The organism is Brenneria sp. L3-3C-1, from assembly GCF_016456245.1.
Taxonomy (GTDB): Bacteria; Pseudomonadota; Gammaproteobacteria; order Enterobacterales; family Enterobacteriaceae; genus Brenneria.
The window spans coordinates 980418-1429207 of the sequence record NZ_JAEMHF010000001.1 but is presented as its reverse complement, the minus strand read 5'-3'; the positions used below and the strand labels follow the sequence as shown (position 1 = coordinate 1429207).

Genomic DNA, 448790 nt, shown 5'->3' with positions numbered 1-448790 from the left:
GGTACGGCGCCAACAATGACCAGAGCTCGTGCTGGATACGGGTAAGTCAGGGCTGGGCGGGAGGCCAGTACGGGATGGTGGCGATACCGCGCATCGGACATGAGGTAATCGTGAGTTTTCTGGAGGGTGACCCGGACCAGCCGATAGTGACCGGGCGGACGTATCATGCCACCAATCCGGTGCCGTATTCGCTGCCGGAGCATAAAACCAAGATGGTGCTGCGTTCCGACACCCATCAGGGCAGCGGTTTCAATGAGCTCTCTTTTGAAGATGAATCCGGGCGGGAAAATATTCATATCCACGCCCAGAAAGATATGTCGGTCAAGATATTGCACGACATGACCAAACGCGTGGATTCCAGCGTGGTGGAGAGTATTGGGGAAAATCAGAATACGGAAATCGGTAAACATCACCAGCACCGGGTCGGCGGCAACATGAGTCTGACGGTGGGCGGACAGGGACTCGGACTGCTGGGCGGTTTGTTCAGCCTGATAGCCAATAGCGGAAAATTCATGAAGAAGGAATCCGCTAAAGTGGGGGAGCCGGGCGTGGAGCAGTTTGCCGATGACATCAATAAAGTTGGCGCGGCGGCGGAAACCATGTCGCTGACCGCCGGGAAGTCCTTTACCGACGCGGGCGGATTCAAATCCAAAGCCGGGCTGGATATGGTATCGAAAGGCACCTCGCTGGCCGGACTGCTTTCCAGCCTGATGCCCGGCTCCGGCATTTTTAATACGGTCGTCGAGAAGTTTCGTTCGGATACCACCGGTATCGCCAGTACTGAGCAGGTTGGCCTGTATAAAAACACGCTGGTCGGTCATACCCAAACGCTGTCTGTCGGTCAGGTGCTGAAACTCTTGGTAGGGGATAAATACGACATCGAGAGCAAAAGCGCCATTTTCTCCCGCACCAAAAAGCACACGCTTTACGCTAAAGAAAAGATGGTGATTGGCGGGCCGGGCGGCACCATCACCATCGACGACAGCGGCGTGACCATTCAGGCAAAGAGCATCAAACTGAAAGCGCCATCCATTGATATGTCCGGCGGTGCAGCAGAGCAGGCGGCGGCGCTGAGCAGCGACAAACCGTTCTCGGAAGAGTGTCCGTACAAGAAAAAATAGGCAGGGAGGCAATATGTTAGAGAATCCTTATGACGCGGTGAGTGATGGTCTGAAACAGACGGTATTCACTCCCGCATCCACCATTGTGGATGAACACGAAAAATCCCTTCACACCTATTTATTGCTGAACGCGGCAGTCAGCCCGGATATCGCCATCTGTCTGGAGGGTTTTTCGCCAGCTTATCGCTCGCTGTTTGATGTGTCGGTGCTGGATAATCTCGGTCACGTTGCGCCCTATCTGGTGCAGGTCAATGCGCACAGTGATGTGCTGGACTGGTGGCTGGCGGACGGGTATATGCGGCAGTGGGGCATCATCGTGCGCAGCACGCTGCCATTGATACCGTTGGTCAGGCATTTCAAGAAGTTCACCAAAGTCATCAATAATGGCAAAACCTACTTTTTCCGCTTTTACCAGCCGAAGACATTCAATCAGTTTATTCCGCAGCTGACGCCAGAACAGCTGGCGGACTTCTTTACACCGCTTTATGCCGTCTATACGGAAATCACCGATGAGCCGGGGCAGTTAATGCATTATGCCCATGATGCCAATGGACTGAAGGTGACACACCTGACGTTGCCTGTTATCCCACCCCAAGAGGAGAATACTGACCATGTGGCACTTTGATGACCTGCAAATGGAGTCGCATCTGATGAGCGATAAGGATTTTTCCCGGTGGTTTGTGGATGAGGTGATGGAAGAAACACTGCCGGAGCACAAGCAGGGGCATAAGCCGGAAATCCTGTATACGATGACGCTGAATGGCCGGGAGATATCGAAAAAGTTCCATATCCACAAACCGACCAATCAGGCGAAGTTTCTGTATTTCATGTGGGGCGTCGGGTCGAACTTCTTCGAGTTTGATGGGTTCAGGCAAATCCTTGCTGATGCCAGACGCAGTGAAGATGAACGTCTGGAAGCGCTGTTTACCGAGGTCAGCGAAGAACAAGGTATCGACGCCATCATGCACAGCCATCCGAATTACTGGTTTCCGGAGTGAAACCGGTGAAACGACAGGGAGAATAATATGGCGAATATCAGAGCAAGAAGTGAAAGTCCTGAAATTGAAGCAGATCGCAAGAAAGTGCTTGAAATGGAGTCTCAATACAGTGAGCTTATTATTGATGGTGGCTTGGCAGCCGCTGGAGCCGCACCGCCACCGTTTGGTACGGCGGCAGATGTAGCGTCATTGGGGCGTTCGCTTTTTAAAGGCGACTGGGGTGGAGCCGCACTGGATGTATTGGGACTTATCCCGATAGCGGGTGATGCCGCGAAAGCAGGGAAAATAGCGGCAAAAGTTGAAAAAGTGACGGAAGCCTTATCTAAGGCCAAAGCTGCACTGAATACGAAAGTATTTGCAGCAACGCGTCAAAATGCAAAAAAATACTGGAACGAATTGATAGCCAAGAGAAAAAAGGAAAAATTGGACAGCGAGCTTGGAAAGTGCAAAACGGAAGAATGCAAAAGGCTGGCTCGTGAAAAATTTGAAAACGACAAATCTATGGATCCTGGTCGACTACCGTCGTCCGATAAGGGGAAATGGGTAGATAAAGATGGAAAACCTTGTCCGCCGGGAACAGGAATATATAAGCCCGATCCTGAAAAGAACAAAAGCCTTTATGATGCAGTTCAGCGTCACGGTAAAGAGGGGATCCCGTTTAAAGATGGACATCCTGACTTCTCAGGATTTCCGCCTTTGAAAGATGGAAAGCCGTTTGGTAACGGAGATAAGCCTTACCAAGTAGAAATAGATATGAGGGGAGATCGTTCTGATTTCACAAAAGCTAAGAGTGCGCTGAATGAAAAATATGGAAAAAAACTCGCTCCAGACGAAAATGATATTGGAACTTGGCACCATGAGCCTGATGGAATAACAATGAGTTACGTGGATATTGATATACATACTGCTTATAATAAAGCGGGTAAAGTTAATGGCGGAACCCCTCATAAAGGTGGCGATTCAATGTGGCGAAGTGAGGATTTTTAATATGACTATTGAAAAAGAAGACCTGAAAAATTGGGTAATTAGCAATGAGGAATTTATTTCTGATGAGATAAAAGTAAATGCCAGTATTTTGTCTATAGAAAATGGACTAAATGTAAAACTGCCTAGAGAATATAAAGATTTTCTCGCTCTGACAAATGATGAATCATGCAGCCCAATTGACGATAAATCATCTTGTTTATGTAGGTATAATTCAAAAGTGATAATTGTTCTTGTGAATGTTTTGTCTAATAGTGAAAGATTAATTTCACAAACAAATATGTTATCAGATTCTGACGAAAATGGCTTAGTAAATGGCCTTGTTGCCATAGGAAGGAATTACGATGATGATGGAGATGCCTATATTATATATGACGTAAGACCTAATTCTACCACTTATCAACATGTATTCCATTGGCGATATTATGTTGACAATTTAGTCATCGGTGAGGGATTGGGGTTTCTGGCCCACTCGCTAAAAGAATTTCTAAATATGCCAACATCGGAAAATGAGTTGTAATTTTTTCTATATGCCACTGTCAAAAACAGGATGTTAAGGTTAATTGAGCATGTACTCTGAGCACAAACAGACATTTATTGAAAACTGGTCGGAAGATATTTTGGCTCTGTCGTTCAAGAGTGAAGGCATTGAACTCCATGAGCGGGACATTATCGCTATTGGCGCGTGTACCGATGAATTCATGACCGCCAGAGGACTACTGGAAAAACCGATCTTTTCTGCACAGTTACATGAATATATCGAATATGCCTTGTCGGTGTTTAACGAGCCTGTTTTTGTGCGATTCGGTGGCGTCAGCTACCATGATGCATCACTTCCTAGTCTGAATACGGTGGAAGGTGTTGTGAAACAGCTGTCTGTACCGAATCGCCGCGTCGCATCCTATCTTTGGGATTGTCTGCAATCGTCAACACCAGTTTGGTTGTTCCTGAGGGAATGGCGAGATATTCCGCGCTGGGGCGAGTTCAGATGTTTCATTCGGGATGGTAAAGTCATTGGCGTTTCTCAATATCATTGTCTGGAATACTTTCCGTTTCTGAAAGAAAAGGAAAATGAAATACGCCTTCAAATAATCATGTTTTTGCAAAAACTCTTGCCTGTATTGCATCTCGATTCCGTAGTTGCAGACGTTGCCATTGATTATCAGGATGGGAAATTTACTACGACATTGATTGAACTCAATCCGTTTATTCAACGGACAGACGCTTGTCTTTTTTCCTGGGTAAATGGCGGCGATTTTAATGGCCGTATTCGCATCAATCAAAGTATTGCCGATGCGCAAGCAGAAAAGCTAAAACGACCTTATTTATTATAGGTGAATATATGGGAAAACCAGTCGCAATACTGGGGCATGTGCATGTTTGCCCGAAAGTTGAACCCGGGCCGGTGCCGCATGTCGGCGGGCCGATTATTGATGCCGGGCAGTCGATTGTCACTATCAATGGTATTCCTGTCGCCGTGGTGGGCGGAAAAGCGCTGTGTACGGGTGTCGGGATGCCGGATGGTCTGGTTTCGGGTTCAACCATCTTCACCATAGAAGGTAAACCGGTGGTCAGGATGGGCGACGGTTGCGCTCATGGCGGCAAAGTCGTACAAGGGTGGCCGACGGTGACGTCTGATTGAATGTTTGGAATTTATCCCTGGCAGAAATTAAAACGCTTAATTGATAACGATGAGGTGCCTATCGTGCCAGCCAGCCCAAAACGGATCGGCACCTGGTTAAATAATCAGATCAGGTCGCGCCCATGCCGCCAACGCAACGGGCTGGATGGTAACCTGTTGCGTTGCCCGCCAGCAGTCAGCGTATCGCCAACCCGGCCATACCCGCAAACAGGAAACCGCCGTTAGCAGGGAACGGCGGCATGTGATAGGCAATCAGGAGGCATGCTGTTAATGCCGATTTTGTTCATAAAGCAAAACCGTATTTTGGCATTAAGCTCAGATTGGCTCTTCTTCGATATGCAGTTTCCAGCCGGTGACATCCTGCCAGTATTCCTGTTCCCGCTCTAAATCGAGCTGAACAAGGGTGTTCTGGGCGAAAAAACCCTGCGGGAATACCAGCGTCCAGTGGTTATCGTCAGTGAGCAGGCGCAGCGTGGCGGGGATGGTGGTGGCCTGCCGCTGATTATTCAGCAGGGTGGCAAGGCGCAATAGCTGAACCATCGGTAAATACTGCTTCTTTTTGAACAGATTCAGCCGCGGAAACTCTTCCAGTTTGATGGCTTTACGATGTAAACGCACGATCAGGGAAAGCAGCAGTTGTTGTTCCTGGTTGAAGCCGGGCAGGTTGGTATTTTGCAGAATATAGGCCGAGTGGCGGTGCATACCGCTGTGGTTTATCCCCAGCCCGACTTCATGCAGCATTGACGCCCAGTTCAGAATCGCTTCTAGCTGCGGGTGAACCAGAGTGGCGTTATTATCCGCCCATTGAGCGTATAGCCGCTCGGTGGTTTCCCGTACCCGGCGGGCCTGTTCGCGATCGATATTATAATGGCTGGCAAGGCTTTGCGCGGTACGGATGCGAATATCCTGATGGCGGAATCGGCCTTCCATTTCATACAGCACGCCTTCGCGCAACGCGCCGTCAGACAGACGGAGTTCCTTGATCGCCAGGACGTCAAAAATGCCGCACAGAATAGCCAGTCCGGCGACCAGCACCGACTGCCGGTCTTCCGCCAGGCCCGGCAGACTCAGCGATTTGAACGACTTAAACCGCAGAATTTCATCGCGCAGCTTATCCAGACGTTTCGGCGTAATCAGGCCGTCTTTCTCCCCCATCGCCACCAGAATTTCATGGGTGGCTTTAATGGTGCCGGACGCCCCCAGCGCATACTCCCAGCCGTAAATGCGGTATTCCCAGGCCAGCGTTTCCAGCTTTTGTGCGGCGGCGAGACGCGCCCGCCTAAAATTAGCCGCGCTGATTTCGCCATTGGGAAAAAACTGCTGGGCAAAACTGACGCAGCCCATACGGCGGCTTTCGACCAGCATCGGCTCAAAATCTTCACCGATCACCAGTTCGGTGGAGCCGCCGCCGATGTCGATCACCAGCTTACGGCCTTTTTCCGGCTGGGTGTGCTCGACGCCCATAAAAATTAACCGCGCTTCTTCATGGCCGGAAATGATTTCAATCGGATAGGGCATGATTTCCGCCGCCCGGCGCAGAAATTCCTGCGCATTGGCCGCCTGACGCAGGGCATGGGTGCCGACAATGGAGACATTCAGCGCGGAGAACCCTTGTAGCCGTTCGGCAAACAAGGCCAGACAGTTCAAACCGCGCGTCATGGCTTCTTCGCTGAGCATGTTGCGGCTGTCCAGTCCGTCTGCCAGATGAACGCGCTGTTTTAAACGGCTCAGCACTTGCAGCGCGCCGTTTACCACGCGGGCAATCACCATATGAAAACTGTTGGAACCCAGATCGACAGCAGCAAATTCCTGGGGTTTTACCACAGCATTATCGTTGTTTGTTATTGGCATGTTCAGGCCTGTTCTCCGGATTGCTCAAGCGCCTTGATGTAATCATAAATGGCATTTTGCGCGCGTACCTTACGACGGTTGCCGCGCAATACATAGCGGTTGCTCAGCTCTTTATCCATCACCCGGGCTTTTACGGTGTCGCTGAACAGAATATCAAGGATCTCAAGTACGCGATTTTTCAAAATGGGGTCGAGCATTTCGACGGCAACTTCGATACGGTAATCGATGTTGCGCGTCATCCAGTCGGCAGAGGAGAGGTAGACCTTTTTATCGCCCCCGTTATTGAACACATACACCCGGTCGTGTTCCAGATAGCGATCGACGATGCTGATAGCCTGAATATTATCACTGATCCCCGGTAAGTCCGGGATCAGCGAGCACATGCCTCGAACCAGCAGATTGATTTTTACCCCAGCGGCAGAGGCCTGATACAGTTTTTCCACCAGGCCTTTATCCACCAGATTATTGACCTTAAGCGTAATGCCCGCCTCAATATCAGCCTGCGCATTCTCGATCTCTTTTTCGATCAATTTATACAGCCTGTCGCGCGAGTTTTGGGGCGACACCAGCAGATGCTCAAAAGACACCGGACGATAGGGGTTTTCTATGAAGTTGAATACCCGGCGCACTTCATTGGTGATGCGTTCATCGGCGGTAATCAGCGAGTAGTCGGTGTATAAGCGGGCGGTTTTTTCATTGAAGTTACCGGTTCCGATATGGGCGTAGCGCACAATATCTTCCCCCTCTCGCCGGGAAATCAAAAACAGTTTGGCGTGAATTTTCAGCCCCGGCACCGAGAAGATAACGTGGACGCCGGCTTCGGTCAGCCGTTTGGCCCAGTGGATGTTGGCCTCTTCGTCGAAACGGGCCTGGAGCTCCACCACCACGGTGACTTTCTTGCCATTGTGCGCCGCGTGGATCATCGAGGTGATGATGCGTGAATCTTTGGCTACGCGATAAATATTGATTTTAATCGACAGTACGCTGGGGTCGAAAGAGGCCTGACGCAGCAGTTCCAGCACATGCTCGAACGTGTGATACGGGTAGTAGAGCAGCACGTCATGCTGGCGGATAGCGTCAAAGCCATTGCGGAAGTTGTTGAACCAGGCGTGACGCAGACGCGGCAGCGTTTTGTTGACCAGATTGGCGCGGCCCACGTTCGGGAAATTGATAAAGTCTTTAAAGTTATGGTAGCGGCCGCCCGGGATCACCGAATCGAAAGAGGAGATCCCCAGTTTCTCTTGCAGTATGGCGACCATCGCATCAGGCATATCGCGCTGATAGACAAACCGCACCGGTTCGGCGGTCAGGCGCTGTTTCAGGCTGGAGGACATCAGTTCCAGCAGGCTGGATTCCATTTCGGTCACCAGATCGTACTCCGCGTCACGGGTCATTTTCATGGAGTAGGCGTTAAGCGCATCGTAATCGAAAAAGCCTTTGAAAATGTCGTCCAGACAATAGCGCAGGATGTTGTCGATCAGAATCATGGTTTTGCGCCGGCGCGGCGCTTCCGCCGGCAGATTAACAAAGCGGGGGACTTTATCCGACGGTATTTCCAGCAGCGCATAGTTCGTCTGGTCGCCGCGGATGATTTCGACCGCAAGATAGGTGTAGTCGTCTTTCAGGAACTGTACCAGATTGGTGTCGTGCAGGATGAGGATCGGCGTGATATGCGGACGCAAATATTGTCGGAAATATTCCCGCAGCCAATCCTGCTGGTTCGGCGATACCTGACGCTCATTGACCAAAAAAATCTGGTTACGCGCCATTTCCAATAATAATTCGTTGTAAAGATTGTCAAATACCTGATCGGTTTTGAGTACGCGCGCCTGAATTTTTCCCAACAGATGGCGTAGGTTACCGTCTAATCCTTGTTCTTCATTGATCAGAATGCGTCTTTTCAGATCGGCAAAACGGACTTTATAAAACTCATCGAGATTGTTGGAGTAGATGCCAAGAAAGCGCATGCGTTCGATCAGAGGATTGCTTTTATCTGCCGCTTCCTGAAGTACCCGTTCATTAAAGGATAACCAACTTAACTCTTTCTCAATGTAGAGTTTATCCTGACTCATTGTCGCTCCGGTAAACTTGTGTGCTGAAGGTTTATCCCATATCTAATAACATTATGGCGCGATCGTGACGATAAAATCCAATCCGCGGACAGACTTACCGCTGTCATTTTGAGCGCAGGTCTCCAGGGGAGCGCGGTTGCTTCGTTTTCATGTGATTGATCAAGATAATCGATACTGGTTGCCGATTGTTAGTGCCATAAGAAAAATTGATGATAAAATGCACACAATTTAACGAGACAGGCAAATGGCGGGCTAAATGAGATTTAGCACAATGAATGAAAGCGAAATAATTACCGAGCTTTGTCGGAGAATAAAAGATGCCCGGATCCAGCAGCGTTTATCACAGGTTGATCTTGCTGAGCGCGCTGGTTTGGGTATTGCCACCATTAAGCGCGCAGAGATGGGGGAATCGATAACGCTCAGCAGCTTATTGTGTATTTTGCGCGGGCTTAATCGTCTGCATCAATTAGAGGGAGTTTTATTTGATGCCGAGGTTGAGTCATTTAATGCGCAGGTAAGCGGAGAGAAAAAACATACGCCGCGGCGTATCCGCAAGAAGGCGGCGGCTTTTCCTGTTAAAAGAAGGGCGGTGCACGAAAGCGTTGAAAAAGCCGCAACCAGCACTGTCGACTGGTATATCGCGGCCGCCGAAAACAATATCATCTGGTCCTGGCCGGACAACGAAAAGAAATAAAATCGGTTAATAAACCTACGAATTATTAACCGATAATCAGAACATCAACAACAGATTATTCACACAGTACGACTTTAATGGCTAAACCGCCCTTGGAAGTTTCGCGATATTTGGCATTCATATCTTTACCGGTTTCGTACATCGTCTCGATTACTTTATCTAATGAAACCCGTGGCTCACTGCTGCGACGCATGGCCATACGGGCCGCGTTAATCGCTTTCACCGATGCGATGGCATTGCGTTCAATACAGGGAACCTGTACCTGACCGGCGACCGGATCGCAGGTCAGCCCCAGATTGTGCTCCATGCCGATTTCCGCCGCGATACACACCTGCTCCGGGTTGGCGCCGAGTAATTCAGCCAGACCAGCCGCCGCCATGGAACAGGCCACGCCGACTTCGCCCTGACAGCCGACTTCGGCGCCGGAAATAGACGCGTTCATTTTATAGAGCAAACCGACAGCGCCGGATGCTAAAAAGTAACGCAAATAAGACTCAGGCGTAACCGGTTGAATGTAGTGATCATAATAGGCCAATACGGCGGGAATAATGCCGCAGGCGCCGTTGGTTGGCGCGGTTACCACCCGTCCGCCGGCCGCGTTTTCTTCAGCGACGGCCATCGCGAACATATTGACCCAGTCCATCGAGTCCATGGGATCGTTTGAGAAACGATCGTTGATGAATAACAGACGGTGTAAAGCGGAGGCGCGACGCGGCACGCGTAGCGGGCCGGGCAATACCCCTTCGGTATTCATGCCGCGATGAATGCCGTTTTGCATGGTTTGCCACACATTGGCGAAATACTGTTCGATGGCTTCACGACCATGCATGGCGATTTCATTTTTCATCACGATCGCGGACAGGGAAAGGCAATTGTCGCGGCAGTGCTTCAATAACTTCTGCGCGGAAAAGAACGGATAAGGAACATTTTCCGCCGCCAGGATGGTTTTACCGAAATTCTCCTGATCGACGACAAAGCCGCCGCCGATAGAATAATAGGTTTTGCTGTAAACCAACTCCTGATGATGGTAGGCGCGGATTGTCATGCCATTTTCATGTAGCGGCAGGTTTTCCGCCTGAAAACACAGGGAGGTTTCCAGCGGGAAACTGACTTCATATTGACCGTTCAGGATCGGCAGCCTGTGGGTTTCCTTTACCTGCTGAATAAACGCCGGGATAGCGTCGATGTCGACGTTATCCGGCAAGTTGCCGGCCAATCCCATAATAATGGCGATATCCGTATGGTGGCCTTTGCCAGTCAGAGACAGGGAGCCATAAACATCGACCACGATGCGTGTTACCGATGAAATAAGCGACTGACTGACCAGATCATCCGTGAACATTTTGCCAGCTTTCATCGGACCAACAGTATGTGAACTGGAAGGGCCGATACCAATTTTGAAAATTTCAAATACGCTGACCATAGTGACTTCCTTTAAAAAACGCCGGTCGTCGAAATAACGTACCGGCGTTGAGTTGGGCGAATCGGAGTCGGGAATTAACCGTACCGCTGGCGATTAACCGAACAGGCTGTAAACGATAGCGGAGATGGCGATCAGTCCCATGATGGTGACGAACACGTTGCTGACATGGCCGCTGTATTTTTTCATCGCCGGAACTTTCTGAATGGCATACATCGGCATCAGGAACAGCAGGCAGGCGATAATCGGGCCGCCGAGGGTTTCGATCATGCCCAGAATGCTGGGGTTCAGCGTGGCGACAATCCAGGTGGTGATCAGCATGAACAGCGCGGTGATGCGGTTCAGTTTGGTGCTGGAGATGGTTTTCCCCTTGCTGCGCAGCGATTTCACAATCATGCCGTTGAACCCTTCACCCGCCCCCAGATAGTGGCCCAGGAAAGATTTGGAGATAGCGATAGTGGCGATAATCGGCGCCAGATAGCCCATCATCGGGTTGTTAAAATGGTTCGCCAGATAAGACAGAATAGAAATGTTCTGCGTTTTGGCTTCCATCAGCTCGGTCGGAGACAGGCTCAGCACGCAACTGAACACGAAGAACATCACGGTGATGACCATCATGATGTGGCTGTAAGACAGAATGCGGGAGCATTTTTTCTCGGCGTCTTCGCCATACTCTTTACGTTTGGCAACGGCGAAGGAAGAAATGATTGGCGAATGGTTAAAGGAGAAAACCATCACCGGGATCGCCAGCCACAACGTCGCCAGTAAACCATTGCCGCTGACGTTATTGGCTAAAGACACATTTTCAAAAACAGAGGTATTCCAGTGCGGCACCAAATACAGCGCCAATAGCATTAAAACAACGACAAACGGATAAACCAGAATGCTCATGGCTTTAACGATCATCGCCTCGCCAAATCGGACGATAAACATTAATCCGAGGATCAAGATTAATGACAGCACGGCCCTGGGAGGAGAAGGCAAATGCATTTGATGAGTAATAAAACTATCGACGGTGTTGGTAATCGCCACGCTGTAAACTAGCAGGATCGGGTAAATTGCAAAAAAATACAGCAAGGTGATTAATTTACCAGCACCCACGCCGAAATGTTCTTCAACCACTTCGGTAATATCTTCACCACCTTTTTTACCAGATAATACAAAACGGCATAATGCGCGGTGAGAATAATAAGTCATTGGAAAGGCAATAATAGCCATAATAATTAATGGAATCAGGCCGCCAATACCGGCATTTATCGGCAAAAACAACACGCCGGCGCCGATGGCCGTGCCATAAAGGCCCAGCATCCAGACGGTATCGCTTTTACGCCAGCCTGAAGCTTGCTCCAGTACCTGGCTGCTATCTTGAATTGTGCTCATGAAAGTTTCTCCTAAGTGAACACAGTGTATAAAAAGTACAGTACCGGCAACTTGCCGTTACAGTAATAAACATGAACAGGACATATAAATGATGTCGGTGGGGCATACTGTTTAGTGGCTGCATTCTATATGTTTGTCGTCGGGAAATAATATTGTGGCGATCACATAAATGAATTGAAGTGAATTATTTTAATAAATTATTCGGGAAATTAAAACATCAATAATGATACTTTATTTTTGTATTTTTTAAGGTCTCTTTCCTGATGCGTTAATTAACGAATTAATAGCTAAAAAATGACCATAAAATAAATATAACGAAATGGGCGAGAAGGAAATAATAAACCCAAATTCAGGGATGTCACGCTGAAAAGTCATTTTTTATCTTTTTTCTGTTCGGAAGTTATTGCCATTACGTTAATAAACATGATGAGCGTCGGGCATACGGAGAGTCATCGTATGCCCGGCGTAAATCAGTCGGACAATTTTCCCTGCGCCCAAACCAGACCGCTTTGGTATTCATCGCTCAGCATGGTTGCCAGTGACTGTAGCGTCAGTTTAAGTTGAGCCGTGTCCCGATCGTGTAAATTCAGATGTCCGACTTTACGCCCCGGACGCACTTCTTTTTCATACCAGTGCAAATTCACCAGCGGCAATGACAACCAGTCGATATTGACGTCAGTCCCGATCAAATTGACCATCACCGATGGCGTGCCGACCGCGGGAACTGGCATCGGCAGATCCAGAATCGCCCGCAGATGCAGTTCGAACTGGCTGATCGACGCGCCATTTTGCGTCCAGTGACCGCTATTGTGCACGCGCGGCGCGAGTTCATTAATCAGCAGACCATCGCCGACAATGAAGCATTCCATCGCCATAACGCCCACGTAGCCCAGTTCATTCATAATGGCGGACAGCATTTGCTCCGCCTGCTGCTGCAACTGCGGCGCGGGTTGGGGCAGGGCGACACTGGCGCGCAGAATACCGTCCTGATGCAGGTTATGCGTCAGCGGATAAAAGACGCATTCTCCGTGGACGTTGCGCGCGCCGATCAGCGATACCTCGCCGGAGAAGTTAATGCCTTGTTCAACGATGCATTCGCCATAGCAATCGGCAGGCAACGTGACGTGTTCACCCTCACGCAGGCGCCATTGTCCGCGGCCGTCATAACCGCCGACGCGACGTTTAACAATCGCCAATTCGCCAAGCCGGGTAAACACCTGCGGCCATTCCGCGGCGCTGGCAAGCAGTTGCCAGGGGGCGGTCGCCAGATTCAGAGAGTCAAGTAACTGTTTCTGCGTCAGACGATCGGCCAGTCGCGGGAAAATATCGCGATTGACAAAAGCGGCGTGCGCCGCGAGTTCTCGCGTGAGCGCCGTTGCCGGCCAGCGCTCGATTTCAGCGGTAATGACGCTGTTCTGAAAAGGAACGGACTCCGGTTCCGCATCCAGCCCGACAGGGTAAACCGCGATCCCTAATGGTTCGCCCGCCTGGCGTAACATTCTCCCCAACTGACCATCGCCTAAAACACAAACCGGCTTCATGCTTCCTCCCGCGGATCGGGGTTGGACAACACTTCATCGGTCTGGCTCTGCCGCCAGTCGGCCAAACGCGTTGCGATCGCACCATCATGTAATGCCAGAATCTGCGCCGCCAGCAGCGCGGCATTGGCGGCGCCCGCCTTGCCGATCGCCAATGTTCCTACCGGGATGCCGCGCGGCATCTGCACAATCGAATACAGGCTGTCGATACCGCTCAGCGCGGCGCTTTGTACCGGCACGCCCAGCACCGGCACCAGGGTCTTGGCCGCCAGCATGCCCGGCAAATGCGCCGCGCCGCCGGCGCCCGCAATAATCACCTCAAAACCGTTCTGCGCGGCTTGCTCTGCGAAACTGAACAATTTATCGGGCGTGCGATGGGCAGAGACGATTTCTACATGAAAGGGAATAGTTAGCGTAGTGAGGATTTCCGCAGCAAACTGCATGGTGGCCCAGTCACTCTTTGAACCCATGACGATGGCGATTTTAGCCGGGGCAACGTTGGATGACATGCCTGTAAAGCTCCTGTGATTTTACATGATCGTGACGCACGGATGACGGTATCGCGTCGGCCAGATCGACAGCGCTCTGGCGTTGAGGGCGTAGAGCATATCACGACTGCATAGTGAGGAAAACGGTTGCGTACCTCCGAAAAAGACATGTTGCGCTAAGCGGCGGGTAAGAAAAGGGATCAGAAAGGAAACGCGATAAGTTCGATGCCCTGCTCTGTGACTTTGATCATCGATCCCTGGTGGTGCCAGGCGCCCAGAACCGCGCGCTGCGCGTTGAAATCGCCAACCGCGATCTGATGAATGGCCGGACGATGGGTGTGTCCGTGGATCAGGGTGTTTACCTGATAATGTCGCAGGCGTGCGATGACCTGTTCAGGATTCACGTCCATGATTTCCTGCGCTTTATGCCGGTTGGCCTGCTGGCTGGCCGAACGCATTTTTTCAGCGATAGCGAGCCGGAGGCGTAAAGGCAGCAGCAGAAAAAGGCGCTGTAGCAGCGGGTTGTGTACCCGGCGACGAAATTTTTGATAGGCCGGGTCGTCGGTACACAGCGTATCGCCATGCAAAATAAGGATTCGCCGGCCATACAGCTCAAGCACATTTTCGGCGGGCAGCAGCGTAAGCCCGCAGCGCTTGGCGAAATGCTTGCCGAGCAGAAAATCGCGGTTGCCATGCACGAAATAACAGGGAATGCCCTGCTGATGTAACTCCTGCAAAGCGTTGGCGATCGTCGTGTGCAGCGGTTGCGGATCGTCATCGCCGATCCAGGCGTCAAACAGGTCGCCCAGAATATAAAGCGCATCGGCCTTCACGGCGTCACGGCGTAAAAAACGCAGAAAACCGGCGGTGATCGCCGGTTCATGAACACTTAAATGCAGGTCGGCAATAAACAGTGTCGCCATGCTGCCGCAATTATTCGCTGACGGTTACGCTGGTGATCACGACGTCTTCTTTGGGGACGTCCTGGTGCATGCCGCTGCGGCCCGTCGCCACGCCTTTGATTTTATCAACCACATCCATGCCTTCAACCACTTCGGCGAATACGCAGTAGCCCCAGCCATCGGCGCGCTCTGAGCGGAAATTCAGGAAGTCGTTATCAACGAGGTTAATAAAGAACTGTGCGGTAGCGGAATGCGGATCGTTGGTACGTGCCATCGCCAGCGTGCCGCGGGTATTTTTCAAACCGTTGTTGGCTTCATTTTTAATCGCCGCTTCGGTTGCCTTTTGCTGCATACCGGGGGTGAAACCGCCGCCCTGGATCATAAAGCCATTGATAACGCGGTGGAAAATGGTGTTGTCGTAAAAACCGCTGCGACAGTAATTAAGAAAGTTTTCTACGGTGACCGGCGCTTTGTCTGCGAAGGTGTTAATGACGATATCGCCGTGGTTTGTATGAAACGTAATCATAGTAATGCCCTACATAGCCATAGTAATGAAGAACGATGTTCACAAAATGCGGTGAGCCATCAAGAGCGCTCTTATAACATAACTGGCTGGCTGAGTCAGCAGAGCCTTTATTTTAGGGGGTGGTAGCATTCATCCCGATAGGGTAGGCTGATGCCTGGATAGGCAGTCGCGCATATCCGCAAAACAAATAAGTTGATCAAGTTTTTTGTTTTGATTAATTTTTTTGAATGATATTTATTTTGCGCCAGATCAACATATTGTATGATCAGCGTATTCTTTATTAATGTCTCAGATTAATCTGAGAGTGATTCGTATTACCCCCGAATAACGCTAAATAGATAGGTGGATTATGTTGGACTGTATTAATCGAGTATTAGATAAACCCGATTTCGGAAAACTGCTGCTTCGTTTGTCTTTTAGTATTCTGATGTTGTTTCACGGATGGCACAAGGTACAGGGCGGTATCGGCGGCATTGAAAACATGCTCGCTGCGGCGGGTATTCCGGCGTTTGTCGGCTACGGCGTCTATATGGGTGAAGTTGTTATGCCCATTCTGATGATCCTGGGCATCTTTACTCGTCCTGCCGCGCTGATTTTTTCTTTCACGATGGTCGTCGCCGCATTGTTGTCAAATCCGGCGGGTTTCTTCATGTTTACCAAAACAGGCGCGTGGGCGGTTGAACCTGCTGCGGTGTTCTTCTTTGCCGGTCTGGCTATTGCGCTGCTGGGCAGTGGTAAATACTCGGTGATGTCCAACCCTCGCTGGCGCTGATACGTTTTTGCCAGCAGGGTTGTCGTTTGGTTTCCGGCCCGGATAATTCCGGGCCTTTTTTCGTTGTAATCCCTGTCATTTATCTGTTTATTCCGTTGTATCAGCCTTGCAATAGAATAGGGTTCAGGTTTCAATACGCCGTCAGGGATGAAAAGCCCCTGACAAATTGCTGTTACTCACGCTGACAGCGAACGATGATTTACCTAATCCTGCGAACACCATGGAATGCCCTGATGCTAAAGATTTTTAATACGCTGAGTCGCCAAAAAGAGGAATTCAAACCAATCCGTGCCGGTCAAGTGGGAATGTACGTGTGTGGGATCACCGTATATGACCTGTGTCATATTGGTCACGGGCGTACTTTTGTGGCGTTCGATGTCGTCGCGCGGTATTTACGGTATTTAGGGTATTCGCTGAAATATGTGCGAAATGTTACCGATATTGATGACAAAATTATCAAGCGTGCGGCGGAAAATGGTGAAACCAGCGAGCAATTGACTACCCGGATGATCGCGGAAATGCACGCCGACTTTGATGCATTAAATATTCTGCGTCCTGATGCGGAACCGCGGGCCACTCACCATATTGCCGAAATCATCGAACTGGTTGAAAAACTGATTGCCCGCCGTCATGCCTATGTGGCCAGCAACGGTGATGTCATGTTCTCCGTCGATACCGATCGGGGCTACGGCGTGCTGTCGCGTCAGGATCTGGAGCAGCTACAGGCCGGAGCGCGGGTAGAGATTACGGAAGTGAAGCGTAATCCGATGGATTTCGTCTTGTGGAAAATGTCCAAACCGGGCGAACCCCACTGGTCTTCCCCGTGGGGGGAAGGGCGGCCCGGCTGGCACATTGAATGTTCGGCGATGAACTGCAAGCAACTGGGTGAGCATTTTGATATTCATGGCGGCGGTTCGGATCTTATGTTCCCGCATCATGAAAATGAGATTGCCCAATCCACCTGCGCGCATGACGGCCCGTATGTGAACTATTGGATGCACTCCGGCATGGTGATGGTTGACCGCGAAAAAATGTCCAAGTCGCTCAATAACTTCTTCACGGTGCGGGATGTCTTGGCCTATTACGATCCGGAAACGGTACGCTATTTTCTGATGTCGGGACATTATCGTAGCCAACTCAACTACAGTGAAGACAATCTGAAGCAGGCCCGTTCGGCGCTGGAGCGTTTATACACGGCGTTGCGCGGCACGGACAGCCGTGTGGAAGCGAAGGGCGGGGAGGCATTTGAAGCGCGCTTCCGTGAAGCGATGGATGATGATTTCAACACCCCGGAAGCGTATTCCGTTTTGTTCGATATGGCGCGCGACGTTAACCGCCTGAAGACGGAAGATCCGCAAGCGGCGAATCAACTGGCGGCGGCGTTGCGCAAGCTGGCAAACGTGCTTGGCCTGCTGGAGCAGGAGCCGGAATTGTTTCTGCAAAGCGGCGCGCAGGCAGATGATGACGAAGTTAAAGAAATCGAAGGGCTGATAAAACAGCGGAAGGATGCCCGTCAGGCAAAAGACTGGGCGCTGGCGGATCAGGCGCGCGATCGGCTGAATGACATGGGCATTATTCTGGAAGATAACCCGCAGGGAACAACCTGGCGCCGTAAGTAATTCGTTAGCGCTTGAAAAATAAAAACCCCGCCACGAACAGATCGGCGGGGTTTTTTATGTCGGCACTCAGGCGGCGATTTCTACCGTTGCGCCGTCAAACTGCACTTTTTGACCGGCAACGATTTTGCAGCGTTTACGCGTTTCCGTTTGCCCGTCGACGGTGACTTCTCCGGCGGCAATCGCCACTTTAGCCGCGGCGCCGCTTTCACTCCAGCCCAGCAGTTTCAGTAAATCACACAGTTCAACGTGCGGGTGGTTGTCGAGATGAAAGATGTCCATAATTTCCTGATTCGTATTTTGAATGTCGTTATTGTCTCAATTTTCGGCGTTATCGTGATATTCCTCGCAGGCCTGCAAGGTATTCTGAATTAACGTCGCCACCGTCATTGGCCCCACGCCCCCCGGAACCGGGCTGATGTAAGCGGCTCTTTCCTGCGCGGCGTCGAATTCTACATCGCCGACCACTTTTCCGCTGTCCAGACGATTGATGCCGACGTCGAGTACGATTGCCCCCGGCTTGATCCATTCGCCCGGAATAAAGCCTGGTTTACCTACGGCGACCACCAGCAGATCGGCGTTTTCAATATGATGACGCAGATTCTTGGTAAAACGATGTGTGACGGTGGTGGTGCAGCCAGCCAGCAGCAATTCCAGACTCATTGGCCGGCCGACAATATTGGACGCGCCAACCACAACGGCGTTCAAACCAAAGGTGTCGATCTCATAGCGCTCAAGCAGCGTGATGATCCCACGCGGCGTACAGGCGCGTAACAGCGGCGCGCGCTGACAAAGACGCCCGACGTTATACGGGTGGAAGCCATCGACATCTTTATCGGGCGCGATACGCTCAATCACTTTGGTATTATCAACGCCTTCAGGCAGGGGAAGCTGCACCAGAATACCGTCAATGGCGTTATCCGCATTGAGCCGGTCGATTAATTCCAACAGTTCGGTTTCTGTCGTGGTGGACGGTAAGTCATAAGAACGTGAAACGAAACCGACTTCTTCACAGACCTTGCGTTTGCTGGCAACATAGATCTGCGATGCCGGATTCTCGCCTACCAGAATCACCGCCAGACCCGGCGCACGTTTACCCGCTGCCAACCGCTGTTCTACCCGCGCAGCAACTTCGTTCTTAACCTGCTGCGCAATCGTTTTACCATCAATAATCTTTGCTGCCATCTGAGATGAGATCCATCAATTTTTAAAAGCGGGGGAGTGTCCCTATTTTGTCAGAAGCCGCGCGTGCTGTCAGGCATTGTGTAAATATAATCATAAGAATAGCGACAATCGCGTGCCGCCATTACGCCGGTTAGGAGCTATACCGATAACTTATATTAACAATGCTAACTATTTCTATCCTGTATTATTTTCAAGAAAAACAATTAGAATAACCGATAAATGGCTTAACTTACGGTAATTTATCCCTTTGTTTAGCGATGAATAAAGTAATTTACGTTATTTTATCCGTTATGACGTGGGCACCCCTGCACTTTTCTCATTCATCCTCTTGTTTTTAAAATCACGACTATACTTTAGATGATTTTATGTGTTTACGTTGTTTTACAATGTGCTGGCAGCCTCAGGCTAACAGCCTAAAAGGAGTTTGGGTATGAGCGTTATGAATGAATTGCATGTGGCAAAAAAAATATCATGGGGGAGCATAATCGGCGGCGTCGTGACGGTATTGGCCGTCTCGTTATTGCTCTCCACGCTTGGCACCAGTCTCGGCTTTTCGATTGTCGATCCGCTGTCCGATGAACCGGTTAACGGCGTTGGAACCACGGTTCTGGTATGGTCTGCCATTTCCATCATTATCAGCCTGGCCGTGGGCGCATTTATTGCCGGCCGACTGGCCGCGATGGATGGTTTAATCCACGGTTTCCTGGTTTGGGCCACGGCGCTTATTGTTGCCGCCATTTTAGGTAGCGTACTGCTGGGCGGCGCGATGAAAGCGACCGGTAATGCGTTGGGTTCGGTGGCGTCGTTGACCGGTAATGTCATCTCCGGCGCAGGTTCCGCTGTGGGAGGCGGCGTCCAGGGGCTGGCCAATATGGGGGGACAGGTGTTCAATAACCTTAATCTGGACACTACGTTGCAACCCGAAGAGATGACGAACGAGGTAGCGGCGGCGCTACGGAAAAGCAATATCGCTTCGTTGCATCCAGACTATATGAAAACGCAGTTGGAAGGCGCCAAAACTGAAATTGGCGAAGCGGTAAAAGCGATGGCTATCAGCCCGAATAACAGTGATACGATCGTACAGAATCTGGTCGATAAACTGAAAAAACGCGGCGAAGCGCTGGCGAAAGACGTCGACCGCGATAGCTTAACCAAGGCGCTGTCTGAAAATACCTCAATGTCGCAGGAAGAAGTGAACCAAACCGTTGATAACCTGATTGAAGCCAAAAATAGAACGGCTCAGTTGGTCAATCAGCGCCTGAGTGATGTTGAAGCCGGTATTGAACAGGCGAAACAGCAATATGCGGAACTTAAACAAGCAGCGCGTGAAGAGGCTGCGGCGGCGGCTTCTGCCATGGCTCATGCGGCGCTATGGTCATTCTTTGCCCTGCTGATTGGTGCGGTTGTCAGCGCGCTGGCAGGCCTGTGGGGCGTTAAAACCTGTAACAGACATTTCCATATTGAGCGGTAATCGATGTCGGTGAGTTGACAATATCGGCATGGCGTCGCCATGCTACTCGATTGAGCAGGTAATACATTTCCCACCACGGGGAAGGCGCCGTAAACGCAGGCCTTCCCCGTTTTTTCCTCTGATATTCAACGCCAATGCCCAATAGTGCGATTCGGTCATTGATAAACTAATCTATTATTACCATGAGTAACCTGAACCTTGACGAATGCGGATATTACGCTATTTAAGTCGTCGGTTTCCGCGTGTCTGGTTCTTCTGGGATTTTTACTCCAGGAAATAATAAATGAACCGGAGGTAAAGAAAATGGACATAGAAACCCGGATGATTGAGTTGATCGTTCAGTCTGGAGAAGCGCGTTCTTGTTCAATGGAAGCTTTACGCGCTTCCCGCAAGGGGGCGTGGGAGCAGGTAGACCAGCTTTTAAAGATGGCGTCAATGGCTATGCGCAAGGCACAGTCTATTCAGTCAGAATTTATTGGCGGTAATAATAAGGATAAGGAAAAAATCAGCCTCGATCTTATCGTCGTACACGCTCAGGATCACCTGATGAATGCGATGTTGTGTCGCGAACTGACCGAGGAAATTATTGCGCTCAGGAAAGAGTTATATGACGCGAAAATTAAATAATCATCCTGGTTAGCTGAATATTAGTAGGATATTTCATCCAATATTCAGGAAATACCGGATCATAATTCAGGTCAGCCATTTAAACGCCTGATAAGAATCTTTGTTCGCTGTTTATTAGACATGGTTTTTCCTTAACGATAGTCCCCCGAAAAGCCGTGCAAGTCGATTCTTAGCGTTATAAGCGCGGTAATCTGCCTGCTAACTCACGAAAATACGGTAATGTTTGCCAAACGTTCGGGTCGCCGACCACAAAGATATTCTTCCTGGCTCGGGTTAGGGCGACATTCAGTAAGTTAGGCTTGCTGGAAGCCCATATCGCTCCGCCTTGATTGATTGGGTCACATCCCAATACCAGGATCACAATATCGTTTTCCTTACCTTGAAAAGTATGTACGGTGCCGATGTGTTTGCTGCGCCAGACCGCCAGCTCTTTGGCGCTCATCGCTATTTCCGCGCGTTGAAACAAATCGATTGGCTGAGCGGCAAAAGCGTCGGTCAGCTCTTCTTTTACTGCCTTGAACGGCGTGATGATATAAATAGATGAGAGGCGGCATCCTGCGCTCAACAGATCGCCAATTAATGCCAACGTGTCCCGTTCAAGTTCAGGCTTATGCTGTTTGATGCTGCAATATCCCTGCGATACACGCCAGTGGTTTTCAAAGTCGTCGTTGAGCTTGCGACTGCAAATGGCTTCGGCATTGCTCCCGTGGATCATCCGATTTTGGTAGGCAATGTTATTGGAGAGACTGAACATGGGCTCAATACACCGGCGATGTACCCATAGAGGAATACCCACCCAAACCGATTTTTCCATAACCTTTAGCCAACAACCATACCTATTGGCGCGATCGGCAATCTGTTGAACCGACCAAAGACCGGGATTCCATTTATCGGCATCGTTGCCCAGCATCGCCTCACACAAGTGTTTGACCAGACGCGGAGGCGTGACAAAGACCGGCTCAATCTGCAAGGGATCGCCTACCACGAGCACACGTTTGGCGCGCCAAATTCCCCCCACCGCGGCCTGAGGGATGGCCTGTCCGGCCTCGTCAATCAGCAGCCACCCCAGTTCTCCAGTGGAAACGCCGCTAAACATGCGCCCCAGCGACGCAAACGTGGTTGATAGCACCGGCACCATCATAAATAGGATACGCCAGCGGGTCGTTATCCGATCAAAATTTGTCGGATTCTTCAGAAAATTACTCATCTCCAGCACAAGGCTGCGAAAGGGATTGTTCGACAGGGCTTCATGCAGCCAGGCCTGATGTAAATTCATCGCGGCAACGAACAATTCGGAACGTTTCCGATTAATCTGTTCATTTTGCCAGAAAGCGTGGCGCTGTAACTCAGGGGCATCAATCCTACGATGGCGATCGGGCACGGGAAGACCGGGATAGCGCTGTTGCAACTGTGTTAGCTGACGGACTTTGTCCTGATAATCGGTTTTTACTTTCTTGAGCGCCGCTGCAATTTTTTGCTTATCCTCATTAATGGCTTCCCGTTTATTTTTTGTTTGCACGTATGCCTCTGATACCCGCAAATGTTCTTCTTGTCGCATCAACTGGGCGGATTGCTGCCGGTGAACGTCGGCGAGGTACGCTCGATAGCGGCCGCGCTGGAATAATCGGGCCAGAAATCCCGGTTTTTTATTGACCAGCAGTGCGGTTTTGGACTGCTCAATCAGTAGTTTTTGGTCGATGAGGGATAATTGCTGCTCTAATTCTCTCAGTTCCCTTGTTATCCGGCGGTGTTGCTCCTCGGTTTCGGCTAATGCCTGTTGATGAAGAAAGCTGTATTGTTCGTCGCTGACTTGCGTCAATAACGCTGACAACTGCGCTATTTGTTGCAGTTCAGTTTGTTGACGTGAAACGTCCTGAAGAACGTCGCTGAAAGAGCGTCGTGCTTGCGCAAAGGTTTGGTGCTGATTTAATTTTCGCCAGCGCCACAGATTGAGAAAGTCATATTCCGCACATCGCTCAGCCTCTTCCTCACTGTCTTTTATAAACTGCATATCAAAGAAAAAGCGATCCGCAAAGTCTTCACGGTTTTTCTTCTTGCCCAACGCGGCGGCAATGACGCCCCAACACCGCTCGTCGGCCGGCAACGGCTCAAACCGATCGTAGTGGTATTCTTTCCCCGCCTGCGTCTTAGATTTTTTCCAACTCTTTTTATTTTTCTTCTTTGCATGGAGCTGGTTGGCCACCGGTTTGAGATAATCCAGATGGCTGAAATTTTCGCCTAACGCTTTGCGTTGCGGCAGTTCCCGGGAAATATTTTCCACCGCGGCATTGTTGTATGAGGCGACGACCATTTCAAAACCGCTCAGCGCCTGGACAGGAGCCCCCTGTTTATCAACAGCTTCGGCTGCGTTGTTGAATCCCGCCAATATCTTGGCTCTTTCAACCAGATTATGGGCAACCAAATCGCGTAATAAGGTGGTTTTACCGGTTCCAGGCGGGCCATTGACCGACAGTAATCCATCGTCCTTCAGTTCCATTGCCGCCGTATTGATAGCGAATTGCTGCATCAAAGACATGCCGTGACTTGGCTCAGCGGGCCAACGCCCATGCGGCGTGGCCTCTGGCCTGAGATGACGGGTGATACATTGCAAGCCTTCCTGAGTATACAAATCAGGATGGGCGCTCTGGCCAACGTTCAGATAATTAAGTAGGGCTTTTCCGCCCATGTCGCTGGCAATACACGCCATGGCGTGTTCGATATCTTCAATATAGAAACTATTGAGAATAGGCAATACCTGGTCGGCCGCGGCTTCAACTTCGTTTTGAACTTCGCTGTCGGCGTCAAGATCGTCGCGGTGTTCGTGCTGCTCGGGGTGGGGTAACCGCGTAGAATCGGCATAGGTAATCTCTTTATGCGTCTTTGTGGTTTCCTGCCAGTCCAGTTGGATTGAAAAATCAGTTTCCGGCTCGAAACCTGCCCATTGGTAGAGCGTATCCAATAATTCGACAAGGGCGCCGGCGCAGAGCGTTGGCTTTTCACTGTCGGGGTGGGATAAAAGGCGTTGGGACATACGATCCAACTGCTCATCCAACAGCATACAATGATGACGATATGCACTAAATGACAGCGTGTGAGCGTTTCCATTTTGTAGATGCCCCAGCGCCCACGGCAGAGTACTGACAGACATTTTTTTAAAGTTTGGCGTTCCAGTTGAATCTACGGTCAGTTTGGCGAAACAGGTGGTGCCTTCCAGATCAAGACGCTGCTCAAGGTCATGTAATTTCACCGGATCGGTTTCATGTCCAAATATCCGCTCGCTGATACGGTTGACCTCAGCTTTATCAAACAGCCCGATATGCAGAATATAGCGAACATCTCCAGCAGGAATCTTCAACTGATGCCGTGCCGAACTATCCAGCCAGGGTAGCAAGGTATTACCGCAGCGAGTCAGTTCATGGCGGGGAATACGAACGCTTTTATCATCTTTATCAAGATTATAAGGCTGAAAAAATTCGACGAGGTGCCAGCTTTTTAATACGCGTAGCGCCTGTTGCTTGTCTGTCATCACAATCCCTTGAAGCCTTTCGTAAAATTATTCAGATCCTAACCGCTCGATAGCTATCAGACAATAACCAACGGCCTTTATTCCTGCCTCAGGGAAGAAGATTGACATTGAGGGGTTGCCAGATGGGGTGGCTTGAGCGAAATTGAAGACAAAGAGGTTAGCGCGGGTGGAACAAGAGCGATACGTATTGCTCATCAATAAAGGATTCATATATGAAGCTGGAAAAAGCCTATTCTGAAGAGCTGAACAGAAACATCACGGCAGAAGAAGCGGACCATTATTTTGCAAAAGGGGTAATATCATCCAAATTTGCCTTCACCTGCCCGGATGAGCACTGTGATGCCCCGGTAACCTGTGCAAATCTGGATAAGAAGAAAGAAAAAAGAAAACGTGATCCGTACTATAAAGTCGTCGGCGCCCATAAAGATGATTGTCTGATTAAAAAAGAAACTACCCCGGAAAATAAACGCATTACTGAAGAAGGTGATCTCTATTCCGCTAGCGATGAATATGTTGAGGGCGCTATCCGACTGGACTTACGCCCGGCCAGTAGCAAGCGTCCCGCAAGCGATGAGCCAGCCTCCGGCTCGGAGAGCGCCACCAATATTCGTCGTCCGAATGACTCTGCTGAGCACGGCAAACGCAAGATCCAGCATTCAAAGACTCTCTCTTCAATGGTGACAACGTTCCTCAATAAGGAAAATATTATTGTACAATTACCGGGAGTTGGGACTTTGCCGATAAATGATTTATTTATTGAGATCGCCGGACAGGATATCAGTACATTCGATGATGAATACCGAATTTACTATGGTACAGCGTGGATTAATAAGGTAGAAAAAGGTTTTTCAGTTCGGTTTGCTAATACGCTCAAGCATGGAGAGCTTGTGGCGCGGCCATCATTTTTCATTCCCTTGGCGGACACTGAAAACGCAACCTATGGCAAGTTTAAAGTGGCTACTCTGAATAAGCTTGCCAACAAATTACCCAAGACGGTTTTTATCCTGTGCGAAACTGGGCCTAACCTTAAAGAAAATAAATATATTAATTTTTGGCTCGATGGTCTGGAATATATGGACTACCGAATTTCATGAAGAGAGGAAGTGAGAGCAAAGAGTATGCCGCTTTCTAGCAATGGCATTTCCCTTTGACGGTAAAAAATTTGCTTCAGTCTGGATCAATGAAAGGCACCGTGACGGGTGCCTTTTTGTTTATTAAACATGTAGTGCTTATCTGCTATCAATCACTCATCATAAAAACGATAAAGCACGGTGCTGACAGCCATATCCATACAAAAACAGAGGCCCATTGTATTTAAAAATTCCTTCTGAGAAGGTATTATGTTCATGCGATAAGCACTACGGCTATGCGTCGTAGTAAGGGATTTTTGTATGGAGGCATAATGTCCAATCTTATTTATCTTAGCGTTACCGGGAAAAAACAGGGACTGATTTCAGCAGGATGTTCATCACTGGATTCTATTGGCAACAAGTATCAATCCGCCCATGAAAATGAAATTTTCGTTTATGAACTGGTAAATAACATTAATCGGGCAGAGAACGTTGCTCTTCTTCCTGTAGAGATCAGTAAGCCAATTGACAAAGCCACTCCATTGTTTGCTCAGGCAATCAATGACAATGAAAAATTGGAGTGTGTGTTTTCTTTTTACCGAACGGCTCAGTCTGGTGGAAATGAACTTTATTTCAAAATGAAGCTGAGAGATGCGATTATTAACAATATTCGATTTTTTTATCCTAACTCACTGACCCATAACGAAGTTCAGCCACAGGAAAGTGTGTCATTCAAATTTGCTTCTATTGAGTGGGAGCATGTCATTGCAAGAACAAGCGCTTATATGCTTTGGCAGAATGTCGCCTATTAATGTTGATGAAGACCGAATGTTGTATTCGGTCTTACTTTTTTGAACCATATTTAATATTTATAAACACAATTATAACTATTGATATAAGCATTAGTTTCATCCAATGTTCAGGAATGAATGAGACATATAAAAACCATAAAGCAATGGTTAAAAATACCAAAACTTCAGTGATTATGAAGTTTTTTATCACATATTTAATTGTTTTCTTTAGGTTCATTATTTAATAATCCCATTAATCATTTTAATTACATCTTCTTCGCTTGTTGAGCTCATCGAATAATAAACCGGCAGGATTGGTTCGATTAAGAAATATAACATTTCTAAGTTTTGTGAATAAAATAAACCATATAGTGCTGGATTAGTGTCTCGTAAATGGCGGGCTGACATTGCAGCTTTCTGAACTTTACTATAAAACGCTATTGCTGTTATAACCCAATAAGAAGTTTGATTTATTGTTTTTCGTAAAGATGTTTTAAAATTAAGAGTGGTGCTAATAAATTTAGCTAATACATAAGATATTGATTCTTTTATAGCTCGATTTGTCGCAATTTCAGACGTCACACCCAAAATTGCTTTGGCGATGGCTTTTTGTTTACTTTCATCAAAATCTTTCATTAAATACTCGATGTAAATTTTTACCATATCAAGAATAACATCATCTCTTTTAAATACTTCTTTTATTGCACCAACCATTCTGACGTCTTCATACTGCAATTCTTGACATACATCGTTATATTTTTCGAAGAGGCATGATGAATACCAACTTGTTCTTTCTATACCACTATATAGATCAGTTGTTAGGCTTATTGTGTTGTCTTTTAATTTCTTAGTTATACTTTCTAGCTGTGAGGCGATAACTCTGTCAGCCCCCATCTTGGATTTTAAGTATTCCGACGTCAACATGTCATATCCCTTTCATCCACTATCCCTATTATCTAATCTTACCATCAAAAATACTATATTTTCAAGAATGCTTTGCTTTGGAAATTTTATTATCTACAAGATGAAGATCACCACACTAGACCTTGATAGCCCATGCTGTAGAGGATAATGCTGATTTAAAAGGGGATTGTAGACTTTAACAGACGTCAAAAGACGAAATTATGGTACGCCCTACAGGATTCGAACCTGTGACCTACGGCTTAGAAGGCCGTTGCTCTATCCAGCTGAGCTAAGGGCGCATTGCGGAAAGGGATTGCTGTCGGATGTAACAACAGTGGGCTGGATTATACCCACCCCCCTCGTTGAGTCAACGGATTGGCGTTTGATTTACGCTATCCGGCGAATCCCTGTACAACTGGGATGGATATCATCGTCTCTTGCACTATTTTTGTACTGTTGTGAGTTTCATTCATGCTAAATGAGGGCGGGGATGCGTATTTCATCTTTATCTGCTGGGCCTGTTCAGTAATTCTTTGTATGTTGTACGCGGGCATGTCCGCCAGCGCCGGCTGTTGATACACTGCATATTGATGAATGACAATTTAATCTGTCTGGTAAATTGCGGCTGTATTAAAATCCACCATTTCTGTCGAACTTGGGAAGCTTTCGAGTTATGCATACTTTGTTATCCGCATTATTGCGTATTTTCCTGTTGGCAACATTGGTGTTGCCCGTTGGGCATGCGGCGGCGGCTGACCCGGATCCTCAGCCATCACAGTCTGAAGCGCCGGTGAAAATAAATATTGATGCCGAACTGGTGGCGCTGCAAAAACAGCTGGATAGCATTAAGCAGCAGGTGTCAGGCACTAACAGCGATAGCAAATTCGGCGCGTTGAACGACACCACGCAGCAGTTGGTCGGCAGCGCCGACGATCTGTCGGCGAGCGTCGCTCCGCTTCGTGCTCAGCTACAGGCGCAGTTGGATGTTTTAGGGCCGGCCCCTGAGCCGGGTTCCACCATCAACGAAACGAATGAAGTCACACGCAAGCGCAACAGCCTGAACGCTCAGAAGTCGAAGATGGATGCGCAGATTGAACAAATCCAGGCGCTGCGCGCCAGTGCGGCAAATCTTTCAGCGCAGATTGTGACGCTGCGGCGCAATGCGTTGAAAACCCAATTGGCATTAAATTCCGGCAGCATTTTTGGGGCGCGGTTTTGGTCTCCGCTGGTCGCCCCTCAGGCGGAAGATCAACGGCGGCTAGGCGTATTTCAGCAGCAATTAAGCGATGCGCTAATGGCTTCCTGGGCGCCAGATTGGCGTTATGGTTCCGCCTTTTATCTGCTTGTTGCGGCGGCGCTGGTTACCGCAGGGCGTCGCTATATGGAGAAGTATCTGGCCTGGGCCGGGATCCATCTGTTGCCGGAAGGGCGGCTAAGGCGAAGTTTTCTGGCAACGGCCAGCGTCATCTCTACCGTGTTGACCATCGGCGTCGCCGCAAATTTGCTGGATTTCACTTTTACCCGCCATGGCGAGTCGGCTGAGCGGATAGAAACATTTCTGGATACGCTGACGCAACTTGCCGTCTTTTGTTCGATGATCGCAGGGCTGGGCCGCGCATTTCTTTCGAATCAGCGTCCCTCCTGGCGGTTGCCGGCGATCGCCAATCCGGTAGCCAAGGCGATGAAGCCTTTTCCGGCGATCGCCGCCGTCCTGATGATGGTGTTTGGCGTTATTGAACAAATTACGGCCACCGTGGGGACATCCGTGGCGGCCACTATTATGGCGAATGGCTTGTCCGCATTATTTCTGGCGCTCACCGCAGGTATGATCACTTTGAAAAGCGATCAGGTCCGCCGTCAGATGGTGCATGAGGGAACGCAACCGGAAGCGCGTTCGACGCTGGCGGGATTGATTCATCTGGGCATATTGGTGACGGCGTTTTCCGTGCTGGTTTCGCTGGTGATTGGTTATATTTCGCTGGCCCGGTTTCTGACCTATGAGCTGGTGTGGATCGGTATGGTTTTCTCGTGTCTTTACCTGTTCTCGACGTTTATTACCGATATCTGCGAAAGCGTATTCTCCCCCAATAATACCAGCGGGCGGCGCATTAAAAATTCGCTCAATCTTGATGACCGTCATTTAGCGCAGGCCGCGGCGCTGCTTTCCGCCTGCGGAAAGGTCTTTTTGATTTTGATGGCGGCAGTCGCCTTACTGAGCGGAACTTTTGGCACCACAACGCCGCTGGCGCTGATCCAAAAAGCCGTAGAGCTGTGGGGCGGCAAGGGGCTGGAAACGTTAAGCATCGTGCCTGCCCATTTGGTGAACGCGCTGCTGTTACTGGCAATCGGCATCTATGTTCTGCGCTCCTCGAAGCGCTGGCTGGAGCAAGATTTTCTGCCCAAAACGACGCTGGATCGCGGTATTCGCGCATCGCTGGTGACCTTGTTCAGTAATATCGGTTACATCCTGATTATCCTGCTGACGCTGGCAACCCTAGGTATTCAGTGGAATAAGCTGGCGTGGATTGTCAGTGCGCTGTCGGTGGGCATCGGTTTTGGCCTACAGGAAATCGTCAAAAACTTTATTTCAGGTTTGATTCTGCTGACCGAACGCCCGGTCAAGGTGGGCGATCTGGTGAATATCAGCGGTGTGGAAGGGGATATCCGGCGAATTAATGTCCGGGCGACAGAGATCCAACTGGGTGACCGTTCGACGGTTATCGTCCCTAACTCGCAATTTATTTCACAAAATGTGCGCAACATTACCATGGGAAACGCGCTTGGCGTGGCGACGATGGCGCTGACTTTTCCGCTGGATATCGATCCTGAAGAGGTCAGAACCATCCTGCTGGACGCTTACAACGAACATGAGGTAATTCTGGATTCGCCCGCGCCGTCTGTTTCATTCAGTCAACTGACTCCGACGGGGATGGTGTTGAGCGTGACGGGATATGTCAGCAGCCCGCGTTTGGTCTCTGGAGCGAAAAGCGATCTGTTGTTTGAGATTATCAAGCGGTTGCGCGCAGCCAGCATTCCTTTGGCGGTGCCTCAAAGAATGGTGTTGGAAAACTCGTCTGGTGAGGTGTCGGATAGCATTATGGTTGATGAGAAACCCTAAGCCTGATTTATTTCGGAAGCGGGATGTGGTTCTCAAACTCAGAGACGGCGTTACCCGGCGCGATGCCGGGTAACTCGTCATATCAACGAAAATAACTGCGGGCGGCTAAGCTATTACTTCACCTGCTGCTTCACCATCTCAATATAAATTTCTCTCAGGCGGCGGGTTATCGGACCGGGTTTGCCGTCGCCAACGGTTTTGCCGTCAAGCGTCACTACCGGTAACACGAAGGTCGTCGCCGAACTGATAAAGATTTCACTGGCGTGATAGGCTTCTTCCGGGGTGAAGAGCCGTTCTTCCAGTTTGATATGATCGCCTGAAGCCAGCTTTAACAGCGACTGCCGGGTGATGCCGTGCAGAATGTCGTTACTAAGCGGGCGTGTCACCACGGTGTTATCGTGCAGGACGATGTAGCAGTTGCAGGAGCTGCCTTCAGTAATAAATCCGTTTTCCACCATAAAGGCGTCATCGGCGTGTTGGGCATGGGCATACTCTTTCGCCAAACAGGCCGCAAGCAGGCTGACCGTTTTAATATCCCGGCGATGCCAGCGTATATCGGGGCTGGTCACAACAGCAAGACCTGTTTCGGCTTTCGGATTATTAATGATAGGTCGGGCTTGGGTAAACAGCACCAGCGTGGGTTTCACCTCGGCGGAAGGGAAATGAAAGTCACGATCGCCGGCGTTGCCGCGGCTTAATTGTAAATAGATTGCGCCTTCATTCATGCCGTTTTTTTCGATCAGGGCATGATGAATATCTTTCAACTCGGCGGGGGTAACGGGCAACGTAAGCGACAGCTCACGGCAGGAACGCTGTAGCCGCGTCATATGACCATCAAACTCGGCCAGTTTACCATTCACAACCGCCGTCACTTCATACACGGCGTCGGCAAAGAGAAAACCGCGGTCGAATATCGAAACTTTGGCCTCGCTTTCCGGTATATATTGCCCATCAACATAAACAAGACGTTGCATCACAACACTCCTTAATAGTCGTTCAATGCAGCTTAACGCATTTTATCCCCACAGTGCCGCTTCTGATGGGTGTATTTCACTACCGTCATAACGCAGCCCGTTAGTTCGGTCACGCTGTAATAACAGAGGGCCGTCCAGATCGACAACCTGTGCTCCCTGAGCCAGCATAAAGGCCGGGGCCATTGACAATGAGGTGCTTACCATACAGCCAACCATAATCTGCATACCCTGGTCCAGCGCGCAGTCGCGCAGTCGCAGCGCCTCGGTCAGCCCCCCGGTTTTGTCCAGCTTGATGTTTATCATGTCATAACACCCGGCGATCGCCGTCAGTGAATGGCTGTCATGACAGGATTCATCGGCGCAAAGGGGGATCGGATGCGGTAGTTCAGCCAGTATGCGGTCTTTCCCGGCGGGAAGCGGCTGTTCGATCATCGTGACGCCCAAAGCAGCCAGTTCCGGCACCAGTTTCAGATAAAGTTCGGCATCCCAGCCTTCATTGGCGTCCACGATTAAGCGCGCCGACGGTGCGCCGTTGCGTACCGCGGCGACCCGGGCCAGATCGTCTTTGTCGGCCAGTTTCAGCTTGAGCAGCGGACGGCTGGCGTTTTGCTGCGCCGCCTGCCGCATCCGCTCCGGCGTGTCCAATGATAAGGTATACGCCGTTTCCAATATGCCTGGAGCCGGCAAATTCAGGCGCTGCCAGATGCGTTGGTTTTGCTGCTTGCATTCCAAATCCCAAAAGGCGCAGTCGATTGCATTCCGCGCCGCGCCCGCCGGCAACCGGGTTTGCAGCTGCTGGCGATCCAGCCCCTGGCGGATATCGTCGCGCAGTGCGGCGATCTGCGCCATTACGCTCTCGATGGATTCGCCATAACGGGCATAAGGAACACATTCGCCATAGCCGGTTACGTTGCCGGCGTGGAGCGCCACCACCACCACATCCGCCTGGCTTTTACTACCGCGTGAAATAGTAAAGGTATCCTGTAGCGGCCAGCTTTCATGGAACAGTTCTAACTCGGTCATAAGTCTGCCAATTGGTCAACGATGCGTCCGACACCCTGACGGAAAGGATCCACAACGGGCAGACCGAATTTTTTCTCAATCTCAGCCATCAACCGCAAAGCGTCTTCTTCACTGAGCGATGCGCTATTGATGGAGATCCCGACGAAACGGGCTTTAGGATTGGTTAGCTGGGCGACCGATAAATTCAGGGCCATACAGTCGGCGAGTTCGGGGATAGGGTAGTCGACGCCACGCATGGTTTTACGGGTAGGCTCGTGACAGAGCACCAGCGCATCGGGTTGTGCCCCATGAATAATACCGGTGGTCACGCCGGCGAAAGAAGGGTGGAACAATGACCCCTGGCCTTCAATCACATCCCAGTGATTTTCGTCATTTTCCGGAGCAATGGTTTCGACCGCGCCGGCAATAAAATCAGATACTACGGCATCGATACTTACGCCGGATCCGCTAATCAGGATCCCGGTTTGACCGGTGGCCCGAAACGTCGCCTTGCCGCCGCGGGATAAGATTTCTTTTTCGATCGCCAGCGCCGTGTACATTTTTCCGCAGGAACAATCAGTGCCGACCGGCAGTATGCGTTTACCCGCGCGTTTGCGTCCGTTGGCCACCGGGAAGGTTTGCGACGGGTGGCGAACGTCAAACAGCGTACGACCAAGTTTTGCCGCCAGTTCGCGCAGTTCCGGTACATCAGCCAGACGGTTATGCAGACCGGCGGCCAGATCCATGCCGCTTTCCAGCGCCTGGCGCAACACGGCGATCCATTGTTCTGAAATGATCCCGCCACGGTTGGCGACACCGATAACCAACGTTTGCGCACCGGCCGCACGGGCGGCGCTGATGTCCATATCGGGTAAATTACAGTCGGCGTGACACCCCTCCATGCGGTATTGGCCAACACAATATTCCGGATGCCACTGCTTAATCCCGATAGCAACTTTTGCCGCTAACTGATCGTGGGCATCGCCAAGGAATAATAAATAAGGTTTTCTGATATCCATTATTCATCCTCGTAAGTACCAGAGCGTAAGTGATTAATAAAGCGTTTGGATAAAAACTTTATTGGGCGGAAACACGGTCTTGCTAATTGATAATAGCCATAGCTATATAATTGTCAATAACAACTATTACTAAGTGATAAATTCTGATTTTTTGCATTTTCGTTGAAATTAAATTCAAGTTTTTGCTTTTTTTGTAATATTAAATATTGTTATTGGCGTTTATTTTTCAATGTTGCGGTTTTTTATAAATAAATAAAATAAAGATGTCGGGAAAATTGTTTTATCTTTTTGATTTTAAATGTTTTGTTTGTTTTCTATTTTTGCCGTCGATGCGCCTTTTTGGTGAGTTGACTTATTGCGGGGCCCCAAAATAATGCATCGTTATTTTTTGTTTTTAATTTGTTAATTAAACCTTGGTGATTATGTGTTTTTAATATCAATCTTTCTAATACTATCGCCATGTTTTTTTAAAATAATTAATGACATTGATCGGTGCGTCATAATAAATGCATGTTATTGGGATTGACGTGGTTGTCCGTCTCTTCTGGCCCGGGGTAATGAAGACAGAGCGATACCCACGGACAGTAAAAATTTTATGCTATGCCATATCGACAGAGTACTTAATCTGAGATAGCTTAAACGACAGGCTCGTCAGTCGGGCCAGGCGTCGCTCGGACGGTCCGGGCGCTCACGTTACTTTGAGGATGTTATGGCTGATTCTACTTCTCCGCGTCGTTTTACGCGCATCGATCGTCTTCCCCCTTATGTATTCAATATTACCTCTGAATTGAAAATGGCCGCCCGTCGTCGCGGCGAAGACATTATCGATTTTAGTATGGGTAATCCTGATGGCCCGACGCCTCCGCATATCGTAGAGAAATTATGTACGGTGGCGCAACGTGAGGATACGCACGGCTATTCGACCTCCAAAGGGATCCCGCGTCTGCGCCGGGCCATTTCTCGCTGGTATGCCGATCGTTATCAGGTGGATATCGATCCTGAAAGCGAAGCAATCGTCACCATCGGTTCTAAAGAGGGGTTGGCGCATCTGATGCTGGCGACGCTGGATCACGGCGATACCGTACTGGTGCCGAATCCAAGCTACCCGATTCATATTTATGGCGCGGTCATTGCCGGAGCGCAGGTGCGTTCGGTGCCGCTGGTGGAAGGCGTGGATTTTTTCAACGAGCTGGAGCGGGCGATCCGCGAAAGTATTCCGAAGCCGAAAATGATGATTCTGGGTTTCCCGTCCAATCCGACCGCGCAGTGCGTCGAGCTGGATTTCTTTGAGCGGGTGGTGGCGCTGGCTAAACAGTACGGCGTGCTGGTGGTTCACGACCTGGCCTATGCCGATATCGTCTATGACGGCTGGAAAGCGCCGTCGATTATGCAGGTGCCCGGCGCCAAAGAGATTGCCGTTGAGTTTTTCACCCTGTCGAAAAGCTATAATATGGCGGGTTGGCGCATCGGTTTTATGGTGGGGAATCCAGAACTGGTCAACGCGCTGGCGCGTATCAAAAGCTACCATGACTATGGGACATTTACCCCGTTGCAGGTGGCGGCGATTGCGGCGCTGGAAGGCGATCGGCAGTGCGTGCTGGATATTGCCGAGCAGTATCGCCAACGGCGTAATGTCCTGGTTCGCGGTTTGCATGAAGCCGGTTGGATGGTGGATGAGCCGAAAGCCTCCATGTATGTCTGGGCGAAAATTCCGCCAGCCTATGCGCACTTAGGTTCGCTGGAGTTCGCCAAACGTTTGCTGTCTGACGCGAAAGTGTGTGTGTCGCCGGGAATCGGGTTTGGCGACTATGGCGATACCCACGTGCGTTTCGCGCTGATTGAAAATCAGGATCGTATCCGGCAGGCCGTTCGCGGTATCAAGGCGATGTTCCGCGCGGATGGTATTTTGCCGGCATCGAAATCTTCTGTAAGCAAGTCCTCCGCAGTCTGAATTCTTTCCCCGGTCTGCTCCGCCGACCGGGGTATCGTTGTGCATCACATTTCTCTTCTTCCGGCATCTCGCCGATATCGTTAAGTGACAGAGACTTCTCATTTGTTAGAATGCACACCATTAATTTCAACCAGGATGAATTGTGCTATGTCGTTATCGCTATTCAAATTATCTGTTTTTACGCTACTTTGTGTCATTCTGTCCGGGTGTCAGCACGCCGGAAACGCTGCCCGGCAGGGAACCGGGACGGGTAACGAAAGCACGGCGTCGGTCAACGATCGGCTGAATCAGTTATCATCGCTGGCGGCGGCGACTAAATACCTGAAATACCAATGCAATCGCAGTGATTTACCGGATGATTCCATCATCAATAGCGCGGTATTGACCGTTGCTCAACAAAAAGGGTGGGAGGCGCCAAACGACCAACTGTTGTCGCAGCGCAGCGAAAGTTTGTATCAGGGGTTATTGAAAGACAGTACGTCAAAAGAAACCCAGTGCTCAACATTTAACCGTGCGCTGGCGCCTTTTATTGTCACAATACATAATTATAACTAATGATTGATTTTTATCAGTGCGCCTGGCGATAGGTCTTGTTATAAATCAACGTCAAGTAATATTGTTAATATCCATTAATTTTCATTGTGTTGCTATTAATTTTAAACATACCGCATTAAATGGTATTTCGGCATCCTGATTTTTTAGGCATGATTTAAATCATAAGATTAAAGATTTGCTAATAAACAGTGGTAGGGCGCTGATGTCGAGTCGTTGATGAAATCACCCCCGTAAAACCGCAATGGAAAATGGAATTAGGCATTCATCTCGGTCTCAGGCTTGAGGTGATTACGGACGATTAACTATGCCACGTGCACGAATAGGGGCTTTGGCCTGTCAAATTTTATCGCCCGCGCTTATCCGGCGCGCTCTGTTTGGTTTATTCCTGCTGTTGATCTGCCAGCAACTGGCTGTATTGGTCTGGCGCATACGGCAGACCGAGGACATGCCTGCCCCCGGCATAACCATAACGGCCGTTCAGGCCGAAGAAAAACCGGTTATCTCCAGCGGTTTTACACTGTTTGGCCGTCCCCCTGAAACCCACGCCGCCGCGATACCGCTTTCGGCGGCGGATATTCCCCTGACCTCATTAACGCTCAGCCTGACCGGTATTCTGCTCAGTGACGATGTCACGCAGTCCATCGCCATTATCGCCAAAGACAGCCAGCAGTACAGTCTCGGCGTAGGCGATAGCATTCCCGGCACTGAGGCCAGCATTGTGACGATTCTGGCCGATCGCATTGTGATTGAGAATCAGGGGCGCTATGAAGCGCTGAGTTTATATCAGGATGTGGCGACGGATGAGACACAGCCCGTCCGGGCAACGTCTGATGACCCATCGGAAAATAAACCGCCTTTATTGGCGACGGATTACCTTACCGCTTCACCGGTGACGGCCAACGGCATGCTGGCGGGTTATCGGCTCAATCCGGGCAGAGACAGCGGGCCGTTTTACCGCGCGGGCTTGCAGGATAACGATCTCGCGGTGATATTGAACAACCTGGATTTACGCGATGCGGAGCAGGCTCGGCAGGCGATGATTCAACTGCCTGAACTGAGCGCCTTTAGTTTGACTGTCGAACGTAACGGAGAACGACAGGATATTTTTCTGCAAATGGACGGGGAGAATTAAGTGGTTAGCAAAGGACGACGGAAAGGCTGGCGGCGGCTGGGGTTCAGCATGCTGCTGATGGCATCCTCATTGGGATGGGGCGCTGAATTCTCCGCCAGTTTTAAAGGGACGGATATTCAGGAATTTATTAATACCGTCAGCAAGAATCTGAATAAAACCGTGATTATCGATCCCTCGGTAAGCGGCACTATCACGGTGCGCAGCTATGACACGATGAATGAGGAGCAATATTACCAGTTCTTCCTCAGCGTACTGGATGTCTATGGTTTTACCGTGGTGCCGACGGACAACAACGTATTAAAAATCATCCGTTCGAAGGAGGCGAAAAATACCTCTATGCCGCTGGCCAGCGACGATCGACCGGGTATCGGGGATGAGGTGGTTACGCGCGTTGTGCCGGTCAATAACGTTGCCGCCCGCGATCTGGCGCCGTTGCTGAGTCAGTTGAATGATAACGCCGGGGCCGGGAGCGTCGTGCATTACGAGCCGTCCAACGTGCTGTTGATGACCGGACGCGCCGCGGTGATAAAGCGCCTGATGTCTATCGTCGAACGTGTCGACCAGACCGGCGATCGCCATGTGACGACGATCCCCCTTGCTTACGCATCCGCGCCGGAAGTGGTGAAGATGGTGACGGAGTTGAATAAGACGGATGAGAAGTCGGCCATGGCGGGCGTGATGTCGGCAAACGTGGTGGCGGATGAGCGCACCAACTCGGTGTTGGTGCGCGGTGAGTCGAATTCGCGACAGCAGGTGATCGATATGATCAGGCAGCTTGACCGACAACAGGCGGTACAGGGAAATACCAAAGTTATTTACCTCAAGTATGCCAAAGCCACCGACCTGGTAGAGGTGCTCACCGGCGTCGGCGACAGCATCAAGAGCGAACAGCAGAATGCGCTGCCGGCGTTGAGTAAGGATATTTCCATCAAGGCGCATGCGCAGACCAACGCGCTGATCGTCAATGCCGCGCCGGATGTGATGCGCGATCTGGAGCAGGTGATTACCCAACTGGATATTCGGCGCCCCCAGGTGCTGGTGGAAGCGGTTATTGCCGAGGTTCAGGATGCTGACGGACTGAATCTGGGCATTCAGTGGGGCAACAAGCACGCCGGAATGACCCAGTTTACCAATACCGGCCTACCCACGTCCGTGATGGTGGCGGGCGCCGATCGATACCGGCAGGACGGCACGATCAACAGCACAGTGGCGAGCGCGCTTAACAGTTTTAACGGTATCACCGCCGGATTTTATCAGGGAAACTGGGCGATGCTGCTGACCGCGCTGTCCAGCAACACTAAAAACGATATTCTGGCGACGCCCAGTATCGTCACGCTGGACAATATGGAAGCGACATTCAACGTCGGTCAGGAGGTTCCGGTTTTGTCCGGCTCGCAGACTACGTCGGGCGATAATGTTTTCAATACCGTCGAGCGTAAAACCGTGGGCATCAAGCTGAAGGTTAAACCGCAGATTAACGAAGGGGAATCGGTCTTGCTGGAAATCGAACAGGAGGTTTCCAGCGTGGCGGATTCGGCCTCCAACAGCAGTTCGGATCTGGGCGTTACCTTTAACACCCGCACGGTAAATAACGCGGTGTTGGTCAGCAGCGGCGAAACCGTGGTTGTCGGCGGATTACTGGATAAGAGCACCCGCGAAACCGCGGACAAAGTGCCGCTGCTCGGCGATATCCCGTTGCTGGGGCATCTGTTTCGCTCCAATAGCCGTCATGTGGCAAAGCGCAATCTGATGTTGTTTATCCGTCCCTCGATTATTCGCGATCGCAGTCAGTATCAGAGTGCCTCTTCGGAGAAATACCGGGCGTTCAGTCAGGAGCAGGAGCGGCAGCGCGATGTCACCCACGGTGAAGGCACGCTGACCGACGAGATACTGCGTTTGCCGGCGGGCGGCAATGATTACACTTTTCGTCAGGTGAATTCGGCGATCCTGACGTTTTATCCCGCGGGGCAGCGGTGAGCGAGGTTGCGCCCGACATGACGGATGGGCGTCCAATCTTGCCTTTCGCCTATGCGCGGGCGCAGAAAATCCTGTTGCTGCAAGGCGCGGAGCATGAGAGCCGTCAGGCTGTCTGCGTGGCGGAGACGTCGGCTTGCGCGCTGCTGGAAGCCAGACGGGTGGCGGGCTGTCCGCTGAGCATTGTTCGGGTGAGCGCGGAGGAGTTTGAACGGCGGCTGGTGGTGAGCTATCAGCGTGACTCTGAAGAGGCCAGGCGCCTGATGGAGGATATCGGTAATGAAATGGATTTTTATACGTTGGCGGAAGAGCTGCCGGACAGCGACGATCTGCTGGATACCGACGACGACGCGCCCATCATCCGTCTTATCAACGCCATGCTGACCGAAGCCATCAAAGACAAAGCGTCCGATATCCATATCGAAACCTATGAGCGTTACTTGCAGATCCGCTTTCGCGTCGATGGGGTGTTGCGGGAAATTTTGCGTCCGCAACGCAAACTGGCGTCGCTGCTGGTGTCGCGCATCAAGGTGATGGCGAAACTGGATATTGCGGAAAAACGTATCCCGCAGGATGGCCGCATGGCGTTGCGCATCGGCGGGAGGGCTATCGATGTACGCGTCTCCACCTTGCCGTCCAGCTATGGCGAACGCGTGGTGTTGCGTCTGCTGGATAAAAATAGCGTACAGCTCGATCTGGCCGCGCTGGGCATGTCGCCGACGCATCAGCAGCGGCTGGAGACGCTGATTCACCGGCCTAACGGCATTATTCTGGTGACCGGGCCGACCGGTTCAGGGAAAAGCACCACGCTTTACGCGGCGCTCAGCCGGTTGAATGCCTCGGAACGCAACATCATGACGGTGGAGGATCCCATCGAATATGAACTGGAAGGCATCGGGCAAACGCAGGTCAACGCCAAAGTCGACATGACCTTTGCCCGCGGGCTACGCGCCATTCTGCGTCAGGATCCGGATGTGGTGCTGGTGGGGGAGATTCGCGACAGAGAGACCGCGCAGATTGCGGTTCAGGCCTCGCTGACCGGTCATCTGGTGCTGTCGACGCTGCATACCAACAGCGCGCTGGGGGCGCTTTCCCGTTTGCAGGATATGGGCGTGGAGCCTTTTCTGCTGTCAACGTCGCTGCTGGCGGTACTGGCGCAGCGCCTGGTGCGTACGCTGTGTCCCGACTGCCGTCGACAGCAACCGATCGCCGCCGAACAGGCGCGGCAAATGAGGGTGTCGAGCGACATCCGTCTCTACCAGCCCGTCGGCTGTACGCGCTGCAATTTCACCGGTTATCGGGGCCGTATCGGCATTCATGAATTGCTGCCGATCGATGACCGGGTAAGAACGGCCATTCACCGCGGCGAAGGCGAGGTGGCGATTGCGCGGATGCTGGGCGCGGACAGAACCTCCATCCGGCAGGATGGCCGGGAAAAAGTGCTGGCCGGACTGACCACCTGGGAAGAGGTGATCCGCGTAACCAAAGAGGAATGATATGGCGCTGTATCACTACCGGGCGCTGGATGCCCAGGGGAAGAAATGTCGGGGCAGTCAGGAGGCGGATTCCGCCAGGCAGGCCCGTCAACTGCTGCGGGAGCGCGGCCTGATGCCGCTGGCGGTTAATGAGCGTCTGGGCGACCGCTCCCCGTCCGGTTCGCCGGCATTTTCCCTCAGACGCAGGCAGCGCATCGGCACCGCCGATCTGGCGTTATTGACCCGGCAACTGGCGACGCTGGTGGCGGCGGCGCTGCCGCTGGAAGAGGCGCTGGACGCGGTGGCGAAGCAGAGTGAAAAGCCGCATTTAAGCCACCTGATGGCGGCAATTCGCGGCAAAGTCATGGAAGGCTATTCGCTGGCGGATGCCATGAAATGTTTTCCCGGCAGTTTTGAACGGCTGTACTGCGCAATGGTGGCCGCCGGTGAAACATCCGGGCATCTGGATATCGTGCTGAACCGACTGGCGGATTACACCGAGCAGCGTCAGCAACTGCGCAGCCGCATCCAACAGGCGATGATTTATCCCTGCGTGCTGACGGTGGTCGCCGTGGCGGTGGTCGGCATTTTGCTGTCGGCGGTGGTGCCGAAGGTCGTCGAGCAATTTATCCATATGAAACAGACACTGCCGCTCTCCACCCGGCTACTGATGGGGATCAGCGACGCGGTGCGCAGCGGCGGGCCGTGGGCGCTGCTGGCGCTGGCTATCGGCATCGTCGCCCTGCGGGCGCTGCTGCGTAAGGAGGAACGGCGCATCGGCTTTCATCGGCGGCTGCTTTATCTGCCGCTGGTGGGGCGTATTGCCCGCGGGCTGAACACCGCCCGTTACGCCCGCACGTTGAGCATCCTGAACGCCAGCGCGGTGCCGCTGTTGCAGGCAATGCGCATCAGCGGCGATGTGATGAGCAACGACTATGCCCGTCAGCGGCTGGCGCAGGCGGCGGATGCGGTGCGTGAGGGCGTCAGTCTGCACAAGGCGCTGGAACAGACGGCGCTGTTTCCCGCCATGATGCGGCACATGATCGCCAGCGGCGAACGCAGCGGTGAACTGGGCGACATGCTGGAGCGGGCCGCCGACAATCAGGAGCGCGAATTCAGCGGGCAGATGACGCTGGCGCTGGGGCTGTTTGAGCCGCTGCTGGTGGTGGGCATGGCGGCGATTGTCCTGTTCATTGTGCTGGCGATATTACAGCCCATTCTGCAACTGAATACCTTAATGAGCGTATAGAAAACCCAATAATTGAGCGAGGAAAAGTCAGGATGCAACAACGTCAGCGAGGTTTTACTTTGTTGGAAATCATGGTGGTGATCGTCATTCTCGGCGTGCTGGCGAGTCTGGTGGTGCCCAATCTGATGGGCAATAAAGAGAAAGCGGATCGACAAAAAGCCGTCAGCGATATTGTGGCGCTGGAAAGCGCGCTGGATATGTACAAGTTGGACAATAACCGCTATCCGACCACGGAGCAGGGCCTGAATGCGCTGGTGAAAAAACCCAGCGTATCGCCGGAGCCGCGCAGCTATCCCGACGATGGCTATATCCGCCGTTTACCTCAGGACCCGTGGGGCGCGGACTATCAGTTACTGAACCCCGGCCAGCACGGCAAGCTGGATATTTTCTCATTCGGGCCGGATGGCATGCCGGACACGGACGATGACATCGGCAACTGGAATGTCGGCGCTAAATAACAACAGCGCGGCGCGCGATGAACGGACAATGAGGCACCCGGCGTCGGGGCGTCAGCGGGGGTTTACTCTGCTGGAAATGATGCTGGTTGTATTGCTGGCCGGTATCGCCGCCAGCCTGGTGGCGATGGCGTTTCCCGCCGACCGTAAGAGCGACGGCGACTGGCAGTTGGCTCGCTTTCAGGCTCAGTTGGATTTTGCGGCGGAAACCAGCCAGATGAATGAAACCGTGCTGGGGGTGCGTATCCTGCCCGATGGTTGGCAATTTCTCCAACTGCAACGGCAGACTGAATCGGCGTCGGTTGGCGACGCCGGGCGCTGGCAGGGATTCGGCTGGCGTCCGTGGCAGCCTTATCGGGTGATGCCGGCGGGCGTTCTGCCGGACACCGTGCGTCTTGAGCTGTTGCCGGCCGGCGGAAAGCACGCCGCGCAAACGCCGGCTCAGGACACGGGGGAGCCAAGTATTCTGATCCTCCCCGGTGGGGAAATTACCCCGTTCAGGCTGCTGTTTGTCACTGGGGGCCGCGCAGCGTCAAGTTGGTTGGAGGTTGACGCCAGCGGCGTGGTGCGGACGTCTTTGCTTCAGGGAGAAAAACCATGAGACAGCAGGGCATGACGCTGCTGGAGGTATTGGTGGCGCTAACCGTTTTTGCGCTGGCCGGATTGGCGGTGCTGCAAACCACGGCGCAGCAGGCCCGCAGCCTCGGCCGGCTGGAGGAAAAAACCTTTGCCGGCTGGATCGCGGAGAACCAACAGGTGCAACTGCGGCTGGAACAGCGCTGGCCGGAAACCCACTGGGTTAACGGTGAAACGCTATTTGCCGGTGAACGCTGGTATTGGCGCTGGCAGGGGATAGAAACCGGCGATACGCAGTTGCGGGCGCTGGATGTGGAAGTCCGGCGGCGAAAAGATGAGCAGGCGCCGCTTGGGATGCTGCGCAGCTATGTGGTGAAGCCGTAATGGGCGTCAGGCGATGCGCGCCGGCGCGCCGGCAGCAGGGGTTCACGCTGCTGGAAATGCTGTTGGCGCTGGCTATTTTCGCCGCCCTCAGCCTCAGCGCTTTTCAGGTGCTGAATGGGGTGGTGCGCAACGATGAAATCTCGCAGCGCAAAGAACAGCGGCTGGGTGAACTACAGCGTGCGTTCACCCAGATGGACGGCGATTTTTCGCAGATGATTGCCCGCGGTAGCCGCGGCAGTACGTCGTTGCTGTATGCCGATCGCGATCGGTCAAAGAGCGATGACTGGGGTATCAGCTTTATGCGCAGCGGCTGGCTTAATCCGCTCGGCCTGCTGCCGCGATCGGAGCTTCAGCCGGTGGCCTATCGGTTACGCGATAACATCCTTGAACGCCTGTCCTATCAGTACGCCGATCCCATTGAAGGACAGGAGCCCGCCGTCAGGCCGGTGCTGACGCAGGTCGAGGGATTTCGCCTGCGTTTTTACGCCGATAAAACCTGGCATGACCGCTGGGATAGCCGCGACACGTTGCCGCAGGGCCTTGAAGTGGTTCTCACCCTGCGGGATTATGGCGAGGTGTCGCGGCTGTTTTTTATTACCGGCGGGGCGGTTAAATGAAATCCCGACAGCGCGGCGTTGCGCTGTTGGTGGTGCTGTTGATACTGGCGCTGATGGTCACGGTGGCGGCGGCGATTGCCGAGCGCAGCGGCAAGGCGCTGCTGCGTACCGGCAATCAGCTTAGCCGTCAACAGGCCAAATGGTATGCGCTGGGGGCGGAAGCCATGGCGGGGCAGATTTTGCTGCGCGACGAACTGGCGGAGCCTGAACATACTCATCTGGCCCAGAATTGGGCGCAGCAGGATCGTCAGTTTGCGGTAGACGGCGGGGAGATCCATACCGCGATACAGGACGGGCAAGCCTGTTTCAATCTGAATGCCATCAACCAGAATATCGGCAATGACGTTGGCGGGGCGAAGGCGCCTTATCCGGCACGCGTTTTTCTACTGTTATTAGAAAATCTGGGCGAAGAGCCGGCCCGGGCCGCGCAGATCACCGCCGCCGTGCGGGACTGGATCGATAGCGACGGTTCGCCATTGGCCAACGGGGCGGAAGACAAGGCGTATGCCTCGCTGCCCGCTCCTTATCGGCCGGCCAATAAGGCCATGAGTGAAATCAGCGAGTTACGGGCGGTGTATGGCATGGACAGCGGGCTGTATCGTCGCTTGCAGCCCTATGTTTGCGTACTGTCGTCGGAGGCGATGAGAATCAACGTCAATACGCTCCGTGAGTCGCAGGCGCCGTTGCTGGCGGCGCTTTTTCTCAACCAAATGACAAGCTCGCAGGCGAAAGCCTTATTACAGCAAAGGCCGACTGACGGCTGGGACAGTCTGGCGGCGCTGCAACAAACCGGCCAGTTGCCCGGCGGCAACAATACCGCGTTGACGGTGCTGGCGGTGAAAAGCGAATGGTTTTTTGCGCAGTTGTCTGTGCGCGTAGGCGACAGTGATTTTTATCAGCGTAGCCTGTTTCACCTCAGCGGCCATAATGCGCTGGTGGTGCGGCGGCAGTATGGCGGCTACAGAACGGTGGATCGATGAATAAGGCGGATAGGCGCGACGGGAAGCATCGCCGTTGGAAATACGGCGTGTTAGCACATTTGGGGTTTAAAAAACCGGCATGGCGGCGGTGGATTGCAAACCTGCGCGCGGCAACGCCGCCCGGCGTGCGGCGGCCGGCCCGGGATGGCGGCGGGCCTTGTCTGATCGTCCGTCTCCCCGCAGACGATCGGGGGGAGATTGAATGGCAGGTGCGCTCGCAGACGGAAGACGCCGTGCTGGCGCAGGGGAGCGGCGATATCGAACAGGCGCGTCATGCGCTGGCCGGTTTCTCCCCGGCGGGCATCACCCGGGTGCTGGCGCCCACAACCGAGGTTACGCTGCATCGGGTAACGTTGCCTCGGCTGGCGCGTCGTCAACTGGCGCAGGCGCTGCCTTTCATCCTGGAGGATCAATTCGCTACCGAGGTAGAACAACTGCATTTTGCCGTGCTTGAGAAACAAGGCGATGAGGGAACGATTGCCGTGGTGGAAAAAAGCACAATGCGGCACTGGCAACGGCAGTGCCGGGCGTTGGGGATTGTCGCGGATACGCTGTTGCCGGATGCGTGGGTGTTGCCCCGGGCTCAGGATGGATGGAGCGCCTTAAACCATCGGGATCTATGGTTGTTCCGGCGGGAGAATGGTCTGGCGATGGCCGTGGAGTCATCCTGGAGCGACGCGCTGTTAGGCGCTTTTTCACCTGCGCCGCAGGGGGACAGCTATAGCGCAACAGCGCCCGCAGGCGAGTGGCGGCGGCGGCCGGAGACGGATCTGTTCCAACTAGCGGCGAAAACGCCGTTGCCGCGCGCGCCGGCAGACTTGCAACAAGGCGAGTTTGCCCCGGCGACGTCGTGGCGTCTTGCCTTGCGGCCCTGGCGTGGCGTCGCCGTCGCCGCGCTGTGTTATTTGCTGCTGCTGATGGGACAGGCAGGATGGACGCACTATCAGCTCTATCAACAGGCGGAGCGGTGGCGTCAGGAAAGCGTACGCGTTTATCAGCAGATTTTTCCGACAGAGACGCGGGTGGTGAATCCCCGGGCGCAAATGCAGCAGCATCTGCAACAGGCGGTGGCGACAAAGGGGACGCCCGGTCTGCTGGAGCAGTTGACCCCGCTGCAACGGCTGTTGACGCAGAACGGCGGCGTTCAAATCCAGTCCTTATCTTACGATGGGGCGGCGTTGCGGTTGACGATAAGGGCGACGTCCTATCAGGCGCTGGAGCAGTTTCAGCAGCAGTCCGCGGTCTATTATCAGGTGCAGAGCGGTGATATGAGACAGGAAAATCAATATGTCGAAGGGCGTTTGACGTTGAGGGGCAAGCCATGAATTCACTGCGGCAACGCTGGCAGGCGATGAGCCTGCGTGAACGTCTCCTGCTGTCGATCTGCGCGAGTCTGCTGGTGCTCTATCCGGCGTATTCCCTGTTCTGGCAACCTTGGGTTCAGCGTGAAAACCAGTGGCTGCGCACTATTACGCGAGAGCGGCAGACGATTGATTGGATGCTGCAACACGCCCCCGCGGTAGCACAGGCGCGGCAGCTTCCTGCCGGAGAGCGCGACGTCAGCCTGCCGATGCTGGTGTCGCAGCGCGCCAGCGGCTACGGTCTGGCGATTGTCCGGTTACAGCCGCGGGGAGATCAGGTTGCGGTGACGCTGGGGCGCAGCGACTTCAATTCACTGATTGGTTGGTTGGCGGAACTGGAACAGCAACATGGGATACGGCCGTCGGCGCTGGAGGTGTCTGCCGTGGCGCACTCTCCCGGCAGCGTCGAGGTGTCCAAGCTGGTGCTGGAGCGCGCTGATGAAAGCTAATGCAGTCCAGTACGCCACTGACACGGTATTGTGCATGGCACATTCGGAAGCCGTTGCCGAAATAATTGCGTGGCGGCTCGCAGCCGCTCAATAAGAGGGCGTGCCGCGGTTGGCGCGGGATGTCGATTATGTCAGCATTCACGTATTCCGCTTTTTATTTATCGCCGGGGTTAAACATGGAAGGGGTGATCATATTTGCGCAAGGGTTTCCTTTTTGGTGGCTCGGTGCGCTGGCGTTAGTCGGGCTTATGGTGGGCAGCTTTCTGAATGTGGTTATTTTTCGCCTGCCGATCATGTTGGAACGCCGCTGGAAGAATGAAGCGCGGATGCATCTGGCTATGCCGCCCTCTGACGAGGCGCCGCGTTTTGACCTGTGGTGGCCGCCTTCTCGCTGCCCTCATTGCCGGCAGTCGCTGGCGCTAACAGACAATATCCCGCTTGTCAGTTGGCTATGGCTGCGTGGGCGATCACGTTGCTGCCGGCAGCCGGTTTCCAGACAATATCCGTTGATTGAACTGCTTACCATGTTGGCCTTTCTTGCGGCGGGCGCGTTGTGGCCGCCTGGGGCGATGTTATGGGGAACGTTGATTTTATGTTCTTTTTTGCTGGTGCTGGCCGCCATTGATATCAACACGCAGTGGTTGCCGGATTGCCTGACGCTCCCGCTGTTGTGGCTGGGGCTGCTGTTTAACCTGTCCGAAACCTTTGCGCCGCTGGAAGACGCCGTTATCGGGGCGGCGGCCGGTTATCTCTCCCTTTGGCTGCTGTTCTGGGGATTTAAGCTTCTGCGCGGAAAAGACGCGTTGGGATACGGTGATTTTAAACTGCTGGCGGCATTGGGGGGCTGGCTGGGATGGCGGGCGCTGCCTAATCTGGTGTTGATTGCCGCGCTGAGCGGGTTAGTCGTGACGGTACTGTGGCGCAGGTTGCGACGGGAAAATAGCGATCGGCCGTTGGCGTTTGGGCCGTGGCTGGCGCTGGGGGGCGTAGTGATGTTATTGCTGCGCTGATGCGAGGGCGTTGATAATCAAGAAACCGGCGTGACACGCATAAAAAACGGGCCGAAAGACATGCTTTGCAGCCCGTTTCTTTGCATCTGGACGATCGACGCATAATTTGTCGCGTGACTTCCGTTTATTGGTTTCCGTTTTTTTGTACGCTTTACATCCTGCCCCTGTACCACTTAACGTTCGCCGTCAGAGAGTGATGAATTATTCCACCATCAGTATAAACGTGCTTACCCAGACAACCAGACAGAATGAGATCCCCATAAAAAAATACTTCACCGATATATTCTCCAGCAGACACTACGCCAGCAACGATCCCGATTGTGCGTTTTATTATGGAAAGGAAAATGTTACGCCGTGCGTCATGTGACGGCAGGGAAACACTTTCCCGTTGTCATTACCAGGGTTCACACCTGTTATGACGGGATCGGCGCTAAATCTACGCCGAGTGAGGGATATAATTCAAGAGGTTCTTAGCACTATCTTTACGGAAACAGCACTAAAAAGCGTTACGAAGCGCGGCGGCCGGCTGACTATCGCCTGTTATCGGCAGGAGGGTGATATTCGCCACTGAAAATGGCGCTTCCCCGCTGTTTTCATCACTGACTGCCAGGTAAATCGGGCAAGGGCGGCTATCTCTGTTATTATTGCGGCAAATCACGCGCCGTTCGCCGAACTGGCGTCGCCTTTCGTTATGTTGCCTTTGGTAATAAGAGTAATCATTGTGAGCACAACCTCTTTTTCTTCCCTCGCGCTGCCGTCCGAGCAGTTATCCAACCTTAATGAGCTGGGTTATACCGCCATGACGCCGGTACAGGCGGCTACGCTGCCCGCGATCCTGAGCGGCGCCGATGTTCGCGCCAGGGCGAAAACCGGAAGCGGTAAAACGGCCGCATTTGGCATTGGTTTGCTCAATCACATCGTGGTCGGAGAGTTTACCACTCAGGCGCTGGTGTTATGCCCGACCCGGGAACTGGCCGATCAGGTGAGTAAAGAACTGCGTCGTCTGGCCCGTTTTGCGCAGAATATCAAGATCCTTACCCTGTGCGGCGGGCAGCCGATGGGGCATCAGATCGACTCGCTGGTTCATGCGCCGCATATTGTGGTGGGCACGCCGGGGCGTATTCAGGATCATTTGCGCAAGCGTTCGTTGTCTCTGGCGTCGCTGAAAGTGCTGGTGCTGGACGAAGCCGACCGCATGCTGGATATGGGGTTCACCGAGGCGATTGATGATGTGATTGGCTATATGCCGTCCGATCGTCAGACGTTGCTGTTTTCCGCCACCTATCCGGCGGAAATCGAGCGTATCAGCGCCCGTGTGCAACGTCAGCCGGTGAATGTCGACGTCGCCGACGAGGGGAATGAGCCTGCCATTAAGCAGCGTTTTTATGAAACCGGCAAGGAACAGCGTCTGCCGCTGCTGATTGCCATTCTGAGCCACTATCAACCCGCCTCCTGCGTGGTGTTTTGTAACACCAAACGCGACTGTCAGAGCGTATTTGAAGCGCTGGATTCGCGTGGCATAAGCGTGCTGGCGCTGCACGGCGATCTGGAGCAGCGCGATCGCGATCAGGTTCTGGTGCGTTTCGCCAATCGCAGCTGTCGGGTGCTGGTGGCTACTGATGTCGCCGCCCGCGGTCTGGATATTAAGGATCTGGAACTGGTGGTGAATTTTGAGCTGGCTTTCGACCCGGAAGTCCATGTTCACCGTATCGGCAGAACCGGGCGCGCGGGTATGGAAGGGCTTGCCGTCAGCCTGTGCACCCCACAGGAAATGAGCCGCGCTCATCTGCTCGAAGATTACCTCGGGATGCGCATTGACTGGGCGCCGACGACGGAAATCAGCCGCAGTGAGGTGACGGCGCTGGAGCCGGAAATGATCACGCTGTGCATTGATGGCGGTCGTAAAGCCAAAATCCGCCCGGGCGATATTCTCGGTGCCTTAACCGGGGATGCGGGTTTAACCGCGGCGGAGGTCGGCAAAATCGATATGTTTCCGGTGCACGCCTATGTTGCTATCCGCAAAGACAGCGCCAAACGCGCGCTGCAACAGTTGCAGCAGGGAAAAATCAAAGGAAAAAGCTGTAAAGTGCGGCTGCTGAAGTAAGCGGCAATATATCGCTCAGGATGCCGGCCCATCCTGAGTCGATGTGGGACTGTCACTGGCGGACGCCGGAGGCCATCCTGGCTTCTGTTACCGCGCAGCAAATCCCGATGCGGGATGCAGGGTAAATCCTGCACTGGTGCTGCCGCTGATGCGTAAAAAGCGCGTTTCCCCGGCTTTCAGGGACGGCGTTTGACTGCCCGAGGCATCGCGCCAGATGCAGGGGTTATAAAAGCCGTCCTGACCCAGACTCACCGTGTGTTGCCCGACGGGGACCCGGAACTCCGCTTTCTCCGCTGAGGCGATCGAGCCGGCGAATTCATTATCGATCATCACGCCGATACGACAGGCGCCCGCCAGCCAGCCTTTATCCCGAATGACGACCAGCGTTGCATAAGGCGTGGTCGGGGTGTTTTGATACAGCATCAAGCGGCTGGGCGGAACCGGATCAATATCATTCGGCGTCGGCTGTGACGTACTGCAACTCACGGTTGCCAGTGATAACAGAAGAGGAAGTAGATAGCGCATTGACGGTAACCTGATGAAAAGATGAAAGTTGAGTATAGCAGCAAACGAATGTTAATCAGTGCGACAAACGTGTTCGGTTAAATCTTAAATGGTAAATGCCGCGCGGCGTTGATGGCTGAAGCGGCCTGCCGTGGCGGCCGACGTCCTGATGTACGGATAATCATGCTACAAATCAGATATTGTGTGGTAGGCTGAAAAATTGCTTGTCGTCTTTTAATTTGTTTATTAATTCTCTTTCTCAGACCGCCATTGTAAATATGTTAACGCGTTATTTTAACGTCACATGTTTTCTTTCCGTCATCGCGATAAATTCTTTTAAAGAATCTGTTGTAGACTTTATTTTTGATGGTATAAACAGAGGAGAGAAAGGAATATTTTAATTATTCATTTTTCCACTAAGTGCATATACCTGTAACGTTTAATAGGCAGAAACGCGGCTGGCCGCGGCCGAACACAAGCCAGGATAATCGCGGACGGCGACATTGCCGCAACCTGAAGTATGGCGGGTATAAACAAATATTTCTTCAATGCTATCTATAACAGACAAAAGTCCTAGTGTGTTTCTTCATTACCTGCGCATGTTCTTTTTATTTTTTTAAAAACAATATATTTCACGCTCAACTATACAAACACTTGTAACGGATGAAGAGTTTTGGCGATGATATCCCGAACCAGAGTAACTGAGGAATTAGATGGAGCAATACCGGATGAGGACAGGGTTACCTCGCATCGTCGGCAACGTTGGTATCGTTCGATTCTAGGTAAAGTCACTTTATTCCTTCTTGTCGGTATTCTTTTTTCATATGGCGTCGGGGCCGCGGCGGGTTGGTTTATTGTCGATAAGAATTCGCAGGAACAGTGGCGGCGTCAGGCTAATACCAATGCCCATATCATTAGTTATATCGTTCGCAGTATATATACGTCGGTCATCGCCCGCATGGATGCATCCGGGCAGATAACGGGCATTGTGACGGAAAATTTTCTGGGAGACGATGAGTCCATTTTGCAGACGGGATTCAATCCCGTCGACGTGCTTTCCCTGGTTGCGATGCAGACCAACAACCCTGTCTGGCTGTTTCATTATGGTGAAGATGACGGATTTATCAGTATTACGGACGCCAGCGGTATGGCGAGCGGCCATATTCTGGCGCTGGAAGAAAAGACGCGGATGCAGCCGGATGCGCTGACGGAGGCTTTCGCCGGTTTTGTGTCTATTGACGGTAAGACCTATTTCGCCAGCATTCTTCCGGTACTGGCGCCATCGGGGAAATTATTGGGCGCATTGGTCAGCAGTATCGGCGAAAAGCAGGATCTTTACCGCATCCATAATACCTTGTTGAGCAATTCACTGATCGCCCTGTGGATCGTGTTGCTGGCGACGGGGCTGGCGGTCACGCTGCTCATGAGACAGTTTTTTCATTCCGTACCGCTGCTGATTCAGGCGCTGACGCGTATTGCCCATGGCGATACCGCCAACATCACGCCATTCTTGCAGCGGGATGATGAAATCGGTCATCTGGCTGTGGCCATCGAAAAACTGCGGCAGGCGATGGTTGAGCGGGAACATCTCCAGAAAATAAAAGAAACCGCCCAGAAAATGGAATATATGGCTCACCATGATCCGCTGACCGGTCTGCCAAACCGCACTTTTTTCAGCGGGGCGCTGGAAAGCGCCATTGTCCGGCTGACGTCGAAAAACTCGCGTTTTAATCTGATGTTGCTCGATCTCGACTATTTCAAAAAAGTGAATGATACCTATGGTCATCCTGTGGGGGATGAGTTGCTGATTAACGTCAGCGAACGGATTTCCTTACTGCTCGGCAATGATGATGTGATTGCCCGCCTGGGGGGTGATGAATTCGCCGTGATCCAGCCGGTTCGGGACAAGCCGATACAGGCGGCGCAGCACCTGGCGGAGCAGGTGATTAAAGCCATTTCGGCGCCTTTTTACTGTCATGGGCATGAGTTTTGCGTTGGGATCAGCGTCGGTATCGCCAGCGCGCCTTTGCATGGCGAGACCTCCCACACCCTGATGAAGAACGCCGATCTGGCGCTTTATGTCTCCAAAAACACCGGGCGGAGTAATTATCACTATTTTGAGTATGGGATGGTGATGCCGAGCGCCATGCCGCATACCCGGGAACTGGATATTGAAGGCGCCATGTCCCGCGGGGAGTTCGAACTTTATTATCAGCCGTTGAGGCGTCTGTCGGATAATATCATTGTCGGTTATGAAGCGCTGGTGCGCTGGCGTCATGCCTCCGGGGAACTGTTGATGCCGGAGGCGTTTATCGCGCTGGCGGAGAGAACCGGGCTGATTGTCAGGCTGGGGGAGTGGATTATCCAGCAAGCCTGTACCGATGCCATGCTGCATTTTTCCGCGCATCAGCAGGTTTCGGTGAATATATCGAGCGTTCAGGTTCACCATCCCGGGCTGATCGATATCCTGACCGGCGCGCTGGAACAAAGCGGGTTGCCGGCCTCGCGTCTTGCGCTTGAGATAACTGAGTCTGTTTTGCTGGATCGCCCAAAAGCGCTGCCGGTGCTACAGCAGATACAAAACATGGATATCGGTATTGCGTTGGATGATTTGGGGACCGGTTATGCCTCGTTGGACTGCCTGGCCTATTTTCCTTTTAGCCGGGTGAAGTTGGATAAAACGCTGATCGCCGGTCTGGAAGCGTGCGAGTCGAAACGTATTATTGTGAGCAATATCCTTGCCCTGGTTCATCAGTTGGGGATGGAAACCCTGGCGGAAGGGGTGGAAACCGATCGGCAACTGGAGCTGTTAGGTCAGGCAGGTTGTCAATATGTTCAGGGCCGGCGAACCGGCGAAGCAGCGCCCATAACGGCAATGGCAGGTTGAACGATGCGGTATATTTTGCAGCGCTTTTGGGTTCCGGGACGCCAATATACCCCTAGGCCTCTTCACATGGTTTTATGTCTTTTATACCGTTACTGCCGGGTTGAGGCCCGGCGCGGAAGGGTTATCGCCATGATATTGGCCTTGCTGTCGCAACCGGCGGTTGCTGTGGCGCCGACGGACAGCGTGCTGACGAAAATCGCACAGACCACAACGATCAGAATAGGCTACCGCGTGGATGAACCGCCTTTTTCCTATCAGGTGGAGGGTAAGGCGGTGGGTTATTCAATCGATATCTGCTTGCGCATTGTGGACGGAATAAAAAAGTATCTGGGACTGAATGAGATACGGATTGTTTTTGTCCCGGTAACAACGGCAACGCGTTTGCCGTTTATCCGTAACCGCGGGATCGATCTGGAATGCGCCGCGACGACGAATAATAGCGAACGGCGGAAACAGGTCGAGTTTTCCTATCCGCACTTCGTGGCGTCTACCCGCTTTGTCGCGTTGAAGCGCTCCGGCATCAGACGTATTGAGGATTTAGCCGGGCGCAGTGTCTCGGTGAGCAGCGGGACGATCAATCTCGAACAGTTGAATGCGGTCAATATGCGCATGAAGCTGAATATTTCCGTCGTGCTGAAGAAAATAAACCAGGAAGCCTTTGAACTGGTTGCAAACGGCAAGGTATCGGCCTTCGTCACCGATGATATTCTGCTGGCGGGGTTGGTGGCGTCTTCCGCCAATCCGTCCGATTTCGTTCTTTCGGACGATCACTTAAGTCGCCCCGAACCCTATGGCATTCTTCTGCCGCCAGGGGAGTTGGCTTTCAGGCAAGTGGTGAATAAAGAACTGTATCGTATTTTCACGCAGGGAGAAATCGAGGCCATTTATGATAAATGGTTTCTTTCCCCGATCCCGCCCGATGGCGTCAATCTTCGTTTTCCCATGCCGCAAAATCTCAAGGCGGTTTTGGCGCAGCCGAAAGATTACCTTGATTAAAGGAGCAATGAGCGATGTGCGGATATGGTAAACGCTGGCATCATTTTCTTATTGGCTTATTCATTGCCGCTGTCATGGGAAGCCATGTTTCGCGGGCTGACGATATCATCCCCACGCTTGAGCGGATGCGGCTGACCGGGACGCTCCGCATCGGCTATGGCAATACGCCGCCGTTTTCCTACGTTGGTCCGGCGGGGGGCGTGACCGGCTATTCGATCGATTTGTGCAATCGTATCGCCGAGTCGCTCAGGATCCGGCTGGGATTGGATAAGCTCAATATCGAATATGTGTTTCGCACGCCGGCGAATAGAATACAACTGCTTGGTAGCGGAGCTATCGATATCGAATGCGTGGCCAGTACCAAGACCGTGGAGCGGAGTCGCAGCGCCGCCTTTTCCACCGGTTATTTCCTGGTGGGCACCCGCTATGTTTCTCTGCGTAAAAATCATCTGAGTACGTTGGAAAACTTACGCGGCAGGAGCGTCAGTATTGTGCTTGGGACGGTCAATGTCGGCCAGATCAATCAGGCCAACCGGGAAAAGAAACTGAATCTCTCCATTGTATCCACGGATACCCTGCAAAAAGCGTTCGATATGGTCGGTCAGGAAAAGGTTTCTGCTTTTGCCATGGACGACATCTTGCTGCACGCCCTGGTTGCTCTATCTCCCAATCCGCAGGATTACGCGATTTCCAGCGAGTCGCTTGATGAGGGAACAGAATATGGCTTTATGATGCGCCGTGATGATGAGGATTTTCGCGTGGCGGTCAATGCCGCATTACGGCAGATTTACGCCAGTCACGAAATAGAGCGAATTTATTCACGCTGGTTTACTCAACCGCTTCCCGGAAGCCAGGTTAATCTCCATTTCCCAATGAGTGAAAATCTACGGCGGCTGTTGCTGACTGCCGATACCGCCGGTGCCGAGTAGTATCCCCCGGCGTCGCTGTCTCTTACTACACAAATAATGAACCAGGCGGTGATGAAACGCGCCCGAACGTTTCTCCGCCGTCAGCATGACCGGTACGTCGGTCGACGTGCAGCCTGGGCATAAGTTCTGCGAAACTCCCTGTCAGAATCTAAAGCATATGCGCCATTTTGGTGCTTTTCGTTCATCAAAATGGTGCAACGCCACGCCGCTGTCGGCGATCGCCAGACGGGAAAATTTTTTTCGTCACGCCGAATAGTGGGTTTTTGGCCAGCTTTTTTGATTTTTTATCTGGGTTAATTCATTGTATTTATGATTGTTCTCATTATATGGGAATTTATTTCCCAAAATATGGCATGACCTCTGCTTTAGTGATATCAGCGTAATATCCGTCACCTGATTTCATTGATTCGCATACCGGGGATCCACCATGCCGAAAGTGTCTTATGCCGTTGCCAATCAGGCGGAAGAGATCATCACCGCGCAGGAGCGGGTGCTGATGATCCTTAAAACCATCGCGCAGTTTGGCCGGCCGGCCAGCGCCACCGAACTGATGAAAATGACCGGGTTGGCCAAAAGTACGCTGTACCGTCAGTTGGCGATCCTTCGGCGTTGGGGGTTCGTCATGGAAATCGGAAGTCTGTACGCGCCGGGGCCGGTGAGTCTGCAACTGGCAATGGGATTTGATGAAACCGCTTTGCTGACGCAGTACGCGCAGGAGGATATGCGCTGGCTGTCCGATGCCTCTCAGGAGACGGTCGCCATCACCGTGGCGATTAACCGGCAGGCCGTCTGCGTCAGCATGATTGAAGCGACGCAGTCGCTGCGTTGTTCTTTCGAAAAAGGGCGCAGCGTGCCGCTGCGGGCCGGCGCGACCGCAAAATGCCTGTTGGCGCATCTGGCGGAGGCTGAGTTGCGCCACATTCTGCCGCTGGAGTTTCCTCATCCCGAGCAGCGCGCCGCGGTGGCGCAGCAGTTACAGGCGATCCGTGAGCAGGGCTATGCCTACAGCGACAGTGAAGTGGATGCCGGCATCTGGGGCGTCAGTTTTCCGTTATTGACGCCCAACCGCAAGCTACTCGGCGCGCTGAGCCTGATGGCGCCTTCGCAGCGGGTAGCCGGCAAGCAGGCGGATCTGATTGGCATGACGGCCGCAGCCGTCGCACGTATTCATCAGCACTTAAAAGATTTTTGACGTCGTGGCCCGTAAGGGAACCATACCGTCGTTTAACCAGAGGAAAAAATGTATGTCAGTTACCCGTCGTGCTTTGTTAAACACCCTGTTCGCCATCGGACTGTCCTGTGTTTCCGGTCTGGCCTTTGCACAACAGGGAGAACCGATTAAAGCCGTCACGGATGCGACTTTCCCACCGCTGGAGTTTATGGAAAACAACAAGTTCAGCGGTTTCGATATCGAACTGGTAGAGGCTATCGGCAAGCAGTTGAATCGGCCGGTGCAGTGGACAAACGTTGACTTCAAGGGGTTGATCCCCAACCTGACCTCACAGCGGGCCGATATTGCGGTATCGGGCATTTACATCACGCCGGAACGGGCGCAGGTGGTGAACTTCACCAAACCCTATCTGACCGGCGGGCTGGTGGTGGTGGTGAAAGAGGACAACGCCGCAATCAAAACCCATGACGACCTGAAAGGTAAAAGCGCCAGCGTTCAGGTGGGCACCAAGTCGGTGGCATGGCTGCACGGCAATATGCCGGAGGTGCGTCTGGTGGAAGTGGAGAAAAACCAGCAGATGTTCAACCTGGTCAGCATCGGCCGCGTCGATGCCGCGGTGACGGGCAAACCGGCCGCCTTTCAATATGCGCGCACCAAAGGCGGGGTACGGATTCTACAAGACCAACTGACGTCTGAAGAATACGGGATCGCGGTGCGTAAAGATCTGCCGCAGCTGCGCGATGATATCGACGGCGCCATCGAAGCGCTCAAGGCGAACGGCGTATACCAGAGTCTGATGGATAAATGGTTTCCCGCCAGCTAACGCGTAACCACCGCGGGCGTCAAATGACGCTCGCAGAACCGCCACGTATCGCAGGATATTTTTATGAATCTAGACCTGAACTTTGCGCCGGTATTCGCCAGCAGCGACGCCCTGCTGGCCGGCACGCTGGTGACTATCGAAATTACCCTGTGCGCGCTGCTGGTGGGGTGTTCGCTCGGTCTGCTGGTGGGCATCGCCCGGCTTAACCCGCAGCGCCGCGTACTGTATGCCGTGTCCAGCGCCTATGTGACCTTGATCCGCGGCACGCCGCTGCTGGTGCAGCTGTTTATCTGGTATTACGGCCTGCCGCGTTTTGGCGTGATGTTGCCGTCCTTTTTCTGCGGCGTTATCGGCCTTGGGCTTTATTCCAGCGCCTATATTTCGGAAATTGTCCGGGGAGCGATTACCTCTATCGAACGCGGTCAGAACGAAGCGGCGCGCTCGCTGGGGATGTCCGGCGTACAGGCGATGTACAAAATCATTCTGCCGCAGGCGCTGGTGCGCATGATCCCGCCGCTGGGCAATGAATTTATCGCGCTGATAAAGAACTCCGCGCTGGTTTCCCTGATCACCATTCAGGATGTGATGCAGGCCGGCACGACGATAATCAGCAACTCTTACCGCGATTTGGAAACCTATCTGGTGGTGGCCGGCGTGTACTTTATCCTGACGGGCATTTCCGTTGTGGCGCTGCGTTATTTTGAGAAACGTCATCATATGAAGGGGGTGCAGTAATGACCGACCATCAATCCACAGAGACACCCGCAGTGATCACCATCCGCCGTCTTGGCAAACGTTTTGGCGACAATACGGTGCTGCGCGGCATTGATTTCGACGTTTTCCCGGGGGAGGTCGTGGTGATCATCGGCCCCAGCGGATCGGGGAAAAGCACTTTTCTGCGTTGCTGCAACGGTCTTGAACACCCGGAAGAGGGGGATGTCACGCTGTGCGGGCGGCCGCTGATCAGCGGCGGCAAGATGCTGGCCGAACCTCAGCTCAACCAATTGCGCAAAGAGGTCGGCATGGTGTTCCAGTCCTTCAACCTGTTCCCCCATTTATCGGTGCTGGAGAACATCTGCGTGGCGCCGATGATGCTGCGCGACATGAGCAAAGCCGCCGTTCGTCAGCAGGCGATGCAACTGCTGGAAAAGGTCGGCTTGTCCGCCAAGGCGCAGGCCATGCCGGGCAGCCTGTCGGGCGGGCAGAAGCAGCGGGTGGCGATCGCCCGGGCGCTGGCGATGTCGCCGACGGTGATGCTGTTCGACGAACCGACCTCGGCGCTCGATCCTGAATTGGTGGGCGAGGTGCTACAGGTTATGAAATTACTGGCGCAGGAGGGCATGACCATGATTGTCGTCACCCATGAGATGGGGTTTGCGCGTGAAGTCGCCGATCGGGTGGTGGTGATGGACGGCGGCGGCATTATTGAGTCCGGGACGCCGGCGCAGATTTTCGGCGCCCCGCGTGGCGAGCGTACCCAGCGGTTTCTTCAGTCGGTCTTGTCCCAGCACTGAGACGCCAGACCGATCTTTTTTCTACATCAGGTAATAAACCACCATGATAGCGAATCAACTTTTTGCCCAACACGCGTTGCTGAATGACGGCTGGCATCGTGACGTATTGCTCGAGTGGGACGATCGGGGCGAGATCCGCCGGGTTGTCCCAGACTGTTGCCGCCCGCCCGAGGTTGAACAGGCCGGCTGGCTGCTGCCGGGAATGGTCAACCTGCACTCACACGCTTTCCAGCGCGCGTTTAGCGGCCTGACGGAGTACCGGCAGCAGAAGCAGGACAGCTTCTGGAGTTGGCGTAACCTGATGTATGACTTTGCGGCGAAGATTTCACCGGAGCAGCTTGAGATCGTCGCCACCTGGTTGTACAGCGAAATGCTGGAAGCGGGTTACACCTCGGTGTGCGAGTTTCACTATGTGCACCATCAGCCCGACGGTAAACCGTATGCCGATCCGGCGACGCTGTGCCGCAGTCTGATCAACGCGGCGCAGCATACCGGTATCGGGCTGACGCTGCTGCCGGTGTGCTATCAGAATAGCGGTTTCGGCGGTCAGCCGCCGGAGGCGAAGCAGCGGCGCTTCATCAACGACACCGAACAGTTTCTTACGCTATGGCAACAATTGATGTCGCAGACGCGCGACGGTCAGGTGCGGCTGGGCGTGGCGCCGCATTCGCTGCGCGCTATCTCCGAACACGCCCTGACGCAACTGTTGACCGGTATTAAACAGATGGATACGGAGGCGCCGATCCATATCCACGTTGCCGAACAGGTCAAAGAGGTGGAAGACTGCCTGGCCTGGAGCGGCCTGCGGCCTGTCGAATGGCTGCTGGAGCACCAGCCGGTCGATCGCCGCTGGTGTCTGATCCATGCCACCCACATGACGGAGTCGGAGTATCGCCGCGCGGCCGGCAGCGGCGCGGTAGCCGGACTGTGCCCCACCACCGAGGCCAATTTGGGCGACGGTATGTTCGACTTCCCCCAGTGGCGTCAGCATGGCGGCCACTGGGGGATCGGCTCCGACAGCAATGTTGCCGTCAGCGCCGCGGAAGAACTACTGATGCTGGAATATTCTCAGCGTTTGCAGTTCCGCCAGCGCAATGTCTGCGCCGACCGACAGCAGTCCGACGTCGCCGCCGGCCTGTATCTGGGGGCGCTGCACGGCGGCGCGCAGGCCAGCGGCCGTAACGTGGCCGGGCTTGCCGTAGGCCAGCGCGCCGATCTGGTGGAGCTGGACGCCGAACATGCGGCGCTGGCGCTGCTGCCGGCGGACAACATTCTGGCAGGCCATCTGTTCGGCAGTTCGCGCAGTTCGGCGGTGCAGCGGGTGTGGACCGGCGGCCGGCAGCGGGTTGATCGTCAACACCTGCTGCATCCGTCGGCGCTGGCGGCGTTCGCCGCTGTACGTCGGCAGTTATTGCAACAAATTTGACCGGGAGATTGACATCATGACTACCCCAGCGCCGTTCATTTTTCATCAGGGCAGCGAACCGTTATTTATCACCATGCCCCATACCGGCGTCTGGCTGCCCGATGAGGTAGCCGGCGCCCTGACGCCTGAAGCGCGGAGTGTGCCTGACACCGACTGGCACATCGAGCAGCTTTATGCCTTTGCCAGACAGATGGGGGCGTCATGGCTACAGGCCACCTGCTCACGCTATGTGGTCGATCTCAACCGTCCGCCGGACGGCGCCAGTCTCTATCCGGGGCAGGCCACCACCGGGCTGTGTCCGGAGACGCGTTTTGACGGCGGGCCGGTTTATCTGCCGGGCGCCGCGCCCTCTCCCGATGAGGTGCAGGCACGTCGCCGCCGCTACTGGCAGCCCTGGCACGACAAGCTTGCCGAGGAGTTGCTGCGCCTGAAGGCCCGATTCCCCAGGGTCGTGCTGTGGGACGCGCACTCCATCCGTTCTCTCTTGCCGCAGTTTTTCGACGGACGCTTGCCCGATTTCAATATTGGCACCAATAAAGGCGCGAGCTGCGCCCCCGCGTTGCAGCAGCGTATCGCGACAATCGCTCGCGCCGCCGCGCCGTTCACTCAGGTGGAAAATGGACGCTATACCGGTGGATACATCACCCGCCACTACGGTCAGCCGAGCCAGGGAATACATGCGGTGCAGATGGAGCTGACGCAGTGCAGTTATATGGATGAAACGCCGCCCTGGCGCTGGCAACCGCAAAAAGCCCAACTGCTACAGACCCATCTTCAGGCCATGCTACAGTCGGCGCTGGAGTTTGCCCGTGAGGGCCGGTAGCGACGCGCCGCGATGAGGGACATTCGCCTCGGACACTTGGCATAATCATCGGGACGACGCGTCGTCCTCGCACCCAACAGAGCGTAATCCATGATCGAATTTTATGATACCGAGAGCCTGCCGGTGACGCGCTGGCGTAATGGCGGCGGCGAAACGCGGGAAATCGTCAGTTTTCCGCCGCAGTCGGCGTCGTTTGCGTGGCGCGCCAGTATCGCCAGTATCGCTGCCAGCGGCGCTTTCTCTCTTTTCCCGGGGGTAGACCGGGTGATTACCCTATTGGAAGGAGAGGGGGTGGCGCTGACGGCGCCGGGGGCGTTTGACCAGCAATTGGCGCTGCACCAGCCTTTTGCTTTTGCCGGAGAGGCGGCGGTGCACGCTTGTTTGTCCGGCCCGGAGAGCCTGGATTTCAATGTTATGACGCGCTGCGGGGTGTGTCGGGCGACGGTAATCGCCACCCGACAGCCGCAGCAGGCCGCCGCGGGGGTTTTCTGGGTGATTGCCGGGCGCTGGCGAGTGGGGGATAGGTCGTTCGCGCGCGGACAGGGCGCATGGTGGAACGACAACGTCATCGACGTCCTGCCCGCATCAGGGGAGGCGCATCTGCTGTTTGCCGCGATTACCTATGAGTGAAGCGCGCCCTTATCATCAGGCGCGGCTGCGCTAAGAGGCGAAACGGTCGTCGTGTCAGCGGCAAACCGCTGTGGGAAGCGCGTTTGCCCAACGGGCGGTCAGGCCACGCCAACGACCTATTCGGTTAACGACAAGCTATCGAAAAATTTGCCGCTTCAACCGAGGGTCGTTATTGATTCAAAGCTGCTTGCTTTTAAGCGCTCCGGTTACCGGCAATGGGCTAGGGGACGATGACAATGGCGCTTTCCCCGTCGCACTACGGGGCGCGGGGCGCTTCACCTTTACCTCACGCTCGTTGTAGAGCTTCAACATAATAACCACGATAGCCAACAGCGTGGTGATGCCGTTAGCGGTCATGACCGGCATATCCTGTACTTTAAAGCCGTAAGCGGTCCAGCAGGAAACGCCAAAGAACAGTGCGGCGTACATGCCAAGCGAGATACCGGTGGTATCTTTATTACGAATAATATGCAGTACCTGTAAAAAGAAAGAGCCGGTGGTTACCCATGCCGCCAGGGTTCCCAGGGCAATCGGCCATCGATAGAGAGCCAATATGGACAGTGCTGCGGCGACAATCGTCCCCAGCACAATGATCAAATGTTTTTTCATGTCATATTCCCTCAGGTGACGCATGGAGCGTTGTCCGCACCTCATCAACGGCGGCGCGCAGATGATCGGTAAAGTCTTTGTGACGACGCACCACGCCGAATAGCGCGGGCTGGTCGGCAAAGACGGCCAGCGGATCATCCGCGCTGAAAATCCGGTCTACTTCTATACTGTCAATGGCGCGATCTTCGTAACTGAACGGCAGTTCGCCCCTGTGGTGTCGTTGCATAAAGAGAAAAAAGAGCGCCGCCAGACGCAGCGTCGCCTGTGGAACGCGCTCTTGACGGTAGCTGTCTTTTAACGTGGGGACGATAAAACCATGCAGTTTGGCGATACTGTCGGAGGATACCCGGGCGACCGTATCGCGTACCCAACGATTGCCGAAACGGGCTAATACGCTGTCGCATTCGGTGGGCAGATCGAGAACGACGCCGCGTTTCTCAAGGGAGGGGCTGACATCCTGTAGGACGTAATCGCGGATCCAGTCCGTCACCTGCGCGGGCAGACTTTCATCGATATAGCGCCGGCCCTGTAACGCCCCGGCCCAGGCAATGCCGCTGTGGCTGGCGTTGAGCAGTCGAATTTTAGCCTCTTCGACCGGCGTAACGTCGTCAACAAACTCGACGCCCACCTGTTCGAGCGCGGGACGCGCGCTGGCAAAATTATCCTCGATCACCCAACGGGCAAAGCTTTCGCAAGACAGAGGAACGGCGTCGCCGGTAATGCCCTGTTGCCGTAGCCGGGTATAGAGCGCATCGTCGAATTTCGGGGTGATGCGATCGACCATACTGTTCGGCGCGGTAGTCTGTTCAGTCATCCACGCCATCAGGTCGGGGCGCTGTTTTGCCGCCAGAAATTCCCGCATACCCTGCGAAAAACTGTCGCCGTTCTGACGCAAGTTGTCGCAGCACAGCAGAGTCACCGGGCCGCTTTGCTGCTGCCGGCGGGCGGTCAGGATCAGCGTCAGCGCGCCGTATAAAGTATTTATTTCACCTTCATCACGCAGGTCGGCCTGTATGGCGGGGTGGGATAAATCAAGATGGTCGTCATCATCCAAAAAGTATCCGCCTTCGGTAACGGTGAAAGAAATAATTTTTGTGTTTGGGTCGGCGCCAACGGCGACGGTTGAAGCGAGGCGGCTGTCCCACAGCAGGATCTGATCCACCGCGTCAATGGTTTCATAGCCGCGTTCTCCGTCAGGAGAGAGGGTTTCGAGCGTGTAGTGCCCGTTCTGGGCTTTAAGTTGTTGCAGGGTCTTTTGGGTGGCGCTGTTGCGGATGTTGGATAACGCCATGTGCCAGTGGTCGTCGCCCTTTTGGCGCAGCTGGTTGAGATACCAGGCCTGATGCGCGCGGAAGAAAGCGCCTGCTCCGAGATGCAGCCAGGTTGAAGTGTTTTTTATCGATATAGGCAAATCTTATCCTTACTCCATTGGAGGTTATTTATCCAATGTTAAGGGTAACATTTTTTGAGAGATAATAAAAATATGATATTTATTAATAAGTTATTAATTATTTGCGTGGGTTTTCCTCCACCGGGGCGCCGCCGGATTTTTGTCGGAACGCGTGAAGCAATGGCGGAAAAAACGTAACGCCCGTTGCACATTCCATGTCAGAAAAATCGCCGGTACGGAGCGAGTAGGATTCTGTGGGAATTACGTCTATGCTGGTTCTGAAAGGCAGGTGTGTCCCTGCTGTCGCTATAATGAACGGAATAAGGAACAACACTTTGGCTGGAGCAAGTTTACTGACGCTGCTGGATGATATCGCCACGTTGCTGGACGATATTTCCGTGATGGGAAAAATGGCCGTTAAAAAAACGGCCGGCGTATTGGGGGACGATCTTTCCCTGAACGCCCAACAGGTGAGCGGCGTTAAGGCGAACCGTGAATTGCCGGTGATATGGCGGGTGGCGAAAGGTTCCTTTCTGAATAAGCTGTTTCTGGTGCCGGTGGCGTTACTGATCAGTGCGTTCATCCCCTGGGCGATTACGCCGTTGCTGATGATAGGCGGCGCTTTCCTTTGCTACGAAGGCGTGGAAAAGGTGATGCACAGTTTACATCGCGATAAGGCGGAAAAGACGCCGGAGGCCCGGCAGCAGCGATTACTTGCGGCGGCGCAGTCCGATGCCCCGACCTACGAAGACGACAAGGTGAAAGGGGCGATACGCACCGACTTTATCCTTTCGGCTGAGATTGTCGCGATTACGCTGGGTATTGTGTCGGAATCGCCGTTGCTCAATCAGGTTATCGTTCTGGCCGGTATCGCCATTCTGGTGACCGTCGGCGTATATGGCATTGTGGCCGGTATCGTTAAGCTGGACGATCTGGGGCTGTGGCTTGAACAAAAATCATCATTTATCGCCCAAAAGGTGGGGGCCGGACTGTTGACGGCCGCGCCCTGGCTGATGAAAGCGCTTTCCGTGGTCGGGACGCTGGCGATGTTTTTAGTCGGCGGCGGCATCGTGGTTCATGGTTTGCCTTGGCTGCATCATCTCATCACCGATTTTGGCGATAAATACAACGGCGTTGTCGCCGTATTAGCGAATAATCTGGCGAATCTAGTGGTTGGTTTGATTGTCGGATCCATCGTGCTGCTGGTGGTGTCTTTGATATCCCGGTTACGGACATAAAACCTATTGTCCGGGCGCCGGCTATTGTCGCATGCTTTCGATTTTGGCGTAATTGTAACTAAAAATGTCATTTTCCAGAGCGGATAGGGCGTGTTTCACGCCTGCCTGACGCTCGGTTATTGTGAAACGTCCGCTTGCTTGCTGAGAACAATTCGTTACGCCTTCTCTTTATATCATTAGATTTTTTTATCTATCATTGTCTCCGATGTACATCTCTCAAGGTAAAGCGATTTACCTGCTTCCGCTAATTTTCATGTTTATACCAAGTCTGCTGAATAAAGAGGAAATATTTAAATTTCATTGTGTTATATATAATTTTCGTTGTGGAAAATAGAAGTAATATATTTTTTTCATTTCTAATTATCTTTTTCATGCCATTGAAAGGGATGATTTCAAATAATTAAGCTGCGGTAAGTAGTAAAAAGAGCATTAAAAATGATTAAAGATACTAAAGTACCAAGAACGGTCACCTCACCGAAAAAATTCTTCATCGGTGTGGAAATGCTGGGAAAACTCAATGATTTCGTTAAGGATTTTGGCGATAGCGCGTTAATTATAAGTGATGAGTTTATCTTGCGCCGGGTAGAAGACGAGGCGCTCTCCGCACTCAAGGCCGCCAATCTCAATGGGGTGGCAGAAAAGTTCCAGTATGAGTGCTCGCAAAAAGAAATCGATAGATTGCAGGCCATTGCACGACAACATGATGTCAATATCATTGTCGGCATCGGCGGCGGTAAAACGCTGGATGCCGCCAAGGCCGTCGCCTTCTACCAAAAAATGCCGGTTGTGCTGTTTCCCACCATTGCGTCAACGGACGCGCCCTGTACGGCGTTAGCGGTGATTTACACTGAATCAGGCGAATTCGAACGTTATCTTTTCTTGCCGCAGAATCCGGATGTGGTGGTCGCCGATACGTCGATTATCTCTTCCGCCCCGGCGCGGTTTTTCTCCGCCGGCGTAGGCGATGCCCTGGCAACCTACTTTGAAGCGCGCGCCTGTTACCAGTCGGACGGTGTTAATCTAGTGTTGCATAAACCTTCCCGAACCGGTCTGGGACTTGCTGAACTGTGCTACAAAGTGCTGAGCGAAAACGTTCAGTCCGCCATGGCCGCGGTGGAAAACAACATCACCACGCCGGCGCTGGAACAAACCATCGAAGCCACGATCTATTTAAGCGGCGTGGGCGCGGAAGCCGGCGGCCTGGCCGCGGCGCATGCCGTTCATAACGGTATGTCGATCATTTCAGACCTGCATAAAGCGCAGCACGGTGAAAAAGTCGTCTTTGGCCTGCTGACGCAGTTGGTTCTGGAAAACGCGCCGCGCGAAGAGATAGAAGAGGTTATTCGAATTATCAAAATCGCCAAGCTGCCGTTGACGCTTAAAGAGTTGGGGCTGAAAAACTTCATCAGCGCGGAATGGCGCGAAGTCGCAAGAATAGCCTGTTCGCCAGAGGATACGATGAACAATATGGCGATGGATATAACGGAGGATGACGTTTATAACGCGATGATCGCGGCAAACGCGCTGGGCGAACACTACCGGGCATTAAATTAATTTTCGCCGCGATATAGCAAACGGATTATTGTTAGAAGTGCGTGTTTATAGTGGCGTGTGATGGCGGACACTGGTTGCTGAGGTGGCCGCCGGCCTATGGCTTCACCACATTTGATAAAACGCGCTTCAACTGAATGTTATGTACCGTCTTTCCAATTCGAGAGGCAGTGTATGTTTCCTGGTTTAATACGTTGTACTTATTGGTAGTTACCCTTATTATCGCAGAAATAATGTCATCTCATGCGTTACGCAAGAGTTAGTAGAACACGTAATCTCCGATATCTTATTTATTCGCTTTGATTATGCCTGAACGAATGAAAGAGCGCCTGTACTTCTTTAATCATTCGGCTATCAGCAGTAGTTAATCCTTTATGAGAGTGAGTCCACCATTCTAACGTTACATGATTCCATTCACAGATAATTTTAGGGTGATGCTGCATTGATTCTGCTTTATATCCAACTTTTAATAGGAAGTTAATACTATCAAGATAGCAACTGAACTTGAGTACCTGAATAATTTTATTTATACGATCAGAACTGACCAATCTACAATCCGGACATTCATTCAGTAAGATGTGAATATCATTTTCGGTGAGTGGATATATTGGTTTATGCTCTACCATTATACCTCTCCGTCAATATAACCACATGATTTAACGAGATATCCATCTAGTTTTCCCCTGCCATTCAGCGCGGTTAATTCTAATAAAAATCCTGCGCCAACAACGGTTGCACCTAATTTTTCGCAAAGCTTTATTGCACCCAAACAGGTTCCTCCGCTACCTAAAACGTCATCGATCAAAAGGACACGATTTCTGCTGGATAAGGCATCAGAATGAATATGTAATTCATTTGAAGCGTATTCACTGCTATATGATGTTGAAATCGTTGCACGCGGCAGTTTATTTGGTTTGCGTATTGGGACAAAAGATACCCCAAGCCTATCTGCAACCATCGCCCCTATAATGAATCCTAAGGCATCAATAGCGACAACGGTATCTACCTTATTTTTAAATTCATTTGCTAAAAATGAAATTGCTTTATGTCGCAATTCACTGTTAGCGAGTACTGGGGTAATATCGTGGAATTTTATTCCTTTCTTGGGATGATCCCAAATAATTTTTATTTCATGTGAAATCATAATAATACTTCCTCGTCTTGTGCGGCTTTTTTCAGGATAGAGATTCCTAATCTTAACTGGTTCATATTAAAATCTAATATTCCATTTATTATCTTATATAAATAAGAATCAATTTTTTGTTCGGCTGCAAGCATTGATAAAGTTCGTCGATATGATTGAGCCTTCTTTGAAGTCATATGATTTTAAGTATGTCATTGAATCTCTCAAATATATAATCTGGTTTTAATGTTAATTCGGACACCGGCTTACCAAAACCGTATGTCATATAAGCGCATGGAATTTTTAAATTCTTGGCATATTCAATATCTGGCTCAGTATCTCCAACATGAAGAACGTTAGATAATGATAGTGAAGTAAATTTTTTTGCTATAACATTATTCCACGGTTCAACGCTTGGTTTAGGTTTAACATTCTCTCTTGAGCCAACAACTAACGATATAAAACGGGATAAATCATATTTATCTAAAAACTCATATATGGATTGTTCTCCTTTATTGCTAACAATAATAACCAGAACGTTTTTATCGTACAGATGCTTAATGGTTTCTTTTACATGAGGATATAGAGTTTGATGAATAAAAAACTCACTATTATATTTTTTTCTATATCGAGAAGTTAACGTTGAAATTTCACTCTCACTGATGCTATCACCAAGAAGCTCAGCAAAAGTATCAGTCAATGACAGTCCCATAGCAATGCAATTATCTATTTCTTCACCCGTTTTTACTGGGAATAGTTCATAAAGAGTATACTTTATTGCATTCCTTGTATCACATATCGTTCCATCAAAATCAAAAGATATACAATTAAATTTCATATAGTTCTGCCTGAATAAAACTAACGATGTCTCTTTCGGTATCAAAAGAGTCAATAACGTAATCACAAACATCTTTAAGTTTTATATTGTCGCCAATACATACGCTTAAATCTGCTGATTTCAGTATTTTAAAATCATTGGTGTCATTGCCGAAAGCGATGACTTTATAGTTTCTTAAGTTATATTTTAATATTAAATCCGCTTTGTCTACTCGTTTTGATGAAAGATCGAAGAAATCCACATCACGATAGTTATGAATTATGGTTTCTTCTAGGTTAACAAAATTGTGAATATGATTTTTACCAAAAATTTGGATCTTGCAAATTCCTTTTTTTAACATGTGTTCAATATCTGAAACAGGCTTTATTCCACATGATTTAGTATATTTAAAAAAATCCAAATCATGATTTGTTAGATAAAAACATTCATCATTATCTGCCACAAATGGAATGTTGCTCGATAATAAAAAATAGATGATATCTTTAGTTATATTATGATCTATATATTTTACATCTTCAGTAGACTGATTTTTATAATAAACAGAACCGTTCATGCAAACAATGTGTGAGGACCATAATGTACTTGGTAAAACTTGCTTTACATCACGAAAAGGTCTTGCTGTGGCAAATATAACCATCCCATATTCTGACAGTTTTATTATTTCATTTTCTAATGATTCTGATAATGTTTTATTATTAAATATAATAGTACCATCAAGATCAAAAACAAAACATTTTGGCTTTATGATGCAATTCATGAATTTTATTTCATTTTAAAAAGAGGGAATATATTATTATGATTGTACTTTTTTGCCAGGTCAAAAGGGGTTTCACTATCTTCTGTAAGCGCTGTGATATTTGCTCCAATGGAGATAAGATATTCAACACATTTATATTTTCCCTCAACGGCAGCTTCATGTAAAGGCGTTCTATTACTGAAAGATAATACCTCACTATTTGATGTCATTGCTTCTATATTTGCCCCCATTTCAGCCTATAACTTGGCGGTGTGTACATTCCCAAAAGTACAGGCCTTATGAAGAGGAGTGCTGCCATGTGATGTCGGTGCATTAATATCAGCTCCTGATTCTATAAGCTGTTTAACCATTTCATCATTAGCTTCTATCGCGGCCAGATGTAATGTCGTGTAACCCTTTTCATCCGCTTTATTAATACCATAAATTGAATAGTATTCTGATGCTTTGTGTCTCATTAAAATAATCCGCGTGTGAGTTTACATATCCATAGTGATAAAGAGTCATGGAATGAAAAATAATTAATGTAGTGTGATAAGAAACATAGCATCAATAAAAATCATGTTCAAGTTATTATTGATATATGTCAAATTTTTTGATGATTGCGTTAATAATTAAAATTGAAATAAATTCATTGGATATAAGTTAACGTCTAACATCATTGATAAAGGCAGCGGTTCGATACTGGAGCATATCTTTGTCAGATGATTTTTTAAACAAACACTCTCCATAAGTTCTCCTGATTTTTATTGCCTCAACGAATGTTCAATTTTTAAAGAGGAAAAATAGAAAATATAAGCCATCTCTACTTAGCTGTTTCAGCTATTCCAGATCCCATGCCTTCAGAGAACGGTAGTGCTGAACATGTTTACTATGCGGTCAGTCAATTCATCCTAGTCTGATTTGGTCATTGTGAATTCATCCGTGAGATACATGATTACGTAATGGTTGATTGTAATGCCATAGGGTAATAAAAAGAGTGCTATTTATTTTTATGCATCAATTGCTCATTGTAAATCAGCGTCTAAATATATTTTCCTAAATGTTTATTACCGATTTTATCTGTAAAATATAAAACCAACTGAAAAGGAAATTTATATGGCTAATTTTGCATACAAGACTATCGAAGGCAAATCACAAGGGTTAATTTCTGAGAGATGCTTCACATTGTAGTCCCTCCGGTTGGAATGAGGTTATATACTCAGTCAATTTATTTGATGTATTATGTTAAACAAACGATATTTATTCTCATCGGGTAATGCGTAAAGTAGGGATAATCCAAGGCAAGAACAGGCTTGCTTCATCGTGAACGATGCCCCACCTGCTGATAATTTCCCTGAAAACCAGGATAAACACGTAATGAAAAAGATCGGATTTTTGTCATTTGGTCACTGGACGCCGTCGCCGCAGTCCGGAACCCGTTCGGCCGCCGACGCGCTGCTGCAATCCATCGATCTGGCTGTTGCCGCCGAAGAACTGGGTGCGGACGGAGCCTATTTCAGGGTGCATCACTTTGCCCGCCAGCTCAGCTCGCCGTTTCCCCTGCTGGCAGCGATAGGAGCGAAAACCCGGAGCATTGAAATCGGCACGGGTGTTATCGACATGCGCTATGAAAACCCGTTGTATATGGCGGAGGATGCGGGGGCGGCGGATTTGATCTCCGGCGGGCGTTTACAGCTTGGTATCAGCCGTGGCTCCCCGGAACAGGTGATTGATGGATGGCGCTATTTTGGTTACGTCCCCAACGAAGGGGAAAACGAGTCTGATATGGCGCGCCGTCACACCGAATCGCTGTTGGACGTGTTACGTGGAGAAGGTTTTGCGAAACCCAATCCACAGCCGATGTTCCCGAACCCGCCGGGTCTATTACGCCCTGAACCTCATTCCGAAGGTTTGCGCGACCGTATCTGGTGGGGCGCGGGTTCGAATGCGACAGCGGTGTGGGCCGCGAAACTGGGGATGAACCTGCAAAGTTCCACGCTGAAAGACGATGAAACAGGCGAACCTTTCCACATTCAGCAGGCAAAACAGATCCGTGCGTACCGCGAGGCTTGGGCGGAAGCAGGCCATACACGTACGCCACGTGTCTCGGTCAGCCGCAGCATTTTTGCCCTAATGAATGATCGCGACCGGATGTATTTCGGCTCCAGCCGTGACGACAGCGATAAAGTTGGTTTCCTTGACGAGAAAACCCGTGCGATTTTCGGGCGAAGCTATGCCGCAGAACCGGACAAGCTGATCGAACAGCTGAAACAGGATGAAGCGATTGCCGAAGCGGATACTTTATTGCTGACCGTGCCGAATCAACTGGGCGTGGATTACAACGTTCATGTTATCGAGTCCATTCTGCAACATGTTGCTCCGGCAATGGGCTGGCGCGACGAATAAGTCTGAAATGAAAAACACCTCGCATGTTTTACGACATGCGAGGCGTTAAATCTGGATTCTCTGAGCAAGATTATCTTACGGGGTAGTCTGCGGCTGTAACTGATAGATCCATGCAGTAACGTGCTGACCATCAGCCGTGGTCACTTCAACTTCAACGCGATCATAGCCATCTTCAAATTCATCCAAAATTGGCCAGAGCGCCCCAAGTTTATCGGATAAAAACACGTAACCGTGGACGAGTGCTCCATCCTTATCCAGGACGATCCCCGGAAAATCCGCAGCGGTTCCCCAGCCACGCTCATAAAACGTGCCAGTCACATAACCCGGCAGCCATTCTCCACCGATATTTTCCAGAATATGGGCATTAGAGTGGCCCGGACGTAGCGTACCATAGACAAACAAGCGTTCCATTAATCCCTCGTTAGCCAAAGCAATGAATATCCCAATGGGCGGATAAAAATGTTCAAAATACGGAGTAATGATGAGGTTCGCAAGGCGTTGAAAGCGCTAATAAATTGGTATACAGCCGGTACCTACCCTTATGCTAAAAATTTTTTAGGGGGTTGTTTTGCTGCCTACCCATTTTTATGCTTAGGTATATTGAGCAAAATGTGTAAGCAATTTATTCCTGAAAATAAATCAAAGGAAGATAATGACGAGGTTTTAAACTACAATAATATTCTGATTAAAAAATAGTGTTTTTTATTAATAAGTTATGATTATTCAGGTAATGCTGGTGTGGCTTGTTTGAAATATAGTTAGGCAATATATAGTGCTGCTTAAATAAAAATTAAATATCAATGGTTGGGGTAATTAATATGAAAAAATAATGGAAGTTAAAAATATCCCTGCTGTTATATGGGGAGATATGTCAGAAAGAGTAGTTATAGCAATTCATGGTAATATGTCAAATAAAATGGATGTACCAATCGAGATATTAGCTCAAAATTTTGTTAAAGGTGGTTATCAAGTATTGAGTTGTCGTATTCCGTCGTTGCACAGTGTCGTGCGGTAAGCGCCGTCGGCTGAAGTTACTCTGATTTTCCGGTAGGTCTGGCGGATAAGAGCTCCGGGAATGCCTACGCATTGCTGACATTGTCCAGACAGACCTGCATAGAATAACCTGATGGGTACTTGCGTCCACAGTCAAGTACAATCTTAACGTTATTATTCAATGAACCAACTAAAAAATCAGGCTGTAAATAATTTGAATCCTATTATAATTATGCGTGATTATATAACAGAAAAAATATTATTAATTACGTTACTCAGACAGATCTTCTGTTACCTAAAATAATGACATGTTGTGCAGTCAATATTATTACAATAAAAAAACACACTTTCCCTTAATAAAAAACGGATCTATCCTAGTTCATCTGCAACTAAAAATGGTGATTTTATGTACTCTGGGAATATCTATCCGGTTAGCCGCTCACAGGAGGAAGTTTATCTGGCATTAGCTAAGATACCTCATTCATCTTTCTATAATTTAGCCAACAAGATTGAAATACATGGAAATCTAAACCCAACACGATTAGAAAATTCCATTCGAGCTCTTTTTCACGAGATTGACTCTTTACGCGCTCGTTTTTTTATGTCCAATGAAGTGGTTAAGCAAAGAATAGTCCCCTCGCGTTATTATGATAACTGGTCTTTACCTATACATTATTGTGATTCAAAAAAAAACTATGAAATGGAAATCGACAAATGCATCAATGAAAGAATAAATTATGACGCTGATATCTCACAAGATGAACTATTGCATTATGAACTATTCAAGATTACTGATAATCACTGGTATTTACTAGAAATGTGTAATCATTTAGTGCTAGACGGTTGGGCACATTCATTAATATATGGATATTTAGTTTCTTATTATAACAATAGCAATACTCCTCCCCTTGGAGAAGTGCAGGATTTAATTAATTGTGAAATAAATTATTTAACAGGTGATGAAAGACTGCGAGATAGAGAATATTGGCATAAGTACTGTATTGATTTACCTAATCCCGTACGTTTATCACCAGAAGATCGCCCACTAACCAACTTGCTACGTTATCGAAAGACTCTTTCAGGTCCACTCAACCAACAATTACGCAATACAGCAGTACAACTTGGATTAAGGCTATCATCCCTGTTACTTACATTATTTAGCGCTTATCTAGCTCGGATGTCGGGAAAAAATGATTTTGTGGTAGGATTACCCGTTGCCTCTCGTCAGGATAAAAAAATACGTAATATTCCTGGTATGACGGCGAATGCACTTCCACTAATAATACACCTATCGGAACAGACGACATTATCGGATCTAGCGAAAAGTATTAACAGGCAATTGCGTAAGCACCTTATTCATCAGCGCTATCGTTATGAAGATCTGGCAAGGGAATTAAACCTTGGTTCTAAATCACAACCATTATTTTATACTACGATTAATATCGTATCCTACGACCAGGATGAAATTTTTGAAGGGTGTAAAGTATTCCATAAAAATATAGCTAATGGTCCAGCTATTAATTTCGGAGTAGATGTTTTTGACAGAAATATTGATGGCCGCTTAGAAATTGGTTTTAACGCAAACGGCAGTGTTTATCGAGAAGATGATCTTGAACTGCATTATAATAGATTCCTCTTATTACTTAGTCGTATTATTGATACCCCTGAAAAACCATTGTTAGATCTGGATCTGCTTACTAAGATTGAACGCTCTCGTTATACTTATCTCCCGCAGCACATGCATCATAATGGTGTAACCTTCAATAGCGCACTTAATCGCCAAGTTTGTGCAACCCCCACAGCTATTGCTATTGAATGTCCATCCATGGTACTGAGTTACAACATTCTGGATAACATGGTAAATAATCTGTCAAATCAGCTTATTAATCAGGGTGTAACTAAGGGGGATATTGTCGCTGTTTTGATGCCACGCAATGCTGATCTGGTTATCACATTTATCGCTTTATTAAGAATTGGTGCTGTATATCTACCTATTAATAATGATCTCCCAATGACACGAATCCAATATATATTAGGAGACGCGGCACCACGAATTCTATTATATCATCCGGAAATGGCACAGATAGCCGCACCGTTTGTCAGTAACATTCAAAGTATTGTCTATTGTCGGCCATCAGCCGATAATAGCTCACCGTTCCCTATTCAAACGGACATCAATGATAATGCGTATATTATTTATACCTCCGGTTCAACCGGCCTTCCTAAAGGAGTGATGGTTTCTCATCGAGGTCTTGCCAACATGGGAATATCTCTAGGTAAAAAATATGGTGTATTCCCTGGAGACCGTATCCTACAATTTAGTTCTTTAAGCTTTGATGCATCGATATCCGAATTTTGCATCGCAATATTAAATGGTGCAACACTCGTCATGGAAGAAAAAGGTTTACTTCTTCCTGGTGAAACACTAGCTTCGACTCTTGTTAAACGTAATATCAGTCATCTTACCATCACACCAAGTCTGTTAGCGTACCATCGTAGTGAAGATATCCCCTCAAATATCACATTAATCTTCGCTGGTGAATCTGCAACCAAAAAACATCTAATTAAATTTTCACATTGTAAAAAAATTTATAATGGTTATGGCCCAACTGAAGCGACCATTTGCGCTACAGTCAATACACAATTCAGCCAAAATAATATGTCTCTTGGTGAGGCTATTGATAATGTCCGAATCTATGTTCTGGATGCGAGGCACAACCCTGTACCATCAGGAGCATTTGGTGAGCTATATATTGCCGGTTGTGGTGTAGCAAAAGGCTATATAAATCAAAAGAAAATGACAGATGAACGTTTTCTTCCTGACATTATAAATCCACAAGAGCGCATGTACGCCAGTGGTGATTGGGTCTATATAGATGCAAATGGACGTATATTTTATCAAGGGAGGAAAGATGGACAGATCAAGTTACATGGACTACGTATTGAAACTGGAGAAATAAAAAACACGCTTGTAGAAATAGAAGGAGTAAACGATGCTGCAGTATTACTGCGTCCTAATGCAAAAGGCGATAGTGTACTAACAGCCTATGTATCCGCTGATGATACATTATCACCACAATGGCTCAAAAAAGAACTCCGCCATCGATTACCTGACTACATGGTACCTACTTGTATCCAAGTAGTCCCAACTTTACCAATAACATTAAATGGCAAGCTAGACACTGCACATTTACCGAAAATAAATCAGAGCACTCCTGATCAACAAAAACATCAGCAAGTAAATGCTATGCTGGAGATAGTCTGCAGTATATTTTCGAAAGTGCTAAGTAGTTCCACGATCACGGCTGATAGTGACTTCTTTGAACAAGGAGGACACTCATTATTAGCTTTTCGTGCACTACGGAAAATTAAAGATACATTTGGCACTGAAATAAGTATCGCAGATTTTTTTTCATCACCAACACCCAACCAATTACTGGATATCATTCACCAATGTCCCGATAACAGTTCGTTTGATCACATACTGAGCTTACGGCCCGATGGAGATCTCCCACCATTATTCTGTATTCACCCGGCAGGTGGTATAGGATGGCCCTATGCTGCTTTACTAAAATATTTACCCGAAAACCAACCACTATATGCCATACAATCACCAGTATTACAACAGCCTGATTATAAGCCTCAATCTATTGATGTAATTGCAGAAAAATATATTAGAAGCATTCGAAGTATACAGCCACATGGCGCCTACTTCTTACTAGGATGGTCATTTGGCGGTCATATAGCGCATAAGATTGCCACTCAGATGCAGCGAATGGGAGAAAAAGTTAATTTTCTGGCAATGCTGGATAATTACCCTAGCCCTTCAAGCAAATTTACTCCCGATGATAAGTTAATCATAAGTAGGCTAACCCGAGCAGTTTTGGGAAAGAATATTGCACAAGTTTCAAATTTAAATGGTGAGTTAAGTAAAAACTTTGGCCTCTCACAGAGTGATGATATGTTGCTATCTATGATTATCAATGATTTCAAGAATACTTATTCTTTAATGAAAGCAAGCAACTTCGACCATTATGATGGTGATTTACTATTTATTCGGGCAAGTGAAGACAATCTCAGAGACAGCGACCAAGTGCCCGACAACTGGCGCCCCTATGTCACTCGCAAAATTACTGTGCATGAGGTCACAGCGACACATGAGGAAATTATGAGGCCTGATACATTAAAAACCTATGCACCATTTTTAGTAGAGGTCTTACGATTAAGCCACCAGCAGCAATGATTCAGGCAAAAAGTAAGAAATGAAACTTCTCTGTTCTAACTATACCCTTCATACTTCAAGATGTGTCGAAGCGGCAAGTCAGTAAGCTCCCGGGAACATAGATAACTCGGTGACTGGCACGCGCTGACGCCGCCAATAAAGAGGCCGCTTGAAGGATGAAGGTATATGCTTGCCGTTTTCCTGCTCAACACGGTGAACGGCAGCCGAACCAATAACAAAGCGGCTGCACAGCATGCCGCACGCAACATCAGTAAACAACCGGATCTGTGCCGGTGGTCTGGCGGCGACTTACTGGTAATGGAACACGGCTTACAACCGACGTTCGATGGCAGAAACGGCGATGTGTCGTGTAAAGCAACTATTTCTGGTTGCTTTACTTATCTCTCTGTCGCCGTATCTTCTGCAGAGGATCCGGCATATCGTGTTATGAGTATTAGCTCATTAACAGGAACAGAATGATTCGTGATCTTCCCCCTACAGCCACGCTGCGCGCATTTGAAGTCGCCACCCGCTGCGCGGTTGAGCTGCCAACCGATTTTATCTCCATCGCCTGGCGCAAACTGCTGCAAAATGCGGTCGCTGGTCTGATGGTACTTGCGAATTGCCGTGCCGGGATGTTTTCACGCGGGGATATAACTGAACTGGCACTGGCTTATCTGCATGAGTGTCTGACGGTAGCGCGTGCGGAAGGGGCAGTACTGAACGATAACGTTCCGCAGGAGATCGTTAACGGTTTTCATCATGCCCCTGCGGATCTAGACACCTCCATTCTCGCCGACCGCCAGGCCAACCGCCCACTGGAATAGGATATCCGCAACGGCGTGGTACAGCGTTATGGGCGCTTACAGGGTATTTCTACGCCTATCAGCGACGTGCTGATACCGCTGCTGGCGGCAGGGAGTGAGGGGCCGGGTTGAAGTCGTTAACTACTGGAGTGTTTGTAAGACAACGACACCCTGAATCACCATAGGTTTGATCGATATATCCAGACTATGTAAGATGACTAAAATAGTGTCCGTATGCAAGATACGACGGCATGCCCGCCCGTTCCCGCTTATGAGAGACAACCCTAATCAAACCTCTGATAGACCCCTCCAAACTCAAACCACACAGTGATCAGGTCCTGCGCTCTAGTACAGCCTCAAAAATTACAGGTATAATCCCACAAATTATTCAACTGGTTTAGAAACGAAGATGACAAAACTCACCTTACAAGAGCAGATGCTAAAAGCTGGATTAGTGACCAGCAAAAAAATGGCCAAAGTTCAAAGAACGGCTAAAAAATCACGAGTTCAGGCTCGTGAGGCAAGAGCGGCTGTGGAAGAAAATAAAAAAGCACAACTTGAGCGTGATAAACAGCTAAGCGAACAACAAAAACAAGCGGCTATATCTAAAGAGTATAAAGCTCAGGTGAAGCAGCTTATTGAAATGAACAGAATCTATATTTCAAAAGGGGATATTGGTTTTAACTTCACAGATAATAATTTAATTAAAAAAATAGTTGTGGATAAGCTTACTCAAGCTCAGCTGATTAGTGGTCGTCTGGCCATTGCTCGTTTGGTTGTTGATAGCAGTGGTGAGAGTGAATACGCTATTATCCCCGCGAGCGTAGCCGATAAAATTGCGCAGCGAGATGCGGACAGTATTGTATTAAATAGTGCGCTTAGTCAGGAAGAGCAAGATGAAGAAGATCCGTATGCCGATTTTAAAGTGCCCGATGATTTGATGTGGTAATTAACGTTTTGCAGATACTTATGTATGAAAAGTCCCTTAGGGCTTTTCATTAAGATTTTATATTCAACCAATTCATGCAAAAACGCAGTGTTATTCTGGATAGTTGCCAACACCTTTACGTCCAGCCCGACCGGATGACGTCTGTTAGCTTCCCCTCTTTAAAATCATATAATTTTAAGTATGTCATTGAATTTATAGAATATATAATCTGGTTTTAATGTTAATTCGGACGCTGGCTTGCCAAATCCATATGTCATATAAGCACAGGGTATTTTTAAATTCTTAGTATATTCAATATCTGGCTCAGTATCTCCAACATGAAGCACGTTAGATAACCATAGTGAAGTAAAGTGCTTTGCGATAAGATTATTCCACGGTTCAATGCTTGGTTTAGGTTTGATATTTTCTTTTGAGCCGACAACTAACGATATAAAACGGTATAAATCATATTTATCTAAGAACTCATATATGGATTTTCCTCCTTTATTGCTAACGACAATAATTAGAATTTTTTATTGTACAAGTACTCAATAGTTTCTTTTACATAAGGATATAAAGTCTGATGGATAAAAAATTTACTGTTATATTTTTCACGATACCGAGAAGTTAATATCGAGATTTCACTATCGCTGATGCTGTCATCAAGAAATTCAGCAAAAGTACCAGTTAATGACAGCCCTTTAGCAATGCAATCATCTATTGTGAGTTTGACGGGCTTTTCAGCAGGTTTTGCATTTCTAACCTTTACCTCAGTGAGTGCCATAGAAAATCTCCCACAGTGATGGTATCTGCATTATCGAACTGACTATGCCAACATTAATACCAACAAAACAGCGTGAATGTCGGTAAAACTAAGTAGATTGCAGTAGACGAGTCAGTTGTATTAACTTGTTGAATAGAATGGAAAAAATAGACTTCGATGGACGTTCGTGGGCGAAATTCTGGCGTCCCCAGCAGGAATCGAACCTACAACTAGCCCTTAGGAGGGGCTCGTTATATCCATTTAACTATGGGGACGCAAAGCGGGGCTATTATACTCATTTTAGCCCCGAGAATAAGCACTTAACGGCGCGTTTGCTTAAACTGTCGGCAATCAGGCGTCTTTTTTCTGCTTTTTCTGCTGTGCTTTCGTTTGGCGTCCTTCCGATTCCGCTCTGGTTTTGTTGCTCATATCGTTACGAATTTGCGCATGGCTCATCAACGCGAAAATAAACGTGCCGCCAATGATATTGCCCGCCAGCGTCGGCAGGGCGAAGGGCCAGATGAAATCCTGCCAGGCTATTTTACCGATAAACACCAGATAAAAAATTTCCGAGGCGCCGGCGACAATATGGGTGAGGTTACTGAAGGCGATCATCCAGGTCATGATGATGATGACCCATATTTTGGCTGAACCGGCGTGCGGCAACATCCACACCATGGTGGCGATAATCCAGCCGGAGAGCACGGCGTTGGCAAACATTTCTGACGGCGAATTTTTCATTACCTTCATGGAAAGCTCGATCAGCGCGTCGCGGGTGGCGCCGTCAAACACCGGCATATAGGTGAATGCCAGCGCGGCAAATGCCGTACCCACCAGATTGCCTGCCAATACCAGCCCCCATAACCGGGATAGCAGATAGAAATTATGACGTACCGGCTTTTGCATGATAGGTAGCACGGCCGTCACGGTATTTTCGGTAAACAGTTGCTGACGGGCCATAATGACGATCACAAAGCCAATGGTGTAGCCGAAGCTTTGCAGTAAAAAGCCGCCGGGTACGCCAACCAGATTGATATGCAGCATACCGATAGCCATAAATGAGGTTCCCATGGACAAGCCCGCGGCGATAGCCGACCAGAACAGCGCCATGGCGTCGCGTTCCAGCTCTTTCTGTCCTTCCTGACGAATCTCTTCGTGTATCGCGGCCGCAGGCGAGGGCAATGTCGCTTCATCAATGTCGATGTTCTTGCCCTGGCTATTTTCCTCGCTTTCTACTTCGATTTGCTGTTTATCATCGTGCGGCGTGATGTTTTTTGCGTCGTGATTCTTGGTTGATGTGGCGTTCATGGCTGTTCTCTTTATCTTCTTTTATTGTTTAAGCGTAGCTGTTTTCAAAACATGCGATAACATCTGTGGCGTCGCCGGTTTTGGAGGCTGTTATGCTATGATTTCGTCATACCGACAGGGGCGCGGGCGGTGAGGCGGGCCGCCATATTGCGGGTGCCGCCCGTATTCCTGTCAGTGGGGCATGCAGTGAGAATAGTCTGGTAAGCGTCTGAAAAAATAGGAATGCGCATGCCAAAGTAGAAGCGGGGCAATAAAATGTTACACTGTTGACCGCTATTCCTCCTTTGCTTCCCATCCTGATGGGCTGAGCAGGTTCTGGGAATGCCCCATTATCAACTGCGGGTATAACGCAACATAATCAGGGAGAACAGATATGAATTACCGCCTGAGTGGGGTGGTGTTTGCCAGTGTGTTACTTGTTGGCTGCGCCAGCTCCGCGGATCGGTCCCAAGAAGGGCGATCGGACCCGCTTGAAGGATTTAACCGTACCATGTTCAGTTTTAACTACGATGTATTGGATCCTTATCTGGTGCGGCCAGCGGCCGTCGCCTGGCGTGATTATGTGCCGACACCGGCGCGTAACGGCCTGAGTAACTTTTTCAGTAATCTGGAAGAACCTGCTTCTATGGTGAACTATTTTGTTGAAGGTAAGCCGTATAAAGCGATGATCCATTTTAACCGTTTCTTCCTGAATACCTTGTTGGGTATGGGCGGTTTGATTGACGTAGCCTCTATGGCCAATCCTAAACTGGCAAAAGAAGAGTCGCGTCGGTTTGGCAGCACGTTGGGCAATTACGGTATAGGCTATGGGCCTTATGTGGTGTTACCAGGCTATGGCAGCGCGACGGTACGTGAAGATGGCGGTGGCGTAGTGGATACGCTTTACCCGGTAATGAGCTATTTGACATTCTGGATGTCGGCAGGCAAGTGGGTGCTGGAGGGGTTGGAAACCCGGGCTCAGTTACTCGATTCCGACGGTCTGTTGCGTAACTCTTCCGATCCTTATCTAATGATTCGGGAAGCCTATTTCCAGCGCCATGACTTCCTGGCCAGCGACGGGCAGATTACCCCGCAGCTCAACCCTAATGCGGCATCCATTGAAGACTCGCTTGGTGAGATTGACGCCGCCGAGTAGCAACGCATATTTTCGTTTTGAACAAAGGCACCCTCGGGTGCCTTTAGCTTTTATAAAATGCTGCTAAGCTTATTTTCTGTTGGGGTGTCATTCGGTTTGTTTCGTAAAGGTTATTACATTGTTGTTCATTTATTTACTTACAAAAATTTCTTTTCTCCCCTCAGCTAACAATAATGTCACGTCGCCAGCCAGAACTGATGCTCCTTTGGTGCTGAAAAGAGTCAGCAAACTGATTTTTTTGTTAAAGATATTCTTAACAAAAAGGTCATAAAATGACTGTTTTCGCCATTGAGGAGGATAGCCTTGTTGGCGGTAAGGGATGCCTGGAAAGTCTATTTGCCTGCAATTATAAAAATTCAATGAATAGAGATATAAGCATGAAAAAACTACTCACGATGATGTTATGCCTGAGCATGGTTGGGATGGCCCCACTGGCGACGGCGGAAGAAAACAGTGCGACGGATAAAACCACCGACGTGGTGCTGATTGGCGGCGGCATTATGAGCTCGACGCTGGGCGTCTATTTACAAGAGCTTCAGCCTGACTGGTCGATCGCGATGATCGAACGTCTGGATAATGTGGCCGAAGAGAGTTCCAACGGCTGGAACAACGCCGGAACCGGCCACTCCGCCTTTATGGAATTGAACTACACGCCTGAGAATGAAAACGGGCCTATCGATATCAGCAAAGCGGTGGAAATCAGCGAAGCATTCGAAGTTTCGCGCCAGTTCTGGTCGTATCAGGTGCAGAACGGTGTTCTTCACGATCCCAACTCCTTTATCAACAGCGTTCCGCATATCAGTTTTGTCTGGGGTGATGAGAACACCCGTTTCCTGAATAAACGTTATCAGGCGCTACAGCACAGTACGTTGTTCCGCGGGATGGAATTTTCTGAAGAGGCCGACACCATCAAAGGATGGGCGCCGTTGATTATTGAAGGCCGCGATCCGGCGCAGAAAATCGCCGCGACCCGTATGCCGATCGGTACGGACGTAAACTATGGCGAGATCACCCGCCAGATGGTTGATTCCCTGAAGACAAAGCAGAATTTTTCGTTGCACCTGAATGCTGAGGTCAGAGAGATCAAACGTAACGCGGACAACACCTGGAGCGTGACTTACGCCGATCTGAAAAACGGTGACAAAGAAAGTGTTATCAAGACCAAATTCGTCTTTATCGGCGCGGGCGGCGCCGCGTTGCCGTTGTTACAGAAATCCGGCATTCCTGAAGCCGATGCTTACGGCGGTTTCCCGGTCGGAGGCGAATTCCTGGTGACGGATAACCCGGAAGTGGTGAAACGTCATATGGCGAAAGTCTACGGTAAAGCCTCGGTGGGCGCGCCGCCGATGTCTGTTCCACACCTGGATACCCGTATTTTTGACGGTAAGCCGGTGGTGCTGTTTGGGCCATTTGCCACCTTTTCCAGTAAGTTCCTGAAAAATGGTTCACTGTGGGATCTGATTGGTTCCGTGACGCTGTCCAATGTGATGCCGATGACCCACGTTGGTCTGGATAATTTCGATCTGGTTAAATATCTGATTAGCCAGGTGATGATGAACGACGATGACCGCTTTGCCGCGTTGCAGGAGTATTTCCCGGACGCGAAGAAAGAGGACTGGAAGCTGATTATTGCGGGCCAGCGGGTGCAGGTTATCAAGAAAGACGCGGATAAAGGCGGCGTACTGAAGCTGGGCACCGAAATTGTCAGCGCGCAGGATGGTTCGATCGCCGCTCTGTTAGGGGCGTCCCCGGGGGCTTCTACAGCAGCGCCGATCATGCTGAGCCTGTTGGAAAAAGTGTTTAAAGACCGGGTCGCGACGCCGGAATGGCAGGCCAAGTTGAAAGAAATCATTCCTTCATACGGTCAGAAGCTGGACGGCAATATTGAAATGACCAATAAAATCCGTCGTTATACCAGCAGCACCTTGCAATTAAACTATATCGAAGTGAAACCGGAATGACGGTAGAGACGATAGGCCGCGCAAGCGGCCTGAGGTTGCTGACAAAGTCGTCTGTCAGCCTGAGATACCCGGGCCTACCGTACCGAGGGGCCATTATGGGACACATCCTTGTGTCCCACCCTGCGGGCCAGCATAAATGCTGTTCAAATTTGCTCCTGACAAATTTGTCGGCGGCTTACGCCGCTACGGCCCCTCGCCACGCTCTCCCTAATAACAGGCTTTGTCAATGGTCTGAGGCCGCGTAAGCGGCCTTGAGTTTGCTGACAAAGTCTGGTGAGCGGCGATAATGGATGGATCGTAAAGACGCTGCAAGTACGTCCCTGTAAGCTCGAACCGCGCCATCCCTGGCGCGGACGCTTTACTCTTCCATTCCATTATCACCGTTCGATAAAGGGTGATAGGTTTGTCAACGGTCTGGAGGCCGCGTAAGCGGCCTTTTTACTATCCCCGCAGAGCTAGCGTCCTGGTTCTTCTTTTCCCATCCACGCCGCGCCCCGCACACCGCTGCTGTCGCCGTGTATCGCCTGCACGATGGGGGTACAGAATCGATCGGTAAACGTATAGGCCGCTACGCGGGATGCCATATCCCGGTACAGTGCGGGCGCATTGGATAGCCCGCCGCCGAGGACGATCACGTCGGGATCGATCAGGTTCACTATCGTTGCCAGCATTCTGGCTAACTGATCGAGGAACAGATCGCACTGGTATGCGGCGGCGGCCTCGCCGTTTTCTGCCTGCGTCATAATTTCCCAAGCTGTTGCCCTGCGGCCGGTGACCAACAGGTAGCGGTTAGCCAGCCCGGTGCCGGAGACAAAAGACTCCACGCAGTTGCGTTGCCCGCAATAACAGTTCGCCGCCGGGCCATCTTTGGCGGGATCATAGCCCGGGAGGGGATTATGTCCACACTCCGCCGCATTGCCGTGGCCGCCGGCAATCACCTGTTTATCGATCGCCAGTCCGCCGCCGCAGCCGGTGCCGAGCGTCACGCCAAACACCATGCGGTGGGTTTTACCGGCGCCATCCATTGCTTCGGACAGGGCAAAGCAGTTGGCGTCGTTACCGATGGCTACACGCTGATTCAGTCGCTGTTGCAAATCCTGCTGTAGCGGCCGGCCGTTGAGCGGCAGAATATTGGAATTCTTTATCAGGCCGCTGAGCGGCGAAATGTTGCCCGGCAGGGCAATGCCGATCGACAAAGGGGCGCCAACCTGGTCTTGAATCGCGGTGACTATCCGGCAAACGTGTTGCAGGAAGTGTTCATAGCTGGCTTTGCGGGTCGCCGTCCGCTGTTGGTACAGTGTCGTTCCATCCCCGGTCAGCACGGCGGCGGCGATTTTGGTGCCGCCGATATCCAAGCCTAAATGGCGCATTTTCCCTCCCCGTGGGTTTTGAAGACTGGCAGGGCGGGCAGTTCCCGCCCTGGGGTAACTCAGTACAGACCGGCTTTGCCGGTAGAGCCAAATAACGCCATTTTGTAGCGGATCACGGCTTTGGCCGCCTGAATGGGTTCCGGATAGATGGCGTTAGGATCCCACCAGGTTTCCCGTGTCAGGATCTCGCGGGCTTTTTGGAAGTAGGCGTACTTCATATCGCTGGAAATATTGATTTTGCCTACTCCCAGCGTCACCGCCTCGGCAATCTCGGCGTCCGGGTTGGCGGAACCGCCGTGTAGCACCAGTGGGATCGACACCCGCTCGGATATTTCTCGCAGAATATGCATTTGCAGTTCCGGCTTCATATTCTTCGGATAAATGCCGTGCGCCGTGCCGATCGCCACCGCCAGCGTGTCCACGCCGGTGCGTTTGACGAAGTCTTCCGCCTGCGCCGGCTCGGTATAGATCACCTTGGTGACGCCGCCTTCTATCGTGGTGCCGGTATCGCCAATGGTGCCCAGTTCGCCCTCAACGGAAACGCCCACCGCGTGCGCCAGTTCCACCACTTCACGGGTCAGCGCCACATTTTCCTCATACGGCAACAGCGAACCGTCGATCATCACCGAGGTGAAGCCGCACTGGATGGCGCGCAGTACATGGGCAATCGAGGCGCCGTGATCCAGATGGATAACAAACGGCGTAGGGCTGCGCAGGGTGCGTTCCCGCACGTAGGCAAAGAATTCGTCGGTCACAAACTCAAGCTCGCTGGGGTGGATCGAAATAATCGCCGGGGTCTGAGTGGATTCGGCTTCTTCCACCACCGCACGGATAAAGCAGCTATCCGCCACGTTGAAAGCCCCTATGGCGAAGCGGTGCTCGCGGGTGGGTTTTAGCATTTCATGCATTGAAATCAACATGTTACTCTCCTTCAGGGTAAGGTTAGGGGTAAAACTTTCCCACACCGGCGCAAAATCGCCGGTGGTCGTGCGCCAAGGTAGGGAGTGCCGTCTAGGCTTTTTGCGCGGAGCCGGACCAGCTCAGATACTCAAACACCACGTCGCGGCAGGCGGATTCCATTATCGCCATCAGATCTGGCAGCTCGCTGTCCGGGTGCTGCTTCAGAGCCTGCCGCAGCGCGGTTTTACCGGCCTCAAATACCGCCGCGCCGACATTGATCTTTGCTACGCCGTACTGGCTGACGCGGCGGATATCATCGGCGTGGGTGCCGCTGCCGCCGTGCAGCGCCAGCGGCAGCGGCGATTCATGGTGCAGCGCGGCCAGGCGTTCAAAGTTAATCTGCGGTGTGACGTTCGGTGGATAAAGTCCGTGCGCGGTGCCGACCGATACTGCCAGCAGATCGATGCCGGTCTGGTTGATAAAAGGCCGCACGTCTTCCACCTGCGTCATCTTCACGGCGGCATCGTCCAGATCGTAAACGGGCGCATCGGCGATGTGTCCGAGTTCGCCCTCAACACACACTTCCGCCGTCGCCGCGATTTGCACCACCTGGCGGGTCTGGCGGATGTTTTCTGCCAGCGGATGGCTGGAGGCATCGATCATCAGGCCGCTGAAGCCGGCGCGGAAAGCCTGGCCGATCAGATCGAACGCGGTGCCGTGATCCAGACTGAGCGCCACCGGCACGGTGGCTCGGTGCGCCAGCGCGCTCACCAGCGCAACGGCGGCCTGGGGCGGAAAGTGCCCGCAGTGTCCCTGATAAACGTTCAGGATTAGCGGCGCCCGCTGTTGTTCGGCGGCGATGATGGCGGCCCGGGAGGTTTCCAGATTGAAACAGTTGATTGCCAGTACGGCATACCGCCGTTGATAGGCATCATCAATAATGGATTTCATTGGGGCATACATAACCACTCCTGTTTATTCGAGGGTGAATTTGATGTCTTCATCGCGCACATTGCTGTCATCGATGTCATCGAATTCTTCATCCGCCGGCGTGACGCGTTTTTTCAGCAGCGACAGCATCACGCCGCAGATTGCCGTGCCGATGCCCAACGCCAGACAGAACATCAGCGGTTTGGTGAACAAAGGCACCACAAACATGCCGCCGTGGGGCACCGGCGCTTCCACCCCCCAGACCATGACCAGGCCGCCGGCCACCGCCGAGGCGACCACACAACTGGCAACCACGCGCAGCAGATCGCGGGCGGCGATAGGGATCACGCCTTCGGTGATCATGCAGATCCCCATCGGGAAGGCGGCCTTCAGCGCTTCTTTCTCCGCTTTGGTGTATTTATGACGCGTCAGCAGGAAAGAGAGCGTGATACCGAACGGGGGAATGATCGAACCGACAAACTTCACCGCTTCCGGGCCGTAGATACCGTCAACCAACATACCGTCGGCGAATAGCGACATGGTTTTGTTTACCGGGCCGCCAAAATCGAAGGTAGCCATGGCGCCCAGGATCGCGCCCATCAGGAACTTTGAACCGCCCTGCATGGATTCCAACAGGTGGATCAACGCTTTTTGCAGCCAGACGATCGGCTGACCGATAAACGTCATCATCAGCACGCCGGCGATAACGGTGCTGAGCACCGGCAGGATCATCACCGGCATCAGCCCCTGCATGGAGGCTGGTAGTTTGATGCTCCGCCGCAGCAACAATACGGTGTAGCCGACCAGAAAGCCGCCGAGAATGCCGCCGATAAAACCTGTCTGGATCTGCCCGCAGATAAAGCCGACGATAAGCCCCGGGGCAAAACCGGGGCGATCGGCAATGGAGTAGGCGATTGCCGCGCTGATTAGCGGGACAATCAGCCCCATGCCCCAGCCGCCAATCTGGTTCAGCATCCAGGCGAAGCTGCCGGTTTTTTCCGCTACGTTGGTGCCGCCAATCACCTGCCCAAGCGCAATACAGATACCGGCGGCGACGATCAGCGGGATCATCCAGGAGATACCGGTAAGCAGGTGCCCCTTTATTTCCTGGCCAAGTTTATTTTTGCTGCCGTTCATAATGTTATTCCCGAAAAGTTAATTTTCAGGCTCGTTCCAGCGAGCCGGCCACTTTTTCCAGAAACTTCACCGGGGACTTAATCACCACGTCGGTTTTTACCCGGACAACCGGTTTGTCTTTGAACCTTTCTTCTCCTTTGATCTTGATATCGACGGCCAGGATCACCACGTCGGCCGCGGCGATATCCTCCGCGGATAATTCGTTTTCCGTTCCGATGGTGCCCTGGGTTTCCACCCTGATGTCGTGGTTCAGCGCCCTGGCGCCTTTAATGAGTTTTTCCCGCGCGATGTAGGTATGCGCGATGCCTGCCGTGCAGGCGGCTACACAAACTATTTTCATGTTATGCCTCGTCTTTTTCCGGGTTAGCAGAGGTCTGTTTCCGCGTACTGGCTGAACAGTTGGATAATTTTTTCCGGGTCGGGCTCGTCTAACAGTTGGGCAATGATCTCATCGTCGGCCAGCGCGCTGGCAACCTGAGACAACAGGCGGATATGCGTGGTGTTCTGGTCTTCCAGCCGCACGGCGAAAAGAATGATGCAGCGGACATGACTGCCGTCCAGCGTCTCCCAGGGGATGTCCTGCCGGGTGCGGCCGATGGCCAGCGAGGTCTGAGTCACCGCTGCGGATTTCCCATGCGGGATGGCGATATGATTTTCAAAGCCGGTGGAGCCTTCGGCCTCGCGCAGCCATACGTCGCGGATAAAGGCTTCTTTGCAGGTAATGGCGCCGTCCTGATACAGCAACTCGGTCAGTTCCTGAATAACTTCTTCTTTATTCCTCGCCGTCATGGCTAACTTGACGCGATTGGCATTGAGAATCTTATTAATGTTCATCCACTTCACCTCAAAAAATTAACAGCCTATCCCATTAGGACGACCTGACTTGCCGCTTTGAACCTGGGCCGTGTTCGCACAAGCGCAATTGCGTTTGAACGTTCTTCTGACCTGCTCCCGATTAATGCTCAGCCGTCGATAATAAATTCACCGCCTGATGCAATTGACTGGCGATCAACTTTTCCGTGACGCGCTTGATATCATCGTCATTAAAAAATGCCGAGACGTAGACGATCGGGATATGCTGTTCTTCCAGATGAATGGTGGAGATCACCAGATCCACCTCTTCCTGCCGGCAAAACGCCGCCATGTTGCTGGCGGAAACCACGCCAACAATGCTCCAGTCTGGAAAGGCCCGCAGAATGCGGCTCTTCAGCAGATGCGAGGTGCCAACGCCGCTGGAGCACACCACCAGAATGCGTCGGCGGGCGATTTGCCGCTCCAGCGCGGCCTGAAAATGCACCGTCAGGTAGCCCACCTCATCTTCTGCGATCGGCTGTAATTGAAAGCGCCGGCAGAGTTGTTGCGTTACGCGTTCGGTAATTTGATAAATATCCCGTAGCTCGTCTTTTATATCCTCAAGTAACGGGTTGCGGATACGGATACGGTATTTGAGGCGGTTGAGCAGGGGCTTAATATGAATCAGCAGGCCGTCATATAATAATGAGTCCGCGCGCAGGTCGATATTGATAAAGTCTGAGAAGATATCAATTAAATTCAGCGCTATCCGGCGTGATTCACCGTTGGATAATTGGTGTCGGGAATACAGGTTGTCTCCCCGTTCTTCAATAACAATGCCGGAGGAAATAATATACTGATAAATAAACCATACCTCATCGGCAGGCAGGCGATTATCAATGCGTTGCTCTATTTTATCGACCATGTTTTCCGCGATGCCGAGTATATTACGGTCAATCTGTCGCCGATGCGTCTCTTCACCCAGCGGCATTGAATTACCCAGCGCCATGCGGTGCATCATAATTAATATATGGGTAAAAATATTAATATAATAAGGTTCCCCCAACGGATAAGAGAGCTGCTGTTCCATGTCCTGCAATAGCTGCTGGACAAAGTTCACCTCCTGTTCGCCAAAATAATCGATTAATGCTTTGTAGCTGCCGGGATCGAGACGCGAGTGGTTGAGATTGCCCGGCTCTTTGTGGTTCATGACATCATTGATTAGGGAGACCATCGCCTGGCGGACATGGTTTTCGCTCCCTTCGATATGCGTGCCGCTCTGGCTGCGTATCAAGGTTAACCCCAACGGCTGGATCCAGTGTTCGATAATCTTTAAATCATTGACGATCGAGGCATTGCTGATGAAGTAGCGTTCGGAAAGTTTGCTGATTGAGGTTTCCAGCGGCGCATCGCTGAGCAATTGAGAGGCGATTTTTACCCGGCGCGCATTGTTGGTCAGCGCATCTGAATAGCCGTCGTCCCTGGCAATTTGCCGCTCTAGTTGAATAAGGTTTTTAACGTCGTCGGAAATTAACAAAATCCCCGCGCCAATTTTTTTATCCGGATAAATATTCCAGGCGGATAAAAAATCTTCAATAAATTGCAGGTCGCGTTGAATTGTCTTCTCAGAAACATCCAAATACTGTGCAATATTTTTAACCGGCACATGCGTTTGGCGCTGTAGCAAGTATTTCAATAATCTGTTTTGTCGCGAGGTAAGTGGTTGCATAAGATAACCCTTTTATTCTGCGCTAAACATAATGTTAATTATTATTGATAAAATTCGCTAATATTACCTATTCACTGTTGTTTGCCGGTAGGCTTTAATCACTTTTTGCTGATATGAATATAGAAGTCAGCGTAAATAACGACAATACTAAAAACTGTCCCTTGAATGGGACAACATTAAAACGTCAGCGGCGGAGGGGGATTAATTTCGGCTGGATCACATTTTTCTGGTTATTAAGTGTGATAGCGATCGCATCTTAATAAATAAACGTCTTATTCCGTGGCGAATTATAGCGGTAATCAACGCTTGTTTTATTTGGCGCATGATTTCAAATAAGGGATATCGTCAGGTTGATCAATGGATAGTCGCGGGGAACGGCACGCTTACGCGCTATCAGGCCGCTTGCGCGGCCTTAGATTGCTGACAAAGTCGTCTGTAAGCCTGAGATACCCGGGCCTACCGTACCGAGGGGCCATTATGGGACACATCCTTGTGTCCCACCCTGCGGGCCAGCATAAATGCTGTTCAAATTTGCTCCTGACAAATTTGTCGGCGGCTTACGCCGCTACGGCCCCTCGCCACGCTCTCCCTAATAACGGACTTTGTCAATGGTCTGAGACCGCTTGCGCGGCCTTTTACGTGGTGAAGCGGGAGATCAGAACGCGTAGTTAAAGTTTACGCCGTACAGCCAGGCTTTGCCTTTTGAACTGAACTCATAGCGCGGCGACCCGGCGCTATCAGAGATAGGTTCGCTGATATTGACTTTTTTACCGTGCATATAGGAAACGCCGACATCAACCGAAGCGTCTTTATTGAATGCATAGGTCGTTCCTGCGCTTAGCCAGAAACGATCCTGATCCGGAATGGAAATAGAACGTTTGTCGGCCGGAACCGGGCTGTCGTCAAAAGCGATGCCGGTACGGAAAGTCCAGTGATCATCATGATAATAGGTGGTGCCGAGCGCGATACGGTAGGCGTCGCGGAAGCCTTCGTCTTTACTGAACAGCGTCTGGCCGTTGCTGCCGGTCGCCCTTAACTCCTGAAATTGACTCCAACTGGTGTAAGTCAGGCTGTAGTGCACCGCCCACTGGGGCGCTACGCGGTGATAGGCCGAGGCTTCCCACATTTCCGGCAGATTCAGCGTCAGTTCGCCGGGGATGGTTGCGCCCCCGGTGCCGCCCGCCGCAACAGGAATATCGTTGCGATAATCGCCTTTAAAATCGATATCGACTTTGGAACGATAGGTCAGGCCGAAGCGGTTGTTTTCATCCACTTCATACAGAATGCCGGCGTTCCAACCGTAACCCCACTCTTTACCTTCCAGGTGAGCCAACTCTGAGGAGGAATTTGCCACAACGCCTTGCAATCCGCCTGCTGCCACTGGAATGTTGGCTAACTCACCCGCCCGGCGCACGATCTTGGCATCGGCGTAAACGGCGTTGACGCCCAGACCAAAGCTGAAGTGCTGATTCAGACGATAGGCGGCGCTCAGGTTCAGGTTCGAGGTCACCAGATCCGTTTGCCCGCCGATGGAGCCGGCCGCGTAATTATCATTGAAATCGGTAGCCAGGCCGTAGTTGGTCACGGCGGATGCCCCGATGGCCCATTGATCGTTCAGCGGCATAATAAAGTGCAGGTTCGGCACCCAGGCATGCGGCGCGATATTCTTGGCGCTGGTATCCTGACCGGTGAAGGAATTTTTCCCCTGCACATCAATATCGGGATTAATGTAGGTCACGCCGCCGGAAAAAGAGGGACGGTCAAATAGGGTCATGGTGGCGGGGTTACGGCTACCGGATGCGGCATTGTCCGCCACGGCGCCTTCACCGGAAAACGCACGCCCCAGACCAGAGGAAGAATACTCGTTGAGCTGGAAGCCGGCAGCGGATGCATTTGTTGAAACCAGTGCCACTGCAACAGCAATTGCGGATTGTTTTAACAGGTTTTTCTGGCTCATGACCAAAACCTCTTTATGTGGTCGTTATTCGACTTTGTTACACCAAGTAACAAGGGACGCGCATTGTAGGGGGCGCATTCGGTCTGACAAATCAGACCAGTTGGCAAAGTATAAGTTGGGAATATGTTAATGTTGCAAATGTGTATTAAAAATATGACAAAAATGATACAGAAGTTAGATCTACTTAACGTTTTGGTTAATTTTCGTGATAAGTAATTACGAGGGTTTTACTCTACGATAACAATGAAATGTGATAGATCTCACTAAATTCCCCCACGGACAGTAAGTTCTAGTGCTGTGCCGACCCGGTGAGTAGAATAGACGGGAATATAAGGTTTTTTGAACTGGATCATATCTGTTGTACTGGTCTCTGCCGTAGAGGAAAGAATGATGACAAACGCAATAAACAAATGTTCTGCTGAAGAAACCGCCGCCTGCTGCTGCGTCGATGTTGGCACGGTGATGGATAATACGGATTGCACCGCGTCTTACAGTAAAATCTTTACCGATCGGGCTGAGGCTGAAGCTACGCTGAAAGCGCTGACGGAGAAAGCCCGGTCGGTGGAATCCGATCCTTGCCAGATCGACAGTAAGCTGGCCACGGTGGACGGCGGCGTGAAGCTGGATATTGACTTCACTTTCTGCTGTCAGGCGGAAACGCTGATTTTCCAGCTTGGGCTGCGTTAAGTTTCGCCTTGTTTCGGGGCCGTACGGCCCCTGCTTTTATCCTGTCAGGCCGTTACGGCAATAACATTTATCTCCCCGAATTACACCTGCTTCTCTCACGTCGGCGTTCACACTTTTGTTCTTTGCTCGTTTGCGTAATGTAACTATCTGGTTAACAATGAGATCAGGTCTGACCTGTTGTGCGCAGGCTAATGTTCTCGGTTAACAGGAGCGTTTATGAGCGAGGTGTTACCACTGATAACCCGTCGTGGCGATCGCGTGGCGATTGTTAGCGGGCTGCGTACTCCGTTTGCCCGTCAGGCAACCGCCTATCACGGCGTGCCGGCCATGGAATTGGGAAAAATTGTGGTGAGTGAACTACTTATTCGCAGCGGGATCGACCCCGAACTGATCGAACTGTTGGTATTCGGTCAGGTGGTGCAAATGCCGGAAGCGCCCAATATCGCCAGAGAAATTGTGCTGGGAACGGGCATGAGCGTGCATACGGACGCTTACAGCGTATCCCGCGCGTGCGCCACCAGTTTTCAGGCGGTTGCCAACGTGGCGGAAAGCATCATGGCGGGAACCATTGCGGTGGGCATTGCGGGCGGCGCGGATTCCTCTTCCGTGCTGCCGATTGGCGTGAGCAAGCCGCTCGCCAGAGCGCTGGTCGATATGAGCAAAGCCCGCACGCTGGGTCAGCGGCTCAAGCTGTTGGCCCGGTTACGTCCCAAGGATCTGCTGCCGGTCGCTCCCCCGGTCGCTGAGTATTCCACCGGCCTGCGCATGGGCGACACGGCTGAACAAATGGCGAAAACGTACGGCATTAGCCGTGAAGAACAGGACGCGCTGGCGTATCGATCGCACCGTTTCGCCGCCCGCGCCTGGGAGGCGGGGAGCCTGCGTGATGAGGTGATGACCGCGTATGTCCCTCCTTACCGGCAGGCGCTCAGCGAAGATAATAATGTGCGTCGGGATTCCGCTCCGGAGCATTATGCCCGGTTGCGGCCGGCTTTCGATCGTAAGCACGGCAGCGTGACGGCGGCCAATAGCACGCCGCTGACTGACGGAGCGGCGGCTATTCTGATGATGAGCGAGTCCAAAGCCAAAAGTTTGGGCATCACGCCGCTGGGCTATCTGCGCAGCTACGCGTTCAGCGCGATTGGCGTCCAGGAAGATATGTTGCTCGGCCCGGCTTACGCCTCGCCTGTGGCGTTGGAAAGGGCGGGCATCACCCTTGCCGATCTGACGTTGATTGATATGCATGAAGCGTTTGCCGCTCAGACGCTAGCCAACCTGAAAATGTTCGCCAGTGAAGATTTCGCCCGAAATAAACTCGGGAGACATTCAGCGCTGGGTGAGGTGGATATGGAAAAATTCAATGTGCTTGGCGGCTCCATCGCATACGGACACCCGTTTGCCGCCACCGGCGCCCGGATGATTACCCAGACATTGAATGAACTGCGCCGACGCGGCGGCGGGCTAGGGTTAACCACCGCCTGCGCCGCAGGGGGACTGGGCGCGGCAATGGTACTGGAGGTGACGCTATGATCGATCGGCAATCCTTATTCGCATCGCCTGCGCAGACGTCGGCTTTTTCTCTGACTATCCGCCCGGACAACATTGGCATCATCACCATTGATGTGCCCGGAGAAAAGGTGAATACGCTGAAAAGCGAGTTTGCCGAACAGATCATGAAAGTCTTGGCACAGGCCCAGCAGCATGCGGCGCTCAGGGGCATCGTACTGCTTTCCGCCAAGCCGGGATCCTTTATCGCCGGGGCGGATATCGCCATGCTCAACCAGTGCGTCAGCGCCGAGCAGGCGGAGGCGCTGGCCAGGCAAGGGCAGGAGACTTTCGCCTCTATCGCCGCCTTGCCTTTTCCGGTGGTCGCGGCGATTCACGGCGCCTGTCTGGGCGGCGGGCTGGAGCTGGCGTTGGCGTGCGACTATCGGATTTGCTCACTGGAGGATAAAACCGTCCTGGGGCTACCGGAAGTCCAACTGGGTTTATTGCCCGGTTCCGGCGGCACGCAGCGGTTACCCCGGCTGATTGGGGTGGACAATGCGCTGGATATCATTCTCACCGGACGACATCTCCGCCCCCGTCAGGCGCTGAAACTGGGGTTGGTCGACGATGCGGTGCCGCACAGTATTTTGCTGGAAACGGCGGCGGCGATGATCAAACAGGGCAAACGCAAAGCATCGCCGCTGGGCTGGCGTTCCCGCCTGCTGGCAAGCCCGGGGATCAGACGCGTGTTGTTCAAGATCGTGAAGCGTAAAACGCGGGCCAAAACGCACGGGAATTACCCAGCGACGGAACGGATCATCCAGGTGATCCGCCGCGGGCTGGAGCAGGGCATTGATGAGGGGTATCGGCAGGAGGCCCGGGCGTTCGGCAAACTGGTGATGACGCCGGAGTCCGCGGCGTTGCGCAGCCTGTTTTTTGCCTCTACCACATTGAAAAAAGAGGCTGGCGCCTGTGCCGAGGCCAAACCGATCCGCCGGGTCGGCATTTTGGGCGGCGGATTAATGGGCGGCGGTATTGCCGGCGTGACCGCCGTGCGCGCGGGCTTACCGGTGCGGATTAAAGACATTAATGAGCAGGGGATTAACCATGCGCTGAAATATAGCTGGCAGTTGCTGACGAAACGGGTCGAACGCCGGCGGATGACGCCGGCGCAGCGGCAGCGCCTGATGACCTTGATTTCCGGCAGCACCGACTACCGGGGATTCGAACATACTGACATCGTGATTGAAGCGGTATTTGAAGATCTGGCGTTGAAGCGGCAAATGGTGGCCGAGGTGGAACACCATGCCGCGCCGCATACCATCTTTGCATCGAATACCTCGTCATTGCCGATTCATCAGATTGCGGACGGCGCCGGCCGCCCGCAACAGGTGATCGGTCTGCACTATTTTAGTCCGGTGGATAAAATGCCGTTGGTTGAGGTGATCCCTCATGCGCATACCAGCGACGAAACCATTGCCACCACGGTGGCGCTGGCGAGAAAGCAAGGTAAAACGGCGATTGTGGTGGCCGATCGCGCGGGTTTTTACGTTAACCGCATATTGGCGCCCTACATTAACGAAGCCGCTTACTGTTTGCTGGAAGGCGAGCCGGTCGAGTCGATTGATTATGCTCTGGTGCGCTTTGGTTTTCCTGTCGGCCCGTTAACCCTGCTTGATGAAGTGGGCATTGATGTCGCCACCAAAATTGTACCGGTGCTCATTCAGGAACTTGGAGAACGTTTCAAATCGCCGCCCACCTTTGACGCCATTCTGAAGGATGGTCGTAAAGGACGTAAAAACGGCAAAGGATTTTATTGCTATAACGATAAACACCGCTTCTGGCGGTCGGCCAGAGAAGTGGACGGCACCATTTATCCGCTGCTGGATGTCACGCCGAAAGCCCATCTTGATCCGGCGTTGATCGGCCAGCGCTGCGTTATGATGATGCTGAATGAAGCGGCGCGCTGTCTGGATGAAAAGGTCATCCGCTGCGCCCGCGACGGGGATATCGGCGCGGTGTTCGGCATCGGTTTTCCCCCTTTTCTGGGCGGGCCGTTCCACTATATGGATCGTCTGGGGGTGGAAACCGTGGTGAAAACCTTACAGGTATTGCAGCAGCAGTACGGCGACAGGTTTGCGCCCTGTGAACGTTTGCTGAGCATGAATGAAAATCAGCAAACGTTTTACCCGGCGCTAAGCGATCCTGAGCAGCGGTGATCTTTTTTGATAGTAATAGTAAAGTAAATAAGGCCGGATGTATTTCGGCCTTATTTTTTTGGGAAAAACCTTATATCAACATATATAATAATGGCAACGGAAATAAGTATTAGATTTACACCATGTTCGGGTATAAAGAATAGATATAATCCCCATTAGACAAAAATAAAAGATATTATTATACAAATAGTAAGCAGGTTTTTTACTAAGTATTTAACGCGTTTCTTTAAGTTCATTTTTTAATTATGCCATTAATTATCTTGATATCCTCCGTTTCACTGTTTGAATTTATCGGCACATAACCAGATCAATCCAGCGCTATTGTTTATTTTTCCAACGGTCGTCCGGGTGGTTATCAGGCGTTGCTGTTTTGCATAGGCGGCCTGGGATACGATCTCGATTTTAGCGGTTAAACTTACAGCGAAAACCTGCGATAATCGCTTTTCTTCATCAGCTGAAAATCGGGCGGGTTTGAAACATTTCCAACATTCAAGCAGCGAGATCAGCCTGTTAATTACAGTATTTACGTCAACATAGCGGTGTCATATGCAAGTTTTGATTATGCGTCATGGTGATGCAGTACCTGCTGCCGCCAGCGATGCGCAGCGCCCTTTGAGCGAGCGTGGTTATGATGAGTCGCGGAAAATGGCGCGTTGGCTGGATAGCCGGGCGGTTGATATCGACCGTATTCTGGTAAGCCCTTACCTTCGCGCCCGGCAAACGCTGGAAGCGATTCGGGGGCTGTTGCCCATGCCGGAGAGCGACGAATGTTTGCCTGAGCTTACCCCCGGCGGAGATGCCGGATTGGTCAGCGGCTATCTGCAAACGCTAGCGGGAGAAGGGGTGAAAGCGGTGCTGGTTATCTCTCATCTGCCCTTGGTCGGTTATCTGGTCGCGGAATTATGCCCTGATGAAACCGCTCCGATGTTTGCGACATCGGCCATTGCCTGCGTGAGCGTCGATGCGCAGTCGGGCAACGGCGTAGTTGACTGGCAGATGAGTCCGGCTCAGTTGGCGCTGAAAGCTTCATAGCCGCCGTGCTTTTTATCAGGCAGCCTGCGCCAATGCGGTTTTACTCAAGCGAGGGCGCTTCCAGCGCCACAAGCACCAGCAACGCGGCATCGCCGCCGAACTCCTTGGGCGCCTGATGGAAAGCCAGCACATCGGGGTGCTGCGCCAGCCAGAGCGGCGTTTTTTGTTTCAGAATATGTTTGCCGTGGCCGTGCATCACACAGGCGCAGTAAACATGCTCCCTGCGGCAGGCGGCCAGCAACGCCCCCAATTCCTGCTTCGCCTGCAACTGCGTCAAACCGTGCAGATCGAGAAACAATTCAGGGGCGTAATCACCGCGCCGCAATTTCTTTAATTCATAATGGCTGGCCCCGGAACGCACGTAGCGCATCGGTCCTTCGCTTTCCAACTGCGGCTGAAATTCGTCCGAAAAGTAAAAGCTGGCGTCGATCTGTTCCTGCAAGGCTCGTCTTGGCGGCAATTCACTCAGCTTGCGACGAGCGGGCTTGTGGGTATAGGTATCCTGGCGCAGCTTCTTGGCGCCGGAAACGGATGCGCGAAAAAGCTGCAATTCGTCGTCACTCAGCGAATATTTATTATTCATCGGTCGTTCACCCTACATCAACATCCGTTCAGTTTACCCTGTCTCTCGCCGGTCGCTAAATAAAAGTCGGCGTAACCTTACGCTCTACGGGTTATATCTGCTGCTTTGTCACCGGCTTCATGGCAAAATAAGCGCCAATTTGTCATTCAGATATGTCTGCGGAGGACAACCTTGGACAAAATTTTCGTCGATGAGGCGGTCAGCGATCTCCATACCATTCAGGATATGTTGCGCTGGAGCGTCAGTCGGTTTAACGCAGCCAATATCTATTATGGTCACGGTACGGATAATCCGTGGGATGAGGCCGTACAGCTGGTGCTGCCCAGCCTGTTTTTACCGCTCGATATTCCGGAGGATATGTACGCGTCCCGTTTAACCTCCAGCGAGCGGCACCGCATTGTCGAACGGGTTATCCGTCGGGTAAACGAACGCATCCCGGTGGCCTATCTGACCAACAAAGCCTGGTTTTGCGGGCTTGAATTTTATGTCGATGAACGGGTGCTGGTGCCGCGTTCGCCGATCGGCGAATTAATCAGCGACTGCTTCGGCGATCTGTTGCCGAAAGCGCCTCGCCATATTCTGGACATGTGTACCGGCAGCGGCTGCATTGCGATTGCCTGCGCGCAGGCTTTTCCCGAAGCCGAAGTGGACGCGGTGGACATTTCCAATGACGTACTGGCGGTGACCGAGCAGAACATTCAGCAGCACGGCATGGAATATTGCGTGACGCCGATCCGTTCCGATCTGTTCCGCGATTTGCCGGCAATCCGCTATGACCTGATTGTGACCAATCCGCCTTACGTGGATGAAGAGGACATGTCTGATTTGCCGCAGGAGTTCCGTTTTGAACCCGAGCTGGGGCTGGCCGCCGGCAGCGACGGCCTGAAGCTGGTGCGCCGTATTCTGGCCTGTGCGCCCGACTACCTCAGCGATGACGGCGTGTTGATTTGCGAGGTGGGCAACAGCATGGTGCACCTGATTGCGCAATATCCCGATATTCCGTTCACCTGGCTGGAGTTCGACAACGGCGGGGATGGCGTATTTATGCTGACCAAAGATCAACTGATCGATTGTAAAACCCATTTCAGCATCTATCGCGACTAACCTGATTGATGAGTATCGCTATCCATCCTCTTGCAAGCGTTCATGGGCCACGCGTTGAAAGATCATGGGCATAGCCAAAACTATTACGTATACGCTAAGGAGTTGTGATGGCAGGAAACAGTATTGGGCAGTTTTTCCGCGTCACCACATTTGGTGAGTCCCACGGTATCGCTCTGGGATGTGTGGTTGACGGGGTTCCGCCGGGGATCCCATTGACCGAAGCGGATCTGCAACACGATTTGGATCGCCGTCGGCCGGGGACGTCCCGCTACACGACGCAGCGCCGTGAACCCGATCGGGTGCGCATTCTGTCGGGCGTTTTTGAAGGGGTTACCACGGGAACCAGCATTGGTTTACTGATTGAAAACACCGATCAGCGTTCGCAGGATTACAGCGCGATCAAAGACGTTTTCCGTCCCGGTCACGCCGATTACACCTATGAACAAAAATATGGCCTGCGTGATTATCGCGGCGGCGGCCGTTCTTCCGCCCGTGAAACCGCAATGCGCGTCGCGGCCGGCGCGATAGCGAAAAAATATCTGCAACAGCAACACGGCGTGAAGATCCGTGGCTATCTGGCGCAGATCGGCGATGTGAGCTGTGAATTAAAAGACTGGGATTTGGTCGAGCAGAATCCTTTTTTCTGCCCGGACGCCGATAAGCTGGAAGCGCTGGACGAACTGATGCGGGCGTTGAAAAAAGAGGGCGATTCGATCGGCGCCAAAGTCAGCGTGGTGGCGGAGTCGGTGCCCGCCGGCCTGGGCGAGCCGGTGTTTGACCGTCTGGACGCCGATCTGGCGCACGCCTTAATGAGCATCAATGCGGTGAAAGGGGTCGAAATCGGCGACGGCTTCGCCGTGGTGACGAAACGCGGCAGTGAAAACCGCGATGAAATCACGCCGCAGGGTTTCCAGAGCAATCACGCCGGCGGCATTTTAGGCGGCATCAGCAGCGGACAGCATATTGTCGCTCATCTGGCGCTCAAACCGACCTCCAGCATTATGGTGCCGGGGCAGACCATCAACCGGCAGGGGGAAGCGACGGAAATGGTGACGCGCGGCCGGCACGATCCCTGCGTGGGGATCCGAGCGGTGCCGATTGCCGAGGCAATGATGGCGATTGTGCTAATGGATCACCTACTGCGCCAGCGTGCGCAGTGTGGGGATGTGGTCAGTCAGGTTCCCCGCTGGTAATAAACGATGAAAAAAGGGTTAATGGGTTTTATCGCACTGGCATTCAGTGCGCCGCTATGGGCGAAAACCCCCTGGCAGGAAATGACGCACCCGGTGGCGGGAGCGCCTCAGGCCATCGGCAGTTTTGCCAATGGATGTATCATCGGCGCGCAACCTCTGCCGCTACAGTCGCCGGATTATCAGGTGATGCGCGTCGATCAACGCCGCTATTACGGACATCCCGATCTGCTGGCGTTTATTACACGGCTAAGCGCAACGGTTAAGCGGCGCACGGCGGCCAATATGCTTATTGGGGATTTGGGCATGCCGGTCGGCGGGCGCTTCAACAGCGGTCATGCCAGTCACCAGTCAGGTCTGGATGTGGATATCTGGCTGCAATTGCCGAAACAGCGCTGGAGTCAGCAGCAATTGCTTAATCCGCAACCCCTCGATCTGGTGGCGGCCAACGGCCGCAGGGTTAACCCGCGCGTCTGGCAGCCCGAAGTAACGACGCTGGTGAAGCTGGCGGCGCAAGATAGCGGCGTGACCCGCATTTTCGTTAATCCGGCGATAAAAAAACAGCTGTGCGCCGATGCAGGTCAGGATCGTGACTGGTTGCATAAGGTTCGTCCCTGGTTTGGACATCGCGCGCATATGCATGTTCGCCTGCGGTGCCCCGCCGATAGTCTGGAGTGTCAGGATCAGCCGGCGCCGCCCGCCGGCGACGGCTGCGGCGCCGAGCTAACCAGCTGGTTCCAGCCAAAACAGCCGGGCGGCGAGCCGCCGGTGAAAACATCGCCTCCTCCTTTACCTCCGTCTTGTCAGGCTTTGGTCGACAGACATTTTGCAGTGGAATAAATCATGGATTGGTTTGTCGTCGGGCCTGAAGTTCTGGGCATTTTATTCTTCGTCGCGATATTGGCGGGGTTTATCGACTCCATCGCCGGGGGCGGCGGTTTATTGTGCGTACCGGCGCTGATGGCCGTCGGGCTATCGCCCGCGCAGGCTTTGGCAACCAATAAGCTTCAGGCGGTCGGCGGTTCGTTTTCCGCCAGCCTGTACTTTATCCGCCGCCGCGCCGTCGATTTAAGCGAGCAGAAGCTGGCTATCGCCTTGACCTTTGTCGGATCGACGTTCGGCGCCTGGCTTATTCAGCAGATCCATGCTGATTTTCTGCGGCAGCTATTACCGTTGCTGATCATTGGCATCGGCCTCTATTTTCTACTGTCGCCCAAGATCGGCGACGACGACCGGCAGCGCCGTCTGTCCGCCGTGCCGTTCGCGATTGTCGCCGGTTGCGGCATTGGATTTTATGACGGTTTCTTCGGGCCGGGCGCCGGGTCGTTTTATGCGCTGGCATTTGTCACGCTGAGCGGTTTTAATCTGGCGAAGGCCACGGCGCATGCCAAAATCCTCAACTTCACCTCGAATTTCGGCGGGCTGCTGTTCTTTATGCTCGGCGGTAAAGTGGTGTGGGGCCTGGGAGCTGTAATGTTGCTGGGGCAGTTTATCGGCGCCCGTATCGGCGCCAGAATGGTGCTGAACAAAGGGCAGAAACTGATCCGCCCTATGCTGGTGATCGTTTCCGCGGTGATGAGCGGCAAACTGATTTATGACAGTCATGGCGCCGAGATCGCGCATTGGCTGGGGCGGTTTTTCTGATGATGGTAAATAACGAGATGGATTCCCATCACTATCAGCAACTGATTGATATTTTTGATGGCTGCTTTAGCGACGAATACAACACGCGCTTGATTAAAGGCGACGACGAGCCAATCTATCTGCCCGCGGACGAGCAGGCGCCTTATCACCGGATTATCTTCGCTCACGGCTTTTATGCCAGCGCGCTGCATGAGATTTCTCACTGGTGCATCGCGGGCGCGCAGCGGCGTTTACAGGTTGACTTCGGCTACTGGTATTGCCCGGACGGGCGTGATGCTACGACGCAGTCTCAGTTTGAGTCCGTTGAGATCAAACCGCAGGCGCTCGACTGGCTGTTTTGCGTGGCGGCGGGTTTTCCCTTTAACGTGAGCTGCGACAACCTGAATGGCGACAGCGAGCCGGATCGCATCGATTTCCAACGCCGGGTTCATGCGCAGGTGAGGGTGTATTTGCAGCAGGGGATCCCGCCGCGGCCGGCGCGCTTTATTAATGCGTTACAATCGTTTTACAATACGCCGCCGCTGACGGCAGCGAGCTTTCCGTACCCGGCCGATCTCTGCTGACTATTAAGCGAGACAGATTAACTGAGGATAATAAATGATCGCAGAATTTGAGACGCGTATTCTGGCGCTGATTGATGACATGGTGGAACATGCCAGCGACGATGAACTTTTTGCCGGCGGCTATCTGCGCGGTCATTTGACGGTATCGGTGGCTGAAGCGGAGGAAAACGGCGAACATACGCCGGAAGCGCTTTATGCGCGCGTCAGCGACAGTATTGATAAGGCCATCAAAAACGGTGAGCTTTCCCCGCCGGATCAGATTCTGGTAAACCGCATGTGGGAGCGTTTATTCCAGCAGGCGCAGAACCCGCAAACCCATTAATTCTTTTCGATTAATCCATTTCAATATGGCGCCGGTGTTTCCGGCACCATGCTTTTTTAACGCCCGTTCTTATCCCTGAGACGATACCGGCCGGCCTTTCAGCAGTTTCCTGATCCAGAAACGATTCGGGTTCAGCGCCGCCAGCGTTTCGCTATCCAACGGCAATGGCTCGCCGTAAATTTGCGCGGCCAGAATCTCGGCCGCCAACGGCGCCGAACACAGCCCCCGGGAACCCAGCGCGCCGATAAGGAACAGATTCGGGTAGACCGGCGCGGAGGGAAGATGTTCCGCGTGATGGTGGTGTTGCAATAAATCCTGATAGCTCTCAAGCGTTTGTTGATAATCCGCTACCGCGCCGACCAGCGGCAAATGGTCGCGCAGCGCACAGCGCACGCCCTGACGCGCCTGGCGGTCGCGCACATCGATCTGCTGCGCCCATTCCGCCTGCGGCAGACAGTTCAGCAGACGCCGGCGATTTTCCTGTTGTTCTTCTTCCCGGTAGTCGGTGGCGGCATCGCCGCGCTGGTAGCTGGCGCCGATGCAGTGTTCCTGATGCCGCGGGCTGACCGGCGTCAGATAACCGTCGTAGCAAAGCACCTGTTTCAGCCGCTGCAACGTCGGTGTCGTCGGGATATGGCTTACCTGACCGCGCACCGCATAGCATGGAAGATGTTGAGTCTGAGTCCAGTCCGACAGTTGATGACCATTCGCCAGGATGAGCGCGGCATGTTCCGCCTGTCGATGGTTATTCAGCGTCAAGCGCCAGCCGGCGCGGGTTTGCTCAAGCGAGGAAACTGCCGTGTTCATATGGACGATCAATCCTTGCCGGCGGGCCAGTTCCAGCGCGGAGGCGGTTAGCTCCGCCGGGCAAAGCCAGCCGCCATCGGGGTAGGTAATGCCGCCGACACCCAGCATCAGACCGTTCACGTCTTCAAGCTGCTCCTCCGTCACGGCGAAAACCAGTTCCGGCGGCCATTCACCTTGTAAAATGTGTTCGATTTTACCGGCGCTTTTCTGGTCATAGGCCAATTGGCTAACGCCGCACCACTGATGTTCAAAACCGACGCCCTGCGCCGCCAGTTCGGCATAGTGGCGACGCGCAAAAGTGAACGCGGCGGCAAAGAAACGCGAAAGCGCATCATGCTTATTATTCAGTAAAGGATACAGCGCGCCTTGCCGGTTGCCCGACGCGCCCTGCGCCGGTTGTGGATCGGCACAGTACAGCGTGACCGACGCGCCGCGTCTTTGCAGCGCCAGCGCGGTTAAAACACCGGCAATGCCGCCGCCGATAATCGCTATATCGTGGGTTGCGGTGGCCGGAGGTCGGGCATACCAGGGCGCGACCGAGGGGGCGGAAAGGCATGCGGGCAGATAGCCGCTCAACATTTCGCGCTTCTGCCCAAACCCCTTGACCTTGCTGACGGTAAACCCTGCCTGCTGTAATCCCCGGCGCACGAACCCGGCGGCGGTAAAGGTGGCGAAAGTTCCGTCCTGCCGGCACAGTCTGGCCATGGATCGAAACAGATTCTCCGTCCACATATCCGGATTTTTCGCCGGCGCGAAGCCGTCGAGAAACCAGGCGTCGACCTGATGATTCAGCGACTCATCCAGGGTCGGCAGCAGCGTATTGACATCGCCGAACCACAGATCGAGCGTGACGCGACCCTGAGCCAGAAGTAAACGATGGCAGCCGGCTAACGGCATCGGCCACTGCCGGCGTAATTCTTGCGCATATTTTTCCAGTTCAGGCCATTGGGCGTGAGCGGCGGCCAGATCGCGCCGGCGCAGCGGAAACCTCTCGAAGCTGATGAAGTGCAGGCGGCGCAACGGCGCTTGCGGCGACCGGGCGCGGAAATCATCAAAGGCCTGCCACAGCGTCAGAAAATTGAGCCCGGTGCCGAAACCGGTTTCCGCCACCACGCAGTTTTCACGCGTATGGGGGGTAAAGCGTGCGGGAAACTGATTGCCGGTTAAAAACACATAACGGGTTTCCAACAGCCCATCCTGATTGGAAAAATAGACGTCATCAAACTGTTGCGATACAGGTGTACCCTGTTCGTTCCAGCTCAACGACGCATGCTGGATGGGAAGACTATTCACGGCAAATGACTCATTATTCAAGCGGTGGGGCGATTTTAACGAGCTGAATGCCCTGGCGCAAATTTAGCAAAAGTTCGGCTGATCGGACTTGTTCAGCTTACAAGTGTACGCTAAAGTGCGAGGCGAAATCCCAAACTTTATAAGTGGAAGAGGTATTGAATGAAACGTGCAGTGATTACTGGTCTGGGGATCGTATCAAGCATAGGTAATAACCAGCAGGAAGTTCTGGCGTCATTGCGGGAAGGCCGCTCGGGTATTACTTTCTCTCAAGAGCTGAAAGATTCCGGCATGCGTAGTCACGTCTGGGGTAACGTTAAACTGGACACCACCGGCCTCATCGATCGTAAAATTGTGCGCTTTATGAGTGATGCATCGATTTATGCCTATTTGTCCATGGAGCAGGCGATTAAAGATTCCGGGCTGAGCGACGATCAGGTGTCCAACGATCGTACCGGCCTGATCGTGGGGTCTGGCGGCGGTTCTCCGCGCAACCAGGTTGCCGGCACCGACGGTATGCGGGCGAAAGGCCTGCGCGGCGTGGGTCCGTATATGGTCACCAAATCCATGGCTTCCGGTGTTTCCGCCTGTCTGGCGACGCCGTTCAAAATCCGTGGTGTTAACTACTCCATCAGTTCCGCCTGCGCCACCTCCGCTCACTGTATCGGTAACGCGGTAGAGATGATCCAACTGGGTAAACAGGACGTGGTATTTGCCGGCGGCGGCGAAGAGCTGTGCTGGGAAATGGCCTGCGAGTTCGATGCCATGGGCGCGCTGTCTACCAAATATAACGACACGCCGGAAAAAGCGTCCCGTACTTATGATGCCGACCGCGATGGTTTCGTTATCGCCGGCGGCGGCGGCATCGTGGTGGTGGAAGAGCTGGAGCATGCGCTGGCGCGCGGCGCGCATATCTACGGTGAAATCATCGGCTACGGCGCGACGTCCGACGGCGCGGATATGGTTGCCCCGTCAGGCGAAGGGGCGATGCGTTGCATGAAGATGGCGTTGCAGGGCGTAGATGCGCCTATCGACTACATCAATACGCACGGCACGTCCACGCCGGTCGGTGATGTGAAAGAGCTGGGAGCGATCCGTGAAGTGTTCGGCGATAACATTCCGGCCATTTCCGCCACCAAAGCCATGACCGGTCACTCACTGGGCGCGGCGGGCGTTCAGGAAGCGATTTATACGCTGCTGATGCTGGAACACGGCTTTATCGCGCCGAGCATCAACGTTGAAACGCTGGATGAACATGGTATTGGCATGAACATCATCACCGAACCGACGGAGCGTAAGCTGACCACCGTGATGTCGAATGGTTTCGGCTTCGGCGGCACCAACGCCACGCTGGTGATGAGCAAATTCGAGAAGTAATCGCCCGCGTTGCTACACGATCATGGCGGGTAGATAACCCCGCTATGATCGCCTTTCTTTACCCCGCCTCTCTTGATGCGCAACAGCGCTGAATGCTGCTCAGAACAATACCCAAAGCAGGAATACCGCGACGCAGACGCTGGCAATGATCACAAACATCGGCTTATGGAACAGAGACTGCCAGCTAAGCGGTAACGAGGCAATCAGCGGGTTGAGCAACGGTTGCGGGAATACGCTCGCCGCCGCCCAGTCGGTTTCCTGTGCGCGTTGTATGCGTTGGGTAAACAAGAAAGCGAGCGCATCGCTAAGCTGCATCGGCGTGAGCGGCGTCTGGAATCCGGCGTTAAACCGGTTCTGGGCATAATCCAGCAGCATTTGCTGTTCCTGCGCATTCAGCGGCTGCTGTAATGCCGCCTGCAACGTTGCAAGATTCGGGGCGGCGGGCACGCTAGTCTGGGCGTTGGCAAATGACGTCAAGGGGGACGCCGCGTTGGCGTTATTGGCCGCCGATACCGTCTGACCGGACGCGATATTGGCGTCTGGAGCGCTTTGCTGCTGCGCCGCCGGTTGAGATGAGGTCGGTAACGTTGTCTGCGCCTGTTGCAGCACCAGTTGTGTTTGCAGGAACTGAGTCAGTAATGGCAGCGATCTGACGGGAATGGCATCCCCGCCGTTGAGATTCTGCATCGTCATCAACGTGGTCCAGATTTTTGCCGGCTGCTCCCCGCTCTGGGCCGCCAGACGAGTGACCAGTTGATTCAGGCTACGTTGTTCGGCAGGCAGCAGTGGGCGATCGGGCGAACTGACGGCCGCCTGGGACGTGGATTGAGCGCTTTGCCCTTGCAGTAGCGTGACCACCTGTTGCAGTTGTGTGTTGCTCAGTGAGCTTAATGTGGCGTGACCGAATTGCTGGCGGATAAAGTCACTGACCGCCTGACGGTTGTTCCCCTGCGGCAGCAGGTCGCCGAGCCGTTGCATAAGCTGCTGGCGGGCGCCATTATCCTGACCTTGCGCCTGCGTTAAGCGCGTTTGCAGTATCTGCTCCGCCGGCTGGTAATGGCGCGACATCAGTTCGGCGTTTTCGCCGAGTCCCAGTCCCTGTTTGACGCCCGACCAGACTTCCGTCGCTTTTGCGGTGCTGAGCGCCACGATTTTCACGATCAGGTTTTCAAGCGTTGCGCGTTGCGCCGGCGTCAGCGGCAGATCGCCGTCGCCGCCAGCCGCGTTGGTCGTCGGCGACGTGGTCGCGGGACCGACCGATCGTTCACCCGGCAGTGGGGCACCTGGGCCGCTTACAGGTTGCATACCGTTTTCCTCACCGCTGGCTGAAAGAGAAAAGAATCATAGCAAGCTCTTTCTGGGTTCGATAGCCCTATAACCGCCACGAACAGGGGCTAATCACGGCGATGCGGTTTGATTAAGGGAAATCGCCATCGTTGCGCCAACACCACGCCCAGCAAGGTAATTCCGCCGCCGATCAGGTGATAACCGTGCAGCGGCTCATGCAGGAACACAATCGCGATGACGGCGGTAAACACCGGCGTCAGGTTCATAAATATGGACGCGGTGCCGGCCCCCAGTCGCAACAGGCCCTGGATCCACAGGAAAGGGGCGATAATCGACGCCATGATGCCGGCAAAGGCCACTAAGGGGATATTCTGGCTGGTGAGCCGCACGTCGTCCGTCAACAAAAAATTAGGCAGCAGCAGTACCACGCCAAAGGTGATTTGCACGTACAGCGACAGCCAGTTGGGCAGTGGGATACTCCAGCGTTTGGTTAAGACACCATACAGCGCATAGGCGCTGGCGGCGCAAAACATCATTATTTCGCCGGCGCCGATACCCTGCGACAGAATCTGTTCCGGGCGGCCCGCGCTGATAAGCCAGACAATGCCGCCGAAGGAAAGCAATCCGCCGGCCAGCATGCCGACCGTGGGCGCGATGCGCAGCAGCGGAATGCTGATTAACACGGTTAATAGCGGAACCAGCGATCCCATAATCCCCATCATGACTGCGCTGATGGTGTGCGCCGCGTAGTAAGCCAGACTCTGATACAGCACCATGCCCAGCAATCCGAGCGTCAGCAGTTTCCAGCTATATTGACGAATCACCGCCAGATGTTGTCGCATACCCGGCAACATAAACGGCGTCATCACCACCCAGGCCAGCAGCCAGCGATAAAAAGAAATGGCTGCCGGGTCGATCACGGCGGAGGAGAGTTTATTGACGATGACATTCACCGACCAAATCAGTACGGCGATAATGGGAAACAGAGAATTCAAAGCGGTGACTCTCATCCATAATGCAAGAAAGGCGCTAGTTTACCGCTGTCGCTGCCATTAGCCATAGTCAACGCCGGATATCTGGCGGACGGATTGCCGCCGATCATCGGCAGTACGTCGCTGCGACATCGCCGCCGCCGGTCATCAAGGCCGTATCGGCCGGCCGATAGCATTGGGCTTCCTGATCATTCAGTGGCAAAATAACCCCCCTCTTTTTTGCAGGGCAACAGGCTACCGGGGAAGACAATGAAGATTGTGGTTGATGAAAATATGCCGTACGCGCGCGAGTTGTTTAGCCGTCTGGGCGAGGTTCAGGCCGTGCCGGGGCGTCCGCTGCCGCTTGACGCGCTGAAGGATGCCGACGCATTGATGGTGCGTTCGGTGACCAAGGTGAATGCCGAACTGCTGGCCGGCGCCGCGGTGAAGTTTGTCGGCAGCGCCACGGCCGGCACCGACCATGTGGATCAGCGCTGGCTTGAGGCTAACGGCATTGGCTTTTCAGCCGCGCCGGGCTGCAATGCGATCGCGGTTGTCGAATACGTCTTTTCTTCCCTGTTGCTGCTCGCCGAACGCGATGGATTCCAACTGGGTGATAAAACCGTGGGCATCGTCGGCGTCGGTAATGTGGGCGGCCGCCTGAACGAACGCCTGAAGGCCTGGGGGGTAAAAACCTTGTTGTGCGACCCGCCCCGAAAAGATCGCGGGTACGAGGGCGATTTCCTGCCGCTGGACGCGCTGGTGCGCGAGGCGGATATCCTGACGCTGCATACGCCGTTATACCTTGACGGCCCGTACCGGACTCATCATCTGGTCGATGAGGCGGTGCTGGACGCCTTCGCCGACGGACGTATTCTGATTAACGCCTGTCGCGGCCCGGTGGTGGATAATACCGCGCTGCTCAACGCGCTGAAACAGGGGAAAAACCTCAGCGTCATTCTTGACGTATGGGAGCCTGAACCGGCGTTGTCCACCGAACTGCTGGCGTTGGTGGACGTGGGAACGGCGCATATCGCCGGCTATACGCTGGAAGGCAAAGCCCGCGGCACCACGCAGGTTTTTGAAGCCTTGAGCCGGTTTATCGGCGATCCGCAGCCGGTGGCGCTGTCTTCTTTGCTGCCGGAGCCGGAATTTGCTGAAGTGACCTTAACGTCGCCGCTCAATGAAGCGTTATTAAAGCGTCTGGTTCATCTGGTGTATGATGTGCGCCGGGATGATGCTCTATTGCGCCATTGCGCGCATCAGCAGGGCGGATTTGATCGCCTGCGCAAACATTATCAGGAACGACGCGAGTGGGCGTCGCTCCGTGTTATCTGTGCCGACGGCGCCAGCGCGGAATGTCTGCGTAAGCTGGGCTTTAATGCCACGGCGATGGCCGATCGTTAATCACTCTGTAGCCTGATTTGTTGTTAAAAACCCGGCGGTATCTATCGCCCGGGAATGTTTCATTCATAAGTTTGGGGAGAAAACCACATGTCCGACGGCTGGAATATTGCTCTGCTGGGCGCTACGGGCGCAGTAGGCGCGGCGTTACTGGAATTATTGCAGGAGCGCGAATTTCCGGTGGGTGAATTGTATCCCCTGGCCAGCGAACGCAGCGTGGGGGAAATCATCCGCTTTAACGGTAAGTCCTGTCCGGTGGAAGATGCGGCGGATTTTGACTGGTCGCAGGCCCAACTGGCGTTTTTCGTCGCCGGTCAGGAAGCCAGCGAGCGTTATGCGGAAGAGGCGGGTAATGCCGGGTGTCTGGTCATCGACAGCAGCGGTTTGTTTGCGCTGGAACCGGACGTGCCGCTAGTGGTGCCGGGGGTGAACGCCCATGCGCTGGCCGATTATCGCAACCGTAATATCGTGGCGGTCGCGGATAGCCTGACCAGCCAACTGCTGACGGCGATCAAACCGCTGACGGAAGCCGCCGGTTTATCCCGTCTGCACGTCACCACTATGCTGTCGGTTTCCGCCCATGGCAAAGCGGCGGTGGATGATTTGGCCGGGCAAAGCGCCCGTTTGCTGAACGGCATTCCGCCTGAGGCGGGATTATTCCCCAAACAACTGGCGTTCAACCTGTTGCCGCTGTTGCCCGATGGCGAGGGCAGCGTGCGTGAAGAGCGCCGTCTGGTGGATCAGGTGCGTAAAGTCTTACAGGATGAGGGATTGCCGATTTCCGTTACCTGCATCCAGTCGCCGGTTTTCTACGGCCATGCCCAGGTGGTTCACCTTGAGGCGCTGCGTCCGCTCTCCGCCGAGGAAGCGCGGGATGAACTGTTGCAGGCCGGCGACATTCAGGTCAGCGAAGAGCAGGATTACCCAACGCAGGTTGGCGACGCCTCCGGCAATGTGCTGCTGAGCATTGGCTGTTTGCGTAATGATTACGGTATTCCCGAACTGTTGCAGTTCTGGTCGGTGGCGGATAACGTCCGTTTCGGCGGCGCGCTGATGGCGGTGGAAACCGCAGAGCGTCTGGTACGGGAGTATCTGGGGTAATGTCTGAGCCGATACTGGCGGCGGAACCGGCTCCGCTGAAAATTGCGCTGGGGATTGAGTATGACGGCAGCCGCTATTATGGCTGGCAGCGCCAGGCCGAAGTCGGCAGCGTACAGGGATGTCTCGAACAGGCGCTGAGCAAAGTCGCCAATGAGCCGATAAGCGTATTTTGCGCCGGGCGCACCGATGCCGGCGTGCACGCGACCGGGCAAGTGGTGCATTTTCTGACGCAGGCGGCGCGCAAGGACGCGGCCTGGACGATGGGGGTGAACGCCAATTTACCGCCGGACATCGCCGTGCGCTGGGTCAAAACGGTTGACGATGATTTTCACGCCCGTTTCAGCGCCACGGCGCGCCGTTATCGTTATGTCATCTATAATCATCGCTATCGTCCGGCGGTGCTGGCCAGAGGCGTCACCCATTGTTATCTGCCGCTCGATGCCGAACGGATGGCGCGCGCGGGACAATGTCTGCTGGGGGAGAACGATTTTACCTCGTTTCGCGCCGTGCAATGCCAGTCCCGCACCCCCTGGCGCTATGTAAATCATTTAAAGGTTACGCGTCATGGCGCCTATATCGTGGTAGATATTAAGGCCAATGCGTTTGTACATCATATGGTTCGCAATATCGTCGGTAGTCTGATGGAAGTGGGCTGCGGCAATCAGCCGGAAGGATGGATTGCCGAACTGCTGGCGGCGAAAGATCGTTCATTGGCCGCCGCCACTGCCCGGGCCGAGGGGTTGTATCTGGTCGCCGTGGACTATCCCGCGCGTTTTGCTCTGCCGCGGCCGGCGATGGGACCTTTGTTCTTGAACGATGAGAACTAAGTGGCGGTGTTTTGTCCGGCTAAACTGATGACGCTGGCGGCGGCGACATCGAGAAAGAGAAATTTTTATGGAATTTATACGGTTTATTATTGATTTTATTCTGCATATTGACGTGCATCTGGCGGAACTGGTGGCGCAATATGGTGTCTGGATTTATGCCATTTTATTTTTGATTTTGTTCTGTGAAACCGGGCTGGTGGTGACGCCGTTTTTGCCGGGCGATTCTTTGCTGTTTGTCGCCGGCGCGCTGGCGGCCCTGCCATCCAACGCGCTGGATGTTCATCTGATGGTTTTCCTGATGATTGCGGCGGCGATCCTCGGCGACGCGGTGAATTACACCATTGGCCGGCTGTTCGGGGAAAAGCTGTTCAGTAATCCGGACTCAAAAATTTTCCGGCGCAGCTATCTGGATAAAACGCATCAGTTTTATGCCCGTCACGGTGGTAAAACAATAATTCTGGCGCGCTTTGTCCCTATTGTGAGAACATTTGCGCCGTTTGTTGCGGGAATGGGACATATGAGTTACCGGCATTTTGCCGCTTACAATGTGATCGGCGCGTTGTTATGGGTGGTGTCTTTCACCTATGCGGGTTATCTGTTCGGCGATTTGCCGGTGGTGCAGGAAAACCTGAAATTACTGATTGTCGGGATTATCTTTGTCTCTATTCTGCCGGGCATCATTGAAATTGCCCGACACCGCAGAGCCGCCGCGCGCGGCGATGTAAAATAAGCGAAACGTATTTTAACATCCGGTTTGACCAGTTTTTTATCCACAGTACCGGATCGTTATGGTTTAATGGGCAGCATTTATGGTCTGTTCCTGGGAATAATCCCTGGCGCCAACGCTTTGGCGGCGCGATCGACGCGCGCCTCAGGTGTTTTTTAATCGGCGATGCCGTCGGGGAACACATGAACAGCGGACTGGCGTGTGCCAGGTTCAAGCAGAAAGGTTATCAATGAGCTGGATTGAACGAATTCTTAACAAAAGCAATATTACGCCAACCCGTAAAGCGAACATTCCTGAAGGGGTGTGGACGAAATGCGATAGCTGCGGTCAGGTGCTTTATCGCGCGGAGCTGGAACGTAATCTGGAAGTTTGCCCCAAGTGCGATCATCACATGCGTCTTTCCGCGCGAGCGCGCCTGCAAGCTTTCCTGGATAAAGAAGGGACAGTGGAGCTGGGTAGCGAACTGGAGCCGAAGGATATCCTGAAATTCCGCGACTCTAAAAAATATAAAGATCGTCTGGCCGCCGCGCAAAAGCAATCTGACGAGAAAGACGCTCTGGTGGTGATGAAAGGAACGTTATACGGTATGCCCGTGGTGGCCGCGTCGTTTGAGTTCGCTTTCATGGGCGGTTCGATGGCCTCAGTGGTCGGCGCGCGTTTCGTTCGTGCCGTCGAGCAGGCGCTGGAAGAGGGTTGCCCGCTGGTGTGTTTTTCCGCCAGCGGCGGCGCCCGGATGCAGGAAGCGCTGATGTCGCTGATGCAGATGGCGAAAACCAGTGCGGCGTTGGCAAAAATGCGCGACCGCGGTTTGCCCTACATTTCCGTGCTGACCGACCCGACGATGGGCGGCGTGTCCGCCAGTCTGGCGATGCTGGGCGATCTGAATATCGCCGAACCCAAAGCGCTGATCGGCTTTGCCGGCCCGCGGGTAATTGAGCAAACGGTGCGTGAAAAACTGCCGCCGGGCTTCCAGCGCAGTGAATTCCTGATTGAGAAGGGCGCTATCGACATGATCGTGCGCCGCCCGGAGATGCGCTATAAACTGGCGACGATTCTTGCCAAGTTGACCAATCATCCGGAACCGAGCAACGATGTGGCGGAACTTCATCACGACGCCGCCGCTGAATCGCAGGATGAAGCGTAGTTGAACTAATGAACAGGAAGCATTAATACCGCGTCGAGCGGAATTAATGCTTCCTGTATAAAATGAACCGTAAGCCAGTGAACGGGACTCATGGATAATCTTCACATACCCCAAGCCACGTCGCCTTTGGTCACGTGGCTTCATTATCTTGAGCACCTGCACGGCCAGGCCATCGATTTGGGACTGGATCGCGTAAAGCAGGTTGCTGAGAATCTTCAATTATTGCAGCCCGCCAAGGTGATATTTACCGTCGCAGGAACCAATGGCAAGGGCACGACCTGCTGTACCCTGGAATCGATACTGCTGGCCGCCGGACTGCGGGTGGGCGTATACAGTTCTCCCCATTTGCAGCGTTATACCGAACGGGTAAGAATTCAGGGTAAAGAGTTGCCGGAATCGCTGCATTGTCGGGCGTTTGCCGATATCGAAGCCGGAAGAGGCGCGGTGTCGCTTACCTATTTTGAGTTCGGAACCCTGGCCGCGTTGCAAATGTTCAAGCAGGCGACGCTGGATGTGGTGATTCTGGAAGTGGGGTTAGGCGGGCGTCTTGACGCCACGAATATCGTCGATGCCGACGTCGCGGTGGTAACCAGCATTGCGTTGGATCACACCGACTGGCTGGGTAACGATCGGGACAGCATCGGCAGAGAAAAAGCCGGCGTTTTCCGGCCGGGCAAGCCCGCGGTGGTCGGCGAGCCGGATATGCCGGGCGCGATTGCGGAGGTTGCCGCGGAAACAGGCGCGCGGCTATTACGGCGCGGCCGGGACTGGGATTTTTCCATTCAGCGCGACGGCTGGAGTTGGCAAAACAAGCAACGTGAACTGTCAGGATTGCCGATGCCGAATGTGCCTCTGGCGAATGCCGCGACGGCGTTGACGGCGCTAAACGCTTCCCCGTTAAACGTGAGCGAAGAGGCGATCCGCCAGGGGGTGCGACAGGCCGAGCTGCCCGGGCGCTTCCAGATCGTCGGCGCAAACCCGCTGCTGATTCTGGACGTGGCGCATAATCCTCACGCCGCCGCTTATCTGGCCGGCCGGCTGTCGGCATTGCCGAAAACCGGGAAAGTTCGCGCGGTGATCGGTATGCTGGCGGATAAGGACATTGGCGGCACTCTGAATCATTTGAAGCCGCTGGTGGACGATTGGTACTGTGCGCCGCTGGAAGGCCCGCGCGGCGCTTCTGCGGCGCAACTGGCCGAGCATCTGGAACGCTGTCAGTCATTTCCGGATGTCGTGACCGCCTGGCGACAGGCGATGTCTGACGCGGCCGCGCAGGATATCGTCATTGTGTGTGGATCTTTTCATACGGTAGCGCAGGTTATGGATGCGCGGGATGAGGGGAAAACGTATGGCGAGTAAATTTCAGAATCGTTTAGTCGGCACGATTATTCTGGTTGCGCTGGGCGTCATTGTGCTGCCCGGCCTGCTGGACGGTAAGAAAAAACATTATGAAGATGAGTTTGCGGCGATCCCGTTGGTGCCTAAAGCGGGCGACAGCAACGAGATGGACGCGTTGCCCGCGCTGAATCAGCCTTTACCCAACCAGCCGACGGAAGGGGAGGAGGTCATCATTCAGGATAAGAGCGCGTTGCCTGCGGCCGAAAGTCCCGAACCGCCGGAAAGCCCGCCTCCTGCGGCCAATGCGCCCGTCGTCGCTGCGCCGCCGGCCGTGGTTGAACGGCCGCCGGTTCAGACGCGGCCTGAACCGCAGCCGAAGCCGGAAGTAAGACCGGAGGTTAAGCCGAAGCCTGAACCGAAACCCAAACCGGAGCCGAAATCCGACGTCCGGCCGGATAAGCAGACCGCAGAACAGGCGCCCGCCGGGCAAGCTTACATCGTACAGCTCGGCGCGCTGAAGAATGCGGATAAGGTTAATGAGATCGTCGCCAAGCTGCGCCTTTCCGGCTATCGGGCGTATACCGTGCCGGCGACGCCGGTGGCGGGGCAGATTACCCGTATTTATATCGGGCCGGACGCGTCAAAAGAGAAATTGCAGTCTTCGCTGGCGGAATTGCAGCGGCTCAGCGGGCTGAGCGGTCAGGTCAGATCGCACAGCGTGCGTTAAGGGGATTCGGCTTTTTTCGTTTGATTGTCTATTGATGAAATCGACGGAAATACGCTACGCAAACGTTTTCTTTTTCTGTTAGAATGCGCCGCGAACAGGATGACGTGGCGGCTTAGCGGTTGGCATCGTTCATTATTAGGGTAGCTCATGGTTTGGGTTGATTACGTCATTATTGGCATCATCGGATTTTCGGCTCTGGTCAGCCTGATCCGGGGGTTTATACGCGAGGCATTGTCGCTGGTAACCTGGGGATGTGCGTTTTTTGTCGCCAGCCATTACTATGCTTATCTGGCCGTGTATTTCACCCGTTTTGACGATGAACTGGTACGTAATGGTATCGCTATTGCCATTCTGTTTATTGCGACGTTAATTGTGGGTGCTATTGTCAACTATGTGATTGGTTCATTGGTTGAACGCACCGGATTATCGGGCACCGATCGCGTATTGGGCATCTGTTTCGGCGCGCTGCGCGGTGTGTTGATCGTCTCCGCCCTGTTGTTCTTTCTGGATACCTTCACCGGTTTTTCACAGAGCGCCGACTGGAAGCAGTCCCAGTTAATTCCGCAGTTCAGTTATATTATCAGGTGGTTTTTTGACTACCTGCAAAGCACGTCAAGTTTCTTGCCGCAGCATATATAGCTGCGGTAGCGCTGATGAGGAAAAGACACCATGTGCGGTATTGTCGGTATCGCCGGTTTTACGCCGGTCAACCAGTCGATTTATGACGCGTTAACGGTGTTGCAACACCGTGGGCAGGATGCCGCAGGCATCATCACCATTGACGCCTTGAACTGCTTTCGCCTGCGCAAGGCCAACGGCCTGGTGAAAGATGTGTTTGAAGCACGGCACATGCAACGTTTACAAGGCAATATGGGCATCGGGCATGTGCGTTATCCCACCGCGGGCAGTTCCAGCGCCTCGGAAGCGCAGCCTTTCTACGTTAATTCGCCGTTTGGCATCACCCTGGCGCATAACGGTAACCTGACCAACGCTCACGAACTGCGTAAAAAGCTGTTTGAGCAAGAGCGTCGTCATGTTAACACCACCTCTGATTCTGAAATTCTGTTGAACATTTTTGCCAGAGAGCTGGATCGTTTTCAGCACTATCCTCTGGAAGCCGACAATATTTTTGCCGCCGTTGCGGCGACGCACCAGCAAATTCGCGGCGCCTATGCCTGCGTGAGCATGATTATCGGTCATGGCATGGTGGCTTTCCGCGATCCCAACGGCATCCGTCCGCTGGTTATCGGTAAACGCGATCTGGAAGACGGCCGCAGCGAATATATGGTGGCGTCGGAAAGCGTGGCGCTGGATACGCTGGGTTTTGAATTCCTGCGTGATGTCGCGCCGGGCGAGGCGATTTACATCACCGAAAAAGGGCAGTTGTTTACCTGTCAGTGCGCCGAGAATCCGAAAAGCAATCCCTGCCTGTTCGAGTATGTTTACTTTGCGCGCCCGGATTCGTTCATCGATAAAATTTCCGTGTACAGCGCTCGTGTGCGTATGGGTCAGAAGCTGGGCGAGAAGATTGCACGCCAATGGGAAGATCTCGACATTGACGTGGTGATCCCCATTCCTGAAACCTCCTGTGATATCGCACTGGAAATCGCGCGCATCATCGATAAGCCGTATCGTCAGGGGTTTGTAAAAAACCGCTATGTCGGTCGTACTTTTATCATGCCGGGCCAGCAGGCGCGCCGTCAGTCGGTTCGACGTAAGCTGAATGCCAACCGTGCCGAGTTCCGCGATAAAAACGTTCTGCTGGTCGATGACTCCATCGTACGCGGAACCACCTCCGAGCAGATTGTGGAAATGGCGCGCGAGGCGGGCGCCAAGCGCGTGTATCTGGCTTCGGCGGCGCCGGAAATTCGTTTCCCTAACGTTTACGGTATCGATATGCCGAGCGTTAACGAGCTGATTGCCCACGGTCGAGAAGTGGAGGAGATCCGCCAGCTTATCGGCGCGGATGCGCTGATTTTCCAGGATTTGGACGATCTGATCGCCGCCGCCCGTGAAGATAACCCGGATATCACCCAGTTTGAGTGTTCGGTATTCAACGGGGTATATGTGACGAAGGATGTCGATCAGGGCTATCTGGACTATCTGGAAATGCTGCGTAATGACGATGCCAAAGCGTTGCGCAGCCAGAATGAAGTGGAAGATCTGGAGTTACACAACGAAGGCTGAGTGTTGAAAACCTTGTCGCGGTGTAACGGAAAGGGAGTGCGCTTGGCGCGCTCCCTTTTCTTATTCTTGCTTATCGCCAACCGATCCGGCAAAGTCAGCGCAGATCCGTTTTACGCGTTGAGCACCGGCGCGGTCAGTCAGAGGCAGTCTTGATGAAGCGACTCATTATTGGTATTTCCGGCGCCAGCGGCGTGGTGTATGGCGTACGTCTGTTGCAGGTTTTGCAGGCGATAGAAGGCATAGAAACGCACCTGATCATGAGTCAGGCGGCGCGCCAGACGCTGTCGCTGGAGTCTGATTTCAACCTGCGCGATGTACAGATGCTGGCGGACGTGGTGCATGATACGCGCGACATTGCCGCCAGTATCTCCTCCGGCTCATTTAAAACCGCCGGGATGGTGATATTGCCCTGCTCGATAAAAACCCTGTCCGGGATTGTGCACAGCTATAGCGATAACCTGTTGACGCGCGCCGCGGATGTGGTGCTGAAAGAGCGCCGTCCGTTGGTGCTTTGCGTGCGTGAAACGCCGCTGCATCTGGGGCATTTACGCCTGATGACGGCGGCGGTGGAACTGGGCGCGATTATTATGCCGCCGGTGCCGGCTTTTTATCATCGCCCGCAAACTGTGCAGGATATTATCGATCAGACGGTGAACCGCGTGCTCGATCAGTTTGACATCACGCTGCCGGAAGATTTGTTTACTCGCTGGCAAGGGGCGTAAACGCTGGTTTTTTTGGCGCAGGTGCGAAAACCGCGCGTTGGGGTCGATAAGTTTCGCGCCCCATTTTGGGGCTTTTTTATCCTATCGCACTACGGTAATGCGATAACGCACTAAAATAGCGCATTGATACTGGCGTCATGCGCAGGCGGCTCCCCAATTCTGTCATATCGGCTCAGCCGCCGCCGCGTAAAAGCGGCATGAATCAAGTGATTAGTATGCTCATTATACAAAGCTCGCATCATGTGGCTTTGTTGAGGTAAATTTCTTATTCTGGCATGAAAACTGCAATGTTCCGCAGTGGCGGACACAGCAATGACATTAGTCGTTTTTAAAGCCATAGATCGTTCCTGAAATCGACAATCCGTTCTGGCGTTGACAGATAACTTTTGACCTTCAATCACTCATTGGTAAAGGTAGCAATATGAAAAAAATGATAAAGGTTTTACCGCTGGCGTTAATTCTGGCCGCAGGAAGCGCCATGGCAGCTATTCCTGAAAATATTAAAATAGGCACCGATCCCACCTATGCGCCGTTCGAATCTAAAAACAGCAGTGGCGAACTGATTGGGTTTGATATCGATCTGGCGAAAGAATTGTGTAAACGTATTGAAGCCAATTGTACCTTTGTCGAAAGCGACTTTGACGCGCTTATCCCGTCGCTGAAGGCCAAAAAAATCGACGCCATTATCTCCTCGCTCTCCATTACCGAAAAACGTCAGCAGGAAATCGCTTTTACTGAAAAACTTTATGCGGCCAATTCTCGTCTGATTGCCAAGCAGGGCGCGGGCATTGAACCGACGCTGGCCTCTTTGGGCGGCAAACGCGTCGGCGTATTGCAGGGCACCACTCAAGAATCTTACGCAAATGCCTACTGGCAGCCGAAAGGTATTGATGTCGTCGCCTATCAAAATCAGGATCTGGTCTATGCCGATTTGACGGCCGGCCGTATTGACGCCGCCTTTCAGGATGAAGTCGCCGGCAGCGAAGGCTTTCTGAAGCTGGACATGGGCAAAGGCTATGATTTTGCGGGGCCGGCGGTGAAAGACGATAAATATTTCGGCGTGGGCACCGGCATGGGGCTGCGTAAAGCGGATACCGAACTGAAAGCCGCGCTGGATAAAGCGTTTGCGGAAATGCGCGCAGACGGCACCTACGATACTCTGGCGAAAAAATACTTCGATTTTGACGTCTACGGCGGTTAAGTCTCCTGGCGTGTCGATAAACCTCTAAGATAGCGTCCTCCCCCGCACAAAACATCGGGCATGCTTTTGCGCGGGGGAGAGCGGATGGGGAAGAAAGTCTTGTCACTCATCGCTATTTTTACTCTGAACGGATATGCGCAATGCTTTATGGCTATTCCCCATTAATTCTGGACGGCGCGGCGATGACGCTGGAGCTGGCGGTGAGTTCGCTCTTGCTAGCGCTGGGTATTGGGTTGATCGGCGCCGGGGCCAAGCTATCGAAGAACGCCTTGTTGTCGGGGCTTTTCTCCTGCTATACCACGCTGATCCGCGGCGTGCCGGATTTGGTGCTGATGCTGCTGATTTTCTATGGCCTACAGATAACGCTGAATAGCGTAACCGAGACGCTGGGGGTCGGTCAGATCGATATCGATCCGCTTACCGCGGGGATCATCACCCTGGGATTTATCTACGGCGCCTATTTTACCGAAACATTCCGCGGCGCTTATCTGGCGGTCTCTCCCGGTCAGATTGAGGCGGCGGTGGCGTTCGGTTTTTCGCCGCTGAAGGTATTTCGCCGGATATTGTTCCCCTCTATGATGCGTTTTGCGCTACCGGGCATCGGCAATAACTGGCAGGTTATCTTGAAAGCGACGGCGCTGGTTTCGCTGCTGGGCCTGAATGATGTGATTAAAGCGACGCAGTTGGCGGGGAAAGGGGCGCACGAGCCGTTTTTCTTTGCGCTGGTTGCCGGCGCGATGTACCTGATTTTTACCACCATCTCCAACGGAGTGCTGTGGTGGTTGGAAAGACATTATTCGGCAGGAGTCAAAAAAATAAACTATGAGTGAGATCCTGCAACAATACTGGCAAGCCTTGCTGTGGAGTGACGGCTACCGTCTCACCGGGCTGGCGATGACGATGTGGCTGTTGATTTCTTCGGTCACCATCGGCGGCGCGATGGCGCTGCCGTTGGCGGTTGCCCGGGTTTCCCCGCGACGACGATTCAGCCTGCCGGTTTGGCTATTTACCTATGTTTTTCGCGGTACGCCGCTTTATGTTCAGCTACTGGTTTTTTACTCTGGCGTTTACAGTCTGGAAATCGTGCGCGGCACCGATCTACTGAACGCTTTTTTCCGCAGCGGGCTGAATTGCGCCGTTCTGGCGCTGGCGTTGAATACCTGCGCTTATACCACGGAGATTTTCGCCGGTGCGATTCGTTCCGTTCCGCATGGCGAAATTGAAGCGGCCCGGGCCTATGGTTTTTCACGTTTTAAGCAGTATCGCTGCATTATTTTACCGGGCGCGTTGCGTATCGCGCTGCCGGCCTACAGCAATGAAGTGATCCTGATGCTGCATTCCACGGCGCTGGCGTTTACCGTCACCGTGCCGGATATTCTGAAAATCGCCCGCGATATCAACGCCGCAACCTACCAGCCGTTTTACGCGTTCGGCATTGCCGCGGCGATCTATCTGGTGATTTCTTTTGCGTTAATCGGCCTGTTCAGAAAAGCGGAACAGCGTTGGTTACGCCATCTTGATACCCGTTCATCCCATTAAAAGCAGGAACAGAGTATGTCGAATAATAAGCTGATGGTGACGGATCTGCATAAACGTTATGATCGGCACGAGGTACTGAAAGGCATTTCGCTTAAGGCTAACGCCGGGGACGTAATTTCGATTATCGGATCGTCCGGTTCCGGCAAAAGTACCTTGCTGCGCTGTATCAATTTTCTGGAAAAACCCTGTGAAGGGGCCATTTACGTCAACGGCCAGGAAATCCGCATGGTGCGTGACGGCGACGGTCAATTGAAGATTTTTGATAAAAAACAGCTTCAGATGTTGCGCACCCGGCTGACGATGGTGTTCCAGCATTTTAATCTGTGGAGCTTTATGACCGCGCTGGAAAATGTGATGGAAGCGCCGGTTCAGGTATTGGGCCTGAGTAAGGCCGAAGCGCGTGAGCGAGCGGTGTTCTATCTGAATAAAGTCGGCATCACCGGCGAGGCGCAGGATAAATACCCGGCCAATCTGTCCGGCGGGCAGCAGCAACGCGTATCCATCGCCCGTGCGCTGGCGATGGAACCGGAAGTGCTGCTGTTTGATGAACCGACATCCGCGCTGGATCCCGAACTGGTCGGCGAGGTGCTGCGCATTATGCAGCAGCTGGCTGAAGAGGGGAAAACCATGGTGGTGGTGACGCATGAAATGGAGTTCGCGCGCCACGTTTCCAGCCATGTGATTTTTCTGCATCAGGGCGTGATTGAAGAAGAAGGGCCGCCGGCCAGCGTTTTCGGCAACCCCCAAAGTCCCCGGTTACAGCAGTTTCTGTCGGGAACATTGAAGTGAATTCAGTCTGGCTGGCGTGACGTCAGCCGGATTTTTTCATCACATCTTTCAGCGCCTCTTCCAGTTCAAAGAAACGAAATCCGAAACCCGCCGCCTCCAGCCTCTGCGGAATAGCGCGCTGCCCGCCCAGCACCAGCGTTGAGGCTTCGCCCAGCAGCAGTTTGATGGCGAAAGCCGGCGCGCGCATAAAACCCGGCCGATCCAGCTCGTCAGCCAGCATGGCGGAGAATTGTTCGTTACGCACCGGATAAGGGGAAACCATGTTAAACGGCCCGCTGAGTATCTGGTTATCCAACAGATAAATAATGCCGTTCACCATGTCGTCGATATGGATCCAGGGCATGTACTGTTTGCCTGATCCCATCGGGCCGCCCAGACCTAAACGGAACAGCGGCAGCATTTTTGCCAGCGCGCCGCCCTCGGCGGAAAGCACGATGCCGGTGCGCAACAGGCAGACGCGGGTCTTGTCGCTCTCGGCGGATTGCGCCAGCGCTTCCCAGCGGGCGCACAGATGGTGAGTAAATTCGTTGGCCGGGGTTTCATCTTCCGTCACCAGCGCGGCGCCCTGATCGCCGTAATACCCCACGGCGGAACCGGAAATAAAAACGGCGGGCGGTTCGCTGCTGGCGTTAATCAGTTTGGCGAGCTGCTCGGTAATGCTCCAGCGGCTTTGGCTCAGGCGCTGTTTCTGCTGTGGGGTCCAGCGTTTGCCGGCAATCGGCTCGCCCGCCAGATTAATGACGCCGTCGAATCCGTTCAAGGCGGTTTTATTGTTGAGTGTCGACCAGTATTCAACCTGATCGCCCAATACCTTTCTGGCGCGCTGGGGATCGCGGGTCAATACGGTTACATGATGAGAAAGCAGCAGTAATCGTTGAATCAAATGACGTCCGATAAGACCGGTTCCGCCGGTAACAAGTAATTGCATGTCTGGCCTCGCTTAGAACCTATTCCATAAGGGGGGTTATTTACCCTTTGGCCCCTGGCCGTGCCGCTTCGTTTTCTGTCTGAGGAAAACGTTACTCGCCAAACCGCCGCTGTTCCGACCGCGCTCGGAACGGATTGACAGGCTATGCTTTGCGATAGCTCATGGTCATGGACACCGAGTCGGCATACCGCAGGGCAAACAATTTATCCACTTCTACTTCAGCATAGGTGATCCAGTCATGATCGCTGGCGATATTGAGTACATCCTGCGTTAATTTTTCCAGCAGCGCGAAACGGTTTTCTTCAACGTGACGGATAATATTTTTGGTGATGGTGCGGTAATTCAATGCATCATCGATATTCTCGCTGTTGCGCGCCCGCACCGCCGGGTAGTGGATCACAACGTTGATGACAATATCCTGTTTGTTGTTGATCTCTTCTTCTTTAATGCCAATGAACGTGCGTAACCGCAGATTCTTTATACGAATAACGGCATCGGTATTACGGTGTGACATCCATCAGCCCTCGGTGAGTATATGTTGTTGTAACCATACCAGAAGATAACCGAAGGCCGAATGGGATTGATTACTGCTCCGCTAATTTATATGCCCGCTCGGTCGCCGGACGGGCGCTAATCCGTTCATACCAGTTTTTCACCGCCGGATAGTCTGCAAGATCGATGCGTTGACGCACATAGGAGACAACCCACGGATAGGTCGCAATATCGGCGATACTATAATGCTCACCCGCCAGCCAGGGGCTGTTCTGTAGCTGCTTGTTCAACACCCGGTATAGACGTTGCGTTTCCTGCTGATAGCGCTCAATGGCGTAGGGAACCGGCTGCGGAGCATAGTGATTGAAGTGATGGTTTTGTCCCAGCATGGGGCCGAATCCCGCTACCTGCCAGAACAGCCATTGCAGGGTTGCGGTGCGCTCACGCAGATCGTTGCTGAGCAGGACGCCGTGTTTTTCAGCCAGATACAGCAGGATTGCCCCGGATTCGAACAGGCTGATGGCGTCGCCGCCGTCAGCGGGCTGCCGATCGACAATCGCCGGGATTTTGTTGTTAGGGGAGATAGCCAGAAACTCCGACTTAAACTGTTCGCCGGTGCTGATGTTCACACGATGAAGCTGATAAGGAAGCGTTGCCTCTTCAAGAAAAAGCGTAATTTTATGTCCGTTGGGGGTAGGGGCGTAATAGAGGTCGATCATGGATAGCATCTCCGTTTCACTTTAGAAAAGCCGGAACACTACCCTATCATTTACCTGCATAGAAAATAAGCTGCCGCCGTGATAATTGAGATTGCCCTTAAAGCAGGCAACCGCTGCCGCATTACGGAGCGAACTGTCTCAAAAAGGGGCATGGCGCTGTCATCCGCGTTTTGCAACAGAGAATCCGGCCGGTGTTTATCTCCTCTTTCTATCTGGTACAGTCCTTGCAATATCCCTTGATATTATATTGATATCAGGGGATGGAAGTATGAAAAACAGCCAGGCGGAACCAGGATTAAAACGGACGTTGAGCAGTTTCCACCTATGGGGAATTGCCGTTGGGTTGGTTATTTCCGGCGAATATTTCGGCTGGAGTTATGGCTGGGCGCAGGCCGGTACGTTGGGTTTCCTGATCACCGCGTTAGCGATCGCCGCCATGTATTGCGCTTTTATCTTCAGCTTTACCGAGCTGACAACATCGATACCCCATGCCGGCGGGCCGTTTGCCTATGCCTATCGCGCCTTTGGTCCGACCGGCGGTTTTATCGCCGGGTTCGCGACGCTGATCGAGTTTGTGTTCGCCCCGCCGGCGATTTCAATGGCTATCGGCGCTTATCTGAATGTGCAGTTTCCTGCGTTGGACCCCAAATGGGTGGCCGTCAGCGCCTACCTTATTTTTATGGGTCTCAACATTCTTGGCGTCGGCATCGCCGCAACGTTTGAGCTGCTGGTCACATTGCTGGCGATTTTTGAATTATTCGTGTTTATGGGCGTGGTGGCGCCGGGTTTTGAATGGAGCAATTTCACCAGTCTGGGGTGGGCGGGGTCGGATGAGTTCAGTCCGGTGGCGTTGTCCGGTATTTTTGCCGCCATCCCGTTTGCCATCTGGTTCTTTCTGGCGATCGAAGGCGCGGCAATGGCGGCCGAGGAGGCGAAAGATCCGCGCCGCACCATTCCACGCGCCTTTATCTGCGGTATTCTGACCTTAACCCTGTTGGCCGTCGGCGTGATGCTGTTTGCCGGCGGCGTGGGCGACTGGCGGCAACTGTCGAATATCAACGATCCGCTGCCCCAGGCCATGAAGCTGGTTGTCGGCAGCAACAGCGGTTGGCTGCATATGCTGGTGTGGCTGGGGTTATTCGGTCTGATTGCGTCGTTTCACGGCATCATCATGGGCTATTCACGCCAGATATTCGCCCTGGCGCGCGCGGGGTATCTACCTAAGCCGCTGGCGCGTATTCACACGCGTTTCCGTACGCCGCACCGGGCCATTCTGGCCGGCGGCGTTGTCGGTATCGCCGCCATTTTCTCTGATTCGCTGGTGACCATCGGCGGGCAGCCGTTGACGGCCAATATTGTCACCATGTCGGTATTCGGCGCTATCGTGATGTATATCACGTCAATGGCTTCCCTCTTCAAACTGCGCCGCAGCGAACCCGAGTTGAACCGTCCGTTTCGCGCTCCCTGGTATCCGTTCGCCCCGGCTTTTGCGCTGGTGATGGCGGTCGTCTGTCTGGCTGCTATGGTTTATTACAATACGTTATTGGCAACGATTTTTGCCGGTATGATGCTGCTGGGCTATGGCTGGTTCCGTTTGACCCGCGGCTCGCGCGATAGCGCCGCATTTGATCCGCAACTGACGGCTTCCAAATAACAGATTGGATTGATGACATAAAAACGGCCCGTTATACAGATTACGGGCCGCCGGCAAGATGAACGAGGCGAAAGGATGTATCAGACGACGCTGAGTCACCGCAGTTATCGTTTTAATGATTTGCGTGAGCTGATGGCAAAGGCATCGCCGGCGCGCTCCGGCGATTTTTTGGCGGGCATCGCGGCGGAAAGCGCGGAAGAACGGATGGCCGCCCGCATGGCGCTGGCCGATTTGCCGCTGAAGACTTTTTTGCAGCAGGCACTGATCCCTTACGAGCAGGATGAAGTGACGCGGCTGATTATCGACAGTCATGATCGGGCGGCTTTTGCCCCCATCTCTCATCTGACGGTGGGGGATTTTCGCAACTGGCTGCTTAGCGAAAGTACGGATAGCGCTCTGCTGTCTCAGGTCGCGCCGGGGATCACCCCGGAAATGGCGGCGGCGGTGAGTAAAATCATGCGTAATCAGGATTTGATCCTGGCGGCAAAAAAATGTCGGATCACCACCAAATTTCGCAACACCATCGGTTTGCCCGGCCACATCAGCGTGAGATTACAGCCCAACCATCCGACCGACGATCTGAGAGGCATCGCCGCCAGTATGCTGGATGGCTTGTTATATGGCAGCGGTGATGCGGTGGTCGGCATCAATCCCGCCAGCGACAGCTTGCCGCTGCTGGAAAAGCTGAATTATATGCTGGACGATGTGATCGGTCGTTTTGCGATCCCGACGCAGTCCTGCGTGTTGACCCACGTTACCAATACGCTGCAACTGATGGAGCGGGGAGCGCCGATCGATCTGGTATTCCAGTCGATCGCGGGTACGGAGGCCACTAATACCAGTTTCGGTTTTAATCTGGCGACGCTGGAAGAAGCGCACCAGGCTGCATTAAGTCTGAAGCGCGGTACGGTGGGGAACAATGTCATGTATTTTGAAACCGGTCAGGGAAGCTGCCTGTCGGCCAACGCCAATCATGGCGTCGATCAGCAAACCTGTGAGGCGCGGGCCTATGCGGTTGCCCGGCGCTTCTCTCCTTTGCTGGTGAATACGGTGGTGGGGTTTATCGGTCCTGAATATCTGTATGACGGCAAACAGATTATCCGCGCCGGTCTGGAGGATCATTTCTGCGGCAAGCTGCTGGGAGTGCCGCTCGGTTGCGATGTGTGTTACACCAACCATGCCGAAGCCGATCAGGACGACATGGACACGCTGCTAACCTTGCTGGCTAACGCCGGACTGACGTTTCTTATGGGGGTTCCTGGGGCGGACGATATTATGCTCAACTATCAGAGCACATCTTTCCATGATGCGCTCTATATCCGCGAACTGCTGGGGTTGAAACATGCGCCGGAATTCGGCGCCTGGCTGGAGCAGATGCGGATTATCGATCCACTCGGCCGCCTGTGCGATACCGGCAGTCAGCACCCGTTATTACAGCATCAACCCTATCTGGAGAAACGCCCATGAGTAAGGTGATCCATGCTAATCCCTGGGAAGCGCTGCGTGAGTTTACCGCCGCCCGTATTGCGCTGGGCCGGGCGGGGGCCAGTCTGCCGACCCGCGAACTGTTGAAGTTCGGGATGGCGCATGCTCAGGCGCGGGATGCCGTTCATCAGGCGTTTGACAGTGAAACGCTGGCCCGGCGACTGGCGCGCGAAGGCCTGGAAACCCTCACCGTGCATAGCGCCGCGGAAAACCGGGAACAGTATCTCTGTCGACCGGATTTAGGCCGCCGGCTGGCTGATTCGAGCCGCGCGTTGCTGCGGAGCTTACCGGGTAAGCCAGCCGATCTGTTGCTGGTGGTCGGCGACGGCTTATCGTCTAAAGCGGTGCATCGGCAGGCTGTGCCGTTGATCGCCGCACTGCGGCCCTACCTTTCCCAGTTAGGGCTTTCGCTGGCGCCGGTGGTGCTGGCCCATCAGGCGCGGGTGGCGCTGGGCGATGATATCGGCGAGTGTATGCAGGCGAAAGCGGTTGCCATTCTGATCGGTGAGCGTCCCGGACTCTCTTCACCGGATAGCCTGAGCGTTTATATGACCTGGGGACCCACTACCCGGCGGCTGGAGTCGGAGCGCAACTGCATTTCCAATATCCGCCCTGAAGGGCTGGATTATCCCCAGGCGGCTTTTAAGCTGGCCTGGCTGCTGGAACAGTGCTTTCAGCGCCGCTTGTCGGGGATTCAGCTTAAAGATGAAAGCGACAATCCCGCACTGCATGGGCGGATCGCGCCGCCGTCTTGCGGGTTGTTATCCGGCTAGCGGCTTTTTCCTGCCGGCCGAACGTCATGCCCTGCCGGTGACGATACGATTTATCCTAAGTCTGGCGCTGCAACTTTGTTAAACTATGTCTGAATTGCAACTTCAAGTAATAAGGGCATAAATGATGAAATTGATGTTTGCATCGGATATACACGGCTCGTTGACCGCCACCAATCGGGTACTGGATATTTTTGAACAAAGCGGCGCCCAATGGCTGATTCTGCTGGGTGATTTCCTTAACCACGGCCCGCGTAATCCCTTACCTGAACGCTATCATCCGGCGGACGTCGCGGCCCGGTTGAATGCTTATGCGCAACGTATCGTCGCGGTGCGGGGAAACTGCGATAGTGAAGTGGATCAGATGCTGCTTAACTTTCCGGTGACGGCGCCTTGGCAACATGTGCTATTGCCGCAAAATCGCCTTTTCCTTACGCATGGTCATCTCTATCATCCTGACAATCATCCGCCATTGAATGCGGGGGATGTGCTGGTTTACGGCCATACGCATATTCCGCTAGCGGAAAAACGGGAAGATCTCTACTACTTCAATCCCGGTTCGGTCAGTCTGCCTAAAGGCGGCTATCCCGCCAGTTACGGCATGTTGGATCAAGGCATTTTGCAGGTTCTCCCCCTGGCCGGCGGGGAGCCTATTGCGCAGGTGAGCATTAGGCACTAATTTAGCCTATACCCGTCATCTTGAAATTGATTGGGCAGGCGGCACAACATCGGTTTTTGAAAATAGACGCGCGTTGCAACGCGCCAATACTAAAGGGCTTCAGAGGATGGTGGAACAAAGTCAGGCAGCAGGCACAGAGTGGGTAGATATCGTCGATGAAAACAATGAGGTAATCGCTCAATCCAGTCGTCAGCAGATGCGTGCTCAGTGTCTTCGCCACCGTGCTACTTATATTGTTGTGCATGACGGCATGGGGAAGATTCTGGTTCAGCGCAGGACTGAAAGCAAAGACTTCTACCCGGGATGGCTGGATGCGACCGCCGGCGGCGTGGTGCAAAGCGGCGAGAATATGCTTGAGTCCGCCCGCCGTGAAGCGGAGGAAGAGCTCGGCATTGCCGGCATCCCCTTGGCCGAGCATGGTTTGTTTTACTATGAAGGGGAAAACTGCCGGGTATGGGGCGCGTTGTTCAGTTGTGTCACGCACGGGCCGTTTGCGCTACAAGAATCAGAAATCGATGAAGTGAGCTGGCTGACGCCGGAAGAGATCACCGCCCGCTGTGACGAGTTTACCCCTGATTCGCTTAAGGCTTTATCGCTGTGGTTAACGCGCTACAACGACCAAAACCACGGCAAACCGCTGGCGCGGGAAGAGAGCGTCGGCAAGGATACGCAGAGCCGCGCCGAAGATGGCGGCTTTATTGAACTGGAGAAGTAAGGCCGTAAGGTGACCATCCCTGGCCGCCCCTTATGGTCGTCGCAAGAGACGCGCTGCCGACGGTAGCGCGTATGCTTAACGTACAATGATACCCAGCAGGATCCCCAGCGCGCCGAAGTCCGCATCGCTGAACGTGGTGTTGGCGAAACCGATTTCTCCCAGTACCGGCAGCAGGAATACCGGCAGAAAGGTAATCAGCAGACCTTGAGCAAAGGCACCGAGAATCGCCCCGCGGCGTCCGCCGGTGGCATTACCGAATACGCCCGCGGCGGCGCCGACAAAGAAGTGCGGAACGACGCCGGGAATAATAACCGTCATGTCGAGCAGGTACAGCGCGAACATGCCGAGAATGCCGGCGGCAAAGCTGCTGAGAAAACCGACCAGCACCGCGTTTGGCGCATAGGGAAACACCACCGGGCAATCAAGCGCCGGTTTGGCATTGGGCACCAGCCGGTCGGAAATGCCTTTAAATGCCGGTACGATTTCGGCAATCACCATGCGCACACCCTGCAAAATGATATAGACGCCCGCCGCAAAGGTAATCGACTGGATAAGCGAGAACATCAGCCAGTTTTTGCCGCCGCTGATGCTCCTGACGAATTCCGGCCCGGCGAACAGGCAGGTCACAATGAAGATAATGCTCATGGTGAAGGCGATGGCGACCGGCGTATCCCGCAGGAACAGCAGGCTTTTCGGTACGTTCATATCTTCAGTCGAATGCGCTTTGTTGCCGAACTTGCTGCCGATAAAGCCAGATAGAACGTAGGATAGCGTCGAAAAATGGCCGATCGCCACCTCGTCGGAACCGGTGACTTTTTTCATGTACGGGTGCGCAATCGCCGGAAAGAACACCATCGCTGCGCCAACCACCACCGATCCGATGGCAATAAGCGTCACGCCGGATATACCCGCGGTAGCCAGGATAACCGCCACCATCATCGACATGAACAGCGTATGGTGTCCGGTCAGGAAGATGAACTTCCACGGCGTGAAACGGGCGATCAGAATGTTAATCACCATGGCGAAGAACATGATCATGGCCATCTCTTTGCCAAAGCTTTTCTGCGCGACCGAGACGATCGCCTCGTTGTTCGGCACTACGCCCTGAATGCCAAACGCGTGCTGGAAGATAGCGGCAAAGTCGCCCAGCGAGGCCACGACCAGACCGGCGCCCGCCCCGAGGATAAGAAAGCCCATAACGGTTTTGACCGTCCCTTTAATACATTCGGTAACGGGTTTTTTCTGGGCAATAAGACCAATCAGCGCGATCAGACCGACCAGAATCGACGGCTCGGACAGCACGTCGCTCATCAAAAAACGAAAGAAATCCATACTGACCTCCGGTTACAGGGCGCCCAATTCGCTAAGCGCCACGGACAAACGTGCTTTCATGGCGTTTTTGTCGATCATGTTGTCAAGCGAGACGATCTTCCCGCTGACGGACTGGGCAGCCAGCTGTTCCGCAATGTCTTTGGTGCCGACAAAGATGTCGCTTGGCGTGCCTTTGGCCGAGCCCAGATCCACATGGTCAACCTCGGCGCTGACCCCCAAATCCCGCAGGATGGTTTTAATGCTCATTTCCATCATCAGGCTGGTGCCTAAACCGTTACCGCAAACGACGGTGATTTTCATTTTATTTACTCCGGAGCAGGTAATTAATAGCGTGCGACGATCGCAAGAATTTCTTGCGGGCTGTTGGCTTGCATGATGGCGGCGGTATCGGCGCTGTTGTCGAATAACGCCGCCAGTTGTGAAATCGTGTCGATATGGCTGTGACTGTCGGCCGCGGCCAACACCACCAGCAGCCTGACGGGATCGTTCTCGCCCGCGGCAAAATCAACCCCATTGCGGATCACCGTCAGACTCAATGCCTGGCGGTTCACCCCTTCTTCCGGCCGCGCGTGCGGCATGGCGATGCCGGGGCCAATCACGTAATACGGGCCGATCGCCTGGTGCGAGCGGTAGATAGCCTCCAGGTAACGAGGTTCGATGGCATGATTATCGATGAGCGGTTGACAGGAAACGGCCACGGCGCTGCGCCAATCCTCCACGCGATCAATCAGTTGGATCACATCTGGCGTTAACAGATCTTTTAACATTTATGTTTCTCTCTCTTTACGTCATGCCGCAGAGCGTAGTGGCTTTATCGGCCGATTAATGTGAGCTACTTCTCACTTGGTAGCGCTAACTGATAGCGCTACCAAATTATGTGATAGCACTATCATTAACGGCGTGATGATCTTGGACGTTGGCGGTTACAATAGGAATAATATAGGTTATCCAACGATGAAGGCGCGGCGGAGTACGATGTCGGAAACAGGGAATACCAGAATGGAAAAATTGCGTAAACGCCGCACCACCGGGCGGGTTACTCTTCAGGATGTGGCAAATTACGCCGGCGTTGGCATGATGACCGTCTCCCGCGCGCTGAGAACACCGGAACAGGTGTCGGATAAGCTGCGTGAGAAAATAGAGCAGGCCGTGGAGTCTTTGGGCTACATTCCCAATCGCGCGGCGGGGGCGCTGGCTTCCGGCTACAGCAACACTGTCGCCGTGCTGCTCCCTTCGCTGGCCGACCAGGCCAGCTCGACGTTTATGCAATCATTGCAACTGGTGCTTAACCGTAACAATTACCAACTGTTGCTGGGCTGTCATGATTACAACCAGCAGCACGAAGCCAGCATTCTTGGCACCTTGCTACAGAATAATCCCGACGCGCTGGTGGTTTTTGGATCACAGCTTACCGACGGCACCTGGCAGTCCATTGAACGGGCATCGGTGCCGACCTTGAATATCGCCGGCGCCGGTAACCAGAACGCCAGCCTGACCCTCAGCGTTGATTTCTCTGCCGCCGCGGGAGAGTTAACCCGGCATTTGCTGGCGCGGGGATATAAGAATATCGGTTACGTCTGTGCGCATATGGATAACCGCCTGCAACGACAACGGTTGAACGGCTGGCATAAAGCCATGTTGCAAGGCTATCAGAATGCCGATCTGGTGGTGGCGACGCCTGACGCCTCCAGCATGCAGTTTGGCCGTCATGCCCTGACGGAACTGCTGCTCAGGCAACCGGAGCTGGATGCGCTGGTTTGCAGCCATGAAGATATTGCGCTCGGGTTATTGTTCGAGTGTCAGCGCCGATTGATCAAAGTGCCCGGAAATCTGGCGATAGCCTGTCTGGACGGCAGCGAAAACTGCGATCAAACCTATCCGGTATTGACGTCGGTACGGGTGGATTATGAAAAAATGGGCCGGGAGACGGGGAAACTGCTGACAGCCGCGCTGAGTGAAGGCGTAAAAGAGCCGGTCAGTCGTCTGTTCGGTTATCGATTCGAACCTGGCGCCAGCAGTTAAGGCAGGGCGCCATTCTTCCAGCCTCCGCGGTCGAAACCAGGGAGGCTGGGGGCAACCATTAAAGCTGGGTAGCCTGAATCGCCGTCAGCGCGACGGTGTAAACGATATCGTCCACCAGCGCGCCGCGAGACAGATCGTTAACCGGCTTGCGCATACCTTGCAGCATTGGCCCGATGGAGATCAGGTTGGCTGAACGCTGCACCGCTTTGTAGGTGGTGTTGCCGGTGTTCAGATCAGGGAAGATGAACACCGTCGCTTTACCCGCAACCGGCGAGTTCGGCGCTTTGGAGAGCGCCACGTCAGCCATGATCGCCGCGTCGTATTGCAGTGGGCCATCAATGACCAGATCGGGACGTTTTTCCTGTGCCAAACGGGTTGCTTCACGCACTTTTTCCACATCGCTGCCGGCGCCGGAGTTCCCCGTGGAGTAAGAGATCATCGCCACGCGCGGATCGATGCCGAAAGCGGTGGCCGAGTCGGCGGACTGGATGGCGATTTCCGCCAACTGCTCGGCGGTTGGATCCGGATTGATGGCGCAGTCGCCGTAAACCAGAACCTGTTCAGGCAGCAGCATAAAGAATACAGAAGAGACCAGCGAACTGCCCGGCGCGGTTTTAATCAACTGTAGCGGCGGACGGATGGTATTGGCGGTGGTGTGAACCGCGCCCGAAACCAGGCCGTCAACTTCGCCTTGTTCCAGCATCAGCGTGCCCAGCACAACGTTGTCTTCCAGTTGTTCGCGGGCAACCACTTCGGTCATGCCTTTGTTCTTACGCAGTTCAACCAGACGCGGAACATAACGTTCACGCACCGCTATCGGATCAACGATCTCAATGCCTTTACCCAGTTCTACGCCCTGAGCGGCGGCAACACGCTGGATTTCTTCCGGGTCGCCCAGCAGCACACAGTGGGCAATACCCCGCTCGGCGCAGATAGACGCGGCTTTCACCGTACGCGGCTCATCGCCTTCCGGCAGAACAATACGCTTGCCCGCCTTACGCGCCAGTTCCGTCAACTGATAACGGAAGGCCGGTGGAGACAGACGGCGTGAGCGTTCGGATTCAGCGCTCAGTGATTCAATCCACTGGGGATCAATGTGGCGCGCCACGTATTCCTGCACTTTTTCCACCCGTTGGTGGTCATCCGCCGGCACTTCAAGATTGAAGCTTTGCAGGCTGAGAGAGGTCTGCCAGGTGTTGGTCTTGACCATAAACACCGGCAGACCGGTCTGGAATGCCCGTTCGCACAGCTTGCTGATACTGGGATCCATTTCATAGCCGCCGGTCAACAGCAGGGCGCCGATTTCCACGCCGTTCATGGCGGCCAGACAGGCGGCGACCAGCACGTCCGGACGGTCGGCGGAGGTGACCAGCAGAGAGCCGGGGCGGAAATGCTCCAGCATGTGAGGAATACTGCGCGCGCAGAAAGTAACCGATTTAACACGGCGCGTCTGGATGTCGCCCGCGTTGATAATGCGGGCATCCAGATGCTTCGCCATATCAATGGCGCGGGTGGCGATCAGATCGAAGCTCCATGGAATGCTGCCCAGCACCGGCAACGGGCTGTTGGCGAACAGTTGCTTAGGATCGATATTCGCCACGCTGGCTTTGGAGGAGTCATCAAAGATTTCGGACAAGTCCGGGCGGGTGCGGCCTTGCTCATCGACAGGCGCATTCAGCTTGTTGATGATTACGCCGGTGATATTTTTATTTTTGCTGCCGCCGAAGCTGGAACGGGCCAGTTCGATACGCTCTTTCAACTGATCCGGGGAATCGTTGCCCAGCGAGATCACGAAGACGATTTCGGCATTCAGGGTTTTGGCGATTTCATAGTTCAGCGAATTGGCGAACTGATGTTTGCGGGTTGGAACCAAACCTTCAACCAGAACCACTTCCGCATCTTTGGTATTTTCATGGTAGCGGGCAATGATCTCTTCCATCAACACGTCTTGCTGATTGGAACTCAGCAAGGCTTCCACGTGGCTCATGGCCAGCGGTTCAGCCGCGGTGATGGATGAATTGGCACGGATAATGGTGGTGGTCTGGTCGGGCGTATTGTCGCCGGCGCGAGGCTGAGCGATGGGTTTGAACACGCTCAGGCGTACGCCTTTTTGTTCCATGGAACGAATGACACCCAGGCTGACGCTAGTCAAGCCGACGCTGGTGCCGGTTGGGATCAACATGATTGTACGGGACACGGCTGAACCTCTTCACGGTTGCTCGTTAGTCAAAAGCAACTCCGCCAGCCTGAGCTGACGGAGTTGGGAGTTGTTTACGCGGTCAGACGGAGGGCGTCTTGCGCGATCACCAATTCTTCATTGGTTGGAATTACCAGCGCCGGGCGGCTGCCGTCTTTAGCGATGTTGCCGCCTTTACCAAAGCGAGCGGCCAGATTGCGTTCATGATCGACGTCAAAGCCCAGCAGACCCAACTTGTTCAGCGTCAGTTCACGCACCATCGCGGCGTTTTCACCGATACCGCCGGTAAAGATTACCGCATCCAGACGACCTTCCATCAGCGCGCTGTATGCGCCGATGTACTTGGCCAGACGATGGCAATAAACGTCCATTGCCCGTTTGGCATCGGCTTTGGTCGCATAGTTGTCTTCAACATAGCGGCAGTCGCTGGTGACTTCGGTCAAACCCAGCAGGCCGGACTCTTTGGTCAGCAGGGTATTGATTTGCGCCACGCTCATGCCCAGCGAGTCATGCAGGTGGAAGACGATCGCCGGATCGATATCGCCGCTGCGGGTGCCCATCACCAGGCCTTCCAGCGGGGTCAGCCCCATGGACGTATCAACGCACTTACCGTTGCGTACCGCGGTAACGGAACCGCCGTTGCCCAGATGGCAAGTGATAATGTTCAGCTCATCTACCGGCTTGTTCAGCACTTCAGCAGCCTGTTGGGTCACAAAGTAGTGGCTGGTGCCGTGCGCGCCGTAACGGCGAACATGGTGGTCTTTATACAATTTGTACGGCAGGGCATAAAGATAAGACTCTTCCGGCATGGTCTGATGGAACGCGGTATCGAATACAGCCACGTTTTTATCAGCCAGGTTCGGGAATGATTTCAATGCTTCTGCAATGCCGATCAGGTGCGCCGGGTTATGCAGAGGTGCAAAAGGTACGGAATCTTTGATACCCTGGAGGACTTCGTCATTGATAACGGCTGATTGAGTGAATTTCTCACCGCCGTGGACAATACGATGGCCAATAGCAACCAACTGAGCGGACAGCTCGGGTTTTTGGGCAAGAATGGTATTAACGATGAAGTTCAGCGCCTCGCTGTGAGCTGCGCCAGCACCCAGAGCGGCTTCCTGTTTAGCACCATCCATTTTCCATTTGATACGCGCTTCAGGAAGGTGGAAACACTCGGCCAGACCAGACAGGTATTCTTCCCCGTTAACAGCATCGATGATGGCGAACTTCAGGGATGAACTACCACAGTTAAGAACCAGTACTAACTTACTCGACATGGAAGTACCTACTTGTTATACATTTGTTATGCATGGTTAAAAAAACGCCGAACAGAACGTAGCGTATCGCATATCGCCGTTGGCATTTATGATTAACATCATACCCTGGTGTGATACACCTGACATGACGGTGAAAAAGTGCCGATTTTATCAAGTATTGTTATACCGCATACGCAGTATAATGACACGACACTGGCCTTATGAAGCTCGCGATTTAATTAAAGCAATGCATCAACGTTAATGGCTTGTTGACAGCGCTTGTTTGGTCGTGGGAAATATATCCCTGGGTATAGTCATACTGCGTGAGTATGAGGCGGCTAAAAGGCCGAACTAGGATACCGATAGCGTTCGGCAAACACAAAATATATTTTAACCCTCTCAAATTGAGTTGTTGATTTGTGCAAAAGTTTTATTTTTTATCTGTAAAGTTGAGGTGTGACTATGGCAACGAAACCTAGCGGTCGAATCAGTTGGCTACAGTTACTCCAGCGTGGGCAGCACTATATGAAAACCTGGCCCACGGATAAGCGTCTGGCCCCGGTGTTCCCTGAAAACCGGGTGGCGCGCGCGACTCAGTTTGGGGTCAGGATTATGCCTCCGCTGGCGGTGTTTACCCTGACGTGGCAGATCGCGCTCGGCGGGCAGTTGGGGCCCGCCATCGCCACCGCGCTCTTTGCCTGTAGCCTGCCGATGCAGGGCTTATGGTGGCTGGGGCGTCGTTCCGTTACTCCTTTACCTCCCACGTTATTGCAGTGGTTTCATGATATTCGTCATAAGCTGCTTGAGTCCGGTCTGGCGCTTGCTCCGCTGGAGGAAACGCCGACTTATCAGACGTTGGCGGATGTGCTGAAGCGCGCTTTTAAACAGCTCGACAAAACATTTCTGGACGATCTGTGATCTTCATCAGACGAATGAAAGGTGAAATGCTATTTTGCCTTTCCTGCTGTTTTAAATCAAAAAATCGAGCGCTGCTGCTACCGTGATACGATTCAGTATGCGACTCTGCTTTCAATATAATAGCGATCGGCAGTGTGCCGGAATAAGGTTCAGGAGAGCACCATGGAAATGACGAATGCCCAGAGATTGATCCTTTCGAATCAATATAAAATGATGACGATGCTGGATCCGGACAACGCTGAGCGTTATCGCCGGCTGCAAACCATTATTGAGCGCGGGTATGGTTTACAAATGCGTGAGTTGGATCGTGAATTCGGCGATCTGAGTGAAGAGGTTTGCCGCACGATTATCAATATCATGGAAATGCACCATGCCTTGCAGGTGTCCTGGGGAAATCTGAAAGACAAGCAGGATCTGGATGAACGCCGTCTGACCTTTCTGGGCTTCGATGCCGCGACGGAAGCGCGTTACCTCGGGTTCGTGCGCTTTATGGTGCATGTGGAAGGTCGCTACCCGCATTTCGATTCAGGCACGCACGGTTTTAATGCCCAGACTAAAATGTGGGATAAATATGGCAGGATGCTGACTATCTGGCAGTCTTGTCCGCGTCAGTATCATTTGAGCGCGGTCGAAATCGCACAAATTATCAACGCCTGATTCATCGCCGAGGAGCTGTTTGTGGAGTGCAAAGGTTTTCTGTTCGATTTGGATGGTACGCTGGTCGATTCATTGCCTGCCGTGGAGCGATCGTGGATTGACTGGGCGAAAGCGCACGGTATCGAACCGCAAGAGGTTCTCGATTTTATTCATGGCAAGCAGGCCATTACCTCTCTGCGCCACTTCCTCAAAGGGCAAACAGAGGAATTTATCCAGCGAGAATTCGATGCGCTGGAAAAAATAGAGGCGACGGATACCCAGGGCATTGTCGCCATGCCCGGAGCGAAAGCGCTGCTGGAACGGCTGGATGAACTGGGTATTCCCTGGGCGATCGTCACCTCCGGCACGGTGCCTATCGCCAGCGCCCGTCATCGGGCCGGCGGATTGCCCGCGCCGAAAGCCTTTATTACAGCGGAGCAGGTCGCCAAGGGTAAACCATGTCCTGACGCCTATTTATTAGGGGCGCAGCAGTTAGGCCTCAAACCCGGGGAGTGCGTCGTCGTCGAGGATGCGCCCGCCGGGGTGTTATCGGGACTGTCGGCTGGCTGTCAGGTTATCGCGGTAAAGGCGCCGGCTGATACGCCGAAGCTGGATCAGGTCGATCTGATTTTAGATTCGCTGACGCAATTGCGGATAGCCCCGTCGCCTGACGGCGCCCGGATTATCCTTACCCGATAGATCGCTATAACTGATTGATAAAAGTATGACTAAATATGATCAAACCTCGCATCTGCGAGGTTTTTTTATGGCAGACTGTCTTAGTCCATCACGACTTCAGGCCGCCGCTGCGTAGCGTTAAACATGTTCCGCATTTTTGCTGCGGCCTGTATTACACCTATCATGACTACTTTTCCATCAGGGGAACCGTTTTGAATAGCGAACTTCTCTGGGTTTTATCCCTGTTGCTGATCGCCATTGTGTTGTTTACCACCAATAAATTACGCATGGATGTTGTGGCACTCCTAGTCATTATCGCTTTTGTGCTGAGCGGGACATTGACGTTGCCTGAGGCGCTGGTCGGTTTCAGCGATCCTAATGTTATTCTGATCGCGGCCCTGTTTGTTATTGGCGAAGGTCTGGTGCGTACCGGCGTGGCTTACCAGGTCGGCGACTGGCTGGTGCGGGCCGCCGGCAGCAGCGAAATAAAAATGCTGGTGCTGCTGATGGTTACTGTCGCGCTGTTGGGTGCATTCATGAGTTCAACCGGCGTGGTGGCTATCTTTATTCCGGTGGTGCTCAGCGTGTCGGCCCGCATGAAGACCTCTCCGGCCCGACTGATGATGCCGCTGAGTTTCGCCGGGTTGATTAGCGGGATGATGACGTTGGTTGCCACGCCGCCCAACATGGTGGTGAGCAGCGAACTGGTGCGGGAAGGTATCGACGGGTTTGGTTTTTTCAGTATGACGCCGATTGGCGCCGTGGTGCTGTTGATCGGCGTGGCTTATATGATGGTGGCGCGCTATTGGCTTAGCGACGCCGGAACGGAGACAACCAAAGATACCTGGAAAAGAAGAACCTTCCGCGATCTTATCCGCGATTACAAACTGACGGGCAGGGCGCGTCGTTTGGCGATCCGCCCCGGTTCTCCTTTTATTGGTCACCGGCTTGATGACCTTCGGCTGCGTCAGCGCTATGGCGCGAATATCGTCGGGATTGAGCGCTGGCGCAAATTCCGGCGCGTGATGGTCAGCGTGGCGGGAAATACGGAGCTGCGGCTGAATGATGTCCTGCTGATTGATATGTCCACCTCAGACGTGGATTTACGCGAGTTCTGCGCCTCGCAGCGTCTGGAGCCGATGGTGCTGCGCGGCGAGTATTTTTCCGAGCAGGCGCGGGACGTGGGGATGGCCGAAGTTTCCCTGATCCCCGACTCCGAGCTTTTGGGGAAAACCCTTTACGATGTCGGCTTTCGCAGCCGCTATGGTCTTTCCGTGGTGGGCATCCGGCGTAACGGTGAGGCGATGGACGGGATCCTGGCTGACGAACAGCTTCAGTTGGGGGATATTCTGCTGGTTATCGGCGACTGGCGAATGATTCGGCAGTTGCATACGCAAAAAAATGACTTTCTGCTGCTTAATTTGCCCGCTGAAGTGGACGACGTGGCGCCGGCCGTCAGTCAGGCTCCCCATGCGTTATTCTGCCTGACGTTGATGGTGGCGATGATGCTGACTGATGAAATTCCCAATGCCGTTGCGGCGCTGATTGCATGCTTATTAATGGGCAAATTCCGCTGCATCGATATGGAAGGGGCTTACCGCGCCATTCACTGGCCCAGCATCATCCTGATTGTGGGGATGATGCCGTTCGCGCTGGCATTGCAGCAAACCGGCGGCGTAGCGTTGATCGTCAATGGGCTTATGGATGTGGCGGGCGGCTCCGGGCCGCATGTCATGTTGGTGTGCCTGTTTATCCTGTGCGCCGTTATCGGCCTGTTTATCTCGAACACCGCGACAGCGGTGCTGATGGCGCCGATTGCGATTGCCGCGGCGAAACAGATGGGCGTTTCGCCTTATCCTTTCGCCATGATCATTGCGATTGCGGCTTCCGCGGCTTTTATGACGCCGGTGTCGTCACCGGTGAATACGCTGGTGTTGGGGCCGGGAGGATATAAGTTCGGCGACTTTGTGCGTATCGGCGTGCCATTCACGGTATTGGTGATGATCGTCAGCGTGGTGATGGTGCCGTGGATTTATCCATTCTGATCCGCACAGACCTGATCCGCACAAACAATGTCAGCTTTCGATAAGCGTTACAGCGGCGAGTCCTGGCTGATTTCGTCCAGCGATAAACTGAAACTGGGGATGAATACGGTCATAAAGTAATCCATCTCCGGGCTTTGGCGCTGCCGTAATGTTTTTTCCAGCCGGGCTTTGGCCAAGGTGAATTCCGTGTTGCCCGCCGACAGTTCTTCCAGACATTTCAGATAGGCGCACAGCGCGTCGGCCTGCTTGACGATCGCCCGTTCATCTTCGCTCATGTGTTGTTCGTCCAATAGAGATTGATAATCCGGGCGTAATTCGGGCGGCAGCATATCGATCAGTTTCTGGCGGGCTATCTTTTCGATTTTCTTATATTCATGGGCGATCTGCGCATTGTAATACTTGATGGGGGTCGGCATGTCTCCCGTCAGGACTTCGCTGGCGTCGTGGTACATCGCCAGCAGCGCGATTCGCTCGGCGTTCATGTTGCCGTTGAACTTACGGTTTTTAATCACCGCCAGCGCGTGAGCGACAAAAGCGACCTGAAGACTGTGCTCGGATACGTTTTCTGTGCGGACATTACGCATCAGCGGCCAGCGGCTGATGAGTTTCAGGCGGGATAAATGGGCAAAAAAGTGACTCTGATTCATGACAATCTCTCAGACTACAGCACGATGGGGATCCATTGTGGTCACTTGGCGGGGATTATGCAAACATCATGAAATGGCGTCGTCGGGCTGCTACGCCCGACGACCAGACGGCTTATTTATTGACGGTAGCCTTCAAGAAAACGGCCCAGTTTGTGCACTGCCATATCCAACTCATCAACGCGGGGCAGGGTGACGATACGAACGTGATCCGGGTAAGGCCAGTTGAATGCCGTGCCCTGAACCAGCAATACTTTTTCCTGTAAAAGAAGATCCAGAACCAATTTCTGGTCGTCATGAATATTGAAGCGTTTGGCATCAATACGCGGGAACATATAGAGCGCGCCGCTGGGTTTGACGCAGGACACCCCCGGGATCTGGTTGAGCAATTCCCAGGCGCGATTACGCTGTTCATACAAACGCCCGCCGGGTTGAATGAACTCGCTGATGCTTTGATAACCGCCAATCGCGGTCTGAATGGCATGCTGCATCGGCACGTTGGCGCACAGGCGCATCGATGCCAGCATTTCCAATCCTTCGATATAGCCTTTGGCGTGTTTTTTCGGCCCGTTCAGCACCATCCACCCCTGACGGAAACCGGCGACACGATAGGTTTTCGATAATCCGTTAAACGTCACGGTAAGCAGATCCGGCGCCAGCGCGGCGATCGAGTGGTGTTGGGCATCGTCGTACAGGATTTTATCGTAGATTTCGTCGGCGAAAATGATCAGGCCGTGTTCACGGGCAATCGCCACGATTTCCAGCAGCAACTCCTTGCTGTACACCGCGCCTGTCGGGTTATTGGGATTGATAATGACAATCCCGCGGGTGCGCGGCGTGATTTTATTACGAATGTCATCCAGATCGGGAAACCAGCCTGCGGCTTCATCGCACAGGTAATGTACGGCATTGCCGTTGGATAGCGAGACGGCCGCCGTCCATAGCGGATAGTCCGGAGCGGGAACCAGCATCTCGTCGCCCGTATTCAGCAACGCCTGCATGGATTGCACGATCAATTCAGAAACACCGTTGCCGATATACACGTCTTCGACGGTCATATCGCGCATATCTCTGGCCTGATAGTGCTGTACGATGGCTTTACGCGCGGAATAGAGACCTTTTGAATCGCAATAGCCCTGCGCCGTCGGTAAGTTGCGGATCACATCGACCAGAATTTCATCAGGGGCATCGAAACCAAAAGGCGCTGGGTTGCCGATGTTCAGCTTAAGAACTTTATTACCTTCTTCTTCAAGACGTTTGGCTTCCTTGAGGACCGGACCACGGATGTCGTAACAGACGTTCTCCAGCTTTTGGGATTTTTCAATCGGAGACATAAATATCACAAACCTTTTGCGGGAAAAGCGTATTCCTGTGTGGAATAGCATAACCGGCTTAATGTACTCCTCCTGTGATACCTTTTGAAGAATGATTATCGCTTTCTCTGCAAATTATTACGCTGATACACTATGATGAAGAGGTGTTAATCGGGGAGAGATAGGGTAGATGGAAGTTCTGATTTTTGGTCACGCAGTAAACTTTTTACCTATGAAAATAGATCCCTTGTTATTTGAAATAAGCGAAAGTGGTTTATTTCGTAGAATAAAAAAAGATACGCTGATTTTCACCGGATTAAGAATTTAAAAATCAAGGGGGTTAATCGCTTAAAATAACGGTGGCTCATCAATTGAAAAGGCGATTGTGGTAACGAAACATAAGTATTTTTTTGCCCTTATCGTGCGTCTGCGATAGTGTCTTTAAAGTGTATGGGTTGTAACCGATACATGTAATAAAACACCAGGAATGTTTTTGTTAAAAATTAAAATAGATAAGTGATGAATCGTATGACCAACGCAAATCGACCAGTACTTAATCTCGATCTTGACCTATTAAGAACGTTTGTCGCCGTTGCAGATTTGAACACTTTTGCAGCCGCTGCTGTTGCTGTACGTCGGACACAATCGGCCGTCAGCCAACAAATGCAACGTTTAGAGCAACTCATCGGAAAGGAGCTGTTTGCCCGCCACGGGCGCAACAAGCTGCTGACTGAACATGGTATCCAGTTTTTGGGATACGCCAGGAAAATATTACAATTCAATGATGAAGCATGTACGTCATTAATATATAGCGATATTCAGGGGACGCTCACCATTGGCGCCTCCGATGATACCGCTGACACCATTCTTCCTTATATTTTGCACCGGGCAACATCGGTGTTTCCTAAATTATCGATAGCCGTTAGCGTGAAGCGTAGTGCGGAAATGTTGGAGATGCTACATCAAGGGAATATTGATCTGGTGATTACCACGATGAACAGTATGGAATTTCCTCATGTGCTATTAAGAACGTCGCCAACGCTATGGTATTGCGCCGCGGATTATCAATTCAGGCCGGAAGAACCCGTCTCGCTGGTGGTATTGGACGAGCCCAGTCCTTTCCGCTCGCTGGCGCTGGAGCATCTCACTGCGGCGGGGATCCCCTGGCGGATTTCTTACGTGGCTTCAACGCTGTCGGCCGTCCGTGCGGCCGTTAAGGCGGGCCTGGGCGTGACCGTTCGTTCGGTTGAGATGATGAGCCCGGAGTTAAGGGTTTTGGGCGAGGAGGATGGCTTGCCAAGACTGCCGGAAACTCGCTATTTTCTGTGCAAGAACCCAAATCATGAAAATGAACTGGTAACAGCGATTTTTAATGTGATTGGGTCAGGCAATAACGCATACGTGCCGACAAAGGGCGCCGCCTTGAGTCGCCATGGTGATGATGCCACGCCGCCGGATCCTTCTCTGAAGGATGCAGTGTAATTGAGCGATAAGTGAAACATTATTCGGGCTGAAGGATGCGGCCCGCATAATGATTTATTTTATTGCGTTTAAGCAAACGCACTTCCCTCTGGTTAGTTCCTCTTCCTCTGCAAGTTCAGTAAGCCGCCTGCAAATCGTCGTAGCCTTGCCAATTTTATGAAATGACAGTTCTTTTTTTTTAAACTCGCCGTGTAAAAACAACCGTCGGACATCGGGCCGGAAGCGCCAATTTTTTTACTAACTAAATGCTTAAAAATGTGTGCTGGATCAAAAAATAACCCTAATAACCTTATGGGGGGAACAGGCATCCGTTGTGAAAATGGTATAGTAGCCGCGTTAACCTGAGTTGCCGATGCTCACAGTTTGTTAATCCAGAGTGAACACTGACTCGATTTAGCCGGCGATAGGGCAGTGAATGTTAACAAAATCGTGTGCATGTAAACTGATATACTGTTATTTTTAGTAAGGTTGAAAAAAGGTTACAAAATTAGGGGCTCAACCATATGAACGCTGGTTACCTGACACGTTTCCGTGCTTTTTATGTGGTTATTAATCCTTCCTTTTAATCGATGTGGTGCATAGCTGCCGAAGAAGAGCAGATGTTACTAACCACTTTTGATGAGTAAGCAAAGAGTATGTCAACAACTACTGAAGTCCTCGCCCATCATTGGGCATTTGCGCTATTCCTTATCATCGCCGTGGGCCTGTGCGGCTTTATGCTGGCGGGGGGATTTTTGCTCGGTGGTAGGGCAAAGGCCAGAGCGAAAAACACCCCTTACGAATCCGGGATCGACGCCGTCGGTTCAGCGCGTTTGCGCCTGTCTGCCAAATTTTACCTGGTCGCCATGTTTTTCGTTATTTTCGATGTTGAAGCCTTATACCTCTATGCCTGGGCCGTTTCCATCAGAGAAAGCGGCTGGATTGGCTTCATCGAAGCAAGCATTTTCATTTTGGTGCTGTTGGCTGGTTTGATCTATCTGGTGCGAATCGGGGCGTTGGACTGGACTCCCGCGCGTTCCAAGAGACAGGTCGTTAAATCAGACATCGTAAACATCACCAACAATCATCAGCAGTAACAGCGAGGCATTTAAGATGGACTATACGCTCACCCGCATAGAGCCGGACGGTGAGAATGACCGTTATCCCCTGCAACGGCAGGAGATCGTTTCCGACCCTCTGGAGCAGCATGTTCACCGCAGTGTCTATATGGGCAAGCTGGAGCATGCGCTTCACGATACGGTGAACTGGGGGCGCAAAAACTCCCTTTGGCCCTATAACTTCGGTCTTTCCTGTTGCTATGTTGAAATGGTGACGTCGTTTACCGCGGTGCATGACGTTGCGCGTTTCGGTTCTGAAGTATTGCGCGCGTCTCCGCGCCAGGCCGACTTTATGGTGGTGGCGGGAACCTGCTTTACCAAAATGGCGCCGGTTATCCAACGTTTGTACGAGCAGATGCTGGAACCCAAATGGGTTATCTCCATGGGCGCCTGCGCCAACTCCGGCGGTATGTACGACATTTACTCCGTTGTTCAGGGAGTAGATAAATTCCTGCCCGTCGACGTCTATATCCCGGGTTGTCCGCCGCGTCCTGAAGCCTATATGCAAGCGCTGTTACTATTAAAAGAATCCATTGGTAAAGAGCGTCGCCCTCTGTCATGGGTGGTGGGAGAACAGGGCGTCTACCGCGCCAACATGCAATCCGAGCGGGAACGCAAACGCGCTGAGCGCATCGCAGTGACCAACCTGCGTTCGCCCGATGAGATTTGACCTGTAAATGATGAATACGCCGGTCGCGTAATATCACGATAAGAGTATGCGGCCGCCATCGAATACAGAAATAGCACATTTAATGTGGTGACATATTTATGACAGATTTAACGACGCACGATCTCGCTCTGCCTGCCTGGCAAACTCGCGATCATCTTGATGATCCGGTCATTGGCGAACTGTGTAACCGTTTTGGACCAGACGCATTTACCGTACAGGCCACTCGCACGGGCGTTCCCGTGGTGTGGGTTAAGCGTGAGCAATTGTTGGAAGTTGTTTCTTTCCTGAAAAAACAGCCGAAGCCGTATGTGATGCTGTTTGATTTACACGGTATGGACGAACGTTTGCGTACCCATCGCGAAGGTTTGCCGGCCGCGGATTTCTCCGTTTTCTATCATCTGATATCCATTGAGCGCAATCGCGACATCATGCTGAAAGTCGCGCTGGTCGAAAGCGACATGCACTTGCCGACGATGACTAAACTGTTCCCTAATGCCAACTGGTATGAGCGGGAAACCTGGGAAATGTTCGGCATGACCTTTGACGGGCATCCGCATTTGACGCGCATCATGATGCCGCATACCTGGGAAGGTCATCCGCTGCGTAAAGACTACCCGGCCCGCGCCACCGAATTCGATCCTTTCGTGCTGACCAAGCAGAAAGAGGATTTGGAAATGGAGTCGTTGACTTTTAAGCCGGAAGACTGGGGCATGAAGCGCGGCACCGAAAATGAGGACTTCATGTTCCTCAACATGGGGCCGAACCACCCGTCGTCACACGGCGCATTCCGCATCATTCTGCAACTGGATGGCGAAGAGGTGCTCGACTGTGTGCCGGATGTGGGTTATCACCATCGCGGCGCGGAAAAAATGGGTGAACGTCAGTCCTGGCACAGCTACATTCCCTACACCGATCGTATTGAATACCTGGGCGGCTGCGTCAATGAGATGCCGTATGTCCTGGCCGTTGAAAAGCTGGCGGGCATTGAGGTGCCGGATCGCGTTAAAACCATTCGCGTCATGCTGTCGGAACTGTTCCGCATCAATAGCCATCTGCTCTACATCAGCACTTTTATTCAGGACGTCGGGGCGATGACGCCGGTGTTCTTTGCTTTCACCGATCGTCAGAAAATTTACGATTTGGTTGAAGCCATCACCGGATTCCGTATGCATCCGGCGTGGTTCCGCATCGGCGGGGTGGCGCACGATCTGCCGCGCGGCTGGGAGCGCCTGCTGCGTGAATTCCTTGATTGGATGCCATCCCGTCTGGATATCTATGTCAAAGCCGCCTTGCAGAATACCATTCTGAAAGGCCGTACTCAGGGCGTTGCCGCCTACAATGCCAAAGAGGCATTGGAATGGGGCGTCACCGGAGCGGGTCTGCGCGCCACCGGTATTGATTTTGACGTGCGCAAACGCCGTCCGTATTCCGGTTATGAAAACTTCGATTTTGAAGTGCCGGTTGGCGACGGCATCAGCGACTGCTATAGCCGTGTGATGCTGAAAGTCGAAGAGTTGCGCCAGAGCCTGCGCATTTTGGAACAGTGTTTGAATAATATGCCGGAAGGGCCGTTCAAAGCGGACCACCCGCTGACCACGCCGCCGCCGAAAGAGCGCACGTTACAGCATATTGAAACCATGATTAACCATTTCCTTCAGGTTTCCTGGGGGCCGGTGATGCCAGCCAATGAATCGTTCCAGATGATCGAGGCGACCAAAGGCATCAACAGTTATTACCTGACCAGCGATGGCGGCACCATGAGCTATCGCACCCGTATTCGCACGCCGAGCTATCCGCATCTGCAACAGATCCCATCGGTAATCCGAGGATGTCTGGTATCTGACCTGATCGTTTACCTCGGCAGTATTGATTTTGTCATGTCAGATGTGGACCGCTAATTATGCACAATCATAACAACACTCACGATCATATCGACGCGGGTCAACCCGGCGCCGATTCACTGACGAAAGACACTGTTTTTGTGCTGAGCGACGCGGAGCGTGACGCGATCGAACACGAAAAACACCATTATGAGGATGCCCGCGCGGCATCTATCGAAGCGCTGAAAATCGTACAGAAGCAGCGTGGCTGGGTGCCGGATGGCGCCATCAAGGCGATTGCCGACGTGCTGGGTATCCCGGCCAGCGACGTTGAAGGCGTGGCGACATTTTACAGCCAGATTTTCCGTCAGCCGGTGGGGCGCCACATTATTCGCTATTGCGACAGCGTGGTGTGCCACATCAACGGCTACCAGGGCGTGCAGGCCGCGTTGGAGCGTAAGCTCAGCATCAAGCCCGGCCAGACAACCTTTGACGGACGCTTCACGTTACTGCCGACCTGCTGTCTGGGGAACTGCGACAAGGGGCCGTCGATGATGATTGACGACGATACCCACAGCCACGTGAAGCCTGAAGATATTGAATCGTTATTGGAGCAGTATCAATGAGTAAAAACATTGTGTTGACTGCTGAACAGCATCCGCTGACCTGGCGTTTACGTGACGATAAACAGCCCGTCTGGCTGGATGAGTACCGCAGTAAAAATGGTTATGCCGCCGCTCAAAAAACGTTAGGCGGCATGGCGCAGGATGAGGTGGTTTCCCTGGTTAAGGACGCCGGCCTGAAAGGGCGCGGCGGCGCGGGCTTTTCGACCGGGCTTAAGTGGAGCCTGATGCCGAAAGACGAAAGCATGAATATCCGTTATCTGCTGTGCAACGCGGATGAAATGGAGCCGGGAACCTATAAAGACCGTCTGTTGATGGAACAGCTTCCGCACCTGCTGGTGGAAGGGATGCTGATCAGCGCTTTCGCTCTGAAAGCCTATCGCGGTTACATCTTCCTGCGTGGCGAGTATATCGAGGCGGCGGTGAATTTACGCCGCGCCATTGAAGAAGCGAAAGCCGCCGGATTGCTGGGTAAAAATATTTTAGGCAGCGGATTTGATTTCGAGCTGTTTGTGCATACCGGCGCGGGCCGCTATATCTGCGGCGAAGAAACGGCGCTGATCAACTCGCTGGAAGGCCGTCGCGCCAACCCGCGTTCGAAGCCGCCTTTTCCCGCGTCCGCGGGCGCCTGGGGCAAGCCGACCTGCGTCAATAACGTGGAAACGCTGTGCAACGTACCGGCCATCATTGAACACGGCGCGGCCTGGTATCAGGGGCTGTCCGCCGGTAAAAGCAAGGATGCCGGCACCAAGCTGATGGGTTTTTCCGGCCGGGTTAAAAATCCCGGACTGTGGGAACTGCCGTTCGGCACCACGGCGCGCGAGATCCTGGAAGATTATGCCGGCGGGATGCGCGACGGGCTGAAGCTGAAAGCCTGGCAGCCGGGCGGCGCGGGCACGGACTTCCTGACGAACGATCATCTCGACCTGCCGATGGATTTCGAACACATCGCCAAAGCGGGCAGCCGTTTGGGCACCGCGCTGGCGATGGCCGTCGATCACGAAATCAATATGGTGTCGCTCACCCGCAATTTGGAAGAGTTTTTTGCTCGCGAATCCTGCGGCTGGTGCACCCCTTGCCGCGACGGCCTGCCGTGGAGCGTAAAACTGCTGCGCGCGCTGGAGCAGGGAGAAGGTCAACCGGGAGATATTGAAACGCTGGAGCAGCTTTGCCGTTTTCTGGGGCCAGGCAACACCTTCTGCGCTCATGCGCCGGGGGCGGTGGAACCGTTGCAAAGCGCGATTAAATACTTCCGGGAAGAGTTTGAAGCAGGTATTTCGCAACAGTATTTGGGCAACGTCAAAGCGATTGGCGGCATTCAGCCGAACCTGTTGAAAGAGCGCTGGTAAATCATCACCGGATAAGCGTGAGATGCAGCCAATGTATCCGCCGGGCGGCGCGAATAAGCCGTCCCTATAATAGAATTTTTGATTAGCGCCTGTGGCGACACAGGCCATTATGGAAGCATGCTGACTATGGCTACTATTCATGTAGACGGCAAAGAGTATGAAGTAAACGGAGCGAACAATCTTCTCGAAGCTTGCCTGTCTCTGGGACTTGATATTCCTTATTTTTGCTGGCACCCGGCGCTGGGCAGCGTTGGATCCTGCCGCCTGTGCGCGGTAAAGCAATACCAAAACGCGGAGGATACCCGCGGTCGTCTGGTGATGTCCTGTATGACACCGGCCGCCGAGGGGACGTTTATCGCGATTGAGGACGACGAGGCGAAGCTATTCCGTAAAACGATAGTTGAGTTTCTGATGACCAATCACCCACACGACTGCCCGGTGTGTGAGGAAGGCGGAAACTGTCACTTGCAGGATATGACGGTAATGACGGGGCATAATTTCCGGCGCTATCGTTTTACCAAACGTACCCACCGCAATCAGGATCTCGGGCCGTTCATTTCCCACGAAATGAACCGCTGTATCGCCTGTTACCGCTGCGTTCGCTACTACAAAGATTACGCGGACGGCGCCGACCTCGGTGTTTACGGCGCGCACGACAATGTCTATTTCGGCCGCCCGGAAGATGGCACGTTGGAAAGCGAATTCTCCGGTAATCTGGTGGAAGTCTGTCCTACCGGCGTATTTACCGACAAAACGCATTCCGAGCGTTACAACCGTAAATGGGATATGCAGTTTGCGCCAAGCATCTGCCAGCAGTGCAGCGTCGGCTGCAACACCAGCCCCGGCGAGCGCTATGGCGAGTTGCGTCGTATTGAAAACCGCTTCAACGGCAGCGTAAACCACTACTTCCTGTGCGACCGCGGCCGTTTTGGTTACGGTTACGTCAATCTGAAAGATCGTCCCAAACAGCCGCTTCAGCGGCGTGGCGATGACTGGATCGCGCTGAATGCCGATCAGGCGTTGCAAGGGGCGGCCGATGTGCTGCGTCAGGCTAAGAAAACCATTGGTATTGGTTCGCCGCGCGCCAGCATCGAAAGTAACTTTGCGCTGCGTGAACTGGTCGGGGCGGAAAACTTTTATACCGGCATCGCCCATGACGAACAAAATCGTCTGCAACTGATGCTGAAGGTTTTGCGCGAGGGCGGCATACATACGCCCGCGCTGCGTGAGATAGAACGCTACGATGCCGTGCTGGTGCTGGGTGAAGACCTGACCCAAACCGGCGCCCGTATCGCGCTGGCCGTACGCCAGGCCGTGAAAGGCAAAGCGCGTGAAATGGCCGCCGCGCAGAAAGTGGCGGACTGGCAGATCGCCGCCATCATGAATATCGGTCAGCATGCCAAGCACCCGCTGTTCGTCACCAACGTCGATAACACCCGTCTGGATGATATCGCCGCCTGGAATTATCGTGCGCCGGTCGCCGATCAGGCCCGCCTTGGTTTTGCCATTGCCCATGCGTTGGATGAAAACGCGCCTGCGGTAGCGGATTTGGCACCCGGTCTGGATCAGAAAGTGGATATCATCGTTCAGGCGCTGGCCGGAGCGAAGAAACCGCTGATTATCTCCGGCACCAATGCCGGCAGCAGCGATATCATCGCTGCTGCCGCCAACGTAGCGAAAGCGCTTAAGACGCGCGGCTCCGATGTGGGGATCACCTTTGTCGCTTCCGCCGCCAACAGCATCGGGCTGTCGATGATCGGCGGCGGTTCGCTGGATGAGGCGCTGGCGCAGTTGGAAAACGGCGACGCCGACAGCGTGGTGGTGTTGGAAAACGATCTCTATCGTCATGCGCCCGTCGCGCGTATCGATGCCGCGCTGGAGAAAGCCAATAACCTGATTGTGCTGGATCATCAGCGCACCCGCATCATGGATAAGGCCAGCCTTATTTTGTCATCGGCAAGTTTCGCCGAAAGCGACGGTACGTTGATCAACCAGGAAGGCCGCGCTCAGCGTTTCTTCCAGGTGTACGATCCCACTTACTATGACAATAAGGTGGTGATGCTGGAAAGCTGGCGCTGGCTGCACTCCCTGTTTATTACCTACAACAGTCGCCAGGTTGACTGGACGTTGCTCGATCATGTGATTGATGCCTGCGTCGTTGCGTTGCCGCAACTGTCGGCGATCAAGCAGGCCGCGCCGGATGCTTCATTCCGCATCCGCGGGCAAAAGCTGGCCCGCTCGCCGAACCGCTCCAGCGGACGTACCGCGATGCGCGCCAATATCAGCGTGCATGAACCGCGTCAGCCGCAGGATAAAGACACCATGTTCGCCTTCTCAATGGAAGGGAACAACAGCCCGACGGCCGATCGTCAGCAGATCCCCTTTGCCTGGGCGCCAGGCTGGAACTCGCCGCAGGCGTGGAACAAGTTCCAGGATGAGGTCGGCGGCCATCTGCGCCACGGCGATCCGGGGATGCGCATGATTGAAGCCGGCGAAAACACGCTGGATTATTTCGGGGATATCCCGGCCGCGTTTACCGCCCAGTCAGGCAACTGGCGTGTCGCCCCTTACTATCACTTGTTCGGCAGCGATGAGATGTCGCAACGCTCGGCGGTGATTCAAAGCCGCATGCCGGAACCGTATGTGATGGTCAATCCGGCCGATGCGGCCGCGTTGGGGGTTAATCCGGGAGCGCTGATCGAACTGAGCTGTGGCGGTCAGACGCTGCGTCTGCCGCTGCGCTTGAGCGACGGGCTGAGTCAGGGACAGGTTGGTCTACCGTTAGGTTTGCCGGGCATCGCGCCGGTGCTGGCGGGCGCAACCGTTGAGAATCTGCGGGAGGCTGCACAATGAGTTGGTTAACACCGGATCTCCTGGAGATACTGAGTTCTGTCGGCAAGGCGGTCGTTATCCTGTTGGTCGTCGTGACCTGCGGGGCATTTATGAGTATGGGCGAGCGTAAGCTGTTGGGGTTGTTCCAGGGGCGTTACGGGCCGAACCGGGTAGGTTGGGGCGGTTCGTTGCAGCTTGTCGCCGACATGATCAAAATGTTCTTCAAAGAAGACTGGGTGCCGAAGTTTACTGACAAAGTGATTTTCACTCTGGCGCCGATGATCGCGTTCACCTCATTGTTGCTGGCCTTTGCCATTGTGCCCGTCACGCCGACCTGGGGTGTGTCGGACCTGAATATCGGTCTGCTGTTTTTCCTGATGATGGCGGGGCTGGCGGTTTATGCGGTGCTGTTTGCCGGCTGGGCGAGCAACAACAAATATTCACTGCTGGGGGCGGTGCGCGCCTCCGCCCAGACGCTGAGCTATGAAGTGTTTCTCGGGTTGTCGCTGATGGGGGTCGTCGCTCAGGCCGGCTCCTTTAATATGCGCGACATCGTGGATTCTCAGGAACATTTGTGGAACGTGATCCCGCAATTCTTCGGTTTCATCACCTTTGCCATTGCCGGCGTGGCCGTGTGTCACCGGCATCCGTTCGACCAGCCTGAAGCAGAGCAGGAACTGGCGGACGGTTACCACATTGAATATTCCGGTATGAAATTCGGGTTGTTCTTCGTGGGGGAATATATCGGCATCGTCACCGTTTCCGCGCTGATCGTCACCCTGTTCTTTGGGGGCTGGCATGGCCCGTTGCTGCCGCCATTCATCTGGTTTGCGCTGAAAACGGCCTTCTTCATGATGATGTTTATTCTGATCCGCGCCGCGCTGCCGCGTCCGCGTTATGACCAGGTGATGGCGTTCGGCTGGAAAGTGTGTCTGCCGATAACCTTACTGAACCTGCTGGCGACTGCCGCGGTCATTTTGTACAACGCTCAATAAGGGGTGAATAAACCATGACATTAAAAGATTTAGTGGTTGGTTTCGGCACCCAGGTACGCAGTATCTGTATGGTGGGGTCGAACGCTTTTAAAAAGCGCGAAACCAAAATGTATCCTGAAGAGCCGGTGAACCCGCCGCCGCGCTATCGCGGACGCATCGTGCTGACGCGCGATCCGGACGGCGCGGAGCGTTGCGTGGCCTGCAATCTGTGTGCGGTGGCTTGTCCGGTCGGCTGCATCTCCTTGCAGAAAGCAGAGACCAAAGATGGTCGTTGGTATCCCGAATTTTTCCGTATCAACTTCTCGCGTTGCATTTTCTGTGGTTTCTGCGAAGAGGCTTGCCCGACCACGGCGATTCAGTTGACGCCCGATTTTGAAATGGGGGATTACAAACGTCAGGATCTGGTTTACGAAAAAGAAGATCTGCTGATCTCGGGGCCGGGTAAGTATCCGGAATACAACTTCTACCGGATGGCCGGCATGGCGATCGATGGGAAAGATAAAGGCGAAGCCGAAAACGAAGCCAAACCCATTAACGTCAAAGGTCTATTGCCCTAAGGAGCTAGCATGGAATTCGCTTTTTATCTTGCAGGTTTGGTGGCGGTGGTGGCGACGTTGCGCGTCATCACCCACACCAACCCTGTGCATGCGTTGTTATACCTGATTGTCTCCCTGTTGGCCGTCGCCTGCGTATTTTTCTCGCTGGGGGCTTACTTTGCCGGCGCGCTGGAGATCATCGTCTACGCCGGCGCCATTATGGTGCTGTTCGTGTTCGTGGTGATGATGCTCAACCTCGGCAATTCCGTGGTCGAGCAGGAACGGGCATGGCTTAAACCCGGCGTCTGGATTGGCCCGGGGCTGTTGTCGCTGGCTTTGCTGGCGGCGCTCGTCAAGGGGATCTTCAGCCTGGGCGAGCAGGGCATCACCGGGGACATGGTGGACGCCAAGTCGGTGGGGATCAGTCTGTTCGGCCCTTACGTTCTCGCCGTTGAGTTAGCTTCAATGCTGTTGTTGGCCGGTCTGGTCGTCGCTTTCCATGTCGGTCGTGAAGACAAGCGGGGAGAGGGGGTCAGCAAAGAAACCGCGAACCAGGATGTTGATAATAAAATAACAGGGGAACGCGCATGATTCCGTTACAACATGGCTTGCTGTTAGCCGCTATTTTGTTCGTTTTGGGGCTGACCGGGCTGCTTATTCGCCGCAACTTGCTGTTTATGTTGATAAGCCTTGAAATTATGATCAATGCCGCCGCGCTGGCGTTTGTGGTGGCGGGCAGCTACTGGCAGCAGCCGGACGGTCAGGTGATGTATATTCTGGCGATTACGCTGGCGGCGGCTGAAGCCAGCATTGGCCTGGCGCTGCTGTTGCAGTTGTATCGTCGTCGTCAGACCCTGAATATTGATACAGTCAGTGAGATGCGCGGATGAACTTACTCTATTTAACCATACTATTCCCGCTGCTTGGCTTCCTGCTGCTGGCATTTTCCCGCGGCCGCTGGTCGGAGAATACGTCGGCGACGGTCGGCGTAGGCGCTATCGGTCTGGCGGCGTTGGTGACCGCCTGGGTGGCGGTCGATTTTCTCGGTCAGCAGCATACTGGCGTGAGCGTGTTTAACCAGCATCTGTGGACATGGATGGCGGTCGGCAACTTTGATATCAGCGTAACGCTGACCCTTGACGGCCTGTCCGTCACCATGCTGTCCGTCGTCACCGGGGTTGGTTTCTTCATTCACCTGTTTGCCTCCTGGTATATGCGCGGTGAAGAGGGGTATTCGCGTTTCTTTGCCTATACCAACCTGTTTATCGCCAGCATGGTGGTGCTCGTTCTGGCCGATAATCTGTTGTTGATGTATCTCGGCTGGGAAGGGGTGGGGCTGTGCAGCTACCTGCTGATTGGCTTCTACTATACCAATCCGAAAAACGGCGCGGCGGCCATGAAGGCTTTTGTGGTCACCCGCGTGGGGGATGTGTTTCTGGCCTTTGCGCTGTTCATCCTTTACAACGAATTAGGCACATTAAACTTCCGCGAACTGATGGTGCTGGCGCCGCAGCAATTGGCGGAAGGCTCGCCGGCGATTACCTGGGCGACCCTGATGCTGCTGGGCGGCGCGGTCGGTAAGTCCGCTCAGTTGCCGCTGCAAACCTGGCTGGCGGATGCGATGGCCGGCCCGACGCCGGTATCCGCGCTGATCCATGCGGCCACCATGGTGACCGCGGGGGTCTATCTGATCGCCCGAACCCACGGCCTGTTCCTGATGGCGCCGGAAATATTGCATCTGGTGGGGATTATCGGTGCGGTGACGCTGGTACTGGCGGGATTCGCCGCGCTGGTTCAGACGGATATCAAACGTGTTCTGGCCTACTCGACCATGAGTCAGATTGGCTATATGTTCCTGGCGCTGGGCGTTCAGGCATGGGATGCGGCGATTTTCCATCTGATGACCCATGCGTTTTTCAAAGCGCTGCTGTTCCTCTCTTCCGGTTCGGTCATTTTGGCCTGTCATCACGAGCAGAATATTTTCAAAATGGGCGGTCTGCGTAAGACGATCCCGCTGGTGTATGTCTGCTTCCTGGTCGGGGGCGCGGCGCTGGCCGCGCTGCCGCTGGTTACCGCCGGCTTCTTCAGTAAAGACGAGATCCTGGCCGGCGCCTGGGCCAACGGCCACATCAATTTGATGCTGGCGGGCCTGGCCGGCGCCTTTATGACCTCGCTGTATACCTTCCGTATGATCTTCATCGTGTTCCATGGCGAAGCGAAGACCAAAGCACATGCGGGTAAAGGGATTGCCCATCATTTGCCGCTTATCGTGCTTATGGTGCTGTCCACCTTTATCGGCGCGATGATTGTTCCGCCTTTACACGGTGTGCTGCCGGAGACGACGGCGCTGGAGCACAGCCGGATGATCACGCTGGAGGTTGCTTCAGGCGTGGTCGCCATTGCCGGTATTTTACTGGCCGCCGTGCTGTGGTTGGGAAAACGGCAGTGGGTGAGCAGTATCGCGCAAAGCGCGCCGGGGCGTTTCTTCTCGACCTGGTGGTTCCATGCCTGGGGTTTCGACTGGCTGTACAACAAGGTTTTCGTCAGGCCCTATCTGGCCATCGCCAAGCTGTTGCAGCGTGACCCGCTGGATGCGCTGATGGGCATTCCGGCGGTGATTATCCGCTGGAGTAATCGCGGGCTGGCGGTCAGTGAAAATGGTCAGGTGCGCTGGTACGCCGCTTCCATGGGGTTGGGCGCGGTGATGGTGCTGGCGTTGTTATTGCTGGTTTAATACGCCCCGGAACATAGAAGGGCAGGGCATTCCTGGTGTGAATGCCCGCCACGGCAAGTTTTCAGATTTCTTTAATTTTAGGGACACAAAGCGCCATGCTATTACCTTGGCTAATTCTTATCCCCTTTATCGGCGGTCTGCTGTGCTGGCAGTTCGAGCGCTTTGGTACGAAAGTGCCGCGCTGGATCGCGCTGATTGCGATGGGGCTGACTCTGGTGCTATCTCTGCAACTGTGGTTGCAAGGTGGTTATTCTCTGGCAATACCCAATGGCCTGCCGAACTGGCAGTCCGAGTTCAATGTTCCGTGGATCCCGCGCTTTGGCATCGCCATCCATCTTGCTCTGGATGGCCTGTCGATTCTGATGGTGGTGTTGACGGGATTGCTCGGGGTGCTGGCGATCCTTTGCTCATGGAATGAAATTCACCGCTATCAGGGTTTTTTCCACCTGAATCTGTTGTGGATCCTGGGGGCGGTGATCGGGGTATTCGTCGCTATCGATATGTTCCTGTTCTTCTTCTTCTGGGAGATGATGCTGGTGCCGATGTACTTCCTAATCGCACTGTGGGGACATAAAGGCTCCGACGGCAAAACCCGTATTACGGCCGCAACCAAGTTTTTCATCTATACCCAGGCCAGCGGTCTGGTGATGTTGATTGCCATTCTGGCGCTGGTGTTTGTGCACTATAAGGCGACCGGGATTTGGACTTTCAACTATGAAGAGCTGCTGAATACGCCAATGTCCCGTGGCGTCGAATATCTGCTAATGCTTGGCTTCTTTATCGCCTTCGCGGTAAAAATGCCGGTGGTGCCGTTGCACGGTTGGCTGCCGGACGCCCATAGTCAGGCGCCGACGGCAGGTTCCGTCGACCTGGCGGGCATTCTGCTGAAAACCGCCGCTTACGGCCTGTTGCGCTTCAGTCTGCCGCTGTTTCCGAATGCTTCCCATGAATTTGCGCCTATCGCCATGTGGCTCGGGGTGATCGGTATCTTCTACGGCGCCTGGATGGCGTTTAATCAGACGGATATCAAGCGCTTAATCGCCTATACCTCGGTTTCGCATATGGGTTTTGTGATGATCGCCATTTACTCCGGCAGCCAATTGGCCTACCAGGGGGCGGTTATCCAGATGATTGCGCACGGTCTGTCCGCCGCGGGTCTGTTTATTCTGTGTGGCCAACTGTATGAGCGATTGCATACCCGCGATATGCGCCAGATGGGGGGGCTGTGGGCGCGGATGAAATATCTGCCGGCGCTTTCGCTGTTCTTTGCCGTCGCGACATTGGGGATGCCGGGAACCGGTAACTTTGTCGGTGAATTTATGATTCTGTTCGGCAGCTATCAGGTTGTGCCGATGATTACGGTGATCTCGACGTTCGGGCTGGTGTTTGCTTCGGTTTATTCGCTGATCATGATGCAGCGCGCCTATTATGGCGCCCCCCGATCGGAACAGCCGTTGCAGAGTATGTCGCTGCGTGAGTTGTCCATCGTTATGCTGCTGGTAGTGCTGTTGGTGTTATTAGGGGTGTTCCCGCAACCGATTCTGGATACCTCCAGCGCTGCGATGTCAAATATTCAGCAGTGGTTTATGTCGTCTGCTCCGGATTCAATACTTTCAACAACAAGGCCGTAATTCGCCATGACAATAACTCTTCAACAACTAATCGCGCTGTCGCCGCTGTTGATCGTCGGATTGACGGTAGTGGTTGTGATGCTGTGCATTGCGTGGCGACGCAACCATTTTGTCAACGCAACACTGACGGTTATCGGCCTGAACATTGCGCTGCTGTCGCTGTACTTTGTAGGCCAGGTAGGGCCGACGGACGTCACGCCGCTGCTGCGGGTTGATGGTTTTTCCATGTTTTATACCGCGCTGGTTTTATTGGCCAGTCTGGCGACCAGCACTTTCGCCTATCCGTGGCTGGAAGGTTTTCCGGATAACCGCGATGAGTTCTATTTGCTGGTGCTGATCGCCGCCCTGGGCGGCATCTTGCTGTCAAGCGCCAACCACCTCGCGGCGCTGTTCATCGGTATTGAATTGATTTCACTGCCGCTGTTCGGGCTGGTCAGCTATGCTTTCCGTCAGAAACGCTCGCTGGAAGCCGGTATCAAGTACATGCTGCTATCGGCCGCCGCCTCTTCCTTTCTGCTGTTCGGTATGGCGCTGGTCTATGCCGATTCGGGTAATCTGAGCTTCTCCAGCCTGGGACAAAGCCTGAGCGATCTTCGCATCCATGAACCGCTGTTGCTGGTGGGGTTGGGGATGATGGTCGTCGGCGTGGGCTTTAAGCTGTCGCTGGTGCCGTTCCAACTGTGGACGCCGGATGTGTATCAGGGCGCGCCGGCGCCGGTGTCGACGTTTCTGGCTACCGCCAGCAAGATCGCCATTTTTGGCGCGGTCATGCGGTTGTTCCTCTATGCGCCGATGGTGGATAGCGATGCGGTCAGAACGGTGCTTGGCTTTATTGCGGTGGCGTCCATCCTGTTTGGCAACGTGATGGCGGTATCGCAAAGTAATATCAAGCGCTTGCTGGGGTACTCGTCCATAGCCCACCTGGGTTATCTGCTGGTTGCGCTGATTGCGGTGCAAAGCCACCAACTGGCGTTGGAAACCGTCGGCGTTTATCTGGTGGGGTATCTGTTCAGCAGCCTCGGCGCCTTTGGCGTGGTCAGCCTGATGTCCAGTCCGTACAGCGGCCCGGATGCCGACTCGCTGTTCTCCTACCGTGGTTTGTTCTGGCATAAGCCGATTTTGTCGGCGGTCATGACGGTGATGATGCTGTCGCTGGCCGGTATCCCGATGACGCTGGGCTTCTTCGGTAAGTTCTATGTGCTGGCCGTCGGCGTTAATGCCGAACTTTGGTGGTTGACCGGCGCGGTGGTTTTAGGTAGCGCCATCGGTCTCTACTACTATCTGCGGGTGATGGTCAGCCTGTATCTGAGTGCGCCGCAGGTGCTGAATCGCGATACGCCGAGCAACTGGGCCTTAACGGCCGGCGGCGTGGTGGTGCTGATTTCAGCCATCGCGGTGCTGATCCTGGGTGTTTATCCACAGCCGCTGATTTCATTGGTTCAACTGGCGCAGCCAATGATGTAGTCAATAGGTTGGATTACGCTTGAAAAACGCCGCTGATGAGAGTCAGCGGCGTTTTTTTATCCGCCATGTGCGATAAACCGCGCTTTTAGGAATGATCCGGGCTGATGAGCCGTTGCTGCCGCGCAGAATTGTCTATAGTTAATCAGACAATCCATTTTTCATTAAGAAAGGGCGCATTTTATGGCAGTAGAAAAAAAACAACCTGACGAGATTCGTATCGACGATGATCTGAAGCTCTTATCTGAAACGCTGGATGAGGTTTTACGCTACTCTGGCGATCAGGCTGACAAGGCCTATGTCGATCTGAAGAAAAACGCGGAGAAAGCCTTGCTTGAGGTCAAAGCGAGAATTGGCGCAAACAACAGTTACTATGCCAAAGCCAAACACGTCGCCGATAAGGCGGATGTCTACGTACATGACAAACCCTGGCATGGTATTGGCATCGGTACGACGCTTGGACTGGTGCTGGGTCTGTTGTTAGCCAAACGATAGACGTACGGGAATTGGCGGATAGCCTGATCCCTGCATTTTTATCCCCGGCGTCTGGTTTGCCGGACGCCGGGGGTTTATGCGTGTACTGAGCGGAAAACCTGAGTTTCTTGCAACGATAAGCAAGCGCGGCGAAATCAGAGCTGATAATGATAAATATTCTGATCGATACGGCGATCGCCTAGTTTCTCTCCTCCTTTTGCCTGCTGATAAAAACGGAATCCCAGCCGTTGCGCCAGCGCATTGCTGCGCGCGTTTTCCACTGACGCTTTTATGACGAACCGGTTGACGATCCCGGCGCGCATATAGCCCTGGATCAGGGTATTGACGGATTGAGAAACGATACCTTTGCCCTCAAACCGTTCAGCAATCCAGTAACCGATTTCCCCCACTTTGTCCCTTATGCTATTAAATGAGACGACGCCGGCGATGACGCCTTGCCAGCGAATGATATAGACCGCGGCGGTGCCGGCCGCAAACGCCTCCCGGTTAGTTTTTATGGTGCCGAGAGTGTCGTCGGGATGTTTTACCGAATCCGGCCAGGGTAAGGTACGGCGCAGGCGCGGTTTTTCTTGCTGAACCAGCGCAAACAGCGCGGCCGTATCGTTTTCATCCTGTATGCGTAAATGCAGATGTGGATGATGATGTAATTCATAAAGCGTTTCCATATAGGCTCCTTATCTGGATTAACTCCGTTGCTTAGCGTCGCGTATAACCATAAGCAATCTTCTCCTGTGGCGGGGAATAACCCTGCCATGACTGTAACTGATTAAATATTGCGCAAAACTAACCGCGATTATGAGGCGCGCTTGTGGCATAATGCGCGCCAAATCACATTCTGACTTGAGTAAGTGCTGTGTTAAGTACCAACAATATCACCATGCAGTTCGGCAGCAAGCCGTTGTTTGAGAACATTTCGGTTAAATTCGGCGGCGGCAACCGTTACGGGTTGATTGGCGCAAATGGCTGCGGCAAATCAACGTTCATGAAAATACTTGGCAACGATCTGGCGCCAAGTTCCGGTAACGTTTTTCTCGATCCGAATGAGCGTCTGGGTAAATTGCGTCAGGATCAGTTCGCTTTTGAAAAATACAGCGTGCTGGATACCGTCATCATGGGTCATGCCGAACTGTGGGCGGTAAAAGAAGAACGCGACCGCATCTATGCGCTGGCTGAAATGAGTGAAGCGGATGGCTACAAAGTTGCCGATCTGGAAGTGCAATACGGTGAGATGGATGGTTACAGCGCCGAAGCGCGCGCGGGTGAGCTGTTGCTGGGCGTCGGCATTCCTGTGGAACAGCACTACGGCCCGATGAGCGAAGTGGCCCCCGGCTGGAAGCTGCGAGTGCTGCTGGCGCAGGCGCTGTTTGCCGATCCGGATATTCTGCTGCTCGATGAACCGACCAACAACCTGGATATCGACACCATTCGCTGGCTGGAGCAGGTGCTGAACGAGCGTAATAGCACCATGATCATTATTTCCCATGACCGTCACTTTCTGAATATGGTGTGTACGCACATGGCGGATCTGGACTACGGCGAACTGCGAATTTATCCCGGCAACTATGATGACTATATGACGGCGGCCACGCAGGCGCGCGAGCGTCTGCTGGCGGATAACGCCAAGAAGAAAGCGCAAATTTCCGAATTGCAGTCTTTCGTCAGCCGCTTCAGCGCCAATGCGTCCAAATCTAAACAGGCGACGTCTCGCGCCCGCCAGATTGATAAAATCCAGTTGGAAGAGGTAAAAGCCTCCAGCCGTCAGAATCCATTTATTCGCTTTGAACAGGATAAGAAGCTGTTCCGCAATGCGTTGGAAGTGGAGGCGCTGGCGAAAGGGTTTGATAATGGCCCGCTGTTCAGCAAGCTGAATCTGATGGTGGAAGTAGGTGAGAAGGTCGCCATTTTAGGAACCAACGGCATCGGTAAATCGACGCTGTTGAAAACCCTGGTAGGCGATATTCAGCCGGACGGCGGTACGGTTAAATGGTCCGAAAACGCCAAAATCGGTTACTACGCGCAGGATCATGAATACGAGTTTGATGATTCTCTGACCGTGTTCGAGTGGATGAGCCAGTGGAAGCAGGAGCGAGACGACGAGCAGGCGGTGCGCAGCGTGCTGGGGCGTCTGCTGTTCAGTCAGGATGACATCAAGAAGAAAGTCAAAGTGTTGTCCGGTGGCGAGAAGGGCCGGATGCTGTTTGGCAAACTGATGATGCAGCGTCCCAACATCCTGATTATGGATGAGCCGACCAACCACCTGGATATGGAATCGATTGAATCGCTGAATATGGCGCTGGAAATGTATGAAGGAACGCTGTTATTCGTCTCTCATGACCGCGAGTTCGTCAGCTCTCTGGCAACCCGCGTTCTGGAAATGACGCCGAATAAAGTGATTGATTTCACCGGAAACTATGAGGATTACCTGCGCAGTCAGGGTATTCAGTAACCGGTTTTCAAAACATTATTTCCTGCTCAGGGCAGCTCGGCGAAGGCCGTTGCTGCCTTTTTTATTTTTTCCGCCGATAGCCGATCACTATCCTTGCTATAAATGAAATTCATCCCGAGAAACGCTTTGCTACAAAATAACATAGCCGATATTTATTCTTTGCTCTGAATATCGAGGGATAATATATTTCATTTTTCTTTTTTTCGAAAAAAACTAACCGGATACATGGTTTTTAAACTAAAAAATCTAAAGTAATTATTTTGAGTGGCTTGAGCAATAGAAGCAAATGATGATTTGCTACATTAATGAATTAACTTGCATAAATAATGATATGGGTATTTTTTATTTTTAATTTCAATATATTAACATATATAAATAATGTGGTTATGTCCGGTGGTTAATCGTTTTAGCTCAGAGGTAAATTATCATTGCAATAATATGTAGCGGTTGTTGCGATTATTTCTCATCTAAACAATGCCATTGCGGTTTTAAATGGATTCATTGCGCATAAAGTCACAGTTATAACAGAAATAAGAAGTCTATTGTCCCGGCGATTGATGAAGATCAAGTCTGTTAAATTAAATTTCTCATTACCATAACCATACACATATTGTGTGTTCCTCCGTTTGAGTTACAGGAGAATAATAAAAAATGAGTGGGGAAAATTTAATGCTTTCCCATCACGGCGTTAATCGCCGTGATTTTATGAAGTTATGTGCGGCACTTGCGGCATCAATGGGATTGGCGGATTCCGCCGTGGCGGAGATTGCCCGGTCGATGGGTTCCACACAACGTCCGCCGGTTATCTGGATTGGCGCGCAGGAATGTACCGGATGTACGGAGTCCCTGCTGCGGGCAACGCATCCAACCATTGAGAACCTGCTGTTAAACACCATCTCGCTGGAATATCACGAAGTGCTCTCTGCGGCTTTTGGCGAACAGGCCGAAGAGAACAAGCATCGCGCCATTGAGCAATATAAAGGGAAATTCGTACTGGTTGTCGATGGGTCGATACCCATTAAAGACGGCGGCATCTACTGTATGGTGGCCGGCAAACCGATCGTGGATCATATCCGCGAAACGGCCGAACATGCCGCCGCCATTATCGCCATCGGTTCGTGCTCGGCCTGGGGCGGCGTCCCGGCGGCGGGCAGCAACCCGACCGGCGCGGTGAGCTTGCAGGATGTATTACCGGGGAAAACGGTGATTAATATCCCTGGCTGTCCGCCGAATCCGCACAATTTTCTCGCCACCGTCGCTCACATCATCACCTATCAACGTCCGCCCGCGCTGGATAGTCAGGGCCGGCCGACGTTCGCCTATGGGCGACTGATCCACGAAAACTGCGAGCGTCGTCCGCATTTTGACGCCGGGCGTTTTGCGAAAGAGTTTGGCGATGAGGGGCATCGTCAGGGCTGGTGTCTCTACCATCTGGGCTGTAAAGGGCCTGAAACCTATGGCAACTGCCCGACGCTGGAGTTTTGCGACGTCGGCGGCGGCATCTGGCCGGTGGGCATCGGGCACCCCTGCTACGGCTGTAATGAGAAAGGCATCGGGTTTACCAAGGGCATCTTCCAACTGGCCAACGTGGAAAATCCGACGCCACGGGTGGAAAAACCGGCGATCCATAGCCCGGAAGGCGGACAGATATCCACGACGGCAGTGGGGTTGATTAGCGGGGTACTCGGCGTGGTTGGCGGCGTCAGCCTGATGACGGTGCGCGAACTGGGGCGTCAGAAAAAACCGTCTCCACAAAAACCGAGTCAGCAGGACGCTGGAAACGCATCCCGGGAGGATTAAGCCGTGAACAGACGCAATTTTTTCAAGCTGGCCTCTGCCGGCGCGTTGCTGGCCGGCACCCCGTTGGCCGGACGTGCCGCGGCCGTCAACAAACCGCCGATCCCCGGCTCGCTGGGAATGCTTTACGATTCTACGCTGTGCGTCGGCTGTCAGGCGTGCGTCAGCGAATGCCAGCAGCTCAATAAGCTGGCCTATAAGCCGGACAGCAAGATTTACGCCGGCGGCGACGCCACCTGGTCAAACAACGACAAGCTAAGCCCCTACACCAACAATATCATTCAGGTGTGGAGCGCCGGCGACGGCAAAAACAAGGATCAGGTCGATAACGGCTATGCCTATATCAAGAAGCAGTGCATGCACTGCGTCGATCCCAACTGCGTATCGGTTTGTCCGGTTTCGGCGCTGAAGAAAGATCCCAAAACCGGCGTGGTCCACTATGACGCCGACATCTGCACCGGCTGTCGTTATTGCATGGTGGCCTGTCCGTTCAACATTCCCAAATACGATTACGAGAACCCGTTTGGCAAGCTGCATAAATGCGAGTTGTGCAATCAGCCGGGGCTGGAACGATTAGACAAAGGCGGCCTGCCGGGCTGCGTTGACGTCTGCCCTACCGGGGCGGTGATTTTCGGTACTCGCGAAGAGCTATTGTCTGAAGCGAAACATCGTTTGTCGTTGCAGGCCGGCGATGAATATCGCTATCCGCGTCAGACGCTGGCGAAAAAGGATACCTATCTCCACACCGTGCCGAAATACGATCGCCACGTTTATGGCGAGAAGGAAGCGGGCGGTACGCAGGTTCTGGTGCTGGCGGGCGTACCTTATCAGAACCTGGATCTGCCGGAGCTGGCCGAACTGTCCACCGGCGCGCGCTCCGAGCATATTCAGCATACGTTGTATAAAGGCATGGTGCTGCCGCTGGCGGTGTTGGCGGGCTTGTCGGTGCTGGTGCATCGAAATACCCGGGCCGACCGGTTGGATCATGACGACACCCACGCGGATACGAACCGGAAACAGGAGGACGATCATGACGGCGCATAAAGCGAGTCCACTCGGCGGGCGGCTGGTCAGTTGGCCGATCATGTTGCTGGCGCCGTTCATCGTGCTATGCGCGGTGCTGATCGTAAAACGTCTGGTGTTCGGCATCGGTGACGTCGCCGCGCTCAACGGCGGTTATCCCTGGGGGATCTGGATCGCGTTCGACCTGCTGGTGGGCACCGGTTTCGCCTGCGGCGGCTGGGCGTTGGCCTGGGCGGTTTACGTCTTTAATCGCGGGGAATACCATCCGCTGGTTCGTCCGGCGCTGTTGGCCAGCCTGTTCGGCTATTCGCTCGGCGGGCTGTCGATCACCATTGACGTCGGGCGTTACTGGAATCTGCCGTACTTTTTTATTCCGGGCTTTTTTAATACCTCGTCGGTGCTGTTTGAGACTGCGGTGTGTATGACGATCTACATCGGCGTGATGGCGCTGGAGTTTGCGCCGGTGGTGTGCGAGCGCATGGGCTGGAAAGTGTCGCTCAAGCGATTAAATAAAGTGATGTTCTTTATTATCGCGCTGGGCGCGCTGCTGCCGACCATGCACCAGTCGTCGATGGGATCGCTGATGATTTCCGCCGGATATAAAGTGCATCCGCTGTGGCAGAGCTATGAGCTGTTGCCGTTATTCTCGCTGCTGACTGCTTTCATCATGGGTTTTTCGATCGTGATGTTTGAAGGTTCGCTGGTGCAGGCCGGGCTAAAAGGGCGCGGGCCGGATGAAAAGCGCCTGTTCGCCCGTCTGACGCAAATCATTCAGGTACTGCTGCTGCTGTTTATCGTGCTGCGCTTTGGCGAAATCATCTGGCACGACAAAACGGGCTATCTGCTGCGCGGCGATCGCTATGCCATTACCTTCTGGTGCGAGGCGGCGCTGATGATTTTCCCGCTGGCGATGTACCGCTTCAAACGCTGCCGCGATGACGCGCGTCTGCTGTTTGTCGGCGCGCTGAGCCTGTTGTTCGGCGCCGCGCTGTGGCGGCTGAGCTATTCCCTGCTGGCGTTCAATCCCGGCGGTGGCTATCACTATTTCCCGGCCGCATCGGAAGTGCTGATCTCCATCGGGTTTGTGGCGATTGAAGTCTGCGCATACATCTGGTTAATCCGGCTGCTGCCGGTACTTCCCGCGCTGGAAGGCGTTCATAAGAATTATCAGGCCGAGGTAAAACATGAGCCAACGCATCACCATTGATCCTATTACCCGCATTGAGGGACATCTGCGCATCGATTGCGAAATTGAACAGGGGAAAGTCACCAAAGCCTGGTCGTCCGGCACCATGTGGCGCGGGATGGAAGAGATTGTTAAAGGTCAGGATCCGCGCGACGCCTGGATGATTGTGCAACGTATCTGCGGCGTGTGCACCACGGTGCATGCCATCGCTTCCGTTCGGGCGGTTGAGAATGCCTTGCAACTGAATGTTCCGGTGAATGCGCAGTATATCCGTAACCTGATCCTGGCGGCGCACAGCATCCATGATCATATCGTTCACTTCTACCAGCTCTCCGCGCTGGACTGGGTTGACGTCACCTCCGCGCTGAAAGCCGATCCGCAACGGGCGGAAGCCTTGCTGAAAGGGCTGTCCGACTGGCCTTTGAACAATGCGGCGGAATTTACCCGGGTGCAACAGAAGCTGAAAGACCTGGTTGCCAGCGGCCAATTGGGCATTTTCGCCAACGGTTATTGGGGGCACCCGGCCATGGCCCTGCCGCCGGAAGTCAATCTGATTGCGGTTGCGCACTACCTACAAGCGCTGGAGTGTCAGCGCGATGCCAACCGTATCGTGGCGATTCTCGGCGGCAAGACGCCGCATATCCAGAATCTGGCGGTAGGGGGCGTCGCCAACCCGATTAATCTGGATGCGCCCAGCGTGCTGAATCTTGAACGCCTGATGTATGTGAAGTCTTTTATCGATCGTCTGAGCGACTTTATCGAGCAGGTTTACAAAGTGGATTGCGCGGTGATTGCCGCGCACTATCCCGACTGGCTGAGTCTGGGCAAAGGCGCCGATCACTATCTCAGCGTCCCTGAGCTGCCGACCGATAATCAGGGCGGCAGCTTCCTGCTGGCGGGCGGCTACCTGGAAAACGGCGATTTTGCCAACTATCGCCCGATTACCAGCCATAGCGACGCCTTCCTGATTGATGGCATTAAGGAAAGCGGCAAACACGCCTGGTATCAGGATGATGAACCGCTGGCGCCGTGGGAAGGGTTGACGCGTCCGAACTATACTGGTTGGCAGGATGAGGGCAAATATTCCTGGGTGAAGGCGCCGACCTTCTACGGCAAAACCGTTGAGGTAGGGCCGCTGGCGTGGCTGCTGTGTAGCCTGGCGGCGAAACATAAAGATACCGAAGCGCACTACGCGCAGGTTGGGGCGGCCTACCACAAATTGACCGGTCAGACGATGGAAGTCGCGCATCTGCACTCCACGCTGGGCCGGGTGATTGGCCGCACGGTGCACTGCTGCGTGCTGAAAGATACGCTGGCGCAGCAATGGCAGGCGCTGGTGACCAACATCGGCGCCGGCGACCATCAAACCTTTATCAAGCCCGATCTGTCGCCGGATACCGAGTTTCGCGGCGTCGGTTTTGGTGAAATGCCGCGCGGTATGCTGTCGCACTGGATCGTATTCAAAAACGGCAAAATCACCAACTATCAGGCGGTGGTGCCGTCAACCTGGACTTCCGGGCCGCGTAATTTCGACGGCGTCCCCGGCCCTTACGAGCAGTCGCTGGTCGGCACGCCGATAGCCGATCCGCATAAGCCGCTGGAAGTGGTGCGCACCATCCACTCGTTTGATCCATGCATGTCCTGCGCGGTGCATATTGTGGATACGGTGAGCGGTAGCGAAGTGACCCGGGTCAAGGTGCTGTGATGAACATACTGGTGCTGGGGATCGGTAATCTGCTGCTGAGCGATGAAGCCGTCGGCGTGCGCATGGTGGAAGCGTTAGCGCGGCGCTACACGTTTTCCCCGCAGATAGACATCCTCGACGGCGGCACATCCGGGATGGAGTTGATGGATGCGATGGCCGGGCGCGATCATCTGATCGTGGCCGACGCTGTGCTGACCGGGCAGGCGCCGGGTAGCGTAGTGGTGCTGCGCGATAGCGAAGTGCCCGCCTTGTTCACCCGTAAGATTTCCCCGCACCAGTTGGGTTTATCGGATGTGCTGATGGCGTTGCAACTGACGGACGAATTCCCGCGCCGGCTAACGCTGGTGGGGGTTGAACCCGCGTCGCTGGCGGTGCGTATCGGCCTGTCGGAAACGATAACGCAGGCGCTGGAGCCGGCGTTGCAGCAGGTGATTATCGCCTTGCGGCAAAGCGGCGTCACCGTCAGCGAACGTAAGCGATGCGAGGTTTATGGTGAGTAATCAACCTGACGTCCACGATTTAAACATGATACCGGGTGAGCGCAAGGAATCTTCATTGATTATCGGCGATGATTACCATCCGGCGACCTGGCTGGAGCCGATGTTTACGCGGATTGCGCGGGAAAAAATGCAGATGCTGCCTTTTTTTCGGCCGGGCATTCCGGTCAAGGCCTGCGGATTTACCCTGTTTGAACAGCAGTGGGTCGGCTGTCTGCTGACGCCGTGGATGATCAGTCTGCTAGTATTGCCGGGGCCGCGGCAGGTTTGGCCGCTCAGGACGCTGGCCGATCGTCTGGCGCTGGCGTTGCCCTGCGGCAATGTGACCTTTGTGGTCGGCGAGATGGCCGGCAAGCAATATTTGTCCTGCTCGCTGATGTCGCCGCTTGAGCACGGCATCAGCGGGGAACAGGCCATTTTACTGGCGGAGCAGAGCGCCAAAATGGCGTTGTCGTTGCCGGTAAAAGACGCGGATGCGCCATTGAATATCAGCCGACGCGCGCTGTTTAGCCGAAATCGGAGTGAGAACCATGCATGAAATTTCCATGTGCTATAGCGCACTGGAACTGATCGAACAGCAGGCTCGTCAACATCATGCCCGGCGGGTGACCGCCGTCTGGCTGGAGATAGGCGCGCTTTCCTGTATCGAGGAAAGCGCCTTACGTTTTTGTTTTGAATCGGTTTGTCGGCAAACGCTGGCGGAGGGGTGTCAACTGCACGTTGCGGTTCGGCCGGCGCAGGCATGGTGCTGGGAATGCAGCGCCATGGTGGCGGTGGTTGAGCACGGCGGCGGATGCCCGCGGTGCGGCAGCTACAATTTACGCCTGGATGACGGCGATAGCCTGCAATTAAAGCAGTTAGCAGTGGAGTAACGGACAGTTAAGGCCTAAAGATAGCGGGAGGAAAGCCCTATGTGTACCACATGCGGTTGCGGTGAAGGGGAAAGCAAAATTGAGGGTGACGAACATTCTCATGAACATGACCACCACCACGACCACCATCATGACCACCATCACGATCGCGGCCACGATCATCACCACAGCCATGACCACCATCACGGCGGCAAAATAAAGAGTCGCTGCGTGATTATCCATCACCACCACTACCATGGCGATGTTCATAACTATTACTACGCGCTGCCGCCGAAAGGCGGAAAGGGGGCGAAGCCGGTAAACAAGCAGGCCGCCGCCGAACAGGGCGAAACGGCCTTCCAGCCTGAAGTCGATGAGCAGGATCTGCATTACGGCCTGGGCGCGGCCGGAACACACGCGCCGGGCGTCGGGCAACAGCGTTTATTGCAGATTGAAATGGACGTGCTGAGCAAGAATAATCAGTTGGCTAAGCATAACCGGGCGCATTTCAAGGCGCAGAACATTCTGGCGCTGAATCTGGTTTCCAGCCCGGGCTCGGGCAAAACCACGCTATTAACCGCCACGCTGAATCATATCAGCCAGCAGGTGCCGTGCGCGGTGATTGAAGGCGATCAGCAAACCGCCAATGATGCGGAGCGCATCCGTGCGACGGGAGTGAGCGCGATTCAGGTGAATACCGGAAAGGGCTGTCATCTGGATGCGCAGATGGTGCATGACGCCGCTCATCGCCTGCAACTGCCGGACAACAGCCTGTTGTTTATCGAGAATGTGGGTAATTTGGTGTGTCCCGCCGGGTTCGATCTGGGCGAACGCGCCAAGGTCGCGGTGCTGTCGGTGACGGAAGGCGAAGATAAGCCATTAAAATATCCGCATATGTTTGCCGCCGCGTCATTGATGGTGATTAATAAAATCGATCTGCTGCCTTATCTGGATTTCAATCTGGACGCCTGCGTCGCCAATGCCAGACGGATTAATCCGGCCATTCAGATTATCGCCTTGTCCGCCCAGAGCGGCGAAGGCATGGATGAGTGGCTTGGCTGGCTGGAGGCACAGCTATGTGCCTAGGCATTCCGGGCAGGGTGGTTTCAGTCGGCGAGGATATTCACCAACCCGCGTATGTCGACGTCTGCGGCGTACAGCGGTCGGTGAATATCGCGCTGGTCTGCGAAGGCTCGCCTGCCGAACTGGTGGGGCAATGGGTGCTGGTGCACGTCGGCTTCGCCATGAGCCTGCTGGATGAGCGGGAAGCGCAGGATACGCTGGCGGCGTTGCAGTCGATGCGAGCCATTGGACTGGAGTTGGATGACATGCGACAGACCGGGGCTGACTATGCAGTACGTTGATGAGTTCCGCGATCCTGAGCTGGCGAAAGCGTTGTTGCGGCGCATCCGGGCGCTGGTGGCGGAGATGCCTCAATTGCGCGAACGTCCGCTGCAACTGATGGAAGTGTGCGGCGGTCATACCCATGCGATTTTCAAGTTCGGGCTGGATCGGCTGCTGCCGCCGGAAATTGAGTTTGTGCACGGCCCGGGCTGCCCGGTGTGTGTCCTGCCGATGGGACGTATTGACGCCTGTCTGGAAATCGCCGCTCATCCTGAGGTGATCTTCTGTACCTTCGGCGACGCCATGCGCGTGCCGGGACGTCACGGTTCGTTACAGGACGCGCGCCGTCATGGCGCGGATGTCCGCATCGTCTATTCGCCGCTGGATGCGCTGCTGCTGGCGGAAAAAAATCCGCAGCGGCAAGTGGTGTTTTTCGGTCTGGGATTTGAAACCACCATGCCCAGTACGGCGCTGACGCTGCAACAGGCCAAACGCCGCAATATCGCCAACTTCACCCTGTTCTGTCAGCACATCACCATTGTTCCCACGCTGCGCAGTTTGCTGATGCAGCCCGATCTGCGTATCGACGGTTTTCTGGCGCCGGGGCATGTCAGCATGGTTATCGGCGCTTATCCGTATCAGGCGTTATGCGATCGTTTCAATAAGCCGTTTGTGGTGACCGGATTCGAACCGTTGGATATTTTGCAGGCGTTGCTGATGCTGGTCAGTCAGATCCACGACGCGCGCTGTGAGGTGGAAAATCAGTATCGGCGCATTGTTCCCGACGGCGGCAACCACCTGGCGCAACAGGCGATGGACGAAGTGTTTGAAACCCGGTCCAGCAGTGAATGGCGCGGCTTGGGGGAGATCGCCGATTCCGGTATGCAACTGCGCGAAGCGTATGCCGATTTTGACGCCGAACGTCGCTTCAACCCGCGGCATCAACGTATTGCGGATGAACCCGACTCGCGCTGCGGCGAGGTGTTGACCGGGCGCTGCAAGCCGGCGGATTGCCCGCTGTTTGGTCAACGTTGCACCCCGGAGAAGGCGATTGGGGCGCTGATGGTGTCCTCGGAAGGGGCGTGTGCCGCTTATTATCAGTATCGGCGGGAGTGTGCCTGATGACGACTTCAATACAGCCGCAAAAGACGGCGCTAAAAGAAATTACCCTGGCGCATGGCAGCGGCGGCCGGGCGATGCAACAGTTGATCGAACAGCTTTTTTTACAGGCATTTGATAATCCGCTGCTGGGGCAGCGGGAAGATCAGGCCAGACTGCCGTTGGCCCCGCTGGCGCAGCAGGGCGATCGGCTGGCGTTCACCACCGACAGCTACGTGATCGATCCAATATTTTTCCCCGGCGGGGATATCGGCAAACTGGCGGTGTGCGGCACGGCCAATGATATCGCCGTCAGCGGGGCGACGCCGCTTTACCTCTCCTGCGGTTTTATTATCGAAGAGGGCTTTGCCGGCGCCGACCTGCTGCGGATAGTTGAATCCATGGCGCAAACCGCGCGTGACGCCGGGATACAGATTGTGACCGGCGATACCAAAGTGGTGCCGCGCGGCGCCGCCGATAAGATTTTTATCAATACGGCGGGGATCGGCGCGATCCCGACGGACATTCACTGGGGAACCGGGGAAATTCGTCCCGGCGATAAAATTATCGTCAGCGGTACGCTGGGCGATCATGGCGCCACCATTCTTAACCTGCGTGAACAACTGGGGCTGGAAGCGCAACTCGCCAGTGACTGCGCGGTGCTGGCGCCGCTGATCGCGCCGCTGCGTGACATCGACGGCGTGCGCGCATTGCGCGACGCCACGCGCGGCGGGGTGACGGCGATCCTGCATGAGTACGCGCAGGCCAGCGGCTACGGGATGGAAATCAACGAAAGCGCATTGCCGCTGAAGCAGGCGGTACGCGGCATCTGCGAGATCCTCGGGTTGGAGGCATTGAATTTCGCCAATGAGGGCAAGCTGGTGCTGGTGGTGTCGGCGGCGGCGGAAGCCGCGGTGCTGGCGGCATTACGCGCCCACCCGCTGGGGCGGGATGCGGCAACCATCGGTTCGGTGACGGAAAAGCCTCAGGTACGCCTGTGCGGGGTGTTCGGCGCTTCGCGGCTGCTGGATCTGCCGCATAATGAGCCGATGCCGAGGATTTGCTGACGACATTTCCCCTTGCAGGGAGAAAGCTTCTGCCCCTGACAAGGGCTGCTTTTTATACTCAAATGTAGGGACTCATGAGGGGTTTTGCCCTTACCCGGCTTCAGAAATTATGCTGAGGAGATAGCAGGCTTAGGATGAGCCGCATGGACGCGGCGAAAGCTTGCGTCACGTCAGGAACGTGTCGCAAGCGGTCCGTTAAGCCTGATACCGACGAAGGCACCTGCGCAGCTGGCATAATTTCAGCCGGAAGCCAGGGTTCTCAGGGCTGCGGCGACTGAGCGCCCTGAGTCGGGCGCGTGCTTCGACGTAGCATAAAAATACCTTTCTTTTCGCGCACGAAATAGCACTGAACTTACATAGAAACCTGTATAAACAGAAAAGGAATATATCCCACGTAAGCATGAACAACGGTATTCAAATCCGGGTAAAAGGCAAAGTGCAGGGGGTGGGATTCCGGCCTTATGTCTGGCAGTTGGCGCATCGGCTGAAGCTGTGCGGCAGCGTCAGCAATGACGGCGCCGGGGTACTGATTCATCTTTATCCGTCGGAAAATATTGAACGCTTTATTAGCGAACTCTCGGCCGGGTGCCCGCCGCTGGCGCACATCGACAGCATTGCCAGTCAGCCGTGGCAGTGGACGACAATACCTACGGCATTCGAGATTGAACACAGCGGCGCCGGGCAGATGGATACGCAGGTGGTGCCGGATGCGGCCACCTGCGAAGCCTGCCGGCGCGAAATGAACGACCCGGCTAATCGCCGTTATCGCTATCCGTTTATCAACTGCACCCACTGCGGCCCGCGTTTTACCATTATTCGTCGGATGCCCTACGACCGCCCATTTACCGCAATGGCGGATTTCCCGCTGTGTCCGCGCTGTCTGGCCGAATATCAGCACCCGGCGGATCGCCGTTTTCATGCTCAGCCGAACGCCTGTGCGCAGTGCGGCCCGCAGGTGTGGTCGGCGGCAGGGGCGGCGCAGCGACAGGCTGAAGGGGATGAGGCCATTCTTCAGGCCGCCGCCGCCCTGCTAACGGGGAAAATTGTGGCAATCAAGGGCATTGGCGGTTTTCATCTGGCCTGCGACGCCACCAATACACCGGCTGTTCAACGCCTGCGCCAGCGTAAACATCGCCCCGGCAAGCCGCTGGCGGTGATGTCGCCGGATGCGGCATGGCTTGAGAGATGCGCCGACGTGGCCGATATGCCGGCGGCGTTGAGGTTGCTGGAAAGTACGGCGGCGCCGATTGTTCTGTTGCCGTTGCGCCGGGACGGCCCGCTGTCTGAGGCAATCGCCCCCGGTCTGTGTGAAGTCGGGCTGATGTTGCCCGCCAATCCGTTGCAGCATCTGTTGCTGGCGCAGGTTAATCGCCCGCTGGTGATGACCTCCGGTAATGCCGGCGGTAAGCCCCCGGCGTTGACCAATGCGCAGGCGTTGGAGCAACTGAGCGGCATTGCCGATCTGTGGTTAATGCACAATCGGGATATTGTGCAACGGGCCGATGACTCGCTGGTGAGGCTGCTCGACCACGATTTATTTAACAATAGGGCGGAAATGCTGCGTCGGGCGCGTGGCTATGTGCCGGATGCGTTACCGCTGCCGCCGGGTTTCGTCGGGCAGCCTGCGCTGCTGGCGATGGGCGCCGATTTAAAAAACACGTTTTGTTTACTGCGCGAGGAAAACGCGATTGTCAGCCAGCATCTTGGCGATCTGGCGGACGGCGATATCGAGCGGCAATATCGTCAGTCCATCGCGCTGTTTGAGAATATTTACCGTTTTGCGCCCAATGCGGTGGTGGTTGATGCGCATCCCGGCTATATCAGTCATCGTCTGGGAAAAGATCTGGCCGAACAGCGGCAAATCCCCTGCATTGAGGTATTGCATCATCACGCCCATATCGTTTCTTGTCTGGCGGAGCACCGCTGGCCGCGCGACGCCGGCCCGGTGATTGGGTTGGCGCTAGACGGCATTGGTTATGGCGCAGACGGCCAGTGGTGGGGCGGAGAATGTCTGCTGGCGGACTATGCCCGCTGCCGGCATAGCGGCGGATTACCGGCCGTCGCGTTACCCGGCGGCGATCTGGCCGCCCGTCAGCCGTGGCGCAATCTGCTGGCGCAGTGGCTGCGCTTTGTGCCTGACTGGGCATCGTTACCGGAAGCGGCGGCGATCCCGGCCGATCCCTCCGCGCTGCTCAGTAAGGCGATTGAGCGGGGGATCAATGCGCCGTTGGCGTCGTCCACCGGGCGCTTGTTTGATGCGGTCGCCGCCGCGACGGGATTCGCCGCCCTGAGCCAAAGCTGGGAAGGGGAAGCGGCCTGCTGGCTGGAGTCGCTGGCGCGGAGGAGCCGGCAATGGCAGCCTCCGGTCACGCTGCCGCTGCTGGCGGATAACCGCCTGGATTTGGCGATCTTCTGGCGGCAGTGGCTAGCCTATCGCGCGGCGCCGGCCGACAGAGCCTATGCGTTTCATCTGGCGCTGGCGCAGGGCTTTGCCGCGCTGGCCCGACGGGCGGCGGAACAGCATGGCGTCAATACGGTTGTGTTGTGCGGCGGCGTTATGCACAATCGATTGCTGTCCGAACTGCTGCATCAGCAGTTGCATGGATTCACGATACTGCAACCGCAACGGCTACCCGCCGGCGACGGCGGCCTGTCGCTGGGGCAGGCGCTGATCGCGGCGGAGAGATTATCTTAATGAAGAATAATTAATTATCCTCTCGTCGAGGGTAGCACTCTTTCTTTTTAATACATTGTTTATAAATAGTATTTTCTCATGCCGCCGCTTTCGGTTAATCCTCTTTATTTCCTGAAAATTAATAAATTTTAATAAAGCGCTCTTTGGTATCATTCTGATAACAACTAAAAGGCTTTTTTATTTTTAATGTATTGAAAAACAAAATAAATATTTATTTTATTTTCTTCATCTGGTTAATGATTTGGTTAATAAATCGCGTCATTACTGAAATAACCGAATAAGGGCGTTCGCTATTCAGCCAGCCTTATTGATAAATAAAAATAATTATCATTTAATCATTCCATTGCTTCTGACGGGATGGATATGAATGAACATAGATTTGACGCCCTATTATGCCCGGCCAGGCGAACAGCCGTTTGATTCGCGACGTATGGCTATGCCCTGGCGAAATCATGTGCCGCTTTCTCCTGAACAGATCCCCGCCAGTTGGCAGGCATTGAAACAGCAGATTTTGCCAGCCCGCAAGCGCCTGCTGTATTTGCATATTCCTTTCTGCGCGACGCACTGTACCTTCTGCGGCTTTTATCAAAATAAACTGCGTGCGGACAGCACCGAAACCTACACCCGTTATCTGTTGCAGGAACTGGCGATGGAGGCAGACAGCGCGCTGCATCAGTCGGCTCCGATTCACGCGGTTTATTTTGGCGGGGGCACGCCGACGGCGCTGGCCGCTAATGAGCTTGAACAGATTATCCGCGCCATTCGCGCCTCGCTGCCGTTGGCCCCGGACTGCGAGATTACCATCGAAGGGCGGGCGATGGATTTTGACGATGAGCGGATTGATGCCTGTCTGGACGCGGGTGCCAACCGTTTTTCCATCGGTATTCAAACCTTTGATAGCCGTATTCGCCAGCGCATGGCGCGCACGTCCGATAAACAGCAATCGATCCGCTTTCTGCAACGGCTGTGCCAGCGCGATCGCGCGGCGGTGGTGTGTGACCTGATGTTCGGCCTGCCGGGGCAGACGCCGGAAATCTGGCGTGAAGATTTGGCGATTGTCAGCGATCTGCCGCTGGATGGCGTGGATCTTTATGCGCTGAATCTGCTGCCCACCACGCCATTAGCTAGGGCGGCGGAAAACCAGCGGGTCGACCTGCCGGATGTCACCGCGCGGCGTGATTTTTACCGCACCGGCGCGGCATTTCTGGCGCAAGCGGGTTGGCATCAATTGAGCAACAGCCACTGGGCCAGAACGACCCGGGAGCGCAATCTGTATAACCTGTTGATCAAACAAGGCGCGGATTGTCTGGCGATGGGCAGCGGCGCGGGCGGTAATCTGAATGGTCAGTCCTATATGATGGAGCGCAGTCTGGAACGCTATTACCAGCTTGTGGATCAGGGGCAAAAACCGATCATGATGATGACCCCCGCCAGTCCGGCCGGTCCTTGGCAGCACCAGCTTCAGGCGGGCATTGAAGTAGGACGCATCGTTCTGCCGCAACTGACAGACCGGGCCAATGAGCTACAGCCGTTGCTCAGCCAGTGGCACCAGGCGGGACTCACCCGCGACGACTCGACCTGCCTGCGTTTAACCGATGACGGCCGCTTCTGGGCAAACAATCTGATGCAGGCATTGCAGCAAATTATTCCGCAGCTAAATGCCAAAGAACACGCTTATTAAGGGGAACTTGCTCATGACATTGCATGATTTACTTGCCACCAATCCCGACGGCACGCTGGAAGATATCGCCAGCCAGTACAACACCTCGCTGTTCAAGGTGGTCAAGGCGCTGCCGGCGGCGCAGTGCGTTATTGTGCCGGGCGATCGGTTCGACCGCGTGTGGGAGAGCATCGCCGGTTGGGGGGAAGTGACGTTAATCAGCCATACGGCAGACGCCATTCTGGAATTCAAAAGCGCATTGCCAACGGGAACGCACCGTCACGGTTATTTTAATCTGCGCGGCAACAATGGATTGAGCGGACATATTCGCGCGGTTAACTGCCGGCATATTGCCTTTATTGAACGGAAGTTTATGGGAATGGACACCGCGTCCGTGGTGTTTTTTAATGCCGACGGCGCTGCTATGTTTAAGATCTTTCTTGGACGGGATAGCCATCGCCAACTGTTAACCTCGCAGGTCGATGCGTTCCATACATTAGCGATTGAGTTACAACCGGAGCAGGTATGACGTGGCTACTCTTTGGAGCAGGTCAGGGCGTGGGGGCCTGTTTATTACAGCGGGCCATTGAGTGTAAGCAATCGGTGGTGGTCGTGCTACGCGATCCTGAACAGGCCGCCCAGTGGCGCGCCCAGGGGATAACCGTGGTGCAGGGGGATGCCTGTGATGCCGAGGTGGTGGCGAAAGCCTGCCGAGCGGCGGGCGAGTCGGCGATCGTGGTGTCGACGATGGGCGGCGGCGCAGTGAACTATCACGGCCATCGCGTGGTGATCGACGGCGTGGAGCAGGCGGGCATCAAGCGCATGTTGCTGGTGACGTCCCTGGGTTGCGGCGACGGTTGGCCGTTGTTGTCAACGCGGGCTAAAGCCGCGTTTGGACAGGCCGTGCGGGAAAAATCGCTGGCGGAAAGCTGGTTACAGACCAGTTCGCTGGACTATTGTATCGTCCGTCCGGGCGGGCTGTTGGATGTTGTCGCCACGCATAACGCGCGGCTAACGCAGGGGAATGCCGTATTGGGGCTGGTGTCGCGTCAGGATGTGGCGCTGGCCGTCGATCGGCTTTTGCAACAGCCGCTCTTCGGTAATCAGATTTATAACCTCATCGATCCTGAACTTGAACTACCCGCCATGCCGTAACCCGATGGGCGTCTGACGCGTGCCGATACCGCTCCGCGAAAGCGGGGCATCGGCCGGCGTCGCCATCAATCCCCACTTCTCCCAAACGACATCCGTTATCTTATGTCTATACTCTAATCGACGGCAGACAATGTTGTTATTTTGTTAATGGCATAAATGTATCCATGAGCGTAACGGGTGGTGGTGATGGATGAGGTGAAACGCATTCTGACCGAGGAAATCGAGAAAATTAACCGCAAAGAAAAACGCGATAATAAAATAAGGTTTAGTCGAAAATTCATACAGACTCATCCTTATCTTGTTACCGGGATGCTGGTCAGCTATGTTCCGGTTGCTGCTATTCTGATCTACGTCTCTTATTTTGGCTGGCCTTATTTCGTCGGCTTTACGCTGTTCGTGCTGGTGATGACACTGTCTCTCTCATTGGACATTCGTCCTCGATATCGCTTCGAAGACATTGATGTGTTGGATCTGCGCGTCGGCTACAACGGCGAATGGTTCACCATTCGGCATGTGCCGCAAGACGCGTTGGATAAGCTCTTGGGTAATGAAAATGTCCCGGCTTCGGTGAAAACAGGAATAGAAAAAATCCTGTCGACCAAGGGTGAAGTGGATTTTTACGACGTCTTTTCGTTGGCCTATCGTCAACCGTCTCCAGAGTGATCGGCAGAGGCGGCGCGTTTTGCTTTTATGCTGCGTTGACGCGCCGGATGGCGTAAGATTTTCGTTGATTCCAGAGACGGCGGGTAGAACAGAACCATGAACAAAAAGAGAGTGCTGGTTATTCAGATGGGGGAGCCGCCGCAGGGCATTTCCTTGCAGGTTGGGCAACAGGGAAAATGGTTTAGCGATGCGCTGCCGGACGGAACAGAAAATCTGCATGTGGTGCGCCCCGATCGGGGAGACGCCCTGCCTCCGTTTGATGGTGTGTCGGCGGTGATTATTTCCGGTTCGTGGGCGATGGTGACCGACCGGCTGGAATGGAGCGAGTATACGGCGGGTTGGCTGCGTGAGGCATTTTATGCCGATATGCCGATGCTGGGCGTTTGTTATGGACACCAGTTGCTGGCTGACGCGCTGGGCGGCACGGTGGGAAATAACCCGAATGGCAAAGAAATCGGCGTGCAGCTTGTGACCGTCAATGACGGAGCGGAAAACGACGTCTGGCTACAACATCATCCCCGGCAGTTTACCGCCTATCTCTCCCATCAGCAGTCGGTGCTGGTTCCACCTGCCGGGGCGCAGGTATTGGCGGGGTCGCAGGCCGATCGTTGTCAGATTATCCGCTATAGCGATCGGGTGCTGACGCTACAGTTTCACCCGGAATTTAACGTGGCGATCATGCAGGCATGTTTACGCTATAACGACGCCGCATTGCGGCAGGCGGGTTATGATGTCGGGCGACTAATGGACATTGCGCAGGAGCCGGTTTGGTCGCGCCGGATTCTACTGGATTTTGTTCAGCGCTATGGCGCGCGATAGCGCATTCCTTAGCCGATAAATTTGTTTCGGCTATTTACGACATACCCTTCAAACCTCTCACTAAATAAGAAAAATTAAGCCCCGGTCATATTATTAACCGGGGCTTATTTATTGGTGCAGGCAAATAAATCAGCCCCTCAAGCATTGGATAAAAAATAACATACGGGTGTTTTACCCGCCATACTTAAGGTTGTATGTGCGTGGGCCTCAGTCCGCAGGGGCCGCTTCCGGCGGGTTTGCCAGTCATCTGAATTAGTTGGATATATAAAATAATACAAATGATTATTATTTTTATTATCAATTAAATTATTGGCGATGCATCGACTAGGCTGCGCTGATTTTGTGATGTGAATGTTGTTATTTGGATAAATATTTGAGGTTTTATTATTTCGGAGCATAATACTTATTGTTAATAAGGTCTTTAGCGGTCTCATGACCGCTTTATTCTTTCCTATAAAAAGAAATAAACGTTTTATCCCGACTTTTACTGTGAGCGATGTGGTGTGAGGAGTTTTCCATGCAGGTCAGCAGACGACAGTTCTTTAAAATATGCGCGGGGGGCATGGCCGGAACAACGGTGACAGCATTGGGTTTTTCTCCCGCTGTCGCGTTGGCTGAAACCCGGCAATATAAGCTTTTACGCGCCAAAGAAACGCGCAATAACTGCACTTACTGTTCCGTCGGGTGCGGGATTTTAATGTATAGCCTTGGCGACGGAGCCAAAAACGCCAAACCGTCCATTTTTCATATCGAAGGCGACCCGGATCATCCGGTCAGTCGCGGTTCGTTATGTCCGAAAGGGGCGGGGTTGATTGACTATATTCATAGCGATCAGCGCCTTAAATATCCGGAATATCGCGCCCCCGGTTCGGACAAATGGCAGCGTATCAGCTGGAATGACGCCTTTGATCGTATTGCCCGCCTGATGAAAGCCGACCGGGATGCCAACTTTATTGAGAAAAACAGCGCCGGGGTGACAGTCAACCGTTGGCTGACCACCGGCATGCTGTGTTCGTCGGCGGCCAGTAATGAGACCGGCATGCTGGATTTTCGCTTTACCCGCGCGCTGGGCATGCTGGGGATTGATACCCAGGCGCGGCTGTGCCATGCCCCCAGCGTGTCGGCGCTCGCCCCGACGTTCGGGCGCGGCGCCATGACCAACAACTGGGTGGATATCAAGAACGCCAATGTGGTGCTGGTCATGGGCGGCAACCCGGCGGAAGCGCACCCGGTCGGGTTCAAGTGGGCGGTTGAGGCCAAAGTTAAAAACGGCGCCAAGCTGATTGTGGTCGATCCCCGTTTCAACCGCTCGGCATCGGTGGCCGATCTTTACGCGCCGATCCGCGCCGGTTCCGACATCACCTTCCTGCTGGGCGTGGTGCATTACCTGCTGAGCAATAATAAAGTTCAGATGGAGTATGTGAAGTCCTACACCAACGCCAGCCTGCTGGTGCGCGAGGATTATCATTTTGAGGACGGTATTTTCAGCGGTTACGATGCGCAAGCGCGCAAGTACGATCGCACCTCGTGGCACTACGAGCTGGATGAAAACGGTTTTGCCAAACGGGATCTCACCCTGACCGATCCGCGCTGCGTCTGGAATCTGCTTAAACAACACGTTAGCCGCTACACGCCGGAGGTGGTGACCCGCATCTGCGGGACGCCGCAAGACGAATTTCTGACCATCTGCGACATTCTGGCTTCCACCTGCGTGCCGGATAAAACGGCGACCATTCTGTATGCGCTGGGCTGGACGCAGCACACCACCGGTTCTCAGATGATCCGCACGGCGGGCATGATCCAACTGCTGCTGGGCAATATCGGTATGATCGGCGGCGGCATTAACGCGCTGCGCGGCCACTCCAATATCCAGGGCTACACCGATCTGGGGTTGCTGTCCCTGCGCCTGCCGGGTTATATGGATCTGCCCTCGGAAAATCAAACCACGTTGCAGACTTACCTGGAACAAATTACCCCGAAAGCGCTGCTGCCCGATCAGGTGAATTACTGGAAAAACACGCCGAAATTTTTCATTAGCCTGATGAAAAGCCTTTACGGCGAGCATGCGCAACCGGAAAACGATTGGGGTTTTGACTGGCTGCCCAAGTGGGATCAGAGCTACGACGCGCTGAACTACACCCAGAGAATGATTGAAGGCAAGGTCAACGGCTATATCGCGCAGGGGTTTAACCCGATAGCCGCCTTTGCCGACTCCAATAAAGCCCGCGACGCGCTGAAGACGCTGAAATTTCTGGTGATTATCGATCCGCTGGCGACCGAAACCTCCAACTTCTGGCAAAACCACGGCGAGCTGAACGAGGTGGATCCGTCACAAATCCAGACGGAAGTGTTTCGTCTGCCGTCCAGCTGTTTTGCGGAAGAAAACGGCTCGATTGTGAACTCCGGCCGTTGGCTGCAATGGCACTTTAAAGGCGCCGAACCGCCGGCCGAAGCCCTGCATGACGGGGTGATTCTGGCGGAGATTTTCCTGCGCCTGCGGGAAATGTACGCCAAAGAGGGCGGCGCGAATCCTGAACCGGTGCTCAATATGGCGTGGAATTACCTGAATCCGCTGGATCCGTCGCCGGAAGAAGTGGCGAAAGAGGGCAATGGCTATGCGCTGGCGGATATTCATGACGAACAGGGCAACCTGGTGCTGAAGAAAGGCCAGTTGCTGTCTGACTTTTCGCAACTGCGCGACGATGGCACCACCGCCAGTTTCTGCTGGGTCTATACCGGCTGCTGGACTGAGCAGGGCAACCAGATGGCCCGGCGGGATAACGCCGATCCGTCCGGACTGGGCAGCACGCTGGGCTGGGCCTGGGCCTGGCCGCAAAACCGCCGCATTTTGTATAACCGCGCCTCTGCCGATGAGCAGGGCAATCCGTGGGATCCGCAGCGCGTACTGATCCGCTGGGACGGACAGCGCTGGCTGGGGATTGATACCCCGGACTACGGCAATGCGGCGCCGGGCAGCGGCGTCGGGCCGTTCATTTTGCAGGCCGAAGGCATGGGACGCCTGTTCGCCATCGACAAGCTGACCGACGGCCCGTTCCCCGAACACTACGAACCGGTCGAATCGCCGTTGGAAAAGAGTCCGCTGCATGAAAATACGCGCTTTAATCCGGTCGCCCGGCTATATGAGTTTGATAAACAGCGCATGGGCAACGCGACGGAATATCCGTATGTCGCCACGACCTATTCGATCACCGAGCTGTTCCGCCACTGGACGAAACATGCGCGGCTGAACGCCATCGTGCAGCCGGAACAGTTTGTGGAAATTGGCGAAGCGCTGGCCGAGCAAAAGGGGATCCGCGCCGGGGATATGGTCAAACTCAGCAGTAAACGCGGCTATATCAAGGCCAAAGCCGTGGTCACCAAGCGTATCCGCACGCTGATGATTGAAGGCAAGCCGGTGGAAACCATCGGCGTGCCCTGTCATTGGGGTTTTGAAGGCACCACGCAGAAAGGGTTTCTGGCGAACATCCTGACGCCACACGTCGGCGATGCCAATACCCAAACGCCGGAATATAAGGCGTTCCTGGTTAATTTGGAAAAGGCGTAGCGGAGAACGATTATGGCCATGCAATCACAAGATATTATCCGTCGCTCGGCGACCAACTCGCTCACGCCGCCGCCGCAGGTTCGCGATCATCAGGAACCCGTCGCCAAACTTATCGACGTTACCACCTGTATCGGCTGCAAAGCCTGCCAGGTGGCGTGTTCGGAATGGAACGATATTCGCGACGAGGTGGGGCACAACGTCGGGGTTTACGATAATCCGACCGACCTGACCGCCAAATCCTGGACGGTGATGCGCTTCTCGGAAGTGGAAGAGCAAGGCAGGCTGGAATGGCTGATCCGCAAAGACGGCTGTATGCACTGCGCCGATCCGGGCTGTCTGAAAGCCTGTCCGGCGGAAGGCGCGATTATCCAGTATGCCAACGGCATCGTCGATTTTCAGTCCGAACACTGCATCGGTTGCGGCTACTGCATCGCCGGTTGTCCGTTCGATGTGCCGCGGCTGAATAAAGAGGATAACCGGGTCTACAAATGTACGCTGTGCGTCGATCGGGTGGCGGTGGGTCAGGAACCGGCCTGCGTCAAAACCTGTCCGACGGGGGCTATCCATTTCGGCACCAAGCAAGCGATGAAGGATCTGGCGGCGGAACGGGTGATCGATCTCAATAGTCGCGGCTATGACAAGGCAGGGCTGTACGATCCGGCGGGCGTCGGCGGCACCCACGTGATGTACGTGCTGCATCATGCGGATAAGCCGCAGCTTTATCACGGCCTGCCGGACAACCCGACGATCAGTCCGACGGTGACGTTCTGGAAAGGCATCTGGAAACCTCTGGCGGCGATTGGTTTCGCCGCCACCTTTGCCGCCAGCGTATTCCACTATGTCGGCGTCGGCCCGAATCGCGTAGAAGACGACGAAGAGGGCGCGGATGAGGCGCAACACGAGGATAAACAGCATGAAAAAGAGTAATCGTATCCAGCGTTATAGCGCGCCGGAGCGCATTAATCACTGGATTGTGGCATTCTGTTTCGTGTTTGCCGCCATCAGTGGTCTGGGTTTTTTATTTCCCTCGCTGAACTGGATGATGCACATTCTGGGCACGCCGCAACTGGCGAGAATTCTGCACCCCTTTGTGGGGGTGGTGATGTTTATCGCTTTTCTGTTAATGTTTTTCCGCTACTGGAAACACAACCTGATTAACCGCGATGATGTCGAATGGGCGAAAAACATTCATAAGATTGCCAGAAATCAGGAAGTCGGCGACACGGGCCGGTATAATTTCGGCCAGAAATGTGTGTTCTGGCTGGCGATTATCAGCCTGATACTGCTGTTGGCGAGCGGTATCGTCATGTGGCGGCCGTACTTTGCCGATGCGTTCCCCATTCCGATTATTCGTCTGGCCCTGCTGGTGCATTCGCTGGCGGCGGTGGGGCTGATCATCGTGATCATGGTGCATATCTATGCGGCCTTATGGGTGAAGGGAACCATTACCGCCATGGTGGAAGGCTGGGTGTCGACGTCATGGGCGAAGAAGCATCATCCGCGCTGGTATCGTGAGCTACAACGTAAACAACAGGAAAAGTAACCCTGATGAGTATCCGTATTGTTCCCCGGGAACAGTTAGAAAGTAATGAGAAATCAACATCGGTGGGAAATATCCCGCCGCTGCTTTTTGCTAATCTGAAAAGTTTGTACAGCAGCCGCGCGGAGCGGCTGCGTCAATTGGCGCAAGATCATCCGTTGGGCGACTATCTGACCTTTGCCGCGAGCGTGGTGGAGGCGCAGCGGAAAGTGCTGCACGACCATCCGTTGCAGCTTGATTTGACGGGCATATTAGCGCAGGCCGGCAATCGCCCGCCGCTGGATATCGAGGTGTTTCCCCGTGATGCGCACTGGCACACTTTGCTGCGCGCATTGATTGAGGAACTTAAGCCCGAGGCCGAGGGGCCGGTGCTGGCGACGCTGGAAAATCTGGAAAAATCGTCGGAGCAGGAACGGGAAACGCTGGCGAGCGCGCTGTTCAGGCACGAGTTCAGCGCGGAAAATAACGATAAAGCCCCGTTTATCTGGGCGGCGCTGTCGCTGTATTGGGCGCAGATGGCCAGCCAGATCCCCGGCAAAGCGCGGGCGGAACCGGGCGAGCACCGCCAGTTTTGCCCGGTGTGCGGCAGTATGCCGGTATCCGGCGTCGTGCAATTGGGCGCCAGCAGCGGACTGCGTTACCTGCACTGCAACCTGTGCGAAAGCGAGTGGCATATGGTGCGGGTGAAATGCAGTAACTGTGAGGAATCCGGCGATCTGAACTATTGGTCGCTGGACAGCGAAAACGCGGCGATCAAAGCGGAGAGCTGCGGCCACTGCGGCACCTACCTGAAAATTCTGTATCAGGAAAAGGATCATCGCGTTGAAGCGGTCGCCGACGATCTGGCCTCGCTGGTGCTGGATGTGAAGATGGAAGAAGAGGGCTTTTCCCGCAGCAGCATCAACCCCTTTCTGTTCCCGGAAAGCGAAATCCGCTGATCGGATGGCCGCGGTAAACGCGGAACCAACTGGCTTCTGTCTGTCGCGGAAAGAGACAGGCAGAAGCGTTCTCTGTGACGAATACCGCCCCTATGGCGGTGATAAGATCATCCGGCCGGCGATTTGCCGCTCCGGCGCACCAGCAGCGCAAACGAGGCGATTGCCAGTGCATAACACACCACGATCACCAGCGCCATGGAGAGTGCCGACGTGCCGTTTAATCCGGTAAAGGGTACGCTTAATGCGCCCAGCGCGAACATGCTGACGCCAATCAAGGCGGATGCGCTGCCCGCCTTATCCCCCTGACTCTGCATTGCCAATGCCGATGCGCTGGGGCCGACGATACCGATAATGATGATGGAAAAGAACAGGGGGATCAGCAACCATATCAATGTCGCTTGCAGAGCGGAGGCCAGCAGCAAAAGTAATGACGAGACGGCCGCGATCAGCAACCCCAGTTTAAGTATCCGCATTTCTCCCCAGTGGCGGCTGAATCGCGTGGAAATCTGCGCCGCGAAGATCAGTCCCACGCTATTGATGGCGAAACACAGGCTGAACATCTGCGGGCTGAGCTGGTAAATTTCCTGTAAGACAAAGGGGGACGCGCCGATATAAGCAAACATGCCCGCACCAGCGAACCCCTGAGCCAGACACAGCCCCATAAAATGACGTTGCGCCAGCAGGCTTCCCAATGAGGCAACCAATGAACCGACGCCGCCGGTAACCCGGCGCTGCGGCGGCAGGGTTTCGGGCAGGCGCAGCGCGGAAAGCGCCAGCAGCAGGGCGGCGATAATCGCCAGCGCAATAAAAATGCCTCGCCAGTCCATGATACTCAGCATGGCCCCCCCCATCACCGGCGCCAGAGCCGGCGCAAGGCCGTTGATCAGCATCAGCAGGGCAAAAAAGCGGGTTAACTCATGGCCGGAATAAAGATCGCGCGCCACCGCCCGTGATAATACCGCACCGCCGGCGCCGGCCATTCCCTGGATAAAACGCGCGGCGATCAGGTGGTTGATATCCTGCGCCTGCGCGCACCAGACCGAGGCCGCCAGAAAAATCAGCAGTGAAAACAGCAATGGACGCCGCCGTCCTACTTTGTCGCTCAGGGGGCCAAGAATCAGCTGGCCGGCTCCCAGGCCCAGCAACCCCGCCGTCAGGCTTAACTGAGCGGCGGCGGTGGTGGTGGACAGATCCGAGGTTAATTGCGGCAAGGCGGGAAGATAAAGGTCGGTACATAGCGGGCCAAGCGCCGCCAGCAGCCCCAGGATTAGTGCATAACCCAAACGAGATGATCGCATAACATTACTCATTGATGATTTCAGGAAACGTGTGTTGGAAAATATGTTGATAGAGTTGGTTCAGCATCGCCGGCGAGGCTTTCTGGTCGATGACCATGCGAAATGCCGTTCCTTCGGACAACGCGGCCATAAACTCGACGCGAGCGGCGATTTGCGGCGGCGTCAGATGCGGATAGCGTTGTTGCAGCATCACGGTTGCCTGCTGAAACAGTCTGGCGTCGGACTCTTGCAGGATCGCCGCTATGCGGGGATTGCGGGTCGCCTCCGCGGTGACTTCCAGCATCAACGCCTGGTCTTCTTCACGGGAGCTTTCATCACCAGACAACCTGCGTTCTGACAGCATTTTCGCCATCTGCGATGTGCGATTTTCCCCCAATGTTAAAAACAGCAGTTTGTTGCTGACGATCCGGCTGACGATTTCTTCAATAATGGCGTCCTTGTTGGCGAAGTAACGGTATATTTGCCCTACGCTAAGCTGCGCGTGTTTGGCGATTTCCGCCATGCCTGCGCCGTGGAACCCCGAGCGGCGAAAACAAAGGCGTGCCGCCGCGATGATTTGGTCACGTCGCATGTTTATTCGTTCCGATTTAGTGATGGTTTTTTGCACGTTCCCCTCCTAACGTTAAGACGCTCACCTTTACAAGATCCTTGCATAATCTTGTCAGAAGAATTTATCTATCTTCCTTAACATTGAGAATGAACGTTCATTCTCAATTATAGGGCATGATTTCATGCAAGGTAAACGCTTTATTTTCTTATTGGTGTTCTTACTTTCGGGTTGTGAACGCGCTTCAGAACCGACAACGATCAACACGGCCGTGGAGGTCACGGTACAGACATTGCAGCCGCAATCCGTGGTGCTGGACAGCGACCTTAACGGCAGAACCGCCGCCGCCATGGTGTCCGAGGTTCGCCCACAGGTGGACGGCATTATTCAGCAACGTCTGTTCACCGAAGGCAGTGACGTAAAGGCCGGTCAGGTACTGTATCAGATTGACCCGGCCGGCTATCAGGCGGCGTATGACGAAGCGGCGGCCGCGTTGAAAAATGCGCAGGCCGGCGTACGTGCGGCAAAGCTGAAAGCACAGCGCTACGCCCGTCTGGCAAAAGAAGAGGGGGTTTCACAGCAGGATGCGGATGACGCGCAAACCAGCTATGAAGAGAGTCTGGCGTCGGTGGCGGAAAAACAGGCCGCGCTGAAAACCGCACGCATCAATTTGGCCTACACGCAGATTAAGGCGCCGATTTCCGGTCGTATCGGCATTTCTTCCGTTACGCCGGGGGCGCTGGTGACCGCCAGCCAAACCACCGCCCTGGCAACCATTCGCCAGCTCGACCCGATATATGTTGATCTCACCCAGTCGAGCCGTGAGCGTCTGGCGCTACGCCGGTTGCAGCAAAGCGAGCAACCGGCGGTATCGCTGACGCTGGAAAATGGCGAACGCTATCCTTTCCGCGGTCAGCTACAGCTGGCCGAGGTGGCGGTGGATGCCTCAACCGGTTCGGTCACCCTGCGCGCCGCGTTTCCCAACGCCGAGCATATATTACTGCCCGGCATGTATGTGCGCGCCAGCGTGGAGAACGGCACCGATCCGGCGGCGATTCTGGCGCCGCAGCAGGGCATTACCCGGGATGCCAAAGGGAACGCCACCGCGCTGGTGGTCAACGACCAGCAGCAGGTGGAACTGCGTCAGGTTGTTACCGAACGGGTGATTGGCAACCGCTGGTTGATTTCCTCAGGCTTAAAGGCGGGCGACCGGCTGATTATCGAAGGCACGGATAAAGTGAATGTCGGCGATAAGGTGCAAGCAACGGAAGCAACATCCTCCACCGCCGATGCGGATACCGACCAGACAGAGGTGAAAGCGTAATGTTTTCTCGTTTCTTTATTCACCGGCCGGTGTTCGCCTGGGTGATTTCGATTGTGATCATGCTGGCCGGCGCATTGGCGATTCAGTCGCTGCCCATCGCACAGTATCCGGACGTCGCGCCGCCCTCGGTGTCGATAACCGCAACCTATACCGGCGCCTCGGCGGAGACGCTGGAAAACAGCGTAACCCAGATCATCGAACAACAGCTCACCGGGCTGGATGGCCTGCTCTATTTTTCGTCGTCCAGTAGTTCCAGCGGCGAAGCCAGGATCATCGCCACCTTTAAGCAGGGAACCAATGCCGATACGGCGCAGGTTCAGGTGCAGAATAAGGTGCAGCAGGCGTTAAGCCGTTTGCCGACGGAAGTGCAACAGCAAGGGGTGACGGTCACCAAATCGCAAACCAGCTTTCTGCTGATTATGTCGCTGTACGACAGTACCGATAAGGCCAGCGCGGCGGACATTGCCGACTACATGGTCAGCAATTTGCAAGATCCGCTGGCGCGCGTCGACGGCGTGGGGGATGTTCAGGTTTTCGGTTCGCAGTATGCGATGCGCATCTGGCTGGATCCTACCCGGCTGGCCGCCTATGACCTGATGCCGTCGGATATTTCCTCGGCGATTGAAGCGCAGAATACGCAGGTGTCCGCGGGTAAAATCGGCGCGTTGCCTTCCCGCGCCGATCGGCAGCTTACGGCAACGGTGATGGCGCAGTCGCGGCTGAAAACGCCGGCCCAGTTCAACAACATTATTGTCAAAAGCGACGCCACCGGCGCGGTGGTGCGGCTGGGGGATGTGGCGCGGGTGGAGTTGGGCGATGAGAATTACAGTACGACAACCCGCCTGAACGGCCATCCGGCGGCAGGGATTGCGGTGATGCTGGCGCCGGGCGCCAACGCGCTGTCCACCGCCGAGCGGGTAAAAGCCAAAGTGGCGGAGTTTGAAAGTACCATGCCGCAGGGGTATCAGATTGCTTATCCGAAAGACAGCACGGACTTCATCAAGATCTCGGTGGAAGAGGTGGTCAAAACGCTGTTTGAGGCCATCCTGCTGGTGGTTATCGTCATGTTCCTGTTCCTGCAAAATCTGCGCGCCACGCTGATCCCGACCATCGCCGTACCGGTGGTGTTGCTGGGCACCTTTGGCGTGCTGGCGCTGTTTGGTTATTCCATCAACACCCTTACGCTGTTTGGCATGGTGCTGGCGATAGGGCTGCTGGTGGATGACGCCATTGTGGTGGTGGAAAACGTCGAGCGCGTGATGCGCGACGAGGGGTTGCCGCCGAAAGAAGCGACCGAAAAGTCGATGCGGGAGATATCCGCCGCGTTGGTGGGCGTCGCGCTGGTATTGAGCGCGGTGTTTTTGCCGATGGCGTTCTTCGGCGGATCGACCGGCGTTATTTACCGCCAGTTCTCTATCACCATTGTGTCTTCCATGCTGCTGTCGGTGCTGGTCGCCCTGACGCTGACGCCCGCGCTGTGCGCTTCGCTGCTGAAGCCGGCGGCGCACCGTGAGGCGAAAAGCGGTTTTTTCGCCGCCTTTAACCGCGGCTATCAGGGGATGCAGGATCGTTATTCCGGCAAGGTCGCCCATGTGCTGCGCAGTCCGATGCGTTACATCATCCTGTACGCGCTGCTGATTGCGGGTATGGCGTTAATGTTTGTCCGCCTGCCGTCCGGTTTCCTGCCGACGGAGGATCAGGGAACGGTGATGGTGCAGTTCACCTTGCCCGCCGGCGCCACTGAATCGCGCACCAGCAAGGTGGGCAAAGCCATCGAGCACTATTTCCTGACGGAAGAAAAAGACAATACCGAAGCCATTTTCATTATTTCCGGGTTTAACTTCAGCGGCAGCGGACAAAATGCCGGGATGGCGTTTGTCGCGCTGAAAAACTGGGCGCAGCGCAGCGGGGCGGAAAACAGCGCTGATGCGATTTCGGCGCGGGCGACGCAGGCGCTGTCCCGCCTGCGCGATGCGCAGGTGTTTACCCTGACGCCCCCGTCGGTGGATGGACTGGGACAGTCCAGCGGGTTTACTTTTGAACTACAAGCCACCGGCACCACCGATCGCGAAAAGTTGCTGCAACTGCGGGATGAGCTGCTGGCGTCAGCCAATAAAAGCAGCCGGCTGGCAGACGTTCGCCCAAACGATCTGACGCAGATGCCCCAGTTACAGGTGGACATTGATAATGACAAGGCCAGCGCGCTGGGACTGTCGATGAGCGATATCACCGAGACGCTGAGCAGCGCCTGGGGCGGTTCGTATGTGAATGATTTCATCGACCGCGGGCGGGTGAAAAAAGTCTATATCCAGGGTGATGAGGATTCACGCAGTAAGCCGGAGGATCTGAACAAATGGTTTGTGCGCGGCAGCAACAGCGACGGCGACAGCGTAATGACGCCGTTCTCCTCGTTTGCCTCCACGCGCTGGATCTACGGGCCGGAAAGTCTGTCGCGCTACAACGGTCTGGCGTCCTATGAAATTCAGGGCACCGGCGCGTCGGGCGTCAGCTCCGGTGCGGCGATGGATGAGATGCAGGCGCTGGCCGGCGCATTGCCGCAAGGCACGACCTCCGCATGGAGCGGATTGTCCTATCAGGAACGGCTTGCCAGCGGACAGGCATTATCGCTGTATGCGATGTCGATTTTGGTGGTGTTCCTGTGCCTGGCGGCGTTGTATGAAAGCTGGAGCATTCCGTTTTCCGTGATGATGGTGATCCCGCTCGGCGTGGTCGGCGCGGTACTGGCCGCCACGCTGCGCGGGCTGGAAAATGACGTTTATTTTCAGGTGGCGTTGTTGACCACCATCGGGCTATCGGCGAAAAACGCCATCCTGATCGTCGAGTTTGCGGAAGCCGCCTATCAGCGCGGGGCGACGCTCTATGCCGCCGCGCTGGAAGGGGCGACGACCCGTTTACGACCGGTGCTGATGACCTCGCTGGCCTTTATCGTCGGGGTATTCCCGCTGGCGATATCCAGCGGCGCGGGGGCAAACAGCCGTATTTCCATCGGTTCCGGCATTGTCGGCGGTACGCTAACGGCGACCGTGCTGACCGTTTTTCTGGTGCCCATGTTCTTTGTTCTGGTGAGACGCGTATTTCCCAAGCGTGCCGACAAAGCGCTGCCTGTTGCTGACTCATCGAGGGAAGAATAATGCGTAGTCGTCAATTTATCATCGCGCTGTTACCGCTGCTGCTAGGGGGATGTATGTCTCTGGACCCGGCGTACCAGCGTCCGGATGCGCCGGTGCCGGCCGTCTGGCCGCAGAGCGACACGGCCCCGGCCGCGTCGGATGCGGCCGCCATTCCGTGGCGTTCGGCTATTGTCGATGCGAAATTACAGCGGGTCATCGATATCGCGCTCAGCGATAACCGGGATTTACGCAAAGCGTTGGCCGATATCGAGGCGGCGCGGGCGCAATACGGCATTCAGCGGGCCGGACAGTTTCCCACCGTCAACGCGGGCGTGGAAGGCACCCGCAGCCGGGCGCTGACCAGCGATGCGTCGTCGAGTAACAATTCCACGGCGATAAGCCAGAGCTACAGCGCCAATCTGGCGGTCAGCGCTTTCGAGCTGGATCTGTTCGGTAAAACGCGCAGCCTCAGCGAAGCCGCGTTGCAGAGTTATCTGTCCACGGAGGCGGCGGCGAAAAGCACCCGTCTGACGCTGATTGCCGATACCGCCACGGCCTATATCGCGCTGGCGACGGCGCGCAGCGATCTGCTGTTGTCGCAGCAAACCATGCAAAGCGCGCAGCACTCGCTGGAAGTCACCCGCAACCGGCAGCGCAACGGCGTGGCCTCCGGCGTGGACGTGGCGCAGGCGGAAACCGTGTATCAACAGGCGCGGGCCGATGTGGCCAGCAACACGACGGCGGTGGCGCAGAGCAAGAACGCGCTGGATCTGCTGGCGGGACAGCCGATAGCGGAGGCCCTGCTGCCAGGCGAACTGACTACGCTGGCGCAGGCGGTTTCCCCGGTGTCGGCCGGTATTTCCTCGGCGGTTCTGTTGCAGCGTCCGGATGTGCTGGCGGCGGAGCATACGCTGAAATCGGCGAATGCCGACATTGGCGCGGCGCGGGCGGCGTTTTTCCCCAGCCTGACGTTGACCGCCAGCGGCGGCGTCAGCAGCAGCGCGCTCTCCACCCTGTTCAGTCACGGCGCCGGGGTATGGTCGCTCGCGCCCAGTCTGACGTTGCCCATATTTGACGGCGGCGCCAACCGGGCGGCGTTGCAGTATGCTGAAGCGCAGAAAAAAGGCTATATCGCCAGCTATGAGAAGGCCATTCAGTCGGCGTTCAAAGAGGTGGCGGACGCGCTGGCCCGTAAGGCCACAATTGATGAGCAGATTGCGGCGCAGCGTGATTACGTCGCGGCGGCCGAGCGCAGCTACCAACTGGCGGACTCGCGCTATCGGGAAGGGGCCGATACCTATCTGAACGTGCTGGATGCGCAGCGCACGCTGTACAGCGCGCGGCAGACGCTGATTAGTATCGAGCAAACCCGGCTGAACAATCTGGTGACGTTATATAACGCGCTGGGCGGCGGGGTGTAGATGCAGTAGCGCGCGATGCCCCCCGACCTCCCCACTGTCAGGGCTGTCTCTTATACACAAATGCAGGGAGTCATGACGGGTTTTGCCGTTACCCGGCGTAAGAAATTTTGCTGAGGTGAACTTGACCGCCGAGTGAGCAGCATGGATGCTGCGAAAACCAGTGCCGCGTCGGGAACGCGTCACTGGTGGCTCGAATAGCGGTCATGGGCGCCGAGGGAACCGCGTCAGCGGCATAATTTCAGCCGGAAGCCAGAGGTCAAGGAGCTGCGGCGACTGAGCGCTCCTTGTCGGGCGCGTGCTACGACGTAGCATAAAAATACCTTTCTTTTCGCGCACGAAATAACACTGAGTTTACATATACCGTTATCGGTAAATATGTGGCTAAGAGTCAGCTGTCAGGGGGATGAGCCGACTTGCTCCCTCCCGGCGCGTTTTTTGCCGCGGCCCGGCAATATGATGCCGGGGAATCCGCAACCCCCGGAATATGCCGCGGGGTTGCGGCGTATCAGGACATAATCAGCCCGCCGTCAACGTTAATGGTTTGTCCGGTGATGTAGCGCGCATCGTCGGAGGCCAGGAAAGCCACCAGCCCGGCCACATCCCGAGGCTGGCCGGCGCGCTTGAGGGGAATACCCCGCACCCACTCCGCCATCAGTTCCCCTTTGCCGTAACGTTTCTCTTCGCTGCTGAGGATCTCGCCCCAGACGCGATCGTTATAGTCCCACATCTCACTTTCGATGATGCCGGGGCAGAACGCGTTCACCGTGATGTTCCACGGCGCCAGTTCGTGCGCCAGGCTTTGGGTGATGCCGATGACGCCCATTTTGCTGGCGGCGTAATGCGGCGTATAGATAAAGCCCTGGCGCCCCTGACCGGACGAGGTGTTGATCAGGCTGCCGCCGTTTTGCCGCACCATGATCTTTGCCGCCTCCCGGCAGCACAGCCAGACGCCGGTGGTATTGACGGCCAGCACCTTGTCAAAATCGGCTTTGGGCATGCTGTCGAAGGTGTCGATGGTGATCACCCCGGCATTCTGGATTGAGACATCAACCCGGCCAAAACGCGCGAGCGCCTGCTGATACAGCGACTGCACCTGCTCTTCATCGGTGACGTCGACCTGGAGCGCCAGAATGTCGCCGGCGTATTGGGCGGTGAGTTTTTCCGCGGTGTCAAAGACGCGCTCAGCGTTGGAAACCATGACCAGATTGGCGCCCTCGCTCGCGAAACGCTCGGCGATGCCGGCGCCGATGCCGCGACAGGCGCCGGTAATCACCACCGTTTTCCCCGTAAAGTTACGATTCATTATTGTGTACTCCTTGATTGGCATAGCCGATGGCCTGCGCCGCCGGTCATCATCGTGGCAACCCGACGACCGGGCAGGGCGCAACGCCTTCGGGATGTAAAATCAACTCATGCGTCGGGCTGCCACAGCGTACGCTGTACGGCCTCGCGCCACTCCGCCCAGCGGCCTTGGTACGCCGTATGGCGATGCTCATCCGGCAGCCAGCCGTCGTGTTCAGGCAACAGCGCCGTCAGCCGTTCGTCGGATAACTGCCCCAACGCCCGCCGCGCCAGCAAACCCGCGCCCAACGCCGACAGCTCCGGAGTGACGCTTCTCGCCACCGGACAGCCGAGCAGATCGGCCTGAAATTGCATCAGCCACGGGTTTTGCGTGGGGCCGCCGTCCACCATCAGCGTTGTCAATTTGAAATCCGGGTGCCGGCGCATCGCTTCAATCACATCGGCAATCTGATAGGCGATGGCCTCCAGCGCGGCGCGAATAAGATGGGCGGGGGTGACGCCGCGACTCAGACCGCATATCACGCCGCGCGCCCGATCGTTCCACCAGGGCGCGCCCGTACCGGTTAACGCGGGAACAAAATAGACGCCCAGCGTGGAGTCGATGCCGCCGGGCAACTCATGCAGCGCGCGGCTGAGCACGGCGCCTTTACCATCCGTCAGACCGGTGGCCTGCGCCATCCACGCCACGCCGTCGCCGGTGTGGGGGATATTGCCTTCCAGCCCGTAGACCCGTCGTTCGCCGTCATGCCAGGCGACGGTGGTCGCCAACTGCGTGATGGCGGTATCCGGCGTCGTCAGCGGCGCCATCACCGATGAACCGGTGCCGTAGGTGGCTTTTACGCCGCCCGGCGCGCCCAGCCCGTGGCCGTACAGCGCGGCATGCGAATCGCCGATCATCGCCAGGATCGGCAACCCGTCGGGGATGCCATCCAGCCCGGCGGTGACGCCGAACAGCCCGCTGGACGGATAAATATCCGGCAACGCCGCGCGCGGCACGCCGAACAGGGCCAGCATGTCGTCATCCCAGTCGCCGGTGTGCAAATTGAGCAACTGCGTGCGCGCCGCGTTAGACAGGTCGCAGCGAAACTGTTTGCCGCCGGTAAAATGCCACAGCAACCAGGCATCAATCGTGCCGAGACAAATATCGCCGGCGGCAGCGCGGGCCGCGCCATCCGGGATGTTGTCCAGCAGCCAGCGCATTTTTGAGCCGGAGAACAGCGGCGCCACGGGCAGACCGGTGATGGCGCGGATCGCGGCTTCCCGATGATCGCGTCTCAGTTGTTCGCAAAAAGCCGCCGAGCGCGAACACTGCCAGGTCAGCGCGGGGTGCAACGGCTGACCATTGGCGCGCTGCCAGCCGATGGCCGTTTCCCGCTGATTGCTGATGGCCAACGCGGCCACCCGGTTTTCGCCAACCTGGTTGATCACCTCGCGCATCACCGTCAGCGACGCGGCGATCAACGTCTTGCCGTCCTGTTCCACCCAGCCCGCCTGCGGCGTCGCCACCGACAAAGGCCGCGACGCTTTTGCCGCTACCCGACCACAGGCGTCAATGGCGACGGCCTTAACGTTGCTGGTGCCTTCGTCCAGCGCGATGATCAGATCCCTAGCCATGGCTTACCCCGGAGAACGGCGCGGCCGCCTGTTTTTTTTCATGACGCCGCATCAGCACGACTTTGCTCTGTAAGCGCTGTTGGAACTGGTCGATCACCACCGCGGTAATAATGACCAGCCCTTTAATGACCATTTGCCAGAAGTCGCTCACGCCCATCATCACCATGCCGTCGGCCAGAAAGACGATCACAAAGGCGCCGATAATTGATCCGGACACGCGGCCCCGGCCGCCCGCCAGCGCGGTGCCGCCAAGCACCGTGGCGCCGATGGCGTCCATCTCGAACATGTTGCCGGTCATGGGGTGCGCGGTTTGCAGTTGTGAAGCCACCACCAGCCCCACCAGCGCCGCGCACAGGCCGGAGAACGCGTAGACAAACACTTTCACTTTGATGATCGGCACGCCGGCCAGACGGGCGGCGGATTCATTGCCGCCGATAGCGTAGATGTAGCGCCCTAACGGGGTTTTCGTGGTGATATACAGGCCAAGCAGCAGGATGCCGAGCATCAGCCAGATAGGCAGGTAAACCCCCAGCACGGTGCCGGAGCCTAACAGTGAAAACCCGGTGTTGCCCAGTTCCGGCATCCCCACCAGATTGGCGTAGGTGCTGCCGTCGTTGAACAGCAACGCCGCGCCGCGGGCGATGTACATCACGCCCAGCGTACAGATAAACGGCGCGACGCCCAGACGGGTAATGACCGCGCCATTAATCAGGCCGACGAGCACCCCGAACAGCGCGACGACCACAATCACTTCCGGTACGTTAAGGAACAGAATCCGCCCGCCCCACAACGGAATGCCGCTGGTCAGCAGCGCGCCGGCCACCATGCCGCAAATGCCGGCCACGGCCCCCACCGACAGGTCAATGCCGCCGGTGAGGATCACCAGCGTCATCCCGATCGCCAGCAGGCCGGTGATCGCCACGTGCTGCGTCATGATCAGCAGGTTGGAGGTGGTGAGAAAATTGGGCACCATCACGCTGAAAAAGCCGATGACAATCAGTAAGGCGATAAACGTTCGCGCCTTGAGCAGATACATATAGAAAAGATATTTTTGATTCATGTCGTTGTCCTCAAAGCGGGATCTACTCATGCGGCGTGGAGGCGCGGATCAGCGTTTCACGATCGACGCCGGCGCGCGGGATATCGGCGGTGATTTTGCCGTTGGCCATCACCAGTACCCGATCGGCCAGGGCGACCACTTCATCCAGTTCGGAGGAAGAGAACATCACGGCCAATCCTTCTTTCGCCATCGCGCCAATCAGGTGGTAGACGTCGGTTTTGGCGCCGACGTCGATGCCGCGCGTCGGCTCATCCAGCAGCACCACTTCAGGCTCGGTCATCAGCGCTTTGCCCAACACAACTTTCTGCTGATTGCCGCCGCTGAGCGAGGCGATCGGCAGTTCCGCGTCGCTCACTTTAATCGCCAGTCGTTGGATCATGTCGTTGACGCTATGCGTCTCCTGTCGCGGCTTCAGCCAGGCGATGGCGCGGCGAAAACCGCGCAGGCTGAGGCGCGACAACGTCATATTGGTTTTGACCGACATCAGTTGCACCACGCCTTCGCCTTGCCGATCCTCCGGCACCAGCGCAATGCCTTTTTTCAGCCGATACTGGAAGTGGCGTTTGTCGAGGCGCTCGCCGTTCAGCACGACGCTGCCGCGCTGGCAGGGCATCAGTCCGATCACCCCCTTAAATAATTCGGTGCGTCCGGCCCCCAGCAGACCGTAGACCCCCACCACTTCCCCTTTACGCAGCGAAAAACTTACGTCATTGAGCTTATAGCCGCCGTTTTGGTGCAGGGCGGTTAAGCCGGCGACCTCCAGTACGGTGTCTCCCTGCGCGGCAGGGGAATAATCGAAATGCTTTTTCTTGTCGCCCACCATCTGTTCAATGATCCAGGGCACGGTGGCCTCCTGGACTTCACGTTCGCTGATAAAACGCCCGTCGCGAAAAATGGTGATGTGATCGCCGATTTCCAGCAGCTCTTCGAGGCGGTGGGAAATATAGATAATGGTGACGCCGCGACGTTTGAGCTGGGCGATAACGTTGAACAGCACTTTGACTTCCGATTGGCTGAGCGCCGACGTAGGCTCATCCATGATCAGCACGCGGGTGTCTTTCGACAGCGCGCGCGCGATTTCCACCAGTTGCTGATGGCCGATACCCAGTTCAACCAGCGGCGTCAGCGGATCGACATCCAGCTCCAGACGCTCCAGCAACGCTTTCGCCAACTGATACTGATAGGCTTCATTAATTCGCCCGCGCTGAAAGAACTCGTTGCCGATAAAGATGTTGTCCATCACGTTCATATTGGGAAACAGGTTCAGTTCCTGAAAAATGATGCTGATGCCGTGTTTTTCCGCCTGCTGGGTGGAACCGAACGTCACCGGCTCGCCGTCGAGCAGGATCTGACCGGATGACGGCGCTTCCACCCCGGCCAGCAGTTTCATCATGGTGGATTTACCCGCGCCGTTTTCGCCAATCAACACATTGACCTTGTTGCGGTAAACCCGGTAGTTGACCTGTTCGAGCGCCGTCACGCCGGGGTAGATACGCGAAACCTCACGGGTTTCAATAATCACCGGGGAAAGGGGCGGCGGGGTCGCCGCAACAGGGGATTGCCTCTGTGCCATCATTCGATCCTCACTGTCGCGTGACGCGCGCGGGGGTGATATCCGGTAGCGTTTGCGGCACGTCCCAGGTGCTGAATACGCCGTACACGTCCAGGCGGCCGCCCGCTTTGAGCTGCATTTCCTGTATCCCGGCGGAAGCCAGATCGTTAATCGCCCGACCGTAGTCGCCGAACAGCACCTGATCGTTAAAATCCTGATAGCTCAGCCCTTTGTAGGCATCGCGCAACGCCGTGCCGCGAATAATCGGCCCAATCTGCACCACCACGCGGGCGCCGCTGACGTCCTGCACCGTCATCTTTCCGCTTTTCGAGGTGGTATTGACTTCGGTGACGCTGCCGCTGACGTGAACCGGGAAAACGCAGGGGTTCTCTGCCTGGGCGCGATAGCCATACTGCCGACAGGTGGCGGCGAAATCCGTTGACGCGGCGAACTGCTGCATTAACTCTGCAACCGGTTTTGCCTCGGACACCACCTGGGGAACGATGTTCTGTTGCCAGGTTTGCGCCACCTGATTGACGTGGGGGGCGGCCGGGTTTTTCAGATCGGCCAGCTCCTGCTGCGACACGATCCGACAGCCGCCGAGGGTTAATGCGGCAACGGCCAGCCAAATTCGCCTGGACATGGTTCTCTCCTTTGTGCCCCTTGCGGGGCACTATCATTCGGGGATTAGGATTTGTAATTGAAATCCTGAACGTTGTTGGCGTTACTTTGGTCGATCAAAATGCCGCGAAACATCACGCGTTGCTGTGCCGGTTTGACGCCGTTCTGAAGGAAGTTATCCAGATCGCTGACGCCCTGTGCGGCGATGGCCTGCGCCTGTAGCATTACCGTGGCTTTCAGCGAGCCGGCATTCACCGCGTTGCGTTCGTCGTTGCTGCCGTCAATGCCCACCACCACCACATCATTACGCCCCGCGGCCTTTAGCGCGGCGATGGCGCCCAGCGCCACCGGGCCGTTACCGCAGATCACCCCCTTGACGTCGGGATGCGCCTGCAAAATGCTATCCATAATGCGTTTGCCGTCGAGCAGCGTGCCTTTGGCGTCCTGACGCGCAACGCTTTGCATGTCGGTGTACTGGTCGATCACCTGATGGAAGGATTTGGATCGGGTGACGCAGTTATTATCCGCCAGGTTGCAGGTCAGCTCCGCATATTTACCGGTTTCGCCCATCAGTTCGACAAAACGGTTCGCCACTTCCGAACCGGCCTGAAAGTTGTTGTGGGTAATTTGCACCAGCGCGACATCATCGACCGGTATTTCGCGGTTGATCAACACTACCGGGATCCCGGCGTCGCTGGCCTTTCTGATGGCCGCCACGCTGGCGGTGGAGTCGGCGTTGTCCAGCACGATGCCCTGTACTTTTTGACCGATGGCCGCATCAATCAGCTCACTTTGTTTCTTTACGTCCTCACTGTGCGACAGCACCGTGGTTTTATACCCCAGCGACTGCGCTTTTAAATTGGCGCCTTTGGCTTCGGCGGCGTAATAGGGATTATCCAACGAGTTAACCATAATCATGATGGTGCCTTTTTCCGCAGACCAGACGGCGTGCGAAAATGTGCAGGCGGCGGTAATAGCTAACAGCATTAAACGCATTTTCATGGTGATGTTCTCTCTATGTCATTGTTATGTGTAGGTAGGTACAGAATGACGGCGTTACTGGTGTTGACGTGGTACTAGCAAATCGTGAAACCGCCGTCGATCATCAGGTCGGCGCCGGTAATCATGTCGCTGCCGTTGCTGGCGAAAAACAGCACGGCGGCGGCAATTTCGTCGGTATAGGCGAAACGCCCCAACGGGATCAGTTTCTTCATCGCGTCTCCTTTTTCCCCGCGCCAGGCTTTTTCGCCCATTGGCGTGAGTACTACGGTGGGGGAGAGGGTATTGACGTTAATCTTGTACGGAGCGAACTCTTTCGCCATCACTTTGGTCATCCCCAACAGACCGGCTTTGGCGGAGGTGTAGGCCACGTGGTTATCGATGGCGATGGACGCGGCCTGTGAGGCGATATTGACGATCTTCCCCCCGTTGCCGGCGTTGATCATCCGTTTCGCCGCGGCCTGCGAGCAGAGGAACGGCCCGGTCAGATTGACGGCAATCTGCTTTTGCCATTCGGAAAACGAGGTGTCCAGCACCGGCTGCAACATTACGTAGCCCGCGCAATTCACCAGAATATCTATCCGGCCGAAACGTGCTTCCACGTCGCCGAACGCCTGCTCCACCGATGCCGGTTCGGTCACGTCGCACTGCACAAACTGTACGCGTGAAGCGTCGAACCGTCCGGCGATCTCCGCCGCCTTCGCCTGCTCGAATGCCGGATAAAGCAGCGCCAGACGAGCGCCTTTTTTCAGCAGCATCTCGTTGCTCGCCATGGCGATGCCGCCGAGACCGCCGGTAACCACGGCGACTTTGCCCTCAAGGGTTAAATCGGTATCCACGCCGTAGCGCAGATTGACGTCATATTCGTTGCTCATGGCCGCGTTCTCCTTATGAAACGGCGTGTAAAGCGGTGTGGCGCAGCGTGGCGAGCAGGCCGTCGGCGTCAATACGGAATTGATGCCGTAAGGCGCCCCGGCTGCTGCTATGGGTAAATTCATACGGCGGAATGCCAAGCGGAATAAAGCGCTGGCGACAGGCGTGCCTGAGCATCAGTTCGCCAATAATGCTGCTCAGGCCGCCGCTGAGCACATGCTCTTCCATGGTAATGACCTGCTGGTGTTCCGCGATCAGTTTGACGATCGCCTGCTCATCCAACGGCCAGAGCGACGGCAGGGAGACGATGGTGATGCTGCGGTCTTTTGCCGCCAGCGCTTCATGCGCCAGCGTGCCAAGACAGAACACCACGGTGTCGGCGCCGTGCTGGAGCACCTCCGGTTTGCCGGGCTGGAACTGATAGCCGGCGTCATGCAGCACCGGCAGTTTGTCGCTGTCCATGCGGATATACACCGGCCCCGGATGGGCAATGGCGTAACGGGCGATGGCGCTGGCCTGCGCGGCGTCCGCCGGCGCGAAGATCTGCAAATTGCCCATGGAGCGGGCGATGGCGATGTCGTTGGTGCAATGATGCGTCGCCCCCAGCGGGCCATAGGCGAAGCCCGCGTTGAGACCCAGCATTTTGACGTTGCTTTCGGAATAGCAGATATCGTTCTTTACCTGTTCATTCGAACGGGCAAACAGGAACGGGGCCGCATTGGCGGTGAATACCGTGCGGCCGCTGAGCGCTACTCCCGCGGCGATGCCCACCATATTCTGTTCGGCGATGCCGACATTGATCACCCGCTCGGGAAAGGCTTTTTCAAAGGGGGCGATTTTGGAGGTGGAGGTCGAATCCGCCACCATCACGCTAAGGTTGGCGCCGTTTTGTTGTTCCTCTACCAGTGCGGCAATCACCGCGTCGCGTAAGTCTTGCATCATTGTTCCTCCAGCTCTGCCAGCCCAAGGGCTAACTGCTCATCGTTCGGTACGGCGTGGTGCCAGGCCGGAACGTTGGCCATAAATGAAATGCCGTGGCCTTTTTCCGTGTTCGCCAGGATCACCCGCGGTTTGCCGTGGCCCGGGTGGTTCACCGCCGTGATAATCGCCTGCGGATCGTGGCCGTCACACTCATGGACGTCGAAACCGAATGCGCGCCACTTATCGGCCAGCGGCTCCAGCGGCATGATGTCTTCCGTTTTGCCCGCCAGCTGTAGCCGGTTGCGATCGACAATCACGATCAGATTATCGAGCTGAAACTTGCTGGCGGACATGGTGGCCTCCCAGTTGGAGCCTTCGGCCAGTTCGCCGTCGCCGAGCAGCACGAACGCCCGACGATGGCCGCGTCCCGCCAGTTTGTTGCCCAGCGCCAGACCGACGGCGATGGATAAGCCGTGGCCCAGGGCGCCTGAGTTGATCTCCACCAGATCCGGCAATTTCTGACGGATGGGATGCCCCGCCAGCAGGGTATCGTCGCCCATAAACTGATCGAGTATGGCGGGATCAATCAGCCCCATGGCGGCCGCGCTACAATACAACCCGCCAGCGCCGTGTCCTTTCGATAAGATGAAGCGATCCTGATCCGGCCGAGGCTGCTTTCTGTCCATTACCGCCATAAACAGCGTACAGATAATGTCGACTTCGGAAAGATCCGCTCCGGTATGGCCTTTACCTGCCCGATGATTCATTTGCAGGACATAACGCCGGGCCTGACGCGCTGTCTGTTTAATTGTCTGAAAGTCCATCATTACCTCTTCATCAACGGAGCCGCTGTCGGATAACGCGCTTAATAACGTCACTGGCGGTCATTCATTTTCAAATAAAAATATAGACTATCGTTTTATACGGTATTGTGGCACAGGTCAAATTTCAAACAAAAATAAGTGATAATGAGTAATGCATTGATTTATCTTGATTATTGTTTTTTTGATCCGATTTTATGGCGACATGGCGCAATGAAAAGCGTTAAAAATCAGCTATCGTTTTAGGATTATCATTTTCGAATGAAAATTACCGTGCGTCATCACTGCGCTCGCATTACCGATGCCGCGGCGGTAATATTTGACGTAACAACAGGGTTGGCGTTCGTGGTCTGTCAAAGGGAGTGTTTCGATTGAAAAGCAAAAGTGAGCAATTAGCGGATATGCAGCAGCGACGTGAGAAGATCCTTGAGATGATTCGTGAAGATGGCACCGTCACAGTGAAAATGCTCACGGAAGCCTTCGATCTGACGGAAGCCACCATCAGAACCGACCTGCGGATGTTGCAAAAAGAGGGGTTGGTGCAGCGCTATCACGGCGGCGCAACGCTGGTGACCGGCAGGCAAAATACCCATGCGTTACTGCTTGAGCGGCAGATCAACCTGCATGAGAAAGATGCGATTGGCCGGGTGGCGGCGCAGTATATCAACAATGGCGATACGGTGATTCTGGACTCCGGTACGACGACAACGGCTATCGCCAACCATCTTAGCCATATCCGCAAGCTGTCGGTGATCACCACGGCGGTGAATATCGCCCTGAAGCTCGGGGCCGAACCGGGAATAAACATTCTGCTGACCGGCGGCACCTTTAAATTTCCCACCCTGTCGATGTCGGGCGAGAAAGCCGCCAGCTTTTTTGAAAACGTCCTGGCGGAGAAATTGTTTTTGGCCACCGCCTGCATTTCGCCGCGCCTGGGATTGAGCTTTCCCAGTGAAACCGATATCAAGGTGAAAAGCGCGATGATGAAGTCGGCGCGCACGGTTTACGTGGTCGCCGACTCCAGCAAGATTGATAAGGTATCGATGTTTGCGCTGCCGTGCGACTGGGGTGATATTCACTATCTGATTACCGACAGCGGGATCTCTCAGGGATCTATCGACGAGTTTGAAGCGCTGGGGGTACAGGTGCTGGTGGCGGAAAGCTAGTCTTGTCGGGCTGTTGCCGGCATAACCAACGTAATTGCCCGTTCATCGCACCGGGTCAGGCACTCGCCGCAGCCGTTGCAGGTTTGTGAATCGACGGCCGGCACACCGGCGGCGTCGGCGGTAAGCGCCCGTGTCGGGCAACCGGCGATACACTGTCCGCAGCGTCGCCGTCGATTAATGCAGCCGGCGGGATTGATGGCGGGCCGTAAGCCGGTATCGAAGCGCGTTTGCGGCAGCAACGCCCCGGCGGCGCAGTGCTGAATACACTGATTGCAGCCGTCGCAACTGGCATATTCAATCGATAACTGTGGATAGCCGTCATCGTCTTTGATGATGACGCCCATCGGGCAATGTTCAATACACTGCTGACACCGATCGCACTGCCGGCGGAACAACGCCGGGGGAAGTGCGCCGGGCGGGCGGGGGAGCAGCGGCAGGCCGTCTTCCTCCGTCCGCGCGCTCTTCCGCGATGCAGTCAGCAGGGCGCGGAACAGTCCCCGACGGCTGATATGCCGATGGGTAAGGTATGCGCGGTAAAAACCGTCGGTTTTATTCATCAGCGGTATATCCGGTATTCACGGGGCGTTAGCCGATAGCGGCGTTGGATATCCTGTAAAAACAGCGCGGCAATTCGCGCCAGCCGCGCGTAGAAAACGCTCTGCGTATTGCGCGCTAATAGCGCCAGATAACGATCGCTCCACGGCAGCAGATGTTCTTCCAACAACGCCAGCGCCGCCTTTTCATTTTCCTGTTCGAGCAAGCAGGCCAGCGCCAGCAGCATTAATCCAAACTGATCTTCCGGTTCATGATGCGGACGGGCGAATGCCAACTGATGCTGTCGCAGAAATTCACGGTAGCGCGCGGTGGAATCGCCCATCAGCAGATTATCCCGATCGAGGTAAACCGAACCCCAGGGCGGAGCCTGCATTTCACCTTGCCCTTCAAACAGCGCTGAAAACTGCCAGATGAACTCATCGGCAGCGGGAGGCCGACACTGTTGACAGGTTTCAAGCGCCGACGCGCGGTTGTGCCACGGGTAAAGGTCGGGGATCTGATCGAGACTGTCGATCAGACGGCTGATTTCCGGCGAGTCGGGCGGATAGTAGAACAGCGCCCCCAGCAGACGGGGTAATACGGCAACGGATGACATCAGTGATCTCCACAGTAAACAGCGACAGACCGGCGTTCGCCGGCCTGTCTACCGGGTAGGTTACATGGGTAGCGTCCACAGGTTGTAAAAGGCCACCCGACCGGCCAGTTCGCCGACAATCACCACCGCCGCGCAGACGGCCAGCAGGCTTTGCCCCGTCCGATAGCGCAGATGGAGGACACCGCCGATCAGGCCGACCGCCAACAGGATCAGTTGGGCGCTAAACCAGGAAAGCTGCGCGCTGGTCAACGCGCCGTCCGCCGTCATCAGCGTTGACAGATAGCCGGGGCGCAGGCAGAAGCTGACCAGTATCGCCAGCAGGCTGACGGATAAACCGAGGCGACGCGCGCCGAACGCCGCCGCCAGCGCGCCGCCGCCAATCAGGGCGGTAAGGATCATCATCGCCGGGGTGTAGTGATTATCCCAGGTGACAACCGTTGGCAACTGATAAACACGCGGGATCGCCGCCAGAAAGAAGATACCGACAACCGCCGCCAGCCAGGCCAGCGCTAAAAACAGTCTGTCGGCGCCACGGTTCAGCAACAGGCCCAGCGCCGCCAGTCCGCCGATAGCGGAAAAAATGCCGGAAAGCGCTATTTCGTTACTCATCGGGGAACTGCCGGCCCTGAACAGCATATTGATGGCCCGCAGCGGCTGACCGACGTGGAACGTCCCCACGAGCAGCGCCGCGCCGAACAGGCACATGACGGCGAACAATCCGACAGCCAAACGCCGGCGGTCAATCTGCTGCAACTGTGCGGCAACCAGCAACAAAATAAAGGCGCCTACCGCGCTTTGGGTGAAGACGGTAAAGAATACCAGTGGCAACTCATGCATGGCGAACCTCCCGCAGGTTCTGGATCGATCCTTCTTTATCGCCGGTAGGGCGAGAGTCGGGATGCGGTTTAATGATCAGGTTGGGTTTGGTCAAGGCTGCCGAAGGCAACGGCGCAATTTCGCTTTCCGTGCCGTATTTGGCGCGCAGCTCGTCGATAGGGCCGAAATCCAGCGCGCGTTGCGGGCAGGACTCCACGCAAATCGGTTGCATATCATGTTGCAGGCGATCCAGACAGCCATCGCACTTGCGCATGATTTTGGCCTGATGATCGAACTGCGGCGCGCCATAGGGGCAGCGCATTTCACAGTAGCGACAGCCTACGCACAGTTGGTCATTCACCAACACCAGACCATCCTCTTCCCGTTTGTGCATGGCGCCGGTGGGACAGCCGGTCACACAAGTAGGATCGTCGCAGTGGTTGCAGGCGATGGAGAGATAATAGCTGAACGTTTGATTGCGCCAGGCATTGCCCTCCTTGATCCAGCTTCCGCCGCCGTATTCATAGACACGGCGAAATTTCGGGCCGACATCAAGATCTTTATTATCCTTACAGCTTACCTGGCAGGTTTTACAACCGGAGCAGCGTGAGGAGTCAACAAAAAAGCCATATTGTGTCATCGTTAATCACCTCTTCAGACGCGTTGTATTTCAACCAGATTGGTGTGTTGCGGATTGCCTTTTGCCAGCGGCGAAACCTCATGCGTGGTCAGCGTGTTGATGCAGCCGCCGATATCCACGCCTTCACTGTTGATGCGAGTCCATGCGCCCTGCGGCATGGCGGCCACGCCGGGCAATATGCGATCGGTCACCTTGCAGGCGATTTCCACAATGCCGCGGTCGTTAAATATCCGCACCCGATCGCCTGACTTCAGATTACGCGGTGCGGCATCTAGCGGGTTAATCCACACTTCATCCGGCGCCGCCTCATGCAACTGAGATACATTGCTATAGGTGGAGTGGGTATGGCCCTTGGTGTGAAAACCGCTGAGTTGCAACGGATACTTCGCCGTCAGGGTTTTATTCAGATGCGACTCGCGCGCCGGGCAGAATTCAGGAATGGGTGAAATTTTATCGCCGGCGGGCAGTATCCATTCGCCGGCCAGTTTCGCCAGCGCTTCTGAATAGATCTCCGCTTTGCCCGAGGGCGTTTTCAGCGGATTGGCCTGTGGATCAAGACGGAAATCGGCAAACGCGATACTTTGTTTATCCGTGGCGATCTGCTGATCGATAATCCCTTTATTTCTGGCGACCGCCCACTCGGGAAGGTAGGTGCGTTGCTCTTTTACCTGCTGATAGTGTTTTTCAACCCACTGCGCCTGCGTTCTGCCTTCGGTGAATTTTTCCCGCATGCCGAGGTGTTCGGCAATATCGGCGCAAATATCATAGGTGCTACGCACTTCCCACATTGGCGTAATCGTTTTTTGCATGGCGATCATGTAGTGGTTAGAGCCGGAGGCGTAAGAGTTATCCACCAGATCCTCGGCTTCCAGATAGCTGGTTTCCGGCAGCAGAATGTCGGCGAATTTCGCACTGGCCGTCATGTGGTTATCGATGACGATAATGGTTTCGCACAGGCTGTCGTCGGCCAGTATTTCCCGCGTGCGATTGATTTGACCATGCTGGTTGACCAGCGTATTTCCCGCCTGATTCACAATCAGCTTGATACCGACATTAAGCTTGTCGGCGCCTTTGACGCCCATGGTGGTGGCGGTCATTTTTTCAGGGTTAAGAATGGCGTCGGTCCACAGATAGCAGGGAATAGAGATTTTCAGCGGATTGGCGCCGGTCGGCAGCGTGGGAACGTCGTATTTCGTGGAGTACGGCCAGTTGCCGTTGTTGGTGCCGGGCAGTCCGAAATGTCCGGTCAGTAAAGGCAGGGTCTGGATCGCCCGCACCGACTGTTCGCCGTTGGCATGGCGCTGCGGCCCCCAGCCCTGGCCGATATAGCAGGCTTTGGCGCCGGCGATGTCTCGCGCCAGTTGACGAATGCGCGCCGCCGGGATCCCCGTTATGTCGGCCGCCCATTCCGGCGTTTTTTCCACGCCGTCTTCGCCCAGGCCCAGAATATAATCCTTATAGCTGGCATTCGGCGCGGCGGAAGCGGGCAGGGTGGCGCGGTCATAGCCGACGCTGTAGCGATTGACCAACGCTTCGTCAATCAGCCGTTCGCTAATCAGCGTATGCGCCAGACCGGCAACCAGCGCGGCGTCGGTGGTCGGCCTGATGGCCAGCCACTCGGCATGTTCGGTAATCACCGAGTCGGTATAGCGCGGGTCGATAATCACCACGCGGGCATGTGAGGCTTCCAGCGCCCGACGCAGTTCTTCCACCTGACCACCGCCCGACATACGGGTTTCCGATAAATTCATTCCGAAAAACACCACCAGATCGGAATGGCGGATCTGGGTGAAATGACTGCCGACATAAGTCCCGTGGGTATAAGGTGTCGCCGTTGCGATCTGCGCGGTGGAATAGGTGTTGTGATAATTGAGGTAGCCGCCGTTCAGATTCAGCAGCCGTTTCCAGGCCGGCGTGCCCTGATTGTGGTAGTAAGCGCCTGACTGGTAGTTGTAATAAATGGCCTCGTTGCCATATTTCTCGGCAACCCGCTTTAATTCCGAGGCAACCAGCGCGGTGGCTTCTTCCCAGCTTATGCGTTTGAATTTGCCTTCACCGCGTTTTCCGACTCGTTTCATCGGGTATTTCAGCCGGTCGGGGCTGTATACGCGCCAGCGGTTGGAGCGTCCGCGCAGACATGGCCGAATTTGATGCTCGCCAAATACGTTGTCGTCTTTGCTGTCTTCGGGTTCGATACGCACGATACGGTCGTCTTTAACGATAACTTTTAACGGACAACGGCTGCCGCAGTTCACCAGGCAGGCGCTGTGACGCACGGTTTCGCCGTCGTTAACCACCTCGGGTTGATTGGCGGCGCCGGGTGTCAGGACTGACCGCGCACTGGCGGTAAAAGGCAACGTAATACTGCTGGATAAGGCGACCGCCGCACTGAACCTGGCGACATCTTTTACCGCTTCTCTTCGGGAAATATCCCTGTGTAACAGTTCATCGATTATTTTTTTCATAGAATTTTTTTTCCACATTGCTTGTTCCGGTAACAGTAAACCTGGTTATTTATTGGGAGTTGATAGCGATCAATCTATGCGGAGAGAAAGGCGGCAAAAAGAGAGTAATGTGATCTTGATTGGTTTTATCTTTCGATAAATGCTTTTTTTGAAAATTTTAATACTAATTTATTGGATATTTTTAGTTAATGATAATGATTTGTATCCGCGTTCGCAATATTGAGGGGCGCAGCGGATAAAGACCTGATTTGCGTTTTCAGCTTATTTCAGAGACGTTGATGCGCTGGCCGCCGCCAGCGCGGGGGCGGGGATGAATTAAAAAGTTTCCCAGTTATTTTCACCTTTCTTTGACGGGGGAAGCGCTCCGCCGGCGGGTAATCTTTGCGGCAAAGGCATGGGGCTGGCCGGGGAGGGACGATGATCGCCGGCCGCACCGCTTTCCGTCAGTTGGAATACCGCCACGGCTTCGGTTAACTGACGCGCCTGATCTTCCAGCGATGCCGCGGCGGCGGCGGATTCCTGTACCAATGAGGCGTTTTGCTGGGTGACGCTATCCATCTCGGTAACGGCCTGCGCCACCTGACTTATGCCACGGCTTTGCTCCTCGGATGCCGAGGAAATTTCCCCCATCAGGTCGGTCACCCGGGTAACCGAGCGGACAATGTTATGCATGGTTTCGCCGGCCAACGCCACCTGCCCGGAACCGGTATTAATCCGGCTGACGGATTCGGTAATCAACTCTTCGATCTCTTTGGCCGCCTGCGCGCTGCGCTGGGCCAGGCTCCTGACTTCACCGGCCACGACGGCGAAACCGCGGCCTTGTTCGCCCGCCCGTGCGGCTTCAACGGCCGCATTCAGCGCCAGAATATTGGTCTGAAAGGCAATGCCGTTAATGACGCTGGTAATATCGGCGATTTTTTGGGAACTGGCGGTAATGTCTTGCATGGTGGTCACCACGTCATCAACAATATTTCCCCCCTTGTGGGCCATCCCCGAGGCTTCCTGCGCCAGCGTGTTGGCCTGCTTGACGTTATCGGTGTTGAGTTTTACCGTCGCGCCCAACTGCTCCATACTGGCGGCGGTTTCTTCCAACGCCGAGGCCTGTTGCTCGGTACGCGAGGACAGGTCGCTGTTGCCGCTGCTGATTTCACCGGCTCCCTGATAGATGGAGCTGGCGCTGTCGCGAATGGTACTGACGGTGCGGATCAGGCTTTCCTGCATTTCGCGCAGGTAGGGAATGAGTTGACCGATATTGTTACGGCCAAAATCGGCAATCGCATGATGCAGTTGCCCTGCGGAGAGCGTCTGAAACTGTTTCTTGATGTTTTCCAGCGGGATCAGCAGACAGGACACCAGATAGCGGTCGGTCATCAGCAACATCATCAGACCAATAATTAATGCGGCGATCAGGACGCGCTGACAGGTTTTTACCAGTTGGTGGATCTGTTGGCTATTGGTTTCATCATTGGCCGACAGCTGTTCGGTATATTTTTCCGTGGCTTTGCCAAATTCGATGCTGATTGGCGGCAGCGTACTTCTGACCGCATTGCGATATTGATCAATATTCCCGGATTCAAGTAATGCCGTCATATTTCGCATTTCAGTAATAATATTTGTCCAGTGGCGAACAATATCATCGACCTGTTCCGGTAATACGCCGCTTTGCGGTTGGCTTTTAAACAGCTCAAGATCGTTTTGGCTGACGTTGATTGCCTCTGTCGCGCCTTTCAACATACCCTGGGTTTTTTCTATATCCCCGCTTTGATGTAAATCCGCCGCCATAAAGAGACGCACCGCGGTACGGAAATAGGATTCCACGCCATGACTCATGATATTGCTGTTTTTCTTCTGAATCTGGCTGGTTTCCAGCAATTGGCTGACCTGGCTGAGCGAAGAAATGGCCAGCCAGGAAACGCCTCCCCAAAGCAGTAAGAAAAGGGCCAAGGTTGTTAATAATACTTTACGAATACTTATATTTCTTAGCCAGTGCATAATGGTATCCTGATTAGTTATAGGTAGGTTATTTAGGGTATATTGTTATTGCTAATGGATTTATTTGCGTAAAGGCATTACATAACAAAGAACACGTTTTTTCCCCAATATCATTGAGAGTATCGGCATGTCCGGTCATTTTTTTATTAAAATCAATAAATATTCAAAAATAGCGATCGAGGTAACGTTAATTAAACAACCATGCCAATTAATGTTATTAATTGGCATGGTTGTTGATTAGGTTGAATAAATTGAATAATTAAACGCGAATTATTCGTGTTGTTAAACAATGATAACTATCAGCCTTATTTCTCCGCTATATCTCGGTGTGCTTTATTTAAAGAGCGGAATAATTACCATGACGGCGCCCATCCCTGGCGCCGCGCCTAAGCCGAGGTCAGCCGTTGCAGAGTGGTCAGTTGATCGACCGCGTCATGCATGGCGTCCATGCCTTTGGCCGCTTCTTTCATGCGGGCCAGGTTAGTGGTCATATTACGGCGTTCCTGACTGGTTTCCGTGCTCATGGCGGCGATCCGATCGGCGGCTGAGATGCTTTGGTCGGCCATATTCTGCGTGGTGCTGACCGTTTGTGCGGCAACGCTGCGGATACGCTCAATGGTCTCGACGGCGGAGCGGATATTGCTGCGGGTGGCATCGGCCTGATCTTTTGACGAGCGGGCCAGACGGCGCACTTCATCCGCCACCACGGCAAAACCGCGTCCCGCCTCGCCGGCCCGCGCCGCTTCCACGGCGGCGTTGAGCGCCAGCAGGTTGGTCTGATCGGCAATTGCGCTGATACCGACGGTAATTTGAGTGATGCCGAGGGAAATCTGTTCCAGTTGGTTAAGCTCATGCTCCAGATTGTCTTGCGCCTCGCGGGTCTGCGTGGCGGCTTCGCTGATGGCGCGAATGCGGGATTCCGCCAGATCCAGCGTTTCAGTCTGGCGTGAAGTGGCGTGTTCAAGCTGTGGCAGAGCGGTCAGCAGCGGAGTGAGTTCTTCCTGATACCCCACCACCCGCTGAATAACGCCGGACTGAATGTTATGCATGGCTTCCCAACGGCGCAGCGCTCGCTGCGCGTAATGTCCCGCATAAGCGGCGTATTCGATGGGAAAGCGGGTCATGGCTTTAACATCGTGATCGAAAAAGGCCAGTGCGGATAAGGTTTGGTTGATGGGAACACCGAAAATCTCCCCAAAGCTGGAGAAACCGGCGGCCGGCACGTTATCAAAGAAATTGGCCTGCTCCAGGCTGTCGGCGTTATTCATCCTGCGCAGTACGCAGTCGTTCAGCAACAACCCGCAGGGTTTGCCCTTGTCGGTCAGAAACTGCCGCCAGTCATGGCGGGTGGCGGTAACGAAGTCCGTCGCCTGAAGCAGATACAGACGATCGCCGAATTCCAGATCGCAGAAAAAGGTGATGCTGTCCGACTGAATGGTGGCGATGGAGCGAATAAAGTATTCATTATCAACCTTTACGCCGAAGGTTTTTCCGTCGAGCTGTTTTCCGATGTGATCCGGTCGGCAGCGCAGATATTCCGCCAACGCCTGAATAATGGGCTGCGGCTTGCCGTTGGCGTCGAACACCGATTTTACCGTACGCGCCACGGGATCGGCCTCCGCCACCAGCCAGCTTTGTTTGGTTGGCTCAAAGTTCTGGCTTTTGAACGGCGCAAAGGATTTTCCGTCGGCCATCTGGCAAAAAATCAGCACCGCTTTGCCCTGCAATACGTCGTGATTCGCACCGATATAGGTGGCGCTGAAATCGAGTTTTCCACCGGCTGAACCGCCGATGGTAATGCAGGGAAAACGCCCGCTGGCGTACCAGGCCTGCATCAGAAACCCCTCGGAGGCCGATAGGCCGTCGCAGTAGATTATGGCGAACGTGCGATCGGCGGAAAGCGGCATCCTGACCTTAATCCGCTCCAGTTCCTGACGGATGGCGGCCACCCGCTGACCGGCGCCGGCATTTTCCCGCACATGCAAATCCACAACATGCACCTCATGGCGGGATATCAGCGTCTGCGGCAACCATAACCAACTGCCCTGATTGCTCGCCATATCGCAATAGGTCGATGTTTGCCGGCGGCTGCACAACGCGCCGGTGGAAGAGAGGGTGAGCACCGTTAAATTGGCGTCGGTGAAACGCTGCCAGGCGCTACTGACCTGGGCGAAATCAACATCAGGAGGAATAAACACCAGCAGCAACCCTGTTTTGTCGGAAAGTCCGAGGGCGTTTAGCGAGGGGGGCGATGACTTGCAGTCAAACACGCCGCTGGCGGGGGATTTATGGCCGAAAATACTTGCTCCTGCACGGAAAGACGACAGAATTCCCATAGATAGTTCCCTCTTTTAACTGAATCATGCAATGAATCGAATCATTGAATGAAAACAGTCTAATCCCTGACTTCTAAACCGTATGAGTTACTGGTCACGTTTATTTGCGGCATGCCAGGGAGAGGATCGCGTTTTTCCGTGCGGGCCGGACGTCAGCCGCCCCGATTTGGCGCGCGCATCTCAGAACGGGCAACCGGCGGCGGGGCAATTTCAGCTTTGGCGCAGACGAACGGCCAATCCCTTGAGGAAATAGCGCAGCACCTGATCGCCGCACGGCCGGTAGTTTTTATGTTCGGGCGCACGCAGCATGGCGGTCAGTTCCGGTTGCGAGAGGCGGAAATCCTGCGACTGGAGTATCTCCTGAATGTCTGTGGTTTTCAGCGCAAACGCGACGCGCAGCTTTTTCAGGATAATATTGTTGGTGATTTTACGTTCCACTTTAGGCGCCGGACGGCTGTCGTCCTTTCCGCGTTTGTGGATAATCAGGCCATCAAGAAAGGCGCCCATCAGAATATCCGGGCACGGCTGGTAGCCTTCTTCCTCTTCTTTTTTAACAAAACCGGCGATTTGCTGGGGCGTTATGCTGACGTCCATCAACGCCAGGATCCCAATCAATTGCTCGTTATTCAAATTCAGCGTGTAGCGCACGCTACGTAATACATCGTTATTTATCATTACGGACTGTTCCCGCCATTTATAACCGTTATGGCCGGGTAGTATAAAGCGATCTGCCGCAAGGATCTCAGCCTTGACGATGAATTTTTATGTTTGGGCGAAGAGCGCCCGACTTGAGTGCCGGAAAACGCTATCGTTATCCGGCACGATAAAGACGCCGCTGCCAACGGGTTAAATCTGTTGCGACAAAATCGCATCCAGCAGCCCCGGGAAACGCGTTTGCAGTTCGTCGTGGCGTAATCTGTTCATATGGGTGGTGCCGATATTGGTGGTGTGGATAAGACCCGCATCGCGCAATACCCGGAAATGGTGAGAAACGCTGGACTTGGGGCGGCCGCCGTCCAGCTCGCTGCAATTGGCTTCGCCTAACCGCGCCAGCAGGCGGACGATGTCCAGGCGCACCGGATCGCTTAAGGCGTAAAGCACGCGCTCAAGGATAAATTCATCGGGTGTGGGGTGTTTAAATGCTCTCATGAGGGAATTATAGCGGCAGGGTTGTTTAAAATCCATTATTCGAATAATATCGAAATATAGAACTATCCCTTAAGCCACAAAAAGGAAATGTCCATGTCAGCACTATTTCAACCGTTTAAACTGAAAGATATCACGCTGCGCAACCGTATCGCGGTGCCGCCCATGTGTATGTATTCCGCCAATGACGGCCTGATCAACGATTGGCACCAGGTGAATTACGCCTCGATGGCGCGCGGCGGAGCCGGCTTGGTGATCGTCGAGGCAACCGCCGTGGCGCCGGAAGGCCGTATCACGCCTCACTGCGCCGGTCTGTGGAGCGATGGTTTGGCGCAGGCGTTCGTGCCGGTGGTTAAGGCGATTAAAGCCGCCGGATCGGTTCCGGGGATCCAGATCGGCCACGCCGGGCGTAAAGCCAGCGCCAATATTCCGTGGGAAGGCGACGACCATATCGCCGAGGGCGATCCGCGCGGCTGGCAGACTATCGCCCCGTCCGCCATTGCGTATGGCGCGAATCTGCCCAAACAGCCGCGGGAAATGACGCTGGATGATATCGCCAGAGTGCGTAATGATTTTGTGGCGGCGGCCCGCCGGGCAAGAGAAGCGGGGTTTGAATGGCTGGAACTGCATTTTGCCCATGGCTATCTGGGGCAGAGTTTCTTCTCCACGCATTCCAATCAGCGCAGCGATCAATATGGCGGCAGTTTCGATAATCGCAGCCGTTTTCTGCTGGAAACGCTGGCCGCGGTACGTGAGGTGTGGCCGGAACATTTACCGCTGACCGCGCGTTTCGGCGTGATTGAATTCGATGGTCGGGATGAAGAAACGCTACAGGAATCGATCGAACTGACACGGCGCTTCAAGCAGCAGGGGCTGGATATGCTCAGCGTCAGCATCGGCTTTTCCACCCCGGACGCCGATATTCCCTGGGCGCCGGCCTTTATGGGGCCGATTGCCGAACAGGTTCGCCAGCAGGCGGATATTCCGGTGTCGTCGGCCTGGGGCTTTGGTACGCCGGAACTGGCGGAGCAGGCGGTAAAATCGGGTCAGTTGGATCTGGTCATGGTGGGTAAAGCTCATTTGGCTAACCCGCACTGGAGTTATCAGGCCGCGCGCGAACTGGGTATCGATCGCGCGTCATGGACGCTGCCCGCGCCTTATGCCCACTGGCTGGAAAGGTACTAACGCTGTATACGGCAGGCGGCGTTCTGCGGGCCGCCTGCCGCCGGATTACCTTGTATGAGGCGTACGCCATGGGGAACGGCTGACCGCTCGGACTTTTCCGCCGGCGAAAAGTCGGGTTCCTTCAATTCCCTCACACGCGTAACGCTCATCTCCCTTTAGGCTGGACGGACATTATGCCGCCAAACTTGTGAAACGATCCGTCATCGCTTAATAATGTACCGCACTATCTGATGTGAAATAGCGGCTTAGCGGTGAGGAAAGAAATTACCAATGAAAATAACTGATGTACGAACCATTCTGGCCAATCGATATATGTTTGTCGAAATTACCACCGATGAAGGGCTTAAGGGCATCGGCGAATCCGGAGCCTGGGGATTTCTTGACGCATCAAAGGGGGCGGTTGACGCGCTTCGTACTTACCTTATCGGTCAGGATCCGTTGCGTATAGAGCACCATTGGCAATATATGTATCGCTGCTGGCATTTTCGCGGAGCAGCGATCATGGGGGCAATCAGCGCGATTGATATTGCGCTGTGGGATATCGCCGGTAAGTTCTATGGCGCGCCGGTGTATAATTTGCTGGGCGGTCGCTGTCGGGATAAGGCGCGCGTTTACGCCCACGCCGGCGGCAGAACCACCGAAGAAACGATTGAAAATCTCAAACAGGCGAAAGCCGAAGGGTTTACCGCCATCGGTCATCTGTCGCCGTTTCTTGACGAATCGCGCGATACCCCTTACTTCACCACCCACGCCAGGGAAATCGGGGAGGCGATTGAACGGATCGGCGCCTATCGCGAGGCGGTGGGAAATTCGGTGGATTTATGCATTGAAATACACCGGCGTTTGAAGCCTGCGGATGCGGTGGTATTAGCCAGAGGAATCGAGGCTTTTTATCCTTATTTCATTGAAGATCCGATTGGCGCCGACAATTTTGATTCCATGGCCGAAGTGGCGGATAAAATCAATATTCCCATTGCCACCGGCGAGCGGTTAAATAATCCGCAGGAATTCGCGATGCTGATTAAACGTAATGCGGTGTCCTATGTGCGTCCCGATGTTTGCATGTGCGGCGGCATTACCGGCGCGAAAAAAATCGCGGCGCTGGCGGAAGCGCACGATCTGATGGTGGTGCCTCATAACCCGCTCAGCCCGGTTTCCACCGCGGCCTGTTTGCAGATAGCCGTGAGTATTCCGAACTTTGCCCTGTTGGAATATCCGGGTGACGATCGGCCGGCGCTGTCGGAAAAATTCGGCGCCACCGGCGTGGAGAATGGCGTACTGAAAAAAGATATGGTGAAAAGCACATTCCGATGCGTCGACGGATTTATGGAAATTCCGACGGCGGCGGGTATCGGCATTGAGCTTGCCGATAATGTGGCGGAACGCTTTCCCTATCGCCGTCGGGGATTGAAAACCCGGCTGCATATTGATGGCTCCGTGGTGGATCAATAATCGCTTTTGAAGAATGCGCATCGCGCCGATGCGCTTAGACCCGCTTATCAGGCAGGGATTGGATGTGCCGCGCCGCGCCTAAGACCATCAGACACACTTGGGCAGCGCGTCGATATAGGGCTGAATTTCCTCTCTGTTTTTCAAAATAATCTGCTGATTGACCGGCCGATCCGTCGCGCTGGTCGGCAGGCCGAGGCGCCTTAACGTGTGGCACAGTAACGCCTGCCGACAGCATAGCGAAACTTCCCCGTCTTTCATTCCGTAGTCCAGCTCCAGAATGCGCTTGTGCGTGGGGGGGAGATCCTGATGCGGCGCCAACACCAGCGTCAGAATGGTATGCCACGGCTTATCGGAAGCAGGATCGATCGTTGACGGTTGAACGCCGTCGATACGTAAAATCCGCGTCAGAACAAAGTCGCAGAATTGCTGCTTTGTGTTGCAGAAAGCGCGGACATGCCAGCGAAACCCATTATGTCCCAGGGCGTGGGGAGACAGTAGCCTTAACGATTCATCCAGCGATGACGTTGACTGATAGCTGACCCAAATCGCCATCTTTTTCCGAATGGCCTTGACCACGGTTTCCACCGTCTGCTCATCGACCGCGCGCGTGGGATAGTGCGCCCAGTCAACCTCGGGCGCCGAGCCGATAAAGCTGGCGTCCGGCTCCAGTATGCCGGTCTCCGTCGCCAATAATTCTTCCAGATAACGCTGCGCGGAACTTTGCGGATAGATCGGCGCGAAATTAGGGGTTGCGGTGTATGTTTTGGCGCTGCGGTCGTAGATCAGATTATCGGGCGCGATTTCCATGTATTTGGAAATGTCGAGCGACGCCTGTGGAATCGACAGCCCAAAAAAAGTCGTCAGATCCGTGCGGTTGATATTTCCTTCCCAACGAAGACGAAAGTCGATGAACTGGAGGCGGCGCTCCAGTCCCCAGCTTCGCCCTTTGGGAGGGCGCTCTGAATTTGCGGTAGAATGTTCAGGCATATGCGTATAAATACTAGACGGATATAAAAAGTAGTCGTATCATAATTATACGCTAAAACCCCTTTTTCGTCTACGAGAGGCCGCTGTACGCCATAAAGATCATCATCTTTCGCGGTTAACGCGACGCTATTTTCGTTGAGTTCAGTGATTCGCTGAGCCATTGGTTTGGAAATTTTATTCATCCTATAAATATCGGGAGCTATTGTGACGCCCATTTTTAGTGCATGGCCGCATCATTTTTATCTTCAGTGGAAGAAATGGTTAATAACTTTTGCTTCGCTGGGATGCGTCGGATATGTGCAGGCAGCGGTATCGGATTATGATGCATTGATTATTCAAGCCCGGCAGGGAAATACCGCCGGGGCGGCGACATGGCTTTCCCGACAATCATCCCAACGTCTATTAACGGCGAATGAAGTGGCGGACTGGCTGCAAATTACCAGTTGGGCAGGTAATGACAATGAGGTCATTAAAATCTGGCAGCGTTATCGCCATGTGACGTTATTACCCGATCGCGCCCTGACGGCGGCGGCCAGAGCCTACCGCAATTTGCATCAATGGCCGCAGTCGCTTGAATTGTGGCGTACGGTTGCGGCGCGTTCGCCGAACAACAGCGATGCGCTAAGCGGGCTGATTATGACGCTCACGGATGCCGGACAGGTGAAAGAGGCATTGCTGCTGGCGACGCAGCGCGTACAGCGTGAGCCTACGGCGGCGCACTGGCAGGCGCTGGCATGGGTGCAGCGCGCGGCGGGACTCAATTGGGCGGCGCTGGCGTCCATCTCTCAGGCGGTGCGGCGCTCGCCGCAGGATAATCATCTGTTGCGTGACTATAGCGCCATTCTGGCGAGCAACCGCATCAGCGTACCGGCCTTAACGGTTGGGAAGCCGGGAACGTTGCCGCCCGCCGAATTGCGTCAGCGTGAGTCCGGGGCTGCCGCTGAGTTGGTGCGTATGGCCTTCCTCCCCAGCGCTACCGAGCGCGAGCGTTTTGTCGTGGCGGATCGCGCGCTGGCGAATTATGAGACATTGCTGACCCGCTGGCATGCCGATCCCGATGCGCAGGCGGACTACCGCCGCGCCCGCATCGATCGGTTGGGGGCGTTATTGGCGCGCTCCCGCATGGTCGAAGTAACGTCGGAATACGAGGACTTACGCCGCGAAAACGATGATATTCCCACTTATGCCCGGCTCTGGGCGGCTTCCGCCTATCTTTATTTGCAGCAGCCGGATAAAGCGGAACAGCTCTATCTTTCGGCGGCGTGCGACGCGCCACAGGAAATGCGCGAGCCTGAGGAACAAAGCTCTCTTTTTTATAGCCTGGCGGAAAATGAACACATAACCCAGGCGCATCAGCAGGTCAGTCAACTCAGTAGCCGTACCCCCTATTTTCTTCATAGCTATGGATTATCTCTGCCGGTGCCGAATGATGATTGGTTGGAGGTTCAGCAACTGCTTGTTCAGTCAATGTTGTTTCGCGGCGAACTGCCGCAGGCGCAGCAGAAAGCGGAGCATCTGGCTGATACCGCGCCGGGAAACCAGGGGCTGCGCATCGGTCTCGCCGACGTTTATCTGGTACGGGGCTGGCCGCGACGGGCGGAAACGGAGTTGAAGCGAACCGAAGGATTGGATCCTCGCAACATAGAACTGGAGACGCAACAAGGGTTGACCGCATTGGATCTGCAAGCCTGGCGTCAGGCCGATCAACTCGCCGACGATGTGATCTCCCGTTATCCGGAAAATAGCGGTGCGCAGCGGCTCGATCGCCTGCGGCGGGTTCATCACCTGTCTGAGCTGCGTATCAGCGGTTCCCAGGGCATAAAATCCGACAGTCCTGTCGCCGGCTCGCATGATACCGGCGTCGATGCCGCGCTCTACGGCTCGCCGATCGCCGACAACTGGCGATTGTTCTCCGGGTTTGCGTTCGACGAGGGAAACTTTGAGGAAGGGCGGGGGATTAACCGCAATGTTCGCGGCGGCGCGGAGTTCACTAACCGGGATAACTGGCTGGAAGCGGAAATCTCGGGGCAGAACTACGGTCACGGACAAAAAATAGGCGCCCGTCTTTCCGGCTGGCATGATGTTGACGATAGCTGGCGCATCGGCGCCGGCGCAGAGCGACTGATGCGCCGCACGCCGTTACGGGCGCTGACCAACCGCGTGACGGCCAATGGCGCGGATGCCTATGTTCGCTGGAGGAAGAGCGAGAGGCGGGAATGGCAACTGAGTGTCTCGCCGGCGCGGTTTTCCGACGGTAACCGGCACGTTGAATATACCCTTGATGTTAAAGAGCGGCTCTACAGCGCGCCTTTTCTGACGGTGGATTTCACTCCGTCGATAAGCGGCAGCCATAACAGCAAATCCGAGGTCGCTTACTACAGTCCGCGCAGCGACGTGGCGGTGCTGCCCGCCGTGACGCTCGATCATATGATTTATCGTCATTATCAGACGGAATGGCATCAGGAAGCGGTCGCCGGAGCGGGGGGGTATTGGCAGCGGAGTGAACCTCGCGGCGCCATTACCGCGCTGGGATACGGTCAACGCGTGCTTTGGAACGATGTTCTTGATGCCGGCATCATGGTGAATTGGGACAAACGTCCCTACGACGGTGTACGGGAAAAGAATTTATCGGTGTCTTTCGATGTTAATTACCGGTTTTGAAGGGCTGATGATGCTTTTGATACGTTTACGTTATTTATTGATTACTCTTGGTATGCTGATGATCGCCGCCTGCTCGCAGGCCGACCGTCCGGCATTTGTCGCGCCGTCTGAGCGCCCCCTTTCGGATAAAGAGCAGGTATGGCCCGCCAATCATTACATTGTGCTGGCTTACCATGATGTTGAGGACGATGCCGCGGATCAGCGCTTTATGTCGGTGCGAACCAGCGCGCTGAATGAACAGTTTGTCTGGCTGCGGGAAAATGGCTATCAGCCGATATCGGTTGACGATATTCTCCGCGCGCAGGCCGGCGGCCGGCCGCTGCCCGAGAAAGCGGTGTTGCTTACCTTTGATGACGGCTACAGCAGTTTTTATCACCGCGTGTATCCCTTGTTGCAGGCGTATCGCTGGCCGGCGGTGCTGGCCCCGGTGGGGGACTGGCTGGATACCCCGGCGGATCAACCGGTGGATTTCGGCGGACAAAAGGTGCCGCGCGAGCGTTTCCTCTTCTGGCGGCAGGTGCGTGAAATGTCGCAATCCGGCCTGGTGGAAGTCGGTGCGCACACCTATGCGCAACATAAGGGGGATGTGGCGAATCCGCAGGGCAATCTGGAGCCGCATGCGGTTAACCGCCTCTATTACCCGCATCAAAATCGGTATGAAACGCTGGCGGAATATCGTCGGCGCATCGGCGATGATATCGATCTGATCACCCGGCGAATTACCGAGGCAACCGGTAAAGCGCCCCGGGTTTGGGTCTGGCCTTATGGCGCCGCAGGGGGCGAGGCGCTGAAGATTGTCAAGCAGCGCGGCTATCAGATGGCTTTGACGCTTGAGCAAGGGATGTCGTCAGTACAGGCGACGGATAATGTGCCGCGTCTGCTTGTCGCCAATAACCCGGATATCAAACAGTTTGCGCAGATGGTGGTTGATGAACGGGCGCAGGAGATTATGCGGGTGGCGCATATCGATCTGGACTATGTTTACGATCCCGACCCGGCACAGCAAACGCAAAATCTGGACGAATTGGTGCAACGCGTCGCCGATCTCGGCATCAATACGGTTTTCTTGCAGGCATTTGCCGATCCCAACGGCGATGGGAATGTGCAGGAGCTCTATTTTCCCAATCGTTGGTTGCCGGTCAGAGCCGACTTGTTTAATCATGTCGCCTGGCAACTCTCCACGCGCGCCAATGTTTCTGTCTATGCCTGGATGCCGGTGCTGGCGTTTGACTTTAACGATAAGACGATGCCGCGGGTTGAAAAAATCGATCTCAAGAGCGGCGAACGCAGTATAGACGCGCAGCAGTATAAACGCCTGTCGCCCTGGAACAGCGAGAATAAACAGCGAATCATTGATATCTATGAAGATCTGGCGTCGCACGCGTCGTTTAACGGCATTCTTTTCCACGATGATGCGGTACTCGCCGAAGATGAAGATGCCAGCGCCGATGCGCTAAAAGCCTATCAGGCCGCGGGATTTCCAGATTCCATCGCCGCCATTCAACACGATCCGCAGCTTTTATCCCGGTGGACGCGCTTTAAAAGTACCGCATTGATTGAATTCACCCAGACGCTGGCGGCGCATGTGCGCGCCGTCCGTGGACCGCAGATTAAAACGGCCCGCAATATCTATGCGATGCCGATCCTGGAGCCTGAAAGCGAAGAGTGGTTTGCGCAAAATCTGGATGATTTTCTGGCGGCTTATGACTGGACGGCGCCCATGGCCATGCCGCTGATGGAGAACGTGTCGTTAAAAAACAGTAACGCCTGGCTGGAAAAACTGGTGCATGCCGTCGCCCAGCGACCGGGCGCGTTGAATAAAACGGTATTCGAGCTTCAGGCCAAAGATTGGCGTACCCGGAAAGAACACTGGTTAAACGGCGCGCTGGTGGCCCAGTGGATGAAGTGCCTACAGCTTAACGGCGCGCAGAGTTATGGCTATTACCCCGATGATTTCTTAAACAATAAGCCGGAGCTGAAGATGATTCGCCCGGTATTTTCAGCAGGATGGTATCCGCAGCCATGATAGACCGTATTGTCGCTTTCTTTATCTTATGCCTGGTGCTGAGCATCCCGCTGGGGATCACCTTCACTTTCACCGGCGAAGTCTTGCTGTACTTCATTTTCCTCTGGCCGCTGTTTATGTCGGGGCTGTGGATGTCCGGCGGCCTGTATTTCTGGTTTCACTACGAGCGCCACTGGCGGTGGGGCAAGGATGTCGCTCCGCCGGAGCTTAAAGGCGAACCGCTGGTGTCTATTTTGATCCCTTGCTACAACGAGGGGCCTAATGCACGAGAAACCCTTGAGGCGGCGTTGTTTCAGCGCTATCGGAATATTGAAGTGATCGCCATCAACGACGGTTCGAAAGACGATACGGCGGAGGTGTTGAATCAACTCGCGAATGAGTATGACAAATTGCGCGTCATACATCTGGCGAATAATCAGGGTAAAGCGGTGGCTTTGCAGACGGGGGCCGCCGCGGCCAGAAGCGATTTGCTGGTGTGCATTGACGGCGATGCGCTTCTGGATCGCGATGCGGTGGCTTATCTGGTCGCGCCGTTGATTGATAATCCGCGGGTGGGCGCCGTGACCGGCAACCCGCGCGTTCGTACCCGATCGACGCTGATCGGGCGTGTTCAGGTCGGTGAGTTTTCATCGATTATCGGCCTGATCAAGCGCACGCAGCGCATTTACGGCATGATTTTCACCGTTTCGGGGGTGGTGGCGGCATTCCGTCGCCGGGCTTTGGCTGACGTCGGCTACTGGAGTCCGGATATGATCACCGAAGATATCGACATCAGTTGGAAATTGCAGTTACGTCACTGGTCGATATTTTTTGAGCCGAGGGCGCTGTGCTGGATCCTGATGCCGGAAACGCTGGAGGGGCTGTGGAAACAGCGCTTACGCTGGGCGCAGGGCGGGGCGGAAGTGTTTTTGAAGAACCTGCGTAATTTATGGTCCTGGCGTTATCGCCGCATCTGGCCGCTGTTTTTTGAATACAGCATTTCGACGATTTGGGCTTTCACCTATGCAATCAGCATCGTGCTGTTTTTACTCGGGCTGATGATTGACCTGCCGGGCAGAATTCAGGTGCAGAATCTGTTTCCGCCGGCCTTTACCGGCATGGTGCTTGCCGCCGCCTGTTTATTGCAATTTACGGTTAGCCTGCTGATTGAGAGGCGTTACGAGAAAAACATGGGACGCTCGCTTTTTTGGATAATCTGGTATCCGATGGTTTATTGGATGCTGAGTTTATTTACCAGCCTGGTGAGTTTCCCGAAAGTGATGTTGAAAGCGCGACGCCAGCGTGCTCGCTGGGAAAGCCCCGATCGCGGTATTGAAAAGGAGGGATAATTGATGAATTCTTCGTTGATTTTTACCGAGCAACGTCTGTTTCCGAGGTTGATCGATTTCTTGATGTCGTTATGCGGCTGGTGCGGATTTATTGGGTTAATGACGGAGGGCGTGCTGGAAATAGTACAGCGCTCCCCGTGGGTGGAGTCACGCGTTATGCCGATCGAGCTGAATACATTTTCCCTGTATTTTGCCATTGGTATTTTCAATGCGCTGCTGCTGATTGGCTGGGCAAAATACAATCAGTACCGATTTCGGATTGAACGCCGTACCCGAGACGACGGGTTAAACTCTGAAGAAGTCGCCCAGAGTTTTGCTATCCAGACTAATCATATTCATACGCTTAACCGTAACCATATACAGCGCGTCTGGCATGATGAATGGGGGAGCGTTGTCCGTATTGAGTCGATGAGTGTAAATCATGAGTCATAGTCCTATATATGATGCAATGACTTTATTCAGGGTAAAATAACCGCACGGGTTATTTCGGCGGTTATTTATATCAGCTATTGCTAATAATAAACAGAGGTTAATATTAGGAGGCAGCTCAACAGCTGTTTAATATTAGCGATAGTTTTTTCCGGCGGCGTCAATAATTGAAATCATCGAGGTGCGGTGATAATAATCGCTACCCGCCGGTTCTCCGCACGTCCTTTAGCATGATTATTGCTGGCGACAGGATATTTATCGCCAAATCCCCGGGTGGTTAAATGACTGCGCGGTATATTGCCGCTTTTGGCATAGGCATCCGCAACGGTATTTGCCCGTCTCAGCGACAATGCCAGGTTATAACTGCTCTCGCCGGTGCTGTCCGCATGACCATCCATCCTGGCATGCAGTAACCCCACCGAACATAAAGCCGCGGCGATATGATGAATGGACGCTTTACTTTTCGCCGTTAGCGTTGACTTATTATTGGCAAATAATATTGCTTCGGGGAAGCCTAATGTCCAGCCGGTTGCGGTATTTTTGAAGCCCTGGGATTGTAGTGCGGAAATTTGCTCTGGGGTAAATTTTTTATTCGGTGGTGATTGACATCCTGTTATTCCAAAAGCCGTTATTATCGCCAGGGTTGATATAAAACCTGTTTTCATAAAACCTCCTGTTTTTATGTTCTATGTAATTAGAGCATTATGATGCTTTTGTTTTTCCAGATACATGTTTTTATCTGCTTGCTCCATCACTGATTTCAGCGTTGAGTCATTGTCTGCAATTGCCACACCGATGCTTAGCGTCATTGTAATATTAATTCCGCCGGGTAAACAGATTGGTTCACTGGTTTTTTTATATATATTCCGTATGACGCGATCAATATTGTCCCTGTTTTGTGATTCAGAAAGCAGGATCAGCGCGAATTCGTCGCCGCCCAGTCGCGCGGGCAGCGATTCTTTACCGACGCAAGACAACAGGCGATTGGCCAGGGTGATTAAAACTTCATCCCCGACGGCATGTCCATAGGTATCGTTAATATCTTTGAATCGATTGCCATCGATAAACAGTAATGCGAGTTGTGATTTTCTTTCTTTATCACTGAGCAATCCTTCCAGCGCGCTGCAAAAGGCCGCGCGGTTGGCTAATCCCGTCAGGGGATCGCTCAGCGAACGCTTCAGCAAAGAGTCGTTTTCTTTCAATAGTTTGTGTTGCCAATGTTCGATTTCACTAAGCAAGCTATTAATATCTTTACTTAACAGATCGATTTCCACGATTTTACCCGCCGGTATGCGGCGAGAAAAATTACGATTTTTCCTGATGTCATGCACCACGTCGGCAATATTGTGCAGGGCGAAAATCAGCCCGCGGTGCAAACGTCGGGATATAAAAATAGACAGAATAGAAGCTAATATAACGCACAGCGTGAGCGCGGTTAATGAGAAGTAAACAAACTGTTTAATTGTGGCGTCCGCGCCTGAAATCTCGATTTTCCCGACGAATTCGCCCCGGTGATAAATGGGTTGGATTACCGAATTCGGAAATAACCAATGAATAATCATTTTATCGACATGATCCATTGAAATGCTGTCATTGGCCCGCCATTCGGTTAATATTTTTCCTTGCTTATCCGTTACGATGGCAGTAGTAAATTGCTCCTTTTTACCCAGGCTGGTCAATATTTCTTTAGCTGCTACTCCATCCTGAAATACCACCGCGGCTTCGACGCTTTGACTGAGCGTATAGGCCATCAATTGCAGGTTTTTTCCAGAATATTGCTTAAAGGCAATCAGCGAAGCGGTAGTGATCAACATCCATGAAGCGGTCATCGTAATAATTAGACTTATTGTGCTGATACGGGTCAACGCCGACCTGAAAGTTATTTTTTTTGCTAAATCAGAAGAAAAAATCCCTTGTTTATTCATGATATCCATTCTGTGGACGTGCGAGGATTAAAACCTCAGGGTTAACCCTGATGCCGGTTCTGGATAGAGAGTCTAAATTGACGGAAAAACTCACTTTTTTATTGAAGAATATCAGGCAAAATGCACTACCATAAATACATTCCTGATTCTGTTCAGTAATCGTCAATAACGGATGCGCCGGAGCTGTATTGATTATTTTTATCTGTTCTGAAACGGATTCCTGTCCGAAGTAGACAGCATCACAGCGTGATGGAGAGAAATCATGAATTTTATTCAATATGACGGAATGAAAGGTCGGCTTCTTTTGCGAGAGTGGCGGTGCTGTCAGCGTGGACAGGAAATAGGCGGAAGAAAATATGCACAGAGTAGGAAGCTTATTCTGCGTCGGCCAGTGTGAATAACTAATAATACCCGCCACTGTCTGATAGAGTTGATCGGCTGATACCCGCGACATTTCATCTCTTAGTTTGGATGGATCCGCCTTGGCTGAAACGAGCGTGGTGAAGAGTAAAAACAGGGTGAACACAGACCATATTTTCCCCATACTCTAATCCAGCCTTATCATAGAAATATTAATTCGAATGTCATGCAATATATTTAATCTTTACCGTTCTAGCCAGTGGTTTTTCCGCTTTAATCGATGCGTAAAGATGCAGTGCGCGGGCCAATCCTGATCTGAAAGTGATCCTGCCGCGGCATAAATGTTCAGCGGTATGGCATTTATCGACTACACTTAATTCTCTTTGCCTTTCTTATGGCCCGCGACTGACATGAGCGGGTCACATTGCATATACATATATAAGTGCCGACATTCCTGCGCCAATACGGTCTGCCAGCTTTCTGGACGTTACCTTCAATACCGCCTGCGCGGATTTTGCGTTCAGGCTAAAAGGCGATTATGAACATATTCACCCGAGCGCTTATTTTTCTGCATAAACCCTCGCCGCCCTGGCATGATATCCGGCCGGTGAGAGGCGAGCTGTTTGGCATGGAGCGTCTGGAACAGCACGGACGCACGCTTGCCGCCGCTCAACCGGTAACCTCTTCGCCGCCCGCCGTTTTATCTTTACATCATCGCCTGAATGACAATGCCAACGTGTTATTGGCCGCCTACCGCGCCAGCGCCGCCGAACTGGAAAAAGGCGGCAGCGTAGTGCCGGCGGCGGAGTGGCTGTTGGATAATTACCATCTGGTGGCCGCGCAGATCCGTGAAATCCGCGAGGATCTTCCGCCGCGCTATTACCAACAGTTGCCTAAATTATCGCAGGGGCCGTTTGCGGGATATCCCCGAGTCTTTGGTCTGGTATGGGCGTTTATCGCCCATACCGACAGTCATGTCGATCCGGAGGCGTTACGCCGTTTCATCACCGCTTATCAAGGCGTGCAGCCGCTGACGATCGGCGAGTTGTGGGCTGTCGCCATTACCCTGCGCATCGTGTTGATAGAAAATCTGCGCCGTCTGGCCGACCAGATGACGGCAGGGCGTCTGGCGCGCGCCGAGGCCGAGCAGGCCGCGAATAATCTTTTGAGCGCCGAGGATGGACAAGCCGCGCTGGCGAAGGAGATTGCCCGTCATAACGATGAGCCGCTATCCGAGACGTTCGCGGCTCAACTGGTGAAGCGGTTACGCGATCAGGATCCGCGCACCACCCCGGCGCTGGGGTGGCTGGAACATCGTCTGCGGCAGCAGGGGCGCTCGATGGATGATGTAGTGCAAAACGCGCAGCAGCGTCTGGGCGTGTCTAACGTCACCGTGCGCAACATCATTACCAGCATGCGATTGATTTCCGATATCGACTGGGCGACGTTTTTTGAAAGCGTCAGTCTGGTGGATGCGCGTTTGCGGGCCGGCAGCGCGTTTGCGGAGATGGATTTTACCACCCGGAACCTGTACCGCAGCGCCATCGAACAACTGGCGCGGCAAGCCCCGTGCACGGAACTGGATATCGCCGAAAAAGCGCTGTTGCTGGCGCAGCAGGGGCCTGATGCGTCGTCCGCCGGCGATCTTGACGACCGCAAGCGCGAACCCGGGTATTACCTGATTGCGGAAGGACGCCCGCAGCTTGAAGCGGTCATCGGATTTCGACCGGAACTGTTACTGCGTTTCAACCGCTTTACGCTGCGCGTCGGCATGGCGGGCTACGCCGGGGCCATCGGATTTTTCACCGCGCTATTGCTCGCCGCGGCGTTATTCGTGCTGTCATCGCCTGCCGTGGCGAGCGCCTGGCTGATATTTATCGGCTTGATCTGCCTGATCCCGTTTTCCGAAGTGGCGACGGCCTGGGTTAACCGGCTGGTGGCCTGTCTGTTCGGCGCCGCGCCGCTGGCCGGGCTGGAACTGCTGAAAGGCGTGCCGACGCACTGCCGGACGATGGTGGTGATACCCACCTTGCTCACCAGCGAGCAGGATATTCTGCAACAGGTCGAACAGTTGGAAGTCCACTATTTGTCCGGCGGCCTGGGGGATATTACTTTCGCCTTGCTGACGGATGGCGTGGATGCCGAAACCGAACGCGTGGCGGGCGATCGGCATCTGTTGACGCAGGCCTCTCAGGCGATACAGCGACTGAATCGCCATTATGGCCCCGGGCCGGCCGGCGATCGCTTTTTATTGCTGCATCGCCGAAGATTGTTCAATACCAGTGAAAAGATCTGGATGGGCTGGGAGCGCAAACGGGGAAAACTGCATGAGCTTAACCGCCTGTTACGCGGCGCCGCCGATACCAGTTTTATCCCGGTTGACTCGCTCCCCATTAACGTGCCGGCCGATGTCCGCTATGTCATTACGCTGGACGCGGATACCCGTTTACCCAGAGACGCGGCCTTAAAACTGATTGGCAAAATGGCGCATCCGCTTAACCAGCCGCGCTGGGATGCCGGCGGGCGACGTATCGTCGCCGGCTATGCCATTCTGCAACCTCGCATTACGCCCTCTCTGCCTGCCGGACATGAGGGATCGCTGTATCAGCGTATTTTCTCCGCCCCGGGCGGCATCAACCCTTATGAGGCGTCGGTGTCGGATGTTTATCAGGATCTGTTCGGCGAAGGTTCCTACACCGGAAAAGGGATCTACGATGTCGATGCCTTTGAACGGGCATTGCAGGATCGCATTCCTGAAAACAGCCTGCTGAGCCATGACCTGTTTGAAGGCGTTTACGCCCGCTCGGGACTGGCGTCGGACGTCGAACTGGTGGAGGCGTTTCCCACCCGTTACGACGTGATCGTGAAACGGCAACATCGCTGGACGCGCGGCGACTGGCAACTGCTGCCGTGGATCCTGGGACAGGCGCGGACGAACGCCGGCAGGGCGGAGCGGTTATCCACGCTGGGGCGCTGGAAAATGGTCGACAATTTGCGCCGCTCGCTGTTGGCGCCCAGCCTGTTGTTGATGCTGTTTTTCTGCGGCGTTCTGCCGCTGTCGCTGGCATGGAAGGGTTTTGTCATGGTGCTGCTGGTGCTGGCGTTTCCAGCCTGCCTGCCGGCGATATGGGATGTGGTTTCCCGCTGCTGGCGGGGGCTGACCGGACGGCAGTCGTTTACTCAAAGCCATCCTTTTCGGCATCTGTTCAGCGATCTGAAACTGGCGGCTATGCAGGTCTTGCTCTCGCTGGCGTTTCTTGCCGATCATAGCTGGCGGGCGCTGGATGCCTTGTTTCGCACCCTGATCCGACTGACCATCACCCGACGGCATCTGCTGGAGTGGACGACCGCCGCGCAGTCGGGGCGTCGCCCGCGGCTGACGCTGGCGGGTTTTTATTATCAGATGGTCGGCGGCCTGCTGCTGAGCATAGCGGTGGTCGGGGGATCGCTGGCGGTCGCGCCGTGGAATTGGCCGCTGTGGCTGCCGCTGGCGTTGTTGTGGTTCGCGGCGCCGGCATTGGCATTGTGGGTCAGCCGGGAGCGTTCCATTACGCGGCAGGAAAATATCGGCGAGTCCGACAAGCGATCGCTGCGCTTAATCGCGCGCCGAACCTGGCGTTTTTTTGAAACCTTTGTCACCGCGCGGGAGCACCATCTGCCGCCGGATAATTTCCAGGAACAGCCTAAACCGGTGATCGCTCACCGAACGTCGCCGACCAATATCGGCCTGTATTTACTCTCCACGGTGGCGGCGCGAGATTTCGGCTGGATCGGCATTGCCCAGGCGATCGAACGCCTGGAAGCGACATTCACGACACTGGATCGTTTACAGCGCTTTAAAGGCCATTTTCTTAACTGGTACGACACCCGGGATTTGCAAACGCTGCTTCCGGCTTATGTCTCTTCCGTCGATAGCGGCAATCTGGCGGGCAACCTGATCGTACTGGCGAATACCTGCGAGTTATGGCAGGAAGCGCATTGGGCGCAGGATTGTCGTCAGCCCTTAGCCGACCACCTCCAGTTGATTCGGGACTCGCTGTTTCTGCACCGGGAAACGCAGGGGGAACTCTCGTTACTCCAGCGGTTGGGGAAAATTGACGCGCTGCTGAACAGTTCGTTGCCGCCTGAACGTCTGTTATCGGAAGCGATTCTGCAACTGGATCAGCTGTTACAGCGGGCCGACACGTTGTTGCCGCGCGGCGATGATGAAGAGGCTGATGAGCCTATCGCCGAGCCGCTTTTTTGGATAAACGCCGCCCGGTCGATGTTGGCGGCGCATGAAATGGAACATCGCTGTTCCGTCGTCGAGCGCGAAGCGCTGACCGCGCGCTTGCAGGATCTGGCCGTTCGCTCGCGCCGGATGGCGATGGAGATGGATTTTGCGTTTCTTATCGATCCGGAACGCAAGCTGTTGTCGATCGGCTATTTAATGACGGAAAATCAGCTTGATGTCAGCTGCTATGACCTGCTGGCCTCCGAAGCCCGGCTGGCGAGCCTGTTCGCCATCGCCAAAGGCGACGTCGGCACCCGCCACTGGTTCCGTCTGGGACGCGCGGCGGTGCTTACCGGTCGGGGGGCGGCGCTGATGTCGTGGTCTGGTTCGATGTTTGAATACCTGATGCCGTCGTTGGTGATGCGTGCGCCGATGGGGAGTTTACTGGAGCAGACGACGCGTCTGATCGTTGCCCATCAACAGGCCTACGGGCGCGCCTTATCGGTTCCCTGGGGCATTTCCGAGTCGGCCTATAATGCTCGTGATATAGATTTTACCTATCAGTATTCCAATTTTGGCGTGCCAGGCTTGGGATTGAAGCGCGGGCTGGCGGACAATCTGGTGGTGGCGCCTTATGCAACCGGATTGGCGACGATGGTCGATCCGCTGGCCGCCTGCCAAAACTACGCGCGTTTAGCCGAAATGGGGGCGTCGGGCCGTTATGGGTTTTATGAAGCGCTCGATTTTACCCCTTCGCGTCTGCCGGATAATAAAAAGGTCGCCATTGTTTACAGCTTTATGGCGCACCATCAGGGCATGACGCTGGTTGCCATCGCCAACACCCTGCATGACGGCAATATGCGCAGCCGGTTCCACCGCGAGCCGGTGATTCAGTCATGTGAATTACTGTTGCAGGAAAGCCTGCCGGCGCATGTGGCTATCGCTGAACCGCAGCCTGACGATGTCAAGGTCAGCGGAGGCGAAAGCCGCAATGAAACCGCCACCTTGCGGCGCTTTTCCGCCATGCCGACAGGGGCGCCGATCACCCATTTACTCTCCAACGGCCGCTATGCGGTGATGCTGACGACCAGCGGATCGGGCTATAGCCGCTGGCGCGAGCTGGCGGTGACGCGCTGGCAGGAAGACACCACCCGGGATAGCTGGGGCAGTTTTGTTCTGCTGCGCGATATGCGCAGCGGCCGGATCTGGTCGGCCGGCGAGCAACGTCAGTTAAGCGAATCGGTGGGAAATCTCCCCGTGCCGTCCGGTATCATCAGCAGCGCTATCGGCGCGCCGGCGCATCGCTACGATGTGATTTTCGGAGAAGATCACGCCTCGTTTATCCGCCATGAACGCACGCTGACGACCACGCTGGATGTCCTGGTGTCGGGAGAAAGCGATGGCGAAGTGCGGCGGATCACCCTGACCAACAGCGGGCGGCGGCGGCGGGATATTGAACTGACCTCCTACGCGGAAATCGTGCTGGCGCCGCCGGCCGCCGATAGCGCGCATACCGCGTTTTCCCGTATGTTTGTGCAGACGGAATATCTGGACGAATTTTCCGCATTGATCGCCACCCGCCGACCGCGCACGCCGGATGAACCGCCGGTGTGGGCGGCGCATTTTGTGGTGCTGGAAGGGGCTATCGGCAGCAAAATGCAGTATGAGTCGGATCGGGCCCGTTTTATCGGTCATGGCAAGTCGGTGATGACGGCGGACGCGATTTTGGGTCATCAGGCGTTGTCCAATACCACCGGCACGGTGCTTGACCCGATCTTTTCACTGCGACAGCGGGTGCGTATCCCGGCGGGGAAAACCATTCGTCTGGCGTTTTGGACCGTGGTCGCCGCTTCCCGGGATGAACTGATTGATGTGATTGATAAACATCACGATCGCAGCGCCTTTGAACGCGATAAAACCTTTGCCTGGACTCAGGCTCAGGTGCAGTTGCGCCATCTTGGCGTCAAAGCCGAAGAGGCCGCGGATTTCCAGCGGCTGGCGGCGCCGGTGCTCTATGCCGATCCGCGTTTCCGGGCGCCGTCCGAATCGATAGTCAATGGCGCGGGCGAGCAATCCGGCCTGTGGTCGATGTCCATTTCGGGCGATCTGCCGATCGTGCTGCTGCGCATTGATGATATCGACGACATGGCGCAGGTTCATCAACTGTTGAGGGCGCATGAATACTGGCGCCTGAAACTGCTGAATGTGGATCTGGTCATCGTCAACGAACGCTCATCCTCCTATATTCAGGATTTGCAGATCGCCATCGAGACGGCGATCCGCAGCAGCCAGTCGGGGCCGCGTCTGGGCGTCGCGTCAACGCGCGGCGAGGTGTTTGCGCTACGGGCCGATTTAATGTCGACGGAATCACGCGCCCTGCTGTTATCGGTCGCCCGGGTATCGTTGATCGCCCGTCGGGGACCGCTCTCTCATCAACTGGCGCTTATCCCTTATGTGCCGCCCAGACCGCGTCCGCCGCACACGCCGAAAGTCAGCGTGCCGGACAAGACGCCGCAGCCTGAGGCGCTTGAGTTCTTCAACGGATTGGGCGGGTTTGCCCGTCAGGGACGCGAGTATGTCACGGTGCTGGACGCGGAACACGCCACGCCGGCGCCGTGGATTAACGTTATCGCCAACCCGACGTTCGGCTTTCAGGTGTCGGCGCAGGGCAGCGGTTACACCTGGGCGGAGAACAGCCGTGAAAATCAGCTGACCCCCTGGGGAAATGATGCGGTGATCGATCCCGGCGGCGAGGCGCTGTATGTGCATGATGATGTCAGCGGCGTGCTATGGACGCCGACGGCATGGCCGATCAACGACGGCGGGCGCTACGTTGCCCGACACGGTTTTGGCTATAGCCGGTTTACTCACCACGCCAATGGCATCGAGCTGGCGTTATTACAGTTCGTCCCGCTGGCCGATCCGATAAAAATATCCCGGCTGAGCCTGCATAATACCTCAATGCAAACACGCCAACTGACCGTCACCGGCTATGCCGAATGGGTTTTGGGATCGTCTCGCAGCGGCAGCGCCCCCTATCTGTTAAGTCAGGTGGATCCGCAGACCGGCGCGATGCTGGTCAATAACCCGTGGTCCGGCGCTTTCCCCGGGCGCGTCGGGTTTGCCGATTTATCCGGCTGGCAGTCGTCGTTCACCGCCGACAGAACGGAGTTTCTGGGGCGTAACGGGCACATGCGCGCGCCGGCCGCGTTGATCGACGGAAGCAAGCTGTCGGGAAATACGGCGGCGGGGTACGATCCTTGCAGCGCCTTGCAGACGCACATCAGCATCGCCCCCGGCGAGCAGGTGGAGATCGTCTGGCTTCTCGGTCAGAGCGCGGCGGTGGAACCGGCCCGAAACCTGATTGAGAAATATCGGGAGATCGACCTGGAGCAGGTTTTAAGCGAAGTTGAAGCGCATTGGCAAGCGGTAACCGGCGCGGTGCAGGTGAAAACGCCGGATCGCGCGATGGATATTATGCTCAATGGATGGTTGCTCTATCAGACCCTGTCATGCCGTATTCAGGCGCGCTGCGGTTTTTATCAGGCCAGCGGAGCGTACGGCTTCCGCGATCAGTTACAGGATGGCATGGCATTAACCTTTTCCCGCCCTCAGGATACGCGCAGCCACCTGCTGCGGGCCGCCGGCCGCCAGTTTGCCGAGGGGGATGTCCAGCACTGGTGGCTGCCCCATTCCGGCGCCGGGGTGAGAACGCATATCTCCGACGATCGTGTCTGGCTGGCTTTTGCGACGGCGACCTATATTCAGGTCAGTCAGGATCACGGCGTGCTTGCCGAACAGGTCGGTTTTCTGGAAGGGCCGCCGGTGGCGCCGGGTGAACACGATGCCTTCTTCCAGCCGATGCCTTCGGCCGAGTCGGCGACGTTGTTTGAACACTGTGCCCGCGGTCTGGATCAGTGCCTGCTGCTGACGGGCGCCAACGGGCTGCCGCTTATCGGCGGGGGAGACTGGAACGACGGCATGAACCGCGTCGGGGAAGGCGGAAAAGGGGAGAGCGTCTGGCTTGGCTGGCTGCTTATTCGCACTATCGCCATCTTCGCGCCGCTGGCCGATACCCGCGATGCGGAACGCGCCCTGCGCTGGCGTCGTCACGCCGAGTCGGTGCGGCTGGCCATTGAAAATTCGGCATGGGACGGCGCCTGGTATCGTCGTGCGACCTTTGATGACGGCAGTTGGCTTGGCAGTCGCCACAACGATGAGTGCGCCATCGATTCGATTGCCCAGTCATGGGCGGTGTTGTCCGGCGTCGCCGATCCGCAACGCGCGGCGACGGCGATGGCTTCTCTGGAGGAGCATTTGATCCGCCGCCAGGACGCTCTGGCCCTGCTGTTTACCCCGCCGTTTGATCGCACCGCGCACGATCCCGGTTATATCAAGGGCTATCCGCCCGGACTACGGGAAAACGGCGGGCAATATACGCATGCCGCCATGTGGTCGGTGCTGGCGTTTGCCCAGTTGGGGGAGGGCAATAAGGCCGCGGAACTGTTTGCGCTGCTCAACCCGATTAATCATGGCTCGACGCCGGCGCAGGTTGCCCGCTACCGGGTCGAACCTTACGTTATCGCGGCGGACGTTTATTCGGTGGCTCCGCATGTCGGACGCGGCGGCTGGACCTGGTATACCGGCTCGGCAGGATGGATGTACCGATCGGGCGTCGAGGGTATTCTGGGGATTCGCCGGGAAGGCGATCGGTTGTTGCTCAACCCGTGTATCCCGGATGACTGGACTGATTTCGCCGCGGAAATCACGCTGGGGGAATGTCATTATCAGATTAGCGTGGTGAATGAACATCACCGATGCCGGGGTATTTCACTGGCGGTGCTGGATGAGGCGGCGATCTCTATCGAGGAAGGCAAGGTAAGCATTGCCTTAGTGGAGGGCGATCATCATATCAGGCTGTGGTTATGATCGGATTAGCGAGGGGGTAGGCGGCGCCGTGCCAGCCATGCCGTAGCACGCGCCCGACGTTCAAGCGCCGCCGCCCTGCCAACGGGACGGCGGCCTTCACCGCAAACAGGGGTTTACGCCAGATAAAACACGTTTTTCAGTTCCTGACTGACCGGGCTGTTGTCCGGATTGCTGGGCATAATGTCGCGCATATGCTTCCACCAACGCTGGCAGACATCGGTCTGCGCGACCGCATTCCAGCGCGCTTCGGACTCAATCTCCAGCGTGGCGAAAAGCAGATTACGCCCGGCATCGAGATAAATGGCGTAGTGATGGGCGCCGTGCTGTTTAAGCACGGTTTCCAGCTCAGGCCAAATCGGCGTATGACGGCGTTGATACTCTTCATGGGCATCGGCATTGACCTGCATCACAAAGGCTTTACGAATCATCACGCCTCCCGATATCCCCCGCGCGCGCAACACCGCTACGGCGCGGGCTAACGTTGGGTTGCGGCAACATAACAATCATGGTGTTAATCCTTAAGCGCTTGCGCCATCGGCGTCACGTCGAAACGTTCGCCGAGGGCAATCAGTTGTTCGCGGGTGATGGTCTGCTTCATGCCGCCCATCGACAGCACTTTCACCAGAATTTCAGATGATTTTTCAGCGGTGTCGATCAGGCCAAATGTTTCATCCAGCGTCGGGCCGCTGCCAAAAATACCGTGGTGCGGCCACAGCACCAGGCTGTGGCAACGCATCTGTTCGGCGGTGGCGGAGCCGATGCCGTCGGTGCCCGGCACCATCCACGGCACAATGCCGATCCCATCCGGGAATACCACCAGACATTCGGTGCTGCCTTCCCATAATTTCCGCGTAAAGCTGACGGCATCAAGTTCCAGCACATAGCTCAGGGCGATCAGATTGGTGGCGTGACAGTGCATGATCACGCGGTCTTTATCCCCGGAAACCTGTTTGCGCACCGCATGAGACTGGAAGTGCGCCGCCAGCTCGGAGGTCGGCAGCCCGCCGTGGGTCAGCCCCCAGTGAATGTGGTAGGCCATGCCGTCATCGGTGACGCGCAGCAGTACCAGATTATCCGCCGGGTCAAGCTGGACGTTGCGGAAAAACTTGCCGGAGCCGGTTACCAGAAACCAGCAACCCGCCAGCGCGGCGGCGGGCTGACTCAGTTCCACGCCGCGAGGCGAGGAGTAAAACTCGTCGCGATACGGTTCCACGTCGGCGGCATCCAGACGCAGACTGATATTGCCGCCGTTGCGTTCGTCCCAGCCTTTCAGCCACATATCGCCGGTGGCTTTCACCATGCCCTGAATAAACCATGAAGAAAGAATACGTTGCATGAGTGCTCCTTAACGCTGGGTTAAAATCTGTTGTTCATAATGACGGATGGTGGTGAGCCAGGAGGCATCCACCGGCGTGTCGTGACGTTGACAATACATTTCCCACACCGCTTGCCACGGCAGGGATTTCTGTTCTTCCAGCAGGGCCAGGCGGGCGGTGTAATCGCCTTCCTGCTCCAGTTGGCGCAGTTGCGCGGTCGGTTCCAGCAGGGCGCGCAGCAGGGCTTTTTTCATGTTGCGGGTGCCGATCACCCATGCGGCGATACGGTTGATGGAGGCGTCGAAGAAGTCCAGACCGATGTGCACCCGCTCAAACAGATCGTGACGCACAATTTCGCTGGCAATGGCCTGGGTTTCGTCATCCAGCAGCACCACGTGGTCGCTATCCCAGCGTACCGGCCGGCTGACGTGCAGCAGCAGACGCGGCACATAAAGCATGGCGCTGGAGATCTTGTCGGCGATGGTTTCCGTCGGGTGGAAGTGGCCGGCATCCAGACACAGGGCGGTCTGGCGGGTGGCGGCATAGCCGAAGTAGAACTCATTGGAGCCAACGGTATAGCTTTCCGTGCCGATGCCGAACAGTTTGCTTTCAACCGCATCAATATGATGAGCGGGGTCAAGTTTTTCGGCGATGATTTCATCCAGCGCGGCCAGCAGGCGTTGACGCGGAGCGAGGCGGTCAACGGTGATATCTTTCATGCCGTCCGGAACCCAGATATTCATCACCGACGGCGTGCCAAGTTGTTGGCCGAAGTAAGCGGATACGTGACGGCTGGCTTTACAGTGGTCGATCCAGAACTGACGGATTTCGTCGTTGCGGTGAGAAAGGGTGAAGCCGTCGGCGCTCAGCGGATGGGAAAAACAGGTCGGGTTAAAGTCCAGCCCGATGTGGTTGCTTTTCGCCCAGCTCACCCAGTTTTTGAAATGTTCGGGTTTGATTTCGTTGCGATCCACCGGCGGCTCGGCTTCCAGATAGATGGCGTGCAGATTCAGGCGTTTCGGGCCGGGGATCAGGCTCATGGCCCGATCGAGATCGGCCCGCAGTTCGGTCGCGTTGCGCGCTTTCCCCGGGTAGTTGCCGGTCGCCTGAATACCGCCGCTCAGGGCGCCTTCCGGGTTTTCAAATCCGGCGACGTCGTCTCCCTGCCAGCAATGCATGGAAACGGGCAGACGATCGAGCTGGCGCAGCGCCTCCTCGGCATTGACGCCGACGGCGGCAAAACGCTGTTTTGCCAGTTCCCAGGCTTGATGAATAGAAGTAGTCATGCGCAAAGCTCCTTACGTGTTTGACGATTTTGATGGCGGCGAGCGACAAAGCGCGCAATATCGCTCTCTGGATCGGGCTGGAAATGCGTGAGTTCGCTATTTTGAGCGACCAGCGTGCGGAACGCATCCACATCGGCGATGTCGTTCAGCGCCATGAGCTGGCAACCGATATTGCCGAGGGTGGACGCTTCGACCGGCCCGACGCTGACCGGAATGCCGCAGGCGTCGGCGCAAAGCTGGTTGAGGAAATGGTTCTGGCTGCCGCCGCCGACAATGTGCAGCCCGGTGAACGGACGGCCGCGTAGCTCGGCCAGTTCGCTCAGCGCCTCGGCATAGAGCAGCGCCAGACTGTCGAAAATGCAGCGAGCGACGTCGCTGTCGGTCGTCGGAACCGGCTGCCGGCTTTCGCGGCAGGCGGCCTGAATTTCCCGGCTCATGCTGGGCGGATTGATAAAACGCGCATCGTTCGGATTGATGACAAAACGGCAGGCGGGAAGGTGCCGGGCGCGCCGGATCAGATCCGGCAGGTCGCTTACCGCCATTTCTTTGGCGATCCGCTGCAACAACCACAGGCCCATAATGTTTTTCAGCACGCGGTAACGGCCTTCCGCGCCGCCTTCGTTGGTGATATTGGCCGCCAGGGCTTTTTCGCTGGTATAAGGCGTTTTGCTCTCGAATCCCATCAGCGACCAGGTGCCGGAAACAAGATAGGCCGCGTCCTGGTCCGCCAGCGGCGCGGCAATGACGGCGCTGGCGGTATCATGGGTTGCGACCGATATTACCGCGATCGGCCGGCCTGCCTGGCATCGCCACTGACCCAATATCCGGCCCGGATGCGTCGGGCTCCCGAACCAGCCTGGCGGCACCCCCGTCCAGTCGAGCAACCGGTCGTCCCAGTCGTCGGTGTTGATGTTGACCAACTGCGTGGTGGTGGCGTTGGTGTATTCCCAGTTAAGCGCGCCGGTTAAGCGGTAATAGAGGTAGTCCGGCATTAACAGCGCGTGGGCGACCTTATCCAGCAACGCCGGCTGCTGCTCGACCAGCGCCCGCAACTGATACAGCGTGTTAAAGGGCAGAAACTGAATGCCGCTGCGGCGGTAGATCTCGTCGCAGCCCAGCTCCTGCTGGGCGCGGGCCATGATGCCATCGGTGCGGTTGTCGCGATAAGAGATCGGCAGGCCGACGCGATTACCCTGTTTATCGATCAGCACGTAATCGACGCCCCAGGTATCGATGCCGATGCTGTCGAGGGCGACGCCTTCATCGCAGGCTTTTTGCAGCCCGAAACGGATTTCGCGCTCAAGCGCGTCCACATCCCAGATGTCATGGTCATCGACGCGTTTCAGGCTGTTTATGAAACGGTGAATTTCCCGCAATGTCAGTTTGTTATCGGCGCTGTCGTAACGCGCCAACATAACGCGGCCGTTGGACGCGCCCAGGTCGACGGCTACACAATGGCGGAGAGTCATGATGGAGATCCTTGTCTATGAATCATTGCCATCAGTCTAAAAAGATCCTTGCCTGCTCACCTTAGTATTACGGACATCCCGCAGATCGCGGTGGCAAAGAGGCAAAGATGAATGTGAGCGACATCACAAAATGTCATTTATCGGTCATCGTCACATCCTGTGACGTTGGCCGCATTTCCGAGTAATTTCCTGGCTTTCTTAAAAAACGTGCAGGATTTACGCGTTTTCGCGTTGAAAATTCATGGTGCGATTGAGAATAGTTCTCTACCATCAAGGCGACATTCAACCAGGGCGGAGACGACAAGCATGCTATTACAGAGCGTTGATTTTTTCCCTTCGGGAAAAGCGTCGATTACGATTGAGCCGCGTCTCCCCCAGTCGGCGTTCCCTGAGCATTACCATGATTTCTTCGAAATTGTGATTGTCGAGCAGGGTAATGGCACCCATATTTTTAACGATCAGCCTTATACGCTGAGCAGTGGTTCCATCTGCTTTGTCCGCGATCGCGATCGGCATCTGTATGAACATACGGAAAACCTGTGCCTGACCAATGTACTGTACCGCGCGCCGGACGCGTTCAGCTTTCTGAGCGGGCTGGAGCGGTTATTGCCGCAGGAACGAGAGGGGAATTACCTGTCGCACTGGCGCGTGAATCAGGGCGTGTTGAAGCAGATTGGCGAGTTGATTGATCAACTGGAATTGCTGGGTGATGAGGTTGACCCGCACGTGATTGCCAACCGCGAAATTTTGTTTATGCAGCTATTAGTGCTGTTACGCAAAAGCAGCCTGGCGGATAACATTAATGACGCCGACGGACGGCTCAACCATTTAATCGCCTGGCTGGAAGAGCACTACGCCGACGAGATCTGTTGGGAACGGCTGGCGGAGCGGTTCATGCTGTCATTACGCACATTGCACCGCCAGTTAAAACAGCAAACGGGGTTGACGCCGCAACGCTATCTCAATCGTTTCCGGTTGCTCAAGGCGCGGCATTTACTGCGTCAGACTGACGCGAGCGTCACGGATATCGCCTTTCGCTGCGGTTTTGTCGACAGTAACCATTTTTCCACCCTGTTTAAGCGCGAGTTTTCGTATTCGCCGAGCGCCATTCGTCACGGGCAGGACAGGGAACGGCAGTAACGCGAAATCAGTCACCGTTTTTTAGATCAAAAAGCGCAATACTTTCTGACTATCCTGGTTGAGGCGGAGGGCGCGGTGTCTGGTCGGTTAATCCTGAAAAAAAGCGACTTCTTCGCTTTCGATACGCAATCGGTGGCGGTGGCGGATCGTTATCCGCAAAATGTGTTTGCCGAACATACCCATGAGTTTTGCGAGCTGGTGCTGGTATGGCGCGGTAACGGTCTGCATGTGCTTAATGACCGTCCTTACCGCATTACCTGCGGCGATCTGTTTTATATTCGGGCTGAAGATCGCCATAGCTATGAAGCGGTGAACGATCTGGTATTGCATAACATCATCTATTGTCCGGAGCGGCTGCAACTGAATGTCGACTGGCAGGGGCTGTTGCAAAGCGGTCACGCGCCAGGCGACGATCGGCATTGGCGACTCAGCAGCCACGGCATGGCGCAGGCGCGGCAGGTTATCGGTCAACTTGAATATGAAAGCCACAAAGGGGATGCGCTGTCCCGTTGCTTATCGGAAAGCCTGTTTTTACAGCTCATTATTACGCTGCGCCGCCATCGCTATCAGTCGGTGAGCGCCGATGGCGTGTGCGAAGGGGAAAAGCTTGATTTATTAATCGCCGCCCTGGGAAACAGCTTGGCGTCGCCGTTCGATTTAGCGCATTTCTGTCGTCATCACCAGGTGGCGGAGCGTCCGCTGCGTCAGCTATTCCGTTCACAAACCGGGATGACCATCAACCAGTATTTGCGCCAGCTGCGTATCTGTCAGGCGCAGTACCTGCTGCGGCACAGTGAAATGCTGATCAGCGATATCGCCGCGCACTGCGGTTTTGAAGACAGCAACTATTTTTCGGTGGTGTTCGCCAAAGAGACGGGAATGACGCCACGTCTGTGGCGTCAACGGTATGTGGCGGCGGTATAAGCGCAATCAGCTGGCCATCCCCAAACCAACGATGTTGGCCGCCAGAATAATCACCACGCAACCCACGCTTAATACGCCGACCGGCCGGCGGCCGGCCGATGTCCACTCTTTCAGGATCAGACCGACCAAGCCGCCGCACAGCACATAGAAGCTCATATGCAGCATCCAGCTCATATAGTCATACTGCGGCGGAATTTTGGCGTGGCCCCAGGCATAGAAAAAGAACTGGAGATACCACATCAGCCCCCCGAGCGCGGAAAGCAGTAGGTTACTGATCAGCAGAGGTTTCGCCACAGAGAAGTCCGCTTTGACCGACAGATCTTTCACTGTCGCCAGGCGAATGAAACAGAAGCCCAGGTTAATCAGCGCGCCTCCGCCCATAATGACCACGTAACTTGGCAGCGCCACATATAACGGATCCACGCCGAGGGTCGCCGCGGTTTCGTGCATCGGTTTCGCCGCGTCCATCGCAAAGGACATCCCGGCAGAGAAGATGCCGCACATGACGGCCAGCATCAGTCCTTTTTTCAGGTTGAACTCTTCGGCCTGAATGCCCATCTGGCGTTCTTTTAACCGGCCGGCATAGGTGACGATCGCCACGCCAATCACCGCGACCAGTACGCCCAGCAGCGTCATCCGGCCGCCGGCTGTGCCAATCAGCACGCCGAATTTACCGTTCAGGATCGGCGTCATCAGGGTGCCGACTATCAGCGTGATGCCAATGGCGATGCCGATACCCATCGACATGCCAAGATAGCGCATGGTGAGGCCGTAATTGATGTTGCCTATGCCCCACATGGCGCCGAACAGGAACACCGGTAATAAGGTCGCGGCGCTGAACGAAGCGTAATATCCCCAGAAATCCGGCAACAATAACGCGCTCACCGCCCAGGGCAGGAGCAGCCATGACACCATGCCGCCCACCGACCACATGCTTTCCCACGACCAGTGTCGTACTTTCTTGAACGGCGCATAAAAGCAGGCGGCGCTGGCTGCGCCGATCAAGTGCCAGAAAATCCCCATAGTAATGTCGTTATTCATTCTCTATCCCTCATTTTTATTGAATGGACAGGGCGACGGCCTACGACCCCGGAGCCATCGACTCTAAAGAGCGGACGACAGGCCTGCCTTTAGGTGAGTGACGCCGGCGGGGTAAAGCTGGCAAAATCCAGCGGTTGGGATTGATAACGATCACAGTTTGATATTTTCTTTCCCCGGCGGGTTCAGCCAGCGCCGCCGACAAAATGCACCAGCGCGACGCAACCGGTGGCACCAGCGTGGGGCGTCGCGGGGCGATTTCGGCGCCGGAATGCGGCGCTCAGGGCCTTCCAAGGGCTGGCATGTATTTTGCTTCTGGTTTGTGTGGGGCAGCACTACGGCATTGTGCTGAATGACCTGAATAGCTGGCTAGGGTTCCGATCCGCGCGATGCGGATGACTGGTCCGAGAGCTGGCGACCTCCAGTTGAGGTTACACGGCGGGATAAAAGCCCGGGAGACAGCAACACCGCTGGTGTAGCGCTGCTCCCCTTTTTTCCCACCCCAACTGGAGGTCTGACATGAAATTATCTCGCTTACTGGGTGTTTGCGTCCTCAGTCTCTCGGCAGTATTAAGCTTTCCTTCTCACTCCGCGCCCAAAAAAGAGTTCAACGTCTGCTGGACCATCTACGCGGGATGGATGCCGTGGGGGTATATCGGCACCGAAGGCATCATCGACAAATGGGCCGATAAGTACGGCATCAAAATCAACGTCACTCAACTTAACGACTACGTTGAATCCATCAATCAATATACCGCCGGACAGTTTGACGGCTGCACCATGACCAACATGGATGCGTTGACCATCCCGGCGGCGGGCGGCGTGGATTCGACGGCGCTATTGTTGGGGAGTTTCTCCGACGGCAACGATGGCGTGGTGTTGAAAGGCACGGGCAAAACGCTCAACGATCTGCGCGGCATGAGAGTCAATTTGCCGGAGCTGTCGGTATCGCATTACCTGCTGGTGCGCGGGCTGGAAACCGCCGGGTTGCAGGAGCGCGATATAACGGTGGTCAACACCTCTGACGCCGATATCGTCGCCGCCTTTTCCACCCGCAGCGTACAGGCCGCCGTGGCCTGGAACCCGCAGCTTTCCGCCATCAAAGCCATCCCGGACACCACCGAGGTCTTCCACTCCGGACAGGTGCCGGGCGAGTTGATTGACATGATGGTGGTCAATACCCGCGTGCTGCAAGAGAATCCTGACTTTGGCAAAGCCCTCACCGGCGCCTGGTTCGAAATGATGGCGCTGATGCAGGCGGGCAACCCGGCGGCGCTTGAGTCGATGGCTAAAGCATCCGGCACCGATCTGGCCGGTTATCAGGCACAGTTGAAAACCACCCATCTGTTTTACACCGCGCAGGACAATCTACAGTTCATTACCAACCCGGAACTGCCCGCCACCATGCAACGGGTGGCGAAATTCTCTTTTGACAAAGGGCTGCTGGGGGATGGCGCGCAGAGCGCGGAGTTTATCGGCATGAATTTCCCCGGCGGCATCACCCAGGGCGATAGCGGGAATGTGAAGCTGCGCTTCAATGATGAGTTCGTTCGACTGGCGGCCGCGGGCCAGCTTTGATCCCGACTCACAGGAGAAAATGCCATGCGCCTGATTAATCGCCACCCGCAACGGAGTGGACGCATGCTGCTGGTACTGTTGCCTTTTGTCGTGCTGTTGGCGGCGTATCTGATGGGGTCCGCCGTGCGGCTGGAGGCCAATCCCAGCGACAAGCTGTTGCCCAGTTTCGCGCAGATGGCCGACGCCATCCAGCGTATGGCGTTTACGGCGGACAGGCGCAGCGGCGATTACCTGCTTTGGCTGGATACGGCCGTCAGCCTGGGCAGACTGGCGAGCGGATTGGCGATCGCCTCATTGCTCGGCCTGTGCTTCGGCATTGCGGCGGGGGTGTTTCCTTTGTTGCGGGCGTCTCTGTCGCCATTGATGGCGGTACTGTCGATGATCCCGCCGCTCGCCATCCTGCCGATCCTGTTTATTGTGTTCGGACTGGATGAACTATCAAAAGTCATGCTGATCGTCATTGGCATCACGCCGATGCTGGCGCGCGATCTGGAACAGCGCGCCCGGGAGATCCCGCCGGAGATCCTGATCAAAGCCCAGACGCTGGGCGCCAATAGCTGGATCGTGGTTTTGCGGGTGGTGCTGCCGCAGTTGCTATCGCGCCTGTTGACGTCGCTGCGCCTGCTGCTCGGCACGGCGTGGCTGTTTCTGATCTCCGCCGAGGCCATTTCGGCCACCGCCGGGCTGGGGTATCGCATCTTTCTGGTACGCCGCTATATGGCGATGGATGTGATTCTGCCTTACGTGGCGTGGATCACGCTGCTGGCGTGGCTGATGGATCTGTCGCTGCGTTATCTCAACCGCCGCTGTTTCCCCTGGTCAGAGGGAGGAAAAGCATGAGCTTTATCGAAATCGATAACATCTGGCAGGAGTATGGCGACCATGTGGTGCTGGAACGGCTGAACCTGCATATTGGCGAAGGGGAGTTTTGCACGATGGTCGGCGCGTCGGGCTGCGGCAAATCGACGTTTCTGCGCCTGCTGCTCGGTCAGGAACAGCCCAGCCGCGGCAGCATCCGGCTGGAGGGCGGCGCATTGCCCGCCGAACCCGACGTTAGCCGCGGTGTGGTCTTCCAGCGTTACTCGGTTTTTCCGCATCTGAGCGTGCTGGAAAACGTGACCATCGGGTTGGAGTTACCGCATGCCCCCTGGTGCGGGCGTCTGTTTGGCCGGCGTAAACGCGCGGCCAGAGAAAAAGCGGCGGCCATGCTGGCGCGCGTCGGTCTCGGACAGGCGCTGCATCACTATCCCAGCCAGCTTTCCGGCGGCATGCAACAGCGTCTGGCCATCGCTCAGGCATTTATCGTCCAGCCGCGCATTCTGCTGCTCGACGAACCGTTCGGCGCCCTCGATCCCGGTATCCGCAAAGATATGCATACCCTGCTGCTGGAACTGTGGAATGAAACCCGGCTGACGGTGTTTATGGTGACGCACGATCTGTCGGAAGGGTTCAACCTCGGCACGCGCCTGCTGGTATTCGACAAGGTGCGCATCGATCCGCAGGCCCCTAACGCTTACGGCGCGCGCATCACCTATGACATTCCGCTCAATCAGAATCGTCACGCCGCCCGTGAGGCGCTAACCGCCTTGCCGCCGCGTATCACTGGCGCCGACCCCGTTACTTTTTAAGGAGCTTTTTTATGACCACAGATACGCTGGCGTTACGCGCCAATCTGTATGAAGAAACCGTCCCCGGCGGCGGTCATACCTCGTTCATTCTCAAGCGCGGCCAGGTGCTGCGCATCACCGACATAGAAGGCGGAGCCAACGTTAGCCTATTGCTGCTCAACGCCCGCCAGCCCAGCGAACGGCTGAATCTGCCGGACACCCTGAAAGGACAGCATACCGCCAAACTGACGGCGGGCCATTGTCTGTATTCCGACATGGGACGGGTGCTGGCGGCGATTATTACGGATACCTGCGGCTGGCATGACAGTTTTGGCGGCGTGCTCAATGCGGACGAAGTTCAGCAGAAATACGGGCCAGGGCGCTATCAGGAACTGCGCAACGGTTTTTTCCGCAACGGCACGGACAACCTGCTGGTGGAAATGGGCAAGTGGAATCTTGACCTTCAGGACTTGCTGATGGTGGTCAATTTGTTCAGCAAAGTGACGGTCGCTGAAAGCGGCCGGTTTTGCTTCCACCCGGACTCTTCCCGGCCGGGCGATTATATCGAGCTGTTCGCCCCGATGGACACGCTGGTGGTCTTGACCGCGTTGCAACATCCGATGGATCCGAATCCGCGTTATGCCCCGCGGCCGGTGCGGCTGGCGTGGAGCCAGGCCGCCGGCGACGGCATCACCGTGGGCTGTCGCACATCGCGCCCGGAGAACGCGCGGGCTTTTCATAACACCGAACGCTTCCAGCTTTAAGGAGAAATAACATGACTCTCACCGCCAGCAACCTTGCGGCGCACGATGCGGTTTTCCGCCATGTGATCCCCGCCGGCGAGCCTTATCTGTTCGAGGTCAAACAAGGCCAGATCTTGCGTCTGCTCGATCTGGAGGGAAATCAGGCCATCGACACGCTGTTCTACCGCGCCGCCAATCCCCGTGAACGTTACGATCCGCAACGTACGCTGCGTCGGCAAAACAACGTCTATCTGACGACGGGCAGCGTACTGTATTCCAATCTGGGCAACCCGCTGTTGACCATCGTTGCCGATACCTGCGGACGCCATGACACGCTGGGCGGCGCCTGCGCGCAGGAGAGCAACACCGTGCGCTATGCGCTTGACCGGCGCTATATGCACAGCTGTCGCGACAACTTTCTGTGCGCCTGCCTGCATGATGGACGGCTGAACAAAAGGGACATCGGCGCCAACATCAACTTCTTCATGAATGTTCCCGTCACCGCCGAGGGCGGGCTGACCTTTGAGGACGGTATTTCCGCGCCGGGCAAATACGTCGAGCTGCGGGCGGAATGCGATGTCATCGTGCTGATTTCCAACTGTCCCCAGCTCAACAACCCCTGCAACGGCTGGGATCCGACGCCGGCCGAGGTATTGGTATGGAACTGACCGCCCGGTAACGCGCCGCCGCCATCGTATTTACCGCCCTGGACGACCATGAGGCGGTCTTGATTCCGGCGGGACGGCCCGCCCTTGTGAGAGTCTAGCGAATGTTTGACAAACTTCTCATTGCCAATCGCGGCGCCATTGCGTGTCGTATTCTTCGTACGCTGCGCACGTTAGGGGTACAGGGCGTGGCGGTTTACGCCGACGCGGATGTCAGCAGTCTGCATATTCAGCAGGCGGATGAAGCGATAGGTCTGGGCGACGGCCCCGCCGCCCAGACCTACCTGGCGGTGGAAAAAATACTTGCCGCCGCCCGTCAGAGCGGCGCCCGCGCCATCCATCCGGGATATGGTTTTCTCTCGGAGAACGCCGCCTTTGCCGAGGCGTGCGCGGCGGCGGGGATCGCTTTCGTCGGCCCGACGCCTGAACAACTGCGGGTGTTCGGCCTGAAGCACACCGCCCGGGCTTTAGCCAAACAGCACGCGGTGCCGTTGCTCGAAGGCACGGCGCTGTTGGAAAACCTTGACGCCGCTCTGGAAGCCGGCGCACAAATCGGTTACCCGGTGATGCTCAAGAGCACGGCGGGCGGCGGCGGTATCGGTATGCGGGTCTGTTACAACGCGGAGGCGCTTTCCGAGGCGTTTGAAACGGTACAGCGCCTCGGCCAGAATAACTTCAGCGATGCCGGCGTGTTTATCGAAAAGTACATCGAGCGGGCCAGGCATCTGGAAGTACAGATTTTTGGCGATGGCCGTGGCGAGGTGTTGGCCCTCGGCGTGCGGGATTGTTCGGTGCAGCGCCGCAATCAAAAGGTTATCGAGGAAACCCCGGCGCCCAACCTGCCGGCGGGGATGGCGGAGGCGCTATGTGAGGCCGCGGTCAGGCTTGCCGGCGCGGTGAACTACCGCAGTGCGGGCACGGTGGAGTTCGTCTATGACAGCGCCGCACAGCAATTCTATTTTCTCGAAGTGAATACCCGTTTGCAGGTTGAGCACGGCGTCACCGAGCAGGTTTGGGGCATCGATCTGGTGCGCTGGATGATTGAACTGGCCGCCGGCGACCTGCCGCCGCTCGCCGAGTTGGCGACAAATCTGCATCCACGCGGGCACGCGATTCAGGCCCGCGTGTATGCGGAAGATCCGGGCCGCAATTTCCAGCCATCCCCCGGCCTGCTGACCGATGTCTCGTTCCCTGACGCGGACGGTCAGGCGCTACGGATCGATACCTGGGTAGAGGCGGGGTGCGAGATCCCGCCGTTTTTCGACCCGATGATCGCCAAGCTGATTAGCTGGGCGGCGACCCGCGAACAGGCCGCCGCGGCGCTGGATCGGGCGCTGGCGGACACCCGACTGTACGGCGTTGAAACCAATCGCAACTATCTGCGCCAGATCCTGGCGGACAGGCCATTTTCCAGCGGTTCCCCCTGGACGCGCTGCCTGGATAATCTGACTTATCAGGCGATGACCTGCGAGGTGCTCGCTGCCGGCACGCAGACCACGGTACAGGATTACCCCGGACGTCTCGGTTATTGGGCGGTCGGCGTACCGCCGTCCGGCCCGATGGACGATCGCGCGCTGCGGCTGGGCAATCGGCTGCTGGGGAATGATGAAGGCGACGCGGCGCTGGAAATCACCATGAACGGCCCGACGCTGCGTTTCAACACCGACTCGGTGGTCGCCGTGACGGGGGCTGCCTTGCCGATCGATATCGATGGCGAAGCCCGGCCGATGGACACCGCCTTCTTTATTTCGGCGGGGGCCACGCTGCGGCTGGGCGCGATGCGTGCGCAAGGGGTTCGCAGCTACCTGTGTCTGCGCGGCGGTATCGCGGTGCCTGACTATCTTGGCAGCAAAAGCACCTTTACGCTGGGGCAGTTTGGCGGCCATGCGGGGCGCGCTTTGCGCGCGGGCGACGTACTGCATCTTGCCCCTCTCAACGACAGCCGTGCGGGAGACAGCCTGCCTGACGGCCTGCGCGCCCAACTGCCCGCCGTGCGGCAACTGAGAGTGATTTACGGGCCGCACGGCGCGCCGGAATATTTTACGCTGGCTTATATGGACACTTTTTTCGCCACCGACTGGGAGGTGCATTTCAACTCCAGCCGCACCGGCGTGCGTCTGATCGGGCCGAAGCCCGAGTGGGTGCGCGACAGCGGGGGCGAGGCGGGGCTGCATCCGTCGAATATCCATGACAACCCCTATGCCATTGGCGCGGTGGATTTCACCGGCGATATGCCGGTGATACTCGGCCCTGACGGCCCCAGTCTGGGCGGTTTTGTCTGTCCGGTGACGGTGATCGACGCCGATCTGTATCAGCTAGGCCAGCTCAAGGCCGGCGATCGCGTCCGTTTCGTGCCGGTCGATATCGCCACAGCCCGCGGGTTGGCGCAGGCGCGGCGCGCCGAAATCGCCGCGCTTGCGCCGGTAACGACCCACTGGCGGCCCGCTCCGCTGACATCGCCGGTGGTGCTCGACATCGGCGGCGGCGATCGGCGTCTGGTGGTTCGTCTGTCCGGGGACACGCATCTGTTGCTGGAAATTGGCGATCCCGAGCTGGATCTGGTGCTGCGTTTTCGCGGACATGCGTTGATGCAGGCGCTGGCGGCCAACGATCTTGATGGCGTCATCGACCTGACGCCCGGTATCCGCTCGCTACAGGTACATTATCAGCCTGAAACGCTGCCGCAGGCGCAACTGCTGGAAATCATCGGCGGCCTGTGGGATGACGTTTGCGCCCGCGGCGATCTCCGGGTGCCGTCGCGCATTGTGCACCTGCCGCTCTCCTGGGACGATCCCGCCTGCCAGCTGGCTATTCGGAAATATATGACCACCGTGCGCCGCGATGCCCCCTGGTGCCCGAGCAATCTGGAGTTTATTCGCCGCATCAACGATGTGGCGGATCTTGACGAGGTCTACAAAACCGTTTTCGACGCCAGCTATCTGGTCATGGGGCTGGGGGATGTGTATCTCGGCGCGCCGGTGGCGACGCCATTGGATCCGCGTCATCGGCTGGTCACCACCAAATACAACCCGGCGCGCACCTGGACGGCGGAAAACTCGGTGGGTATCGGCGGCGCCTACCTGTGCGTCTACGGTATGGAAGGGCCGGGAGGATATCAGTTCGTCGGCCGAACCTTGCAGATGTGGAATCGCTACCGCGATGTGGCGGCGTTTGGCGGTAAGCCCTGGCTGCTGCGCTTCTTCGATCAGATCCGTTTTTATCCGGTATCCGCCGACGAGCTGTTGCGCATCCGGCGCGATTTTCCACTGGGGCGCTATCCGCTGCGCATCACGCAAAGCGAATTGGCGCTGGCTGATTATCAGGCCTTTCTTGCCCGCGAGGCCGAGGGCATCGCCGCCTTTCGTACTCGCCAGCGCGCCGCTTTTCATGCCGAACGCGAGCGTTGGATCGCGTCCGGTCAGGCGCACTTTGACAGTGAAGAGACAGTGATGGAAAGCGCCGAGGATACCCCGTTGCCGCCGGGGCGGCAGGGGGTGGAAAGCCCGATCGCCGGTAATCTCTGGCAGGTGAAAACCACGCTGGGGGCGACGGTCGCCAAAGGCGATGTGCTGGTGGTGTTGGAGTCGATGAAGATGGAGATACCGCTGGCGTCGCCGCTGGAGGGCATTGTACGCGAGATCCGCGTGCAGCCCGGTTCAGCGGTGCGCGCCGGCCAGTGCGTAGTGGTGATCGAAGAACGCTGAAAGCGCGAGTGTTGCGGAGCGGGTAATGACTGACAGGTTCAGGACGGTTTCCTTACCGTCCTGGATCCCGGTGGGTTATTTTTGTAAGCCGTGCTGAAGCAGCCACTCGCGCGCTACGTTCTCAAGGCTTTCAAAATCCGCCAGTTTTTCATTCATGGCTATCAGGTCTTCGGTGGTCAGTTTGGCGGAAACGTTATTAAGGGTGGTTTCCACCACGCTGTTGGACTTGTCGACGGCAATCAGCGGAACGATATTCTGGGCCAGGAACAGGTTCTTGGTGTCCTGTAGCGTTACCAGGTGGTTCTGTTTCAGCGCCGGCGTGGTGGAGTTGAAGTTGGCTACCTGTATTTGGTTATTTTTCAGCGCGGACAGAGTCAGCGGCCCGGAGACGTCCAACACTTTGAATGTCTTAAAGTCCAGGCCATAAATCTCTTTCAGACCGATGACCCCTTCGCGGCGGGTTTTCCACTCCGGCGGGCCGCCCAGCACTAATCCATTGGCGATCGGCGCCAGATCGTCAATGGTTTTCAGGTTGTAACGCTGGGCGGTTTTTTGGCTAACGGCCAGAATATCGCCGTCCTGCGCCTCGGAAATATTCAACATCTTAATTTGCGGCGGCAGTTTGGTTGCCAGGGCTTTGGCGACGTCTTCCGGGCTGTGCGCCTCGGTTTTGTCATCCAGATAGCTCAGCGCGGCGCCGCTGTATTCGGGGAGCAGATTGATGGAGCCGTCGAGCAGGGCCGGCATGTAAACCTCCCGGCTGCCGATATTCAGTTTTGTCTGCGTACGAATGTTGTTCGCCGCCAGCGCGCCGGCATAAATGGTGGCCAGCAACTGACTTTCAGGAAAATCAGCAGACCCGATAATTATGGTGCCCACATCGTTGGCTTTCGCATCCTGAGATGCCGCCTGACCGGTCTGACACAAAGCAAGGGATAACAGTGATGCAGCGAGTAATTGACTCAGTTTCATTTGGCTGGACTCCTGACAAGTGAAGAGGATGTTTTCGTGGTGGGGTTCAGACGCACTTCGTGCCGCAAAATGCCGGGCGAAACCATCATGCGTGTTAACAATGAGAACAAACAATCGATAATTAGCGCCAGCAGCGCCACCAGAATGGCGCCGGCAACCATCTGCTGATAGTCGTTCTGCGCTCGGCCATCGATAATCAAACGTCCCAGTCCTCCCATCGACACATAGGCGGCGATGGTGGCCGTGGAGATGATTTGCAGGGTGGCGCTGCGGATACCGGACAGGATCAGCGGCAGGGCGCAGGGCAGCTCCACGGAAAACAGCAGGCGCCACGGGGAATAGCCCATTCCGCAGGCGGAATCGATAACGGTTCTGTCGATGGCGGTGATGCCGGACCATACCCCCAGCATGATCGGGGGAAGCGCCAGGATGATGAGTACAATCAGACAAGGCACAATAAAAGCCAGATCGGATTCAAACACCGGGCCAAAAACAATCACCAGCAGAATGATCAGACCGAAAGACGGCAGGGCGCGCAATGCGTTGGCGCTGCCGATTAACAGGCGTTCCCCTTTGCCGGTATGGCCGGCATAGCACCCAATAGGGAAAGCCAGCAGGATGGCGATGCCCAGAGCGACGGCGCTGTATAACAGATGCTGGCAAAGCAGCGCCAACAGCCCTTCATCCCCCAGCCAGCGGCTGCTATCCATAAACCAATCGATCATGTTGAGCTCCTTTTGGGTTGCCAGGCTGCCAGTCTGCGGGTAAGAAGCAGCAACAGATTATCGAGCAATAATGCCAACAGGATGCACAGCACGATGCCGGCAATAATCGGGGTAAGAAAATGGAGCTGGAAACCTTGGGTAAACAGGCTGCCGAGCTGCGGCGCGCCCACCAATGCGGCGATTGAGACGATGCTGACATTGGAAACCACCACGACGCGCAGTCCGGCGGCAATCACCGGCACGGCGATGGGCAAGTCCACGGCGAGAAATTGCTGGAACGGTTTGTATCCCAATGCCAGCGCGGCTTGCCGCGTATCCGGCGAAACAGCGTCCAGGCCGTCACACACGGTGCGCACCAGCAACGCAAAGGCATAGATGGTCAGAGCCGCCACCACATTGATGGTATCGAGGATGCGGGTGCCGAGGATCCCGGGTAACAGCACAAACAACGCCAGGGAAGGAATGGTGTACAGCAGACCGAACAGGTTGAGGATCAGACTTTTCAGACGCGGCAGGCTCTGAATCATCTGACCAACGGGGATCGCCAGCACCAGACCCAGCAGCACCGGCACCACCGAGAGCCAGACATGCCAGAGAAAGAGCTGCAAAATCTGATCGCTTTGCCGCCATAGCCAGTCAAATCTCATGATACCCCCTGGTCATTACCGTCGCGCAGCGCAGACAGAACGCTATCGAAATTCACCGATCCCAACAGACATTGCCGATCGTCCACTACGATCCCCCGCTGACAGGGAGAACTGAGTACCGCGTCGGTAAGTTGCCGCAGCGATCCTGACAACGGGGCGAATGTGCTGCCAAGGTTAATGGCTTCGTTGGTGACGGTGGCTTCCCGGGGCTGGCGCAGATCGAACCAGCCGAGCGGTTTTTGCTGATCGGTGACCAGGATCCAGCGTTCCTGAGTTTGCGCCCGGGCCTGTTCGACGCTGGCGCCGACATTGACGCAGGGTTCCGGTTGTAGCGTGAGCTGCGGATGCAGTGCGCTGAACGCCAAACGCCGATAGCCCCGATCCCGGCCGATAAAATCAGCGACAAAGGGGCTGTCAGGCGAGGTAAGCAGTTCCGCCGGTGAGGCGATTTGCGCCAGACGGCCACCCGGCATCAGCACCGCTACCTGATCGCCCAGCTTCATGGCCTCGTCAATATCGTGTGTCACCATAATGATGGTTTTGCCGATGTCGCGCTGTAGGCGTAGAAACTCATCCTGTAACTGCTCGCGCACCACCGGATCCACCGCACTGAACGGTTCATCCATCAGCATAAATTCAGGATCTGCCGCCAGCGCCCGAGCTACGCCGACACGCTGCTGCTGACCGCCGGATAATTGCCAGGGATAGCGCTGCGCCAGCGCCGGAGAAAGCCCGACGCGTTCCAGCAGTTCAAGCGCGGTTTTATGTGCCGCTAGTCGGGTGGCGCCGTTGAGCAAGGCGGTGACGGCCACATTGTCGACGATGGTTTTATGGGGGAAAAGCCCTGCGTTCTGAATAACATATCCAATTCTGCGCCGTAGCTTGACCACGTCCATTCCTGCCGTGGACTGACCGTTTAACAGAATTTTGCCTGTGGACGGCTCGATCAGACGGTTAATCATGCGCAATGAGGTGGTTTTCCCGCATCCTGACGGCCCCACCAGAATGGTGAGTTTGCCGGTTGGGGCGATGAAAGAAAGCCTGTCGACAACCAGGGTTCCATCCTCATAGTGTTTTGTGACGTTATCGAACGAAATCATTGTTATTCCACCACGACCTTATCTGCTGATAGGGCAACGCCAGAACTGCGGCAATGCCATATCCATGGATTAATAAAACCGTATTGGCAAACTGCTCAAACCGGCTTTCTTGTATAGTCTTGTATGTACAACATGCACGTTTTATGCCAAGCGATTTTATTTGCGCTAATAACCATTAATTGGTTAATTAATAAGAGAAAAAGATTAAGAGGGTGTTCGACAAAGAAAACAATTGCCCCATAATGAGACGCTGTGTGCTTTTTTGGGGCATAAAACCCGGGTTGTTTTTATGCAGGTAGGCGCCTGAACCGAGACAATCTTTACCATTGATACGGTATTTGAAATATCAGAGGCGTGAACCGCCCGGATTGACCAGCAGAACGTTCGCGCAGGACGGCTTATCTTCTTGAACCGGTCGATAGGGTATTGACGCGAAGATGTCTCCGAATGAAACGGGGGAAATGATATACTTCCTCTTTTTCGGCTGAGTCATTGTCAACACATGAAAGCGTCCGGTAATAAATCACCCACTATCACTGATATCGCCCGTCTCGCGGGCGTCAGCAGTATTACCGTTTCCCGAACCTTTACCGATCCGGGCAAAGTCAAAGCCAAAACGCGGGAGAAGATCCTGCGGATTGCCAGCGAAGTAGAGTACGTTCCCAACGTATTTGCACAGAATATCAAAACATCCCAAAGCCCCATTATTGGCATTGTGACGGACGATACCTTTAACCAGAGCTACTCGTACGTGATTCAGGAGTTATGCCTGCGCGCCGAGGAAAAAGGGTATTCGGTGATGATTTTTACCACCGGCGGCGGCCGCGAGTCTGAAGTGAAGGCGATCAATACGCTGGTGGGCTACAAAGCGGCGGGTGTGGTGTTGTCCGTCATCAGCGATACGCCCGACTATGACGTAAGCCACCTTAAAATTCTGCATAATTCGCCGACGAAGCTTATTCAGTTCGACCGTCAGTTTGACACCAACCTGCCTGCCGTTTTCGTTAACGATGAACGGGCAGGGGAGCTAATCGCCTCGGTCATTACCGAGAAAGCCTGGCGTCATATTCTGGTGATTGGTGGTCAGGAGCACTCGCGTATCACTCAGGCGCGTGTGCGCAGTATCTGTCAAAACATTCCCGCCACGACGCAGGTTACCTGCCTGTATGCGGACTATCGCTATGACAAAGCGAAAGAGAAAATTACCGCTCACTTCTCCTCCGGGGTGATGAATTACGACGCAATTGTTGGGATCAACGGCGCCATTTCTCTTGCTGCGCGCAGCGTCGCGACAAAATGGTCACTGAATAAAGTTGAATTTCTCTCCATAGACGACATGCCCAATGCCGAAGATTTTGGATTTTTTTACCCTTCCGTTGTTCATGATTACAAGCAATGGGCGACCATCGTCGCCGAAAATCTGGTGGCGGCTATTGAAGAGCGCCCCTGGCAGCAGCGCACGGTAATAAACGGCTTTCTTAAAAACTACCGCTAGTTGTGACTCCGTTTTACTCTCCTGGTTTTGACGCGTATTCAATGTTTATGTGAACATAATTTGGCAATATTATCATACATATAAAATTATGACACGTTGGGTGTATTCTATTGTGAAATAACGTTTCAATTATATGTGTATGATATTTATGATTTTTTAAAAATAAACTGTCAACGCGATCACAAAAACATACTGTCTAGTTATAAATGTTCACGAAAACATTTTAATGTGCATTCACACTCGATATGTACAGGAAATGCAACTGTGAACATAAAACCCACTGTAATCAAACAACTGGTCAATTTTGGCCCGAAAGACTATCGCCTGATCTCTGCGCCGCTGCCGGAGCCAAAAGAGAATGAACTGCTGGTGAAAGTTGGCGCTTGCGGTATCTGCGCCTCTGATTTTCACTGCTACCACGGTGCGCCGATGTTTTGGGGCAACGAGACGTTTCCTCCGTATGTAAAAACCCCGGTAGTCAGCGGTCATGAGTTCTACGGCACCGTTCATGCGGCAGGCCCGAATGCGCTGGAGCACTTTGGTGTCGCGCTGGGCGACCGTGTTATTGCGGAACAGATCGTACCTTGCGATAAGTGCCGTTTTTGTCGCAACGGGCAGTACTGGATGTGTGAAAAACACGACATCTACGGTTTCCAGAAAGAAGATGCCGATGGCGGCATGACCGAATACATGCTGTTTAAGCCCACCAGTCGGGTACACAAAATCCCTGAGTCGCTGTCGCTGGAAGAGTGCGCGCTGATTGAGCCGTTCTCCTGTTCGGTGCACGCGGTCAATCGTGGCGATATTCAGTTTAACGACGTGGTGGTGCTGGCGGGGGCCGGAACTTTAGGACTCGGCATGGTGCAAGCCATCAAACTTAAAACGCCGAAAAAACTCATTGTTATCGACACGATGCCGCACCGCCTGGCGCTGGCGAAACAGCTTGGCGCGGATGAGGTCATGAATCCGCTTGAGGAAGACGTTATCGCGAAAGTGAAAACGATGACCGACGGCTATGGCTGCGATGTCTACATTGAAGCCTCTGGCAACCCGGCGGCAGTCAATCAGGGACTGCAAATGATCCGTAAGCTTGGGCGCTTCGTGGAATTCAGCGTATTCAGTCGCGAGACCTCCATCGACTGGTCAATCATCGGCGACAGAAAAGAGTTGGATATCCGCGGCGCGCATTTAAGCCCTGGCTGCTATGAGACGGTTATCGATCTCTTTAGCCGCAAGCTGCTGACGGCAGAAGGCATCGTGACGCACCAGTTCCCGCTCGACAGTTGGGAGATGGCATTCGCGACGTTTGGCAGCGCTAAAGCAATCAAAGTGCTGCTGGTGCCACACGCGTAATCACGCGCTTTAAATCCGCGATCGGGTGTTGGCAACCCTATGACATGCCAGCACCGTACCCCAATCCACAATGCTTCGGGGCACAAAAAAATGAAACAACGAAAGATAGGTTTACATCATTATCTGGCCTACGGTTCCGGTGATTTCCTTGGAGCCGGCACGGCAGTATTAACCTCAGCCTGGCTACTTTATTTCTATACCAGCTTTTGCGGACTGACGCCCATCGAGGCGACACTGATCTTCGCCTGCGCACGCGTGCTTGACGCCGTGGTAAGTCCGCTGATGGGCTATGTGAGCGATAACTTTGGCAGCACCAGGCTTGGACGGCGCTTTGGCCGCCGCAAGTTCTTTATTTTGCTGGGTATTCCTTGCATATTTAGTTACACCATTATGTGGGTTGGAGACATGGCGTTTTGGTATTACCTGCTCACCTACCTGCTGTTCGATATCGTCTACACCATGATTCTGGTGCCTTACGAAACACTGGTGCCGGAAATGACCGATGACTTTAAACACAAGTCGAAATTCTCCGGCGCGCGCATCGCCATGGGGCAGCTTTCCGCTATATTGGCGGCCTTTCTGCCGGGCGTTTTCCTGTCATATTTTGGTAAAGACAATCCGCTGTCGTTCTTTTACGCAAGCCTCGTTCTTGCGGTGATTTGCGCCATTGTATTGACGCTGGTCTATTGCTTTACCTGGGAACGGCCTGCGGAGCTGAAATCTGAAGCGGAGCGCCGGCATGAGCAGGGCGATGAGAACCTGACGCTGAGGGAACGTCTCAAACGCCTGAGCATTGAATTAACCTCCACTTTCCGCATCAAGATTTTTCGCCAGCATCTGGGGTTATACCTCGGCGGCTATATCGCGCAGGATGTCTTCAATGCCGTGTTCACCTATTACGTGGTATTTGTCCTGATGCAGACGGCGCAAACTGCATCAAACTTAATGGGCGTGATGGCAATCCTTCAGTTCGTTGCGGTTGTCGGCATGATCCCGCTTTGTATCCGCTTTGGGCCAGCGCCCGCCTATCGCGTTGTGGTTATACTGTTCGGCCTGGCCTCCGTCTCGTTTGCGCTGGTTTACTATGCGGGAATGAGCGATGTCTATTCGCTGCTTCTGTTTATTTCCGCAGTGGCGGGTCTGGGCCGCGGCGGGATCAACTATATTCCCTGGAATATCTACACTTACATTTCAGATGTGGATGAGACGATAACCGCTCAACGCCGTGAGGGCATTTTTGCCGGAGTGATGACGATGACGAGAAAAGCCTCGCAGGCAGGGGCGGTCATGCTGGTGGGGATCATCTTGCAGATGTCCGGTTTCGTGTCGGGCAAGAGTGTGCAGGATCCGCAGGTCAGCCACACCATCTTACAAATACTCAGCTTTGGTACTGTGGGTTTACTGGCCGTCGGATTTATTATCTCTCTGAAATTTAAACTTAATTTGCATACGCATCAGCTGTTGCAACAAGAGAATCAGCGTATGCGCAGCGCCAATCGCCCGCTGCCGGAAAGCGTTTCGCCTGATATTCGGGCGACGGTGGAAATGCTGACCGGCCTGAAATACGAATCACTATGGGGTAACAATAACATTGGCTACCTCAATCGCCAGAAAGCGCCCCCCGTAAAGGCTAACGCAGCCCACATGTCTTCACCCACTTCTGAACATGATAAATACGCAGGATGACACTATGACGATTTACTCCGTAAAACACAGCGCCTTATTGCGCCAGCCAGAACGTTTTATCTCCCGCGATGCGCTCAAAACGTTAATCCATAAAGTGACCAGTAATCTGGTCGCGATTGAAGACACAACGGGCGAATTTGCACTGCATCTGGACGATGGGCGCATCATCGACGCCAAGGGCTGGGCGGCCGGCTGGGAGTGGACCCACGGCGTTGGCCTGTACGGCATTTTCCAGTACTACCAACAGACGGGCGATGAATCTATGCGCACCGTTATCGACGACTGGTTCAGCGCCCGTCTGACGGAAGGCACGCCGACTAAAAATGTGAATACGGTCTGCCCGTTACTGACCCTCGCTTACCGCTATGAAGAGACCGGCAATCCCGCCTGGCTGCCGCTGCTTGAGCGTTGGGCCGAGTGGGTGATGTACGAGATGCCGCGTACGGAAAAAGGCGGGATCCAGCATGTTGTTATCCACAAAGAAAATAACCAGCAGCTCTGGGATGACACCCTGATGATGACGGTGATGCCGCTGGCTAAGATCGGCAAACTGCTCGGGCGTCAGGAATACATTGAAGAAGCTAAGTTTCAGTTCCTTACCCATGTGCAGTATCTGATGGATCGGGAAACCGGCCTGTGGTTCCACGGCTGGACGTTTGAAGGCAATCACAACTTTTCCCGCGCGCGCTGGGCGAGAGGGAATAGCTGGTTAACTGTCGCTATCCCTGATTTTATCGAACTGCTGGAGCTTCCGGAACGCGACGCGACGCGCCGTTTTTTACTGGAAGTGTTAAACAGCCAGGTCAGCGCACTGGCGCGGTTGCAGGATGAAAGCGGCCTTTGGCATACGCTGCTGGATGACAGAGACTCGTATCTGGAGAGTTCGGCAACCGCAGGGTTTGCCTATGGTATCTTGAAGGCGGTACGTAAACGCTACATCGATGCATCTTATGCAAACGTCGGGCAGAAGGCTATTCGCGGGGTGATTAACTGTATCAGCGATGAAGGCGAACTGACGCAGTCTTCATTCGGTACGGAAATGGGGCCGGATCTGGAGTATTACCGCCAGATCCCGTTGACGCCGATGCCGTACGGGCAGGCCATGGCGATATTGTGTATGGCGGAGTATTTGCGCGTGTATCTCTAAGGGGAAAGTATGTGCCGGCGGCCCGAGGCGGCCGGCACATAGGCCCAAAATTGAGCATAACCTGACCCCAAATCTGACCACCATTTTTCCTCGATGCGGAGAGAAAACTAGAAACGCATCGGGAAGGTTTTTCGCGCTAACCTGTGGGGATTCCTCCGCTTGATGATGTGTGACCGATTAAGACGCCCGGCCGCCCACATACCACGCTAATGAACACTCTCGGAAGACTGACTGTCCGCGCAACGTGTTATTAGCGAGCCTGCCCGCAACATTACCGAAGTTGCGTTGGACCATGGTGTTATTGACATGTCTCATTTCAGCCATAGGTTCAGTAAAGTTTTCGGTTGTTCCCATCTTCGCTGCGGCGCAAAAACGGAAGATAATTTTCTTAACCGAAATTAATGCCGTCCATTTTTTCAGTCCGGTGTTGCTTATAGGAAAATGCGCCACCGCTCCGGCTGGGAATCCATCGCTCTGCTCAGGGCCTCAAAGACTGAGATGTCGAAGCGTTGCCATGGGTACGCCGGGATGATCAAGAATCGGGGCGGTTAGATCGTCCTTTCTGACACACTATCTGGCTTGTTGAACATAGCGTCCAGGTTGCGACTCCTTTAGCGTGAATGCAGTCGATGCGCTGGCACTGATTGCCGGCGATGCTTATTCACTGACAACAGGAAGCTGAACCATGAGTGAGTTGCACTACCAAAGTCTGCTGGAGATAGGCAGAAGAATTCAGTCGCGCGAGATCTCGTCCGTCGAGGTGACTACCGCCATCCTGCACCGTATCGCAGCGCTGGATCCACAGTTGCACGGCTACATTTACGTGATGAAAGAGACCGCGCTGAAGGACGCCGCGCAGGCGGATAAGGAGATCTCCAACGGTGAATTTCGCGGTCCGCTGCACGGCGTACCCATTGCCCTGAAGGATTTGATCTGGACCAAGGACGCGCCGACCACGCACGGCATGAGTATTTATAGCGGGCACTACCCGGTGGAGGACTCTACGGTGGTGACGCGCTTTAAAGCGGCGGGGGCGGTGATCATCGGTAAGCTGGTGCAGACCGAAAGCGCCTTTGCCGACCATCACCCGGAAATCACCCCGCCGTCCAACCCCTGGGGCAACGCCTTGTGGACCGGCGTATCTTCCAGCGGTTCGGGCGTCGCCACCGCCGCGGGCCTCTGCTATGGCGCAATCGGCACCGACACCGGCGGCTCTATCCGTTTCCCTTCCAACGCCAACGGTCTGACCGGCATCAAGCCGACCTGGAGCCGCGTTACCCGCCACGGTGCCTTTGAGCTGGCGGCCTCCCTTGACCATATTGGCCCGATAGCCCGATCTGTAGCCGACGCCGCCGCCATGTTGCAGGTAATTGCCGGCCGCGATGAAAAAGATCCCACTTCCAGTTCGGAACCGGTGCCGGATTATCTCGCGCTAATGACCCGCGGCATCAGCGGTATGCGTATCGGCGTCGATGCGGACTGGGCGCTGGAGCCGGTAGATGAGGATACCCGCCACGCGCTGCGCTCGGTGATTGAACAACTGACGGCGCTGGGCGCGGAGATCGTCCCCATCACCATGCCCGATACCGAGCAGGCCGCCGAGGATTGGAGCGCCATGTGTGCGGTGGAAACCGCCGTCGCTCACGAGGAGACTTTTCCGTCGCAGCGCGATCGGTACGGCCCGGGCCTGGCCGGCCTGCTGGATTTGGGGCACAGTGTCACGGCGTTGGAGTACCAGAAGCTATGGCTGCGTCGCGCCGCACTGCGCGGTAACGTCAGCGCACTGTTCAAACAGGTGGATCTGATCCTTTCACCGGTCACCGCTTTCGCCGGTCTGACCTGGGACACCATGACGCGATTCGGGACCGATGCCGAACTGTTCCGGGGCGTACTGCGTTACACCAGCGCCTTTGATTGCACCGGTCATCCGACCGTCACGCTGCCCTGCGGCGTAACGTCGGCGGGGGCGCCCATCGGCTGCCAACTGATAGCGGCTCATTTCGACGAAGCGAGCGCGATTCGGGGCGCCTGGGCTTATCAGCAGAAGACCGACTGGCATCGTAAGCATCCGGCGCTATAAGTCGGTCGATCATTTTAGCCGCCACCCCGCAGAGGGTGGCATTTCTTCTGCCCCACCGTACAGCTTCTTTGCCCTGTTTTAGAACACTCCGCTTTCACCTCACGCACTGCTGGAAAAAAAATATTTAACATCAATTGGTTAATAAGATGCCCACGCTCTGATAACGCAAGAAAAATGGCCTTTATCTTGCATTGATCACCTATCCCATGACGACGTTGCGAGAAGCCGTATGAAAGAAATTTTCACTACCGATAATCTTGATAACCGCCATCGGTTCGATGCCTGGCGTGATGCCGTTTGTTCCCGCCTCATCAGGGCGCAGGCGCGTCAGACATTCGCCAGCGAATTCTCCGGCAGTTTTACCTACAGCATGCTGGCGGATGTGGGGATTGCCAGCCACACGTCGAGTTCTTCCCTGTTGTGGCAACGAACGACCGAATGCATTCGCCGTCATCCAAGCAACGATTACTATCTGGGGTATTTTCGATCGGGAAAGGGATCTCTTGAACAGAACGGAAACGCCGCCAAAGTGGGCCCGGACGAACTGGTGATTTACGACGCCGCCCATCCGTTCAATTTTTCCATGGATAAGGCCGCCATCCATATTGTGCGGCTGCCGCGAGCGGTGTTCGACAAAAACACGCCGAAAATTGCTGCATTGGCCGGCACCTGCCTCAATCCGGTGCGGCCGGGCATCACCACCCTGAAACAGATGATGCAGGAGGCGTTCGCGTACAATCAGGAGCAGGAAAACAGTTTTTATACCGAACAGTTTGCCGGTACGCTGTTGGATATCATCACCGTTTGCATCAACCTGCAACAAGGCGGCGAGATTCAAAAACCAGATCTGTATAACCGCATGGTTAAATATCTGAAGCAAAATCTGCATAAGCACGACCTGTCGATTACTACGATCGCCAATGCACACCACGTCTCACCACGTACCGTCACCCGCGTCTTTGCCGCTCACAATACCACGCCAATGAACACCCTCTGGCATGAAAGATTGATCGCCTGTCACAAGGCGCTAACAGCGGGCAACATCCGCAATATTACCGAAGTGGCGCTGGATCACGGTTTTATTGACATGTCTCATTTCAGCCTGGCGTTCCGTAAAGCTTTCGGCTATTCCCCATCTTCGCTGCTGCCTAAGAACAGGGTAACTAGCTGCTAATGAATTGCAGGTTTACACCGCCGCCGATTACTTTGTCGGCGGTGTGCTCCAGACTGCAACGCCGATTCATCGAATCGCTGAGTATAAAGCGGTGCGCGGCACTTTCGCTAAGGCCGTACCGGTTCATCAGAATCAGCTTGGCCCGGTTCAGTTTGTTCTGTAGAAAGAAGCGCGCCTGGAGTTTGTTAAGCTCATGGCGCAATGCGGTCTCCCGGCGGTGCGCATGCAGCACCATCATCAGTTGCGCCACCAGCGCCACCGGCTGCGGGGGAAAAGATAGGATGGACGCTGGTTGCAGGCTCAGCAACAGTGGTAAAACAGTGGCGTCCCGCACTTTCGCCAGCGCCATCAGGATGATGCCCCGAGCATGGAGTTGTGCGGCAAGGGTTTCCAGCGTCGAGTGCCAGCGTGGTTCCGCCAGCGCCACAACCACTGCCGTTTCGGCTGGGATCTCCTCCGAGAGCGGCCAGACGCGGCTGACGCAGCAACCCATCTGCATCAGCGGCTCCGCCAACCGCTGATATTCCCGACATTCCGGATGCAACACGCACACCTTGACACCCTTAAACATCCCCAGCAATGACTGGCCCATGGTTCCTCCTGCGCGATGGCGATATGAACACAGGAATTGTAATCAGCCATCCGGCGTGGCGCTGTGTTAAGAAGGACGAATGTTATGTCGGGAGGGACAGGACGGTGCCACGGCGTCAAACGTGGAAGCCCATGTATTCCTCGGCGATCGCCTCCACACTGACTTGAGCGGGGTCGATCACGCTGGTGATGCAGCCTTTTTCAATCACGTGGATGCTGTCCGAGAGCGCATAGAGAAACTCAATGTCTTGCTCAACCAGGATAATGGAGATATCCATCTCGTGGCGCAGGTTTTTCAGCGTCTCGATGATCTCCTCGCAGATGTTGGGCTGGATCCCTTCCGTCGGTTCGTCGAGCAGCACCAGTTGCGGTTCTCCGCACAAACAGCGGGCCAGGGCCAGCAATTGCTGCTCCCCGCCCGACAGCGCGCCGCCCGGCTGCGCCAGCAGGCGCTTCAGGCGCGGGAACAGTTCCAGCATACGTTCAATCATCAGCGCCGATTGAGCAAAATGTTTCACGCAACCCATGCGCAGATTTTCCTCAACGCTCAGCGCCGGGAAGATTTGACGCCCCTGCGGCACAAAACCGATGCCGCTCACCGCGCGCTGATGGGCCTCATAGCGCGTGACATCGATACCATTCATCAATAGCCGCCCCTGCCAGGCCGGGAGTTCCCCCATAATGGTACGCAACAGGGTGGTTTTCCCCATACCGTTACGCCCGAGAACGCCGGTAAAGGCTTTCGCCCCAACGAACAGCTCCACCTGGTGCAACACCGGTACTTTGTCGTAGCCGGAAACCACGCTTTTCAGCTCAAGCATGTTTGATCTCCATATTGCCGAGGTAGGCGTCTTTCACCGCCCGATTTTGCGTCACTGCCGCGAAAGTGCCTTCTGCCAGCACTTCGCCCTGGTTAAACACCGTTACCTGCTGGGCAATCATGCGGATAAACTCCATATCATGCTCCACCACCACCACGGTGCTGCTCTGGTTGATGGTTTTGATCAACTCCGCCGTTTTACGCACCTCATGGTGGGTCATTCCTGCGGCCGGTTCATCCAGCAGAACCAGCTGCGGTCTGGATATCAGAATCATCCCCAACTCCACCCACTGCCTCTGCCCGTGGGACAGCTCGGAGAGAATATCGTCCGCCTGCGCCTCCAGCCCCGTCTCCTGCAATACCCGCGTGATTTCTATCTCGATTTGTGAGCGTTCAATGCGGTTCGCCGCCGCCTGCCACAGATTCCGCCGAACGCTTAGTCCTTCGAATACGCTTGGCACCTGGGTTTTGATGCCGATACCAAGCTGTGCGATGCGCCATGGCTTCAGTCCGGAAATCGCCTGGCCGCGAAAGCGGCATTCACCGCGCGTTGGCGCCACCTGTCCGCTCAGCATCTTGAAGAAGGTGCTTTTCCCGGCGCCATTCGGTCCAATCAGGCAGCGCAACTCACCCTCATGCAGGGTAAAATCCACCTGTTTCACCGCGTGTACGCCGCCGAAGCTGACGCCTATTTTCCGCGTTTGCAAAATTACGTTCCCGTTCACTGGCGTACCTCCCGCACATCCGTTGTCACCTTCCTCGCTTCCGACGAACGACGGCGCTTAAACAGGCGCATCAGCGTCGGCAGTAGGCCGCCGGGGAGCAGCAGTACGAACAGCGTCAAGATGATGCCGAGCACCAGATTGGTATCGATGGTCTGCTGCGCGCCAAGCCGCGTCACCAGCCACTGTAAGGCGATACAGCTGATCACCGGCCCCATCAGGGTGCCGCGACCGCCGACGATCACCCAAATAATGATCTGCGCCGACTGGCTGATGCTGAACACCCCCGGACTGACGAAAGCCCCCCAGTTGACGTACAGACAGCCTGCGGCTCCGGCAATGGCGCCGCCGATGGCGAATGCCCAAAGTTTGTGCGCCGGAACATTGTAGCCCAGCAGTCCGGCGCGCTGCTCGTTCTCACGGATCGCCACCAGCGTTTTTCCGAAACGGCTGGCGAGAACGAGTTTCAGCAAGGCGTAGCAGAGGATCAGGCAGCCCGCCGTCACCATAAACAGCGCTTCCGGCGACAGAATCTCATCCGGGGTAAACGGCACATTCAGCGTCGGCACCGAAGGCATGCCGTTGAAACCGCCGAGCAGCGCCTCGCCGATGTGGTATTCGCTGCCGGAGGTGGAGTTCATCCAGTTAAACAACACCAGGCTTACCGCTAAAGTGATCGCCCCCAGATAAACGTCGCTGACGCCACCGTAAAAAATCACGTAGCCCAGTAGCATGGAGAACAGCGTAGGCAGTGCGATGGCCGCCGCCACCGCCCACGTAGAATCGCCCCAGTTGATCGCGCACACCGCGTAGGTATAGGCCCCCAGCCCAAAAAATGCCGCCTGACCGAAGCAGAGAATGCCGCCGTAGCCCCAGATAAAAGCGAGGCTCAACGAGAGGAGCGCCATCACCAGAAACACGGTCACGGACAGCAGCGCGTAGAGCTCCAGGACTTCGGCAAGCCAGAAGGTCGCCAGCAGAGCCGGGATCACCACCGCCAGCGTCAGTGCGAAGTCACCAAACTTTTTCATTACAGCGACCTCCTAAAGAAGCGGCCGGTAATGCCCTGCGGCAACAGGCGCAGCAGTACGATGGCGCATAGCAGCAGCGCCACCGCGCCGAATACCGGCGTTGAGAGAAAGGTGACCAACTGCGAGATCGCGCCGAACAGCGACGATGCGCTGAGAGTACCGGCAATGATCGCATTACCGCCGCCAATCACGGTAATGAACGCTTTGGCGATAAAGCTGATGCCAATGGTGGGGATCACGCCGGTGATCGGAGCCAGCAGCGCGCCCCCCAATCCGGAAAGCGCCGCGCCGAGACCAAAGGTCAGGCTATAAATCTTTCCCGGATTGCTGCCAAGCGCCGCCGCCATGCGCGCGTTCTGCATGGTGGCGCGGGCGCACAGGCCAATGGCGGTGAATTTCAGCAGACACCAGAGCGCGGCGATCAGTACCAGCGAGAAAGCGATCGTGAACAGTGCATAGCCGCTGGTACTAAAACGTCCGATACTGACGCCGCCCAACGGCGAGCTGATGCCAAGGGTCGTATTGCCAAACACCATGGTGGCGGTGCCGATCATGGCCAGGCTTAACCCCCAGGTGGCAAGCATGGTATCGATCATGCGTCCGTACAGGTTGCGGATAATCAGGCGCTCCACCAGGATGCCGAAAACGCCAACCGCCAGCGGCGCCAGCACCAGCATAGAGATCCATATCGGAATGCCGGCCTGGTTGGTCGCGAGGATCGCCACGTAGCCGCCCAGCATCATGAATTCGCCATGCGCCATATTGACGATCTTCATCATGCCGAACACCACCGCCAGACCCAGGCTCATGACAATCAGCGTGGCGATGGCATTGAGAATCTCAATGCCATAAATCACCATTAAGTCCATCGCGGTCTCCTTATAGCTGAATTTGATACTGTTTTGTATCACGAGGATTTTTCTTCAGGTCGCATACCATCGCGGTATCGAGCGGACGCTGCTGTGAGAAGGATTCGAGGATTTTCATCCGGTGATCCTGCACTTCGGCAATGTGTACATCGAGGGTGCAATGGTGGGTTGCCGGATCGATAGTGACCTTACCGCTCGGTGAGTTCACCGTAATACCGGTTTCCAACGCTTCGATCACCTTCATGCGATCGATATCCCCGGCTTTACGCACCCCTTCCGCCCACAGCAGCATACCCTGATAGGCTCCCATCGCCAGATCGCTGATGTAGGGAGCATTGGCGCCGTATTTGGCCTTAAAACGTTTTATGAACTCCTCGTTGGCGGGTTCTGCGCTCTCCTGCAAATAGTTGGAGCAGACCAGAATGCCGTTGCTCTCCGCTGGCGACAGAATGATGTGCTCGTTGCCGCTGCCGAAATTGGTGGAAGCAATCGGGATCTTGCCGGTCATCCCTGCCGCATGCCACTGACGGTAGAACGACAGATGGGCCCCGCCTACCAGCGCCGACCAAATAAAGTCCGGCTTCGCCGACTGTACCTTGGAAATCGCCGCGCCGAAGTCGGTAACGTCGAGCGGGAAGAAATCCACCGCTACGCTCTCGCCGCCATGATCCCGCACGTATTTCTTCACCCACTGGGAAATGATTTGTCCGAAGTTGTAATCCGCCGCAAGGATGTAGACCTTCTTGCCCCACTTGTTCATCGCATAGGGAACCATCTTTTCCACGGTTTGTGCGGGAGTAGAGCCGGAAGAGAAATAGTTGCGATCGCAAACGCCGCCCTCATACAGAGCCGGGTAGAAATAGAGCGTACGGAAACGGCTCAGCACCGGGCGGATGACTTCACGTGAGGCCGAGGTAATACCCGCATGCACCACCGCCACTTTATCCTTCAGCGCCGCCTGTTGCGCATATTGCGCGTAAAGCTGCATGCTGGATTGCGCATCGTAGTTAATCATCTGTAGAGGGCGGCCAAGCAGTCCTCCCGAGGCGTTGATCTCTTCGGCGGCAAGGTTCATCGCATTCGCCATCGGTTTACCGTAAATGTCCAGTCCGCCGGAAAGATCGAAAATGGTAGCGACTTTAATCGGCTCGCCACCTTCCGCGGCAAGTGGAAATTTGGGTATTCCCACGGTAGCCAGGCCGAGTGCAGATAACATGGAATGCGTGATAAATGAACGGCGACTAATAGCCATAGTAACTCCTGGAAAATAAGTGGCGGTTTTTCCCCACGACAAATCCGCCAATCGCTTGGTTGACGGAATAAATTAAGGGGAATTATTGAAGTCCAACTGACGCCATTGTCAGAAGAAAAGGATATTGGAGGGCCGCATCTTTGGGGCACGGATAAACCTAAGCAATAACCGAGCCAAACGGGGGAAAACAGGAGAAAAGGCGCTAAAGTGGGTTTTACGGGGTAGGGGAACGGGAAAATTGCACCATGGTGGCACATGCCGCCTCTTGCCAGGGCACCCGGTCAGGGCTGCATTGATCTGGCACAGCAACACCCATGATAGTAGTGGCGTACTGTTTCACCTTCATCAGCCAGAGAAACGGCAGGATAGACGCCGATGGAAAACACCTTCTGTTTGCCTTCAACGCGATAGCCCAACTGCCAGTATTTGAACCGTTAAGATTCGAGTGGTTTTTAACAGATGTATGTAGACGTTGGGAAGGGGGCAACCCATTGATAAAAAGCAAAAAACCAGACGCCCGTAGACATCTGGTTTTTCTAAAATGGCTCCTCTGACTGGACTCGAACCAGTGACATACGGATTAACAGTCCGCCGTTCTACCGACTGAACTACAGAGGAATCGTGTGAACGGGGCGCATGATATCCGGCACCTGCCGTACTGTCAACGGCAAAATCAGGGTTTATGGCTGACTGTTTAGGCTGTGTACAATTCTCTGTTTGTCACCGGTCAATAAATAGTAGGCGTATGATAGTTTGTGCTGTTTTGCCATGTTCTGAGGCGGGTCAGCGGATCCTGGCGATAGAAGGCGCTAAAACATTGGTATAACGCCGGGAATCGCTCAACCAATAGCTCTGGCGCGCTGAAGAAATATTCGGAAAGCACGGCAAAACATTCGGCGGGATCCTGGGCGGCATAGGGATCCATGCTGGCTGCGGCTTCACCCACCAGGTCGATTTCTTCCTGTAGCGATTCCATCGCGGCGTGTAAATGCTGTTCCCATAGGGCGATATCGCGCAGAGCAATAAGAGGAACGCCGGTCGCAATGCCGCCGCCGCGGATATCCAGCTTATGAGCGACTTCATGAATAACGAGATTAAATCCGGACAGGTCAAATGAATCCTGCACTTCTTGCCAGTTAAGAATAATCGGCCCCTGATCCCAGCTTTGCCCCGACTGGACAATCTTACCGGTATGCACCAGGCCGAAATCATCCTGCCATTCGTCATCCACAATAAAAGGACCGGGATATATCAGCACCTCGTGGAAGCCATCCAGGCATTCAATACCCAGTTCCAGCACCGGCAAGGAAAACAGTAGCGCGATACGCTGCTGCATGATTTCAGTCAACGTCAGACCCTGTAAGGGAATCAGGCGTTTTAGCTTCAGGAACTGACCCGCGATATTAATCAGCTGCTGCTGTTCCACGTCGCATAAAGGCGCGAGTAGAGGGATAGACATTGCCGGCTGCCAGCGATCAAGCGCTTCTGCCCGACGTTCATTTGTTTTCCACGGCCACTTAATCATTGCTATTGCTCGCTAAGTCATCAATTGAATTTAAAGGCGAGAGCTAATGCTGTTAAAATGCCGCAAAAGCGGGCATCATAGCAACCGCTTAAATGGAGAGATGCCGGAGCGGCTGAACGGGACGGTCTCGAAAACCGTTGAGGGAGCAATCCCTCCGAGGGTTCAAATCCCTCTCTCTCCGCCACTATTCAACCATTTACACTCATTTCTTTCTGTGACGATCGCCACGCCGGGAAAAATTTCAAATTTGTTATCATCTGAACGTTGGCATAGCGCTATGCCGATGATTTATTTCGACGTAAATTTGTCAGATTGCACCCTATGTACTAATTTCATAGTTAATCATCACGTTACGGAGGCTGATATGGGATTTTGGCGAATTGTTTTTACTATTCTTCTGCCGCCGTTGGGCGTGTTATTGGGGAAAGGACTTGGCTGGGCGTTTATTCTGAATATTATTCTGACGCTGCTGGGATATTTCCCGGGATTGATCCATGCGTTCTGGGTTCAGACGAAAACTGACGGCATCTAAGTCGTCGTGCTCTGAACCAGATATCCATTTTAGCGATGCATATCCTCAACGGGCGACGCCACGGTGTTGCCCGTTTTACATTGTATTCCTGCCCAAACTATTTCCCAGCCAGAACAACCCGGTTACGTCCTTGCTGCTTGGCCTGATACAGGGCCATATCAGCCCGGTTAATCAGCATATCCAGCGTTTCATCCGCCTGATACTCTGCCACGCCGCAACTGATGGTGACATGGATAGGCTCCTCCTGATACATCACTTCCGCCATTTCAATATCGTGTCGCAGCGTTTCCGCTCGTTGGCGCGCATTATCAAGGTTGCAGTTATCCAGCAACACCACAAATTCTTCGCCGCCCCAGCGGCATACTTGATCGCTATGGCGTGTCGCCTGCTGTAGCAGCGTGGCTATTTTTTGTAACACCAAATCCCCCACGCCATGTCCGTAGCGATCGTTAACCAGCTTGAAGTTGTCGATATCAATAAGCAGTACGGATAGAGGGTTATGCTGCGCGGACTGCTTGGTGCGCCAGCGTATAAAGAAATAGTCGAAAGCCTGACGGTTCATTATGCCCGTCAGCTTATCGGTCGTCGCCATTTGCTCCAGACGACGCTGATAGCCGCCAATCGTCAGCCACAGCAGCAACAAAAACAGCGTGCTGACGACGATGCTGACGCCAAGATTTTTTATCAGCATGGTGAAAAGCTGTCTCTCATGCGGGTGATTGCTTTGTTCTATCATTAAATACCAGCCAAATTCGGGGATCAGGCGGGTATTAAGAAATATTCGCTTCCCCTGTGAGTCGTATTCATAAGCGCCGCCGGGCACCGTCAGAATTGAGGTGGCGAATGCCGACAGTCCGGGCTGTTGCTGAATCCTCAGCTGGCGATCGTATGTCTTGCCATGCAGCGTTACGTTGCCGGTTTTATCAACAAAATAAATCGTGCGGTTATAACGCTGCTCGTATTTTTCGATAAGGTGTTTTACCCGCTCGACGGGAATACCGATGCCGGTCACGCCAATGAAATTGCCTTCATAATCCATAACCTTGTGATTAATGAAAATATCCATATGGGTACGGTCTTCCGGATCGACGCGGATATCAACGAAATAGGGTGTTTCGTCCGACAGATCTTTGGCCTGAAAATACCACTGATCTTCAGCCGATTGCTCCGAGATAATCCGCTGAATACGTAGGGGATCGTAGAAACGTTTCGTTTTATCAGAGGCAAAAAAGGAGAATAAGGTATTGAAACGGCGGTCTATCTCTTTCAGATAACGAATCATGGCCTGTGAGTCATGTTCATTATTGAGTACCCAGTCACGCACAAAGGTATCGTGAGCCATCAACGATGAGATAAAGATAGGTTTCAGGAGGTCTTGCTGAATTTCAGAGTAGACATTATCGCTGGTCAGCGGCAGCGTGTTTTCTTTTATCTCTGCTTCCAGCGATCTTTTTGCCACCCCATAGCTGGTCCAGCTAATAACCAGAAATGCCGTGAGCAACATGATTGCAAATAACATAATTGCCCGCGGTTTATTTAGCCAACGTGAGTTTGTTATCAAGCCTATCAGCAAAGCCGCGTTCTCCGTGTGATCAACTAGCGGTGGCAGACAAAAAACGGCGTTGAACCTCATGGCTGCCGGTCAATTTTCTTATTGAAGTTAAGCAGGGATGGCATAAAACATCAACAAGAGTTCCATCGCCGGTTGGCGATTTCGCATCGTAACGGACCTGTCAGTACGGCCGTTTTTCGGTGAAGTTATATAAATAATACCGTATTAATTAATAGAGATTTATTTTAAATAAACGATTTTATTACTTATAATAAATAAGAGTGAAAGATATTTCGCTATTTATATTTTTTATTATCAGCTTAATTGTGGAAATTTATTTTTTACAAATATAGGCGTTTGTTTTTGAATGGAATTTAAAAAATAATGGTGGTGTTTGATTTTTTTTATCATGACAGAATGACAAAAAAACATTTTATGCTTTAATTGGTAAGGTGGCATTTTTAGTGAAAATGGTACGCGATATTAACGGATAATGTTTTTTTTAACTTTATGTGAAGAGGTAATTATGGCTTATGCACAATGGGTAGAAATAAAGGTATACGCTGAGAATATGAAACTGACGGTAAAGAATGTCAGTCTGGAGTGGGGGAAATTTTACCGGCAGGGTAATAAAGATGATGAAATCTCAAAGAATGCAATTGACGGGATGAGCATTTCCTCAGGCAATCCGGGGATCATTTGTGCCTGTGGCCGTTCGGACGCCTCGTCAGGGACGGAAGGAAGTTTCGAATTGTATAACGGTAATGATTATGTTGGTAAATATTATTGGGATTGCCCATGGGGATCTAAAAATAATAAATCAGTCTGGTCGCCTACGACAAGCGTTAATTATAAAACCTCTATTGAAGGTGGTAGCCTGAATTCGGGTGCGATAGGGAATGTCTATATTACCTGCATCAAGGTCAAATAATAGAGTAGATCATCGTGGATATGAAAACATCATATGGTGATGATTGATTAATGTGATTTTTATCAACTGAGGAAATTGAGTGTGGAAAGCAGACAGTCTTTTAACAACCCGTTGCTTGGTGTGAGGATAGGGTCAACCATCGTGGGTAATAATGGTGTTTTCAGCCCTTCCATTATTATTTCAAATATTACCCGCATGATCCCCGAGAAAGAGGTCGGCAAATTTATGACGGGGCAAAGTCAGTATGTTTATACCGATCAGCTTAATCAAGGGGCTGCGGGAGTGTCCGGATCATATGGTGTTTCCGGCATTTCAAAGCTTACGTCTTCGTTATCTACCTATGTGGGTAATTCCACGGCGTCAAGCAGTAAATCCATTGATGTTAATTACAATGTCACCATGCTATCAGGGATGGAATACATTGATTTTGACGATCTTAAAGCTGAAGATGTGTTGAATTCTTTAAAACTCGGCCCCAAATCGCTTGCGCTAGACGTATTGAATAAATTTACCGCGGTGAGAAATAAACTGGGTGGCGCAAAAAGCCTCAGGGATTATCTACAAGGTGACCTGCCGGATGAAACCGATGAATTATTGCAGCAATGGGTGACAGCCTTGCAGGAGTTTGTGAAACAGTATGGCGATGGTGTGGTGGTCGGAGTGATTTGGGGCGGTTTGGGCACCGTGTCGATGAAAATGACCAGCAAGGAATATGAAGACAATTGGAAATATGGCGGTAATGCCGAGTTCTCTTATTCCGGAATCGGTACTTCGGTTTCTGTGCAGGCCTCTTACGATGGCAGTAAATCGGATCGCGAGTCTAACGTTAACGTGAGCTGTACTTCCTGGTCCAGCGGCGGGTGCGTGGCCGAGCAGGTTGATAAATGGTTTGAGATTGTTGCCAATAAGTCTTTTGATGAAATTGCTGATATCAAGCTGCTGGAAAAAGCCCCGAACATCAGCTCAGTCTCAGCCCCGCCTCAAATTCCGGATTTTCAGAAACCGGCCAGTGAGCCAGAGATAACAGAAAAACTTAAAGACATTGATGAATTAGATGATGTGAAAATGTTTTCTGTCGCCTCGGCTTATGACAAAGCGAAAGCGCTGGATAAGGATCTGACGCTGGAGGAGTTTTTAAGAAAAGCGGATAGCAAGGCCGACGATCAAAACGTGAAACAACTGCAAGACGAAGTTAAGAGCAATAACATTGATGTTCTCATCCCGAGCGATCAACGCCTGAAAGTATTAGCCACTGTCACATCAATCCTGGATGAGCAAATTCCAGAGACGGAAACGGCGGCTTTCAGAGAGCAAGTTTACCAGTCAATAGAAGATGATTACACGGTATTAGGGGCTTGGATTGCCAATTGGTCAAATATTTTCCCGTGGATGTCCACTGGTTATCTAAATGAAATTTCAAACACCATCCTGGCTCAGGAATTATTGAAGAAACAGTGTATGGTGCAAGACTTGCTGGCGTTAAGTAACCTTTATTATGCGCTGGAGTCTTGTAATATGAATCTTGACTTTTGCAAAATAAAATCGGCTTTACAGATTGCAAACTCTTTTGGTCAATGTTTGAGCGTATTGAAGGAGAATCTTGATCGGGACAACGTGATACAAGAAACATTTGAACGTTTGAGCGATGAAGCCAAAGTTATATATAAAAAGTGGAATGAGATAAAATTCTTACGCAGTTCGGAATTGGGGTTAGGGTTACTTTTCAATGGTGACTATTCTGTTTCTGACGAGGTGATCCGCGTCGAGTCTCATCCTTACAGCCAAGTCGTGTATAAAAACGGTTATTGCTCCTATGGCCATGGAAATTATAGCGCTTTCAGTTCATTTCTAAAGCTGCTTCCGATGATAGGCGCCGATGGCGAGATTTATGTATTCGGTCCATCATCCATGTTTTTGAAAACGGTTAAAAAAGATGAGTCTACTTTTACTAAAGGGGGTGAATTGGCAATGAAATTTCACGCCAATATTGAGAAGCGAATATTGGAAAATGATGATGTCATTCTTACTCCCATTCCCTTTTCGGCGGCAAATAATGTGCACTGGCTTGGACAAGGGGTTAGCACCAATTTATCCACTATTCGTAGCGTCAATGAAAGCCTGGAGGAAATTAGAAAAGAACTCAGCCAATTGAATGTATGTACTTTTAGTAGCGATGATTGGGATAAAAATTGGAATTACACCAAAGCCTATAGTTTACGTGCGTTGAAAACGCAGTATATAGGAATGGTTGATGAAGTCGGGAATATTTTCGGTCGATAAAGCGCAATCGAAACTTCAGGCCAGTCATCGGGCCGGCCTGATTATCGCTGTCATTTAAAAATACGAAAACGCTCTTCATCGGGAATGTAGGTTTTCTCACCCGCGGGCTGTTCAATAGACCCAAACGGCATCTGGGCGCGTAATTTCCAGCTTGCCGGCAATGCCCACTGTTTTTTCACATCATCGTCAATCAGCGGATTGTAATGCTGTAGTGAAGCTCCGATTTTTTCCTGCGCCAGAGCAGACCACACGGCAAACTGGGCAATTCCGGTGGAGTGTTCCGACCAGACGGGGAAATTGTCCGCGTACAGGGCAAATTTTTGCTGTAATTCTTCAATTACCTTGGTGTCTTCAAAGAACAGCACCGTACCCGCGCCGGCAGCAAACGACTCGAGTTTTTTGACCGTTGCCGCAAAGGCATCTTCAGGAACGATCTTTTTCAACTGCTGCTCAACGATATCCCAGACTTTTTCGTGCTGTTCGCCAAACAGGATCACCACGCGGGAGCTTTGCGAGTTAAAGGCGGAGGGGCTTTGCTTAACGGCTTCGGTAACGATTGACACAACCTGATCGGTTGATATCGGCAATGTTTTACCGATGGCATAAATAGAACGACGATTATTGATGGATTGCAAAAAAGCATTACTCATGACTTGTTCCTCTCTACATGATTGCTTATTTCAATACTGTGGCACTGATATATGCCGTATTCAATACAATAGTCTGTTGGTTTGTATATTTATATTTACTAATGATGAATGAATTTACTATAACGACACCAATGCCGTTCGCCGTGATTGCCGTCGGCATCAGCCGCCGCAGACGCTACAGGCGGGGTTCTTCGGCAGTTTGACGTCGCGGAATTGCAGCGTCATGGCATCGAACATCAACAGGCGTCCGGTGATGACCTTGCCGTATCCCGTCAGCAATTTGATCGCTTCCATGGCTTGCAGGCTGCCGATAGTGCCGACCAGCGGGGCGATTACCCCTGCTTCCACACAGGTCAGCGCGTTGTCGCCGAACAGCCGGCTGAGGCAGTGATAGCACGGCTCATCCGGCTGATAGGTAAACACGCCGATCTGGCCTTCCATGCGGATCGCAGCGCCGGAAATCAGCGGTTTCTTTAGCTGAAAACCCAGACGATTCAGACTGTTGCGGATAGTCACATTGTCGGTGCAATCCAGCACGATATCGTGGCTTGCCATCAACGCGCCGAGCGCCCGGTCATCCAGACTGGCGTCCACCGTCTCCAGCGACAGGTGCGGATTGATTTCCGCCAGCGCAATCCGCGCTGATTCGACTTTCGCCATGCCGATACGCGCGTCGCGGTGCAATATCTGGCGTTGCAAGTTGGACAGCGAAACCGTATCGAAATCCAGTAGCGTCAGGTGGCCGACGCCGGCCGCGGCCAGATATTGCGACGCCGTGCAGCCCAGTCCGCCCAGCCCGACAATCAGCAAGCGTGCGGCTTTCAGTTTTTCCTGTCCGTCAAAATCAAAACCGCGCAGCACAATCTGACGATTGTAACGCAGTGCTTCGGCATCACTGAGTTCCGGCAGCATGATCAATGTCCCAGGAGTGAATTGAATGGTTCTATTTCGACCCATTCGCCGGCGGCGACCCGGCCTCTTTCGGCCTCCAGCACGATAAAACAGTTAGCGAGGCTAAAGGAACTGAAGACATGCGAGCCTTGATGGCCGGTAGTCCTGACTTCCAGTTCGCCTGCGGCGTTACGGCTGAAGATGCCGCGCTGAAAATCCGTGCGGCCGGGGGTTTTTTTCAGCGCGCTGGTGGTTTTTACCCGCAAACGCGCAGGCAGATGCCACCGGCTGTGGCCGGATAAGCGGGCCAGCAGCGGTTGAACCAGCTGGTAAAAGGTCAGCACCGCGGAAACCGGGTTGCCCGGTAGGCCGCAGAACCAGGCATGTTGCAGCTTGCCGAAAGCGAACGGCTTGCCGGGTTTGATCGCCAGTTTCCAGAAACGGATATCGCCCAGTTCATCCAGCATCTGTTTGGTGAAATCCGCTTCGCCCACGGAAACGCCGCCGCTGCTGATAACCAGATCGGCGCTGCTGTCCGCCCGATAAAAGGCGTCGCGCAGGGCGGTCGGATCATCGCCGATAATGCCCAAATCGTTCACCTCACAGCCAAGCTGTTCCAGCATCAAACGCACGGCGAAACGGTTGGTGTCATATATCTGGCCGGCCTGAAGGGGAGTGCCTACCGGCTGAAGTTCATCGCCGGTTGAAAAGATCGCCACTTTCAAACGGCGATATACCTTAAGTCGGGCGATCCCTAACGAGGCCAGCAGCGGCAACTCCGCGACGCTCAATTTGCTCCCTGCGGGCAGCACCGTCGCGCCTTCAGCAATATCTTCACCTGGCAGGCGGATATTCTGGCCCGGTTTGACGTCATGAGGAAAACGAACGCCGGCGTCGCTGACTTCCGCCTGTTCCTGCATGATAACCGCCTCGGCGCCTTCAGGGATCGGCGCGCCGGTCATGATGCGGATACAGGTTCCGACAGGCCATTCACCGTCAAACGGCGCGCCGGCAAACGCTTTGCCCGCCACCGGCAGCGCTGCTGACGCGCGGAGATCCGCGCAGCGAACGGCATAGCCATCCATCGCGGCATTGGCAAAAGGGGGAACGTTTATTGGGGAGGTTAGCGTATCGGCGGTGATCCGGCCGGCGGCCTCATACAGTGAAACGTTTTCGGCTTCCGCCATCGGCGCTACCTGGGAAAACATCTTTTCCAACGCCTGTTCGAGGGTCAATAAGCTTGAGGTAACGCTTTCCATCTGCACTCCATGATTGGTTTCGCCGGGCAAGTCAGCGGGCGAAAACAGGTATCGTATGCCAATATTATGTCAGAGATTGCATTGCGGGAGAATGTGGCCGCGCAAGGAACGCGGCGTGTATGACCCTAATCAATAAACGCGTTGATTGCGGAAAGGCCATATAGACTGTTTGTTTATGTATATTAACGTTATGTTATAAAAAGAATTTTTATCAAACTATCGATTAAGTTTCTGCTTTACATCATACCCTGCGCTAAATATAGTCAAAAAACGAGTGTGATGACGAAAGGGCGGTTTGCCGTTGCATGCCGTCATTCATTATTCCTGTGCAGAAAAAGTGTATTTAACATCCATGTGCTATTTTTCAGGTTATCGCCTCCGCCTGTAAGGCGCGAGAAAACGCGTCGCGTCCTGAAGGCGTTAACCCTGGGTTCCCGACCGAACCGCCGTCAGCGCGGCCCTTGTTATATGGAGATTCACTGTTAATGACTCAAACTCGGCATCCTCATGCGCCGCTTCTCACGCCTGAACCAGGGATTTTTCTACCTGATGACCGGGTGCTGGCGGTTCGCGATCTGAGCGTCTATTTTGACCAACAGGGCCAGCGGACGGATGCCGTGCGGGATTTGACGTTTTCGGTGGATCGCGGCGAGACGCTGGCGATAGTGGGAGAGTCCGGGTCGGGGAAATCGGTGACCTCGCTGGCGTTAATGCGGCTTATCGAACAGGATGGCGGCGTGATCCCGCAGGGCAATATGGTATTTCGTCGACGTAATGGTCAGGTGCTGGATTTAACCACGGCCCGCCAGTCGCTGATGCGCAAATTGCGCGGCGCCGATCTGGCGATGATTTTTCAGGAACCGATGACATCGCTCAATCCGGTGTTTTCGGTCGGCGAGCAGATTGCCGAATCCATCCGTTTGCACCAGGGGATGGACCACCGCGCGGCGCGGCGTGAAGCGCTGCGTATGCTTGATTTGGTCAGGATCCCTGAAGCCCGCAACGTACTGGATCGTTATCCCCATCAACTCTCCGGCGGGATGCGTCAGCGGGTGATGATTGCGATGGCGCTTTCTTGCAAGCCGTCGCTGCTGATCGCCGACGAGCCGACCACCGCATTGGATGTCACCATTCAGGCGCAGATCCTGCAACTTATCCGGGTATTGCAGCGGGAGATGGCGATGGCGGTGATCTTCATTACCCACGACATGGGGGTGGTGGCGGAGGTGGCCGACCGGGTGCTGGTCATGTATCGCGGTGAAAACGTTGAGACGGCCAGCGTAACCGACATCTTCCGGGCGCCGCGGCATCGCTATACGAAAGCGCTGCTGGCGGCCGTCCCGAAGCTGGGGTCGATGCGCGGGCAGCCGCTGCCGGCAAAATTTCCTTTGCTGAATCAGGATGCGCAACCCGCTGCCGACAGCGCGCCGCAGAATACGATACCGGCCCATGCGGCGCCGATTTTGCAGGTTAGCGATCTGGTGACGCGCTTTCCTATCCGCAGCGGCATCCTGAACAGGATAACGCGGCAGGTGCACGCGGTGGAAAAAGTGAGTTTTGATCTCTACCCAGGGGAAACGTTGTCGCTGGTCGGCGAGTCCGGCTGCGGCAAGTCGACCACCGGACGCGCGTTGCTGAGACTGGTTGCAAGCCAGAGCGGAACCATTACTTTCAACGGACAGCGGATCGATCGGCTGTCCGGCCCGGCGCTACAACATTTGCGCCGGGAGATTCAGTTTATTTTTCAGGATCCCTATGCTTCGTTGGATCCTCGTCTGACGGTCGGTTTTTCCATTATGGAGCCTTTATTGGTGCACGGCGTGGGCAATCGTCGGCAGGCGGAAGAGCGGGTGGCGTGGCTGCTGGCCCGGGTTGGGCTGGAGCCGGAACACGCCCGGCGTTATCCGCATGAGTTTTCCGGCGGACAACGCCAGCGTATTTGCATCGCCAGGGCATTGGCGCTTAACCCCAAAGTGGTGATTGCGGATGAGGCGGTCTCCGCCCTGGATGTGTCCATTCAGGCGCAAATCGTCAACCTGATGCTTGAGCTGCAACGCGAATTCGGCATCGCGTTTTTATTTATCTCACATGATATGGCGGTGGTGGAGCGGATTAGCCATCGGGTGGCGGTGATGTATATGGGGCAGATCGTGGAAATCGGCCCGCGTAGCGCGGTGTTTGAACATCCCCGGCATCCCTATACCCGTAAGCTGATGGCGGCGGTGCCGGTTGCCGATCCATCACGCCGCCATCGTGAACAGGTTTTACTGGTTGATGAAATACCCAGCCCGATTCGGGCAATAGGCGATGAACCTACCATCGCGCCCTTGGTGCAGGTTGGCGAGCGTCATTTTGTCGCTCATCACCCGATCGCCGGCGCTTATTGACAGGGAATCATAAGGAGAACGTAACACGATGAATGTTATCACTTTAAAGCGTAACTGGTTACTTGCCGCCGGTGTCGCCGCCGCGATGGCGGCAGCGCCCGCCTGGGCCGCCAAGGATGCGGTTATCGCCGTGGCGTCCAACTTCACGACGCTGGATCCCTACGACGCCAACGACTCGTTATCACAGACCGTTGCCAAATCGTTCTATCAGGGACTGTTTGGTTTCGACAAGGATATGAAGCTGGTCAATGTACTGGCGGAAAGTTATGAAACCAGCGCGGATGGTCTGGTTTATACCGTTAAGCTGCACCCGGGCGTGAAGTTTCATGATGGCACGGACTTTAATGCCGAAGCGGTCAAGGCGAATCTGGATCGCGCCAGCGATCCGCAGAACCGGCTGAAACGATATAACCTGTTCAAAATGATCGATAAAACGGAAGTGGTTGACGGACAAACGGTAAAAATCACCCTGAAAACACCGTTCTCCGCGTTTATCAATAACCTGGCGCACCCGGCGGCGGTGATCATCTCGCCGGCGGCGTTGAAACAGTATGGGAAAGAGATTGGTTTCCATCCGGTGGGCACCGGGCCGTACCGCTTTGTGACCTGGAATCAGACCGATTACGTCAAGGTGGAGAAGTTTGACGGCTACTGGAAAGCGGGGCAGCCTAAGCTGGATAGCATTACCTGGCGTCCGGTGGTGGACAACAACACCCGCGCGGCGCTGCTGCAAACCGGGGAAGCGCACTTTGCGTATCCGATCCCCTTTGAACAGGCCAAAGTGCTGGAGAAAAACGACCAACTGGCGCTGGTCGCTTCACCGTCGATCCTGCATCGTTATATCAGTCTGAATGTGACGCAAAAGCCGTTTGACAACCTCAAGGTGCGGCAGGCGATTAATTACGCCATTAACAAAGACGCCTTGATCAAAGTTGCTTTTTCCGGCTATGCCACCCCGGCCGAGGGGCCGCTGCCGCCCAGCATCGATTATGCGGTGAAGTATCAGCCGTGGCCTTACGATCCGGCTAAAGCCCGCGAGCTATTGAAAGAAGCGGGCTATCCTGACGGATTCACCACCACGCTGTGGTCGTCGCATAACCACAGTACCGCGCAGAAAGTGTTGCAGTTTACCCAGCAGCAACTGGCGCAGGTCGGCATCAAGGTGCAGGTCACCGCCATGGACGCCGGCCAGCGCGCCGCTGAAGTGGAAGGGAAAGGGGTGAACGAAACCGGCGTGCGCATGTTCTACACCGGCTGGTCGGCTTCAACCGGGGAAGCGGACTGGGCGTTGTCGCCGTTATTCGCCACCGCCTCCTGGCCTCCGGCCCTGTTTAACACGGCTTTTTACAGCAATCCACAGGTTGACGCCGATCTGGCGGACGCGTTAAAGACCACCGATCGGGCCGAAAAGCAAAAGCTGTATAAAGACGCGCAGGACAAAATCTGGGCCGACGCGCCGTGGGTATTTCTGGCGACGGAGCGTTTGGTTTCGGCTAACAGCAAGAAACTGACCGGATTTTATGTGATGCCGGATACGGCTTTCAGTTTTGATGACGCCGATCTGAAAGAATAAGCCGGACGGCCGCAAGCACGGGGCGGCGATCGCCGCCGTCCCGCATTTCAGCAAAATTCCACTCAACGGGGAGCAGAGCGCATGTCTGTGGAAACTTTTCCATGCTGAATTATTTTATTAAACGGTTACTGGGATTGATTCCCACCTTATTGATTGTGATGGTGCTGGTGTTCCTGTTCGTTCACCTGTTACCCGGCGATCCGGCGCGCTTGGCCGCCGGACGGGAAGCGGACGCCACGGTGATAGAGCTGGTTCGTCAGGATCTGGGATTGGACAAACCGCTGCCGCAGCAGTTCTGGCGTTTCTTCACCAATATATTGCAAGGCGATCTGGGGACCTCGATGGTGTCCAAACGGCCGGTAACCGAAGAAATCGCCAGCCGCTTTATGCCCACATTCTGGCTCACCGTCACTAGCATGGCGTGGGCGGTTATCTTCGGCATGGCGATAGGCGTCGTCTCCGCCGTATGGCGCAATGGCTGGCCGGACCGCATTGGCATGACGCTGGCGGTATCCGGTATTTCTTTTCCGGCGTTTGCCCTCGGCATGTTGTTGATGCAGGTGTTTTCCGTCGAGCTGGGTTGGTTGCCCACCGTCGGCGCAGACAGCTGGCAGCACTATATTTTACCCTCCATTACGCTGGGAGCGGCGGTGGCGGCGGTGATGGCCCGCTTTACCCGCGCCTCGTTTGTCGAGGTAATGCGCGAGGATTACATGCGTACGGCGCGGGCAAAAGGCGTGCGGGAATCGCTGGTGGTGTTGAAACATGGCTTACGCAATGCGTTGATCCCCGTCGTCACCATGATGGGATTGCAGTTTGGTTTTCTGCTGGGCGGTTCGATCGTGGTCGAGAAAGTGTTTAACTGGCCGGGACTGGGCCGGCTGCTGGTCGATTCTGTGGAGATGCGCGACTATCCGGTGATTCAGGCGGAAGTGTTGCTGTTTTCTCTGGAGTTTATTCTTATCAATCTGTTCGTCGATATGTTGTATGCCGCGATTAACCCGGCGATCCGTTATAAGTAAGGAAGAGGTATGAAAAACTGGCGACGTAACGCGATATTGTCGACTCTGCCGGCGATTGGCGAGCATCAAATTCGCACGCCGTGGCGTGAATTCTGGCGACGTTTCCGTCATCAGCGCATCGCCCTGCTGGCTGGCGTATTTGTGGCGCTGCTGGTTATCGTTGCCTTACTGGCGCCTTATTTGATTCCCTATGACGCGGAAAATTACTTTGACTATGAACGGCTGAATGAAGGGCCGTCCGCGATGCATTGGTTGGGCGTGGATTCGTTGGGGCGCGATATTTTCAGCCGTATTTTATTGGGCACGCGAATTTCGTTGGCGGCGGGTATTTTTTCCGTGCTGGTGGGGATGCTGATCGGCACGTCGCTGGGGCTGCTGGCCGGTTATTACGAGGGTTGGTGGGATCGCATTATCATGCGTATCTGCGATGTGCTGTTCGCCTTTCCCGGCATCCTACTGGCGATCGCGGTGGTGGCGATTATGGGGAGCGGGATGGCGAATGTGATTGTGGCGGTGGCTATTTTCAGTATTCCCGCGTTTGCCCGGCTGGTCAGAGGGAATACGCTGGTGCTGAAACAGCAGACCTTTATTGAATCGGCCCGCAGCATCGGCGCGTCTGACTGGACGATTGTCTTTCGGCATCTCCTGCCCGGTACGGTTTCCTCTATCGTGGTGTATTTCTCCATGCGGATCGGTATGTCGATCATTACGGCGGCCAGCCTGTCGTTTCTGGGGCTGGGCGCCCAGCCGCCCACGCCGGAGTGGGGCGCGATGCTCAACGAGGCGCGTTCCGATATGGTGATCGCGCCGCACGTGGCGATTTTCCCCAGCCTGGCGATCTTCCTGACGGTATTGGCGTTTAATCTGCTGGGCGATGGCTTGCGCGATGCGCTGGACCCAAAACTGAAGGGCTGAAGAGAAAAGTGCGAATGCCCCGGCTTTCTACTGAGAAAGCCGGGGGCTGTGCTTAGAACGAGGTGCGTTTGTAGTTACGGTACTGCGGTTGCCAAAAGTTTTGCGCGATGGCTTTTTCCAGCGCGTCGGCGGAGGTCACCATCGCCACGCCCTGCAACTGCGCTACTTTAGCGACTTCCAGCGCAATGCGTTTCGACACGCTCTGAATATCCGCAATATCCGGCAGCAACGCGCCTTCGCCATTATTGGCCAGCGGCGAGCAGTCTGCCAGCGCCCGGCTGGCGGCCATCAGCATACCATCGGTAATGCGTTTCGCCCCGGCAGCCAGCACGCCTAACCCAATACCCGGGAAGATAAAGGAGTTGTTGCACTGGGCGATCGGGTACACCTTATCCTGATAGATTACCGGACTGAACGGGCTACCGGTCGCCACCAGCGCGGCGCCGTCGGTCCAGCGGATAATGTCTTCCGGACGGGCTTCCACGCGGGAGGTCGGGTTGGACAGGGGCATCACGATGGGACGGGCGCAGTGTTGGTGCATCTCGCGGATGATCTCTTCCGTAAACAGACCCGGCTGGCCGGAAACGCCGATCATGATGGTCGGTTTGGCGTTACGCACCACTTCCAGCAGGGAAATCGCATCGCTGGCCTTTTCCCAGTGGGTCAGCAGTTCGCTTTTCTGCACCAGCTTGCTTTGGAAATCGAGCAGGTTTGGCAATTTGTCGGTCAACAGGCCAAAGCGATCGACCATGAAGACGCGGGCGCGGGCCTCCTCTTCGCTCAAGCCTTCGGATTTCATCTGCGCGATGATCTGTTCGGCGATGCCGCATCCGGCGGAACCGGCGCCGAGGAACACCACGGTCTGGTCGCGTAGCTGACTGCCCGCGGCGCGGCTGGCGGCAATCAGACTGCCCAGCGTCACCGCGGCGGTTCCCTGTATATCGTCGTTGAAGCTACAGATCTCATCACGGTAGCGGTTCAGCAGCGGGGTGGCGTTTTTCTGCGCGAAGTCTTCGAACTGTAGCAGCACGTTCGGCCAGCGACGTTTAACCGCCTGAATAAATTCGTCGACGAATTCATAGTATTCGTCGTCCGTTATTCGCGGATGACGCCAGCCCATATACAACGGATCGTTCAACCGCTGCGGGTTGTTGGTGCCGACATCCAGAACCACCGGCAGGGTATACGCCGGGCTGATGCCGCCGCAGGCGGTATACAAAGACAGTTTACCGATCGGAATGCCCATCCCGCCGATCCCCTGATCGCCCAGCCCCAGAATCCGCTCGCCGTCGGTCACCACGATAACTTTTACATTCTGCTTGGTGGCGTTTTGCAGCATATCGTCGATATGGGCGCGGTTAGGGTAGGCGATAAACAGACCGCGCGCCCGTCGATAGATATCGGAAAAGTGCTCGCAGGCTTCGCCAACCGTCGGCGTATAGATAATGGGCATCATTTCGCTGAGGTGCGCGTCCAGCAAACGGTAGAACAGCGTTTCGTTCGTATCCTGGATGTTGCGCAGGTAAACGTGCTTATCAATATTGCTTTTAAACTCTTGGTATTGTCGCCAGGCGCGTTCGGCCTGTTCTTCAATGGTTTCAACCGCTTCCGGCAATAAACCGTGCAAATTAAAATCAGCGCGCTCTTCTTCGGTAAACGCGCTGCCTTTATTCAGTAAGGGAAATTCAAGAAGTATCGGGCCGGCATAAGGGATATAGAGAGAACGCTTACTTTCGTATTCTAATTCCATGATTTTTTTTACTCTTTGGAGGGAACAGGAGTCAATTCAAAGGATAACATCAGACTATTGTCGCCCCAGATCTTAAATTACCCATAAAATATGTACAGAAAATGTTAATTAAAATAGTTACAGATAACTTGCAATTGAGCGTAAAAAAAGCTGTATCGATTCAACCTTTCCTGTACGTATTGCTCTAGTCCACGAAATATACGGCAACATTTTTACAGCCGAGTTCGGTCAGCAGCGTTTCGCCCCTCTCCCAGTGACGAACGGCGGCGTGGCGGCGTTCGACGACGGCGGCCTTGCGTATCGCCGTATGCGCCTCGCCCGCCAGGTTCATCAGATTAAGCGCAACCTGCACCGGCGGAAGGCTGGGATTGAACGCCGCATTTTCAGCGTAACGGCCGGTATAGACATTTCCATTGACCGTTTCCAGCGCCACGCCGCTTATCGCCTGGCTGTACGGCGCGTAGCTGCGGTTGGCCGCTTGCAGCGCGGCAAGGGCCAGCGGGTCTTTATTCGCCAGCGTATGCGCATGGTCTACCTCGTCCATTAATCGGGCGCTGATATTCAGATCGACGGGGCCGAATGCGTCAGGCAGGTAATGGCCGAGTACGGCGGGCTGGCGCCCCGGCAACTGAATACGCAGAGAAGAGGCGGCGTTCAGTTCATTCATAAACTGCCGACAATGACCGCACGGCGTGTAGTTTACCGTGACGGCCGTCAGTTCCCGTTCATTGCGTAACCAGGCGTGGGCGATCGCGCTTTGTTCGGCATGTACCGTTTGCTGAAGGGGAACGCCGGTAAACTCCATATTAGCGCCGAAATAAAAATTGCCACTGGATCCCTGCGCGATGGCGCCTACCTGAAAACGAGAAATCGGCGCCAGCGCACAGGCGGCAGCCAGCGGTAACAAGGTAAAGGCGAGCGTATTCGTATCCTGCCGGGCGGCATCGCCCAACGTTTTCACTTCATCCGCGGTCAGCATGGCGGCGAAATCCGGCCTGCTGAGAATAGGCGCAAGCGCGAAGCGCAGACGGTCAGGGAGTTGTTGAAATGCTTCATCAAATCTCGGGTGCATATCGGCTTACTCTTTTACCAATCAATGAACGTTATGTTAAGCAGCAGATTAGCAATAAAACGTGATTTTGATCGCGTTACATTTGAAAGGATTGAAAGATGGCCGTCAAATATGTGAGGTATATCGATTTTTTTTGCATCGCTGCGATGCACAGAAAAGCGGGTTAAGCGCTCAGGCCCTTAACCCATGACCCGGTATCCGCGAATAAGCCGGATTTACCCTAAAAGGCCGACCAGTACGGGGAAAATAAACGGCGCCACCAGCGAAGTGATGATCCCGCAGATAACCAACGCCAGCGAACTGAAAGCGCCTTCCTGAAAATCGACTTCGGCGCAGCGCGCGGTGCCTAACGCGTGTGAGGCCGTCCCCATGGATAAACCGCGTGCGGCTTTGGTTTTAATGCCAATGCGGTCGAACAGGCTGTGCCCTAGCACGGCGCCCAGAATGCCGACAAAAATCACGCAGACGGCGCTGATGGCGGGAATACCGCCGATAGAGCTGGCAACGGCCATGGCAATCGGCGTGGTAACGGACTTCGGCAGCACGGAGGCCGCAATCTCGGATGAGGCGCCCATCCACAATGCCACCGCGGTGCCGGAGATAATGGCGGCAAGGCTGCCGATAAAACAGACGCTGATGATGGATTTCCAGCGCGCCCGGATCTGGTGAAGCTGTTCGTATAGCGGAAAGGCCAGCGCGACAACCGCGGGCTGAAGCAGATCGTTAAGCACCTCGCTTCCCTTAAAGTAGTGGTCGTAAGGGATATTCAGCAGCAGCAGCAAGGGAATAATAATTGCCATCGAAATCAGCAACGGGTTCAACAACGATATTTTTGTCACTATCGCCAGCTTACGGGCGGCAAAAAAGACTAACAGAGTGAGTGGCAATGACCACCACAAATAGGCGAGCATTATTCTTTATCCTTAGTGAGCGGGTTGTCCGCGCTAATGGCTTGTTCGCGTTGCATCAACTGCGTGCTGTAACCGACGACGATCATCACAATGAAAGTACTGACCAGGCAGGAAACGACAATCGGGCCAAACTGTTGGCTAAGCAGGTCGTAATAGTTCATGACCCCCACGCCTATCGGCACAAACAGCAGCGCCATATGGCGGATAAACAAGTGACAACCGGGTTTCACCCAATCCGGCGGTAGGATCTGCATAGCGAGAAGGAAGAAGAGGATCAGCATACCGATGATGCTGCCTGGAATAACCAGCGGGAGTAACGCGGATATCGCATTGCCTGCCAGCAGGCAGAGGTAAATCAATGCGAAAGCGCGTAAATATTTCCAGCAAAGAGTGAGGGTATTACGCATGAGACATTCCTGATTAACGGATGAAATCATCATAACGCTAATGGAATTGGTGTGCCATAGATCACAAGTTTTCCTTGTCGTCGGATGGCGGGGCAGGGTTAAATTCAGGCGGTTAGTGAAGAGGGCATGCTGCCGGCTTGATGGTTTGTACGTACATCACCGGTTCATTAAGGTAGGCCCGGGGATCTCGGGCCTACAGGCGACGTTGTCGGCAACTTCCCGCGTATTAATGCGTTATTTCACATTGACGCTCCAGTTTGAAATCGTCATAGAACCGGCGCCTTGGTAGATCTCGGTGCCGAACTCAACGCTGCTCACGTATTTGGCGTTGTTCATCCATTTTTTGTTATTGACCAGATAGTCGGTAAAGTTTTTGATATTCAGCGAGGCTTTGCTGGTGTTGGCGGTGCGGACAAACGAAAATACGTTCCAGCCTTTTCCGTTTCCGGCATCCAACCAGCCTTTACTGACTTTCCAACGGGTGCCGCCGATATTGACCGTTTCAATATAGGTTCCCAGCGGGCCGGCCTGGGTGTTGTTCAGCCAGATCATCAATTCGTCCGTGGGCGTGGAACTCCAGGTGGCTTTGTCGGTGTTGTGAAACCAGATGTCATAGGCGGCGTTATAGGTTCCTTTGGCCTTGATTGAATAGGTGACTTTGGTATTGATGTTTTTATTGCTCGCCAGTTTGGTCGGAAAGCCGCTGCCGGCGGTATAGCCTGCCGTCCAGTGCCAGCCGCTGACTATTGAAGGGTATCCCTTGACCGAAGAGGTGGTGCTCGGCCAGTTCCATGTCCAACCCATGTTGGTAGCGCTGTTATAGGTGATGCTTTGTTTCCAACCCTTAACGCTGTCTTTGCCCCACGCATTATTGAACAAATAATATTTATTTTGCGAAAAATAGAGCTTATCCGCGTCTTTTGACGATGTAACGGCGGAAGCATGCAATGGGGCGAGTAAGATTGAAAATATCAGAATGGACAACAGCGGGCGTAATAATAAAAAGCTGCTTTTAATCAGCATAAACATAGATTATCTCCTTGATAAAAACGACTGCTCGGGTATTCCTGAAATATAATTTACCATAATTTTTTATGACGATAATATTTTATTTAAACAAAAAGATAATTGGATTTAATTATTATTGGGTGAAATCTGGTGTTTATTTGTAAATAATAAATAGGATAAGGAATCATATTGTTGTTATCAATGTAACAATATTGAATAATAATAAGTATTTACGGAACTTATATTGATATGTTGTGAATGGATACTGGGGTTAAACGCCAATATTAAATCATTACCATATGAATTTTATTGATTTTTATCGATGGCGCCTTGCGCGGAGAAACGGCTGAACAATCGCAAAATAGAATGCGAGCTGGTTAATATTTATATTTTCTGCTTTTTTATTATTAGTTGGGTTGACGTTGCTTAACCGAGGGGCCGGATTTTGCTAAAAAATAACCATCCGCCAGCATATTTTGGATGCGATATTACTAATTTATGGGCTAAATAATTTACATGGAAATAATAATCTAGATAGTGATAAAGCAATCAAAAAATAAGATGAAAATAGTCAAGCAGGCAACGGATAAATACGGCGGCATTACTGCGCCGCCGTATTTATATAGCGAACAAATGATTCTCTGAAACGGCGCTGCCGACCGCATCGGTAAGCTGGCGTAACGCGTCGGGCTGAATGATAAACGGCGGCATAAGGTAGATCAGTTTACCAAACGGCCTGATCCAGACGCCGCGCTCAACGAAAAAGCGTTGCAGCCGCGCCATATTGACCGGACGGCGCGTCTCCACCACGCCGATGGCCCCCAGTACCCGCACATCCGCCACCTCCGGCGCGTCGGCCAGTGGCATCAGCGCCTGGCGCAACTGCTGTTCGATGGCGGCAACCTGCCGCTGCCAGCGGTTTTCCGCCAGCAGCGTCAGGCTGGCGTTGGCCGCCGCGCAGGCCAGCGGATTCCCCATAAAGGTCGGGCCGTGCATAAAACAGCCCGCCGCGCCGTTGCTGATGGTTTCCGCCACCGGGCGGGTGGCGAGCGTGGCCGAAAGCGTCAGATAACCGCCGGTCAGCGCTTTGCCTAAACACATAATGTCCGGCGCAATGTCGGCATGTTCACAGGCAAACAGTTTGCCGGTGCGGCCGAATCCGGTGGCGATTTCATCGGCAATCAGCAGAATACCGTAGCTATCGCACAGCGCCCGCACCCGTTGCAGATAACGCGGATGGTAAAAACGCATGCCGCCGGCGCCCTGCACGATGGGCTCCAGAATAATGGCGGCGATGTCTTTCGCGTGCTCGGCCAACAGGGTGCGCAAAGGAAGAATATCCTCCTCCCGCCACGGGTCGTCAAATCGGCACTGCGGCGCGTCGACAAACAGATGAGCGGGCAGATATCCCTGATACAGACTGTGCATCGAGTTTTGCGGATCGCATACCGACATCGCCCCGAAAGTGTCGCCGTGGTAGCCGTGACGCAGCGTCAGAAAACGCTGCCGCGGTTCGCCGCGCGCCTGCCAGTATTGCAGCGCCATTTTTAGCGCCACCTCGACGGCGACCGAGCCGGAGTCCGCCAGAAAAACGCACTCCAGCCCGGCCGGGGTGATATCCACCAGCCGACGACATAGCGACACTGCCGCCGGATGCGTAATGCCGCCGAACATCACATGCGACATCTGGGAAATCTGCTGCTGTAGCGCCTGATTAATATACGGATGGTTATAGCCGTGGATCGCCGCCCACCAGGAAGACATTCCGTCGATTAGACGGCGGCCGTCATTGAGCTGAAGCTCGACGCCGGAAGCCGATACCACCGGATAAACCGGCAACGGCTGGGTCATTGAGGTGTAGGGATGCCAGATATGGCGTCGATCAAAGGCTAACTGTTCCGGGGTCATCATACGTTAACGTAAACCAATTTAACTTCTATTTGGTTGACAGTATAGGCGGTTAATTTAAACTGACGAAGTGTTTTTATTTTGGAGATGCCGATATGGCCGACCGCCGTTACTGGACGCTTGAGCAAGCGCAAAACCTATTCGATAGACCCTTTCTGGAACTGATGTTCGAGGCGCAACAGGTTCATCGTCAGCATTTCGATCCCCGTCAGGTACAGGTCAGTACGCTGCTGTCGATCAAAACCGGCGCCTGCCCGGAAGATTGCAAATACTGTCCGCAAAGTTCCCGCTATCGTACCGGCATCGAAACCGAACGGCTGATGCAGGTGGAACAGGTGCTGGAATCCGCCCGTCAGGCCAAAGCGGCCGGTTCGACCCGCTTCTGCATGGGCGCCGCCTGGAAGAATCCCCATGAGCGCGACATGCCGTATCTGGAGCAGATGGTGCAGGGGGTCAAAGAACTGGGCATGGAAACCTGCATGACGCTGGGTACGCTGAACGGCGAGCAGGCCGCGCGTTTGGCCTCGGCCGGGCTGGATTTTTATAATCATAATCTGGATACCTCCCCGGAGTTTTACGGCAGCATTATCACCACCCGTAGTTATCAGGAGCGGCTTGATACGCTGGATAAGGTGCGTGACGCGGGTATCAAAGTCTGTTCCGGCGGCATTGTCGGTCTGGGTGAAACGGTGCGCGACCGCGCCGGGTTGCTGGTGCAACTGGCCAATCTGCCGACGCCGCCGGAAAGTGTGCCGATCAATATGCTGGTCAAGGTAAAGGGGACGCCGCTGGCCGATAACGAGGATGTCGATCCGTTTGATTTTATCCGCACCATCGCCGTCGCCCGTATCATGATGCCTTCCTCCTATGTGCGGTTATCCGCCGGGCGCGAGCAGATGAGCGAGCAGACGCAGGCGATGTGCTTTATGGCCGGCGCCAATTCCATATTCTATGGCTGCAAGCTGCTGACGACGCCGAACCCCAAAGAAGATAAAGATCTGGCGTTGTTCCGCAAGCTGGGGCTGAACCCGCAACAGGTCGGGATCGAATACGGCGACAACCAACAGCAGCAGCGACTGACCCGGCAGTTAACCCATGCCGACACGGAACAGTTCTACAATGCGGCGGTATAGGACGTTGTCGTGGTGGGGTAAGAAAAGCCGGACGGGAACATGAGCTGGCAACGGCGCATGGCGCTGGCGTTGGAAAAACGTCGTCAGGATGATGCCTACCGCACGCGCCAGGCCAATCAGGGAGGCAATAGCCGTTGGCTGACGCAGGACGGACAGCGTTACATCAACTTCTCCAGCAACGATTATCTGGGGTTGAGCCGTCATCCGGAGATTATCCATGCCTGGCAGCAGGGCGCGGCGCGGTATGGCGTCGGCAGCGGCGGCTCCGGCCATGTCACCGGTTATACCGATGCGCACGCGGCGCTGGAGCAACAGTTGGCCGACTGGCTGGGCTATCCGCGCGCGCTGCTGTTTATTTCCGGCTATGCGGCCAATCAGGCGGTGGTGGCGGCGCTGATGCAGGACGGGGATCGTATTCTGGCGGATAAGCTGAGCCATGCATCGCTGCTGGAAGCCGCCGTTCATTCGCCCGCGACATTGCGGCGTTTCACCCATAATGACCCTGCATCCTTACGGCATCTGCTGGAAAAACCCGGCGCGGGGCAAACGCTGGCGGTTACCGAAGGGGTATTCAGCATGGACGGCGATAGCGCGCCGCTGAAACCGTTGTATGGGCGCTGTCGCGAACGCGGCGCATGGCTGATGGTGGATGATGCCCACGGCATCGGCGTGCTGGGGGATGAAGGGCGGGGAAGCTGCTGGCGGCAGGGCATTCAGCCTGAGCTGCTTATCGTCACCTTCGGCAAGGCCTTTGGCGTCAGCGGGGCGGCGGTACTCTGCGCCGAACCGGTGGCCGAATATTTGCTCCAGTTTGCCCGTCATTTGATTTACAGCACGTCGATGCCCGCCGCCCAGGCCTGCGCGTTGAGCGCGGCGCTGAATTGCGTCCGGCAGGGGGATGCGCTGCGAGAGGCGTTGCAGCGCAACATCGCCCGGTTTCGATCCGGGTTGGCGACAGCCCCTTTTCAACTGATGAATTCCGGCAGCGCGATCCAGCCGCTGATCGTCGGCGAAAATGCGCCAACGCTGGCGCTGATGGCGCGCCTGCGTTCACAGGGGCTATGGGTCAGCGCCATGCGTCCGCCCACGGTGCCGCCCGGCAGCGCGCGTCTGCGCATTACGCTGACGGCGGCGCATCAGCCGGAAGATATCGATCGCTTACTCACGGTGCTGCGCCATGCTGACTAAAGCCCATAATAAGCAGGCCATCGCCCGGGCTTTCGGCCGCGCGGCCGACCACTACGATCGTTTTGCCGCGCTGCAACGCGCCAGCGGAACGCGGTTACTCAGTATGATTGCGTCTCATCACGGCTTACAGGTGCTGGATGCGGGCTGCGGCACCGGTTATTTCAGCCGGTGTTGGCAACAGCTGGGGAAAACCGTGACGGCGCTGGATTTGTCCGCCGACATGCTGGCCCATGCCCGCGAGCAACAGGTCGCGGACTGCTACTTACTGGGGGATATCGAAAATCTGCCGTTGGCGGATAACAGCGTGGATCTCTGCTATAGCAATCTGGCGGTGCAGTGGTGCGAGGATTTATCCCGCGCGTTGGCGGAGTGGCATCGTGTGACCCGGCCCGGCGGGGCGATTGCCTTTTCCACGCTGGCGGACGGGTCGCTGACGGAGCTGGCGCAGGCCTGGCGGCGTCTGGACGGCAGCCAGCGGGTCAACCGTTTCCTGCCGGTATCGGCGATTGAAGCGGCCTGCCGGCCGTATCGTTTTCAGCTTCATCAGGAGTGCGTCACCTGTTGCTTTCCCGACGTGCTGACGCTGATGAAATCGTTGAAAGGCATTGGGGCCACCCGGCTGCATCAGGAACGGCCGCCCGGATTGCTCAGCCGTGCGCGTCTGGCGGCATTGTCAGCGGCGTACCCGCGGCGGGAGGATGGCTATCCGCTCAGCTACCAACTGGTTTATGGAGTGATTTATCGTGATTAAACGCTGGTTTGTCACTGGCACGGACACCGAGGTCGGAAAAACGGTGGCCAGCTGCGCGCTGTTGCAAGCGGCGAATCAGGCAGGATACCGGACCGCAGGCTATAAGCCGGTGGCGTCCGGTTGTGAAATGACGCCTGAAGGGGCGCGCAACGGCGATGCATTACTGCTCCAGGCCAACAGCAGCGTACCGCTCGACTACCAGACCGTCAATCCGTTCGCGTTTGTTGAACCCACGTCGCCTCACATTATCAGTGCGGCGGAACAAAGACCGATCCCGCTGACGGCACTTTCCGCCGGACTGCGCGCGTTGGAGGCGCAGGCTGACTGGCTGCTGGTGGAAGGGGCGGGAGGCTGGTTGACGCCGTTGTCGGAACGGGAAACGTTTGCCGATTGGGTGGCGCGAGAGCAACTGCCGGTTATTCTGGTGGTGGGCATTAAGCTGGGCTGCATCAACCATGCGCTGTTGACCGCCCATGCCGTCGCGCAGTCCGGGCTGAAGCTATGCGGCTGGATCGCCAACGACATTGCATTGCCGGGAAGGCGGCATCAAGCGTATCTGGATACGTTACGGCAACGTTTGCCCGCGCCGATGCTGGGTGAAATTCCGCATTTGCCTGAACCTCGGCGGCGGTGTTTGGGGCCGTATATTGATTTGACGCTGCTGGATTAAGGCTTCCACCCTGATAACCAATACTTATCTTTATCCTCGATATAAATAGTTAGCGTATTATTTATTGCTAATTAATAGAAAAAACCTGCTTGATATCCACGCTTAGCCCTCGTCAGCCTTGAATGCGCATCAGGCTATCCGTTTTTGTTTTTAGCATTTTTCAGTTTAATACTTATGAAATAAATCGCAGAAAAAGGGTGAATAAAATCCATATCGGCAGCGATGTTTTATGACAGGCGTATTTCAGCAACTCAGGGCGGGTGCGGGATGGTGGGAGTTATCCACTATTTCTGTGGATAACTATGTGCATGAGGGATAGAAAAGCCATGCCAGACGAGAGCTGACGCGGGTTTTCGCCAGGTTGGCGTTATTCTCTGCTTTTTTATTAATTACTTTTAAATCATTGTGTTATTTAAAATCAAGTGTCTTTACTACGCTTTGCGCGTCGTTGCATAAATTAACGGCACTGATCATACCAGTAAGTTACCAAAATCATAATTCTGGGGATAAATAACCGTGATTTTTGCTGGTGGATTGGCACCTGATGTGCTAGCTAACCCATTTGCCGATTAATCATCCTGACGGGCGATAATTTCCTTGATGCTGTTTTTATATCCAGTATCATGACGGTGGAAAAGTCCGTGATTGGTTCTCATAATAACCTGAGTGTCCACGATCGCCGTCCGGTTCCATTTGCTTGCCATCCGGTAGCCCCATCCACGAGAAACGTATTCGACTATGAGTAAAGCATTCAAACTGAATTCCGAATTTAAACCGGCGGGCGATCAGCCGGAAGCCATTCGTCGTTTAAAGGAAGGATTAGAGGATGGATTGGCGCATCAGACATTGTTGGGCGTAACGGGATCGGGAAAAACGTTTACCATCGCCAATGTGATCGCCGATCTGAATCGTCCCACCATGGTGCTGGCGCCCAATAAAACGCTGGCCGCCCAGCTTTATGGCGAAATGAAAGCCTTTTTCCCGGACAACGCGGTGGAATATTTCGTCTCCTACTACGACTACTATCAGCCGGAAGCCTACGTGCCGAGTTCCGATACCTTTATCGAAAAGGATGCATCGGTAAACGAACATATCGAACAGATGCGGCTCTCGGCGACGAAAGCGATGCTGGAGCGGCGCGATGTGGTCGTGGTGGCGTCGGTTTCGGCGATTTACGGTCTGGGCGATCCCGATCTGTATCTGAAAATGATGCTGCATCTGACGCAGGGAATGATTATCGATCAGCGTGCGATTTTGCGGCGGCTGGCGGAGTTGCAGTATGCGCGTAACGATCAGGCGTTTCAGCGCGGGACGTTCCGCGTGCGCGGCGAAGTGATTGATATTTTCCCCGCTGAATCGGACGATATGGCGCTGCGCGTCGAACTGTTTGATGAGGAAGTTGAACGGTTGTCGCTATTCGACCCGCTGACCGGGCAAATTTTGCATACCGTGCCGCGGTATACCATCTACCCTAAAACGCACTACGTAACGCCGCGCGAGCGTATTTTGCAGGCGATGGAAGACATCAAGGTCGAACTGGCCGAGCGGCGCAGGGTGCTGCTGGAGAACAATAAGCTGCTGGAAGAGCAGCGGCTTAGCCAGCGCACCCAGTTTGATCTGGAAATGATGAACGAGCTTGGATACTGCTCGGGTATCGAAAACTACTCCCGCTTTCTGTCCGGGCGCGGCCCCGGCGAACCGCCGCCGACCCTGTTTGATTACCTGCCCGCCGACGGGCTGCTGGTGGTCGATGAATCTCACGTCACCATCCCGCAGATCGGCGGCATGTACCGCGGCGACCGGGCGCGTAAAGAAACGCTGGTGGAATATGGTTTTCGCCTGCCGTCGGCGCTGGACAACCGGCCGATGAAATTTGAGGAATTTGAAGCGCTGGCGCCGCAGACCATTTATGTGTCGGCGACGCCGGGCAAGTATGAGCTGGAAAAATCCGGCGGCGAAGTGATCGATCAGGTGGTTCGCCCGACAGGGTTGCTGGATCCGGTGCTGGAAGTCAGGCCGGTCGCCACCCAGGTGGACGATCTGTTGTCGGAAATCCGTCTGCGCGCCGCGGTGAATGAGCGGGTGCTGGTCACCACGCTGACCAAACGGATGGCGGAAGATTTAACCGAATATCTGGAGGAACACGGTGAGCGGGTGCGCTACCTGCACTCGGATATTGATACCGTCGAGCGGGTGGAAATTATTCGTGACCTGCGGCTTGGCGAGTTCGATGTGCTGGTGGGCATCAACCTGCTGCGTGAGGGGCTGGATATGCCGGAGGTGTCGCTGGTGGCGATTCTGGATGCGGATAAAGAAGGTTTTCTGCGTTCCGAGCGCTCGCTGATCCAGACTATCGGGCGCGCGGCGCGTAACCTGAATGGCAAGGCCATTTTGTATGGCGACAGAATTACCCCCTCGATGGAGCGGGCGATTAGTGAAACGGAGCGCCGGCGTGAGAAGCAGCAGGCTTATAACCTTGAGCATGGCATTGTGCCGCAGGGATTGAACAAGAAAATCGCCGACATTCTGCAACTGGGCCAGCCGAGTAACCGCGGCAAAGGCCGCGGTAAGAAAGCCGCCGAGCCGGCGGCCGGCTATCAGCTACTGACGCCGAAAGCGCTGGAGCAAAAGATCCGCGAGCTGGAAAGTAAAATGATGACCCATGCGCAAAATCTGGAGTTTGAAGAGGCGGCCAGCCTGCGCGATCAGGTTCAGACGTTGCGCGCGCAGTTTATCGCTATTTCCTGATGGATGATGTTAACCAAAACGCTGAGAGGTCATGATGGATATCGCCATACCCGGTGTGAAGGTGCTGTTTATTGCAGGCTTTGGCCCTATTGTTAAATCGGTTTCGGCCGGTTATGCGCTCTACGTGGATACGCTGCGTCTGCCGTTGAAGCCGATGGAGGGCAACAGTGATTACCTGACCACGGAGGCGTTGGAGGGCGCGAAACATTTTTCGCTGTGGCCGCTGGAGCAGGCCAGCCAATCCTGTTTCGGGCAGGATCGGTGGCCGGCAGAGTTGCCGATACCGCAAAGCTGGCTGGAGTTTGACGTTGCCGATATGGACGCGGCAACGCAGGCGATTAAACAACAGGGGTATCCGCTGCTGGTGGAAAACCGGCTGGAACCCTGGGGACAGCGGGTAACCCGCTTCCTCAGCGCGGAAGGGATGCTGGTCGGCGTGACCTGTACGCCGTGGCTGCGCGATCCCGCCCGGTAAACGCCCCAACCTAACCCGTCAGTGCGGCAAACCGCCGCGTGTTCACGGTAGATCAAGGGCTATGCCGGGGCGTTCGCCGCCGCCCGTCAAACCGGCAGACGTTATCCGCCGGGCGGCTTCGTCTTTCAGCGCGTTGCGATCGATTTTATTGGTGCCGGCCAGCGGTAAACGATCGACCAGCCAGATATGACGCGGATGCAGGTAGGCGGCGCCCTGCTGCAACGTGAAAGCCTTGAGCGTCTCGCTATCCGTCTGCTGACCGGCGCGCAAAACCACCCAGGCCACCGGCTTCTCGCCTTTAATCTCATCGGCCACCGGCACCACGCAGGCCTGCTGTACGGCCGGATGGCGCTCAAGCAGCTGTTCGACTTCGCTCGGATAGATATTTTCCCCGCCGCAAACGAACATATCATCGTGACGGCCGATGAAGGTGAAAAATCCCGCGTCGTCCTGACGGAATACATCGCCGGTGATGTAATAACCGTCCGGAGTGAAGGGCGAGGGGATATCCGGCCGTTGATGGTAGCCGAGCATCAGCGCCGGGCTTTTCAGTTCCAGTACGCCGCACTGGGACAACTGACCGTCTTGCGCGCGCAACCGCAACTGAACCTGGGGATGAGGGTAGCCGGTAGCCAGCGGCGGCAGCGGGCGTCCTTGCGGATGCGGGCCGAAAACCACCGGGCCGCCTTCGGTAGTGCCGTAGGCATTGATAATGCGCGCTTGCGGCAGTAGCTGGTTAATCTGGCTTATCAGGCTATCGCCGACCGGCGCCGATCCCATGCGCACCACCCGCACGCAGGACAAATCACTTTGCGCCAGCAGCGCTTTTTCCCGCAGCATCATGGCGATCATCGGCGGTACTGCCGTCAGCCAGCTACAGCGGTAGCGGTGGATGGCGCGAATATAGGCCGGCGCGCTAAACTGCGGCAGTATAACGGCGGTGACGCGGCTTGCCAGCGAGAGGAGGATTAGCGCCAGCGCGTTCATATGATAAAACGGGGCGGCGATCAGCACCCGTTCATTGTGCAGCTCGCGCGCGGCCAGCCGGGTTTGTACTACCCACAGGTGGCTGTCGTGGCTCAGAACGACGCCTTTGGGGACGCCGCTGGAACCGGAAGTATACAACAGCAGCGCGACGTCGTCGGGCCGCGCCTGCCAGGGCGTTAGCGGCCCCCAATCATAAAACGCCTCCAGGCCGTCATCGCTGAAGCTGACGTGCGGCGGCGGGCTGGCGATGCGCGCCAACTGTTCGTCGTCGCCAAACAGAAACCGCGCGCCGCTGTCCCGCAAAATGTGCTCAATCGCGCCGACCGGCAGTTTGATGTTGATCGGCACCGCCACCAGCCCGGCGCGCAGGATCCCCAGCAGCGCGGCGACATATTCTCCCGAGTTGAGCGCCAGAATAGCGACCTTTGCGCCGGGAAGGAAACCGCGCGCCAGCAGGGCGCGCCCGATGGCGTCCGCCTGGCGGTTGAGCTGGGCATAACCGAGTACGCGAGCGGGCCGATCGGCGTCCGCCGCGATCAGCGCCGGCGGTTGGCTGTCGCCGACGTCGGTGAATAGTACGCCGAGATTACGGCCGTTCATGGTAGAAACTCACATAGGCAGTTGAACGCCGGCAGCGCCACCAGCAGCCGCTCGGGCTGTTCGCTGAGCGGCAGCCCGAGCGCCCGGGCCTGCCTGGCGATAAGCGCCCGATCGCCGCCATGAAAGCGCATCGCCGCAAACTGGCTGTCGCGGTCGGGATCCGGCGTCAGCAAATGCCGATAGCGTTGCACGAAGGCGTCGCGGTGCAGGAAAGCCAGCTCAAAGCCCGGCGCAGGCGTGCCCAGCGCCTGATAGTCCCGGGCCAGCGATGCCGGATCGTCGGTGACGACGGTCAATTGGCTGATGCGCGTCACACCATTTTGATGGTGTTGCCATTCATCACGCCACACCAGCTCCGGAGTGTGGTGTTGGCAGAAATAGATCCGAGCGGCGCTGAAGCTGTCCGCCGGCAAATGGACGGTGCTAAAGCGTGCCTGCTGCCGTTGCCCATCGATGTCGACCGGCCGGGAGAAGGTGCGAACCGGTTGCGGGGTAAAGCCCGCGCGTTGGATCGCCGCGGCGCTGGCGGCAATATCCTGACTGCGAAACACCAATCCGTCGAGTCCGGCGGGGCCGGCCAGCAGTTCCTCGCGGCGCACCGGTTCGCCGGGCGGCAGCCCGAGGATTTCCAGATAGTGGTGGGCGAACATGACCAGATGGTTGATCGATCCCATCGAGTGATATCCCCGCGGCGTCAGGGTGAAGCCCAACTGGCTGAGCAGCGCCGCCGCGCTATCCGTTTCAAATTGGGCGTTGAGCACCAGATGGTCGAGGGATAACGTCATTGTCAGCTCCTCAGGCGGTGGCGGTGGAATAGAGACCGCGCCCGCTGGCAATCAGGCGTCCCTCTTGGTCGAACAGCTGTGCTTCGGCGCAGGACACCTGTTTACCCGTTTTGATCACCCGGCCGCGGGCCGTGAGGTCGCCGCGCGCCGGCCGGTGATAATCGACGTGCAGATTAAGCGTCGGCACGCCCCGGCCGGTATAGGAAACCAGCGCCCAGTCGGCGGTCAGATCGATAAGCGCGGCGAGGATGCCGCCGTGGGTGTATCCCCCGGCGGAATTCACCACCCATTCCTCGCGCCAGCGCGCGGTCAACTCGATTTCCCCTGCGCCCAGCGCCGTCACTTCCAGCCCGAGCCACTGGTGATAGGGGCCTTGCAGCAAACGCGCCTGCACATCGGCGGCACTCAGCGGTGTGGATTCGGCCATTAGCGTTACCTTTATCTGTAAGAGTTAGTATCCAAAATCAGGGCGTGACGATGACCTTGCCAAGCACTTCCCGATCGCGAATTAGCCTTAGCCCTTCGCCAGCCTGTTCCAGAGGGAGTACCCGGTCAATCAGCGGCTCGATTTCACCCCGATCCACCATGTCCAGCAGGGCGATCAGATTATCGGCATAGAAGCTGTTGGAACCTTTGACCGTCAGTTCGAAGCTCCAGATATAACGGAGATCTTCCTGCGGGTCGTACCCGGCGGTGGCGCCGCACACCAGCAGGAGGCCGCCGCGTTTCAGGCAGCGTAGCGAAGGCCGCCAGGTATCGCCGCCGGTGAAGTTGATCACCACATCGACGCCGCCTTCATAGCTGCGACGCTGCGGTTTACCGTAGGCGGCGATGGCCCATTTTGAGAAATCGTTCTCCCGGTAGTTGACCACGTGGTCAGCGCCCAGCGCCTTGAGCGCCTCGGCTTTTTCATGACTGCCGGCACAGGCGATAACCTCGGCGCCCAGCCGTTTGGCCAGCACCACGCAGGCGCTGCCGACCCCGCCGCTGGCGCCGAGGATCAGCACCCGATCGCCCGCCTTGACGGTGTTGTGCGTAATCAGCATGCGGTGCGCGGTGCCGTAAGCGACCGGCAAGGCCGCCGCCTGAGCAAAGCTGACGTTGTCGGGCAGGGCGATGAGCTGGGCGGCATCCACCCGCGCGTATTCCGCCATGCCGCCATCGGTCATTTCCCCCATCAGCCCCACGCCGGGCTTCAGCGGGTTGATCAGCACCCGATCGCCAACCTGCCAGCCGGTGACGCCGTCGCCGATCGCGCTGATGGTGCCGGCCAAATCCAGACCGGGCACCACCGGCAGCGGTATGCTAATGCCCGGCATGCCGCGAACGGTAAACACATCGTGATAGTTAAATGACGACGCCCCCACGCGGATCACCACATGCCCTGACGTCGGCGCCGGCCGGGGATGGTTGTCGATCACCTGTAGCTGGTCGAGGTCGCCGTGCTGTGTCAGTACCAGTGCTTTCATGGTGTTGCTCACATGATTTCTCCTGTCGCTAAGGGTTAATGGTCCAGAGGCTGAATGGATTTCGCCTGCTGGTAGGGCGCGGTCACGAACAGGTTGTCGCTCAACCGGCCTTTAATCGCGCCGCTGTCCACAAACACCTTGTGCTGTAACTTCAGCGTATCGATATCCGCCTGCTCGAACGAAACCCGGTTCATGCTTTCCCAGCGGCTGACATAGACCTCGGCGTCTTTCTGCGGCAGGTTGGCTTTTTGCTGGAGGATCTTAACCACTTCGGCCGGATGAGCCTGTCCCCAGCTCAGGGTGTCGCGCAGCGCGGCAATCACGCGGGCCACGGTATCCGGCTGCTTTTCGATCAGATCGCTGCGTACGGCGCCGATGCCGATGTAGGGAACGGCATCGCTGTCGGTGATTTTGCGCCATTCATCGGCAAAACTGCCCAGCGGTTTGACATGCAGTTCATCCAACTGGGCGATGGTGACCGAGCGCAGGGCGGCGGCATCCACCTGCTTCTGCGACAGAAACTGCGCCAGCCGCGATTCGTTACCGCCGATCAGCGAGAAATCCGCAGCGTTGATCGCGTAATTACTGGATAGAATGGCGCTGGCGATCACCGCCACCGACGAGCCCGCCGGGGACATACCGATCTTTTTACCTTTCAACTGCGAAAGCTGGGTAATGGGCGAGTCAACCGGCACTACGAACTGCACGTCGGCCGGTTGGGTGGCGGCAAAGATTTTCACCGGCACGCCTTCGGCGGCGGTGCTGAGGATACCCGCCAGCGGCGCGCCGAACGCCAGATCAATCGATCCCGAGGCCAGCGCTTTTACCGGCGCGTTAACATCAGGAAAGTGAATAAACTCGGCGTCAATGCCGTGACGAGCCAGAAAATCGGTGCTTTCCAGCACCGCGCCATAGCCGAGGCTGACGCCGCTGGTCCAGTAGCCGATGCGGACTTTTTCCGCCGCCCAGAGCGGTGAGGCAAACAGCGCCCCGGCGACCATCAATGCCGCCGTAATCATTGTTTTCATCGTGTTATTCCTGTGTGAGTTTTTTCCAGCGGAACAAACGGCGTTCCAGCGGTTTCAGAATGCCGCCTTCCAGCAGCAACATGAGCGTGACCAGCAGCAGCGTCCAGGCGAACACCTGATCGGTTTGCACCAGATCGCCCGCCTGACGCAGGCGATAGCCGATACCGTTCGACGCGCCCAGGGTTTCGGCCACCAGCGATACGCGCCAGCCGAAGCCGAACGCCAGCCGGGCGCCGGAGAAGAAATAGGGCAGAATGGTCGGCAGATAGATCTTCAGCAGCGTTTGCCAGCGGTTCATACGGAAACTGCGCGCCAGCTCCACGTACTGCGCTTCCACCGTTTGCGCCCCTTGCCAGACATTGGTCAGGATCAGCGGCATGGCGGTCATAAACACAACAAATACCGTCGTCGCATTGGAGATACCGAACCAGATGATGGCGAAAATGGCCCAGATTGCCGACGATACGCTGTTGAACACCGCCAACAGCGGCTCGAAGAACTGCGCCAGACGCCGGCTGGCCCCCAGCGCCAGCCCCAGCGGGGTGCCAATCAGGGTGGCGAAGATAAAGCCCATCACCACGCGCGACAGCGTAACGCCGATATCGTTCAGCAGCGTGCCGTTGTGCCAGAGCAGGTGTAGCGCCTGCCAGGTTTTTTCCGGGCCGGGCAGAATAAATGACGGCATCCGCAGCGCCGCCAGCCACCAGATAAGCAGGAACAGCGACAGCAGAAACAGGCGCTGCGCAAGCAGCGATGACAGCGAACGGGCGCGCGACATGTCAAACCTCCAGCCGCAGCAGGCGTATCTGCTCGCTGACCACCTGGCTGGTAGGCAGGCGAGGGCGCGGCAGATCAATGGGTTGAATATGGTGGATATGCCCCGGATGGGGTTTGAATATCACCACGCGGTCGGCCAGCACCACCGCCTCTTCCACATCGTGGGTGACCATCACGATCGACATGCCCGTCAGGCGCTGGATGCGCAGGACTTCGTCATGCATGGCGCTGCGGGTCTGCGGATCGAGCTTGGAAAACGGTTCGTCCATCAGCAGGATCTCCGGTTCGGTGACCAGACTACGCGCCAGCGCGACCCGGCTGCGCATTCCGCCCGACAGCTGATACGGCCAGTAGCGGGTGAAATCAGCCAGCCCGACCAGATGCAGCGCATCCATAACCCGCTGGCGTCGTTCGTTATGACTGAGGCGAAGATTCTCCAGGCCAAAATTCACGTTCTGCTGTACGGTGCGCCAGGGTAGCAGGCGATCTTCCTGGAACAGATAGCCAATGCGCCGCCAGTGTTGAAAGTGTGCGGCGTCGTCCCCCTGAATGGTCAGCGATCCGCTATCGGCGTTTAGCAGGCCGGATAAAATATTCAGCAGCGTGCTTTTGCCGCAGCCGGAAGGCCCGAGCAGCGTCAGGATCTCGCCCTGATGGAGGGTTAAATCAATGTCGCGCAACACCTGCAATGCGCCAAACGCTTTGCTGATGCCGGTTGCCTGTATCAGCGGAGGGCCGGAGGTTTGCGTGAGCGGCGGCGTGGCCTGCAACAGCGCGTTCATGGTTGCAGCCTCCGTTCCAGAATCGGCAAGATGGCGCCGTCCCGGCTCAGGGTGGCGTAAACCTTTTCCAGCGTCATCGCCTGAAAGGTTTCGATATGCCGGCGGGCAATCAGCTCAACGCGCTTGCAGTCGCCCTGACTGAAGGCGTCGATCATGGCGTTATGGTCGTGCTTGATTTCCGGTTTGGTGCCCTGCACGTTAAAACCCAGCGCGACCAGACGCAGCATTTCATCCATCAGGCTGGATAGCGTGCGGATCAAATGGTTGTTGCCGGAAGCCTGCGCGATGGCCAGATGAAAGCGTTTATTGGCGTTCATAAACACATCGATCTGTTTCGATAGCGGGGCATGGATCTCTTCCCGGCAGGCGGCTTCCAGACGCCGCAGTAAATCAATGTCCACGCGGCCCACCGCCAGCCGGGCGGCCAGTGGTTCAAGCTGGGCGCGGATGGTGAAAATCTCTTCCACGTCCTGCACTGTGATTGGCGCGATTTGGTAGCCCTTGCGCGGGCGCGATTGGATCAGGTTCTCATGGCATAGACGCGCCAGCGCGACGCGACAGGTGCTTTTCCCGATTTCATAACGTTCCATCAGCAACTGTTCGGTGATCATCGAGCCAGGCAGCAGCCGGCAGCACAACACATCATGACGAATGCGCAGCCAGGCGCTGTCGCCCTGCGACAATGCGGCGTTCTTTTCTGGTGAAAGCGTAACCATCTGGAGATCCTTAATATCATCTGTGAGCAGCTCACAGAGAGAGGCTAAGATGCTTAACTGAGGCCAGTCTATGAAGTAGAAAAAGGATTATCCAATAAGAAATTTGGCTTTATATATGAGGAAAAACCATTAACTGAGCTGCTTACAGCAGGAAAATTCAAGTCGTAGTCGGGAGCGGCGATGTCAGCCTCAAGCCAGGGGCGCAGTGCTGCGGCGCTTGAGCGCCCGGCGTCCGGTGCTTGGGCGCAGCATGAAAATGGCGGGCGAAGTATTCTCCGCCGTTAAATATTCCGATTTTTGGGGGAGACGTTAGCCCGGAATGAATGTATTTATACGCCGTGACGGCGAGCCTGAGATCCCAGCTTCTGCAACGCATGTTCAATGGCCTGGCGCAGCAGTTGGCGATCGTGGTGATGCGGCACATCCGCCGCTTCCAGCGGTTGCTGAATAATTAGCCGATCGCTGACCTGGCCGACATCCACTTTCGGGCCAACGATAACCGCGTCAATCATCTTTTTTCCCACTTTCTGCTCTATCAGCGTTAACTTTTCCGCCAGCATCAGCCTGGCCGCCGCGTTGCTCTGCTCATGTCCCAGATTGCCGATATACACCATCGGCGCCGGCGTTCTGCGCAGCGCGCGGGTGAGATCGTTAAGCAACAACAACGGCATCAGGCTGGTAAGAAAACTGCCGGGGCCAATCAGTATCAGGTCCGCTTCCGCAATGGCGTCCAATGCTTCGTGCGTGGCCTCAACGGCGGGAAACAACGTCAAATCCCGCGGCAAAGCGGGCAGTTGATCGATATCGACCTCGCCGTAGACGGGATTGCCTTGTTCATCAATCGCCATCAGATCGACCGGCTGTTCGGACATCGGGATCAGAAAGGCATCGACTTTAAGCAGGTTGCGTAACAGATTAATGGCTTCCAGCGGCCGCACGCTCAGGTGATCGAGGGCTTTCAGCATCAGGTTGCCCAGATTGTGCCCGGCCAGTTCGCCACTGCCGTTGAAACGGTATTCAAACATGGCGGAGGCGACGCTGGGCGTGGTGATCAGCTGGTTCAGGCAGTTACGGGTATCGCCCCAGGCGATCCCCCCTTCGGAGCGGCGAATTCTTCCGGTGGAGCCGCCGTTGTCGGTGGTGGTCACAATACCGGTCAGCCGTGGGCCTAAGGACGAAAGCGAAGACATCACGCGGCCTAATCCATGTCCGCCTCCCAGAGCCACAACCCGATCAAGGTCGGCTAACGTGCGATTGCGCATAGTAACCCTTATTATTGAAATGTTTGTCCGTCACCTTTCACGTCACCGCGGTGCTGGTTTTTCGCCGCTAAAATAGCGGATTCCGATGCAAAAGGCGAAAAATCATGATGACGGTATGACCTGAGACAACGTTTGCCGACGGCTTTCACGTATGCTGTACGGCATAAGGTATTGAAAATACGTTATATATTAAACTATATACCGCTTTTTTAAGTGACTGCCTGCGGTATTTGGCGGTAGACTGGTTTATGAAAATCACGGTTCCGCGTCGGCATTATCCGGCCCTTTGGGTTAAATAATAGACGGGAATCAAACTCCTAGCCTTGGCGCCTAAGTGATGCGTTTTTGACGCATGATAAGGCGCCCTGGCCGTGGCCTGAATGGTCACCAGGGTGCAAGGTAGAAATGCCGGCATCTCCCGTATTTGGAAAGGTGTTTATGGTGAGTCAACTGACCGATGCGTTTGCGCGCAAGTTTTACTATTTGCGCCTGTCGATAACCGACGTCTGCAACTTTCGTTGCACCTATTGCCTGCCGGATGGCTATAAGTCGAACGGCGTCAATCCCCACCGTTTTCTGTCTCTCGATGAAATTCGTCGCGTCAGCCGCGCGTTTGCCGAATTGGGCACTGAAAAAGTGCGCCTGACGGGCGGCGAACCCTCGCTGCGCCGCGATTTTGTCGACATCATCGCCGCGATCCGGGAAAACCCGGCGATCCGCACGCTGGCGGTGACCACCAATGGCTATCGTCTGGCGCGTGACGTGGCGCAATGGCGCGACGCCGGGCTGACCGCGCTGAATGTCAGCGTGGACAGTCTCGATCCCCGCCAGTTCCACGCTATTACCGGGCAGGATAAATTCCGTCAGGTGATGGACGGCATTGATGCGGCTTTCGCCTGCGGTTTCAGCAAAGTGAAGGTGAATACCGTACTGATGCGGGATGTCAACGACGCCAGCCTGCAAACTTTTCTGGCGTGGATTAAAGATCGTCCGATTCAACTGCGGTTTATTGAACTGATGGAAACCGGCGAGGGGAGCGCGCTGTTTCGCCGGCACCATATTTCCGGCGAGGCTATCCGCCGGCGCTTGCTGCCGCAGGGCTGGCAACAGCAGGCGCGGGCGCGTAGCGACGGCCCGGCGCAGGTATTTCGTCATCCTGATTATCAGGGGGAAATCGGGCTGATTATGCCCTATGAGAAAGATTTTTGCCTGAGCTGCAATCGCCTGCGCGTTTCCGCCATCGGCAACCTGCATCTCTGCCTGTTTGGCGAGCAGGGGATCCCGTTGCGCGATGTGATGGCCGACGATAGTCAGCTTGAGGCGCTGAAAATGCGCATTTCCGGCGGTTTGTCGACCAAGAAACAAACCCATTTTCTGCATCAGGGCAACAGCGGCATAACGCAGAATCTGTCGTTTATCGGCGGGTAATGTCCACAATGCAACCTATTCCTTAAGGAGCCTGCTTATGAGTAAGGTCAGTAGCGAATTTATTCCTCTTAATATCGCGGTACTCACCGTATCCGAGCGGCGTACCGAAGCCGATGATACCTCCGGTGACTACCTGCGGGAAGCGGCGCAGTCCGCCGGGCACCATATCGTCGCCAGCGGCATTGTGAAAGAAAACCGTTATCAGATCCGGGCGCAGGTATCGGCGTGGATTGCCAGCGACGATGTGCAGGCGATCCTGATCAATGGCGGGACGGGGTTTACCGCCGGCGATGTGGTGCCGGAGGCGGTGAGCGTGTTGTTTGACCGTGAAATTGAAGGCTTTGGCGAGCTGTTCCGCATGGTGTCCTATGAGGATATCGGCACGGCCACCCTACAGTCACGGGCGATCGCCGGTCTGGCGAATCAGACGGTGATTTTTGCCATGCCGGGGTCGACCCGCGCCTGTCATACCGCCTGGGAACGTATTATTCAGGAACAGCTGGATGCGCGGCAAAAGCCCTGTAATTTTCATCCTCATTTGAAAAAGTAACCTTATCTATGTCACAACTGACCCATATTAATGCCGCCGGCGAAGCGACGATGGTGGATGTTTCCGCCAAGGCCGATACCGTGCGCGAAGCCCGGGCGGAAGCCTTTGTCACTATGGCTCCGCAGACGCTGGCGATGATTATCGAGGGCCGCCACCACAAAGGAGATGTGTTCGCCACCGCGCGCATCGCCGGTATTCAGGCGGCAAAACGTACCTGGGAACTGATCCCGCTCTGCCATCCTCTGCTGCTGAGTAAAGTGGCGGTGGAACTGGAGGCGCAGCCTGAGCATAGCCGGGTGCGTATTGAGTCGCTGTGCCGTCTTACCGGTAAGACCGGGGTGGAGATGGAAGCGCTGACGGCGGCATCGGTGGCGGCGCTGACGATTTACGATATGTGCAAGGCGGTGCAGAAAGATATGGCGATCGGCCCCGTGCGTCTGCTGGCGAAAAGCGGCGGCAAATCGGGGGATTTCACGGCGGAGGCATCATGATTAACGTCCTGTTTTTTGCCCAGGTGCGTGAACTGACCGACACGGATAGCCTGACGCTGCCGGCGGAATACGCCACGGTGGAGGAACTGCGTCAGTCGCTGTGTCGACGCGGCGCCCGCTGGGCGCTGGCGCTGGAGTCCGGCAAGCTGCTGGCGGCGGTTAACCAGACGCTGGTGGAAATGCGCCATCCGTTGCAGGATGGCGATGAGGTGGCCTTTTTTCCACCGGTAACCGGAGGTTGACGATGGCGGAGACCCGTATTCGCGTCGGTGAAGCACATTTCAGCGTCGGCGATGAATATCAGTGGCTGGCGCAGTGCGATGAAGATGGCGCGGTGGTGACCTTTACCGGCAAGGTGCGTAACCATAATCTGGCCGAGAACGTCAGCGTATTGACGCTGGAACACTATCCCGGCATGACGGAAAAGGCGCTGGCGGAGATCGTCGAACAGGCGCGTGAGCGCTGGGATCTGCCGCGCATCAGCGTGATTCACCGGGTCGGCGCCCTCTACCCCGGGGATGAAATTGTCTTTGTCGGCGTCAGCGCCGCCCACCGTAGCGCCGCGTTTGACGCCGCGCAGTTCATTATGGACTATCTGAAAACCCGCGCGCCGTTCTGGAAATGTGAAGCCACGCCGGACGGCGAACGCTGGGTCGAATCCCGCGACAGCGACCGGCAGGCCGCCCGCCGCTGGTAGCGGCCGCGACGCCCGGATCGGCTGAACAGGCGGTTTTGTGTTAAGATAAAGGCAGGTGAGGCGCTATGCCTCTTAGAAACAACTGATTTAACGCAAAGGAAAAATCATGGATAGGTATCCACGCTCGGGTGATTCAATTGTAGAACGTGCACAGTCAGGCATTCAGGCTTATATGGCGCAGGTCTATGGCTGGATGACCTGCGGGCTATTACTCACGGCGTTTGTGTCGTGGTATGCCGCCAACACGCCTGCGGTGCTTAATTTTGTGTTCTCCAGCAAGATAACCTTTTTCGGCCTGATTATCGTGCAACTGGGGCTGGTATTTGTGATTTCCGGCATGGTGCAGCGGTTGAGCGGCGGGGTGGCGACCGGCTTGTTCATGCTCTACTCGGCGCTGACCGGGCTGACGATTTCCAGCATTTTCATCCTCTATTCCGGCGAATCCATCGCCAGCACCTTTGTGATTACCGCCGGGATGTTCGGCGCCATGAGTCTGTATGGCTATACCACCAAACGCGACTTAAGCGGTTTCGGCAGTTTGTTGTTTATGGCGCTGATCGGCATCGTGTTAGCCTCGCTGGTTAACCTGTGGCTGAAAAGCGAAGCGCTGATGTGGGCGGTGACCTATATCGGGGTGGTGGTGTTTGTCGGTCTGACGGCGTATGACACGCAGAAACTGAAACGTATGGGTGAACAACTGTCGGTTGACGACAAAGACAACTTCCGCAAATACTCGATTGTCGGCGCGTTGACGCTGTATCTGGACTTTATCAACCTGTTCCTGATGCTGCTGCGCATTTTCGGCAACCGTCGCTAAATACCACGCTCTGCTAAAAAAGCCCGAGGCGCAGTCACCGCGTCTCGGGCTTTTTTGTTGCTGTTTCTCATGCAATATTGCGCCGGAAAATGGCGTAGGCCACCGTACCGGTGGTGGCGGTGATAACCAACAGCGGCCACACGCTGCCCCAGATAATGGAGAAGTCGGCATCCTTAAGGTAGATCTGTTTGGTGATGTCGGTGAAGTGGCGGATGGGGTTAATCCAGGTCAGGGTTTGCAACCATTCCGGCATGTTTTCCACCGGAGAAATATAGCCGGACAGCAGGATAGCCGGCATCAGGAACACAAATACGCCGATAAATGCCTGCTGTTGGGTGGAGCAGATCGATGAAATCAATAGCCCGAACCCGACCAGCGACAGACCGTAAATCAGCAGGGTGGCGTAAAACAGCAGCAAAGAGCCGGCGAAAGGGATCTGATAGGCGAAGATCCCCGCCAGCAGCACGATAGTGGCCTGAAAGGTGGCGACGATCAAGGCCGGCACCGCCTTGCCGACAAAAATCTGCCAGGTTGATAACGGCGATACCAATAGTTGCTCCAGCGTGCCTTGTTCCCGTTCGCGGGCGACGGACAGCGAGGTGACAATCAGCACGCCAATGGTGGCGATCAAGGCAATCAACGACGGCACGATAAACCATTTGTAATCCAGATTCGGGTTGTACCAGTGGCGGATCACCAGCTCGCTGTTGTTGATTCTGGGCCGATCGCCCAGCAATTCCAACTGGTAATCACGGACGATTTTCTGCACATCGTTGGCCGCGATCTGGGCGCTGTTGGAACGGCGGCCGTCCAATATCACCTGTAGCGACGCGCTGTCGCCGCGGGCAATGTCGCGGGAGAACTGCGGCGGAAAACGAATAACCAACAGCGCCCGCTGCTCGTCCAACGTCGGAGCGATCGCCTGAGAACTGTGCAGCAATACGACGTGGGAGAAGGCTTTTGCCGTGGCGAAACGCTGGGTCAGCTCAACAGAGGACTGACCGTTATCCTCACTGTAAATGGCGATGGTCGCGTTGGTCACGTCCAGCGTGGCGGCAAAGGGAAACAGGCAAACCTGTAGGATCACCGGAAAAATCAAAATAGAGCGCGTTTGCGGTTCACGCAGCAGTGACTGTAGTTCTTTGATAATCAATGTCCACAGGCGATGAAACATGATAGCTCCCTAATCCAGTCTGCGCCGGGTTTGCCAGGCCGTCAGACCAATGAATAAAATGGCTGACGCGATAAGAAACAGCAGGTTAACCAGTAATACGCTGCCGATATTGCCTGCCAGAAACAGCGTTTGCAGCGTGCTGACAAAATAGCGGGCCGGGATAATGTAAGACACGGCGCGCACCAGCGCCGGCATACTGTCGATCTCGAAAACAAAGCCGGACAGCATCACCGCCGGGAGAAACGCGGCGTTCAACGCCACCATCGCCGCATTAAACTGATTTTTGGTCAGCGTGGAGATCAGCAGCCCCATGCCCAGCGTACTCACCAGAAACAGACTGCCGATGCCAAACAGCAGCAACAGCGATCCCCGGTACGGCACCCCCATGATAAAAGTGGAAACCACAATGCACAGCGCCATCACCATCATGCCAAGACCATAGTAGGGGAGCAGCTTGGACAGCAGTAATTCACTGCGGGTAACCTGGGTCGACAACAGGGCTTCCATGGTGCCGCGCTCCCATTCGCGGGCGATGACCAGCGAGGTCAGAATGGCGCCGATAACCGTCATAATAATGGTGATGGCGCCGGGAATAATAAAGTGTTGACTGATGGCCGCCTGATTGAACCAATAGCGCTGTTGCACCTCAATAAGCTGCTCGAATTCCTGGCCTTGATCGCTGGCGCGCTGTTGCTGCCAGATAAGCCAGATCCCTTCGGCATAGCCCTGGACGAAATTGGCGGTATTGGGTTCGCTGCCGTCGGTAATCACCTGAATAGGCGCCAGCGCTACCGGATGCGCCATCTGTTCGGCGAAATCATTCGGAATGACGATCAGTCCGCGGATAGCGCCGGACTGCATCATCTCGATCAGCTGCGGCCGGTTATTACTGATAACCGGGTCGATAAATGGCGACGCGGCGAAGGTATGCGCCAGATCGCGGGCATCCTCGCTTTGCTGCTCCATCAGGATGCCGACATGCAGGCGGCTGGAGTCGAGATTGATGCCGTAGCCGAAGATAAACAGCAGCAGTAGCGGAATGACAAAAGCGATCAGCCCGCTGCTGGGGTCGCGGACAATCTGACGGGTTTCTTTCAGACAAAGCGCTCGCAGACGCCGCCAGGAAAAATGGATGCTGCCGATCTGATTAGCCATTATCCGTCTCCCGGTCGTAATCCTGTATCAGGGCGATAAACGCTTGTTCCATGGTGGGATCGGGCGTTTTTTCATCCACGGCCCGCTGTTTCAACTCATCCGGCGTACCGCTGGCGATCAGCTTGCCGTGGTAAACCAGCCCGATACGGTCGCAATACTCGGCCTCATCCATAAAGTGGGTGGTGACCATTACGGTCACGCCCCGGTTAACCATCCCGTTGATATGTATCCAGAATTCCCGTCGGGTGAGGGGATCGACGCCGGATGTCGGCTCATCCAGAAACAGGATGTCCGGTTCATGCATCAGGGCGCAGGCCAGCGCCAGACGCTGCTTGAATCCCAGCGGCAGGGCGTCGGGCGTCTGGCGATAAATGGGCTGGAAATTAAAGGCCTGCGTCATTTCAGCGATTTTTTCGTCCTGGGCTTTCCCCTTCAGGCCGTATACGCCGGAAAAGAAACGCAGATTCTGTTCCACCGTCAGGTTGCCATACAGCGAGAACTTCTGCGCCATGTAGCCTAAATGTTGGCGCGCTTTGCCCGAACTGGTTTTCAGATCCATATCCAGCACCAGCGCTTTGCCTTCCGTCGGCACCAACAGACCGCACATCATTTTGAAGGTGGTCGATTTTCCCGCGCCGTTAGGCCCCAGCAGGCCGAAAATCTCACCGCGCCGCACCTTGAAACTCACATGGTCGGTCGCGGCGAAGTCGCCGAATTTTTTGGTCAACTGCCGCGCTTCGATCACCGTTTCTTCACCGTCAACCTCAATCTGCGGCATGATTTTCGCCAGCGAGGACTCACTGGCCGGCCCGCCGCCCAGCAAATCGATGAAGGCATCTTCAAAACGCGGCGCGGTGTCTTTCAGGCTCGCTTCCGGTAGTTCCAGCGCCGCCAGCAGCGCCGACCGATCCGCTTCCGGTTTCAGAATCAGCCGCACATATTGCCCCTGGATCACGCCGTCGCTGACCTGCGGTTGGCGCAGGGCGCGTTGCAGCAATTTACGATGACTGCCGGACGGCGCGGCGATCAGCACGCTGCGACCTGCCATCTTTTCGGTCAGTTGGCGCGGCTCGCCGCGATAGAGTTGCTCTCCCTCATTGAGCAGCAGAACGTCCCGGCATTGTTCGGCCTCGTCCAGATAGGAGGTGCTCCATACGATCAGCATGCCTTCATCGGCCAGCTCATGCACCATTTGCCAAAGCTCACGGCGGGAAATCGGGTCGACGCCCACCCCCGGCTCATCCAGCAGCAGCACTTTGGGCTGGCCCAGCAGGGTGCAGGCCAGCCCCAGTTTTTGCTTCATGCCGCCCGACAGCTTGCCGGCCAGCCGCGTGGTAAAGTGAGTCAGATCGGTAAAAGAGAGCAGCCGGTCAAAGGTTGACTGACGCACTTCGCCGGTAATGCCGCGCAAATCCGCGTACAGCGTCAGGTTTTCCATCACGGTAAGATCTTCATACAGCCCGAACTTTTGCGGCATATAGCCTAGAATGGCGTGAAGCTGGCGATCTTCCTTAATCGGATCAAACCCGATCACCCGCATGGCGCCGCGGCTTGGGGTCAACAACCCCGCCAGCATACGCAGCAGGGTGGTTTTCCCCGCGCCGTCCGGGCCGACCAGACCGGTGACCGCGCCGCCGCGGATCTGAGTGGTGAGGCTGGCAAGCGCCGGTTTATCCTGCCCGGGAAAGCTTTTCTCCAGCGCCTTCAGCTCAATCAGCGCGGATTTATCATTCATGGCTCGGCTTGTCCTGGTTTGAATGCGTCGAGGCGAAACGCAGCGTTACCGGCATTCCCTGGCGCAACTGGTCGTCCGCATCGTTAACGATGATGCGCAGGCGATAAACCAGATCGGTGCGTAAGTCTTCCGTTTCGACGTTTTTCGGCGTGAATTCGGCGCTGGGCGAGACAAAACCGATTTTGCCGCGGTAAGGGGAGTCCGGGCGGCTGTCGGTATAGATAAGTATTTCGCTGCCCGGCACGGCGCGGCCTAAATCTTTACCGCTGACATAGGCGCGGATCCATACCGGATGCGTCAATGACAGGGTAAAGACCGTACTTCCGGCGCTGAGCATACTGCCCGCTTCCGCCGCCCGGGTAAGAATGACGCCGGCCGACGGGGAGTACAGTCCGGTATCCGCCACATCCAGTTCCGCCTGAGCCTGCGCCGCTTCGGCCTGCGCCAACGCCGCTTGCGCCGCGGCGATCTCCTGCGGCCGGTTGCCGCTTTCGTACTGGCTCAGTTTGTCTTTTGCCGCCTGTAAGGTGGCCAGCGCCTGATTGCGCGCGGTTTTGGCGTCTTCCAACGCATCGGCGGAAATGGAGCGTTTCGCCCACAGACCTTGCTGACGCTGGTAGAAGCTATTGGCGTAATCATACGCCGCCTGGCTTTGTACCCGTTGGGAGCGTACCTGGGCGATCTCCTCATGACGATAGCCTTCCTGCAATAAGCCTAACTGCGCCTGCGCGCTGGCGACGTTGGCCTGCGCCTGATGCAAGGCGTTCTGGTAGGGAGCGCTGTCCAGCGTTGCCAGCCGTTGGCCGGGTTTAATGCTGTCGCCCTCATCCACATCCAGTTCGGTCAGCCGTCCGCCGACGCGAAAGGCGAGATTGACGCTGCGGATATCGACATTGCCGTACAGCGTCAGCGGCCGCTCTTGCTGTTGCCGATAGTGAATGACGCCATACGCCGCCGCCGCAATCAATGCGACGATAACCAGAGTAACAACCAGCTTTTTCTTGTTCATTACGCATTATCCCTTCGTCTGTCGGGCAGGGTTGTCCCGCAGGCCGTTAAGAAGAATTTCAAGGTGTTCTACCAGTATTTGCTGAATCAGCGTTGTTTGTTCGGTGCCGATTTCCTGCCAGCCTGCCCGCAACAGAATGGTTTCCCGCGCGACGCGAAAAGCGAGCACTTCCCCAATCAGAGCATGAGTATGAATGGTGGCCAGGCGATCCTCTTCGTCCATTCCGGTATAGCGGGCAACCAATTGGGTCATTAACCGATGCAGCGGCTCAATGACCTGCTGATGGATTAACGGATAAGCATCCGTTGGCGAGAGCTGTTCGCGGGACATAATCCGGCTGATATTCAACGTTTCCTGCCGGGTCATCAGGCGGCTGAAGTTGAACAGGCAGCGTTGCAGGTAATCCATGGTCTGTTCTGCGGATTGCCGCGTCGGCGGTAATTGCAGATAGGCTTCGATTTCCGCTTCCAGCGGGCGGTAAATCTGCCGGATATACTCCGCTATCCAACTGGCGACCGCCAGATAGAGTCCTTCTTTCGACTGAAAATGATAGGCGATGGATGCCATGTTTTGTCCCGCCCGGTTGGCGATGTCACGGGTGGTGGCGGCCTTCAAACCATATTCGCCAAAGACCTCAAGGGCCGCGTTGATAAGCTGTTGCCGCGTTTGATCGCCACGGCTGGGAAGGCCGGGTTTGTCAGCCATGGATCCGCCTGTCCAAAAGTCAATCAATCATATGATTAACTTTAGGCCATTTTTTATCTTTTTATGTGATCTATATCACTAAATGGCGGCACGGTTAAACAGACGCCGATGCGCTGATGTCAAGCAAAGAAAAATGCGGGAGACCTGATGAGGGCAGATGACAAATCACTACATTTGTTATGGAAATGAAAATATTTCGTAAGTATTGTAATTATTATGTTTGAATGATAATAATTAGCATTAGTAATCTTATGGCGCCGCTACCGGACAGATTACCTACATCAGAATGGCATAGCTATCCGCCAGAGTGCTTCGTTGGTAACGAAGGATTCTGACGGTTTTTTTATGGATAACGATTGCGTTTTCCGTCAATGGCCGGCAACGGATGGGTTGACGAATTGGATGAATCTAAGGGGAAGAGATTGAATCAGGTGCGCGCTTTAGTTGCGTTGATGCCATGCGTACTCATTTCGCAGGCCTATGCGCAAGATGAAACGGCTAACAATGCTGACAATAACGGTGATGAGATGGTGGTTTCCGCCTCCCGTTCCAATATCCAGCAGGAAAAATCACCGCAGGTCGTCACGGTAATTACCAAAGAAGAAATTGAGCAGCAGATGCTGATTTCTTCTGACTCATCTCAAGTACTAAGCAATTTATTGCCGTCGTTTTCACCCAGCCGCCAGAAAATGAGCGGCAGCGGCGAGACGTTCCGCGGGCGTGCGGCACTGGTGATGATCGACGGTATTCCCCAGTCGAACCCGCTGCGCCCCACCGGCCGTGAAATGCACACCATCGATTTTTCCATGGTGGAACGTATTGAAGTGATCCACGGGGCCAACGCCACCAACGGGCTGGGCGCCACCGGCGGCGTAATCAACATTATTACCCGCCGCCCGGAAAATGGTTCGTTTAATCAGCATGTCAACGTGCAGACCACCATTCCGACGGAAAAGATCCGCGGCGAAACCGCCAGCTATAAAACCACCTATCGGGTCGACGGGCGGGAAGATTATTTTGATTACCTGTTTTCTGTCGGTTACGAGGATCAGGGACTGTATCTGGATGGTAAAAACCGCCCCGTCGGCGTGGACAACACGCAGGGCGATACTATGGATTCCCGCGCTTACGATCTGCTGGCGAAAGTGGGTTACTGGCTGAATGACTACCAGCGGGTTCAACTGAGCGTCAATCGTTATCACATCAAAGGCGAAAATAACTATCTCAGCGTGGACGGCGATCGGGATCAAGGTATTCCCACCACGTCGGTACGCGGCACGCCACCGGGTAAAGCGCCGAATAACAGTATCTGGACTACCGGCCTGACCTATGAACACCACGATCTGGCGGGGATGAAACTGTCGGCGTTGGTATTTAATCAGCGCTATGAGGCACTGTTTGGCGCAACGCTGTCCGGTACTTTCCAGGATCCGGACATTGCGCCTGTGGGAACGCTTTACGAGCAGTCCCGATCCGTTGCCAACAAGTACGGCACCAAGCTGGCGCTGACCAAAGACGATCTGCTGGACGACACGCTGAAAGTCACGGTCGGTTTCGATACCTTGTACGATAAAGGGAAACAGGATCTCTACCTGACGAAGCGCACTTATGTACCAGAAATGGAGTACACCAACTACTCACCGTTTATTCAGGGTGAGTATCAACTGCTGGATAACATTACGCTGCACGCGGGTGCGCGCCATGAAATTGCCAAGCTCGAAGTCGGTTCCTATCAAACGCTGGCGTCCAACAACAATGTGACGGTAGAAGGCGGCAGCCCGAAATTTAATAAAACGCTGTATAACGCCGGTATTGTTTATACGGCGACAGATTCACTGAGCCTGTTCGCCAACTACTCAGAAGGTTTCGGTATGCCGGATGTCGGTCGTGCGCTGCGCTCAATTAATGAGCCGGGTATTAGCCTGAAAAATTTTGACGGCTTTAAACCGATTGTGACGGATAACGTAGAGACAGGATTCCGTTTCAAACGGGATCGGTTTGACTTCGAAGCCAGCTACTATGAATCCAAGTCCAAACTAGGCGAACGTGTCAGGCAGCAAGGGGATGTCTTTGTGTCCGACCGCCAGCGTACCCGCATCCATGGGGTGGAAGTGAGCGCCGGTTATCAGATTAACGATCGGCATAAGGTCAACGCGTCGTATGCCCACAGTCAGGGAAAATATGACAGCGATAACAACGGCAGCCTGGATACCAAACTGGATGGATTAAACGTAGCGCCGGATCGCCTGATCGCCAGTTGGTCGGCCAACTGGAATGAGACATGGAGTTCGTTTGTGCAGGTGAATCACGCCTTCAACAAAAACTTCGACGGCACCGATAAGGACTTTGACGGCTATACGCTGGTGGATGCCGCAGTGGGCTATAAGCTGCCTTATGGCAAACTGAATGTGTCGGTGGCTAACTTATTGAATGAAAACTATATCACCTACTATTCCCAAAGCGCGCTGGTCAACGATACCCGCTATTTCTCCGGCCGCGGACGCACGCTAACGCTGGGTTATTCGATTGATTTCTGAGTCTAATCCGCTTTACTACGCGTTAAGATCGGCATCACGGCAATGGTTAAGCGTTGCCGTGATGCTGTCGTTTCTGCTGGCGGCCGTCGCGCAGGCGTCGGAAGCGCCGCGAGCGATCTATCATGCGTTGGGCGTCACTGAGATTTCCGGTACGCCGCTGCGGGTGGTGACCTTATTTCAGGGGGCGACGGACACGGCGGCGGCGCTCGGCGTGACGCCCGTCGGCGTGGTCGATTCCTGGACGGAGAAACCAACCTATAAATATCTGCGTCCGGCCTTGCGGGGCGTGGCGCACGTCGGGCTGGAAACGCAGCCCAGCCTGGAGGATATCGCGCTGCTCAAGCCGGATTTAATCGTGGCCTCAAGATTTCGCCATGAGAAGATCTACGGCCTGCTGTCGCAGATAGCCCCGACGGTGGCGCTGGAGGAAGTTTTCGAGTTTAAAAAAACGCTACAGGTCATGGGGACGGCGCTCAATCGACAAGCGCAGACCGAACGGCTGTTGACGCAGTGGCGGCAGCGGGTAACGACATTACGCCAGCGGCTGGCGACCCGGTTCGGCGCGAACTGGCCGCTGAGCGTGGCGGTGCTGGAGTTTCGCGCGGATCATCTGCGTAGCTATCTGCCCGCCAGTTTTGCCGGATCGGTGCTGTCGGAGGTCGGTTTTGTCTGGCCGCGACCCGACGCCTATCAGCAGGGGGTGATGCAAAAACTGACTACTAAAGAAAGCATGCCGGTGGTGGACGCCGGGTTGTTTTTCATTTTCATGCGATCGGATCAACCGGCAGTGGCGAAAAATTATCAGGACTGGCGCGCGCATCCTCTCTGGTTGCGGATGCAGGCCCCGCGGCAACAGCGTATCTATCAGGTGGACGGCGTGGCCTGGAGTTTGTCCGGCGGCATTCTGGGCGCCAATAACATTCTCGATGATATAGAACAGCAGTTTGCCGGAGCCGCGCGATGAGCAAAGCGCTGGTGCTGTTGTTGGGTGTGCTGTTGCTGTTTATCGTCTGTATCGCCAGCTTAATGTACGGACAGACCACCATTGCCTTCCCGGTGGTGATCAGGGCGTTGTTGCATCCCGATGCGCAGCAAATCGATCATATTCTGGTGACCACCACCCGGCTGTCCCGCACGCTGATTGCCATTCTGGTCGGCGCCAGTCTCGCGGTGGCGGGAGCGCTGATGCAGTCGTTGACCCGCAACCCGCTGGCCTCGCCCGGTATCTTCGGGGTGAACGCCGGGGCGATGTTTTTTATTGTTTTCCTCTCCTCGTGGCTGCCGCTTTCCTCTTCACTGTCGCTGACCTGGACGGCGTATGCCGGCGCGGCGGTCGCCGGCGGACTGGTTTATGCGCTCGGCACGCTGGGGAACAGCCGTAGCAGCCAATTGCGGATAGTGCTGGCCGGCGCGGCGATTACCGCGCTGTTCACCGCGTTTACTCAGGCGATCCTGGTCATCAATCAGGATGGACTGGACAGCATTCTGTTCTGGCTGGCCGGGTCGGTATCCGGGCGGAGTCTGGCGCAGTTGCTGCCGATGATGCCGTGGTTTACGCTCGCCATGACGCTGAGCCTGCTGCTGGCGCGGCACATTAATATTCTGGCGGCCGGTGACGAGGTGGCAAAGGGATTGGGGCAGCGAACCGTATTGATCCGCAGCCTGATGGGACTGTGCGTCATTGCGCTGGCGGGCGGCGCGGTCGCCGTTGCCGGCAGTATTGGTTTTATCGGATTGATCGTCCCGCATATGGCGCGTCGCTTGCTCTCTACCGACCACCGCTGGCTGCTGCCGGGGTGCGCGGTTTTGGGGGCCACGCTGCTGGTGTCGTCGGATGTGGTCGCCCGCCTGCTGATCCAACCGCAGGAGATCCCGGTGGGGGCGATGACCGCCCTACTGGGCGCGCCGTGGTTTATTTATCTCGCCAGAAAAGGAATGCGGCATGGATAACCGTTACCCGCTGCGCATCGGCGCTTTTTCGCGTTTGCTGGATTGGCGGCTGGTCGGCGTGGTCGCCATGCTCCTGCCGCTATCGCTGCTGGTGATGCTGGCCTCGCTGTCGTCGGGGAAAGTCTTTATTCCTCCGCTTGAGGTGATGCAGGCGCTGGCCGGTGATGCGGATCGCGGCATCGAATTTATTGTCACCGAACTGCGTTTGCCGCGTATTTTGCTGGCCTGTTTGGTCGGCGGGGCGCTGGCGATAGCGGGGCTGCTTTTACAAAGCATTGTGCGCAACCCGCTGGCGTCGCCGGATATTCTGGGCATCACCAGCGGCGCCGCGGCGGCGGCGGTGTTTTTTTTGTCGTTTCTGGCCGCCGGCGTCAGCCTGCGCTGGCTGCCGCTGGCGGCGATCGGCGGCGCCTGGCTGACGGCCGGCGCCATCTATCTGTTGGCGTGGAAGCAGGGAAGCGCGCCGATCAGGCTGGTGCTGGTGGGCGTGGGATTGTCCGCCATTATGAACGCCGCGACCACCATGATGCTGGTATTCAGCCCGATCGGCACCACGCTGTCCGCCTATGTCTGGCTGACCGGCAGCGTGTATGGCGCGCAGTGGCGGGATGTGTATGCGCTGGCCGGCTGGCTGGCGGCTATCCTGCCGGTGCTGGCGCTGCTGGCCCGGCACGTTAATGTCCATGAGCTGGATGATGCGCTGGCCGTCGGCATCGGCATGCCGGTGGGCCGTATTCGTCTGGCGCTGCTGGCGGTGAGCGTCGCGTTGGCCGGGGCGGCGGTCGCTTATGCCGGGGCGGTGGCGTTTGTCGGGCTGATTGCGCCGCATATCGCCAAAAGCCTGGCGGGACGCGGGTTTCCCGGGCTGGCGATGGTGGCGGCATTGCTGGGCGCCAATCTGGTGATGCTGGCCGATCTGATCGGCCGGACGTTGTTTTTGCCGCTGGATTTACCCGCCGGGATCTTTATTGCGGTGTTGGGAACGCCTTTTTTTATCTATTTGCTGATTCGGCAACGTCAATAAGAAGACTGAGTTATGTGTCCGACAGAACCTTGTGCTGTACCGCGTCAGTCCATTGAAAGCCGGGCGTTGACGCTGAGCTATGACCGGCAGGTGATCATCGATGCGCTGGATATCGCGCTGCCGGCCAATCAGATTACCGTGCTGGTGGGCAGCAACGGCTGCGGCAAAAGCACGCTGCTGAAATCCTTCGCCCGCCTGCTGAAACCGCAGAGCGGCATGATTATCGTCAATGGCGAGGATATTCATAAAAAATCCACCGTCGCGGTGGCGAAAGAACTGGCGATCCTGCCGCAAACGCCGACCGCACCGGAAGGGCTGACGGTGTACCAACTGGTGAAGATGGGGCGCTATCCGCATCAGTCCTGGCTAAAACAGTGGTCGCCGGAAGATGAACGCCAGGTAGAGCAGGCGCTGCGTAGCACCGGGGTGGCGACGTTGAAAGATCGGGCGGTGGATTCGCTTTCCGGCGGTCAGCGCCAGCGGGTGTGGATCGCCATGACGCTGGCGCAGGATACCGACATTCTGTTGCTGGACGAACCGACAACCTATCTCGATCTGGCGCATCAGATGGAGGTGCTGGATTTGCTGCGTGAACTCAATGTGCGGCAGCGGAAAACCATTGTAATGGTGCTGCACGATCTGAATCTGGCCTGTCGCTACGCGCACCATATGGTCGCGGTGCATGACCGGACGGTGTATGCGCAGGGGAAACCCGGCGATATTCTTACCGAAGCCACGGTGAAAACGGTGTTTAACCTCAACTGCCGGATGATTACCGATCCGTTTTTCGGTACGCCGCTGTGTATTCCCTTTGGGCGAGACGCCATAAGCGCGGGTACGGATGCTTAACGCGCAGCAGTGGGCGATGTTATCCACTACGCTGCGGCTGACCGCGGCCGCGGAACGGGATAAACGCGACGCCTGCGACAGCACGGCGCTATTGGATACCGACTATTGCCGTCGGCTGCTGGATCAGCTTACGCCGGCGCTGTTGTCGCCGTCGCGCAAGATTACCGCGTCGCTGCTGAGCAAACGGATTGCGTTCCTGACAACCGCATCCAGCCTATACGCCATGTCGGTGTACAACAAAGGGCTGAATATGGCGCTGGACAACTGCGTGCTGGAATACGGCCATCGCCAGCAGTGGATCTCCACCATGCCGCTGTACGACCTTTCCGTTTCGCAACCGGCGGCGGGGCAGCGTGAGGCGTGGCGCCGGCGTCAGTTCGCCACGCTGTTCGGCAGCCATCTTTCGCCGCTGTTGCAGGCGCTGGCGGCGGCGTCGGACGCGCCGCTGCGGATACTGTGGGAAAACACTGCGGTACGGGTTTTTTCGCTCTATGAACAGCGGATTAAGTTGGACGACCCGGCGGCGGAATGCTCGCCCGGCATCACCTTGGCGCAGCAGGTACGGCAGGATTTTGATGCGTTGCTTGAGGCGCCCGGCGATCTTTTTAACTGCGACGACAATCCGCTGAAGCCTTTTTACCGCCCGAAAACGCGGGTGCCGGTGCTGAATCATCCTGCCCCCGGAGTGGAGGGTATCCGTTTTAAAGAGGTGCGATTTCGCCGTACCTGCTGTTTCTACTATAAGGCCTCGCGGCCGCAGGAGTATTGCTCTACCTGTCCGCTGTTGCGGCCCCGAAAAGGCCCTCGCGAAACGGGCAAGTAAATCCGCATAACATGATTCATTGCAGATAAAAATCCCTTAACGCCCGGAACTCTGTTACAATCGCCACAGTTACGCACCGTAGTTGTGCCCGTTCATCGTGGTTGTTGCTTACGTCGTTATTGTTGAGTTGATGGTGGCCCGGCAAACCCGTCTTATTGTCCCTCTGAAAACTACACCGGTTATTACCCGGTCAGAGCGGATCTGGAGTTGTTCTCTATTATGTCATTTGATTCTCTCGGCCTGAGCGCCGATATCCTGCGTGCTGTTGAAGAACAGGGCTATCGTGAACCAACGCCTGTACAACGTCAGGCTATTCCCGTGGTGCTGGCCGGCCGCGACCTGATGGCCAGCGCGCAAACCGGCACCGGTAAAACCGCTGGTTTTACCTTACCGCTGTTGCAACTGCTGAGCAGCAACGCGCCGCAGGTAAAAGGCCGTCGTCCGGTACGGGCGTTGATCTTGACGCCAACCCGCGAGCTGGCGGCGCAGATTGATGAAAACGTGCAGGCGTACAGCAAGTATCTGCGTTTGCGTTCGCTGGTGGTATTTGGCGGCGTCAGCATCAACCCGCAGATGATGAAGCTGCGCGGCGGCGTGGATATTCTGGTCGCCACTCCCGGGCGTTTGCTCGATCTGGAGCATCAGAATGCGGTCGATCTGTCGCAGATTGAAATCCTGGTATTGGATGAAGCGGACCGTATGCTCGATATGGGCTTTATTCACGATATCCGCCGCGTCCTGGCGAAACTGCCGGCGAAGCGGCAGAATCTGCTGTTCTCCGCCACTTTCTCCGATGAAATCAGGACGCTGGCGAATAAGCTGTTAACCAACCCCGCATCGGTTGAAGTGGTGCGCCGCAATGCGCCGTCAGAGCTGGTTACCCAGCACGTGCATTTTGTCGACAAGCGCCGCAAGCGGGAATTGCTATCCCAGTTGATCGGTGAAAATAACTGGCAGCAGGTGCTGGTGTTTACCCGCACCAAACACGGGGCCAACCATCTGGCAGAGCTGCTGGAGAAAGACGGCATCACCGCCGCCGCCATCCACGGCAACAAAAGCCAGGGGGCGCGTACCCGGGCGTTGGCGAATTTTAAAGACGGCGGCATTCGCGTGCTGGTGGCGACCGATATCGCCGCCCGCGGGCTGGATATCGATCAGCTTCCGCACGTGGTGAACTATGAATTACCCAACGTGCCGGAAGATTACGTACACCGTATCGGCCGTACCGGCCGGGCGGAGTCGACGGGAGAGGCCTTGTCGCTGGTCTGCGTTGACGAACATAAGCTGTTGCGCGATATCGAGCGTTTATTGAATCGTGAGATCCCACGCATCGCCGTGCCGGGCTATGAACCCGACCCGTCGATCAAGGCCGAGCCGATCGTCAACGGGCGGCAGGGAAATCGCGGCGGCGGTCGCAGCGCCACGCCACGCGGCCAATCCGGCGCGCCTCGCGGTCAGGGTGGGGAGCACAAACGCGCCGATGGCGCCCGTCAGCCACGCAGATCGAGCGGCGGCAATGCTTCCAGCCCGTGGGGTGGCGGCGAAGGGCAACGCCGCGCGCCGCGCCCGCAAAATCGCAGCAAATAAACTCTAATTAAAACGAGGGAGCCAGCCGGCTCCCTCAGATCGTTGAGAAATCTATTATCCATTATCGCCGCCCACCGGACTTTGTCAGCAAACTCAGGGAGCCGATATGCTCCTTCAGACTCTGAACGGCGTATGCCGCCCGTCCGACATCAAACCTTTCATGCCCGAAAATCTCCCGCCCGCATTTGACGCTTGTTTATCATGGGTCAACACTTAATGTGACCGTTTGGCCGGCAAAAAACGCCGCCAGCAATCATATTAACCAGCGTCAGGAGTGATAGCGATGAGTGGGAAGTTCGAGATTTATCAAGGTAAGGACAGCCAGTTTTATTTTCGTCTTAAGGCCGGCAATGGTGAACCGATCCTTGCCAGCGAAGGCTACACCGCCAAAGCCAACTGTAAAAACGGCATTGAGTCGGTAAAAAAGAATGCTCCCGATGACGGCCGCTATAACCGCTTAACGGCAAAGGATGGCTCGCCGTATTTTACGCTCACCTCGCCCAATCATCAGGTTATCGGCCGCAGCGAAACCTACAGCTCCGCCGATGCCCGCGACAAAGGGATTGCCTCCGTCAAGAACAACGCTCCGGATGCGCGTATTGACGATCTCACCGACTGACTTGCCAGTGGAAACCGGGGGAGCTTGATCGCCCCGGCCTGACTGTCGCCGTTCGCTATTTTCGGTTGCATCCTTGTCGCGGATAGGGATGTTGCCTTATCCGCTGGTTTTTTCCGTTGCGCATTCCTGACGATGGACAGTACCATTGCGTGCTTTTTGTTATCACCGAGTAACGTTATGCGTGTTGTGCTTGCTCCGATGGAAGGGGTTCTCGATTCATTGGTTCGGGAACTGTTGACCGAAATTAACGATTATGACCTGTGCATCACCGAGTTTTTGCGGGTGGTGGATCAGCGCCTGCCGGTCAAATCCTTCTATCGCTTATGCCCGGAGTTACATCATGCCAGCCGCACGCCATCCGGCACGCGGGTGCGTGTCCAGCTTTTGGGGCAATACCCGCAATGGCTGGCGGAAAATGCCTATCGCGCGGTTGAACTGGGTTCGTATGGCGTCGATCTGAATTGCGGCTGTCCGTCTAAACTGGTCAACGGCAGCGGCGGCGGGGCGACCCTGCTAAAAGATCCCGAACTGATTTATCAGGGCGTCAAAGCGATGCGCGCGGCGGTGCCTGCCCATCTTCCGGTGACGGCGAAAGTGCGTCTGGGCTGGGATTCCGGCGCTCGCCAGTTTGAAATCGCTGATGCGGTGCAGCAGGCCGGCGCGACGGAGTTGGCGGTGCATGGCCGTACCAAAGAAGATGGCTATAAGGCTGAGCGCATTAACTGGCAGGCCATTGGCGAAATTCGCCGTCGGCTGACGATTCCGGTGATCGCCAATGGTGAAATCTGGGACTGGCGAAGCGCGCAGGCGTGTCTGGCCACCACCGGTTGCGATGCCATCATGATCGGCCGGGGAGCGCTTAACGTGCCGAACCTGAGCCGGGTGATAAAATATAACCAACCGCGAATGCCGTGGGCGGACGTCGTCACGCTACTGCAAAAATACGTCCGGTTGGAAAAGCAGGGCGATACCGGGTTGTATCATGTCGCCCGTATCAAACAGTGGCTGGGCTATCTGCGTAAAGAGTACACCGAGGCCGTTGGGTTGTTTGGTGAAATCCGGGCGTTGAACACCTCCGCCGATATCGCCCGGGCGATTTGTGCGAGGCAGCCCCGGACGCGTTCTCAACCAAGGGGATATTATGATGGATATTGATGCTCAAACCGGCCGGCACTATGAACAGGCAAGGGCGCTCGTCGCGCCGGCCGCGCCTGTTGTTTTGCTGTATATCGGTGAACGGCAAACGACGGCTGTCTGTGGAACCGGGCCGCAGCCGGGAGCGGTTCTTGATTTAGCGGTGGGGTTTGAAAAAACGGCGGATGCCTTTTTTAAGCATATTCCCCCTACGCCGGATGAAATGGAATTGGCGATTATGACCGTTGAGGATGAGGTGATCGGCATTCGTCACGAACTGCCTGAGGGTTCATCGCTGTTTTCTTTTGATCCGGCATTGGCCGAGATCGCACGTATCTCTGGGGTGAAAGAACAGGCTGAGGGCTGGTTATTGCCGTTGGAGGACATGGAACGCGCCTTTAAACGTCTCGAACGGGTGATGCTCGGCACGCCGGCCTCATGGGAAGGTATTCCGCTGGAAAAGGCATTTTCCGCCAGATTGCTTATTCTGCGTGAATTTATGCATCATCACGGCTTCGATTTCGTACGTATCCTTACGCCATCGTCTTCCGCGAGGTGAAGCACTGGCGGTTTTTTTAACCTCAGCTACTATTAACGGCCTGCGTTTGTAAAAAGACGCCGGCCGTTTTTTCTTTCGGGTATGGCGTTCCGAGACGGGAACTCGCCCGTATCAACATTCACACTCTGTGCGGCTGTCTTTATCACCTTCGTCTTGAAGGTATGACGGCAGTGTTGGTCAGATTGTGGTGGTATTGCCGGCAGGAGCGGGAGAAGGAGCGAATGTGCATTTTATGCGCATCCGGCTTAATGCGTCGAAAAAGCGCATTGATATGTCGGGACTGGCGTTCCATAGTGCTTATGGACAGTCCTGTAAGGAGAAAGAACATGATTGAGCATTTTGCAGGGAAATATGAAGTTGAGCTGAAATTTCGTATTCAGGATATCGCCGTTTTTCGCGATACGCTCTTTAGCCATCACCCTGAGGCCTTTGTCTTCGAGAATAAAGAGCATGATATTTATTACGACGATGCGCAAGGCGGTCTGCAACAACAAAACATAAGCATGTTATTACGACGGATGGCTCCATCAGGGATTAAACTTTGGATCGTCAAAGGCCCGGGGGCCGAGCGCTGCGAAGCGGTGAGCGTCGAATCGTTCGAAAAGACGGACAGTATGTTGCAGACGCTGGGATACCGTGCGATTCATGAGGTCTATAAGACGCGTAGCGTCTATTTTCTGGATATTTTTCATATTACGCTGGATTATATTGAATCACTTGGTCACTTTGTCGAAATATCCGTTATGACCGATGATGAAGCGCAACTGAATTCGTTAAGAGAACAATGTATTGAATGTGCATTTCGCCTCGGGCTGTCAATGGAAAATATTGAAACCCATTCTTATCGACAATTACTGGGATTTTAACCGGGCATAGAGCGAACAGATTAAATATGTCCTTAATGTCTTCTTTATGTTATTTGGTTGTTAAATTAGCTAACGGATTGGCCGCTATTTTTATGGCGGTCAATCACTGACTTATCCTCCTGACCTGCTGAAAAAAGAGATACCCGAAATATCCCCTTTCCTTTGAGCGAATTGATAAATCCGCTGTGACTATTTAATTCAAACAATTTATAAATCTATGATCGGGTTAAAATTTTTGAATATTAATCGGAGTAGGATTTAAATCAGCGCTGTTTTATACACGATGATGAGTTTTCTGTATGTATCAAAGCAGTGTCGGATAAATATCGAGTCGGATATGAAAATATCCGTTTTGGAATCCCTTACTGGCAATAACCGCATACAGGTTCATACATCATGAAAAAACCAGTCCTATTATTGAGTGCGTTGGCATTGGCCTTTTCCTCAGCCGTTCACAGTGAAAGCACCGATTTGGTGATTATCGGCGCGGGCGGGGCCGGGATGTCGGCGGCCATTGAAGCGCATAATCAGGGGGCAAAAGTCATATTGCTGGAGAAAATGCCCTTTGCCGGCGGAAATACCGCGCGGGCGGAAGCAGGATTAAACGCTGCCGGTACGGATCTGCAAAAAGCCAGAGGCATCACGGACAGTCCTGAGATGTTTTATGAGGACACCATGAAAGGCGGGCGGAATATCAATAACCCGGAGGTGGTTAAAACGCTCACGGCGCATGCGAAAGACTCTGTTCTCTTTTTGAAAGAGAATGGCGCCGATCTGGCGGACCTGACCCGCACCGGCGGTTCCCGCGTCGACCGTACCCACCGTCCGGCCGGGGGTGAACCGGCGGGAAGCTTTATTGCCGTAGCCCTGATTAAAAAAGTCAAAGCGTTGGACATCGATCTTCGCACCAGCACTTCGGCAACGGATATCGTCCAAAACGACAAGGGAGAAGTGACCGGGGTTAAAGCGCAAGGGAAAGATGGCAAAGAATTCACCATTGATGCCAAGAAAGTGATGATCACCTCAGGGGGCTTTGGGGCCAACTTTGACATGATCAAACAATACGATCCTAAGCTGGTGGGGTTTAAAACCACCAATGCGCCGGGCACCCAGGGCGACGGCGTCAAAATGGCCGGCAAGCTGAATGCCAAGCTTGTGGATATGGAGTATATCCAGATTCACCCTTCCACCGTGCCGGGTAAAGGTATTTTGATTACCGAAGCGGTACGCGGCGATGGCGCGATTATGGTCAACGAGAGCGGCAAGCGCTTTGTTAATGAACTGCTTACCCGTGATGTGGTTTCCCAAAGCATCCTGAAACAACCGGGCGCGCATGCCTATTTGATTTTCAATGATGAACTGGTCAAGCAAAATCAGGCTACGCAATCTTACTTCAAGCAAAAACTGGTTGCTGAAGGGAATACGGTTGAAGAGCTAGCCAACGCCATTCACATTGACGGCAAGCAACTGGCGCAGACGCTCAGCGCTTACAGCCGCTATGTCAAAAGCAATAAAGACGATGAGTTCGGCCGTGAAAGCATGAAGCTGGCCTTTGATAGCGGCAAGTATTACGCCATTGAAGTCACGCCCGGCATTCACCACACGATGGGCGGGATTGCGATTAACAACAGGGCACAGGTACTGGATGTGAATGGTAAGGTCATTCCTAACCTGTTTGCGGCGGGAGAGGCGGCCGGCGGCGTGCATGGCGCCAATCGTCTGGGCGGCAACTCGCTGGCGGATATCGTCACCTATGGTCGTATCGGCGCCGATCAGGCCGTGAAAGAGATAAAAGAAGGCAAATAATCAGGGAACCCGATCCCAAAATCCATCCATCCTGATTGTCCGGGATGGATGAGTGGTTAATATGCATATTCAGGGCGTTGCCCGCCGTTAGCGTTAGTCATCATCTTATTGTGTAATTAACTTATGGGAAAACTATGAAAAAATTCATTCCGGCCGTGCTGGCCACATTGGCTCTTTCGTTTTCTTTTGCCGCCTCCGCCCAGTATAAAGACGGCACATATACGGGCAAAGCACCGGGAAAAGAAGGGGACGTTGAAGTTTCCGTAAGCATTGAAGGTGGAAAAATCACCAATGCTGAAGTGACCCAACACGAAGATACCGAAGCGCTGATGATGGGGGTCATTGATAATGTGGTGCCTGAACTGATTGAAACGCAGGATCCTGACAAGGTGGACGCCGTAACCGGGGCGACGCTGTCGAGTCAGGGGGTAATTAACGCGGTAAAACAGGCATTGGAGCAAGCAAAGAACTGATAGTGATATAAGCCCCGCCCGTCTGCGATAATGTTTTATCACAGACGGGCGGGAACGAATCGCGATCCGCGTCCTGATTGCGGGCGGTTCTTCACGGGATTATGCTGCTGGGTATCCCGCGGCGGAACACACACCGATCATCATGGAAAATTTGCTTATTACCCTTCGCCATACGCCCCCGTGGGTATGGATTGTGCTGGCGTATCTGATCTATACCCAATAGATTTCGAGATGCAGGAAGGCGGCAACCGAGTGAATCCCCAGGAGCTTACTCAAGTAAGTGACTGGGGTGAATGAGGGCAGCCAACGCACCTGCAACTTGAAAGATGACGGGTATATGCCGGAATAAAAGCCTGCCGGCCGCTGCGGCAATCCCCACGACATCTGCTGTTGCTTCCGCTTATTTTTCTGTGCTGGGGTATCGCTGCTATTTTATCTACTTTGGTGCTGCGTAACGCGGCGGTCGTCGGCTTTTTGCTGGCCTTGACGGTCGGACTGTGTCTGGGGTGGCAACTGGGAAAAAACGCGGGAACGTACCGGGCCGACATACAGTGTTTTGAGCGTACCGGATCGTCCGTGCCGCTGGTATTAATGTTGTTGACCTTTGGCCTGCGGTTCTATTTTGCTGTGCAACTGGCCTGGTTTCCCGCGCTGGCGAATAGCGCTATATTTTGTACGCTGGCCGGCGCCGCCGGGGGGATAACCACCGGGATATTTAGCGGCATCAGCCTCCATTTGTTAAACCAGATGCGCGGCGTAGCGGGGCGTCATCGTTAACTGGCGGAGCCAGCGGGCTTGTCAAACTTTGTCACAAAGGTTTTTCTGATGCGCGAGTGCACAGGGATTGGCGGTAAATTATAATGCGTCTCCTATCTCTTTTCATTTAACAGCGTGCTGTTTAAGTCGTCGAATAATGAGTGAAAAATTTAAACTTTCTTTGCTTGGACTGTTGCTGTGCACGTCTGCGTTGGCTGTCCCGCAGGCAATGGCGAAAACCGCTGTCAAATCAGCGGTTGCCGCACATCAGGAAATTGCTTCCGGCAGTGCGATGGTGGTGGATTTACGCGACGACCATGTCCTCTATTCCAGTAACCCGGATGTGGTTGTGCCTATCGCGTCCGTTACCAAACTGATGACGGCGTTGGTGGTGCTGGATGCCAATCTGCCATTGGATGAAATGCTTTCTATTGACATCAGTCAGACGAAGGAAATGGCCGGAGTTTATTCACGGGTGCGGCTGAATAGTGAAATCAGCCGTCAGGATATGTTGCTGCTGGCGCTGATGTCATCGGAGAACCGTGCCGCCGCCAGCCTTGCCCACCATTATCCCGGCGGCTATCAGGCATTTATTGCCGCCATGAACGCCAAAGCCCGCGCATTGGGCATGAGGCATACGCGTTATGTCGAGCCGACCGGGCTGTCTATCAACAACGTTTCGACCGCGCGTGATCTCACCAAGCTGCTTATCGCCAGTAAACAGTATCCGTTGCTCAGCCAGCTCAGCACCACGCATGAAAAAATGGTGACGTTTTCCCGTCCGGCGTACAGCCTGCCGTTCCGTAACACCAACCATCTGGTTTATAAGCCTGACTGGAATATTCAACTAACCAAAACCGGCTTCACTAATCAGGCCGGGCATTGTCTGGTGATGCGTACTGTTATTAATCAGCGCCCGGTGGCGTTGGTGGTGCTGGATGCGTTTGGCAAATACACCCATTTTGCCGATGCCAATCGCCTGCGTAAATGGATGGAAACCGGTAAAATCAGCGCGGTGCCCGCCGTCGCATTAAGCTACAAAAAACAAAAGGCGCTGGCTTCGCAGCAGCCTCAGAGCATGGCGAGCGCGGGGATAGAGTAACCGGCCTGGGCGGGCGTTTAAATTTTTTGCCATCGGTCGGCTTAAAAAATTATGCTGAGGAACAAGAGCCAGTATTAAGCAGAGTCAGCCGCCGGCTCGTAAATCCTCGATAATTTCCCCGGCGCCGGCGACATCATCTTCATGTTCCTGTTCGCGCCAGGTCTCCGCCAGCGCGTCTTTCAGCCATGCTTGCATGGCGGGTTGCGATAACAGATGCTCGCAATAAGCGCTCACCTGCGGCGCAACCGGCAACTGATAAGTGTTGATGCGGAACACCACCGGCGCAAAGAAAGCATCGGCCGCTGAAAAGTTTTTCCCCGCCAGAAAAGGGCCGCCAAATCGCGTCAACCCTTCCTGCCACAGTTCGTTGATGCGTTGCAGATCATGGCTTAACGCCGGGGGAATGGCGTTTATTCTGACCTTGACGCCGCAGCTCATAGCGCAATGATTGCGCAGCGCCGTGAAGCCGGAATGCATTTCCGCCGCGGCGCACCGCGCCCAGGCGCGAGCTTTGGCATCGGCGGGCCAGACGGCGTTATGCCGCTCGGCAAGGTATTCGGTAATCGCCAGCGAATCCCAGACGGTGGTATCGCCATCGATCAAACAGGGAACTTTTGCTGAAGGAGAAAAGGCTTTAAATGCCGGATTCGCGCCGGCGGAAACGAAAGCCACCTGTTTTTCTTCAAACGGAATGGACAGCGCTTTTAGCAGCACCCACGGACGCAACGACCAGGACGAATAATTTTTATTGGCGATATACAGCTGATACATGTCTTATGCTCCTTGTGCAAACAGAGCATTAGCATTAGCACGAAAAATGCCGGAAATCATCTAGGCGTTTAATTCGGTGAACGATATCAGACACGCCGGGTACAACGCTGTACCCGGCGCCGATGCGTAACGGCATCAGGCGATAATGGTCTGTCGGCATTGCGACTGAAGCGACGATAAATCCGCTTTATCGGCCGCCGCCGCATCGGTGATAATGACGTCGATCTCGGCCAGGGTGGCGTAGATAACCCGGCTGGTGATCCCGATCTTGCTGTGATCGGCCAGGATAATCCGGGTTTTGGCATGTTGCACCATCGCGCCGGCCACGGCCGCCTCGTGATGCGCGAAGCTGCTGGCGCCTGACTGGCTGGCGATCCCCACCGGTGACAATAGCGCGACATCGGCACGATAACGCTGAAGTTCGCTAATGGTTAAGTCTCCGCTGGTTGCCTGCACCGACGGCCCCATATGCCCCCCCAGCAAAATCACCTCATGATGCAGCGTGGTTTCCGTCGCCGTAAGCTTAAGCGCCACATTCAGGCTGTTGGTGATCACCGTCATTCCCGGCATCGACAACAGCTCGTCAGCCAGCAGCGAAGTGGTGCTGCCCGCATCGATAAACAGCGTCTGCCCGGCTTTTAGCTGCTGTACCGCCGCGCGGGCGATGGCCTGTTTCTCTTTTTCACGTACCGTATTGCGAACGGATAACGGCGCTTCCGGCTCCAGCGTCGTCGCCACAATTCCGCCGTGAACGCGGCGTAATGCGCCTATCGCTTCCAGCTTCAGAATATCCCGCCGCACGGTCTCTCTCGATACGCCGAGGTGCTGAATGATTTTCTCCGTGCTGACCCGGTTTAACGTGGACAAAAGGGCACGGATACGATGTAAGCGCGTTTCTTCTAGCATGAATATACGTTCTCAGGATTAACGGATCGGACGGCGGCTACTCTCGCTTTCCCGTCAGGGTATGGAGCAACAGCGCCATTATAGCCACAATCCCCATGATGCATGTAGAAAAGGCCGCGGCCTGCGAAGTGAAACCCGCCTCATCCAGCCGCATAACGGTAACCGCGCCCAGCGGCAGAGAGGGCGTGACCAGAAAGATAACCGCCGACAGCGTCACCATTGAACGCATGAATAAGAACATCGCGACGGAAATCAGCGTGATACGCATGGCGGGAAGATAAACGTCGCGTAAGATCCTGGCGATGCCGCCCCCCAGCACCGTGGTGGCATCCTCCATGGCGCTGGGTACGTTGCGCATTCCCATCATCATCGTGGTGTAGCCCTGCGTGTGATAATGGTAGTAATTGCATAACGCCAGCAGAATGGCCGAACCATATAGCATCCCCCACGGGAGGGTGGCGCTATTGAAGGTAAACACATAGGACAGACCGAGCACCAAACCGGGAACGCCCACCGGTAATGCGCTAAGCAAGGCCGCGATGGTTGCTCCTTTGCCCGGACTGCGGCGAATGCCGAAGGTTAGCAGGAACAGCAGCGTGGTGCCGATAATGGCCGCCAGCGCCGAGATCCAGATCGACGTCCATAAAGGGGCATAACCGCCGGCAAGATCGATATCATAGTGTCTGAGCGTTAAGTCCAGCCGGTAAGGCCAAAGCCTGATCATGCTGGCGATAATCACGGTGACGATCACGGTGACAATACTGAGCGCGATGGTCATCGTCGCCAGATAAAAGGGAATATCCCGCGCGGGCAGCGCCTGCGGCACATGGCGCATGGCCGAATGCGTGCCGATCATACTCTGGCGGCGGGATGCGGCCCGTTCGATCCAAATCGACGCCGCGGCGGGCAGCAACAGTAAAATGCCTACCACCGCGCCCATACCAAACTTCATCTGTCCGCTGACCTGGCTATAAATTTCGGTCGCCAACACGGAAAAATTGCCGCCAATCACAATGGCGTTGCCGAAATCGGTAATGGTAATGGTGAACACCACAAACGCGGCGCTCAATAGCCCGTAACGTACGCCGGGCAAGGTAATATCAAGAAATTGCCGCCAGTCGGTGGCGCCCAGCACGTTAGCGGCTTCGTATTGACGGGCATCACTGTGCCGCAACGTTACGCGGATAATTAAAATCGCTTGCGGCAGGGCATAGAGCACGTTGGCGATTAATAATCCCCAAAAGCCGTAAATATCCAGGCGCACCCCCAGCATATTACCGACGATGCCGTTGCGGCCCAGCAGAAAAATCAATCCCAGGCCCAAGACCAGAGAGGGCGCCAGCACCGGCAATGATGTCGCAAAGGAGATAAAGCGCTTGGCCGGCATGGCGGTAAACTCCAGGCCATAGGCGACGATAAAACCCAGCAGGAGCGTCAATAGGGTGGTGACCACGCCTAATATCAGGCTGTTCAGCGTGGCGCGCCAAATACCGGGGGAGTCAAGGAGCGCCAGATAATTCGACAGACCGAACGCGCCGGTCCGATCGTCAAGCAGGCTGTGCCATACGATGCTCAGCATCGGCACGCCGAAAAAGGCGACCAGCGCCGCCAACGGCAGCCAGAGGCAGAGACGCGATAGCCAGCGATCGGCGGTAGTTTGCGGGGGGAGAAGGGATAGACTCATGCTTGTACCCAGGCACAATCTTGTGCGGCAATAGAAATATGAACGTTCTCGCCCGGTATCCAGTTTATCGCGCTGCCGGTTTCGACCAGCAACGGCTGCTGTTTCCACAGCACCTGCACCCGTTGAATGCTTCCCAGAAAACTGGCATTGATAATCCGGCCTTCCGCTCCCGCCTGTTTATGCAAGGTAATGCGTTCCGGGCGGATAAATAGCTCCGCATTGTCGGGCAGGGATGCGGCCTGCTCGGCGTGCAGAAGTTCCGGCATCCATTCACGCACCACCGGTTTCGGCAATAAGTTGCTGTGTCCCATAAATTCGGCGACAAAACGGGAGCGGGGGCTGGTGTAAAGCTCTCTTGGCGTGCCTTCCTGCATAATGCGGCCACCGTGCATACAGACGATTTTGTCTGCCATGCTCATCGCTTCTTCCTGATCGTGAGTCACCATCAGCGTCGGGATCCCCAGCCGTTGCTGCACTTCACGTAACTCCTGCCGCAACCCGGCGCGAACCCGGGCATCCAGCGCCGAGAGCGGTTCATCCAGCAGCAACAGCGAGGGATTGACCGCCAGGGCGCGGGCGATAGCCACCCGCTGCTGCTGGCCGCCGGAAAGCTGGTTTGGATAGCGATCGCCGAATCCGCTCAGGTGAACGGTATCCAGCAGGCCGTTTACCCGCTCCTGCATGTCGGCGTCGGGCGTGTTGCGGATCTTCAGACCATAACCGATGTTTTGCGCGATAGTCATATGCGGAAACAGCGAATAGGATTGGAAAACAATCCCGAAGCCTCTGTCACGCGCCGGGACATTCACCAGATCCCGTCCGTCGAGAGTGATTTTCCCCCCGTCGCTGCTGAGCAAACCGGCGATAATGCGTAACAGCGTCGTTTTGCCGCAGCCGCTCGGGCCGAGCAGACAGACAAATTCGGCGTTATCGATCGCCAGGTTGATACGATCAAGCGCGACGTAGCCATCAAAGCTTTTATGAAGATTCTGAATAACCAGAGCCATGATATTTACCTCTTATTACCACGGGGTCAGACGTCGGCGTCTGATGGTTTTTTTGGGCCAATAGCGTTTATGCGTATCGTTGCATCGAAAATAATTTTTTACGATCGACCTGTTAGCGACCGATGGTTTTTTGCCATTGGCTCAGGATCGTATCGCGTTCCTCGGCGCTTTTACTAAAGTCGACGGGATACAATACGGTCGACAGATCGCCCGGCAATCCGGCCATTTTGGCCGCATTCGCCTGCTCAACGCCGGGAATGGTGACGATCTCTTTATATTTGGTATACAGCGCGGCCGCATTGTCGGAGAGGGTCCAATCCAGAAAACGCTGGGCGTCCGGCTTATTTTTTGCGGCGGCCATCAGACCGGAGGCTTCCAGCTCATAGCCGGCGCCATCGTTGGGGATCACCATTTTTACCGGGTATCCCTCTTCAATCGATTGCATGGCGGCGAAGGCCAGCGACACGCCAATCGCAAATTCGCCGGTGCGGGCGGCTTTACAAGGGCGGGAGCCGGATTTGGTATATTGGGCGATATTGCCATCCAGCGTTTTTAAGAACGCCCATCCCTGATCGTCGCCTTTTGACTGCAACAGCGCCGCAATTTGCAGATAGCCGGTACCGGAGGACACCGGGTTCGGCATGACAATCTCGCCTTTATATACCGGGTTGGTTAAATCCTGCCAGGAGGCGGGAACCGGCAGGTTCTTGGCTTTCAGCGCTTCCGTATTGACGCAGAAGGCCGCCATATATCCGGTGGCGGCAAACCACTTATCGTCAGGCGCGCGGTAGGTATCCGCCAGCTTATCGGCGCCTTTGGCGGCATAAGGTTCTAAAAGCGCGGAGATCCGCTTGTCCATCACATTGGTCAGCGCCCATCCCCAGAGAACGTCATGCTGTGGATTTTTGGCTTCGGCCAGAATGCGCGGACCCAGATCGCCGGTCGATAAACGCAGGACATTCACCGTCAGATCCGGCATATCTTTTTTGGCCTGAGCGATATAGTCCTTGATTTCGTCTTCCTCCAGTGAGGTATATACGGTAATCGTGCCGGCCTGGGCGGCGGAGACAAGCGTGGATACGGCGAGTGCGGCTATCAGACTGGTGCGGCGAAATGAAAAAGTGTTCATGAACGATCCCCTTACGGTTGCAGAAAATATCGACACAATTACGGTGCAAATCTGAAGCAATCTGTTTGGTGTTTTTTGCGCACCACGCTTATTTGTGCATTTTTTTGCTATTGTGTGGTTTCTAGCACTAAACATGCCATTTTCAGGTGATATCGCTATTTTTACTTTTATCCCTTTTAATACAGTTAATTAAAATATTTTCGCGATCGGGTGCCGGTTACTTACCTGTCGTCATTGAAGAATTTCGCGGTCTTTTTACTCATTCCTTGCTCTTTTTTGGTGTTTTTTGTGCTCTAAAAAAGTGCATTTTTTTGTATTTGTGTATTTTGTTGCTTTTGGTGTATGGTGACATTCAGCCTCAGACCGCCCCCGGTTTTCCGGCCTTGGTCTTAATTGATTATTTACACTGGAGTCATCATGGCGACACGCTCAACCATTATGGATACCAACAGTTTTCGTGCGGAACACGCCGACGCGTTGGATAAGGATGTTCGCAAACTCACTGATAAGCGCAGTAAAGTGCTTGGCGAATCCTATCGTTTGTTTTATCGCAACCCAGTGCATTTAGTCCGCGGCAAGGGGCAATATCTTTGGGATGCGGCGGGTGAAAAATATCTTGATGTGTATAACAATGTGGCCAGCATCGGCCATTGCCATCCGGCGGTGATTGAAGCGGTACACCAACAAATGAGTCTGCTGAACACCCACACCCGCTATTTGCATGAGCGCATTCTGGATTACTCCGTCGATTTGCTGACGACTGTGCCGGATGAAATCAATAAAGCGATGTATATGTGTACCGGCTCAGAGGCTAATGATCTGGCAATCCGCGTGGCAAGAGCCTACAGCGGCGGCACCGGCATTATTGTGAGTCAGGAGGCCTATCACGGCACCAGCGAACTGACCTCCGGGGCGTCGCCGGCGTTGGGCAGCGGACAACCGCTGGCTTCGACCACGCGTTTGGTGCCGTCTCCCGATCGCTACCGGGTCAAGGCGCTGGATCTGGGCGTCTGGTTTGCCAATGAGATCCAAAAACAAATTGACGATATGTCGGCAAACGGCATTAAGTTCGCCGGGTTTCTGGCGGACTCGATTTTCTCATCGGATGGCGTACTGCCGGGGCCGGCAGGCTATCTGCAACCTGCCATCGATGTCGTGCATGCGAATGGCGGGATTTTTATTGCCGATGAGGTTCAACCGGGGTTTGCCCGCACCGGTGAAAGTTTCTGGGGATTCGGTCGTCATAATATCGTGCCGGACGTTGTGACGCTGGGAAAACCGATGGGCAACGGCATTCCCATCTCCGCGCTGCTGGCAAAAGCGGAGGTATTGGCCGCTTTCAGTGATGAAATTCCCTATTTTAATACCTTTGGCGGCAACCCGGTTTCCATCGCTGCCGCCCAGGCGGTTTTAAGCGTGATTAGAGAGGAAAATTTACAGGAACATAGCCTGATCGTCGGAGAAAAGTTACGCCGCGAGCTGGGATATCTGGCGCAGCGACACGAGTGTGTCGGTGATGTGCGTGGGGCGGGACTGTTTATCGGGTTTGAACTGGTCGGCGATCGTGAAGCCAAAACGCCGGATAAGGCATTGGCGCTGGACGTCATTGAGCGGCTGCGCGCCGAGCGGGTGCTCACCTCGGTCGCCGGGCCATATGGCAACGTGCTGAAGCTGCGTCCTCCGCTGGCTTTTCAGGAACAGGATATTGATTGGCTGGTTGGGGCATTGGATAAAGCGTTAAGCCGCATTGCTTCCTGAAGACCTTTTGTCTTTTCCTTTATGACGACGCCGGCGATCATCCGGCGTTTCAATTCTGACCAACGGACAGGCATGTATTCCGCATAATTCCGCCATGTCTGAATTCACCGCAGTGTCGGCCGACGTAGGTCAGCGGGAGGAATATTTTTATTCTGCGCAACGCCTCGCATTATTCTTACAGTTTTTATTCAATGAAATGTAAAGAAATACACTATGATTACGCGCGGTGTATCTAAGTGCGTTGGCGTTGTCGGTGAGTGCCGGATTCGGCGGTCTTCATCCTGCCAGAGGTTATGGCGCAACGGCTGATTTATCTACAAACCTATCTTGAGCATCAGTGACCTGTCCTGATGCCGGGATTGACGAGATCTGTATAAAGAATGAAATGGCTTACTTCACTGACTATTGCAATTGGACTTGCCTGTAGCCCGATATCGGCTGAGGAAATCCTGTCTCCGCCATCATCTGTTACACCGTCACATCAACAGCGTGATGCTTTTGTCTCTGATTTAATGAAAAAAATGACGCTGAACGAAAAAATCGGGCAGCTCAGATTAATCAGCGTCGGGGCGGATAATCCCAAAGAAGCCATTCGTGAAATGATCAGGAACGGTCAGGTCGGGGCGATTTTTAATACGGTCACGCGGCCTGATATCCGGGCGATGCAGGATCAGGTGATGCAGCTTAGCCGTCTGAAAATTCCCTTGTTTTTTGCCTACGATGTGCTGCACGGTCAGCGCACCATTTTTCCTATCGCGCTGGGGCTGGCATCCAGTTGGGATATGGACGCTATCGCCTTAAGCGGACGTATTGCGGCCTATGAGGCCACGGAAGACGGCCTGAATATGACCTGGGCGCCGATGGTCGATATTACCCGCGATCCGCGTTGGGGTCGTGTTTCTGAAGGTTTCGGCGAAGACACCTGGTTAACCAGCAAGATAGCCGGAGTGGTGGTAAAAGCCTTTCAGGGCGACGACGTGACGGCGCGTCATTCGCTGATGACCAGCGTAAAGCACTACGCGCTTTACGGGGCGGTCGAAGGCGGGCGTGATTACAACACCGTGGATATGAGTCCTCAACGCATGTTTCAGGATTATATGCCGCCCTACAAAGCCGCGATTGATGCCGGCAGCGGCGGGGTGATGGTGGCGCTGAATTCGATTAACGGCACGCCCGCCACGGCCAATGGCTGGTTGCTGAAAGAGATTTTGCGCGACCAGTGGCGGTTTAAAGGGATAACCATTACCGACCACGGCGCGATTAAGGAACTGATTAAGCATGGCGTGGCCGACAACCCGCGCGATGCTTCCCGGCTGGCGTTAAAATCCGGCGTCGGCATGAGCATGAGCGATGAATACTTCATCCGGTATTTGCCGGAGCTGGTAAAAAGCGGCGCGGTGAGCGAGCAGGAAATCGATGACGCCTGCCGCCAGGTGCTTAACGTAAAGTATGACATGGGGCTGTTTCAGGATCCCTACCGTCATTTGGGGCCGGCGGGCTCCGATCCGGCGGATACCAATGCGGAAAGCCGTTTGCATCGTATAGAAGCGCGTGAAGTGGCGCGTAAAAGCCTGGTGTTGCTGAAAAATCGGTTGCAAACGTTGCCGCTGAAAAAACAGGGGACGATTGCCGTCGTCGGGCCGCTGGCCGACAGCAAACGCGATACCATGGGAAGCTGGTCTGCGGCCGGAGTGACAAAACAGACGATTACGGTTTATCAGGGCATCAAGAATGCGGTGGGCGACAACGCCGCCATTCTGTATGCCAAAGGCGCCAATATCAGCAATCATCAGGGGATTATTGATTTCCTGAATCTGTATGAAGAGGCGGTTCAGATCGATAAACGTTCGCCGCAGGCGATGATTGACGAAGCGGTGCGGGCGGCGAAGCAGGCTGATGTGGTGGTGGCCGTGGTGGGTGAAGCGGCCGGTATGGCGCATGAGGCCTCAAGCCGTTCCAATATCGATTTGCCGCAAAGCCAACGAGACCTGATTACGGCGCTGAAAGCCACGGGTAAACCGCTGGTTCTGGTGCTGATGAATGGCCGTCCGCTGGCGTTGGTGCGTGAGGATCAACAGGCGGACGCGCTGCTGGAAACCTGGTTCAGCGGAACGGAAGGGGGCAATGCCATCGCCGACGTTCTGTTCGGCGACTATAACCCGTCCGGCAAGTTGCCGATGTCCTTTCCGCGATCGGTCGGCCAAATCCCGATCTATTACAACCATCTGCCGTCCGGCCGGCCATACACGCCGGAAAATCCGGGCAAATACACCTCGCATTATTATGACGAAGCCAATGGCCCGCTCTATCCGTTTGGCTACGGCCTGAGCTATACCACCTTCAGCGTATCGGACGTCCGCTTATCCAGCCGGACGATGCCGCGCAACGGAACGGTGACGGCCAGCGTAACGGTCAAAAACACCGGCGCACGGGCCGGCGAAACCGTGGTGCAGATGTATTTGCATGACGTGGTGGCCTCTGTCAGCCGTCCGGTGAAAGAGTTGCGTGGTTTCCAAAAACTGATGCTGCAACCGGGAGAATCACGCACCGTCAGTTTCCTTATCGATCAGGACGCGCTGAAATTCTACAATGCCCGTATGCAGCAGGTGGTTGAGCCAGGTAAATATGAGGTATTTATCGGGCAGGATTCACAGCGTGTTAAAAATCAGAGTTTCATTATGCTATAACGCGTAGCGTACTGCCGCCGATGCGCTGTCGGCGGCAGGTTTGTCGCCGCTTAGGGTAATCTCAGAGGAGGACGTATGCCGTTGACGGAAGTCATTCTGGTTGATCAAAACGACAGGCCGACTGGCGTTATGGAAAAACAGAAAGCGCATGAAAAAGGCGAATTACATCGGGCAATCACCGTTTATATCTTCAATTCACAGCAGCAGCTATTGTTGCAGCAGCGCGCCGAGGCGAAGTATCACAGCGGAGGGCTTTGGAGCAATACCTGTTGCAGCCATCCGGCACCCGGCGAGGATACGCTCCAGGCCGCACACCGCCGGCTGTATCAGGAAATGGGGTTACGCTGTGCGCTTACGCCCATGTTTACTCTGACCTATCGGCTGCCGTTGCATAATGGCCTTATCGAGCATGAGTTGGGGCACGTCTATTTCGGCATAACCGATGATGTTCCGCAGATTAATCCGGACGAGGCGGCAGGGTATCAGTACCAGTCGCTGGAACAGATCGCACAGCGTATGGCGACGTCGCCGGAAGCGTTTACCTCCTGGTTTAGGCTGACATTCTCCCGTATTCCGGCTTACTGGGCGCAATTTTATGCCGCGCGGCATGAGGGATAACCGGCCCGGCGGCGGGAGATTAACCGCCGTGCACGATAATGATGTAACCGACCAGCATCACGCCGCCGATCCCGCCGATGGCGCACAGGGCAAATAGCCCGATAAGACCTACTTTGACTACATTCATCAGGTTATCCTTTTATTCATTGCCCCGGATTATAAAGTCTTCAGCGGTGAAACAGGAGTATTAAACCAAAGAATATTAAAATGACGCCGGCGGCGCGTCCGATCGGGTTCAGGTAGCGCTGAAGCCGCCGCTGTATTCGCGGCAGTGTGATCAGCATGGCAATCAGCAAATCCCAGACCAGCACGATAGAAAACATCCAGACACCGCTGACGATTTGCTGAATTGGCGTGACATGCTGACCGAGAATGCCGGTCATCAGGCTAATGTAAAACAGTATGTTCTTGGGATTCAGTAAGGCGGAACCCAATCCCAGGAGGATTTGCCGGAGAAAACCGGGGCAGCCGGCGGTCTGCCGTACCGGCGTTAGCGAGTGCGACGCGTGACTTTTCAGCAGTTGATAGCCAATCCACAACAGGTAACAGGCGCCGCTTAGTTCAATAACCATAAAGAGCCGCGGCGAATGCTGGATGCCTGCCCAACCTATTATCGCCAGAAAAATATAAATACCGTTTCCCAGGGCGATACCCAGGCAAATTCCGGCGCTGCCCCGTAAACGGTAGCGAATCGCATACGCGGTGAGTAAGAAAAAATCCGGCCCGGGACTCAGTAAGGCGACAAAGTGAGCCAACGCCAGCGCAGGGAAATTATCGGGAAAGAGTGTACTGATGAGCATAATGCCGATGACCTCGAAGAATAATCGAGGTCAGTCTAGCCATCTGATATCGCTATTTATTGTCAAATATTGATCGAGCCTGCCGATATTGTCCGGGCGTCGCCGCCGTGTATTGCACGAAGATTTTATGGAAGTGGCTCTGATCGCAAAAACCGCTTTGATAGCCCGCATCGGCCAGCGGCACGCCTTTTTTTAGTAAGGTTTTGGCGTATTCCACCCGTGCATTATTGAGATACGCCATAGGGGTAATGCCGGTATGGTGACGAAAATGCCGCACGATGGTTTCCCGCCGCAGATTTAACTCCTTAGCCAGGGTTTCCAGCGACGGCGCTTCCTGCAAATGAGTAAGCAAACGTTGGCGGACATGATGCGTCGTTAATTGGGCCGGATCCGAAGACGCAGCCGGCCGTTCGACTTGCTGAACCGGAGCGCAGTATTGCAGGAGTATCGGCGTTATCAGTTCGTTCAGCGTTCGCCGGGCGGCGGCGATCTCTCCTTGATGCAACTGGCTAATCAGATGCCGGTAATCGGCAAACAGGGCCGGATTGCGCAGCGTGACACAACGGCAGTGCAGCGAGGCAACGGGATAGCCATACAGCTCAGCGAGTTTTTCCAAACACCAGCCGGTATCCAAATACAGCATATGATAGCTACGGGTCTGTCCGGGAAAGGGGTTACAGCTGTGGGGCTGCTGCGGATCGATGAAAATCAGATCGCCTGTCTGTAACCGATGTTTTTCCCCACGGTAATGGCAGATCGTGGCGCCTTGCTCGATAGCGCCGATGGAGAATTGCGCATGGCTATGCGTTTTATAGCGCTGAGCGCTGTGCCAGGTAGAGCGGCTCTCAACGTGGGGAAGCTGCGGAGAAAACCAGTAGGATTGTTTGACCGTATGAACGGATGACATATGCCCTTCATTTCGCAGGTTGCGGATGTATCGGCGGCCCTAAACGATCGTCAGCGGCCAAACAGATGATTACCCTAACCGGCGGTCTGGATTTTGTCGAGTAGGGAATGTGCGCTGATATCGGCTGACGTTATTGCCGGTCTGTGGGACAATATCCGTCAGATTGACTGAAAATAGAGAAGGCATGGCGCTGTCCCCCGCAATAAAACAGCAGATAGGCCAATGGTATAAGGCCCTGCAACAGCAAATTCCGGATTTTATTTCCCGCATACCTCAACGACAGATGATTGCCGAAGTGGCAAAAACGCTGGCGGGCGATTATCCGCGCCATTTGGCTATCGAAGCGCCTACCGGCGTGGGCAAAACGCTTTCTTATCTGATCCCCGGCATTGCGGTTGGGCGTGCGGAAGAAAAAACGCTGGTCGTCAGCACCGCGAATGTGGCCTTGCAGGATCAGATTTTCAGCAAAGATTTACCGCTGTTGCAGAAGTTTATCCCCGAACTCAAATTCACCGCCGCATTTGGCCGTGGGCGTTATATTTGCCCGCGTAATCTGGCGATGCTGGCAACGGATGTGGATGCTCAGGGCGATCTTACCCTATTTTTAGGGGATGAACTGGCGCCTTCCAACCGGGAAGAGCAGGGAAAATGTTCCCGTATCCAAAAGGCGCTGCAAAGTTATGCCTGGGATGGGCTGCGCGATCACTATCAGGAATCCATTGATGACAGCCTGTGGCGAAAGCTCAGCACCGACAAAGCCAATTGCCTCGGCCATAATTGTCATTATTTCCGTGAATGCCCGTTCTTTGTCGCCCGTCGGGAGATTGAAAGTGCCGATGTGGTGGTGACTAATCACGCGTTGGTCATGGCCGCGATGGAAAGCGAGTCGGTGTTGCCGAATCCCAAAAACCTATTGCTGGTGTTGGACGAAGGGCACCACATTCCGGATGTCGCCCGCGATACGCTGGAAACGTCCGGCGATGTCACACCGGCTTATATCGCCCTGCAACTTGAACTGGTGGTGCAGCAGATCGGATTGTGCATGGCGCAGTTCGCGCCGAAATCGCCGCCGCGGCTGGCGCACAGTGAAAGGCTGACCAGCCATTGCGAGGAACTGCGCGAACTGGCGCAGTCGTTTTCGCAAATGTGCGGATTATTTTTACCGGCAGAGGGCGGTGAAACCGAATACCGTTTCACGATGGGGAAAATGCCCGACGAAATGCGCGAAAGCTGTATCCGGTTATTTAAGCTGACCGATGGTCTGCGCGCGCTAATGGAATTTATGCTCAACGATCTCAGCGAGAAAACCGGTAAACACGACGTGGTGCGTTTACATCAGGCATTGCTGAAAATGAGCCGTCTGCTTGGCTATCTGGAGGCGTTGAGCAAACTGTGGCGGCTGGCGGCGATGGAGAAGTCTTCCAATGCGCCGGTATCCAAATGGCTCACCCGCGAGGTTCGGGAAGGGCAGTCGCATCTGTTCCTGCACTGTGCGGGCATTCGCGTATCCGATCAGTTGGAAAAGTTATTATGGAACAATGTGCCGCATGTGGTCGTGACGTCGGCGACGCTGCGGTCGTTGAACAGTTTTTCGCGTTTGCAGGAGTTGTCCGGTCTGAATGAGAAGGTCGGCGACAGCTTTTTAGCGCTGGATTCACCGTTTAATCACCGCGAACAGGGGCGTCTGGTCATCCCCAACATGCGCTATGAGCCGCTGATGCAAAATGAGCCGCAGCATATTGCCGAAATGGCGCGGTTTTTCCGGGCTGAGCTGAAAAAAGATAAACATCGCGGGATGTTAATGCTGTTTGCCAGCCAACGCGCCATGCAGCTGTTTCTGACGCAGGTCGCCGATCTGCGGCTGATGCTGCTGGTTCAGGGGGATAAGCCCCGCTATCGTCTGGTGGAGTTGCATCGCCAACGGGTAGAGCAAGGGCAAACCAGCGTCTTGATTGGATTGCAATCCTTTTCGGAAGGACTTGATTTGAAAGGGAACTTGCTGTCTCAAGTGCATATTCACAAGATCGCTTTCCCGCCGATTGACAGTCCGGTGATCCTCACCGAAGGCGAGTGGTTGAAAAGCCTGAAGCGTCATCCTTTTGTGGTGCAGAGTTTACCCAGCGCCTCATTCAGTCTTATTCAACAGGTTGGGCGTTTGATTCGCAGCCATGAATGCTTCGGTGAAATTATCATTTACGACCGACGTCTGCTGACCAAAGGCTATGGCGCCCAGTTGCTTGCCGCTTTGCCCGTTTTCCCGATTGAACAACGGGATATGCCGCCGGACGGTTAGCTATCGCCGCGGGGATATCACACGGGTTAGGTTATTCCATAGCCGGGAAAACATGCTATTTTCGCACAGAAGCTAACAACGCTATTCAATCGATTCCAGGGCGCGGGCGGCAACACGCCTGCGTATGACAAGATGAACGGCTGTATCACGGTTAACGAGGGCCAGCATGGATTACACCAAAGTCATTAAAGAGGTCGGTCGCGGTAAAAATCATGCCCGTGATTTGGATGAAACGACAGCCTACGAGTTGTATCGTCGGATGCTGAATGGCGATGTTCCGGCGCTTGAGTTGGGCGGATTGCTGATTGCCTTTCGTATTAAGGGGGAGTCGGATGCGGAAATGCGCGGTTTTTATCAGGCGATGAATGAACAGGTTCTGCATTTGCAACCACCGGCGCAGCGCCCGATGCCGGTGGTGATCCCCAGTTACAACGGCGCAAGAAAACAGGCCAACCTGACGCCGCTGCTGGCGCTTCTGCTGGCAAAGCTGGGGTTTCCGGTGGTGATCCACGGCGTGAGTGAAGATCCCACCCGCGTCACCAGCGCCGAGATATTGCGCAATCTTGGGATATCGGCGGTCGAAAGCGCCGAACAGGCGCAACGGCAGCTCGATGAGGGGCAGCCGGTTTTTATTCCTGTTTCGGTACTCTGTCCCGCCATTGATCAACAGTTGCAGCTACGCTGGCGGATGGGGGTGCGCAACAGCAGCCATACGCTGGCCAAAGTCGCCACGCCTTTTGCCGAGCAAGCGGCATTGAGGCTTGCCTGCGTCTCTCACCCAGAGTATGTATCCCGCGTCGGGACGTTTTTCAAAGACATTAACGGGCGGGCGCTGCTGATGCACGGCACGGAAGGCGAAGCGTATGCCAGCCCTCAGCGTTGTCCGGAAATTCACTTGATTCACCAGCAGAAAACGCAGGTGCTGCAACTGCGTCAGGATATTGTGGTCGCCCCTGACGGTTTGCCGATCGCCAAAGATGCGGCAACCACGGCGCGCTGGACGGCGCAATGTCTGGCGGGGGAGATCGCGCCGCCGCAGGCGATTCGTCTGCAACTGGCCTGTTGTCTGGTGGCGACCGGCGTCGCGCCGACGATGGAACAGGCGGTTGCCGCCATTAGAAAACGGCTGGGTTAACAGAGGGAAAGACTATCATGCAACAGGCTGTAGATTATTTTAATGCGTTGAACCGTGACTATCTTGCCGTTCACCAAACCAAAGAAGATCTGTTCTGGCAGCTTTATATGGCAACCGGAAGCGAGGATGTGTCCGCCCGGTTTTCCGCCGCGGAAAGTGCTTATAAACGTTTTATTTCCCAGCCGCAGCGACTGGGTGAATTGCGACGGCATATTGCGGCGCTGGAGAATAGCCCGGCAAATGACGACCAGCAGGCCTTGCTGCATGGTTTGCAGGGGTGGTATCGGTTTTTCGACTGCAATGTGATTGAAGATCCGAGAGCGCAGGCGCTGATGGATGAAATCATCGCGGCGGAAAGTACGCTGTATGCAAAGCGTAAAGCCTATGAAATGACGCATGTGGACGCCAAAGGCGAGCGGGTAGCGGCGTCATTGGGCGAGCTGCTGACCAATCAGGCAACCAATGACACGGAAGCCTATCGGCAGAGTTCGCAACAGGCGTTGCGCGATCTGGAGCAATGGCTGCTGCACAACGGTTTTCCTGAACTGATCGGCCTGCGTAACCGTTTTGCCCGCCAGATGGGCTACCGCAACTATTTTGATTATAAGGTGAATAAAACCGAGCGCATGACCCCGGAACAGCTATTCGCCATTCTCGATCCTTTTGAAGCGCAAACCCGCGAGGCGAACGCCCGCAGCCTGAGGAGTCTGGCCGCCGAAAAAGGGGAGACGGCATTGCAACCGTGGAATATACGTTACGCCAGCACCGGTGACGTGACCCGTCAGCTTGATCCTTATTTTCCGTTCGCCGCTTCGCTGGCGCGTTGGATCAACAGTTTTAAGCGCTTGCATATTGGCTTTAACGGCGCGGAAATGCAGCTCGATCTACTGGTGCGTAAGGGCAAGTACGAGAATGGCTTTATGCATGGCCCGGTGCCGCCTTTTGTTCAGCAGGGCGAATGGATCCCGGCGCGAATTAATTTCACCAGCCTGGCGAAACCGGATCAGGTCGGCAGCGGCGCCAGCGGCATCAATACCTTGTTTCATGAGGGCGGACATGCGGCGCATTTTGCCAACATCCGTCAGAACGCCCCCTGTTTTTCACAGGAGTTTCCGCCAACATCCATGGCCTATGCGGAAACCCAATCGATGTTCTGCGACAGCTTGTTGCATGATGCCGACTGGCTGAAACGCTATGCGAAAAATGCGCAGGGTGCGCCCATCCCGGATGAACTGATTCGGGCGGACATCAGTACCCGACAGCCGATGCGGGCGTTTAATGAACGTCATATTCTGCTGGTGCCTTACTTTGAGTGGGAGCTCTATTCCTGGTCTGACGAACAGCGCACGCCTGAGGCTATGACCCGGCTGGCGCGAGAGATTGAACAGCGTATTCTGGGCATCAGCGGAAGCCCGCGTCCGACGCTGGCGATCCCCCACCTGCTGTCCATGGAGTCGGCCTGTTCTTATCAGGGATATCTGCTGGCGTTGATGGCGGTGGAGCAAACGCGGCATTACTTCCTGCAACGTGACGGTTATCTGACGGACAATCCGGCGATAGGCCCCGATCTGGCGCAACATTACTGGCGGCCGGGCAACAGCGTCAGCCATGATGATACGTTGAGAAGTTTGACGGGAGAAGGGTTCAATCCAGCTTATCTGGCGCGCGCCTGTAACCTCACGGTCGATGAAGCCTGGCAACAGGCGGAATCAACCATCTCTGAAGCAACATTACGCTCTCAGCCTGCGGCGGATTTCGATTTAGACGCGCGGATACGGATTGTCGATGGCAATCGCGTGCTGGCGGATAATGAAAAAGGCGATGATGTGATGTGTCAGGATTTTGCGGCGTTTATTGAGCGAGAATACCCACGGTAAAGCCATATTGAAAAGGAGGCATTCGCCTCCTTTCAGACCGTTGACAAACCTATCACCCTTTATCGAACGGTGATAATGGAATGGAAGAGTAAAGCGTCCGCGCCAGGGATGGCGCGGTTCGAGCATACAGGGACGTACTTGCAGCGTCTTTACGATCCATCCATTATCGCCGCTCACCGGACTTTGTCAGCAAACTCAAAGGAGGCATTCGCCTCCTTTCAGATGATCACTCAGGAGACGTGTTGCAGGAATTCACGTAAGCGATCGCTTGGTGGATTGGTGATCAGCGTTTCCGGATTGCCATCTTCAGCAATGCGGCCTTTATCGATAAAGATCAGACGTGAAGCCACTTTATGGGCAAAACCGACCTCGTGGGTAACGATGACCATGGTCATCCCTTCTTCCGCCAAATCTTTCATTACGGTCAACACTTCATGACGCAACTCGGGATCCAGCGCCGAAGTGGGTTCATCAAACAGCATCAGTTTAGGCTTGACCGCTAATGCCCGCGCAATCGCGACCCGCTGTTGTTGACCGCCGGAAAGTTCGGAAGGGTAATGATGCGCCCGTTCGGACAACCCGACCTTACCCAGCAGCTCTTTGGCCAGTTTCTCGGCTTCCGCCTTGTTGGCGCCGCGCACCCGGATTGGGCCGAACGCCACGTTTTCCAGCGCCGTCAGGTGGGGAAACAGATAAAACTGCTGAAACACCATGCCCGCTTCCTGACGGATCAGGCGTTCATCAACACGCGGATCGTTCACCTTCAGGCCATCGACAATCAGTTCGCCGCTGGTAATTTCCTCCAGCTTGTTGATGCAGCGCAGCAGCGTGGATTTACCGGAGCCGGAAGGGCCGATAATCACCACAACTTCGCCCTGATTGATTTTCAGATCGATGTCATGTAAAACTTTCGTCTGACCAAAGTGTTTGGAAACGTTTTTAAATTCAATCATATAATCTTAAGTCTTCTTTCCAGACGACGCAGGATGAAGCTGAGTACCAGCGTGATGAACAGATAAATCACGGCTACCGCACTCCAGATTTCCAGCGCACGGAAATTACCGGCTATGATTTCCTGACCTGAACGCGTCAGTTCCGCAACACCGATGACAATAAACAACGACGTGTCTTTGATGCTGATAATCCACTGATTGCCCAGCGGCGGCAGCATACGGCGCAGCGCAAGCGGCGCGATAACATGACGCAGCGTTGCGCGCCGGGATAATCCCAGCGCCAGCCCGGCCTCCCGGAAGCCATTATGAATCGACAGCACGGAGCCGCGGGTGATTTCCGCGATATAAGCGCCCGAGTTGATCATTATCGTTACAACTGCGGCGGCAAACGGATCGATGCGCACCGAAGTGAAAATCATCGGCAGGGCGAAATAAATGAACATCACCTGTACAACAATCGGCGTACCGCGGATGATTTCAATAAATACCAGTGCGATGCGGCTGGAAAACCAACCGCCGTAAGCGCGGGCAAAGCCCGCGATCACACCGATAATCAGGCCGCCAAGCAGACCCAGAACCGAGATCAGCAACGTCATTTTTGCCCCTTCCAACAAAAGGGGCAGAGAAGGCCAAATGGCGCTCCAGTCAAACTGCATGGAATATCTCCAGATTAAATCGGCAATTACTTAGGTTCTACGCCAAACCATTTCTTGTAGATCTCAGCATAAGTGCCGTTTTCGTGCAGAGTTTTCAGCGCGCCGTTAACTTTTTCACGCAGATCGCTGCCTTTCGGGAAAGCGATACCGTACTGCTGTGCCTTGATGGAATCGCCAACCGCTTTGAACTGACCGTTGCCGGCGGTTTTGATGAAGTAAAGAATGTTCGGCGTATCGTGCAGCACGGCGTCGGCACGATTGGTGCCCAGTTCCATATAGGCGTTGTCTATGTTCGGGAACTGACGCAGATCTTTGGTCTTGATATTCGCTTTGGCGTAATCAACGGAGCCGGTGCCGCTTTTCACCGCCACCACTTTCCCAGCCAGATCCTGTTCGCTGTTGATCGTATTGTTGTCGGCTTTCACCATAACCAGCAGACCGCTGTTGTAGTAACCGTCTGAGAAATCGATGGCTTTTTTGCGCTCTTCAGTAATGGTGATGCCGGCTAAGGCCAGATCCACATTGCGGGTTTGCAGCGCGGGGATAATTCCGCCGAAATCCATTGGTTTCAGGGTATAGGTCAGATTGAGTTGTTTAGCGATAGCATCCCAAAGATCGATATCAAAACCGACGTATTTGTCACCTTGTTTGAATTCAAAAGGGACGAAGGCGGTGTCGGTCGCGACAATGAGCTCTTTTTCGGCGGCGTAGCTGGAAATGCTCATGGCCAACGTCAGTGCGGCCAAAGAGGCTTTAAGTAGTGATTTCATTAAATCCTTCCTATTGTACCAGTTGTGAGAAGCCTTTGCTTTACAGGTACGATTAAGCATAGTACGAAAGTAAAAACCTGTTAAAACATTAGGTTAGCTATCAGGTATCTTACTTAACCTGTTGTTTTTATTTCATTGCCGTGCTGACAGTATGGTTAATCTTCCATGCCATTAATCAAGGCGTAGCTATGATTAACTAATTTGTGCGGGGGAAACAACTGTTGATTGGCGTTATGCTGAATTATTGCGGACAAACGCTAATTTTTTGAGCACTGATAGTGACAAAATAACAGGTTCGGGCGCGTTGCGGCGATAGCGTGAACGGCGGGCAGGGGCACAGGACGTAAAAAGGGCCGCGATTGCGGCCCTGATAGTCATTACTCAATATTGGATTCGATGAACCACAGGAATTTATCCAAATCACGCGATGCAGCGGTCAGGATATCGGCGGTATCTTCATCTTCAGTCTGGCTGATGCCTTTACGCATCTCGTTAGCGACAACGGCGTAACGTTCCGCCAGCGCTTTAAGGTGGTCTTGTACGTTGTGAATATTGGTAGGGTAGCTTTTCAGCGCGGTTTTTTCGTTAACGATCTGAACCGTACCCAACGCCACGCCGCCTAACTGAACGACACGTTCTGCCAGAGTGTCCTGATGATCGGTAACGGCGGCGCGGAAGCCATCCAGCATTTCATGAACGGCAATAAAATTAGCGCCGCGCATATTCCAGTGCGCCTGCTTGGTGATCAGGGACAGATCGATCAAGTCCACTACCAGTTGACTTAACAGCTTGATAGTAGAGGTCTTGACTTCGTCGTTCAAATCATTACGCGTGTAGATAAGATCGGAAGATGCGGGGTTTACCAGTTTAGCGGTACGCATAATATTATCCTCTTTATTTAATTTTTCGTAATCTTACTGTTCAACGGGATTAATTATAGCAGTAATAAAACAAAATATTGAAAAGAATTACCTATTGCATAAATAGCCATAGCGAATATAAAACTGATTTTTATTAGCAAAGGTTTTCTTATGGCGCATTTACTAAGACTTTATTCAGCGAATCAGTGCGAACATCAGTATGATTTATAAGAAAATAACTGAATGTCGCAGGTGTCGGGCTATAAATATGCGTGTTTATTTATGGTAATATCAATCTTAATGATAATTATTCTTTATTCGCATCTTGTCAATTATTTAGCGTATGCACGGTTGCAAAAATCCGCATTGGTTAGCGCGCGCGAAACTCTACTGACTGGCAGCAATTTTTCCCAAAATTTGTTGGGATTCCTCGGCCCTGCGGGAAGGCGACGCATTGTTGCGCCCTTTCCCGCAGAGCCTCAGTTATAATGGCGCAGAGTGATTATTTTTAATATCAACGTATTCCGCCGATTTAATGGTCAGGCTTGCGCCCATGGAGGAGGTAATAATAAAAAGCAGCGCCATCCACTGGATGAGGGATAAATGCTCGCTGAGAAATAGCAGGCCGGAAAGCGCAGCAATCGCCGGCTCCATACTCATTAGCGTACTGAATGTTCTGGTCGGCAAGCGGGTTAATGCGATCATTTCCAGAGAATAGGGGAGCGCGGTAGAAAGAATGGCGACGGCAATACCGAGTGGTAAAACAGCGGATGAAAATAATGAGGCTTCAGAATAGATCAAACCGATAGGGCAAAATATCATTGCCGCAATAAGTGACCCCACAGCCGCCGTTCCAGCGCCGTGATTAGCCCCTGCCTTTTGTCCGAAAAGAATATACAGCGCCCAGCAGGCGCCGGCCCCAAGGGCGCATAGGGCGCCAGGTAAATCGACATGGCCGCTATGCTGCCCGAGCGGCAATAACAATCCTAGCCCTAGAACAGCCAGAATAATCCATAAAAAATCAATTGCTTTGCGTGATGATAACATCGCGACAGCCAGCGGGCCGGTAAATTCCAGGGCCACGGCAATACCCAGCGGGACAGTGCGCAGTGAGAGGTAAAATAAAAAATTCATTCCCCCTAACGTGATGCCATAAATTACCAGCGGCAAACGATTGCCGCGAAAGCGCATACGCCACGGTTTAAAAATGAGACAGAGAATTAGCGCGCCAATGCTCAGTCGTAGAGCGGTCACGCCAGACGCGCCGATCAGCGGAAACAGGCTTTTAGCCAGCGCGACGCCGCTTTGAATCGACACCATTGACACAATAATGAGCAGCACGGGAAGTAACGTTGATACGCGAGGAGAAGATAAGGTCATTCTTTCGGCCTTAATAAAATATGAAATAACGGCTGTTTTCAAAAATTTAGCGCTGTCGGAATGACCAATTGTAAAGGATCTGCCCGGTTGGCGCTTACTTTTATTGACTTTTATTTACGCTATATTTAATTGATTTATTTTATCATAAATTGGTGAGCGCAAAAACTGAACGATATATTAAGAATATTCTGTTTTAAGCGGATATTCTGAATTAATTTTTATTCTTACTGTCGGATAAAAAAAGCCAATGTAATTAGCGTAATAGCGTCATATTGAAAATATTTGTTACATCTAAAGTGCAATTGAAAAATATTTATCAGGCAGCAAGTTCACCTTTTTCTTGTTATATTTATGTCGTTAGTCTTCTCTCATAAGATGAATTCGAGGCTGTATATATGAAAAAAATCGCGTGTCTTTCAGCACTGGCTTGTGTATTAGCCGTTAGCGCAGGTTCCGCTCTGGCTGGTCAAAGTACCGTATCGGCGGGTTATGCTCAGGGTGATGCTCAGGGCGTAGCTAACAAAGTTAAAGGTTTTAACCTCAAATACCGTTACGAGTGGGATAACAGCCCGCTGGGCGCTATCGGTTCTTTCACTTATCTGGAAAAAACCGGCAGCAACGACGGTTTTTACGATAAAGGACAATATATGGGCTTCACCGCCGGTCCTGCTTATCGTTTGAATGATTGGGCCAGCGTTTATGGTGTGGTCGGTTTTAGCCACGGTAAATTGACCAGTAACGCTTCTGACGGTTCAGATAACAGACATAACGATGATTATGGCTTCACTTATGGCGCCGGTCTACAGTTCAACCCGATCGAAGATGTCGCTCTGGATGTCGGTTACGAACAAAGCCGTATCCGTAGCGTTGATGTCGGTACCTGGGCTGTTGGTGTCGGTTACCGTTTCTAATCCATCGCTTCGGGCATTCGCACCCAGTTTTGGTTGTTAGATGTGTCGATAAAATCCGCCTCCAGAGGCGGATTTTTTTATGGACAAAATAGGATGGCAGCGTGTTTTTCAAACGATTCTCAAGTCTTATCAGCGCCATCCCCGACGGTTGCTGGTTATTGCGATCGGGAATAGATACACTCCGCGCGTCATTATCGCTATACGGCACGATCGGCTTTTCCGATTAACGTTCCCGATGTCGGTGCGACAGGGCATGGCGCACCGAACGGCGGGATCGCACTTATTATTTTATTACAGCTCAAGTTCTGAGGTTTTTATATGGTTGCGGCATCAACGGCCAGAGTCCGCTTATTTATCTTTATTACGGTCATTTTGCTGGGACTGAATCTGCGACCGGTATTGGCGGGAATAGGGCCATTGCTGGCGCAGATCCAGAGCGCCACGGGGCTAAGCGACACTATGGCGGGGTTGCTCACTACATTACCGGTTTTTGCTATGGGGTGGTGTGCGTTGTATGGCGGTCAGCTACAGTCTCGTCTTGGCGAATACCGTGGGATCATGCTGGGAATTGTGGTTATTGCCATTGCGTGCGGCGCGCGCTGGTGGATCAATAGCGGTGCCGGGTTATTGCTGACCGCGGCATTGGCCGGGGTAGGGATTGCCCTGATCCAGGCGCTGGTGCCGTCGTTTATTAAGCGCCATTTCAATCGGCGCAGCAGTTTGCTGATGGGGCTTTATACCACGGCGATTATGGGCGGAGCCGCCATCGCCGCCTCTTCCGTTTCCCCGTTGGCCAATGCATTCGGCTGGAAAAGCGCGTTGGCGTGCTGGGGGCTGTTGGCGGTCGTAGCTACGCTTGCCTGGATGAGCATCCCCAACGCCTATGCGGCGAAAAATGAGGGGAACCTGCCATCAATTTCGCACAGGACGTCAATGGATTGGTTATTGATGGCGTTTTTCGGTATCGGCACCGGGGCGTATACGTTAGTGCTGGCGTGGCTACCGCCTTACTACATCCAGTTAGGCTGGAATGCGACGCAAAGCGGTTTGATGCTGGGCGGCCTGACGTTGACGGAAGTGACTTCGGGATTACTGGTATCGGCTTTCATCAACTATTTCCCTGACCGTCGCAAATTGCTCTTGCCGATATTGGTGATCTTACTCGCCGGCATGGTCGGTTTGATTATCGCGCCGCTGACAATGACTTATCCTATCATCATTATGTTGGGTATCGGGATCGGAGCTTTATTCCCCTTATCGCTGATTGTCGCACTTGATCAGGTGACCGATTCCCATAAAACCGGAGCGTTGATGGGCTTTGTTCAAGGAGGCGGATATATTCTTGCCAGCCTGATGCCGTTACTCGCCGGATTTATCCGTCAACATACGGCGGGCTTACAGCAAGCGTGGATGATAATGACGGTGGGCGTGGTGGTGTTAATTATCATGGCAACCCGGTTTGCACCGCAAAAACGGCAATCTGTTTGAGTAAAATTAATGCGGGTTTATGGCGTGACGAGCGGGGATAACCCGCTCATCGTTGTGGCGTGTCCTGAGTTCGGTAACGCCACAGCCATCGCCCGCTTTCCATACGGCGGTAGTAAAAAAAGCCGCGCACAATCCAGTCGAAAAACATCCCCATCCAGACGCCGATTACCCCGAATCCGAGCATGACGCCAAGGATATAGCCGGCAATAACACGGCATCCCCACATACCGGCCATGGCGACCCACATGGTATAATTAGCATCTTTTGCGCCCTTCAATCCCGCTGGAAGCACCCATGATGCGGCCCAGATGGGCATAAACAACGCATTGAGCCAAATGAGGTGCTTCACCACCTCAATAACTTCAGGCTCATCAGTGTAAAAGGAGGCCAGAAATCCTGCGCTGGGGATGGAAAGCACCGCTAGAAAGCACAATCCGATGTTTGAAAGCCAGAAGATGTAATTCAGTTGCCGGATGGATTGCATGATTTGCCCTTTCCCCAACCGCGTACCGACAATAATGGTGGCGGCCGAACCAAGCGAGTTGCCCGGCAGATTAATCAACGCCACAATCGAAAAGGCAATGAAATTCCCGGCAATGACTTCGGTGCCCATGCCTGCCACAAAACGTTGGGTGATCAGTTTGCCGACGTTGAACATCACGGACTCGATGCTGGCGGGCACGCCAATACTGAGCACCTCATATAAAATAGCGACGGTAAAAGGCGCAAAGTAGGATTTAAACGGTATCCTGAGTGCGCCATTAAAGCCGTGCATCAGCGTCAGGATAACAAACAGCGCGCCAATATAACGGGAAATGGTTATCCCGATGCCGGCGCCGATAAAACCAAAGCCATCCCAGGAAAAAACGCCGTAAATCAATACGCTGCTGATAGCGATATTGAGGATATTCATTCCGATATTAATGACCATCGGCAGTTTGGTATTACCTGCGCCACGCAGCGCGCCGCACCCGACCAGGGTGACCGCCAGCGCCGGATAACCCCATACTGTCCATCGCAAGAAGGTCAACGCCAGACTTTTAACATAGTCATCTGCCTGTGCGGCAATCAGATCAATAATCGTAGGGCCGACAAACTCGACGAGCACCACCAGCAGCAATGACACCAAAACGAGTAGTGATATTGATTGGCGAGAGGCGGAACGGGCTTGTTTACGGTTTCGCTGGCCTAAACTGAAGGCGACAACAACGGCCGTACCCAGCGCAACCGCCGTAAAGAAAGCAATAATCAGCATGTTGAAGCTATCTGCCAGACCGACGGCGGCCATCGCTTCTTTGCCTAACCAACTTACCAGGAAGGTACTGAATACCCCCATCAGGACAACGCACAAGCCCTCAATAAAGATGGGAAATGCAAGGGGTGAGATTTCTCGCCAGAATAGGACTCGGTTTGAGTATCGTTTCTTATACCAGTCGGTATCTTTTAGTTTTTTCATGAAACGGTCGTGGTTGTATCCCAAATTTTCCCCGCTGAGATTTAATAACGGCAGCCTTATTCGCCAGCCGTTCAGCAAATGGTGTCATTTATGCAATGGGTTATCTATGCAACAAGCGGGCAACCAACGGGTAGCCCAAAATCTACAGCGGCGTAGTGCGATGCCCGACGGTCGAATCCATGAACAGTGCTCCGTAGGTGATAAAATACGGATGATTTTGTCGGTTACAACGCCATCGTTTTTTTGAAAAGTTCGATACTCGATCAACAGAGTAGCAGTAGCCGGATCGTTGCTCCAGTTGAGAATTGATGACGGTGATAAAATCGTGCATCTGACCAAAATTTTTGAACTGATGGTTTATCTTATCGGCTAAAGCAAAATCACCCGCATCTTGACCAGCGCCATACGGACGCCGCGTTAGCGGCGCACATCACGTTGATTAAAGAGGATGAACAACCTGAACTTCATGCTGAAAAACATAGGGATCGGACAACAGGCAAAACTTGTCATCATCGGGGTAGGTAACGGCGATATGATAATCTTCACCTGCGAAAGCCTTAACCGCTTCAATATCCGCCCAATATGTGGCAAGAAAGAAATGCTCCCAACTTCCTTGGGCGACTCTTTTTACAAAAGCGCCCTGATTGCCCTTGATGCCTTGAGAATGCTTGACACCCGTTAATTCAAGGTGGATGGCGAAACCCTCTGCGTACTCCCGCGGTACACAACCATGCCATGTTCTTACGATCATTGTTCGCTCCAGTTGAAGTTGAATTAATAACTTAACAGCACAGGCGATGATACGAGGGAAATTTAATTTTTGTTATTTATGTATATGTTAACTCTAACTTGTTGATGCCTATATGCATGCCACGAGAGAAGTTGAATTTATGGGTTAACTATTTGTTTATATTATCTTTATTGTGGAGTTGTTTTTTATCATATAACCAAACGTATAACTAAAACGAAAAGTCATCATGAGAAATAGCCTGTCATGACAGTAGAGTTTCGTTTGATACGCTGATTTTTAGCGCTGGATGCGTTGTAAATTTAATTTTGCTTTACGACGCTCCAATACCATCATTTTTCGTGTGTGCTGCCATAAAATCCCATCTAGCAACATAAATTCACGCCACTCGGCTGTACCCAAAGAAAGCGATCTATGCATCAACTCGCCGACACGTCCGGCCAGGAGCAGGTTTCTTACTCGTAGCAATTGTAACTGCGTGAATCGCCCAGTATCACCCTCCAAAGGAAAGAATGCCTGGCGGCTGCGTTCCCCATGTTTCACTGCATTGGTGTTACCAATGGGAGCGCCTGCACCGGCACGTTTCCCGCCCCAACCGGACGATCTTGATTGTTGGTTGTGTTTTTTGTCGTCTTTCATGGCTGCGTGGCGGTTAGTTGATGGATGTACGTTCGTTAAAATCCAAAAAGTAAAACACTAAAGATCATCCAGCGTCATGCGTACTGGTTTGGGGTTGCGAAGACGTTCACGGACAACTTCAACTAATTCTACGTCTTCATCATTGAGTAACTTTTGTTTAAATGGGAGTCTTTCATTTTCAGCAACGTATTCCAACGTAAGGCGCAATGCCTCAGAAGGCGTAATACCCAGTTTCTTCAGTGCTGCATAAGAGCGCCTTTTAAGATCGTCATCGATACGGAAAGTAACATTACCCATCATATTCACCGGTGTACTTAGGTTTACTTTTGTGAAGGTTCGTTGTTCACCATTTTGCGGGTAAACGTCTGTGTGTATGAAAGATGAGCAGAATTTGGAGCATATTACCTTTCACGCGGTAGGGGATGATGTAGGGATAGTGCGTTAACACCAGTTCACGCGTTCCAGGTACACGGCCAGGTCTTCCCATTGCTGGCTGTTGCGGTAGTAGTTCCGTTAACCTTTGGACTTCATCTACAAACTTGCTGGCAGCTTGTTGATCATCTTGCGCTATATAGAGGTACTCGGCTTCCAAATTGGCCGCGGCTTTACGCAGCCATTTAATTTCCATTTCTTGCCGTACCTAACTTTTTAAACAGGTCGTTCATCTCATCTGATGAGACAAAATCACCCGCATCGGCTTCTTTGATGGCTTGCTCGATCTCTGCTATTTGCCAGGCTTCCCGCGCAAGATAGTCTTCAATGGCTTGTCCAGCCAGAAAAGAGCGGGTACGTCCCGTGGCTTTAGCCAGCGCATCAAGTTGCGCGGTTGTTTCATCATTTAAGCGAACGGACATGACGCCCATACTGCCACCTCACTACATTGTGTGTTTTGTATACATTGTAGTTACTAGGGAGATAGGAGGCAAGCGGCTACTTAATGGTATTTGGGATGTCATTCTCTGGGATGGTGGGGATTAGTTGCTGAGTGTTTGTGACATGACGCTGTGTTTATAAATTTATAAGTGAAGAGGTCAACTACTAAACATTTTCACTTTATAAATTCTTTCTTTTTGAAAACATGAATATTTGTTCGAAATTTCTCTTCGTGTAACTGTATAACAGGTATTATACCCAAGTTTAGTATTATAAAATAATTTCCAATGGTGATTATTTAAAATGAAATTTTTAATTATTGATGTCAATTGAGAGATGATTTGGTTGTAATTGCACGAGCGGTAATGTAAAAAGATGTTTAATATATGCTAGCATTGTACCTTAATGGTAAGGGTGAATGGAAAACTTAAGATTTTTCTCGAAAAAACTATGATTTTTATTTTAATATACAATAACCCATGCTTTAATATTTATTAATTGTAAGGAGTTTCTCATATGAAATCAAGATCGTTACTTACCACTCCAGATTTAATCGCTAGTAATTATACTGTCACAAGCATAGGTGGAGGACGGTTTCATCATAGTTTTACACCATTAACAACGACGACTGTATATGAGTTTGAGGCTAATTCCGGAAGTTATATCGTCGAGGGGGAAAGATATAATATAGGTTATGAAATAATTGATGGTAAAAATATCGTTGATAAAGATTGCATATCCAAAACTTCTGTAATTAATAAATACCTAAGCTACTCAGTAGCTCAGCATGAAGCTCTAAATAAACATGATGCAAACAAATACAATAATGATAGTCGAGTTATTCATACCTCTGAAAGTGGTTATTATTGGGGAAAGAAATATGCTTGGCGTGAGTTCGGAATGTGTTTGCCTAAAGATGTTTTTCATGACTATTTAGCCTATATAAAGCATCCGACGGTTGTCTGTAAAACAGTAACTCCAGGATACCCTACCGGTGAGGACTCTATTGCATATTTAGAAATGGGCTTAGAAAAAGCAATAGAAAAACTTATCGACACAGCTGTTATGATTAACAATGGCCCGTATTTTCGTTCACCGCTTTACACTCCTACGCCTAAGAAAAAATTCTCAATTAAAGGGATTAATGCAATTACAGATAAGAAATAGATGCATGCGTGTTTTTGCGAGGTTTTTTTGCCTCGCTCTATTTTTTTTCACTATATTTATCCGTGTCTTAGGTTTTCTTCATGTGGTATCTAAGCTCCAATTGCCATTTTTTACTCCGCTCAGTGTCGTTTTGCGCACTTTTTTGCTGGCAATAGTTTAACCCATCATGATTTTTGTGTGCGCAAATTCTTATAGATCAGCAAAAGTGGGTCGGTTCGGTAGGTTCGGTCGGTTCACGTAGTCAACTGATTGATAGATAGAGTAATTATTTTCAGAATTGAACCGACCTATGGGTAGGTTCACGCGGTGTGAAAGTCGGTTCATTAGGCCAGCCAGAAAAGGGACGCTTGGTTAGGTCGGTTCAAAATGGCTAAAGTCGGTTCAGGGTCGGTTCACTATTCAAGTGAAAACACCTATAAATCAATGCATTAAAATAATGAACCGACTGAACCTACCGAACCGACCTTATTTTACCTTACGCGTGATTTACTCTTCCTCGTCGTCGAGTGTCATGAGCACCACAAAGCGCGGCTGCTTGCCATCAATGCGTAGTGATTTACGTGTGATGCCTTTGGCGGGTTTATCCAGTATTCCAGCATCGGCTAACACCTGCGCAAACGCAGCGGCATTGGCACCAGCGGCAATCTCGTTATTGAATACGGCGGGGAAGGTGTGAAACACCAGCGTATCGTCTCCTGGTTTTTTCACCCGATAGCCTGCCAGATCCTTGATGGGTAAATCGCGTGGATCAGGGTTGGGGTGCGGTAAATAACGGCTGTAGCCAAACTGGTGCAGAAAGGCGTCGGCCTGTTCTACCCAGGCTTTGGCTTCACGGTTGCCTATGCCAAATTCATTTACCCAGGCATAGAAGCTGTGTTGTAACGCATCGTGGCATTCCTGCGCCGTCCAGCCGGTAAAAGAGGCAGAAAGTAATAAAGCGGCTTCCAGTACCGCAAAACGCGACGCTACACGCCGTACTTGTTCGCTGGCGTCAGCGGGTAACAGTGACAACCAGCGCCGCTCTGTTTCGCGGTAGGTTGCCAGCGCGTTTTCTTTTTTGCTGGCAAGGTGGGCGATCCACGCTCGACCAACCGCACCATAATGGGCGTTGCTGGCATCCCGGATCGCGTCGGCATGGGCTTTTCCATCCTGATAGCCGTGAAATACCATCGCTTTGGTGATCGGGACATTCAGCAGGCGCACCAGTTGTCCGGCATTCACCCGTCCACCGTCAGCGCGGATATAGCTTTCCAGATCGATCTCACCGGTGCTGAACGCCATTGCCCGCCAGCGTTTTAGCTCTCGGTTGCCGCCTTCTCTGGCTCCCTGAATTTTACCCACGCCGTTAAATAGCGCGTAGGCGGCATCGGCCACAGCTTTGCGATTGCTGCCTTGCCCGATTTCATCTAACGGCATAAAACCGTCATTGTGGGCGGCGGCTTCGTTCACCAGCCCCAGCGCGGTGGAATACCACGTCAGTTTAAGCGCGTTAGGATCGCCATAGACGGAAGAGGCGATATTGCCGGTGGTGGTTTTGCCCGCAGATGAACCGCCAAACAGATGAACGCCGAATCCGTCTACGCTCACCAGCCCGATGAGCGGCGCGGCAAAGGCGCAGGCGATCCCCAACATCATGGAGGGATTACCTTGTGCCAGTGTCGCTACGTTTTCGCGCCAGCTTTGCGCCGTTCCGCTGGTGGCATAACCTTTAGCCGCACCCGATTTACCGTTGAACAAAACGGGAATTGTCGGTGTGCCGATAACTGAACCGTCCGGCATCAGGTAAGCGCCATACTGCCAGCCGGTGGCGCTAGCGATTGCCCAGCGGCAACCCGCATGACTACGACACAAGTGATCGGCCAGTATTGCCCGTAACCCGCCTTTGGCCGTGACTGCCAGCCCACCCGCACGTAATCGCGCCCAGCCTTCACGCTCGCCAATATCCCGCATAGGAATGGCTTCGGTTCGGGACTGGTTTTCGCCATTCGGCGTCCAACTTAGAACCAGATAACGCTCTGACTCATCCGATCCGATACCCGCTACCGTAATAGGATTAGACAGCCAGCTTTCACGCTCGATAATCTCGCCGCTGTCGTGATCCGTTTTCGGCTCTACCCAATACAGCCCGCCATGACGAATATCTGCGTAAGGTTTCAATGGGGAATCGGAAGACGGCAGCGGCTTTTGTCCAGGCTGATAAAGTGAGGCAGCAAAGGCAGATATCGATACCGCGGCGCCGTGTTGCTGGTAGTAATCATTCCAGTCGGCTTTTTCGGTTGTCGGGGGGAGCGTCACCCAGCCGTTTACCGCCAGTGCCGCTTTTTCAGCGGCGATTTTTCCGGTGTTGTTACCATCATTTTTACGGTCATTATCCGCAGCAAGGATGATTTTTGCGTCCGGCCAGGCAGCACGACAAGACCGCGCAACGTGAATCAGATTCCCGCTATCTAACGCGCTGATAGCAACACCATGCATCAGTAACGATGCCGTAACCGCCGTGGCGTAACCTTCGGCAATAATCACCGTGTTCGCGTGTTCAGGCAGGGCATTAACGGGAATGAATGCGCCTTTCTTGCGGCTTCCGGCAATCAGCTTTTTCTCGCCATTAGATTTGATAAGCTGTGCGCCGGTGGTACTGCCGTCTATGTTTTGCAGTACCAGCAGCAGGGAACCATCATCCAGCAGTAGTGAGGGGCGTTGCAGCCCCTTATTCAGCAGATAGTCAGATTGGCCTGATACCGCTTTCGCCACCAGCGCATTCAACCGTTCGGTAATCGGACGATTATCAGGTTTTTCACTGGCGGGAATAACTACCGGCAACGGAAGCGCCAGAATCTCGGCGACCTGTTCCGCTGCTTGCCTTGCACTACACTTATTCACCTTCATCACCAGATCCAGCCCGGTTCCTGCACCGCAGTGAGAACAAAAATAGGTGCCACGACCTTCTTTATCGTCAAAACGGTAGCGGGTATTCCCGCCACAGTTGGGGCATTCGCTTTCCTGCCGATTGGTCGGGATGCCTAACCGCTGCAAAACTCCCTCCCAATGGCCGTTGGCTTTTGTCCGCACGTCTTGAATGAACGTGTTGCTCATGCGGCCTCGCCCTCCTGCGCACGGTGGAGCGCATCAAGCCGTTCGGCAAGAATGAACATCAGGATCTCTTTTGCCTGCGGCTCCCTTAACTCCACGATGGCATAAGCCAGCGCACGGCATTGATCGATCAGTTCTTCCAGTTCCAGCGGCGTGTTATCAAACATGGCGCACCTCCTGAACGGGAAGGCGGCCAGCAAAGAACAGAATAAAATCAGGCTCAAAATGCTGACGAGCGGATTGCTCATTTGGGGCAATAATGGCTTTACGGTGCGGTTTTTCGTGCGGCGCTGTGCGGTAGACCGCCAGAAAGAGAAAGGTGAAATTAGGGTGAACCGGAGTAGGGGTAGCAACCATCGCGGCGGCCTCTTGTACGGGTTTGAAAACCCCACCACACCGCTGCTAAACGGGGTGGTGAGACGTAACAGGGTTAGCAGACCGGCGTACAAGAAACCGGCGAGCCCGAAGGCTCCCCCATTACGCCCCACCATAATTCGGGCATAACATGGTTTACGGACGTAAAAAAACCGCATGAAGCTAAAGCGGTCGTCCGCTTGTACATTCAGGCTGCTAAACCTGGTCGCCGATTTTGCGGCAACGGTGAAACGATAAGCCAGATGCCCCGCCAGCGTCAATACGTTTTGTATTGGTTTTGCAAAGCGTTGCGCATTTTTCAGAGTAATAAAAACAGACGTGTTTTTGTGTATAAAAAGGGGCGTTCCCCGATGTTGGGCGTAACAACGCCCGTTCCAGCCAGCGCAAGATTTTTTGATCATCATATTTTTTGATTCCGACATGCCGCTATCGCGGCAATAAAAAAGAAGGTTTTGACTTATACGTTTTCGGTTTGCTGGTCACGTTCGGCAACGCGCTGATTCAGCCAGGCATTAACTTCATCCTCAAACCAGCCTACCCGACGCAGACCAACCCGAAATCCTTTCGGGAATTCGCCGGCATTGATCATTTCCTGAAAACTGCTGTCAGAATTGACGCGCAGAATGGCTTTCACTTCTTTCTTTAACAGGATTTTTCTATCTAACAGGCTCATAGCGATATACCTCATCAATGACCGGTCGTATCCGGTCGATGAGGCTATTCAATAACAGAGTGAGGGAAATGGCATCGCAACGAAAAATCGATTTTCGCTGCGAATTTAACAATTTGATTTATAAGCTTTATTGGCTTCTGAAAAGTAGTTATCCAGTGTGCGATTTTTGATGTTTTCCGTATTCTCGACTATTTCCTGCTTCAGGCTATCTTGTGTCCATCTTTTTGATTTAGTCGATGTGTTTTTTAGCGCATCAATCATCGCGCCAATAACGAAAAGGCTTTCATTCAGATCGAGGTCGGTATATTCATCCAACTGCTGTTTTTCAAATTGCTCAATGTTTACGCGCCGGAATACAAATTCGACATCACGTAATCCATCTGCGGGATAAAATGATGAGTGATAATTATCTGGCGTTATAAATTCTTTTCTTTTTTCATCAAATAATCTCAGCTTTCCTGAGTCGTCCATTTTGTATCCAATGGCTTTCTCAACGAAAGGTTCAACAACGTTGATATACCTTTCACCACAAATTAAAAATGGTCCTTCCAAATTAATAAAGGTTGCCGGTTCTCTTCTCTGATAAAGAGAGCAAATATGCAAAATATCCAATGCTTCAGCACCAATCATTGGTAAATCATAGATTCCTGTTTCGAGGCGGAAAATTTCTCCATGTCGAGACATTTGCATAGGAATATCATTTGATACCGCTTCTATCGCATCATCCAGCACTTGAGGATTATCTGCAAACATCCCACTTTGTAATAAGTGATCGTGGAAGCCCGCTAAAAGCTCCTGATTAAAATCGCGCTTTGGTTCAGCCAATATGCCATAACGACCTTTTTCTATCAGGGTTGAAATGACGATGTGACCATCAAGCGCAAGTTGCAGACAGTCAGCAATGGAGACTTCTTCTTGAAAAGATGTCGTTAGCCTGCGTGCAGTTTCTTCTAAGGTTAACCACTCTTTTAACTTAAATAGCTTTTTCATGACTCTCCCTCATAAAGAACCCCATGCCTGCTAATAGGGAAAAGGTCACTCGAATATTATCTCAGGCGTAGGTTTCTTTCGGTTTGTACCGGATAACGACATTTTAGGAGGGCAGTTAACAGGAATCAATAATTATCTGTATATAAACACAGTACTAATCATTAACGGCGCGTAAGCCTCTAGCACCTTCCGACGCCATGATTTTTCCCGTTGCGGCTCTTTCCACAAATTCGCCCCACCAGCACATCAATACCTTGCGCTGTTCCAGATAGGTGGAGCGGTTATAGGCGCGGCGCACTTCGTTGGTGTCTACATGGGCTAGGGCGGCTTCGATCACGTCTGGCGAGAAGCCTTCTTCATTGGCGGCGGTACTGAATATGGCGCGTAGGCCGTGGGATACCAGTACGCCTTTGTACCCCATACGGCGCAATGCGGCGTTAGCGGTTTGGCTGTTCATCGGCTGCTTGGGATCTTTACTGGATGGAAACAGGTATTCACGGTGTCCGCTGATGGGCTTCATGGCGTCCAGAATGGCTAACGCCTGCGGGGGCAGGGGAATAATGTGATCACGGCGCATCTTCATGCGGCCAGCGGGTATTGTCCAGGTTTTCTCTGTAAGGTTTATTTCGCTCCAGCGGGTTTCTGCGGCTTCGGCGGGGCGGGTAACAGTCAGTAGCTGCCATTCAATCAATAAACGGGTCTGTAACTCAATGCTGGCGACCGATAGCGTTTTCATCAAGCCAGGTAATGCCTCTGGCCGGATGGTCGGCATATGGGTTTTAACCGGTGTCTGAAACGCTTTGCGGATCTTGGCTGCGGGGTTAGCGGGAATCAGCCCGGAGTTAACCGCGTAATCCATTACCTCGTTAATTCGCTGGCTTACCCGTTTGACGGTTTCCAGTTTGCCGCTGGCCTGTATCGGCTCCAGCGCGGTGATGAATTGCCGGGCGGTAAGTTGGGTGATCGGTAGGCTTCCGATGAACGGGAACACGTATTTTTCCAGCGAACGCCAGATATCTTTAATGGTGTTCTCGGCCAGCGGTTGGGATTTTTTCACTTCGTACCAGTCGGCGGAAACTTTGGCGAACGTGTTCAGATTGATGGCTTGCTCTTGTTCGCGCTGCTGTTGCTGGTGGAATTGCGGATCAATACATTTTTCTAAGAGCGCTTTGGCAGCTTCCCGCATTTGCCTGGCGTCAGCCAAAGAGATTGCCGGATAGCTGTCAAATGTCAGCGTAGTGCGTTTTTTGGTTTGTGGATGGTAATAGCGAAAACGCCATGTCTTTGTGCCGGAAGGTTTGACGAACAATAGCAGCCCGCCACCATCATGCCGTGACAATTCTTTGTCTATTGCTTTAGCGGCTTTGACTTCCGTATTGGTGAGGGGCTTTGCCTGGATTGCCATGATCATGACCTTTGGGACTATGTTTTTAAGGGACTATAGCGGCATAGTCCCAAATGTAGTCCCAAACTTTCCGGCTGTAAACGGGGTATCCCGATAGATAACAGGCAACAAAAAACCCGCAAACTCAGTGAGAATGCGGGTTTTGTGGGGTTTCCGGTAGTAAAGGATACTAACCGGAGATGTATTTGGTCGGCACGAGAGGATTTGAACCTCCGACCCCCGACACCCCATGACGGTGCGCTACCAGGCTGCGCTACGTGCCGATGCTGTGGGTGCTTATACTACCGCTTATTACGTCGATTGCAAGAGCCAGGCAGAATGACTGCTTTAGTTTTAAGCAGTTAGTTCGCAATAAAGCGTCTTTCATTGGTTAGCACCTGTAAGAGCAGGGTAAGCTGGGGTTTTTCATCATTCAGCTTATGTCCTTCCCGATCGTAGGCGCGATAGCTGCCGTTGCTTTCCAGCATAATGATCTGCTCCGGCGTAGTGATCATTAAATCGCCGCCATTGCCATTCGCCAGCCAGTTATTACGCCGTTGGGCTGAAAACAGATCCTCACCCTGAGAATAATCGTCGGCGGCGTTTTTGACATGCAGTAAACGCTGCATCAAGGTGGTCATGACATCTTTGTTATCCGTCATTTTTGTAATCGTCTGCGCTGGCGTGCCCGGCCAGTGAACGATAAGCGGAATTTGCCATTGTGCGCGATGGAAAACCTGTGCCTTGTCACCATTGACGGGATTTTTTTGCATGGAAGTAATAATTATGACGGTATTATCCAGCACATTTTTTTCCTGTAATGTACTGAGAATGCGCTCGATTTGTTGATCGACATGTTGATTGTTGGCGCGATCGCGACGGGATTGTTCCGCTCTTGTTTCCCCATTTTGCGTAGCGCTGTTCAACTCAATATAAGAGAACCAGGGCGCGGTATTGCTATCGTGGTTCAGCCATTGTTGCCATTGAGCGGTAATCGCTTCGTCACTCTGTTCCTGTGGCGACGGGAGAGAAAAATCGGACAGCAACGCCTGGCGGTAAAGGGAATTATCAAAGCCGTTGGTAGAGAACAGCCCAAGCTGATAACCCTGCTGACTTAATGCGGTCATCAGGGCAGAGGGTTTACGGGCGCTCAGGATACCGTCCATATACGTCGTCGAGATCCCGTAGAAAAGATTGAATAACCCGGCGTTTGGCTGGGTGCCTGAATCGTAATGATCGCTGAAGCGGATATTCTGTTCAGCAAAACGGGTCAGGTTCGGCATGTCATTCTGCACGCTGTCGGACGGCGTGTCGGCGATGACAATCATTAGTAGGTTATATTTGCTGCCGCCGTCACGGAAGGTGATGTCGTTCAGCGGATATTCCACCGTCATCGCTTCAGGGTTTCCCTGCTGCGCCAGACGACGCTGATACTCTTGCGCATCAAGCAACCCATGTTTTTCCAGAAAACGGCGTGCCGTCATGGGGTAAGACAAGGGCAGGTTGGCGCGTTGCATCGTAATCGGACGATAGAAATTCGCATCCGCCCAGATATACATCAGATGCGAGGCTAAGAAAGCCGAAATAAAAACCGCGGCCAAAGGCTTGCCGAAACTGCGGCGGCCAAGGCTACGCAGCTTTTGCCAGCACCAGGTGCCAAACAGCATTTCCACCAGAAAAATAAGCGGAATGCCGATGAACATAAGTTGCCAGTCTCGCGCCAGCTCGCTTTGATCCGGGTTTATCACCAATTCCCAGACGGTGGTGTTGAGGTGCAGATGAAAGCGTGTGAAAACCTCAATATCCACCAGAAGCAGCGTAAGCCCTGCCGTCGCCAGCGCAGCGGAAAGAAAGCGCAGCAGGCGCTGAGACATCACAATGAATGTCAGCGGGAAAATGACCAACAGATAGGCGGCAAATCCAATGAAACTGAAATGCCCGAGCCAGCTCACCAACGCATAAAGGCGGCCAAACAGAGAAGATGGCCAGTCGACAACAAACAGATAGCGGCTACCCAGCCCCAGACTGAGCAAAATATTAAATAAGGCGAACCAGTGTCCCCAACTGATCATCTGGGAAACTTTTTCACGGTAGCGCTGACGGTTGGTTACCATAAGTTGGTCAAAAATTAGTGAGCTTTATCTGCTTTTTTAATTGAAGCCTGTAATGCTTCGGCGAAAGAGCGGGCCAAGACCTGACGCTGAGCCGGAGCGACACTGGTATTAATCAGGTTGGTCACCATATTACCCAGCACCATTAAAGCAAGATCGGTTGGAGCATGGTGCTTTTCCAGAACATTGACCAGCTCGGAGAGCAATTGTTCAACGTGTTCGTCACTGTAACGGGATGATTGTGGCATAAAATGGCGTTTCTCAAGCTGTTAAAGTCGCATATCTTACCGTATAGGCACATCCTTTTCCGCACTTTTATCATTTTACACCGCTTGCGTGTTTACGACAGATGAAGTACGGCTTTTTGGTTGCAGGCACACTGGTTCGGTGTTTGAATACGTTCCTTGCTAAAAGGAGAGTTTATCATGAGTCTGGATATCGGCCAGATTGCCCTGCATCAACTGATTAAACGTGACGAGCAAACGCTGGAACTGGTGTTGCGTGATTCACTGCTGTCGACCAATGCAACCGTAGAAGAAATGATGGCTGAGCTGCATCGCGTCTATAGCGCCAAAAATAAAGCGTATGGCTTGTTTAATGAGCAAAGCGAACTGGCGGATGCGCTCAGAGCCTGCCGTAAAGGCGACGAAGGCTTTCTGGAATTCACACGGGCAGCCACCGGGCGCTTGCGTGACGAACTGGCCAAATATCCGTTTGCCGAGGGCGGCATAGTCCTGTTTTGTCAGTATCGTTATCTGGCCGTTGAATATTTGTTGATTGCGGTTCTCAATAGCTGCAACAGCATGCGGGTCAATGAACAGCTTGATATCAGCAGTACGCATTATCTGGATATCAATCATGCGGACATCGTCGCACGGATTGATTTGACCGAGTGGGAAACCAATCCGGCGTCAACGCGTTATCTGACTTTTCTGAAAGGGCGGGTAGGACGTAAAGTCTCTGACTTTTTTATGGATTTCCTGGCGGCGGCTGAAGGGTTGGACGCCAAAGCGCAAAACCGCGGTCTGTTAAAAGCCGTGGATGAATACTGTGCTGATGCGCAACTGGATAAAAATGAGCGTCAGAACTACCGCCAGCAGGTTTACAGCTACTGTAATGAGCAGTTGCAATCGGGTGAGGAAATTGAGTTGGCGGCGCTGTCTCAGGATGTGCCCCCGTTGGGTGACAAAACCTTCCAGCAGTTTTCAACCGAGCAGGGGTATGAACTGGAAGAGAGCTTTCCAGCCGATCGCAGCACGTTGCGACAGTTGACAAAATTTGCCGGAAGCGGTGGCGGCATCAGTTTGAATTTCGATGCGTTATTGCTAGGGGAACGTATTTTCTGGGATCCGGCAACGGATACGTTAACCATAAAAGGGACGCCGCCAAATCTGCGCGATCAATTGCAGCGCCGGTTAACCGGAGGTAATCAGTAAATTAACGACAAAACGGCCTTCCTGCCGTTTTGTCGAACCCTGGCGTCCCATCAACATATAAAAGAAAACGCCCTTAGCTTTTGCTAAGGGCGTTTTCTTTTATATGGCGGTGAGGGAGGGATTCGAACCCTCGATACGTTTTCACGTATACACACTTTCCAGGCGTGCTCCTTCAGCCTCTCGGACACCTCACCGGGGGTTGCCGCATAGGTGGCAACGGGGCGCTACTATAGGCAGTCGCTCTACGTCGGTCAAGCAGTATTTGATGGTTTCGGCGTATCTGGTCAAGCATTGAACGCCGATGGGTTAAGGCGGCTTGGCATAAGAGAGATTTATGCTTTCTGTTGCCTAAAACATAAACTCAAAAAGAAAGAGCCACAGGCCAAAACGGCCTGTGGTCTTTTTATGGGCGTTAGGCCAGCAGGCTTTTAATGTAGCTGCTTAGTGCTTCATCTTTGCTGTTGGCAAAGAAGTATTCCTGGAATTTAGGGCCGCTGATGGCGCCTTTCAGCAGTTCCTGATCGATATCCTTCAGAATCGCGATCAGATCTTTGTAGGCAACCGCTTTAACGGCATCCAGAATCTTCTTGTTGCGCTGTTCTGGAATGACGCGATCGCGCGGATACCCTTGACCGCCTTCACATTCGAACAGTTTTTCGAAGATATATTGCAGGTTCAGTTCCGCTCCCCAGCCAAAACCTTTAGCGAAAGGAAGAGAGATAGCGTTACCGTCGTTGATCTGAGCAAACATATAACCATCAGAAGGATCAACTACCAGACCGCAGATCACGCCGGGAAAAGAATTACACGCCAACATCGCGCCAGCGCCAGTACCACAGCCAGTGACCACGTAATCGGCCGCACCCGAGTTTAGCAGAATGGCAGCCAGAATACCGTTCTGTACATAAGTCAACTGGGCGGTATCTTCAGCAGAATATTGGCCGTAGTTGAAAACAGTGTGGCCCATAGGCTCAACAACTTTAGTCAGGGTTGCGGCAATCAATTCGTTCTTGGCCGCCTGGCTGTTCTCATTAATCAGAGCAATTTTCATGTTCGTTCCTTTTTTGTGACGGGTAGCTTAATTTTTTAAAACCGCATTTCAATTTAATGGGTGCAGTATACCGGTTCAAAAATAAAGCGCAAACCGTCGAATCAAAGAATGCGGCATAACGCGTTAGAATGTGATAAAGAGCGCCGAATACTTTTCATTGATATACATAACCTGACAAAAAAAAGCCTCCCGGGTCTTACTATGATCAGGCAGCGTGAATGCCTGTAACGCTATTTTCTCGAGGTGTAAAAATGAACAACTGGTTACAACAGATTCAGGGCCTATTAAACTCTGGCAGTCCTAAACAAGGCAATCATCAAGGCGGCAGTAATGGCAATTTAGGCGATATGCTGAAACCTGCCGCGTTAGGGGGGCTTGCAGGTGTGTTGTTATCGAATAAATCAGCCAGAAAAATGATGGGATCGTTAGGTAAGAATGCGTTGATTATTGGCGGCAGCGCTGCCGCTGGTGTTGTGCTATGGAATCAGTATAAGAAGCGTGTACGGGATACTCATCAGGACGACCCGCAATTTGGTGTGCAGTCATCATCCGACAATATACGTGCGCGGCGTTTGATCCAGGCGCTGGTATTCGCCGCGAAGAGCGATGGTCATATTGATGCTTCAGAGAAACAGCGGATTGATGAAAATATCCAGCAGTTGCAGTTGGGACATGAGGCTCAACGCTGGGTGCAGGATGCTATCGAACAGCCTCTGGATCCGGAATTGCTAGCCAGGGATGTTAAGAATGAGGAAGAGGCTCTGGAAGTCTATTTCCTGAGCTGTGCGGTGATTGATGTCGACCATTTTATGGAGAAAAGCTATCTGGATGCATTGGCGACGTCGCTTAAAATCCCTCAGGATGTACGCCAGTCGATCGCAAACGAGATGAATAATCAGAAATAAGCCGGATAACGTTGGTCTGAGAACGGTTTTGGATTACCGCGGGCGAAAAACCAGACCGTTTTTCGCCCGCAGATTAAATCAGAAAGAACTTGTATCTTTAAATAAGCCCACTTTCAGCTCATGTGCGGTGTAGATTAAGTGTCCGTCTACCAAGACTTCGCCATCAGCAATCCCCATAACTAAACGACGATTAATGACGCGTTTGAAATGAATACGGTAGGTGACTTTTTTCGCCGTAGGTAAAACCTGTCCGGTGAATTTGACTTCACCTACGCCCAGCGCGCGTCCTTTTCCTTCGCCGCCCAGCCAGCCCAGATAGAAACCAACCAGTTGCCACATGGCATCCAGACCCAGGCAACCCGGCATCACGGGATCGCCGATAAAATGGCAACCAAAGAACCATAGGTCAGCGTTGATATCCAGCTCTGCTTCGACATAGCCTTTTCCATGATGGCCGCCGTCTTCCGTCATTTTTACGACTCGGTCCATCATCAGCATATTGGGCGCCGGTAACTGTGGTCCTTGCGGGCCAAACAGTTCACCACGGCTGGAGGCAAGAAGGTCTTCTTTTGTATAGGATTCGCGTTTATCTACCATGTTCTCTGTAAGCCTTGTTTTAGTGAAGCACGCAGGTTAGCGTACAGCTGTACGCTGAGCAAGTCCGTTACATCTGGTTAAACCAGTGCGATTAACGGAAAAACCAGGGAAAGCGTCGCCGTTCCTGCGGATTTAATTGTCCGATTCGTTCACGAATTGCCGCCAGCAAATTGGGCTGTTGCGCATCGTCGTAAGCCAGATTTGTCAGTAATGATATTGCTTCCGGCGCCGTTTCTACAGGGAAAAGATGGAATTGCCCGTCACGAACGGCGGCAATAACGTCTTCCTGAAGGCACAAGTGACGAAGATTGGCCGCTGGCAGTATCACCCCTTGTTGCCCGGTTAAGCCGCGGCGCTGACAAACTTCAAAGAAGCCTTCAATCTTCTCATTGACGCCACCGATAGGTTGCACATGACCGAATTGATCAACAGAACCCGTTACGGCAATCTGCTGGTTAATGGGTTGCAAGGCAAGGGCGCTGATCAAGGCGCTTAGTTCAGCCAGCGAGGCGCTGTCGCCGTCAACTTCGCCGTAAGATTGTTCGAACACAATAGAGGCCGAGAACGGCAGTTGTTGATCAAGCTCCAGCTCCGATATCAGGAACGCCTGCATAATCATCATGCCTTTGGCATGCAGATTGCCGCCAAGTTCGGCTTTGCGTTCGACATCGGTAAACTCGCCGTCGCCGGGGTGCACCACACAGCTGATTCGCGTTGGTTCGCCAAACATTATTGGGTAACCCGGATATTCCAATACGGACAGGCCGTTGACCTGCCCGATGACATAGCCGTCGGTTTCAATCAGTATTTGACCCAGTTCGATTTCATCCTGCATGCGTTCGCGAAGGTAGCCTTCGCGCCAGCGACGGGCCGTCACTGCGTCGATGAGCGTCTGAGCGCTGATTTCCTGATCTTGCGCGTAGAGCGCGGCATATTTTAGCTGGTGGGTCAGCCATAGCGGGCATAGCGGCAGGCAACCTTGATCTCCGCTATAGCGCACTGACAAATTAAAGAATTCAGGCCATGCATCGGCGGTCAGCAAGGGCAGAGCGTGTTCTAGACACAGCGAATTGACATAGGCGCACCAACGCGCCATGTCGTCGGTTTCAATAAGCTGCAACTGTGCTTCAAATTCACCATATATTGACAGCTCACCCAGCTCCGGCTCCATATCATGAATATCACCTAAACTTTCCCGATCGCCCAGGATGATTAAATGAATATCCATCGGCATGGGAGGAATAGCGACAGGCAGGGGTCGGCGTTCATCAGGGGAAAGCCAGCGATAAACCCCTTCCGTAATAATTTGCTTTAGACGTAACCACATCAGCGGCTGTGCCAGCAAGGCTCTGGCGGAAAGAATCAGCGTGCCGCCATTTACCTGATGGATTAATCCAGGATGAAGCGTAATTTCATCCTGAAAATAACGAACACATCCAAACAGTTGCTCCGGCTCTATCCACTCCTGACTGCAACAGGCGCGCTGCGACGCAAAATTATCAGTGGCGTGTGTTGCCGGCTGTACCTGAATATCGCGGCCTTCGATGATATATTTGCTGCCGTATAAGGTTTCGACGCCAGGCCTGATGGTATTCACGGCGCGTTCAATCAACGCTATGTATTCGCTATTCTCCTGTGCTTTCAGCAGCATAAAGCGTGAAGGCGCACGAGGATGGCAAAAAAGCGTCAAACTGTCAGCCAAACGCGGTTGAATAGCAGAAAATTCAGCTGGGGTAAGCTGTGCGGCCTGAGCGAATAAAGTTTGATAAGGCGTATGGTTGGGCAGTAAATGCTGCCATGCGAGTCGGTTACTGGTCAAAGTATCAAATGTAATCGTCTGAAGGAAAAACGTGATTATACAAGAATAATGCAGGCTGCACATGAGGATAGTCATATGATAAAAAATGACCTCGTGCGATGAGCGTGTTTTGTGCAGAAAATGGCCTTAAAAATAACCCATGATCGGTGAAAGTCATAAAAAAACTGTTATGCTAATAACAACGTTACACGGTCACTGAAGAACCCAATATGAAATATCAACAATTAGAAAATCTTGAGTGCGGGTGGAAATGGAAATATCTGGTGAAGAAGCACCGTGAAGGTGAACCCATCACCCGTTTCTTAGAGCAAAGCGCGGCTGAAGAAGCGGTGGATGCACTGCTGAAAATCGAAAATCAGCCGGTGAAGGTATTGGAATGGATAGAGCGGTGTATGAGTCCGGCGCTGGAAAACCGCATGAAGCAAACTATTCGTGCGCGGCGTAAACGCCATTTCAATGCAGAGCATCAGCATACGCGCAAGAAATCGATTGATTTGGAGTATTTGGTCTGGCAGCGATTGGCTGGATTGGCTCAACGTCGCGGCAGTACGTTATCGGACACCATTGTGCAACTGATTGAGGATGCAGAACATAAAGAGAAATATGCCAGTCAGATGTCATTGCTTAAACAGGATCTTAAAGCGATTCTGAATAAAGAAAGCAATTAGATAAATAATCCGCACATGCATGAATAAAAAAACCTCGCCGAAGCGAGGTTTTTTGCATTGATAACACTTAAGCCTGAGGCTGAGTTACCACATCTTTAATGCCTTTAACTTCGATCTCTACGCGACGATCGGGAGCCAGACATTCAATCAGTGCAGCACGACCTTTCACGCTGTCACAGGTAGAACCGGTAACAGGGTTAGATTCGCCTTGACCGCGAGCAGAGATTTTGTTCGCCGGGATGCCTTTAGCAACCAGGTAATCCACAACGCTCTGTGCGCGTTTTTCAGACAGGGCCTGATTGTACTGATCGGAACCCAGACGGTCTGTGAAGCCCAAAACTACAACGGAACCGTCTTTCGGATCCAGAGAGCTCAGCTGAGTGTACAGTTGATCCAGTGATTGCTGGCCTTCTGCTTTCAGCGTGGACTTGTTGAAGTTGAACAGTACGTCAGACTTCAGAGTGAAACGTTTGGTTTCAACTACCGGAGCCGGTGCTGGAGCTGGAGCTGGTGCCGGCGCTACGTAGTCATCCTGACCGAAACGGTAAGAAACACCAACGCTCAGCATGCCATTATCAGGACGGCCGCCAACTGTCGCGGCGTCACCGATATTGTTAACCCATTGGTATTCCAGACGGGTAGCCCAGTTTTTGTCGATTGCGTACTCAAAACCAGCCGCGGCCAACGGGGAAACGCCGGTGTCATCGTTGCTGTGACCTGCGTGGTCATTACTGTCTACACGCCATACCATACCGCCCAGACGGGTATAAACGTCCAGATCGGTGGCTACCGGGTAGCTCAGTTTAGCTGCAAGCTGAACGCCCTGAGCTTTATATGCTCCACCGCCAAGACCGCCGCTATATTTCATACGGCCCAGCCAGTCATAACCCAGTTCAAAACCTAAGTATTCATTGGCTTGGTAACCCAGGAACGCACCTGCGCCCAACTGGTTTTCTTCGGCTCCATCTACATTATAACCGTTGCCATACAGGCCGGTATCATGGAACTGAGACCAGCCCAGTTTACCACCGGTGTACCAGGTATTATCTTTTGGTGCGGCTTGAGCTACGGTAGCGAAGCCTGCCAGTGCCACTGCAATTGCGATAGCTGTTTTTTTCATTTTACGCCTCATTATCATCCAAATCGGCCATTAACTCGGAAGGCTAATCAACCTTTGGTTAAAATCCTTTAACAGGAGACCTTGCTCTTATTTATTACTCACTACCAAGTAAATTGGCGTTATAAAAGAGCAACTCCAGCGTGTTAAAGTCTACAACGAGATGAGAAAGTTACAAGTATGATGTGATTCGTATCATAAAAAAATTAACGATTCATACATACTTACTAACAAATAGTAGATGATTTTGACAGATATCACTGGTTTTCTTTCGAACCGAACGCATCCCGGAGGCCGTGAAATGGCGCTCTGCCGGGATATGTTCTAATTTCCCATTAAAACGCATGAGAAAATTCTTAATTTTATTAATGATACAAAGTTGAGTGAATTTTCATGCTGGGAAACAGTCTATAGGGGCCAAAATTTGCGTTTTCCGGCCGCATAATGAAACCATACGTGTTTCCTGACTGGGCTGCCTGACGCAATCTTACCCTTTCTTCTTCGGTCAACTCGGTAGGAAGCCAGCACAGTACGGCACTGTAATTTCCCGTCAATAAGGCTTTTTCCATGGCATCAACCGTCAATACGGGGTTGATGTGATTCAACTGAATAATTTTATCTAGCGGCAGCCCCGATTGTTGTAACCAGGGACGGCTAATCTTTTGTTGGGGAGACAACCAAAGCAGCCAGCGTGATTGAGTGGCTAACTGCTGCAACAGGGGGAGCAGCAAATGCGTAACTATGGGTTGATCGGCACTGTAAACTATTTCGCTGATAATTCCTCCACAGGATGCAGAAGGGGTCACGGCAGGTTGGCGATCGGAAAACGGCGACTGTTGAATCTTGTAAGAACTGAATGATTGAGTACGCATAATGAGCTCCACCTATAGTGTTACTGTATGCATATACAGTATCCTGTGCGTGGGTGAAAATCAACCTGATTTTTTCAAAGCGCCTCGCATATTCAGCATGCAACGCTCAGCAAGCTCATTTTATGTTTGAAGCCGCCTTTACCCTGTGGTTAATTACTTGTTCCTGTTAGAGATATTGCAGTCTGACAGGGATTGGTTATTTCAATACTAAGGATCACAGTAATGAAACAGTTAAGTGAAAAAAGGATTTTGCAATCTAAGTGCTATTTTGCATCTTTAGGGGACATCACCTCGCGTTCCCAATTCGGTGGCTACAGTATCGCAGCAAATAATATTATTTTCGGATTAGTATTGGGCGGCGAGCTTTATCTGCGTGCCAGCAAAAGAGATGAAAAGCACTTCCACGATCGTAATATGCCTCATCTTATCTATACCAAGCGGGGAATACCGATTCCGCTAAGTTATTATCTTGTTGATGAATCGCTATGGGAAAACCATATGCAACTGTTGAACTTCGCCAGATTGTCCCTGGCGGGCGCGCAGTATGACAAATCGGCTAAAAGCGGAGGTGGACGCCTAAAGGATTTACCTAATCTCAATCACGATCTTGAACGTTTACTATGGAAGGTAGGCATAAAGAACATTGACGAGTTACAGCAATATGGCGCCAAAAACAGTTATCTGAAATTGCGGGCGGTCAAAGGCAATCTCAGCGTCAATATATTGTTGGCGCTTGCTGGCGCAATATGCGGCACGCATCAGGCGGCATTGCCAAATGGTATTCGTAAGGAGCTGTTGGAATGGTATGAGCACCACGCGCCTTCTTCTTTTAAAAGGTACAAGCATTGATGGAATACCGCCTTCGTTGTTTTACAACTTAACCATGTCATTTTTTAATTGAGTCAGTTCGGGCAGCAGTTCAATGAGCAAACCAATCTGTTGAAGCACCAATAGTGCTTTGCTTTCTGACTCGGGCGACAGGGATTGGATGCGGCTGGCTATGGCATCCAATTCCTGATTTATGCGCGGGTTGTCCGTTTCATGCAGATGCAACATATCATCAACATAACGCACGGTATCGTCCAGTAGTTGCAGAATTGCCGGAGATGAAATTTTTTCGCGGTGAGCGCCTAATGTGGAGATATAACTCAGCAAGGTATGATTAAGGCACAGTAAGCGAAAAGCGCCGTCCATTTTATTACTGGTAATATGCGGTTCCGATGACATATTAGAAATAACCGACGCTAATTCCGCATCACAGTTATGGGCATCCCGACGAGCAATACGGTAGGTCAGACTGTTATCTTTCCCCTGATGGTACTGCGTCATAACTGCGTCAAGATAGCGGCAATTGGCATCCAGTGTTTTATTGATAACCGCAGGTAGTCCGCGAAAGCGCCAGTCGGGCCAGATAAAGCTAACTGCCGCCCAGGCAATGGCGCACCCGAGTAATGTATCAATTACGCGTGGGGCAGCGACGTCAAACCCCTCGCCCAGCAGGTTGAAACACAGCAAAACCAATAGCGTAATAAACATGGTGGCATGGGCGTACTGCACATTCCGAAAAGCAAAAAAAAGCACGCCGCTAATCACGATGAGAACCAATTGTCCCTCAAGCGAAGGGACAAAATATAAAATGGGCAGCCCCAGTAAAATACCGGTCAGTGTTCCAATGATCCTCAGCGCCAGTCGCCGACGGGTCGCGTTATAGTTGGGCTGACAAACAAATAAGCTGGTCAGCAGTATCCAGTACCCATGCTGCATTCCCGTGATCTGAATAAAGGCATAGCCGCTGCACAGTAATACCGACATACGCACGGCATGACGAAACAGGGCGGATTGCGGGGTCAGATGGCGGCTGATCCTCAGCCGGATATCACTCCAGCCGGTAAGCTTGTCATCGGCCAGGGTATTTTCCGGATTACTTTCCTGTTCGATAGTTTGTTCTGATTCAATGGTCGCCAACTGGGCGTCGATGGCGCGCAGATTATTTAATAAGTATTGTAATGCCTTGATTTGTGAAACATTGGCCTGCGCGCCGTCAGAAATCCGCGCGATCGCTGATTCAAGATGAACGAATGCGCGTTCTATACGACTGTCATGCTGATACTTTTGATGTAATAAGATGGATTGCGCCAGTTGTTGACAGGCTCTCGCCTGCATCGAGAGCAACCGCTGGAAGCGGAACAATATATCGCTATAACGGAATTTCTCACGTAGCTGCGGATAATACACATGGGATGAACTGGCCCGTTCGTGTATATCCTGAGCGACAAAGTAGTAATGCAATGTTTGGCGGGTGCCTCTCTGCCCACGATCGCCGCGCAACCTGGTGAGTAATGACGATTTGGTCTGATTCAGGGTAGCGACCAACTGACTGTTGACCATTGCGACTTCAATCAAGGGCTTATCTGTTTCATCTTCGATATCGGGATCGAATAAATTGGCTTTGGCGTCCAGATAGCGCGCAAGCTGCTGATAACACTGGGCCAGATTGTCCTGTAACGGGCGGATCGGGAAAATTAGGTGCCCAAGCAGCGTGAGCAGGTTGTACCAGGACGCCCCGACCAGCAGCATCATGGGTTGCTGATACCAACTATTGTAAAGTGTGATACCCAACATGGTATATACCGCAATCAGCAACGCGCCGAAAGCGATGGTGGCATAGCGTTGCCCCAATGCGCCGAGCAAAATAAAGCCGCAGGTTGACAAGGCCAGCCCGATGCCAAACAGCCAGGGATAGGGAAACAGCAATTCAATCGAGACGGAAGCGATAAAAAAACAAGTCAGGGTAATAAACAGATTACGCAGGCGGCCGGTCAAACGGTCGTCAAGATCGGCTAATGCGGCGGCAACGACGCCGAGCGTCACCGGGATCGTCGACGTCGGCTGACCAAGCCACCAGGGCACCGCTACCGCGCCGGTAAGCGCAATAAATATACGGATGTTATACAGCCAACTGCTGTTATAAATGTAGCGGCGGATCCCTGGTGTGAATACAAACAACGCTATATCCTCGGCTTGGTTAACGATAATGGCGGCGGGCGTTTTCTTCTCTGGCGGCCTGCGCCAGTTCAACCGGTACGACACGACGACCGACGGGCCAGAGTGCAATGGCGGCGATTTTAAAGTTGGCGATGCCGACAGGAATGCCGATGATGGTTATACATTGTGCGATACCGGTGACAATATGCGACAGGCACAGCCACCAGCCAAAGAAAATGAACCAGAAGATGTTCAGCAGCGAACCGCCGACGTTTAAAACGGCATTTTTCCCCTCCGGACGTAGTTCGTCAACGTGAATGGCTTCGTTGCCATAGGGCAGCAAGGACAACTTGGTGATCTCCCAGCATGAGCGCGTTAACGGTAGCGTAAAGATCAGCAGGACGCTCACCACCGTGGCCAAAAGCCAGGATAGGGTGGTGAAGAATCCGCCTAACACGAAATTAAGGATATTCAATACGGCGCGCATAATTTCTCCTGTATTTCCCAGGGCAACCAAACCCTATGATGATAAAAGAATTATCACATCAAACACCTGGATATCCTAACCTGTTTTTAAGGCTGGAGCGTAAATGCAGATAACAGGTAAACTACGGTGATGGACGATAAAAATCTCACAACTTCATGGCGCAAACATAATGGAACTTAAATCAACATCTTTAGGTAAACATTTGGCGCAACATCCGTATAACCGGGTGCGGCTGCTTAATGCGGGCGTCGAGGTGAGTGGCGATAAACACGAATACATTATCCCCTTTAATCAGCTGCTCGATATTCGTTGTAAAAGAGGGTTGGTATGGGGAGAACTGGAGTTTGAATTACCGGCTGACAAAGTCGTGCGTTTACATGGCACCGAATGGCAGGAAACTCAGGCATTTTACCGTTTATTACTCAAATCCTGGCAATCGTGGAGCGAGGAAATGAGTGTGGTGAGCGCTGACGTTTTACAAACACAAGCAGACGAAATCCGGGCGCTGGAACAACAGGATAACTGGTTCGGCCGTAAGGCGCTGGAGCAGTTACAGGAAGGTATTCGCAGCACGCTGGCATCGCTTCCTTTGCCTGTCGCCCGGCTTGATGAATTTGATATTTGCCGGGATAACTATCAGCTGTGCCGGCAGTGGCTTGAGCGCGGAGACGGGCAACGTACCGAGTGTAATCAGCAATGGATGGAACGTATGCTGACGGCGCAACAGGAGTTTTTCCAGTCGGTGGAGTCGGCGGCGCTGAATGTAGCCCAGTGTAAGGCGGTGATGAACGGTGAAGATGCCGTATTGGTGCTGGCCGGAGCCGGCAGTGGTAAAACGTCGGTATTGGTGGCCAGAGCTGCTTGGTTAATTCACCGTGGCGAGGCTATTCCCGAACAAATTCTGCTGTTGGCATTTGGGCGAAAAGCGGCGGAAGAAATGAATGAGCGCATTCAGGCCCGACTGTATACGGATGATATTCAGGCGAAAACGTTTCATGCATTGGCATTGCACATCATTGAACAGTCCAGCCGTAAAGTTCCCATGATTAGCCGGTTGGAAAGCAATGGTAAAATGCGTCGTGAGTTACTGATACAGAATTGGCGGCAGCAATGCACGGAGAAAAAAACGCAGGCTAAAGGCTGGCGGCAATGGTTGACCGACGAACTGGCGTGGTCGATTCCCGAAGGGGATTTCTGGCATGATCAGGCGTTGGCTGAACGTTTGGCCGGCCGGTTGGAGCGCTGGGTCGGCCTGATGCGAATGCACGGCGGCAGCCAGAGTGAGATGATTGAACAGGCTTCGGAAGATTTGCGTCCGCTATTTCAGCAGCGCATCCGGCTGATGGCGCCTTTATTGAAAGCCTGGAAAAAGGCCCTGAAAGATGAAAATGCCGTGGACTTCTCCGGTTTGATCCATCAGGCGGTCAACCTGTTGGATAACGGGCGTTTTGTCAGTCCGTGGAAGCATATTTTAGTGGATGAATTTCAGGATATTTCCCCCCAGCGAGCGCGCCTGTTGACGGCATTGCGCAGACAAAACAGCAGAACAAACCTGTTTGCCGTGGGCGATGACTGGCAGGCCATCTATCGCTTCAGCGGGGCGTCGTTGTCGCTGACAACCGCATTTGAACAAAACTTTGGCGTAAGTGAACAGTGTGCGCTGGATACGACTTATCGATTTAACCAGCGTATTGGCGAAGTCGCCAACCAGTTTATTCAGCAAAATCCCTATCAGCTAAAAAAACCGCTTAACAGCCTGAGTAAAGGGGATAAAAAAGCGGTGACGATTCTTCCTTATGAACAATTAGAACCCTTGCTGGATAAATTAAGTAGTTTCGTTAAGCCTGATGAACGGGTTCTGCTGCTGTCCCGTTATCATCATTTACGTCCGCCGGTGTTGCGGAAAGCGGCGACAAAATGGCCGAACCTGCCTATCGACTTTATGACGGTCCACGCCAGCAAAGGTCAGCAGGCGGAATATGTGATTATCGTCGGTATGCATGATGGCAACGATGGTTTTCCCGCACCGGCCCGCGAGTCCATTCTGGAACAGGTTCTTTTGCCTGAACCTGAGGATTTCCCTGATGCGGAAGAGCGCCGCTTGCTATATGTCGCCTTGACCAGGGCCAAGCACCGGGTTTGGTTATTACAGGACAGTAAAAAACCGTCAGTATTTATCGAACAACTTCGTAAACTGGGCATACCGTTGCAGCGCAAGCCGTGACGAGCGAAACGATAGGGCCGGCGATGTTTCGTCGGCCTGCTGAAAGAGGTGACAGGTTACTTCAAACGTTCCTGCAAATAGCGCTGATAATCCGGAATGGTGATTTGAACCGGATGTTTAAACATTTCCGAATTGATCAAAAAATCAGCGGTTGAGCGGTTTGTCGCTACCGGAATATTCCAGACCGTGGCCAGTCGCAGTAGTGCTTTAACATCCGGATCGTGCGGTACGGCGTTAAGCGGATCCCAAAAGAAAATCATCAAATCTATTTTCCCTTCAGAGATCAAGGCGCCAACCTGTTGGTCGCCGCCCATCGGCCCGCTCAGCATACTCGTAACGGGAAGACCGGTATTTAGCTGAATTAAATTACCGGTTGTGCCTGTGGCATAAAGCTTATGCTCAGCTAGCACGGCTTTATTCGTACCGACCCAATCCAGCAGAGATTGCTTACAGTGATCGTGCGCCACTAAAGCGATATGTTTATGTGCGCCGATGGTGCGGGTGGTGAACTCCATGGTTAGTCCTTCAATCGGTATGGTAATGCTATCGATGGGGAAACAGCAGATTACGGAAACCGTGTTTCAGTGCAAAGTGATAAAAAGCAAAAATGCGAATAGCCGCCAAAAATCCGCTGCAACTGCGCGCAAAACCATCAGATTAAGGCTTCAATGGCTGTCTTTTTCTTTTACCCAATGCAGAAAACGCTGCTGAGTCTCTTTATCTGCCTGCTGGAACCAGTACTGCATAATTGAAAACAGCGTGCTGCTGATTATGGAGGACGAGGAGGAGGCGGCGGGGTCTTCTGTTATCGCCCAGTCGGTTGGTTGTGAAGATGAAATCAAACCGGCAACCGATGCGTCATGGTTTGCCGCGTTATATTCAGACATCTTCTTCTCTATATCATGCTCATGCGCCAATTCATCATCGGTAACGGTCAGTATATCGACACGGGCAGGGATGGGGTGAAGGCGTTCATCGACTAACTGATAATTTGTTTGTCGATCAAAGTTTTTACGCTCTTTTGTGGTTTCCAGAGACGGTAATTTAAAGGAAACTGACGCCAGGTTCTCGGTATTGAACGTTGCGATCAAGGCTGGGGAACGATAGCTGTTTTTAACACCGTTAGCGCTGTTGATGATTTTTACAACGTTAAACAGAATTTGATGTTGCCCGTTATCGAGCTCAAGACTATCGGCGCCTTTCAAAAGCGAACCGGATACCTTTTTTCCATCAACCACGATCAAATCAATGTTCTGGTCTAATTGCAACGTCGTGGCGATGGCTGGCATGCCTATACCTGTCATAAAAAAGCACGCAATAACAAGGCCGAATTTCATTGGTATCCCCAAATGATCATTAATCCGGATATTGTTGAGTAATTGTCATAATGTGTCAAAGATTTCAATTTGAAATGTAGTGTTATTTTTTATGATTAATATGACGGCGCGGTTTTCCCATTCGTTATTTATTCATCGTTGATAAAGGATGTTTTAAATCAGTATTGCAACGCACTTTTATGTTGATGAATGTGCGATACACTATAAAGAATGAGGCAAAAGAGGCTGAGCATGATGAAAGACAGCGACATTGAATCCGTACTTAAAACAGTAAAAACCATTGCGCTTGTCGGGGCCAGCGAGAAAACCACCCGGCCAAGTTATAGCGTCATGGCTTATCTGCTTGAGCAGGGGTATGAGGTTATACCGGTAAGCCCCAAACTGGCCGGTCAGACTTTACTCGGGCAGAAAGTCTACGCCAGTTTGGATGAAATTCCGCAGCATGTTGATATGGTTGATGTGTTTCGTCAGCCTGAAGCGGCTTATGACATTGCCAAAGAGGCGATAGCCATCGGGGCTAACGTATTATGGCTACAGATTGGCGTCATCAATGAGCAGGCCGCTGTTCTGGCAAAAGATGCGGGATTGGAGGTGATCATGGATCGTTGCCCTAAAATTGAAATCCCACGTCTTGGTTTAGAGAAGTAAGTTACCGGTTTATCGCCGCAACAGAGCAATGCTGATTGACCTCTCGTGCCGCATAAATCAGTGGCGAAGTTGTGGCGCACGGTGTCTGATCACCTTAGCCAATTCATCTAATGAGGGATGATCATCCTGATAGGGTTCTTCCTTGATCAGTTGAGCCTCTGCCAGATAGGTATGAATAGGCTGCCCTTTTTCATCTTCCATCACGACATGATACCAAGGCGCTGTCCGCAACGTATCGTTGGCATCTAACTCCTCCCATGCGGGAGCCGCCAATGAATACTCGGGGTCGATATCGATAATCACACCCGGATAGCCCAGAAGTTTGTGGCGGATCTGTTGCCCGATACCAAATTTGCAGATGATCATATAACCTCCTGAGAAATCTTATAACACTCTCTAAGTGGGGGGCTTTTGCGTTTTTTCAAGTAGGCTAAACGGCGCGTGAGCTCGTTTTTTGTACAACATTCACCGGCTGAATACTATAATAGTATGGTGCCATTTTTCAGAAGACACCATAGGCTGATGCGTGAATGACGGCTTCAGATCGCCAGAATCCAATGATTAAAAGGGAGTGAGGAATGCCAACAGTATCTATAGCTGCCCAGGTTTACGGTGTGGTTCAGGGGGTTGGTTTTCGTTATAGCACACAGTATCAGGCGGTACAGCTAGGTCTTAGCGGCTATGTTCGTAACAGTGACGATGGCAGCGTGGAAGTTGTCGCCTGTGGCGAACATCAGGCGGTTGAGCAATTGGTCGCATGGTTGAAGCGAGGCGGCCCGCGTAGCGCCAGTGTGGCGAACGTCGTCACAGAACCGCATGGCAAAGCGGATTACGAAGGTTTCAATATTCGCTATTAAATTTATATGCATTTGACGGGCTTAGGCAGGCCAGCAATCTTGGTCGCTTGCTTGGCCGGCCCTTGGGGGAACAGACGGTACAGGTAGCGGCTATTGCCTTTTTCTTCACCATATTTTTGCGCCATCGCTTTTACCAACATGCGAATGGCCGGCGACGTATTAAACTCCAGATAGAATGCCCGAACAAATCGGACAACCTCCCAGTGCGCCTCAGTAAGCTCAATACTTTCTTGCTCGGCTAATACCGGGGCCAGCGCCTCACTCCAGTCAGCGCTGTCCATCAGGTATCCCTGCGCATCCGTTTCAATAATACGGTCTTCAAACTGCAACATATTTCCTCATGGGTAATGGAATTTCACGGCAGTTTAGCAAAAATTTCTTGTACTAAGAATGCACGCAACGCCTAAAAAAACGCCCCATCTAGGTAGATGGGGCGTTGATCATTCAGGATTGGTGCTGGTTAATCGTTGCGCATAATGCCCAGGATGCTCAACAGACTAACGAAAATGTTATATATCGCGACATAGAGGCTGACGGTCGCCCGAATGTAGTTGGTTTCGCCACCGTGGATGATATTGCTGGTTTCCCAGAGGATCGCACCGGCAGAAAACAGGATAAACATCGCACTGATAGCCAGATGCAGTGCCGGGATTTGCAGGAACAGGTTAGCAATGACGGCAACCACCAGTACGACAAACCCGGTCATCAGCATGCCGGACAGGAAAGACATGTCCTTACGGGTTGTCAATACATAGGCTGAACAGCAGAAGAAGACCAGCGCCGTACCACCCAGAGCAAGCGTAATAATGTCGCCCGCGCCGGAAGATATCAACGTACTTAATAATGGGCCTAGCGTGTATCCCATGAATCCGGTCAGCGCAAAGGCGGCCAGAATACCGGCCGGACTGTTCGCCAGCTTGTGGGTCAGGAACATCAAGCCATAAAAACCGACCAGCATTAACAGCAAGCCAGGCGCCGGCAGGTTAAATACCGTACTGGCCGTAGCGGTGACGGCGGAAAAGCCTAACGTCAGCGATAGCAGGAAATAGGTATTACGCAGCACCTTATGGGTGCTAAGTAACGAACTTTCACGGGTTGATGAAACAACAATACGATCCATATCAGCGACTCTCTCTTTCAGGGTGCCATTATCCAGTGTCAAAGGGTAAATAGTTACTGAAGGTTATTAAAGATGTTTTACCCTTCTTTACGCTGTAAATCGCTATATTTATGAGCATTATGGTGATTTTACGCCCATTTGAATCATGGGAGATTATTTTTCAGGCAGTTGAACACGATGGTGCTTTACAAGACTCAGCTCTCTGTTTATAGTGCGCGTCATTGCGGAGGAGTGGCCGAGTGGTTGAAGGCACCGGTCTTGAAAACCGGCGACGCGAAAGCGTTCTAGAGTTCGAATCTCTACTCCTCCGCCACTCAATTCAACGGGTTAGCTTAAGGCTAGCCCGTTTTCATATCGGGGATTGTCATCCCGCTGGAATCGTTGCCTGGTATACAGGCATGATCTACATTGATCACGCACACGCCAATTCCATCTGAATGTATTGCCCTCAGATAAAAGCGGAGCATAAGCAAACTGAACGGATAAACGTTTTGGCGCGCTAATTCTGCTATCAAGGCCGCCTAATGCGTCAGGCATTAGTATTGATATGATTGACTTATAACAGTGCTTATTGAGTGGGTAGGATAGAACGTGTGTTTATGCTTTATCTGCTCGCGGCGCTTTGGGAAGAAAAAAGTGACCGCACTTCGGACAAATAAGGGTGGTATTCCTGCGTATTTTGCTGCGCTGTTGCAGAGTAACAAAAGCGCATTCAGGACAGGTCACGTTAATGGATGTGCTACTGAACATCTTTAAGGCATCAAAGATAGACATACTTTCCACTAATTCGATGTATGGGTAAACACTCTAACACTTGACGCATCAATATGATAAAGATTTGTCATAAAAGCGGTAATGCAGAGCATTAATTGTGTTTTAGCGCCTTTCCCTGGTTTTTTATAACAAAGAACGTCGGCATCGCATAGGTCGAGCTTCGTCAATACCTGATGGGAAGTGCCGATTCGATAAAGATAATCGGTCTCTATTGGTTCAATAGCGTGTTTCTGCTTTTTCAATTCTGATTCTAATTATGCAAGCGATTTATTGTCTTGGCTAAGATAATAATAAGAAAGGACTCGTGGAGAAAAGTTAATGATTATGAGTAATAACGTAACACTGATAAAATTCAGTGATGTCAGTATATAAATTGGGAGCTTGGTTTAGCCTATGCAATGCGTTTCGCGGTGAAGATAAAATAACGAAGTATAAAAATGTCCCTGCGTTTTGTTAACGGAAATATAAGGCATGCACAACAGCAGGTTACATGTTTGGTTAATTGCTGATGTTTATCCGGAGTCAGAGCATCCTTCCATGGCGCTCTGATTAAACCAGGAAATCATCCTGTGTTTTATGTACCACCAGATCCAGAAGGGCTCGATACCGGTCCAGAAAGGCTGTGTCAGTCTCAAGTTCAATTTTAGTTACTAACTTTGAGATGATGGATTTGTTAGTAACTGTATGGCCGGACTGGAGTATTTCATCGACAATGTTGCCAAGTATTTCCATTTCACTCATTGGCGTTGTCGCCTTAAAATAATCAGATATCTCTTTATCAGTTTGTGGGGTGTTTGCGTGCATTAGTTTTTCCTCTTCATATGTAGCTCATCACTCATTCACGTTAATGTGACAAATCACATAGGATCATTGAAAACGATCGTTAGAGAATTGCTCGCCTGTGACAACATGGCTTATTAACATTAGTTCATGTCTGGCATAAAACCAGAAAATCTAAAAATAAAATATCGTCAAAGAAATCAATATCCAGAATGATGAATATGAGATTGGCTATTTTTATCTCTATCAGCCTGAAGATAGTCTGTTTGTGATCCAAATGGCTTGTGATGCATACCTTTCGCTGAACCGCTCGCAGACTTTGGCGTCACGCACCTGATGGTTGGTGGCTATGCTTGACTATTGCATCTGATGTTCGTACGACGGCGAATCGTCGTACTTTGCAGGCTGGACGATTGATTGCCCACTATAATGACGTATAGACGTGATTTTATTATTCCTGAAAATCTAACCGTGTGAAAGCAAGGTCGAAAATTTTGACGCAGTGGCCTGTTTGCTAACGGAATACTCATTTTTTGCCATCCTTGCCCCGCAAAAGTGAACAAGATCATGTTACTCAAGAGTCGGGCAGGCTAATCTTTTGTACAACGGTTCATATAATAAGGAGCTGTCATGTATACGACCATTTTAGTGCCAGTTGATATTGAAGAAGATGAATTAACCGAGAAAGCCCTTATCCATGTGGTAAAGCTGGCAAAAACGTCAGAGGCGACAGTGCATCTTTTTCATGCGCTTCCAGATGCAGCGGCATTTTTATCGGCTTATTCTTTCGGGATAAAAGAGTTTGAAAATGAAGCGGTAGTAAAAGCCAACGATAAACTAAAAGCTCTGGTTAAAACTATCGATCTTCCATCATCGCGTTTGTCATTCAGCGTGAGCTTTGGTTCGCCAAGAGATGAAGCATTGCAGTTGGCGGAGGAGATCAACGCCGACCTGATCGTCGTTGGCTCTCGACGACCTGACGTCAAAACTTATCTTCTCGGATCGAATGCCGCTGCTATTGTGCGACATGCTAAAACATCAGTATTGGTTGTTCGCTAAGCAGTCTACCCAGCTTATTCCTGCCCCGGGGATAAGCTAGGTTATCTTAGCTGACTGTCTTTACTGCCACGGCGGTTATAACCGCTGTTCAATGTCTTTTTTTTGTCGAATTTTTCCTGGCAATGGATGCAATATTGCACGCCTGGCAAGGCTTTGCGTCGGGCTTCAGGGATCGGTGCGCCGCACTCTTCACAATATTGCGCGCTTTCGCCGTTATTTAACTGACTGCGCGCCCGTGCGACGGCATCATCAATCGTAGCATCGATTTGATCTTGAACGGCTCCGTCATTTGACCAGCCACTAGCCATGATTACCTCCAGAGAAATAGTGAGCTTGTGCTTAGTATTGGGGATATTTTGAGCGATTCAAGTCTGACTTTCATAACGATCCGCGTATTCAACACGCTCGATTAACCGATCAATTTCGTTATCTGAGAAAACTTCTATGCCATGTGTTCGCAGCAGTTCAGCGGTTACGCCATTTCCGGGGACTTGAGTCCCGTCAAATCTGCCGCTGTAAATGACGTTGCTACCGCACGAGGGACTGCCTTCCGTCAGTAACGCAAAGCGACATGCATGTTGTTTGGCCATTTGTAAGGTTAACCAGGCGCCTAAAATATAACGTTCAGTAACGTCGGCGCCGGTCGCCTCTATCACTCTGGCCCCTTGTGCGATTACCGCGTTCCCTTCCCGTGAAGGGTGAATTTCTGCGCAAGGACGAGGCGTGGCGAACCCCGCCGCCAATTCAGGACAAAACGTCACCAGTCTGGATTGCTGACGCCATTGTGCAAGGTACGCTTCGACCGATTTTTTAGCTGAACCGTTATAACGCACCGTGAAACCAGACAGGCAGGCGCTTATCAGAATGTTTTTCATAGACGGGAGACGGCGTAAAAATAACCATCATAATCGGGCCATTGGCTGGCGCAAGTCGTTTTCAGCGATGATTGCGCCATTAGAAAATGGAGAACAGCAAAACAACAGGAAAACTCAATGGCCATGTGAACCCTATCAGCAAAGATGCCAAAAGCCGAATAGCCAACGACTTGTCTTTACTTAGCAGGAAAGTAACGAGCGTTGAAATAGCAAAACCGATGAAGTAAATAAGCTTGATTAACTCCCACACAGGTTGGTTTGGCACGTTTATTTCCTTTTTTTCTTGATGCCCCTGCATTCTATGCCGTTAATATTTTATGATCAATTTTTTAACTCGGCGATTCAATATACTGCATCTCAAATCTGATTCTCCGGGTGCCAGAGCCATAGGTCGGCAATCTAGGATTCCCCGTCGGCTAAAATCAATTTTTTGCGATATAGATCATAAGGTTTATCCGCCTTTTGCCGATAAAAGATATTCATATCATTCGTGGAGGCAATTATGTTAATGGGAACTCTTAAAGAAACGCTGGTTTTTGTACAAGATGATAACGTCGGACTTCATCGGTACGAGATCTACAAGAGTGACCATAAAGCAGGGTATTTTGTTGTTATCTATGTTCAGAAAACTATTTTTTTTAATGATACGGCAGTGACAACCTGGGTAATCGACAATCCGCATTGGTGCTTGAAATCACACTATATTCCTAATGCCCGGATGGAGTGTGAGGTTCACTGGAAAGAAACATACCGAGCTTTAGTCGCCTGATATAAATACAATGAATGACCATAATGCTTTTATGGCATTCATTGTTTTTTCATAAAATCACATCATCAATTCTTTATTTCTATATCATTTTTATAGTAATTACGCCCGAGTTTTTTATTTTAAGTATTTAAACTCTAAAGGTTATTGACTTTATTTTTATCTTCATTTTTTTTCATCTTATAACCTCATTTATCTTGTAAATAGATAAATTATGAAAAAACGATCGATTAAATAGATATGAAATTCATAGAATATAAATAAAGAAGATATAAAGATTATTGCCATAGCGCCGATACTCACCACTCGGTGATAGAGGGATTAAGCTGATTGGCAGATCGTCCTGCTTTTGTAGTTATTCAACATTTATCTTAGGTAGGGGTGTTGAGCGCTTTTCCGGGCACAGGCAAAACGTGGGAAACCGAGTTGTATCGGATGGTGGTTTTTGGCAATGAAGGGGTGTAAGGGATGATGCTTTTTTGTCACAGAGTGACTTTCCGGGGTCCACTGTTTTTGCGTCTCGTCGGTAGGCGTGCGTCTCGTTGTCGGGTTTGGCGATTGGTTGGCCTTTCTTCCTGCTTTCACTATGGCAAACGTTGTTTAGTGATATTGCATCTTGGCATGTTGTTTAGGTTTGTCACCGGGCTTAATAAACACGATGTCCAGGGTTCATATCTTTTGTTAAATATGAGAAGTAACATTGGAACTATAGGTATCAGGGGCAGTAATTATATTTTACTCGGTCTCATTTGAGACTGAGGGTTAGCTATTTCCTTGATGCAGATAGAAAGGATGAATAAAGGAGATTTCAATGAATTTATCCAACTGGCGTATCGGATATCGATTAGGAGCAGGATTCTCTTTCCTGGCGTTAATGCTTTTGGTTGTCGGTAGTGTTGCTATAACAAAGCTGACTGACTTTAATAATAAAATGGATGATATTGTCTCCCAGGATTATCCCTTAACGGTGGAAAGCAATCAGTTGATTGATGAGTTGAATGCTTTTCTCAATAATCAGCAATTGTTGTTATTGCTGAAATCGGAAGCAGAAGTTAAGCAGCAATTAGAGCTTATGAAAGCAAGCTCAGTAAACGTATCCAGATTAATGGATTATCTGCAAAAGCATGTCGAGGATGAAAAATCGCTGGCGATATTGAATGCCATCGGAGATATCCGCAGGGACTTCCTGGCCTCGGCAAATAAACTGACGGCGTTCGCTGTCGCAGGCGACATAGACGGCGCGACTAATGAGTATTTCAATGTCTCTCGCGTCGTCCAGCAGAAGTACAAGGACAAGGTTACTGAGCTTATTGATTCTCAAAATGAGAAAATGAAGGCGTCTGCACAGGATGTGGCTGAAAGTTATAAAGAAACGCTTATCCTCATGGTCATCGTCATCATTGCCGGCGTCATCAGCGGGCTGGTTATTGCCGCGCTGATCACGCGCAGCGTTACTCGTCCGATACAGGATGCGCTGGTCGTAGCCGAGAACGTTGCCAAAGGCGATTTAACCTCTGAAATCCGTATCAACCGCAAAGATGAAACCGGGATGTTGCTAGCGGCTTTGCATAATATGAATACCAGTTTGCGGCAAATTGTCAGTCAGGTGCGGGATGGCGCGGAAACGATTTCAAGCGCAGCCTCGCAGATTGCGGCAGGTAACCAGGATCTTTCGGCCAGAACGGAGGAGCAAGCCAGCTCTCTGGAGGAAACGGCAGCATCGATGGAACAATTGACGTCGACCATAAAGAATACGGCTGACAACACGGCACAGGCCACAGAACTTGCTGCCGATGCATCGGAAACCGTGAAGAAAAGTGGTGAAATGATGGAGATGGTGACACAGGAAATGCGTGGCATCAGAGATTCATCACAGCGAATGGCCGAAATTATTGGCGTGATTGATAGTATTGCTTTCCAGACCAATATCCTGGCGTTGAACGCGGCGGTAGAGGCGGCGCGGGCCGGGGAACAAGGCCGGGGCTTTGCCGTCGTCGCCAGCGAAGTTCGTGCTCTGGCGCAAAGAAGTGCAACCGCCGCTAAAGAGATTAAAGAGTTGATCGATGATTCTTTCAATAAAGTGCAGGGCGGTATGGGGTTGGTAGAGAAAACGGGCGTCACGATGAATTCACTGGTGACGAACGTTGAAGGGGTTAACGGGATCATCAGTGAAATTGCTCAAGCGAGTCGTGAGCAGAGTGACGGCATTAACCAAATTAACCTGGCTGTCGGGCAGATCGATACTACAACCCAGCAAAATGCGGCATTGGTTGAAGAGTCTGCCGCTGCGGCGCTCTCTTTGCAGGATCAGGCGCATAGCCTTACCCGAACGGTAAGCGTGTTCAATCTGGGATCGGCGTATGCGGGATCGCTATCCAACAGAAAAGCGCCAGCGCCGGCGTTGATTTCCCCGGAAAGCGCGGGAACCACAAAAGAGAAGAAGTCGGGAGAACTGGCGGATTGGGCCTCTTTTTAAGATAACCCGTTATTAATTCTTCGTATTTCAGGCCGCCATTGAAGGGTTCAATGGCGGCTTTTTTATGGCGGACATCCCTGTCCGTCGATTTACCAGGTCACTGCGACGGATCAGCCGTTCGATTCCGCTGCCAGCGAATGACATCAATCAGTATAAACAGCAGCAGGCTTATCCCCATAACCGGCAAGCACACCGCAAGCAGAGCGGATGTCGTTATCAATACTAGTCTGGGAAAAAGGCGAACCAGCAATAGTGCGCTGGTCAGCGTTTTAACGGGATTATTGCCGGGATGTTTGGGACGACGGATCCACCACATTCGATATCCCCACACAATCATGGCGCAGAGTCCGATCCCGAAAGCCGCAAGCAGCAGTTGATTCGCCAATCCGAACAGAATCCCCATATGCGCATCAACGCCCCAGCGGGTCAGTTTGGCGGCCAGCGGAAAGGTGCTGAAATCTGTTTTGTCGATAATTTCAAGGGTAGAAGGATTCACCGAAACCGCATCAACCTGCGTAGGCCAGGCGCGGTCGATTTCCGTGACCGTCCAGGCCTGATTAGGTTTGCCGGCAGGTTTTATTTCGATTTTTTTTGCATCAATGCCTGCCGCCCTGGCTATGGCTAAAACCCGATCAAATCTATCCGGCGGGCTATATATTGCAGGCGTCATGGGCATCGAAGAATGATGTTCGGCATGTTCGCTGGCGGTCATATGGCCGTGGTCAGCCATATGCGCATGAGTGGATACCGTCGTCGGCCCGGTGATGAGCTGCGTTTTCACCGACGGGGTTTGCCAGCCTAACAGGTTTCGCGCCACGGAAATATTACTGCCGGCCCACTTTGACCAGGTCAGACCGGTGGCGGAAAAGAATAACAGACCGACAATAAGGCTCAGCCCCAGGGTAGTGTGCCAACGGCGCAGGCGGCGATGCGTGGTCGCCGGCGTCTGGCGTTTTTGGGTTTTTCGCTGCCTGGTCGATGTCGTCGAATGTCGTGTCGCCCCCCAAATCAGTGCGCCGCCTAATGCGGCAACCCATAGCCAGGAGGCGGCCAGTTCGCTGTAATTGCGTCCAATCTCACCGAGTAGCAATTCTCGATGCAGGTAATCAAGCCAGGTACGAAAGGGCAGAATGCCGCTGGTGCCATAAACGGTTTCATCGCCTCGAATTTCCAGTGTGGCGGGATCGATAAATATGGCCCGGCTTTCCGATGGCCCCAGTTCAGGAGACGCAAACATCACTCTGGTGGTTTCACCTTTCGTGGGCGCCGGACGGACGGCGGCTAAGCGCGCTTCATGCTGATGTCCGAGCACCGCCTGAGCCGCCACGATTTGATCTGCCAGCGGACGAGGCGCCGCGTGGCTTTCGGTAAAGAGCTGATGCGCATATAGCCGGTTTTCTATCTGCGGCGTCAGGACATATAACGTCCCCGTAAGCGCCGCAATGAAAATGAAAGGCCCGACAAAAATACCAATATAAAAATGAAGACGAATAAATAAGGCAATCATCGCGGTACGCGACGATGCTGCCTCGGCGATCCTGGATTGCGCGGCCGTCGAGAGTGGCGAACCCGGGGGAACAGATGCCTGCGTTTTACGAAACGTCATAAAACCTTCTGAAGTCAGTTAGCAGAAAAACGACCAACGCGACGCAGTACCCGGAACAAGATAGCGTCGTCTGGCTTGGTAATAAATGCATACGGGCTTATCGGGATAGACTCAATGGGGCGGGGCGCGTGGAACGGGAGAGGCAAATCTGGCGATCGGAATGCTGCGGGATACGAACGTTACCGCCTGGATATTGGATATAGACGGTTTCAGCACAATGATGATGCTATCTACGGCAGCTAATACCGGCGTGTGGGCCAAAAGCACACAATAGCCACAGGCGGCATGATCCGTCATGGAGGCTGGCTGAGGGGAAGACGAATGCTGTGGATGACTAGCGCGAGATCCAGACGGCGTATGTCCGGCGTGATGATGCTCGGCTGAAATCGGCGATGTGTTTAGTGCTTGCTCTGTGCCATCATTGCCGTACGCCAGCGTTTGTGAAATCACTGGGGCAATGGAAAGGGTCAATATGGCAAAGATACCGAGCCAGGCCGGGAAACCTCGCCGCCGCAACAGAGACAAAAGCATGACGTGGATGATTAAGCTATATCGAATTCAGTGGTGATACTGTACCTTATTTACTCTCTTTTAGTTAAATAAATGTTTATGTGGCGTTTTTTGAATATGAAAGAACAGCGTATACACCGGTGGTATGCCCGTTATCGCTGACGGATAAATACCGTCGTTAACGCTGTTACGCCATTGATAATAAATAAATTTCGCCGTTCAGCAAACGGAATATGGCCGAAGCCGGGTAAAGGAGGTATTTGGTCTCGTTGGCGTCGAAATGGGCTGGTACATATTAAGACTTTTCTTAGTATGTGCTTTCGGAAGTGAATCTTCAGCTGTTTCAGGCAACAATGGGTTTGCCGACATCGTTTGAATTGGGGAGTAATCGGCGACGATCGGTGTCAATATCGCGCTGATTTTGAGAAAAAGACGGTTGATGCGTTTTTAACGCGGAAAGCGGTGAATTTTATCGGTTTTCCACTTATCAACCCGATTTATCATCTATTGGCGTTCGCGTTGTTTAAACGCTGACCTATTATGATGAACCATATCTTTATCAAGTTGTCGGAAAGCTAACTTATCCATTAATATGGATTTTAGTTGATTGAAGCACACGAACAGGGGGAGTTGTGCTGGTTAATAAATTTCGAGTTAAACAGCGGGTTGCTAGCCTTCGCTGGCTTTCGGCGGTAGTCATGTTGTCTTTAAGTTCGGTACCGGCTTGGGCATTTTCGATTGATGATGTTGCGCAACAAGCGGAAAAATTGGCGGCGAAAGGTTTTGAAGCGCCGAAAAGCAATCTTCCGGCGCAATTCCGTGATATGAAATTTGCTGATTACCAGCAAATTCTGTTCAATCACGAAAAATCATACTGGAATAACTTACAGACGCCGTTCAAGCTACAGTTCTATCACCAGGGGATGTATTTCGATACGCCGGTGAAAATTAATGAAGTGACTGCGACAACGGTAAAGGAAATTAAATACTCGGCGGATTACTTTAATTTTGGTTCAGTCAACCACGACCCTGACACCGTGAAGAACCTCGGTTTTGCCGGGTTTAAAGTGCTCTATCCGATTAATAAAGCGGGTAAGGACGATGAAATCGTCAGTATGTTGGGCGCCAGTTATTTCCGCGTCGTCGGCAAAGGCCAGATTTATGGGTTGTCCGCGCGCGGTTTGGCGATTGATACGGCGTTGCCTTCCGGTGAGGAGTTTCCGCGCTTCCGCGAGTTTTGGATCGAACGTCCGAAACAGAATGATAAACATCTGGTGATTTATGCCTTGCTTGATTCGCCGCGCGCGACAGGGGCATACCGCTTTGTGGTCTATCCGGGGCGCGACAGCATCATCGATGTTCAATCTAAGGTATTCCTGCGTGATAACGTGGGCAAGCTGGGCGTGGCGCCGCTGACCAGCATGTACCTGTTTGGGCCGAATCAGCCGTCTTCAACCTTGAACTACCGTCCCGCGTTACATGATTCCAATGGCTTGTCGATCCATGCCGGCAATGGCGAGTGGATTTGGCGGCCGCTGAATAATCCTCGGCACCTGTCCGTCAGTACCTATGCGGTGGAGAATCCGAAAGGATTTGGGTTGTTGCAGCGCGGGCGCGATTTCGCCGCTTATGAGGATCTTGATGATCGCTATGATTTGCGTCCGAGCGGCTGGATAGAACCAAAAGGCGAATGGGGCAAAGGTAAAGTCGAGCTGGTTGAGATCCCGACCGCCGATGAAACCAACGATAACATCGTCGCTTTCTGGACGCCGGATGTTTTACCGGAAACGGGTAAGCCTCTGGAACTGAGATATCGTTTGCATTTCACCCGCGATGAAGATCAGTTGCATTCGCCGGATATCGCCTATGTTCAGCAGACCCGCCGCTCGACCGGCGATGTTAAGCAGTCGAACCTGATTCGCCAGCCCGACGGTACGATCGCTTTCATCGTGGACTTTGTCGGCCCGACGCTAAAAGCGATGGATGAAGCGACGCCTGTCGCCGCTCAGGCCAGTATTGGCGACAACGGCGAGATTGTGGAAAACAGCGTGCGCTATAATCCGGTGACGAATGGCTGGCGTCTGACGCTGCGTCTGCGTGTGAAAGATAATAAACAGCCAACAGAAATGAGAGCAGCGTTGGTTAATGGTGAAACAACATTGACCGAAACCTGGAGCTATCAGCTACCTGCTAATGAATAAGTCAACTTCTTCTCTCGATTATATCGGGAAACTGCCCTTGTCTGCCGAGCAGGCAAGGGCTCTGCGCGAAAAACTACCGCCGTCGGATAATATCGATCAGTCCGCATTACATCAGGCATTGTCTGGCGACAGCCAGGCCAGGATTCAGCGAGAAGAAGATGCTGCGCTGAATTCGGTTCAGACTCGTCTGGAAATGGCCTGGCCGGATGGTTTGAATGACGGGAAGCAACTGGGCAAGGATACCGAAGGGCGGACGGCATTGAAGGCCATGCCGACAATCACCCGTTCTTCGATGTTTCCCGATGTCTGGCGCACCAACCCGCTGGTTCGCTGGTGGGAAAGTCTGTTGGGACGAACTGTTCCGCCTCGCCATCATTCCAGCCCGGAAGAAACGATCTCTGAAAACAGATGGCGTATGGTCGGTACGATCCGGCGCTATATCTTGCTGATTCTGACGCTTTTTCAGACGGCGATTGCAACGTGGTATATGAAAACCATCCTGCCCTATCAAGGCTGGGCATTGATCGACCCGTTTGAGATGGCCGATCAGCCCTTGATGCAATCATTCCTGCAATTGCTGCCGTATGTGTTGCAGAGCGGCATTCTTATCCTGTTTGCGGTTCTATTCTGCTGGGTTTCCGCGGGCTTCTGGACTGCGCTGATGGGATTTCTGCAACTGCTGATTGGCCGGGACAAGTACAGTATTTCCTCCACCACGGTTGGCGATGAACCGCTTAATCCGGAACATCGTACCGCGCTGATCATGCCTATCTGTAACGAAGATGTAGAGCGCGTATTTGCCGGCCTGCGCGCCACGTATGAATCCGTGGAAGCCACCGGGATGATCGAGCACTTCGATATTTATGTGTTAAGCGACAGTAACGATCCGGATACCTGCGTCGCAGAGCAAAAGGCCTGGATGGAGCTTTGCCGCGACGTGGGCGGAGCAGGGCGTATTTTTTACCGTCGACGCCGCCGCCGCGTAAAACGCAAGAGCGGCAACATTGACGACTTTTGCCGCCGCTGGGGCAATCAATACAGTTATATGGTGATTCTGGATGCCGACAGCGTAATGAGCGGCGAGTGTCTGACTTCTCTTGTCAGGCTGATGGAAGCGAATCCCAATGCGGGGATTATCCAGTCCTCGCCGAAAGCATCGGGTATGGATACGTTGTATGCGCGCTGCCAGCAGTTTGCAACCCGCGTCTACGGCCCGCTGTTTACCGCCGGTCTACATTTCTGGCAGTTGGGCGAATCCCATTACTGGGGGCATAACGCCATCATCCGGGTGAAGCCGTTTATCGAACATTGCGCGTTGGCGCCGTTGCCAGGCGAGGGTTCATTCGCGGGGGCCATCCTTTCGCATGATTTTGTCGAAGCGGCGTTGATGCGCCGGGCCGGATGGGGAGTCTGGATCGCCTACGACCTGCCGGGCAGCTATGAGGAATTGCCGCCTAACCTGTTGGATGAGCTGAAACGCGATCGCCGCTGGTGTCATGGCAATCTGATGAACTTCCGGCTGTTCCTGGTTAAAGGCATGCATCCGGTGCACCGTGCGGTGTTCCTGACTGGCGTCATGTCCTACCTGTCGGCGCCGTTATGGTTCATGTTTCTGGCGCTGTCTACGGCGTTGCAGGTGGTGCATACCTTGATGGAGCCGCAGTATTTCCTGCAACCCAGACAGCTATTTCCCGTGTGGCCGCAGTGGCGCCCGGAGTTGGCCATCGCGCTATTCTCAACCACGCTGGTGTTGTTGTTCTTACCCAAACTGTTAAGCGTGGTCCTGGTGTGCGCCAAAGGCGCGAAAGCCTATGGCGGTGTGTTGCGCCTGTTTGTTTCACTGCTGTTGGAAATGCTGTTCTCTGTTTTATTAGCGCCGGTCAGGATGCTGTTTCATACCGTCTTTGTGGTCAGCGCATTTCTGGGGTGGTCGGTACAGTGGAACTCGCCACAGCGTGATGATGACGCTACGCCATGGGGTGAGGCTTTTGTTCGCCATGGTTCGCAGTTAGCGTTGGGACTGGTTTGGGCGATAGGGATGGCGTGGTTGGACCTGCGTTTCCTGTGGTGGCTTTCCCCCATCGTGTTCTCACTGATTCTGTCGCCGTTCGTCTCCGTTTATTCCAGCCGGGCTTCATTGGGGCTGGCCTGTAAACGAGCCAAACTGTTACTGATCCCTGAAGAATATGCGCCGCCGCGCGAACTGGTTGCGACCGATGAATATTGTCGATTGAACCGTCAGCGCAAGCTGGATCATGGCTTTATTCAGGCGGTTTTTGACCCGTCGATTAATGCGCTGGCCAGCGCGATGGCGACGGCCCGCCATCGTTTCAGTCAGGCTATTGAGGATGTGCGTGAGCAGAATGTCAGTGATGCGCTCAGCCGAAAACCGCAAGAGGTCGGCGATAATCAGCGGCTAATGCTGCTGAGCGATCCGGTGACGATATCCCGCCTTCATTACCGTTTATGGCAGATGCCGGAACAGTATGCGGCGTGGTCCGATTATTACCGCAATCTACCCCCGCCGTTTATTAAGCAATAAAGCACGGCTGGACGTAACCGATAAAAAGCAACGGCATATATATCCGTTGCTTTTTTTTACGCCCGATAACGTATCGGTCGGTTAGTCGCCGGGAAGCTCAAGCCTTGACGCGCGACGTTGTAAACTTCGCCAGGAGTAGACGACGTTGATCATGACAATCAAGGCGGTAACGATAAAGACCGCCCGAAAGCCATAGGTGGCGGAAATGGATGCCCCCAATATGGGGCCTGCCACATTACCTACATCACGGAACGACTGGTTATAGCTGAATATTCGTCCTGCGACATGATTGGAGGAGTGATAAATCAGCAGCGTTTGCACCGCCGGCAGTAACGCCCCGTCCGCCGCCCCCAGCAGGAAGCGCAGTACGCCCAACTGCCACGGCGTCTGTACGAAAGCCATGGGAATAAGCAGTAAAACGGACACTATCAGCATGGCGATCAGAATACGCTCAGGGCCGATTTTATCACCTAGCTTGCCTAATTTCGGGGCGCTGATCAGCGCGGATACGCCGGGAATAGCGGCGATCATGCCGCTGATAAAGGCCAGATTTTGAGTATGTCCCGCCAACTCTCGAACGAACAGCGTGAGTATCGGCGCGACGGACCCTGTGGCTACCTGGATAATTAACGTAGTAATAAACAGACTTAAAACCAGCCTGGGGTTTTTCAGCGATGTCATCACCTGCCGGCCGTTTAACATGTCTTTTTTGCGAATGGTGGTAAAACGTTCCTGAACGAAAATCAGCGTGATCAGAAAACAGACCAACAGCACGGCGGCCGTGATAAAGAATACCGGACGTAATCCATAGGTATCCGCTAAATAGCCGCCGATAAGGGGGCCGATAAGCGCGCCGCTGACGGCTCCGGTTGACAATGTTCCCAGCGCCCAGCCGCTTTTATTGCGCGGAACCTGGGTGGCGATCAAGGCATTGGCATTAGGAACAAATCCCCCCAGTATGCCGAGGGCGGCGCGCAGAAATAGAAATTGCCAGATATTTTGCGCCAGCCCCATGAGTAGCATCACGATGCACATGCCCAGCGCCGAACGTAACAGCATCAGCTTGCGGCCTTTGCGATCGGCAAGCCGTCCCCAAAAAGGAGAAGCGATGGCGGAGAACAGAAACGTGATGCTGAAGACCACGCCAGACCATAAATTCAACGCTTCGTGGCCGGTGACGCCCAAAAGCTCCACATAAAGCGGAAGAAATGGCATAACCAGACTGAATGCGGCACCGGTGAAAAAGCAACCTAACCAGGTAACATAAAGATTACGCTTCCAATCAATAGGCTCCGCTTCTGGTGTCATAAGTTTCCGATAATGTTGTTGGTGTTTTTTGTGTGAGAGCGCAAACGAAAAGGCAACAAGTTAATTATTGCATAGCAGGCAATGCATTAAGTATGTGCCGCTTACCGGCTATCGGCAAGATAATCATCATGGATGGATAAAAATACGGCGGTTTTTCAGTCGGGTAGCGCCGCTGGGCGGCCTGCCCTCCACGCCGGCCTCCGTGGAGGGGGAATCGTTTTAATATAGCGACGGCTCACCTTCCGGCCGGGTTTTAAAGCGACGGTGTAACCACATATACTGGTCGGGCGCCAAGAGGATATTTTTTTCCACGATCTTATTCATCCACGCTGCGGCAGCCTCTTGGCTTTCCAGCGGGATGTCTGATTCCGCCGGCTGAATCAATAACTCATAGCCTTTACCATTCGGCAGGCGGCGCGGCACAAACGGAACAATCGCCGGTTTGGCCGCTTTGGCCAGCATGTAACTTCCCACCGTGGTGGCGGCTTTATCAACGGCAAACAGAGGCACGAATACGCTGCTGCGCGGGCCATAATCGTGATCGGGGGCGTACCAGATAATCTCACCCTGCTTAAGCGCTCGGATCATGCCTTTCAGATCCTTGCGGTCCAGCATGGATTTGTTTGAACGCATTCTTCCCCAGGTCTGTAACCAGTCAATCAGTTTGTTGTCGTTGGGGCGATAGACACCGATGCCCGCATTATAAATGCCAAAAATGCGTGCGCCGAGCTCCAACGTCAGGAAGTGCAGACCGATCAGCAATACGCCGCGATTTTCCTTGCGCGCCTGATGCATATGTTCCAGACCTTTTACCGTAAACCAACGGTCTATACGCCAGTCAGGCCAGAACCATGCCATGCCGGTTTCAATTACTCCCATCCCAACGGCTTCAAAATTTTTTCTGACTAATCCGTCTCGCTCCGCCAGCGGCATATCAGGGAAACATAGCTCAATATTCCGGGTGGTGATTTCAACACGGCGCGGCAGAAGTCGCATCGACAGATGACCAAGCCCGGTACCGATACGGTAGAGCAGGGGATAAGGTAACAATACCACCAGGTACAGCATGCCAACACCCAACCAGGTCAACCAGTAACGCGGGTGCAGTAGGGAACGATTAAAAACGGGGATTTGTGTCATGGCCTCAGTATCAAATTCTGGTGCTTGCAGGCACTCATACTGTTAAAGGATAAATAGAATTTCCTCTCAATAGGATAGATTATTGCGGGAGTTTGCTTAGAAAACAAATTTGCGGCGCGCTATAGCCTGATTTTTATACAAAAAATAAGTGAATCGAAAATGGCAATAGCGGCAACGGGGCGTTCGTCAGTTTTAATGGCGGCAAAATGGATGAATCGCGGCTATCTAATGAAACGGATCTTCACCGGCATTGCGCGGGGGGATCGCCATTTGACCTCCTGACAGCGATGCCGCTATCGGGTATGATGCCGGGCGATTCAGTCTGTCAGGATAATCCTGGCGGTAAACAGTAACGATTAACCTCAGTGAAGACAGGAAAGTACACCATGCCAGTGTTACATAACCGGGTTTCCAATGAGGAGCTGAAAGCGCGAATGCTTGCTGAAACCGAGCCGCGTACCACAGTCTCTTTCTATAAATATTTCACCATCGATGAGCCGAAAGCATTTCGCGACCTTCTGTATAGCCAGTTTGCGCAGCTAAAGGTGTTTGGGCGGATCTACATTGCGGCGGAGGGCATCAATGCTCAGATCAGCGTACCGAATAATCAGTTTGATGCGTTTAAAACCGTGTTGTTTGGCGCCCACCCGGCGCTTGACCAGGTACGGCTGAACATTGCATTGGACGACGACGGAAAATCGTTCTGGGTTTTGCGCATGAAAGTGCGTGACCGCATTGTGGCCGATGGCATTGATGATCCCACATTTAACCCGGCGAATGTCGGTCAGTATCTGAAAGCCGAACAGGTCAATGCCATGGCGGACGATCCCGATACGCTATTCGTTGATATGCGCAATCACTATGAATACGAAGTCGGGCACTTTGAAAATGCGTTGGAGGTTCCCTCGGATACCTTCCGCGAGCAGCTTCCAATGGCGGTGGAAATGCTTAATACGGCGCGTGATAAGAATATCGTCATGTATTGCACCGGGGGGATCCGCTGTGAAAAGGCGAGTGCTTATATGCTCCATCACGGTTTTAAACATGTCTACCACGTCGAGGGCGGGATTATCGAATATGCCCGTCAGGCAAAAGCGCAGGGGTTGCCGCTGAAGTTTATCGGTAAAAACTTTGTGTTTGACGAGCGACTGGGAGAGCGAATTTCTGATCAAGTGATTGCGCATTGTCATCAGTGCGGCGCGTCTTGCGACAGCCATACCAACTGCCGTAATGAAGGCTGTCACTTGTTGTTTATCCAGTGCCCGGCATGTGCGGAAAAATATGAAGGCTGTTGTAGCGCAAACTGCCAGGAAGAACGCAAACTGCCACTGGAAGAGCAACGCGCCCGGCGTAGCGGGCGTGAAAACGGTATGAAGATTTTCAATAAATCGAGAGGATTATTGCAGTCGACATTAGCGATTCCATCGCCGCCTGCGGAGGGCGACGCAGCGAAGTAACCCGATAAAAAAAGCCCTTTCAGGCGACGAAAGGGCTTTAATCAACATTTCGGCGGTGGATTATTACTGACGAATGCCTTCGACGGAAATGATCAATTCTACTTCCTGGGACGCCGGCCCCAGATCGGTCGTAATATTAAAGTCTTTCAGCTTGATCGCGCCTTCTGCTTCAAAGCCGGCGCGATGATTACCCCACGGATCGCTACCCTGACCAATCAATTTCGCATCCAGCTTAACTGGCTTGGTTACGCCGTTTAAGGTCAGGTTACCGGTGATATCGTATTCATCGCCGTCTTTTTTCACTTCCGTCGAGGTGAACGTCGCCTGCGGATATTTGGATACGTTCAGGAAGTCCGCACTGCGGATGTGTTTGTCGCGTTCAGCGTGGTTGGTATTGACGCTGTTGGTATTGATGGTGACATTGACTTTATCAGCGGCAGGGTTGTTTTCATCAAAAGTAAACGAACCGTCAAAATCGTTAAAACCGCCATAAATCCAGCTATAGCCCAGATGATTAATGCGGAATTGAATAAACGCGTGCTGGCCTTCCTTATCAAACTTGTAATCGGCAGCCAGCGCCGATCCGGCAGAGGCAAGCAAGGACGCGACAGTCAGGCCCAGTAGTGTTTTCTTCAGCATTGGTATTTCTCCATAAATCCAGAAAGTTATGGGATGTTGCGACCCAACATCCGCTTCAAGGTGATATCTCTATCGATAAAGTGATGCTTTAATGCGGCTAAACCGTGCAGTGCTGACAAAGCCACTACCACCCAGGCAAGATAAAGATGCACGGTGCCGGCAATATCGGCTTGATCCGTCAAACCGGTTACGCTGGCTGGAATGGAAAACCAGCCAAAAACTGAAATAGGTTGTCCCTCGGCCGTGGAAATCAGATAGCCGCTGATTAATATCGCAAACAGCACGACATAGAGGGTAATGTGCGCCAGCGTCGCGCTGATGCGGGTAAAGGTTGAATAGCTGCTTAGCGGCGGAGGCGGCGGGGAAATGAAGCGCCAGATAACCCGAAAGATCATAACGGCAAAAAGCAGCATACCGACGCTTTTATGAATTTCAGGCGCGCGGTGATACCAGACATCATAGTATCCCAGTGATACCATCCAAAGTCCGAGCGCAAACATACCATAGATGGTCAGTGCGGCAGTCCAGTGGAGAAGAATGCTGATATGACCGTAACGAGATGTAGTATTACGCCAAAGCATGGTGATGGCTCCTGATCGAGTAACATAGGCACCTGGAAAAGCTAAACAGATAAAAACGTAAAATCAATATAAAATCATCTATCATAACAATAGCGCAACATTGAACAGTTTTTTTGAATTTAAATTCATATCTTATTCAATTTTATTATTGTAATTATCGAGGTAAAAATCCTTTGATTGCTTACCTTTTCAATCGCATCGGTATGAAAAATCGAGGCGGATAAAAAATATCGCTAAGCGCGATGTGTTTTATCCATTGAATAATTATGTCGCCTTGGCTGCCCGCCGTGAGTATCAAATTGGGTTGGATTATTGTTTTAACTGAATAACTGAGGCAAAGAAGAAAAAAAGAAATGTGGTTGAACGCTTGAAATAACGGCGCCGTCAGTAAGACGGCGCCGTTATTGGTGACAGTGAATCAAAAATCAATAAATCTGGTATAAAATAATAATATTAACAAACTATATCAATAACTAATGTTTTCGATAATCAAGGGACTGACTGTCGGTTGATTCGATTTTAGCAATGCCAGCTTCAAGTATGTATATAAGTTGTCTGGCGACATCTGTCGTTAACCATAGCGTTCGGTCAACTTGCGCTTCGTCCGGAGCCTGATCCGCCGTGGCTAAATAGTGTAAGCGGATCATCATGGCGTCATAACTGTCAACAGTGCTTATGTCCCAACCTACAAGAGGATGTGTCTGAATAACTTCATTTTTTCTATCCATAAATACCCCTTATTGACTAGTTACTAACATGAGTGACTAACGAGGTTTAAGGTGGCTCCTTATTTAGAAGAGCTCTATTAGTATATCGTCGCTTATTTAATTTATGGGAAATATTTGCAGAAAATGTGTAAAAATTTTTTTGTTTAATAATTAAGCAGCCGGGGCGAAAATACATTCGCCCCGGATCCTGTTAATGAATAGGAAAAATGAAAATGCTATTCGGTATTTAAACCGGCATTTTTCTCTAATGTCGCGGCAAAATGGGCCAGGTGTTTTTTCATCAACGGATCCCGGTTCTCATTTTGAGATTCCAGTTTCAGATTATGGATCAGAAGCTGGTTTGCTTTTTCATCAAGACAGAAGACCAGAGATGAAAATGCAAGCTCCAATGCGTCAATTTTGCGCTGCTGGGCACCAATCAACGCCAGCAGCTCACCGAATGTCATTGCTTCTTCTGGTTTTTCTACTGCCATAACAGATATCCTCAGTCGTACCAACAGGATGGTGAGAGCCTAATGGTGAGCGTTATTCGCGCTTATAACTTATCATTTAAGCCCAATCTTTCAACAGACTCAACAACATGCCAGAACACAGCGTATAAAGCGAGTCCCTGCCTAAAAACGATGGTGTAAAATATTCACGATCGATACTATTATTCAGAAACCAGTCTATTCAGGTATAAACCAGTCGTCCGCACTTTCCCAGGTTTCTTGCAGAATTTCAGATATGCGCTCTTTGTCATCTTTAGCGGCGCCCATCACAGTAAGGCTATTGGCCGCCGCATAACGAACCTGAACCGGGATATCGGGGTAATGCCGATGAATTCGTTGCCCCAGTTCATTCGTCAGCGCCTCAATGGCGCCTGCCGGCAAGGGAGATGACTTTGCTAGGGTAATTTCTACACGCATGATGGCCTCCAAGTTTTAACTGTTTATTTATACAGTCATTCCTTGGGGAGAACAAGCATCAAAGAGAGATTTATACGCGTTTGACGCAAAAGAAAAAGGCCCATCGGGAAGACGCTGGGCCCGGTAAATTATTTAACCGACCAGTTAAGGCTTTGCCCGGCGAGGAATGGAATCAATGCTTCACTTCCCAGCGAAATCTCTTCCGGGAAGGTAACCGGCTTGCGTTGCAGCTCGATCCAGTCTTCATTAACGGGCAAGCCATAAAAGCGCGGGCCGTTCAACGAACAAAATGCTTCAAGTTTATCCAACGCATGCATTTCATCAAAAACGGTCGCATAGGCGCTTAATGCCGCCTGAGCGTTAAATACCCCGGCACAGCCGCAGTTGGACTCTTTGCGCTGTTTAGCATGAGGGGCGGAATCCGTACCGAGAAACAGCCGATTGCAACCGCTGGCGACGGCATCACGCAGCGCCTGCTGATGAATATTTCTTTTGAGGATCGGCAGGCAATACAGATGTGGGCGGATCCCGCCGACCAGCATATGGTTACGATTGAACAATAAATGCTGAGGGGTAATGGTGGCCGCGAGATACTCATTGCCTGATACAACGTACTGTGCGGCCTCTTTGGTGGTGATGTGCTCGAATACGACTTTCAGTTCGGGAAACTGCTGACGTAATGGTTCCATCACGGACTCAATAAACCGGGCTTCCCGATCAAAAATATCGACAGCGGGATCGGTCACTTCGCCGTGTATCAGCAACGGCATGCCTATTTTCTGCATCCTTTCCAGGATGGGAAAAATAGCGGCGATGTTTGTTACGCCATGACTGGAGTTGGTCGTCGCATTGGCGGGATATAACTTGGCGGCCGTGAAAACCCCTTGCTCATAACCGTTTGCAATCTCTTCGGCATCCAGTGAGTCAGTCAGGTAACAGGTCATCAACGGCTGAAAGTTATCCCCTGCGGGAATGGCGGCAAGAATGCGCTGACGATAAGCGATTGCGCTTGCTACGTTGGTGATTGGCGGCGTCAGATTTGGCATGACGATAGCACGACCGAAAAAACGACTGGTATACGGAAGAACAGTTTCAAGCATCCGATCGTCACGTAAATGAATGTGCCAATCGTCAGGGCGGCGGATTTTCAGAATATCAGGCTGTGCGGTCATGGAGTGTGCTCCGGCGGTCAGTAGAAAACATCATCGATCAGTAGTTTTGGGACGGATACGGCGGGGAATAAGCATAAGTGTAAAGCCGCCTGAATGCATCCGTTAGTTGATGAATGCTTGAAATTAACTACTATAGCTACCATCACCAATAGGCATCTCTATGCCTTCTTTTTAAACACGAAACATAAATTAAATAGGGACAACCATGGAAATCCGTATCGTCGCCAGTGTACAGGCGAAAGCTGAGTTTATTGCAGAGGTGACTGCCGCTTTGAGGCAGGTTGTGGCGCCCAGCCGTCAGGAGCCAGGTAACTTGCAATACGATCTGCATCAAGAGATCGACAAGCCGGAGGCTTTTGTCTTTTTTGAACGTTGGAAAAGCCAGACGGCTCTGACAGAGCATGAACAGACTGAGCACTTCCAGCGACTGGTTTCCCAGCTTGAAGGGAAAACGGAACAAATGGATATCAAACTACTGAAGTATTTGGACTAATAAGCCTGCTTGCTGACGGCCCGTCATAAAAAAACACCCGCCGATTGGCGGGTGTCGGTTTAACTAACCGGTAGTTGATTATTCACTAATTGGCGTCGGCTTAGTCGCGGGCGCAGCAGCCTGATTAACGGCGGCATGCCCCCCGGCAGAACCTTTACCTGAAAACTCATAATCGGGGCGCTTCCAGTCGCTTTGACGCGCTGGCGCTGGCTGGTAATCCGGCGCTGGCGCTTTGGTCATCGGCGCCGTCGCGTGAAGCTTATAGCGAGGTTGTGCCGAACTGACCGCTGGTTCCGGAACTTGCTGAGTTGAAACGGCCGGCTGTTCAACCACAGGGCTTGTATCGACCGCCTGCGGGGTTATCTCCGCCGTTACCTTTTCCTCTTCATGCGCAATGGCGTCCGCAGCGTCAGGCTTGTGCTCAGACGTTTCGACCACGGCATCGGTAACGCTGACGGCAACCGGCGTGGCTTCAGAAGCCGACAGCTCAACAGCGGCGGTTTCAGCAACGTTGGTTTCAGCAACGATTGTTGTTTCATCCGCGGCGTGTTCTTCCGTAACCGTGGTTTCAACGGCGGCGATCTCTGCTGTTTCGGCGGCTGATTCCTCTTGCTCAGCTTGAGGGGCGGGTTCAGCCTGTACCTGTTGCTCGGGTTCGGCGAAAGAAACCGTCGCATCATCCTGTACCGTTGTTTCAGGTGCGGCGTTAACGGTTTCTTCTGCAACCGCCGGGGCTGGTGCTTCCTGCGCTGCGGTTTCGATAACCGGAGCGACCTCCACGATGGCAGGCAGAAGCGCCGTTGCCGGGGCGATATTGTCTTCCTGCAACGGCTCGGGGGCCTGTTCCAACTGCTGAGGTTGGGCGACAGAATAGTTGACCCACACTTTACCCGATGCCATTTCCGGCGACGCGACGGCATATTCCACTTGCATCGGCGACTGTGACGGATAGCGTTCATCACGGTAACGACGACGACGCTGACCGCTGACGCGCAGATGGCGCGGCGAACGACGCGAACGGCGCGGCATTCCGCCGTTTTCCGTGCTGGCGCCGCGATTGGTATCAACGGTTTGCGTATTTTCCGCTTCGTTCGCCGGCTCATCAACCCGTGCGGACTGCGGCGGCGCAATCTCCGCTGTCACGGCAGGGGCCGCATTTTCGACCGCTTCACTCGGTGCGCTGTCAGACTGAACGCGCACCTTTTGCGTCAGTTGGCGACGCTGGCGGCGCGGCATGACCGGCGTAGGTTTATCCTGCTCGGCGCTGCTCTCTTCCACTTCATCGACTACGGCATTTTGGACTTTCGCTTCCTGCTGTGGTTGACGTTTGTCTTCTTGACGGCGGCGCTGGCGCGGTTCGCGACGCGGCTGCTCGTCAGTCGTGGTTTTTTCCGTGTCTTCCGCTACGCGGGTTTCCGGTGCAACTTCCGTATTCTGACGCTTATTGCGGCGCTGCTCTTCGCGCGGTTCGCGATTATCACGATTGTCGCGGTTATCTCGCGAACCACGGTCGCGGCGGTTATTGCCCTGGCGACGTGAATTACGGCGATCCTGACGTTGACCTTCGCTGGCCGTCGCTGGCGCCGTCTTCTCATCTGCTGTATTGGCAGATTCGGCGGCAGGTTCAGAGGCGAAGATACCTTTCAGCGCGCCCAGAAGACGGCCGACAAACCCGGATTGAGCGGCAGCGGCCGGGCTTGAAACCGGCGCGGTTGCCGCCGCTGCCGGCGCTTTCTCTTCCGCAGGCATGTCGGGCATGGTGAAGGTTGCTAACGCCGGCTGTTCGGGTTGTTTACGCTCGACCGTCTGTTCTTCCTGCAACTGCTGCGCTTCAGTTTCCAGCAACTGCGGCAATAGATAGCTAAGCGTCGGTTTTTCTTCGCCTTTACGGACTCGAACAACGGAATAGTGCGGTGTTTGCATGCCATCATGCGGGACGATGATGGCGCGAACGCCGCCCTGACGCGTCTCAATGGCATTGACTGCGTCACGCTTCTCGTTCAGCAGGTAAGAGGCGATCTGTACCGGAACGATGGCGTGAACCTCTTTGGTGTTCTCTTTCAGCGCTTCTTCTTCAATCAAACGCAGAATGGACAGCGAAAGCGATTCATTATCGCGAACGGTACCGGTTCCACCACAGCGCGGACAAACATGGTGACTGGATTCGCCCAGCGACGGGCTGAGGCGCTGACGGGACATTTCCAGCAGGCCAAAGCGCGAAATCCGGCCGATTTGAATACGGGCGCGATCCTGACGGACGGAATCCCGCAGGCGGTTTTCTACTTCGCGCTGGTGGCGTACCGGCGTCATATCGATAAAGTCGATGACGATCAGGCCGCCCAGGTCACGCAACCGCAACTGACGGGCGATTTCATCCGCCGCTTCCAGGTTGGTGTTAAATGCGGTCTCTTCAATATCGCCGCCGCGCGTCGCACGGGCGGAGTTGATATCGATCGCCGTTAGGGCTTCCGTGGTATCGATAACAATCGAGCCGCCGGAAGGCAGACGGACTTCACGCTGGAAGGCGGATTCAATCTGAGACTCAATCTGATAATGACTGAACAGCGGGATTTCGCCGCTGTAAAGTTTGATTTTACTGGTGAAATCGGGGCGGCCCAGCGCGGAAATGTGCTCTTTGGCCAAATCGAGGATTTTCGGGTTATCGATCAGGATCTCGCCGATGTCCGGACGTAGATAATCGCGGAAAGCGCGAACAATCACGTTGCTTTCCTGGTGAATCAGGAACGGCGCAGGGCGGCCTTCCGCCGCTTTCTTAATCGCTTCCCAGTGCTTCAGGCGGAAAGCCAGATCCCACTGCAATGCTTCGGCGGACTTACCGACGCCGGCGGTACGAACAATCAGCCCCATGCCGTCGGGCAACTGCAAAGAACCCAGCGCTTCTTTCAACTCGGTACGGTCATCGCCCTCGATACGGCGTGAAATTCCGCCCGCGCGAGGGTTGTTCGGCATCAGTACCAGATAACTGCCGGCCAGACTGATAAACGTTGTCAGTGCTGCGCCTTTGTTGCCTCGCTCTTCTTTATCCACCTGAACAATGACTTCCTGGCCTTCGCGCAACACGTCTTTAATGTTAGGGCGGCCATGAGAGGAGTAGTTGCTGGGGAAATATTCGCGAGCGATTTCTTTAAGAGGGAGAAAACCGTGTCTTTCCGCGCCATAATCGACAAAAGCGGCCTCAAGACTGGGTTCAATACGGGTGATTTTACCTTTGTAGATATTTGCTTTCTTCTGCTCATGACCGGGACTTTCGATATCCAGATCATACAGCCGTTGACCATCAACCAAGGCAACACGCAACTCTTCCTGTTGAGTCGCGTTAATCAACATTCTCTTCATCTTTAACTTACTCGTTATTTTTACTTACATTATTGATAGAGCTGCGGACAAAAGAACCGCATGACCGGAATGAACCGATGGCCTCGTGGCTTATCGCAGGGACGTCAACCTCCCGGTTGTCGCCTGCATAGAGGCGCATGTTTCGGTAGCCTGCTTTTCCTGATGGAAAACAGCGCATTTACTGAGGGAACAGCTTCTGAAAATTTCGCCAGATCTGATTCCATTTGCCGGCCAAGCTGCAATCCGCAGCCCGCTAACTGCTTGATTTCACATTACGTCTTACGCCATTGCTGCGTTTGTGCGTCATCAGGCAAACTTAATAATTCCGCAATTTCCCCTGTTTTAATGCAAATCAGCACGGAAAATGCAAAAGCATTATTCCATTGCTGACACCGTTATAGCAAGGTGACTTTGCCTGTCGGTATGAAGATAGTGTGCAAACCCGTCATGGTTGAGACCAAATTCAGCCAAAACTGCTGCTATAACGCTATTTTCATTCGTCAGACTCACAGTTAAGCACAGAAAAAGAAGTGGCGCTATCCAACTGCTCTATTTAGAATCGCGCATCATGAAAACAGACAATCCTTCAGTACAATTTGTGACGATATCCGCCGATGAGGCCGGACAGCGCATCGATAACTTTTTGCATACTCGCTTAAAAGGCGTGCCGAAAAGTATGGTTTACCGCATCTTGCGTAAAGGCGAGGTGAGGGTAAATAAAAAACGTGTAAAACCGGAATACAAATTGCTTGGCGGCGACGAAATCCGCATCCCCCCGGTTCGACAGGCCGAGCGAGACGCCGCCCCGGTCTCCGCCAGCCTGGGAAAAGTTGCCGCATTAGCGGAATGCATCCTCTATGAGGATGATTATTTGCTGGTGCTGAACAAACCTTCCGGCACGGCGGTGCATGGCGGCAGCGGGCTGAGCTTCGGCGTGATTGAAGGATTGCGCGCGTTGCGTCCCGAGGCGCGTTTCCTTGAGTTGGTGCATCGACTGGATCGCGATACCTCCGGGGTGCTGCTGGTCGCCAAGAAACGTTCGGCTTTGCGTTCGCTGCATGAGCAATTGCGTCTCAAAGGGATGCAAAAGGATTATCTGGCGCTGGTGCGCGGGAACTGGCCGTCGCATTGCAAAGTCGTACAGGCGCCATTGCTGAAGAATATTCTGCAAAGCGGCGAACGTATCGTGCGGGTAAACAGCGAAGGGAAGCCGTCAGAGACGCGGTTCAAAGTCGAAGAGCGTTTTGAACGGGCGACGCTGGTGCGCGCCAGTCCGGTAACCGGCAGAACCCATCAGATCCGGGTGCATACGCTGCATGCCGGCCATCCGATTGCCTTTGACGATCGCTATGGCGATCGCGATTTTGATCGTCAACTGGCCGGAACCGGTCTGAAACGTCTGTTTTTGCACGCGCAGGCGTTACGCTTTGAACATCCCAATAGCGGAGAAACGCTGCGCGTTGAAGCGCCTCTCGACGATCAACTGCGCCATTGTCTGCTGGTGTTGCGTAAGACGAAAGCGTAATTCAGTTATCCTGCGGAATACCTGCATCGGCGGGTATTCCGTCGGACTATCTCAGCGTCAGCGGGTTAATCCCTTCTTTTTGCAGCATCTGCGTCAAGGCGATCAACGGCAGCCCAACCAATGTATTGGGATCGCGACCGGATAATCTGTCGAATAAGGCAATGCCCAACCCTTCGCTTTTAAAGCTGCCCGCGCAGTTCCAGGGCTGTTCTTTTTCCAGATAGCCGTTAATTTCAGCATCGGTCAGTTGCCTGAAATGGACGTCGAAAGGTTCAACCAGGCTTTGCATTCGCCGTTGCGCGCTGTTGAAAAGGGCTAAACCGGTAAAGAAAGAGACGCGCCGTCCGCTTGCCCGTTGCAGTTGCCGAACGGCGTTGGCTTTATTGTGCGGTTTTCCGGTAATGTCATTGCCCAATACGCAAACCTGATCGCCGCCAATGATCAGATGATGGGGATACCGTGCGCTTAATGCTCTGGCTTTGCTTTCCGCCAGCCGAGTGACTAATGTTATGACATCTTCATCACAGTGCGGCGTTTCATCAATGTCGGGCGATGCGCAAATAAAAGGAATATTCAGCTTTTCCAGCAAGGCTTTGCGATAGGGCGAGGTTGAAGCAAGAACGATCTGATACATAATTTTTTTATAAACCGTAGCGTAATGATGAAAGGCATTTTAAACTGTGCGCCGCTCTGGAAGCGAATATTGGTGAAAGGTCGTGCTTCACTGCCTTTTTCTTTGACTCTATGTCGTTACGACGTTAATATGCGCGCCCTATGCAAAAGGTAAAATTACCCCTAACCCTTGATGCGGTTCGCACTGCTCAAAAGCGTTTAGATTATGTTGGCATCTATTCGCCTGAGCAGGTGACGCGTGTTGCCGGATCAGTGGTGAGTGTGGATAGTGATGTTCAGGCTTCTTTGTCTTTCAATATCGATAATCAGCGCCTGGCGGTGATTGACGGTAGTGCGGATGTCAATGTCACATTAATGTGTCAGCGCTGCGGAAAGCCATTCGAACATCAGGTTCATGCGACGTTTTGTTTTAGCCCGGTCATCAATGATGAACAGGCCGAAGCTTTACCGGAAGCGTACGAGCCGATCGACGTTGATGAGTTTGGCGAAGTCGATCTGCTGGCAATGATTGAAGATGAAATCATCCTTACGTTGCCTATCGCCCCGGTACATGATTCTGAACACTGTGAAGTGTCCGAAGCGGACATAGTGTTCGGTAAGTTGCCTGAAGAGGCAGAAAAACCGAATCCGTTTGCCGTATTAGCCAGTTTAAAGCATAAGTAATTAAGGAGTAAGGTCCATGGCCGTACAACAGAATAAACCTAGCCGTTCCAAACGTGGTATGCGTCGTGCTCACGATGCGCTGACCACTTCTTCTGTATCCGTAGATAAAGTTTCTGGCGAAACTCATCTGCGTCACCACATCACTGCGGATGGTTACTACCGCGGTCGCAAGGTTATTGCCAAGTAATTCTTGCGAATTATTAGCAAGGCAATACTTTGACACGCCTAACTCTGGCGTTAGATGCGATGGGCGGGGACTTTGGTCCCTGCGTAACAGTGCCTGCTGCATTGCAGGCACTGGCTTCTAATTCAAATCTCAACCTGATGCTCGTTGGCGACCCTGCTGCGATCGCTCCATTACTTGCCAAAGTCGATTCTGAACTATTGTCTCGGTTAGACATTGTTCCAGCCGAATCGGTTATTGCCAGTGATGCCCGACCGTCTCAGGCCATCCGCGCGAGCCGCGGAACGTCGATGCGCATCGCGCTTGAGCTGATTAAAGACGGAAAAGCCCAAGCTTGCGTCAGCGCGGGCAATACCGGCGCGCTGATGGGGCTGGCGAAGCTTCTGATTAAACCGCTCGATGGCATTGAACGCCCTGCATTGGTTTCTGTTTTACCGCATCAGCAACAGGGGAAAACCGTGGTGCTGGATTTAGGCGCGAACGTCGAATGCGACAGCACTATGCTGGTTCAATTCGCGGTAATGGGCTCGGTAATGGCAGAAGAGGTTTTGGGATTGAAAAACCCGCGGGTGGCGTTACTGAACATCGGCGAAGAAGAAAGCAAAGGCCTGGATAATATCCGCGATGCGGCGGCCAAATTAAGAAGTACGCCGGCAATCAACTATATTGGTTATCTTGAAGGTAACGAATTGCTGACAGGAAAGACGGATGTCATGGTCTGTGACGGCTTTGTAGGCAATGTCACGTTGAAGACGATGGAAGGCGTAGTCAGGATGTTTCTGTCGCTGTTGAAATCCTCATCCGCCGATACGGATCGCAAGCGGAAACAACCCTGGTGGATACGGTGGGTGGGACGTTTGTTACAAAAACGACTGGCGAAGCGTTTCGGTCATTTGAATCCAGACCAATATAATGGCGCGTGTCTGTTAGGATTACGCGGCATCGTAATTAAAAGTCACGGTGCAGCGAACCCGCGAGCATTCGCGGTTGCCATCGAACAGGCAATGCAGACGGTACAGCGGCAACTCCCTGAGCGAATCGCTGCCCGTCTAGAAGCTGTATTACCCAAGAGTGATTAAGCGTACATGTATACAAAAATAATCGGAACGGGCAGCTTTCTGCCTGAACAAATCAGGACGAACGCTGATTTAGAGAAGATGGTGGATACGTCTGACGAATGGATCGTCACGCGTACCGGGATCCGTGAGCGTCGCATTGCGGCGCCGGATGAAAATGTGGCTACGATGGGCTGCCATGCCGCGCAGAAAGCGTTGGAAATGGCGGGCATTGATAAATCGCAGGTCGGTTTACTGATCGTCGCGACCACCTCTTCAGGTTATGCATTCCCCAGCGCCGCCTGCCAGATTCAGCAACTGCTTGAAATCGAAGATACCATCGCCTTTGATTTGGCCGCAGCCTGCGCGGGTTTTACCTATGCGCTCAGCGTTGCCGATCAATATATCAAAAATGGCGCGGTGGATTATGCTTTGGTTATCGGTTCTGATATGTTGTCCCGCACGTTGGACCCTGACGATCGCGGTACGCTGATCCTGTTCGGCGATGGCGCGGGCGCCGTTTTGCTGACGGCGTCAGAGCAGCCGGGTATTTTGTCCACGCATCTGCATGCGGATGGACGCTATGGCGAACTGCTGACGCTGCCGCATCAGGATCGCAACAACCTGGAAAAGCCGGCGTACCTGACGATGGCGGGCAATGAAGTATTTAAAGTTGCGGTAACCGAACTGGCGCACATTGTTGAGGAAACGCTGCGGGCGTCTCAACTGGATAAAAGTGAACTAGACTGGCTGGTGCCGCATCAGGCTAATTTGCGCATTATCAGCGCCACAGCCAAAAAATTAGGCATGGGAATGGACAAAGTTGTTGTGACACTGGATCGTCACGGCAATACATCGGCGGCCTCCGTGCCTTCAGCGCTGGATGAAGCGGTGCGGGACGGGCGGATTAAACCCGGACAACTGGTATTGCTTGAAGCTTTCGGCGGCGGTTTTACCTGGGGTTCCGCGCTGATTCGTTTTTGATTAAACAGGATTCTGATATGACGCAATTTGCAATGGTATTCCCAGGTCAGGGATCGCAAGCCGTTGGTATGCTGGCTGAACTGGCGACGGAGTATCCGGTTGTTATCGACACGTTTGCTCAGGCTTCCGCCGTTTTAGGTTATGATTTGTGGCAACTGACGCAGCAGGGGCCGGTTGAAGAACTGAATAAAACCTGGCAAACCCAGCCTGCTCTGTTAACGGCCTCTGTCGCTATCTGGCGTGTCTGGCGGCAGCAGGGCGGTAAAACGCCGGCCTTGATGTCCGGGCATAGTCTGGGCGAGTATTCCGCTCTGGTTTGTGCCGGCGCGCTCGATTTCCAGCAGGCGGTACGCCTGGTTGAATTGCGCGGCAAACTTATGCAGGAAGCGGTGCCGGAAGGTACTGGCGCGATGTATGCGATTATCGGTCTTGATAATGACGCCATCGCCAAAGCGTGTGAAGAATCCGCGCAAGGAGAGGTTGTTTCGCCGGTAAACTTTAATTCTCCCGGGCAGGTAGTGATTGCCGGGAACAAAGACGCGGTGGAACGTGCCGGCGCAGCTTGTAAGGCCGCCGGCGCCAAACGTGCGTTGCCATTGCCGGTGAGCGTGCCTTCTCACTGTGCGCTGATGGAGCCGGCGGCGAAAAAGCTGGCTGTCGCGCTTGAGTCCGTGGATGTTAATGCGCCGGAAATTCCGGTGGTAAATAACGTTGATGCCCGCATCGAGACGGCGCCGGAGGCGATCCGCAGCGCACTGGTACGCCAGCTTTACTGTCCCGTGCGTTGGACTGAATGTGTGGAATTCATCGCCTCTCAGGGCGTTGAATCGTTACTTGAAGTTGGGCCGGGTAAAGTTCTTACCGGTCTGACTAAACGCATCGTTGATACTCTGACAGCGTCTGCGGTGAATGATCCTGCTTCTCTGTCAGTGGCGCTTGAAAAATAGGAACGGAGAAGACAATGAGTCTTGAAGGAAAAATTGCGCTGGTTACCGGCGCCAGCCGCGGCATAGGGCGAGCGATTGCTGAGACGCTCGTTGCCCGCGGGGCGAAGGTTATCGGCACGGCAACCAGCGAAAAAGGCGCCGAGGCTATCAGCGCATGGCTGGGCGAGAACGGTAAAGGATATATGCTGAATGTCGCGGATGCGGCGTCAGTGGAAAAAACATTGGCGGAGATGTACGCCGAGTTTGGCGCAATTGATATTTTAGTCAATAACGCCGGGATTACTCGCGACAACCTGTTGATGCGTATGAAAGAAGATGAATGGCAGGATATTCTGGATACGAATTTGACATCCGTATTCCGTCTGTCTAAAGCTGTAATGCGCGCTATGATGAAAAAACGCTATGGTCGTATCATTACCATCGGGTCCGTGGTTGGAACGATGGGCAATGCCGGACAGGCAAACTACGCGGCGGCAAAGGCTGGGCTGATAGGTTTCAGCAAGTCTCTTGCGCGTGAAGTGGCTTCCCGGGGGATTACGGTCAACGTTGTTGCGCCTGGGTTTATTGAAACTGATATGACTCAGGCGTTGACAGAAGAGCAGCGAGCAGGCATTTTGAGCCAGGTTCCCGCTAACCGGCTTGGTGATGCTAAAGAAATCGCCAGTGCTGTTGCATTTTTAGCCTCTGACGAGGCAGGTTACATTACCGGTGAAACATTGCATGTCAATGGCGGCATGTATATGATCTAAAAAGCACGAAATTATTTGCGTTATTTGCGGTAATAACCGCAAAATAGCACAAAATCGTGGTTCGACCAGCCGGGATTTTGTTGCATCTTTTTCAACATTTTATAAACTACGAAAACCATCGCGAAAGCGAGTTTTGATAGGAAATTTAAGAGTATGAGCACTATCGAAGAACGCGTTAAGAAAATCATCGTTGAACAGCTTGGCGTTAAGCAGGAAGAAGTCGTAAACAATGCTTCTTTCGTTGACGACCTCGGCGCTGATTCTCTTGACACTGTTGAGCTGGTAATGGCTCTGGAAGAAGAGTTTGATACTGAGATTCCAGATGAAGAAGCTGAAAAAATCACGACTGTTCAGGCAGCCATTGATTTCATTCAGGCTAACCAGCAGTAAGCGAACATATCTAGGCGGTCACTCGACCGCCTAAGTTTTTTGTCCCGCAGTGTCATATTTTCCCTCCCTGGAGGACAAGCGTGTCTAAGCGTCGAGTAGTTGTGACTGGACTGGGCATGTTATCTCCTGTCGGCAATACAGTTGAGTCTACCTGGAGTGCTCTTCTTGCCGGTCAGAGTGGCATCAGCCTGATCGACCATTTTGATACTAGTGCCTATGCAACGCGTTTTGCTGGCTTAGTAAAGAATTTTAATTGTGAGGAATTCATTTCGCGTAAAGAAGCACGCAAAATGGATGCCTTTATTCAATACGGAATCGCCGCTGGCATTCAGGCTATGCAGGATTCCGGTCTTGAAGTAACGGAAGAAAACGCGTCACGCATCGGTGCGGCGATTGGTTCCGGCATTGGCGGCCTGGGTCTCATTGAAGAGAACCACAGTTCGCTGGTGAAGGGGGGACCGCGTAAAATCAGTCCGTTCTTCGTACCTTCAACCATTGTTAACATGGTTGCCGGGCATCTCTCCATTATGTACGGCTTACGCGGCCCGAGTATTTCCATCGCCACCGCCTGTACCTCCGGTGTGCATAACATCGGTCATGCGGCCCGCATCATTGCTTATAATGATGCTGACGTCATGGTTGCCGGCGGCGCGGAAAAAGCCAGTACGCCGCTCGGCGTGGGCGGCTTTGGCGCGGCCCGCGCGTTATCAACGCGTAATGACGATCCTCAGGCGGCAAGCCGCCCGTGGGATAAAGACCGCGATGGTTTTGTGCTGGGCGACGGCGCCGGTATGTTGGTGCTGGAAGAGTACGAGCATGCGAAAAAACGCGGCGCCAGGATTTATGCGGAAGTGGTCGGGTTTGGCATGAGCAGCGACGCCTATCATATGACGTCGCCGCCGGAAAACGGCGCTGGAGCCGCCTTGGCGATGGAAAACGCCTTACGCGACGCCGGGATTTCTACCTCGCAGGTCGGTTATATCAACGCGCATGGCACCTCGACATCTGCGGGTGATAAAGCCGAAACGCAGGCCGTCAAGTCTGTGTTTGGCGCAGATGCCAGCCGCGTACTGGTCAGTTCGACAAAATCGATGACCGGGCATTTATTGGGCGCGGCAGGGGCGATCGAATCTATCTTCAGCATTCTTGCGCTGCGCGATCGGTCCGTTCCCCCGACGATCAATCTGGACAACCCGGATGAAGGTTGCGATCTGGATTTTGTGCCTCATGAGGCACGTCAGGTCAGCAATATGGAGTATACGTTATGTAACTCCTTTGGATTCGGCGGGACTAACGGCTCTCTGTTATTCCGTAAGGTTTGATGATCAAACCCTGTGAAAAACGAGGTCGCTGATAAAGTCGTCTGTAGGCCAGTGATATCCGGGCCTACCGTACCGAGGGGCGTGGCGGCGTAAGCCGGCGGAGCGCCCCTCGGTACGCTCTCCCTAACAACCTGCTTGATCACGCGTCTGAAAAACCCGGGTTGCGGTTTTTTGTGGCGTACCATTCTTGGCCGTCCCCTTACGGCCGTCGCTGGCGCGACGTCAAAAACCGTTCCCGGAAGTTTTTTGCCTGCATAAAATCAGATAGCATGACTTGTACGGCTATCCTGTTTGCTGGCAAGCTGACAACACACTGCCCAATGGAAGAAAAACATGATCTGGATAAATGGTCGGTTGCAGGAGCAGCTAGCGGTATCAGACCGGAGTACCCAGTTTGGCGACGGTTGTTTTACCACCGCCAGAGTCTGCAATGGACAAATCGTATGGCATGAGCGCCATTTGGCGCGATTACAGCAGGCGGCGCGCCGTTTGATGCTGCCCGCCATTGACTGGCCGTTGTTGGAGATTGAAATGAATCGGGCGGCGCAAGGCCGTGACGAGGGCATCGTTAAGGCAATACTGACACGGGGACGCGGTGGGCGAGGATATAGCGCCCGGGGATGTGATGATCCGACACGCATTGTTATGCAAGCGGATTACCCCGATCATTATGTTCGCTGGCGCGAGCAAGGCATCACCCTGAGTCTAAGCCCGGTGGCGTTAGCCAGAAGTACGCTTTTGGCGGGAATAAAGCATCTGAACCGGCTGGAACAGGTATTGATCCGCACTCATCTTGAGCAGACCTCCGCCGATGAGGCATTGGTGCTTGACACCTCCGGGGCGCTAGTGGAATGCTGTGCGGCTAATTTGTTCTGGCGTAAAGGAAATCAGGTTTATACGCCGGACTTATCCTACGCCGGCGTCGATGGGGTCGCCCGGCGGCATATTATCGCGCTGCTGGCTGACTCGGCTTTCGAATTGCACGTCGTTACCGAGCCGGTGTCGGCGTTGGCGGATGCGGATGAGGTGGTGATTTGTAACGCCTTGATGCCGATTGTTCCCGTAAACCAGGCGCAATCCTGGTGTTATCGCTCCAGAGAACTGTATCGGTTCCTGAGCCCTAACTGTTAGTTGTTGGTTGATTTATGAACATAAAAAAGATCGGTATTGTGGTTGTTGCGCTATTGCTGCTGATTCTGCTGTTTCTGTGGCAGAAAATACAGCATTTCGCCGTTTCGCCGCTTGCCATCAAGCAGGAAACCATTTTTACCCTCCCGGCCGGTACCGGTCGTGATGGATTAGAAACCTTACTACTCGATCAGAAAATTATTAACGACGGAACCTTTTTCCCCTGGTTGCTGCGCGTCGAACAGGAACTGGCGAATTTTAAGGCCGGAACATACCGTTTCACGGCGGCGATGACGGTGCGCGAGATGCTGGCATTGCTATCCAGCGGAAAAGAGGCGCAATTTGCCATTCGTTTTGTTGAGGGTTCCCGGCTGAAGGAATGGCTCGAAACCTTGCGTCAGTCATCCTATATTAAGCAGACGCTGACGGATAAAAGCGTGCGGGAGATTGCCGAGCAGCTTGGCATGAAGGATAAACCCAATCCTGAAGGATGGTTCTATCCCGATACTTATCTGTATACGGCCAATACGACCGATAGCGCGTTGCTGCAACGCGCTCATCAGCGCATGAAGAAAACGCTGGATGATGTCTGGCAGGGGCGTGAGGAAGGATTACCGTATAAAACGCCGGATGAACTGTTAACCATGGCATCGATCATTGAGAAAGAAACGGCGATTAGCCAGGAACGTACTCAGGTCGCTTCTGTTTTCATCAATCGATTGCGCGTGGGTATGCGTTTGCAAACCGATCCCACCGTCATTTATGGCATGGGCGATGAATATGCGGGGGTCATTACCCGTAAAGCACTGGATACGCCGACGCCTTATAATACCTACGTAATTTCCGGGTTACCGCCAACGCCGATCGCGATGCCGGGAAAAGCCTCATTGGATGCGGCCGCCCACCCGGCTAAAACGTCATACCTTTACTTCGTGGCGGACGGTAAAGGCGGACATAGTTTCACCACCAACCTTGCAGACCATAACCGTGCTGTGAGGCTATACCGCTCAGCGTTAAAGGAACGGGATGAACAACAGTAAATTTATCGTCTTGGAAGGTTTGGAAGGCGCAGGCAAGACCAGCGCCAGAAACAGCGTGGTTGAGACGCTACACGCCTATGGCATTCATCAGGTGATTTTTACCCGCGAACCCGGCGGTACGCCGCTGGCTGAAAAGCTACGTGAGTTGATCAAGCAGGGCATTGCCGATGAAAAGGTGACGGATAAAGCTGAAATTCTGATGTTGTATGCCGCCCGAGTACAACTGGTCGAAAATGTGATTAAACCGGCGCTGGCGCAAGGGAACTGGGTAATCGGCGATCGGCACGATCTCTCATCTCAGGCGTATCAAGGGGGAGGGCGCGGGATCGATCAACACTTGTTGCTGTCGCTGCGCGATACGGTACTGGGCGATTTTCGCCCCGATCTGACGCTCTACCTTGATCTACCGCCGGCTGTTGGATTACAACGCGCCCGCCAGCGCGGAGAGCTGGATCGCATCGAGCAGGAGTCGTTTGCGTTCTTTGAGCGTACCCGGGCGCGCTATCAGGCCCTGGCGGCGGAAGACCGCAGTATTGTGACGATTGACGCCGCGCAGCCGATGGAAAACGTCAGCGCCGACATTCAGACGGCACTAGGGCAATGGCTGCAAAGCCAGGGATTTCAGCCGCAGGCGCTGACACAGGATCTCCCCTGATGGACTGGTATCCGTGGCTTAATGCGCCTTACCGTCAAATGATTGGCCAATATCAGGCGGGAAGAGGTCATCACGCTCTATTGCTGCATGCATTGCCGGGCATGGGAGATGACTCGCTGGTTTACGCGCTGAGCCGCTGGTTAATGTGCCAGCATCCCGAAGGGATGAAGAGTTGCGGTAAGTGCCATTCCTGTCATCTGATGATGGCCGGGACGCACCCCGACTGGTATGTGCTGAGTCCGGAAAAAGGCAAACAGAGTCTGGGAATTGACCCGGTGCGAGAGGTGCTGGATAAGCTGTATCAGCATTCCCGCCAGGGCGGGGTTAAAGTTATCTGGCTGCCGTCGGCGGAGCAACTGACGGAAGCCGCGGCCAGTGCCTTGCTGAAAACGCTGGAAGAGCCGCCGCGGAGTACCTATTTTTTGTTTGGCTGCCGTGAGCCGGCGCGGCTGTTGGCAACCTTGCGCAGCCGCTGTCTATACCATTATCTGGCCGTTCCGAGTGAAACGCAGAGCGTGCTATGGCTGAATTCACGCCATAAGCATGATATTCAGGCGTTGCGTACCGCATTGAGGCTACAGGCGGGCGCCCCGCTGGCGGCGGAGAAACTCTTGCAAGCGGAACGCTGGAAACAGCGCGCCGCTTTATGCCAGGCATTCTCTGCCGCGCTTACCTCGCACGATCTGCTTTCCTTAACGCCGCAGCTTAACCATGATGATGCCGATGAGCGGATCCACTGGTTGGCATCGTTGCTATTGGATGCCGTAAAATGGCAGCAAGGGGCGGGGGAGTATCTGGTGAATCAGGATCAGGTCGCGCTGGTTGAACGTTTGGCTGCGCAATCGGGAAATCCTCAGCTACAGTACGAGCTGCACCAGTGGCTGACCTGCCGACAAAAATTACTGACGGTAACCGGCGTGAACCGTGAGTTACTGTTAACGGAACGATTGCTTGATGGCGAACAAAGCCTGTCAACCGCTGTTCAGCGGCGTTTTCATCCCTTTTCTGCTTAATTAATTTCGAGTAATTATCATGTTGTTAGTTGATTCCCACTGTCATCTGGATGGGCTGGATTATCAGTCCTTACATAGAAATGTCTCTGACGTACTGGATAAAGCCAAAAGCCGTGACGTTGGCTTCGTCCTGGCCGTCGCGACTACGCTGCCCGGATTTCGCGCCATGACCGAACTGATCGGCGACCGGGACAATGTGGCGTTTTCCTGCGGCGTTCATCCATTAAATCAGGCCGAATCCTATGATTACGCCGAGTTGCGTCAACTTGCCGCGGCCAGTCAGGTGGTGGCGATGGGGGAAACGGGGCTGGATTATCATTACCAGGAAGAGACAAAAGCGCAGCAGCAGGCCTCTTTTCGCGAGCACATCCGTATTGGCAACGATCTGAATAAGCCGGTGATCGTCCACACCCGGGCGGCGCGGGAAGATACGCTGGCGATTCTGAAAGAAGAACGCGCGGAGAGGTGCGGCGGCGTGTTGCATTGCTTCACGGAAGATTTAGCCACCGCCAAGACGCTGTTGGATATGGGATTCTATATTTCCTTTTCCGGCATCGTCACTTTCCGCACTGCGGAAGAATTGCGCGACGTCGCCCGTTATGTACCGCTGGATCGCATGCTGATAGAAACAGACTCTCCCTGGCTGGCGCCGGTTCCTTTTCGTGGAAAGGAAAATCAACCCGCCTATGTGCGCGAGGTGGCGGAGTATCTCTCGGTACTGAAAGGCGTCACGCTGGAAAATCTGGCTGTGGCCACCACCGAGAATTTTTCCCGCCTGTTTCATATCGATCCGACACGGTTGACCGCTGCGTCATAGTGGTTGAGAATAGCCGAGTTTTTTTCTGCTGTGTAATTAATAGCGAAGAATATGTGTCCTGGCTTGCTGATCCCTTGCCAGGAATGTGTATTTTTTAGCGATATATCGCAAATATGCTCAATTTATGCTCTGTTCCGACATGTCGGCTCATTGAAACGTGATAGCAGTCAAACATTAGTCGCGCTATTTATTTTACTCTTCGTAAAAATTAAAAGGGTGCTAAGACACCTCAAACTGTAAAGGCTATTTTCTCCACCTTTGCGTCTATGAAACATCAGAAGTAAAAGCACTATTACTCAGGAGCACACTCAATTATGTTCAAGAATGCATTCGCAAACCTGCAAAAAGTAGGTAAGTCGCTAATGCTGCCGGTATCCGTATTGCCTATCGCAGGTATTCTGCTGGGCGTCGGGGCGGCAAATTTTAGCTGGTTGCCTGCGGTGGTTTCCCATGTGATGGCGGAAGCCGGCGGATCGGTTTTCGCCAATATGCCGTTGATTTTCGCTATCGGTGTGGCATTGGGCTTCACCAATAACGATGGCGTATCGGCTTTGGCCGCGGTCGTGGCGTACGGCATCATGGTGAAAACGATAGCAGTGGTTGCGCCGCTGGTTCTGCATCTGTCGGCGACGGAAATTGAATCGCAGCATCTGGCCGATACCGGCGTATTAGGCGGTATTATCGCTGGTTCAGTCGCGGCTTATATGTTTAACCGTTTCTATCGCATTCAACTTCCGGAATATCTCGGATTCTTCGCCGGCAAACGCTTTGTGCCGATCATTTCCGGTCTGGCCGCGATTCTCCTGGGTGTGCTTCTGTCCTTTATCTGGCCGCCTATCGGACGCGCAATTCAGGCGTTCTCTCAATGGGGCGCCTATCAGAACCCGGTTGTGGCATTCGGTCTGTATGGTTTGGTGGAGCGTTCGCTGGTGCCTTTCGGCCTGCATCATATCTGGAATGTCCCTTTCCAGATGCAAATCGGCGAATTCACCAATGCGGCCGGTCAGGTGTTCCATGGCGATATTCCTCGCTACATGGCCGGCGACCCGACCGCGGGTAAATTATCCGGTGGTTTCCTGTTTAAAATGTATGGCCTGCCGGCGGCGGCTATCTCCATCTGGCACTCGGCTAAACCGGAAAATCGCGCCAAAGTGGGGGGCATTATGATCTCCGCCGCCTTGACGGCATTCCTGACCGGTATCACCGAGCCTATCGAGTTCTCTTTCCTGTTTGTTGCGCCGATCCTGTATGTGATCCATGCGATTCTGGCCGGTCTGGCGTTCCCGATCTGTATTCTGCTGGGCATGCGTGACGGAACAAGCTTCTCCCACGGTCTGATTGACTTCATCGTACTGAGCGGCAACGGCAGTAATCTATGGCTGTTCCCGATTGTTGGTCTGGGCTATGCGTTGGTTTATTACACTATTTTCCGCGTGTTGATTGCCAAGCTGAATCTGAAAACACCGGGTCGTGAAGATTCCACTTCCGAACAGTCCGCTCAGAGCGGCACGGAGATGGCCTCTGCGCTGGTTATCGCGTTCGGCGGCAAAGAAAACATCACTAACCTGGATGCCTGCATCACGCGTCTGCGCGTCAGCGTGGCGGACGTGTCCAAGGTGGATCAGACGGGGCTGAAACAACTGGGCGCCGCCGGCGTGGTTGTCGCGGGTTCCGGGGTTCAGGCAATTTTCGGTACCAAATCCGATAACCTGAAAACCGATATGGACGATTACATCCGTAATAACTAATCGGGTGTTGGAGAGTTTCCAAGGGGCGAAAGCCCCTTTTTTTATACGTGCGATAAGCGAGTATCACTCGGCGAAAGCAGACGATGCGCGCGTACTACCCGTCGTATTTTGACCACCTGCGCCAGAAATCGTCGAAGAAGGTTGAAAGAAACGGAATATGTCACTCATACTGCCTATACGACTTTGTTCTGCGCTTGTTTTAAAAAGGAAATCAATCATGGCTGAAGAAACCATTTTTAGTAAAATTATCCGCCGGGAAATTCCTGCCGATATCGTTTATCAGGATGAACTGGTGACAGCCTTTCGTGATATTGCGCCACGCACGCCGACACATGTTCTGATCGTACCGAACATACTGATCCCGACGGTCAATGAGACCACGGCTGAACATGAAGCCGCGCTGGGGCGGATGATTACGGTCGCCGGGAAAATCGCCGAGCAGGAAGGGATTGCTGAAGAGGGTTATCGATTGATTATCAACTGCAACCGACACGGCGGGCAGGAGGTTTATCATATTCATATGCACCTGCTCGGGGGCCAGCCATTAGGGCCGTTGCTGGCTGAGCGGATATAATCTCATGACTCAATGTCTGCCCGTATTCCTGATGGCGTTGCTGCTGGCTGGATGCAGCGCGCCTAAGGTGCTGACGATCAACGAACGGCAAACGCTGATAATGGATGCGCCTTTGCTAACGGCGGGGATTACGGCAGGCAAGCCTGTGCTGGATACCGTAAACGATGCAAAACGCGCGTCCGCGGTTGTCGGCAACGAGACGGGGCAACCCGTCGCCGTGCATTATCGTTTCTATTGGTATGATGGCAGTGGATTGGATGTATTGCCTTACGAAGAAGTACAAACCATCGTGATCCCACCTCAGGCGGAAGTTCGCGTTTTTTCACTACGCAGCAGTCCGGATGTGCGTCAGGTCCGCCTTCATCTATTTTTATAATGGTGTGTTGAGAGAGGAAACATGAAAAAGTATCTATGGGTGGTACTGGCAACGCTGGTGCTGACGGGGTGTCCTAGTCGCCCGCCGGAACCGACTGAGCCGCCCGCAACGATCGAGCCGGCGGAACCTCAGGTTCCGACCACTCCGCCGCCGGGCGAGCCGGTTCCGCCACCGCCTAAAATTCAAACCTTGAATTGGGATGCCACCATTAATCCGCTGGTCGCCCAGATGTTGCAAGCCGATGGCGTAACGCCGGGCAGCATCCTGCTGCTGGACAGCGTAAAAAATAATACCAATGGCGCATTGCAGACGGCGAAGGCCAACAACGCGCTGTACAATGCGCTGTCAAACGGCAAGGCTTTTACGCTGGTGCCGCGTGAACAGATGGCCGCGGCTAAACAAACCCTGGGCCTGTCGGTTGACGACAGTCTGGGGTCGCGCAGTAAAGCGATCGGCCTGGCTCGCTATGTCAGCGCGCAGTATGTGCTGTATAGCGATGTGAGCGGCGATGTGAAATCACCCGTGTTGGATATGCAGTTGATGTTGGTTCAGACCGGGGAAATCGTATGGTCGGGTAATGGCGCCGTCCAACATTAAGCAACAGCTTATCGACACGCTCGGTAAGCACTTTCCGGCGGTGGAACCCGCCGGTTTTCATTTTGCCCCGGTGAGCGGATTAAGCAGCGAAAGCTGGCGCATCAGCGCGCCGGGTTTCGCCGGGCTTGCTCGCCGGCAGTCGGCGGCCGGGCGCCTGTCTGGCACCGATCGTCAGCGGGAGTTTCGTCTATTGCGGCAGATGGCGGGCGCAGGACTGGCGCCGCGTCCGTTGCTGTGGGACGGCCGTTGGCTGATTGTCGAATGGGCGGCGGGACGCGCGGCGACGGCGGCGGAGTTTTTTGACCTGCTGTGCAATGGCGATCTGGCGCGCTATCTCGTCCGTATTCATCAACGGCCGCGCAGTGGCTGCCCTTTGGCGTTAAAGCCGCTATTTGCCCGCCATTGGCAACAGATGGACGGCCGCCGCCGTTCACCGTCGCTGCTGCGCCTTCATCAGCATTTCCAGCGGGAGGCGTTGCCCCGCATGCTGGCCGTTGCGCCGCTGCATCTGGATATTCATGCGGAAAATCTGTTGCTGGCGGACGGGAAGATGATGCTTATCGATTGGGAATATGCGGCGGATGGCGATATCGCGCTGGAACTGGCGTTTATTTTTCGCGCCAATCAACTGGATCCTGAGACGCAGCGGCGTTTTTTGCACACCTATCGCCAGCAGCGTCCGGGATTTTCCATTGCCTGCCTGCAACAGCATACGGCGCAGTGGTTGCCGTGGGTCGATTATCTGGCGCTGATGTGGTACGAAGTCCGCTGGCGTCAAACCGGGCAGGATCGCTTTCTGCGCGCGCTGGCACCGTTGCGTCGGCAGTTGGGGATTGGCGAATAATGGCGTTCGCATCCTGTCAGGATGATGAATTAATCGCATTAAGTACTGAATGAGGTTTTCGTGGGCCCGGTAATGTTAGATGTGGCCAGCTATGAGCTGGATGCAGAAGATCGAGACGTGTTGGCGCATCCGCTGGTTGGCGGAGTGATTTTATTTAGCCGAAATTTTCATGATGCCGAACAACTGCGTGAGCTGGTGCGGCAGATCCGCGCCGCATCGCGCGATCGTCTGATTGTCGCGGTCGATCAGGAAGGCGGGCGGGTTCAGCGTTTCCGTGACGGATTTACCCGCCTGCCGGCCGCCCAGGCTTTTGCCGCGTTGAATGCCGAATCTGAAGCGCGTCGACTGGCCGAGGACGCCGGTTGGTTAATGGCGGCGGAGATGATCGCTATGGATATTGATATCAGCTTTGCGCCGGTATTGGATATCGGTCATCAAAGCGCCGCGATTGGCGAGCGGTCGTTCCATGATCGCCCGGAGACGGCGCTCATGATGGCCCAAAGCTTTATTCGCGGTATGCACCTTGCCGGAATGAAAGTGACGGGTAAACATTTTCCCGGTCATGGCGCGGTCAGCGCAGACTCGCATAAAGAGACGCCTCTGGATCCGCGGCCGCTGGATGAAATCCGCGCCCGTGATATGCTGATCTTCAGAGAACTGATTCAGCAACGGCAATTGGATGCGATTATGCCTGCCCACGTGATATATACCGACGTCGATCCACGTCCGGCCAGCGGATCGCCGTTCTGGTTAAAGCAGGTGCTGCGGCAGGAACTGGACTTTGACGGGATCATCTTTTCCGATGATTTGTCAATGGAAGGCGCGGCGGTGATGGGGAGTTATCCGCAGCGTGCGCAGGCTTCGATAGAGGCCGGCTGTGACATGATTCTGGTATGTAACCAACGGGACGGCGCGGTAAGCATTTTGGATAACCTGTCCCCGGTCAAAGCGGATCGCTTGAGCCGCTTATATCATCAGGGAGCGTTCTCCCGTCGGCAGTTGTTGGATTCGCCGCGATGGAAGCAGGCAAATCAGGCGCTTACGGAACTCAGCGCGCGCTGGCAAGCGTATAAAGACAACGGGAAATAGGGGTACTTAGGTACGTCGTCTGCCACGCGGCGTACTCAAAACAGTAGTGAGGATACCGATGATTATCTACTTGCATGGTTTTGATTCAACCAGTCCCGGCAACCATGAGAAAGTGCTACAGCTTGAGTTCATCGATGATGACGTTCGGTTGCTGAGCTATAGCACGCTGCATCCGCGTCATGATATGCAACACCTGCTGAAACGGGTAGATAAAATGATCCAGCAGGTTGACGACGAACATCCGCTGATATGCGGCGTCGGATTGGGCGGTTTCTGGGCTGAACGGATAGGTTTTCTGTGTAATATACGGCAGGTGATCTTTAACCCCAACCTTTACCCGCAGGAAAATATGGCGGGTAAAATCGATCGTCCGGAAGAATATCTGGATATTGCGACTAAATGTGTCGCCAATTTTCGTGAGAAAAACCGCAAACGGTGCCTGGTGGTGTTATCGCGCGAGGACGAAATGCTCGACAGTCAGCGTAGCGAGCAGGCGCTGAGCGACTACTATGAAATCATTTGGGATGATATCCAGACGCATAAATTCAAAAACATCTCTCCTCACCTGCAACGTATGAAAGCGTTTAAAGTGCTGGGCTGACCAGCGACCGGTTGAGGTCGCGCATTGCTGCGTCTTTAGTGACGTTGTCACTTTATTATGCTTATCAAAACGGCTAATTTGCTGAAATAAAAATGAAATTTCAGGCTGTCCGTTCCTCTAATTGAAAATAAATTGATATATATCAATTTTGGTATGACCAAATAACCTGACATGCTATTCTTGCGGCAGATATCGAATTTAACCTACTCGAACCCTATGTAATATAAGGATATTATTATTTTACCCTTTATTAACCATTGGTTCACAATTTAGGGGGTCATTTTGACATTACCAAGTAAAAAAATCGTGATTGTCGGCGGGGGAGCCGGTGGACTTGAACTGGCGACCAGTCTGGGCCACACGTTAGGCCGTAAGAAGAAAGCGGAAGTGACGCTGGTGGATCGTAACCATAGCCATCTGTGGAAACCGCTGCTGCATGAAGTTGCGACCGGATCGCTGGATGATGATATGGATGCGTTGAGCTATCTGGCCCATGCGCGTAATCACTATTTCCAGTTCCAGCTCGGAATGCTGACGGATATCGATCGCCAACAGAAGACGATTCAACTGGCGGAAATCTGTGACGAGCAGGGCGACGTGCTGGTGAGCGCCCGTAAAATTCCCTATGACATTCTGGTGATTGCGTTAGGCAGTACCTCGAACGACTTCGGCACGCCGGGCGTAAAAGATCACTGTATCTTCCTGGATAACCCGAAACAGGCGCGGCGTTTCCATAATGAAATGCTGAATCTGTTCCTGAAATTCACGGCCAGAACGGATGAGAAAGACCGGGTTAATATCGCCATCGTCGGCGGCGGAGCGACGGGCGTTGAACTGTCGGCCGAGCTGCATAATGCGGTGAAACAACTGCATAGCTATGGTTTTAATGGTCTGGATAAAGAAACGCTGAATGTCACGCTGGTGGAAGCCGGCGAGCGTATTTTGCCCGCTTTGCCGCCGCGCATTTCCGCGGCCGCCCATCAGGAACTGACCAATATCGGCGTCCGGGTGTTAACCAAAACGATGGTGACCAGCGCCGAAGCGGGTGGGCTGAATACCAAAGACGGCGAGTTTATCGACGCCGATCTGATGGTCTGGGCCGCCGGGATTAAAGCGCCGGACGCCATGAAAGAGATCGCCGGTCTGGAAACCAACCGCATCAATCAACTGGTAGTGGAACCAACCTTACAGACTACCCGCGATCCCGATATTTTCGCCATTGGCGACTGTGCCTCCTGTCCGCAAGAGGGCGGCGGGTTTGTGCCGCCGCGGGCGCAGGCGGCTCACCAGATGGCGTCGCGCTGCCATGCCAATATCGTCGCGTTGCTTAACGGTCATACGCTAAAACCCTACGTTTATAAAGATCACGGTTCGCTGGTTTCGCTGTCTAAATTCAGTACGGTCGGCAGCCTGATGGGGAACCTGATGCGCGGCTCGGTGATGGTGGAAGGGCGCATCGCCCGCTTCGTCTATATCTCGCTGTATCGCATGCACCAGGTTGCGCTGCACGGCTATGTTAAAACCGGTCTGATGATGTTGGTGGGCGGTATTAACCGGGTTATTCGTCCCCGCCTTAAATTGCATTGATGCTGTCGTTCTCCGCCGCCTGCCTGCCGCAGGCGGTATTATTCCGCACTGCCAGACAGGCCTTTCGGTAGTATAAAATATTGCCGATTAGCTCTCCCTGTTAAGATAATTCTCAAATAAAGACTTTTTATCATCGAAATAACATATTTGGTTAATTAGTCTTATTGCGGCGCTCAGCAACATTGTGCAGACTTTTCACCGTTTACAGACGGCGTAGTACGCACGTCGCACATCCTGAATGCCGGGGTATTCAGGAAAAAATCACCGGATCCAAGGTATTTGATGTGAATCTTCATCAATGCGGTATCGCAGGTGGGAATGCGTGAGAATATATTCGGGAGGTATCCTGTGAACAAGTCAATGTTAGCGGGTGTGGGTATCGGTGTGGCCGCCGCGTTGGGTGTGGCGGCGGTAGCGAGTATGGATGTTTTTTCATCTAAGCCGCAGTTTGCGCAGGTGCTTACAGCAACACCAATCAAAGAAACGGTCAAGACGCCTCGCCAGGAGTGCCGCAACGTCACGGTTACGCATCGGCGCCCGGTTCAGGATGAACATAAAATCGCAGGTTCAGTGTTGGGCGCGGTGGCGGGCGGCGTGCTGGGTCACCAGATTGGCGGCGGTCGCGGCAAAGATGTAGCGACGGTGGCCGGCGCGTTAGCGGGGGGGTATGCCGGCAACAAAGTACAGGGCAGCATGCAGGATAATGATACTTACACGACGACGCAGCAGCGCTGTCAGACCGTGTATGACAAATCGCAAAAAGTATTGGGTTATGACGTCACCTATAAAATTGGCGATCAACAGGGGAAAATTCGTATGGACCGCGATCCCGGCACACAGATCCCGGTAGACAAAAAGGGTCAGCTGATTCTTAACCAGCAGACCTGATGCTCGTCAGTCCGAGCGAGCGCTCTTTTTTACGCTGCGCAGATAGCGCCATTCTCTGAGCAGCGTTTTTCTTCCGTCACTCCTCCGCTTGCCTTCTCTTTTCCCACTCGCCTGTCTCCCGGTGAAATAAAAGAATCTTTATATAATGCAGTAAATTGCGCTGACGAAAAACATAATTACCGAGTTTTTTAGGGTTCTTGTTAACAAAAGAAAAAACAATTAGCAACAAATAAATCAGACCCTGTATTATCCGCTCCGGATGTGCCTGCATCTATATAGTGATAAAAAAATACAATAATGGGGAATGAGTAAACTTATATGTCACACAGCCTTTCAATCAAAAATCTTTCCGTGTCAAAAAAACTTTCTCTTGGTTTCGGCTTATTGCTGGCGGTGGCGCTGGGGTTATCGCTGGTTGGTCTTTGGGGACTGCATAACAGCGGACAATCCACGCAGCGGCTGGATCGGCTGAGTTTGCTTTACGACGGAAGCGTCGCCGCCCGTGACGCCAACTTTATGTATGCGCTGGATAACAATCCGCAACACATCGAAAGGCATATGCAATCCCTTGATAATATTGTTAAAACTTTGCGATTGTTACAGGCGGAAATTGCCTCCGGCGACTGGCCGGCGGAAGACCTTGAGCTGGTAAAACAGCTGAATACCCATGTGGATGACTACCTGGTCAGCTATCAGGACACGAAAGCCACGGCCGTCAGCAAAGACGATCTGTTAATGCTTAACGGACTTCTCGGCGCAATTCAGGAAGATATCAACAAGGTGTATTACAAGGAAGGGGAGCGTGTCGCCCAAAATATTTCTTCCGGGAATTACCGATTGCTGATCATTACGCTGGCCGCCATTGCGCTCGGGGTATTGGCGGCGGTTGTGCTGTCCGGACAGATTGTCCGCCCGCTCGGGGAGGCGGTTCAGGCCGCCCGCGCCATTGCGGCCGGCAATCTGACCGTGGCGTTGCACAGTGAACGTCGTGATGAGCTGGGACAACTGATCGGCGCGATGTCGGAGATGAGCGATAATCTGCACGGTATGATCGATAATATTCGCCGCAGTGCTGAGCAAGTATTCAACGCCTCGGGGCAGATTCTGGCCGGCAATACGGATTTGGCGGCGCGAACCGAAGAGCAGGCGTCAGCCATTGAAGAAACCGCCGCCAGTATGGAACAGCTCACTGGCACGGTGAAGAAGAATGCCGACAATGCTCAGATCGCCAATAAACTGTCCGACCAGGCGGCGCAGACGGCCAAAAAAGGCGGCGAACAGGTCGGCGGTATCGTCGCAACCATGGGCGACATTGAACGGGGATCCCGGCGTATCGGTGAAATCACCTCGGTAATCAACAGCATCGCCTTTCAGACCAATATTCTGGCCCTTAATGCGGCGGTGGAAGCGGCGCGTGCCGGCGAATCCGGGCGCGGGTTTGCCGTGGTGGCCGGCGAGGTTCGCAATCTTGCTCAGCGTAGCGCGCAGGCCGCCAAGGAGATCGAAGGGTTGATTGGCGAGTCCGTTATTCAGATCAGCAGCGGCGCCACACAGGCGGAAAATGGCGGGCAGACGGTGCAGAATATTGTGCAGTCGGTTACACAGGTGAACGATCTTATGGGTGAGATTAGTATTGCTTCCGACGAGCAAAGTAAAGGCATCCATCAGGTCGCGCTGGCGATTGGCGAAATGGAGCAATCTACCCAGCAGAATGCCGCACTGGTCGAAGAATCGGCCGCAGCCGCGGCCTCGCTTGAAGAGCAGGCGCGGCAGTTAATGCAGTCCGTTGCCAGTTTCCAACTCAAACAGGGCCGTTCGGTCGCCTCATCCGACAGAGTATTGCCGGTTGCCGCGGCGCCCCGGCTGTCGGTGCCGCGGCTGACGACAGCCCCCGCCGCCCGGCCGTCGAACGATAACTGGGAAACCTTTTAAGACACGCCCATCTCGTCCTATCGACGGTCGTCCCGCCCGGTATTCATCGGGCGGGAGTCAGGCGCTCAAGGCGTGGTGTCACGTAAGCGCAGTAACCTGCTTTCCGTGCGTTACAGGATATGATCGTTGGGGGCTTTAAACAGCGCTTTCATATCATCCGACATGGCAAAATTCATATTGATATTTTTGGGTGGGATCGGCTGGGTAAACCAGCGCTGATACCATTTTTCCGCCTCACCCGTGGTTTGCGCCTGCTCGATAGTTTCATCCATCAGCTTTTTAAAGGCGGGATCGTTTTTACGCAACATGCAGCCATAGGCTTCATGAGACTGCGGGGTTCCCACGATTTCCCATTGGTCGGGTTTCTTCGCCTTGGCGCGTTCACCGGCCAGCAACGGATCGTCCATGTAGAAGGCAACGGCCCGTCCGCTTTCCAGCGTACGGAATGCATCGCTGTGATCTTTGGACGAAATGATACGCATCTTCATGCTGTTTTTATCATTCAACTGGTTGAGTAGAATTTCGTTGGTGGTGCCGGCGGTCGTCGTGACCGGTTTTCCTGACAGATCCTGAAAATCGTTGATGCCGCTGTCTTTTTTAACCAATAATTTCCCCCCGACAATAAAGATGGAGTTGGAGAACGCCACCTGTTTCTGACGTTCCGCATTGTTGGTGGTGGAGCCGCATTCAAAATCAATGGTGCCGTTTTGCAGCAGCGGGATACGCGTCTGTGAGGTGATAGGCAGCATTTTCACCGTCAGATTGGGCTGATTAAGCTGTTTTTTCACCGCTTCGACAATCGCATTGGCATATTCCTGCGAGTATCCGACGACTTTCTGCTGGTTATCATAGTAGGAAAAGGGCACGGAGGATTCACGATGGCCGACGACGATGGTGCCGGTATCCTGAATCTTCTTAAGCGTGTCGGTTTGAACCGCTCCGGTTTCGGCGTTCGCAGCCTGGGCGGCGTTGCCGACGACTCCGAACAGAACCAGCGATACCAGCGTTTGTATTTTCATTGCGTTCTCCGTTGTGATGTCTGAGCGCTTGCCTATACGTGTGGCGAGCGCGGTAAGGCTTGTTGGCAGGGGCGAGTGCCCGCGGTAAAACGACATCGAATAGGCAGGATCGCCTGCTTAGGGTGCCGGGTATAAAGCAATATTAGTGCCATATGTGGACTCTGGACAGGCGACAAATCATCTCCCGGGCTATGGCGCGCGGGAAATGGGCACGGAGTCTTAATAACGCGCAGGCATAATCGCGGCAGGTTGATGGATAGAGCAGAGCTGAATGATGCGATGCACTATCGGGGGGCGGTGCGGTGCACCGCTTGCGAATACACAGGCTGCCGGGGGCCGCGGCAGGATAACCTCATCCGGCATTGGGACGTTAATCGCGAAATAGAATCTCCGCCCAACGGGCCAGGCCGGCAGTGACGGAGCCAAAATCGTTTCCACTGGCGATAGGAATACCCGGCAACTGGCGTTCAATTGCCTGGCGCAGCAGCGGGGAACGGGCGCTACCGCCGGTCAGATAGATGACATCCGGCCGGGTTTGGCTGGTCTTCAGCGCTTGTTCGATCTGCTGCTGAATGCGCAGCAACGGCTGGGCTATCGCCGCGTTCAATTCGCTATGGTCGATGATGGTCGTCAGGCCCGGTTCGACAAAGTGCAGGTCGGCGTTTGTCTGTTCTGCGTCGGATAAGGTGATTTTGCTCTCTTCCGCCAGCTGTACCAGGCGATAGCCCAGCCGCTGACGCCAGACGCTAAGCAGGCGTCTTACTGCATCGGGTCGTTGTGCATCGCGTATCATTTCATCGATCAGGGTACGACACGCCGCACTGTAAAAGTCTTTCTGCGCCGGAATATCGTTGATCGCCACCGCATTCCACCAGGGCAGGCTGGGCAGGGGGATGCCTTTTTCCGTCTCGCCGTTCATACCCAGCATGGGCATCAATTTCCTGAAGGCCAGCATGATATCCAGATCGTTACCGCCTACCCGGCAGCCGCTGTGCCCTAACAAACTTTGTTGACGCTCTCGTTGATGGCGCCAGTCAGGGCCCATCAACAGCATTGAGCAGTCGGTGGTTCCTCCGCCGATATCCACTACCAGCACACGGGTTTCACTGCTGAGCGTAGCTTCAAAATCCAATCCGGCGGCGACCGGTTCAAACTGAAACATCACCTGTTGGAAACCTGCGCGCTGCGCGGCGCGATCCAGAATGCCCTGGGCTTGCTGGTTGGCTTCTTCGCCGCCAATACTCTGGAAGTTGATCGGCCGGCCGATCACCGCCTGTGTGATGGATTGCCCAAGCTGTTGCTCGGCCTGCCGGCGTATGTGCAGCATCATGGCGCAGACCAGATCCTCAAACAGCGCGATCTGCTGAGGCTTGAGGCCGACAGCGCCAAGAAACGATTTGGGGGACTTAACGAACCAGGTCTCTTCAGGATCGACGATATAGTGAGCTAACGCGGCGCGTCCGAATTTCACGCTGTCCGACTGCACACGAATATCTTCGTCGCGGTTAACGCTGATGGCGCGCCGCAGCAACTGGGCGTTTTCTCCCGTGGCCTCTACCTGATGGCAGCGCCATAGCCACTCGCTGACCGCTTCGCGCGCCGGGGCACAGAGCAGTGAGGATAGATAAGGGGACTTGTTTTCCAGCGGCACCAGTTGCGGTGTACCGGCATTCATTACCGCCACGGAACAGTTGGCCGTGCCATAGTCAAAACCTATAAACATCCTGAATTACCCATGTCATAAAAAAACGTCTGGAACGTTTTTCAACGTTGCGCAGCAACGGCCCATAGGGTGACGGGCAGGACGCCCGTCATAAAAAAACGTCTGGAACGTTTTTCAACGTTGCGCAGCAACGGCCCGTCATAAAAAAGGGTGGGGACTTTACTGCGTTAATCCCGTGGTTGTAAAGGGGGAAGAACGACATACGCCGGTTGCCGGCGTTATGCCCTTCCGGTGTAAGGAAGGGCGAGGCGGTTTCGATAGCTCAGGCGGCCAGCGTATGCTGGGACATATTGGTTAACAGTGAATGGATAAACTCAATGCGCTGCGGCCGGGCGCTTAAATCGGTAATGAATTTCAGGCGCGTCGGGCCGTCTAATCGGTAAATGCCCGGGTTATTCTGAAGCAGCCCGATAAGATGGGTCGGATCGACGCGGTTTTGCTCGCTGAATTCGATAAACCCGCCTTTTTCATGGCCTTCAATGCGTTTTATCCCCAGCGACTGGGCCTGTTGACGCAGCGCGGCAATCTGTAACAGATGTCGGGTGGCGTCCGGCAGCAGGCCGAAACGATCGATAAGCTCGACTTTGAGTTCATCCAGCTCATGCGGTTGTTTGGCGCTGGCGATGCGTTTGTAAAAGGACAGCCGGGTATTGACGTCAGGGATAAAGTCTTCCGGCAGCAGGGCGGGTAACCGCAGTTCAACGTCCGTCTGGCTGCTGATCAGGTCTTCCAGCGACGGTTCACGACCGGCCTTCAGCGCTTCAACGGCGCTTTCCAGCAACTCCATATACAGCGAGAAGCCCACGCTGGTCATCTGACCGCTTTGGTCTTCACCCAACAGTTCGCCCGCCCCGCGAATTTCCAGATCGTGGGTGGCGAGCGCAAAGCCCGCGCCCAAATCTTCCAGCGAGGCGATTGCTTCCAGACGCTTGTGCGCATCGGTGCTCATCGCCTTGGGATTCGGCGTCAGCAGATAGGCATAGGCCTGATGATGCGAGCGCCCGACGCGGCCGCGTAGCTGGTGCAACTGCGCCAGCCCGAAGTGGTCGGCCCGTTCAATGATAATGGTATTGGCGCTGGGAATATCGATGCCGGTCTCAATGATGGTGGTGCAAACCAGTACGTTGAACCGCTGGTGATGAAAATCATTCATCACCCGTTCCAGATCGCGTTCACGCATCTGGCCGTGGCCGATGGTGATGCGCGCTTCCGGCACCAGTTCAGCCAGTCGCTGGGTGGCCTTTTCGATGTTTTCCACATCGTTGTAGAGATAATAAACCTGACCGCCGCGCAGAATTTCACGCAGGATGGCCTCGCGCACCACCAGATTGTCGTATTCCCGCACAAAGGTCTTCACCGCCAGCCGACGCGCCGGCGGGGTGGCGATAATCGACAGATCGCGCATTCCGCTCATCGCCATATTCAACGTGCGGGGGATCGGCGTGGCGGTCAGCGTAAGAATATCCACGTTGGCGCGCATCGCTTTAATCCGCTCTTTATGGCGCACGCCGAAGCGGTGCTCTTCATCCACAATCAGCAATCCCAGATCGTGCCAGTGGACATCGTTCTGCAACAGTTTATGGGTGCCGATCAGAATGTCGACTTTGCCTTGCCGCGTTTCTTCCAGGATCTGCGTTTGTTCGCGTGCGCTGCGAAACCGGGAGATCATTTCGATTTTAACCGGCCAGTTGGCAAAACGATCGCGGAAGTTATCGTAGTGTTGCTGCGCCAGCAGGGTGGTCGGCACCAACACCGCCACTTGTTTATGGTTTTCCACGGCCAGGAACGCGGCGCGCATTGCGACTTCGGTTTTACCAAAGCCCACATCGCCGCACACCAGACGATCCATCGCCAGCGGCTGGCACATGTCGCTCAGCACGGCATTAATGGCCTGCGCCTGGTCGGGCGTGGTTTCAAAGGGAAAACTTTCGCAGAAAAGCTGATACTGCCCTTTGTCATGCTTAAAGGCAAAACCGCTTTTGGCGGCGCGTTGCGCGTAGACATCCAATAATTCGGCGGCGACGTCGCGTACTTTTTCGGCCGCTCTCTGTCGCGCGCGCGACCAGGCCTCGCCGCCGAGTTTGTGCAGCGGCGCGCTTTCGTCTGCGCCGCCGGCATAACGGCTGATCAAATGCAACGAGGATACCGGTACGTAAAGTTTATCTTCGCCGGCATAGGTCAGAATCAGATATTCGGCTTTAATGCCGCCCGCTTCCAGCGTGGTTAATCCGGCATAGCGTCCCACGCCGTGTTCAAGATGCACCACCGGCTGCCCAGGCCGAAGCTCCGCCAGGTTACGAATCAACGTCTCGGTATTGATGGCCCGCCGGTTATCCTGCCGCCGGCGACTGACCCGCTCACCCAGCAGATCGCTTTCGCAAATCAGCGCCCGCTGGCGGAGGGTATCGATAAAACCGTGCTCGCTGGCGCCGATGATCAGATTGGCGCCGCGTTTTTTGGCCTGATCCAGATGGTTAATCGGCGTGGGATTGAGCTTGATTCGCGCCAGCAACTCTTGCAGGGTTTCGCGCCGGCCTTCACTTTCGACGGAAAAGATGATCTGCCCGTCAAATTGCTCGATAAAGCGGCGCAGCGTGTCCAGCGGCGCTTTTTGCTGGTGCTGAATGGCCAGATCCGGCAACGGCAGATAGCCAAGATTCACATTGGCGGCTTTTTCCGGCAGGGTGTCGGTGCGCAATTGCACCCGCGGCCAGGCTTTTAGCTCGGAAAACAGGCCGTCAACCCGCAGCCATAACGATTCCGGCGGCAGAAGCGGGCGCATGGGATCGACGCGACGGCTTTCAAAGCGCTGCTGAACATCCTGCCAGAAACGTTCGGCGCTCTGTTCGATATCGCCGGTATTCACCACCAGCGTATTGTCGGGGAAGTAGCTGAACAGCGAAGGCAGCGGCTGATTAAAAAACAGCGGTTGCCAGTATTCAATACCGGCGGGCCAGGCGCTTTTGCTCACCTGCTGATAGATGTGCTCCGCATCGCGGCGCACGTCAAATTGTTCCCGCCACTGGCTGCGAAACAATTCGATGGCGGTTTTATCGGTTGGAAATTCATGCGCGGGCAGCAGATTGATGTGCGGCACTTCATTTAATGTCCGCTGCGTATCGACATCAAACAGCCGCAGGCTATCGATTTCATCATCAAAGAAATCAATTCGGTACGGCTCCTCGCTGCCCATCGGGAACAGATCCAGCAACGCGCCGCGGGTGGCGAACTCCCCGTGCTCCATCACCTGATCGACGCTGCGGTAGCCCGCCTGTTCCAGCTGCGAACGCAGTTTGTCGCGCGATAGGCGCTGGCCTTTTTTCAGCATCAGCGCATGACCGTGCAGGAAATTATGCGGGCATACCCGCTGCATCAGGGTGTTGACCGGCAGGATCAAGACGCCCCGATCCAGCGACGGCAACTGATACAGGGTGGAAAGCCGACTGGAAATAATTTCCTGATGGGGAGAAAAGCCGTCGTAAGGCAGCGTTTCCCAATCAGGCAAGCTGGTGACGGGTTGTTCGGTAAATTGTTGAATTTCATCGCGCAGACGCAAGGCGTTCTGCATATCAGGGGCGATAAGCACGACCAGTCCGCGATGGCGGTCAATGATCTCTGCACATTCTACGGCGCAGGCGGCGCCGGTTAATTGCCCCAGCAGGCGTTGCTCACCCGATTTGAGCGGCAACGGATAACGATATTTTTCAGGCATAATCTGATTATCAGGTCTCGACCCCGGTGTCCGCTAAGAAAAAGCCGGAGAGTGAGGGTGTTAGGGTTCCATAAAGCGGTGCTACCCTTTATTATCCTTGATCACTTTGCTTTGGCAACCTCATCCAGACGGATTTCATGTATCAACCTGTCGCATTATTCATTGGCCTGCGTTATATGCGCGGCCGAGCATCGGACCGCTTCGGGCGGTTTGTCTCCTGGTTATCGGCCATTGGCATCACCCTGGGGGTGATGGCGCTGGTAACCGTACTGTCGGTTATGAATGGTTTTGAGCGTGAACTGGAGAACAATATCCTGGGGCTGATGCCGCAGGCGTTGATCACCACGCCCCAAGGCTCGCTTGACCCACAGGCCCAGCCAGCCTCGAACCTGGATGCGTTGCGGGGGATTAACCGCGCGGCGCCCTTAACCACCGGGGAGGTGGTGCTGCAAAGCGCCCGCAGCGTCGCCGTGGGCGTAATGCTGGGCGTCAACCCGGATGAAGCGGAACCTTTATCGCGCTATCTGGTGAACGTAAGGCAACAGCAGCTACAGCCGGGAGGCTATCAGGTTATTCTCGGCGATCAACTGGCGTCTCAACTGGGCGTAAAACGCGGCGAACAACTGCGTCTGATGGTGCCCAGCGCCAGCCAGCTCACCCCAATGGGGCGTATCCCCAGCCAGCGGTTATTCACCGTCGCCGGAACCTTTGCCGCCAACAGCGAGGTTGATGGCTACCAACTGCTGGTCAATCAGCAGGATGCCTCACGGCTGATGCGCTATCCGGCCGGCAATATTACCGGCTGGCGCCTGTGGCTCGATCAACCGCTGGCGGTCGATACGCTGAGCCGCCAGACGTTGCCGGACGGGCTGGTGTGGAAAGACTGGCGTGAGCGCAAGGGGGAGTTATTCCAGGCGGTGAGGATGGAGAAAAACATGATGGGGCTGCTGCTGAGTCTGATTATCGCCGTCGCCGCGTTCAATATTATTACCTCGCTGGGTTTGCTGGTGATGGAAAAACAGGGCGAGGTGGCTATTCTGCAAACGCAAGGATTGACCCAGCGTCAGATTATGACGGTGTTTATGGTGCAGGGAGGCAGCGCCGGGATCGTCGGGGCGTTACTCGGCGCGCTGCTGGGGGCGCTGTTGGCCAGCCAGCTAAATACGCTGATGCCGATGTTGGGATTATTGCTTGACGGCGCGGCGTTGCCGGTGGCGATAGAACCGCTACAGGTCGTCACCATCGCGCTGACCGCGATGGTCATTGCTCTTCTCTCCACGCTGTATCCGTCATGGCGCGCCGCCGCCGTTCAACCCGCTGAGGCTTTACGTTATGAATGATTTACTGTTGTTGCAGTGCAATAACCTGTGCAAACGCTATCAGGAAGGCAAGCTGTCGACGGATGTCCTGCGCGATGTGACCTTTGAAATGCGCAGCGGGGAGATGATGGCGATTGTCGGCAGTTCCGGCTCGGGGAAAAGCACCTTATTGCATCTGTTGGGCGGGCTGGACTCGCCCACCTCCGGTGAGGTGATTTTTAAAGGGCAGCAGATGAGTAAGCTGTCGGCGGCGGACAAATCGGCGCTGCGTAACCGCGAGCTGGGTTTTATTTACCAGTTTCACCACCTGTTGCCGGATTTCACCGCGCTGGAAAATGTGGCTATGCCTTTGTTGATCGGTCATGTGCCGGCGTCGCAGGCGCAAGACAAAGCCCGTGAGATGCTGGCGGCGGTTGGGTTGGAAAATCGCAGCCATCACCGTTCGGCGGAGCTGTCGGGCGGCGAACGTCAGCGCGTCGCCATTGCCAGAGCGCTGGTGAACAGTCCGTCGCTGGTATTGGCGGACGAGCCGACCGGCAACCTCGACCAGCGTACCGCGGATACGATTTTTGAACTGCTGGGCGAATTGAATGTGCGGCAGGGGACGGCGTTTCTGGTGGTGACCCATGATTTACAACTGGCCGGCCGCCTGAGCCGTCAGTTGGAAATGCGTGACGGTCAGTTGCAGCAGGAACTGACGCTAACGGGAGTCGGGCAATGACGTTTCCTCCGCTTTCCCTGTTGATTGGCCTGCGTTTCAGCCGGGGCCGGCGGCGCGGCGGCATGGTTTCGCTGATTTCGGTTATTTCGACGATCGGGATTGCATTGGGCGTGGCGGTGCTGATCGTGGGCTTAAGCGCGATGAACGGTTTCGAGCGTGAGCTGAACAACCGTATTCTGGCCGTGGTTCCCCACGGTGAAATAGAACCGGTCAATCAACCCTTTGCCGGCTGGCAGGCGCTGTTGCCCAAAATCGAACGGGTGCCGGGCGTGGCGGCGGCGGCGCCCTATATCAATTTTACCGGTTTGCTGGAAAACGGCGCCAACCTGCGCGCCATTCAGATGAAAGGCGTTGACCCGCAGCAGGAGAGCCGGCTCAGCGCATTACCCCGTTTTGTGATCAACGATGCCTGGCCGCGCTTTCGCGCCGGCGAACAGCAGGTGATTATCGGTCAGGGCGTGGCAAACGCGCTGAACGTCAATGAAGGCGATTGGGTGACGGTGATGATCCCCAATAATGACCCGGAAATGAAGCTGATGCAGCCAAAGCGTATCCGGTTGCACGTCAGCGGGATTCTGCAACTCAGCGGTCAGCTCGATCACAGTCTGGCGCTGGTGCCGCTGGCCGACGCGCAGCACTATCTGGATATGGGGGAGAGCGTCACGGGGATCGCCATTAAAGCCACGGATGTTTTCAGCGCCAATAAACTGGTGCGCGATGCGGGCGAGGTCACCAA

406 protein-coding genes, 7 tRNA genes, 3 pseudogenes and 2 riboswitches (1 of these 418 only partly in view) are annotated in these 448790 nt (G+C 53.8%); of the genes and pseudogenes, 235 read left to right on the top strand and 181 right to left on the bottom strand.

The window, feature by feature from the left end; genetic code table 11:
- The 7 genes from JG725_RS06400 to JG725_RS06370 all read left to right on the top strand — a co-directional run.
- A partial coding sequence (locus JG725_RS06400) for a type VI secretion system Vgr family protein (RefSeq protein ID WP_199377160.1) occupies positions 1-1121 on the top strand: 1121 nt, incomplete at its 5' end.
- A gap of 13 nt (positions 1122-1134) precedes the next feature.
- On the top strand, positions 1135-1746 hold the full coding sequence (locus tag JG725_RS06395) for a DUF4123 domain-containing protein (RefSeq protein WP_172291510.1): 612 nt from the start codon (positions 1135-1137) through the stop codon (positions 1744-1746).
- The gene (locus JG725_RS06390; RefSeq protein WP_172291509.1) at positions 1733-2119 is read left to right on the top strand and encodes a hypothetical protein; all 387 of its coding nucleotides are present in this window, start codon (positions 1733-1735) and stop codon (positions 2117-2119) included. The genes JG725_RS06395 and JG725_RS06390 overlap by 14 nt, the downstream gene beginning before the upstream one ends.
- A gap of 27 nt (positions 2120-2146) precedes the next feature.
- Positions 2147-3106, top strand: coding sequence for an HNH endonuclease (locus JG725_RS06385; protein ID WP_199377158.1), 960 nt, complete (start codon positions 2147-2149; stop codon positions 3104-3106).
- A 1-nt stretch (position 3107) separates the two neighbouring features.
- Positions 3108-3623: an SMI1/KNR4 family protein gene (locus JG725_RS06380; RefSeq protein WP_199377156.1), complete on the top strand. Its 516-nt coding sequence runs from the start codon at positions 3108-3110 to the stop codon at positions 3621-3623.
- Positions 3624-3672: 49 nt separating this feature from the next.
- A complete protein-coding gene (locus JG725_RS06375) occupies positions 3673-4437 on the top strand; it encodes a regulator (protein ID WP_199377154.1) in 765 nt (254 codons plus the stop codon).
- Between the two features lie 8 nt (positions 4438-4445).
- On the top strand, positions 4446-4745 hold the full coding sequence (locus tag JG725_RS06370) for a PAAR domain-containing protein (protein ID WP_172291505.1): 300 nt from the start codon (positions 4446-4448) through the stop codon (positions 4743-4745).
- Between the two features lie 315 nt (positions 4746-5060).
- On the opposite strand, the gene ppx is transcribed toward JG725_RS06370, so the two are convergent.
- Entirely contained in the window at positions 5061-6596 is a 1536-nt protein-coding gene (gene ppx, locus JG725_RS06365; protein ID WP_199377151.1) for an exopolyphosphatase, read from the bottom strand.
- 2 nt (positions 6597-6598) lie between these two features.
- On the bottom strand, positions 6599-8668 hold the full coding sequence (gene ppk1, locus JG725_RS06360; protein WP_172291503.1) for a polyphosphate kinase 1: 2070 nt from the start codon (positions 8666-8668) through the stop codon (positions 6599-6601).
- Between the two features lie 256 nt (positions 8669-8924).
- On the opposite strand from ppk1, the gene JG725_RS06355 reads away from it, so the two are divergent.
- Complete coding sequence (locus tag JG725_RS06355) at positions 8925-9362, top strand: helix-turn-helix domain-containing protein (RefSeq protein ID WP_199377149.1); 438 nt, start codon at positions 8925-8927, stop codon at positions 9360-9362.
- 55 nt (positions 9363-9417) lie between these two features.
- Here the strand turns inward: JG725_RS06355 and JG725_RS06350 are convergent, their stop codons facing one another.
- From JG725_RS06350 to ppiB, 6 genes are all read right to left on the bottom strand, one after another.
- Complete coding sequence (locus JG725_RS06350) at positions 9418-10785, bottom strand: L-serine ammonia-lyase (RefSeq protein WP_172291501.1); 1368 nt, start codon at positions 10783-10785, stop codon at positions 9418-9420.
- A 93-nt stretch (positions 10786-10878) separates the two neighbouring features.
- Entirely contained in the window at positions 10879-12162 is a 1284-nt protein-coding gene (locus JG725_RS06345) for an HAAAP family serine/threonine permease (RefSeq protein WP_172291500.1), read from the bottom strand.
- Between the two features lie 470 nt (positions 12163-12632).
- Positions 12633-13703, bottom strand: coding sequence for a 5-(carboxyamino)imidazole ribonucleotide synthase (gene purK, locus JG725_RS06340; RefSeq protein WP_199377147.1), 1071 nt, complete (start codon positions 13701-13703; stop codon positions 12633-12635).
- Positions 13700-14209, bottom strand: a complete 510-nt coding sequence (purE, locus tag JG725_RS06335) for a 5-(carboxyamino)imidazole ribonucleotide mutase (RefSeq protein WP_172291498.1) — start codon at positions 14207-14209, stop codon at positions 13700-13702. Before purE ends, purK begins: the two co-directional genes overlap by 4 nt.
- Positions 14210-14388: 179 nt before the next feature.
- The gene (gene lpxH, locus JG725_RS06330; RefSeq protein ID WP_199377145.1) at positions 14389-15111 is read right to left on the bottom strand and encodes a UDP-2,3-diacylglucosamine diphosphatase; all 723 of its coding nucleotides are present in this window, start codon (positions 15109-15111) and stop codon (positions 14389-14391) included.
- 10 nt (positions 15112-15121) lie between these two features.
- Positions 15122-15616 carry a peptidylprolyl isomerase B gene (gene ppiB, locus JG725_RS06325; RefSeq protein ID WP_199377143.1) on the bottom strand — a complete coding sequence of 165 codons (495 nt, stop codon included), beginning with the start codon at positions 15614-15616 and terminating at the stop codon, positions 15122-15124.
- A 349-nt stretch (positions 15617-15965) separates the two neighbouring features.
- On the opposite strand from ppiB, the gene JG725_RS06320 reads away from it, so the two are divergent.
- Both JG725_RS06320 and cysS read left to right on the top strand, forming a co-directional pair.
- Positions 15966-16388: a DoxX family protein gene (locus JG725_RS06320; RefSeq protein ID WP_172291495.1), complete on the top strand. Its 423-nt coding sequence runs from the start codon at positions 15966-15968 to the stop codon at positions 16386-16388.
- A gap of 233 nt (positions 16389-16621) precedes the next feature.
- Positions 16622-18007, top strand: coding sequence for a cysteine--tRNA ligase (cysS, locus tag JG725_RS06315; protein WP_199377141.1), 1386 nt, complete (start codon positions 16622-16624; stop codon positions 18005-18007).
- Between the two features lie 66 nt (positions 18008-18073).
- On the opposite strand, the gene ybcJ is transcribed toward cysS, so the two are convergent.
- Both ybcJ and folD read right to left on the bottom strand, forming a co-directional pair.
- Complete coding sequence (gene ybcJ, locus JG725_RS06310) at positions 18074-18286, bottom strand: ribosome-associated protein YbcJ (RefSeq protein WP_172291493.1); 213 nt, start codon at positions 18284-18286, stop codon at positions 18074-18076.
- Between the two features lie 36 nt (positions 18287-18322).
- Entirely contained in the window at positions 18323-19189 is an 867-nt protein-coding gene (gene folD, locus JG725_RS06305) for a bifunctional methylenetetrahydrofolate dehydrogenase/methenyltetrahydrofolate cyclohydrolase FolD (RefSeq protein ID WP_172291492.1), read from the bottom strand.
- Between the two features lie 430 nt (positions 19190-19619).
- Here folD and JG725_RS06300 point away from each other — a divergent pair, with 430 nt between their 5' ends.
- Both JG725_RS06300 and JG725_RS06295 read left to right on the top strand, forming a co-directional pair.
- On the top strand, positions 19620-20660 hold the full coding sequence (locus JG725_RS06300; protein WP_172291491.1) for a CAP-Gly protein: 1041 nt from the start codon (positions 19620-19622) through the stop codon (positions 20658-20660).
- A gap of 303 nt (positions 20661-20963) precedes the next feature.
- Entirely contained in the window at positions 20964-21287 is a 324-nt protein-coding gene (locus tag JG725_RS06295; RefSeq protein ID WP_172291490.1) for a PTS lactose/cellobiose transporter subunit IIA, read from the top strand.
- A gap of 175 nt (positions 21288-21462) precedes the next feature.
- Here the strand turns inward: JG725_RS06295 and JG725_RS06290 are convergent, their stop codons facing one another.
- Complete coding sequence (locus JG725_RS06290) at positions 21463-24813, bottom strand: DEAD/DEAH box helicase (RefSeq protein ID WP_199377139.1); 3351 nt, start codon at positions 24811-24813, stop codon at positions 21463-21465.
- 212 nt (positions 24814-25025) lie between these two features.
- Between JG725_RS06290 and JG725_RS06285 the strand changes: the two genes are divergently transcribed.
- Positions 25026-25907 carry a hypothetical protein gene (locus tag JG725_RS06285; protein WP_199377137.1) on the top strand — a complete coding sequence of 294 codons (882 nt, stop codon included), beginning with the start codon at positions 25026-25028 and terminating at the stop codon, positions 25905-25907.
- Between the two features lie 308 nt (positions 25908-26215).
- Positions 26216-26695 carry an Hcp family type VI secretion system effector gene (locus JG725_RS06280; protein ID WP_199377135.1) on the top strand — a complete coding sequence of 160 codons (480 nt, stop codon included), beginning with the start codon at positions 26216-26218 and terminating at the stop codon, positions 26693-26695.
- A gap of 216 nt (positions 26696-26911) precedes the next feature.
- Here JG725_RS06280 and JG725_RS06275 read toward each other — a convergent pair whose 3' ends face one another.
- Positions 26912-27598 (bottom strand): hypothetical protein, encoded by a 687-nt coding sequence (locus tag JG725_RS06275; RefSeq protein WP_199377133.1) that lies wholly within the window; start codon positions 27596-27598, stop codon positions 26912-26914.
- Positions 27599-27799: 201 nt separating this feature from the next.
- Positions 27800-27876, bottom strand: a tRNA-Arg gene (locus JG725_RS06270).
- A 374-nt stretch (positions 27877-28250) separates the two neighbouring features.
- Between JG725_RS06270 and JG725_RS06265 the strand changes: the two genes are divergently transcribed.
- On the top strand, positions 28251-30695 hold the full coding sequence (locus JG725_RS06265; RefSeq protein WP_199377131.1) for a DUF3772 domain-containing protein: 2445 nt from the start codon (positions 28251-28253) through the stop codon (positions 30693-30695).
- A gap of 113 nt (positions 30696-30808) precedes the next feature.
- Here the strand turns inward: JG725_RS06265 and JG725_RS06260 are convergent, their stop codons facing one another.
- The 3 genes from JG725_RS06260 to dgcN are packed head-to-tail and all read right to left on the bottom strand — an operon-like array spanning position 30809 to position 33690.
- Entirely contained in the window at positions 30809-31669 is an 861-nt protein-coding gene (locus JG725_RS06260; RefSeq protein WP_172291473.1) for a D-amino-acid transaminase, read from the bottom strand.
- Between the two features lie 42 nt (positions 31670-31711).
- Positions 31712-32692, bottom strand: coding sequence for an N-acetyl-D-Glu racemase DgcA (gene dgcA / locus JG725_RS06255; RefSeq protein WP_199377129.1), 981 nt, complete (start codon positions 32690-32692; stop codon positions 31712-31714).
- Positions 32689-33690 carry an N-acetyltransferase DgcN gene (dgcN, locus tag JG725_RS06250; RefSeq protein ID WP_172291471.1) on the bottom strand — a complete coding sequence of 334 codons (1002 nt, stop codon included), beginning with the start codon at positions 33688-33690 and terminating at the stop codon, positions 32689-32691. The genes dgcA and dgcN overlap by 4 nt, the downstream gene beginning before the upstream one ends.
- A gap of 709 nt (positions 33691-34399) precedes the next feature.
- On the opposite strand from dgcN, the gene alaC reads away from it, so the two are divergent.
- From alaC to JG725_RS06180, 14 genes are all read left to right on the top strand, one after another.
- Positions 34400-35641: an alanine transaminase gene (gene alaC, locus JG725_RS06245; protein ID WP_172291470.1), complete on the top strand. Its 1242-nt coding sequence runs from the start codon at positions 34400-34402 to the stop codon at positions 35639-35641.
- Positions 35642-35788: 147 nt separating this feature from the next.
- On the top strand, positions 35789-36196 hold the full coding sequence (gene gspS / locus JG725_RS06240) for a type II secretion system pilot lipoprotein GspS (RefSeq protein WP_199377127.1): 408 nt from the start codon (positions 35789-35791) through the stop codon (positions 36194-36196).
- Positions 36197-36500: 304 nt separating this feature from the next.
- Complete coding sequence (gene gspC, locus JG725_RS06235) at positions 36501-37328, top strand: type II secretion system protein GspC (protein WP_199377125.1); 828 nt, start codon at positions 36501-36503, stop codon at positions 37326-37328.
- Between the two features lie 48 nt (positions 37329-37376).
- A complete protein-coding gene (gene gspD / locus JG725_RS06230) occupies positions 37377-39305 on the top strand; it encodes a type II secretion system secretin GspD (protein ID WP_199377245.1) in 1929 nt (642 codons plus the stop codon).
- 17 nt (positions 39306-39322) lie between these two features.
- Positions 39323-40798 carry a type II secretion system ATPase GspE gene (gspE, locus tag JG725_RS06225; protein ID WP_172291519.1) on the top strand — a complete coding sequence of 492 codons (1476 nt, stop codon included), beginning with the start codon at positions 39323-39325 and terminating at the stop codon, positions 40796-40798.
- Between the two features lies 1 nt (position 40799).
- Positions 40800-42026 (top strand): type II secretion system inner membrane protein GspF, encoded by a 1227-nt coding sequence (gene gspF / locus JG725_RS06220; protein WP_172291467.1) that lies wholly within the window; start codon positions 40800-40802, stop codon positions 42024-42026.
- Between the two features lie 32 nt (positions 42027-42058).
- The gene (gene gspG, locus JG725_RS06215) at positions 42059-42484 is read left to right on the top strand and encodes a type II secretion system major pseudopilin GspG (RefSeq protein ID WP_172291466.1); all 426 of its coding nucleotides are present in this window, start codon (positions 42059-42061) and stop codon (positions 42482-42484) included.
- 28 nt (positions 42485-42512) lie between these two features.
- Complete coding sequence (gene gspH / locus JG725_RS06210) at positions 42513-43082, top strand: type II secretion system minor pseudopilin GspH (RefSeq protein ID WP_199377243.1); 570 nt, start codon at positions 42513-42515, stop codon at positions 43080-43082.
- Entirely contained in the window at positions 43079-43441 is a 363-nt protein-coding gene (gspI, locus tag JG725_RS06205) for a type II secretion system minor pseudopilin GspI (RefSeq protein WP_233356306.1), read from the top strand. The genes gspH and gspI overlap by 4 nt, the downstream gene beginning before the upstream one ends.
- The gene (gene gspJ / locus JG725_RS06200; RefSeq protein ID WP_199377123.1) at positions 43441-44058 is read left to right on the top strand and encodes a type II secretion system minor pseudopilin GspJ; all 618 of its coding nucleotides are present in this window, start codon (positions 43441-43443) and stop codon (positions 44056-44058) included. The genes gspI and gspJ overlap by 1 nt, the downstream gene beginning before the upstream one ends.
- The gene (gspK, locus tag JG725_RS06195; protein ID WP_172291464.1) at positions 44055-45038 is read left to right on the top strand and encodes a type II secretion system minor pseudopilin GspK; all 984 of its coding nucleotides are present in this window, start codon (positions 44055-44057) and stop codon (positions 45036-45038) included. Before gspJ ends, gspK begins: the two co-directional genes overlap by 4 nt.
- Positions 45035-46363, top strand: a complete 1329-nt coding sequence (gspL, locus tag JG725_RS06190) for a type II secretion system protein GspL (RefSeq protein WP_199377121.1) — start codon at positions 45035-45037, stop codon at positions 46361-46363. Before gspK ends, gspL begins: the two co-directional genes overlap by 4 nt.
- Positions 46360-46848: a type II secretion system protein GspM gene (gene gspM, locus JG725_RS06185; protein ID WP_199377119.1), complete on the top strand. Its 489-nt coding sequence runs from the start codon at positions 46360-46362 to the stop codon at positions 46846-46848. Before gspL ends, gspM begins: the two co-directional genes overlap by 4 nt.
- A gap of 176 nt (positions 46849-47024) precedes the next feature.
- Positions 47025-47858: an A24 family peptidase gene (locus JG725_RS06180; protein WP_199377240.1), complete on the top strand. Its 834-nt coding sequence runs from the start codon at positions 47025-47027 to the stop codon at positions 47856-47858.
- A gap of 201 nt (positions 47859-48059) precedes the next feature.
- On the opposite strand, the gene ypdK is transcribed toward JG725_RS06180, so the two are convergent.
- A complete protein-coding gene (ypdK, locus tag JG725_RS20865; protein WP_199377238.1) occupies positions 48060-48119 on the bottom strand; it encodes a membrane protein YpdK in 60 nt (19 codons plus the stop codon).
- Positions 48120-48579: 460 nt separating this feature from the next.
- Between ypdK and dbpA the strand changes: the two genes are divergently transcribed.
- The gene (gene dbpA / locus JG725_RS06170; RefSeq protein WP_199377117.1) at positions 48580-49962 is read left to right on the top strand and encodes an ATP-dependent RNA helicase DbpA; all 1383 of its coding nucleotides are present in this window, start codon (positions 48580-48582) and stop codon (positions 49960-49962) included.
- Positions 49963-50049: 87 nt separating this feature from the next.
- Here dbpA and JG725_RS06165 read toward each other — a convergent pair whose 3' ends face one another.
- Entirely contained in the window at positions 50050-50487 is a 438-nt protein-coding gene (locus JG725_RS06165) for a hypothetical protein (protein ID WP_199377114.1), read from the bottom strand.
- A gap of 658 nt (positions 50488-51145) precedes the next feature.
- Between JG725_RS06165 and JG725_RS06160 the strand changes: the two genes are divergently transcribed.
- The 10 genes from JG725_RS06160 (at position 51146) to JG725_RS06115 (ending at position 61665) form a co-directional block, all read left to right on the top strand.
- A complete protein-coding gene (locus JG725_RS06160; RefSeq protein ID WP_199377113.1) occupies positions 51146-53353 on the top strand; it encodes a GGDEF domain-containing phosphodiesterase in 2208 nt (735 codons plus the stop codon).
- Between the two features lie 129 nt (positions 53354-53482).
- A complete protein-coding gene (locus JG725_RS06155; protein WP_199377111.1) occupies positions 53483-54349 on the top strand; it encodes an amino acid ABC transporter substrate-binding protein in 867 nt (288 codons plus the stop codon).
- Between the two features lie 14 nt (positions 54350-54363).
- On the top strand, positions 54364-55278 hold the full coding sequence (locus JG725_RS06150; RefSeq protein WP_199377109.1) for an amino acid ABC transporter substrate-binding protein: 915 nt from the start codon (positions 54364-54366) through the stop codon (positions 55276-55278).
- 427 nt (positions 55279-55705) lie between these two features.
- Positions 55706-56470: an IclR family transcriptional regulator gene (locus tag JG725_RS06145; RefSeq protein ID WP_172291457.1), complete on the top strand. Its 765-nt coding sequence runs from the start codon at positions 55706-55708 to the stop codon at positions 56468-56470.
- Positions 56471-56522: 52 nt separating this feature from the next.
- Positions 56523-57272, top strand: coding sequence for a transporter substrate-binding domain-containing protein (locus JG725_RS06140; protein WP_172291456.1), 750 nt, complete (start codon positions 56523-56525; stop codon positions 57270-57272).
- 63 nt (positions 57273-57335) lie between these two features.
- Entirely contained in the window at positions 57336-58007 is a 672-nt protein-coding gene (locus tag JG725_RS06135) for an amino acid ABC transporter permease (RefSeq protein ID WP_172291455.1), read from the top strand.
- 32 nt (positions 58008-58039) lie between these two features.
- Positions 58040-58786: an amino acid ABC transporter ATP-binding protein gene (locus tag JG725_RS06130; protein ID WP_172291513.1), complete on the top strand. Its 747-nt coding sequence runs from the start codon at positions 58040-58042 to the stop codon at positions 58784-58786.
- Between the two features lie 43 nt (positions 58787-58829).
- On the top strand, positions 58830-60212 hold the full coding sequence (locus tag JG725_RS06125) for a formimidoylglutamate deiminase (RefSeq protein ID WP_199377107.1): 1383 nt from the start codon (positions 58830-58832) through the stop codon (positions 60210-60212).
- Positions 60213-60228: 16 nt separating this feature from the next.
- Positions 60229-61035 (top strand): N-formylglutamate deformylase, encoded by an 807-nt coding sequence (hutG, locus tag JG725_RS06120; protein ID WP_172291453.1) that lies wholly within the window; start codon positions 60229-60231, stop codon positions 61033-61035.
- A gap of 90 nt (positions 61036-61125) precedes the next feature.
- Entirely contained in the window at positions 61126-61665 is a 540-nt protein-coding gene (locus JG725_RS06115) for a HutD family protein (RefSeq protein ID WP_199377105.1), read from the top strand.
- Between the two features lie 177 nt (positions 61666-61842).
- Here the strand turns inward: JG725_RS06115 and JG725_RS06110 are convergent, their stop codons facing one another.
- Positions 61843-62274 (bottom strand): SemiSWEET family sugar transporter, encoded by a 432-nt coding sequence (locus tag JG725_RS06110; RefSeq protein ID WP_172291451.1) that lies wholly within the window; start codon positions 62272-62274, stop codon positions 61843-61845.
- Between the two features lies 1 nt (position 62275).
- Entirely contained in the window at positions 62276-63685 is a 1410-nt protein-coding gene (gene dalD, locus JG725_RS06105) for a D-arabinitol 4-dehydrogenase (protein ID WP_199377104.1), read from the bottom strand.
- 314 nt (positions 63686-63999) lie between these two features.
- Here dalD and JG725_RS06100 point away from each other — a divergent pair, with 314 nt between their 5' ends.
- A complete protein-coding gene (locus JG725_RS06100; protein WP_199377102.1) occupies positions 64000-64902 on the top strand; it encodes a DUF808 family protein in 903 nt (300 codons plus the stop codon).
- Positions 64903-65337: 435 nt separating this feature from the next.
- Positions 65338-66456 carry a glycerol dehydrogenase gene (locus JG725_RS06095; protein WP_199377100.1) on the top strand — a complete coding sequence of 373 codons (1119 nt, stop codon included), beginning with the start codon at positions 65338-65340 and terminating at the stop codon, positions 66454-66456.
- Positions 66457-66743: 287 nt separating this feature from the next.
- Here JG725_RS06095 and JG725_RS06090 read toward each other — a convergent pair whose 3' ends face one another.
- From JG725_RS06090 to JG725_RS06065, 6 genes are all read right to left on the bottom strand, one after another.
- Positions 66744-67079 carry a 4a-hydroxytetrahydrobiopterin dehydratase gene (locus tag JG725_RS06090; protein ID WP_172291447.1) on the bottom strand — a complete coding sequence of 112 codons (336 nt, stop codon included), beginning with the start codon at positions 67077-67079 and terminating at the stop codon, positions 66744-66746.
- On the bottom strand, positions 67079-67597 hold the full coding sequence (locus JG725_RS06085; RefSeq protein ID WP_172291446.1) for an adenine phosphoribosyltransferase: 519 nt from the start codon (positions 67595-67597) through the stop codon (positions 67079-67081). Before JG725_RS06085 ends, JG725_RS06090 begins: the two co-directional genes overlap by 1 nt.
- A gap of 172 nt (positions 67598-67769) precedes the next feature.
- Entirely contained in the window at positions 67770-68414 is a 645-nt protein-coding gene (locus tag JG725_RS06080; RefSeq protein WP_172291444.1) for an HAD family hydrolase, read from the bottom strand.
- Positions 68404-69171 (bottom strand): HAD hydrolase family protein, encoded by a 768-nt coding sequence (locus JG725_RS06075; protein ID WP_199377098.1) that lies wholly within the window; start codon positions 69169-69171, stop codon positions 68404-68406. The genes JG725_RS06080 and JG725_RS06075 overlap by 11 nt, the downstream gene beginning before the upstream one ends.
- A gap of 5 nt (positions 69172-69176) precedes the next feature.
- Positions 69177-69401 carry an ankyrin repeat domain-containing protein gene (locus JG725_RS06070; protein ID WP_199377096.1) on the bottom strand — a complete coding sequence of 75 codons (225 nt, stop codon included), beginning with the start codon at positions 69399-69401 and terminating at the stop codon, positions 69177-69179.
- Positions 69402-69407: 6 nt separating this feature from the next.
- Positions 69408-69626, bottom strand: a complete 219-nt coding sequence (locus tag JG725_RS06065; RefSeq protein ID WP_199377094.1) for an ankyrin repeat domain-containing protein — start codon at positions 69624-69626, stop codon at positions 69408-69410.
- Between the two features lie 901 nt (positions 69627-70527).
- Between JG725_RS06065 and JG725_RS06060 the strand changes: the two genes are divergently transcribed.
- Positions 70528-71556 carry an LLM class flavin-dependent oxidoreductase gene (locus tag JG725_RS06060; RefSeq protein WP_199377092.1) on the top strand — a complete coding sequence of 343 codons (1029 nt, stop codon included), beginning with the start codon at positions 70528-70530 and terminating at the stop codon, positions 71554-71556.
- Positions 71557-71631: 75 nt separating this feature from the next.
- On the opposite strand, the gene JG725_RS06055 is transcribed toward JG725_RS06060, so the two are convergent.
- The gene (locus JG725_RS06055; protein WP_172291440.1) at positions 71632-71967 is read right to left on the bottom strand and encodes a gamma-glutamylcyclotransferase family protein; all 336 of its coding nucleotides are present in this window, start codon (positions 71965-71967) and stop codon (positions 71632-71634) included.
- Between the two features lie 418 nt (positions 71968-72385).
- On the opposite strand from JG725_RS06055, the gene JG725_RS06050 reads away from it, so the two are divergent.
- The 5 genes and pseudogenes from JG725_RS06050 to JG725_RS06030 all read left to right on the top strand — a co-directional run bounded on the left by JG725_RS06050 (position 72386) and on the right by JG725_RS06030 (position 78526).
- Positions 72386-72571 carry a hypothetical protein gene (locus JG725_RS06050; RefSeq protein ID WP_199377089.1) on the top strand — a complete coding sequence of 62 codons (186 nt, stop codon included), beginning with the start codon at positions 72386-72388 and terminating at the stop codon, positions 72569-72571.
- A gap of 384 nt (positions 72572-72955) precedes the next feature.
- Complete coding sequence (locus tag JG725_RS06045) at positions 72956-76792, top strand: non-ribosomal peptide synthetase (protein ID WP_199377087.1); 3837 nt, start codon at positions 72956-72958, stop codon at positions 76790-76792.
- Positions 76793-76957: 165 nt separating this feature from the next.
- Positions 76958-77251, top strand: coding sequence for a hypothetical protein (locus JG725_RS06040; RefSeq protein WP_199377085.1), 294 nt, complete (start codon positions 76958-76960; stop codon positions 77249-77251).
- Positions 77252-77298: 47 nt separating this feature from the next.
- Positions 77299-77709, top strand: a pseudogene (locus JG725_RS06035) (ketopantoate reductase C-terminal domain-containing protein); the annotation flags it as partial.
- Between the two features lie 277 nt (positions 77710-77986).
- Positions 77987-78526: a DUF2058 domain-containing protein gene (locus JG725_RS06030; protein WP_199377082.1), complete on the top strand. Its 540-nt coding sequence runs from the start codon at positions 77987-77989 to the stop codon at positions 78524-78526.
- 164 nt (positions 78527-78690) lie between these two features.
- On the opposite strand, the gene JG725_RS20860 is transcribed toward JG725_RS06030, so the two are convergent.
- The 4 genes from JG725_RS20860 to JG725_RS06010 all read right to left on the bottom strand — a co-directional run bounded on the left by JG725_RS20860 (position 78691) and on the right by JG725_RS06010 (position 80576).
- Positions 78691-79026, bottom strand: a complete 336-nt coding sequence (locus JG725_RS20860; protein WP_370541605.1) for an HAD family hydrolase — start codon at positions 79024-79026, stop codon at positions 78691-78693.
- 2 nt (positions 79027-79028) lie between these two features.
- Positions 79029-79289: a hypothetical protein gene (locus tag JG725_RS06020; RefSeq protein ID WP_199377247.1), complete on the bottom strand. Its 261-nt coding sequence runs from the start codon at positions 79287-79289 to the stop codon at positions 79029-79031.
- A gap of 179 nt (positions 79290-79468) precedes the next feature.
- A tRNA-Arg gene (locus JG725_RS06015) sits at positions 79469-79543 on the bottom strand.
- A gap of 76 nt (positions 79544-79619) precedes the next feature.
- On the bottom strand, positions 79620-80576 hold the full coding sequence (locus JG725_RS06010) for a formate/nitrite transporter family protein (RefSeq protein ID WP_233356304.1): 957 nt from the start codon (positions 80574-80576) through the stop codon (positions 79620-79622).
- 373 nt (positions 80577-80949) lie between these two features.
- Between JG725_RS06010 and mlaA the strand changes: the two genes are divergently transcribed.
- Together mlaA and mqo are read left to right on the top strand one after the other, a co-directional pair.
- Positions 80950-81711: a phospholipid-binding lipoprotein MlaA gene (gene mlaA, locus JG725_RS06005; protein WP_199377080.1), complete on the top strand. Its 762-nt coding sequence runs from the start codon at positions 80950-80952 to the stop codon at positions 81709-81711.
- A gap of 377 nt (positions 81712-82088) precedes the next feature.
- Positions 82089-83672 (top strand): malate dehydrogenase (quinone), encoded by a 1584-nt coding sequence (gene mqo / locus JG725_RS06000; RefSeq protein WP_199377078.1) that lies wholly within the window; start codon positions 82089-82091, stop codon positions 83670-83672.
- Positions 83673-84127: 455 nt separating this feature from the next.
- On the opposite strand, the gene JG725_RS05995 is transcribed toward mqo, so the two are convergent.
- From JG725_RS05995 to fadL, 8 genes are all read right to left on the bottom strand, one after another.
- A complete protein-coding gene (locus JG725_RS05995; RefSeq protein WP_199377076.1) occupies positions 84128-85042 on the bottom strand; it encodes an ROK family protein in 915 nt (304 codons plus the stop codon).
- A gap of 59 nt (positions 85043-85101) precedes the next feature.
- Entirely contained in the window at positions 85102-85962 is an 861-nt protein-coding gene (locus JG725_RS05990; protein ID WP_199377074.1) for a ketose-bisphosphate aldolase, read from the bottom strand.
- A 91-nt stretch (positions 85963-86053) separates the two neighbouring features.
- Positions 86054-86905, bottom strand: coding sequence for a class II fructose-bisphosphate aldolase (locus JG725_RS05985; RefSeq protein ID WP_199377072.1), 852 nt, complete (start codon positions 86903-86905; stop codon positions 86054-86056).
- Positions 86906-86917: 12 nt separating this feature from the next.
- Positions 86918-88009 (bottom strand): PTS fructose transporter subunit IIC, encoded by a 1092-nt coding sequence (locus JG725_RS05980; protein ID WP_199377070.1) that lies wholly within the window; start codon positions 88007-88009, stop codon positions 86918-86920.
- A gap of 25 nt (positions 88010-88034) precedes the next feature.
- Entirely contained in the window at positions 88035-88349 is a 315-nt protein-coding gene (locus JG725_RS05975; protein WP_172288874.1) for a PTS fructose transporter subunit IIB, read from the bottom strand.
- Between the two features lie 23 nt (positions 88350-88372).
- Positions 88373-88843 (bottom strand): PTS sugar transporter subunit IIA, encoded by a 471-nt coding sequence (locus tag JG725_RS05970; protein ID WP_172288876.1) that lies wholly within the window; start codon positions 88841-88843, stop codon positions 88373-88375.
- Between the two features lie 121 nt (positions 88844-88964).
- Entirely contained in the window at positions 88965-90530 is a 1566-nt protein-coding gene (locus JG725_RS05965; protein ID WP_199377068.1) for a transcription antiterminator, read from the bottom strand.
- A 655-nt stretch (positions 90531-91185) separates the two neighbouring features.
- Positions 91186-92487: a long-chain fatty acid transporter FadL gene (gene fadL / locus JG725_RS05960; protein WP_172288880.1), complete on the bottom strand. Its 1302-nt coding sequence runs from the start codon at positions 92485-92487 to the stop codon at positions 91186-91188.
- Between the two features lie 390 nt (positions 92488-92877).
- On the opposite strand from fadL, the gene JG725_RS05955 reads away from it, so the two are divergent.
- From JG725_RS05955 to sixA, 4 genes are all read left to right on the top strand, one after another.
- Positions 92878-93174: a YfcZ/YiiS family protein gene (locus JG725_RS05955; protein ID WP_172288882.1), complete on the top strand. Its 297-nt coding sequence runs from the start codon at positions 92878-92880 to the stop codon at positions 93172-93174.
- A gap of 216 nt (positions 93175-93390) precedes the next feature.
- Positions 93391-94704: an acetyl-CoA C-acyltransferase FadI gene (fadI, locus tag JG725_RS05950; RefSeq protein ID WP_172288884.1), complete on the top strand. Its 1314-nt coding sequence runs from the start codon at positions 93391-93393 to the stop codon at positions 94702-94704.
- A complete protein-coding gene (fadJ, locus tag JG725_RS05945; protein ID WP_199377066.1) occupies positions 94701-96881 on the top strand; it encodes a fatty acid oxidation complex subunit alpha FadJ in 2181 nt (726 codons plus the stop codon). Before fadI ends, fadJ begins: the two co-directional genes overlap by 4 nt.
- Positions 96882-97427: 546 nt before the next feature.
- Positions 97428-97913 carry a phosphohistidine phosphatase SixA gene (sixA, locus tag JG725_RS05940; protein WP_172288888.1) on the top strand — a complete coding sequence of 162 codons (486 nt, stop codon included), beginning with the start codon at positions 97428-97430 and terminating at the stop codon, positions 97911-97913.
- A 40-nt stretch (positions 97914-97953) separates the two neighbouring features.
- Here the strand turns inward: sixA and smrB are convergent, their stop codons facing one another.
- Positions 97954-98496, bottom strand: a complete 543-nt coding sequence (gene smrB / locus JG725_RS05935; RefSeq protein WP_199377064.1) for an endonuclease SmrB — start codon at positions 98494-98496, stop codon at positions 97954-97956.
- Positions 98497-98667: 171 nt separating this feature from the next.
- On the opposite strand from smrB, the gene prmB reads away from it, so the two are divergent.
- From prmB to JG725_RS05905, 6 genes are all read left to right on the top strand, one after another.
- Positions 98668-99600 (top strand): 50S ribosomal protein L3 N(5)-glutamine methyltransferase, encoded by a 933-nt coding sequence (prmB, locus tag JG725_RS05930; protein ID WP_172288892.1) that lies wholly within the window; start codon positions 98668-98670, stop codon positions 99598-99600.
- 107 nt (positions 99601-99707) lie between these two features.
- Complete coding sequence (gene aroC / locus JG725_RS05925) at positions 99708-100793, top strand: chorismate synthase (protein ID WP_172288894.1); 1086 nt, start codon at positions 99708-99710, stop codon at positions 100791-100793.
- Positions 100794-100799: 6 nt separating this feature from the next.
- Complete coding sequence (gene mepA, locus JG725_RS05920) at positions 100800-101630, top strand: penicillin-insensitive murein endopeptidase (RefSeq protein ID WP_172288896.1); 831 nt, start codon at positions 100800-100802, stop codon at positions 101628-101630.
- Between the two features lie 3 nt (positions 101631-101633).
- A complete protein-coding gene (locus JG725_RS05915) occupies positions 101634-102434 on the top strand; it encodes a sulfite exporter TauE/SafE family protein (RefSeq protein WP_172288898.1) in 801 nt (266 codons plus the stop codon).
- A 17-nt stretch (positions 102435-102451) separates the two neighbouring features.
- On the top strand, positions 102452-102997 hold the full coding sequence (locus JG725_RS05910) for an elongation factor P hydroxylase (protein ID WP_199377234.1): 546 nt from the start codon (positions 102452-102454) through the stop codon (positions 102995-102997).
- A gap of 34 nt (positions 102998-103031) precedes the next feature.
- The gene (locus tag JG725_RS05905) at positions 103032-103319 is read left to right on the top strand and encodes a YfcL family protein (protein ID WP_172288900.1); all 288 of its coding nucleotides are present in this window, start codon (positions 103032-103034) and stop codon (positions 103317-103319) included.
- A gap of 69 nt (positions 103320-103388) precedes the next feature.
- Here the strand turns inward: JG725_RS05905 and mnmC are convergent, their stop codons facing one another.
- Positions 103389-105419, bottom strand: coding sequence for a bifunctional tRNA (5-methylaminomethyl-2-thiouridine)(34)-methyltransferase MnmD/FAD-dependent 5-carboxymethylaminomethyl-2-thiouridine(34) oxidoreductase MnmC (gene mnmC, locus JG725_RS05900; protein ID WP_199377062.1), 2031 nt, complete (start codon positions 105417-105419; stop codon positions 103389-103391).
- A gap of 159 nt (positions 105420-105578) precedes the next feature.
- On the opposite strand from mnmC, the gene fabB reads away from it, so the two are divergent.
- Positions 105579-106793: a beta-ketoacyl-ACP synthase I gene (fabB, locus tag JG725_RS05895; protein ID WP_199377060.1), complete on the top strand. Its 1215-nt coding sequence runs from the start codon at positions 105579-105581 to the stop codon at positions 106791-106793.
- Positions 106794-106892: 99 nt separating this feature from the next.
- Here the strand turns inward: fabB and flk are convergent, their stop codons facing one another.
- The gene (gene flk / locus JG725_RS05890) at positions 106893-108098 is read right to left on the bottom strand and encodes a flagella biosynthesis regulator Flk (protein WP_199377058.1); all 1206 of its coding nucleotides are present in this window, start codon (positions 108096-108098) and stop codon (positions 106893-106895) included.
- Positions 108099-108187: 89 nt separating this feature from the next.
- Positions 108188-109075, bottom strand: a complete 888-nt coding sequence (locus JG725_RS05885) for a DMT family transporter (RefSeq protein WP_370541595.1) — start codon at positions 109073-109075, stop codon at positions 108188-108190.
- 246 nt (positions 109076-109321) lie between these two features.
- Here JG725_RS05885 and pdxB point away from each other — a divergent pair, with 246 nt between their 5' ends.
- From pdxB to hisP, 14 genes are all read left to right on the top strand, one after another.
- Positions 109322-110458 carry a 4-phosphoerythronate dehydrogenase PdxB gene (gene pdxB / locus JG725_RS05880; RefSeq protein ID WP_199377055.1) on the top strand — a complete coding sequence of 379 codons (1137 nt, stop codon included), beginning with the start codon at positions 109322-109324 and terminating at the stop codon, positions 110456-110458.
- Between the two features lie 87 nt (positions 110459-110545).
- Complete coding sequence (locus tag JG725_RS05875; RefSeq protein ID WP_172288912.1) at positions 110546-111556, top strand: aspartate-semialdehyde dehydrogenase; 1011 nt, start codon at positions 110546-110548, stop codon at positions 111554-111556.
- Complete coding sequence (truA, locus tag JG725_RS05870) at positions 111556-112383, top strand: tRNA pseudouridine(38-40) synthase TruA (protein ID WP_172288914.1); 828 nt, start codon at positions 111556-111558, stop codon at positions 112381-112383. The genes JG725_RS05875 and truA overlap by 1 nt, the downstream gene beginning before the upstream one ends.
- A 67-nt stretch (positions 112384-112450) precedes the next feature.
- Complete coding sequence (locus JG725_RS05865) at positions 112451-113113, top strand: DedA family protein (RefSeq protein ID WP_172288916.1); 663 nt, start codon at positions 112451-112453, stop codon at positions 113111-113113.
- Positions 113114-113339: 226 nt separating this feature from the next.
- Positions 113340-114254 carry an acetyl-CoA carboxylase, carboxyltransferase subunit beta gene (gene accD / locus JG725_RS05860; RefSeq protein ID WP_172288918.1) on the top strand — a complete coding sequence of 305 codons (915 nt, stop codon included), beginning with the start codon at positions 113340-113342 and terminating at the stop codon, positions 114252-114254.
- A 90-nt stretch (positions 114255-114344) separates the two neighbouring features.
- Positions 114345-115613, top strand: coding sequence for a bifunctional tetrahydrofolate synthase/dihydrofolate synthase (gene folC / locus JG725_RS05855; RefSeq protein ID WP_199377053.1), 1269 nt, complete (start codon positions 114345-114347; stop codon positions 115611-115613).
- Positions 115603-116319, top strand: a complete 717-nt coding sequence (dedD, locus tag JG725_RS05850) for a cell division protein DedD (protein ID WP_199377051.1) — start codon at positions 115603-115605, stop codon at positions 116317-116319. The genes folC and dedD overlap by 11 nt, the downstream gene beginning before the upstream one ends.
- 147 nt (positions 116320-116466) lie before the next feature.
- On the top strand, positions 116467-116958 hold the full coding sequence (gene cvpA / locus JG725_RS05845) for a colicin V production protein (RefSeq protein WP_172288924.1): 492 nt from the start codon (positions 116467-116469) through the stop codon (positions 116956-116958).
- Between the two features lie 30 nt (positions 116959-116988).
- Positions 116989-118506, top strand: a complete 1518-nt coding sequence (gene purF, locus JG725_RS05840) for an amidophosphoribosyltransferase (protein ID WP_172288926.1) — start codon at positions 116989-116991, stop codon at positions 118504-118506.
- A gap of 152 nt (positions 118507-118658) precedes the next feature.
- Complete coding sequence (locus JG725_RS05835; RefSeq protein WP_172288928.1) at positions 118659-119228, top strand: UbiX family flavin prenyltransferase; 570 nt, start codon at positions 118659-118661, stop codon at positions 119226-119228.
- Between the two features lie 421 nt (positions 119229-119649).
- A complete protein-coding gene (locus JG725_RS05830; RefSeq protein ID WP_199377049.1) occupies positions 119650-120429 on the top strand; it encodes a lysine/arginine/ornithine ABC transporter substrate-binding protein in 780 nt (259 codons plus the stop codon).
- Between the two features lie 140 nt (positions 120430-120569).
- Positions 120570-121259 carry a histidine ABC transporter permease HisQ gene (gene hisQ, locus JG725_RS05825; protein ID WP_172288932.1) on the top strand — a complete coding sequence of 230 codons (690 nt, stop codon included), beginning with the start codon at positions 120570-120572 and terminating at the stop codon, positions 121257-121259.
- On the top strand, positions 121252-121968 hold the full coding sequence (locus JG725_RS05820) for an ABC transporter permease (RefSeq protein ID WP_199377047.1): 717 nt from the start codon (positions 121252-121254) through the stop codon (positions 121966-121968). Before hisQ ends, JG725_RS05820 begins: the two co-directional genes overlap by 8 nt.
- A 15-nt stretch (positions 121969-121983) precedes the next feature.
- On the top strand, positions 121984-122757 hold the full coding sequence (gene hisP, locus JG725_RS05815) for a histidine ABC transporter ATP-binding protein HisP (protein ID WP_172288936.1): 774 nt from the start codon (positions 121984-121986) through the stop codon (positions 122755-122757).
- Positions 122758-122779: 22 nt separating this feature from the next.
- On the opposite strand, the gene JG725_RS05810 is transcribed toward hisP, so the two are convergent.
- From JG725_RS05810 to yfcG, 3 genes are all read right to left on the bottom strand, one after another.
- The gene (locus JG725_RS05810; protein ID WP_199377045.1) at positions 122780-123685 is read right to left on the bottom strand and encodes a TIGR01777 family oxidoreductase; all 906 of its coding nucleotides are present in this window, start codon (positions 123683-123685) and stop codon (positions 122780-122782) included.
- A 142-nt stretch (positions 123686-123827) separates the two neighbouring features.
- Positions 123828-124199 (bottom strand): dihydroneopterin triphosphate 2'-epimerase, encoded by a 372-nt coding sequence (gene folX / locus JG725_RS05805; RefSeq protein ID WP_172288940.1) that lies wholly within the window; start codon positions 124197-124199, stop codon positions 123828-123830.
- A 70-nt stretch (positions 124200-124269) separates the two neighbouring features.
- The gene (gene yfcG / locus JG725_RS05800) at positions 124270-124896 is read right to left on the bottom strand and encodes a GSH-dependent disulfide bond oxidoreductase (protein ID WP_199377043.1); all 627 of its coding nucleotides are present in this window, start codon (positions 124894-124896) and stop codon (positions 124270-124272) included.
- 268 nt (positions 124897-125164) lie between these two features.
- Between yfcG and eat the strand changes: the two genes are divergently transcribed.
- From eat to yfcD, 5 genes are all read left to right on the top strand, one after another.
- On the top strand, positions 125165-126550 hold the full coding sequence (eat, locus tag JG725_RS05795) for an ethanolamine permease (protein ID WP_172288944.1): 1386 nt from the start codon (positions 125165-125167) through the stop codon (positions 126548-126550).
- Positions 126551-126625: 75 nt separating this feature from the next.
- The gene (locus JG725_RS05790; protein ID WP_199377041.1) at positions 126626-128017 is read left to right on the top strand and encodes an ethanolamine ammonia-lyase subunit EutB; all 1392 of its coding nucleotides are present in this window, start codon (positions 126626-126628) and stop codon (positions 128015-128017) included.
- On the top strand, positions 128014-128808 hold the full coding sequence (gene eutC, locus JG725_RS05785) for an ethanolamine ammonia-lyase subunit EutC (RefSeq protein ID WP_172288948.1): 795 nt from the start codon (positions 128014-128016) through the stop codon (positions 128806-128808). Before JG725_RS05790 ends, eutC begins: the two co-directional genes overlap by 4 nt.
- A 124-nt stretch (positions 128809-128932) precedes the next feature.
- Complete coding sequence (gene yfcE / locus JG725_RS05780; RefSeq protein WP_172289447.1) at positions 128933-129484, top strand: phosphodiesterase; 552 nt, start codon at positions 128933-128935, stop codon at positions 129482-129484.
- 106 nt (positions 129485-129590) lie between these two features.
- A complete protein-coding gene (gene yfcD / locus JG725_RS05775) occupies positions 129591-130199 on the top strand; it encodes an NUDIX hydrolase YfcD (protein WP_172288950.1) in 609 nt (202 codons plus the stop codon).
- 75 nt (positions 130200-130274) lie between these two features.
- On the opposite strand, the gene JG725_RS05770 is transcribed toward yfcD, so the two are convergent.
- Genes JG725_RS05770 through JG725_RS05760 form a run of 3 tightly spaced genes read right to left on the bottom strand, consistent with a single transcriptional unit; the run spans position 130275 to position 132298 of the window.
- Positions 130275-131531, bottom strand: coding sequence for a PTS ascorbate transporter subunit IIC (locus JG725_RS05770; RefSeq protein WP_172288952.1), 1257 nt, complete (start codon positions 131529-131531; stop codon positions 130275-130277).
- A gap of 12 nt (positions 131532-131543) precedes the next feature.
- Positions 131544-131831: a PTS sugar transporter subunit IIB gene (locus JG725_RS05765; protein WP_172288954.1), complete on the bottom strand. Its 288-nt coding sequence runs from the start codon at positions 131829-131831 to the stop codon at positions 131544-131546.
- 23 nt (positions 131832-131854) lie between these two features.
- The gene (locus JG725_RS05760; RefSeq protein WP_172288956.1) at positions 131855-132298 is read right to left on the bottom strand and encodes a PTS sugar transporter subunit IIA; all 444 of its coding nucleotides are present in this window, start codon (positions 132296-132298) and stop codon (positions 131855-131857) included.
- Positions 132299-132485: 187 nt separating this feature from the next.
- On the opposite strand from JG725_RS05760, the gene JG725_RS05755 reads away from it, so the two are divergent.
- Positions 132486-133553 carry a LacI family DNA-binding transcriptional regulator gene (locus JG725_RS05755; protein WP_370541594.1) on the top strand — a complete coding sequence of 356 codons (1068 nt, stop codon included), beginning with the start codon at positions 132486-132488 and terminating at the stop codon, positions 133551-133553.
- Between the two features lie 58 nt (positions 133554-133611).
- Here the strand turns inward: JG725_RS05755 and pta are convergent, their stop codons facing one another.
- Positions 133612-135750 carry a phosphate acetyltransferase gene (gene pta, locus JG725_RS05750; protein WP_172288960.1) on the bottom strand — a complete coding sequence of 713 codons (2139 nt, stop codon included), beginning with the start codon at positions 135748-135750 and terminating at the stop codon, positions 133612-133614.
- A 74-nt stretch (positions 135751-135824) separates the two neighbouring features.
- Positions 135825-137027 (bottom strand): acetate kinase, encoded by a 1203-nt coding sequence (ackA, locus tag JG725_RS05745; protein ID WP_172288962.1) that lies wholly within the window; start codon positions 137025-137027, stop codon positions 135825-135827.
- A gap of 441 nt (positions 137028-137468) precedes the next feature.
- Between ackA and yfbV the strand changes: the two genes are divergently transcribed.
- The 4 genes from yfbV (at position 137469) to JG725_RS05725 (ending at position 141283) form a co-directional block, all read left to right on the top strand.
- Positions 137469-137924: a terminus macrodomain insulation protein YfbV gene (yfbV, locus tag JG725_RS05740; RefSeq protein ID WP_172288964.1), complete on the top strand. Its 456-nt coding sequence runs from the start codon at positions 137469-137471 to the stop codon at positions 137922-137924.
- A gap of 162 nt (positions 137925-138086) precedes the next feature.
- A complete protein-coding gene (locus JG725_RS05735) occupies positions 138087-138581 on the top strand; it encodes a YfbU family protein (RefSeq protein ID WP_172288966.1) in 495 nt (164 codons plus the stop codon).
- Between the two features lie 21 nt (positions 138582-138602).
- Positions 138603-139259 carry a sugar phosphatase gene (locus JG725_RS05730; protein WP_172288968.1) on the top strand — a complete coding sequence of 219 codons (657 nt, stop codon included), beginning with the start codon at positions 138603-138605 and terminating at the stop codon, positions 139257-139259.
- 191 nt (positions 139260-139450) lie between these two features.
- On the top strand, positions 139451-141283 hold the full coding sequence (locus tag JG725_RS05725; RefSeq protein WP_172288970.1) for an SLC13 family permease: 1833 nt from the start codon (positions 139451-139453) through the stop codon (positions 141281-141283).
- Positions 141284-141330: 47 nt separating this feature from the next.
- Here the strand turns inward: JG725_RS05725 and yfbR are convergent, their stop codons facing one another.
- On the bottom strand, positions 141331-141930 hold the full coding sequence (yfbR, locus tag JG725_RS05720) for a 5'-deoxynucleotidase (protein WP_172288972.1): 600 nt from the start codon (positions 141928-141930) through the stop codon (positions 141331-141333).
- 116 nt (positions 141931-142046) lie between these two features.
- A complete protein-coding gene (locus tag JG725_RS05715) occupies positions 142047-143261 on the bottom strand; it encodes a pyridoxal phosphate-dependent aminotransferase (protein ID WP_172288974.1) in 1215 nt (404 codons plus the stop codon).
- 507 nt (positions 143262-143768) lie between these two features.
- Here JG725_RS05715 and lrhA point away from each other — a divergent pair.
- From lrhA to elaB, 15 genes are all read left to right on the top strand, one after another.
- The gene (lrhA, locus tag JG725_RS05710; RefSeq protein ID WP_172288976.1) at positions 143769-144722 is read left to right on the top strand and encodes a transcriptional regulator LrhA; all 954 of its coding nucleotides are present in this window, start codon (positions 143769-143771) and stop codon (positions 144720-144722) included.
- A gap of 635 nt (positions 144723-145357) precedes the next feature.
- A complete protein-coding gene (locus JG725_RS05705; RefSeq protein WP_172288978.1) occupies positions 145358-145798 on the top strand; it encodes an NADH-quinone oxidoreductase subunit A in 441 nt (146 codons plus the stop codon).
- Between the two features lie 16 nt (positions 145799-145814).
- Positions 145815-146489: an NADH-quinone oxidoreductase subunit B family protein gene (locus JG725_RS05700; protein WP_172288980.1), complete on the top strand. Its 675-nt coding sequence runs from the start codon at positions 145815-145817 to the stop codon at positions 146487-146489.
- A 98-nt stretch (positions 146490-146587) separates the two neighbouring features.
- A complete protein-coding gene (gene nuoC, locus JG725_RS05695) occupies positions 146588-148387 on the top strand; it encodes an NADH-quinone oxidoreductase subunit C/D (protein ID WP_199377038.1) in 1800 nt (599 codons plus the stop codon).
- Positions 148388-148389: 2 nt separating this feature from the next.
- Positions 148390-148935, top strand: a complete 546-nt coding sequence (nuoE, locus tag JG725_RS05690) for an NADH-quinone oxidoreductase subunit NuoE (protein ID WP_199377036.1) — start codon at positions 148390-148392, stop codon at positions 148933-148935.
- Complete coding sequence (gene nuoF, locus JG725_RS05685) at positions 148932-150281, top strand: NADH-quinone oxidoreductase subunit NuoF (RefSeq protein ID WP_199377033.1); 1350 nt, start codon at positions 148932-148934, stop codon at positions 150279-150281. The genes nuoE and nuoF overlap by 4 nt, the downstream gene beginning before the upstream one ends.
- Before the next feature lie 126 nt (positions 150282-150407).
- Positions 150408-153134: an NADH-quinone oxidoreductase subunit NuoG gene (nuoG, locus tag JG725_RS05680; protein ID WP_199377031.1), complete on the top strand. Its 2727-nt coding sequence runs from the start codon at positions 150408-150410 to the stop codon at positions 153132-153134.
- Positions 153131-154108, top strand: coding sequence for an NADH-quinone oxidoreductase subunit NuoH (gene nuoH / locus JG725_RS05675; RefSeq protein WP_172288990.1), 978 nt, complete (start codon positions 153131-153133; stop codon positions 154106-154108). The genes nuoG and nuoH overlap by 4 nt, the downstream gene beginning before the upstream one ends.
- A 14-nt stretch (positions 154109-154122) precedes the next feature.
- Complete coding sequence (nuoI, locus tag JG725_RS05670; RefSeq protein WP_172288992.1) at positions 154123-154665, top strand: NADH-quinone oxidoreductase subunit NuoI; 543 nt, start codon at positions 154123-154125, stop codon at positions 154663-154665.
- A gap of 9 nt (positions 154666-154674) precedes the next feature.
- Positions 154675-155235: an NADH-quinone oxidoreductase subunit J gene (gene nuoJ / locus JG725_RS05665; RefSeq protein WP_172288994.1), complete on the top strand. Its 561-nt coding sequence runs from the start codon at positions 154675-154677 to the stop codon at positions 155233-155235.
- Positions 155232-155534, top strand: a complete 303-nt coding sequence (nuoK, locus tag JG725_RS05660; protein WP_172288996.1) for an NADH-quinone oxidoreductase subunit NuoK — start codon at positions 155232-155234, stop codon at positions 155532-155534. Before nuoJ ends, nuoK begins: the two co-directional genes overlap by 4 nt.
- Positions 155531-157378: an NADH-quinone oxidoreductase subunit L gene (nuoL, locus tag JG725_RS05655; protein ID WP_199377029.1), complete on the top strand. Its 1848-nt coding sequence runs from the start codon at positions 155531-155533 to the stop codon at positions 157376-157378. Before nuoK ends, nuoL begins: the two co-directional genes overlap by 4 nt.
- A 95-nt stretch (positions 157379-157473) precedes the next feature.
- Complete coding sequence (nuoM, locus tag JG725_RS05650) at positions 157474-159009, top strand: NADH-quinone oxidoreductase subunit M (protein ID WP_199377027.1); 1536 nt, start codon at positions 157474-157476, stop codon at positions 159007-159009.
- A 6-nt stretch (positions 159010-159015) separates the two neighbouring features.
- Positions 159016-160473: an NADH-quinone oxidoreductase subunit NuoN gene (gene nuoN, locus JG725_RS05645; protein WP_199377025.1), complete on the top strand. Its 1458-nt coding sequence runs from the start codon at positions 159016-159018 to the stop codon at positions 160471-160473.
- A 180-nt stretch (positions 160474-160653) separates the two neighbouring features.
- Positions 160654-160965, top strand: coding sequence for a stress response protein ElaB (elaB, locus tag JG725_RS05640; protein ID WP_172289004.1), 312 nt, complete (start codon positions 160654-160656; stop codon positions 160963-160965).
- Between the two features lie 134 nt (positions 160966-161099).
- Here the strand turns inward: elaB and JG725_RS05635 are convergent, their stop codons facing one another.
- Positions 161100-161630, bottom strand: coding sequence for a GNAT family N-acetyltransferase (locus JG725_RS05635; protein WP_199377023.1), 531 nt, complete (start codon positions 161628-161630; stop codon positions 161100-161102).
- 188 nt (positions 161631-161818) lie between these two features.
- Here JG725_RS05635 and JG725_RS05630 point away from each other — a divergent pair, with 188 nt between their 5' ends.
- The 22 genes from JG725_RS05630 (at position 161819) to fdhE (ending at position 187014) form a co-directional block, all read left to right on the top strand.
- A complete protein-coding gene (locus JG725_RS05630; protein ID WP_172289007.1) occupies positions 161819-163411 on the top strand; it encodes an ABC-F family ATPase in 1593 nt (530 codons plus the stop codon).
- 651 nt (positions 163412-164062) lie between these two features.
- Positions 164063-165211, top strand: a complete 1149-nt coding sequence (gene hybO, locus JG725_RS05625; RefSeq protein WP_199377021.1) for a hydrogenase 2 small subunit — start codon at positions 164063-164065, stop codon at positions 165209-165211.
- A 3-nt stretch (positions 165212-165214) separates the two neighbouring features.
- Positions 165215-166252: a hydrogenase 2 operon protein HybA gene (gene hybA / locus JG725_RS05620; protein ID WP_172289009.1), complete on the top strand. Its 1038-nt coding sequence runs from the start codon at positions 165215-165217 to the stop codon at positions 166250-166252.
- Positions 166239-167438, top strand: a complete 1200-nt coding sequence (hybB, locus tag JG725_RS05615; protein ID WP_172289010.1) for a Ni/Fe-hydrogenase cytochrome b subunit — start codon at positions 166239-166241, stop codon at positions 167436-167438. The genes hybA and hybB overlap by 14 nt, the downstream gene beginning before the upstream one ends.
- Positions 167416-169122 carry a hydrogenase 2 large subunit gene (hybC, locus tag JG725_RS05610; RefSeq protein WP_199377019.1) on the top strand — a complete coding sequence of 569 codons (1707 nt, stop codon included), beginning with the start codon at positions 167416-167418 and terminating at the stop codon, positions 169120-169122. Before hybB ends, hybC begins: the two co-directional genes overlap by 23 nt.
- Positions 169122-169622: a HyaD/HybD family hydrogenase maturation endopeptidase gene (locus JG725_RS05605; protein ID WP_199377017.1), complete on the top strand. Its 501-nt coding sequence runs from the start codon at positions 169122-169124 to the stop codon at positions 169620-169622. Before hybC ends, JG725_RS05605 begins: the two co-directional genes overlap by 1 nt.
- Positions 169623-169647: 25 nt before the next feature.
- Complete coding sequence (hybE, locus tag JG725_RS05600) at positions 169648-170157, top strand: hydrogenase-2 assembly chaperone (protein WP_330528781.1); 510 nt, start codon at positions 169648-169650, stop codon at positions 170155-170157.
- The gene (gene hypA, locus JG725_RS05595) at positions 170150-170491 is read left to right on the top strand and encodes a hydrogenase maturation nickel metallochaperone HypA (RefSeq protein ID WP_172289014.1); all 342 of its coding nucleotides are present in this window, start codon (positions 170150-170152) and stop codon (positions 170489-170491) included. Before hybE ends, hypA begins: the two co-directional genes overlap by 8 nt.
- Before the next feature lie 39 nt (positions 170492-170530).
- Positions 170531-171556, top strand: a complete 1026-nt coding sequence (hypB, locus tag JG725_RS05590; protein ID WP_172289015.1) for a hydrogenase nickel incorporation protein HypB — start codon at positions 170531-170533, stop codon at positions 171554-171556.
- On the top strand, positions 171547-171834 hold the full coding sequence (gene hybG / locus JG725_RS05585) for a hydrogenase maturation factor HybG (RefSeq protein ID WP_172289016.1): 288 nt from the start codon (positions 171547-171549) through the stop codon (positions 171832-171834). The genes hypB and hybG overlap by 10 nt, the downstream gene beginning before the upstream one ends.
- Positions 171821-172936, top strand: a complete 1116-nt coding sequence (hypD, locus tag JG725_RS05580; protein WP_172289017.1) for a hydrogenase formation protein HypD — start codon at positions 171821-171823, stop codon at positions 172934-172936. The genes hybG and hypD overlap by 14 nt, the downstream gene beginning before the upstream one ends.
- Positions 172936-173979 carry a hydrogenase expression/formation protein HypE gene (hypE, locus tag JG725_RS05575; protein ID WP_199377013.1) on the top strand — a complete coding sequence of 348 codons (1044 nt, stop codon included), beginning with the start codon at positions 172936-172938 and terminating at the stop codon, positions 173977-173979. The genes hypD and hypE overlap by 1 nt, the downstream gene beginning before the upstream one ends.
- A 400-nt stretch (positions 173980-174379) precedes the next feature.
- A complete protein-coding gene (gene hypF, locus JG725_RS05570) occupies positions 174380-176674 on the top strand; it encodes a carbamoyltransferase HypF (protein WP_199377011.1) in 2295 nt (764 codons plus the stop codon).
- Positions 176675-177041: 367 nt separating this feature from the next.
- Positions 177042-178355 (top strand): heme anaerobic degradation radical SAM methyltransferase ChuW/HutW, encoded by a 1314-nt coding sequence (hutW, locus tag JG725_RS05565; RefSeq protein WP_199377009.1) that lies wholly within the window; start codon positions 177042-177044, stop codon positions 178353-178355.
- 13 nt (positions 178356-178368) lie between these two features.
- Positions 178369-178863, top strand: coding sequence for a heme utilization cystosolic carrier protein HutX (gene hutX / locus JG725_RS05560; protein ID WP_233356303.1), 495 nt, complete (start codon positions 178369-178371; stop codon positions 178861-178863).
- Positions 178860-179489: an NAD(P)H-binding protein gene (locus JG725_RS05555; RefSeq protein WP_199377007.1), complete on the top strand. Its 630-nt coding sequence runs from the start codon at positions 178860-178862 to the stop codon at positions 179487-179489. Before hutX ends, JG725_RS05555 begins: the two co-directional genes overlap by 4 nt.
- Before the next feature lie 186 nt (positions 179490-179675).
- Positions 179676-180152: a YlaC family protein gene (locus JG725_RS05550; protein WP_172289023.1), complete on the top strand. Its 477-nt coding sequence runs from the start codon at positions 179676-179678 to the stop codon at positions 180150-180152.
- Between the two features lie 96 nt (positions 180153-180248).
- Complete coding sequence (locus tag JG725_RS05545) at positions 180249-180971, top strand: glutamine amidotransferase (RefSeq protein WP_199377005.1); 723 nt, start codon at positions 180249-180251, stop codon at positions 180969-180971.
- A 517-nt stretch (positions 180972-181488) separates the two neighbouring features.
- Entirely contained in the window at positions 181489-184536 is a 3048-nt protein-coding gene (gene fdnG, locus JG725_RS05540) for a formate dehydrogenase-N subunit alpha (protein ID WP_172289025.1), read from the top strand.
- A gap of 12 nt (positions 184537-184548) precedes the next feature.
- Entirely contained in the window at positions 184549-185463 is a 915-nt protein-coding gene (fdxH, locus tag JG725_RS05535; RefSeq protein ID WP_172289026.1) for a formate dehydrogenase subunit beta, read from the top strand.
- Positions 185450-186079 carry a formate dehydrogenase cytochrome b556 subunit gene (gene fdoI / locus JG725_RS05530; protein ID WP_172289027.1) on the top strand — a complete coding sequence of 210 codons (630 nt, stop codon included), beginning with the start codon at positions 185450-185452 and terminating at the stop codon, positions 186077-186079. The genes fdxH and fdoI overlap by 14 nt, the downstream gene beginning before the upstream one ends.
- Positions 186080-186084: 5 nt before the next feature.
- Positions 186085-187014 carry a formate dehydrogenase accessory protein FdhE gene (gene fdhE, locus JG725_RS05525; protein ID WP_199377003.1) on the top strand — a complete coding sequence of 310 codons (930 nt, stop codon included), beginning with the start codon at positions 186085-186087 and terminating at the stop codon, positions 187012-187014.
- A 107-nt stretch (positions 187015-187121) separates the two neighbouring features.
- Here fdhE and JG725_RS05520 read toward each other — a convergent pair whose 3' ends face one another.
- On the bottom strand, positions 187122-188324 hold the full coding sequence (locus JG725_RS05520) for a multidrug effflux MFS transporter (protein WP_172289029.1): 1203 nt from the start codon (positions 188322-188324) through the stop codon (positions 187122-187124).
- On the bottom strand, positions 188317-188883 hold the full coding sequence (locus JG725_RS05515) for a TetR/AcrR family transcriptional regulator (RefSeq protein WP_172289030.1): 567 nt from the start codon (positions 188881-188883) through the stop codon (positions 188317-188319). Before JG725_RS05515 ends, JG725_RS05520 begins: the two co-directional genes overlap by 8 nt.
- Positions 188884-189043: 160 nt before the next feature.
- Between JG725_RS05515 and JG725_RS05510 the strand changes: the two genes are divergently transcribed.
- Genes JG725_RS05510 through JG725_RS05500 form a run of 3 tightly spaced genes read left to right on the top strand, consistent with a single transcriptional unit; the run spans position 189044 to position 194735 of the window.
- Positions 189044-190183, top strand: coding sequence for an efflux RND transporter periplasmic adaptor subunit (locus JG725_RS05510; RefSeq protein ID WP_199377001.1), 1140 nt, complete (start codon positions 189044-189046; stop codon positions 190181-190183).
- The gene (locus JG725_RS05505; RefSeq protein ID WP_172289032.1) at positions 190183-193335 is read left to right on the top strand and encodes an efflux RND transporter permease subunit; all 3153 of its coding nucleotides are present in this window, start codon (positions 190183-190185) and stop codon (positions 193333-193335) included. Before JG725_RS05510 ends, JG725_RS05505 begins: the two co-directional genes overlap by 1 nt.
- Positions 193335-194735: an efflux transporter outer membrane subunit gene (locus JG725_RS05500; RefSeq protein ID WP_199376999.1), complete on the top strand. Its 1401-nt coding sequence runs from the start codon at positions 193335-193337 to the stop codon at positions 194733-194735. Before JG725_RS05505 ends, JG725_RS05500 begins: the two co-directional genes overlap by 1 nt.
- Before the next feature lie 505 nt (positions 194736-195240).
- Here the strand turns inward: JG725_RS05500 and JG725_RS05495 are convergent.
- From JG725_RS05495 to JG725_RS05455, 9 genes are all read right to left on the bottom strand, one after another.
- On the bottom strand, positions 195241-196038 hold the full coding sequence (locus JG725_RS05495; protein ID WP_199376997.1) for a glucose 1-dehydrogenase: 798 nt from the start codon (positions 196036-196038) through the stop codon (positions 195241-195243).
- A gap of 107 nt (positions 196039-196145) precedes the next feature.
- Positions 196146-197651, bottom strand: a complete 1506-nt coding sequence (locus JG725_RS05490) for an FGGY family carbohydrate kinase (protein ID WP_199376995.1) — start codon at positions 197649-197651, stop codon at positions 196146-196148.
- The gene (locus JG725_RS05485) at positions 197644-198711 is read right to left on the bottom strand and encodes an ABC transporter permease (RefSeq protein ID WP_172289036.1); all 1068 of its coding nucleotides are present in this window, start codon (positions 198709-198711) and stop codon (positions 197644-197646) included. Before JG725_RS05485 ends, JG725_RS05490 begins: the two co-directional genes overlap by 8 nt.
- A gap of 22 nt (positions 198712-198733) precedes the next feature.
- Complete coding sequence (locus JG725_RS05480; RefSeq protein ID WP_199376993.1) at positions 198734-200284, bottom strand: sugar ABC transporter ATP-binding protein; 1551 nt, start codon at positions 200282-200284, stop codon at positions 198734-198736.
- A 10-nt stretch (positions 200285-200294) separates the two neighbouring features.
- Complete coding sequence (locus JG725_RS05475) at positions 200295-200906, bottom strand: DUF2291 family protein (protein WP_199376991.1); 612 nt, start codon at positions 200904-200906, stop codon at positions 200295-200297.
- Between the two features lie 44 nt (positions 200907-200950).
- Positions 200951-201886 carry a D-ribose ABC transporter substrate-binding protein gene (locus JG725_RS05470; protein ID WP_172289039.1) on the bottom strand — a complete coding sequence of 312 codons (936 nt, stop codon included), beginning with the start codon at positions 201884-201886 and terminating at the stop codon, positions 200951-200953.
- A gap of 74 nt (positions 201887-201960) precedes the next feature.
- Complete coding sequence (locus tag JG725_RS05465; RefSeq protein ID WP_199376989.1) at positions 201961-202758, bottom strand: GolD/DthD family dehydrogenase; 798 nt, start codon at positions 202756-202758, stop codon at positions 201961-201963.
- A 13-nt stretch (positions 202759-202771) separates the two neighbouring features.
- On the bottom strand, positions 202772-203698 hold the full coding sequence (locus tag JG725_RS05460; RefSeq protein WP_172289041.1) for a transketolase family protein: 927 nt from the start codon (positions 203696-203698) through the stop codon (positions 202772-202774).
- Complete coding sequence (locus tag JG725_RS05455; RefSeq protein WP_199377230.1) at positions 203695-204501, bottom strand: transketolase; 807 nt, start codon at positions 204499-204501, stop codon at positions 203695-203697. The genes JG725_RS05460 and JG725_RS05455 overlap by 4 nt, the downstream gene beginning before the upstream one ends.
- Positions 204502-204869: 368 nt before the next feature.
- On the opposite strand from JG725_RS05455, the gene JG725_RS05450 reads away from it, so the two are divergent.
- Entirely contained in the window at positions 204870-205664 is a 795-nt protein-coding gene (locus tag JG725_RS05450; protein ID WP_199376987.1) for a DeoR/GlpR family DNA-binding transcription regulator, read from the top strand.
- On the opposite strand, the gene JG725_RS05445 is transcribed toward JG725_RS05450, so the two are convergent.
- From JG725_RS05445 to JG725_RS05405, 9 genes are all read right to left on the bottom strand, one after another.
- A complete protein-coding gene (locus tag JG725_RS05445) occupies positions 205661-206221 on the bottom strand; it encodes a 4Fe-4S dicluster domain-containing protein (RefSeq protein WP_172289043.1) in 561 nt (186 codons plus the stop codon). The genes JG725_RS05450 and JG725_RS05445 overlap by 4 nt on opposite strands.
- A complete protein-coding gene (dmsD, locus tag JG725_RS05440) occupies positions 206221-206814 on the bottom strand; it encodes a Tat proofreading chaperone DmsD (RefSeq protein WP_172289044.1) in 594 nt (197 codons plus the stop codon). Before dmsD ends, JG725_RS05445 begins: the two co-directional genes overlap by 1 nt.
- A gap of 60 nt (positions 206815-206874) precedes the next feature.
- Positions 206875-207651 carry a DmsC/YnfH family molybdoenzyme membrane anchor subunit gene (locus JG725_RS05435; protein WP_199376985.1) on the bottom strand — a complete coding sequence of 259 codons (777 nt, stop codon included), beginning with the start codon at positions 207649-207651 and terminating at the stop codon, positions 206875-206877.
- Positions 207644-208270: a DMSO/selenate family reductase complex B subunit gene (locus JG725_RS05430; protein WP_172289046.1), complete on the bottom strand. Its 627-nt coding sequence runs from the start codon at positions 208268-208270 to the stop codon at positions 207644-207646. Before JG725_RS05430 ends, JG725_RS05435 begins: the two co-directional genes overlap by 8 nt.
- Before the next feature lie 14 nt (positions 208271-208284).
- Positions 208285-210735, bottom strand: coding sequence for a DMSO/selenate family reductase complex A subunit (locus tag JG725_RS05425; protein WP_172289047.1), 2451 nt, complete (start codon positions 210733-210735; stop codon positions 208285-208287).
- A 315-nt stretch (positions 210736-211050) separates the two neighbouring features.
- Positions 211051-212727, bottom strand: coding sequence for a methyl-accepting chemotaxis protein (locus JG725_RS05420; RefSeq protein WP_199376983.1), 1677 nt, complete (start codon positions 212725-212727; stop codon positions 211051-211053).
- A gap of 386 nt (positions 212728-213113) precedes the next feature.
- Positions 213114-215063, bottom strand: coding sequence for a methyl-accepting chemotaxis protein (locus JG725_RS05415; protein WP_199376980.1), 1950 nt, complete (start codon positions 215061-215063; stop codon positions 213114-213116).
- A 210-nt stretch (positions 215064-215273) separates the two neighbouring features.
- Positions 215274-215738 (bottom strand): DUF1456 family protein, encoded by a 465-nt coding sequence (locus JG725_RS05410; RefSeq protein WP_199376979.1) that lies wholly within the window; start codon positions 215736-215738, stop codon positions 215274-215276.
- A gap of 171 nt (positions 215739-215909) precedes the next feature.
- A complete protein-coding gene (locus JG725_RS05405; RefSeq protein ID WP_172289051.1) occupies positions 215910-216212 on the bottom strand; it encodes a helix-turn-helix transcriptional regulator in 303 nt (100 codons plus the stop codon).
- Between the two features lie 93 nt (positions 216213-216305).
- On the opposite strand from JG725_RS05405, the gene JG725_RS05400 reads away from it, so the two are divergent.
- Positions 216306-217394, top strand: coding sequence for an NADH:flavin oxidoreductase/NADH oxidase (locus tag JG725_RS05400; protein ID WP_199376975.1), 1089 nt, complete (start codon positions 216306-216308; stop codon positions 217392-217394).
- 270 nt (positions 217395-217664) lie between these two features.
- Entirely contained in the window at positions 217665-218846 is a 1182-nt protein-coding gene (dgoD, locus tag JG725_RS05395) for a galactonate dehydratase (protein WP_199376973.1), read from the top strand.
- 87 nt (positions 218847-218933) lie between these two features.
- On the opposite strand, the gene JG725_RS05390 is transcribed toward dgoD, so the two are convergent.
- On the bottom strand, positions 218934-219833 hold the full coding sequence (locus tag JG725_RS05390; RefSeq protein ID WP_172289054.1) for a WYL domain-containing protein: 900 nt from the start codon (positions 219831-219833) through the stop codon (positions 218934-218936).
- Positions 219834-220037: 204 nt separating this feature from the next.
- Here JG725_RS05390 and pgaA point away from each other — a divergent pair, with 204 nt between their 5' ends.
- Genes pgaA through pgaD form a run of 4 tightly spaced genes read left to right on the top strand, consistent with a single transcriptional unit; the run spans position 220038 to position 226280 of the window.
- The gene (pgaA, locus tag JG725_RS05385) at positions 220038-222494 is read left to right on the top strand and encodes a poly-beta-1,6 N-acetyl-D-glucosamine export porin PgaA (protein ID WP_330528750.1); all 2457 of its coding nucleotides are present in this window, start codon (positions 220038-220040) and stop codon (positions 222492-222494) included.
- Positions 222495-222504: 10 nt separating this feature from the next.
- The gene (gene pgaB / locus JG725_RS05380; RefSeq protein WP_172289450.1) at positions 222505-224520 is read left to right on the top strand and encodes a poly-beta-1,6-N-acetyl-D-glucosamine N-deacetylase PgaB; all 2016 of its coding nucleotides are present in this window, start codon (positions 222505-222507) and stop codon (positions 224518-224520) included.
- The gene (pgaC, locus tag JG725_RS05375) at positions 224517-225848 is read left to right on the top strand and encodes a poly-beta-1,6-N-acetyl-D-glucosamine synthase (protein ID WP_172289055.1); all 1332 of its coding nucleotides are present in this window, start codon (positions 224517-224519) and stop codon (positions 225846-225848) included. The genes pgaB and pgaC overlap by 4 nt, the downstream gene beginning before the upstream one ends.
- 3 nt (positions 225849-225851) lie before the next feature.
- Positions 225852-226280, top strand: a complete 429-nt coding sequence (gene pgaD, locus JG725_RS05370; protein WP_199376971.1) for a poly-beta-1,6-N-acetyl-D-glucosamine biosynthesis protein PgaD — start codon at positions 225852-225854, stop codon at positions 226278-226280.
- Positions 226281-226450: 170 nt separating this feature from the next.
- On the opposite strand, the gene JG725_RS05365 is transcribed toward pgaD, so the two are convergent.
- From JG725_RS05365 to JG725_RS05355, 3 genes are read right to left on the bottom strand one after another with little or no spacing between them, the layout of a single operon-like run.
- Complete coding sequence (locus JG725_RS05365) at positions 226451-226942, bottom strand: OmpA family protein (RefSeq protein ID WP_172289057.1); 492 nt, start codon at positions 226940-226942, stop codon at positions 226451-226453.
- A gap of 21 nt (positions 226943-226963) precedes the next feature.
- On the bottom strand, positions 226964-228202 hold the full coding sequence (locus JG725_RS05360; RefSeq protein WP_233356301.1) for a diguanylate cyclase domain-containing protein: 1239 nt from the start codon (positions 228200-228202) through the stop codon (positions 226964-226966).
- Positions 228195-228746 (bottom strand): YfiR family protein, encoded by a 552-nt coding sequence (locus tag JG725_RS05355; RefSeq protein WP_172289059.1) that lies wholly within the window; start codon positions 228744-228746, stop codon positions 228195-228197. The genes JG725_RS05360 and JG725_RS05355 overlap by 8 nt, the downstream gene beginning before the upstream one ends.
- Before the next feature lie 354 nt (positions 228747-229100).
- Between JG725_RS05355 and JG725_RS20855 the strand changes: the two are divergent.
- The 3 genes and pseudogenes from JG725_RS20855 to JG725_RS20845 all read left to right on the top strand — a co-directional run.
- A pseudogene (locus JG725_RS20855) lies at positions 229101-234602 on the top strand (glucoamylase family protein); the annotation flags it as partial.
- Between the two features lie 229 nt (positions 234603-234831).
- The gene (locus JG725_RS20850) at positions 234832-234945 is read left to right on the top strand and encodes a hypothetical protein (protein WP_370541604.1); all 114 of its coding nucleotides are present in this window, start codon (positions 234832-234834) and stop codon (positions 234943-234945) included.
- Positions 234921-237704, top strand: a complete 2784-nt coding sequence (locus JG725_RS20845; RefSeq protein ID WP_370541603.1) for a GH36-type glycosyl hydrolase domain-containing protein — start codon at positions 234921-234923, stop codon at positions 237702-237704. The genes JG725_RS20850 and JG725_RS20845 overlap by 25 nt, the downstream gene beginning before the upstream one ends.
- Positions 237705-237817: 113 nt before the next feature.
- On the opposite strand, the gene rhaM is transcribed toward JG725_RS20845, so the two are convergent.
- The 4 genes from rhaM to rhaB all read right to left on the bottom strand — a co-directional run bounded on the left by rhaM (position 237818) and on the right by rhaB (position 241775).
- A complete protein-coding gene (gene rhaM / locus JG725_RS05345) occupies positions 237818-238132 on the bottom strand; it encodes an L-rhamnose mutarotase (protein ID WP_199376967.1) in 315 nt (104 codons plus the stop codon).
- Between the two features lie 83 nt (positions 238133-238215).
- Positions 238216-239040 (bottom strand): rhamnulose-1-phosphate aldolase, encoded by an 825-nt coding sequence (gene rhaD, locus JG725_RS05340; RefSeq protein ID WP_172289061.1) that lies wholly within the window; start codon positions 239038-239040, stop codon positions 238216-238218.
- Positions 239041-239049: 9 nt separating this feature from the next.
- Positions 239050-240306: an L-rhamnose isomerase gene (locus JG725_RS05335; protein WP_172289062.1), complete on the bottom strand. Its 1257-nt coding sequence runs from the start codon at positions 240304-240306 to the stop codon at positions 239050-239052.
- Positions 240303-241775, bottom strand: a complete 1473-nt coding sequence (gene rhaB / locus JG725_RS05330) for a rhamnulokinase (RefSeq protein WP_199376965.1) — start codon at positions 241773-241775, stop codon at positions 240303-240305. The genes JG725_RS05335 and rhaB overlap by 4 nt, the downstream gene beginning before the upstream one ends.
- 306 nt (positions 241776-242081) lie before the next feature.
- Between rhaB and rhaS the strand changes: the two genes are divergently transcribed.
- Together rhaS and rhaR are read left to right on the top strand one after the other, a co-directional pair.
- Complete coding sequence (rhaS, locus tag JG725_RS05325; protein ID WP_172289064.1) at positions 242082-242915, top strand: HTH-type transcriptional activator RhaS; 834 nt, start codon at positions 242082-242084, stop codon at positions 242913-242915.
- A gap of 75 nt (positions 242916-242990) precedes the next feature.
- On the top strand, positions 242991-243839 hold the full coding sequence (rhaR, locus tag JG725_RS05320) for an HTH-type transcriptional activator RhaR (protein ID WP_330527373.1): 849 nt from the start codon (positions 242991-242993) through the stop codon (positions 243837-243839).
- A 6-nt stretch (positions 243840-243845) separates the two neighbouring features.
- Here rhaR and rhaT read toward each other — a convergent pair whose 3' ends face one another.
- Positions 243846-244880 (bottom strand): L-rhamnose/proton symporter RhaT, encoded by a 1035-nt coding sequence (gene rhaT / locus JG725_RS05315; RefSeq protein ID WP_172289065.1) that lies wholly within the window; start codon positions 244878-244880, stop codon positions 243846-243848.
- 355 nt (positions 244881-245235) lie between these two features.
- Positions 245236-245337: riboswitch (guanidine-I (ykkC/yxkD leader) on the top strand.
- Between the two features lie 59 nt (positions 245338-245396).
- Between rhaT and JG725_RS05310 the strand changes: the two genes are divergently transcribed.
- From JG725_RS05310 to uca, 6 genes are all read left to right on the top strand, one after another.
- A complete protein-coding gene (locus JG725_RS05310; protein WP_199376963.1) occupies positions 245397-246455 on the top strand; it encodes a putative urea ABC transporter substrate-binding protein in 1059 nt (352 codons plus the stop codon).
- A 24-nt stretch (positions 246456-246479) separates the two neighbouring features.
- A complete protein-coding gene (locus tag JG725_RS05305) occupies positions 246480-247295 on the top strand; it encodes an ABC transporter permease (protein ID WP_172289067.1) in 816 nt (271 codons plus the stop codon).
- A complete protein-coding gene (locus tag JG725_RS05300) occupies positions 247292-248083 on the top strand; it encodes an ATP-binding cassette domain-containing protein (protein ID WP_199376961.1) in 792 nt (263 codons plus the stop codon). The genes JG725_RS05305 and JG725_RS05300 overlap by 4 nt, the downstream gene beginning before the upstream one ends.
- Before the next feature lie 11 nt (positions 248084-248094).
- The gene (locus JG725_RS05295; RefSeq protein WP_199376959.1) at positions 248095-248826 is read left to right on the top strand and encodes an urea amidolyase associated protein UAAP1; all 732 of its coding nucleotides are present in this window, start codon (positions 248095-248097) and stop codon (positions 248824-248826) included.
- An 11-nt stretch (positions 248827-248837) separates the two neighbouring features.
- Positions 248838-249473: an urea amidolyase associated protein UAAP2 gene (locus JG725_RS05290; RefSeq protein ID WP_172289070.1), complete on the top strand. Its 636-nt coding sequence runs from the start codon at positions 248838-248840 to the stop codon at positions 249471-249473.
- Positions 249474-249574: 101 nt separating this feature from the next.
- On the top strand, positions 249575-253174 hold the full coding sequence (uca, locus tag JG725_RS05285) for an urea carboxylase (protein WP_199376957.1): 3600 nt from the start codon (positions 249575-249577) through the stop codon (positions 253172-253174).
- Between the two features lie 75 nt (positions 253175-253249).
- Here the strand turns inward: uca and JG725_RS05280 are convergent, their stop codons facing one another.
- The 4 genes from JG725_RS05280 to JG725_RS05265 are packed head-to-tail and all read right to left on the bottom strand — an operon-like array spanning position 253250 to position 256618.
- Entirely contained in the window at positions 253250-254146 is an 897-nt protein-coding gene (locus JG725_RS05280; RefSeq protein WP_199376955.1) for an ABC transporter substrate-binding protein, read from the bottom strand.
- Positions 254143-254871 carry an ABC transporter permease gene (locus tag JG725_RS05275; RefSeq protein WP_172289073.1) on the bottom strand — a complete coding sequence of 243 codons (729 nt, stop codon included), beginning with the start codon at positions 254869-254871 and terminating at the stop codon, positions 254143-254145. Before JG725_RS05275 ends, JG725_RS05280 begins: the two co-directional genes overlap by 4 nt.
- Entirely contained in the window at positions 254868-255518 is a 651-nt protein-coding gene (locus JG725_RS05270; protein WP_172289074.1) for an ABC transporter permease, read from the bottom strand. Before JG725_RS05270 ends, JG725_RS05275 begins: the two co-directional genes overlap by 4 nt.
- Positions 255515-256618: an ABC transporter ATP-binding protein gene (locus tag JG725_RS05265; protein WP_199376953.1), complete on the bottom strand. Its 1104-nt coding sequence runs from the start codon at positions 256616-256618 to the stop codon at positions 255515-255517. The genes JG725_RS05270 and JG725_RS05265 overlap by 4 nt, the downstream gene beginning before the upstream one ends.
- Before the next feature lie 502 nt (positions 256619-257120).
- Between JG725_RS05265 and JG725_RS05260 the strand changes: the two genes are divergently transcribed.
- The 6 genes from JG725_RS05260 (at position 257121) to JG725_RS05235 (ending at position 265553) form a co-directional block, all read left to right on the top strand.
- On the top strand, positions 257121-258113 hold the full coding sequence (locus tag JG725_RS05260) for a LacI family DNA-binding transcriptional regulator (protein WP_172289076.1): 993 nt from the start codon (positions 257121-257123) through the stop codon (positions 258111-258113).
- Positions 258114-258377: 264 nt separating this feature from the next.
- Complete coding sequence (locus JG725_RS05255) at positions 258378-259466, top strand: alcohol dehydrogenase catalytic domain-containing protein (protein ID WP_172289077.1); 1089 nt, start codon at positions 258378-258380, stop codon at positions 259464-259466.
- Positions 259467-259556: 90 nt separating this feature from the next.
- The gene (locus JG725_RS05250) at positions 259557-261152 is read left to right on the top strand and encodes an MFS transporter (protein WP_172289078.1); all 1596 of its coding nucleotides are present in this window, start codon (positions 259557-259559) and stop codon (positions 261150-261152) included.
- Positions 261153-261156: 4 nt separating this feature from the next.
- Positions 261157-262299: a glycoside hydrolase family 105 protein gene (locus JG725_RS05245; RefSeq protein ID WP_199376951.1), complete on the top strand. Its 1143-nt coding sequence runs from the start codon at positions 261157-261159 to the stop codon at positions 262297-262299.
- A 685-nt stretch (positions 262300-262984) separates the two neighbouring features.
- Positions 262985-264379 (top strand): amidase, encoded by a 1395-nt coding sequence (locus JG725_RS05240; RefSeq protein ID WP_172289081.1) that lies wholly within the window; start codon positions 262985-262987, stop codon positions 264377-264379.
- Between the two features lie 229 nt (positions 264380-264608).
- Positions 264609-265553 (top strand): AraC family transcriptional regulator, encoded by a 945-nt coding sequence (locus tag JG725_RS05235; RefSeq protein ID WP_199376949.1) that lies wholly within the window; start codon positions 264609-264611, stop codon positions 265551-265553.
- Here the strand turns inward: JG725_RS05235 and JG725_RS05230 are convergent.
- The 9 genes and pseudogenes from JG725_RS05230 to mtfA all read right to left on the bottom strand — a co-directional run bounded on the left by JG725_RS05230 (position 265543) and on the right by mtfA (position 272363).
- Positions 265543-266145, bottom strand: coding sequence for an ANTAR domain-containing response regulator (locus JG725_RS05230; protein WP_199376947.1), 603 nt, complete (start codon positions 266143-266145; stop codon positions 265543-265545). The two genes, JG725_RS05235 and JG725_RS05230, sit on opposite strands and share 11 nt — an antisense overlap.
- A gap of 115 nt (positions 266146-266260) precedes the next feature.
- On the bottom strand, positions 266261-266965 hold the full coding sequence (locus JG725_RS05225) for an ABC transporter ATP-binding protein (protein WP_172289084.1): 705 nt from the start codon (positions 266963-266965) through the stop codon (positions 266261-266263).
- Positions 266958-267689 carry an ATP-binding cassette domain-containing protein gene (locus JG725_RS05220; RefSeq protein ID WP_172289085.1) on the bottom strand — a complete coding sequence of 244 codons (732 nt, stop codon included), beginning with the start codon at positions 267687-267689 and terminating at the stop codon, positions 266958-266960. Before JG725_RS05220 ends, JG725_RS05225 begins: the two co-directional genes overlap by 8 nt.
- A complete protein-coding gene (locus JG725_RS05215) occupies positions 267686-268717 on the bottom strand; it encodes a branched-chain amino acid ABC transporter permease (RefSeq protein ID WP_172289086.1) in 1032 nt (343 codons plus the stop codon). Before JG725_RS05215 ends, JG725_RS05220 begins: the two co-directional genes overlap by 4 nt.
- The gene (locus tag JG725_RS05210; RefSeq protein ID WP_172289087.1) at positions 268717-269586 is read right to left on the bottom strand and encodes a branched-chain amino acid ABC transporter permease; all 870 of its coding nucleotides are present in this window, start codon (positions 269584-269586) and stop codon (positions 268717-268719) included. The genes JG725_RS05215 and JG725_RS05210 overlap by 1 nt, the downstream gene beginning before the upstream one ends.
- Positions 269587-269596: 10 nt before the next feature.
- The gene (locus JG725_RS05205; RefSeq protein ID WP_172289088.1) at positions 269597-270838 is read right to left on the bottom strand and encodes an ABC transporter substrate-binding protein; all 1242 of its coding nucleotides are present in this window, start codon (positions 270836-270838) and stop codon (positions 269597-269599) included.
- A 344-nt stretch (positions 270839-271182) separates the two neighbouring features.
- Positions 271183-271266 (bottom strand): annotated as a pseudogene (locus tag JG725_RS05200) (Arm DNA-binding domain-containing protein); the annotation flags it as partial.
- 114 nt (positions 271267-271380) lie between these two features.
- Positions 271381-271456 (bottom strand) — tRNA-Asn (locus tag JG725_RS05195).
- Between the two features lie 109 nt (positions 271457-271565).
- Complete coding sequence (gene mtfA / locus JG725_RS05190) at positions 271566-272363, bottom strand: DgsA anti-repressor MtfA (protein WP_199376945.1); 798 nt, start codon at positions 272361-272363, stop codon at positions 271566-271568.
- A gap of 94 nt (positions 272364-272457) precedes the next feature.
- Here mtfA and JG725_RS05185 point away from each other — a divergent pair.
- Together JG725_RS05185 and JG725_RS05180 are read left to right on the top strand one after the other, a co-directional pair.
- A tRNA-Ser gene (locus tag JG725_RS05185) sits at positions 272458-272547 on the top strand.
- Between the two features lie 180 nt (positions 272548-272727).
- A complete protein-coding gene (locus JG725_RS05180; RefSeq protein ID WP_172289096.1) occupies positions 272728-272895 on the top strand; it encodes a YqaE/Pmp3 family membrane protein in 168 nt (55 codons plus the stop codon).
- 97 nt (positions 272896-272992) lie between these two features.
- Here JG725_RS05180 and JG725_RS05175 read toward each other — a convergent pair whose 3' ends face one another.
- Complete coding sequence (locus JG725_RS05175; protein WP_370541591.1) at positions 272993-274414, bottom strand: diguanylate cyclase; 1422 nt, start codon at positions 274412-274414, stop codon at positions 272993-272995.
- A 559-nt stretch (positions 274415-274973) separates the two neighbouring features.
- Between JG725_RS05175 and JG725_RS05170 the strand changes: the two genes are divergently transcribed.
- Both JG725_RS05170 and JG725_RS05165 read left to right on the top strand, forming a co-directional pair.
- Positions 274974-275378, top strand: coding sequence for an aegerolysin family protein (locus tag JG725_RS05170; RefSeq protein WP_199376941.1), 405 nt, complete (start codon positions 274974-274976; stop codon positions 275376-275378).
- A gap of 81 nt (positions 275379-275459) precedes the next feature.
- Entirely contained in the window at positions 275460-277658 is a 2199-nt protein-coding gene (locus JG725_RS05165) for a hypothetical protein (protein ID WP_199376939.1), read from the top strand.
- Positions 277659-277708: 50 nt separating this feature from the next.
- Here the strand turns inward: JG725_RS05165 and JG725_RS05160 are convergent, their stop codons facing one another.
- The 3 genes from JG725_RS05160 to moeA all read right to left on the bottom strand — a co-directional run bounded on the left by JG725_RS05160 (position 277709) and on the right by moeA (position 280458).
- Positions 277709-278308 (bottom strand): nitroreductase family protein, encoded by a 600-nt coding sequence (locus JG725_RS05160; RefSeq protein ID WP_172289100.1) that lies wholly within the window; start codon positions 278306-278308, stop codon positions 277709-277711.
- A gap of 159 nt (positions 278309-278467) precedes the next feature.
- Positions 278468-279220 carry a molybdopterin-synthase adenylyltransferase MoeB gene (moeB, locus tag JG725_RS05155; RefSeq protein WP_199376937.1) on the bottom strand — a complete coding sequence of 251 codons (753 nt, stop codon included), beginning with the start codon at positions 279218-279220 and terminating at the stop codon, positions 278468-278470.
- A gap of 2 nt (positions 279221-279222) precedes the next feature.
- Complete coding sequence (moeA, locus tag JG725_RS05150) at positions 279223-280458, bottom strand: molybdopterin molybdotransferase MoeA (protein WP_199376936.1); 1236 nt, start codon at positions 280456-280458, stop codon at positions 279223-279225.
- Positions 280459-280943: 485 nt separating this feature from the next.
- Between moeA and gsiA the strand changes: the two genes are divergently transcribed.
- The 4 genes from gsiA to gsiD all read left to right on the top strand — a co-directional run bounded on the left by gsiA (position 280944) and on the right by gsiD (position 286355).
- Complete coding sequence (gene gsiA, locus JG725_RS05145) at positions 280944-282845, top strand: glutathione ABC transporter ATP-binding protein GsiA (protein WP_199376934.1); 1902 nt, start codon at positions 280944-280946, stop codon at positions 282843-282845.
- 28 nt (positions 282846-282873) lie between these two features.
- Complete coding sequence (gsiB, locus tag JG725_RS05140) at positions 282874-284418, top strand: glutathione ABC transporter substrate-binding protein GsiB (RefSeq protein WP_199376932.1); 1545 nt, start codon at positions 282874-282876, stop codon at positions 284416-284418.
- Between the two features lie 101 nt (positions 284419-284519).
- On the top strand, positions 284520-285440 hold the full coding sequence (gsiC, locus tag JG725_RS05135) for a glutathione ABC transporter permease GsiC (protein ID WP_172289105.1): 921 nt from the start codon (positions 284520-284522) through the stop codon (positions 285438-285440).
- 9 nt (positions 285441-285449) lie between these two features.
- On the top strand, positions 285450-286355 hold the full coding sequence (gene gsiD / locus JG725_RS05130) for a glutathione ABC transporter permease GsiD (RefSeq protein WP_172289106.1): 906 nt from the start codon (positions 285450-285452) through the stop codon (positions 286353-286355).
- A gap of 52 nt (positions 286356-286407) precedes the next feature.
- Here the strand turns inward: gsiD and JG725_RS05125 are convergent, their stop codons facing one another.
- The 6 genes from JG725_RS05125 to bioA form a co-directional block, all read right to left on the bottom strand.
- Positions 286408-288105, bottom strand: coding sequence for an NAD-dependent malic enzyme (locus JG725_RS05125; protein ID WP_199376930.1), 1698 nt, complete (start codon positions 288103-288105; stop codon positions 286408-286410).
- A gap of 184 nt (positions 288106-288289) precedes the next feature.
- Positions 288290-289177, bottom strand: a complete 888-nt coding sequence (gene cdd / locus JG725_RS05120) for a cytidine deaminase (protein ID WP_172289108.1) — start codon at positions 289175-289177, stop codon at positions 288290-288292.
- Between the two features lie 215 nt (positions 289178-289392).
- On the bottom strand, positions 289393-290088 hold the full coding sequence (locus JG725_RS05115; protein WP_172289109.1) for a CidB/LrgB family autolysis modulator: 696 nt from the start codon (positions 290086-290088) through the stop codon (positions 289393-289395).
- On the bottom strand, positions 290088-290495 hold the full coding sequence (locus tag JG725_RS05110; RefSeq protein WP_172289110.1) for a CidA/LrgA family protein: 408 nt from the start codon (positions 290493-290495) through the stop codon (positions 290088-290090). Before JG725_RS05110 ends, JG725_RS05115 begins: the two co-directional genes overlap by 1 nt.
- Before the next feature lie 234 nt (positions 290496-290729).
- Positions 290730-291524: a glycoside hydrolase gene (locus JG725_RS05105; RefSeq protein ID WP_199376928.1), complete on the bottom strand. Its 795-nt coding sequence runs from the start codon at positions 291522-291524 to the stop codon at positions 290730-290732.
- A 597-nt stretch (positions 291525-292121) separates the two neighbouring features.
- Positions 292122-293411, bottom strand: a complete 1290-nt coding sequence (bioA, locus tag JG725_RS05100) for an adenosylmethionine--8-amino-7-oxononanoate transaminase (protein WP_199377226.1) — start codon at positions 293409-293411, stop codon at positions 292122-292124.
- A 95-nt stretch (positions 293412-293506) separates the two neighbouring features.
- Here bioA and bioB point away from each other — a divergent pair, with 95 nt between their 5' ends.
- Genes bioB through bioD form a run of 4 tightly spaced genes read left to right on the top strand, consistent with a single transcriptional unit; the run spans position 293507 to position 297153 of the window.
- Positions 293507-294544 carry a biotin synthase BioB gene (gene bioB / locus JG725_RS05095; RefSeq protein ID WP_199376926.1) on the top strand — a complete coding sequence of 346 codons (1038 nt, stop codon included), beginning with the start codon at positions 293507-293509 and terminating at the stop codon, positions 294542-294544.
- A gap of 39 nt (positions 294545-294583) precedes the next feature.
- Positions 294584-295732: an 8-amino-7-oxononanoate synthase gene (bioF, locus tag JG725_RS05090; RefSeq protein WP_199376924.1), complete on the top strand. Its 1149-nt coding sequence runs from the start codon at positions 294584-294586 to the stop codon at positions 295730-295732.
- Positions 295722-296483 (top strand): malonyl-ACP O-methyltransferase BioC, encoded by a 762-nt coding sequence (gene bioC / locus JG725_RS05085; protein WP_199376922.1) that lies wholly within the window; start codon positions 295722-295724, stop codon positions 296481-296483. Before bioF ends, bioC begins: the two co-directional genes overlap by 11 nt.
- A complete protein-coding gene (gene bioD / locus JG725_RS05080) occupies positions 296476-297153 on the top strand; it encodes a dethiobiotin synthase (protein WP_172289115.1) in 678 nt (225 codons plus the stop codon). Before bioC ends, bioD begins: the two co-directional genes overlap by 8 nt.
- Before the next feature lie 569 nt (positions 297154-297722).
- Here bioD and JG725_RS20790 read toward each other — a convergent pair.
- Positions 297723-297857, bottom strand: coding sequence for a hypothetical protein (locus JG725_RS20790; protein ID WP_255556133.1), 135 nt, complete (start codon positions 297855-297857; stop codon positions 297723-297725).
- 34 nt (positions 297858-297891) lie between these two features.
- Here JG725_RS20790 and uvrB point away from each other — a divergent pair, with 34 nt between their 5' ends.
- Positions 297892-299901, top strand: a complete 2010-nt coding sequence (gene uvrB, locus JG725_RS05075) for an excinuclease ABC subunit UvrB (protein WP_172289116.1) — start codon at positions 297892-297894, stop codon at positions 299899-299901.
- A 34-nt stretch (positions 299902-299935) separates the two neighbouring features.
- Complete coding sequence (locus JG725_RS05070; RefSeq protein WP_199377224.1) at positions 299936-300376, top strand: glyoxalase; 441 nt, start codon at positions 299936-299938, stop codon at positions 300374-300376.
- A gap of 42 nt (positions 300377-300418) precedes the next feature.
- Here JG725_RS05070 and JG725_RS05065 read toward each other — a convergent pair whose 3' ends face one another.
- The 9 genes from JG725_RS05065 to yvcK all read right to left on the bottom strand — a co-directional run bounded on the left by JG725_RS05065 (position 300419) and on the right by yvcK (position 308782).
- Entirely contained in the window at positions 300419-301963 is a 1545-nt protein-coding gene (locus JG725_RS05065; RefSeq protein ID WP_172289117.1) for a class I adenylate-forming enzyme family protein, read from the bottom strand.
- A complete protein-coding gene (locus tag JG725_RS05060) occupies positions 301960-302748 on the bottom strand; it encodes a VOC family protein (RefSeq protein WP_199376920.1) in 789 nt (262 codons plus the stop codon). The genes JG725_RS05065 and JG725_RS05060 overlap by 4 nt, the downstream gene beginning before the upstream one ends.
- A 10-nt stretch (positions 302749-302758) precedes the next feature.
- Positions 302759-303175: a PaaI family thioesterase gene (locus JG725_RS05055; RefSeq protein WP_172289119.1), complete on the bottom strand. Its 417-nt coding sequence runs from the start codon at positions 303173-303175 to the stop codon at positions 302759-302761.
- A 37-nt stretch (positions 303176-303212) separates the two neighbouring features.
- Positions 303213-304229 (bottom strand): zinc-binding alcohol dehydrogenase family protein, encoded by a 1017-nt coding sequence (locus JG725_RS05050; RefSeq protein ID WP_199376918.1) that lies wholly within the window; start codon positions 304227-304229, stop codon positions 303213-303215.
- 23 nt (positions 304230-304252) lie between these two features.
- Positions 304253-305245: an ABC transporter substrate-binding protein gene (locus JG725_RS05045; protein WP_172289120.1), complete on the bottom strand. Its 993-nt coding sequence runs from the start codon at positions 305243-305245 to the stop codon at positions 304253-304255.
- Positions 305246-305249: 4 nt separating this feature from the next.
- Positions 305250-306023: an ABC transporter permease gene (locus tag JG725_RS05040; protein WP_172289121.1), complete on the bottom strand. Its 774-nt coding sequence runs from the start codon at positions 306021-306023 to the stop codon at positions 305250-305252.
- Position 306024: 1 nt separating this feature from the next.
- Positions 306025-306804: an ABC transporter ATP-binding protein gene (locus JG725_RS05035; RefSeq protein WP_172289122.1), complete on the bottom strand. Its 780-nt coding sequence runs from the start codon at positions 306802-306804 to the stop codon at positions 306025-306027.
- Positions 306801-307520 carry a GntR family transcriptional regulator gene (locus JG725_RS05030; protein ID WP_172289123.1) on the bottom strand — a complete coding sequence of 240 codons (720 nt, stop codon included), beginning with the start codon at positions 307518-307520 and terminating at the stop codon, positions 306801-306803. Before JG725_RS05030 ends, JG725_RS05035 begins: the two co-directional genes overlap by 4 nt.
- Before the next feature lie 329 nt (positions 307521-307849).
- On the bottom strand, positions 307850-308782 hold the full coding sequence (gene yvcK, locus JG725_RS05025; protein ID WP_172289124.1) for a uridine diphosphate-N-acetylglucosamine-binding protein YvcK: 933 nt from the start codon (positions 308780-308782) through the stop codon (positions 307850-307852).
- Between the two features lie 302 nt (positions 308783-309084).
- A riboswitch (molybdenum cofactor riboswitch) is annotated at positions 309085-309233 on the top strand.
- On the opposite strand from yvcK, the gene moaA reads away from it, so the two are divergent.
- The 6 genes from moaA to JG725_RS04995 all read left to right on the top strand — a co-directional run bounded on the left by moaA (position 309221) and on the right by JG725_RS04995 (position 312765).
- Entirely contained in the window at positions 309221-310210 is a 990-nt protein-coding gene (gene moaA / locus JG725_RS05020) for a GTP 3',8-cyclase MoaA (protein ID WP_172289125.1), read from the top strand. It overlaps the preceding riboswitch by 13 nt.
- Positions 310211-310247: 37 nt before the next feature.
- Entirely contained in the window at positions 310248-310760 is a 513-nt protein-coding gene (gene moaB / locus JG725_RS05015) for a molybdenum cofactor biosynthesis protein B (protein ID WP_172289126.1), read from the top strand.
- Positions 310761-310768: 8 nt separating this feature from the next.
- Entirely contained in the window at positions 310769-311251 is a 483-nt protein-coding gene (moaC, locus tag JG725_RS05010; protein ID WP_199376916.1) for a cyclic pyranopterin monophosphate synthase MoaC, read from the top strand.
- Positions 311248-311493, top strand: a complete 246-nt coding sequence (gene moaD / locus JG725_RS05005) for a molybdopterin synthase sulfur carrier subunit (protein ID WP_199376914.1) — start codon at positions 311248-311250, stop codon at positions 311491-311493. Before moaC ends, moaD begins: the two co-directional genes overlap by 4 nt.
- Before the next feature lie 2 nt (positions 311494-311495).
- The gene (moaE, locus tag JG725_RS05000; protein ID WP_199376912.1) at positions 311496-311948 is read left to right on the top strand and encodes a molybdopterin synthase catalytic subunit MoaE; all 453 of its coding nucleotides are present in this window, start codon (positions 311496-311498) and stop codon (positions 311946-311948) included.
- 106 nt (positions 311949-312054) lie between these two features.
- Positions 312055-312765: a Bax inhibitor-1/YccA family protein gene (locus JG725_RS04995; RefSeq protein WP_172289130.1), complete on the top strand. Its 711-nt coding sequence runs from the start codon at positions 312055-312057 to the stop codon at positions 312763-312765.
- 67 nt (positions 312766-312832) lie between these two features.
- On the opposite strand, the gene JG725_RS04990 is transcribed toward JG725_RS04995, so the two are convergent.
- Genes JG725_RS04990 through cecR form a run of 5 tightly spaced genes read right to left on the bottom strand, consistent with a single transcriptional unit; the run spans position 312833 to position 318543 of the window.
- The gene (locus JG725_RS04990) at positions 312833-313939 is read right to left on the bottom strand and encodes an ABC transporter permease (protein ID WP_172289131.1); all 1107 of its coding nucleotides are present in this window, start codon (positions 313937-313939) and stop codon (positions 312833-312835) included.
- Between the two features lie 9 nt (positions 313940-313948).
- Positions 313949-315094, bottom strand: coding sequence for an ABC transporter permease (locus tag JG725_RS04985; protein WP_172289132.1), 1146 nt, complete (start codon positions 315092-315094; stop codon positions 313949-313951).
- Positions 315087-316829: an ATP-binding cassette domain-containing protein gene (locus JG725_RS04980; RefSeq protein ID WP_172289133.1), complete on the bottom strand. Its 1743-nt coding sequence runs from the start codon at positions 316827-316829 to the stop codon at positions 315087-315089. The genes JG725_RS04985 and JG725_RS04980 overlap by 8 nt, the downstream gene beginning before the upstream one ends.
- Complete coding sequence (hlyD, locus tag JG725_RS04975) at positions 316822-317838, bottom strand: secretion protein HlyD (protein ID WP_199376910.1); 1017 nt, start codon at positions 317836-317838, stop codon at positions 316822-316824. The genes JG725_RS04980 and hlyD overlap by 8 nt, the downstream gene beginning before the upstream one ends.
- A 6-nt stretch (positions 317839-317844) precedes the next feature.
- The gene (gene cecR / locus JG725_RS04970; RefSeq protein WP_172289135.1) at positions 317845-318543 is read right to left on the bottom strand and encodes a transcriptional regulator CecR; all 699 of its coding nucleotides are present in this window, start codon (positions 318541-318543) and stop codon (positions 317845-317847) included.
- A 431-nt stretch (positions 318544-318974) separates the two neighbouring features.
- Here cecR and JG725_RS04965 point away from each other — a divergent pair, with 431 nt between their 5' ends.
- The 15 genes from JG725_RS04965 (at position 318975) to pbpG (ending at position 334628) form a co-directional block, all read left to right on the top strand.
- A complete protein-coding gene (locus tag JG725_RS04965; protein WP_199377220.1) occupies positions 318975-321080 on the top strand; it encodes a TonB-dependent receptor in 2106 nt (701 codons plus the stop codon).
- Positions 321070-322044 carry an ABC transporter substrate-binding protein gene (locus JG725_RS04960; protein WP_233356300.1) on the top strand — a complete coding sequence of 325 codons (975 nt, stop codon included), beginning with the start codon at positions 321070-321072 and terminating at the stop codon, positions 322042-322044. Before JG725_RS04965 ends, JG725_RS04960 begins: the two co-directional genes overlap by 11 nt.
- Positions 322041-323030: an iron ABC transporter permease gene (locus tag JG725_RS04955; RefSeq protein WP_199376908.1), complete on the top strand. Its 990-nt coding sequence runs from the start codon at positions 322041-322043 to the stop codon at positions 323028-323030. The genes JG725_RS04960 and JG725_RS04955 overlap by 4 nt, the downstream gene beginning before the upstream one ends.
- Positions 323023-324054, top strand: a complete 1032-nt coding sequence (locus JG725_RS04950) for an iron chelate uptake ABC transporter family permease subunit (RefSeq protein ID WP_199376906.1) — start codon at positions 323023-323025, stop codon at positions 324052-324054. Before JG725_RS04955 ends, JG725_RS04950 begins: the two co-directional genes overlap by 8 nt.
- A gap of 12 nt (positions 324055-324066) precedes the next feature.
- The gene (locus tag JG725_RS04945; protein ID WP_172289139.1) at positions 324067-324903 is read left to right on the top strand and encodes an ABC transporter ATP-binding protein; all 837 of its coding nucleotides are present in this window, start codon (positions 324067-324069) and stop codon (positions 324901-324903) included.
- Positions 324896-325726, top strand: coding sequence for an IucA/IucC family C-terminal-domain containing protein (locus JG725_RS04940; protein WP_199376904.1), 831 nt, complete (start codon positions 324896-324898; stop codon positions 325724-325726). Before JG725_RS04945 ends, JG725_RS04940 begins: the two co-directional genes overlap by 8 nt.
- Before the next feature lie 219 nt (positions 325727-325945).
- The gene (gene rhlE, locus JG725_RS04935) at positions 325946-327313 is read left to right on the top strand and encodes an ATP-dependent RNA helicase RhlE (protein WP_199376902.1); all 1368 of its coding nucleotides are present in this window, start codon (positions 325946-325948) and stop codon (positions 327311-327313) included.
- Positions 327314-327596: 283 nt separating this feature from the next.
- Positions 327597-327932, top strand: coding sequence for a YegP family protein (locus JG725_RS04930; RefSeq protein WP_172289142.1), 336 nt, complete (start codon positions 327597-327599; stop codon positions 327930-327932).
- Between the two features lie 177 nt (positions 327933-328109).
- The gene (gene dusC, locus JG725_RS04925) at positions 328110-329087 is read left to right on the top strand and encodes a tRNA dihydrouridine(16) synthase DusC (protein ID WP_199376901.1); all 978 of its coding nucleotides are present in this window, start codon (positions 328110-328112) and stop codon (positions 329085-329087) included.
- Positions 329077-329625: a hypothetical protein gene (locus tag JG725_RS04920; protein WP_199377218.1), complete on the top strand. Its 549-nt coding sequence runs from the start codon at positions 329077-329079 to the stop codon at positions 329623-329625. The genes dusC and JG725_RS04920 overlap by 11 nt, the downstream gene beginning before the upstream one ends.
- Positions 329626-329951: 326 nt before the next feature.
- A complete protein-coding gene (gene cyaB, locus JG725_RS04915) occupies positions 329952-330491 on the top strand; it encodes a class IV adenylate cyclase (protein WP_172289144.1) in 540 nt (179 codons plus the stop codon).
- Between the two features lie 396 nt (positions 330492-330887).
- Positions 330888-332297, top strand: a complete 1410-nt coding sequence (locus JG725_RS04910) for a flavocytochrome c (RefSeq protein ID WP_199376898.1) — start codon at positions 330888-330890, stop codon at positions 332295-332297.
- 134 nt (positions 332298-332431) lie between these two features.
- Complete coding sequence (locus tag JG725_RS04905) at positions 332432-332770, top strand: FMN-binding protein (RefSeq protein ID WP_172289146.1); 339 nt, start codon at positions 332432-332434, stop codon at positions 332768-332770.
- Positions 332771-333160: 390 nt separating this feature from the next.
- Complete coding sequence (locus tag JG725_RS04900; RefSeq protein WP_199376896.1) at positions 333161-333547, top strand: hypothetical protein; 387 nt, start codon at positions 333161-333163, stop codon at positions 333545-333547.
- Between the two features lie 136 nt (positions 333548-333683).
- Positions 333684-334628: a D-alanyl-D-alanine endopeptidase gene (gene pbpG, locus JG725_RS04895; RefSeq protein WP_199376895.1), complete on the top strand. Its 945-nt coding sequence runs from the start codon at positions 333684-333686 to the stop codon at positions 334626-334628.
- Between the two features lie 84 nt (positions 334629-334712).
- Here pbpG and JG725_RS04890 read toward each other — a convergent pair whose 3' ends face one another.
- The 5 genes from JG725_RS04890 to JG725_RS04870 form a co-directional block, all read right to left on the bottom strand.
- Entirely contained in the window at positions 334713-335399 is a 687-nt protein-coding gene (locus tag JG725_RS04890; protein ID WP_199376893.1) for a glutathione S-transferase family protein, read from the bottom strand.
- A 135-nt stretch (positions 335400-335534) separates the two neighbouring features.
- Complete coding sequence (locus JG725_RS04885; protein ID WP_172289150.1) at positions 335535-336305, bottom strand: DeoR/GlpR family DNA-binding transcription regulator; 771 nt, start codon at positions 336303-336305, stop codon at positions 335535-335537.
- 37 nt (positions 336306-336342) lie between these two features.
- A complete protein-coding gene (locus tag JG725_RS04880; protein ID WP_172289151.1) occupies positions 336343-337989 on the bottom strand; it encodes an ABC transporter permease subunit in 1647 nt (548 codons plus the stop codon).
- Positions 337986-338996, bottom strand: a complete 1011-nt coding sequence (locus JG725_RS04875; RefSeq protein ID WP_172289152.1) for an ABC transporter ATP-binding protein — start codon at positions 338994-338996, stop codon at positions 337986-337988. Before JG725_RS04875 ends, JG725_RS04880 begins: the two co-directional genes overlap by 4 nt.
- A 112-nt stretch (positions 338997-339108) precedes the next feature.
- Positions 339109-340125 (bottom strand): ABC transporter substrate-binding protein, encoded by a 1017-nt coding sequence (locus JG725_RS04870; protein ID WP_199376891.1) that lies wholly within the window; start codon positions 340123-340125, stop codon positions 339109-339111.
- Positions 340126-340542: 417 nt separating this feature from the next.
- Here JG725_RS04870 and JG725_RS04865 point away from each other — a divergent pair, with 417 nt between their 5' ends.
- The 3 genes from JG725_RS04865 to idi all read left to right on the top strand — a co-directional run bounded on the left by JG725_RS04865 (position 340543) and on the right by idi (position 345188).
- On the top strand, positions 340543-341883 hold the full coding sequence (locus JG725_RS04865) for an aspartate aminotransferase family protein (RefSeq protein WP_199376889.1): 1341 nt from the start codon (positions 340543-340545) through the stop codon (positions 341881-341883).
- Positions 341884-342263: 380 nt separating this feature from the next.
- Positions 342264-344570 (top strand): beta-glucosidase BglX, encoded by a 2307-nt coding sequence (gene bglX / locus JG725_RS04860; RefSeq protein ID WP_199376887.1) that lies wholly within the window; start codon positions 342264-342266, stop codon positions 344568-344570.
- A 75-nt stretch (positions 344571-344645) separates the two neighbouring features.
- The gene (gene idi, locus JG725_RS04855) at positions 344646-345188 is read left to right on the top strand and encodes an isopentenyl-diphosphate Delta-isomerase (RefSeq protein ID WP_199376885.1); all 543 of its coding nucleotides are present in this window, start codon (positions 344646-344648) and stop codon (positions 345186-345188) included.
- A gap of 19 nt (positions 345189-345207) precedes the next feature.
- On the opposite strand, the gene JG725_RS20615 is transcribed toward idi, so the two are convergent.
- The 3 genes from JG725_RS20615 to JG725_RS04845 are packed head-to-tail and all read right to left on the bottom strand — an operon-like array spanning position 345208 to position 346895.
- Positions 345208-345315, bottom strand: a complete 108-nt coding sequence (locus JG725_RS20615) for a hypothetical protein (protein WP_233356299.1) — start codon at positions 345313-345315, stop codon at positions 345208-345210.
- Between the two features lie 40 nt (positions 345316-345355).
- Positions 345356-345988 (bottom strand): LysE family translocator, encoded by a 633-nt coding sequence (locus JG725_RS04850; RefSeq protein ID WP_199376882.1) that lies wholly within the window; start codon positions 345986-345988, stop codon positions 345356-345358.
- Positions 345989-346040: 52 nt separating this feature from the next.
- The gene (locus JG725_RS04845; RefSeq protein WP_199376880.1) at positions 346041-346895 is read right to left on the bottom strand and encodes an AraC family transcriptional regulator; all 855 of its coding nucleotides are present in this window, start codon (positions 346893-346895) and stop codon (positions 346041-346043) included.
- A 184-nt stretch (positions 346896-347079) separates the two neighbouring features.
- On the opposite strand from JG725_RS04845, the gene dinG reads away from it, so the two are divergent.
- From dinG to JG725_RS04830, 3 genes are all read left to right on the top strand, one after another.
- A complete protein-coding gene (gene dinG, locus JG725_RS04840; RefSeq protein ID WP_172289159.1) occupies positions 347080-349188 on the top strand; it encodes an ATP-dependent DNA helicase DinG in 2109 nt (702 codons plus the stop codon).
- A 166-nt stretch (positions 349189-349354) separates the two neighbouring features.
- Positions 349355-350323 carry a DNA-binding protein YbiB gene (gene ybiB / locus JG725_RS04835; protein ID WP_199376878.1) on the top strand — a complete coding sequence of 323 codons (969 nt, stop codon included), beginning with the start codon at positions 349355-349357 and terminating at the stop codon, positions 350321-350323.
- 17 nt (positions 350324-350340) lie between these two features.
- On the top strand, positions 350341-352200 hold the full coding sequence (locus JG725_RS04830; protein ID WP_199376876.1) for a M3 family metallopeptidase: 1860 nt from the start codon (positions 350341-350343) through the stop codon (positions 352198-352200).
- A gap of 230 nt (positions 352201-352430) precedes the next feature.
- Here JG725_RS04830 and glnQ read toward each other — a convergent pair whose 3' ends face one another.
- The 5 genes from glnQ to rhtA all read right to left on the bottom strand — a co-directional run bounded on the left by glnQ (position 352431) and on the right by rhtA (position 356819).
- Entirely contained in the window at positions 352431-353153 is a 723-nt protein-coding gene (glnQ, locus tag JG725_RS04825; protein ID WP_172289162.1) for a glutamine ABC transporter ATP-binding protein GlnQ, read from the bottom strand.
- Entirely contained in the window at positions 353150-353809 is a 660-nt protein-coding gene (glnP, locus tag JG725_RS04820; protein WP_199376875.1) for a glutamine ABC transporter permease GlnP, read from the bottom strand. Before glnP ends, glnQ begins: the two co-directional genes overlap by 4 nt.
- A gap of 26 nt (positions 353810-353835) precedes the next feature.
- The gene (gene glnH, locus JG725_RS04815) at positions 353836-354579 is read right to left on the bottom strand and encodes a glutamine ABC transporter substrate-binding protein GlnH (RefSeq protein WP_172289164.1); all 744 of its coding nucleotides are present in this window, start codon (positions 354577-354579) and stop codon (positions 353836-353838) included.
- A gap of 377 nt (positions 354580-354956) precedes the next feature.
- The gene (dps, locus tag JG725_RS04810) at positions 354957-355460 is read right to left on the bottom strand and encodes a DNA starvation/stationary phase protection protein Dps (protein ID WP_172289165.1); all 504 of its coding nucleotides are present in this window, start codon (positions 355458-355460) and stop codon (positions 354957-354959) included.
- 462 nt (positions 355461-355922) lie between these two features.
- Entirely contained in the window at positions 355923-356819 is an 897-nt protein-coding gene (gene rhtA / locus JG725_RS04805) for a threonine/homoserine exporter RhtA (protein ID WP_199376873.1), read from the bottom strand.
- A 395-nt stretch (positions 356820-357214) separates the two neighbouring features.
- On the opposite strand from rhtA, the gene ompX reads away from it, so the two are divergent.
- Positions 357215-357730 (top strand): outer membrane protein OmpX, encoded by a 516-nt coding sequence (gene ompX, locus JG725_RS04800; RefSeq protein ID WP_172289167.1) that lies wholly within the window; start codon positions 357215-357217, stop codon positions 357728-357730.
- A gap of 318 nt (positions 357731-358048) precedes the next feature.
- On the top strand, positions 358049-359218 hold the full coding sequence (locus JG725_RS04795) for an MFS transporter (RefSeq protein WP_199376871.1): 1170 nt from the start codon (positions 358049-358051) through the stop codon (positions 359216-359218).
- Positions 359219-359264: 46 nt separating this feature from the next.
- Here the strand turns inward: JG725_RS04795 and JG725_RS04790 are convergent, their stop codons facing one another.
- The 6 genes from JG725_RS04790 to JG725_RS04765 form a co-directional block, all read right to left on the bottom strand.
- Positions 359265-360674, bottom strand: coding sequence for an EmmdR/YeeO family multidrug/toxin efflux MATE transporter (locus tag JG725_RS04790; protein ID WP_199376869.1), 1410 nt, complete (start codon positions 360672-360674; stop codon positions 359265-359267).
- Between the two features lie 439 nt (positions 360675-361113).
- Positions 361114-361425, bottom strand: coding sequence for a hypothetical protein (locus JG725_RS04785; protein WP_199376867.1), 312 nt, complete (start codon positions 361423-361425; stop codon positions 361114-361116).
- Positions 361426-361701: 276 nt separating this feature from the next.
- Positions 361702-362061: a hypothetical protein gene (locus JG725_RS04780; RefSeq protein ID WP_199376865.1), complete on the bottom strand. Its 360-nt coding sequence runs from the start codon at positions 362059-362061 to the stop codon at positions 361702-361704.
- 57 nt (positions 362062-362118) lie between these two features.
- Positions 362119-362358 carry a type II toxin-antitoxin system RelB/DinJ family antitoxin gene (locus JG725_RS04775; RefSeq protein WP_095699160.1) on the bottom strand — a complete coding sequence of 80 codons (240 nt, stop codon included), beginning with the start codon at positions 362356-362358 and terminating at the stop codon, positions 362119-362121.
- A 46-nt stretch (positions 362359-362404) separates the two neighbouring features.
- Complete coding sequence (locus JG725_RS04770; protein WP_199376863.1) at positions 362405-362689, bottom strand: type II toxin-antitoxin system RelE/ParE family toxin; 285 nt, start codon at positions 362687-362689, stop codon at positions 362405-362407.
- Positions 362679-362924 (bottom strand): CopG family ribbon-helix-helix protein, encoded by a 246-nt coding sequence (locus JG725_RS04765; protein ID WP_199376861.1) that lies wholly within the window; start codon positions 362922-362924, stop codon positions 362679-362681. Before JG725_RS04765 ends, JG725_RS04770 begins: the two co-directional genes overlap by 11 nt.
- 526 nt (positions 362925-363450) lie before the next feature.
- On the opposite strand from JG725_RS04765, the gene JG725_RS04760 reads away from it, so the two are divergent.
- Positions 363451-364101, top strand: a complete 651-nt coding sequence (locus tag JG725_RS04760; RefSeq protein WP_199376859.1) for a hypothetical protein — start codon at positions 363451-363453, stop codon at positions 364099-364101.
- A 486-nt stretch (positions 364102-364587) separates the two neighbouring features.
- On the opposite strand, the gene JG725_RS04755 is transcribed toward JG725_RS04760, so the two are convergent.
- From JG725_RS04755 to JG725_RS04715, 8 genes are all read right to left on the bottom strand, one after another.
- Positions 364588-367194, bottom strand: a complete 2607-nt coding sequence (locus JG725_RS04755; RefSeq protein WP_199376857.1) for a TOPRIM and DUF927 domain-containing protein — start codon at positions 367192-367194, stop codon at positions 364588-364590.
- A gap of 156 nt (positions 367195-367350) precedes the next feature.
- Positions 367351-367548: a host cell division inhibitor Icd-like protein gene (locus tag JG725_RS04750; RefSeq protein WP_199377216.1), complete on the bottom strand. Its 198-nt coding sequence runs from the start codon at positions 367546-367548 to the stop codon at positions 367351-367353.
- 475 nt (positions 367549-368023) lie between these two features.
- Positions 368024-368239 (bottom strand): AlpA family transcriptional regulator, encoded by a 216-nt coding sequence (locus tag JG725_RS04740; protein ID WP_199376855.1) that lies wholly within the window; start codon positions 368237-368239, stop codon positions 368024-368026.
- A 105-nt stretch (positions 368240-368344) separates the two neighbouring features.
- Positions 368345-369229 carry a hypothetical protein gene (locus JG725_RS04735; protein ID WP_199376853.1) on the bottom strand — a complete coding sequence of 295 codons (885 nt, stop codon included), beginning with the start codon at positions 369227-369229 and terminating at the stop codon, positions 368345-368347.
- A 154-nt stretch (positions 369230-369383) separates the two neighbouring features.
- Positions 369384-370634, bottom strand: coding sequence for an integrase domain-containing protein (locus tag JG725_RS04730; RefSeq protein WP_199376851.1), 1251 nt, complete (start codon positions 370632-370634; stop codon positions 369384-369386).
- 186 nt (positions 370635-370820) lie between these two features.
- Positions 370821-370897, bottom strand: a tRNA-Pro gene (locus JG725_RS04725).
- Positions 370898-370975: 78 nt separating this feature from the next.
- On the bottom strand, positions 370976-372727 hold the full coding sequence (gene yejM / locus JG725_RS04720; RefSeq protein WP_199376849.1) for an LPS biosynthesis-modulating metalloenzyme YejM: 1752 nt from the start codon (positions 372725-372727) through the stop codon (positions 370976-370978).
- Between the two features lie 14 nt (positions 372728-372741).
- Complete coding sequence (locus tag JG725_RS04715) at positions 372742-372972, bottom strand: YejL family protein (RefSeq protein WP_172289174.1); 231 nt, start codon at positions 372970-372972, stop codon at positions 372742-372744.
- Between the two features lie 177 nt (positions 372973-373149).
- Between JG725_RS04715 and yejK the strand changes: the two genes are divergently transcribed.
- Positions 373150-374160, top strand: coding sequence for a nucleoid-associated protein YejK (gene yejK / locus JG725_RS04710; RefSeq protein ID WP_172289175.1), 1011 nt, complete (start codon positions 373150-373152; stop codon positions 374158-374160).
- Between the two features lie 104 nt (positions 374161-374264).
- On the opposite strand, the gene JG725_RS04705 is transcribed toward yejK, so the two are convergent.
- Positions 374265-374354 (bottom strand) — tRNA-Ser (locus tag JG725_RS04705).
- Between the two features lie 218 nt (positions 374355-374572).
- A complete protein-coding gene (locus tag JG725_RS04700; protein WP_172289176.1) occupies positions 374573-375211 on the bottom strand; it encodes an RpiB/LacA/LacB family sugar-phosphate isomerase in 639 nt (212 codons plus the stop codon).
- Between the two features lie 251 nt (positions 375212-375462).
- On the opposite strand from JG725_RS04700, the gene JG725_RS04695 reads away from it, so the two are divergent.
- Positions 375463-376116, top strand: a complete 654-nt coding sequence (locus JG725_RS04695) for a tellurite resistance TerB family protein (protein ID WP_172289177.1) — start codon at positions 375463-375465, stop codon at positions 376114-376116.
- A gap of 78 nt (positions 376117-376194) precedes the next feature.
- Here JG725_RS04695 and fabA read toward each other — a convergent pair whose 3' ends face one another.
- Together fabA and JG725_RS04685 are read right to left on the bottom strand one after the other, a co-directional pair.
- The gene (gene fabA, locus JG725_RS04690) at positions 376195-376713 is read right to left on the bottom strand and encodes a bifunctional 3-hydroxydecanoyl-ACP dehydratase/trans-2-decenoyl-ACP isomerase (RefSeq protein ID WP_172289178.1); all 519 of its coding nucleotides are present in this window, start codon (positions 376711-376713) and stop codon (positions 376195-376197) included.
- A gap of 91 nt (positions 376714-376804) precedes the next feature.
- A complete protein-coding gene (locus tag JG725_RS04685) occupies positions 376805-378532 on the bottom strand; it encodes a Lon protease family protein (RefSeq protein ID WP_172289179.1) in 1728 nt (575 codons plus the stop codon).
- 209 nt (positions 378533-378741) lie between these two features.
- On the opposite strand from JG725_RS04685, the gene matP reads away from it, so the two are divergent.
- Positions 378742-379200 carry a macrodomain Ter protein MatP gene (gene matP, locus JG725_RS04680; RefSeq protein WP_172289180.1) on the top strand — a complete coding sequence of 153 codons (459 nt, stop codon included), beginning with the start codon at positions 378742-378744 and terminating at the stop codon, positions 379198-379200.
- Positions 379201-379267: 67 nt separating this feature from the next.
- Here matP and ompA read toward each other — a convergent pair whose 3' ends face one another.
- Both ompA and sulA read right to left on the bottom strand, forming a co-directional pair.
- Complete coding sequence (gene ompA / locus JG725_RS04675; RefSeq protein WP_199376847.1) at positions 379268-380320, bottom strand: porin OmpA; 1053 nt, start codon at positions 380318-380320, stop codon at positions 379268-379270.
- 362 nt (positions 380321-380682) lie between these two features.
- Positions 380683-381189 carry an SOS-induced cell division inhibitor SulA gene (gene sulA, locus JG725_RS04670; RefSeq protein ID WP_199376845.1) on the bottom strand — a complete coding sequence of 169 codons (507 nt, stop codon included), beginning with the start codon at positions 381187-381189 and terminating at the stop codon, positions 380683-380685.
- A gap of 222 nt (positions 381190-381411) precedes the next feature.
- On the opposite strand from sulA, the gene JG725_RS04665 reads away from it, so the two are divergent.
- The gene (locus tag JG725_RS04665; RefSeq protein WP_199376843.1) at positions 381412-382038 is read left to right on the top strand and encodes a TfoX/Sxy family DNA transformation protein; all 627 of its coding nucleotides are present in this window, start codon (positions 381412-381414) and stop codon (positions 382036-382038) included.
- 21 nt (positions 382039-382059) lie between these two features.
- Here the strand turns inward: JG725_RS04665 and yccS are convergent, their stop codons facing one another.
- Both yccS and JG725_RS04655 read right to left on the bottom strand, forming a co-directional pair.
- Positions 382060-384195 carry a YccS family putative transporter gene (yccS, locus tag JG725_RS04660; protein WP_172289183.1) on the bottom strand — a complete coding sequence of 712 codons (2136 nt, stop codon included), beginning with the start codon at positions 384193-384195 and terminating at the stop codon, positions 382060-382062.
- A 19-nt stretch (positions 384196-384214) separates the two neighbouring features.
- Complete coding sequence (locus tag JG725_RS04655; RefSeq protein WP_199376841.1) at positions 384215-384661, bottom strand: YccF domain-containing protein; 447 nt, start codon at positions 384659-384661, stop codon at positions 384215-384217.
- Positions 384662-384830: 169 nt separating this feature from the next.
- Between JG725_RS04655 and helD the strand changes: the two genes are divergently transcribed.
- A complete protein-coding gene (gene helD, locus JG725_RS04650) occupies positions 384831-386885 on the top strand; it encodes a DNA helicase IV (protein ID WP_199376839.1) in 2055 nt (684 codons plus the stop codon).
- 56 nt (positions 386886-386941) lie between these two features.
- On the opposite strand, the gene JG725_RS04645 is transcribed toward helD, so the two are convergent.
- Both JG725_RS04645 and JG725_RS04640 read right to left on the bottom strand, forming a co-directional pair.
- On the bottom strand, positions 386942-387400 hold the full coding sequence (locus JG725_RS04645) for a methylglyoxal synthase (protein WP_199376837.1): 459 nt from the start codon (positions 387398-387400) through the stop codon (positions 386942-386944).
- A 150-nt stretch (positions 387401-387550) separates the two neighbouring features.
- Positions 387551-388222, bottom strand: coding sequence for a DUF2057 family protein (locus JG725_RS04640; protein WP_199376835.1), 672 nt, complete (start codon positions 388220-388222; stop codon positions 387551-387553).
- Positions 388223-388456: 234 nt separating this feature from the next.
- On the opposite strand from JG725_RS04640, the gene JG725_RS04635 reads away from it, so the two are divergent.
- A complete protein-coding gene (locus tag JG725_RS04635) occupies positions 388457-388870 on the top strand; it encodes a CoA-binding protein (protein WP_199377214.1) in 414 nt (137 codons plus the stop codon).
- Positions 388871-388927: 57 nt separating this feature from the next.
- On the opposite strand, the gene hspQ is transcribed toward JG725_RS04635, so the two are convergent.
- Entirely contained in the window at positions 388928-389236 is a 309-nt protein-coding gene (gene hspQ / locus JG725_RS04630) for a heat shock protein HspQ (RefSeq protein WP_172289188.1), read from the bottom strand.
- A gap of 212 nt (positions 389237-389448) precedes the next feature.
- Between hspQ and yccX the strand changes: the two genes are divergently transcribed.
- A complete protein-coding gene (gene yccX, locus JG725_RS04625) occupies positions 389449-389727 on the top strand; it encodes an acylphosphatase (RefSeq protein ID WP_199376833.1) in 279 nt (92 codons plus the stop codon).
- 2 nt (positions 389728-389729) lie between these two features.
- Here the strand turns inward: yccX and tusE are convergent, their stop codons facing one another.
- Together tusE and yccA are read right to left on the bottom strand one after the other, a co-directional pair.
- On the bottom strand, positions 389730-390059 hold the full coding sequence (tusE, locus tag JG725_RS04620) for a sulfurtransferase TusE (RefSeq protein WP_172289190.1): 330 nt from the start codon (positions 390057-390059) through the stop codon (positions 389730-389732).
- Between the two features lie 128 nt (positions 390060-390187).
- Positions 390188-390847, bottom strand: coding sequence for an FtsH protease modulator YccA (gene yccA / locus JG725_RS04615; RefSeq protein ID WP_172289191.1), 660 nt, complete (start codon positions 390845-390847; stop codon positions 390188-390190).
- A gap of 225 nt (positions 390848-391072) precedes the next feature.
- On the opposite strand from yccA, the gene JG725_RS04610 reads away from it, so the two are divergent.
- Positions 391073-391160, top strand: a tRNA-Ser gene (locus tag JG725_RS04610).
- 284 nt (positions 391161-391444) lie between these two features.
- Here JG725_RS04610 and JG725_RS20610 read toward each other — a convergent pair.
- Both JG725_RS20610 and JG725_RS04605 read right to left on the bottom strand, forming a co-directional pair.
- Complete coding sequence (locus tag JG725_RS20610) at positions 391445-391621, bottom strand: YnfU family zinc-binding protein (RefSeq protein WP_216660409.1); 177 nt, start codon at positions 391619-391621, stop codon at positions 391445-391447.
- A 549-nt stretch (positions 391622-392170) separates the two neighbouring features.
- The gene (locus JG725_RS04605) at positions 392171-392425 is read right to left on the bottom strand and encodes a biofilm/acid-resistance regulator YmgB/AriR (protein WP_172289192.1); all 255 of its coding nucleotides are present in this window, start codon (positions 392423-392425) and stop codon (positions 392171-392173) included.
- 606 nt (positions 392426-393031) lie between these two features.
- Here JG725_RS04605 and JG725_RS04600 point away from each other — a divergent pair.
- The gene (locus JG725_RS04600) at positions 393032-393460 is read left to right on the top strand and encodes a universal stress protein (RefSeq protein ID WP_172289193.1); all 429 of its coding nucleotides are present in this window, start codon (positions 393032-393034) and stop codon (positions 393458-393460) included.
- Between the two features lie 41 nt (positions 393461-393501).
- Here JG725_RS04600 and JG725_RS04595 read toward each other — a convergent pair whose 3' ends face one another.
- From JG725_RS04595 to JG725_RS04585, 3 genes are all read right to left on the bottom strand, one after another.
- Entirely contained in the window at positions 393502-393768 is a 267-nt protein-coding gene (locus tag JG725_RS04595) for a DksA/TraR family C4-type zinc finger protein (protein WP_172289194.1), read from the bottom strand.
- A gap of 57 nt (positions 393769-393825) precedes the next feature.
- The gene (locus JG725_RS04590; RefSeq protein ID WP_199376831.1) at positions 393826-394335 is read right to left on the bottom strand and encodes a DUF523 domain-containing protein; all 510 of its coding nucleotides are present in this window, start codon (positions 394333-394335) and stop codon (positions 393826-393828) included.
- A 79-nt stretch (positions 394336-394414) separates the two neighbouring features.
- Entirely contained in the window at positions 394415-394633 is a 219-nt protein-coding gene (locus tag JG725_RS04585) for a GhoT/OrtT family toxin (RefSeq protein WP_216660410.1), read from the bottom strand.
- 204 nt (positions 394634-394837) lie between these two features.
- Here JG725_RS04585 and JG725_RS04580 point away from each other — a divergent pair, with 204 nt between their 5' ends.
- Complete coding sequence (locus JG725_RS04580; protein WP_172289197.1) at positions 394838-395104, top strand: hypothetical protein; 267 nt, start codon at positions 394838-394840, stop codon at positions 395102-395104.
- Between the two features lie 808 nt (positions 395105-395912).
- Positions 395913-397577 carry a methyl-accepting chemotaxis protein gene (locus JG725_RS04575; protein ID WP_172289198.1) on the top strand — a complete coding sequence of 555 codons (1665 nt, stop codon included), beginning with the start codon at positions 395913-395915 and terminating at the stop codon, positions 397575-397577.
- A gap of 97 nt (positions 397578-397674) precedes the next feature.
- Here JG725_RS04575 and JG725_RS04570 read toward each other — a convergent pair whose 3' ends face one another.
- Positions 397675-399183: a PepSY domain-containing protein gene (locus tag JG725_RS04570; RefSeq protein WP_199376829.1), complete on the bottom strand. Its 1509-nt coding sequence runs from the start codon at positions 399181-399183 to the stop codon at positions 397675-397677.
- A gap of 111 nt (positions 399184-399294) precedes the next feature.
- Positions 399295-399714 (bottom strand): DUF2946 domain-containing protein, encoded by a 420-nt coding sequence (locus JG725_RS04565; RefSeq protein ID WP_199376827.1) that lies wholly within the window; start codon positions 399712-399714, stop codon positions 399295-399297.
- A gap of 677 nt (positions 399715-400391) precedes the next feature.
- Here JG725_RS04565 and JG725_RS04560 point away from each other — a divergent pair.
- Together JG725_RS04560 and mdoH are read left to right on the top strand one after the other, a co-directional pair.
- A complete protein-coding gene (locus JG725_RS04560; protein ID WP_216660411.1) occupies positions 400392-401894 on the top strand; it encodes a glucan biosynthesis protein G in 1503 nt (500 codons plus the stop codon).
- Complete coding sequence (gene mdoH / locus JG725_RS04555; RefSeq protein ID WP_199376825.1) at positions 401887-404436, top strand: glucans biosynthesis glucosyltransferase MdoH; 2550 nt, start codon at positions 401887-401889, stop codon at positions 404434-404436. Before JG725_RS04560 ends, mdoH begins: the two co-directional genes overlap by 8 nt.
- Positions 404437-404517: 81 nt before the next feature.
- On the opposite strand, the gene mdtG is transcribed toward mdoH, so the two are convergent.
- Together mdtG and JG725_RS04545 are read right to left on the bottom strand one after the other, a co-directional pair.
- Entirely contained in the window at positions 404518-405744 is a 1227-nt protein-coding gene (mdtG, locus tag JG725_RS04550; RefSeq protein WP_199376823.1) for a multidrug efflux MFS transporter MdtG, read from the bottom strand.
- A 219-nt stretch (positions 405745-405963) separates the two neighbouring features.
- The gene (locus JG725_RS04545; protein WP_172289204.1) at positions 405964-406884 is read right to left on the bottom strand and encodes a Kdo(2)-lipid IV(A) acyltransferase; all 921 of its coding nucleotides are present in this window, start codon (positions 406882-406884) and stop codon (positions 405964-405966) included.
- A gap of 386 nt (positions 406885-407270) precedes the next feature.
- Between JG725_RS04545 and JG725_RS04540 the strand changes: the two genes are divergently transcribed.
- Positions 407271-408341 carry a rhodanese-related sulfurtransferase gene (locus JG725_RS04540; RefSeq protein ID WP_199376821.1) on the top strand — a complete coding sequence of 357 codons (1071 nt, stop codon included), beginning with the start codon at positions 407271-407273 and terminating at the stop codon, positions 408339-408341.
- A 63-nt stretch (positions 408342-408404) separates the two neighbouring features.
- Here the strand turns inward: JG725_RS04540 and JG725_RS04535 are convergent, their stop codons facing one another.
- The 6 genes from JG725_RS04535 to pyrC form a co-directional block, all read right to left on the bottom strand.
- Entirely contained in the window at positions 408405-408977 is a 573-nt protein-coding gene (locus JG725_RS04535; RefSeq protein ID WP_172289461.1) for a YceI family protein, read from the bottom strand.
- A gap of 29 nt (positions 408978-409006) precedes the next feature.
- Positions 409007-409561, bottom strand: a complete 555-nt coding sequence (locus JG725_RS04530) for a cytochrome b (protein WP_172289206.1) — start codon at positions 409559-409561, stop codon at positions 409007-409009.
- Between the two features lie 473 nt (positions 409562-410034).
- A complete protein-coding gene (gene bssS / locus JG725_RS04525; RefSeq protein WP_172289207.1) occupies positions 410035-410289 on the bottom strand; it encodes a biofilm formation regulator BssS in 255 nt (84 codons plus the stop codon).
- 215 nt (positions 410290-410504) lie between these two features.
- A complete protein-coding gene (locus JG725_RS04520; protein WP_172289208.1) occupies positions 410505-410762 on the bottom strand; it encodes a hypothetical protein in 258 nt (85 codons plus the stop codon).
- A 195-nt stretch (positions 410763-410957) separates the two neighbouring features.
- Positions 410958-411197, bottom strand: a complete 240-nt coding sequence (dinI, locus tag JG725_RS04515) for a DNA damage-inducible protein I (RefSeq protein WP_199376819.1) — start codon at positions 411195-411197, stop codon at positions 410958-410960.
- Positions 411198-411325: 128 nt separating this feature from the next.
- A complete protein-coding gene (gene pyrC, locus JG725_RS04510; protein ID WP_199376817.1) occupies positions 411326-412369 on the bottom strand; it encodes a dihydroorotase in 1044 nt (347 codons plus the stop codon).
- Between the two features lie 205 nt (positions 412370-412574).
- On the opposite strand from pyrC, the gene JG725_RS04505 reads away from it, so the two are divergent.
- Positions 412575-412862 carry a putative quinol monooxygenase gene (locus tag JG725_RS04505; protein WP_172289211.1) on the top strand — a complete coding sequence of 96 codons (288 nt, stop codon included), beginning with the start codon at positions 412575-412577 and terminating at the stop codon, positions 412860-412862.
- Positions 412863-412940: 78 nt separating this feature from the next.
- On the opposite strand, the gene rne is transcribed toward JG725_RS04505, so the two are convergent.
- Positions 412941-416219: a ribonuclease E gene (gene rne / locus JG725_RS04500; RefSeq protein WP_199376815.1), complete on the bottom strand. Its 3279-nt coding sequence runs from the start codon at positions 416217-416219 to the stop codon at positions 412941-412943.
- Positions 416220-416787: 568 nt separating this feature from the next.
- On the opposite strand from rne, the gene rluC reads away from it, so the two are divergent.
- Positions 416788-417744 carry a 23S rRNA pseudouridine(955/2504/2580) synthase RluC gene (gene rluC / locus JG725_RS04495; RefSeq protein WP_172289213.1) on the top strand — a complete coding sequence of 319 codons (957 nt, stop codon included), beginning with the start codon at positions 416788-416790 and terminating at the stop codon, positions 417742-417744.
- Between the two features lie 46 nt (positions 417745-417790).
- Here rluC and JG725_RS04490 read toward each other — a convergent pair whose 3' ends face one another.
- Positions 417791-418378 carry a nucleoside triphosphate pyrophosphatase gene (locus tag JG725_RS04490; protein WP_199376813.1) on the bottom strand — a complete coding sequence of 196 codons (588 nt, stop codon included), beginning with the start codon at positions 418376-418378 and terminating at the stop codon, positions 417791-417793.
- Positions 418379-418518: 140 nt separating this feature from the next.
- Here JG725_RS04490 and yceD point away from each other — a divergent pair, with 140 nt between their 5' ends.
- From yceD to JG725_RS04375, 23 genes are all read left to right on the top strand, one after another.
- Positions 418519-419040 carry a 23S rRNA accumulation protein YceD gene (gene yceD, locus JG725_RS04485; protein ID WP_199376811.1) on the top strand — a complete coding sequence of 174 codons (522 nt, stop codon included), beginning with the start codon at positions 418519-418521 and terminating at the stop codon, positions 419038-419040.
- 16 nt (positions 419041-419056) lie between these two features.
- Positions 419057-419227 carry a 50S ribosomal protein L32 gene (rpmF, locus tag JG725_RS04480; RefSeq protein WP_009112338.1) on the top strand — a complete coding sequence of 57 codons (171 nt, stop codon included), beginning with the start codon at positions 419057-419059 and terminating at the stop codon, positions 419225-419227.
- A gap of 29 nt (positions 419228-419256) precedes the next feature.
- Positions 419257-420303 (top strand): phosphate acyltransferase PlsX, encoded by a 1047-nt coding sequence (gene plsX / locus JG725_RS04475; protein ID WP_199376809.1) that lies wholly within the window; start codon positions 419257-419259, stop codon positions 420301-420303.
- A gap of 6 nt (positions 420304-420309) precedes the next feature.
- Positions 420310-421263, top strand: coding sequence for a beta-ketoacyl-ACP synthase III (locus JG725_RS04470; protein WP_172289217.1), 954 nt, complete (start codon positions 420310-420312; stop codon positions 421261-421263).
- Positions 421264-421280: 17 nt separating this feature from the next.
- Positions 421281-422210, top strand: coding sequence for an ACP S-malonyltransferase (gene fabD, locus JG725_RS04465; RefSeq protein ID WP_199376807.1), 930 nt, complete (start codon positions 421281-421283; stop codon positions 422208-422210).
- 14 nt (positions 422211-422224) lie between these two features.
- On the top strand, positions 422225-422959 hold the full coding sequence (fabG, locus tag JG725_RS04460; protein WP_172289219.1) for a 3-oxoacyl-ACP reductase FabG: 735 nt from the start codon (positions 422225-422227) through the stop codon (positions 422957-422959).
- Positions 422960-423112: 153 nt separating this feature from the next.
- Positions 423113-423349 carry an acyl carrier protein gene (gene acpP / locus JG725_RS04455; protein ID WP_005970506.1) on the top strand — a complete coding sequence of 79 codons (237 nt, stop codon included), beginning with the start codon at positions 423113-423115 and terminating at the stop codon, positions 423347-423349.
- Positions 423350-423429: 80 nt separating this feature from the next.
- On the top strand, positions 423430-424671 hold the full coding sequence (fabF, locus tag JG725_RS04450) for a beta-ketoacyl-ACP synthase II (RefSeq protein WP_199376805.1): 1242 nt from the start codon (positions 423430-423432) through the stop codon (positions 424669-424671).
- 333 nt (positions 424672-425004) lie between these two features.
- The gene (pabC, locus tag JG725_RS04445) at positions 425005-425802 is read left to right on the top strand and encodes an aminodeoxychorismate lyase (protein ID WP_199376803.1); all 798 of its coding nucleotides are present in this window, start codon (positions 425005-425007) and stop codon (positions 425800-425802) included.
- Between the two features lie 14 nt (positions 425803-425816).
- Positions 425817-426839 (top strand): endolytic transglycosylase MltG, encoded by a 1023-nt coding sequence (mltG, locus tag JG725_RS04440; RefSeq protein ID WP_199376801.1) that lies wholly within the window; start codon positions 425817-425819, stop codon positions 426837-426839.
- A complete protein-coding gene (tmk, locus tag JG725_RS04435) occupies positions 426826-427494 on the top strand; it encodes a dTMP kinase (RefSeq protein WP_199376799.1) in 669 nt (222 codons plus the stop codon). The genes mltG and tmk overlap by 14 nt, the downstream gene beginning before the upstream one ends.
- Positions 427494-428507: a DNA polymerase III subunit delta' gene (gene holB, locus JG725_RS04430; RefSeq protein ID WP_199376797.1), complete on the top strand. Its 1014-nt coding sequence runs from the start codon at positions 427494-427496 to the stop codon at positions 428505-428507. Before tmk ends, holB begins: the two co-directional genes overlap by 1 nt.
- A gap of 19 nt (positions 428508-428526) precedes the next feature.
- Positions 428527-429324 (top strand): metal-dependent hydrolase, encoded by a 798-nt coding sequence (locus tag JG725_RS04425; RefSeq protein WP_199376795.1) that lies wholly within the window; start codon positions 428527-428529, stop codon positions 429322-429324.
- 314 nt (positions 429325-429638) lie between these two features.
- Positions 429639-431072, top strand: coding sequence for a PTS glucose transporter subunit IIBC (gene ptsG, locus JG725_RS04420; RefSeq protein WP_199376793.1), 1434 nt, complete (start codon positions 429639-429641; stop codon positions 431070-431072).
- Between the two features lie 217 nt (positions 431073-431289).
- The gene (hinT, locus tag JG725_RS04415) at positions 431290-431646 is read left to right on the top strand and encodes a purine nucleoside phosphoramidase (protein ID WP_172289227.1); all 357 of its coding nucleotides are present in this window, start codon (positions 431290-431292) and stop codon (positions 431644-431646) included.
- A 4-nt stretch (positions 431647-431650) separates the two neighbouring features.
- Positions 431651-432022, top strand: a complete 372-nt coding sequence (locus JG725_RS04410; RefSeq protein ID WP_199376791.1) for a YcfL family protein — start codon at positions 431651-431653, stop codon at positions 432020-432022.
- 21 nt (positions 432023-432043) lie between these two features.
- A complete protein-coding gene (gene lpoB, locus JG725_RS04405; RefSeq protein WP_172289229.1) occupies positions 432044-432619 on the top strand; it encodes a penicillin-binding protein activator LpoB in 576 nt (191 codons plus the stop codon).
- Positions 432600-433463: a phosphotransferase gene (locus JG725_RS04400; protein ID WP_172289230.1), complete on the top strand. Its 864-nt coding sequence runs from the start codon at positions 432600-432602 to the stop codon at positions 433461-433463. Before lpoB ends, JG725_RS04400 begins: the two co-directional genes overlap by 20 nt.
- Positions 433464-433523: 60 nt before the next feature.
- Complete coding sequence (gene nagZ / locus JG725_RS04395) at positions 433524-434552, top strand: beta-N-acetylhexosaminidase (protein ID WP_199376789.1); 1029 nt, start codon at positions 433524-433526, stop codon at positions 434550-434552.
- A gap of 58 nt (positions 434553-434610) precedes the next feature.
- Positions 434611-435153: an alpha/beta hydrolase YcfP gene (gene ycfP, locus JG725_RS04390; RefSeq protein ID WP_199376787.1), complete on the top strand. Its 543-nt coding sequence runs from the start codon at positions 434611-434613 to the stop codon at positions 435151-435153.
- Between the two features lie 282 nt (positions 435154-435435).
- A complete protein-coding gene (locus JG725_RS04385) occupies positions 435436-436740 on the top strand; it encodes an NAD(P)/FAD-dependent oxidoreductase (RefSeq protein WP_172289233.1) in 1305 nt (434 codons plus the stop codon).
- A 348-nt stretch (positions 436741-437088) separates the two neighbouring features.
- A complete protein-coding gene (locus JG725_RS04380) occupies positions 437089-437628 on the top strand; it encodes a glycine zipper 2TM domain-containing protein (RefSeq protein WP_199376785.1) in 540 nt (179 codons plus the stop codon).
- A 318-nt stretch (positions 437629-437946) separates the two neighbouring features.
- Positions 437947-439560 carry a methyl-accepting chemotaxis protein gene (locus tag JG725_RS04375; RefSeq protein WP_199376784.1) on the top strand — a complete coding sequence of 538 codons (1614 nt, stop codon included), beginning with the start codon at positions 437947-437949 and terminating at the stop codon, positions 439558-439560.
- A gap of 110 nt (positions 439561-439670) precedes the next feature.
- On the opposite strand, the gene JG725_RS04370 is transcribed toward JG725_RS04375, so the two are convergent.
- The 3 genes from JG725_RS04370 to mfd form a co-directional block, all read right to left on the bottom strand.
- Positions 439671-440579 carry a glutamate/aspartate ABC transporter substrate-binding protein gene (locus JG725_RS04370; RefSeq protein WP_199376782.1) on the bottom strand — a complete coding sequence of 303 codons (909 nt, stop codon included), beginning with the start codon at positions 440577-440579 and terminating at the stop codon, positions 439671-439673.
- A gap of 370 nt (positions 440580-440949) precedes the next feature.
- Entirely contained in the window at positions 440950-442302 is a 1353-nt protein-coding gene (gene yegD, locus JG725_RS04365; protein ID WP_199376780.1) for a molecular chaperone, read from the bottom strand.
- Between the two features lie 262 nt (positions 442303-442564).
- The gene (gene mfd / locus JG725_RS04360) at positions 442565-446014 is read right to left on the bottom strand and encodes a transcription-repair coupling factor (RefSeq protein ID WP_199376778.1); all 3450 of its coding nucleotides are present in this window, start codon (positions 446012-446014) and stop codon (positions 442565-442567) included.
- Positions 446015-446151: 137 nt separating this feature from the next.
- Here mfd and lolC point away from each other — a divergent pair, with 137 nt between their 5' ends.
- The 3 genes in view from lolC to lolE are tightly spaced (each overlapping or abutting the next) and all read left to right on the top strand, a layout consistent with a single transcriptional unit that may run on beyond the window.
- Positions 446152-447354 carry a lipoprotein-releasing ABC transporter permease subunit LolC gene (gene lolC / locus JG725_RS04355; RefSeq protein WP_172289239.1) on the top strand — a complete coding sequence of 401 codons (1203 nt, stop codon included), beginning with the start codon at positions 446152-446154 and terminating at the stop codon, positions 447352-447354.
- Positions 447347-448054 carry a lipoprotein-releasing ABC transporter ATP-binding protein LolD gene (lolD, locus tag JG725_RS04350; protein WP_199376776.1) on the top strand — a complete coding sequence of 236 codons (708 nt, stop codon included), beginning with the start codon at positions 447347-447349 and terminating at the stop codon, positions 448052-448054. Before lolC ends, lolD begins: the two co-directional genes overlap by 8 nt.
- Positions 448051-448790, top strand: the 5' portion of a protein-coding gene (gene lolE, locus JG725_RS04345; RefSeq protein ID WP_199376774.1) for a lipoprotein-releasing ABC transporter permease subunit LolE. Its footprint extends 508 nt past the window's final position; the window shows 740 of its 1248 coding nt (coding positions 1-740); its start codon is at positions 448051-448053; the stop codon falls past the right edge of the window. Before lolD ends, lolE begins: the two co-directional genes overlap by 4 nt.

Coding starts and splice junctions, on each gene's coding strand:
- elaB (WP_172289004.1), top strand. CDS start 160,654: ATGGCAGTAGAAAAAAAACAACCTGACGAGATTCGTATCGACGATGAT.
- JG725_RS04995 (WP_172289130.1), top strand. CDS start 312,055: ATGGATAGGTATCCACGCTCGGGTGATTCAATTGTAGAACGTGCACAG.
- JG725_RS05500 (WP_199376999.1), top strand. CDS start 193,335: ATGCGTAGTCGTCAATTTATCATCGCGCTGTTACCGCTGCTGCTAGGG.
- mtfA (WP_199376945.1), bottom strand. CDS start 272,363: ATGATTAAGTGGCCGTGGAAAACAAATGAACGTCGGGCAGAAGCGCTT.
- sixA (WP_172288888.1), top strand. CDS start 97,428: ATGCAAGTTTTGATTATGCGTCATGGTGATGCAGTACCTGCTGCCGCC.
- uvrB (WP_172289116.1), top strand. CDS start 297,892: ATGAGTAAAGCATTCAAACTGAATTCCGAATTTAAACCGGCGGGCGAT.
- JG725_RS05300 (WP_199376961.1), top strand. CDS start 247,292: ATGAGCTTTATCGAAATCGATAACATCTGGCAGGAGTATGGCGACCAT.
- JG725_RS04640 (WP_199376835.1), bottom strand. CDS start 388,222: ATGAAATTCGGCCTTGTTATTGCGTGCTTTTTTATGACAGGTATAGGC.
- yfcG (WP_199377043.1), bottom strand. CDS start 124,896: ATGATCGACCTCTATTACGCCCCTACCCCCAACGGACATAAAATTACG.
- JG725_RS05210 (WP_172289087.1), bottom strand. CDS start 269,586: ATGGACTTAATGGTGATTTATGGCATTGAGATTCTCAATGCCATCGCC.
- JG725_RS04885 (WP_172289150.1), bottom strand. CDS start 336,305: ATGCTAGAAGAAACGCGCTTACATCGTATCCGTGCCCTTTTGTCCACG.
- JG725_RS06030 (WP_199377082.1), top strand. CDS start 77,987: ATGACAAAACTCACCTTACAAGAGCAGATGCTAAAAGCTGGATTAGTG.
- hypF (WP_199377011.1), top strand. CDS start 174,380: ATGAACAACGGTATTCAAATCCGGGTAAAAGGCAAAGTGCAGGGGGTG.
- dgcA (WP_199377129.1), bottom strand. CDS start 32,692: ATGACCGAGTTAGAACTGTTCCATGAAAGCTGGCCGCTACAGGATACC.
- bioA (WP_199377226.1), bottom strand. CDS start 293,411: ATGACCCCGGAACAGTTAGCCTTTGATCGACGCCATATCTGGCATCCC.
- ppk1 (WP_172291503.1), bottom strand. CDS start 8,668: ATGAGTCAGGATAAACTCTACATTGAGAAAGAGTTAAGTTGGTTATCC.
- JG725_RS05455 (WP_199377230.1), bottom strand. CDS start 204,501: ATGGACTTTCAGACAATTAAACAGACAGCGCGTCAGGCCCGGCGTTAT.
- hybC (WP_199377019.1), top strand. CDS start 167,416: ATGAGCCAACGCATCACCATTGATCCTATTACCCGCATTGAGGGACAT.
- JG725_RS06275 (WP_199377133.1), bottom strand. CDS start 27,598: ATGTTGACGTCGGAATACTTAAAATCCAAGATGGGGGCTGACAGAGTT.
- JG725_RS04530 (WP_172289206.1), bottom strand. CDS start 409,561: ATGCTTTGGCGTAATACTACATCTCGTTACGGTCATATCAGCATTCTT.
- glnQ (WP_172289162.1), bottom strand. CDS start 353,153: ATGATTGAATTTAAAAACGTTTCCAAACACTTTGGTCAGACGAAAGTT.
- hybG (WP_172289016.1), top strand. CDS start 171,547: ATGTGCCTAGGCATTCCGGGCAGGGTGGTTTCAGTCGGCGAGGATATT.
- JG725_RS06055 (WP_172291440.1), bottom strand. CDS start 71,967: ATGGAACGCTTGTTTGTCTATGGTACGCTACGTCCGGGCCACTCTAAT.
- dmsD (WP_172289044.1), bottom strand. CDS start 206,814: ATGTCATCCGTTGCCGTATTACCCCGTCTGCTGGGGGCGCTGTTCTAC.
- hypD (WP_172289017.1), top strand. CDS start 171,821: ATGCAGTACGTTGATGAGTTCCGCGATCCTGAGCTGGCGAAAGCGTTG.
- moaB (WP_172289126.1), top strand. CDS start 310,248: ATGAGTAAGGTCAGTAGCGAATTTATTCCTCTTAATATCGCGGTACTC.
- JG725_RS06065 (WP_199377094.1), bottom strand. CDS start 69,626: ATGAGACACAAAGCATCAGAATACTATTCAATTTATGGTATTAATAAA.
- JG725_RS05485 (WP_172289036.1), bottom strand. CDS start 198,711: ATGAATCAAAAATATCTTTTCTATATGTATCTGCTCAAGGCGCGAACG.
- JG725_RS05365 (WP_172289057.1), bottom strand. CDS start 226,942: ATGAAAACAGGTTTTATATCAACCCTGGCGATAATAACGGCTTTTGGA.
- JG725_RS06135 (WP_172291455.1), top strand. CDS start 57,336: ATGAATCTAGACCTGAACTTTGCGCCGGTATTCGCCAGCAGCGACGCC.
- fabB (WP_199377060.1), top strand. CDS start 105,579: ATGAAACGTGCAGTGATTACTGGTCTGGGGATCGTATCAAGCATAGGT.
- aroC (WP_172288894.1), top strand. CDS start 99,708: ATGGCAGGAAACAGTATTGGGCAGTTTTTCCGCGTCACCACATTTGGT.
- JG725_RS05115 (WP_172289109.1), bottom strand. CDS start 290,088: ATGCTCGCCTATTTGTGGTGGTCATTGCCACTCACTCTGTTAGTCTTT.
- JG725_RS06075 (WP_199377098.1), bottom strand. CDS start 69,171: ATGAATTGCATCATAAAGCCAAAATGTTTTGTTTTTGATCTTGATGGT.
- fadL (WP_172288880.1), bottom strand. CDS start 92,487: ATGAGCCAGAAAAACCTGTTAAAACAATCCGCAATTGCTGTTGCAGTG.
- JG725_RS04980 (WP_172289133.1), bottom strand. CDS start 316,829: ATGAATGATAAATCCGCGCTGATTGAGCTGAAGGCGCTGGAGAAAAGC.
- JG725_RS20615 (WP_233356299.1), bottom strand. CDS start 345,315: ATGAATGTAGTCAAAGTAGGTCTTATCGGGCTATTTGCCCTGTGCGCC.
- bssS (WP_172289207.1), bottom strand. CDS start 410,289: ATGGATAGAAAAAATGAAGTTATTCAGACACATCCTCTTGTAGGTTGG.
- JG725_RS04635 (WP_199377214.1), top strand. CDS start 388,457: ATGAAAGACAGCGACATTGAATCCGTACTTAAAACAGTAAAAACCATT.
- JG725_RS06300 (WP_172291491.1), top strand. CDS start 19,620: ATGAGCGTTATGAATGAATTGCATGTGGCAAAAAAAATATCATGGGGG.
- pgaB (WP_172289450.1), top strand. CDS start 222,505: ATGCTTTTGATACGTTTACGTTATTTATTGATTACTCTTGGTATGCTG.
- JG725_RS04645 (WP_199376837.1), bottom strand. CDS start 387,400: ATGGAGTTCACCACCCGCACCATCGGCGCACATAAACATATCGCTTTA.
- JG725_RS06080 (WP_172291444.1), bottom strand. CDS start 68,414: ATGAAATTTAATTGTATATCTTTTGATTTTGATGGAACGATATGTGAT.
- hutX (WP_233356303.1), top strand. CDS start 178,369: ATGACATTGCATGATTTACTTGCCACCAATCCCGACGGCACGCTGGAA.
- JG725_RS05240 (WP_172289081.1), top strand. CDS start 262,985: ATGAGTGAGTTGCACTACCAAAGTCTGCTGGAGATAGGCAGAAGAATT.
- JG725_RS06115 (WP_199377105.1), top strand. CDS start 61,126: ATGATCGAATTTTATGATACCGAGAGCCTGCCGGTGACGCGCTGGCGT.
- JG725_RS04740 (WP_199376855.1), bottom strand. CDS start 368,239: ATGAGCCTGTTAGATAGAAAAATCCTGTTAAAGAAAGAAGTGAAAGCC.
- JG725_RS06345 (WP_172291500.1), bottom strand. CDS start 12,162: ATGAGCACAATTCAAGATAGCAGCCAGGTACTGGAGCAAGCTTCAGGC.
- JG725_RS05055 (WP_172289119.1), bottom strand. CDS start 303,175: ATGGCCGAATCCACACCGCTGAGTGCCGCCGATGTGCAGGCGCGTTTG.
- pgaC (WP_172289055.1), top strand. CDS start 224,517: ATGATAGACCGTATTGTCGCTTTCTTTATCTTATGCCTGGTGCTGAGC.
- nuoM (WP_199377027.1), top strand. CDS start 157,474: ATGCTATTACCTTGGCTAATTCTTATCCCCTTTATCGGCGGTCTGCTG.
- JG725_RS05400 (WP_199376975.1), top strand. CDS start 216,306: ATGTCAGCACTATTTCAACCGTTTAAACTGAAAGATATCACGCTGCGC.
- yejM (WP_199376849.1), bottom strand. CDS start 372,727: ATGGTAACCAACCGTCAGCGCTACCGTGAAAAAGTTTCCCAGATGATC.
- JG725_RS04570 (WP_199376829.1), bottom strand. CDS start 399,183: ATGACGTTTCGTAAAACGCAGGCATCTGTTCCCCCGGGTTCGCCACTC.
- JG725_RS05495 (WP_199376997.1), bottom strand. CDS start 196,038: ATGAATCGTAACTTTACGGGGAAAACGGTGGTGATTACCGGCGCCTGT.
- JG725_RS06020 (WP_199377247.1), bottom strand. CDS start 79,289: ATGGCACTCACTGAGGTAAAGGTTAGAAATGCAAAACCTGCTGAAAAG.
- JG725_RS05465 (WP_199376989.1), bottom strand. CDS start 202,758: ATGAGCAACGAATATGACGTCAATCTGCGCTACGGCGTGGATACCGAT.
- JG725_RS05830 (WP_199377049.1), top strand. CDS start 119,650: ATGAAAAAAATGATAAAGGTTTTACCGCTGGCGTTAATTCTGGCCGCA.
- hisQ (WP_172288932.1), top strand. CDS start 120,570: ATGCTTTATGGCTATTCCCCATTAATTCTGGACGGCGCGGCGATGACG.
- JG725_RS06280 (WP_199377135.1), top strand. CDS start 26,216: ATGTCCAATCTTATTTATCTTAGCGTTACCGGGAAAAAACAGGGACTG.
- JG725_RS06385 (WP_199377158.1), top strand. CDS start 2,147: ATGGCGAATATCAGAGCAAGAAGTGAAAGTCCTGAAATTGAAGCAGAT.
- hinT (WP_172289227.1), top strand. CDS start 431,290: ATGGCTGAAGAAACCATTTTTAGTAAAATTATCCGCCGGGAAATTCCT.
- rhlE (WP_199376902.1), top strand. CDS start 325,946: ATGTCATTTGATTCTCTCGGCCTGAGCGCCGATATCCTGCGTGCTGTT.
- JG725_RS05760 (WP_172288956.1), bottom strand. CDS start 132,298: ATGTTAAAAGATCTGTTAACGCCAGATGTGATCCAACTGATTGATCGC.
- fdoI (WP_172289027.1), top strand. CDS start 185,450: ATGAAAAAGAGTAATCGTATCCAGCGTTATAGCGCGCCGGAGCGCATT.
- nuoN (WP_199377025.1), top strand. CDS start 159,016: ATGACAATAACTCTTCAACAACTAATCGCGCTGTCGCCGCTGTTGATC.
- pyrC (WP_199376817.1), bottom strand. CDS start 412,369: ATGACCGCACAGCCTGATATTCTGAAAATCCGCCGCCCTGACGATTGG.
- JG725_RS05470 (WP_172289039.1), bottom strand. CDS start 201,886: ATGAAAATGCGTTTAATGCTGTTAGCTATTACCGCCGCCTGCACATTT.
- ppiB (WP_199377143.1), bottom strand. CDS start 15,616: ATGATTACGTTTCATACAAACCACGGCGATATCGTCATTAACACCTTC.
- JG725_RS04585 (WP_216660410.1), bottom strand. CDS start 394,633: ATGCAGGGGCATCAAGAAAAAAAGGAAATAAACGTGCCAAACCAACCT.
- JG725_RS06155 (WP_199377111.1), top strand. CDS start 53,483: ATGATATTGGCCTTGCTGTCGCAACCGGCGGTTGCTGTGGCGCCGACG.
- JG725_RS04910 (WP_199376898.1), top strand. CDS start 330,888: ATGAAAAAACCAGTCCTATTATTGAGTGCGTTGGCATTGGCCTTTTCC.
- JG725_RS05555 (WP_199377007.1), top strand. CDS start 178,860: ATGACGTGGCTACTCTTTGGAGCAGGTCAGGGCGTGGGGGCCTGTTTA.
- JG725_RS05475 (WP_199376991.1), bottom strand. CDS start 200,906: ATGTCCAGGCGAATTTGGCTGGCCGTTGCCGCATTAACCCTCGGCGGC.
- JG725_RS05160 (WP_172289100.1), bottom strand. CDS start 278,308: ATGAGTAATGCTTTTTTGCAATCCATCAATAATCGTCGTTCTATTTAT.
- JG725_RS05295 (WP_199376959.1), top strand. CDS start 248,095: ATGACCACAGATACGCTGGCGTTACGCGCCAATCTGTATGAAGAAACC.
- ybiB (WP_199376878.1), top strand. CDS start 349,355: ATGGATTACACCAAAGTCATTAAAGAGGTCGGTCGCGGTAAAAATCAT.
- ycfP (WP_199376787.1), top strand. CDS start 434,611: ATGATTATCTACTTGCATGGTTTTGATTCAACCAGTCCCGGCAACCAT.
- JG725_RS05965 (WP_199377068.1), bottom strand. CDS start 90,530: ATGCAACCACTTACCTCGCGACAAAACAGATTATTGAAATACTTGCTA.
- JG725_RS06125 (WP_199377107.1), top strand. CDS start 58,830: ATGATAGCGAATCAACTTTTTGCCCAACACGCGTTGCTGAATGACGGC.
- rluC (WP_172289213.1), top strand. CDS start 416,788: ATGAAAACAGACAATCCTTCAGTACAATTTGTGACGATATCCGCCGAT.
- JG725_RS06165 (WP_199377114.1), bottom strand. CDS start 50,487: ATGCGCTATCTACTTCCTCTTCTGTTATCACTGGCAACCGTGAGTTGC.
- fdnG (WP_172289025.1), top strand. CDS start 181,489: ATGCAGGTCAGCAGACGACAGTTCTTTAAAATATGCGCGGGGGGCATG.
- nuoI (WP_172288992.1), top strand. CDS start 154,123: ATGACATTAAAAGATTTAGTGGTTGGTTTCGGCACCCAGGTACGCAGT.
- JG725_RS05985 (WP_199377072.1), bottom strand. CDS start 86,905: ATGTATGCCCCAATGAAATCCATTATTGATGATGCCTATCAACGGCGG.
- fadI (WP_172288884.1), top strand. CDS start 93,391: ATGAGCGAGGTGTTACCACTGATAACCCGTCGTGGCGATCGCGTGGCG.
- gspL (WP_199377121.1), top strand. CDS start 45,035: ATGAATAAGGCGGATAGGCGCGACGGGAAGCATCGCCGTTGGAAATAC.
- JG725_RS05390 (WP_172289054.1), bottom strand. CDS start 219,833: ATGCCTGAACATTCTACCGCAAATTCAGAGCGCCCTCCCAAAGGGCGA.
- JG725_RS05865 (WP_172288916.1), top strand. CDS start 112,451: ATGGAATTTATACGGTTTATTATTGATTTTATTCTGCATATTGACGTG.
- JG725_RS05260 (WP_172289076.1), top strand. CDS start 257,121: ATGAAAGCGTCCGGTAATAAATCACCCACTATCACTGATATCGCCCGT.
- lrhA (WP_172288976.1), top strand. CDS start 143,769: ATGACCAACGCAAATCGACCAGTACTTAATCTCGATCTTGACCTATTA.
- JG725_RS05545 (WP_199377005.1), top strand. CDS start 180,249: ATGAACAAAAAGAGAGTGCTGGTTATTCAGATGGGGGAGCCGCCGCAG.
- mltG (WP_199376801.1), top strand. CDS start 425,817: ATGAACATAAAAAAGATCGGTATTGTGGTTGTTGCGCTATTGCTGCTG.
- ompX (WP_172289167.1), top strand. CDS start 357,215: ATGAAAAAAATCGCGTGTCTTTCAGCACTGGCTTGTGTATTAGCCGTT.
- JG725_RS05835 (WP_172288928.1), top strand. CDS start 118,659: ATGAAGCGACTCATTATTGGTATTTCCGGCGCCAGCGGCGTGGTGTAT.
- JG725_RS04755 (WP_199376857.1), bottom strand. CDS start 367,194: ATGAGCAACACGTTCATTCAAGACGTGCGGACAAAAGCCAACGGCCAT.
- rne (WP_199376815.1), bottom strand. CDS start 416,219: ATGAAGAGAATGTTGATTAACGCGACTCAACAGGAAGAGTTGCGTGTT.
- JG725_RS20610 (WP_216660409.1), bottom strand. CDS start 391,621: ATGTCTATCTTTGATGCCTTAAAGATGTTCAGTAGCACATCCATTAAC.
- JG725_RS04830 (WP_199376876.1), top strand. CDS start 350,341: ATGCAACAGGCTGTAGATTATTTTAATGCGTTGAACCGTGACTATCTT.
- JG725_RS05250 (WP_172289078.1), top strand. CDS start 259,557: ATGAAACAACGAAAGATAGGTTTACATCATTATCTGGCCTACGGTTCC.
- gspJ (WP_199377123.1), top strand. CDS start 43,441: ATGGGCGTCAGGCGATGCGCGCCGGCGCGCCGGCAGCAGGGGTTCACG.
- JG725_RS04790 (WP_199376869.1), bottom strand. CDS start 360,674: ATGAAAAAACTAAAAGATACCGACTGGTATAAGAAACGATACTCAAAC.
- JG725_RS05235 (WP_199376949.1), top strand. CDS start 264,609: ATGAAAGAAATTTTCACTACCGATAATCTTGATAACCGCCATCGGTTC.
- mqo (WP_199377078.1), top strand. CDS start 82,089: ATGAAAAAACTACTCACGATGATGTTATGCCTGAGCATGGTTGGGATG.
- JG725_RS06265 (WP_199377131.1), top strand. CDS start 28,251: ATGCATACTTTGTTATCCGCATTATTGCGTATTTTCCTGTTGGCAACA.
- cdd (WP_172289108.1), bottom strand. CDS start 289,177: ATGCACCCGAGATTTGATGAAGCATTTCAACAACTCCCTGACCGTCTG.
- JG725_RS05770 (WP_172288952.1), bottom strand. CDS start 131,531: ATGGATTTCTTTCGTTTTTTGATGAGCGACGTGCTGTCCGAGCCGTCG.
- gspE (WP_172291519.1), top strand. CDS start 39,323: ATGACGGATGGGCGTCCAATCTTGCCTTTCGCCTATGCGCGGGCGCAG.
- yvcK (WP_172289124.1), bottom strand. CDS start 308,782: ATGCGCAATCGCACGTTAGCCGACCTTGATCGGGTTGTGGCTCTGGGA.
- JG725_RS06285 (WP_199377137.1), top strand. CDS start 25,026: ATGAAGCTGGAAAAAGCCTATTCTGAAGAGCTGAACAGAAACATCACG.
- fabD (WP_199376807.1), top strand. CDS start 421,281: ATGACGCAATTTGCAATGGTATTCCCAGGTCAGGGATCGCAAGCCGTT.
- hutG (WP_172291453.1), top strand. CDS start 60,229: ATGACTACCCCAGCGCCGTTCATTTTTCATCAGGGCAGCGAACCGTTA.
- rpmF (WP_009112338.1), top strand. CDS start 419,057: ATGGCCGTACAACAGAATAAACCTAGCCGTTCCAAACGTGGTATGCGT.
- JG725_RS04490 (WP_199376813.1), bottom strand. CDS start 418,378: ATGTATCAGATCGTTCTTGCTTCAACCTCGCCCTATCGCAAAGCCTTG.
- folC (WP_199377053.1), top strand. CDS start 114,345: ATGGATAATCTTCACATACCCCAAGCCACGTCGCCTTTGGTCACGTGG.
- nuoL (WP_199377029.1), top strand. CDS start 155,531: ATGAACTTACTCTATTTAACCATACTATTCCCGCTGCTTGGCTTCCTG.
- gspH (WP_199377243.1), top strand. CDS start 42,513: ATGAGGCACCCGGCGTCGGGGCGTCAGCGGGGGTTTACTCTGCTGGAA.
- JG725_RS05170 (WP_199376941.1), top strand. CDS start 274,974: ATGGCTTATGCACAATGGGTAGAAATAAAGGTATACGCTGAGAATATG.
- mdoH (WP_199376825.1), top strand. CDS start 401,887: ATGAATAAGTCAACTTCTTCTCTCGATTATATCGGGAAACTGCCCTTG.
- JG725_RS04950 (WP_199376906.1), top strand. CDS start 323,023: ATGGATAACCGTTACCCGCTGCGCATCGGCGCTTTTTCGCGTTTGCTG.
- fdxH (WP_172289026.1), top strand. CDS start 184,549: ATGGCCATGCAATCACAAGATATTATCCGTCGCTCGGCGACCAACTCG.
- JG725_RS05225 (WP_172289084.1), bottom strand. CDS start 266,965: ATGCTTGAGCTGAAAAGCGTGGTTTCCGGCTACGACAAAGTACCGGTG.
- rhaB (WP_199376965.1), bottom strand. CDS start 241,775: ATGACTCTCCGCCATTGTGTAGCCGTCGACCTGGGCGCGTCCAACGGC.
- dgoD (WP_199376973.1), top strand. CDS start 217,665: ATGAAAATAACTGATGTACGAACCATTCTGGCCAATCGATATATGTTT.
- holB (WP_199376797.1), top strand. CDS start 427,494: ATGGACTGGTATCCGTGGCTTAATGCGCCTTACCGTCAAATGATTGGC.
- purK (WP_199377147.1), bottom strand. CDS start 13,703: ATGAAGCCGGTTTGTGTTTTAGGCGATGGTCAGTTGGGGAGAATGTTA.
- JG725_RS05980 (WP_199377070.1), bottom strand. CDS start 88,009: ATGAACGGCAGCAAAAATAAACTTGGCCAGGAAATAAAGGGGCACCTG.
- JG725_RS05910 (WP_199377234.1), top strand. CDS start 102,452: ATGGATTCCCATCACTATCAGCAACTGATTGATATTTTTGATGGCTGC.
- JG725_RS04920 (WP_199377218.1), top strand. CDS start 329,077: ATGGATATTGATGCTCAAACCGGCCGGCACTATGAACAGGCAAGGGCG.
- JG725_RS05430 (WP_172289046.1), bottom strand. CDS start 208,270: ATGACACAATATGGCTTTTTTGTTGACTCCTCACGCTGCTCCGGTTGT.
- JG725_RS05490 (WP_199376995.1), bottom strand. CDS start 197,651: ATGGCTAGGGATCTGATCATCGCGCTGGACGAAGGCACCAGCAACGTT.
- bioF (WP_199376924.1), top strand. CDS start 294,584: ATGAGCTGGCAACGGCGCATGGCGCTGGCGTTGGAAAAACGTCGTCAG.
- dinG (WP_172289159.1), top strand. CDS start 347,080: ATGGCGCTGTCCCCCGCAATAAAACAGCAGATAGGCCAATGGTATAAG.
- JG725_RS04470 (WP_172289217.1), top strand. CDS start 420,310: ATGTATACAAAAATAATCGGAACGGGCAGCTTTCTGCCTGAACAAATC.
- hypB (WP_172289015.1), top strand. CDS start 170,531: ATGTGTACCACATGCGGTTGCGGTGAAGGGGAAAGCAAAATTGAGGGT.
- JG725_RS05520 (WP_172289029.1), bottom strand. CDS start 188,324: ATGAGTAATGTTATGCGATCATCTCGTTTGGGTTATGCACTAATCCTG.
- lolD (WP_199376776.1), top strand. CDS start 447,347: ATGAATGATTTACTGTTGTTGCAGTGCAATAACCTGTGCAAACGCTAT.
- JG725_RS05205 (WP_172289088.1), bottom strand. CDS start 270,838: ATGGCTATTAGTCGCCGTTCATTTATCACGCATTCCATGTTATCTGCA.
- yccA (WP_172289191.1), bottom strand. CDS start 390,847: ATGGATCGTATTGTTGTTTCATCAACCCGTGAAAGTTCGTTACTTAGC.
- JG725_RS05270 (WP_172289074.1), bottom strand. CDS start 255,518: ATGAGATTTGACTGGCTATGGCGGCAAAGCGATCAGATTTTGCAGCTC.
- JG725_RS05445 (WP_172289043.1), bottom strand. CDS start 206,221: ATGAATAAAACCGACGGTTTTTACCGCGCATACCTTACCCATCGGCAT.
- moaC (WP_199376916.1), top strand. CDS start 310,769: ATGTCACAACTGACCCATATTAATGCCGCCGGCGAAGCGACGATGGTG.
- JG725_RS04735 (WP_199376853.1), bottom strand. CDS start 369,229: ATGAAAAAGCTATTTAAGTTAAAAGAGTGGTTAACCTTAGAAGAAACT.
- JG725_RS04695 (WP_172289177.1), top strand. CDS start 375,463: ATGAACAACTGGTTACAACAGATTCAGGGCCTATTAAACTCTGGCAGT.
- JG725_RS04945 (WP_172289139.1), top strand. CDS start 324,067: ATGTGTCCGACAGAACCTTGTGCTGTACCGCGTCAGTCCATTGAAAGC.
- ybcJ (WP_172291493.1), bottom strand. CDS start 18,286: ATGGACATCTTTCATCTCGACAACCACCCGCACGTTGAACTGTGTGAT.
- JG725_RS06260 (WP_172291473.1), bottom strand. CDS start 31,669: ATGCAACGTCTTGTTTATGTTGATGGGCAATATATACCGGAAAGCGAG.
- JG725_RS05180 (WP_172289096.1), top strand. CDS start 272,728: ATGGGATTTTGGCGAATTGTTTTTACTATTCTTCTGCCGCCGTTGGGC.
- JG725_RS06095 (WP_199377100.1), top strand. CDS start 65,338: ATGATTAAAGATACTAAAGTACCAAGAACGGTCACCTCACCGAAAAAA.
- ompA (WP_199376847.1), bottom strand. CDS start 380,320: ATGAAAAAAACAGCTATCGCAATTGCAGTGGCACTGGCAGGCTTCGCT.
- JG725_RS05990 (WP_199377074.1), bottom strand. CDS start 85,962: ATGTTGATTTCAATGCATGAAATGCTAAAACCCACCCGCGAGCACCGC.
- JG725_RS04425 (WP_199376795.1), top strand. CDS start 428,527: ATGTTGTTAGTTGATTCCCACTGTCATCTGGATGGGCTGGATTATCAG.
- lolC (WP_172289239.1), top strand. CDS start 446,152: ATGTATCAACCTGTCGCATTATTCATTGGCCTGCGTTATATGCGCGGC.
- JG725_RS05110 (WP_172289110.1), bottom strand. CDS start 290,495: ATGCGTAATACCCTCACTCTTTGCTGGAAATATTTACGCGCTTTCGCA.
- fdhE (WP_199377003.1), top strand. CDS start 186,085: ATGAGTATCCGTATTGTTCCCCGGGAACAGTTAGAAAGTAATGAGAAA.
- JG725_RS04605 (WP_172289192.1), bottom strand. CDS start 392,425: ATGCACGCAAACACCCCACAAACTGATAAAGAGATATCTGATTATTTT.
- JG725_RS04850 (WP_199376882.1), bottom strand. CDS start 345,988: ATGCTCATCAGTACACTCTTTCCCGATAATTTCCCTGCGCTGGCGTTG.
- JG725_RS05035 (WP_172289122.1), bottom strand. CDS start 306,804: ATGAACGCGCTGTTGCAGGCCACGCCGCCGCTCACGCAAACCTCCGGC.
- gspM (WP_199377119.1), top strand. CDS start 46,360: ATGAATTCACTGCGGCAACGCTGGCAGGCGATGAGCCTGCGTGAACGT.
- ackA (WP_172288962.1), bottom strand. CDS start 137,027: ATGTCGAGTAAGTTAGTACTGGTTCTTAACTGTGGTAGTTCATCCCTG.
- JG725_RS05735 (WP_172288966.1), top strand. CDS start 138,087: ATGGAAATGACGAATGCCCAGAGATTGATCCTTTCGAATCAATATAAA.
- JG725_RS05065 (WP_172289117.1), bottom strand. CDS start 301,963: ATGAACGGCCGTAATCTCGGCGTACTATTCACCGACGTCGGCGACAGC.
- JG725_RS05245 (WP_199376951.1), top strand. CDS start 261,157: ATGACGATTTACTCCGTAAAACACAGCGCCTTATTGCGCCAGCCAGAA.
- JG725_RS04505 (WP_172289211.1), top strand. CDS start 412,575: ATGGAAATCCGTATCGTCGCCAGTGTACAGGCGAAAGCTGAGTTTATT.
- JG725_RS04370 (WP_199376782.1), bottom strand. CDS start 440,579: ATGAAAATACAAACGCTGGTATCGCTGGTTCTGTTCGGAGTCGTCGGC.
- JG725_RS04565 (WP_199376827.1), bottom strand. CDS start 399,714: ATGCTTTTGTCTCTGTTGCGGCGGCGAGGTTTCCCGGCCTGGCTCGGT.
- JG725_RS06070 (WP_199377096.1), bottom strand. CDS start 69,401: ATGGGGGCAAATATAGAAGCAATGACATCAAATAGTGAGGTATTATCT.
- JG725_RS04730 (WP_199376851.1), bottom strand. CDS start 370,634: ATGGCAATCCAGGCAAAGCCCCTCACCAATACGGAAGTCAAAGCCGCT.
- nuoK (WP_172288996.1), top strand. CDS start 155,232: ATGATTCCGTTACAACATGGCTTGCTGTTAGCCGCTATTTTGTTCGTT.
- pdxB (WP_199377055.1), top strand. CDS start 109,322: ATGAAGATTGTGGTTGATGAAAATATGCCGTACGCGCGCGAGTTGTTT.
- JG725_RS05360 (WP_233356301.1), bottom strand. CDS start 228,202: ATGAATAAACAAGGGATTTTTTCTTCTGATTTAGCAAAAAAAATAACT.
- gsiB (WP_199376932.1), top strand. CDS start 282,874: ATGAATGTTATCACTTTAAAGCGTAACTGGTTACTTGCCGCCGGTGTC.
- moaE (WP_199376912.1), top strand. CDS start 311,496: ATGGCGGAGACCCGTATTCGCGTCGGTGAAGCACATTTCAGCGTCGGC.
- JG725_RS06375 (WP_199377154.1), top strand. CDS start 3,673: ATGTACTCTGAGCACAAACAGACATTTATTGAAAACTGGTCGGAAGAT.
- tusE (WP_172289190.1), bottom strand. CDS start 390,059: ATGTTGCAGTTTGAAGACCGTATTATTGAAACGGATGCGCAGGGATAC.
- JG725_RS05105 (WP_199376928.1), bottom strand. CDS start 291,524: ATGTTTATGCTGATTAAAAGCAGCTTTTTATTATTACGCCCGCTGTTG.
- moeA (WP_199376936.1), bottom strand. CDS start 280,458: ATGGAAAGCGTTACCTCAAGCTTATTGACCCTCGAACAGGCGTTGGAA.
- JG725_RS06145 (WP_172291457.1), top strand. CDS start 55,706: ATGCCGAAAGTGTCTTATGCCGTTGCCAATCAGGCGGAAGAGATCATC.
- rhaT (WP_172289065.1), bottom strand. CDS start 244,880: ATGAATAACGACATTACTATGGGGATTTTCTGGCACTTGATCGGCGCA.
- JG725_RS05820 (WP_199377047.1), top strand. CDS start 121,252: ATGAGTGAGATCCTGCAACAATACTGGCAAGCCTTGCTGTGGAGTGAC.
- gsiA (WP_199376934.1), top strand. CDS start 280,944: ATGACTCAAACTCGGCATCCTCATGCGCCGCTTCTCACGCCTGAACCA.
- JG725_RS05705 (WP_172288978.1), top strand. CDS start 145,358: ATGTCAACAACTACTGAAGTCCTCGCCCATCATTGGGCATTTGCGCTA.
- JG725_RS04590 (WP_199376831.1), bottom strand. CDS start 394,335: ATGAAAAACATTCTGATAAGCGCCTGCCTGTCTGGTTTCACGGTGCGT.
- JG725_RS06040 (WP_199377085.1), top strand. CDS start 76,958: ATGCTTGCCGTTTTCCTGCTCAACACGGTGAACGGCAGCCGAACCAAT.
- eat (WP_172288944.1), top strand. CDS start 125,165: ATGAAAAACAGCCAGGCGGAACCAGGATTAAAACGGACGTTGAGCAGT.
- JG725_RS04750 (WP_199377216.1), bottom strand. CDS start 367,548: ATGGTTGCTACCCCTACTCCGGTTCACCCTAATTTCACCTTTCTCTTT.
- dinI (WP_199376819.1), bottom strand. CDS start 411,197: ATGCGTGTAGAAATTACCCTAGCAAAGTCATCTCCCTTGCCGGCAGGC.
- JG725_RS06150 (WP_199377109.1), top strand. CDS start 54,364: ATGTGCGGATATGGTAAACGCTGGCATCATTTTCTTATTGGCTTATTC.
- hypE (WP_199377013.1), top strand. CDS start 172,936: ATGACGACTTCAATACAGCCGCAAAAGACGGCGCTAAAAGAAATTACC.
- hisP (WP_172288936.1), top strand. CDS start 121,984: ATGTCGAATAATAAGCTGATGGTGACGGATCTGCATAAACGTTATGAT.
- JG725_RS05410 (WP_199376979.1), bottom strand. CDS start 215,738: ATGATAAATAACGATGTATTACGTAGCGTGCGCTACACGCTGAATTTG.
- hypA (WP_172289014.1), top strand. CDS start 170,150: ATGCATGAAATTTCCATGTGCTATAGCGCACTGGAACTGATCGAACAG.
- JG725_RS06350 (WP_172291501.1), bottom strand. CDS start 10,785: ATGGTCAGCGTATTTGAAATTTTCAAAATTGGTATCGGCCCTTCCAGT.
- smrB (WP_199377064.1), bottom strand. CDS start 98,496: ATGAATAATAAATATTCGCTGAGTGACGACGAATTGCAGCTTTTTCGC.
- JG725_RS05905 (WP_172288900.1), top strand. CDS start 103,032: ATGATCGCAGAATTTGAGACGCGTATTCTGGCGCTGATTGATGACATG.
- JG725_RS04665 (WP_199376843.1), top strand. CDS start 381,412: ATGAAACAGTTAAGTGAAAAAAGGATTTTGCAATCTAAGTGCTATTTT.
- helD (WP_199376839.1), top strand. CDS start 384,831: ATGGAACTTAAATCAACATCTTTAGGTAAACATTTGGCGCAACATCCG.
- nuoE (WP_199377036.1), top strand. CDS start 148,390: ATGCACAATCATAACAACACTCACGATCATATCGACGCGGGTCAACCC.
- folD (WP_172291492.1), bottom strand. CDS start 19,189: ATGGCAGCAAAGATTATTGATGGTAAAACGATTGCGCAGCAGGTTAAG.
- JG725_RS05175 (WP_370541591.1), bottom strand. CDS start 274,414: ATGTTATTTGCAATCATGTTGCTCACGGCATTTCTGGTTATTAGCTGG.
- folX (WP_172288940.1), bottom strand. CDS start 124,199: ATGTCACACCGTAATACCGATGCCGTTATTCGTATAAAGAATCTGCGG.
- JG725_RS05125 (WP_199376930.1), bottom strand. CDS start 288,105: ATGGAATTAGAATACGAAAGTAAGCGTTCTCTCTATATCCCTTATGCC.
- JG725_RS04520 (WP_172289208.1), bottom strand. CDS start 410,762: ATGGCAGTAGAAAAACCAGAAGAAGCAATGACATTCGGTGAGCTGCTG.
- JG725_RS05040 (WP_172289121.1), bottom strand. CDS start 306,023: ATGTCGCGCGCCCGTTCGCTGTCATCGCTGCTTGCGCAGCGCCTGTTT.
- JG725_RS05515 (WP_172289030.1), bottom strand. CDS start 188,883: ATGCGACGTGACCAAATCATCGCGGCGGCACGCCTTTGTTTTCGCCGC.
- JG725_RS04905 (WP_172289146.1), top strand. CDS start 332,432: ATGAAAAAATTCATTCCGGCCGTGCTGGCCACATTGGCTCTTTCGTTT.
- moaD (WP_199376914.1), top strand. CDS start 311,248: ATGATTAACGTCCTGTTTTTTGCCCAGGTGCGTGAACTGACCGACACG.
- JG725_RS06090 (WP_172291447.1), bottom strand. CDS start 67,079: ATGGTAGAGCATAAACCAATATATCCACTCACCGAAAATGATATTCAC.
- lpoB (WP_172289229.1), top strand. CDS start 432,044: ATGAAAAAGTATCTATGGGTGGTACTGGCAACGCTGGTGCTGACGGGG.
- JG725_RS05215 (WP_172289086.1), bottom strand. CDS start 268,717: ATGAAAAAGTTTGGTGACTTCGCACTGACGCTGGCGGTGGTGATCCCG.
- yceD (WP_199376811.1), top strand. CDS start 418,519: ATGCAAAAGGTAAAATTACCCCTAACCCTTGATGCGGTTCGCACTGCT.
- hybE (WP_330528781.1), top strand. CDS start 169,648: ATGATACCGGGTGAGCGCAAGGAATCTTCATTGATTATCGGCGATGAT.
- glnH (WP_172289164.1), bottom strand. CDS start 354,579: ATGAAATCACTACTTAAAGCCTCTTTGGCCGCACTGACGTTGGCCATG.
- JG725_RS06395 (WP_172291510.1), top strand. CDS start 1,135: ATGTTAGAGAATCCTTATGACGCGGTGAGTGATGGTCTGAAACAGACG.
- JG725_RS05305 (WP_172289067.1), top strand. CDS start 246,480: ATGCGCCTGATTAATCGCCACCCGCAACGGAGTGGACGCATGCTGCTG.
- JG725_RS06380 (WP_199377156.1), top strand. CDS start 3,108: ATGACTATTGAAAAAGAAGACCTGAAAAATTGGGTAATTAGCAATGAG.
- JG725_RS05955 (WP_172288882.1), top strand. CDS start 92,878: ATGACAAACGCAATAAACAAATGTTCTGCTGAAGAAACCGCCGCCTGC.
- JG725_RS05510 (WP_199377001.1), top strand. CDS start 189,044: ATGCAAGGTAAACGCTTTATTTTCTTATTGGTGTTCTTACTTTCGGGT.
- mfd (WP_199376778.1), bottom strand. CDS start 446,014: ATGCCTGAAAAATATCGTTATCCGTTGCCGCTCAAATCGGGTGAGCAA.
- JG725_RS04580 (WP_172289197.1), top strand. CDS start 394,838: ATGTTAATGGGAACTCTTAAAGAAACGCTGGTTTTTGTACAAGATGAT.
- yfcE (WP_172289447.1), top strand. CDS start 128,933: ATGAAATTGATGTTTGCATCGGATATACACGGCTCGTTGACCGCCACC.
- JG725_RS05460 (WP_172289041.1), bottom strand. CDS start 203,698: ATGATGCAAGACTTACGCGACGCGGTGATTGCCGCACTGGTAGAGGAA.
- JG725_RS06295 (WP_172291490.1), top strand. CDS start 20,964: ATGGACATAGAAACCCGGATGATTGAGTTGATCGTTCAGTCTGGAGAA.
- JG725_RS04600 (WP_172289193.1), top strand. CDS start 393,032: ATGTATACGACCATTTTAGTGCCAGTTGATATTGAAGAAGATGAATTA.
- JG725_RS05310 (WP_199376963.1), top strand. CDS start 245,397: ATGAAATTATCTCGCTTACTGGGTGTTTGCGTCCTCAGTCTCTCGGCA.
- JG725_RS05355 (WP_172289059.1), bottom strand. CDS start 228,746: ATGGGGAAAATATGGTCTGTGTTCACCCTGTTTTTACTCTTCACCACG.
- hybB (WP_172289010.1), top strand. CDS start 166,239: ATGACGGCGCATAAAGCGAGTCCACTCGGCGGGCGGCTGGTCAGTTGG.
- rhaD (WP_172289061.1), bottom strand. CDS start 239,040: ATGCAACGTATTCTTTCTTCATGGTTTATTCAGGGCATGGTGAAAGCC.
- JG725_RS04865 (WP_199376889.1), top strand. CDS start 340,543: ATGGCGACACGCTCAACCATTATGGATACCAACAGTTTTCGTGCGGAA.
- JG725_RS06390 (WP_172291509.1), top strand. CDS start 1,733: ATGTGGCACTTTGATGACCTGCAAATGGAGTCGCATCTGATGAGCGAT.
- JG725_RS05290 (WP_172289070.1), top strand. CDS start 248,838: ATGACTCTCACCGCCAGCAACCTTGCGGCGCACGATGCGGTTTTCCGC.
- JG725_RS05335 (WP_172289062.1), bottom strand. CDS start 240,306: ATGACTACTTCTATTCATCAAGCCTGGGAACTGGCAAAACAGCGTTTT.
- JG725_RS06060 (WP_199377092.1), top strand. CDS start 70,528: ATGAAAAAGATCGGATTTTTGTCATTTGGTCACTGGACGCCGTCGCCG.
- nuoG (WP_199377031.1), top strand. CDS start 150,408: ATGGCTACTATTCATGTAGACGGCAAAGAGTATGAAGTAAACGGAGCG.
- JG725_RS06160 (WP_199377113.1), top strand. CDS start 51,146: ATGATATCCCGAACCAGAGTAACTGAGGAATTAGATGGAGCAATACCG.
- JG725_RS05060 (WP_199376920.1), bottom strand. CDS start 302,748: ATGACGTTATCCCTCGACCATCTGGTGCTCAACGCCCAATTTGAAACG.
- accD (WP_172288918.1), top strand. CDS start 113,340: ATGAGCTGGATTGAACGAATTCTTAACAAAAGCAATATTACGCCAACC.
- JG725_RS20850 (WP_370541604.1), top strand. CDS start 234,832: ATGGCGCGGGCGAGCAATCCGGCCTGTGGTCGATGTCCATTTCGGGCG.
- JG725_RS05700 (WP_172288980.1), top strand. CDS start 145,815: ATGGACTATACGCTCACCCGCATAGAGCCGGACGGTGAGAATGACCGT.
- JG725_RS04985 (WP_172289132.1), bottom strand. CDS start 315,094: ATGGCTAATCAGATCGGCAGCATCCATTTTTCCTGGCGGCGTCTGCGA.
- hybO (WP_199377021.1), top strand. CDS start 164,063: ATGAGTGGGGAAAATTTAATGCTTTCCCATCACGGCGTTAATCGCCGT.
- hspQ (WP_172289188.1), bottom strand. CDS start 389,236: ATGATCATCTGCAAATTTGGTATCGGGCAACAGATCCGCCACAAACTT.
- moaA (WP_172289125.1), top strand. CDS start 309,221: ATGGTGAGTCAACTGACCGATGCGTTTGCGCGCAAGTTTTACTATTTG.
- JG725_RS05230 (WP_199376947.1), bottom strand. CDS start 266,145: ATGGGCCAGTCATTGCTGGGGATGTTTAAGGGTGTCAAGGTGTGCGTG.
- JG725_RS20790 (WP_255556133.1), bottom strand. CDS start 297,857: ATGGCAAGCAAATGGAACCGGACGGCGATCGTGGACACTCAGGTTATT.
- JG725_RS06355 (WP_199377149.1), top strand. CDS start 8,925: ATGAGATTTAGCACAATGAATGAAAGCGAAATAATTACCGAGCTTTGT.
- JG725_RS05995 (WP_199377076.1), bottom strand. CDS start 85,042: ATGCGCCATTTAGGCTTGGATATCGGCGGCACCAAAATCGCCGCCGCC.
- JG725_RS05550 (WP_172289023.1), top strand. CDS start 179,676: ATGGATGAGGTGAAACGCATTCTGACCGAGGAAATCGAGAAAATTAAC.
- purE (WP_172291498.1), bottom strand. CDS start 14,209: ATGTCATCCAACGTTGCCCCGGCTAAAATCGCCATCGTCATGGGTTCA.
- gsiD (WP_172289106.1), top strand. CDS start 285,450: ATGAAAAACTGGCGACGTAACGCGATATTGTCGACTCTGCCGGCGATT.
- gspS (WP_199377127.1), top strand. CDS start 35,789: ATGTCGTTATCGCTATTCAAATTATCTGTTTTTACGCTACTTTGTGTC.
- JG725_RS04955 (WP_199376908.1), top strand. CDS start 322,041: ATGAGCAAAGCGCTGGTGCTGTTGTTGGGTGTGCTGTTGCTGTTTATC.
- acpP (WP_005970506.1), top strand. CDS start 423,113: ATGAGCACTATCGAAGAACGCGTTAAGAAAATCATCGTTGAACAGCTT.
- JG725_RS06290 (WP_199377139.1), bottom strand. CDS start 24,813: ATGACAGACAAGCAACAGGCGCTACGCGTATTAAAAAGCTGGCACCTC.
- uca (WP_199376957.1), top strand. CDS start 249,575: ATGTTTGACAAACTTCTCATTGCCAATCGCGGCGCCATTGCGTGTCGT.
- JG725_RS04700 (WP_172289176.1), bottom strand. CDS start 375,211: ATGAAAATTGCTCTGATTAATGAGAACAGCCAGGCGGCCAAGAACGAA.
- gspC (WP_199377125.1), top strand. CDS start 36,501: ATGCCACGTGCACGAATAGGGGCTTTGGCCTGTCAAATTTTATCGCCC.
- JG725_RS04795 (WP_199376871.1), top strand. CDS start 358,049: ATGGTTGCGGCATCAACGGCCAGAGTCCGCTTATTTATCTTTATTACG.
- cecR (WP_172289135.1), bottom strand. CDS start 318,543: ATGGCTGACAAACCCGGCCTTCCCAGCCGTGGCGATCAAACGCGGCAA.
- JG725_RS05480 (WP_199376993.1), bottom strand. CDS start 200,284: ATGGCACAGAGGCAATCCCCTGTTGCGGCGACCCCGCCGCCCCTTTCC.
- fabG (WP_172289219.1), top strand. CDS start 422,225: ATGAGTCTTGAAGGAAAAATTGCGCTGGTTACCGGCGCCAGCCGCGGC.
- mdtG (WP_199376823.1), bottom strand. CDS start 405,744: ATGACACCAGAAGCGGAGCCTATTGATTGGAAGCGTAATCTTTATGTT.
- JG725_RS05505 (WP_172289032.1), top strand. CDS start 190,183: ATGTTTTCTCGTTTCTTTATTCACCGGCCGGTGTTCGCCTGGGTGATT.
- JG725_RS05875 (WP_172288912.1), top strand. CDS start 110,546: ATGTCCGACGGCTGGAATATTGCTCTGCTGGGCGCTACGGGCGCAGTA.
- fabA (WP_172289178.1), bottom strand. CDS start 376,713: ATGGTAGATAAACGCGAATCCTATACAAAAGAAGACCTTCTTGCCTCC.
- gspD (WP_199377245.1), top strand. CDS start 37,377: ATGCTGCTGATGGCATCCTCATTGGGATGGGGCGCTGAATTCTCCGCC.
- JG725_RS06370 (WP_172291505.1), top strand. CDS start 4,446: ATGGGAAAACCAGTCGCAATACTGGGGCATGTGCATGTTTGCCCGAAA.
- JG725_RS06010 (WP_233356304.1), bottom strand. CDS start 80,576: ATGAACGCCACATCAACCAAGAATCACGACGCAAAAAACATCACGCCG.
- JG725_RS04870 (WP_199376891.1), bottom strand. CDS start 340,125: ATGAACACTTTTTCATTTCGCCGCACCAGTCTGATAGCCGCACTCGCC.
- JG725_RS04780 (WP_199376865.1), bottom strand. CDS start 362,061: ATGAAAGACGACAAAAAACACAACCAACAATCAAGATCGTCCGGTTGG.
- mepA (WP_172288896.1), top strand. CDS start 100,800: ATGAAAAAAGGGTTAATGGGTTTTATCGCACTGGCATTCAGTGCGCCG.
- JG725_RS05715 (WP_172288974.1), bottom strand. CDS start 143,261: ATGTCTCCGATTGAAAAATCCCAAAAGCTGGAGAACGTCTGTTACGAC.
- gsiC (WP_172289105.1), top strand. CDS start 284,520: ATGCTGAATTATTTTATTAAACGGTTACTGGGATTGATTCCCACCTTA.
- JG725_RS04875 (WP_172289152.1), bottom strand. CDS start 338,996: ATGGCTCTGGTTATTCAGAATCTTCATAAAAGCTTTGATGGCTACGTC.
- cyaB (WP_172289144.1), top strand. CDS start 329,952: ATGATTGAGCATTTTGCAGGGAAATATGAAGTTGAGCTGAAATTTCGT.
- hutW (WP_199377009.1), top strand. CDS start 177,042: ATGAACATAGATTTGACGCCCTATTATGCCCGGCCAGGCGAACAGCCG.
- JG725_RS04545 (WP_172289204.1), bottom strand. CDS start 406,884: ATGACACAAATCCCCGTTTTTAATCGTTCCCTACTGCACCCGCGTTAC.
- pgaD (WP_199376971.1), top strand. CDS start 225,852: ATGAATTCTTCGTTGATTTTTACCGAGCAACGTCTGTTTCCGAGGTTG.
- yccX (WP_199376833.1), top strand. CDS start 389,449: ATGCCAACAGTATCTATAGCTGCCCAGGTTTACGGTGTGGTTCAGGGG.
- mlaA (WP_199377080.1), top strand. CDS start 80,950: ATGAATTACCGCCTGAGTGGGGTGGTGTTTGCCAGTGTGTTACTTGTT.
- JG725_RS04930 (WP_172289142.1), top strand. CDS start 327,597: ATGAGTGGGAAGTTCGAGATTTATCAAGGTAAGGACAGCCAGTTTTAT.
- dps (WP_172289165.1), bottom strand. CDS start 355,460: ATGCGTACCGCTAAACTGGTAAACCCCGCATCTTCCGATCTTATCTAC.
- rhtA (WP_199376873.1), bottom strand. CDS start 356,819: ATGACCTTATCTTCTCCTCGCGTATCAACGTTACTTCCCGTGCTGCTC.
- JG725_RS04760 (WP_199376859.1), top strand. CDS start 363,451: ATGAAATCAAGATCGTTACTTACCACTCCAGATTTAATCGCTAGTAAT.
- nuoJ (WP_172288994.1), top strand. CDS start 154,675: ATGGAATTCGCTTTTTATCTTGCAGGTTTGGTGGCGGTGGTGGCGACG.
- JG725_RS04785 (WP_199376867.1), bottom strand. CDS start 361,425: ATGATCGTAAGAACATGGCATGGTTGTGTACCGCGGGAGTACGCAGAG.
- bioB (WP_199376926.1), top strand. CDS start 293,507: ATGGCCGACCGCCGTTACTGGACGCTTGAGCAAGCGCAAAACCTATTC.
- idi (WP_199376885.1), top strand. CDS start 344,646: ATGCCGTTGACGGAAGTCATTCTGGTTGATCAAAACGACAGGCCGACT.
- JG725_RS05425 (WP_172289047.1), bottom strand. CDS start 210,735: ATGAAAAAAATAATCGATGAACTGTTACACAGGGATATTTCCCGAAGA.
- JG725_RS05915 (WP_172288898.1), top strand. CDS start 101,634: ATGGATTGGTTTGTCGTCGGGCCTGAAGTTCTGGGCATTTTATTCTTC.
- flk (WP_199377058.1), bottom strand. CDS start 108,098: ATGCAACCTGTAAGCGGCCCAGGTGCCCCACTGCCGGGTGAACGATCG.
- nuoC (WP_199377038.1), top strand. CDS start 146,588: ATGACAGATTTAACGACGCACGATCTCGCTCTGCCTGCCTGGCAAACT.
- JG725_RS05265 (WP_199376953.1), bottom strand. CDS start 256,618: ATGATTTCGTTCGATAACGTCACAAAACACTATGAGGATGGAACCCTG.
- yfbV (WP_172288964.1), top strand. CDS start 137,469: ATGGCAACGAAACCTAGCGGTCGAATCAGTTGGCTACAGTTACTCCAG.
- JG725_RS05420 (WP_199376983.1), bottom strand. CDS start 212,727: ATGCACTGGCTAAGAAATATAAGTATTCGTAAAGTATTATTAACAACC.
- JG725_RS04715 (WP_172289174.1), bottom strand. CDS start 372,972: ATGCCACAATCATCCCGTTACAGTGACGAACACGTTGAACAATTGCTC.
- JG725_RS04990 (WP_172289131.1), bottom strand. CDS start 313,939: ATGTTTCATCGCCTGTGGACATTGATTATCAAAGAACTACAGTCACTG.
- JG725_RS06050 (WP_199377089.1), top strand. CDS start 72,386: ATGGAAGTTAAAAATATCCCTGCTGTTATATGGGGAGATATGTCAGAA.
- JG725_RS05765 (WP_172288954.1), bottom strand. CDS start 131,831: ATGAAAATCACCGTCGTTTGCGGTAACGGTTTAGGCACCAGCCTGATG.
- JG725_RS05605 (WP_199377017.1), top strand. CDS start 169,122: ATGAACATACTGGTGCTGGGGATCGGTAATCTGCTGCTGAGCGATGAA.
- JG725_RS06045 (WP_199377087.1), top strand. CDS start 72,956: ATGTACTCTGGGAATATCTATCCGGTTAGCCGCTCACAGGAGGAAGTT.
- JG725_RS05635 (WP_199377023.1), bottom strand. CDS start 161,630: ATGGAAACGCTTTATGAATTACATCATCATCCACATCTGCATTTACGC.
- JG725_RS05975 (WP_172288874.1), bottom strand. CDS start 88,349: ATGAAAATAGTTTGTGTAGCCGCCTGCACGGCAGGCATCGCGCATACC.
- JG725_RS04540 (WP_199376821.1), top strand. CDS start 407,271: ATGCCAGTGTTACATAACCGGGTTTCCAATGAGGAGCTGAAAGCGCGA.
- purF (WP_172288926.1), top strand. CDS start 116,989: ATGTGCGGTATTGTCGGTATCGCCGGTTTTACGCCGGTCAACCAGTCG.
- gspF (WP_172291467.1), top strand. CDS start 40,800: ATGGCGCTGTATCACTACCGGGCGCTGGATGCCCAGGGGAAGAAATGT.
- lpxH (WP_199377145.1), bottom strand. CDS start 15,111: ATGGCGACACTGTTTATTGCCGACCTGCATTTAAGTGTTCATGAACCG.
- JG725_RS04890 (WP_199376893.1), bottom strand. CDS start 335,399: ATGTATCAGCTGTATATCGCCAATAAAAATTATTCGTCCTGGTCGTTG.
- fadJ (WP_199377066.1), top strand. CDS start 94,701: ATGATCGATCGGCAATCCTTATTCGCATCGCCTGCGCAGACGTCGGCT.
- matP (WP_172289180.1), top strand. CDS start 378,742: ATGAAATATCAACAATTAGAAAATCTTGAGTGCGGGTGGAAATGGAAA.
- truA (WP_172288914.1), top strand. CDS start 111,556: ATGTCTGAGCCGATACTGGCGGCGGAACCGGCTCCGCTGAAAATTGCG.
- rhaM (WP_199376967.1), bottom strand. CDS start 238,132: ATGATTCGTAAAGCCTTTGTGATGCAGGTCAATGCCGATGCCCATGAA.
- JG725_RS05405 (WP_172289051.1), bottom strand. CDS start 216,212: ATGAGAGCATTTAAACACCCCACACCCGATGAATTTATCCTTGAGCGC.
- JG725_RS05970 (WP_172288876.1), bottom strand. CDS start 88,843: ATGAACATTAATAAGATTCTCAATGCCAATCGCGTCAAGTTAGCCATG.
- JG725_RS05755 (WP_370541594.1), top strand. CDS start 132,486: ATGAAGGCGCGGCGGAGTACGATGTCGGAAACAGGGAATACCAGAATG.
- gspG (WP_172291466.1), top strand. CDS start 42,059: ATGCAACAACGTCAGCGAGGTTTTACTTTGTTGGAAATCATGGTGGTG.
- yegD (WP_199376780.1), bottom strand. CDS start 442,302: ATGTTTATAGGTTTTGACTATGGCACGGCCAACTGTTCCGTGGCGGTA.
- ptsG (WP_199376793.1), top strand. CDS start 429,639: ATGTTCAAGAATGCATTCGCAAACCTGCAAAAAGTAGGTAAGTCGCTA.
- bglX (WP_199376887.1), top strand. CDS start 342,264: ATGAAATGGCTTACTTCACTGACTATTGCAATTGGACTTGCCTGTAGC.
- JG725_RS04940 (WP_199376904.1), top strand. CDS start 324,896: ATGCTTAACGCGCAGCAGTGGGCGATGTTATCCACTACGCTGCGGCTG.
- sulA (WP_199376845.1), bottom strand. CDS start 381,189: ATGCGTACTCAATCATTCAGTTCTTACAAGATTCAACAGTCGCCGTTT.
- JG725_RS04655 (WP_199376841.1), bottom strand. CDS start 384,661: ATGCGCGCCGTATTGAATATCCTTAATTTCGTGTTAGGCGGATTCTTC.
- cysS (WP_199377141.1), top strand. CDS start 16,622: ATGCTAAAGATTTTTAATACGCTGAGTCGCCAAAAAGAGGAATTCAAA.
- JG725_RS04400 (WP_172289230.1), top strand. CDS start 432,600: ATGGCGCCGTCCAACATTAAGCAACAGCTTATCGACACGCTCGGTAAG.
- JG725_RS04575 (WP_172289198.1), top strand. CDS start 395,913: ATGAATTTATCCAACTGGCGTATCGGATATCGATTAGGAGCAGGATTC.
- JG725_RS04410 (WP_199376791.1), top strand. CDS start 431,651: ATGACTCAATGTCTGCCCGTATTCCTGATGGCGTTGCTGCTGGCTGGA.
- JG725_RS06320 (WP_172291495.1), top strand. CDS start 15,966: ATGTTGGACTGTATTAATCGAGTATTAGATAAACCCGATTTCGGAAAA.
- JG725_RS06140 (WP_172291456.1), top strand. CDS start 56,523: ATGTCAGTTACCCGTCGTGCTTTGTTAAACACCCTGTTCGCCATCGGA.
- eutC (WP_172288948.1), top strand. CDS start 128,014: ATGAGTAAGGTGATCCATGCTAATCCCTGGGAAGCGCTGCGTGAGTTT.
- JG725_RS04845 (WP_199376880.1), bottom strand. CDS start 346,895: ATGTCATCCGTTCATACGGTCAAACAATCCTACTGGTTTTCTCCGCAG.
- yejK (WP_172289175.1), top strand. CDS start 373,150: ATGAGTCTGGATATCGGCCAGATTGCCCTGCATCAACTGATTAAACGT.
- cvpA (WP_172288924.1), top strand. CDS start 116,467: ATGGTTTGGGTTGATTACGTCATTATTGGCATCATCGGATTTTCGGCT.
- JG725_RS05070 (WP_199377224.1), top strand. CDS start 299,936: ATGGATATCGCCATACCCGGTGTGAAGGTGCTGTTTATTGCAGGCTTT.
- nuoH (WP_172288990.1), top strand. CDS start 153,131: ATGAGTTGGTTAACACCGGATCTCCTGGAGATACTGAGTTCTGTCGGC.
- JG725_RS05275 (WP_172289073.1), bottom strand. CDS start 254,871: ATGATCGATTGGTTTATGGATAGCAGCCGCTGGCTGGGGGATGAAGGG.
- bioC (WP_199376922.1), top strand. CDS start 295,722: ATGCTGACTAAAGCCCATAATAAGCAGGCCATCGCCCGGGCTTTCGGC.
- yfcD (WP_172288950.1), top strand. CDS start 129,591: ATGGTGGAACAAAGTCAGGCAGCAGGCACAGAGTGGGTAGATATCGTC.
- nuoF (WP_199377033.1), top strand. CDS start 148,932: ATGAGTAAAAACATTGTGTTGACTGCTGAACAGCATCCGCTGACCTGG.
- dgcN (WP_172291471.1), bottom strand. CDS start 33,690: ATGGATATCAGAAAACCTTATTTATTATTCCTTGGCGATGCCCACGAT.
- JG725_RS06085 (WP_172291446.1), bottom strand. CDS start 67,597: ATGATTTCACATGAAATAAAAATTATTTGGGATCATCCCAAGAAAGGA.
- JG725_RS04375 (WP_199376784.1), top strand. CDS start 437,947: ATGTCACACAGCCTTTCAATCAAAAATCTTTCCGTGTCAAAAAAACTT.
- moeB (WP_199376937.1), bottom strand. CDS start 279,220: ATGCTGCCGGAACTCAGTGATGCCGAAGCACTGCGTTACAATCGTCAG.
- dedD (WP_199377051.1), top strand. CDS start 115,603: ATGGCGAGTAAATTTCAGAATCGTTTAGTCGGCACGATTATTCTGGTT.
- JG725_RS04770 (WP_199376863.1), bottom strand. CDS start 362,689: ATGGAAATTAAATGGCTGCGTAAAGCCGCGGCCAATTTGGAAGCCGAG.
- rhaS (WP_172289064.1), top strand. CDS start 242,082: ATGCTATTACAGAGCGTTGATTTTTTCCCTTCGGGAAAAGCGTCGATT.
- JG725_RS05045 (WP_172289120.1), bottom strand. CDS start 305,245: ATGAAAACAATGATTACGGCGGCATTGATGGTCGCCGGGGCGCTGTTT.
- tmk (WP_199376799.1), top strand. CDS start 426,826: ATGAACAACAGTAAATTTATCGTCTTGGAAGGTTTGGAAGGCGCAGGC.
- JG725_RS05790 (WP_199377041.1), top strand. CDS start 126,626: ATGTATCAGACGACGCTGAGTCACCGCAGTTATCGTTTTAATGATTTG.
- yfbR (WP_172288972.1), bottom strand. CDS start 141,930: ATGAATCAGAGTCACTTTTTTGCCCATTTATCCCGCCTGAAACTCATC.
- JG725_RS06110 (WP_172291451.1), bottom strand. CDS start 62,274: ATGAAAAAACATTTGATCATTGTGCTGGGGACGATTGTCGCCGCAGCA.
- JG725_RS04880 (WP_172289151.1), bottom strand. CDS start 337,989: ATGAGTCTATCCCTTCTCCCCCCGCAAACTACCGCCGATCGCTGGCTA.
- JG725_RS04560 (WP_216660411.1), top strand. CDS start 400,392: ATGTTGTCTTTAAGTTCGGTACCGGCTTGGGCATTTTCGATTGATGAT.
- hlyD (WP_199376910.1), bottom strand. CDS start 317,838: ATGAACAAGAAAAAGCTGGTTGTTACTCTGGTTATCGTCGCATTGATT.
- JG725_RS05435 (WP_199376985.1), bottom strand. CDS start 207,651: ATGCATGAGTTGCCACTGGTATTCTTTACCGTCTTCACCCAAAGCGCG.
- glnP (WP_199376875.1), bottom strand. CDS start 353,809: ATGCAGTTTGACTGGAGCGCCATTTGGCCTTCTCTGCCCCTTTTGTTG.
- alaC (WP_172291470.1), top strand. CDS start 34,400: ATGGCTGATTCTACTTCTCCGCGTCGTTTTACGCGCATCGATCGTCTT.
- JG725_RS20845 (WP_370541603.1), top strand. CDS start 234,921: ATGGCGCAGGTTCATCAACTGTTGAGGGCGCATGAATACTGGCGCCTG.
- gspI (WP_233356306.1), top strand. CDS start 43,079: ATGAGACAGCAGGGCATGACGCTGCTGGAGGTATTGGTGGCGCTAACC.
- pabC (WP_199376803.1), top strand. CDS start 425,005: ATGATCTGGATAAATGGTCGGTTGCAGGAGCAGCTAGCGGTATCAGAC.
- JG725_RS06180 (WP_199377240.1), top strand. CDS start 47,025: ATGGAAGGGGTGATCATATTTGCGCAAGGGTTTCCTTTTTGGTGGCTC.
- dusC (WP_199376901.1), top strand. CDS start 328,110: ATGCGTGTTGTGCTTGCTCCGATGGAAGGGGTTCTCGATTCATTGGTT.
- JG725_RS04775 (WP_095699160.1), bottom strand. CDS start 362,358: ATGGGTAATGTTACTTTCCGTATCGATGACGATCTTAAAAGGCGCTCT.
- pbpG (WP_199376895.1), top strand. CDS start 333,684: ATGAGTGAAAAATTTAAACTTTCTTTGCTTGGACTGTTGCTGTGCACG.
- JG725_RS05415 (WP_199376980.1), bottom strand. CDS start 215,063: ATGGGAATTCTGTCGTCTTTCCGTGCAGGAGCAAGTATTTTCGGCCAT.
- JG725_RS05030 (WP_172289123.1), bottom strand. CDS start 307,520: ATGGTTACGCTTTCACCAGAAAAGAACGCCGCATTGTCGCAGGGCGAC.
- JG725_RS04595 (WP_172289194.1), bottom strand. CDS start 393,768: ATGGCTAGTGGCTGGTCAAATGACGGAGCCGTTCAAGATCAAATCGAT.
- JG725_RS05810 (WP_199377045.1), bottom strand. CDS start 123,685: ATGCAATTACTTGTTACCGGCGGAACCGGTCTTATCGGACGTCATTTG.
- ppx (WP_199377151.1), bottom strand. CDS start 6,596: ATGCCAATAACAAACAACGATAATGCTGTGGTAAAACCCCAGGAATTT.
- JG725_RS04765 (WP_199376861.1), bottom strand. CDS start 362,924: ATGGGCGTCATGTCCGTTCGCTTAAATGATGAAACAACCGCGCAACTT.
- gspK (WP_172291464.1), top strand. CDS start 44,055: ATGAAATCCCGACAGCGCGGCGTTGCGCTGTTGGTGGTGCTGTTGATA.
- JG725_RS05280 (WP_199376955.1), bottom strand. CDS start 254,146: ATGAAACTGAGTCAATTACTCGCTGCATCACTGTTATCCCTTGCTTTG.